The organism is Pseudomonas sp. BRM28 (assembly GCF_002939405.1).
GTDB lineage: Bacteria > Pseudomonadota > Gammaproteobacteria > Pseudomonadales > Pseudomonadaceae > Aquipseudomonas > Aquipseudomonas palmensis.
On record NZ_PEFV01000001.1, the window covers coordinates 1,129,352 to 1,579,935 of the forward strand.

A 450,584-nucleotide genomic window follows, 5' to 3' on the forward strand; every position below is an offset into this window, starting at 1 on the left:
TCAGCGGTGCATCCGCTTGCAGCCGTGCCGGCAGGTCGGGGTTGGCAATGAACGGCACGCCGAAGGCCACCGCATCGGCCGTGCCGTTGGCAATGGCAGCATTCGCACTGGCCTTGTCGAAGCGTTCGTTGGCGATGTACGGCCCGCCAAACGCCTCTTTGAGCAACGGCCCGATGCTGTCTTCGGCCACTCGCTCACGCGCACAGATGAAGGCGATGCCACGTTTGCCGAGCTCCCGCGCCACGTAGGTGAACGTCTCGGTCAGGTTGGCATCGCCCATGTCGTGCAGGTCGGCCCGTGGCGACAGGTGCACGCCCACGCGCTGCGCGCCCCACACGTCGATGAGCGCATCGGTCGCTTCCAGCAGCAGCCGTGCACGGTTCTCCAGCGAGCCGCCGTATTCGTCGGTGCGCTGGTTGGTGCTGCTCTGCAGGAACTGGTCGATCAGGTAGCCGTTGGCCGCATGCAGCTCCACACCGTCGAAGCCGGCCGCCTTGGCGTTCTCGGCACCGACGCGGTAGGCCTCGATGATGTCGGCGATTTCCTCGGTTTCCAGCGCGCGCGGGGTGACGAATTCGGTGATCGGGCGCACCAGGCTCACATGCCCCTTGGGCTGCACCGCGCTCGGCGCAACCGGCGTTTCGCCGTTCAGGTACAGCGGGTGCGAGATGCGTCCCACGTGCCACAGTTGCAGGAAGATGCGCCCGCCAGCACCGTGCAGCGCCTTGGTCACGTTGGTCCAGCCACGCACCTGGTCGTTGCTCCAGATGCCCGGTGTGTCGGGGTAGCCCACGCCCAGCGGGGTCACCGAGGTGGCCTCGCTGAGAATCAGCCCGGCGCTGGCGCGCTGTACGTAGTACTCGGCCATCAGCGCGTTGGGTACGCGGCCTTCGTCGGCCCGGCAGCGGGTCAGCGGGGCCATGATGATGCGGTTGGGCAACTCGAGGTCGCCAAGGGTGATCGGGTCGAATAGCGTTGTCATGTGCGTGAACCTCGTGGCAATCAGTGAGTGGCAGGTGCCAGGTCGGCGTTGTTGCCGCCCTGGCTGAATGTGATAAGGGTGACGATCAGGGCCAGCACGGCCAGCGCCGCTGCCGCCAGGGGCACGCGGGTCAGGCCCAGGCCCTGGTCGATCACGGTGCCGCCGACCCAGGCGCCCAGCGCATTGCCCAGGTTGAAGGCACCGATGTTCAGGGTCGACACCAGGTTTGGTGCCGCTCTGCCGAAGCTCACCACGTTGACCTGCAGGGCCGGCACGGCGGCGAATGCGGCGGTGGCCCAGAGGAACAGGGTGATCTCGGCCGGAATCAGCGCGGTACTGGTCCAGCTCAGCGCGGTGGAGATGAGCGCCATGGCGGCGAACACGCCCATCAGGGTGGCAGCCAGCCGACGATCGGCCAGCTTGCCGCCCAGGATGTTGCCCAGGGTCAGGCCCAGGCCGATCAGCAGCAGGGTCCAGGTCACGCCGCGCGGCGACACGCCGGTGACATCACCCAGCAACGGCGCCACATAGGTGAACAGGGCGAACATCGAGGCCGAGAACAGCACGGTCATCGACAGCGACAGCCAGATGCCGGCGCCCTTGAGCGCAGCCAGCTCGGCACGCATGTCGAGTTTCTCTTCGTCGCGCTTGATCGGCAGGAAGCGGATCAGGCCGATCAGCGCGATCACGCCGATCACGGTCACTGCCCAGAACGTCGAGCGCCAGCCGTACACCTGGCCCAGCGCGGTACCCAGTGGCACGCCCAGCACGTTGGCCAGGGTCAGGCCGGTGAACATCAGCGCCACGGCCGAGGCGCGGCGGTTGGCCGGAACCAGGTTGGCCGCCACCACCGAACCGATGCCGAAGAAGGCGCCGTGGCACAGCGCGGTGACCACGCGGGCAAACATCAGCACGTTGTAGTCGGTGGCCAGGGCGCACAGCAGGTTGCCGATGATGAACACCCCCATCAGCGCCACCAGTGCGGCCTTGCGCGGCAGCCGGGCGGTGGCCAGGGCCATGAACGGCGCGCCGATGGCCACGCCCAGCGCGTAGCCGGTCACCAGCCAGCCGGCACCGGGGATCGACACACCCAGGTCGCTTGCCACATCCGGTAGCAGGCCCATGATGACGAACTCGGTGGTACCGATGGCGAAGGCGCTCAGCGCCAGGATCAACAGCGAAAGGGGCATTGCAAGGTCCTTGTCAGAGCTCTTGGCTCATCTGCTGGAGGAAGGCCTGGATGGTTTCCTCGTTGCGTTTGAAGAAGTGCCACTGGCCTATCTTCTGGCTGCTGATCAGCCCCGCGCGCTGCAAGGTGGCCAGGTGGGCCGAGACCGTGGACTGCGACAGGCCGCAGCGTTGGTCGATCTGCCCGGCGCACACACCGTGTTCGGTGCTGTGGTGCTGGTCAGGGAAGCAGGCTTGCGGGTCTTTCAACCAGTTCAGGATTTCTCGCCGTACTGGGTGGGCCAGGGCTTTTATTATTTCGTCGAGATCAAGAGGCATGGGTGGGCTCGTGGTGGGTATAGCGTTATATCGCGATGGGGCGAAATATAAATCGGTATTTCGCGATATACAAATATGATTTGGTTCTGGCGTGCGCATGAATCGCTATATCGGGTTATAACGATATTCAAGCGGGCAAGCGGTGCTAGACTGCGGCCTATGAACTACCTCGCACACCTTCACCTGGGCGGCCAGCAGCCCGAACAACTGCTCGGCAGCCTTTACGGCGACTTCGTCAAGGGGCCGTTGCAGGGGCGCTTTGCCCAGCCGCTGGAAGCCGCCATCCGCCTGCACCGCCAGATCGACGTGTACACCGACAGCCACCCGCGGGTACTGGCGGCGCTGGCGCGTTTTCCGCGCGAGCGGCGCCGTTATGCCGGGATCATCCTCGATGTGTTTTTCGACCACTGCCTGGCGTTGCACTGGCACGACTATGCCCGGCAGCCGCTGAGCCAGTTCACCGGGCGCGTGTACCAGGTGCTGGCGGCCGAGCCCGAGCTGCCCGGGCGCCTGGCGCAGATTGCGCCGTACATGGCGGCGGACGACTGGTTGGGGTCTTACCGCGAGTTCGCGGTGCTCGAACAGGTGTTCAACGGTATCGCCCGGCGCCTGTCACGCCCCGAGGGTATGGCAGGCGCGATGCAGGAGGTACAGGCGCTGTACGGCCCGCTGATGGAAGACTTTCGCCACTTCTACCCCGAACTGCAGGGTTTTGCGGCCGACGCTCAGGCCGCCTTGGCGCGGCGCTGAGGCTGGGCCACCGGCTGGGCGCCGAACAACGCCGTGTGGATCGCCAGCTGGGCATTGAACGCCAGTGCCGCACGTTCCTGGCCGGCGCTCTGGATGGGCGCCAGCAGGTGGATCTGCACCTCGCCACAGTCGTGGGCAAACAGGCGCAGCAGGTGCGAGAGCAGGTCGTCATCGCCCTCGAACGGCGCGATGGGGTCGGGTTTGCCGCCCCGCAGGTAGCGCACGGCCACCGGTTGCACGGGCGTGGCGGTGTCGATCGCGCTGGCCAGCAGGCGCCCGTGGAAGGTGCGCAGGCTGCGCCCGTCGGTGGTGGTGCCTTCGGGGAAGATCAGCACCGGGCAGGCCTGTTGCAGGTGCCGCGCGATCTGCTGGCGCAGCAGCTGGCTGTCGCCGCCGCCGCGGCGGATGAACAGGGTGCCGGCCTTGAGCGCGAGCCAGCCGGCTACCGGCCACTGGCGCACCTCTGCCTTGGACAGGAACGACATCGGCGCGAGCATGCCCAGCAGCGGGATGTCGGTCCACGACACGTGGTTGCTGACCCACAGCATCGGTTGCTGCGGGCGGTTGCCGATCACCGTGACCTTGAACGGCAAGGCCCGGGCAAGCCGGGCCATGAACAATTGCGACCAGCGCTGGCGGCGGTCGTCGGGAGTACTCAGGTGCAGGCGCTCGTACAGGCTGAACAGGCTGGCCATGCCCAGCCCGAACAGCACCACCAGCAGCACCCGGACGATTCGCGCATACACGCGCAGGCGTTGCATCACACCGCCGCCTTGAAGTGGCGGGCGTAGCGTGGGCACAGCTCGTCGCGCTTGAGCAGGATGAACACGTCGGCCACCTGGAAGTCTTCGTCCCAGCACGGCTCGCCGCAGATCTTGGCTCCCAGGCGCATGTAGGCCTTGAGCAGCGGCGGCATCTCGGCGATGACGTTGCCGGGCAGTGCCAGGCTGGGCAGCGGGTTCTTCGGTTCGGCGCGCAGGTGCTCGGTGCACAGGTAGCGCTCGCGCAGGCGTTGCATGATCGCGTGGGCCTGCACGCCGCCGTCCTGCATGGGGATGCTGGCGCAACCCATCAGGTAGCTGTAGCGGCCCTCGTTGAGTACCTCGGCAAGCTCGCCCCACAGCACCGCGATGGTGCCGCCGTTGCGGTAGGCCGGGTCGACGCAGGTGCGCCCCAGTTCAAGGATGGGGCCCTGCAGATGGCCCAGGCCATGCAGGCTGAACTCCTCTTCGCTGTAGAAGCGCCCCAGGCTGCTGGCGGCCTGGTGGTCGAGCAGGCGGGTGGTGGCCACCAGGTGCCCGCTGTTGAGGTCGCGTACGCCGATGTGCTGGCAGTGGATGTCGTAGTCGTCCATGTCCAGCCCGTGTTCGGCGCCTTTGAGCCTGGCCTTGAATTCGCTGCTGAACACGCGAAAGCGCAATGCCTGGGCTTCGTGCAGCGCGGCGGGGCCGACCAGGCGCTCGGCCTGCAGACGGCGTTCGTTACGGGTGTCGCCAGGGCATGCAGTCAGGGTCATTGCGAGTCTCCATAAGCCAGCCATGGGGTTGCGGCCGGTCGACTATGTTGTGCAAGCTCAGCCTAGGTAGACGCGGTGTCACCCCCATGAAGCTTTGGTGATGCTTGTATGACAGCCCTCAAGGAGCACGCCGATGGCCTGGCTGCAGCGACTCAACGACCCCATTCCGCCCTTGGCAACCGGTAACCTGGGCGACACCTACGCCAGCCTGCTGGAGCAGCTGGGCACGGTCAGCCCGTTCGAGCTGGCAGTGCTGGGCGGGCAAGCCATGCCGACCCCAGGGCTGGCGTTTCTGGTGGGCTACCAGGCCGCCTTGCGCGTGCTGTGGCCCAGCGCCCCGGCGGGCCTCGGCGCCCTGTGTGCGAGTGAGCGGCGCAGCGTGCGCGCCGCCGACATGAGCATGCGCCTGGCGCTCGACACGCTGCGCCTGAGCGGCAGCAAGGACTTCGTCACCGCCGGGCCGGACGCCGACTGGCTGCTGGTGGCGGCGCGCTGCGAAGCACCGGGCCAGGCGCCTCGGCTGAGCCTGGCGGTGGTGTACCCGGGGGAGCCCGGTGTGCGCGTGGAGCCCTTGCCGAGCCTGCCGTTGATGCCTGAGGTCGGGCATGCCCGCCTGCACCTTGAACAGGCCCTGTGCGAACGCCTGGCCGGTGACGGCTGGGACGCCTACGTCAAGCCGTTCCGCTCGCTGGAAGACCTGTACGTGCTCAGCGCCCTGAGCGCCTGGCTGTACGGGGTAGGCCGCGCCAATGCCTGGCCGCAGGGGCTTTTGCTGCGCCTGATCGGGCTGCTGGCCGGGTGTGCCGAAGGCAGCCGGCAATGCGCCGATTCGGCGGCGTTCCACCTGTTGCTGGGCGGCCTGTTCGCGCAGTTCTCGCAACTGAGCGGCGAGCTCGACCAGGCGCTGACGAGCACGCCGGGGCCCTGGGCCGAGCTGTGGCAGCGCGACCAGGGCATCCTGCAGATCGCCAGCGCGGCGCGGGTCAGGCGCCTGGCCAAGGCATGGGCCGGCAGCGGGCTGGCCTGAGGTTGCCGGGCTGCCCGCATGGCCACAGGCTGTCGCTTGCTGCCGTGCGGGCAGGCGGGTAATGTTGGTGGCTTTACGCTTTCAGGAACCTGCATGTTCAGCCTGCCCCGAATCGCTCTCGCCCTGCTGGCCCTGGCGAGCCTGCCTGCCCAGGCCAACTGGCACCTGGACGGCGAATCGTCGCGCCTGTCGTTCATCACCAGCAAGAACGGCAACGTGTCCGAGGTGCATCGCTTTCTGGTGCTGCATGGCAAGGTCGATCGCAAGGGTGCGGCCGAGCTGCAGATCGAGATGGACTCGGTCAGCAGCGGCATCCCGCTGCGTGACGAGCGCATGCGCAACGACCTGTTCGAGGTGGCCAAATACCCCGACGCGACCATCCAGGCGCAGATCGACCTGCGTCCGATCAACGACCTGGCCAACGGTGCCCAGGTCGAACTGCGCCTGCCGGTGACCGTCAACCTGCACGGCAAGACCCACAGCTACAACGCGCAGCTGCTCGCCACCCGGCTCGACGAGCGGCGCTTCCAGGTGGTGACCCTGGAGCCGCTGGTACTGAGCGCCGATCACTTCGACCTGCTGCCCGGCCTCAAGACGTTGCAGAAGCTCGCCGGGCTGCAGTCGATCAACCTGTCGGTGCCGGTGGGTGCGGTACTGATCTTCACGGCGCGCTGAAATGGCCGGGCCGGTGTTTCCATGGCGTGCCGGCAACCAGTTCGAACTGCTGATCGACGGCCCGCAGTTCTTCCCGCGCATGCTGCAGACGATCATGGGTGCCGAGCACCAGGTCGACCTGGAGCTGTACCTGGTCGAGGCCGGGGCGTGTGCCGAGGCCATGGTGCAGGCGCTGGTGCAGGCCGCCGAGCGCGGCGTGCGGGTACGCTGCCTGTTCGATGACTACGGCTCGCTGGCTTTTACCTTGAGCCTGCGTCAGCGCCTGCTGGGCGCCGGCGTTGAGTTGCGCTGGTACAACCGCCTGCGTTGGCGCCGGGGGCTGCGCAACCTGTACCGCGACCACCGCAAGCTGCTGCTGGTGGACCAGGCCTGGGCGGTGGTCGGCGGCACCGGGGTCACCGACCAGTTCTGGACACCGGGCGAGCCGGTCAGCGAATGGCACGAGGTGATGGTGCAGATGCAGGGGCCGCTGGTGGCCGACTGGCAGATGCTGTTCGATCGCCAGTGGCGTTCCAACCTGCGCCGCACCGCGTGGCGCCCACCCACCCATTTCGGCCTGGCGCACCTGCCGCGGGTGCCGGTTGCAGGCCCGGGCCTGGGCCGGGTGGCCTATGCCGACGCCCGCCAGCACCGCGACATCCTGCAGTCGCTGGTGCGCGCGCTGATCAGCGGCAAGCGTCGTATCTGGCTGGCCACGCCTTATTTTCTGCCCACCTGGAAGGTGCGCCGGGCTTTGCGCCGCGCGGCCGCGCTGGGCATCGATGTGCGCCTGCTGCTGACCGGCCCGCGTACCGACCATCCTTCGGTACGCTATGCCGGTCATCGCTATTACCCGCGCCTGCTGCGGGCAGGGGTGAAGATATTCGAATACCAGCCATGCTTCCTGCACCTGAAGATGGTGCTGGTGGACGACTGGGTGAGCATTGGCTCATGCAATTTCGACCACTGGAACCTGCGTTTCAACCTTGAGGCCAACGTCGAGGCCATCGACCCGCAACTGACCGCCGACGTGGTGGCGAGCTTCGAGCGCGACTTTGCCCTGAGCCGCCAGGTCGACCTGGACGACTGGCAGGCGCGGCCGCTGTGGCGGCGTGTGAAACAGCGTATCTGGGGCTGGCTGGACCGGGTGGTGGTCAACCTGCTGGACCGGCGCGACTGAGGTTTTTCGATTTTCCCCCGCATCAGAAGGAGTTGACGAAATGGCAGCGAAAAAGATTCTCATGCTGGTCGGCGATTACGTCGAAGACTATGAAGTGATGGTGCCGTTCCAGGCGCTGCAGATGGTTGGCCACACGGTGCATGCGGTGTGCCCTGGCAAGTCGGCCGGGCAGTCGGTACGTACCGCCATCCATGACTTCGAGGGCGACCAGACCTACAGCGAGAAGCCGGGGCACAACTTTGGCCTGAACTTCGATTTCGCCCAGGTGCGTGCCGAAGACTACGACGCGCTGGTGATCCCGGGCGGGCGTGCGCCGGAGTACCTGCGCCTGAATGAAGAGGTGCTGCAACTGGTGCGCGCCATCGACCAGGCGGGCAAGCCGATTGCGGCGGTGTGCCATGGGGCGCAACTGCTGGCGGCGGCCGGGGTGCTGGAGGGGCGCGAGTGCAGTGCGTACCCGGCGTGTGCGCCGGAGGTGCGCCTGGCGGGTGGGCGTTACGTCGAGATCGAGGTGACGGCGGCGCATGTGCAGGGCAACCTGGCCAGTGCGCCGGCCTGGCCTGCGCACCCGGCGTGGCTGGCGGGGTTCCTGGGGTTGCTGGGGACGCGCATTACCCTCTGAAAGCCTTCGCTGGCGTGCCGGCGAAGAGGCCGGTACAGGCAACAAAAAAGCGGCAAGGGATCACTCCCTTGCCGCTTTCAGCTTTCAGCTTTCAGCTTTCAGCTTGTAGCGCTGGCGCTTACTTCACTTCCACTGCCAGGCTTTGCGCGATCTTGCTCTGCCACAGTGCAGGCCCGGTGATGTGCACCGACTCGCCATTGCTGTCGACCGCAACGGTCACCGGCATGTCTTTCACGTCGAACTCGTAGATCGCTTCCATTCCCAGTTCGGCAAATGCCAGCACCTTGGATTTCTTGATCGCCTGAGCCACCAGGTAGGCAGCGCCACCCACGGCCATCAGGTACACGGCTTTGTTGTCCTTGATTGCGTCGATGGCGGTCGGGCCGCGCTCTGACTTGCCGATCATGCCCAGCAGGCCGGTCTGCTCCAGGATCTGACGGGTGAACTTGTCCATCCGCGTTGCGGTGGTCGGGCCTGCCGGGCCAACCACTTCTTCGCGCACCGGATCAACCGGGCCGACGTAGTAGATGAAGCGGCCCTTGAGGTCCACCGGCAGCTCTTCGCCACGGTTGAGCATCTCGACCATGCGCTTGTGCGCGGCGTCGCGGCCGGTCAGCATCTTGCCGTTGAGCAGGATGGTCTCGCCCGGCTTCCAGCTCTGCACGTCTTCCGGGGTCAGGGTGTCGAGGTTGACGCGACGGGCCGACGGGCCGGCTTCCCAGACGATTTCCGGGTAGGCGTCCAGCGACGGTGCTTCCAGCTCTGCAGGGCCGGAACCATCGAGCACGAAGTGCGCGTGACGGGTGGCTGCGCAGTTGGGGATCATGCACACCGGCAACGAGGCCGCGTGGGTCGGGTAGTCCATGATCTTGACGTCGAGCACGGTGGTCAGGCCGCCCAGGCCCTGGGCGCCGATGCCCAGCTGGTTGACCTTCTCGAACAGTTCCAGGCGGATCTCTTCGATGCGGTTCTGCGGGCCCCGGGCCTTGAGCTCGTGGATGTCGATGGACTCCATCAACACTTCCTTGGCCATCACCGCGGCCTTCTCGGCAGTACCGCCGATACCGATGCCGAGCATGCCCGGCGGGCACCAGCCGGCGCCCATGGTCGGAACGGTCTTGAGCACCCAGTCGACGATCGAGTCGGACGGGTTGAGCATGGCCATCTTCGACTTGTTTTCCGAACCGCCGCCCTTGGCCGCGACATCCACCTCGACCTTGTCGCCAGGGACGATCGAGTAGTGGATCACGGCCGGGGTGTTGTCCTTGGTGTTCTTGCGGGCACCTGCCGGGTCGGCCAGGATCGAGGCGCGCAGCACGTTCTCGGGCAGGTTGTAGGCGCGACGCACGCCTTCGTTGATCATGTCGTCCAGGCTCATGGTCGCGCCATCCCAGCGCACGTCCATGCCGACGCGCACGAACACGGTGACGATACCGGTGTCCTGGCAGATCGGCCGGTGGCCGGTGGCGCACATGCGCGAGTTGATCAGGATCTGCGCGATGGAGTCGCGCGCAGCCGGCGACTCTTCACGCAGGTAGGCCTCGTGCATGGCCTGGATGAAATCGACGGGGTGGTAGTACGAAATGAACTGCAGGGCGTCGGCAACGCTCTGAATCAGGTCGTCTTGCTTGATCACGGTCATGCAGCGCGCTCCTCTTAAAGACGGGAACATTCATTAAGGTATCGCGACGTTCACGGGCCGAGGCGTCGCAATGACCTTTCAAGGCGCGCCGACACGCAGTGGCCGACGCAAAAAGGCGCGGCAGTATAGCGCGCATCGCCTGCCGGTACACGCGCCAGTGCGGCCAACCATGGTCGCCTGCTGCCAGGCACTGTTTTTGCGTGGCAATTATTTCGAACACGTCCTACAGTACCGACTGCCCCCCGTCACAACCGCTGCCGCTCGGCTGCCTGGTGAGTCACCCGTGACCGAAACCGCTCTGCAAAAGCTTCTTCTCAAGCGTTTCCTGCTGGCTGCCGGCAGTTACCTGCTGGTGCTGCTGCTGGCCTGGGTCGCCGTGCTGGGCGGGCATGTGCAGGCGCCGGTGCCGGTCATCGGCGCGAGCAGTGTGCTGCTGTTGCTCAACCTGGCGTGGCTGGGCTGGGTGTTTGCCAGTGGCGTCAACCTGCGCTGGCGCGACCCCAGCCTCACGGAGTTCCAGGTGCTGCTGGCAGCGGCCTGGCAAACCTGGCTGCTGGCCAACCTGGACCAGGCCCGTGGCACCTTCCTGGTGCTGTACCCGTTGATCCTGATGTTCGGCCTGTTCCACCTCAACGGCCGTTCGTTCACCCGCTGCGCGCTGGTGGTGCTGTGCAGCTTTCTCGGCCTGAACCTGTGGGAGTGGGGCAACGGGCGCCTGTCGGACCCGGCGCTGGCGGCGTTGCAGGTATGCACGCTGTTCGTGGTGCTGTGCTGGTTGTGCCTGTATGCCCGCTACGTGCAGGCCTCGCGCCAGCGCATGCGCCAGCGCCGCATCGCCCTGCAGGCGCACCAGGACACCCTGCGCGGCATGATGGGGCAACTGGAGGAACTGGTGGCCACCGACGAGTTGACCGGCCTGTTCAACCGCCGGCATTTTCTGCGCCTGGCCAGCGATGCCCTGGCCAGCATGCCCATGGGGAGCCGGCATGGTCTGGCGCTGATCGACCTGGACCATTTCAAGCGCATCAACGACGCCCACGGGCATGCGGTCGGCGACCGGGTACTGCAGGCCTTTGCCCAGGTTGCCAGCGAGCACCTGTGCGACGCCGCGGTGCTGGCCCGCTATGGCGGCGAGGAGTTCGTGCTGTTGTTGCCCGATTGCACGGCCCAGGCCCTGGAACATTGCTGCGAGCGTCTGCGTCAGGCCTTTGGTGCGTTGCCCTCGGCGGCGATGCAGGGGCAGGTGGGGCCCTTGAGCCTGTCGGTCGGCATGACCCTGCTGACAGCCGAGGATGACCTGGACAATGCATTGCACCGTGCCGATCAGGCGCTGTACCGCGCCAAGCGCAGCGGCCGAAATCGCTGTGTGCCGGCCTGGGAGGTGGTGGATGCCTGAGTTGTGCGTAGGTGAGCGCAGTTGGCAGGTGGCCGAGGGCAGCAACCTGCTGGATGCGCTGAACGAGGCTGGCGTGGGCGTGCCCTACAGCTGCCGGGCGGGGAGCTGCCATGCTTGCCTGGTGCGTTGTCTGGCGGGTGTGCCGGGCGATGCCAGGCCCGATGCGCTGAGCGAAGGCAAGCGCCTGGAGGGCTGGCGGCTGGCCTGCCAGTGCCGGGTCGAGAGTGACCTGCAGGTGGCGGTGTTCGACCCGGTGCGCGATGGGGCGCCGGCGCGGGTCGTTGCGCTGGACTGGCTGGGCGCGCAGGTGCTGCGCCTGCGCCTGCAACCGGACAGGCCGTTGCGTTATCAGGCGGGGCAGCATCTGGTGCTGTGGAGCGCGCAGGGTGTTGCGCGACCGTATTCGCTGGCCAGCGTGCCGGGCGAGGATGAATGGCTCGAATTTCACCTGGATTGCCGGCATGCCGGGGCGTTCTGCAGCGCGGCGCGGGGGTTGCAGGTGGGCGACCTGGTGCGCCTGGGGGAGTTGCGCGGTGGCGCGCTGCATTACGATCCGGACTGGCAGGCCCGGCCGTTGTGGCTGCTGGCGGCGGGTTCCGGGCTGGCGCCACTGTGGGGGATTGTGCGCGAGGCGCTGCGTCAGGAGCATCAGGGGGCGATCAGGGTGGTGCATGTGGCGAGCGAGGCGGGTGGGCATTACCTGCAGCGGGAGCTGGATGACCTGGCGCGGCGGTATCCGCAGGTGGAGGTGCAGTTGCTGATACCGGAGGAGTTGGGGCCGATGCGTCTGGCATCGCGTCAGACGATTGCGCTGGCTTGTGGCTCTGCGTCGAGTGTGGAGCGGTTTGCGCGTGGGATGTTTCTGGCGGGGTTGCCGCGTAATCAGCTGTTTGCGGATGTATTCGTGGGGCATGCCTGAGCTCCTATTCCCATAAGGAGGTACTGCAGGCTCCTGCGGCGTTTGCGCTGGCCTTGGCTCTGGCTCTGGCTCTTGATCTTGATCTTGATCTGCTTTTGATTTTGATCTTCCGTCCCCCAGAAGGCCGAGTGGAGGTGTCGTGCAGGGGGCGGGGCGAAGCCCCTTCGGCGTTAGCCGAAGCGAGCGACTGTTAGAGTTGCTTGCAACTCGGGTCGCGTGCCCCCGGAGCGGCGCCGGAGGGAGGGGACCCGTAGCGAAGCGTAGGGCCTGATGATGGACGGAGCGGTTTTGCTTACTTTTTCCAAGAAAAAAGTAAGCCGCTGTAAGAGCGGAAGGGGCCCTCGGCGTCTGTATTCATGTTGGATATGCTCGCTGTCATTGGAACCACTGATCCAGAGTTGAGAGATTATCCAGCCTGGATGGCGACTCCACTCGGCCTTCTGAAGGGCCGGCAGATCAAAGCCAGCTCAAGATCACCGGCACCGGCGTATCGCACCCATAAAAAAGCCCCGCCATCAAGGCGGGGCTCTAGTGACAACCGGTCAGCTTCAGACCAACGGATCACCGACATGCAGAATCTTCATGCCATTGGTGCCACCGATGGTGTGGTAGCTGTCACCCTTGGTCAGGATGACCCAGTCACCTTGCTCGACCACGCCACGCTTGAGCAGCTCGTCCACCGCCGCCTGGCTGACTTGCTCCGGCGCCAGCGCCGCAGGGTCGAACGGTACGGTGTACACGCCACGGAACATCGCAACCCGCGCCTGGGTCTCGCGGTGCGGCGAGAAGGCGAAGATCGGGATCGACGAACGAATACGCGACATGATCAGCGGGGTGTAGCCACTCTCGGTCAAGGCAATGATCGCCTTCACACCCGGGAAGTGGTTGGCGGTGTACATGGCCGCCAGCGCGATGCTCTCGTCGCAACGGCTGAACTGCGTGCCCATGCGGTGGCTGGAGGTCTTGCTGGTAGGGTGCTTCTCGGCGCCCAGGCAGATCCGCGCCATGGCCTGTACCGCCTCGAGCGGGTAGGCACCGGCAGCACTCTCGGCCGACAGCATTACCGCGTCGGTGTAGTCGAGCACGGCGTTGGCCACGTCGGACACTTCGGCACGGGTCGGCATCGGGTTCTGGATCATCGACTCCATCATCTGGGTCGCGGTGATCACCGCCTTGTTGTGGCGGCGTGCATGCAGAATGATCTTCTTCTGGATGCCCACCAGCTCGGCGTCGCCGATTTCCACACCCAGGTCACCACGGGCCACCATCACTGCATCACTGGCGCGAATCAGGCCGTCGAGGGTCTCGTCGTCGGCCACGGCTTCGGCACGTTCGATCTTGGCCACCAGCCAGGCCGTACCACCAGACTCGTCACGCAGGCGACGGGCGTATTCCATGTCGCTGGCATCACGCGGGAACGACACGGCCAGGTAGTCCAGGTCCATCTCGGCCGCCAGCTTGATATCGGCCTTGTCTTTCTCGGTCAGGGCCGGGGCGGTCAGGCCGCCGCCGCGACGGTTGATGCCCTTGTGGTCCGACAGCGGGCCGCCGATCAGCACCACGCAGTGCAGGGCGTCAGCGCTGGCGGTTTCGACGCGCATGACCACGCGGCCGTCGTCGAGCAGCAGTTCGTCACCCACGCCGCAGTCCTTGACCAGGTCCGGGTAGTCGATGCCGACGATATCCTGGGTGCCTTCGGTGAGCGGGTGAGCCGTGGAGAAGGTGAAGCGGTCGCCGACCTTGAGTTCGATTCGCTTGTTGGCAAACTTGGCAATGCGGATCTTCGGCCCTTGCAGGTCGCCCAGCAGCGCGACGTGGCGGCCATGCTTGGCGGCGATGTCACGGATCATGCGGGCGCGAGCCTTGTGCTCGTCCGGGGTGCCGTGCGAGAAGTTCAAGCGAGCGACGTCCAGACCCGCAAGGATCAGTTGCTCGATAACTTCCGGCGAGTTGCTGGCGGGGCCAAGGGTGGCGACAATTTTGGTGCGGCGGATGGTCATGCACAGACTCCTGTAGTGAAGCGCAGCGAAAGGCTACTCCGGAAAATCGCTGTAGTCATTGTTCCTTTGCACTACCTTGGTGGGAGGAGGAGGGGCGGTTGAACGAGTGGCAAGCGGCAAGCGCAATGCAGTCCGCTTGCCGCTGTTCCTCCTATAGCTTTCAAGGAAAGCGCCGATACACTGCTCAGTAGAGGAGACCCCCCATGCGAGCCTTGATCGTTTTAGCCCTGGCGACCAGTGTCGTCGGTTGCACCCGCTGGTCGATGGACCATCACCTGAACAATGCCTACCGCGCCTATGATCGCGGCAACTGCGAGCAGGTCATGCTCGAGCTGTCGCAGGTCGACCGCACCAGCCGTGCGCGCCCGTTCATCCACCCCGAGGCGTCGATGCTGCGCGGTCAGTGCCTGGAGCGCCAGAAGCTCTATGTGGATGCGGCGCAGACCTACCAGTACATCATCACCCAGTACCCGCGCAACGAGTACGCCTACCGTGCCCGCGCCCGCCTGCAGACCCTCGAGCAGCTTGGCCACTATCGCCCCAATGGCGAGCCGGCCATCGCCCGTCCGGCCAGCAGCACCCCCTGGCGTTGATGGCCGCGCAACGACGTCGATACTGACGTTAATACTAAAGTGCGCGGGTCCGAATGTGACGGGGCAGTCAGGTTGCGCTAGGCTTGTGAGGTACATGCGGTACACCAGAACGATCCAGCGCGACCCTGCTCAAGGGTCTTCGACAGCGACTCCTATCATGTTTACCGAACGTCGAATCGAGCGTCACCTGCTCCCGTATTACCTCAAGGTCTTCAACCGGTTTACCGGGTTGCCCATCGGTTATCTGGGCAATGTGTCCGAAGACGGCCTGATGCTGATCAGCGACCTGCCACTGCTGGTGGGCCCCGATTTCGAACTGCAGCTCAAGGTGCCCGGGCGCGCCGGTGCGCTGCACGTGATCAACCTCACCGCCAGCTGCCTGTGGTGCCACGAAGACGAGAACCCGGGGCACTACGATTCCGGCTTCATGCTGCTGCAGGCCCCTCGCGAATACGACGAACTGGTGTCGTCGCTGCGCAACTATTTCAGCTTCCACCCGTTGAGTGCGTCGGCCTGAGGTAGACTCCCGGCAGATTTTCTGTTCAGGACGACGCCGTGAGCTCCAGCATTTTCTGGCACGACTATGAAACCACCGGTATCAACCCGCGCAGCGACCGGCCCCTGCAGGTGGCAGGGGTGCGCACCGATCTGGACCTCAACGAGATCGAGCCGCCGGTCAACCTCTTCTGCCAACCCGCCGACGATATTCTGCCGCACCCTGCGGCGTGCCTGATAACCGGCATTACCCCGGCGCAGCTGGCCACCCAGGGCCTGTGCGAAGCCGAGTTCATGACCCGGGTGCACGCCGAGCTGGCGCGCCCGGGTACTTGCGGGGCCGGCTACAACTCGCTGCGTTTCGACGACGAAGTGACGCGTTACAGCCTGTATCGCAACTTTTTCGACCCCTATGCCCGCGAGTGGCAGGGCGGCAACAGCCGCTGGGACCTTATCGATGTGGTGCGCACTGCCTACGCCCTGCGCCCCGATGGCATCCAGTGGCCGCAGCGCGACGGCCAGGTGAGCCTGAAGCTGGAGTTGCTGACGGCGGCCAATGGCATCGATCACGGGCAGGCGCACGAGGCGCTTGCGGATGTGCGTGCCACGTTGGCAATGGCGCGCTTGATCCGCGAGAAGCAACCCAGGCTGTATGCATGGTTGTTCCAGTTGCGCAGCAAGCAGAAAGTCCTCGATCAAGTGCGTTTGTTGCAACCGCTTGTGCATATTTCCGGACGCTTTTCTGCGGCACGTAATTATCTTGGCGTGGTGCTGCCCCTGGCCTGGCATCCACGCAATCGCAATGCGCTGATTGTGTGCGACTTGCATCAGGATATCGCACCATTGCTGACGGAAGATGCCGAAGTGTTGCGTCAGCGTCTGTACACCCGACGCGAGGAAATGTCCGAGGGACAATTGCCGGTACCGTTGAAATTAATTCAGATCAATCGCTGCCCGGTGGTCGCGCCCTTGAGTGTATTGCGCGGTGAAGATCAGCAACGCCTTGGCCTGGATATGACGTTGTATCAACAGCGCGCCGAGCAGTTGAGTGCCGCCCAGGCCGTGTGGCAGAACAAGTTGAGCGCTATTTATGACAGTCAGGAATTCGCCCCGAGCGAAGACCCCGAGCAACAGCTGTATGACGGATTTATCGGTGATCGCGACCGACGCCTGTGTGAACAAGTAAGAACCGTGGAGCCCGAGCAATTAGCCACGGGTCAGTGGATGTTCGACGATGCACGATTGCCGGAGTTGCTGTTTCGCTACCGTGCGCGCAATTTTCCGCAGACCTTGGATGCACAGGAGCGCCAGCGTTGGCTCGGGTTCTGCCAGCAGCGCCTGAGCGACCCGGCAATGGGCGCTCCGAATACCCTTGAAGGCTTCGAGCAGGCATTGCAGAGCGCCTGGCTGGATGCCGATGCCACGCAGCGCGAGTTGCTGGCGCAATGGCGAGCCCATGCCATGAACTTGCGCGAACGGTTTGCCCTGCAGTAATTGCAGGCAATAAAAAACGCCAGCATGCTGGCGTTTTGGGCTGACCTGTAACCGGGTTACAGTGTCCAGCGATTAACCGAGCAGGGTCGCCCAGCCTTCTACTACGTCACCACCCCACTTGGCTTTCCACTCTTTGAGTGTCTTGTGGTTGCCACCTTTGGTTTCGATGACTTCGCCATTGTGCGGGTTCTTGTATTGCTTGACCTTGCGTGCACGCTTGGTGCCGGTGGTTTTAACCGGGCCGCGAGGGGCCTTGTTCAGTTTGGCCTCAGGGTCCAGCAGAGCAATAATGTCGCGCAGCGACTTGGAGTACTCGCCCATCAGCTCGCGCAGTTTGGCTTCAAACTCCAGCTCGGTTTTCAGCTTGTTGTCTTCGGACAGGTTCTTCAGGCGGGCTTGCAGTTCTTTGATGGCTTCTTCGGTAGCGCGGTATTCGTTGATCAGGGACATGAGGTATTCCTTGGAGGGAAGGGACGCAGGACAGCGGTGCAGCAATAATAGTCAGACACTTAATACAAGTAAACATTAAACCGCCGTCATTGCGGAATACCTTCATAATTGAAAGGGTATTGTGACGAGATACTCCCAATTATCCGCTTCAATTGTTAAATAACTTTAATGTGCCCTTGACGAGGTGCAAGCCCAGGCTGGCTGCGGTGTGAGGTTGTGATACACGGTATGCAATCACTACTGCAGTTTTTCCGGGCAGTCGTTAGAATACGCGCCTTTGCGAACTCTGGAGCCCCTCTCATGCGCACCTATCGGCTGGTGATCGCTTGCCCCGACCGTGTCGGCATCGTCGCCAAAGTCAGTAATTTTCTGGCGTCCCATAACGGCTGGATCACCGAAGCGAGCCATCATTCCGATGACCTGAGCGGCTGGTTCTTCATGCGTCACGAAATCCGTGCCGATACCCTGCCTTTCGGCATCGAGGCGCTGCGCGAAGCGTTCGCGCCGATTGCCGAAGAGTTTTCGATGGTGTGGCGCATTACCGACACCGACCAGAAGAAACGCGTGGTGCTGATGGCCAGCCGCGAGTCCCATTGCCTGGCCGACCTGCTGCACCGCTGGCACAGCAACGAGCTGGACTGCGATATCCCGTGCGTGATCTCCAACCACAACGACCTGCGTAGCATGGTCGAGTGGCACGGCATTCCGTTCTACCACGTACCGGTCGACCCGCAGAACAAGCAGCCGGCATTTGCCGAGGTGTCGCGCCTGGTCAAGGAGCATGCCGCCGACGTGGTGGTGCTGGCGCGCTACATGCAGATCCTGCCGCCACAGCTGTGCCAGGAATACGCCCAGCAGGTGATCAACATTCACCACAGCTTCCTGCCGTCGTTCGTGGGGGCCAAGCCGTATCACCAGGCGTCGATGCGAGGCGTGAAGCTGATCGGCGCCACCTGCCACTACGTGACCGAAGAGCTGGATGCCGGCCCGATCATCGAGCAGGACGTGGTGCGTGTGAGCCACAGCGACAGCATCGAGGACATGGTGCGTTTCGGTCGCGACGTCGAGAAGATGGTGCTGGCCCGCGGCCTGCGCTATCACCTGGAAGACCGCGTGCTGGTGCACGGCAACAAGACGGTGGTGTTCTAGGACCGCACCGGCCCTTCGCCAGCCTTGCTGGCGAAGGGCACAACGCGTGTCTACCGCCGTGCCAGGCGCAACCGCTCCAGCAGCGGCTTGCCCAGCAGGCAGACGAACACCGGGCCGCCCACCACCAGATAGAAGTAGTACGTCACCACCCGCCATATCAGAATCGCCGCTGCCGCGGTCGACTTGCCCACCATGGGCGTCAGCAGCGTCGCCGAGGTCAACTCCGCCGCGCCAGCCCCGCCGGGCAACAGGCTGAACTGGCCGGCACTCAGGGCGAGCATCTGCACCAGAAAGCTCGACACCCACTGCAGGTCTGTCCCCAGCCCGCGCAACACCAGGTACAGCACGCTGTAGCGCAGCGCCCAGTGCAGGCAGGTGAGCCCGAACACCAGCGCCAGTACCCGCTTGGGCAGGCGCCAGGTGGCGGCAAACGCGCGAAAGAAGTGCAGCACCTTGCGCGCCCAGCGTCGGCACGTGGCGTCACGCACCTTCAACCGCCGCAGCAGCCGGCCCATCGCACGCATCAACCCGCGGCGCCAGCGCAGTATCGCCAGCCCCGCCAGCAGGGCGGCGAACATCATCAGCGCACTGGCCAGCAGCATGCCCTGCATGCTTGCGCTGAAGCGGTGGAACAGCATGTAGATGACAATCCCGAACATCGCGCACAGGAAGAACACCAGGTCATTGAGCTGGTCCATGGCGAACACCGCGCTGCTCTGGGCCGGTCGCACCCGGTGCCTGGCCAGCAGGGCCACCAGCGCCAGTGGCCCGCCGCTGCCGCCGGGGGTGGAGCAGATGGCGAACTCGGTGGCCATGATCACCCCCAGGCTGCGCACCCGCCCCAGCGCCGCCCCCTGGGTGCCGAGCAGCAGACGCAGGCGCAGGGCGTTGATGCACCAGCACAGCACGATCATGCCGAACAACCCCATCAGCAGCGCCAGCGGGAACCGCTGCAGGCGCGGCAGCAGGTCGCTGCCGCCCAGCAGCGTCGGTACCAGCAGCGCCAGCAGCAGGGCCAGCGTGAGCCAGCCCAGGCGAGTCATGCGCCGGGCCTGCTGGCCAGCCAAGCCATCTTGGTCATGGGGGTACGGCCCTGCTGCAGCAGTTGCTGCAGGGTGTCGAGCCAGTAGCGGCGCGAATAGGCATGGCGCATGTCCACCGGGTGCAGCCCGAGGCGGATCGTGGCCGCCTGCTGCAGGCGTGCCCGGCGCGCCTCGCTGAGTACTTTCGACAGCCCGCGGCGCCAGGCACTGCGGGCGCTCCACACCAGCCCCGGGGCGTCGATGCGGCTGAAGTCGGGCAGGCGGAACAGGTGCTGCGGGTCGCTGGTGTAGTGCAGCGGGGTTTCGCGCAGGGCCTGGCGAGTGCCTTCGCTCATCAGCCAGGCCGGGGCAACGAAGCCGGTCAGCGGCCAATCGCAGGCCTGGAACAGCTCGATCCCGGCATTCAGGCGATGCAGCGCCTGGGCCTGGCCCAGGGCGTAGAACTCACCCTCCCAGGTATAGATGCGGCGCATGAAGTACTCGCGCGGCGAACGTGGCGGCGGACCGTCGTCGGCATGGTAGTAGCCATGCAGGGCCAGTTCGTCGCCCCGGCTCAGTCGCCGCTCCAGCACCTGGCGAAAGGCCGGGGCCTGCTGCACAGGGTTGCGCCGGTGGAAGTCGGGTACCACCAGCAGGGTCATGGGGATGTCGCCCAGGGCGTCGACGGCTTCGACGAAGGGCTGGTAGTCGGGCCAGGTTTCCGGGGCCACGTCGTGCAGCACCAGCAGTACGCTGGGGTGCTGGTTGTGCAGGTCAGGCTGTTCAGGCATGGGCGCGCACCGGTTGCTCGTGATGGCCCAGCACGGCCCGATAGTGTTCGAGCAGGCCGCCGACCACTGTGTCCCAGGCGTAGTGCTGTTCGGCATGCCGGCGTGCCTGCTGCCCCAGTTGCGGTGCGCCGGCCTCGAACAGCTCGCGCACGGCGGCGGCCATCGCCTGGCCGTCGTTGGGCGTGCACAGCCGGCCGTAGCTCGGTTCGACGATTTCGGTAAAGGCCCCGGCCGCTACCGCCACCACCGGGATGCCGCTGGCCATGGCCTCGAGTATCACCAGCCCGAAGGTCTCCTGGTCGCCGGCGTGCAGCAGCGCATCGGCACTGGCCAGCAGGCGGGCGACCTGGGTGGCCGGGCAGAAGTGGTTGATGATGGTGACGTTGGCCGGCACGTTGCTGGGCATGTGCGAACCCACCAGCAGCAGGTGATAGTGCTTGCCCAGGCGTTTCATGCAGTCCAGCAGCACGGGCAGGTTTTTCTCCCGGGAGCCGCGCCCGGCGAACACCAGCAGGCGCGTGGTGTCGGCCAGCCCCAGATCGGCGCGCAGGCCGGGGTCGCGATGATCGGGGTGGAAGGTCTGCAGGTCCACCCCGAGGCGCTGTACATGCACATTGCCGATGCCCAGCCCGCGCAGCTTGTCGGCCATCACCTGGCTGGGCGCCAGCACCCGGTCGAAGTTGCCGTACAGCTTGCTGACATAGGCTTCGACATTGGGCGTGAACCAGTGGCCCATGCGGTTGCCGACCAGCAGCGGCAGGTCGGAATGATAGAACCCGATCACCGGCACATCGAGCTGGCGCCGTGCATCGAGCGCGGCCCAGGCGGTGAGGTAGGGGTCGCCCACTTCGATCAGGTCCGGTTGCAGGTCATGCAGTACGTTGCGCCAGGGCGCCAGACGCAGCGGGAAGCGGTAGCCGTTGCCGAAGGGCAGGGCGGGGGCAGGCACCTGATAGATGCCATTGGCATGGCTGGCGCTGGCGCCGGGGATCAGCAGGCTGTGGCGAACGCCGGGGTTCAGGCCCAGGCGGCGGTGTTTGGCATCAAGATAGGTACGCACACCGCCACTGGCGGGGGCGTAGAACATGGTGATGTCAGCGATGTGCACGATCAGCATCCCTCCGAGACCGTCTTCAGGTTGTCATCGCGCATGGATATGCGGTGGATGACGCGCCCTAGGGTGGACCTCAGTGAAGGATAGTTTGTTCGATCATGTTGCGCGCCCGGCGAGCAAGCCGCCGGGCGCGCGCGGTCAGATGCGGAAGGTACCGACCAGGTGCTTGAGGCGGCCGGCCTGCTGTTCCAGGTCGGAACAGGCACGCAGGGTGGCCTGCAGGTTCTCCACGCCTTCCTGGTTGAGCATGTTGATTTCGTTGATGTCCATGTTGATCGACTCGACCACCGAGGTCTGCTCTTCGGTGGCGGTGGCCACCGACTGGTTCATGCCGTCGATCTCGCCGATACGCAGGGTCACGCTGCCCAGGCGCTCGCCGGCCTGGTTGGCGATCGAGACGCTGTCCTGGCTGTGGCGCTGGCTCTGGCTCATGGTGTCGACCGACTCGCGGGCGCCGACCTGCAGCTCTTCGATCATGCTCTGCACCTGTTGTGCCGACTCCTGGGTACGGTGGGCCAGGTTGCGCACTTCATCGGCCACCACGGCAAACCCGCGCCCGGCTTCACCGGCACGGGCCGCCTCGATGGCCGCGTTGAGGGCCAGCAGGTTGGTCTGTTGCGAGATGCTGGTGATCACTTCGAGGATCTGACCGATGTTCACGGTCTTGCTGTTGAGCGTCTCGATGTGCGAGCTGGAGGTGGAGATAAGGTCCGACAGACGGTTCATCGCCTGGATGCTGCGGTCTACCACCTGCTGGCCCTCTTCGGCCAGGTGGCGTGCAGAGCTGGCCTGCTGCGAGGCTTGCGCGGCGTTATGGGCGATTTCCTGGGCAGCGGCGCCCAGCTCGTTGATGGCGGCGGCCACGCTGTTGGTGCGGTTGGCCTGCTCGTCGGAGTTGACCATCGAGGAGTTGGAGGCGCTGACCACGCGCAGTGCCACTTCGTTGACCTGCTGGGTGGCCGAGGACACTTCGCGGATCGAGCTGTGGATACGCTCGACGAAGTGGTTGAAGGCGCGGCCCAGGGTGCCGAATTCGTCGTTGCTGTGGATGCTCAGACGCTTGGTCAGGTCGCCTTCGCCCTGGGCGATGTCTTCCATGGCGCGGGTCATGATGTGCAGCGGTTGCAGCAGCACGCGGATGAGCATGCCGAGCAGGGCGATGATGATGGCCACCGCAATCACGGTGACGATCACCGCCGAGGTGCGGAACTTGCTCAGCATCGCGTAGGCTTTTTCTTTATCGATCGAGAGACCGATGTGCCAGTTGGCCGATGGCAGGCCTTTGACCGGTGCGAAACTGAGGATACGGGTCTGGCCGTTGTTCTCGACCTCGGTCAGTTCCTTGGTCAGGCGCGGGGTGTTGTTCGGGTACAGGTCCGACAGCGACTTCATCACCAGGTCCTTGTCCGGGTGCACCAGGATCTTGCCTTGGTCGTTCACCAGGAACGCGTAGCCCATGCCGCCGAAATTCAGGGAGTTGATGATCTTGACCAGGGCGTCCAGCTCCATGTCGCCACCGACCACGCCCAGTTCGCGCGACACTGTGGCGTTCATGCCGATCACCATCTTGCCGGTACTGATGTCCAGGTAGGGTTCGGTCAGGGTCGGGCCGTTGGCCGCCATGCTGTCCTTGTACCAGTCGCGGATGCGCGGATCGTAGCCGTCAGGCATCTGGATCACCGGGCGCACGGTGAAGCCGCCGTCGGTCTTGCCCATGTACACCGTGATGAAGCTCGACGCCAGCACCTTCTGGTCCAGCAGCGAATCGAGGTTGCCGGGAGCTGCCGCGATGTTCTGTGCCAGGTTCTCTACCAGCAGCAGGCGTCCTTCGAAGAGGTTCTTGATGTTGGTCGAGGCGGCATCGCCCATTTCGCCGACATAGTTTTCCAGATCTTCGTGAATCGCATTACGCTGCAGGTAATCGTTGTAGAGAGTAAAGAGGGTGAAGGCCACAAGGACGATCAGGGAAGCAGCCAGCAAGATCTTATGGCTGAAACGGAAGCTTTTATTCATGGCGTATTGGGTCCGCTAAGGTCTTTATATCCGGGTCATTCGCACAAAGGCATCTTGAAAGCAGTGCAGTTCCCATGTCCTTGTCGGGCTTTTCCTGACTTTCTGGGTGAAACATCAACACTTGGTATCGGCCGAGTACTACTAAAGCTTGAACAGAGGGTGAAAAAACATGCCTGACTCTTCGCAGTTCATTCTCGGTGCGGACCTGGCGGGGCAGCCGGTGTGCCAGGCCATGCGCCTGGCCAACCGTCACGGACTGGTTGCCGGGGCCACCGGCACCGGCAAGACCGTGACCTTGCAGCACCTGGCCGAGGCCTTCAGCGATGCCGGCGTGGCGGTGTTCGCTGCGGACGTCAAAGGCGACCTGTGCGGCCTGGGTGCGGTGGGCAGCCCGCAGGGCAAGGTGGCCGAGCGGATTGCCGGCATGCCCTGGCTCGAGCATCGGCCGCAGGCGTATCCGGTGACCCTGTGGGATGTGCACGGCAAGTCCGGGCACCCGTTGCGCACGACCTTGAGCGAAATGGGCCCGTTGCTGCTGGGCAACCTGCTCGAACTCAACGACAGCCAGCAGGCGGCGCTGTATGCGGCGTTCAAGGTGGCCGATCGCGAGGGCCTGTTGCTGCTGGACATCAAGGACCTCAAGGCGCTGCTCGGCCACCTCAAGGACAACCCGCAGGTGCTCGGCGAAGACAGTGCGCTGATGACCAGCGGTTCCAGCCAGGCCCTGTTGCGGCGCCTGGCGACCCTGGAGCAGCAAGGGGCCGAGGCTCTGTTCGGTGAGCCGGCGTTGCAGTTGCCAGACCTGCTGCAGCCTGCTGCCGACGGGCGCGGGCGCATCCACCTGCTCGATGCCAGCCGCCTGGTGCACGAGGCGCCGAAGGTGTATGCGACCTTCCTGCTGTGGTTGCTGGCGGAGCTGTTCGAGCAGTTGCCCGAGCGTGGCGATGCGGACAAGCCTCTGCTGGCGCTGTTTTTCGATGAGGCTCACCTGTTGTTCAGCGGCACGCCCAAGGCCTTGCAGGATCGTCTGGAACAGGTGGTGCGGTTGATTCGTTCCAAGGGGGTGGGGGTGTATTTCGTGACTCAGTCGCCGGGCGACCTGCCGGACGATGTGCTCGCCCAGCTCGGCCTGCGCATCCAGCATGGCTTGCGTGCGTTCACGGCCAAGGAGCAGAAGTCGCTGCGGGCGGTGGCCGATGGGTTTCGGCCGAACCCGGCGTTCGACACCCTGGCGGTGCTGACCGAGCTTGGCATTGGCGAGGCGTTGGTGGGCACCCTGCAGGACAAGGGCACGCCGGGCATGGTCGAGCGGGTACTGATCGCGCCGCCGCAATCGCGCATCGGGCCGTTGAGCGAGGCCGAGCGGGCGGCGCTGATTGCGGCGTCGCCGTTGCAGGGGCGCTATGACAAGCCGATCGATCGGGAGTCGGCGTACGAGATATTGATGGCGCGCAAGGGGCAGGTGCCATCGGCGCAGCAGGCGCCGGCCGAGGAAAGCCTGGCCGACAAGGCCGGGGAGTTCTTGCAGAGCGCGGCGGGGCAGGCGATCAAGTCGGCGGTGCGCCAGGCGGCCAATCAGTTCGGACGGCAACTGGTGCGGGGCTTGATGGGCTCACTGCTGGGGGGCAGCAAGCGCCGCTGACAAGGCGTCGAGGCACTGAAGTTGCCGGTTCGCCGGCAGGTTCTCAAGCGGGCCCGAAGGCATCGAGCCGGTGCCCTGCGCAGGCTCGGCAGGTTGTGCCAAGGGGCCGCAGCAGAGCTCGCAGCTTCGTGTATAGGCCGTGTCGGCTGTGAGCAGTTGGCCTGCGCACAGCAGCACGCCCTGACCGTCGGGCAGCAACGTGGCGCTGTGGGAGAAACGCGGTTCGTTCAGCTCGCTGCCCAGCACCCATGCATCCTGGCGCGGGTCGTACAGCTCGGTGCTGGGGCGGTAGGGCAGTCTGGTATGGCCGGCCAGCAGCAGCCGACCATCGGGCAGCAGCGTGGCGGTATGCCCCTGGTGTCCACGCTGCATGGGCGGGCCACTTCGCCAGGTATTGGTTAGCGGATCGTACAAAAACGATTCCAGTGCATTTTCACCAAACGGCATGCAGGTGCCACCCGCAACCATCACCTGGCCATTGTTCAGCAGCGTGGCCGTGTGTTGCATGCGGGGGGCAGGCAGTGGCGTGATCGGCTCGAACCGCCCGGTCTGCGGGTCGAAGAGTTCGCAATTGGCCAGTGCCTGGTCGGGGGCATAGCCGCCGATAATCAGCACCTTGCCGGAATCGAGCAACGTGGCGCTGTGGTTCATGCGTGCCTGACTGCGCTCACCGAGCTGATGCCACTCGTCGCTGGCGACGTCGTACAGCTCGACGATGTCGAGCACTTTCCCGGTATCGCCGTTGAGGTGGTTGCCGCCGATGACAAGCACCTTGTTCGTGCCGCCCCACAATGACGTAGCGGTGTGGCTGAAGCGGGCAACCTGGAGGCTGCGCAGCGTTGTCCAGCATGAGCGGATGGGGTCGAAGCGCTCGACGTGGTCGCTGGCTTCTCCGGTTTGCGAGCCGCCCACCAGCAGAAAGGACCCGTCGTCGAGAATGACCGTGAGTTGCGAGAATGCCGCCTTCTGCTTGGGGGGTTGTTGCTTCCATTCGCGCTTGTCAAGGCTGAAGCGTTCCACGCTGTCGGTGGCATGCCCGCCATTGGTGATGCCGCCGGCAACCAGCACATCGCCATTGGGCAAACGCATGGCGCTGTGCAGGGCCCGGGCGATGTGCATGGCGCCAGCGCAAGCGTGGATATGGCCGTCCTTCGACATGTGCATTCTCCTTGTCGGCGTGAAAAGGAGGGTGCGCTGCAGGTGGCCCATCGTCTACTGACATAAATGACAGTGCGTTTGCGCAGGGCCATGAAAAAAGGGCCAGCCAAATAAATGGCTGACCCTTCTGCGGTGCAGCGTTATTTCAACCGATGGCTTTGGACGCCAACCAGAACAACCCCGCCGACAAGGCGATGGTCGCCGGCAGGGTCAGCACCCAGGCCAGCAGAATGGTGCGCACGGTGCCGCCTTGCAGGCCGCTCTTGTTCGCCACCATGGTCCCGGCCACACCCGACGACAGCACGTGGGTGGTCGACACCGGCAGGCTGAAGATGTTGGCCGCGCCAATCGCGCAGGCTGCGGTGATCTGCGCCGACATGCCCTGGGCATAGGTCATGCCCTGCTTGCCGATCTTCTCGCCAATGGTCAGTACCACACGCTTCCAGCCCACCATGGTCCCCAGGCCCAGGGCCAGGGCCACCGCCAGGATCACCCAGAACGGCGCGTACTCGGTGGTCGCGGTCAGGTCACGACGCAGTTTGTCCAGGTCGGCCTTTTCACGTGCTTCCAGGCCTGGCAACTTGCTGACCTTTTTCGCCGTGTCATCCAGGCACAGCAGGTAACGCCGCACTTCCACGCGCTTCTCGGCAGTCAGCGAATGGTAGTCCGCCACGCCGTTGAGCGACTGCTGCAGCGCGGTGATGGTCGGCTCGGTCTGTTGCGGATTGCAGCTGAACTGCTCCGGCAGGTCACCGGCCTTGGCCTTGCCCAGTGCCAGGAATTCGCCCAGGGTTTCGCTGTTGCGCTGGTAGAACTGGCTCAGGTGCAGGGTCGCGTCACGGGTACGTTCGATCTGGTAGGTAGTGCTGTTCAGGTCCAGCACGAACTGCGCCGGTACGATGCCGATCAGCACCAGCATGATCAGGCCGATACCTTTCTGACCATCGTTGGAACCGTGTACGAAGCTGACGGCCATGGCCGAAATGACCAGTACCAGGCGGTTCCAGAACGGCGGGTGCTTCTTGTCGTCGAGCTTGCGGCGCTGTTCAGGCGTCTTGTGCATCTTCGACAGCGGACGCCACCACTTCAGGCCGATCAGCACCAGCGCGGCCACGGCAAAGCCGGCCATGGGCGAGAGCACCAGCGACATGCCGATGTCGATTGCCTTCTGCCAGTTGACCCCGTCACCCAGTGGAATGTCGTTGAGCAGCGCGTTGGCCAGGCCCACGCCCAGGATCGAGCCGATCAGGGTGTGCGAGCTGGACGCCGGGATGCCGAAGTACCAGGTACCCAGGTTCCACGCGATGGCCGCGGCCAGCAGCGAGAAGACCATGGCCAGGCCATGCCCGGTGTTCACATTGATCAGCAGCTCCACCGGCAGCAGGTGCACGATGGCATACGCCACCCCGACTCCGCCCAGCAGGACGCCAAGGAAATTGAACACGCCGGAAAAGAACACGGCCAGGTGCGGCGGCATGGCTTTGGTATAGATGACAGTCGCTACCGCATTGGCGGTGTCATGAAAGCCATTGATGAACTCGAAGGCGAGCACGAAGGTCAAGGCGAGCAACAGGCTCACCAGTACCCAGGCATCAAGTCCGCTGAATAAATCGATCATGAAGGAATTCTGACCCGGTCATAAGGGGGCGCGATTATGCCAGAAATCCTAGGTAATCGATGCACTAGGTGCTGACCGGTCGGGGCGCTTTTGCGGGGGGGCAGGGCACTGCAGGAGGGGAGGGTAATCAAGAAAGATCGGCAAAAATCAGAAAAAATAACGCGAACGGTCAAGAAAAAACCGATGTTTTCCACGGCTGAATAATTCAAACGACCGTATTAAATTTGTGAGATTACGTAACGGTTTCATCTTCGACGCCGCAAGGGTCGCCCAAGGCACCGTCTTCGTGCCGGTGCCGTGCCCAGGGGCGGGCGCTTTGTCCGAGGGTCAGGGCTCCTGTGGGCTGAGCTCCTTTTCGATCTTTTGCAGTTCCACGGCAAATGCCTGGTCCAGCAGGCTGGCACGTTTGCGCCAGGGTTTGCGTTCGGGGTCTGGTTGGGCGGCGTATGTGGTGACTTCTCCGCCATAAACGTCCTTGTAACGTTGTTCCTGGCGCTCGAGTTCAGCGCGCAGTTCATCTTTCGTCACAGTCTTTCCTGAAGTTGGAGTTGATGCCGATTTCAACACAAGCACGTTTAACCCGACGACAGCGGCGCAGGCCATTGTGTCGAGCGTCTATATAAGACGAGGGTGATTGCAGTTGAATGGCTGTTTTACACCTTCTGTCAGGGCCTGTCAGCCAGGCAGAAGCAAAAACGGCCTTGCTGGTGGGCAAGGCCGTGCCTGGGACTTCTACGGTGGGTACCTGACCAGTCTCTCCAAGAAGCCACATGTGGCAGGCGAAAGGTATAAGCAATTGTAGGCATCGGTCAATTGCGATTATCGGCCGATGGTTCGATAATCGCCCAAGTGAAGTTTGCCGAGGTGAGTCATGAGTGAAGAAACAGGGGGCAAGGGCCCAGGCCTGAACGACAACGTGCGCAGCTCTTTCGCTTCGTTGGCGCCGCCCATCGTGGCCTCGCCGGCCAAGCGCATCCAGGCGTTCACCGGCGACCCGGATTTCATGACGTCGCTGGCGCGGGGCCTGGCGGTGGTGCAGGCGTTCCAGGAGCGCAAGCGGCACCTGACCATCGCCCAGATCAGCCACCGCACCGAGATCCCGCGCGCGGCGGTTCGCCGTTGCCTGCACACGCTGATCAAGCTCGGCTATGCCACCACCGACGGGCGCACCTATTCATTGCTGCCCAAGGTGCTGACCCTGGGTCATGCCTACCTGTCCTCGACGCCATTGGCGGTATCGGCGCAGCCGTACCTGGACCGCATGAGCGACCAGTTGCACGAGGCCTGCAACATGGCCACCCTCGAAGGTGACGACATTCTCTACATCGCCCGCTCGGCGACGGTGCAGCGCCTTATTTCGGTGGACCTGTCGGTGGGCGGGCGCCTGCCGGCCTATTGCACCTCGATGGGGCGCATCCTGCTGGCGGCGCTGGACGACGCCACCCTGCACGAATACCTGGAGCACGCCGACCTGCAGGCCAAGACCAGCCGTACCGTGCACGACCCGGCAGCCTTGCTGGAAATCCTCCAGCAGGTGCGCGAGCAGGGCTGGTGCGTGGTCGACCAGGAGCTGGAGCAGGGCCTGCGTTCGATCGCGGTGCCGGTGTACGACGCCTCCGGCCAGGTGCTGGCGGCGCTGAACATCAGCACCCACGCCGGGCGGGTGAGTCGCAGCGAGCTGGAGCAGAAGTTCCTGCCGATCATGGTGGCGGCCAGCCGCGACCTGAGTACCCAGCTGTTCAGTTGAATGCGTCGAGCGGTTCCTGTTCGATAAACGCACAGTCTTGCGTTTATCGAATTGCGCCGCGTCGCGCGCCTTATTAATGTCCCTCGCATCAAGTGGCCCCTGACGGCCTCCAATAATAATGAGCGAGAGAACACCCCATGACCTGCACCCTGTCCTGCTTCAGCCTGTACCTGCCCGCCTGCCGGCTGCACGGTAGCTGACCCTTTCCAAAAGACCCGTACCCGACCGTCTGTGCCGTTCACGCGCGCACCCGCACACTCGCGCGCATCTTCTGGATAAAAACAATGAATAGTCCCCAAGCTGCTGTTGGAAACTGCCTGGATGTGCAGTCGTTCATCAATGCCCAGCCGTTGTCGCGTTACCAATGGCGGGTGGTCATCCTGTGCTTTCTGATCGTGTTCCTCGACGGCCTGGACACCGCCGCAATGGGCTTCATTGCCCCGGCACTGTCCCAGGACTGGGGCATCGACCGCGCCAGCCTGGGCCCGGTGATGAGCGCCGCGCTGATCGGCATGGTGTTCGGTGCGCTGGGCTCGGGGCCGCTGGCCGACCGTTTCGGGCGCAAGGTGGTGCTGGTGGGCGCGGTGTTGCTGTTCGGCGCGTTCAGCCTGGCCTCGGCCTATGCCACCAACGTCGACCAGTTGCTGGTGCTGCGCTTTCTGACCGGCCTGGGCCTGGGCGCCGGCATGCCGAACGCCACCACGCTGCTGTCCGAATACACCCCCGAGCGGCACAAGTCGTTGCTGGTCACCAGCATGTTCTGCGGCTTCAACCTGGGCATGGCCGGTGGCGGGTTCATTTCCGCCAAGCTGATCCCGATGTTCGGCTGGCACAGCCTGCTGCTGATCGGCGGCATCCTGCCGCTGCTGCTGGTGGTGGTACTGATGGTGTGGCTGCCGGAGTCGGCGCGTTACCTGGTGGTGCGCAACAAGGGCACCGACCGGGTACGCCGCACATTGGCGCCGATCGAGCCGGGCATCGTCAACCAGGCTGCGAGCTTCAGCGTGCCGGAACAGAAGACGGTCAAGGCGCGCAACGTGTTCGCGGTGATCTTCTCGGGCACCTACAGCGTCGGCACGCTGCTGTTGTGGCTGACCTATTTCATGGGCCTGGTGATCGTCTACCTGCTGACCAGCTGGCTGCCCACGCTGATGCGTGACAGCGGCGCGAGCATGGAGCAGGCGGCGTTCATCGGTGCGCTGTTCCAGTTCGGCGGCGTGCTCAGCGCTGTGGCGGTAGGCTGGGCGATGGACCGCTACAACCCGCACAAGGTGATCGGCACCTTCTACCTGCTGGCCGGGGTGTTCGCCTACGCGGTGGGCCAGAGCCTGGGCAACATCACGCTGCTGGCGACCCTGGTGCTGATTGCCGGCATGTGTGTGAACGGGGCGCAGTCGGCGATGCCGTCGCTGGCGGCGCGCTTCTACCCCACCCAGGGCCGCGCCACCGGCGTGTCGTGGATGCTGGGCATCGGCCGGTTTGGCGCGATTCTCGGGGCCTGGATGGGCGCCACGTTGCTGGGCCTGGGCTGGAACTTCGAACAGGTGCTGACGGCCCTGGTGATCCCGGCCGCGATCGCGACGGTGGCGGTGGTGATCAAGGGTGTGGTGAGCCACGCTGACGCGACCTGACCGGCTGGCAGTAGCGCCCCCATCGCGGGTCAAGCCCGCTCCCACATGGATCTCCACCGTACCTGTGGGAGCGGGCTTGACCCGCGATGGTTTGTGGATCCTTAGCACAACAACAATACGTTCGATAATCGAACGCTATGGCGATTATCGGATTGTACGGCCCAATGCGCCGCCTTAATCTGAGCTCATGCCGGTGCCGCCCAGAGGCACCTCTGAAACCGCTCTCCAGGAGTCTGCAATGGCTGAAATCCTCTCGCTCCACGACGCCGTGAAGCAGTTCGTCAACGACGGCGACAGCGTCGCCCTCGAAGGCTTCACGCATTTGATCCCGACCGCCGCCGGGCACGAAATCATTCGTCAGGGCAAGAAGGATCTGACCCTGGTGCGCATGACCCCCGACCTGATCTACGACCAGCTGATCGGCGCCGGCTGCGCCCGCAAGCTGATCTTCTCGTGGGGCGGCAACCCGGGTGTCGGGTCGCTGCACCGCCTGCGTGACGCGGTCGAGAAGCAGTGGCCGCACGCCATGGAAATCGAAGAACACAGCCACGCCGACCTCGCCAACGCCTACGTTGCCGGTGCCTCGGGCCTGCCGTTCGCGGTGCTGCGCGCCTACGCCGGCTCCGACCTGCCCAAGGTCAACCCGCTGATCAAGAGCGTGAGCTGCCCGTTCACCGGTGAGGTGCTGGCCGCCGTGCCGTCGGTTCGCCCGGATGTCACCGTGATCCACGCGCAGAAGGCCGACCGCAAGGGCAACGTGCTGCTGTGGGGCATCCTGGGTGTGCAGAAGGAGGCCGCCCTGGCCGCCAAGCGCTGCATCGTCACCGTGGAAGAGATCGTCGACGACCTCAACGCACCAATGAATGCCTGCGTGCTGCCCACCTGGGCACTGTCGGCCGTGTGCCTGGTACCGGGCGGGGCGCACCCGTCCTACGCGCACGGCTACTCCGAGCGTGACAACCGCTTCTACCAGGCCTGGGACCCGATTGCCCGCAGCCGTGAGACCTTCACCGCCTGGATCGACGAATACATTCGCGGCACCGCCGACTTCCCTGCCTTCAAGGCAAAACTGGCCAGCGCTTCGGAGGCTGCACAATGAGCTACTCCACCAATGAAATGATGACCGTTGCCGCTGCCCGCCGCCTGCGCAACGGCGCCGTGTGCTTCGTCGGCATCGGCCTGCCGTCCAAGGCCGCCAACCTGGCACGCCTGACCTCTTCGCCCGACGTGGTATTGATCTACGAATCGGGCCCTATCGGCGCCAAGCCGACGGTACTGCCGCTGTCCATCGGTGACGGCGAGCTGGCCGAAACCGCCGATACCGTGGTGCCCACCGGCGAGATCTTCCGCTACTGGCTGCAGGGCGGGCGCATCGACGTGGGCTTTCTGGGCGCGGCCCAGGTCGACCGTTTCGGCAACATCAACACCACCGTGGTCGGCGACTACCACCAGCCCAAGGTACGCCTGCCGGGTGCCGGTGGCGCACCGGAAATCGCCGGCTCCGCCAAGACCGTGCTGATCATCCTCAAGCAGTCCTCGCGCGCCTTCGTCGACAAGCTCGACTTCATCACCTCGGTCGGCCACGGCGAAGGCGGTGACTCGCGCAAACGCCTGGGCCTGCCCGGTGCCGGCCCGGTGGGCATCATCACCGACCTGTGCATCATGGAACCTGAAGCCGGCAGCAACGAATTCGTGGTCACCTCGATTCACCCGGGTGTGACCCGCGAGCAGATCGTCGCCGCCACCGGCTGGGCGATCCGCTTTGCCGACAGCGTCGAAACCACTGTGGCGCCGAGCGAAGTCGAGCTGACTGCCCTGCGCGACCTCGAAGCGCGCACGGCGGCCGCCCACGGCCAAGCGCCGGGAGAAGCCTGATGCGTGACGTATTCATCTGCGACGCGATTCGCACCCCCATCGGCCGCTTCGGCGGCGCCCTGGCCGGCGTGCGCGCCGACGACCTGGCGGCGGTACCGCTCAAGGCCCTGATCGAGCGCAACCCCACCGTGCAATGGGACCAGCTCGACGAAGTGTTCTTCGGCTGCGCCAACCAGGCCGGTGAAGACAACCGCAACGTGGCGCGCATGGCCCTGCTGCTGGCCGGGCTGCCCGACAGCGTGCCGGGTGTGACCCTCAACCGCCTGTGCGCCTCGGGCATGGACGCCATCGGCACGGCGTTTCGCGCCATTGCCAGCGGCGAGATGGAGCTGGCGATTGCCGGCGGCGTCGAGTCGATGTCCCGTGCACCGTTCGTGATGGGCAAGGCCGAAAGCGCCTACTCGCGCAACATGAAGCTGGAAGACACCACCATCGGCTGGCGCTTCATCAACCCGCTGATGAAGGCCCAGTACGGCGTGGACGCGATGCCGCAGACCGCCGACAACGTGGCCGACGACTATCAGGTATCGCGCGCCGACCAGGATGCCTTCGCCCTGCGCAGCCAGCAGCGCACCGCCAAGGCCCAGGCCGCCGGCTACTTCGCCGAAGAGATCGTGCCGGTGCGCATCGCGCACAAGAAGGGCGAGACCGTGGTCGAGCACGACGAACACCCACGCGCCGACACCACCCTCGAAGCCCTGGCCAGGCTCAAGCCGGTCAACGGCGCGGACAAGACGGTCACCGCCGGCAACGCCTCGGGCGTCAACGACGGCGCCGCGGCGCTGATACTGGCGTCGGCCGAGGCGGTGCAAAAGCATGGCCTGACCCCGCGCGCGCGCGTGCTCGGCATGGCCAGTGCCGGCGTTGCCCCCCGGGTAATGGGCATCGGCCCGGTGCCGGCGGTGCGCAAGCTGATCGAGCGCCTGGGCGTGGCGGTCACCGATTTCGACGTGATCGAGCTCAACGAAGCCTTCGCCAGCCAAGGCCTGGCCGTGCTGCGCGAACTCGGCATTGCCGACGACGCGCCGCAGGTCAACCCCAACGGCGGCGCCATTGCCCTGGGTCACCCGTTGGGCATGAGCGGCGCACGCCTGGTGCTGACAGCGCTGCACCAGCTGGAGAAATCCGGCGGGCGCAAAGGCCTGGCGACCATGTGCGTGGGTGTCGGGCAGGGCCTGGCCCTGGCCATCGAGCGCGTGTAATCAATGATCCCGCTGCTGCGACCTCCACGCAAGGTCGGGGCAGCGGGGTGATTGTTCTGTGGAACGTGAGTGTTACCGAGTGTGTCTAGACTTCAGACATCCTCCCAGAGTGAATTGCCATGACTTCAATCCATTACACCGGCGAAGAACGCAGCAAACGCATTTTCGCCATCGTCGGTGCCTCCTCGGGCAACCTCGTGGAATGGTTCGACTTCTACGTCTATGCCTTCTGCGCGATCTACTTTGCCCCGGCTTTCTTCCCCTCTGACGACCCGACGGTGCAGCTGCTCAACACCGCCGGCGTGTTCGCCGCCGGGTTCCTGATGCGGCCCATCGGCGGCTGGCTGTTCGGCCGTGTGGCCGACCGCCACGGGCGCAAGAATTCGATGATGATCTCGGTGCTGATGATGTGCGCCGGCTCGCTGGTGATTGCCTGCCTGCCGACCTACGCCAGCATCGGTGCCTGGGCACCGGCGCTGCTGTTGCTGGCGCGGCTGTTCCAGGGCCTGTCGGTGGGCGGCGAATACGGCACCACCGCCACCTACATGAGCGAGGTGGCCCTGCGCGGCCAGCGCGGTTTCTTTGCTTCGTTCCAGTACGTGACCCTGATCGGCGGGCAACTGCTGGCGGTGCTGGTGGTGGTGATCCTGCAGCAACTGCTCACCGAAGATGAGCTGCGCGCCTGGGGCTGGCGCATCCCGTTCGTGGTGGGTGCCATCGCGGCGGTGATCTCGCTGTTCCTGCGTCGCTCGCTGGAAGAGACCAGCAGCGCCGAAACCCGCAACGACAAGGATGCCGGCAGCCTCGGCGGCCTGTTCCGCAACCACAAGGCGGCGTTCATCACCGTGCTTGGCTACACCGCCGGCGGCTCGCTGATCTTCTACACCTTCACCACCTACATGCAGAAGTACCTGGTGAACACTGCGGGCATGAGCGCCAAGACCGCCAGCTTCATCATGACCGGTGCACTGTTCCTGTACATGTGCATGCAGCCGCTGTTCGGCATGCTCTCGGACCGCATCGGCCGGCGCAATTCGATGCTCTGGTTCGGCGCCCTGGGCACCCTGTGCACGGTGCCGATCCTGCTTACCCTGAAAACCGTCACCAGCCCGTTCCTGGCCTTTGTGCTGATCACCCTGGCGCTGGCCATCGTGAGCTTCTACACCTCGATCAGCGGGCTGGTCAAAGCCGAGATGTTCCCGCCGCAGGTACGTGCGCTGGGCGTGGGCCTGGCCTACGCGGTGGCCAACGCGATCTTCGGCGGCTCGGCCGAATATGTGGCACTGGGGCTCAAGTCGCTGAACATGGAAAACGCCTTTTACTGGTACGTTACGGTGATGATGGCGATTGCCTTCCTGTTCAGCCTGCGCCTGCCCAAGCAGGCGGCGTACCTGCACCACGATCATTGAGAAGGACCACCGATGAACCAACGTCCGGGCAATCAGCTGTTCGATGCCTACTTCACCGCGCCGGCCATGCGCGCCGTGTTTTCCGACCGTGGCCGGGTGCAGGGCATGCTCGATTTCGAAGCCGCGTTGGCCCGCGCCGAAGCGGCGGTGGGGCTGATCCCGCAGGTGGCGGTGGCACCGATCGAAGCGGCCTGCCAGGCCGAGCGCTATGACTACGCGGCCCTGGCCGAGGCCATCGCGGTGGCCGGCAACTCGGCCATCCCGCTGGTCAAGGCGCTGGGCAAGGTGATTGCCAGCGGCGTGCCCGAAGCCGAGCGCTTCGTGCACCTGGGCGCTACCAGCCAGGATGCGATGGACACCGGGCTGGTGCTGCAATTGCGCGATGCCCTGGGCCTGATCGAAGCCGACCTGGCGCGCCTGGCCGACAGCCTGGCGCACCAGGCGCTGCAGCATGCCGACACGCCGCTGGCCGGGCGCACCTGGCTGCAACATGCAACGCCCGTGACCCTGGGCATGAAGATCGCCGGCTGGCTCGGTGCACTCACCCGTCACCGTCAGCGCCTGCAGGAGCTCAAGCCGCGCCTGCTGAGCCTGCAGTTCGGCGGCGCCTCCGGCACCCTGGCGGCGCTGGGCAACAAGGCATTGCCGGTGGCCGAGGCGCTGGCCGGGCAGCTCAGGCTGAGCCTGCCCGAGCAGCCCTGGCATACCCAGCGTGACCGCCTGGTGGAGTTCGCCTCGGTGCTGGGCATGATCGCCGGCAGCCTGGGCAAGCTGGGACGCGATGTGAGCCTGCTGATGCAGACCGAGGCGGCGGAGGTGTTCGAGCCTGCTGCGCCGGGCAAGGGCGGCTCGTCGACCATGCCGCACAAGCGCAACCCGGTGGGCGCGGCGGTGCTGATCGGCGCCGCTACCCGTGTACCGGGGCTGGTGTCCACGCTGTTCGCGGCCATGCCCCAGGAGCACGAGCGCAGCCTGGGCCTGTGGCATGCCGAATGGGAAACCCTGCCCGAGATCTGCTGCCTGGTGTCCGGCGCCCTGCGCCAGGCCCAGGTGATTGCCGAGGGCCTGGAGGTGGATGCTGCGCGCATGCGCCGCAACCTCGACCTGACCCAGGGCCTGGTGCTGGCCGAGGCGGTCAGCATCGTGCTGGCCCAGCGACTGGGCCGGGACACCGCACACCACCTGCTGGAAACCTGCTGCAAGCGTGCGGTGGCCGAACAGCGTCAGCTGCGCGACGTGCTGGGCGACAATCCGCAGGTAACTGCCGAGCTGTCGGCGGACGAACTCGACCGCCTGCTCGACCCTGCTCATTACCTGGGCCAGGCCCGCGTGTGGGTGGCGCGGGCGGTGGCTGAACACCAACAATTCAAGCGTTGAAGGAGGCCGTTGTGGCTAGCGTACAACTCGCTGATGGCGTACTGAACTACCGGCTCGACGGGCCCGAGGGCGCACCGGTGCTGGTGCTGTCCAACTCGCTGGGCACCGACCACACCATGTGGGACCCGCAACTGCCGGCATTTGCCGCGCATTTTCGGGTACTGCGCTACGACACCCGCGGGCATGGCCAGTCGCTGGTGACCGAGGGGCCGTACAGCATCGAGCAACTGGGGCGTGACGTGCTGGCACTGCTGGACGCGCTGAAGATCGAGCGGGCGCATTTCTGCGGCCTGTCCATGGGCGGGCTGATCGGGCAGTGGCTGGGCATCCATGCCGGCGAGCGCCTGAACCGCCTGATCGTGTGCAACACCGCAGCCAAGATCGGCAACGACGAGGTGTGGAACCCGCGCATCGACATGGTGCTGCGCGACCGCGAGGCGGCGATGGTGGGGCTGCGCGACGCCTCCATCGAGCGCTGGTTCACCAAGGCCTATGCGCAGGCCAACCCGGACCAGGCCAAGCGCATCACCGACATGCTGGCGGGCACTTCGCCCGATGGCTATGCGGCCAACTGCGGCGCGGTGCGCGATGCGGACTTCCGGGACCAGCTGGGTGAGATCAAGGTGCCGCTGCTGGTGATTTCCGGCAGTGCCGATGCGGTCACGCCGCCGGCTGGCGGGCGCTTCATCCAGGAACATGTGGTGGGTGCCGAGTATGCCGAGTTCCAGGCGGCGCACCTGTCCAACGTTGAAGTCGGCGCGCCGTTCAGCCGCCGCGTGATCGATTTTCTGCTGGCCCGCTGAGGAGTAGGTTGTGGACGAAAAACAACGTTACGAGGCCGGCATGCAGGTGCGGCGTGCGGTACTGGGCGATGCCCATGTGGACCGCAGCCTGAGCAACCTCACCGAGTTCAACGGCGAGTTCCAGGAAATGATCACCCGGCACGCGTGGGGCGATATCTGGACGCGGCCGGGGTTGCCACGCCATACCCGCAGCCTGATCACCATCGCGATGCTGATCGGCATGAACCGCAATGAAGAGCTGAAGCTGCACTTGCGGGCGGCGGCGAACAATGGCGTGACCCGCGAAGAGATCAAGGAAGTGCTGATGCAGAGCGCGATCTATTGCGGGATCCCGGCGGCCAATGCCACGTTCCACCTGGCGGAGTCGGTGTGGGATGAACTGGGCGTCGAATCCCGCGCCTGATCTTCAGGGCCTCTTCGCCAGCAAGGCTGGCTCCTACAGTGTGTGCGTGCCGTTGTAGGAGCCGGCCTTGCCGGCGAATGGGCCTTCAGATTGCCGCCTTTTTCGAGCGACTACCCACCGGCCCCGCATTCGCCTCGATCGACCGCTTCAACTCCCCGCGCAACCCCAGCACGAACGCCATCTCCGCCACCACGAACAACGGCCCCACGATCAGCCCGCTGATGTCGTCCACAAACGCCGGCTTGCGCCCCTCGTAATAGTGGCCGACGAACTGGATCACCCATCCCACCACGAACAGCCCCAGCCCCGCACTCAGCCACACCAGCGTGCTCTGAACCGCCAGTACCTGCCCGGCCCACAGGCACAAGCCCAGCAACACGCTCATCAGCAACCCGAAGCGGGTGTCCAGGCGCAGGTAGAACCACGCCGACCACAGCGCCACCAGCAATGCAGGCGACAGCCACACCCCGCCCAATGCCATGCCCGGACGCGACAGCAGCACCGTGACCGCCACCACGATCAGCGGGATACCCACGAAGTGCGTGGCGATGTTGCGTGGGTCGCGGTGGTAGGCCGCGTATTGACTCAGGTGCTCGACGAGGCTTTTCATTGTTGTTCCTCCTGTAGGATTGCCCGAGCTTGCCCTGCGCAGGCACCGTCGTCTGTCGGCTAGCCGACAGTGTCACCACGAGGCCCCCGATGAACGCTTCAACCTTGCGCCAGGGTCACTGGTTCAAACAGTTGCCCGTTACCCTGCAGGATAGCCTGCTGCACCTGGCCCGGCCCGTGAGCCTGGAGGCCGGCGCCTGCCTGTTCCAGCGCGGCGACCCGCCTTGCGGACTGTACGCGGTGCTCGATGGCGCCATCCGCATCGGTGCGGTCAGCGCCCAGGGCAAGGAGGCGGTGCTGACCCTGATCGAGGCCCCGCACTGGTTCGGCGAGATCTGCCTGTTCGACGACCAGCCACGTACCCACGACGCCTATGCAGAAGGTGCCACCCACCTGCTGCGGGTGCCCCAGGGCGCGCTGGTGAAATTGCTGGATGCGCAACCGCATTACTGGCGTGAATTCGCCTTGCTGATGAGCCACAAGCTGCGCCTGGCCTTTGTCGCGCTGGAGCAGCAGAGCCTGATGAGTGCCGCGCCGCGGGTGGCCTACCGGCTGCTGCAGATCGCCGCCGGTTACGGCGAAGTGGAGGGGGCCAGGAGGGTGTTGCAATTGTCCCAGGAGCAACTGGCGCTGATGCTCGCGCTGTCGCGCCAGACCACCAACCAGATTCTCAAGGCGCTGGAGCAGGATGGCGTGCTGCGCCTGAGCTACGGCGAGATCGAGATTCTCGACCCCGCGCGCCTGGCACTGATGGCTAATCCGGCTGGAACGGCGACTGGCTGAGGATCACCCCGGTTTCCTCGACGTACTTCTGCCATTCGCCGAGCAGGGCCTGCAGTTTTGCCGGCTGCGCCTGCGCCAGGTCGTGGACCTCGCCGGGGTCGATGCTCAGGTCGTACAGTTGCCAGGTGGCCGGCCCCACCGGGCCCGGAATGTACACCGCCTTCCAGTGCCCCTGGCGAATAGCCCGGCGCCCGAACAGCTCCCAGCCGGTGACGGTGTGCTCGTCGTGTACCTGCTCGGTCTCGCCCGACAGGTAGCCCAGCCACGACTTGCCGCGCAGCGGCGCCACGTCGCGCCCGCGCCAGCGTTTGCCCGGGTGGCGGATGCCGGCCAGGTCCAGCAGGGTCGGGGTGATGTCCATCACGGTGCTGAACTGATGGCTGACCTGCCCCTGGCGCGCCAGTGCCGGGTAGTGCAGCAGGGCCGGCACGCGAATGCCGCCTTCGGTGGTGAAGGCCTTGAACAGCCGCGACGGTGCGGTGGCCGCCTGGGCCCAGTGCGGGCCGTACCACACGTAGGAGTTGGCGCGGCCGATGTTGTCCAGGCTGTTGTCGTAGTGCTGGTCCAGGTAGCTGGCCAGGTGCGGGCCGAACTTGGGGAAGGCTTCGAGCAGCGCGCCCTCGGCACCGTTGTCGGACATGAACAGCACCAGGGTGTTGTCCAGCAGGCCCTGGTTGCGCAGGTAGCCGAGCACCCGGCCGATGTTCCAGTCCATGCGCTCGACCATCGCCGCGTACACCTCCATGGCGCGTGCCGAGCGCTGGCGCTGTTCGTCGCTCAGCGCCTGCCATTGTTCATCCACCGGGTGCGCCTGCACCTCGGCGCCGATCAGGCCCAGGGCGCGCAGTTTTTCCAGGCGCTCCTGGCGCAGCACCTCGGGCCCGGCGTCGTAGCGCCCCTTGTAGCGCGCCACCACCTCGGCCGGCGCCTGCAACGGCCAGTGCGGCGCGGAGAACGGCAGGTAGGCGAAGAACGGCCGGCTCTGGTCGCGCTCCTTGAGGTACTGCAGCAACTTGTCGCCGAAGGCGTCGGAGGAATAGAAGCCTTCGGGTAGCGCTTCGACGAAGGTGTCGTCCTCGATGTACAGCGCCGGGGTCGATTTGAGCAGGCCGGGGGTGTGTTCGTCGTAGGTGGGTTCGAAGCCATAGTGGTTGGCCGCGCCCGGCAGCAGCGCGAACGAACGTTCGAAGCCTCGCGCATGTGGCGCCAGCTCGGCCTTCAGGCCCAGGTGCCACTTGCCGCTCATCAGTGTCTGGTAGCCGGCCTCGCGCAGCAGCTCGGGCAGCGCCACCACGCGGTCATTGAGGTAACCCTCGTAGCCCGGCTTGCCGATCAGCTCCGGGGTCAGCGCCTCGGCCATGGTGCCGATGCCGGCGATGTGGTGGTCGGTGCCGGTCAGCAGCATCGAGCGGGTCGGCGAGCAGGTGGGCGCGGTGTGGAAGTCGGTCAGGCGCAGGCCGGCAGTGGCCAGGGCGTCCAGGTGCGGCGTGGCGATTTCGCCGCCGAAGGCACCCAGGTCGGAAAAGCCCAGGTCGTCGGCAACGATGATCAGGAAGTTGGGGCGTTGGCTCATGGTCGGCACTCAGCAGGCAAGGTAGGTCAGGGGCAGGTCGCGGATCTGCTCCACGGCGGGCGGCAGGTAGCGCTCGTCGTGGGTCAGTTCGTGCAGCAGGGTTTCGCGCAGGCGGTGGAACGCCAGGCTGGCGCGCTGGCGTGGGTGCGGCAGGTCGACCTCGACGATGCGCTTGATCCGCCCCGGGCGCGGTTCGAGCACCACCACGCGGTCGGCCAGGAATATCGCTTCCTCGACATCGTGGGTCACCAGCAGGGTGGTGATGCGCGCCCGTTCGCGAATGGCCAGCAGTTCGTCCTGCATCTGCTGGCGGGTAAGGGCGTCGAGGGCGCCGAAGGGTTCGTCCAGCAGCAGGATGCGCGGGCTGGCCACCAGCCCGCGGGCAATCGCCACGCGCTGGGCCATGCCGCCCGAGAGCTGGTGCGGGTAGGCCTGGGCAAAGTCTTCGAGGCCCACCAGGCTGATGAAGTCGGCCACCCGCCGGGCGCGCCGGGTGCGCTCCAGGCCCTCGTTGACCAGGCCCAGGTCGATGTTCTCGGCCACCGTCAGCCAGGGGAACAGGCGGTGCTCCTGAAACACGATGCCGCGCTCGCTGCCGATGCCGTGCACCGGCTGGCCGTCGATCAGAATCTGCCCCTGGTACTCGGCGTCCAGGCCCACCAGCAGGCGCAGCAGGGTGGACTTGCCGCAGCCGCTGGCGCCGACGATGGCGACGAATTCGCCGTCGGCGATCTGCAGGTTGAAATCGCGGATCGCTTCCAGTTCGCCGTCGGCCACGCTGAAGCGCTTGCCGACCTGGTTGAAGCTGACCCGTGGGTGAGCGAGTGCGTTCATGCCCGTCTCCAGCGCGTGGCGCGCAGTTCGATGTGTTGTCCGACGGCGCCGAGCAGGGCGCCGGTGAGGCCGACCAGCAGCATGCCGGCCATGATCAGGTCCATGCGCAGCAGTTGCTGGGCGCCGATCATCAGGCTGCCGATGCCGCCGCCGGACGGCATGAAGTACTCGGCGCCGATGGTGCCCAGCCAGGCGTAGATCAGGCCGACCCGCAACCCGGCGAAGATGCCCGGCGCGGCGCCCGGCAGCACCAGCCTGCGCAGGCGCTGGGCACCGCTCAGGCGCAGCACGCGGGCGGCTTCGTCGAGCTGCGCAGGCAGGCTGGCAACCGCGCGCTGGGTGGCGATGAACAGCGGGAAGAATGCCGCCAGGCCGACGAATACCCATTTGGCCAGTTCGCCCAGGCCGAACCAGGCGGTCAGCAGCGGTACCCAGGCGAAGATCGCGATCTGGCGCAGTCCGGCCAGGCTCGGGCCCAGCAGGCGCTCGGCGCGGCGCGACAGGCCCAGCATCAGGCCGAAGGCAAAGCCCAGGCTGCCGCCCAGCAGCAGGCCGCCCAGCGCTCGCCCGACGCTGACGGCCAGCGCGCCGCTCAAGGTGCCGTCGAGCACGCCGGCCCAGGTGCTGTGCACCACCTCCAGCGGCGCCACCAGGATGTTCGCATCGACCCAACCGTACTGGCTTGCCAGTTGCCACAGCACCAGCAGCGCCAGCGGCAGGCCCAGGGCATGCAGGCGCTGCCAGCCACGCAGCGGGCGCACCCGCAGTTGTGCGGTGGCCGGGTGCGGCCAGTGCAGCAGGCGCCGGTCGAGCCAGCCCAGGCCGCGGTCCATCAGCAGCCCGAGCACGCCGATCACGGCGATGCACACGAACACGATGTCGAGCATGAACAGTTGCCGTGCCCACACCATCAGGTAGCCCAGGCCTTCGCTGGAGGCCAGCAGCTCGACCGCCAGCAGCGAGGTCCAGCCGGCCGCCAGTGCCAGGCGCACACCGGCCAGAAACGCCGGCAGCGCAGCGGGAAGGATCAGCCGGCGAACCAGCAGGTGCGTGGGCAGGCGCAGTACCGCCGCCGCTTCGCGCAGGCGCGGTTGGGCATCGCGCACGCCCACCAGGGTGTGCAGGGTCACCGGCACGATCACCGCCTTGACCAGCACCACCAGCTTGAGCACTTCGCCGATGCCGAACAGCACCATGAACAGTGGCACCCAGGCCAGCGTGGGGATCTGCGCCAGGGCGTTGAAAGTCGGCAGTACCAGGCGTTCGGCGCGCTGGCTGAAGCCCAGCCAGGCGCCGAGCACCGCACCGGCCCCGACCCCGACCACCAGCCCCAGCAGCAGGCGTTGCAGGCTGATGGCCAGGTGCGCCCACATCTCGCCGCGACCCAGTTCCACGGCGCTGTCCCATACCAGCGCAGGCGGTGGCAGTATCTGCTCGCTCATCCAGTGGTTGCGGCTGGCCAGCCACCACACCGCCGCCAGCAGCAGGGGCAGATACCAGGCTTGCAGGCGCTGCCAGGGCAGGCTGCGCAGACGCGGCAGGCCAGGGGCGGGGGCCAGTGAGGAAAGGGCGGTACGGGTCATGCAGGCCTCGCTATTTGTATATTTCTTATGGGTATATGCAGAAGAAATTACATTCGATTGAGCGATAAGAACTGCATTTAAAGCCGCTGACTCGCCGCGCAGCCAATGCATTCGAAGCATATTTTGGTTGTGTGCAATGCATACCCCGCAGGGCCGGGCCTGACAGGGCTTATATGTAATCTGGTTATTAAAATGTAATTTAATAGTATTTAAAGATTGGCATCCGCTATGGGTAGCGTGGCCGCACCATTACAAGGAGCTGTGTGCCATGAACCTGTCGATCAATCGTGTTTTCAGCCTGTTCGCCACCCCCGCACTGGCCGCCGTGATCGGCTGGATGCCGACACTGGCGCAGGGCGCCGAGCTCAAGCAGATCCGCATCGCGGTGCCCGACCTGAGTGCCGGCACCCAGCATTCGGGCGGTGGCATCACCGACGTGCTGCAACAGCAACAGCTGCTGGAGAAAGCCTTCGCCGCCGACGGCATCAGCATCCAGTGGAACTACTTCAAGGGTGCGGGGCCGGTCATCAACGAGGCGTTCGCCAATGGCCAGGTGGACTTCGCCTACCTGGGCGACCTGGCGGCGATCATCGGCAAGGCCAATGGCGTCGACACCCGCCTGGTGGCCGCCACCGCGCGCGGGGTCAAACACTACCTTGGGGTGGTGCCGGGCAGCGGCATCAAGACCCTGCAGGACCTCAAGGGCAAGCGCGTGGCGGTGTTCCGTGGCACCGCCACGCAGCTTTCGTTCGATGCCGCGCTGGCCAGCCAGGGCCTGAGCGAGAAGGACCTCAAGGTCATCAACCTGGATTTCAGCGCGGCTATCGCCGCCCTGGCGGCCAGGCAGATCGACGCCACCTGGGGCTCCACCGGCATCAGTGCGCTGGCCGATCGCGGCCTGGCCGAACTGCCGCTCAATACCCGCGATCTGGGCGGGGCGGGCAATGTGCAGGCGGTGCTGGTGGCCGCCGGTGCCTTCGTCGATGCGTACCCGGCAGTGGTCGAGAAGTTCGTCGCCGCGCAGCAGCCGGCGGTGCAATGGCTGACCGACGATGCCAACAAGGACGCCTATATCCAGCTGGTGTCGGAGCGTGCCAGCTACCCGCCGGCGATCCTGCAGCGTGACCTCAGCCAGGAGCGCCTGAGCGCGGTGTTCGACTCGACCCTGGACCCCGACTTTCTCGCCCGCCTGCAAGCCTCGGTGGACCTCGCCGCGCAGCAGCGCCTGATTCGCAAACCGTTCAAGGTCGACCAGTGGCTGGCGCCGCAGGCTACCCGACCAGCGCCTGTGGCGCAGGCTGGCGGTCAAGGTTGATCAGGGTCTCGATCATCGCCCGCGCCGCAGGGGACAGGCGGTAGCCGCTGCGGCTGACGATGCCGCAGCGGGCATTGAAGCTGTCGAGGTTGGCCGGCAGGTTGCGCCAGTGCAGGCGCACCAGTTCGCCGGCCTGCACCGCCGCGCCGTAGGCCTCTTCGCTGCCGATGCCGATGGCATTGGTGCCGAGCACGATCTTGAGCAGGGTGGGTTGGTGCTCGCTCTGGATCTGCGGCGAAAAGTCGGTCTTGCCGCTGAGGTTGGCCAGCAGTTTGCGCACCCCCGGCGGAATCAGCGAACAGGCCAGCGGGTAGTCGAACATGTCGTTGGTCGACAGGCTGTCCTTGGCCAGCAGCGGGTGCCCGGGGCGGCAGAAGAACAGGCCGCGGCGCGGGGTCAGGGCCAGGGTCTGGAAGTTGGGGTCGGCTTCGAAGTGGCGGATGTCGGCGACGAAGAACTCGATCTCTTCGCGGCTCAGCGCCCGGCTGAGCTTTTCCCAGTTTGAGACCTCGAAATGCGTGCGCACCTTGGGGTGGGCGTTGATGAACTGCGCCACCGCCTGCGGCACCAGGTTCACCGCTGGCGCGGGGCCGCAGCCAAAGCGCAGCTCGCCGGCATCGAGCTTGGTCATCTGCTGCACCTCGCTGCTCAACTGCGCCGCGCCCTGCACCAGGCGCAGGGCGTGCTGCAGCACCACCTGGCCTTCGGGCGTGGGGCGCAGATCCTTGTTGGCGCGGTCCACCAGCACACAGCCGAACTCCTGCTCCAGGCCCTGGATACTGCGGCTGAAGGCGGGCTGGGTGATGCCCATGGCGTCGGCGGCGCGCACGAAACTGCGGTGTTCGGTGAGGGCGATGAAGTAGCGCAGTTGGCGAAGATCCATATGCTTTTCCGGCATTCCAAAAATAGGGCGAAGGTATTTGCCGCCCCGGGAGTCTGGGTTTTAAATGCAAGCTCTTATTCCGTCAATGAAGCACTTGTATATCTGTTAGAGCTTATTTGCATATAGATAGCGCCAGAGTTTCATCGGCACTTACCGTGACGCAACCGATGAGGGACGAACCATGAGCAACACCGCATTTGCCGCAGCACCTGTCAGCCATGCGCTGGAGATTCATCCGGTGGCCGGGCGCATCGGTGCCGAAATTAGTGGGGTGACACTGGGCGCCGACCTGGCCCAGGCGGTGGTGGAGGCGATCCAGGCCGCGCTGGTGCAGCACAAGGTGATCTTCTTCAGGGGCCAGACGCAGCTGGACGACCAGACCCAGGAAGCCTTCGCGCACCTGCTGGGCGAGCCCATCGCGCACCCGACTGTGCCGGTGCGCGACGGCACCCGCTACCTGCTGGAACTCGATGGCGGGCAAGGGCGTCGGGCCAACTCCTGGCACACCGACGTGACCTTCGTCGAAGCGTACCCCAAGGCGTCGATCCTGCGTTCGGTGGTGGCGCCGGCGTCGGGGGGCGATACGGTGTGGGCCAATACCGCCAGCGCGTACGATGACCTGTCACCGGCCTTGCAGGCGCTGGCCGAGCAGTTGTGGGCGGTGCACAGCAACGAGTACGACTATGCCGCGACCAAGCCGAACGTGAGCCTGGAGCAGTTGGAGAACTACCGCAAGGTGTTCACTTCGACGGTGTACGAGACCGAGCATCCGGTGGTGCGAGTGCACCCGGTGAGCGGTGAGAAGCACCTGCTGCTGGGGCATTTCGTGAAGCGCATCAAGGGCTATTCGAAGGCCGATTCGGATCACCTGTTCAACCTGCTGCAGAGCCATGTGACGCGCCTGGAGAACACCGTGCGCTGGCGCTGGCAGGCCGGGGACGTGGCGATCTGGGACAACCGCGCGACCCAGCATTATGCGGTGGATGACTACGGTACCCAGGGGCGCGTGGTGCGCCGGGTGACGCTGCAGGGGGATGTGCCGGTGGGGGTGCAGGGGCAGCGTAGCCGCACGCTGAAGGGGTAATGAGTTTGTAGTGTCTGAACATACCTATTCGCCGGCAAGGCCGGCTCCTACAAGGGTAGCGCGGGCCTGTAGGAGCCGGCCTTGCCGGCGAAGGGGTTCAGAGAAAGCTGATCGGGTAGCTGACGATCAGGCGGTTCTCGTCGAATGCATTGGTGCTGAAGTCGCGGCGCATGGTCGAGTTGCGCCATTTGAACGACAGGTTCTTCAGGCTGCCGGACTGGATCACGTACGCCAGCTCCGATTCCCGCGCCCATTCCTTGCCGTCGCTGACCACGGCGGTGTGCACGTTGTCGCCCTTGATGTAGCGGTTCATCAGGGTCAGCCCCGGCACGCCAAGCCCGGCGAAGTTGAAGTCGTGACGCAGCTGCCAGGAGCGCTCCTTGGCATTGTCGAAGCTGGCGTTGTAGCTGTCGTTGGCCAGGGTGCCGCCACTGGTGCCGTTGACCCGCATCCACAGGTCGTCGCCGCTGACTTTCTGCAGCCCCACGTAGAAGGTGTTGCTGCCATAGCGTGCCGAAAGCAGCGCCGAGGCGGTGCGGTTGTCGAGCTTGCCGGCACGCTCGGCGCCGTCTTCCTTGCCGATGAAGTAGCCCAGGTTGGCGCCCAGGGTCCAGTCGCCCAGCGGCTGGCTGTGCACCAGGTTGATGTATTGCTGGTTGTAGATGTCCTTGAGCTGGGCGTTCCACACCCCGACCAGGGTGCGCTTGTTGTTGAAGGTGTACTCGCCACCGGCAAAGTTGAAGCGGTCGGAGGTGATACCGGCGCGGCCGTTCATGGACATGTCGTCCATGCTCGCGTCGTTGCGCGGGCTGTTGCCGCGAAATTGCCCGGCATACAGGGTCAGGCCGTCGATTTCCTGGGAGGTCAGCTGGCCGCCGCGAAAGGTCTGCGGCAGCGAGCGGCCGTCGTCCGAACGCAGGATCGGCAGTACCGGCATCCATTCGCCGACCTTCAGCTCGGTCTTGGAGACCTTGGCCTTGAGCGCCACGCCCAGGCGTCCGAAGTCATCGGCCGGGCGGCCGTCATCGTGTACCGGCAACAGGTGCGTGCCGGCGGTACCCTTGCCGCCGTCGAGCTTGACCGAGTACAGGCCCAGCACGTCGACGCCGAAGCCGACGGTGCCCTGGGTGAAGCCGGACTTGGCGTCGAGGATGAAACTCTGGGTCCATTCCTCGCCCTTGCCCTGGGGGTTGGCCGGGTCGACGAAGTTGCGGTTGATGTAGAAGTTGCGCAGGTTGAGGCCAACCTTGGCGTCTTCGACAAAGCCCCCTTCGTCGGCCAGGGCGGGCAGGGCGCAGCTCATGGCAAGCAGGCCGGGGAACAGGTGACGTGCGGGCTGGAAAGTGTTCATCGTTAGGGCGTCTCTTGTTTTTATGTTGGGGCGATGGCGGATGGATGGTGCTGTGGCAGGCAGGAGGGAATCAATTCGTTACAGGCGGAATTGGGCGATAACCGAACACTAACTGTCTGGTTACTTTTGGTGGGGGCAGGCTTGCAGGCACAAAAAAGCCCACCGCGAAGGGTGGGCTGTTGTGTCGCCACGCTATCGAATCAACCCTTGGGCGACTCGATCGACGCTTGCTGGCGGGCATCACCGGTGCGCTCGTACCAGCCGCCACCCAGGGCCTTGTACAGGTTGACCTCGCTGACCAGCTGCGACAGCCGGTCGCTGATCAGGGCCTGTTGGGCACTGAACAGGTTGCGCTGGGCATCCAGGAACGTCAGGTTGCTGTCGATACCGATACGGTAGCGACGCTCGGCGAGGCGGTAGTAGTCCTGGTTGGCTTCGACCAGATCACGCTGGGCCTGCAACTGCTCGTTGAAGGTCTGGCGCGCCGCCAGCCCATCGGAGACTTCCTGGAAGGCAGTCTGGATGGTCTTTTCGTACTTGGCGACGTTGATGTCCTTCTGGATCTTCGAGTAGTCCAGGCTTGCACGCAGGCTGCCGGCGTTGAAGATCGGCAGGTTGATCTGCGGCTGGAACAGCCAGGTGCCCGAGCCGCCCTTGAACAGCCCGCCCATGTCGGGGCTCAGGGTCCCGGCGTTGGCGGTCAGGCTGATGCTCGGGAAGAACGCTGCGCGCGCCGCGCCGATGTTGGCGTTGGCGGCCTTGAGCAGGTGCTCGGCCTCCTGGATGTCGGGACGACGCTGCAGCACATCCGACGGCAGGCCGGCCGGCACGTCGGCCAGCAGGTCGCTGTCGAGTTTCATGCCGTTGGGCAGGTTCGCCGGCACGCCGGTGCCGACCAGCACGGCCAGGCTGTTCAGGTCCTGCGCCACCAGGCGCTGGTACTGGGCCAGCTTGACCCGTGCGCCCTCGACCGAGGTACGCGCCTGGCTCAGGTCCAGGGCCGAGGCCACGCCGACTTCGCTGCTGCGACGGGTCAGGGCATAGCTCTGCTCGTAGGTCTTGAGCGTGTCTTCGGTGAGCGTCAGCAGCTCCTTGTCGGCCTGCCAGGTGAAGTAGGCGTTGGCCACGCTGGCCACCAGGCTGATCTGCGTGGAACGACGCGCCTGTTCACTCGACAGGTAGGTTTCCAGGGCCTGCTCGCTGAGGCTGCGCACCCGACCGAACAGGTCGAGTTCGTAGGCACTCACGCCCAGGGTGGCCGAGTACTGGCTGTTGATGCTCGACTCGCCGGTCTGCGAAACGTTGGCCGGCACCCGCTGGCGGCTGCCGCTGCCGGTGGCCGAGACCGCCGGGAACAGGTCGGCCCGCTGGATGCGGTACTGCGCCCGGTAGGCATCGATGTTCAGCGCGGCGACCCGCAGGTCGCGGTTGTTGACCAGCGAGGTCTGGATCAGTTGCTGCAGCGCCGGGTCATGGAAGAACTGGCGCCAGCCCTGTTCGGCCGCAGCCACGTCGGCCGACTGGGTCGGCGAGTAGGCCGGCCCTTGCGGCCACTGGGCCGCCACCGGCGACTCGGGGGTCTGGTAATCAGGGATCAGCGAGCAGCCACCGAGAATGAAGGCGGTGACTGCCAGGGACAACAGGGACTTACTCATTGCCCGGCCTCATAGCGTGGGGTTTCAGGTTTGGCGTCCTCTTCTTCGGGCTTCTTGCTACCGAACAGCGACGACACGCTTACGAAGAACAGTGGTACCCAGAAGATCGCCAGTACCGTTGCGGTGATCATGCCGCCGATCACACCGGTACCGATGGCGTGCTGGCTGCCGGAGCCTGCACCCGTGGCGATGGTCAGCGGCACCACGCCCAGGATGAACGCCAGCGAGGTCATGATGATCGGACGCAGACGCATGCGGCACGCCTCGATCGCCGCATCGACCAGGCTGCGGCCCTGCTCGTGCAGTTCCTTGGCGAACTCGACGATCAGGATCGCGTTCTTCGCCGCCAGGCCGATGGTGGTCAGCAGCCCCACCAGGAAGTACACGTCGTTGGACAGCCCGCGCATGCTGGCCGCCATCAGCGCACCGATGATACCCAGCGGCACCACCAGCACCACCGCGATCGGGATCGACCAGCTCTCGTACAGTGCCGCCAGACACAGGAACACCATCAGCAGCGACAGCGCGAACAGTGCCGGCATCTGCGAGCCCGACAGCTTCTCTTCGTACGACATGCCGGTCCAGGCGAAGCCGACACCGGCTGGCAGTTGTGCAGCCAGGCGCTCGACCTCGGCCATGGCCTCACCGGTACTGTAGCCAGGGGCTGGCGCACCGAGTACTTCCATTGCCTCGACACCGTTGTAACGCGACAGCTTGGGTGCACCGTAGCTCCACTCGCCGCTGGCGAAGGAAGAGAACGGCACCATCTCGCCGGCGGCGTTGCGCACGTACCACTTCTGCAGGTCTTCAGGGCTCATGCGCGAATCGGCAGTGCCTTGCAGGTAGACCTTCTTGACCCGACCACGGTCGATGAAGTCGTTCACATAGCTGGCACCCAGGGCGATCGACAGGGTGTTGTTGATATCGGCGATGGTCACGCCCAGGGCACTGGCGCGTTCGTCGTCGATGGTCAGCTGGTATTGCGGCTCATCGTTCAGGCCGTTCGGACGTACCTGGGTGAGGATCTTGCTCTGCGCGGCCATGCCCAGGAACTGGTTGCGCGCTTCCATCAGCTTGTCGTGGCCGACGCCGGCGCGGTCCTGCAGGAACACGTCGAAACCGGTGGCGTTACCCAGCTCCAGTACGGCCGGCGGGGCGAAGGCGAACACCATCGCGTCGCGGAAGCTGAAGAAGTGCTGTTGGGCACGGGTTGCCAGGTTGAACACGCTGTTTTCGGCAGAACGTTCACCCCACGGCTTGAGCATGATGAAGGCCATGCCCGAACTCTGGCCGCGGCCGGCGAAGTTGAAGCCGTTCACGGTGAACACCGAGGCCACTGTGTCGGACTCCTTGTCCAGCAGGTAGGCGCGCATTTCGTCGACCACCGCCTGGGTGCGCTCGGCACTGGAACCGGCCGGGGTCTGCACCTGGGCGAACAGTACGCCCTGGTCTTCCTCGGGCAGGAACGCGGTAGGGATACGCATGAACAGCCACACCATGCCCACCACGATCAGGATGTAGGCCAGGAAGTACGGGGCCTTGTGACGCAGGATGTTGCCCACGCCGCGCTCGTAGCTCTGCACGCTGCGGTCGAAGTTGCGGTTGAACCAGCCGAAGAAGCCACGCTTGGCGGTATGGTGCTCGCCTTTCTTGACCGGCTTGAGCATGGTGGCGCACAGCGCCGGGGTGAAGATCAGCGCGACCAGCACCGACAGGCCCATGGCCGACACGATGGTGATCGAGAACTGCCGGTAGATCACGCCCGTGGAGCCGCCGAAGAACGCCATCGGCAGCAGTACCGCCGACAGTACCAGGGCGATACCGACCAGGGCGCCCTGGATCTGGCCCATGGACTTCTTGGTCGCCTCCTTGGGTGACAACCCCTCTTCGGACATCACCCGCTCGACGTTTTCCACCACCACGATGGCGTCGTCCACCAGCAGGCCGATGGCCAGGACCATGGCGAACATGGTCAGGGTGTTGATGCTGAAGCCTGCCGCGGCAAGGATGCCGAAGGTGCCGAGCAATACCACCGGTACGGTCATGGTGGTGATCACGGTGGCGCGGAAGTTCTGCAGGAACAGGTACATCACCAGGAACACCAGCACGATCGCCTCGATCAGGGTGTGGATCACCCCACTGATCGATTCGGTGACCACAGGCGTGGTGTCATACGGGAACACCGCCTTCATGCCAGGCGGGAAGAACGGCTCCAGCTCGGCGATGGTGTTGCGCAGTGCCTTGGCGGTGTCCAGGGCGTTGGCCCCGGTTGCCAGCTTGATCGCAAGGCCGGAGGCCGGCTTGCCATTGAACTGTGCGCTGACGCTGTAGTTCTCGCCCCCCAGGCTGACGTCGGCGACATCGCCCAGGCGGACCTGGGAGCCGTCGCGGTTGACCTTGAGCAGGATCTTCTCGAACTGCTCGGCGGTCTGCAGGCGGGTCTTGCCGATGATGGTGGCGTTGAGCTGCGTGCCGGGCAGGGCAGGCAGGCCGCCCAGCTGACCGGAGGACACCTGCACGTTCTGCGCGGCCACGGCGGTCTTGACGTCCACCGGGGTCAGCTGGAACTTGTTCAGCTTGGCCGGATCGAGCCAGATACGCATGGCGTACTGGGCACCGAACACCTGGAAGTCACCCACACCGGCGGTACGCGAGATCGGGTCCTGCATGTTGGAGACGATGTAGTTCGACAGGTCGTCCTTGGTCATGCTGCCGTCTTCGGACACCAGGCCGATCACCAGCAGGAAGTTCTTCACTGCCTTGGTCACGCGGATACCCTGCTGCTGCACTTCTTGCGGCAACAGCGGGGTGGCCAGGTTCAGCTTGTTCTGCACCTGGACCTGCGCGGTATCAGGGTTGGTACCCTGCTCGAAGGTGGCGGTAATGGTCATGCTGCCGTCCGAGTTGCTCTCGGACTGCACATAACGCAGGTTGTCGATACCGTTGAGCTGCTGCTCGATCACCTGGACCACGGTGTCCTGCACGGTCTGCGCCGAGGCGCCCGGGTAGGTCACGGCGATGGCGATGGCCGGCGGCGCGATGCTCGGGTACTGGTTGATCGGCAACTTGACGATCGACAAGGCCCCGACCAGCATGATCACCAGGGCGATTACCCAGGCAAAGATGGGGCGATCGATAAAGAATCTCGACATGGTTTATTCCCCTTTGGCCCCTGCTGACGCTGCATTGGCCTGGGACGGTTGGGCAGGCTTGACGTTGGTGGCTTCGCTGACCTTGACCTCGATACCCGGCTTGACGAACTGCAGGCCTTCGGTGATCAGGCGGTCGCCCGGCTTCAGGCCTTCCTCGATCAGCCAGTCGCTGCCAACGGTACGGCTGGCCTTGAGCTGGCGCAGTTCGACCTTGTTGTCCTTGTCCACGATCAACGCGGTGGGCTGGCCCTTGAGGTCACGGGTCACGCCTTGTTGCGGGGCGAGGATCGCGTTGGCATTCACGCCGGCGGCCAGGCGTGCATGCACGAACATCCCTGGCAGCAAGTTGTGCTCGGGGTTGGGGAACACGGCGCGCAGGGTTACCGAGCCGGTGGTCTGGTCGACCGAGACTTCGGAGAACTCCAGGCGGCCTTCGTGGGTGTAGGTGGTGCCGTCTTCCAGGTTCAGCGAGACCTTGGCGGCGTTGGCCCCGGCCTTCTGCAGTTGCCCGCTTTCGAGCTCGCGGCGCAGCTTGAGCAGCTCGGCCGAAGACTGGGTGACGTCGACGTAGATCGGGTCCAGCTGCTGGATCACCGCCATGGCATCGGCCTGGCCGTTGTTGACCAGCGCACCTTCGGTGAACATCGAGCGTCCGATACGGCCGCTCAGTGGCGCCAGCACCTTGGTGTAGCGCAGGTCGATCTGTGCGCTGCGCAGCGAGGCTTCAGCCTGCAAACGTTTGGCTTGTGCGTCGTCGTATTCCTGACGGCTCACCGCCTGCTCGGCCACCAGTTGCTTGTAGCGGTCCGACAGCGAGCGGGTCGATTGCAGGTTGGCCTGGGCGCTGGCCAGGGTCGCCTCGTACACCGACGGGTCGATCTGGTACAGCTGCTGGCCTTCCTTGACCTCGCTGCCTTCCTTGAACAGACGCTTGAGAATGATGCCGTTGACCTGTGGACGCACTTCGGCCACGCGGTAGGCGATGGTGCGCCCCGGCAGGTCGGAAGTCAGGGTATAGGCCTGGGATTGGAGGGTCACGACGCCGACCTGAGGAGCTTGCGCCGCAGGCGCCGCTTCTTCCTTTTTACAGCCGCTGAGCAGTGTTGCCAGGGCGACGGCGGAAACCAGAGCGGAAACAGCTGGCTTGAATTGCATGAAGATCCTCGGGTCGAAAGAGCTGAAGACGCTCAAGAGTAATGGAAACGGGATGAAGGGAAAATTAATTCCGGGTGGATAAGTAGGATGCTAAGGAATATACTTACATTCATGCTTGTTTGTAAATACCCGTGGCGCACCTTGTCGAGGTGACCACAGGCTTGATTAAGACACCCGGTAGAGGGCCCGACAGTGGCCATACCGGCTCAGAACCCGGACGCCCGCAGCGCGCGTCCGGCTCCTTGATGAGGTTGTACTGCCATGGTCCGTCGCACCAAAGAGGAAGCTCAGGAAACCCGCCAACAGATACTCGAGGCCGCCGAAAAAGCTTTCCATGCCCGTGGGGTGGCGCGTACCACCCTGGCGGATATCGCCAAGCTGGCCGGGGTGACCCGGGGTGCCATCTACTGGCACTTTCAGGACAAGGGCGAACTGGTGCAGGCCCTGCTCGACAGCCTGCGTGAGCCGATCGAGGCGCTGGCCCAGGCCGGCGAGAGCGAAGACGAGCCGGACCCGCTGGGCTGCATGCGCAAGTTGCTGATTCAACTGATGCAGCAGATGCTGCACGAGCCGCGTACCCGGCGCATCAATGAGATCCTGCATCATAAGTGTGAATTCACCGATGACATGTGTGAGATCCGTCAGCAGCGCCAGGCCACGACCCGCGACTGCTACGAGCGTATAGCGCTGACGTTGACCAATGCAGTCAGGCGTGGGCAATTGCCTGCGGACATGGACCCGCAGCGTGCCGCTATTGCAATATTCGCTTACATCGACGGCATCATTGGCAGCTGGCTGCTGCTGCCGGACAGTTTCGATATTGCCGGGGATGCCGAGCGGTGGATGGATACCGGGCTGGATATGCTGCGCTTGAGCCCGTCGCTGCGCAATTGAGCATTTGTGAGCATTTGTGAAGGTTGGCATAGGACGTTTCCCTGTCGTGCCCCGTGCCCGGTCAACAAAAAACACCCGCGCTGCTTGGAACGGTAGTCGGTGACCGGGTAGTCTGCCCCCAAGGACCATCAACTTTTCGTAGAGCCCTGGCATGAGTGCGCACAACCCGACCCTCAAAGGTGCCGAGCAGCCGCTCAAGGCAATCGCCCTGATGTGCATGGCGGTGCTGTTGTTCGCCAGCCACGATGCCCTGTCCAAATACCTTTCCGGCTTCTATGCCATCGTCATGGTGGTGTGGGCACGCTATGTGGTGCACACCCTGCTGATGCTGGTGGTGTTCGTGCCGCGCAGCGGCTTCTCGGCGGTGGTGCGTACACGCCGCCCCGGCCTGCAACTGGCCAGGGCGCTGTGCCTGATCGGCACCAGCCTGTTCTTCACCACCGGCCTGCGTTACATCCCCCTGGCCGAAGCCACCGCCGTGAACTTCCTCGCGCCCCTGCTGGTAACCGCATTGTCGGTACCGCTGCTGGGTGAACGGGTCAGCCGCGCCCAGTGGCTGGCGGTGCTGGCCGGGTTTGTCGGCGTGCTGATCGTGGTGCGCCCGGGCGGGGCGCTGTTCACCCCCGCAATCCTGCTGCCGTTGTGTTCGGCCTTCTGCTTCGGCTGCTACCAGTTGCTCACGCGCAAGCTCAGCGGCATCGACAGCCCGACCACCAGCAACTTTCTCACCGGCATCTTCAACAGCCTGATCATGACCGCGCTGGTGCCATTCTTCTGGAGCATGCCGACCCTGGGGCATGGCCTGTTCATGATCGGCCTGGGCACCTGCGGGATGCTCGGGCACATGCTGCTGACCCAGGCCTTCCGGCATGCCGCGCCGGCCATGCTGGCGCCCTTCAGCTACGGGCAGATCCTGTTCGCCGGCCTGTACGGCTACCTCATTTTCAATCACACCCCGGACGCCTACGGCGTGGTCGGCATTGCGGTCATTTGCCTGAGCGGCCTGGCGGTGGCCTGGGCGCAGCGGCGCAACTGACTACTGCCGGCCGCGCAGCTCGCGGTTGGGCAATGCCAGCGCCGCCGACAATCCCAGCAGGGAGACGGCGGCGCTACCCAGCAACAGGTTGCGAAAGGTCTGCAGCAACTGCGCCTGCACCGCCGCACTGGCCTGGCCGTCCTTGAGGCTGCCGATCAACGCCTCGCCGGCCAGGCTGAAGCCGCTGTCGTGCAGCAGGCTGAGCAGCAGTGCCGACATGCAGGCCACGCCCATCGCCCCGCCCAGCGAGCGGAACAGGTTGGTGGTGCTGGTCGCCACACCGATGTCCCGCGGCTCCACTGCGCTCTGGGTTGCCACCAGCGAGGTGGGGAACTGCAGGCCCGAGGCGATGCCGGTCAGCAGCATGAACGCGCCACTGAGCAGCACGCCGTCGATCGGGCTCAGGGCCATGCCGATGATCGCCACCGGCATCAACAGTGCACCGCCCAGAATCTGCGGCTTGTAGCGCCCGGTCAGGCTGGTCAGGCGGCCGCCGCAATAGGCGCCGATCGGCAGGCCCATGGCCAGGGGCAGCAGGTGCAGGGCGGCGCTGTCGGCGCCCGCCCCGGTGATGCTCTGAAAGCGCAGCGGCATCAGCATGGTCAGCGAGATGGCCTGGAAACTGGTGAAGAAGATCGTGCACCAGCACAGCACTGCCACCCGGTTGCCGAACAGCTGCAACGGCAGCAGTGGCTCGACGGCGCGGCGTTCGTGCAGCACGAATACGCCCAGCCCGAACAGGGCTGCCAGCAGCAGGCCGGCAACCGGGCCGGACCCGATGGGCTGGCCCTGGCCGATCAGGGTGATGCCCAGCAGCAGGGCCGTCAGGCCCAAGATCAACAGCACCGCGCCGGGGTAGTCCACCTGCGCCTTGCGTTGCGGCGTGGCCAGCCCGCGCAGGGTACGCTCGGTGACCCACCAGGCGGTCAGCCCCAGCGGCAGGTTCAGCCAGAACACCCAGCGCCACGACAGGTACTCGGTCAGCAGCCCGCCCAGCACCGGGCCGGCGACGCTGGCCAGGGCATACATGCTGCTGAAATAACCCTGGTAGCGACCGCGCTCGCGGGGCGGCACGAAGTCGCCGATGATCGCCTGGCTGACCGACACCATGCCGCCCGCGCCGATGCCCTGCAGTACCCGCGCCAGCACCAGTTGCTCCATGTTCTGTGCCAGCGCGCAGAACAGCGAGGCCAGGGTGAAAAGCCCGGTACCGGTCAGGATCATGCGCCGTCGGCCGTACAGGTCGCCGAGCTTGCCGTAGATCGGCACCGCCACGGTCATGGCCACCATGTAGCCGGAAATCACCCAGGCCAGCAGGGTCACGTCGTTGAATTGCGCGGAGATCGCCGGCATCGAGACCGCGACGATGGTCTGGTCCAGCGCGCCGAGGAAGATCGCCAGCATCAGCGCGACGAGCACGCTGCGCAGGGCGGGTTGCGGAGTGTTCAATTGCGTCACGAGGTAGCTCTGGGCAAGTGGGACCGGGTGCTGCCCAGTGTACTCGATAGCCTGCTAAGCGTCTTCGATGGGCTCGTAGGGCAGGCCCACGTAGTTTTCTGCCAGGGTCCTGCGCCCGGCCTCGGAGCCCACGAAGTAGTCCAGCTCGGTGTGCTGGATACGCTGGCTGAAGGCGTCGCTGTCGGGGAAGCGGTGCAGCATCGAGGTCATCCACCATGAGAAGCGTTCGGCCTTCCAGATGCGCCGCAGGCAGATCGCCGAGTAGCGTTCCAGCAGGTCGGTGCGGCCTTCGGCGTAGACCTTGCGCAGGATGTTGTACAGCGTGCTGACGTCGCTGGCGGCCAGGTTCAGGCCCTTGGCCCCGGTGGGCGGCACGATGTGCGCGGCGTCGCCGACCAGGAACAGGCGCCCGTACTGCATCGGCTCCACCACGAAGCTGCGCAGCGGGGCGATGCTTTTCTCGATCGACGGGCCGGTGACCAGGCGCTCGGCCAACTCGTCGGGCAGGCGCGACTTGAGTTCCTCCCAGAAGCGCTCATCCGACCAGTCCTCGACCTTCTCTTCGGCCGGCACCTGCACGTAATAGCGGGTGCGGGTGGGCGAGCGCATGCTGCACAGGGCGAAGCCGCGTTCGTGGCGCGCGTACACCAGCTCGTCGCTGACCGGCGGGGTGTCGGCCAGGATGCCCAGCCAGCCGAACGGGTAGACCCGCTCGAACACCTGCAGCGCCTCGCTTGGAATCGACTGGCGTGCCACCCCGTGATAACCGTCGCAGCCGGCAATGTAGTCGCAGTCCAGGCGATGCTGCTGGCCGTCCTTTTCATAGGTGACGTAGGGCTGCCCAGTCTTCATGTCGTGCGGGCGCACGTTCTCGGCGTGGTAGACCGTGGTCGCACCGCTGTCGGCGCGCGCGGCCATCAGGTCGCGGGTGACTTCGGTCTGGCCGTAGATCATCACGCCCTGGCCGCCGGTCAGGCCCTTGAGGTCGATGTGCTCGCGGCGCCCGTCGAAGGCCAGCTCGAAGCCTGCATGGGGCAGCCCTTCGGCGTCCATGCGCTGACCGACCCCGGCTTCGCGCAGCAGCTCGACCATGCCCTGTTCGAGCACGCCGGCGCGGATACGCCCCAGTACATAGTCGGGGCCCTGGCGTTCGAGGATGACGTTGGAGATGCCGGCGTTGTGCAGCAACTGGCCGAGCAGCAGGCCGGACGGGCCCGCACCGATGATCGCGACTTGGGTTTTCATGATTGTTGGACTTTTTATGATTGGAGTACCTGCATTTTTCGCTTGCCGGCTGGCCTTCTGAAGGGACAAACCGAGCACAAAGCGGTACTTTTCGCTAATAGGTGCGTTTATCGGACAGTGGTCGGGAAGCGAGGGTGTGATGAGCAGGGTGTCGATTCCGGTATTCAAGCTGTACGGCGAGACGCTGGGCTGGCCGACGCCCGACCTGCTGCACAGCGAGTCGATCCCGGCGCGCAGCCGCCTGCACCAGTGGGAGATCGAGCCGCACCGGCATGCCGACCTGTGGCAGCTGCTGTTTCTGTACAGGGGCCAGGCCGAGATCGAGCTGGAGGGGCAGGTGTGTCGCCTGGAGCAGGCGGCGATCCAGGTGGTGCCGGCGCTGTGCGTGCACGGCTTTCGTTTTTCCGAAGACGTCGACGGTTATGTGGTGACCCTGGCGGCGCCGCTGGTGGAGGTGCTGCAGCGGCAACTGACGGGCGTGCCAGCCGCCCTGCAGCGCGGCGCCAGTTACCTGGCCGGGGCCGACGCCGATTACCTCAACAGCCTGTTCAGCACCCTGCAGGCCGAGTACCAGCAGGACCTGCCCGGGCGCGAGTTGCAGCTGCATTCGCTGATCAACCTGATGGTGGTGTGGATCAGCCGCCAACAGTTGCGCCGCAGTGCCGGTGCCCAGGTGCCGGAACGTGGGCGCGAGTATCTGCAGCGTTTCAACGGACTGGTGGAGCAGCAGTTTCGCCAGCAGCCGAGCGTGGAGCAGCTGGCGCATCAGGTGGGGGTGTCGGTGGCAACGCTCAATACCTTGTGCCGGGCATTGGCCGGGCAGTCGGCGCTGCAGATCGTGCACCAGCGCATCGTGCTGGAAGCCAAGCGCGACCTGATCTACACCAGCCTCACGATCAACCAGTTGGCTGACAGCCTGGGTTTTGCCGACCCGGCATACTTCTCGCGCTTCTTCCGGCGCATGACCGGCCTTTCGCCCCGCGACTTTCGTCGTCGTGAACCTTCGCTGGCTACCTGACCACGCTCAGTGTGCCGGCATGGGGCAGGCAGTGGGCGGAGCTGCAGCTGGACGCCGCATAGGGTTGCTGGCGCAGCAGCTCGACCCGATACGCCGCTGCCCCGTACACCCCGAGCACGGCAGTGATGGCCAACAGGGCAGCGCACTTTCTGGATTTCAGGGTCATGGCACCAACCTCCTGTATCCCGCACACAGATGCTTCTACAAGCATAGGCCAGCATTGCGCCAGGTGCCTGCCGGTCAGTCCAGGCCGTGGTCCCAGTGGGGCGGGTCGGTGAAGCGTGCCGCCAGAAAGTCGAGCATGCTGCGCAGGGTTGCGGGCATGTGCTTGCGCGAGGTGTACACCGCGTTCAGGCCCAGTTCGCGGGGCCTGGCCTCGGGCAGCAGGCGTACCAGCGTGCCGCTGCGCAGGGCTTGCCACACCAGGTAGGTGGGCAGCATGGCGATACCGGTGCCGGCCAGGGTGGCGCGCTCCAGGGTCAGGGCCTCGTTGGCGCTGATATTGCCTTGCACCGGCACCGACACCTGTTCGCCGTCGACCTCGAAATGCCAGAGGCTGTGGCCGAAGTACGAATGGGTCAGGCAGTTGTGCTGGCTCAGGTCCTGCACCTGGCGCGGTACGGGGTGCTCGCGCAGGTAGGCTGGCGAGGCGCACACCACCGAGCGGCACACACTCAGGCGGCGGGCGATGAGGTTTGGGTCCAGGTCGTTGCTGACGCGGATGGCCAGGTCGATGCGTTCGTCCACCAGGTTGACCGTGCGGTCGAGCATCTGCAGGTCGACCTTCACCAGCGGGTAGCGCTTGACGTAGTCCGCTACCGCTTCCACCAGTTGCGCATGCCCGAACGAGGTACTGACGCTGATGCGCAGTTCACCCCGCGGCGCGTCATCCGGGGCGCCCACTGCAGCGTGCAGGTCGCCCACCAGTTCCAGCATCTGCCGGCAGCGCGGCAGGGTTTCCAGGCCGGCGGCAGTCAGGCTCAGCTTGCGCGTGGTGCGCTGCATCAGGCGCGCGCCCACCCAGTCTTCAAGTTCGGCCAGGTAACGCGAAACCACAGGGCGCGACAGGTCCAGGTGGTCGGCGGCGGCCGACTGGCTGCCCAGGTCGACTACGCTGACGAACACCTTCATTGCGGTGAGACGGTCCATGATCTGCCCGATTTCAGAAACAAACTATGTTGGAGCATCGCATTTTTTGTGATGGTTCGTGCAACTAAGCTGTGCCTCATCGATGACTTGAACAGGTATTGCTTGATGGCTGCTTTCTTTTCCCTGCGTCGCCTGCTGCTGGCGTGTGCCGCTTTCGGTGCGATCACCCAGGCCGTTGCCGGCGACGCACCGCTGAAACTGGACGTGTACAACCCCGGCAGCGAGGCGCTGTTTCCGGTCAGCTCGGTGATCGTCAGTGGCCAGCACGAGGCGATTCTGGTGGATGCACAGTTCGGCAAGGGCCAGGCCGAGCAGGTGCTGAAGAAGCTTCGCGATAGCGGCAAGCAACTCACCACCATCTACATCAGCCATGGCGACCCGGACTATTACTTCGGCCTCGACACCCTGACCCGTGCCTACCCCAAGGCCAAGGTGCTGGCGTCGCAGGCGACGGTCGCGCACATCAAGCAGACCATGGCTGCCAAGCTTGCCTACTGGGGCCCGCAGATGGGGGCCGACAAGCCCGCCCGGCTCGTCGTGCCTGACGTGCTGCCCGGCAACGTGCTCACCCTTGAAGGGCAGCGTCTTGAAGTGATCGGCCTGGACGGCCCGCAGCCCGACCGCAGCTTTGTATGGGTCCCGTCGATCAAGGCGGTGGTCGGCGGGGTAGTGGTGGCCGAGAACCTGCACGTGTGGATGGCCGACACACAGTCGGCGCAGTCGCACAAGGACTGGCTCGCGACCCTGGCGCGCATCGAGCAACTGGCGCCGCAGACGGTGGTACCGGGGCATTACCTGGGGCAGAGCAAGGGGTCGCTCGAGGCGGTGCGCTTCACCGCCGATTACATCCGCGCCTTCGATGCCGAAACCGCCAGGGCGGCCAACTCGGCCGAGCTGATCGCTGCAATGAAAAAACGTTACCCCGGCCTGGGCGAGGAGAGCTCGCTGGAGCTCGGCGCCAAGGTCGCCAAGGGCGAAATGAAGTGGTAAGTGTCGTTCAATCCTGATCGGAGGTTTCCATGAGCAAGATCGCAATCATCGGTGCTACCGGACGTGCCGGCAGCCAGTTGCTGGAAGAGGCCCTGCGCCGTGGCCACAGCGTCACCGCCATAGCCCGCGACCCGTCGCGCCTGCAGGGGCGCGAAGGGGTGAGCACGGTAGCCCTGGACGTGACCCGGGGCGAGGGGCTGGAGCAGGCCGTTGCCGGGCATGACGTGGTGCTCAGCGCCGCGCACTTTGCCACGGTGCCGGCGCAGGCGATCATCGGGCCGGTCAAGAAGGCCGGGGTCAAGCGCCTGCTGGTGGTGGGCGGGGCGGGCAGCCTGCTGCTGCCGTCAGGGGGAGCGCGTGATCGACGCGCCGGACTTCCCCGAGGCCTACAAGGCCGAGGCGAGCGCAGGTGGCGATTTTCTGCAGGCCTTGCGCCAGGAGCAGCAACTGGACTGGACCTTCCTGTCGCCGTCGGCGGAGTTCGTCGAAGGCGAGCGCACCGGTAGCTACAGGGTGGGCAAGGATCACCTGCTGGTCGACGCGAAGGGCAGGAGCTGGATCACCTTTGCCGACTATGCGATTGCGTTGCTCGATGAGGTAGAGAAGCCAGCGCATTCGCGTCAGCGCTTTACTGTGGGGTACTAGGGGCTGTATGAAAAGTCTTGAGACGAAGGTCAGGCAAGGCGAAAACAGCCGAGGAAGCGGAGTTTACGGGTTGTAAATGAGCATTCCGAGGCTGTTTTCAACGCAGCATCACCGAGTATCAAGGCTTTTCGTACAGAGCCTAGAAAGCATTCGCCGGCAAGGCCGGCTCCTACAGGTATAGGAGCCGGCCTTGCCGGCGACTGCATCAACGCGGTGCCCCTGCCTGCCCGCCCAACCACTCCAGCAAGGCCATCAACCCCGGCGCCGCCACCTGCGCGGGCCGCACCAGGTAATAGCCCTTGCCGGTCTTGACCCGCAGGTCGAACGGCATCACCAGCCGTCCGCTGGCCAGGTCATCGCCGATCAACGCCCAATCCCCTATCGCCACCCCGGTGCCCTGGGACGCCATCGACATGGCCATGTCCAACGTTTCGAAATGCTGGCGCCGGCCTTGCCTGGGCAGTTGCACGCCGGCTGCGCCAAGCCAGGTCGCCCAGTCCTTCTCGTCCCGCGCCGGGTGCAGCAGCATGTGCTGCTGCAGATCATCCAGCGTGCGCAACGGCAACTGCGGCGCGCACACCGGTGTCAGTTGTTCATCGAACAGCTTCAGCACCTGCAGGGCCGGATCAGGCTCGGCGCCATACACCACCGCCGCATCGAACGCTTCCCGGCGAAAATCCACCCCGTGCTGCACCGTGGTGGTCAGCTCCACCGGCACTTCCGGGTGCAGCGCCTGCCATTCCATCAGGCGCGGCAGCAACCAGCGCATCACGCAGGTCGGCGCCTTCAGTTGCAAGGTGGTGCGCTGCGCGCCCACCTGCTGCACGCCTTCCTCGATCAGCCCGAATACCTGCTGCACCCGCGGCAGCCAGTCCTGGCCCTCGCGGGTCAGGCTCAGGCCGCGTGCCTGGCGCACGAACAGCGCGTAGCCCAGGTGTGCTTCCAGGCCGGCGATCTGGCGGCTCACCGCGCCCTGGGTCAGGTGCAGTTGCTGCGCCGCACGGGTGAAGTTGCAGCATTGCGCAGTGATCAGGAAGGTGTGCAGGGCAGGCAAGGGAGGCAGGCGTTTCATTGGGGTAAGCCATGAGCTGTAGACATGGCTAGTATGAGGATTTTTGCATTGTGCCGGTAGCGCCTGGCGGGTCCAATCAGGCCTTGTTCCAGAATGATTCCAGGCAGACCACCATGGCGACTTGCGGCGAAGTATTGGTAAAACTCCTCGAAAACTATGGCGTGGACCATGTTTTCGGCATTCCCGGCGTGCACACGGTCGAGCTGTACCGCGGCCTTGCCGGCTCGACCATCCGTCATATCACCCCGCGCCACGAGCAAGGCGCAGGCTTCATGGCTGACGGCTTTGCCCGTACCCGTGGCAAGCCTGGGGTGTGCTTCATCATCACCGGCCCGGGCATGACCAACATCACCACCGCCATGGGCCAGGCCTATGCCGACTCGATCCCGATGCTGGTGATCTCCAGCGTGCAGTCGCGCAATGCCCTGGGCGGCGGTCGCGGCAAGCTGCACGAGCTGCCCAACCAGGGCGCGCTGGTCAGCGGTGTGGCGGCGTTCTCGCACACACTGATGAGCGCCGATGACCTGCCGGCCGTACTGGCCCGTGCCTTTGCGGTATTCGAGGGCGCGCGCCCGCGCCCGGTGCATATCGAGATCCCGCTGGACGTGCTGGTCGAAGACGCCGATCACCTGCTTGGCTGCGAGCCGGTACACATCGCCCGCGCCGGTGCCGCGCCAGGGCCGGTGGCGAGCATGGCGGCGCTGCTGGCCGCTGCCCGCCGCCCGTTGATCCTGGCCGGTGGCGGTGCCATCGACGCAGGCCCCGCACTCGCCCGGTTGGCCGAGCACCTGCAGGCGCCCGTTGCACTCACCATCAATGCCAAGGGCGTGCTGGCCTCCGGGCACCCGCTGCTGATCGGCTCCACCCAGTCGCTGGTGGCGACCCGTGCACTGGTGCGCGAGGCCGACGTGGTGCTGGCGATCGGCACCGAGCTGGCCGAAACCGACTATGACGTCACCTTCAAGGGCGGCTTCGAGATCCCCGGCGCCCTGCTGCGCATCGACATCGACCCGGACCAGTGCGTGCGTAACTACCCGCCCAGGGTGGCACTGGTGGCCGATGCAGAGCAGGCGGCGCAGGCCCTGTTGCTGGCTCTGGCCGAGCAGCCGGCGCCACCGCGCGAAGGCGAGTGGGGCGCGGCGCGGGCAGCGCGCCTGCGCGATACCCTGGCCAGCGAATGGGATGCGGCCACGCGGGCGCAGACGCTGTTCCTCGACAGCGTGCTGCAGACGTTGCCCGATGCCGTGCTGGTCGGTGATTCGACCCAGCCGGTGTACACCGGCAACCTGACCCTGGACCTCGACCAGCCGCGCCGCTGGTTCAACGCCTCGACCGGCTACGGCACCCTCGGCTACGCCTTGCCGGCGGCCATGGGCGCGTGGCTGGGCAGTGCGGAGCAGGCGGATCGACGCTTGCCTGCGGTGTGCCTGATCGGCGACGGCGGCTTGCAGTTCACCCTGCCGGAGCTGGCCAGTGCGGTGGAGGCGCAAGTGCCGCTGATCGTGTTGCTGTGGAACAATCAGGGGTACGAGGAGATCAAGAAGTACATGGTCAACCGCGCCATCGAACCGGTGGGCGTGGATATCCACACCCCCGATTTCATTGGCGTGGCCAAGGCCCTCGGTTGCGCCGCCGAAGCGGCGAGCGGGGTGGCGCAACTGCGCGAGGCGTTGTTGCGTGCCCGCCAACGCAGTGGCCCGAGCCTGATCGAGGTCGACCAGGCAGCGTGGATGCAGGCGGTGCAACCATGCTGAACCTGCCCGGTATCTACATCGAGGGCGCGTGGCATCACGGCGCGCAGCCGCTCACGGTAATCAACCCGAGCACCGGGCAGTCCCTGGCCGAGGTGGCCGGGGGCGATGGCGATGCAGTCGCCTGTGCCGCTACGGCGGCGCAGGCCGCTTTTGCCGGCTGGTCGCGTACCACCGGGGCGCACCGTGGCGAGCTGCTGCACAGGATCGCGCGGGGTGTGGAGGCCCGCCGCGAGCGACTGATCGAACTGCAATCGCGCAACAACGGCAAGCCCCTGGCCGAGTCGGCGATGGACGTCGACGATGTGGTGGCGACGTTCGAGTACTACGCGGGCCTGGCGCAGGCGCTTGACAGGCAGCAGGACCAGCCGCTGGCCTTGCCCAGCGAGGATTTCAGCGCCCGCCTGCGTCGCGAGCCGTGCGGTGTGGTCGGCCTGATCGTGCCGTGGAACTTCCCGATGGTGACCACCGCCTGGAAGCTGGCCCCGGCGTTGGCGGCAGGGTGCTGCGTGGTGCTCAAGCCGTCGGAGGTCACGCCCCTGGCCGAGCTGGAACTGGCCCGGATCATCGCCGAATGCGGCCTGCCGGATGGGGTGTTCAATCTGGTGTGCGGCACCGGGCTGGCGGTGGGGGCGCCGCTGACGAGCGACCCGCGTATCGCCAAGGTGTCATTCACCGGCAGCAATGCGGTCGGCGTGCAGGTGATGCAGCGCGCGGCCGAGACGGTCAAGGGGGTGAGCCTGGAGCTGGGCGGCAAGTCGTCATTGCTGGTGCTGGAGTCGGCCGAGCTGGAGCTTGCGCTCGAGCTGGCCTGCGCCGGCGGCTTCTTCAATGCCGGGCAGATGTGCTCGGCCACCAGCCGCGTGCTGGTGGCCGATGCGCTGTACGACGCCTTTGTCGACGGGGTGAAGGCACGGGCTGCGGCGATCCGGGTGGGTGACCCGTTTGCCGGCGACAGCGACATGGGGCCGCTGGTCAACCAGGCCCAGTACCAGCGCGTGCTGGGGCACATCGAGCGTGGCATGCACAGCGGCGCGCGCTTGCTGTGCGGTGGCAAGCCGCTCGAACACGCCGCTGGGTACTTCATCGAGCCCACGGTGTTTGCCGAGGTACCGCTGGACAGTGCGCTGTGGCGCGAGGAAATCTTCGGCCCGGTGCTGTGCGTGCGTCGGGTGGCCAGCGAAGCCGAAGCGGTGGCGTTGGCCAACGACAGCGAGTTCGGGCTGGTGGCCAGCGTGGTAGGTGCAGACCCGGCGGCCGCCGAACGGGTGGCCGACCAGCTGCAGGCCGGGCTGGTGTGGATCAACGCACCGCAGGTGATCTTCCCGCAGGCAGCGTGGGGTGGCTACAAGCAGAGCAGCCTGGGGCGCGAGCTGGGGCCCTGGGGGCTGGCGGCGTTTCAGGAGATCAAGCATGTGGTGAGGGCGGTGTAGCGTTCTTCGCCGGCAAGGCCGGCTCCTACAGGCGACCGCGTACTGCCTGTAGGAGCCGGCCTTGCCGGCGAAAGCGATCTAGAGCGCGCTACGCAACCTTGCCATGTCCCGCAGCGGTGGCGCGCCATACAGCCGGCTGTACTCGCGGCTGAACTGCGACGGGCTCTCATAGCCTACCCGATACCCCGCCACCGACGCCTCCAACCCATCGTTGAGCATCAGCCGCCGGGCTTCCTGCAAGCGCAGTTGCTTCTGATACTGCAACGGGCTCATCGAGGTCACCGCCTTGAACCGGTGGTGCAGGGTCGAGGCACTCAGGTTTACCTCCCGTGCCAGGTCGTCGATGCGCAGCGGGCGCTGAAAATGATCATTGAGCCACTGGATGGCCTGGCACACGCGGTGGGTCTGGGTGTTGGCCATGGCGATCTCGTACAGCCGCGCACCCTGCTGTCCGCGCAGCAGCCGATAGAGAATCTCGCGACGGATCAGCGGCGCCAGCACGGCAATGTCCTTGGGCGTATCCAGCAGGCGGATCAGGCGCAGCAATGCATCGAGCATCTGGGTGTCCAGGCGTTCGATGAACACCCCCCGCGACGACGGCTGCGACGGCACGCCCATCGGCCCGGCCTCGGCGATCAGGCTGTTGATCTCGGCCGGGTCGATGTCCAGGCGAATGCCCAGGCTGGGGTTCTGCGGGCTGGCCTCCAGCAGGGCACCGCTGATCGGCATCGCCACCGACACCACCATGTAGTGCAGCGGGTCGTACACATAGGTCTCGTCGCCCAGGCAGATCTCCTTGCGGCCCTGGGCCAGGATGCACAGCGCCGGCTGCGCCAGGGTCGGCATCGAGCGGGTGCTCTGCTCGTAGCGGCTCAGGTGCAGGTCGGCGATGGCCGAAGGCACCGTGCCGCTGGGGCAGTGGCGAACGACCAGCCCGGCCAGTTCCTGGCGCAGAAGCTCCAGGGCCGGGTCCAGCAACGGTGGGGTGGGGTCTGGGGCTGACATGTGCGGGTTCCTCTGCCGATGGGCGCAGCATAGGTTCGCGCACGCCGGGGCGCTAGCCGAATGCTGCGCGGTTCTTGCCTGATCCTGCGACGGGTGCAGAATCAGGCAAGCCGTCGACAGGAATCGCCTAACGCCGCGCGTGGCCTGGGCCGTAGCCTTGGCAGCCTGGGTTTTCTTCCCTGGCCGCTTCAAGGAGCACCGCACATGACGTCATCACAACCGGTCAGCCATCTTTCCTTCGTGCGCGCCAGCGTCGGCCGTTCGGCCGAGCTGGGCGTGCGCCTGCAGCAACTGCTCGAACCGTCGCGGCAAACCCCGGGGTGTCTGCATTTCAGCGTGCAGCGTTCCACCTGCGATGCCGACCTGTGGTTGCTCAACGGAGTGTGGGCCGATACTTCGGCGCTGCACGACTACTTTGCCTCGCCCAGCCTGCAGCTGTTTGGTGAACTGGTGCAGGCGCGGGTGGTGCACAGCCTCGACCTGCAGACGTTCACCGAGCAGCCGGCGAGTTAGAATGGCGCCTTTCCGGCAACCGATGTGGATGTGAGAGGCAATGGCACGTAAAGAATTCGACGTATTCGAGGCTGTTTCGGCGGTGGTGCCGGGCGAGGGTGGCTACAGCGCCGCGATCGCGGTCAAGGCCCTGGGCGCTGGCGGCGCACCGCGTTTTCACAAGGTGCTGCCAGGGCAGGTATTCAAGACCGCACTGGAGGCCGATGACGCTGCAGTGGTCGAACTGCAGCGCCTGAACGGCGTCAGTGACGACGCCGAACTGATCTGGTGATCAGGCCTGCGGGCGGGCCATCTTGAACAGGTTGCCCAGCTCGAAGTAATCCGCCGGGCCGCCGCCGCGCAGAATCGGCTCGGCGGCCGCGGTGTCGTAGATCCCTTCCTTGAGCAGGTGCTCGGCAATGTGCACCGCTACCACTTCGCCCAGAATCAGCCAGCTTGGCACCAGCGCCTGGTCGGCACGTTGCAGTTGCACGATCTGGGTCACCTTGCATTCGAACGACACCGGGCTTTCCTGCACCCGGGGTACCGCAATCACCCTGGAGGCTGCCGGGGTCAGCTGGCTCAGGGCGAACTCGTCGACCTCTGGCGCCACGGCGGCGCAGCTCTGGTTCATGGCGTCGGCCAGCGGGCGTGTGGCCAGGTTCCAGGCGAACTCGCCGGTCTGTTCGATGTTGTTCAGGCTGTCTTTGCGCCCGACGCTGCAGAACCCGATGATCGGCGGAATGTAGTTGAAGGCGTTGAAAAAACTGTAGGGCGCAAGGTTCAGGCGGCCGTCGCGGTCCTGGGAGGAGATCCAGCCGATCGGGCGCGGGCCGACGATGGCGTTGAACGGGTCGTGGGGCAGGCCGTGGCCTTTTGCGGGTTCGTAGTAGTACATCATCGGGCCTTGTGGGCGGAGGGTGCGCTAGTGTGCCAACAGTTGCCGGCCCTGAAAATGACTAAGCCCGGCCGAAGCCGGGCTGTGGCGCTGCATCGGCTGTCAGCTGATGCGGTGGGCCTGGGTGCGGTCGAAGCCATCTTCGACGAAGCGATGCGCGTTGGTGTGATCGAAACCGTCTTCTGCCACGGTGGCGGGCTGGGCGTGTTCCACGGCAAAGTTGTGCGCGTTGGTGCGGTCGAAGCCGTCTTCGGCGAAAGCGTTGGCGGCCAGGACAGAGAAGGTGAGGGCCAGCATCAGTTTGGTTTTCATGGGGGTAACTCCGGTGGTGAGGGGGTGTCTGTTGCTATGGGTTTGATTTTACGCCCGTTAATTTGATTAAAAAGCGCAAAATATTGCCTATATGAATCTATTAAATCGATGCGTCAGAAAGCGGTTGGCCTCTGCTGGCAAGCCAGTGCCCACAGTGTTTTGCGAGCGCCGAAGCACCCAGGGGCGCTGGCTTGCCAGCCAGGAGGACGACTCGGTTCTGAGTGGGCCCAGCATCGCGCACCCGCATTAATGCCGAATTAAGCCCACAAAAAAGGGGCCTCCATCGCTGGAGGCCCCTTGTCTACCGCAGCAAGCTGATCAGTCGGTCTCGATCCGCGAGTTGTTGCGGGTGTCCTTCATGAACACATACACCAGCAGCGAGACGGCAATGCACGCCGTGACGTACCAGTAGTAGCCGGTCTCCATGTTGATGCTCTTGAACCACAGTGCCACGTACTCGGCCGTGCCACCGAAGATCGACACGGTCAGCGCATACGGCAGGCCCACGCCCAGCGCACGGATCTCGGTGGGGAACAGCTCTGCCTTGACCACCGCATTGATCGAGGTGTAGCCGCTGACGATGATCAGTGCTGCCATGATCAGGAAGAACGCACCCCACCAGGTCTCGATGGTGTGCAGTGTGGTCAGGATCGGCACGGTGAAAAGGGTGCCCAACACACCGAAGGCGATCAGGATCGGGCGACGGCCGATCTTGTCCGACAGGCCGCCGATCACCGGCTGCAGGCACATGAACAGGAACAGGGTGGCCGCCGAGATCATGGTCGAGTCACTGATGCTCATGCCCACCGTGTTCACCAGGTACTTCTGCATGTAGGTGGTGTAGGTGTAGAACGCCAGGGTGCCGCCCATGGTCAGGCCGACCACGGTCGCCAGTTCCTTGGGGTGGCGCAGCAGGGTGCGCATCGAGCTTTCCTTGGCCTTTTCCTTCTTGGTGAACGAGGCCGTCTCTTCCATGCCGCGACGCAGGTACAACGCCACCACCGCGCACAGCGCGCCGATCACGAAGGGTACGCGCCAGCCCCACGAGTACAGCTGCTCGGTGGTCAGGGTCTGCTGCAGGATGATCAGCACCGCCAGCGCGATGAGCTGGCCGGAGATCAGCGTGACGTACTGGAAGCTGGAGAAGAAACCGCGACGCTCCTTGGTTGCCATCTCGCTGAGGTAGGTGGCCGAGGTGCCGTATTCACCCCCCACCGACAGGCCCTGCATCAGGCGTGCGATCACCAGCAGCACCGGCGCGGCGACGCCGATGGTTTCGTAGCTGGGTGTCAGGGCGATGACCAGGGAGCCGGCGCACATCAGCAGTACCGAGGCCATCAGCGCGGCCTTGCGGCCCTTGCGGTCGGCATAGATACCCATCAGCCAGCCACCGATCGGGCGCATCAGGAAGCCCACGGCGAAGATCGCGGCGGTGTTGAGCAGTTGGGTGGTGGTGTTGCCGGCCGGGAAGAAGGCCTTGGCGAAATACAGCGAGAACGCCGCGTAGACGTACCAGTCGTACCATTCGACCATGTTGCCGATGGAGCCGGAGAAAATCGACTTGAGGCGGCTGGAGGTGGTTTTTTCAGCGGGTGCGGCCGCTGCCCCAGCAGGCAGAGAGGTGGAGTTATCCATTGAAGCAACCTTCTAGTTGTTTTTGTGGTGCGCGTGTAAACGCGGCCTGACAGGGCCATAGCAGGACCCGTGCCAGCCAGCGAAGGCCCGGTTTAGAAGGGTTTGGCAGGTCGAATGAGCGGAAATCCGCTCATTGGCGGCGCAGTGATAGGCAAGAATCCGCCTATGAGCCGGGGCGTTCGAGGAAGTCTTCGCGCACCAGTGCGTGGCGTTGCATCTTCTCGTTCAGGGTGCGTCGGGGCAGTTGCAGCTCCTCGAGCACCGCCTTGATGTCGCCCTGATGACGGCTCAGGGCGGCGCGCAGGCACTGGGCCTCGAAGGCTTCCTGCTGGGCAGCCAGCGATTGCCCGGTATGCGCCACTGCCGCCGATTGCGCATCGTCCAGCCCCAGGGCGTGGCGCTCGGCGGCGTTGGCCAGTTCGCGCACGTTGCCCGGCCAGTCGTGGCTGAGTAGCCGGCCCAGTTGTGCGCCACTGGGGTCGGCGGCGCTGCGGCCCAGGCGCTCGGCGGCGGCGCGGGCAAAATGGGCAAACAGCAGGGGGATGTCTTCGCGCCGCTCGCGCAACGGCGCCAGGCGCAGTTCGGCCACGTTCAGACGGTACGCCAGGTCTTCGCGAAAGCGCCCGGCGCGGGCTTCGAGCAGCAGGTCGGGCTTGGTGGCGGCAATGATGCGCAGGTCCACGCTGATGCTCTGGTTGGCGCCCAGGCGCTCGAGCTTGTGCTCCTGGATCACCCGCAGCAGCTTGGCCTGCTGGGCCAGCGGCATGCTCTCGATCTCGTCGAGGAACAGCGTGCCACCGTTGGCATATTCGAGCTTGCCGATGCGCTTGCCCTGGGCGCCGGTGAAGGCGCCGCTCTCGTGTCCGAACAGCTCGGCCTCGAACAATTGCTCAGGGATCGCCGCACAGTTGAGCGCCACGAACGGCTTGTCGGCCCGCGGGCCGAAATCATGCAGGCACCGCGCGACGCGCTCCTTGCCGCTACCGGTTTCGCCGCGTATCAGCACATTGACCGGCAGCCCGGCCAGGTCCAGCACCTGGCGACGCAGTTGCTGCAGGCCAGGCGACATGCCCAGCAGGGTGTTTTCCAGGCGCACCTTGAGGTCGGCCTGTTCATGCAGTCGGCGGTTCTCCAGCACCAGCTGGCGTTTCTCCAGGGCGCGGCGCAGGCTGCCGAGCAGGCTGTCGGGGCTGAAGGGCTTTTCCAGAAAATCGTAGGCGCCATTGCGCATGGCTTCGACCGCCATCGGCACGTCGCCATGCCCGGTAAGCAGAATCACCGGCAGGTCGGCATCACGCCCCTGCAGTTGCTCCAGCAGTTGCAGGCCACCCATGCCGGGCATGCGCACATCGCTCAGGATCACCCCGGGAAAATGCTCGGGCAGCTGTGCCAGACACGCCTCGGCACGTTCGAACAGCTGCACCTCGAAGCCGGCCAGGCTCAGCCACTGCTGCACCGCGGTACGGATGCTGGCCTCGTCGTCGACGACAATCACCGCATTCAGCATGCAGGCTCCGGGTCGCAGGGCAGGGTCAGGCTGAAACGCGCACCGCCGGGCTGGTTGTCGACCTGCAGGCGTCCGCCGGCTTCATGGATGATGCCGTAGGAAATCGCCAGCCCAAGGCCCAGCCCTTCGCCCACCGGCTTGGTGGTGAAGAATGGGTCGAACACGCAGCCCAGGTGCTCCTGCTTGATGCCGCCGCCGCTGTCGAGCACGCTCAGGTGCCAGTGGTCATGCTGCTTTTCGATACGGATCTCCAGGTGTTTCCAGGTTTTGTCGGCCATGGCGTCCAGGGCGTTGCGCAACAGGTTGATCAGCACCTGTTCCAGGCGGATGGCGTCGCCGCGTACCCAGGCCGGACGCGCCAGGTACAGCGCGGTGCTGACGCCCTCGGCGCGGATGCGCGGGTCGAGCAACTGTAGCGCCTGGTCGACCACGGTGGCCAGGTCCAGACGTTCGCGCAGGCCGCTGGGGCTGTTGCGGGCAAAGGTTTTCAGGTGTCCGGTAAGGGCCGCCATGCGCGTGAGCATCTGGTCCAGCGGCTGCAGGGCCTGGCGTGCTTCGTCCAGGCGCTCGCTGTCGAGCAGCAGGCGCAGGGTGGCCAGTTGCATGCGCTGGGTGGTCAGCGGCTGGTTGAGCTCGTGGGCCAGCGCGGCGGACATCTGCCCCAGCGCCGCCAGCTTGGTCGACTGCACCAGGCCCTCCTGAGCCATGCGCAGTTCATGGGTGCGTTCCTCCACCAGGCGCTTGAGCTCGTCGCGGCTGCGCTGGCGCAGGCGGGCCAGGCGCAGGCGCTGGCTGATGAACAGCACCGCGAACACCAGGGTCAGCCAGACGGCGGCGGCCGTCAGCCCGGCGTTGCGCTCGTCATCCCCGGTGCGCGGTGTGCGCAGCAGGTGCAGGGTCCAGCCCTCGGCTTCCAGCGGCAGGCTTTCCCACAGGTAGTCGGTGTCGCCTTCGGGGCGCTGAACGCGCACCAGGTGGCTGTTGTCGTCAAAGCGGGTCAGCACCTGGCGCTGCAGGGGCAAGAGCGACTTCTTGTCGTACTGGCGGGTGGCGTCCAGCTCATTGAAATCGGCCGCCGATAGCGGGTTCAGCTCGCGGTAGCGCCAGCCATCCTGGTTGGCCAGGAAGATGATCCCTCGGGCGTCGCTGACCAGCAGCACGTCGCTGCCCTGGCGCCATTCGCGCTCAAGCTCGGGAAACTCCAGCTTGACCACCATGGCCCCGAGAAACCGCCCCTGGTCGCCCAGCACCGCGCTGGACAGAAAGTAGCCGGGAATGCCGCTGGTCACCCCCACTGCATAGAAGCGCCCGCTGCCCTGGGTGCGGGTCTGCTTGAAGTACGGTCGAAAGCCGTAGTTCTGCCCCACGTAGGTGGTAGGCAGGCGCCAGTTGCTGGCCGCCACGGCCAGGCCGGTGTGGTCGAGCAGTTCGAGGGTGGACGACCTGGCGGCGCCGTTGATGCGTTCGAGCTTGCGGTTCAACGCGTCCTGGGTCGCTTCGCCCACCGGGCCACCGAGGGCTGCGATGAGTTCGGAGTCCAGCGCCAGCACAGCGGGCAGGGCGCGGTAGCGTTCGATCAGGGTGTGCAGCGAGTTGGCGTACAGCGCCAGTTGCTGGCTGGCCCGCTGGGTATCGTCGAGCATGGCCTGACGCTTGGCCTGATTCATCGCCCAGCCAGCGGCCAGCAGGGTGCCGGCGGTGATCAGCAGCAGAATCAGGCCCAGTCGCACGGCGCGGTAAGTGAACGGCATGGCAAGCAGTACCCTGGCAGGGGGGAAGGCTGCCAGGCACTTCCCCGTGAACGTCACAGCGACTTACAGCAGCTCGAAGCGTTGCTGTTGCACGGTTTCGGAGTCCAGGCCGACCTGGACGTTGAACTCGCCAGGTTCGGCAACCCACTGCAACTGGCTGTTGTAGAACTTCAGGTCGTCCGGCTGCACGGTGAAGTGCAGGGTGCGCTCCTCGCCGGCCTTGAGCATGAGCTTCTGGAAGTTCTTCAGTTCCTTGACCGGGCGGCTCATCGAGGCGGCCACATCCTGCAGGTACAGTTGCACCACGGTTTCGCCGTCACGCTGGCCGGTGTTCTTCACGCGCACACTGACCTCCAGGCTCTGGCCCTGTTTCAGTGTTGTGCTCGACAGGCTCGGCGCCGACACACTGAAGGTGCTGTAGCTCAGGCCGTAGCCGAAGGGGTACAGCGGGCCGTTGGGCTCCTCGAAGTACTGCGAGGTGTAGTTGCCGGGCTTGCCGGGGGTGAACGGGCGGCCGATGCGCAGGTGGTTGTAGTACATCGGGATCTGCCCCACCGAGCGCGGGAAGGTGATGGCCAGCTTGCCCGAGGGGTTGTAGTCGCCCAGCAGCACGTCGGCGATGGCGTTGCCGCCCTCGGTGCCGCTGAACCAGGTTTCCAGGATGGCGTCGGCCTGCTCGCGCTCCCACGCCAGCGACAGCGGGCGACCGTTCATCAGCACCAGCACCAGCGGTTTGCCGGTGGCCTTGAGGGCCTTGATCAGCTCGCGCTGCACCGCCGGGATCTCCAGGGTGGTGCGGCTGGACGATTCGTGGGACATGCCCCGCGATTCGCCGACCACGGCCACCACCACGTCCGACTGCCTGGCGGCCTTGACCGCTTCGTCGATCAGCACGGCAGCCGGGCGCGGGTCATCGACGATTTCCGGGGCGTCGAAGTTGAGGAAGTTGAGGTAGTCGAGCACGGCCTTGTCGCCGGTCACGTTCGAGCCTTTGGCGTAGAGCACCCTGGCCTTGTCGCCCAGGGCACGGCGCAGGCCCTCGCGCACGGTCACCGACTGGTGCGGGCGACCGGCGGCGGCCCAGCTGCCCATCATGTCGATCGGGGCATCGGCCAGCGGGCCGACCAGGGCGATGGTGCCGGACTTTTTCAGCGGCAGGGTCTGCTGGCGGTTCTCCAGCAGCACCAGGCTGCGACGAGCCACGTCCCGTGCGATGTCGCGGTGCAGGCGGCTGTCGGCATAGGCGTCGGCCGGGTCGTCCTTGGCCTGGCCGATGCGCCGGTACGGGTCGGCGAACAGGCCCATGTCGTACTTGGCGCCGAGAATCTCACGCACCGCGTTGTCCAGCTCGGCCGGGCTGACCGCGCCGGACTTGAGCAGCCCCGGCAGTTCCTGGCCATACAGCGTGTCGTTCATGCTCATGTCGATGCCGGCCTTGATCGCCAGCTGCGCCGCCTGCTTGCCATCGGCGGCCACGCCGTGGCGCACCAGCTCGGTGATCGCCCCATGGTCGCTGACGGTCACGCCCTTGAAGCCCCAGTCGCGGCGCAGCAGGTCGTTCATCAGCCAGGTGTTGGAGGTGGCTGGCACGCCGTTGATCGAGTTCAGCGCCACCATCACGCCGCCGGCACCGGCATCGATGGCGGCGCGGTAGGGCGGCAGGTACTCGTTGTACATGCGCGTGGGGCTCATATCGACCGTGTTGTAGTCGCGCCCGCCTTCCACCGCGCCGTACAGGGCAAAGTGCTTGACGCTGGCCATGATGCTGTCGGCGTTGGCCGGGCTGTGGCCCTGGAACGATTCGACCATCACCCTGGAGATACGCGACACCAGGTAGGTGTCTTCGCCAAAGCCTTCGCTGGTACGGCCCCAGCGCGGGTCGCGGGCAATGTCGACCATGGGCGCGAAGGTCATGTCGATGCCGTCGGCGGCGGCTTCCAGGGCCGAGGTACGGCCGACCTGGGCGATGGCCTGCATGTCCCAGCTGGCGGCCAGGCCCAGGCTGATCGGGAAGATGGTGCGGTGGCCGTGGATCACGTCATAGGCGAAGAACATCGGGATCTTCAGGCGCCCGCGCATGGCGGCGTCCTGCATGGGCCGGTTCTCGTCACGGGTGATCGAGTTGAAGGTACCGCCGATGCGCCCGGCGGCGATTTCCTCGCGGATTTTCTCGCGCGGCATTTCCGGGCCGATGCTGATCAGGCGCAACTGGCCGATCTTTTCCTCGACGCTCATCTGCTTGAGCAGGTTGGCGATGAACGCCTGTTTGTCTTGCAATGGCGCGGCGGCAGGCGAGTCAGCGAAGGCCGACTGGCTGGCCAGGCTGACGAGCAGGCCCAGCAAACACAGCTTGTTCATGAATTCTGTTCTCAAGGCTGCGGCAGTCGTCACGGTGCAGACTGGCAAGCCGAAGTTGGGGAAGCGGCTATTGTTGTAGTTTGCTGGGGCATCTTTTAGCCGATTGGGCCATCACGATCCAGCGGCGGCGTCGGATTATGCCTCAAGTCCGGCGCATTTCGAGCACTCACGGAGCGTAGCGACAATGCAGGTATCGAACAGAGCACGGTTGTGGCTGGTGCTGGCACTGGCCAGCCTGCTGGCCGGTTGCGGCATCAACAACATTCCCCAATACGACGAACAGGTCAAGGCGGCCTGGGCCCAGGTGCAGAACCAGTACCAGCGCCGTGCCGACCTGATTCCCAACCTGGTCGAAACGGTCAAAGGCTACGCCAGGCAGGAGCAGGCCACCTTGACCGCGGTCATCGAAGCGCGGGCCAAGGCCACCTCGATCAAGGTCGATGCCAGCACCCTGGACGATCCTGAAAAACTGCGCCAGTTCCAGGCCGCACAGGCCCAGCTGGGCGGTGCGCTGGGGCGCCTGATGGTGGTCTCGGAGCGTTACCCGGACCTGAAGTCGAACCAGAACTTCCTGGCCCTGCAGTCCCAGCTCGAGGGTACGGAAAACCGTATCGCGGTGGCGCGCAAGGACTTCATCGCCGCCGTGCAGCGCTACAACACCGAGATCCGTACCTTCCCCGGGCGCCTGTGGCACAGCGTGATGTACAGCGACATGCCGCTGCGCGAGAACTTCGAGGCCACCAGCGCCGATGCCGACAAAGCGCCTGAAGTGAAATTCTGATGCGTGTGCTCAAGGCGGCGCTGCTGCTGGTGCTGCTGGCGGCGAGCGGCTGGCTGTGGGCCGCGCCCCAGTTCCCGGCGCTCAGTGCACGGGTGGTGGACCAGGCCGGGCTGCTAGACGGCGCCACCCGCAGCCAGCTTGAGCAGATGCTCAAGGCCCACGAGCAGGCCACCGGCGAGCAGGTCGTGGTGGTGACCCTGGCCAGCCTGCACGGGCAGGCCATCGAGGACTATGGCTACCAGCTGGGGCGCCACTGGGGCATCGGCCAGCAGGGCAAGGACAACGGTGCGCTGTTGATCGTCGCCCCCCAGGAGCGCAAGCTGCGCATCGAAGTCGGCTATGGCCTGGAGGGCCGCCTGACCGATGCCCAGGCCTCGGTCATCATCAACAGCGTGATCACCCCGGCGTTTCGCCGTGGCGACTTCAGCCAGGGCATCGTGCTTGGCACGGCGGCCATCCTTCAGGTGCTGGGCGGCGCACCGCTGGACGAGCCGGCGCGACCTCTGGCAGACGAGGCGCAGCAACAAGGTGCGCCGGTCTGGGCGGTGGGCCTGTTCATCCTGATGATCATCATCGTGTTCGCCCTGCAGGGCCTTGGCGGGGGTGGCCGCGGTGGGCGCGGGGGCTTTGGCGGTGGTCTTGGCGGCGGTTTCGGGGGCGGCCTGGGCGGTGGCGGCGGTGGCTTCAGTGGCGGCGGCGGCAGTTTCGGCGGGGGCGGGTCCTCCGGCGGCTGGTAACTACACGACAAGAGACACACACGTACATGGCATTGCTCAGTGAATACGAACAGCGTCAGGTGGCCCAGGCCATCGCCCAGGTAGAACAGCGTACCGATGCCGAGCTGGTGACGGTGCTGGCGGCGCGTGCCGACGACTATGCCTATATCCCGTTGCTGTGGGCCAGCCTGCTGGCGCTGGTGGTGCCGGGCGTCCTCTATTACCTGAGCGGCTGGCTGAGCGTGCATGGCCTGCTGCTGGCGCAGTGGCTGACCTTCATCGTGCTGTGCCTGGTGTTCCGCCTGCCGCGCCTGACCAGTTGGCTGGTGCCGCGCAGGGTACGCCACTGGCGCGCGTCGAACCTGGCGCGGCGCCAGTTTCTGGAGCAGAACCTGCATCACACCGTGGGCCGCACCGGGGTGCTGATCTTCGTCAGCGAGGCCGAGCGGTATGTGGAGATCCTGGTGGACGAGGGCATCTCCAGTCGCCTCGACAACCAGGCCTGGGACGCCATCGTGCGCACCTTCACCGCCCAGGTGCAGCAGGGCCAGACCCTGCAGGGCTTTGTCACCTGCATCGAGGCCTGTGGCGAGCTGCTGGCGGCCCATGTGCCGGTGACCCAGGCGCGCAACGAGCTGCCCAACCGGCTGGTGCTGCTGGGCTGAGGCATGCGCGCTGATCGACAAATGCTGTGCCTGGGGCGGTCATCCACGTAAAATGCGCGCCATTGCGCGCCTGCGGGCGCCCCCCGCAACCCGAGGCACCCACTCCCCATGTCCGCAACCCCCACCGTCCAGGCCGCGCCGGATGCGCGTGCGCAGTTTCTGGCGCTGCTCGCCACCAGCCTGCACCAGCACACCTTCATCAAACTGGTGCTGGCGCGCCATGTCGGCGCCGAGGTCGACCTGCAGCGGGTAACGGCCAAGCCGCTGACGATCAAGGGGCAGGCCAGCCTGTCGTTCGTGTACCGCTACAAGACCCGCGACATCACCCGCAACCTGGCGCTGGACGAGGCGCTGACGTTGATCGGTGAGCTGTTGCCGGCTTCGTTTCGCAACGCGCACCTGCTCAGCCTGAACGACGAGGTGCAGCTGGAGTTCACCAAGAAGGGCAAGCCGATGCTGCATCGCAACGCCGTGCAGCAGGCGCGCGAGGCGGTGACCGGCGAGCATGATCGCGAGAAGAAGCGCTACCTGGAGCTGAGCCGGCCGTTTCTGCACGACCTGGGCGTGACCGACAAGCAGCAGGCGCTGATTCCGGCGATGTCGCGCAAATGGAAGCAGATCAACAAGTTCATCGAGGTGTTCTCCCATGCGCTGAGCAGCGCGCCACTGGCGGCAGATCAGCCGGTGCGGGTGGCGGACTTCGGCTCGGGCAAGGGCTACCTGACCTTCGCGATCCATGACTACCTGCGCAATACCCTGCAGCGCGAGGCGCAGGTGACGGGCGTGGAGTTGCGCCCGGACATGGTCGAGCTGTGCAATGCCGCCGCCGCGCGCCTGGAGCATCCGGGGCTGAAGTTCGAGTGTGGCGATGTGCGCAGCGTGGTGCCCAGCGCCATCGAGGTGATGATCGCCCTGCATGCCTGTGACATTGCCACCGACTACGCGATTCATACCGGTATTCGCTGTGGCGCGGCGATCATCATGTGCTCGCCGTGCTGCCACAAGCAGATTCGCCCGCAGATGCACAGCCCGGGGTTGCTCAAGCCGATGCTGCAGTACGGCCTGCACCTGGGGCAGCAGGCCGAGATGCTCACCGACAGCCTGCGTGCGTTGTACCTGGAGGCCTGTGGCTACGAGACCAAGGTGTTCGAGTTCATCTCGCTGGAGCACACCAACAAGAACAAGATGATCCTGGCCACCCGGCGGCGCGAGCCGGTGGCGGCGCAGGCGTTGCTGGAGAAGATCCAGGCGCTCAAGGCGTTCTATGGGGTCAAGGAGCATTGTCTGGAGACGCTGCTGCGGGCCGATGGCTTGATTCCTGTCTGAACCTCACCACCGTCATCGCGAGTCAAGCCCGCTCCCACAAGGATCACCCTTACCTGTGGGAGCGGGCTTGACCCGCGATGGCGGCACCTCAGACCTTGACCGGTGCCGGATGCACCCGCGCCTTGCGCCCCAGCACTACCGTCAGAATCACCCCGCCGGCAAACACCCAGGTGATCGGCGCCACCTGCTCGCCAAAGAACAGCGCCGACAGCGCGATGGTGAAGAAGATCTGCAGCAGTTGCACCTGGCTCACCCGTGAGATTCCGCCCAGCGCCAGCCCGGCGTACCAGGCAAAAAAACCGATGAACTGCGAAAACAGCGACACATAGCCGAACGCCCACCAGGCCCGCGGGCTGATCGCGCCTTCATGCTGCAGCGCCAGGTACACCACCGGCCCCAGCAGCAGCGGGCTGGACAGCACCAGCGCCCAGCAGATCACCTGCCAACCGCCCATCTCCCGCGCCAGGCGGCCGCCTTCGGCATAGCCCAGCCCGCCCACAGCAATCGCCGCCAGCATCAGCAGGTCACCGGCCTGGATGTGTCCGGCGCCCATGATCATCGCGTAGGCCACCACCAGTGCGCTGCCCAGCGCCGCCCATGCCCAGAACGCCGTGGAAGGTCGCTCGTGGGACAGCCACGCCGCATACACCACCACGCACAAGGGTTGCAGGCCGTTGACCAGTGCGCCGTGGGAGGCCGGCACGCTCTGCATGGCCCAGGCCGACAGCACCGGGAAACCGAGAATCACCCCCAGCGCCACCAGGCTCAGGCCCTTGACCTGCTGCCAGGTGGGCCACTTTTCACTGCGCCACAGCAACAGCGCCGCTGCCGGGATCGCGGCCACCAGGGCCCGGCCCAGGCCGTTGAGCAGCGGGTGCATCTCCTGCACCACGATGCGGGTCATGGGCAGGGTCAGGCTGAAGATGATGACGCCGAGCAGGCCGAGGGCCAGGCCGGTGTTTTCGCGGGTAGACATGAGCGCGCCTGAGGGCTGGAGGGGCCGCTCATTGAGCCACAGGTGGTGTGGGGAATCTGGTTACAGTTGGCAACAAAGGTGTCCGTACAGTTGGGCGTCGCGCCGGCCTTTTCGCCTGCAAGGCCGGCTCCTACAGGCTTCGCGCCCTCCTGTGGGGGCCGGCCTAGCGCCGACGCCGCCCCACTGCCTTGGGCGGCGGCGCGGGCACATTCGCCAGCGCGCCCAGCGGGTGCGTGGTGGCATCGAAAAAATGCAGTTCGATGCCCGGGTACGCTTCGAACACCCGCGCGTAATGCTGCTTCTGGCTCACGATGGCCGCCTCGTTCACCGGCAGGATCGAAATGGCCAGGTGTGTCGGCTGCGCCTGGCTGATCGCCTCCACCAGGTGCCGGTCGGCACGGTCCAGGTGATGCCCGAACACGCACAGCCCCTCGCGCTGCGTCGCCAGCGCGGCGTAGCACCAGGTCAGGTAATCGGACCCGCGAATCGCCCGCAGCTTGTTGTCGCTGCTGTCTTCATTGACGAACAGCGGCACATCGCCCGGGGTGTTGATGGCAAAGCCGTCGAGCAACTGGCTGCCGCTGGCCGCCCGCTGGCGCGTGGTGCCGTGCTGGGTGCGCAGCAGGTGCAGGCCGCCATGCAGGTAGTGCATCCGCGTGCCCGGCCCCTGAGCCCGGCTGACGTCGAAATCGCCTTCCTCGCCGAACAGCTCGGCAAAGCCGTGCGGCGCCTGGTTCACGGCCCAGTGACAGAGCAGGTCGTAGTTGCTGGAAAACACGCGCTGGTAGGTGCGCAGCTCGGCGTTGATCGCGGCCAGGTGGGCAGTGGGCACTAGCTTCCAGGGAATGTGCACGCTGCGCACCGCGTGGATCAGCGCCTCCTTGATCGCGTAGTAGCGGTTGAGCGGTGCCGACGAACTGATCGCCAGCGCGGCATTGACCTGCACGGTGGTGTTCAGGGCACTGAGCACGGGCGCGAACAGCTCGCTGTTCATCGATTTGAACAGTGCCTGGTCGGTGAGGCCGAGGGGCTTGTGGCGCACGCGCTGGGCCAGCTCGAACAACGAAAAGTAGGCGAACGGGCGCCAGATGGCGCGGCTGGCACCGTTGCCCAGCAGCAGGCTGGTGCACGGGTGGGCGGTATTGAGGTGCGGCCAGGCCGCCAGGGTTGCGTCGACGTCGGCGAGGGGCATGTGGATCTCGTAGGGATTTGTTGCACGTTGGCAGGGCGCGACTGTAGCACGCCGGCGCGTTGTCATCAGCGCTCCGGAACCTGCGGTGTCTGCCACCGGGTACTGAGGGCTGGCCGAAGGCAGAGGGAGTGTGTGAGAATGATACGAATTCCCATTAATGTTTTGTCTGCCTTATCACGCGCCGGACGCCCATGACCTCGCTTTCAACCCCCTGGACGGCCGGCGCGCCGTCGTTTGCGGCTGTCGCCGACGAGCTGCTCGCGCACTACACCGACCTGCGTCGCTACCTCGGCAGCCGACTGCGCAACCCCGATGATGCGGCCGATATTGCCCAGTCGAGCTTTGCCCAGGCCTACGCGCATGCCCTCAATGCCCCGGTGATCAATGCCCGTGCGCTGCTGTTCCAGGCGGCGCGCAACCTGTGCATCGACCAGTTTCGTCGGCGCAGTCGCGAGCTGGCGGCGCTGGAGGACTGGCTGACACGGGCCGATGGGCTCACCCCCAGCGTGGAAGAGATCCTGATTGCCCGCGAGCAGTTGCAGCAACTGATTGCGCGTATCGAGCGCATGCCGCGCCTGCGCCGTGAGGTGTTCGTGCGCGTGCGCCTGCATGGCCAGAGCCATCGCCAGGTGTGTGACGAGCTGCAGCTGTCGGCCAAGGCCGTGGAGCTGCACATCGGCCGCGCGGTGTTCGACCTGTCCGAACTGAGCCAGGCCTGCCGTCATGTCTGAGGCGCGGCCGGTTTCGCCCCGCAAGGTACAGCAGGCGCTGGGCTACCTGGCGGGGCTGCACAGTGACGACCCCTCCCGTGTGCGCGAGGTGAGCGGGCAGTTGCAGCGCTGGCGCAACAAAAGCAGCGAGCATGAGCGTGCCTGGCTGGAGGCCGAGCAGCGTTGGCAGATGATCCATCGACTGACCCCGCAGTTACGCGGCTCGCTGGCCCCCGAGCCGGTCAACCTCGGCCGGCGTCGCCTGCTGCGCCAGGGTGCCGGCCTGCTGGCGGTGGTCGGGTGCAGTGCATGGCTGGGTTGGCTGTGGCAGCGCCGGCCACAGTTCGACCAGGTGCTGCTGACCGAACATGCAGCGCCCGCACGCAATGTACTGCTGCCCGACGGCAGCCAGATGGTGCTGGCGGCCGAAAGCAACGTGCAGGTGAAGTACAGCAACGGCCAGCGCGAGGTCATGCTGGCCCACGGCAATGTGTTTTTCGACGTGGCCCACGAGCGCCTGCGCAGCTTCCTGGTCAGCACCCGGCTGGGGCAGGTGCAGGTGCTGGGCACCGCCTTCAGCGTCAGCGACCGTGGCGGCGATATCCAGGTGGCGGTGACCCGCGGTCATGTGAAGGTGCGCGGCCTGGATGGCGAGACCCGCGAACTGCTGGCCGGCGACCGGGTGCGCCTGGGCGAACCCGGTGTGGCGGGGCCGGTGGAGCATCACCCGCAGGCGGCCCCGAACGCCGAGCACTGGCGCCAGGGCTGGTGGTCGTTCACCGATGCACCGCTGGCCGAGGTGATCGACGAATTCAATGCCTACAGCAACCGTCAGGTGCGGCTTGGCGAGGGAGCAGCCGGGCTGCGCCTGACCGGCAGCTTCCCCAGCGACCGCCCCGACATATTGCTGAACGCCTTGCCCAGGGTGCTGCCGCTGAGCCTGATGCAGAAGGGTGAGTACACCTGGCTGCAGCTACGTTGAAATTTTTTTGAGGGGTAGTGGCCAGCTAGCGCGTCTTCCTGGCAACTCCCTAGCTCAAAGGACAGATCATGTCGTTTTTCCTCGCCCGGACCACGCGTTCGTCGCCTTCTTCGGTTATCCCCAGCACCCTTCGCCACCTGGTGCTGGCCTGTGCTCTTGGCGCGGCCAGCCTGTCGGCCGTGTCGGCCGAGCTGAGCGCAGGCACCCGCGTGCTGGCGCTCGACCTGCCCAGCCAGCCGCTGGATAGCGCGGTGCAGGCGCTGTCCCGCGAGGCGGGGGTGGCGATTGCCGCCGACAGCCAGTGGCTGGCCGGGCGCAATGCCCCGGCGCTGCAGGGCCGCTTCACCCTGCAACAGGCGCTGCAACGCCTGCTGGACAACAGCGGCCTGGTGGCCAGCGAAGAAAACGGCGTGATCATCCTGCGTCGCCCCGAGAGCGACGGCGCGCTGACCCTGGGTGCCACCACGGTCAATGCGCAGGTGGGCAACAGCAGCAACCCGCCCGAGCTCTACAGCGGTGGCCAGGTGGCACGCGGTGCGAAGGTGGGCATGCTGGGCAATCGCGACATCATGGAAACCCCTTTCAACATCACCGCCTACACCGCCCAGCACATGGAAAACCAGCAGAGCGGCACGGTGGGCGCGGTGCTGCGCAACGACCCGTCGGTGCGCTTCAGCACCGGTGAAGGCCACACTTACGAAAACTTCATGATCCGCGGCTACTCCATCGACTCCACCGAGCTTGCGGTCAACGGTCTGTATGGCCTGGCGCCCGATGGGCATGTGCCCACCGAGTTCCTGGAGCGCGTCGAGGTGCTCAAGGGCCCTGGCGCACTGCTCACCGGCATGGCCCCCAACGGCGGTGTGGGCGGGGTGATCAACCTGGTGCCCAAGCGGGCCGGGGATGCGCCACTGACACGCCTGACCACCAGCTACGTATCCGACGGCTACTGGGCCGAGCACCTGGACCTGAGCCGGCGCCTGGGCGAGGAGAACCGCCTGGGCATCCGCTTCAACGGCGTGTACGGCAGCGGTGACACCGGGGTCGACGACCAGTCCAAGGACCGCACCCTGGCGTCCCTGGGCATGGATTACCGTGGCGATGGCTGGAAGCTGGAACTCGATGCCTACGAAAGCCACGAAAAGATGCAGAACGGCAGCCCGATGATGGCCGGCTTCAGCAAACTGGGCTACGTGACCAAGGCGCCCAAGCCGGATTCCAACATCCTCGACGGTATTTCGGCCAAGCAGATCAGCAAGGCGGTGATCCTGCGCGGCGAATACGAACTGTCGGACGACTGGACGGCCTACGCCAGCGTCGGCGGTGCGCGTACCCGCTACAAGGGCTTCCTCAACGGCACGCGCTCGATCATCACCTCCGGCAACGGCGACGCCACCGCCGAAACCTACAACCAGGGCGGCTATACCCATAGCCTGTCCACCGAAGCGGGTGTGCGCGGCAACTTCAGTACCGGTCCGGTGACCCACCAGCTGGTGCTCAGCACCACCCTGCTGCACCAGGACATCGGTCGCGCCGCCACCGTAACCGGGGCAAAGTACACGACCAACATCTATCACCCCGGCAAACCGATCATTGCCGGCAACATCGGCTCCAGCGACAAGACCGGCGACAACACCCTGTCGAGCTTTGCCGTGGCCGATACCCTGGGCTTCGTCGACGACAAGCTGTTGCTGACCCTGGGCGTGCGCTCGCAGCGGGTGCGCCAGAAGATGAGTTCGCCTTCGTATGACGAGCATGCGCTGACCCCGGCACTGGGCGTGGTGCTCAGGCCGTGGGAGGCGGATGTCTCGCTGTACGCCAACTACATCGAGGGCCTGACCCAGGGCGGCATGGTCAGCGACCTGTCGGCTGCCAACTATGGCGAGCAGTTCGCCCCGTACAAGTCCAAGCAGGTGGAAGCCGGGGTCAAGTGGGACCTGGGCGACTTCACCCACACCGTCAGCGTGTTCCAGATCGAGAAGCCGAGCATGATGCTCGACACCGCCAGCAACCGTTACACCGACGATGGTCAGCAGCGCAATCGCGGGGTGGAGTGGAACCTGTTCGGTTCGCTGACGCCGAGCGTACGCCTGCTGGGTGGAGTGACCTATACCCGTGCCGAGCTGACCAAGACCGCTGGCGGCAAGCTCGATGGCAACGCCGCGCGCGGGGTGCCGCAGTGGTCGGCCAACCTGGGCGGCGAGTGGGACACGCCCTGGGTCGAGGGCCTGACCCTGACCGCGCTGGCCATCCACAGCAGCTCGCAGTACCTGGATTCGGCCAACGAACTGAAGATTCCGCAGTGGACCCGTTATGACCTGGGCGGTCGCTACAGCACGCGCATCCTGAGCAAGGACGTGGTGCTGCGCGCCAGCCTGGAGAACGTCGAGAACCGTGCCTACTGGGCCGGTGTGTTCAACGACGGCTACGCCACGGTCAGCGAGCCGCGCACGCTGAAACTTTCGGCCAGCATCGACTTCTGAGGTGTACATGCAACGACTCAAGACATTTTGCGCCGGCCTTGCGCTGGCCAGCCTGACCGGAGGCGCCGCAATGGCGGCCTCGCTGGTGCCCGGGCACAGCGTCAGCGGCGCCATCGGCCAGGGCCGGCAGCCGGTATGGACCGTGCCGCTCAAGGCCGGTGACTTCGTGCAGGGGCGCGTGGAGGGCGACGTCAGCGTGCGCCTGCTCGATGCCGACGGCCAGCCGGTGCGGTTGCTGGTGGACGGGCTGGACATGGTGCGCGACTTCATGTTCATCGCCCCCCACGACGGCCTGTATGGCGTGCGCGCAGAAGCCATCGCCACCCGCCCGCAGGCTGCCTATTCGCTCAAGCTGACCGGTGTCACCAGCGTGGCCGAGCAGCAGGCCCAGCAGACGCGCCTGCAAAGCCCGGTGATGCGCGAGCTGGCGGCGCATGTGGCCAAGGGGGGCGATACCCAGGCCTTCTGGAAGGCCCGCGAGCAGCAGGGTACGCCCCTGGTCGAAGCGCTGGCAGAGCAGCCCGGGCAATCGCTGGTGACCTTCCTGTGGCGAGGTGCCCGGCACAACGTTCGGGTGTTCGGCGCGCCGTCGGGCAACCATGATGAGCTGCAGCGCCTGGGCGACAGCGATGTGTGGTTTCGCAGCTATGTGGTGCCTTCCAGCACCCGGATGAGCTACCAGATGGCACCGGACGTACCGCCCTCCACTGACCGCCGGGTGATTCTGGCCAGCTCCCGGCAAGACCCGCTCAACCCCAACGGCTTTGCCGATGGCAGTGGCGATCGCTGGCTGTCGCGCTCGCGCCTGGAGCTTGCCGACGCGCCTGCGCAGCCCTGGGTGGCGCAGCGCCCCGGGGCAGCCCGGGGCACGCTGGAGCGCCAGGTGCTGACCAGCAAGGTGCTGGGCAACCAGCGTGACGTGTACCTGTACCGGCCGCCGGGCTGGACACCGGGGGCGGCGGGGCAGGGGCTGCTGGTGCTGTTCGATGCGCATGCCTACACCCGGCAGGTGCCCACCCCGACGCTGCTCGACAACCTGCTCGCCGATGGCCTGATCGGCCCCACTGCTGCGCTGATCATCGCCAACCCGACCGACCTGTCGCGCCAGGTCGAGTTGCCACCCAACCCGCAGTTTGCGCGGTTCATGGCCGAGGAACTGATGCCCTGGGCGAAGGCGCGCGGGCTGTCGGCCCCGGCCGACCGCACGGTGGTAGCAGGTTCCAGCTACGGCGGGCTGGCCTCGGCCTACCTGGGGCTGCAGCATCCGGAGCTGTTCGGCAATGTGCTGAGCCTGTCGGGGTCGTACTGGTGGGCGCCGGAAGGAATGGAGCCTGGCTGGCTGACCCGCGAGTACGTGCGTGCACCGCGTGCGCCGCTGCGCTTCTACCTGCAGTCGGGGTTGTTCGAGGGGCCGAAGATTCTCGACACCAATCGCCAGTTGCGCGACGTGCTGCAGGCCAAGGGGTATCCGGTGGTGCAGGTGGAATACCCGGCCGGGCATGACTACCTGCAATGGCGTGGGTCATTGCCGTGTGGGTTGATCGCCCTGATCGGTAGCGGGCAGGGGACGCCGCAGGCCTGTGAGCCGCGTTGACCCTGCTGGCCGCTTCGCCGGCAAGGCGGGCTCCTGCAACATCGCCAGGAGCCGGCCTTGCCGGCGAAAGGTTTACTGTGCGACAGCCGCCTCGCGCCTGACCTTGTTGCGCCACAGTCGGTAGGCGCGAATGCCTGCCCGCACCGAGCCGTACAGCAGCTCGCTGCCCATCTCCCGCGCCAGCCCCGAGCGCACCAGCATCCGCAGGAAGCTGCCGCGGGCCCGGGCGATGCCCATCACGATGCCCTGGGCCATCAGGGTTTCACGCACTTCGCGCAGCGCCGCGATGCCGCTCACGTCGATCGAGCTGACCGCCTCGGCGTCGAACAGCACGGCACGGGCTTCCACCTCCTTCTGCACCGCGTCGAGCAGGCGCATCTTGAAGTAGTCGGCGTTGAAGAACAGGATCGCGTCGTCGAAGCGGTACACCACCAGCCCTGGCACCGTGCGCGCGTCCTTGTGGCGGCGGATGTCCACCTGGCCCTCGATGCCGGGCGCCCAGCCCAGCACTGCATCGGTGGGCTGGTAGATGGTGTAGAGCAGGCGCAGGATCGCCAGGGTCACCGCGATGATGATGCCCGGCAGCACGCCCACGCCCAGCACGCCGACCGTGGTCAGGATGCACAGCCAGAACTCGAAGCGGCTGAGGGTGTAGATCTTGCTCAGCGACTTGACGTCGATCAGGCCCCAGCCGGCCATCAGCAGCACGGCGCCCAGGGCTGCCTGCGGGATCCACGCCATGGGCACGGTGAACAGCAGCAGGCACAGCGCGATCACCAGCGCCGCGATGATGCCCACCAGCTGGCTCTTGCCACCCACCATGTCGTTGACTGCGGTACGCGAGTCGGCGCCGCTGATGGCAAACCCCTGCGAGGCGCCGGCGGCCAGGTTCGACACGCCCAGGGCGAGGAATTCATGGTTGGCGTTGATCGCATAGCCATGGCGTGCGGCAAAGCTGCGTGCGGTCAGCATGGCGCTGCAGAAACTGACCGTAGCGATACCCAGGGCGTCACGCAGCAGGCTTTTCATCTCTTCGAGGTTGGTCTGCGGCCAGGCGAGGGTGGGCATGCCCGAGGGCACGTGACCGAGGACTGCCACGCCGAAGCGGTCCAGGCCGAACAGGCCGGCCACCAGGGTGGCGATGGCCACGGTCACCAGCGCTGCCGGCAGCTTGGGGTAGCGCCGGGGCAGCCAGATCAGCAGAGCCAGGCCGGCCAGGCCGATGAACAGCGTCAGCCAATGGATTTCGTTCAGGCGTTCGAGCAGGTTGATCAGGCTGAGCACGAAGCCGTTGCCCTCGATCTTGAACCCCAGCACCTTGCCCAGCTGGCCGGCCAGCAGGCTCAGGCCGATACCGTTGAGGTAGCCGATCAGAATCGGTCGGGAGAAGAAACTGGCAATGAAGCCGGCCCGTGCCAGGCCTGCGGCGATCAGCATCAGCCCCACCAGCACCGTGACGATCACCGACAACTGTGCCACGCGCGCCGGGTCGCCCATGGCCAGCGGCGCCACGGCACCGGCGACCATGGCGCAGGTGGCAGCGTCGGGCCCGACCATCAACTGGCGCGAGCTGCCCACCAGGGCGTACACCATCATGGGCAGGATGCACGCGTACAGCCCGACCTGCGGCGGCAGGCCGACGATCTGCGCGTAAGCGATGGCGATGGGGATCTGGATGGCGGCAACCGACAGGCCGGCCTGGAGGTCAGGGCGAAACCATTCGGCACGGTAACGCAGCAGGTTGGCGAGGCCGGGGAGCCAGCGGGAGAGAAACATGGACCGATCCTTGTGATGTTTCGGAGCAGCGGTGGGTTTTACCAAGGTCTTTGGGGGCGGTGTTGATCTGAATCAGGCGGGCGCAGGTTTATCGCAGAATACCGTGCCCTGCGTTGCCCGCCTACCGAGTGCATGGGCAGCAAATTGCTTGCCGGGGCTGGCGTGACCACAAAAAACCCGCCATATGGCGGGTTTAGGGTGAGGCGCAGGACCGGCTGTCAGAGGTCTCTGCACAGCATCGTCTTACCGATGTTTCTGAGCGCCTCTGCATATTGCCTGCGCCAGTTTGCGCGCCAGTACGCGGCGTCAGGGAAGGTGCCGTCCGTGGAGCGAGCGGCCAGCACGTCGCTTGCAACGACCTCCTCGGGTTGTTGCTGGCTCAGCATGGGGAAGGCCATGTACGCCCGGAATCGCTTTGAATAGACCTTGTCGATCGCCGTACCCGTATAGGGTGAATGGCTGACCAGGCGCTCGCAGCCTTTGCTGGACAGAATGTAAGCATGGGTACCTTTGGCCCGTACACGGGCTATTCCCCTGTGCCAGGTGAGCCATACCCTCCCCAGATTCGCTCCAAGATAAAACAGTTCGGGTTCCTTCCCGTTCAGGAAGGTGTTGATCTGGTGCACCTGGCGTGGGTCGAAGGTCAGCAGGGTGGCGTCATCCTCGAGCACCAGTACCCGCCGATATTTACGCTCCAGAGCCATTTTTGCGCAGGTCACGTGGGAGTCGAAGCAGCCCCGCTCGGGATTCTCGCTATCGCGGTCCACGATGAGAAATTCGATGTTCAACCCGCTGCCTTCGAACTCCCGGGTCAAAAGGTCTCGACGGTCAGTCCGCTCCCGCAGGCTGATGCAGAAAACTCCGTCGATCTGCAACTGGCTAAGATCCTTTTGCTTGGACAACTCATCCCCCATGGATTTACCCAACTGAAATTTTCACCCTCTTGCTATCCGTCTTGGATGCGGGGTATCGATTAAGGGCATTATCCAGAACTGCCTGTAAGCAAGCCACTGTCATGTGAGGCTGCGAGCATATTCAGTTGGATGGTTCGAGTGCTGAGGGGGCTTGTAACGGGGAGGGGGAAGTGACTGGAGCGGGTGAAGGGAATCGAACCCTCGTTATCAGCTTGGGAAGCTGGAGTAATGCCATTATACGACACCCGCTTTCAGGCGCACTTTGTACCAGAACTGCGAGACGATTTGAAGCCCTTATTGCAATCGGCGGCTCGCGAGCCGTAGCGCCGGTCTGCCGCAGACCGGCGCTACACTGGCCGCGACCACTCAGATGGCCTGCGCATGCTGGCCGTGCACGAAGTGATACGGGGAGCGCGTTTCACGCGGTTGCGGGCCTAGAAACTCCAGCAGCACCTCGCGGGTGTCGCGGCAGGCCGCCTTGTGTTCCATGTCCAGGAAATGGCCGGCGCTGCGAATCGGCCTGAAGTGGCTGTGGCGCACGTGCCGGGAAAATTGCCGGGCGTCGTGGGCAGTGGTGTATTCGTCCCATTCACCGTTCATGAACAGCACCGGAATGTCGATGGCCTGTGCGGCCCGCAGGGCCCGCCCAAGGTCGTGATCCAGCACCTGATGGATGTGGAAGTGCATCTGCGCATACTCATGCTCGGCCAGGCTGCTGACGTGGCGATGATTGAAACGCTTGAACAGCGAGGGCAGGTGCTTGCCGATGGTGTCGTTGACCAGTTTGCCCATCTGCTGGCGGTCGCAGGTGCGCAGGTAGTGCGAGCCGCGCTCCAGGTAGTCGCGCATCGGTTCGTTGATCACCGGCGAGAACGAGCTGACCACGGCCTTGCGAATGCGCCGCGGCTTGCTGGCCAGTGCCAGCAGGGTGCAGGCACCGCCCCATGAAAACGACATCAGGTGGTCGGCGGCGAAGTGGTCGATCAGCTCCAGCAGGATCCGGCCTTCGGTTTCCTTGGTCAGCAGGTGGTCGTTGCGGTTGTGTGCCCGGGACTTGCCCGAGTAGGGCTGGTCGTACAGCACGACGTTGAACTGCGGATGCAGGTTGCGCACCGTCTGGGCGAAAGACGCTGTGGTGGCGAGCGAGCCGTTGATCAGGATGATCGTCTTCTCTGCGGCGTCCGCGCGATAGAACTCCGTGTAAACCCGGTACTGACCCTGTATATCCAGCACAGCAATTTCTGGCCTCATGTCATCGACTCCTGGCGCAAAAAGGGTATCCGTGCAAGCAAGCTTGCCCGGTCTTCATGACAGGTAGGCATACGCCTTGAAATGAAACGAGGGGCCCTGTGTCGATCCGTTGCCGGCTGGTCGACGGGTATTGTTGTTAGGTGGGCAATCTGCCGGACGCCAGCGCTTCGGGGCGCCGGTCACCTGCAGAAAGGTGCCTTGGACTGCGTTCGTGACCGATTGGTCACATGCAGACTGACGGTTGGATTCAAGCAGGCGCCCGGCCAACCCGCAAGTGCCGTTGGCGCAATCGATGATTTTTTTGCCGAGCGGTCGTGGCGTCAGATGGCCAGGATTTCATCCTGGCTCAGCGCACGGTATTGCCCCGGGGCCAGCTGCGGGTCCAGGTGCAGCGGGCCCATGCGCTCGCGGTGCAGGCGCGTGACCTTGTTGTCGAAGAAGCCGAACATGCGTTTGACCTGGTGATAGCGCCCCTCGACGATGCTCAGGCGCGCGCTGTGGCTGCCCAGCAGGGTGAGCTCGGCGGGGAGGGTGGTGAGGTTTTCGAAGGCGAAGTAGATGCCCTGGCCAAAGGTTGGCGCATAGGCGTCGGTGATCGGCTGCTCGGTCTCGACGTAGTAGGTTTTCGCCAGCCCTGTCTTGGGCTGGGTCAGGCGACGTGACCACTGGCCATCGTTGGTCAGCAGCAGCAACCCGGTGGTGTTGAAGTCCAGGCGCCCGGCGATGTGCAGGTCGTTCCGGTCGGGTTCGTCGAGCAGGTCGAGCACGGTGCGGTGCTGCGGGTCGACGGTGGCGCTGACGCAACCCATCGGCTTGTGCAGCATCAGGTAGCGCGGTGCACGCCCGGCTTGCAGCACCTGCTGGTCGACCTCGACGCGGCTGAACTCGCGTACCTCATGGTGCGGGTCGGCGATGGCCACGCCATCCACCCGCACCCGTCGTTGCACCAGCAGCAGGCGCACCTGCTGGCGGTTGAAACATGGCAGGTTGCTGAGAAAACGGTCGAGGCGCATGGCGGTTGGGCGTACAGAGGTGGGCGCGCAGTCTAACGGTTCGGCGCAGGCTTGGCTGCCTGCAATCGGGCATCGACCTGGGCGCATCGCGGGCACAGGCAGGCACTGTTGCGCAAATGCGCCGGCAGCGCTTCGAGCACGCGGGGATCGATCTGCACGCTGTAGCACCAGCAGGCCTGGGTGGCGCTGCGCGGGTCGGCGAGGCTGCACTGGTTGCTGGCGCCGCAGGCGGGGCACAGGCGGGTATCGTGCATGGTGGTGGCTACCGGGGGCGACGTTACAGTTCCGAGCAGACGCGATTGCGTCCACCCTGTTTGGCGCGGTACAGCGCATCATCGGCGCGGGCGATCAGGGTGTGCAAGGTATCGTCGGACCGATGGGCGCTCAAGCCGATGCTCACGGTCAGGTCGAGCACCTTGTCGGCATAGCCGAAGGCCAGTTGCTCGGTGCGCAGGCGAATCTTTTCGGCAACCGCCCGTGCGGCGTCGGCGTCGGTGTTCTTGAGCAGCACGAGAAACTCCTCGCCGCCCCAACGACAGATGATGTCGGTATGGCGCAGGCAGCTTTCCAGGATGCGCGCGAACTGACGCAGCACTTCGTCGCCGGCCAGATGGCCGTGGGTATCGTTGAGGACCTTGAAGTGGTCCAGGTCGAGCAGCAGTGCCACCAGCGGCATGGGCTCGCGCTCGGTGTCGAGCAGGGCCTGTGCCGCCAGCAGGTCGAAGGCGCGTCGGTTGGGCAGGCCGGTCAGGCTGTCGATTGTTGCCAGGGTCTGGATGTTGTCCTGATGGCGACGGATCATCGCATTGAGCAGCGACAGCACCACCAGGGTGATCATCGCGCAGATCACCAGGTTCATGTACAGCGACTGGCGTGCACTGTCCAGGGCCGTGCCGTCGCGCTTGTCGACGAACAGGTACCAGTCGAGCTCGGGGATCAGGCGCACATTGAGAAAGTGGCTGTGCCCATCATGGTTGTATTCGCGGTTGCCCTCCACCGGCACGGGCATTTTCTGCTGCAGGTCGGCCAGCGCTGGCACCTCGCGCAGCGTGAGCCCGCTGTGTACGCCTTCGGGGCCGCCGGCAGACCCGGTGAGCACGATGCGACCGCTGGCATCGACGAAATACACCGTACGCTGATAGCGCAACTGGTAGTCGCTCAGGCGCCTGATCACCGCTTCGACCGTCAACCCGACGCCAGCCGCGCCGATGAACCTGCCCTGGTAGTCGAACACCTTGTAGTTGATGAAGACGGTGGGCTTGTCCTGGTTGGCCATGTCCAGGTCGACGTTGATCTCGTAGGGCGTGTCCATCGCCTTGACGCGCGCGTACCAGCGGTCACGCTCGGTGCGCGGGTCGACATGCTTGAGTACGCCCTTGGCCTGGTAGTAGATGCCGCTGGCCTCGGAGACAAAAAACGCCGTGTAGGCATTCTGATGCGCCATCACTTCATTGAGGTAGCGGGTGATGGGCATCGGGTCCTGTTCGCCGGCCAGGGCCCAGTCACGCAGGAAGGTGTTCTGGGCCATCATCGAGGCGATCACCACCGGGCGCACCAGGTCCCGCTGGATTTCGGAGTAGACGGTATCGGAGGTCAGCGGCAGCTCGGTGTTGATGATGTTGTCGCGGATCTCGCTGCGCGAGGCAAAGTAGCTGAGCAGCGACGTGGCCAGAAAGCCGCAGCCAAGCAACAAAAGCAATGCCAGCATCAACGAGCGTTGCGAGAACAGGGCGTAACGAAGCGGCATGGCAGATCCGTGGCGGGTACCGATGCGTCTTATTCTAGAGGGGCGCGCAGAAAATAACTGGACGATTTTCAGGGGTATCGGCCTTGTCACAATTTATTTCGAAAAACGCACGGCACGTCGATTCGGTGGTCTTAGCCTATGTCGATGAACGCTTGCCGATCGACGCCGACCAGCGCCGCTGGGATGTGCAGTTCAGCGGTCCGGGAGGCCGCCATGTATCGCCGACTTTTGCTGATTGTTGTGCTGGGTGTGCTGACCACCGCCTGTGCTCCGTATTACGGTGGCCAGGGCTACTACCGCAGTGATGTGTACACCGTGGACCGCTATGAATACCGTGGTTACGACCGTGGTTATCCCTATAACAGGGGGTACTACGTGGTGCCGCAGCCTCGCTATTACGCCCCCGCGCCGCGTTACTACCGCCCGGCGCCCGTGCCTCAGTACCGACCGGTACCGGGTCATGGCTACTACAATGTGCCCCCCGCCCCAGGGCGTTACTACCAGAACCCGCGCTATGGTCAGGGGCAGCAGTGGCATCAGGGGCGGGACAATGACCATGGGCGCGATCATGGGCGTGACCGGGGCCGCAGCGACAACGGCTGGGGCGATCGCAACTCGCACCGGTGAACATCGCATTCGCTGGCTTCACACAAGGTCAGCCAGCGGATGCCGCCCCTCCCATGCCTTGCTGAAGTGCGCCTGTACCACTGCCTGGGGGACCTGAGCAACTTCCTGCCAATGCCAATGCGGCGTCTGGTCCTTGTCCACCAGGCGCGCGCGTACCCCTTCGCTGAACTCCGGATGCCGGCAGCAGTTCAGGCTCATCGCATATTCCATCTGCAGCACCTGCCCCAGCGACAGGTAGCGCGCCCGCGCGATCTGCTGCCACACCAGGTGCGCGGTCAGCGGGCAGCCTTCGGTGAGGGTGCGTGCCGCCTTGGCCAGGACCTCGTCGTCGTGCATGCGCCACTGTGCGATCGCCCGCCAGGCACAGGCCGGGTCGCTGACGTCGAGCCGCGCGTCGATCTGCGCCCGGCGTGGCAGCCATCGGGCCGGCGGCAACTCGGCCAGCGCCTGCTGCTGCAACGCCTTGAGCAGGCTGTTGAGCTGCATCGCGGTCTGCTCCTGCCAGTTCAGTTGCAACAGCCCTTCAATCAACTCGTCCTGCTGGTTTTCGCCCATGAAGCGGTCCGCCAGGCCCAGGTCCAGTGCATCGCGTGCATTGATCGGCGCGCCAGTCAGCCCAAGGAACAGGCCAAGACGCCCTGGCAGCCGGTTCAGAAACCAGCTGGCGCCCACGTCCGGGTACAGGCCGATACTGATTTCCGGCATCGCCAGGCGGCTGCTCGGGGTCACGATGCGTACCGTGCTGGCCTGTAGCAGGCCCATGCCGCCGCCCAGCACATGCCCGTGCCCCCAGCACAGCAGAGGCTTGGGGTAATGGTGCAGGTCATAGTCGAGCCGGTACTCGGCGGCGAAGAAACGCGCCGCCAGCGGCGGCACTTCACCAGGCTGTGCGCGGCACGCCTCCACAAGACTGCGCACATCGCCCCCCGCGCAGAACGCCCGGTCACCCAGCCCGCGCAGCAGCACGCAGACGATGCCGTCATCCTTGGCCCAGCTTTGCAGGTGGGTGCTCAACTGCTCGATCATCGGCAACGACAGGGCGTTGAGCGACTGGGGCGCATCCAGGCTGGCAACGCCGATGCGGGCGCCATCGACGCCGGTGAGTACTTCGAACGCTACGGCCATGGGCCACCTCACTGCGGTTATCCCGACAAGTATGGCTACTGTCAGCGATCATGCCGGTCGCCGGTCGGATCGATTGACAAGCGCTGGCAGCTTTCCTAGTGTCCGCCCCCATTGCCTACGGGAGTGCCCATGACCAACGATGACCGCATCAAACTCGAACCGAGCTGGAAAGACGCTCTGCGCGGCGAATTCGAACAGCCCTACATGCAGCAACTGCGTGAGTTCCTGCGTCAGGAATATGCGGCCGGCAAGGAGATCTATCCCCCGGGGCCGCTGATCTTCAATGCGCTCAACTCCACACCGCTGGACCAGGTCAAAGTGGTGATTCTGGGGCAGGACCCCTACCACGGCCCGGGCCAGGCACACGGCCTGTGCTTCTCGGTGCAGCCTGGGGTGCCCGCGCCGCCGTCGCTGGTGAACATCTACAAGGAGTTGCAGCGCGACCTGAACATCCCGATCCCGAACCACGGCTACCTGCAGAGCTGGGCCGAACAGGGCGTGCTGCTGCTCAATACCACCATGACCGTGGAGCGCTCGATTGCCGCGTCGCATGCCAAAAAAGGCTGGGAGTCGTTCACCGACCGCATCATCCAGCTGGTCAGTGAGCGCCAGCCCGCCACCGTGTTCCTGTTGTGGGGCAAGCATGCCCAGAGCAAGTCTGCGCTGATCGACGGTACCAAGCATCTGGTGCTCAAGTCGGTGCATCCTTCACCGTTGTCGGCCTACCGTGGCTTCATCGGCTGCGGGCATTTCAGCCGGGCCAACAAGTTTCTGGAACAGCACGGGCTGGCGCCGGTGCAGTGGGCGCTACCGGCGTTGTAAGCGCACCTACCTGGTATTTCTGTCAGTTTCGCGAAGCGTATTCCGCCATTACATTTGCGCCATGGCTGTGAGAGGCGAGAGTCGAGCAGCGCCCTGAAATGGTTTTGACCACCAGGCCCGAGGAATACGCAGATGACCAAACTGAGCATGATGGGGTCAGGCCGCAGCGGCCAATCGATCGGTATTTTGATTCTGCCTACATTGCGGGTTCCTGCTGCACTGCCTCTGCTGGCCGACGAGGCAGGGGTGTATACAATTCCACTGGCCAATCAGACCCGGCCGCTGGCAGTTCTCATCGAGAGTGCCTGGCCAGGTTACGAACAAGACTATTTTGATGGCGCAATACTGCATTTTGATCTGATATGGGGCAGCGCCGTATCGAGTGGGGCTGAAAACGGTGTAGTGGTTGGAAGCTGGGAAGTGCCAATGACGGCCGATCCCGCAGACCTTTTTCCGCTGGATGCGGCTATACCTGAGCCCTACCTGCGCACTCAAGGAATCTTCTACGTTTCCTACCGGGTATGGATCACAGAGGTACTCAACCCGGAGACCTCCCAGCCCGCCGCAGTGTTTCTTGACAAGACCGCCCCCAACAACGGCCAGGCCGGTAATCCCCCCGCATTGAATGAAAACACGCGCACCATCGATCAAGCTTACCTGGTACGCAACAACGACAGGGTTATCGTCAGGGTCGAGCTGTGGCCGGACGTGCGGTTGGAGGATGTGATCGAAGTCTTCCTTGAACCGTCGAAAGGCCCCCTGTTCGACCCCCTGGCGAGGCTGCAGATCCAGCAGTCGCACAAGGATCAGGGCTTTGTCGAGTTGACGATCAGGGGCGACGATGTTCGCAGGAAAGCCAACGGTTCGCGAGTGCTCTACTACTGGCTGATGGATCGCGCTAGCAATCGGGGAGCCATCTCCTTGTCCTTGCCCCTGACCGTGAATGTGGCGCAGCCAATTGTGCTGCCTGCGCCTCAGGTGCCGCTGGCTGAAGATGGTTTGGTCGACCTTGAGGACGCCCGTCGCGGTGTGCAGGTGCATATTCCACGTATCGTAGACGCGCGTACTGGGGACACCCTGCAAGCCTATTGGAATGGACGCACATTGGCACCTTACACCGTACCGTCCACCGCCACCTGGCCCGTTAGGTTGCCTGTGGCGTGGGAAATCCTGGCCGCCGATGGCTTTTCGGGGCGCACTGCTTGCAAGGTGTACTACACGCTGACTCGGGAAATCACCTCAACCTCCTCAACAGTTGCATTCGAGATAGACCTGAGTGTCGCAGGCCCCGACCCTGAAGGCCCCGATCCTATTCACCGATTGCTAAAGCCGGTAGTGGTGAAAGGCAGAACAGGTGACAACATCCTGACCCGCCAGGACATGAACCTGCCAGTCACTGTCGAGGTGACGCTGTATGCAGTGCCTGAGCCAGGCGAAATACTTGAATTGTATTGGGGTAATAACGCCGACGTGGTCGCTACCTACACCGTGAAGGCAGGCGATACCGCAGGCAGCGTCGTCAGGTTTTCCCCCGTGCCCTATGCCGCAGTGCTGGCTGCGGGAGATGGGCCCGCGATTGCGGTGTTCTACTGGACGTTCAATGGCGTCAACCGCCATCGTGCCCGTGATACGCATGTGCGGGTTGCTGTCCAGCCAATCGTTGGCTTCAAACCGGTAAAATTTCCTGATGTCACGCTCTGGGGGTGGATCAACTGCCAGAAAAAACCCTGGAACGGTATACGTATCAGCGTGCCAGGCAACCCTGGATTGTGGGGCGTAGGGGACAACGTCGAAGTGTCCTGGCAACTGTTTCGCACCCTTGAGGGGGCTTCATCAACGCCCCCCACGGGATCACTGACTGATGTTGTTTACTTCGATCCCATCAAGCTGTCTACCCCGGCGCAGGTTAATAACGGCTTTATGTTTACGATGACACGCTTTGCCGATTTGGTCCTACAACCCCTTAAGCGTGCCAATGAGGCAGATGGCAAGGATGTCGAGGGGGTTGCAGTAGTGAATTACAGAGTGGCCAGAGCGGATGGACAGGGTGGTGAATCCGATCGGGAGATGACTTTCATATCGCTACAACTTCCGAATGGCTCGGTATGTGATGGTAGCAACGTTTAGCCGCGGTTAAATCGGCCAGGTACTTCGCACCTGACGTAGGAACGTGGTAGCGGCATTAGCAAGTATCGAACGTATGAAGCAATCAGCGGCGCACAGGCTGATTGAGGAAGCGTCACGTGCCTGTTGTGTGTTTAGCAAATCTACCTGAAATGGAGAGTCAAGATGACTATTTTAGAAAAGGCAAATACCGGTGAAGCCGCCAAGGCAAAAAATCCCGCGATTGCAGAGTACCGGGCCAAGCGTGATCAGGATAATAAAACTGCATTGGAAGAGGGTCTTCAAGCAGTTGTTACGCACAGTAATGAACTTAAAGCCGCCAAGGCGCCCACGGGGTTCGGGGTGATGAGCGTCGGCGGGGTGAATGCAGTTGAAGATTTTGTGATGGATAATATATTGCCTGCTGCAGACGATGGTAAGGTCAATCTTTTTCACCGAGACCAGTTCAAGTCGGGGCTAATGTTGGAGATTCCATTGTGGGTGCCTTCGGGGGGGGATGATGGCAGTTTCGATTATGTAACTCTGCATGTAAATGGTGTTCCGGTTGTCAACGGCGTAGAAGACGGTGTGCAGTATACCTACAAGTTTGAAGTGCCTGTTGCTGCCACCGATCTTCCTGGTCGTTTTGTCATCCCTTTCAACAGTTTGAAAGTGGGCGGGGATGGTATCAAATTGATTGGTTACTCGGTGTATAGTAATGAGACGGGCAACAAAGAAGAATCTGAAATTCAACTGCTGACACTGGATTTGCTGGACCCCGCGTTGAACGATAACCCCGCGCCAATCGAGTACCCTGCCGACGTGACTGATGGCGTCGTTACCCTGAAATACCTTGCTGAGCACAGCGGTACATTGACGCTTCATGTTCCTCCTTATTTTGATTATTACCCGGGCGACAAATATCAGTTGTACATCGCTGGTAACCCGGTACCTGTTCGCAGTGGCGACGTTCCCCCAGAGGCAGAGGACGATGGCTTCGACATCGAACTCGATGAGGACACTATCAAAGCGATTGGCGAAGGTGTTTCGGTGCTCCAGTACAAGCTTGAGGACCGGGCTGGGAATCGCTCGGACTTTTCCATCCCGGTTCACCTGACGGTGCGTCTGACCCCCGAACCCGAGGACCTGCTGAAGCCGCTGGTACCCGCTGCACCGATTAGTCGGGAGGACGCCCGCACTGGCGTGGAAGCTATCGTGCCGGCTTTTAAAAACGCTCAGGCAGGCGATGAAATTCGGGTGTATTACCGTGATGAGGACACTGTAAAAGTCATTATCTGGCCGAATGATCGGGTCACCTTTAACTGGGATGAGATTGCTTTGTCCAATGACCAGGTGAAAGACCCAGCGGTACGGGTATGGTATGACGTCATTCGTGGCAAGAACACCTGGACATCGCCCGACACCGAGGTGGCGGTTGACTTGACCACCATAGGCCCCGACCCTGTCGGGCCTGGACCGATCAACGCCACGCTGGTACCGGTTCGCGCTCAAGGCAACAGTTCGAAACAACCTGGTTTTATTCGCCCAGCGGATGTCGGCTCAGGTGCGGTTCTGCTCTTTACCGTGTACGAGAATGCGAAAGTGGGTGAGTTCGTCCGGTTGTTCTATGGTCGAAAAGACAATGCAGTTACACACACCATCGCCGCAGGCGAAACACCGGGGACTGTCATCTCTATCCCGATTCCCTGGAATTTCGTCGAGAGCCTGGGCAATGGCACCATCGCGATCGGTTACGAAATCCAGGAAACCGAAACCACCGGCAACCCGCAACAGGCGGTCGATGGCAGCGTAGAGGTCAGTATTGCCACCGTGACGGTAACTGCAAAAGTGACATTCCCGGATCGCATTGGCGGTAGCAGCGATGTACCGGGTACAACGCCAGTGACCGCTTTGGGTATATTGAATTGTGAACGTCCTCGTCCTTTGCCAGACGGTATCAGGTTGGCGATCGCAGAGCGTGCGGGAGTGTTATCCAAAGATGATCTTGTATTTATTACACTCAGCGTGTGCAGCGATAAGGCCGGTTCAATAGTTGTCACTGACAGGACGCGGGAAATACCGGTGGTTGTCAGTGATCAAGAGGCTACTTCAAATCGAATCGAGCGTGTGTTGCCACTGCTCAAGTCTTACTTCGAAATCGCTGACCAGCCTGGCAAGTACTATGAATTGGGGTCGTTCCGCGCCAGTTGGCGGATCGTAAAGGCCGGTAATATTCCGGGTAGCTCTCAGGCATCGGCCGTGCGTTATGCCCTGCGTAAGCCAGGTGGCGGTTTGTGTCTGCCTCAGAGCTGACAGTCGCGTGCTGGGGGAAACCCCAGCACGCTGCGTTGGTGAGGAATTAAATGCAAGCTACCTAGGAAATTTCCTACATATCTCACTATTCAATACCCCTAGGCTATGTACCTTTGAAGTTACGAGTCGAGGCAGTCGCCTCAATTCAACTGATTATTTTTCAAGGGGTCCATGCATGCGAACTACAATCGATAAAACAAGCGCAAAAAAGCCGCTGTTTGTATTTATGAATATGTTGATGCTATTGCCATGGGCGCTTGCAAGTGAGCAGGCATTGGCCATTCTAGTTGATAACCAGACGCTGACACTTACCGCTGCAGATGCACCGGATACTTATGATCTCGTCAATGGTGCAGTGCTGACTACCCAGGATGCTTCCACGTTGGCCATTCGTGTTACCGCGTCGACCGTGCAGCTCAATGGCGGCACTATCTCGGGCGGCAGTTCCAACGGCTTGCACCTGTTTGGCAGCAACGCGACCGTGAATGGGGCAGTTGTTTCCTCAACGGGCGCTGTCGGGATGGCCATAGCACGGGTAGGGGCCGCACCGTCCACCGCCACTGTCAGCAACAGCACTATTACCGGCGCTAGGCTGGGGGCCCAGGTGTCCGCCAGGAGCACATTGAACATCAGCGGGACCACGGTCACTGGCAGCAATGCCGACGGCATCGGCCTAGCGATCCTTGGCGGCACTGTCACCGCTACTTCCGGTACGCAATTCAACGGTACAGCGGCCGGAGTTCGCATCGGGCGCGAGTCAGCCATCAATTCGCAAGCGCCGACACTCACCTTGGATAACTCCAGTGCCACTGGCGGTACGGGCCCTGCAGTTCTGGTGCGCACTGATACAGTCGCTGAAATCAATGTTAGAAATGGTTCGACCTTGAACGGTGGTAACGGCGTCATTCTTGAGGTCCAGGGCCCTGCCACGGCCAACCTGAACGTGGCAGCTTCTTCGTTGCGCGGCAATGTGCAAATTGCTGATACCGCCACCGCTAACCTGAAACTTGATCAGGCGTCTCTGGTGGGGGATGTAGTTGTTACACCTGGTGCCAACGCGTCGTTGGCGCTTGACAACCGCTCGCAACTCACCGGCAACTTGAACGGTGTGCAGCAGGTAAACATCAACAGCAACTCCAACTGGACCCTGAACGCCAACAACACCATCGGCGACCTGGCCATGACCGGGGGCCGCATCACCTTCGGCGACGAAAACTCGTTCTATGAACTGAATGTGCAGAGCCTGTCGGGCAATGGCGAGTTCTACATGGCGTCCAACTTCGCCAGCGGCGCCACCGATTTCCTGAACGTCACCGGCAACGCCAGCGGCACCCATGGGCTGATGGTCGGCACCAGCGGTACCGACCCCGCCAGCGTGGAACGCCTGCAGCTGGTTCATACGGGCTCGGGCGATGCGCAGTTCAGCCTGCTCAACGATCGCCAGGAAGTAGACTTGGGTGCCTACTCCTACAAGCTGGTGAAGGACGGCCAGGATTGGTACCTGGACAGGGAAACCCGCACCATCAGCCCGATGACCCGCACGGTCATGGCCCTGTTCAACACCCCGATCACCATCGCCTACGGCGAAATGACCTCGCTGCGCAGCCGCATGGGGGAACTGCGTTACAACCAGGGCAAGAACGCCGGGGTGTGGATGCGTGCCTACGGCAACCAGCACAACATTGCCGACGCCTCGTCGGGCGTAGGGTACCAGCAGAACCAGCGCGGGCTGACCTTCGGGGCCGATGCGCAACTGGGCGAAAGCAACTGGACCCTGGGCCTGCTGGCCGGCCACAGCCGCTCGGACCTGAACCTGAGCTACGGCAGTTCGGGCAGCATCGACAGCTACTATGTGGGCGGCTACGCCACCTGGATGGACCCTGAGAGCGGCTATTACGTCGACAGCGTGCTCAAGTACAACCGCTACCAGAATGACGCCAAGGTCGGCCTGAGCGATGGCACCCGCACCAAGGGCGACTACGACACCCACGGCATGAGCGCCTCGGTCGAAGTCGGCAAGCACATCAAGCTCGACGATGGCTACTTCATCGAACCCTTCGCCCAGGTGGCCGCTGCGGCGGTGGCCGGCAAGGACTTCACCCTGGACAACGGCTTCGACGCCAATGGCGATGTCAGCCGCTCGCTGCTGGGCAAGGTCGGTACCACGCTCGGCAAGACCATCTCGCTGGGCGGCGACAGCATGATCCAGCCCTATGTGAAGGCCGCGTTTGCCCATGAGTTCGCACAGCGCAACCAGGTGCAGGTGAACAACAACGTGTTCAACAACGACCTGTCCGGTTCGCGCGCCGAGCTGGGCGCAGGGGTTGCCTGGACCGTCGCCAAGGACTTCCAGGTGTACGGCGAGGCTGGCTACATGAACGGCAAGAACATCGAGATGCCGTACAGCTTCAGCCTCGGCGCAAGCTATCGCTTCTGATCAGGCGAGAAGTAGAAAAGAAAAGGAAGCCTCGGCTTCCTTTTCTCGTTTCAGGGGTTGGCGGATGTTCGTTCGCCCGCCCAGTGCCGGAACAACGGCTCGGCCAGAAACAGCACGAACAGCAGGCGCATCACCTGCAGCGCGGTCACCAGCGGTACCGACAGTTGCAGGGTTTCGGCGGTCAGGCTCATTTCGGCGATACCGCCGGGCATCATGCCCAGGGTCAGCGAGCGCAGGTCCAGCGCCGTCAACGCGCTCAAGGCCCAGGCCGCGAGGCCCGCCAGCAGCATGGTCAGCGCCGTGGCGACCAGGGTACGGCCCAGAAACGACGGCGCGCGACGAAAGAACGCGCGGTTGAAGTGACAGCCCAGGCCGCTGCCGATCAGCCACTGGCCGAGCTGGCTGGCGCCGTCGGGCAGGCCGGTGTGCAGGTTGGCGCCGATGCTGATGCTCGAGGCCACCAGCAGCGGGCCGAACAGCCACGGGTTGGGCTGGCGCAGGCGCTGCCAGAGCAGTGCGGCCAGCACCCCGAGCGGCGCGATCAACGCCAGCCAGTAACCATCCACCGTACCGGCATGGCTCAACGGTACGCCGTCGCCGAGCAGGAACTTGAACGCTGCGGGCACGCACAGCACGACCGCCAGTACCCGCAGGCTCTGCCCGGCGGCGACGCGGCTGAGCACTGCGCCGTTGCGTGCACCCAGGTTGACCATCTCGCCCGAGCCGCCCGGCATGCTGGAAAAGAACGCCGTGGCCCGGTCTTCACCGGTGCGCAGCAACAGCCATACGCCGATCAGGCTGGATACGCTGGTGATCAGCGCGCCGAAGAAGATCAAGCCGAAATGGCTGGCCACCTGTTCGACCACCTGGGGGGTGAAGTGCAGGCCGATGCCGACGCCGATGATCCACTGGCCGCACTTGCGCCCGTTGGGTATTTCACCGATCTGCCAGGGCGTCAGGCAGCGCACCAGAATCACCGCCAGCAGCGAGCCGACCATCCATGGCAGCGGCCAGCCGACCAGGCTGGCGAGATATCCGCCGGCCAGGCCGACCAGTGGAGTGGCCCACCAGGTGCGCAAGGTGGATTCAGACATCGGCCAGGGCACGACGCTGGGCGCTGCGGCGGCGCCATATACGCAGCAGCGGCAGGGTCAGCATCAACGCGACCATCGCCCATACCCCCAGGCTGATCGGGCTGGCCCACAGAATCTCCAGTTCACCGTTGGAGATCGACAGCGCCCGGCGCAGGTTCTGCTCCATCAGCCCGCCGAGAATGAAGCCCAGCAGCAGCGGCGACAGCGGGAAGTCCAGCTTGCGCAGGATGTAGCCGAAGATGCCGATGCCGATCATCAGGAACAGGTCGAAGGTGGTGGCATGCACCGCATACACGCCGATCGCGGTGATGATCGCGATAACCGGCACCAGCGCCCAGTTGGGCACCGACAGGATGCGGGTGAACAGGCGCACCATGGGGATATTGAGGATCACCAGCATGATGTTGGCGATGAACAGCGAGGCGATCAGGCCCCAGACGATGTCCGGCTGCTGTTCGAACAGCAGCGGGCCGGGGGTGATGTTGTACAGGCTCAAGGCACCGATCATCACCGCCGTGGTACCCGAGCCCGGTACGCCCAGGGTCAGCATCGGCACCAGGGCGCCGCAGCAGGAGGCGCCGATGGCGGTTTCCGGAGCGGCCAGGCCGCGCTTGTCACCCTTGCCGAAGGTGCCGCTGGCACCGGCCAGGCGTTTTTCGGTCATGTACGCCACGGCACTGGCCAGGGTCGCACCGGCCCCGGGCAGCACGCCCATGAAGAAGCCGAGCAGGCCGCAGCGGATGTTCACCACGAACACCGAAGCGGCTTCCTTGAGGTTGAACAGCATGCGTCCGGTGGCTTCCACGGCCTTGTGCCCGTGGTGAGTCTTTTCCAGCAGCAACAGGATCTCGCTGATGGAGAACAGGCCCAGCACCAGCACCACGAACTGGATGCCGTCGGTGAGGTGGATGCTGTCGCCGGTGAAGCGGTACACACCGCTGTTGGCGTCGATGCCCACGGCCGAAAGGAACAGCCCGATCAGGGCGGCGATGAAGGTCTTGAGCGGCTTGTCGCCGGCCATGCCGCCCAGCGCCACGATGGCGAACACCATCAGCACGAAATACTCCGCCGGGCCGAAGGCGATCGCCCACTTGGCCAGCAGCGGGGCGAACAGCACCATGCCGCAGGTGGCGATGAACGCACCGATGAACGAGCTCCAGGCCGACAGCGACAGCGCCACCCCGGCCAGGCCCTGGCGAGCCATGGGGTAGCCGTCCAGGGTGGTCATCACGGTGGAGGCTTCACCGGGGATGTTGAGCAGGATCGAGCTGATGCGCCCGCCGTATTCGCAGCCCAGGTACACCGCGGCCAGCAGGATCAGCGCCGATTCCGGCGGCAGGCCCAGGGCGAACGCGATGGGGATCAGCAGCGCCACGCCGTTGATCGGGCCCAGGCCCGGCAGCAGGCCGACCACCGTACCGATCAGGGTGCCGCACAGTGCAGTCACCAGGTTGTAGGGGCTCAGGGCGACGCCGAAGCCCTGACCGAGGTAGCTGAAAGTATCCATGTCAATTCTCCAGAACGTCGAGCAGGCCCAGGGGCAGGGGCACATCCATGGCGCGGTCGAACAGCAGGTACAGGGCGATGCTCATCAATCCGACGATGACCGCACTGGGCAGCCAGCGTCCGCCGTACAGGCGCGCCATGGGGATGCCGATCAGCGTGCTGCTGAGGATGAAGCCCAGGGATTCGAAGGTGGCGGCGAACACCAGCAGCAGGCCGGTGCACAGGCCGATCTTGATCAGGCTGGCGCGGTCCAGCTCTGGTTCGTCGTCCTTGCGCACGATGGGCGTGGGACGGATCGCCAGGTAGAGCAGGGCGATGGCCATCAGGCCGAGCATCAGCAACGGATAGGCGCGCGGGCCGACCGGTTCGTAGGAGAAGGCGGCCTGGTAGGGCCAGGCCATGACGGCCAGTGCGGCGCAGGCGGCCAGTAGGGTCAGGGCGAAAAGGCGTTGCAGGATCATGGGGGAATCCTCGAAGGGCAAACCTGCACCCGTAGGAGCCGGCCTTGCCGGCGAATGACGCGCCACCGACCTGGCGGGACCGCGGTGATTCGCCGGCAAGGCCGGCTCCTACAGGTGAAGCGATGGGTTACTGGATCAGTCCGAATTCCTGGGCCAGTGCCTTGTAGTCCGCTACCTGCTGCTTCACATACACGTCCAGCGCTTCACCGGTCATGGCGAACGGGAACAGCTCGCGCTGGTCACGCAGCTTGTCGAATTCATCCGAGGCCAGCAGCGTGTCGAACGATGCCTTCCACCAGGCGTAGTCCTCGTCGCTCACCTTCGGCCCCAGGTAGAACCCGCGTACTACTGGCCAGACGATGTCGTAGCCCTGTTCCTTGGCGGTAGGGATGTCCTTCATCTCGGGCTCGTCCAGGCGTTCGGGGGAGAACACCGCCAGCAGGCGCATGTCGCCGCTCTGGATGTGCGGCATCGAGTCGGAGATGTCCGTGCTGCCCACCTGGATGTGCCCGCCCAGCAATGCGGTGGCAATCTCGCCACCGCCTTCCAGTGCCACATAGCGCAGGTCGCGCGGGTTGATGCCGGCGGCCTTGGCAATCAGTGCGGTCTGCATCCAGTCCTGGCTGCCAACGGTGCCGCCCGAGCCGATCACCACCTTGCCAGGGTCTTTTTTCAGTGCCGCCACCAGGTCATCGAGGGTCTTGTAGGGCGAGTCCTTTTTCACCGCGATGGCGCCGTAGCTGGTGCCTACCGCTGCCAGCCAGCGCACTGCGTTCTCGTCGAAGCGGCCGAACTTGCCCTGGGCCAGGTTCAGCAGCGAACCGCTGGACCACGCCACCAGCGTGCCGGCGTCGGCCGGGCGCTGGGCCACCACAGCGTTGTAGGCCACCGCGCCGACTCCGCCGGGCATGTAGGTGACGCGCATCGGCTTGCTCAGGATCTTCTCGTTGAGCAGCGCGCTCTGCACCAGCTTGCAGGTCAGGTCAAAGCCGCCGCCGGGCGAGGCCGGGGCAATGCACTCGGGGCGTTTGGGTTCGGCGGCCAGCACGTTGCCGGCCAGCAGCAGGCAGCCGGTGGCCAGGGCGATCTTGCGCAGTGAAAAAGTCATCGTCAGTCTCCGTGAACATTGTTGTTATGGGCGGATTACCAAAGCGCCACGCTGTAGCTCACCAGCAGCCGCACTTCGTCGGCGTCGCGGGAGAAGTTGGAACGGAAGGTGGCGTTACGCAGGCGCACGGCGACGTTCTTCAGGGCGCCGCTCTGTACCACGTACTTGAATTCGGTATTGCGCTCCCACTCCTTGCCTTCGCCACCGCCGGCGCGGCTGACGTTGTCGCCACTGAGGTAGCGGCTCATGAAGCTCAGGCCGGGTACGCCGAGCTTGGCGAAGTCGTAGTCGTAGCGCACTTGCCAGGAGCGCTCGTCGGCCTGGGCGAAGTCGTTGATCTGCACGAAGTTGACCAGGTAGGGGTCGGCGCCATCGACGTAGGGGAAGGCGCTGTCGCCCGACAGGCGCTGGTAGCCGGTGCTCAGCTTGTGGCCGCCGAGGGCATAGCTGAACAGGCTGCCGAAGGCGGTGTTGTCGATCCTGCCGCCGCGGGCCTGGCCCTGGTCGCCGCTGAACGCCACACGCACATCGGCGCCGAAGGTGCCCGGGCCGAACGGCTGGGTCGCGAGCAGGCCGACGAAGTGCTGGCGGTACACGTCGTCGAGCTGGGCGAAGTGATAGCTGCCGGTGATGCGGTCGGTGAGCTTGTAGTCCACTCCGGCCATGTCGAAATGGTTGCCTTCGGCCGTGCCCAGGAAGCGACCGTTCTTGTTGTTGAGGGCGATGTCTTCCTTGTTGGTGTCGTTGCGGTCCTTGACCTTTTCAAGGCGGCCACCGGTGAAGGTCAGGTGCCTGATTTCCTGGGAGGTCAGCAGCCCGCCCTCGAAGGTCTGCGGCAGGATGCGCCCGTCGTTGGGGCGCAGGGTGGGCGTTTGCGGGATCAGCGTACCGACCTTCAGCTCGGTGGCCGACACCTTGACCTTGCCGGTCAGGCCGAGCTTGGAGTACTCGTCGGCGGCGCGCCCGTCGTCATGGGTCGGCAGCAGGCCGGTGCCGGTGCGGCCCTTGCCGGAGTCGAGCTTGACCCCGAGCATGCCCAGGGCGTCGACGCCGAAGCCGACGGTGCCTTCGGTGTAGCCCGATTCCAGGTTGAGCATGAAGCCCTGGGCCCATTCCTCGCGCTTGGATTGTGTGGTGCTGGGCTCGTTGTGGAAATCGCGGTTGAAGTACATGGTGCGTGTTTCGAAGGTGGCGGTGCTGTCTTCGACGAACGCGGCCTGGCTCAGCGGGGCGACGCCGACAAAGGCGAGGGCACTGGCGATGGCAGAGGGACGAGGGTGCAGGCGACGGGCAGGCGCAGGCGCCTGAGGCTGGGTGGACAGCATCGTGGGGTGACTCCGTTATTGTTCTTATTCGGGTCGAACGCTTCGGTTCGATCTACGGCCTGTACAACGGGCCGTCAGGCGATGCTAGGGGCTCAACCTTTCGCTAACCTTTCAGTGGCCTTTCAATGTTTCGATGGCTTCACAGGCGCCCGCCGCGCTGTAAACTCCGCGCCATTGAACGCGACACGACCAGGAGAAATCGATGCGTGTACTGCTCGTCGAAGACCATCTGCAACTGGCTGAGAGCGTGGCCCAGGCCCTCAAGAGCACAGGCCTGACGGTGGATGTGCTGCACGATGGAGTTGCTGCCGACCTGGCCCTGGCCAGCGAGGAATATGCCGTGGCGGTGCTCGATGTGGGCCTGCCGCGCATGGACGGCTTCGAGGTGCTGGCGCGCCTGCGGGCCCGCGGCAAGACCGTGCCGGTGCTGATGCTGACCGCCCGCAGCGACGTCAAGGACCGCGTGCACGGCCTGAACCTGGGGGCTGACGACTACCTGGCCAAGCCGTTCGAACTGACCGAGCTGGAGGCGCGGGTCAAGGCCCTGCTGCGCCGCAGCGTGCTCGGTGGCGAGCGCCAACAGACCTGCGGCCCGCTGGTGTACGACCTGGATACCCGGCGCTTCACCCTGGGGGGCGAGCTGTTGGCTCTGACCTCCCGCGAACAGGCCGTGCTCGAGGCGCTGATCGCCCGCCCTGGCAGGGTGATGAGCAAGGAGCAACTGGCGGCGCAGGTGTTCGGCCTGGACGAGGAGGCCAGCCCCGACGCCATCGAGATCTACGTGCACCGCCTGCGCAAGAAGCTCGACGGGCATGCCGTGGCGATCGTCACCTTCCGTGGGCTGGGCTATCTGCTCGAGCACCGTGATGCGTGACGCCGGCAGCCTGCGCGGGCGCCTGCTGTGGAACCTCGCCCTGCTGCTGGTGGTGCTGATGGTGGCCAGCGGGCTGAGTGCCTACTGGAACGGTCGCGAGGCCGCCGACACTGCCTATGACCGTACCCTGCTGGCCTCGGCGCGCACCATCGCCGCAGGGCTCTCGCAACGCGACGGCACCCTCAGCGCCGATGTGCCCTACGTGGCATTGGACACCTTTGCCTACGACAGCGCGGGGCGGATCTACTACCAGGTCAACGACATCCATCAACGCCTGATTTCCGGCTACGAAAACCTGCCCGCACCGCCGCCCGATACCCCGCGTACCGATGACTATCCGGCCCTGGCGCGCTTCTACGATGCGCGCTACCTGGGCCAGGACGTGCGGGTGGTCAGCCTGCTCAAGGCGGTGAGCGAGCCGAACATGAACGGCATGGCGGAGATCCGCGTGGCCGAAACCGAAGAGGCGCGCGTGAGCATGGCCCGCAGCCTGATGGCCGATACCCTGCTGCGCCTGGGCATGCTGGCGATGGGGGCGTTGCTGCTGGTGTGGTTTGCGGTCAGCGCCGCATTGCGCCCGCTGGAGCGCCTGCGCAGCGCCGTGGAAGAACGCCAGCCCGACGACCTGCGCGCCCTGCCGGTGGTTCAGGTTCAGCGCGAACTGGGGCCTCTGGTGCGTGCACTGAATCACTTCACCGAGCGCCTGCGGGGCCAGTTCGAGCGCCAGGCGCAGTTCATCGCCGACGCCGCGCACGAGTTGCGCACCCCCCTGGCGGCGCTCAAGGCGCGGGTGGAACTGGGCCTGCGCGCCAAGGACCCGCAGGAATGGCGCACCACGCTCGAACTGGCGGCCCAGGGCACCGACAAGCTGACCCACCTGGCCAACCAGCTGCTGTCGCTGGCACGGGTGGAGAACGGTGCGCGCGCCATTGCCGAGGGCGGTGCACAGTTGCTCGACCTCAGCCAGCTGGCCCGCGAGCTGGGCATGGCCATGGCGCCGCTGGCGCATGCACGGGGTGTGGCATTGGCACTGGAAGCACAGGCGCCGGTGTGGATACGCGGCGAGCCGACGCTGCTCAACGAATTGCTGAGCAACCTGGTGGACAACGCCCTGGCGCACACCCCGGCCAATGGCAACGTGATTCTGCGGGTGACGGCCCCGGCGGTACTGGAGGTGGAGGACGACGGGCCGGGGATTCCCCCGCAGGAGCGCGAGCGGGTGTTCGAACGCTTCTATCGGCGCAGTGCGCAGGGCACCGGCCTGGGGCTGGCCATCGTCGGTGAGATCTGCCGCGCGCACCTGGCGCAGATCAGCCTGCACGATGGCGAGCGCGGCGGGCTCAAGGTTCGGGTCAGCTTCAACCCGGGCGACTGATCAGGCGCGAAACATGTGCTTGGCGCCGATCAGCTCGCTGACCTGCAGGTGGCTGTTGGGTGGCAGCTTCAGGTGACGCATCGCCGGCAGGCGCGCCAGGGCATGTTCGTTGCCATCGCTGAGGGTGCGCGCGATCTGCACGATGTCGACATAGTCGAGCTTGTCGGTGCTGCGCTCCAGGTTCTGCGACAGGCTCGGCAGCCCGGCCAGTTGCTCGGGAAATTCCCACACGCTGAGGATCTTGTCGCCCAGTACCGGGTGGATCAGGTCGATCACATGGTTCAGGCAGACCGGGTCGGAGAGCAGTTCGTTGTGTTCTTCGGCATAGGTCAGGATCGGCAATGCGCCGATCTGGTGGACCAGCCCGGCGAGGGCGCCCTGGTCGGGCTTGAGCTGGGTGAAGCGCAGGCACAGCTCATAGCTGATGCCGGCCACTTCCAGGCTCTTGGCCCATATTTCACGCATTTTCTGTTCGACCACTGGTGAGCGCGCATGGAAGATCTGCTCGATCACCAGGCCGATGGCCAGGTTGCAGCTGTAGTTGATACCCATGCGGGTGATGGCGGTCTGCAGGTCGGTGACTTCGGTGGCCGCACGCAACAGGGGGCTGTTGACCACCTTGATCAGGCGTGCCGACAACGCGGCGTCGCGGCCGATCACCTTGCTCAGGGTGCTGACGCTGATCTCGCTGTCTTCAGCCGCTTCGCGGATGCTCAGGGCCACTTCCGGCAAGGTCGGCAGCACCAGGTCATCGTTGTCGATGGCGCTGAGCAATTGTGCTTCAACGATCTGGGCCAGCGTGTTCATCGTGGATTCTCTAGCGCATTCAGGGGCCCCACCGCCACACGCGGCGGGGCAGGTGGGCTCAGCGCTGGATTTCGCGATCGCGGTCCAGTTCGTAAGGCAGGCTCAGCAGTTCCAGGCGCGGGCCCTCGGGGCTGCCCAGGTGCAGGTTGTCGTCTGCTACCGCATCGGCAGTCAGCACCGCCAGCAGCTCGCTGCCCTGCGCGCTCGTGGCGGCCAGCACCACCTCACCCACCGATGAGGCATGGGTAGGGGAGAACACCTCGGTGCCAGGGGCCGGAGCAGTACCCTCGGCCAGGGCCAGGCGATACAGGCGACGCTTGAGCTTGCCCAGGTACTGCATGCGCGCGACGATTTCCTGCCCGGTATAGCAACCCTTCTTGAAGCTGACGCCACCCACGGCCTGCAGGTTGATCATCTGCGGGATGAACAGCTCGCGGGTCTGGGCCATCACCTGGCCGATACCGGCGCGGATCTGCCCCAGCAGCCAGGCATCCAGCGGGCCTTCGTCGAGGTGCTCGGCCAGTTGCTCGCGTACGGCTGCGGCCTGTTCGGCCGGTACCCACAGTTCGGTGCGGCCCGGCGATACGGCAATTGCGAACAGGGGGGCGTGCCGGCTGATGGCGCCATCTTGCGTCGGCGGCTCGATGCCCAGCGCCTGCAACGCCTTGTCGCCATGCTGCAGGCCGAAGCGCGCCCAGGCACTGCTCTCGTCGGTGAGCTTGGCCTTGGAGAACACGGCGTACTTCTTCAGGTCGGCCAGTTGCGGCTCGAGCAGTTCGTGGGTCATTGCCAGCACGAAGCCGTCGGCGTGGGGCACGATGCGAAAGCTCGACTGCATGCGCCCTTTGACCATGCAGCGCGCGCCGAGGCTGGAGGTGTGCTCGTCGAGGTAATTGATGTTGCAGGTCAGTTGACCTTGCAGAAACTTGCCGGCGTCAGAGCCGCGGACGGCGAGGACGCCCTCGTGGGACAGGGGGCAGAAAAAAGCGGAGTCGGCCATGGGTCTTCGCAGGTAATCAGGACTGGGGGTCATCATAGAGTGCTGTCGGCAAAATAGGTAGCCGACCTAGACCAACGCCTTGTGCCGTTCACAGGCTCGGCCTGTATACTGGCGGCCAATTTGAGGAGGGCTCCATGGTCGTCGAACAATCTGAACTCAACCGGCTCTTCTGGCATAGCCGCCGCGGCATGCTGGAGCTGGACGTGCTGCTGGTGCCGTTTACCCAGGAGGTCTACAGCACCTTGAACGACGTCGACCGCGCGCTCTATGTCCGGCTGCTGACCTGTGAAGACCAGGACATGTTCGGCTGGTTCATGGAACGCAGCGAGTCCGACGATCCTGAGCTGCAGCGCATGGTGCGCATGATCCTGGACCGTGTCCAGCCCAAGTGACCGCTTCGAGTGTCGCTGGCAGGGCTCGCGGGCCCTGCTGGCGGCCTACCTCGCATGCCAGTCGCTGGCGCTGATCGCGCTGTGCCTGCTGGCCATTTCGCTATACATGACCCTGCTTGGCCTGGCGCTTTGCCTGGCACACGCAGCCTGGGTCGTGCCCCGGCATATCCTGCTTACCCACCCGCGTGCCGTCACCGGCCTGCGCCGTGATCCTTCTGGCTGGCACTTGTTCAGCGCGGCCACGGGCTGGCAGCAGGTGCAACTGCGCCGCGACAGCCTCGCCTTGCCCGCCCTGGTAGTGCTGCGTTATCGCCGGCCGGGGCGGCTGTTCAGCCAGAGCCAGTGCATCGCCCCCGATGCCCTGGAACCGGTGCTGCACCGGCGCCTGCGCTTGCGGTTGAAGTTCAGTCGGCGTAGGTGGGCGGCCGTAGAATAGTGTCCAGAGCTTCGGGCAGCATGTCCGGGTAGTCCAGGGTGTAGTGCAGGCCCCGGCTTTCCTTGCGCTGCATGGCCGAGCGGATCATCAGCTCCGCTACCTGGGCAAGGTTCCTCAGCTCGATCAGGTCGCGGCTGACCTTGTAGTTGCTGTAGAACTCGTCGATTTCGTCCAGCAGCAGACGTACCCGGTGCTGGGCGCGCTGCAGGCGCTTGCTGGTGCGCACGATGCCGACGTAGTCCCACATGAACCGGCGCAGCTCGTCCCAGTTGTGCGCAATGATCACATCTTCGTCCGAATCGGTGACCTGGCTGGCATCCCAGCAGGGCAGGGCCTGGGGCATGGCCACGCTGTCGAGCCTGGCGAGGATGTCGGCTGCCGCCGAGCGGCCGTAGACGAAACATTCGAGCAGCGAGTTGCTGGCCATGCGGTTGGCACCGTGCAGGCCGGTGAAGCTGGTTTCGCCAATGGCATAGAGCCCCGGTACGTCGGTCTGGCCGTGGTCGTCGACCATCACGCCGCCACAGGTGTAGTGCGCCGCCGGTACCACCGGGATCGGCTGGGTGGTGATGTCGATACCGAAGGTGAGGCAGCGTTCGTACACGGTCGGGAAGTGGCTTTTGACGAACTCCGCAGGCTTGTGGCTGATGTCCAGGTACACGCAGTCGACGCCCAGGCGCTTCATCTCATGGTCGATGGCGCGGGCCACGATGTCGCGCGGGGCGAGTTCGGCGCGCGGGTCGAAGCGCGGCATGAAGCGCTCGCCGTTGGGCAGCTTGAGCAGGGCGCCTTCACCGCGCAGTGCTTCTGTGATCAGGAAGCTCTTGGCCTGCGGGTGGTACAGGCAGGTGGGGTGGAACTGGTTGAACTCCAGGTTCGCCACCCGGCAGCCGGCGCGCCAGGCCATGGCGATCCCGTCGCCGCAGGCGCCGTCCGGGTTGCTGGTATAGAGGTAGACCTTGGCCGCCCCGCCGGTGGCTAGCGCGGTGAAGCGGGCGCCAAAGGTGTCGACCTCGCCGCTGGCACGGTTGAGCACATAGGCTCCCAGGCAGCGCTCGCCGGCCTGGCCCAGGCGCCGTTCGGTGATCAGGTCGACCGCCACGCGCTGTTCCAGAAGCTCGATGTTCGGGCGCTGGCGGGCCTGCTCCAGCAACGTGGTGAAAATCGCCGCGCCAGTGGCGTCGGCCGCGTGGATGATGCGCCGGTGGCTGTGGCCGCCCTCGCGGGTCAGGTGGAACTCGAAGCCGCGTTCATCGACGCCGGCCTGTTCGTCACGGGTAAACGGCACGCCCTGGTCGATCAGCCACTGGATCGCCTCGCGACTGTGCTCGACCGTATAGCGCACCGCGTCTTCATGACACAGCCCGCCGCCGGCATTGAGCGTATCCTCCACGTGGGACTGTACCGTGTCGGTGTCGTCGAGCACGGCGGCAACACCGCCCTGTGCCCAGAAGGTCGAGCCGTTGGCCAGCTCGCCTTTGCTCAGTACGGCGATGCGCAGGTGCGCCGGCAGGTTCAGGGCCAGGCTCAGGCCGGCGGCACCGCTGCCGATCACCAGAACGTCATGTTGGAATTGTTGGCTCATGTCAGGGATATCCGAGCGAGGCGACCACTAGTATAAGGACGGGGGTATCGGCACAATAGTCAGGTGTTTATGGCATTGTGAAACTATCGTGAAACGGGCTGGGTTGCCTTTATAACAGCCTCGAGGGCCTGATTTCCATGACGTGCGGTGCGACCTGATGCTTGCATGTGGGAACTTTCCTGGAACCCTGCCTATCCATAGAAGGTTGCCTGCATGCCAGGACGCGGCGGCGACGGGAGGCCTGGGGCTGATATCGGCTCTGCCTGCGTACACGAGACCAGAATATTGACGCAGCCGGCCGTGACCGTGCTGCGTTTTTCGTGCGAGCCGTTCAAGGGCCGCAGGAAACTTGCTTGGAGGGGAGAACTTTTGCGAAAAGCCCGAGTCTATGGTTGCAAGCCTGAACGATGGCCGCTGCAGCACTCCTCCAGGTCCACCGAGGAGTGTTCATGCTAACCCAGGAAGAGGATCAGCAGCTTGTCGAGCGCGTGCAGCGTGGCGACAGGCGAGCGTTTGATCTGTTGGTGCTGAAGTATCAGCACAAGATTCTCGGGTTGATCGTGCGTTTTGTGCACGACACCCATGAAGCCCAGGATGTGGCACAGGAAGCGTTCATCAAGGCTTACCGTGCGCTTGGCAATTTCCGTGGCGACAGTGCGTTTTATACCTGGCTGTACCGCATTGCGATCAACACGGCGAAAAACTATCTGGTATCCCGCGGTCGACGGCCGCCAGACAGTGATGTCAGTTCCGAGGATGCGGAATTTTACGATGGCGATCATGGCCTCAAGGATCTCGAGTCACCAGAGCGCGCGCTGTTACGAGATGAAATCGAGGGCACCGTCCACCGAACCATCCAGCAGCTGCCAGAAGATTTGCGTACGGCGTTAACTTTACGTGAATTCGATGGTCTGAGTTACGAGGACATTGCGAGCGTCATGCAGTGTCCGGTGGGTACCGTGCGCTCTCGAATTTTCCGCGCTCGGGAGGCCATAGATAAAGCCCTGCAGCCGTTGTTGCAGGAAACCTGAGACAGCGGCGACAGCCAAGAGAGGAACCGCCATGAGTCGTGAAGCTTTGCAGGAATCGCTGTCCGCGGTGATGGATAACGAAGCGGACGAACTGGAGTTGCGTCGGGTATTGAATGCCGTCGACGACAATGAAACCCGTGCCACCTGGTCGCGTTACCAGGTTGCCCGAGCAGCGATGCACAAGGAACTGCTGCTGCCAAAACTGGATATCGCCGCCGCGGTCAGTGCCGCACTGGCTGACGAAGCCACGCCGGTCAAGGTTGCCCGTGGTCCATGGCGCAGCCTGGGTCGTCTGGCTGTTGCAGCTTCGGTGACCGTTGCAGTACTGGCAGGTGTGCGCCTGTACAACCAGGACGACATCAGCGGTGCCCAACTGGCTGCCCAGCAGCCTGTGCAGCAAGGCGTGACCGTACCTCAGGTGCAAGGCCCGGCAGTACTGGCAGGCTACACCGAGAGTGCCGAACAGCCGACCGGCCCAATGGCAAATGGCGTGCTGCAAGGTCAAAGCGGCTGGCAGGACGAACGTCTGCCGGGCTACCTGCGCCAGCATGCTCAGGAAGCCGCCGTGGAAGGGACTGAAAGTGCTCTGCCTTATGCCCGTGCGGCCAGCCTGGAAAATCGCTGAGTAAGGAGGATCATGCGCGCGCCAACTCTACTACCGCTCTTGCTCGGAGGATGTCTGTCGGTGCCGGCCCTGGCCGCCAACTCCTCCACTGATGCCGCAGACTGGCTCAACCGTCTGGCCAAGGCCGAGCAGCAGCAGAGTTATCAGGGTACTTTCGTCTACGAGCGTAACGGCAGCTTTTCCACCCATGACATCTGGCATCGGGTGCAGGAGGGCAAGGTTCGTGAACGCTTGTTGCAACTCGATGGCCCAGCCCTTGAGGTTGTGCGGGTAGATGGACGTACCCAGTGCGTGAGCGGCGCCCTGGCCCGCGGAGTGGGCAATGCGGCGCAGTCTTCGCCTCGTGTACTGGACCCCTTGAAGCTGATGAACTGGTACGACCTGAGTGTGGCAGGGCGCTCCCGGGTGGCCGGTCGCGAGGTCGAGATCATCACCCTCAGGCCGCGCGATCAGCATCGTTATGCCTTCGAGCTGCACCTGGATCGACAGTCGGGTTTGCCCCTCAAGTCGTTGCTGCTCAACGACAAGGAGCAACTGCTGGAGCGCTTCCAGTTCACCCGGTTGGAGACCGACAAGGCGCCGGACGATGCCCAACTGCAGCCAAGCAGCAACTGCAAGCCGGTGGCCCAGGCCACTCAGCAGGTTGCCGAGGCCGCATCGGGATGGCGTTCCGACTGGTTGCCACCCGGCTTCGAGTTGGTCAACAGCGCGGTACGCAAGGATCCGGAGCACAAGAGCATCGTCAGCAGCCTGATGTACGATGATGGCCTGGCACGCTTCTCGGTGTTTCTGGAGCCGGTTGCAGGCAATTCGGGCATCGACGCCCGTACCCAGCTTGGCCCGACGGTCGCGGTTTCGCGCCGGCTGACCACGCCCAAGGGGGATGTGGTGGTCACCGTGGTAGGGGAGATCCCCATCGGTACCGCCGAGCGGGTCGCCTTGTCGATGCGTGCCCAAGACGCCCACGCCAGCCAATGACGAGCCACAGGTAATGCGTTGATGATCGATGGGCCGCCAAGGCGTTGACATGATTCGTAAGCCTTCGAATTTGCAAAATTCTCCAGATTTATCTATAGGTCAGTTCTTTCGGGGGCTGGCCTTTACTGCTGTTGCAGCATCAACAATGCCGATCCACCGAGCCTGGTCGCAGCCTTTCGAGGATGTTGCCGGGCTTTGTGCGTTGGCTGGTCCCTACTGCTTAACCACGCTCGTTGTGACGGGAGCCGTATGTCAATACCTCGCTTGAAATCCTATCTGTCGCTGTTCGCCGCCGTGCTCATGCTCGGGCAGGTGCTCAACGCCCAGGCCGAAGCCCTGCCTGATTTCACCACCCTGGTCGAGCAGGCCTCGCCGGCGGTGGTCAACATCAGTACCAAGCAGAAGCTGCCTGATCGCAAGTATGCTGCGGGTCAGATGCCAGACCTCGAAGGCCTGCCGCCGATGTTCCGCGAGTTCTTCGAGCGCAACATGCCGCAAGCCCCGCGCTCACCCCGTGGCGATCGTCAGCGCGAGGCCCAGTCGCTGGGTTCGGGCTTCATCATTTCGGCCGACGGCTACATCCTCACCAACAACCACGTGGTGGCCGATGCCGATGAAATCATCGTGCGCCTGTCCGACCGCAGCGAACTGCAGGCCAAGCTGGTCGGCACCGACCCGCGTACCGACGTGGCATTGCTGAAGGTCGATGGCAAGAACCTGCCCACGGTCAAGCTGGGCGACTCCGAGAAACTCAAGGTGGGCGAGTGGGTACTGGCCATCGGTTCGCCGTTCGGCTTCGATCACTCGGTGACCAAGGGTATCGTCAGCGCCAAGGGCCGCACCCTGCCCAACGACACCTACGTGCCGTTCATCCAGACCGACGTTGCGATCAACCCGGGTAACTCCGGTGGCCCGCTGTTCAACATGAATGGCGAAGTGGTCGGCATCAACTCGCAGATCTTCACCCGCTCGGGTGGCTTCATGGGCCTGTCGTTCGCTATCCCGATCGATGTTGCACTGGATGTTTCCAACCAGCTGAAAAAGGACGGCAAGGTCAGCCGTGGCTGGCTGGGCGTGGTGATCCAGGAGGTCAACAAGGACCTGGCCGAATCCTTCGGCCTGGACAAACCGGCCGGCGCGCTGGTGGCCCAGGTGCTGGAAGATGGTCCGGCAGCCAAGGGCGGCCTGCAGGTGGGCGACGTGATCCTGAGCATGAACGGTCAGCCGATCGTCATGTCGGCTGACCTGCCGCACCTGGTCGGTGGCCTGAAAGATGGCGCCAAGGCCAAGCTGGAGATCATCCGCAACGGCAAGCGCCAGAACCTGGACGTGACCATCGGTGCACTGCCCGATGAAGATCAGGACGTGACCACCGGTGCCAATGGCGGCGTCGAGCGCAGCAGCAACCGCCTGGGCGTATCGGTAGCCGACCTGACTGCAGAGCAGAAAAAGACTCTGGAGCTCAAGGGCGGCGTGGTCATCAAGGAAGTGCAGGATGGTCCGGCCGCGATGATCGGCCTGCGTCCCGGTGACGTCATCAGCCACCTGAACAACCAGGCCATCCTTTCGGCGAAGAACTTCACCGAAATCGCCAAGGAACTGCCGAAGAACCGTTCGGTGTCGATGCGCGTGCTGCGTCAGGGCCGTGCCAGTTTCATCACCTTCAAGCTGGCCGAGTAAGGCCTGACCGAGAAGGTCGCGGTAAGAAAAAGCCCGACGCCGATGCGTCGGGCTTTTTCATGGGCGCGCAGTCAATTGCGAAAGCGTGCCAGAAGACCGGAGAAACCCCATGCGTGCTGGCTGTTCAAGCCAAGCAGTGTGGCGGCGGGCGTCATTGCGACGGCGATCATCTTTCTGTCCTTGGGGTAGTCCTGGAAGGCGATACCTTGGTTGCCAAAGGCAGTATCCAGTCGGCCATGGACTGTATAGCGGGCACGGTAGATGCGCTGACCGCCCAGGCCAAACACCACCAGCTTGCCGTCCTGGTGCAGCGCTGCGGCTTCCCATTCGTCTTCGGTGTGCGTGTTGAAGGTCAGCACCGTCGGGTTGCCGTGGTTATAGGTCGCGTCCCTCACACCTTCGGCATCGAATTGCCAAGTCATGGCGTTGGTGTCTTCGGGGCGCTCGCCGGGCAGGTTCCCCGCGACGATCAGGTGGCCATCGGGGCGTTGAATCAGTGTGTTGAAGCGGATGTTGGCGTTTCGACGCGGAGCAAGCCAGCGGAGCCAGCGCGGCAACCAGCGCAGCCAGCGCGACAGCGGGGATTCATACAGCTTGAAACCGTATCGGTCGCCAAAGGACGGGTCGGGTGTGCCGTCGTTTCTGAAGCGTGCGATGAAGCCTCGGGTCTCAGGCCCGTTGCGCAAGGTTCCGGCAACGAGAAATGTACTTTCCTGCGCAATGACATTGGCGATCTGCACCGTCCCGGAAGGGTGTGTGATCTCGATGAACTGACCGCTCGGGAAACCGGCATTGCCGGCAAGATCCAGTCGATAGACGCAAGCATGGGTAGCCAGCCAATCCGACTCCAGCGTAGCACTGGCGAGCAGGTGTCCGGCCCGCAGCTGGAGTGACGTGGAGTGCAGCTTCAGATGAAGGCTGTTGTCCTGATCCAGGGCAAGGTAACCGTGGGGGGAGGCATAGCTGGTGTCCAGCGCGCCCTGCGCGTCGAAACGTGCCATCACCAGTCTGTGGGGCTTGCCGGCGCTGTTCACCCATCCCAGCATCCATATCTTCGCGTTGGCATCGACGACGATGGCTTCCGCGCCCGATTCGGCCACCGGGTCGAATGTTCCGAACACTATCCCTTTGTTGCCGAACGTCGGGTCCAGATCACCTTTATCATCGAAGCGAAGCAAGGTATAGCGGGACTGCTCGTGGTCCCCGGTCAGGCCACACACGGTGATTGTGTCATCGTGTATTGCCACATCAGTGATGAAACGATCGGTGTCCGCAATTTGCGGTAGGGAGCGCTCGCCGTTGTCACCAAAGCTCGTATCGGGGCTTCCGGGGACTGCTGGTTGAACATGTGCCATGGCCATTTCTCCGTCTGGTGCCCTATATTCGGGTCTGCGCGAGCGGCCATCTACTGACAGAAATATCAGGCACCATGAAACTGGAGGGGCGGGCGTGGCGGCTGGCCCCTTCATAAGGTACAATTCCCGGCTATTTTTCGGCGGGCGTTCGCCCCGCAGCCTTTTTGAGTGTTGACCCGTGAGTGATTTGAGTCATATCCGCAATTTCTCCATCATCGCCCACATTGACCATGGCAAGTCGACCCTGGCCGACCGTTTCATCCAGATGTGCGGTGGCCTCACCGCGCGCGAGATGGAAGCGCAGGTACTTGACTCCATGGACCTCGAGCGCGAGCGCGGGATCACCATCAAAGCCCATAGCGTTACCCTGTATTACAAGGCGAACGACGGCATCACCTACCAGCTGAACTTCATCGACACCCCCGGCCACGTCGACTTCACCTATGAAGTCAGCCGTTCGCTGGCCGCCTGCGAAGGCGCGCTGCTGGTGGTCGATGCCGGCCAGGGCGTGGAGGCCCAGTCGGTCGCCAACTGCTACACCGCCATCGAGCAGGGCCTGGAGGTCATGCCGGTACTGAACAAGATGGACCTGCCCCAGGCCGATCCGGACCGCGTCAAGGACGAGATCGAGAAGATCATCGGCATCGACGCCACCGACGCCGTGGCCTGCAGTGCCAAGAGCGGCATGGGCGTGGACGAGGTGCTCGAGCGCCTGGTGCAGACCATTCCGGCCCCTACCGGCGACATCGATGCACCGCTGCAGGCGCTGATCATCGACTCCTGGTTCGACAACTACCTGGGCGTCGTGTCCCTGGTGCGCGTGCGCCATGGCCGGGTCAAGAAGGGCGACAAGATTCTGGTCAAGTCCACCGGCAAGGTGCACCTGGTCGACAGCGTGGGCGTGTTCAACCCCAAGCACACCGCCACCGCCGACCTCAAGGCCGGCGAAGTGGGCTTCATCATCGCCAGCATCAAGGACATTCACGGTGCACCGGTCGGTGACACCCTGACCCTCAGCTCCACGCCCGACGTGGAAGTGCTGCCAGGCTTCAAACGTATCCAGCCCCAGGTATATGCCGGCCTGTTCCCGGTCAGTTCCGAAGATTTCGAAGATTTTCGTGACGCGCTGCAGAAGCTGACCCTGAACGACTCGTCGCTGCAGTACCTGCCTGAGAGCTCCGACGCACTGGGCTTCGGCTTCCGTTGCGGCTTCCTCGGCATGCTGCACATGGAGATCATCCAGGAGCGCCTGGAGCGCGAGTACGACCTGGACCTGATCACCACTGCGCCGAGCGTGATCTTCGAGGTCAAGCTCAAGACCGGTGAAACCATCTACGTCGACAACCCGTCCAAGCTGCCGGACGTGTCGTCGGTGGAAGACTTCCGCGAGCCGATCGTGGCCGCCACCATCCTCGTGCCGCAGGAGCACCTGGGCAACGTCATCACCCTGTGCATCGAGAAGCGTGGCGTACAGCGCGACATGCAGTTCCTCGGTTCCCAGGTGCAGGTGCGCTACGACCTGCCGATGAACGAAGTGGTACTGGACTTCTTCGACCGCCTCAAATCCACCAGCCGCGGCTATGCTTCGCTGGACTACCATTTCGACCGGTATCAGTCGGCCAACCTGGTCAAGCTCGATGTACTGATCAACGGCGACAAGGTCGATGCCCTGGCATTGATCGTGCACCGTGACAATGCGCACTACAAAGGCCGCGCGTTGACCGAGAAGATGAAGGAACTGATCCCGCGGCAGATGTTCGATGTGGCAATCCAGGCCGCCATTGGCGGGCAGATTGTGGCGCGTACCACTGTCAAGGCGCTCAGAAAGAACGTACTGGCCAAATGCTACGGTGGCGACGTTAGCCGTAAGCGCAAGCTGTTGGAAAAGCAGAAAGCCGGTAAGAAACGCATGAAACAGGTGGGCAACGTGGAAATTCCACAGGAAGCCTTCCTCGCCGTGCTCAGGTTGGATAGCTAGGTCCTATGTCACTAAATTTCCCGCTGTTGCTAGTCATCGCCGTTGCCGTGTGTGGACTGCTGGCCCTGATCGATCTGCTGTTCCTGGCCCCGCGCCGGCGCACGGCGATCAACACCTATCAGGGCAGCGTCAGCCAGCCCGAGATGGCGGTGGTCGAGCAGTTGAACAAGGAGCCGTTGCTGGTCGAGTACGGCAAATCGTTCTTCCCGGTGCTGTTCATCGTGCTGGTGCTGCGTTCGTTCCTGGTCGAGCCGTTCCAGATCCCTTCGGGGTCGATGAAGCCGACCCTGGAAGTGGGCGACTTCATCCTGGTGAACAAGTTCTCCTACGGCATCCGCCTGCCGGTGATCGACAAGAAGGTCATCGAGGTCGGTGACCCGCAGCGCGGCGATGTGATGGTGTTCCGCTACCCGAGCGACCCGAACGTCAACTACATCAAGCGTGTGGTCGGCCTGCCGGGCGACCAGGTTCGCTACACCAGCGACAAGCGTCTGTTCGTCAACGGCCAGCCGATTGCCGAGCAACTGGTCGGCAGCGAGCCGGGCACCCTGGGCAGCGCCGAGTTGTACAAGGAGAAGCTGGGCGAGGCCGAGCACCTGATCCGCAAGGAGATGAGCCGCTATCGCATGCCGCCGGACCAGCAGTGGGTGGTGCCTGCCGGGCACTACTTCATGATGGGCGACAACCGCGACAACTCCAACGACAGTCGCTACTGGGATGACCCCAACATTCCCAAGGAGCTGCTGGGCATGGTTCCCGACAAGAACATCGTCGGCAAGGCCTTCGCCATCTGGATGAGCTGGCCAGAGCCCAAGCTCAGCCACTTCCCGAGCCTTTCGCGGGTTGGCCTGATCAAGTAACACCCTAACGGCGCTGTCCTTCGACAGCGCCGAATGCTTTTCTGGCATAGGCTGTACAAGGGCGTCCACAAGACGCGCCCCGGCCGGACGTCAGGCATGAACAAAACCGTCTTTCAGGATTTGCATTTGAACAACGCGTTAACCCCGTCGGCTTCGAGCCGGACAGAACTGTGTGAGCCCGGCGCCCTGGCGCCGCTGCTGAAAATCGACCACGAACAGCGCGTGGGTACACTGTGAGCGTTTCCTTGAGCCGCCTCGAGCGCCAGCTCGGCTACACCTTCAAGAACCAGGAGCTGATGCTGCTGGCCCTCACGCATCGCAGCTTTGCCGGCCGCAACAACGAACGGCTGGAGTTCCTCGGTGATGCGATCCTCAACTTCGTCGCCGGCGAGGCCCTGTTCGAGCGCTTCCCCCAGGCACGCGAAGGCCAGCTGTCGCGCCTGCGCGCCCGCCTGGTCAAGGGTGAAACCCTGGCCGTGCTGGCCCGCGGTTTCGATCTGGGCGAGTACCTGCGCCTGGGCTCGGGCGAGCTGAAAAGCGGCGGGTTCCGGCGCGAGTCGATCCTGGCCGATGCCCTCGAGGCGCTGATCGGTGCGATCTACCTGGACTCGGACATGCACACCGCTCGCGATCGCGTGCTGGCATGGCTGGCCGGTGAGTTCGAGAGCCTGACCCTGGTCGACACCAACAAGGACCCGAAAACCCGCCTGCAGGAGTTTCTGCAGTCGCGGGCCTGCGAACTGCCCCGCTACGAAGTGGTGGATATCCAGGGTGAACCCCATTGCCGGACGTTTTTCGTCGAATGCGAAGTGACCCTGTTGACTGAAAAAAGCCGAGGGCAGGGCGTGAGCCGGCGTATCGCCGAGCAGGTCGCGGCCGCCGCAGCACTGATCGCCCTGGGCGTGGAGAATGGCAATGACTGAACAGAACACTACCCGTTGCGGCTACGTCGCCATCGTCGGCCGCCCCAACGTGGGCAAGTCGACGCTGCTCAACCACATCCTCGGGCAGAAGCTCGCGATCACCTCGCGCAAGCCGCAGACCACCCGCCACAACATGCTCGGTATCAAGACCGAAGGTGATGTGCAGGCGGTGTACGTCGATACCCCCGGCATGCACAAGGGCAACGAGAAGGCGCTCAACCGCTACATGAACCGTACCGCCTCGGCGGCGTTGAAAGACGTCGACGTGGTGATCTTCGTGGTCGATCGCACCAAGTGGACCGACGAGGACCAACTGGTGCTCGAGCGCGTGCAGTACGTGCAGGGCCCGGTGATCCTGGCCATCAACAAGACCGACCGCATCGAGGACAAGGCCGAGCTGATGCCGCACCTGCAATGGCTGCAGGAGCAACTGCCCAACGCCGAGATCGTGCCGGTCTCGGCGCAGCACGGGCACAACCTCGATGCCCTCGAAGCACTGATTGCCAAGCACCTGCCGGAAAACGAGCACTTCTTCCCCGAAGACCAGATCACCGACCGCAGCAGCCGCTTCCTGGCTGCCGAACTGGTACGCGAGAAGATCATGCGCCAGCTCGGCGCCGAGCTGCCGTACCAGATCACCGTCGAGATCGAGGAATTCAAGCAGCAGGGCAACGTGCTGCATATCCATGCACTGATCCTGGTCGAGCGTGACGGCCAGAAGAAGATCATCATTGGCGACAAGGGCGAGCGCATCAAGCGCATCGGCACCGAGGCGCGCAAGGACATGGAGCTGCTGTTCGACGCCAAGGTCATGCTGAACCTGTGGGTCAAGGTCAAGGGTGGCTGGTCCGACGACGAGCGCGCCCTGCGTTCGCTGGGCTACGGCGACCTCTGAATGCCCTGGCCCGACACCGGCCGGTGTCGGGCCCACCTCTTCGTGAAGCGCTGAATCATGGACATGCCAGACGGCCAACCGGCCTTCGTGCTGCACAGCCGGGCGTACCGTGAAACCAGTGCGCTGGTCGACTTCCTTACCCCCCAGGGGCGCCTGCGCGCCGTGCTGCGTCGTGCGCGCGGCAAGGCCGGCAGCCTTGCGCGTCCGTTCGTGCCGCTGGAGGTGCAGTTCCATGGGCGCGGCGAGCTCAAGAATGTCGGTCGCATGGACAGCGCAGGCGTGGCGGTCTGGCTCAACGGCGACGCGCTGTTCAGCGGGCTGTACCTCAATGAGCTGCTGATTCGCCTGCTTCAGGCCGAAGACCCGCACCCGGTGATGTTCGAGCAGTACGCTGCCACCTTGCAGGCACTGGGCGCGGGGCGCCCGCTGGAGCCGTTGCTGCGTGCCTTCGAATGGCGCCTGCTGGACGAGCTGGGGTATGGCTTTGCGCTTGAGCACGACATCAATGGCGATCCTCTGGTGGCCGATGGCCTGTACCGCCTGCAGGTGGACGCGGGCCTGGAGCGGGTGTACCTGGTGCAGCCAGGCTTGTTCAGTGGCGCGCACCTGCTGGCCATGGCCGAGGCCGAGTGGTCGATGCCGGGCGCGCTGGGCGCGGCCAAGCGCCTGATGCGCCAGGCGCTGGCGGTGCACCTGGGCGGGCGCCCGCTGGTCAGCCGGGAACTGTTTCGCAAGCCTTGATCACGACGTATGCTGTGAGGCTCAATTTTCAGGAGAGTCTCTTCGTGACCACCAGCAACCGCATCCTCCTTGGCGTGAACATCGACCACGTGGCGACCCTGCGCCAGGCCCGTGGCACGCGATATCCGGACCCGGTCAAGGCCGCGCTGGACGCCGAAGAGGCGGGTGCCGACGGCATCACCGTGCACTTGCGCGAAGACCGTCGGCATATCCAGGACCGTGACGTGCTGGTACTGAGCGAGGTGCTGCAGACGCGCATGAACTTCGAGATGGGCGTCACCGAAGAGATGATGCAGTTTGCCGAGCGCATTCGCCCGGCGCACATCTGCCTGGTGCCCGAGACACGCCAGGAACTGACCACCGAAGGTGGCCTGGACGTGGCGGGACAGGAGGCGCGGATCAAGGCGGCGGTGGAGCGCCTGTCGCGCCTGGGGTCGGAGGTGTCGTTGTTCATCGATGCCGACGAGCGCCAGATCGAGGCCTCGCGCCGCGTCGGCGCGCCGGCGATCGAACTGCACACCGGGCGTTACGCCGATGCGCAGACCCCGGCCGAGGTGGCCGAAGAGCTCCAGCGCGTGGCCGATGGCGTGGCCTTCGGCCTGGCCCAGGGGCTGATCGTGAATGCCGGGCATGGCCTGCACTACCACAACGTCGAGCCGGTGGCGGCGATCAAGGGCATCAACGAACTGAACATCGGCCATGCACTGGTGGCCCATGCGTTGTTCGTGGGCTTCAAGGGTGCGGTCAGCGAGATGAAACAGCTGATTCTGGCAGCCAGCAACCGCTGAATGCGTCGTGACCTTCGCCGGCAAGGCCGGCTCCTACAGGCGCTGCGATTCCTGTAGGAGCCGGCCTTGCCGGCGAAGCCGCCTAGCCAAATATCAGACTGAAGCGCGTAGGCCCCTGCGCCGCGCTGGTCACCTCCACCTGCCCACCATGTACCTGCATGATCGACTGCACGATGGCCAGCCCCAGCCCCGTGCCGCCCTCTACCCGCGAGCGCCCGCAGCCCACCCGGTAGAACCGCTCGAACAGGTGCGGCCAGTGCACCGCCTCGATCCCCGGCCCCTCGTTGCGCACCCAGCATTGCACGCCCCGTGCGCTCTGCTCGATGCCGATTTCCACCAGGCGGCCCTCGGGGCTGTGGCGAATTGCATTGCTCAACAGGTTCGACAGCGCCCGCTGCAGCATCAGCCGGTCGCCCTGCACCGTGCCCCAGCCGCTGACCTTCAGGGTGATCGCCTTGCATTCGGCGCTCAGCGCGAACAGCTCCACCACCCGTTGCGCCTCGTCGGCCAGCGCCACCGGCTTCAACGCCAGTTGCTGACGCGGCGCGTCCACCTGGGCCAGGAACAGCATGTCGGTGATGATCCGGTTCAGGCGCGTCAGCTCCTCGATGCTGTCCTCCAGCGCCACCCGGTAATCCTCGGCCGAGCGCACCCGTGACAAGGTCACCTGGGCCCTGCCCATCAGGTTGCTGATCGGCGTGCGCAGTTCGTGCGCCAGGTCATCGGAAAACTGCGACAGACGCTGCACGCCGCCATCCAGCCGGTCGAGCATCACGTTGATGCCGCGTGCCAGGGCACTCAGTTCCTGGGGCAGCTTGTCCTCGGGCAGGCGGTGGCTCAGCTCCTGCGCCGACACCTGGGCGGCAATCCGTCGAAACCTGCGCAGCGGCAGCAGACCACGCTGCACCAGCTTCCAGGCGGCAATGCCGATCAGCAGCAACAGCAGTGGCAACGCCAGCAACGTCGACCGCAGGTAGGCCTGCAGCAGGCCGAGGTCGTCGGCCCGGTTCAGCGTCAGCAGTACCCGCACCGGGGTGCCGTCACGCAGGGTCATCAGGCGCGCGGCGGTCATCAGGCGGGCCTCGGCGCTGTCCTGCCATTCGCTGTAGCCCAGCGCTGTCCCGGCCGCGATACGCCGCAGCGGCTCGGCCTCCACTGCAGGCCCCAGGCTCAACAGGGCCGGGTGGCGTCCGGTCTGGGCGATGATGTTCAGGCTCAGATCGTCGTGGCCCATCACCAGGTCGAGCAGGGGGTGGGCGCGCGAGCCCAGGTCGCTGGCCTTCAGGTCCACCCCCAGGCTGTGCTCGATCTGCTCCATCTTGCGTGCCAGCACCTTGCGGGCGCGGTTGTCCAGTTCGTGGTCCAGCGCCAGTACCGCCAGACTCGCCAGCAGCAGCACCAGCGCCGCGCCCATCAGGCTGACGCTCAGGCCCAGGCGCAACGACAGTCGTGCCGGTTTCATTCGCGCGCTTCCAGCACATAGCCCACGCCGCGCAGGGTGTGGATCAGCTTGTCCTCGAAGGGGTCGTCGATCTTGGCCCGCAGGCGCCGGATCGACACCTCCACCACGTTGGTGTCGCAATCGAAGTTCATGTCCCACACCAGCGAGATGATCTGCGTGCGCGACAGCACCTCGCCGCTCTGGCGCATCAGCAGGTGCAGCAGGGCGAACTCCTTGGCCGTCAGGTCGATACGCTGGTTGCGCCGGTAGGCGCGGTGGCGGCTGGGGTCCAGCTCAAGGTCGGCGACCCTGAGCGTGGCCGGCGCCAGGTTCTGCTCGCTGCGCCGCAACAGGCTGCGAATGCGTGCCAGCAGTTCGGGAAATTCGAACGGCTTGAGCAGGTAATCGTCGGCGCCCAGGTCCAGGCCCTTGACCCGATCCGAGAGCCGGCCGTGGGCGGTCAGCATCATGATACGGGTCGAGGACTCCGCCCGCAGGCGTTGCAGCACGCTCCAGCCGTCGAGCTGCGGCAGGTTGACGTCGAGGATGACCAGGTCGTAGGCGTGCTGGCGGGCCAGGTGCAGGCCGTCAATGCCGGTGGCGGCGCAGTCGACGATGTAGCCGTTCTCGCTCAGGCCCTGCTGCAGGTACTCGGCGGTACGGACTTCGTCTTCGATGATCAATAGGCGCATGGGGTACTCGCGGCGTGCAAAACGGCAATTCTCAACCCTTGAGTCACTTCAGGGTCAAGGCGTGTCGCGCATGGTAAGCCAAGCCGGTCCTGAGCGGCGCTGGATAACAGATTTGTAATCCTGGGGTCATGTTGACGATAAAGCCCGCTCCCTAAAGTGCCCGCTTCGAAATGGGCGCGGGGGATTCACGCATGACGTGCAGGCACAGGCTTCATCCACAGCGCGTGGCGCGGCTGGCGGCGCTGGCCGGGGTGCTGCTGGGGCTTTCGACAGCGCTGCAGGCGAGCGTGCTGACGCTTGATGCCGCCTTGCGCACCGCGCAGGACAACAACCCCGAGCTTGCCGCGGCGCGCTGGGGCACCGAGATCGCCCTGGGCGAACGCAACCAGGCCGGCCTGCTGCCCAACCCGGAGTTGAGCTGGGAGCAGGAAGATACCCGCCGCGGCTCGCAGACCACCACCGTCAGCCTCAGCCAGCGCCTGGAACTGGGCGGCAAGCGCGGTGCGCGGGTGGAGGTGGCCCAGCGCGAGCAGGCCCTGGCGGCGCTGGAACTGGAACGCCAGGGCAATGCCTTGCGCGCCGAGGTGCTGGCTGCGTTTCATGCTGCCGTGCAGGCCCAGGAACGGCTGCAACTGGCCGAGCAGTCGCTGCGCCTGACCGAGCGTGGCCTGCAGGTGGTGCAGGGGCGGGTGCGGGCCGGCAGCGCTTCCCCCATCGAAACCACCCGCGCGCAGGTGCAGGTGTCCGAGATGCGCCTGGAACGAGGCCGTGCCCAGCAGGCCGTGGCCGTGGCCTATCAGCAACTGGCCAGCGTGACGGGGGCGCCGCAGGCGGGGTTCGAGCGGGTGGCAGGCATGCCGTCCGACGCCCTGACCCCAGCCGAGGGCGACACGCTGCTTGCCCGCCTCGAGCGCACGGCCGAGCTGCGCCTGGCCCGCCTGCAGATCGAGCAGCGCGAGGCTGACCTGGGGCTGGCTCGCAGCCAGCGCATCCCCGACCTCACCGTCAGCCTGGGTAGCCAGTACAGCGAGGCCGACCGCGAGCGCATCAATGTGGTCGGGGTGTCGATACCGCTGCCCTTGTTCGATCGCAACCAGGGCAATGTGCTGGCGGCGGCGCGGCGTGCCGATCAGGCCCGCGACCTGCGCAACGGCGCCGAACTGCGGGTGCGCAGCGAAGTGGTGCAGGCGCTGGCGCAGTGGCAGGTGGCTGCGGGCGAGGTACAGGCCTTCGACCGCTCGATACTGCCGGCGGCGCAGCAGGCGGTGGACGCCGCCACGCGGGGTTTCGAGCGCGGCAAGTTCAGCTTTCTCGAGGTGCTCGACGCCCAGCGCACGCTGGTGGCGGCGCGCACCCAATACCTGGCGGCGCAGGCCCAGGGCAGCGATGCGCGAGTCCGCCTGGAACGACTTTTCGGCGACCTGGCCACCGCCAGCCGCTGACCCCCGACGATTTGCCGAGGAATGTGCATGAACAGCAAAACCATCACGCTGGTGGCCGTCACCCTGACCCTGGGCGTTGGCCTGGGGGTTGTGCTGGGTCACCAGATGAATGCGCCGCAGGCCTCCCACGCGGCGCATGCCGAGGCGGGCCATGGCGATGAGGAAAAGGGCCATGGCGACGACGCCCATGGCGAGGAAGGCCATGGCGAAGAACAGCAGGAGGGCCACCTGACTCTGAGCGACGAGCAGATCCAGGTGGCCGGTATCGAGCTGGCCACCGTGGCCCCGCGCACCTTGAGCCGCAGCCTCGGCCTGCCGGGCGAGATCCGCTTCGACGAGGACCGTACCGCGCACCTGGTGCCGCGTGCGGCCGGGGTGGTGGAATCGGTGGCCGTGGTGCTCGGCCAGCAGGTCAAGGCCGGGCAACTGCTGGCGGTGATCGCCAGCCCGCAGATCTCCGAGCAGCGCAGCGAGCTGGCGGCCAGCCAGCGGCGACTGGAACTGGCGCGCGGCACCTTCGCCCGCGAGAAAGACCTGTGGCAGGAGGGCATCTCTGCCGAACAGGACTACCTGCAGGCGCGCCAGGCCCTGCAGGAAGCCGAGATCGCCGCCACCAATGCCCGGCAGAAGATCAGCGCGCTGAGTGGCAGCGTGGTGCTGGCCGGCGGCAACCGCTATGAGCTGCGTGCACCGTTTGACGGGCAGGTGGTGGAAAAGCACCTGGTGCCGGGCGAAGTGGTCAGCGAGAGCAGTGCGGCCTTCACCTTGTCCGACCTGTCGCGGGTGTGGGCAACCTTTGGCGTGGCCCCGCGTGACCTGGCCAGGCTGCGCGTCGGCATGCCGGTGACGGTGCTGGCCAGTGAACTGGGCGAGCAGGCCAGCGGCACGGTCAGCCATGTGGGCAGCCTGCTCGGCGAGCAGACCCGCACCGCCACCGTGCGGGTCACCCTGGACAACCCTCGCGGCGCCTGGCGCCCCGGCCTGTTCGTGGCGGTGCGGGTGCCTACCGAACGCCTGGACGAGGCGCTGGCGGTACCGGAGGCCGCGCTGCAGACCCTCGAAGAGCAGCCCACCGTGTTCGTGCGCAGTGCAGAGGGCTTCACCGCCCAGGTGGTGACCCCGGGTGTGGTGGCCGACGGCTTCGTGCAGATCAAGGCGGGCCTGCAGGCCGGCCAGCAGGTGGCGGCACAGGGCAGCTTCATCCTCAAGTCGGAGCTGGGCAAAGCCAGCGCCGAGCATTCCCACTGAGCCCCCACGAGTACTCCTCATGTTCGAACGGATCATTCAATTTGCCATCGAGCAGCGCCTGATCGTGATGCTCGCGGTGCTGCTGATGGCCGGGCTGGGGCTGGCCAGCTACCAGAAGCTGCCGATCGATGCGGTGCCCGACATCACCAACGTGCAGGTGCAGATCAACACCTCGGCGGCGGGCTTTTCACCGCTGGAAACCGAGCAGCGGATCACTTTCGCCATCGAGACCGCCATGGCCGGCCTGCCGGGCCTGGAGCAGACCCGTTCGCTGTCGCGCTCGGGGCTGTCGCAGGTGACGGTGATCTTCGACGAGGGCACCGACCTGTTCTTCGCCCGGCAACTGGTCAACGAGCGCCTGCAACAGGCGCGCGGGCAGTTGCCCGACGGCGTCGAGGCGGCCATGGGGCCGATCTCCACCGGCCTGGGCGAGATCTTCCTGTGGACCGTGGAAGCCGCGCCGGATGCGCGCAAGGCCGACGGCAGCGAGTACACGCCCACCGACCTGCGCGAGATCCAGGACTGGATCATCAAGCCGCAGTTGCGCAACGTGCGCGGTGTGGCCGAGATCAACAGCATCGGCGGCTACGCCAAGGAGTACCAGATTGCCCCCGACCTCAGGCGCCTGGCCGCCTACAAGCTGACCCTGGGCGACCTGCTGACGGCCCTGGAGCGCAACAACGCCAACGTCGGTGCCGGCTACATCGAGCGCCGTGGCGAGCAACTGCTGATTCGTGCGCCGGGGCAACTGGCAGGCATCGACGACATTGCCAACATCGTGCTGGCCACTGTCGACGGCACCTCGATTCGCGTGCGCGATGTCGCCCAGGTGGGCATCGGCCGCGAACTGCGCAGCGGCGCGGCTACCGAAAATGGCCGTGAGGTGGTGCTGGGCACCGTGTTCATGCTGGTCGGCGAGAACAGCCGCACCGTGTCGCGGGCAGTGGCCGACAAGCTGGCGCAGATCAACCGCACGCTGCCGGCGGGTGTCAGCGCGGTCACGGTGTACGACCGCACCGACCTGGTCGACAAGGCCATCGCCACGGTGAAGAAGAACCTGGTGGAAGGTGCAATCCTGGTGATCGCGGTGCTGTTCCTGTTTCTGGGCAACATCCGCGCCGCGCTGATCACCGCCATGGTGATTCCGCTGTCGATGCTGTTCACCTTCACCGGCATGTTCGGCAACAAGGTCAGTGCCAACCTGATGAGCCTGGGTGCGCTGGACTTCGGCATCATCGTCGATGGCGCGGTGGTGATCGTGGAGAACGCGATCCGCCGTCTGGCCCACGCCCAGCAGCACCATGGCCGCCTGTTGACCCGCTCCGAGCGCCTGCACGAAGTGTTCAATGCCGCCCGCGAGGCGCGCCGCCCGCTGATCTTCGGCCAGTTGATCATCATGGTGGTGTACCTGCCGATCTTTGCCCTGAGCGGGGTGGAGGGCAAGATGTTCCACCCCATGGCCTTCACCGTGGTGATCGCCCTGCTGGGAGCGATGCTGCTCTCGGTAACCTTCGTGCCGGCGGCCATCGCGCTGTTCGTCACCGGCAAGGTCAAGGAAGAGGAAAACCTGCTGATGCGCAGCGCCAAGGCCGGCTATGCGCCGCTATTGCGCTGGGTGATGGGGCACCGTGGGCTGGCGTTTACCCTGGCCGGAGCGTCGGTGCTGCTGTGCGCGGTGCTGGCCGGGCGCATGGGCAGCGAGTTCGTGCCCAGCCTCAGCGAAGGCGATTTCGCCCTGCAGGCGCTGCGGGTGCCGGGCACCAGCCTGAGCCAGTCGGTGCAATTGCAGCAGCGCCTGGAGGAGAGTGTGGTCAGCCAGGTGCCAGAGGTGCAGCGCGTATTTGCGCGCACCGGCACCGCCGAGATCGCCGCCGACCCGATGCCGCCGAACATCTCCGACAGTTACGTGATGCTCAAACCGCAGGCGCAGTGGCCCGACCCCGGCAAGTCGCGCGAGCAACTGATCGCCGATATCCAGCGCGCGGCGGCGCGGGTGCCGGGTAGCAACTACGAGCTGTCGCAGCCGATTCAACTGCGCTTCAACGAGCTGATTTCCGGGGTGCGCAGCGATGTGGCGGTCAAGGTCTTCGGCGACGACATGACGGTGCTCAACCGCACGGCAGCACAGATTGCCGCAACCTTGCAGGCGGTGCCGGGGGCATCGGAGGTCAAGGTCGAGCAGACCTCGGGCCTGCCGGTGCTGACCATCGAGGTCGACCGCGACAAGGCTGCACGCTACGGGCTCAACGTCGGCGATGTGCAGGACACCATCGCCGTGGCCGTGGGCGGCCGCCAGGCCGGCACGCTGTACGAGGGCGACCGGCGTTTCGACATGGTGGTGCGCCTCTCGGACGACGTGCGTACCGACATCGAAGGCTTGTCGCAGCTGCTGATTCCGGTACCGGCCAGTGCGGGCAGCGACGGCGGTATCGGCTTCATCAGCCTGGCCGAGGTGGCCAGCCTGGCGCTGGTGCAGGGGCCCAACCAGGTGAGCCGCGAAGACGGCAAGCGCCTGGTGGTGGTCAGCGCCAACGTGCGTGGCCGCGACATCGGTTCGTTCGTGGCCGAGGCCGGCGAGCGCATCGATACGCAGGTGGAGGTGCCGCCTGGCTACTGGACGCGTTGGGGCGGTCAGTTCGAGCAGCTGCAATCGGCGGCCAAGCGCCTGCAGGTGGTGGTGCCGGTGGCATTGCTGCTGGTGTTCGGGCTGCTGTTCATGATGTTCAACAGCGTCAGGGACGGCCTGCTGGTGTTCACCGGCATCCCGTTCGCGCTGACCGGCGGGGTGGTGGCGCTGTGGCTGCGCGACATTCCATTGTCGATTTCGGCGGGGGTGGGCTTCATCGCCCTGTCGGGGGTGGCGGTGCTCAACGGGCTGGTGATGATCGCCTTCATCCGCAGCCTGCGCGAGCAGGGCCGGCCGCTGCGCGTGGCCATCGACGAAGGTGCGCTGACGCGTCTGCGGCCGGTGTTGATGACCGCGTTGGTGGCGTCGCTGGGGTTCATTCCGATGGCCCTGGCCACTGGCACCGGTGCCGAGGTGCAGCGCCCACTGGCCACCGTGGTGATCGGCGGCATCCTCTCGTCCACCGCATTGACCCTGCTGGTGCTGCCGGCGCTGTACCACTGGGCGCACCGCAAGGAGGAGGAGCACAATCTTGCAGCACTGTAATGTGCGGCTCACCTTGGCGTTAGCTTGGGCTGCTTATGATCGGTTCGAATCCAATCATGAGGGAAGGTCGATGAACCTGAGCAAGTACGCACTGATCGCCGCGTTGCTGCTGGGCAGCAGCGCGGCAATGGCCGAAGGCGGCGCCGAGCGCACCAAGGCGTTCTGGGCCGAGTTTCGCAAGAGCCAGGAGCGGGTGCATGGGGAGGGCAGGAAGGAGGTAGCGCAGAAGAAGGAGCAGGTGCAGCAGCAGGTGGTGAAGGACTGACGCACACCGTGTTCGCAAGGGCCTCTGCGCCGGCAAGGCCGGCTCCTGCAGGCGAAGAGGCCCCCTTCTGATTACTTGCGCGCCAACAGCACCGCCCGCCTGGGTGCCGGCAGGCCTTCGACGGTTCGGGTCGGGTCGGTAGGGTCGAGGAAGTCGCTCAGCGACTGGTAGCGCATCCAGTCGGTGCTGCGTTGTTCCTCGACGCTGGTCACGCTCACATCCACGCAGCGCACATCGCTGAAGCCGGCGCGACGCAACCAGCGCTCCAGTGCCGGCACCGAGGGCAGGAACCATACATTGCGCATCTGCGCATAGCGGTCTTCAGGCACCAGCACCTGATGCTCGTCACCCTCGACCACCAGGGTTTCCAACACCAGTTCGCCCCCCTTGACCAGGCAGTCCTTGAGCGCCAGCAAATGCTCGATCGGCGAGCGGCGGTGGTAGAACACCCCCATCGAGAACACCGTGTCGAAACCTTCCAGGTTGGCCGGCAGGTCTTCCAGGGCGAACGGCAAGTGCCAGGCGGGAAGGTCCGGCAGGTAACGCTGCACGGCCTGGAACTGGCAGAAGAACAACCAGTTGGGGTCTACGCCGATCACGCTGTCGGCGCCGGCGCCGAGCATGCGCCATTGGTAGTAGCCGTTGCCACAGCCCACATCCAGCACGCGTTTGCCGCGCAGGTCCAGGTGCGGCGCGACCCGTGACCACTTCCAGTCCGAACGCCATTCGGTGTCCACGTGCACGCCGAACAGGTCGAACGGGCCCTTGCGCCAGGGCGACAGGCCCATCAGCGCGGTGCGCACCTGTGCGCGGGTGGCGTCGTCGCAGTCGCTGTCCAGGCGCAGGCCGTGCAGCAGGTCGACCTGGCTGGGCTCCAGGGCCGGCAGCGCATCCAGTGCGCTTTGCCAGCGCTCCAGGTCGCCATGGCCCTTTTCCAGCTTGGCATCGAGTTGCGCCTGCAGGCCTTGGGCCCAGTGCGCCAATGGGGTGCCCGCCATGCGGCGGACCAGGGGAGTCAGATCGATCATGGCAGGGCAATCAGCGAGGCGAAGTTCAGGCACTGGAACCACGGCACCACCTGCGAGAAACCGGCTGCCAGCAGGCGCTGACGGTGTTCCTCGAGGCTGTCGGGTTTCATCACGTTTTCGATGGCACTGCGCTTCTGGGCAATTTCCAGTTCGCTGTAGCCGTTGGCGCGTTTGAAGGCCACGTGCAGATCGGTGAGCAGGGCCTGTTGCTGCGGGTCGGCAAAGCGCAGCTTCTCCGACAGGATCAGTGCGCCGCCAGGCACCAGGCACTGGCGAATGCGGCCAAGCAGGGCCAGGCGTGCCTGCGGCTCGATGAACTGCAGGGTGAAGTTCAGCGCCACCACCGACGCCGGCTGCAGATCCAGCGCGGTGATGTCGGCCTCGATCACCTGCACCGGCAGCAACTCCTGGTGCATCGCGTCCTGGTGGCTGAGGTATTCGCGGCAGCGCTCGACCATGGCCGGGGAGTTGTCTACCGCCAGCACCTTGCAGCCCTCGCTGCGTACATGTCGGCGCATCGCCTGGGTCACCGCACCGAGCGAGCTGCCCAGGTCGTACAGCAGGGTATCGGGCTGGGCGAACTGGGCAGCCAGCACGCCGATGTTCTCGACGATCGTCGGGTAGCCGGGCACCGAGCGCTTGATCATGTCGGGGAAAACCCGCACGACATCTTCGTTGAAGGTGAAATCGGGGACCTGCGCCAGCGGGGTGGCGAACAGGCGATCGGGCTCTTTGCTCACGGGCAATCCAGGCGTTCGGCGGTAAAGGGCCGGCATTTTAGCCAATGTTGCAACAGGATGCATGGCCGACTGACCGGCGCGGCTGGCCGCTGCATTCCAATGCCGGCTTCGAGGAAAGCCTGCCGGCTATTTGTCTTGCCGGCGGGTCCTTAGAGTGAAGTGGCTTGACCCTATTGGCTCACTCACAAGGAATGTGAAATGAAACTCGAACCTGGCGCGCGCTCGTACGATACCGGTGAACTGGAAAAGGAAGCGGCCCTGCTGCCCAGAAACCTGATCGAAGGCATGAACCAGCGTGATGGCGAAAACGAGGGAGGGCTGACGCTTTCCCGCGAACATATCGTCACGCTCAATCAGTATGTGAAGTATGTCACCGGCCTGCCGACCGAAACCGCGTCGCTGGTGCCCTGGCTTGGCTACACCGACATCAAGGAGCCGGTACTGTCGGTCAGTGCCATGCGCACGACCTTTCTCAACCTGCACAAGCATGCCCGCGCCTGGGGCACGCTGTCCGACGAGTGCAAGAAGCTGTCCGCCGAGCTGGGGGTGTGTGCCCGTGGCATCAACACCACCGGCGAGGGGGTGATGCAGGAATGCGAGAAGACCAAGGCCCTTGGCGGGCGGCGTGATACGTGGGAGTCCGTGCAGTTCGCAGCGCCGGTTGCGTTGAGCTTCGGCGACCGGGAGATCGTCTCGTCGCTGGTGGACTACATGGAGGTGCTCAAGGATGAAGTCGAGCATTTTCACGCGCGCGTAAGCAGCGTGCGCAGCCACACCGAAACCTTTCGCGACACCGCGCGTTTCGAGCTGATGAACGAGGTCGCCCTCAAGACCGACGCCATCGAGCGTCACCAGGCCAGCGGTGCCACCCAGGCCCTGCGCGATGAGTTGGCGGCGCTGGACAAGGAAATCGACAACCTCAACAAGCAGTACGACGAATACGTCAAGGCGGCCCTGTCCGGGCTGGCGGCCGGCCCGCTGGGGGCGGTCATCTCAGGCTCGATCTACGGCTCCAAGGCCGAAAAGGTGCGCAAGACCCGCAACCGGGTGCAGAAGGAACGCAAGGCTGTGGGGGCACGCCTGACGGCGGCGGTCAACCTGGAGGGACGCCTGCAGGTACTCACGACCCATATGGATGAACTGGCCACCCGCCTGCAGGAGGTGGTGACCGCTTCCTCGCACCTGCAGACGGCCTGGCAGACCATCGGCACCTACATCGAAGCGTCCATCGAAAAGCTCGAAAAGATGAACGACAGCCGGCAGCTGGGCATTTTCATCATCCATTTCAGAAACTTTCTCTCGCAGTGGGCGTTTATCGAAGCCTGCTCCATCACCATGAGCCGGGTCTTCGACGACACGCTGTGGGCCCAATAAGGAGCTACCCATGAGCAACATTCTTCAATTTCCGCTGGGCTGGGATGATCCGCAGTTCGACAGGGTCCTGCGTGCCGGTGCCGCCTACCTGAAGGCCGCCCAGGACAGCCGCTATGCCTTCCTGCCACTGTTGCACGAGCGTGTGGAGCGCAATGCACGCTGTCTTGACGACAACCTCCAGCAACTGATGCGCCATGCCGATCGCATCATCGTCGCGATCAAGAGCAATGACCTGGGCGGCCTCGAAAAGGACATCGACCCGAACGATGATCCCGAGGACATTGCGCAGTATCTGGAGGTGGCACAGGACGCCATCGGCGAGATTGCCGTCAAGCTCAACGATCAGTTGGGGCAGTTGCGCACGGCCACGGCTCAGATCACGGCCATCCCGGTCTATGACTCCAGTGCCGACAAGGCTCGCTATCAGGGCGAGCTCGACAGGCTGGCGGCCAATCGCAAGGCCTGCGAAGACGAACTGGCCGTGCGGCGCGAGGCCCTGGCCAGTCTTGACGAGGCGATCAAGGTACTTGAGGCGGCCAAGGTGGAATCCACCTTCGGCGGCCTGTTGCCGACCACCGAGCAGCTCAAGGCGGCGGCGGATGTCATCGCCACGGGCGGACTGTCGGTCGAGGCAGTGCAAGGCGCGCTGAAGAAAATTGGCGAAATCATCGGTGCGGCAATGGAAGGCATGCGCTATGCAACGATGCTCGAGCAGCGCCGAGGGATGCAGAAGCAGCACGATGAACTGCAACTGCAACTGACCGCGATGGCACGGGACAAGACGCGCCTCCAGGCCCAGTGCCAGCACCTTGAGGCTTATGCCGAGCTGGTCACGTCACGCGAGCAATGGCTGGCCGGCATCAGGCGCATCGCCGTGCAACTGAAACCGGTGTGGGATCGGCTCATCGCCTGCAGCATCGACGATGTGCAGGCGTTGAGAGCGGTCAGCGAGCTGGTCGAGGCGTTGAAAGCCTACAAGAAAAAGATCAAGGCCGAGTATGTTGCCGGCCTTTGAGTGAAGGGCGCAAGGCGCTGCAGGCTGTGCTGGCCAGCAGCGCCTTGCGGCTTCTGGATTGCTCTGGTGATGACCCACAATGAACAATATTATTCAAAGACTGAGGCATCCACTGCCTCAGGATGAGCTGGATACCCAGATAGCCCTGATTCCGCTGCAATTGGTGCAGGATCTGGAGGAGGAGGGGCGGATCGACCTGACGTTCACCCGCGAACACGTTGCCGTGCTGGATGCCTACATGGACCATGTGATGGCGATACCGACCCGACGGGAGGCCTTTCTGCAGTGGTTGGGATACTACCGTCACCCGGACCCCGAGCTCGACTTCTACCCGATGCAGGTGTTGTTCCATCGCATCAATCTCCACGCCGACTCATGGGGGCGGTTGAAGCAGAAAAGCACTCAGTTGCCCATCGCGCTGATCAACTGTGCAAGCTCCATCAGCCTGTCAGGCGAGCGTGCGCTGCTGGCCTGTGAACGTACCAAGGCGTTGGGCGGGCGCAGGGAGGCTTGGCAAGGCGTGCAGTTCGAGGTGCCCGTGCAACTGGATGCACCAGACCGAACCCTTGTGCTGGAGATGGCACGGTGGGTGGCCAACCTCAAGAACTCGGCGGGCGTCTTCCAGTTCCAGGTCGGCGAAGTACGCAAGGAGACCGACAGGTTTCGTGATGACGCCCGGTTCGAATTGAGGCCGGCACTGGGGCGCAAGATCGAGCGCCTGGTGGCATCCGGCACCAAGGAAGGGAACCTGGGGCTACTGGCGCAGCGCATGCGAAATCTGGTGGTACGCCTGGAAGACGTCACCACTGCTGCGTCGCACCTGCAGACCGCCTGGCAGTTCATCGAGACCTATCTGGACGCCTCGATCGGCAAGTTGCACAGCATGCAGGACAGTCAGCAACTGGCCAGATTCGTCATTCACTTCAAGAATTTCCTGGCGCAGTGGTCATTCATCGAAGAGTGCGCCAGGCGTCTTCAGAAACGCCTCGAGTAAATGCTCCGCGGCGCAGCCTCAGCGTACCTGGATGTCGCAGTCGAAGCTCATCGCCGGCTTGACCTCCGGTGCCCAGGGTTGCTGATACACCAGCAGCAGGTGGCCGCTGCCGCTGGCGCTGGCCTTGAAGCGCCACAGCGATCGGCCGGCACTGCCCACCAGGCCGGTGTCTTCGGGGTTGCTGTGGACCTCGGGGCCCAGCGCCGCAAGTACGCCGTTGGCCGGATTCTGCAGCAGCCAGCGATAACCGGTACTGGGGTTGCTGGGCAACGCCAGGGTGATGGCCTGGCCGACATCGAGCGTGACCGGGCACTGGCTCTGTTTTTCCACCAGCAGCGGCTGTGGAGGTGTGGGCTGGCTGGCACAGCTGGCCAGGAGTATCAGGCTCGAACTCAGTAACACACGGGATGCGGTCATCATGACTCCTGGCTCGGGGAGGGTCCGGGCAGCCGATAATAGGGAAAGTGTGCTGCGTTGGGAAGATTCTCACGCTTCGCTGCCGGGTGCCCGCGCGGGCTGCCTGCAGCCCGCGCTGTTTCTGTTACCGCTGTTTCAGAACAGCACCTTGGCCACGTCGCTGAAGCGCCTGGCAAAATGCACCTGCAGGCCGGCCTTCAGGTAGCCGGGCAGTTCTTCGAAGTCGCCGCGGTTGGCTTCCGGCAGAATCAGCTCGTGGATCTTCTGCCGGCGCGCCGCAATCACCTTCTCGCGTACCCCGCCAATCGGCAATACCTGCCCGGTCAGGGTCAGCTCGCCGGTCATGGCCACGCCTTTCTTCGGTGCCTGGTCGCGTGCCAGGGACAGCAGGGCGCTGGCCATGGTCACCCCGGCACTCGGGCCGTCCTTGGGCGTGGCCCCTTCGGGCACGTGCAGGTGAATGAACGACTCATTGAAGTAGCCCACCTCACCACCGTACTGCTTGAGGTTGGCGCTGACGTAGCTGTAGGCGATCTCGGCGGATTCCTTCATCACCTCGCCCAGCTGGCCGGTGAGCTTGAAGCCGCGGTTGAGGGTGTGAATGCGGGTCGCCTCGATCGGCAGCGTGGCGCCGCCCATGCTGGTCCAGGCCAGGCCGGTGATCACGCCCTTGCCCGACAGCACCTGCTCGCTGCGAAACACCGGCATGCCGAGTGAAGCTTCGAGGTCCTTGGGGCCGATCTTTATCACTGCATCGGGTGTGTCGATCAACTGCACCACGGCCTTGCGCACCAGCTTGCCCAGTTGCTTCTCCAGCTGGCGCACCCCGGCTTCACGGGCATAGCCTTCGATAACCGTGCGCAATGCGCTGTCGCTGATACCCAGGCTGGCCTTGGCCACGCCGGCCTTGGCCAGTTGCTTGGGCCACAGGTGACGCTTGGCGATGGCGACCTTTTCCTCGGTGATGTAACCGGACAGGCGGATCACCTCCATGCGGTCGAGCAGCGGCCCGGGGATGGCATCGAGGGTGTTGGCGGTGCACACGAACAGCACCTTGGACAGGTCCAGGCGCAGGTCCAGGTAATGGTCGAGGAAGTCGACGTTCTGTTCCGGGTCCAGGGTTTCGAGCAGGGCCGAGGCCGGGTCGCCCTGGTAGCTCTGGCCCATCTTGTCGATCTCGTCGAGCATGATCACCGGGTTCATCACCTCGACGTCCTTGAGCGCCTGCACCAGCTTGCCTGGCTGGGCACCGATGTAGGTGCGCCGGTGGCCCTTGATCTCGGCTTCGTCGCGCATGCCGCCGACGCTGAAGCGGTAGAACGGCCGCCCCAGTGACTCGGCGATGGACTTGCCGATGCTGGTCTTGCCCACGCCCGGCGGGCCTACCAGCAGCACGATCGAACCGCTGATCTCGCCCTTGTAGGCGCCCACGGCAAGGAACTCGATGATGCGGTCCTTGATGTCATCCAGGCCGGCGTGGTGCTGGTCGAGCACCTTGCGTGCATGCCTGAGGTCGAGCTTGTCCTTGCCGTACACGCCCCAGGGCAGGGCGGTGGCCCATTCCAGGTAGTTGCGGGTGACGGCGTACTCGGGCGAGCCGGTCTCCAGGATCGACAGCTTGCCCATTTCTTCGTCGATGCGCTTTTGCGCCGCAGCGGGCAGGGTCTTGCCTGCCAGGCGCTGCTGGAACTGCTCCAGGTCGGCGCTGCGATCGTCCTTGGTCAGGCCCAGCTCCTGCTGGATGACCTTGAGCTGTTCCTTGAGGAAGAACTCGCGCTGGTGCTCGCCGATCTGGCGGTTCACCTCGGCAGAGATCTCGTTCTGCAGGCGTGCCACCTCGACTTCCTTGCGCAGCATCGGCAGCACCTTTTCCATGCGCTTGAGCATGGGCACGCAGTCGAGTACTTCCTGCAGCTGGTTGCCGGTGGCGGAGGTCAGGGCGGCGGCAAAGTCGGTGAGCGGCGAAGGGTCGTTGGGGCTGAAGCGGTTGAGGTAGTTCTTCAGCTCCTCGCTGTACAGCGGATTGAGCGGCAGCAGCTCCTTGATCGCGTTGATCAGGGCCATGCCGTAGGCCTTGACCTCGTCGGTCGGCTGGCTGGGCTGGTGCGGGTATTCGACTTCCACCAGGTAGGGCGGGCGGTGGTGCTTGAGCCAGGTGCGGATCCGCACGCGGGTCAGGCCCTGGGCGACGAACTGCAGCTTGCCGTTCTCGCGGCTGGCGTGGTGCACCTTGACCAGGGTGCCGTACAGCGGCAGGGCCGAGGTATCGAAGTGGCGATGGTCTTCGGGCGGGGTGTCCATGAAGAACAGCGCCAGGTTGTGATGCGGGGTCTTGGCCACCAGGTCCAGGGTCTCGGCCCAGGGTTCTTCGTTGACGATCACCGGCAGTACCTGCGCGGGGAAGAACGGGCGGTTGTGGATCGGGATCACGTAGACCTTGTCCGGCAGTTGCTGGCCGGGGATGGCGAGGGTGCGACCGGTGTGGTCGGAGGCGTCGAGATGCTCGACTTCAGCGTCTTGGTCGGGATGTTCGGGGAGATCCTGCTGGTCGCTCATGGGGCACCTGCGTGAATGACTATGGTGCTTAGATGGGGCGGGAGGGGGGAGGTTTCAATGGGCGGACAGGTATGTGCAGTGCCAGGCGGCCCCTTCAGCGACAAGGCCGGCGCCTGCCGGGCCATGCTGTCACATGGTCCTGCAGGCGCCGGCCTTGCCGGCGAAGGGCTGCAAGGCAGCCCAGGTTCAGCGGTCGATCACTGCGCCAGTTTGTAGGCGATCACGTAATCGCCCATCTTGGTGCCCAGCGAACCGTGCCCGCCAGCCATCACCAGCACGTACTGCTGGCCATCCTTGCCGGTGTAGGTCATCGGCGTGGCCTGGCCGCCAGCCGGCAGGCGCGATTTCCACAGCTCCTTGCCGGTGTTCACGTCATACGCACGCAGGTACTGGTCCAGGGTGCCGCTCAAAAAGCCCAGGCCGCCGGCCGTCACCATCGAGCCGCCCATGCTCGGTACACCCACCGGCAGGCCGATCGGAATCGGCGAGCTGTCGCGGCTGGTGCCGTTCTTGTGCTTCCACACCACCTTGTTGGTGGTCAGGTCGATACCGGCCACATAGCCCCAGGCCGGGGCCTGGCACGGTACGCCCAGGGGCGACATGAACGGGTGCATGATCACCGCGTAAGGTGCGCCGGTGTTGGGCTGCACGCCGCTCGTCTCGCTTTCGCGCTTGCTGCCCTCGGCCACTTCGGCACGCGGCACCATCTTCGACACGAAGGCCATGTAGTTGGGGCTGGTGAACAGCAGCTGACGCACGGGGTCGACCGACACGCCGCCCCAGTTGAACACGCCCACGTTGCCCGGGTAGATCAGGCTGCCCTGCTCCGACGGCGGGGTGTACTGGCCCTCGTAGCGCAGTTCGCGGAACTGGATACGGCACAGCATCTGATCGAACGGGCTGGCGCCCCACATGGCCGCCTCGGTCAGGTCCGGGCCCAGCAGGTTCAGGTCCGAGCGGGCCTGGGTTGGTGCGGTGTGGTCGCCCTTGACCGCGCCCTGGGGCGCCGGGATCTCGCGGATCGGCACGATGGCGCTGCCGTCACGACGGTCGAGCACGTACAGGCTGCCCTGCTTGGTCGGGGCGATCAGCGCAGGTTTGACGCCGTCGGCGGTCTTCAGGTCGAGCAGGGTCGGCTGGCTGCCGACGTCCATGTCCCACAGGTCGTGATGGGTGAACTGGTAGTTCCAGCGTACCTTGCCGGTGGCCAGGTCCAGGGCGACGATGCCGGCACTGAACTTCTCGGCACCTGGGGTGCGGTCGGCGCCCCACTGGTCAGGGGTCTGGTTGCCCAGTGGCAGGTACACCATGCCCAGCTTCTCGTCGACGCTGGCCAGCGACCACATGTTGGCCGAGTTGCGGCTGTAGGTCTTGCCCGGTGCCAGCGGCGCGGTCTCGTCCGGGTTGTCGCTGTCCCAGTTCCAGACCAGACGACCGTCATGCACGTCGTAGGCACGGATCACGCCCGAGGGCTCGTTGGTGGACTCGTTGTCGGTGACGTGGCCACCGATGATCACCAGCTCGCGAGTGATCGCGGCAGGCGAGGTGGAGTAGTAGCCACCGGCGGTGAACGGGCCGATGCCCTGGGTCAGGTCGACCACGCCCTGGTTGCCGAAGCCTTCGCAGACCTTGCCGGTGTCGGCGTTGATCGCGATCAGGCGCGCATCGGCGGTGGGCAGGTACAGGCGACGCGGGCAGCTGCGCACCACGGCCTGGCCGGCTTCGGAGATTTTCGGCGCAGGGGCGCCGTCCATGTTCACGTAGTTGTTTTCGTCGTAGTACGACACGCCACGGCAGGTCATGTGGGCAAAGCCCTTGAAGCCCACCGGGCTCTTGATCTGCGGATCGAAGCGCCAGATCTCGGCACCGGTATCCGGGTCCAGGGCCAGCACCTTGCTGTGCGCGGTGCAGGCATACAGCTTGCCATTGACCTTGAGCGGGGTGTTCTCGTTGGTCAGCTCGACCGGGTCATCGCTGGTCGGCAGGTCGCCGGTACGAATGCGCCAGGCCTCTTCGAGCTTGTGCACGTTGTTCGGGGTGATCTGGCGCAGCGGCGAGTAGCGGTCACCGAATTCGGTGCGCCCGTAGGCCTGCCAGTCGCCATCGGGCATGGCCGGCGCGGTGCTGCTCAGCTCGGTGCTGTCGCGGCCCAGCTCGCCCTTGATTTCACCCGGGAAGGTGAACTGGCTCGCCACTGCGGTGGCGCCCGACAGCACCACCGCCAGGCTCAGCAGCCCGGTGTTGAGCTTGCCGGGCTGGCCCAGCAGCGGGCGGCGTGCCCACGGCAGCAGCAACACCACGCCCAGGGCGAACCACAGCGACAGGCGCGGTACCAGTTGCCACCAGTCCAGGCCGACCTCCCACAATGCCCACAGGGTGCTACCCAGCAGCACCAGGCCGTACAGGCCCAGCGCGGTGCGGCGCAGTGCCAGCAGCAGCACGCCCGACAGGGCAAAGCCGATACCGGCGATCAGGTAATACAGCGAGCCGCCGAGCTGGCTCAGCTTGATACCGCCGGCCAGCAGCGCCAGCCCCATCAGCAACAGCAGCACGCCGAGCAGTCTCGGCAGCCAGCGGGTTCTACTCAAGGCACCATCAGTGCTCATCGTGTGTTCTCCATCAAGGTGAAAAGGTTCGAGCCGCAGGGCCCGTTCAGAAGCTGCTCTGGATCTTGAGGCCGCCGATCAGCGCGTCGTCCACGTGCCCGACCCCGCCCGGGTGGCGGATGTACTGCAGGTTCGGGCGCACGGTCAGCCACTGGGCCAGGTGGATGCCGTAATACAGCTCGGCGCTGTACTCGGTGTCCTGGACGGGCAGGAAGGCGGGGTTGTCGTAGTCGAAGAGGGCATTGGCGCGGTTGCGGGCCTCGGCGTTCCTGCGATAGGCCGGGTTGACGTGCACGCGAGCGAGGGCGAAGCCGATGTCGTCCTTGGCGCGGGCATCGAACAGCCCTTTGTAAACCACACCTGCCTGAACATAGTTGTCGATGGCATTGGTCTTCTTGTCGTGCAGCGTGGCATTGGCAAAAACGCTCAGGCCACGTGAGTGATCGCTGGCCAACGACGTCACCTGCTGCTGTGCCCCCAGCCAGAACCCGTGCTTGCTCGAGCTGCTACGATAGTCCTGGCCACTGAGGGCTGCCGGTTGGCCGTTGCCTTCCTTGTAAACATCTTGTGCCTTGGCACTACTGTAGTAGTAACCGGCGCGATATTCCCCTTTGAGGCCGTCGATGGCCGGCGTCCACACCAGTTCCACCGGCAGTACCGCGCCCTGGGTGCCGCTGCCGCTGAGCTTGAAGCCGTTCTGGCGCTCGAGGTTGGAGGGGTTCTGTTCGTAGGCACCGACCTGGGCGTAGAGTTCCGGCGTTAGGTGGTACTTGACGCGCAGGGCCCACTGGCTCACCGGCCAGTTGTACCAGATGCTGCCGGCCCAGTTGCCCACCTGCGAGCCGCAGAAGGCCAGGTTCTGGAAGTCGCAGGGGAAGCTGTTGAAGTCCTCGCCCTGGCCGAAGCGCCCGACCTTCACGTCGAGGTCGCCGTCCAGGTACGTCTGCTTGAACCACATCTGGGTCAGCCGCCAGGTCTGGCCACGGCCCCAGACTTCCTGGGCCGAGGTGAAGCCGCCCACCCGCGGATCGTTGATGCGATCGTTGCTGATGTTGTTGCCGTGGCGCTCGGTCACGGTCAACTGGAATTCGGCGCCCTGCCAGCCGAGGATCTTCTGCAGGTCCAGGTGGCTGCCCAGGCTGAACTGGTCGCTGTAGCGGGCGGTGTTGCTGTGGTCGTGGCCACCGTGCAGGTTGCTGCCCATCTCCCCGGTGTAGCCCAGAGTGAAGTCGTAGCCGCGCTCGGCCAGCGCCGAGCGTGTGCCGCCCCAGTCGCCGAGCATCCAGGGCGAGTCGCCGTCGAAGAGGGGGGCGGCCTGCAGGCTGCAGGCCAGCGTGCTGGCGGCCAGGCCTGCCAGCAAGGTCGCGGCGGCGGGGGGCAGATGATGGAACTGATGCATGAGATAGCGCTGTCTTTTGATTGTTGGAAGAACGGCAAATTGCCCGAGATGCAGGCATCGTCGAGGGCAAGGCAGTATCAGGAATAGGTGAAGCGGTTCAGCTTGAGGCGGGGAGGATATAGGCGAACGTGCCGGAAAAAAAGCCGGATCAGCAAGAGTGACCGTTGCCGGATGGGTAACAATCCGGCAACGGTGTGGGTTCAGAAGGTGGTTCGCAGGCCTACCTGGACGCTGCGACCCGGCGCTGGGGCGATGTCGCGCAGGATCGAACTGGCATAGCGTACGGTCTGATCGGTGAGGTTTTCGCCGCGCACGAAGGCCAGCCATTCACTCTGGCCGATCTCGAAGCGATAGCCCACGCTGGCCCCCAGGGTGGTGTAGCCGTCGGTGCTGGTTTCATTGGCCGGCTTGCGATGCTGGCTGCTGGCATGCTGCACGTCGACCCGTGCCTGCCAGCGTTCAAGGTTCCAGGTCAGGCCGCTGTTCAGGCGCAGCGGGGCAATGCGTGGCAGGTCTTCGCCGGTATCCAGGTTCTTGGCGCGGGTGTAGTCGCCAGACAGTTCCAGGGCGAAGCTGCCGTAGGCGTTTTCCAGCAGTTGCCAGCGGTCCTGGGCTTCGATGCCGTAGAAGCGGGCGCGCACGCCGTGATAGAGGTATTCGGGCACGTCGCCATGCTCGTGATCATGGTCGTGATCGTGATCGTCATCCCCGTGATCGTGATCATGCCCTTCGCGCAGGTTGCCGCTGGCCAGCAGGCCGATGTAGTTGCGGAAATGGCTGTAGAACACGCCCACGCTGCCCTTGTGCGTGCCGTTGTCGAAGCGCAGGGCCAGGTCGCTGGAGATCGCCTTCTCCTTCGAAAGCCCCGGGTCGCCCACCTCGTAGGTGCCGGTGGCGACGTGAGCGCCATTGGCATACAGCTCGTAGAAGGTCGGTGCACGTTCGGTGTACCCCAGGCTGGCGGCCAGCGACCACACCGGGGTCAACTGGTACACCGCACCCGAGGACAGGCTGGCGGCGGTGAAGCTGCTGGCGCTGTCGGCCTGGGCGAAACGTTCGCTGCCCTGGCTGTCGGGGTCGACCCGGGTGTGCTCCAGGCGTGCGCCCAGGCTCAGGTCGAGGCGGTCGGTGGCCTTCCACTGTTCGAGCACGAACAGCGCCAGGCTGTCGGTATCGGTCTGCGGCACGAAGGCTTCTTCGCCCAGCGCCGAGAACTCGTTGCGGGTGACCTGGGCGCCGATCACGCCTTCCACCGGCCCCAGCGGCTGGTGCCGAGCCTCGACGCGGGCCTCGTAGCCCTTGTTCTTGAAGGTGGTATGCACCTCGCCGCCTTCCAGCTCCTGATGCTTGTAGTCGGTGTAGCCGGCGTCGAACTTGAGCGAGCTGAACGGGCCGTCGAGGTCGCGCAGTTCGGAGGCAAAGGCGTAGTGGTCCTGTTCCATGGCCAGACGCACGCCGGGCTCGGCCACCGAACCGTAGTTGGCATCGTAGCGGCTGTAGGACAGGCCCGCGTAACCGTGTTCCCAGTTGTACGAACCGCCGACGGCACCACCGTCCTGGCGCCCGTCGCTGTTTTCCAGGCGATGCTTGCCGCCGGGTTCGTCGGCATCGCGCACCTTCGAACTGCGGGCGTAGCCGGGGATGCGCAAATCGTTGAACTGGCGGCTGTTGGCGTCCAGGTGCAGGGCGAAGCGGCCATCGCCGGCTTCCAGCTTGCCCGCACTGCTGCGGGTGGTGTCGGCGCCCCCGTAGCGCAGCTCGCCGGCACCATGAATGCCTTGCACCGGCGCGTCGGGGATGCGGTTGTCGAAGGTGTTGACCACCCCGCCGATGGCATTGCCACCGTAGAGCAGGGCGGCCGGGCCGCGCACGATCTCGACGCGCTCGACGTTCACCGGGTCCAGTGGCACGGCGTGGTCGTACGACAGCGAAGAGGCATCCAGTGCACCCACGCCGTTGCGCAGGATACGGATCCGGTCGCCGTCCAGGCCGCGGATCACCGGGCGGCTGGCGCCCGGGCCGAACCAGGTGGAGGCGACGCCGGGCTGGGTGTTCAGGGTTTCGCCCAGGCTGCCCTTTTGCTGCAGGGTCAATGTGTCGCCTTCGAGCACGCTGCTGGGGGCTGCCAGCGGGGTGCCCAACGGGTTGGCGGTGATGACCTGGGGTTGCAGTTCAACCGCGTGGCTGGGCAGCGAGGCCAGCCACAGTGCGGCGGCAAGGGGGGAGAGGTGGAGCGGCAGGTGACGCATGGTGGGGTCCTTGGCAGTTATCGTTTTGGTTACAATATAACATTACCGTAAAACAATAAATGCCAAGGTGCTGTCCAGAGCCTTCGCGGTCACTAGAATCACCTCAGGTGCCCTTGATCGAGAAAGGCCGCACCAGGTGCTGACGCGCCGCCGCACCTGGGCTAAGGTGCGCACCTTCGTTTGGCTGGAGCACAGGCATGACTGCCGCTGACAACAACCCGCTGCATGGCGTGACACTGGAACAGATCCTCACCGCGCTGGTGGCGCACTACCAATGGGAAGGGCTGGCGCAGCGCATCGATATCCGCTGCTTCAAGAGTGACCCGAGCATCAAGTCGAGCCTGACCTTCCTGCGCAAGACGCCCTGGGCGCGGGAGAAGGTCGAGCGCCTGTACCTGAAGCTGCAACGCGGTCGCTGAGCCGATGCCGGTGGCTGACCGTCGCATGGGCATCGGCCTGCTGGCGGGCCTTGGCTGGGCGGCGCTGACCATCCAGCTGTATCTGGTGCTGCTGGCGCGCTGGCAGGATCAGGCCAGCCTGCTGGGCGGGTTGGTGAATCTGTTCGGTTATTTCACGGTGTTGAGCAATACCCTGGTGGCCACGGTGCTGACCCAGGCGGCCTTTGGCCGTGAATCGGCGGCGCGGCGCTGGTGGCTGTCGCCCTGGGTGAGTTCCGGGGTGGCGGTGAGCATCGTGTTCGTGGCGCTGGCCTACAGCCTGTTGCTGCGTCACCTGTGGCAACCGCAGGGCTGGCAGTGGCTGGCCGATGAGCTGCTGCACGACGTGATGCCGGCGGCCTATGCGCTGTACTGGTGGTGGTGCGTGCCCAAGGGGCAGTTGCGTTTCACCCACCTGCTGGGCTGGCTGGTGTATCCGCTGGGGTACTTTGGGTATGTGCTGGCGCGCGGTCACGGTATCGGTTTCTATCCGTACCCGTTCGTCGATGTGGCGAGCCTGGGCTATGCGCAGGTGCTGCTCAATGCGCTGGCCATGCTGGGGGGCTTCATTCTGGTCGGCGTGCTGCTGATTCTCCTCGACCGCTGGCAGGGCAGGCGCCTGGCACGGGCCCAGGCGCAACCCTGAAGGTCGACGCTTATTCCTCGTCGTTGGGGTCCAGTCGCCAGTAGGCGGCCGCCTTGAGGTACGCCTCGTTCACGCCTTTCTCTTCCAGCAGCAGGCTCTTGGCCTTGCGCGTCAGCGCCTTTTCCAGGGCAACCCAGGCGTACAGCGTGCCCGACGGCAGGCTCAGGTCACGCAACACCTGCAGCACGTCCTGCTGGTGGCGCCGTACCCAGATCACCTCGACCTGCGCCGCGCTGGGCAGTGGCTGGCGTTCCTGGTCGTCCTCGATTTCGATCACCGCCAGCACCTTGCGTCCGGCTGGCAACTCTTCGAGCCGGCGGCCGATGGCCGGGATGGCGGTTTCATCGCCCACCAGCAGGTAGCTGTCGAAGATGTCCGGCACCACCAGCGAGGCGCGTGGCCCGGCGATATGCAGGTAATGGCCGGGTTCGGCCTGGGCCGCCCAGGTGGAGGCGGGGCCGTCGCCGTGCAGTACGAAGTCCAGGTCCAGCTCGCCGGCGGCCAGGTCGATGCGCCGCGGGGTGTACTCGCGCATGGTCGGTCGCACGTCGGTGGCGCCGGGGTTGTCCAGGGCCACCTGTTCTTCGGGGGAGCAGGCGAACATGAGTTTGACGTGGTCGTCGCTGCCGACGCTGAGAAAGCCCTGCAGCTCGGCGCCGCCGAGGGTGATGCGGCGCATGCGCGGGGTCAGCTCGGTCACGCGCAGTACCTGCAGGCGGCGGCGCTTGATCTCGTGGTTGACGCGATGGATCGAAAGGTTGGGGCTGTCCGTCATTCGGAAGTCTCCTGGGTGGGGGTTGCCGGGCCGGCAACGATGGCTTTTGCGGTGTCGTTGAGCAGGGTGCGTACCCGCTCGATCTCTGCGGGGTTCCAGCGCCCGGCATGGATCTGCAGGGCATGGCGCAGGTTGTGTACGGCTTCATGGATTTCCGGCGGACGGTCGTGCACGCGCATCGAGCGCTTGCTCACCTCGATGCGCGTGCGCACGCCGTCCAGGGCGATGGCCTGGTCGACCAGCGACTGGCGCCCGGCGTCGGTGACGCTGTAGAGCTTCTTGCTGCCGTGGACTTCGCCGCTGATCAGCTCGCTCTCTTCGAGAAAGGTCAGGGTCGGGTAGATCACGCCGGGGCTGGGGCTGTAGCCGCCGTCGAACTCGGCCTCGATCTGGCGGATCAGGTCGTAGCCGTGGCCGGGCTTTTCCGAAAGCATGGCCAGCAGCAGCAACTTGAGATCGCCGGGGGCGAACACGCGGGGGCCACGGTCGCCGCGTTCACGGCCGTGCCGGCGCTCGAAGCCGTCATGGCGCTCGCCGCTGTCGCGGTGGGGTGGGTGATGGTCACGCATGGACTGTCTCCTGTCTGCGTTTCGATGTATCTAAAGATATTACTCAAGATATATCTTAACGCAAGACGTGGAGATGATTATTTTTCGCATTTGGCGCTGATCTGTTTCACCGGCAAGGCCGGCTCCTGCACGCAAGCGTGTGGTTGGTGCAGGCGAGCGAATGGCTTCAGGGCTTCGAAAGGTCTTGCGTTGCCACCAGCGGCGGCGTGCACAACGTGTTGCCCCCCGGCTGCAGGTATGGCAGCAGTATCGGCGCCATGCCCTTGAGCACCTGCACCGGCAACGCCGAGGTGAACTTGAATGCCTCGGCCGCGCGCCCCGGCACGAACGCCGTCAAGGTGCCGAAATGGTTGTCGCCCAGAAAGAACACGAACGTCGCGGTGCGGTTCAACGAACGCGAACCGATCAGCCGCCCGCCAGCACCGAAGCTCTCGATGCGGTTGTCCCCGGTGCCGGTCTTGCCGCCCATGGTCAGCAGGGTGCCATCGGGCAGCTTGAAGCTCCCCGACACCCGTCGTGCCGTACCGGCGTCCACCACCTGCGACATGGCCCCGCGCAGGGCCCGCGCCACTTCCACCGACAGCACCCGCTGGCCCCGGTCCGGGTCGCCGGCCAGGCGCAGTTCATAGGGCGTGTCGGCGGCAAAGTGCAGGGTGTCGATACGCAGCACCGGCAGGCGCACGCCGTCGTTCTGGATGATGCCCACCAGCTCGGCCAGCGCCGCCGGGCGGTCGCCCGAGCTGCCGATGGCGGTGGCCAGCGATGGCACCAGGTGATCGAACGGGTAGCCCACGCGCTTCCAGCGCTGGTGAATGTCGAGGAACGCCTCGATCTCGACCATGGTACGGATACGGCTGTCACGGGCGCCCTTGTGCCGGCTCTTGAACAGCCAGCTGTAGACTTCCTGGCGTTCGAAATGGCTGGCCAGCACCGCGTCCTGAAAGCTTGCGGTGGGGTTCTTCAGCAGGTAGCCCAGCAGCCACAGGTCCAGCGGGTGCACCCGGGCGATGTAGCCCTGGTCGGGCAGGTCGTAGGTGCCCGGGCCGTAGGCGGCATACAGGCCTTCCAGACGCTGGTCGGTCAGTTGGTCCTTTTTCAGCGGTGGCCGCTTGGCCGCCCCTGGCTCGGCCTTCATGTGCGCGCGCACGAAGGCGTTGAAGGTGGCCTGGTCGGCCTCGGGGAACAGGTAGCGGTGCACGGCGGCCAGGCGGATCGGCGTGACCCGCAGGCTGTCGAGAAAGGTGTCCAGGCGTTCCTGGGAGGTCTTGCGCTGGTACTTCTTCCAGAACCGGCGCATGAAGTCGGTGCCCTCGCGGTCGGCGAAGCGGGCAAGGTACTCCTGGCGCCGCGGCTCGGCATCGTCCTTGAGCAACTTGCCGCTGTTGCCCGGTGCCGAATAGGTGCTGTAGCGCACCAGGTCGCGCATCAGGCGAATGAAGGGCAGGTTGATCGACTCGCGCAGGGCATCCTTGAGGGTCGGCATGCGGCCGTTGTCCTCGCGGCGAAAGTTGTTGAACACATGCATGCCGCCGCCGGTGAAAAAGGCTTCGCCGGGGCTGGCCGAATACTTGCGCTCCAGCGCCGCGTCGAGCATCGCGGTGATGTTGCGGTCCTTGTTGCGGGCCAGGTAATCCAGGGCCCAGCGGCTGATGAAGTCGGTGTCGGCCACCTCCACCTTGCTCAACTGGGCCGGGGTCATGTCGACGTACTTGTCGTGCAGCTCGGCGATGATTTCCAGGTACTGGGTCAGCACCCGCAACTTGGCGGTGGAGCCCAGCTCAAGCTTGCTGCCCTCGTTGATGTCGAACGGCTGGTCGGTGCTGTCGGTCTGTACCCGTACCCGCGAGCCGTCGGCGGTGCGTTCCAGCAGGGTGAAGCTGTAGCGCACCTGGGTGGTGCTGGTGGGGGTCAGCAGGCGTTCGCCAATCAGCCCCATCTGCGCCGCAAAGGCCGGGTCGGCGAGGCTCTTGAGGTACTCGCTGACCTGCCCCTGCAGGTCGGCCTGCAGCGTGCTGGTGGCCGACAGGTCGAGGCGGTCCAGGTCGTACAGCGGGCGCCCCAGCGCCGACGACAAGCGGCTGCGGGCCACGCTGATGCCCTTGTTGGTGACGATGGGCACGATGGTCGGCTGCGCCACCCAGTCGCGAAACACCACCTTGCTTGCCAGCGCGGCATCGGCCAGCGGGCGGTCGATGATGTTGTTGGCGGCCAGCAGGCGCACGTGGCTGTCGGTGAGGGTGGCCAGTTCGTTGCGACCCTTGGACAGAAAGTGCGACGGGCGACGCTGGGCGATCATCAGCGACAGCACCTGGCGCAGCGCCAGGCCACGTGCGGCCAGGCTGGCCGGGTCGCTGTCGGTACTGGCCAGGGTCTTGTTGACCTCGGCAAAGTCGGCGCCGTACCACACCCGCAGGCCCTCGGCCATGCCGTGCACTTCGCCGTGGCCGGGCACCGCCGACAGCGGCACGCTGTTGAGGTAGTCGCGCACGATGCGCTGGCGTGCGCCCAGGGTCTGCGGCCCGTCCTGGTAGGCGCGCACGCTGGCCGAAATCATCTGGCGCAGTTTCTCGCTGCCCGACACCGTGAGGCCATCGGGGGAGTGGCGGTATTTTTCCAGCTGCGTGGCCAGCGTGCTGCCGCCGGCCGACTGGCCGGGCAGGGCCAGGTGCTTGGCGACCTGACTGTAGGCGGCCATGGCGAAGCGCGGCCAGTCCACCGCCGGGTTGCTGCGCGGATCGGCGGGGTCGAGCAGGTCGCGGTTCTCGATGAACAGCAGGCTGTGCACGATCACCGGCGGGATCGAGGCGAAATCCGGGTACAGGTGCTGCGGGTAATGGAACTGGTACAACGCGTCGCCCTTGCAGTCGGTGATCGACAGGCCGGCCTGGATCTTCTCGGCATAGGGCACGAAGAACCCGTGCTGCACATAGTTCATCAGCGCCGGCGAAAAACGCGCCTGCTCGACGATCACGTAATCGCGCTTGAACAGCCGCGGCAGGAACTCGCCCAGCGCGCTGTAGCCCAGGCGCTTGTCGAACGGGCCTTCGCCCGGGTAGATGACGGCATCGCTGGGGCCCTTGTGCATCGAATAGCTCAGGGTGGCGGCGAACTGGCTGAACTCGCGCGCCTGCAGGCGCGAGGTGTGCATTTCACGGGCGATCGCCAGGCCCAGCAGTACCAGGGCCCCCAGCACCAGCAGGCCGAACAGCCACCAGCCATAGCGCCGGCGGGGACGTTTGGGCAATGCGGGAGTATCCGGTTGTTCTGCGGCAGCCTGCGTCTTGTCTGGTTCCGTTTGCCACTGTGCGCCCATAGTGTTCAGCCCGGCTGCGTATGTTCGTCTCGCTTGCCTGAAGCTTAGACGCTGGTCGCAATTGATGAAAAATTTGTGGGTTGCCAGCGGCAGGTTCGCCAATCACGGCGCGAACATGCGCCTTTGGTGCAAGGTTGTGTTGCCCCGTTTTGGTGCTATGTTAGCCGCCCGGTTGACACCCGCACGGCCAAGCGCGGGTAATGCCACTCCGAATAAGCGGTAATTGCCGAGAGTTCTCGCCAAATATCGGGGTTTATATAGTGAAAAGCCCTGTAGCGGCCTTCCTATACTGCTCGCCCCTTTCGCTCGGCCGGTGCTCCGCGCACCGGTCGACGTGCTTGCCCACAAGGTGAGCCCGGCGCGGCGAAACAGCAGCCTATCGGCGCTGTACAGCCTGCACGAAGGGTTATATCCAATAACAAAATGAGGTTGTATTCCTATGCCAGTCGGCAACCACCCTTCTCATGGTGAGACCGCCCAGGGCGGCCCACTCAAGCGGGAACTCGGCGAACGTCACATTCGCCTGATGGCGCTGGGCGCCTGTATCGGTGTCGGGCTGTTCCTCGGTTCGGCCAAGGCCATCGAAATGGCCGGGCCGGCGATCATGCTGTCCTACATCATCGGCGGCCTGGCGATCCTGGTGATCATGCGCGCGCTGGGCGAGATGGCCGTGCACAACCCGGTGGCCGGGTCCTTCAGCCGCTACGCACAAGACTACCTGGGCCCGCTGGCGGGCTTTCTGACCGGCTGGAACTACTGGTTCCTGTGGCTGGTGACCTGTGTCGCCGAGATCACCGCGGTGGCCATCTACATGGGCATCTGGTTCCCGGACGTACCGCGCTGGATCTGGGCGCTGGCGGCGCTGGGCAGCATGGGCGCGATCAACCTGGTGGCGGTGAAGGCCTTCGGCGAGTTCGAGTTCTGGTTCGCCCTGATCAAGATCGTGACCATCATCGCCATGGTGCTGGGCGGCATCGGCGTGATCGCCTTCGGCTTCGGCAACGACGGTGTGGCGCTGGGCATCTCCAACCTGTGGAGTCACGGCGGCTTCATGCCCAACGGCGTGACCGGCGTGCTGATGTCGCTGCAGATGGTGATGTTCGCCTACCTGGGCGTGGAGATGATCGGCCTTACCGCCGGTGAAGCGCGCAACCCGCAAAAGACCATCCCGCAGGCCATCGGCTCGGTGTTCTGGCGCATCCTGCTGTTCTACGTCGGCGCGCTGTTCGTGATCCTGTCGCTGTACCCGTGGAACGAGATCGGCAGCCAGGGCAGCCCGTTCGTGATGACCTTCGAGCGCCTGGGCATCAAGACCGCAGCCGGCATCATCAACTTCGTGGTGATCACCGCGGCGCTGTCGTCGTGCAACGGCGGTATCTTCAGTACCGGGCGCATGCTCTACAGCCTGGCGCAGAACGGCCAGGCCCCGGCCAGCTTTGCGCGCACCTCGCGCAACGGCGTGCCGCGCAATGCACTGCTGCTGTCGATCGGCGCGCTGCTGCTGGGCGTGCTGGCCAACTACCTGGTACCTGAAAAGGTCTTCGTGTGGGTGACCTCGATCGCCACCTTCGGCGCGATCTGGACCTGGGTGATGATCCTGCTGGCGCAACTGCGCTTTCGCGCCGGGCTGAGCCAGGCCGAACGGGCCGCGCTCAAGTACCGCATGTGGCTGTGGCCGCTGAGTTCCTACCTGGCCCTGGCGTTCCTGATCCTGGTGGTCGGCCTGATGGCCTACTTCGAGGAAACCCGCGTGGCGCTGTTCATCGGCCCGGCGTTCCTGGTAATGCTGACGGTGCTGTACCACGTGTTCAAGCTGGCGCCCAAGGGCGACAGTGAAGCAGTGGCGGCATCCAGCGCATCCTGATGTACACAACCCCGGCCCAGGCCGGGGTTTTTGTGTGGCTGTACTGCCCCTTCGCCGGCAATGCCGGCTCCTGCAGGTGAGGAGTCGGCGACGCCGTTACGCCACTTCGGCGTTGGGCTCGAAACTGTCTGCCCGCGCCATCTGCCACATCCGCGAGTAGAACTCGCCGTTCACCTCGCCGGTAAGCAGTTCACCCGGCTTGAGGAACACGTGCAGCTGCGAGAACAGCTTGATCTCGGTGGCCGACATGCGCCGCACCAGGTGCTTGGCCTCCAGCTGCGAGGGGTGATCCAGCCCGGCGGCGGCGAGCATCTCGGCCAGCGCCTTGAGCGTGTTGCGGTGGAAGCTGAACACCCGCTGCGCCTTGTCCGGCACCACCAGCGCCCGCTGGCGCAGGCCGTCCTGGGTGGCCACGCCGGTCGGGCACTTGTTGGTATGGCAGCTTTGCGACTGGATGCAGCCGATGGCGAACATGAAGCCGCGCGCCGAGTTGGCCCAGTCGGCACCGATGGCCAGCACGCTGGCGATATCGAACGCACTGACGATCTTGCCGCTGGCGCCCAGCTTGATCTTGTCGCGCAGGTTCAGCCCCACCAGGGTGTTGTGCACGAACAGCAGCCCTTCGCGCAGCGGCACGCCGATGTGGTCGGTGAACTCCACCGGCGCGGCGCCGGTGCCGCCTTCCTTGCCGTCGACCACGATGAAGTCGGGCAGGATGCCGGTCTCGAGCATGGCCTTGGCAATGCCCATGAACTCCCACGGGTGGCCCAGGCAGAACTTGAAGCCGACCGGCTTGCCGCCGGACAGCTCGCGCAGCTGGGCAATGAACTGCATCAGCTCGATGGGGGTGGAGAACGCGCTGTGGCGCGACGGCGAGATGCAGTCTTCGCCCATCATGATGCCGCGGGTGTCGGCGATTTCCTGGGTCACCTTGTGCTTGGGCAGGATGCCGCCGTGGCCGGGCTTGGCGCCCTGGCTCATCTTGATTTCGATCATGCGCACCTGCGGGCTGCTGGCCTGCTGCGCGAAGCGCTCGGGGTCGAAGCGACCGTCCGAGGTGCGGCAGCCGAAGTAGCCGCTGCCCAGTTCCCAGGTCAGGTCGCCGCCATGTTCGCGGTGGTAGGGGCTGATGCTGCCCTCGCCGGTGTCATGTGCGAAGTTGCCGAGCTTGGCGCCCTGGTTGAGGGCGCGAATGGCGTTGGCGCTGAGCGAGCCGAAGCTCATGGCCGAGATGTTGAACACCGAGGCCGAATAGGGCTGGGTGCACTGCGGGCCGCCGACGATCACCCGAAAGCTCTCGGGGTCGCTGAGCGGTGCCGGGCGCATGGAGTGGCCGATGAACTCGAAGCCCGACTGGTAGACGTCGATCAGGGTGCCGAACGGCTTGTCGGCGGTTTCGTTCTTGGCCCGCGAGTACACCAGCGAGCGCTGGGCGCGGGAGAAGGGCAGCGCATCGCTGTCGGATTCGAGCAGGTACTGGCGGATTTCCGGGCGGATGCCCTCCACCAGGTAGCGGATATTGCCCAGGATCGGGTAGTTGCGCCGCACCGCATGGCGGCTCTGCAGCAGGTCGAACAGGCCCAGCAGGCTGAGCAGGCCGGTGACCAGGGTGAAGGGCCACAGCCAGTCGTGGTGCAGGAACGGCAGGCTGGCGAGGGTGAACACGACACACGCGGCGAAGAAGGCATAACGGCTGAGGAGGGAGAGGCTCATGCGGGTTCCTTTTGCAGGCAATCCAAGACCTTATATCGAATGGGGGATTGGATGCCAGTGAACCCATCAAGACAGCGTTGCGGCCTTCGCCGGCAATGCCGGCTCCTGCACACACCGCAAAGCTTCGGGATCAGTGATGGACATCGCGCACCACCCGCTCACGCAGCGCCGCATCCTCCTGCACCCAGTACTGCGCCTTGCCCGCCACCCGCGCCGCCACCGCCACGCCGTCGCGGTACACCACCCGGTTGCCGCTCACCGCTGCCACCTTGCTGCCGGGCAGCAAGGTGCCCACCAGGTTCAGCGGGTCGCTGGCACTCACCGCCACCAGGCTGCCATCCAGCGGGCGCCTGCGTACTTCGCGCAATACGCCGATGGCCTCGGGCAAGGCGAACTGTTCGCCGGCCAGCCCGCTGATGAAGCGACCGCCACGGATCTCGCCACGCGCCTCCAGGCGGTGCAACGTGCGCAGCAGGTCCCGCCAGCTCGGCAGCCAGTCGGCCTCGCGTTCGAGTAGCCGCCAGCACACCACGCCATAGCGGCGCAGCAGGGTCAGGGCCACCTGTTCCAGGGCGTCCTCGGCCGGCGTGCCGGCGCGGCGCAGCAATGCCCAGCGCCCGGCGTCCTCCATGCCGCCACTGAATGCCCCGCGACCGCGCCGATGGCTGCGTGCCTGGCGCTTGCTGGCTGGGGTGATCAGTGCACGCAGGCCGGCAAAGCTGTCGGCACTGATCTGCCCGGCCGCCACCAGTTCCTGCAGGGCTGTCTCCAGCTCGCTGGGCAACAGGCGTGCCTCGTCGCGCAGCTCATCGAAAAACAGTGCGCCGTGCTCGCTGAGCGCGGCCAGTACACGTTGCGCGCGGGGCGACGGTGCCGGGGCGTCGTCGGTGGCGGCCAGTGCTCGCCACAACCCCAGCCGCGCCCGTGGCAGCAGCACGACAGGGGTGCTGCGCAGGGTACTGGCCGCAGCCTTGCCCGAAGGGGCCAGGCGAGCCCACACGAACTTGCCGGCCCGGCAGGCATCGTCCAGCCACTGCCCACTGTAGTCGCGCAGCCGGCTCGGCAGCAGGTCGCTTTCCCAGGCCGAGGCCGCTGCGGCGAAGCCTTCCAGTTGGGTCAGCGCCTCGCCCAGCGCCGCCGGGCCCTCCAGCCGGGTGCCGGGCGAGAGGTGCTGCCAGTCGAACAGAAAGCGCATGAAGTCCTGCAGGCTGACCGGCTCGATTTCGCGGCGCAGGCGCTTGAGCGTGTAGCGGTGGATGCGCGCCAGCAGGTGGCGTTCGCACCATTGTTCAGGGGGGTGGCCCGGGCTGAAGTGCCCGCGCATCACATAGCCCTCCGCTTCCAGGCGCAGCATGGCCTGCTCGACCTGTGAGGGGCTCAGGCACAGCGGCGCGCCGATCTCGCTGCTGGTCAGCGGGCCGAAGCCGCTCAGGCGCGCGCGCAGCAGTTCCACGGCAGCGCTGTCGGCATCGATGGGCTGATCGAACCCGGGCAATGGGGTGGGCGCCGCTTGCGGGTACAGCGCTAGCAGCCACGGCAGGCGTTCGCGGGCCAGCCATAGGCCGCCACCGTGCGGCAGCCTCAGGTGGCAGGCGCGTGCGCCGGCGGCCAGTTGCTGCAGCCATGCCAGCCAACCCGGGTTGGCCTGCACCTCGGCATCGCACACGGCCGCCAGGCTCATCAGTGCCTCGTGCATTTCGTCGGTGCTGCCGGGCAGCGGCCAGGCCTCGGCACGCACTGCGGCAATCGCCTGCGGATCCAGTGCGCCCAGGTCGTCGGCACTTTGCGGGTCGCTCCAGCGCCGGTTGAGCACGGCCTGGGTGCGCCGCTCTTCCAGCGGTGCGTCATCGAGAAAGGCGTATGGACGTGCATTCAGGATCGCCGCCGCCAGGGGCGAAGGCGCCGGCAGGTCGCGGCAGATCAGGCGGATGCGCTTGTCTTCGATGCGCCGCAGCAGGTTCAGCCAGCCCTCGCAATCCATCGCCTCGTGCAGGCAGTCGTCGAGGGTCTGCTCCACCAGCGGGTGGTCGGGAATCTCGCGCTCGCCGACGATGTTTTCCAGGCACGCCAGCTGGTCGGGGAACACGGCAGCGGTGAGGTCTTCGCTTTTCATGCGCTGGATCTGCGGGGCGACCTTGCGCCCGCCGGCATAGCGCGGCAGTGCCAGCGACACCCCGGCGTTCCAGCGCCAGCGCACGCCGAACAGCGGCGCATCGAGCACGGCCTGGGTCAGCAGGTGCTCGGCACTGGCGCTGGAAATGTAGCGCCACACCTCTTCCAGGGCAAAACTGTGGCCGGCCGACAGCGACAGGATCAGCGCATCCTCGCTGGCTGCCGCCTGCAACTCGAAGTTGAAGGTGCGACAGAAGCGCTTGCGCAGTGCCAGCCCCCAGGCGCGGTTGATGCGGCTGCCGAAGGGCGAGTGGATGATCAGCTGGGTACCGCCGGACTCATCGAAAAAGCGCTCCATGATCAGCGTGTCCTGCGAGGGCAGGGCGCCGAGGGCCTGGCGGGTGCGGGCCAGGTAGTCGAGCAGTTGCTCGGCGCTGTCCGCGTTCAGCCCGAGCGTGGCGTGCAGCCAGGTCAGCAGCGGTTGCAGCTGGCCGCCACTGGCATCCAGGCGCTGGTCGATTTCGGCTTGCAGGCGTGCCACCGCGAAGGACAGCTCGTCGCTGCGCCCCGGCGCCTCGCCCAGCCAGAAGGGGATGGTCGGCGGTTGCCCGTGGGCATCCTCTACCCGTACCTTGCCGGCCTCCACGCGCAGGATGCGGTACGACGCGTTGCCCAGCTGGAAGATGTCGCCGGCGATGCTCTCCACCGCGAAGTCTTCGTTCACGCTGCCGATGTTCAAGGCCTGGGGTTCGAGCAGCACGCGGTAGTCGGCGTTGTCCGGTATCGCCCCGCCACTGGTCAGGGCAGCCAGCTGGCTGCCGCGCCTTCCACGCAACTGGGCACTGACCGCATCGCGGTGCAGGTACGCGCCGCGCACGCCCTGGCGCCCGCTGTAACCTTCGGCGAGCATGCGCAGCAGGGCCTGGTAATGCGCCTGGTCGAGATTGGCGTAGGGCATCGCACGGGTGAGGCACGCAAACAGCGCCTGTTCGTCCCAGGGCTGGCAACTGACCTCGGCGACGATCTGCTGGGCCAGCACGTCCAGCGGTGCGTTGGGGATATGCAGCTCGTCCAGCTCGCCACGGCGCACGCAGTCGAGCAGGGCCACGCACTCGATCAGCTCGTCGCGGGTGGTGGCGAACACACGACCCTTGGGGGTGCCGTCCACCTGGTGGCCGGAGCGGCCAACCCTCTGCAGCAGCGCGGCAATCGAGCCAGGCGAGCCGATCTGGCACACCAGGTCGACCTCGCCGATGTCGATGCCCAGCTCCAGCGAGGCGGTGGCCACCAGCACCTGCAGCTCGCCGCGCTTGAGACGCTGCTCGGCGTCGAGGCGAAATTCCTTGGCCAGGCTGCCATGGTGCGCGGCCACCGCCTCGCGCCCCAGGCGCTCGCTCAGGTGGCGCGCCAGGCGCTCGGCCAGGCGCCGGGTGTTGACGAACACCAGGGTGGTGCGATGCTCGCGGGCCAGTTGCGCGAGGCGATCGTAGACCAGCTCCCACACATCGTTGGCCATCACCGCGCCCAGTGGCGCGCGCGGTACCTCGATGGCCAGGTCGCGCTGGCGCGCATGGCCGATATCCACCAGGGCGCAGGGGCGCTGGTGGCCCACCAGGTACTGCGCCACCCGCTCGATCGGACGCTGGGTGGCCGACAGGCCGATGCGCCGCAGCGGGCGCTGGCACAGCGCCTGCAGGCGTTCCAGGCTCAACGCCAGGTGGCTGCCGCGCTTGTTGCCGGCCACGGCGTGGATCTCGTCGACGATTACCGTGTGCACCGAGGCCAGGCCCTGGCGCCCGGACGTCGAGCCGAGCAGCACGTACAGCGACTCGGGGGTGGTCACCAGGATATGCGGGGGCTGGCGGCGCATGGCCGCGCGTTCCTTCTGCGGGGTATCGCCGCTGCGCACTGCGGTGCGCAGGGTAGGGGTGGGCAGCCCGAGGGCGGCCAGTTCGGCGCTGATACCGGCCAGGGGGGCCTGCAGGTTGAGCTGGATGTCGTTGGACAGCGCCTTGAGCGGCGAGACGTACACCACCAGCGTCTGTTCGGGCAGCTCGCCGCCGGCGTGCAGGGCCTGGGTGAAGAGTTCGTCGAGGACCGCGAGGAACGCGGTGAGGGTCTTGCCGGAGCCGGTGGGGGCCGCCACCAGCAGCGATTGCCCGCTGCGGATCAGCGGCCACGCCTGGGCCTGGGCGGCGGTCACCGTGGCGAAACGGTGCTGGAACCAGGCACGGACGGCGGGGTGGAAGGCGTCGAGTACCGGGTGATTGCGGGCGGGCAGGTTCATGGGGTGTTTATGCGGCCGTTGCGCCCTGGTTGCAAGGGGCTTTCGTCAGGCTGCTGCGGCCGCTTCGCCGGCAAGGCCGGCTCCTACAAGGAATGCGCCGAACCTGTGGGAGCCGGCCTTGCCGGCGAAGCGCTCAGCAAGATTGAAAGCCCTGCGCCAGCATGTGATCCTAGCGCGCCTTCCCCGCCACGAGCCGCCTACCATGAGCAAAACCATCCGTATCGCCGCTGCCCTGTTGCTCGATGCTCAGGGCCGTACCCTGTTGGTACGCAAGCGCGGCACCCTGGCCTTCATGCAGCCTGGCGGCAAGATCGAACCCCACGAGCAACCCGTGGATGCCCTGGCCCGCGAGCTGTTCGAAGAACTGGGCCTGCGCATCGACCCGCAGCAGGCGCAGTACCTGGGCCAGTTCAGCGCACCGGCGGCCAACGAGCCGGGTTTCGAAGTGCAGGCCGAGCTGTTTCAGTTGCACACCGACCTGACGCTTGAACCCGCAGCGGAAATCGAGGAAGCCTGCTGGGTCGACGCCCACCAGGTGGATCACCTCGAACTGGCGCCGCTGACCCGCGACCTGATCCTGCCGCTGCACCTGCAACGGGCCGCGCAATGATCCCGCTGCACGAATGGCTGCTGTTCAGCGGCGCCGCGCTGCTGATGGTACTGACCCCCGGGCCGAACATGATCTACCTGATCTCGCGCTCGATCTGCCAGGGCCGCATGGCCGGCGTGACGTCGCTGATCGGTGTGGTGGGCGGGTTTCTGGTGCACATGACGGCCGCAGCTGTGGGCCTCACCGCGTTGTTCATGGCCGTGCCGCTGGGTTACGACCTGCTGCGCTGGGCCGGTGCCGGCTACCTGCTGTGGATGGCCTGGCAGGCGGTCAAGCCGGGTGCGCGCTCGCCGTTCGAGCCCCGTGAGCTGGCCCCTGATTCACCGGCGCGGCTGGTGACGATGGGGTTTCTGACCAGCGTGCTGAACCCCAAGGTGGCGGTGTTCTACCTGTCGGTGCTGCCGCAGTTCATTTCGCCCGAGCACGGCTCGGTGCTGGCGCAGAGCCTGACCCTGGGCCTGACCCAGATCGGCGTGAGCTTCACCGTGAACCTGCTGATCGCACTGTTCGCCGCCGGCCTGTCGGCCTGGTTCGCGCGCTACCCGCTGTGGCTGATGTTGCAGCGCTACGTGATGGGCTTTGTGCTGGCGGCCCTTGCGCTGCGCCTGGTGCAGGAACAACGCAAACTGGCTTGATGCTTGCCGCTTGAACCTTCAGCGCACTGCACTGACCCCATCCAGGGTCGAGAACGAGGTGTCCTTGGCGGTCAGCAGAAAGTCGCGCATGTACGGTGCATCGAGCATGTCGCTGCGCACTGCGGCGTACAGCGTGGCGAACAGGCCCTTTTCACCCAGGCGCTTGCCCTTCACGTAGCCGCGCGAGCTGTACTCGTGCAGGGCCCAGTGCGGCATGCCGCATACCCCGCGTCCGCTGGCCACCAACTGCATCATCATCACCGTCAGCTCGGCGGTGCGCACCTGCCCGGGCTCGATGTCGGCAGGCTCCAGAAAGCGCGTGAAGATGTCCAGGCGGTCGCGTTCCACCGGGTAGGTGATCAGGGTTTCCGTGGCCAGGTCCTGCGGCACCACGTAGGGCCTGGAGGCCAGTACGTGCTGGTTGGCCACCGCCAGCATCGCCTCGTAGGTGAACAGCGGCACGTAGGTGATACCGGTCAGCTCCAGCGGGTCGGAGGTCACCACCAGGTCCAGGTCGCCACGGGCCAGGGCCGGCAGCGGGGCGAAGGCGAAGCCCGAGGCCAGGTCCAGCTCCACCTCTGGCCAGGCATCGCGGAACTGGTCGATGGTGGGCATCAGCCACTGGAAGCAGCTGTGGCACTCGATGGCCATGTGCAGGCGCCCGGCAGTGCCGCCGGCCAGGCGCGCAATGTCCCGTTCGGCGCCGCGCAGCAGCGGCAGGGTGGCGTCGGCCAGTTGCAGCAGGCGCAGGCCGGCGCTGGTGAAGCGGATCGGCTTGGTCTTGCGGGTGAACAGCTGCATGCCCAGGCGTTCTTCGAGTTCCTTGAACTGGTGGGACAACGCCGACTGGGTCAGGTGCAGGCGCTCGGCGGCCTCCACCAGGCTGTCGGCTTCGCGCAGGGCGTGCAGGGTCTTGAGGTGGCGAATTTCCAGCACCAGGGTGCTCCATGAACAGAATTTGATGGATGAGACAATTCGTTGAGTTTGTCTCATGTTGACGATGCTGTCGACCGCCCGGCAGTTGTCATCAAACGGTCACCGATCTGTGGCAGCGCGCCGGCATGAACTTCATCAGACTCGCGCTTTACTGGCGAACTGCACTCTGGTGTTTCTTTCATGCGGGCAATCCTGTTTCTGGTGGCGCTGTGCAGCGCCTTTTCTTCGTTCGCGGCGCCTCGCTGCGACATCACTTCAGCTATCCGATACGCCGAGGCGGGGCCGGTCAGCCTGGCCTATCAGAGCATCGGGCGTGACAGCGACCCGGCCCTGCTGCTGGTCATGGGCCTGGGCGGCCAGTTGATCCACTGGCCCGACGAGGTGGTACTTGCGCTGTGCCAGCAGGGCTTCAGGGTGATCCGCTACGACAACCGCGACGTCGGCCTGTCGCGCTGGAACCAGCCACCCGCCCAGGCCAACCTGACGGTCGAGGCGCTGCGCTACCGGCTCGGCCTGCCGGTGGCGGCGCCCTACAGCCTGAGCGACATGGCCGCTGATGGTCTGGCGCTGATGGATGCGCTGCACGCGCAGCGCTTTCATGTGCTGGGGGTGAGCATGGGTGGAATGATTGCCCAGCACCTGGCGGCGATGGCGCCCGAGCGGGTCGAGAGCCTGACCCTGATCATGTCCAGTTCGGGGGCGCAGGGGCTGCCGGCGCCTGCGCCGGCGCTGGTTCGGCAGTTGGCCCGGCGCGGTGCGCCGAATCGCCAGGTGGCCCTGGAGCAGCAGGCCGACTTGCTGGCCGCGCTGGGCAGCCCGCAGGTGCAGGATGATCGCCAGGCCCTGTTGCAGCAGGCCGCCACTGCCTACGACCGGGCCTTCAACCCCGAAGGCGTGCAGCGCCAGGTCATGGCCATACTTGCCGAGCCCAGCCGTGTCGAGCTGCTCGACAACCTGCGAGTCCCGGCCCTGGTGGTGCACGGCACGGCCGACCCGCTGTTGCCGGTGATGCACGGCGTGCACCTGGCCGCGCACATCCAGGGCAGCCAGCTACGCCTGATACCGGGCCTGGCGCACCGCTTCCAGGAGCCGTTCAAGGCCCCGCTGCTGGCGGCGGTACTGCCTTATCTGAAGGCGCACCGCGAAGAGCTGGGCCATCTGGCCCAACGCTAGTGCAGGCGCACCCATACGCTGACCAGCACGGTGGCGGCGATCAGCCAGGCCACTGCCGCCAGCGCCAGTGACAGCTCCAGGCGTAGGCGGTCGACCAGCACGTACAGCGCGGCCAGGTACACGAAGTAGGGGATGATCGACCACATGCCGAACACGATGGTGGCCTTCAGGTCCTCCAGCGAGCGGCCCTTGCCGATGATGTAGTGGGCAATCAGGGCAAAGGTGGGAAACAGCGGCACCAGCCCGGCCACGTAGTAATTGCGGGTCTTGGCCAGGGCCGCGATGATCAGCACCACCACGGCGCCCAGGCAGGCCTTGAGAATCATGTCCATCGAAACGCTCGCTCAGGCCAGGCCGTATTTTTTGACTTTGTCGAACAGGGTGGTCTTGGCCATGCCCAGCTCCTGGCTGGCCTGGCTGAGGTTGCCGCCGGTGCGCTGCAGGGCGTCGCTGAGCAGGTTGCGCTCGAAGGCCTCGACCGCCTCGGCAAAGCCCAGGCTCTGCGCCACATTGGCGCCGGCCTTCTTGAACGCCGGCAGGCCCAGGGCGTGGCGCTCGGCCACGTTGCGCAGCTCGCGCACGTTGCCCGGCCAGTCATGGGCCATCAGGCGCGACAGGGTCTGGCTGTCCAGCGGCGGTGCCTCGCGGTCGAAGCGCAGGGCCGACTGCTGCAGGAAGTGCTCGAACAGTTGCAGGATGTCTTCGCGGCGCTCGCGCAGCGGCGGCAGTTCCAGGGTCACCACGTTGAGGCGGTAGTACAGGTCGCTGCGAAACTGGCCGGTCTGGCCGAGGGCATCCAGGTCCGATTTGGTGGCGGCGATCACCCGGCAATCCACCGCAATGCTCTGGTTCGAACCCAGGCGTTCCAGGGTGCGCTCCTGCAACACGCGCAGCAGCTTGATCTGCAGGTTGAGCGGCATGCTCTCGACTTCGTCGAGAAACAGCGTGCCGCCGTTGGCGTGCTCGATCTTGCCGATGCGGCGCTTGCCGGCACCCGTGAAGGCGTTGGCCTCGTGGCCGAAGATTTCGGTCTCGAACAGGTTCTCCGGCAGGCCGCCGCAGTTCAACGCCACGAAGGGCTGGCTCTGGCGCCGGCTGAAGTCGTGCAGGCAGCGCGCGACCAGCTCCTTGCCGGTGCCGGTCTCGCCCTCGATCAGCACGTTGGCCGAGGTATCGGCGACGTTGGCGATCAGCTCGCGCAGGTTCTGCATGGCCGGCGAGCGGCCGATGATGCGCCCCTCCAGGGTGCTGCGCTCGGCCAGCTGGCGGCGCAGCGAGAACACTTCGCGGGCCAGGCCGCGCTGTTCCAGCGCCCGGCGCACCACATCCACCAGGCGCTCCGGCGAGAAGGGCTTTTCCATGAAGTCGTAGGCGCCGTTGCGCATGGCGCCCACGGCCATGTCGATGTCGCCGTGGCCGGTGATCAGCACCACCGGCAGGCTCTTGTCGCGGGCCTTGAGGCGGCTGAGCAGTTCCAGGCCATCGATGCCCGGCAGGCGGATATCGCTGACCACGATGCCGGCGAAATCATCGCCGATGCGCTCCAGTGCCTGTTCGGCACTGCCGACGCCTTCGCAGGCGATATCTTCCAGGGCCAGCGCCTGCTGGCACCCGAGCAACACATGCGGATCGTCTTCGACGATCAGGACGGTAAGGGGCGATGGGGTCATAGGGACTCGGCAGGTTCAGTGGGGGCATCGACCAGCGGCAGGCTGAGCACGAACGCGGTACCGCCGCTGGCGGGGTGTTCGACGTTCAGGGTACCGCCGGCTGCAGCGGCGAGGCTGGCCGACAGGGTCAGGCCCAGGCCCAGGCCGTGCTCGCCCGGTTTGGTGGTGAAAAACGGTTCGAACAGGTGCTTGCGCGCTTCATCGTCGATGCCATGACCGTTGTCGCGCACGCGCAGGCGGTACTTGTCGCCCACCAGCTCGCCTTCGAGCCAGAGTTGCGGCAGCGGCACCGCGGCCATGGCATCCAGGGCGTTGCCGATCAGGTTGACCAGGATCTGCTCCAGGCGGGTCTGGTCGATTGTCAGTTGCTGGTCGGCGTACTCGAGGTGCAGTTTCAGGTGGCAGCCCTCGATGCGCGCATTGAGCAGTTGCAGGGCGGCGGTCACGGCCTTTTCCAGCGAGGCCTGGCCACGGTCGTCGCCGCGCCGGGCGAACGAGCGCAGGCTGGCGGTGATACGGCCCATGCGGTCGATCAGTTCGTTCATGGTCAGCAGATTGGCGCTGGCGGTTTCCAGCGCACCGCGCTGCAGAAAGCGCACGGTGTTGCCCGACAGGGTGCGCAGCGCCGCCAGCGGCTGGTTCAGCTCATGGGCGATGCTGGTCGACATCTGCCCGATGGCCGCCAGCTTGCCGGCCTGCACCAGTTCGTCCTGGGCATGGCGCAGGGTCTGCTCGGCGTGCCGGCGTTCGCGGATCTGGCCCTTGAGGCGTTCGTTGCTGGCACGCAGGTCGGCGGTGCGCTCGGCAATCTTGCGTTCGAGCTGGTTGTTGGCTTCTTCCAGCGCCTCGCGGGCGGCCAGGCGGGTGGCGATCACCTTGCGCCGCTCGTTCCAGGCTATCAGCAGGATCGCCAGCAGGGCGAAGGCCACGGCCACCAGCACGCCCTGGATCATCGATTCGTGGCGCAGGTCCTGCAGCGGGGTCAGCAGGGTGAAGTGCCAGGGCGTGTCGCTCAGGCGCCGGGTCTGGGCCAGGTAGGTGACCTTGCGGTTGCTGTCGCCCAGTTCGGCATTGGCCGGAAAGGTCAGCTTCTCGACCCCGTCGGCGAGCTTCTCGCGCGCCAGCGGCTGCAGTTCGTTGAGCGGGAACCAGTAGTACTGCAGGCTGCGCGCCAGGCGCTCCTTGATTTCCGGGGTCAGCGGGCGCACCGACTTCAGCCGCCGCGCCGGGTCGCTGGAGAGGATGATGATGCCGTTCTCGTCGCTGACGAAGGCCTCCAGGCGGGCTCGCTGCCAGCGCTCTTCGAGGGCTTCCAGGCGCACCTTGATCACCGCCACGCCGATGATCTTGCCGTGTTCTTCCAGGCCATGGGCCAGGTAGTAGCCAGGTTCGCCGGTGGTGCTGCCGATGCCGTAGAAGCGCCCGGGCTGGCCGCGCACGGCATTCTGGAAATAGGCACGGAACGAGAGGTCTTCGCCCAGGTAGCTGTCGACGTCGCGCCAGTTGCTGGTGGCCTGCACCCGGCCGGTGGTGTCAAGCACATAGATGGCGCGGCTGCGGCTGCGCCGGTTGAGCCCTTCGAGGTATTCGTTGACCGCCTGGCGCTGGTCGCCATCGGTGGAGTTCAGCAGGCTGGAGACGCTGTCTTCGAGTTCCAGCAGGCTGGGCAGGTAGGTGTACTTGCTGATCTCGCTCTCGACCGCGCGGGCATGCAGTTCAAGCTGACGCTCGCCGGTCTCGCTCAGGGTGCGGATGCCGTTGTGCTCGCTGATCAGGTAGCCGATCACACCCAGGCCGATCATCAGCAGCAGGACCAGTGGGGGCAGGAACAGGTGGCGGATCAGGCGAGGTTTCACGGCAAGGTCAGGCTTGGCTGGGCGAAAGAGCGTGGGATCGCATTTCATCACAGTGGCCTTGTCACGACCAGCGCCCTCTGCCCGGCGTGGGCCGGGCAGGGGCACCGGGCGGCATCAGTGCTGCAGGATCTTGCTGAGGAAGTGCTGGGTACGCTCGTCGCGCACGCTCTGGTCACCGAAGAACTCTTCCTTGGTGCAGTCTTCGATGATGTTGCCCTTGTCCATGAAGATCACCCGGTTGGCCACTTTGCGCGCAAAGCCCATTTCGTGGGTCACGCACATCATGGTCATGCCTTCGTGGGCCAGTTGCACCATCACGTCGAGTACCTCGCTGACCATTTCCGGGTCCAGGGCCGAGGTGGGTTCGTCGAACAGCATCACGATCGGGTCCATGGCCAGGGCGCGGGCGATGGCCACGCGCTGCTGCTGGCCGCCGGAGAGCTGGCCGGGGTGCTTGTGCGCATGGGCCGACAGGCCGACGCGCTCGAGCAGTTGCAGGCCCTTCTTGGTGGCTTCTTCCTTGCTGCGGCCCAGCACCTTGATCTGCGCGATGGTCAGGTTCTCGGTGATGGTCAGGTGCGGGAACAGTTCGAAGTGCTGGAACACCATGCCGACCCGCGAGCGCAGCTTGGGCAGGTTGGTCTTGGGGTCGGCGATCGAGGTGCCGTCGACCACGATGTCGCCCTTCTGGAACGGTTCCAGCGCGTTGACGCACTTGATCAGGGTGGACTTGCCCGAGCCAGACGGCCCGCACACCACCACCACTTCGCCTTTCTTGACCTCGGTGCTGCAGTCGGTCAGAACCTGGAAATCGCCGTACCACTTGTTGACGTTCTTGATGGAAATCATACGGTTATCCTTTTCTGCAGACGCTTGACCAGGAAGGAAGCGGAGAAGCTGATGACAAAGTACACGGCGCCGGCAAACAGCAGGAACTCGTTGGAGCGCCCGATGATGTCGCCACTGGCCCGTGCCGAGTTGAGGAAGTCCACCAGGCCCACGGTGTAGACCAGCGAGGTGTCCTGGAACAGGATGATGCTCTGCTGCAGCAGCAGCGGGGTCATCTTGCGAAATGCCTGGGGCAGGATGATCAGGCGCATGGTCTGCGCGTAGTTCATGCCCAGTGCCTGGGCAGCCGCCATCTGGCCCTTGGAGATCGACTGCACGCCGGCCCGCACGATTTCGCAGAAGTACGCCGCCTCGAACATCATGAATGCCACGACGCAGGAGGTGAACGCACCCACCGGGGTGTCTTCGCCGGTGATCCAGCGCAGCACGAACGGTACCGCCAGGTAGAACCAGGTGATCACCAGCAGCAGCGGGATGGAGCGAAAGTAGTTCACGTAGGCGCCGGCCAGGCGCGACAGCAGCTTGCTCGACGACAACCGCATCAGTGCCAGCACGGTACCCAGCGCGATGCCGCCAATGATGCCCATGAGCATCAGCTGCAGGGTCATCTTCATGCCGTTCCACAGGCCCGGCAGGGCTGGCACGATTCCACTGAAATCCATGTCCATTATTTACCCCCCACGGAGATCAGGCCCGGCACCGCGACTTTCTTCTCGACCAGGCGCATCAGCAGCATCAGCCCCATGTTCAGGGTGAAGTAGATCAGCGTGGCCAGGGTGAAGGCCTCGAACAGGTTGGCCGAGAACTCGGCGGTCTGCTTGGTCTGTGCCAGCAGCTCCATCAGGCCGATCAGCGACGCCACCGAGGAGTTCTTGAACACGTTCAGGAATTCGGAGGTAAGCGGCGGAATGATGATCCGGTAGGCTTGCGGCAGCAGCACGTTGTTGTAGATCTGCGGCAGGCTGAAGCCCATGGCGCGGGCAGCGGCTTCCTGGCCACGGGGCAGCGCCTGGATGCCGGTGCGCACCTGCTCGCACACCCGTGCAGCGGTGAACAGCCCCAGGCAGATGACCACGCTGATCAGCGCCGAGGTGGTCGGGTTGAGGTCCTGCTTGTACCACTCCTGCAGGCCTTCGGGCAGCAGGTCGGGTACCAGGAAGTACCAGATGAACAGCTGCACCAGCAGCGGCACATTGCGAAACAGTTCCACGTAGCACGTGGCGATACCCGACACCAGACGGTTCGGTACGGTACGCATGACGCCGAGCACCGAGCCCAGCAGCAGCGCAATGATCCAGGCGGCAACGGCGATCAGGATGGTCCAGCCCAGGCCGGTGATATACCAGTCCAGGTAGGTCTCGCTGCCAACGCCGGTGGACTTGAAAAAAACGCCCCAGTCCCAGTTGTAATTCATCGGGGTCTCCCCTCAGATCGGTTGTTTCACGGGCACCTTCAAGCATCCGGGGGCGCTGGGCGCCCTCGGATGAAAGGTTAGACACTAACTAGCTGGGGGTCAGGACTTCTTTTCGTCTGCAGCTTTGTCGGTAGGATTGGCGATCAGCGCCTTGAGCTCGTCGCTCATGGGGAACATCAGGTTCAGGCCTTTAGGCGGGATTGGCTGGTTGAACCACTTGTCGTAGATCTTGTTGATCTCACCCGACTTGTACAGGGCGACGATGGCGTCATCGACCGCTTTCTTGAACGGGGCATCGCCCTTGCGCACCATGCAGCCGTAGATTTCATAGGACTGCGGGGTTCCGGTCACGGCCCAGTCGGTCGGCTTCTTGGCCTTGGCCATTTCGCCGGCGAGCAGGGCGTCGTCCATCATGAAGGCCACGGCGCGGCCGGACTCGAGCATCTGGAACGACTCGCCGTGGTCCTTGGCGGAGATGACGTTCATCTTCATCTGCTTGTCGGCGTTCATCGACTTGAGGATGCGCTCGGATGTGGTACCGGCGGTGGTCACCACGTTCTTGCCGGCCAGGTCCGGGAAGTCCTTGTAGGAGGAATCCTTTTTGGACAGCAGGCGGGTACCGATCTCGAAGATGCCGACCGAGAAGTCGACCTGTTGCTGGCGCTCGAGGTTGTTGGTAGTGGAACCGCACTCGACGTCAACGGTGCCGTTCTGCACCAGCGGGATGCGGGTCTGCGAGGTGACCAGGTTGTATTTGACCTTCAGGTCCGGCTTGTTCAGGTCCTTTTTCAGGGCCTCGACGATAGCCAGCTGGATGTCGTGGGAGTAACCGACGGGTTTGCCCGAAGCGTCGGCGATGTAGGAGAACGGGATGGAAGCGTCGCGGTGCCCCAGGGTAATGGTGCCCGAGTCGTTGATTTTCTTCAGGGTGCCGGTCAGTTCGGCGGCAAGGGCCGGCGTGCTGATCAAAGCGGTCGCCATGGCGGCGCCCAACAGATGGGGAACGATACGCATCAAATTTTCCTCGACGTTGTTTTTCTTATTGAGCCGTTGGCGGGCTCTTTCGTTCAGCGAACACAGCAATGAAGCGGTTGCGCATTCGGGTACTGAGTGTAGAGCATGACTCATGCCAAACTCTGATTTTGATCATAACCCCATGCAAATAGCGGCGGCGGGCATTTTTTGCCGGGGTATGGCGGGGGAGGGATGTCCGGGTTTCCGATTAAGGGCCAATGGCTCGTTCGGGAAACCGAACAGATAGTCCTTTGGTGGCCTCATCGCGGGTCAAGCCCGCTCCCACAGGTTTGGTGACCTTGTGGGAGCGGGCTTGACCCACGATGCGATTTGGCGGTGTCAGGCCGCCTGAATACGCCCGCGGCTCAGTTCTACCCGTTGCAGGTAAACCCGCAGAGCCTGTTGTTCGGCCGGGCTGGTGAAAAGCCCCAGCTTGGTGCGCCGCAGCAGGATATCGTCGGCGCTGACCGCCCATTCCTCGCTGCACAGGTAATCCACCTCGCGGGTGAACAACCCGCCACCAATCGCATCGCCCAGGTCATCCGGGCCCTGGACGCCCTCGAGCAGGCGCCATACGCGGCTGCCGTAGGTCAGCGCCCAGCGCTTGGCGATATCCGCTGGCAGCCAGCCGAAGCGCGCGAGAATCTCGTCGCACAGCGCCTGCGGCGTGGTCATCTGTTCACCGCCCGGCAGGCTGGAGGTGGCGGTCCAGCTACCGGTCATCTGGGTGAAGTACGGCGCCAGCTCGGCCATGGCCGACTCGGCCAGCTTGCGGTAGGTGGTCAGCTTGCCGCCGAACACCGACAGCAGCGGCGCCTCGCCGGCAGACGCCGACAGGGCCAGGGTGTAGTCGCGGGTGACCGCCGAGGGGTTGTCCGACTCGTCGTTGCACAACGGGCGCACACCGGAATAGGTGCTGAGGATGTCGGCGCGGCCCAGCTGGTGGTTGAAGTGCGCGTTCACAACCTTGAGCAGGTAGTCGGTCTCGGCCTCGGTGATGCTCACCTGGGCCGGGTCGCCGCTGTACTCGCGGTCGGTGGTGCCGATCAGGGTGAAGCGCTCCAGGTACGGGATGGCGAACACGATGCGCTGGTCTTCGTTCTGCAGGATGTAGGCATGCTCGCCCTCGTACAGCCGGGGCACGATCAGGTGGCTGCCCTGAATCAGGCGAATGCCGTAGGGCGCCTCCAGCTTGAGGTCGTCCTTGATGAACCTGGCCACCCACGGGCCGGCCGCGTTCACCAGGGCGCGGGCCTGGATGGTCTGCTGGCTGCCGTCGGCGCGTTCGAGCTGCACGTTCCACAGCTTGCCCACGCGCCGTGCGCTGACGCAGCGGGTACGGGTGAGGATGTGCGCACCCAGTTCACGCGCGGCCATGGCGTTGAGCACCACCAGACGGGCGTCGTCCACTGCGCAGTCGGCGTATTCGAAACCGCGGGTGATGGCCGGCTTGAGCGGGTTGCCCGGGCCGAAGCGCAGGCTGCGCGAGGCGCCCAGCTGCTTGCGCTTGCCCAGATGGTCATACAGGAACAGGCCGGCGCGGATCATCCAGGCCGGACGCAGGTGCGGCTGGTGCGGCAGCACGAAGCGCATCGGCTTGACGATATGCGGCGCCTTGGCCAGCAGCACTTCGCGTTCTGCCAGCGCTTCGCGCACCAGGCGGAACTCGTAGTGCTCCAGATAGCGCAGGCCACCGTGGATCAGCTTGCTGCTGGCCGAGGACGTATGGCTGGCCAGGTCGTCCTTTTCGCAGAGCAGTACCGACAGGCCGCGTCCGGCCGCATCGGTGGCGATACCGACGCCGTTGATGCCGCCACCGATCACGGCAACGTCGTAGATTTCGGCAAGGGCGGGCGATGGCGAGCTGGACTGGGACACGAGGCGGCCTCTGGTTTCTATCGAATATGAACATTAATGTTCGTTTGCGAAAATGGTAGCGCAACAAAATGGCGCCCGCCAGTCGCTTTCAATAGAAAATACTGATCGGATGACAAATAAATGAAAAATTATGAACATTCGAGCGGCCCCGTTGCGAGGGCCGCGATGGCGCTACACCACGTCCAGGCGGATCTTGTGCTGGTTGAGCAACTGGGCGAGGGCGGCGACGGGGGGCTGGTCGGTCACCAGGCAGTCGATCAGGCTGATCGAGCCCAGGCGCACCATGGCGTTGCGCCCGAACTTGCTGGAGTCGGCGGCGAGGATCACCTGGCGCGCATTGGCGATGATGGCCTGGGACACGCGCACTTCCTGGTAATCGAAGTCGAGCAGGCTGCCGTCCTCATCGATGCCGCTGATGCCGACCAGGGCGAAGTCGACCTTGAACTGGTTGATGAAGTCGACGCTGGCCTGGCCGACCACACCGCCATCGCGGCGCACGTTGCCGCCGGCCAGCAGTACTTCGAAATCGTCCTTGGCGCTGAGGATGGAGGCCACATGCAGGTTGTTGGTGATGATCTTCAGGTGGTTGTGGTTGAGCAGGGCGCGGGCGATGGACTCGGTGGTGGTGCCGATGTTGATGAACAGCGAGGCGTGATCGGGGATCTGCGCGGCGATGGCTTCGGCGATACGCTGCTTTTCGTCGCGCATCTGGTCGGCACGCATGGCGTAGGCGGTGTTCTCGATGCTCGAGTCATAGGCCGCGCCACCGTGATAGCGGCGCAGCAGGTTCACTTCGGCCAGCTGGTTGATGTCACGGCGGATGGTTTGCGGGGTTACAACGAACAGCTGCGCCATTTCCTCGATACTGACATAGCCGCGTTCGCGGACCAGCTCGAGAATTTGTTGTTGGCGAGGGGGCAGATTCATGGGCGGTCCTTTTGGGCTGCCGGGCAAATCTGCATGATGCCGCAGGATGGGGGCGGGGGCCAGCGCGGGGCTAGCTGAAACGATCCTGTGGGCGCCTCGCCAGCAAGGCTGGTGCCTACAGTGTAGGAGTCAGCCTTGCTGGCGAAGAGGCCTGCGCAGGTTTTATTCCTCGTGCGGTTCCCAGTCGCGGGTACGGTCCACTGCCTTCAGCCAGCCGGCGTACAGCTTCTCTTTCTGCGCCTCCTCCAACTGCGGAGTGAACTCGCGCTCGATGATGGCCTTGCCGCGCAGCTCGTCCAGCCCGCTCCAGAAGCCACATGCCAGGCCGGCCAGGTAGGCGGCGCCGAGCGCAGTGGTTTCGCGCATCTGCGGGCGTTCCACGCAGGTGCCGAGAATGTCGGCCTGGAACTGCATCAGGAAGTTGTTGGCCACCGCGCCACCGTCCACCCGCAGTGCGCTCAGGCGCTCGCCGCAATCCTGCTGCATGGCGTCGAGCACGTCGCGGGTCTGATAGGCGATCGACTCCAGCGCGGCGCGGATGATGTGGTCGACCTTGACCCCGCGGGTCAGGCCGAACAGGGCGCCGCGCGCGTACGGGTCCCAGTACGGCGCACCCAGGCCGGTGAATGCCGGCACCAGGTACACGCCGTTGCTGTCCTTGACCTTGCTGGCGAAGTACTCGGTGTCGTGGGCGTCGTTGACGATCTTCAGCTCGTCACGCAGCCACTGCACGGTCGAGCCGCCGTTGAACACCGCGCCTTCCAGGGCATAGGCCACTTCGCCGCGCGGGCCGCAGGCAATGGTGGTGAGCAGGCCATGGGACGACTGCACGGCCTTGTCGCCGGTGTTCATCAGCAGGAAGCAGCCGGTGCCATAGGTGTTCTTGGCCTGGCCCGGCTCCACGCACATCTGGCCGAACAGCGCAGCCTGCTGGTCGCCGGCGATGCCGGCAATGGCGATGCCGCTCTTGGTGTGGCCGTACACCTCTGACGACGAGCGTACCTGGGGCAGCATCTGCTTCGGGATGCCCAGCACCTGCAGCATCTTCTCGTCCCATTCCAGGGTGTGGATGTTGAACATCAGGGTGCGCGAGGCGTTGGTGTAGTCGGTGACATGCACCTTGCCGCCGGAGAACTTCCAGATCAGCCAGGTATCCACGGTGCCGAACAGCAGCTCGCCGCGTTCGGCGCGTTCACGCACGCCGTCGACGTTGTCCAGGATCCACTTGAGCTTGGTGCCCGAGAAGTACGGGTCGGTGACCAGGCCGGTGGTTTCGCGAATGTAGTCCGCGTGGCCGTCACGCTTGAGCTGCTCGCAGATCTCGGTGCTGCGTCGGCACTGCCAGACGATGGCGTTGTACACCGGGCGACCGGTTTCGCGGTCCCACACCACGGTGGTCTCGCGCTGGTTGGTGATGCCGATGGCCGCCACCTGGTCGTGGCTCAGGCCCGCCTGGGCCAGTGCTTCGACCATGGTCGCGCTCTGGGTGGCGAAGATCTCCATCGGGTCGTGCTCGACCCAGCCGGCCTGGGGGTAATGCTGGGCGAACTCGCGCTGCGAGGTGCCGACCACGTTGGCGTCACGGTCGAAGATGATCGCGCGTGAACTGGTCGTGCCCTGGTCCAGGGCAATGATGTAGTGCTTGTTCGGGGTGTCGGTCATGGTGTGGGCCTTGCACTCGAAAAGGTGGAAGTCGGGGCAGGGCGAGCCTGGCTCGCCGGTTCGGCATCAGGAGGCCTGGGTCTTGCCCCGAGCGTTGTCGTCGGTCTGGGCGTTCGCGCCGTCTGCCGTGGGCAAGTTGCGCGCGATCACGCCGCGATACAGGGCGGCACCCACGCTTGCACCTATGATCGGCGCAATGATGGGAACCAGGAAATAGGGAATGTCACGTGCGCCAGTAAAGGCCACGTTGCCCCAGCCGGCCAGGAAGGTCATGAGCTTGGGGCCGAAGTCGCGCGCCGGGTTCATCGCAAAGCCGGTCAGCGGGCCCATGGCACTGCCGATCACCGCGATCAGCAGGCCGATCAGCAGTGGTGCCAGTGCGCCGCGGGGCAGGCCGTTGCTGTCGTCGGCAAGGGCCATGATCACCGCCATCAGGATGGCCGTGATCACGGCCTCCACCAGAAATGCCTGGCCGGTGGACAGCAACGGGTGCGGATAGGTGGAGAACACCGAGGCCAGCTCCAGGCTGGCGGTGCTGCCGCGCACCATGGCGTGGGTCTGTTCGTAATCGAAGAACAGGTTGCTGTACAGGGTGTATACCAGCGCCGCGCCGCAGAAGGCACCGGCCACCTGGGCGACGATGTAGAACGGCAGCTTGCGCTTTTCGAAGCCGCTGAACAGGCTCAGGGCGATGCTCACGGCCGGGTTCAGGTGTGCACCCGACACCCCGGCGGTGAAGTAGATCGCCATGCTGACCCCCACGCCCCAGATGATGCTGATTTCCCACAGGCCGAAGCTGGCGCCCGCGACCTTGAGTGCCGCGACGCAGCCGGTACCGAAAAAGATGAGCAATGCGGTGCCGAGGAATTCGGCCATGCATTGGGCAGACAGCGTTGGTTGTCGTAGAGCAGTCGTCATTCGTGACCTCGGTTCTTGTTGTTGTGAGGCGCGTGTGCGCTCGACAAAAACCCGAGCAGGATCCCCATTCTGGTCGGGTTGACGGCAGAACTGCACGGTATTGGGGCAGTTCGATATTCAGAATCGAAAAAATATAGACAAGAAACGCTGATGTCAAAGGTCGAAAGTGAACTGCCATTCATATTCTGACTGCCGGTGGCTCAGGTGGTGTCGGTGGCAACCGGGCGGGTAATGGTTGGCTCCGGCGTTTTGCCCTAAAGTAGCCAGCGACTGGAGACCGATCACCCTGCCTGGAGCCCTGCATGACCCCCGCCCTGGATTTGCTCAAGAAAGCCCGCGCCGAACACCGCATCCACAGTTATGAACACGACCCCAAGGCGGCTTCCTACGGCCTGGAAGCCGCCGAGAAGCTCAACCTGGAGCCAGCGCGGGTGTTCAAGACGCTGCTGGCCAGCACCGAGAAGGGCGAGTTGCTGGTGGCGGTGGTGCCGGTGGTGGGCAGCCTGGACCTCAAGGCCCTGGCCCATGCGGCGGGTGCAAAGAAGTGCGAAATGGCCGACCCGGTGGCCGCACAGCGTTCCACCGGGTACCTGGTGGGCGGGATCAGCCCGCTGGGGCAGAAGAAGCGCCTGCGCACCTTCATCGATGCTTCGGCGCAGCAGTTCGAAACCATTCATGTCAGCGCCGGGCGGCGCGGGCTGGAGGTGGAACTGGCGGCGGCGGTGCTGGCCGAGCACACCCGGGGCAGCTTTGCGGCGATCGGCCGCGAGTAGCATCTGTATCCTCCAAATCCGGCCATTCTGTATATGGAAGCGCGAGCGCCCGGGCAGGCATGCTCGCTGCCTTCCCATGCAGGAGCCAACCCATGCAGCTTGAATTTCACCAGGTCGATGCCTTCAGTTCCCAACCCTTCAGCGGCAACCCGGCGATGGTGTATCGCCTGGAGCAATGGCTGCCCGATGAACTGATGCAAAAGATTGCGGCCGAGCACAACCTGGCCGAAACCGCATTCGTCGTGCGCGAGGCGCAGCGCTGGCGCATCCGCTGGTTCACGCCCTCCACCGAAGTGCCGCTGTGCGGGCATGCGACCCTGGCCAGCGCGCATGTGCTGTTCGAGGTGTATGGGGAAGATGCCGAGTGCCTGGCGTTCGACAGCCGTTCGGGGCCGCTGACCGTGAGCCGCGAGGCGGGGCGCCTGGTGCTGGACTTCCCGCGCTACGACCCGCAGCCGCTGGCCGAGCTGCCGCCGGTGGCGCAGGCGCTGGGGTGCCCGGTGGTCGAGGTGTGGCAGACCAATGAACTGTTCGTGGTGCTCGAAAGCGAACAGGCGGTGCGGGATTGTCGCCCTGACATGGCGGCGCTGGTGCCGTTGCCGGGGCTGGGCGTGATTGTCACGGCGCCAGGGCGCGAGCATGATTTTGTGTCGCGCTATTTTGCGCCGGGGATCGGTATCCCTGAAGACCCGGTGACCGGCTCCACGCACTGCTCGCTGATCCCTTACTGGGCGCAGCGCCTGGGCAAGGATGAGCTGCACGCGGTGCAGTGTTCCGCGCGGGGCGGGGAGCTCTTCTGCCGCCTGGAGGGGGCGCGGGTGAAGATTGGCGGGTATGCGACGCGGGTGGCGAGCGGGACGTTGTTCCTCTAGCGGCCCTTTTCGCCAGCAAGGCTGGCTCCTACAGTAGGCCAGGCAATTTCCTGTAGGAGCCAGCCTTGCTGGCGAAGCGTTATCAGAGCGCCGCGCTGTAGCGTCGCACGCCGTTCTCCGCCACCGGCAGTTGTGCCGGCACCGTGCCGGCCACCGGGAACAGCACCAGGTGGTCCGCCGCCACTTCAATGCCCACCTCGCCGCCGACCTGATGGTCGATATGGCTCGGGAAGATCGCTTCGAGCTGGCTGCCGGTACCCAGTTGCAGGCGGTACAGGGTGGACGCACCGAGGAAGCTCTTGCCGACGATGCTTGCCTTCAAGGCACTGTGGGGCGCATGCACGATATCGTCCGGGCGCAGCAGCACATCCACCGCGCTGCCCTGGGGCAGGGTGTAGGCCCGATTGCCGCGCAGCTCGCCCAGTTCGGTCTGCACCGATTCGGGGCTGGTCAGCTGGCCACGGATGAAGTAGCCCTGGCCGATAAAGCTGGCCACGAACGGCGTGAACGGTTCGTGGTAGAGGTTGTACGGGGTGTCCCACTGCTCCAGGCGGCCTTCCTTGAACACGCCCACATGGTCGCTGACGGCAAAGGCCTCTTCCTGGTCATGGGTGACCAGGATCGCGCTGGTGCCGCGACTCTTGAGGATGTCACGCACCTCATGACTGAGGCGTCGGCGCAGTTCCACGTCGAGGTTGGAGAACGGCTCGTCCAGCAGCAGCAGTTGCGGCTCGGGTGCCAGGGCACGGGCCAGGGCCACACGCTGTTGCTGGCCGCCGGACAGCTCGTGCGGGTAGCGCCCGCCAAGCTTGTCCAGCTTCACCAGCTCGAGCATTTCATCGACCACCTGGCGCTGGCGCGGGTGCTTGCCGATGCCGAACGCGATGTTCTCGGCCACGGTCAGGTGCGGGAACAGCGCGTAGTCCTGAAACACCATGCCGATGCGGCGCTTCTCCGGGGCCAGGGTGAAGCCGGCCTTGGAGATGACTTCGCCCGCCAGGCTGATCTCGCCCTCGTGCACCGGCTCGAAACCGGCGATGGCGCGCAGCGTGGTGGTCTTGCCGCACCCCGAGGAACCCAGCAGGCAACCGATGTCGCCGGCGTTGAGGTGCAGGTTGAGGTTCTGGACGATGCGCTGCTCGCCATAGCCGCAGGCGAGGTCGCGCAGGTTAAGCAGTAGAGGTTGACTCATGCGTGGTGATAGGCCGGTTCGACAAGATATTCGAGAAGCGCCTTCTGTGCATGCAAGCGGTTTTCGGCCTGGTCCCAGGCGACCGAACGGGGGTCGTCGAGCAGGTCCAGGCTGATTTCCTCGCCACGGTGGGCGGGCAGGCAGTGCATGAACAGGGCATCCGCAGCCGCCAGGTCGAGCAGTTCGCGGTTGACCTGGTAAGGCGCAAACAGCGCCAGGCGCCGTGCAGTTTCCTCCTCCTGGCCCATGGAAGTCCAGACATCGGTGCTCACCAGGTGTGCACCGCGCACGGCGTCCTTGGGGTCGCGCACGATCTGCACGCGCTCGCCGGCCTGGGCCACGAACGCCGGGTTGGGCTCATAGCCCTCAGGGCAGGCGATGCGCAGCTGGAAGTCGAACTGGATGGCCGCTTCTATATAGCTGTTGCACATGTTGTTGCCATCGCCCACCCAGGCCACGGTCTTGCCCTGGATCGAGCCGCGGTGTTCGAGGAAGGTCTGCATGTCGGCCAGCAGCTGGCACGGGTGCAGGTCGTCGGACAGGCCGTTGATCACCGGTACCCGCGAATTGGCGGCGAACTCGGTGAGCGTGCTGTGGGCAAATGTACGGATCATCACCGCGTCGAGCATGCGCGACATGACGATGGCGCAGTCACCGATCGGCTCGCCACGGCCCAGCTGGGTGTCGCGTGGCGACAGGAAGATGGCCTGGCCACCGAGCTGGATCATGCCGGCTTCGAACGACAGCCGGGTACGCGTGGACGACTTTTCGAAAATCATGCCCAGCACGCGGTTTTTCAGGGGTTCGAAGAGTACGCCGCGGTTACGCAGGTCCTTCAGCTCGATCCCTCGGCGGATCACACTGACCAGTTCTTCGGCGGTGAAATCCATCAGGGAGAGAAAGTGCCTAGCGCTCATCATTGACTACCTTTTTGCAACAGACCGCAGATCATCAAAAGCCGGTTTTCGAAAACAACGGAAGTGACCTGCGGCGAAAGCCGCACGGGGCGACGAAATAGGGAAAGGCGCAATACTATAATTAAATGTCGCGTCTTACCAAGTGGGGGCTGCGAACTCGACGTTGCCGAATGTGTTGCAAGCCGTTGGGTGACGCTTTTTATTGGGCCGGACAGGCTTTGTACACTGCCCGCCGAGGCCTTTGCAACGCATGCGCGGTACAGGTGCCAGCGCGCCGCGACCATCGCCTTGCCTGATGCCGGGCGATTCACGCCACGAACGTCACTGGCGAGGGGGGCGGGGCAGGGCCATAGTCGAGGTCGCTAATCAGACCTACAACAAGAGGCGGCCATGAGCAAAAGCGTGCATCACCGTGCCTGTCATCTGTGCGAAGCCATCTGCGGCCTGACCCTGGAAGTGGCCCATGAGCCTGGGCAGGCGCCGCGCATCACGTCGATCAAGGGCGATGCGCTGGACACCTTCAGCCGTGGCCATATCTGTCCCAAGGCCGTTGCGTTGCAGGACATCCAGAACGATCCGGACCGCCTGCGTACTCCCATGCGCCGCATCGGCGAGCAATGGCAGGCCATCGGCTGGGACGAGGCGTTCGCGCTGGCCGCCCGGAAGCTCTGGGCCCTGCAGCAGCGCCATGGTCAGAACGCGGTGGCGGTGTACCAGGGCAACCCCAGCGTGCACAACTACGGCCTGATGACCCACAGCAACTATTTCCTGGGCCTGCTCAAGACGCGCAACCGCTTTTCCGCGACCTCGGTCGACCAGTTGCCGCAGCACCTGACCAGCTACCTGATGTACGGCCATGGCCTGCTGTTACCGATTGCGGACATCGACCATACCGACTTCATGCTGATTCTGGGCGGCAACCCCTTGGCTTCCAACGGCAGCATCATGACCGTGCCCGATGTCGAAAAGCGCCTCAAGGCCCTGCAGGCACGGGGCGGCAAGCTGGTGGTGGTCGACCCGCGGCGCAGCGAGACCGCGGCCATGGCCGACCAACACCTGTTCGTGCGCCCAGGCGCTGATGCGGCGCTGCTGTGCGGGCTGCTCAACACCCTGTTCGAGGAAGGCCTGAGCCGTACCACGCACCTGCCGGTGGCCGGGCTGGACGCGGTGCGCGAGGCAATCGCGCCGTTCACAGCCGAAGCCATGGGCCCGCGCTGTGGTATCGAGGCCGAGCAGATCCGCCAGTTGGCCCGCGACTTCGCCGCCGCCGACAAGGCCGTGTGCTATGGGCGCATGGGCATCTCGACCCAGGCTTTCGGCACCCTGTGCCATTGGCTGGTGCAGATGATCAACCTGGTCAGTGGCAATCTGGACCGGGTCGGCGGCGCCTTGTGCACCCAGCCGGCAGTGGACCTGGTGGCCAGTACCAGCGGCGGGCATTTCAACGCCTGGCAGAGCCGGGTGTCGGGCCTGCCCGAGTACGCAGGCGAGCTGCCGGTGGCGGCACTGGCCGAAGAGATGCTGTGCGAGGGCGAAGGGCAGGTGCGCGCACTCGTCACCGTGGCCGGCAACCCGGTGCTCTCCACGCCCAATGGGCGGCAGCTGGAGCAGGCGCTGCAAGGGCTGGAGTTCATGCTCAGCATCGACCTGTACATCAACGAGACCACGCGCCATGCCGACCTGATCCTGCCGTCCACCTCGGCGCTGGAGAACGATCACTACGACACCACCTTCAACCTGCTGGCGGTGCGCAACGTCAGCCGCTTCAACCGGGCGATCCTGCCCAAGCCCGAAGGCGCGCTGCACGACTGGGAGATCTTCGTCGGCCTGGCCAAGGCCTTCGCGGCACTGGCCGACAAGCCGCTCAAACCGACCCTGACACCCGCGCAGATGATCGACCTGGGCTTGCGCGGCGGGCCCCATGGCCAGGGCAGCGCGTTCGACCTGTCGCTGCACACCCTCGAGCGCTATCCCCACGGTATCGACCTGGGGCCGTTGCAGCCCAACCTCGGTGCACGGCTGAAAACTGCCAGCCAGTGTGTCGAGGCCGCGCCCGCGGTGATCCTGGCCGACCTTCAGCGCTTCGCCGCGCAAGCTTTGCCCCACGCCACGCAACTGGTGCTGATCGGGCGTCGGCATGTGCGCAGCAACAACTCCTGGATGCACAACTACCATCGCCTGGTGAAGGGCAAGCCGCGCCACCAGCTGCTGATGCATCCCGACGACCTGGCCGGCCGGCAGTTGCAGGACGGCCAGCGGGTGCGTGTCAGCTCGCGCGTGGGCAGCATCGAGGTGGAGGTGTTCGCCAGCACCGATATGATGCCCGGCGTGGTCAGCCTGCCACACGGCTTCGGCCATGGGCGGCCAGGCATGCGCCTGGGCATCGCTCAGGCGCAAGCAGGGGCCAGTGCCAACGATCTGACCGACGAGCGTCAGCGCGACGCGGTATCGGGCAATGCGGCGCTCAACGGGGTGGTGGTAGAGGTGGTTGCGGCCTGATATCGGCAAGGCCGAGCGTCACGCTCGGCTTTCCGATACAATGCGTCACCGTGCCGACAACCAGGTCGGAAAGTTCAGCCGCGAGGTGCTTCATGGATATTATCGAAACAATCAAAGAGCAGATTGCCAACAACACCATTCTGCTTTACATGAAAGGCTCGCCGAATGCCCCGCAGTGCGGCTTTTCGGCCAAGGCGGCGCAAGCCGTGATGGGTTGTGGCGAGAAGTTCGCTTACGTGGATATCCTGCAGAACCCGGAAATCCGCGCCAACCTGCCCAAGTACGCCAACTGGCCGACCTTCCCGCAACTGTGGGTGGGCGGTGAGCTGGTCGGCGGCAGCGATATCATGGCCGAGATGTTTGCCAACGGCGAGCTGCAGACCCTGATCAAGGACGCCGCTGCCAAGGCCGAGGCGGCCAAGGCCTGAATCCGGTTCTGCACTGAAGAGCCCCGCATCTGCGGGGCTTTTTTGTGCCTGCCTGGGCCCGGTGGCCGGCAAGGCCGGTTACCCCAGGCGAAAAAAAGCCCCGCACAGGCGGGGCTTTGGTTACAGCCGGTTGGGCGTGATTACTCGCCCATCTGCGACTGCAGGTAGTTTTCCAGGCTGACCTTGTCGATCAGGCTCAACTGGGTTTCCAGCCAGTCGATATGCTCTTCCTCGGCCTCGAGGATGTCTTCGAGCAGTTCGCGGCTGCCGAAGTCGCCCACGGTCTCGCAATGCGCAATCGCCGCCTTCAGGTCGATCAGGCCTTTCTGCTCCAGGCGCAGGTCGCACTCGAGCATTTCCTTGGTGTGTTCGCCAATCAGCAGCTTGCCCAGGTCCTGGACGTTGGGAATACCTTCGAGAAACAGAATGCGCTTGATCAGTTTGTCAGCGTGTTTCATCTCGTCGATGGATTCTTTGTATTCGTGCTTGCCGAGCTTTTCCAGACCCCAGTCTTCGTACATGCGCGCATGCAGGAAGTATTGGTTGATTGCGACCAGCTCGTTTCCGAGGATCTTGTTGAGATGCTGGATGACGCTAACGTCGCCTTTCATGATGGGGTCCTGCCCTGCGTAAGTGTGTCGATAAGCACGAGTCTGAGCCCGACAACTTCCAGTGTCAAACCTAAGTTATTGAATAATAAATGAAAATTAATCGGAATAAGAATGTTTGTGTTCCGCGTTTTAAGCCTAACTACTTGAATTGCAGGCATAAAAAAACCGGACACGAGGTCCGGTTCTTCAAATTCGCTGTTTTCAGGCTGCGGTAAATTCTACCGGATAAGGCAGGGCGGCCTGGCTGACCTGCAGTTTGGTCAGGGTTTCACGTACCACTTCCTTGGCCAGGCAGGCACATTTGCCGCACTGGGTGCCCACGTTGGTGGCGGCACGGACTTCCTTGTAGCTGCAGCATCCTTCGTAAATCGCATCGCGGATCTGTCCGTCGGTAACACCAACACAAAGACACACATACATAAGGGAGACCATCGCTGGTAAAGGCTTGATGTCGGGGAGCTTAATGCTAATGAGAATGCTTGTCAAAGTACCTTGTGCAGAGGCCCGTTCCAGAGCGACCGGCGGTCAGTCTGGCAGTGGGCTGGCATTCGCTCGGCGCACGGCGTCGGTCGGTGTATGATGGGCAGTTCTTGTGTCATGCCAGCGGACCTGCGGGTCGGCTGCGCAAACCATTCAATACCATCAGGAGATATCGAATGAGCGTGCTCGTAGGCAAAAACGCCCCGGACTTCACCGTACCTGCAGTACTGGGCAACGGCGAGATCGTCGACAGCTTCAACCTGGCTTCGGCTATCAAGGGCAAGTACGGCCTGGTGTTCTTCTACCCACTGGACTTCACCTTCGTCTGCCCGTCCGAGCTGATCGCCCTGGATCACCGCATGGACGACTTCAAGGCGCGCAACGTTGAAGTGATCGCCGTTTCGATCGACTCGCACTTCACCCACAACGCCTGGCGCAACACCCCGATCAACGCCGGCGGTATCGGCCCGGTCAAATACATCATGGCTGCCGACCTCAAGCACGAAATCGCCCAGGCCTACGACGTCGAGTCCGAAGGCGGCGTGGCCTTCCGTGGCGCGTTCCTGATCGATGACAAGGGTGTTGTCCGTTCGCAGATCGTCAACGACCTGCCGCTGGGCCGCAACATGGAAGAGCTGATCCGTCTGGTCGACGCGCTGCAATTCCACGAAGAGCACGGCGAAGTCTGCCCTGCCAACTGGAAAAAAGGCGACAAGGGCATGACCGCTTCGCCAGAAGGCGTTGCTGCCTACCTGAGCGAGAATGCTGGCAAGCTGTAAGCGCCACGCATGAAAAAACCGGCCCTGGTGGCCGGTTTTTTTATGCCTGTTCGCCAGCAAGGCTGGCTCCTGCGTCGCGTGGCGTCTGCAGGAGCCAGCGTTGGCGGCGAAGCGGTCAGTCGCGAAAGTCCTGCCAGCCGCCCATTTCCTTCCAGCGATTGACGATGCCGCAGAACAGCTCGGCCGTCTTCTCGGTGTCGTAGCGCGCCGAGTGTGCCTCACGCCCGTCAAAGTCGATGTCGGCGCTCTGGCAGGCCCGCGCCAGCACGGTCTGACCATAGGCCAGGCCAGCCAGGGTGGCGGTGTCGAAGCTGGAGAACGGGTGGAAGGGGTTGCGCTTCATGTCGTGGCGCGCCACGGCCGCGTTGAGGAAGCCCAGGTCGAAACTGCTGTTGTGCCCTACCAGGATCGCGCGCTTGCAGCCATTGGCCTTGAGGGCCTTGCGCACGCCGCGGAAGATGTCGGTCAGCGCCGACTCTTCGCTGACCGCCATGCGCAGCGGGTGATCGAGCTTGATGCCGGTGAAGTCCAGGGCCGCCTGTTCGATATTGGCGCCCTCGAAGGGTTCGACGCGGAAGAAATAGGTGTGCTCCGGGAACAGGAAGCCCTTTTCGTCCATGCCGATGGTGACTGCGGCTATTTCCAGCAGTGCATCGGTGGCGCAGTTGAAACCACCGGTTTCAACATCCACCACCACCGGCAGGTAGCCGCGAAAGCGCTCTGCCATCGGATGGCGCGAACCGCCGCCTTGACCTTCCTGGTCGTCTTCGTAATCGTCGCTCACACAGTCTCCTCCAGCAGGCGCCAGCGCAGTTGCTCACCGGCGCGCAGCGGGATGACAGTCTGCTCGCCGAACGGCAGGCTGCCTGGGGCGGTCCAGCTTTCGCGGACCAGGGTAATGTGGTCGGTGTTCGCCGGCAGGCCGTAGAACGCCGGGCCATGCAGGCTGGCGAAACCTTCCAGCTTGTCCAGCGCGTTGCGCTGTTCGAACGCCTCGGCGTACAGCTCGATGGCGGCGAACGCGGTGTAGCAGCCGGCACAGCCGCAGGCGGCTTCCTTGGCATGCTGGGCGTGGGGCGCCGAATCGGTGCCGAGGAAGAACTTGCTGCTGCCGCTGGTGGCTGCGTCGAGCAGAGCCACCTGGTGGGTGTTGCGCTTGAGGATCGGCAGGCAGTAGAAGTGCGGGCGAATACCGCCCACCAGCATGTGGTTGCGGTTGTACAGCAGGTGCTGGGCGGTGATGGTCGCGCCGACGTTGGCCGGGGCCTCGTTGACGAACTGCACGGCTTCGGCAGTGGTGATGTGCTCGAACACCACTTTGAGCGTGGGGAAGCGTTCGACCACACGGCGCAGATGCTCGTCGATGAACAGCTTCTCGCGATCGAACACGTCGATCTCGGGGCGGGTCACTTCGCCGTGCACCAGAAGCGGCATGCCCACCTCGGCCATGGCTTCGAGCACCGGGAAAATCTTGTCGACGCTGGTCACGCCGGAGTCCGAGTTGGTGGTCGCGCCGGCCGGGTACATCTTGGCGGCATGCACGAATCCGCTGGCCTTGGCCGCGCGAATGTCCTCGGGCTGGGTGCGGTCGGTGAGGTACAGCACCATCAGCGGTTCGAAGCGGCTGCCGGCAGGGCGGGCGGCCAGGATGCGCTGGCGATAGGCGTCGGCTTCGGCAGTGTTGCGTACCGGCGGTACCAGGTTGGGCATGATGATGGCGCGGGCAAAGGTGCGCGCCACGTCGCCGACGGTATGGGGCAATACAGCGCCATCGCGAAGATGGATGTGCCAGTCGTCGGGACGCAGGAGGGTCAGGCGGTCGGACATTGGGGATTCCAGGCGGTTCGAACTCCCGGTGAATGCTACCGGAAAAGCCCGATCCGAGCACTCGCTATCAAGTTTTGCGCAGGGCGTCCGATAGCTTGCAGGTATGCCGTAAGAAATTTGTGGAGCCGCCCGTGCGCCAGCGTTACCTAGCCCTGCTCAGTATGTTTGCCAGCCTGCCGGCCGTGGCACTCACCTTCCAGACTCGCGTGGAGAACGTCGAGTGGAAGGTCGAGGGCGATCAGTTCGAATGCCGGCTGATCCAGCCGATCGCCGATTTCGGCAGCGGCGAGTTCGTGCGCCGCGCGGGCGAGCAGGCCACCTTCCAGCTGCGCTCCACCAGCAATGTGCTGGGCGCCGGCTCCGCGACCCTGCTGGCCGCCGCCGCACCGTGGCAGCCCGGGCGTGGCGACATCAACCTGGGCGCGGTGCGCATGGCGCGCAGCGGCGTGCTGTTCAACAGCTCCCAGGGCCAGGCCAGCCGGCTCATCAATGGCCTGCTGGACGGGCGCAGCACCGTGGTGCGCAACTACACCGGCGAAGCCGGGCGCAGCATGGAAGTGCGCGTGCTGCCGGTGAAGTTCAACCGTGCCTACGGTGACTACCAGGCCTGTGCGGCCAAGCTGCTGCCGATGAACTATGACCAGGTGCGCCAGGCACGCGTGGGCTTTCCGGGCGGAGGTATCGATCTGGATGCCGATGCACGTGCCCGCCTGGACGTGATCATCGACTTCCTCAAGGCCGACCCCACGGTCAACCACATCGAGCTCGATGGCCACTCCGACAACAGCGGCAACCGCCTGACCAACCGTGACCTCTCGCGTCGCCGCGCCCTGGCGGTGCAGGACTACCTCAAGGCCCATGGCATCCCCGAAGAGCAGATCACCGTGCGCTTTCATGGCGAGCGCTATCCGCTGGCGGCCAATACCAATGCCGCCAATCGGGCACGCAACCGCCGGGTGAACATCCAGCTCGACCGCGTCACCCCGGTCGAGAAGCCCGCAGAGGTTGCCCCGCACAAGCCTGCCGAACCGGCAGCGACCCCGCCTGCGCCGGCACCCACGCAGACGCCGGCCGCCCAGGCAGGCAAACCCGCCGCCTGATCCGACGGTGCGACCGCCGGTCGCGCCGACGACAATTTCTGTCGCTTTGTCGTCACAAGCTGTCGCCCCACTGTAAATTCTGCGGTAAGGCCGGTAGAATCACCGGCTTTCCGTACAACCCGTGGAGTGATGGCATGGCGGACGTAAAAAAGGTCGTACTGGCGTATTCCGGCGGCCTTGATACTTCGGTGATTCTCAAGTGGCTGCAAGATACCTACAACTGTGAAGTGGTGACGTTCACCGCCGATCTGGGGCAGGGCGAGGAGGTCGAACCGGCCCGCGCCAAGGCTCAGGCCATGGGTGTCAAAGAGATCTACATCGATGACCTGCGAGAAGAATTCGTCCGCGATTTCGTGTTCCCGATGTTCCGCGCCAACACCGTCTACGAAGGCGAGTACCTGCTGGGTACTTCCATCGCACGTCCGCTGATCGCCAAGCGTCTGATCGAGATCGCCAACGAAACCGGCGCCGACGCCATTTCCCATGGCGCCACCGGCAAGGGCAACGACCAGGTGCGTTTCGAGCTGGGTGCCTACGCGCTCAAGCCAGGCGTCAAGGTCATCGCCCCATGGCGCGAGTGGGACCTGCTCTCGCGCGAGAAGCTGATGGACTACGCCGAGAAGCACGGTATCCCGATCGAGCGTCACGGCAAGAAGAAGTCGCCGTACTCGATGGACGCCAACCTGCTGCACATCTCCTACGAGGGCGGCGTGCTGGAGGATACCTGGACCGAGCACGAAGAAGACATGTGGCGCTGGACCAAGTCGCCAGAAAACGCCCCTGACGTTCCGACCTACCTGGAACTGACCTACCGCAACGGCGACGTCGTGGCGCTGGACGGCGTCGAGATGACTCCGGCCACCGTCCTGGCCACCCTGAACCGCATCGGCGGCGAGAACGGCATCGGTCGCCTGGACATCGTCGAGAACCGCTATGTGGGCATGAAGTCCCGTGGCTGCTACGAAACCCCGGGCGGCACCATCATGCTGCGCGCGCACCGTGCGATCGAGTCCATCACCCTGGACCGCGAAGTGGCTCACCTCAAGGATGAGCTGATGGCCAAGTACGCCAGCCTGATCTACACCGGCTACTGGTGGAGCCCTGAGCGTCTGATGCTGCAACAGATGATCGATGCTTCGCAGTTGAACGTGAACGGTGTGGTTCGCCTGAAGCTGTACAAGGGCAACGTGATCGTCACCGGTCGCAAGTCTGACGATTCGCTGTTCGATGCCAACATCGCCACCTTCGAAGAAGACGGCGGCGCCTACAACCAGGCCGACGCGGCGGGCTTCATCAAGCTCAACGCACTGCGCCTGCGCATTGCCGCGAACAAGGGCCGCTCACTGGTGTGAGGGGCGCTTGAACGAAAGGAACCCGGCCTGAGGCCGGGTTTTTTATGCCTTCATTACGGTAGCTCGGCGCCCAGGGCATGGGTGGTCAGTGTGGTCTGCGTGCCGGTTTCAAGGTTGTGGATGACCAGCGTGCCCAGCCTGGGCTGTTGCGTGATGGCCTGAGTGACAAGGTATTCGATCAGCGATGTGCTGTGTGCACCGGAAATGACGATGGTCGAGATAGCGGGTGCCATGGCGTCGCAACCCAGGGGTGGGGCTTGTGTGGTCAATTGTGCAAAGGCAGAACGGGCAGGCGGCAGGTGACTTTCACGTTGTTCTGAAGTTGGCCAGTCTTTGGGTTCATCCTGAACTTCAGGCGTGTCCTCGTTGTACTCCGGGCAATACAGCGTCTTGCTGTTGAAGTTGAGCGTCAGGAAAAACAGGATTGTCAGAAAGGGTGGAAAGCCCACCAGAAACCACGTGTAGATACCCTGGCTGTCTTCGCCAAGAAAGGGCAGTGAGGCCAACGCAGAGGCTTCGATGATACCCGCGAAAATAGCAATGATCGTCAGTGGGCTTTTCGGTTCGACGTTGCTCATGTACGTGCCTGCTGCTCGGCGTGAGCGCTGTTTCGTGGGCGCAAGGGTCAGGGTTCGCATTGTTTTTGGAACCACTATGCGGCCTGGGTACTTCGGTGTTCAGGGGGTTATGGATCGTCCTCAGGAAATACTTCGGTGCAACTTCGACGCGATAAAACGCCGTGACGGGATTGATACCCGGGTTTGGCAAATATCACGGATATTTCCTGCGTGCGGGCGAGCGTTGTCATATGGAACGTGGCGAGAGTGCGGTGTTAGTGTTTGTTCGCACTGCATGCACGCCTCGAACGACGCAATGATTGTTTCTGCTTAACGCCTGCTATCAGGAAGTTTTGTAGGAATAATCTTCTATTTAGGTAGGTCTGGTCTTGTCGTGCAACTGTCAAGGAAGCTGCAATGCACTATGCCGGTTGACTAGGCTATTGTGCGGGCTCAAAAAATCGAACAGCGAAAATTGGATTTTGCCCATGAATAAAGTGCTGATCGTGGATGATCATCCGGTCATTCGCCTGGCTGTACGCATGCTGATGGAGCGGCATGGCTATGAAGTTGTCGCAGAGACCGACAACGGAGTGGACGCGCTGCAGCTGGTCAAGAAACACCTGCCCGATATCGTGATACTGGATATCGGCATGCCCAAGCTCGATGGGCTGGAGGTCATCGCAAGGTTGACCTCCAATGACGTGAACATAAAGGTACTGGTGCTGACCTCACAGGCACCTGGGCATTTTTCGATGCGGTGCATGCAGGCGGGCGCCGCGGGTTATGTCTGCAAGCAGCAGGACCTTACCGAGCTGCTCAGCGCCATCAAGGCGGTCCTCTCCGGTTACAGCTACTTCCCCAACCAGGCCCTGCACTCGGTGCGTTCGAACCTTGGCGGTTCCAGCGAAGCGGATATGGTCGAACGTCTGTCGGGGCGGGAGATGATGGTGCTGCAGCAACTGGCACGCGGCAAGACCAACAAGGAGATTGCCGACGGCATGTTTCTGAGCAACAAGACGGTGAGTACCTACAAGACGCGCCTGTTGCTCAAGCTCAATGCGCGCTCCCTGGTGGACCTTATCGAACTGGCCCAGCGTAACGGCCTGGTGTGAACCAGACCTTGCCAGGGCGACTGCCTGGCCCCTGCATGCGCTAGAGACGGCCCGCCCGCGACCTGAAGTGGGCCGTCAAAGATCGAAGTCGTAATCGGCCAACTGCTTTTGCAGGCGGCGTTCTTCCAGCATGTTGTCGATGGTGCGACGCTTGCTGAGGTTGGTCTTCGCCGTTTCGGGCGGGCTTTCCGTTTCCTGTTCGTCTGCCGTGTCAGGCTCGACGTCGATATCCAGCTCTTCGTTATCGGTGCTCATAAGTCACTCCATGCCAAGAGGGCTATTGGCGCACCTTATAGCGATATTTTCAGAGCCGGTAAAAAAGATTTTTTCAATCGTGCGCAACCGATTCAACTATTTGTTCAATCGTCGGAGGTTTTTTGCGGGTACTCGCAAAGGTCCTCGATACGGCAGCTTCCACAGCGTGGCTTGCGCGCCTGGCATACATAGCGCCCATGCAGTATCAGCCAGTGGTGCGCATCCAGCAGATAGTCCTTGGGCACAAACTTCATCAATGCCTTTTCCACCTCCAGCACCGTCTTGCCGGGGGCGATACGGGTGCGGTTGCTGACCCGGAAGATATGCGTGTCCACCGCCATGGTCGGCTGGCGAAATGCGGTGTTGAGCACCACGTTGGCCGTCTTTCTGCCCACCCCGGGCAACGCTTCGAGGGCTTCGCGGGTTTGCGGCACTTCGCCGCCGTGGCGCTCGATCAGCAGGCGACAGGTTTCGATGACGTTCTTGGCCTTGCTGTTGTACAGGCCGATGGTCTTGATGTAGCTGGACAACCCTTCAACGCCCAGGTCGTAGATGGCCTGGGGCGTGTTGGCCACCGGGTACAGGCGTGCAGTGGCCTTGTTGACCCCCACGTCGGTGGATTGCGCCGAGAGGATGACCGCGATCAGCAGTTCGAAGGGGGTGGTGTAGGCCAGCTCGGTCTTCGGGTCCGGATTGTCTTCGTGCAGCCTGCGAAAGATTTCCAGGCGTTTGGCAGCATTCATGGGCTCAGAGGCTTCCTTGACGGCTAGAGGGGGCCGGCTTGCGCCGCACCCGGTTGAAAATGGCCAGTAGCAGGCCCAGCAGGATCAGTGCGCCCGGGGTCAGTTGGGCCAGGCGCAGCCCGGCAGAGCCCAGCAGTTCGCGGCACAGGCCCAGCAGCAGGTGCACTGTACACAAGCCGATGACCACCAGCAGGCCTTGCGCGACGCCGCGATGGCGCTCGAAGCACTGCTCCAGCAGCACGCATTGCAGTGCGATCAGCGCCGGGTAGATGCCCAGTTGCGCGTGAACCTCCAGGGCCCAGGCGCGCAGGCTCAGCTCCAGGCAGGTCACCAGCATCGCCGCCAGCAGCACGCTGACCAGCGTGGCCTGCAGCCCTTGCAGCAGCGGGCGCAAGGGCGTCATGCACAACCGGTGCAGGCACAGGCTCAACAGGCTGAACAACGCCAGCGCTGCGGCCTGGGCCAGGGTCTGGCTGGCGCCCAGCATCGGGGCCAGGCTGAGGATGAGCAGGCTGCGGCTATTCATGTTCACCGGTACCCAGCAGATAGAGGGAGTGTTCGTCGAAGTAGCGCAGGGCATCGTGCACCGCCCGGATCACTGCGCGGGAGGTCACGCTGGCGCCGGCCAGCTGGTCGAACTGGCCGGCATCGCGCTTGAGGGCCCAGGCCGGATCGGGGGTGTCCGCCAGCGTGCGGCCCTCGAACCCGCGTAGCCAGGTGTTGCCCGGTTCACTCAGCTTGCCGCCAAGCCCTGGCGTTTCCTGGTGCTGCAGCACCCGGGTGGCCAGCAGGCGGCCGTGGCTGTCGATGGCGATCAGCAGGTCCAATGGCCCCGCATAGCCCTGAACCCGGCTGTGCAGCACCACGGCGCTGGGCTGGCCGAGCAGGGTCGCGCGGTAGCCGGCCAGCAGGGTGCTATGGGCCAGGGTCGGTGCTGGCAGTGCGAGGGGGCATTGCAGCGGCTGGTTGTCGTAGCGCTCTGCCGGCAGCACGCTCAGCAGGCTCCTGGCCTTGAGCTGCACTTCAGCCTGGCTGATACGCGCGGCGTTCAACTGCGCCCAGCCAATGGCGCAGCCGATGGCCAGGCACGCCACGGCCGCCACCAGCAGCACTGCACGCGCCCGGGGGGTCATGCCGGCTGCCCTTGGCGCCGCGCGGCCCAGCGTTCGAGCGCCGGCACGCACAGGTTCATCAGCAGCACGGCGAACGCGCTGCCGTCGGGGTAGCTACCCCAGGTACGGATTACATAGACCAGCACGCCCACCCCGGCGCCGAACAGCAGGCGTGCGCTGGCCGCCCTGGGGCCGCTGACCGGTTCGGTGACGATGAAGAACGCGACGAACAGGCTGGAGCCGGCCAGCAGGTGAAACAGCGGCGAGCCATTGGAGTCGGAGCCCGAGCCGTTCCAGCCCAGCAGGCTCATGATGAACAGGCTGCCCAGCATGGCCACCGGGGCATGCCAGCTGAACACCTTGCGCTGCAGCAACAACAGGCCACCGGCCAGGAAGGCCAGGGCGACCCACTCGCTGCCCGCGCCGGCGAACCGGCCGAAGGCCGGGTGCTGGCCGAACAGTTCGTCGATGGTCAGGCTCTGGTTGTGGCGCACCACATCCAGCACCGTCGCCTGGGCCCAGGCGTCGGGTCGGACGGCCAAGCCGAACACCGCTTCGAGGCTGGTGCCCAGGTCCAGCGGTTGCGGCCCGGGCCACTGGGTCATCTGGGCCGGAAAGCTGACCAGGGCCACGGCATAGCCGAGCATGGCCGGGTTGAACGGATTCTTGCCAAGCCCGCCGTACACATGCTTGCCCAGGGCCAGGGCGCTTGCGCTGGCAATCACCGGCACCCACCAGGCGAGGTAGGCGGGCAGGGCGATGGCCAGCAGTGTGGCGCTGACCAGGGCGCTGCCATCGCCCAGTGCAGCACGTACCGGGCGGCGCTGGGCGCGCAGCAACACCGCTTCGGTCGCCAGCGCCGCGGTGGTGGTCAGCAGCAGGTTGAGCAGGGTGCCCCAACCGTGCAGCCAGGTCAGTGCCAGCAAGCCGGGCAGGCACGCCAGCAGCACCAGGCGCAGGCTGGCGCGCAGGCGTTCGCCCGGGTCAGGCGCGGGCAGCATCGCTTACCGCCAGCAGTGATTCCAGGTGAGCCTGGGCCTGTTGCTGCGCTTGCTGCAGCTCAGCCAGTTGCGCTTGCTGCGCCGGGCTTGGCGAGTCGCCAAAGGCTGTGCGCGCCTTGGTCAGCTGGGCGCGACTCATGGCCGCGGCAATCTTGGCCTTTTTCAGCGCCGCATCGGCGGCTGCAGCCTTTTGCGCCTGCACCCGCGCAATCGCGGCCTTGATCGGGTCGTCGGCCGGCACCGCAGCCGCCGCGTTCGGGGCGGGCCGCTGGCTGCGCGCGATGCGTTCGGCCTGCTTGCGCGCCTCTTCGCGTTGCAGGCGCTGGGCACGCTGCTCGAAGCGGTGGCGTGCATGGCTGCGCCGGGCGGCGCGGGCGAGCTGCTGTGGCCGGGTGTGCGCCAGGCCGCCGACGATCGGCACGATAGGGCTGTCGGCAGGCAGTGGCAGCAGGTCGATGCAGTCGACCGGGCAAGGCGCCACGCACAGGTCGCAGCCGGTGCATTCGGCGCTGATGACCGTGTGCATCAGCTTGGCGGCGCCGACGATGGCGTCCACCGGGCAGGCCTGGATGCATTTGGTGCAACCGATACATTCGGCCTCGCGAATGAAGGCGACCTGGGCGGGCGCACTGCCGCGGTCGGTATCCAGGGCAATCACCGGCACCTGCAGCAGTGCTGCCAGTGCGGCAATGGTCTCGCTGCCGCCGGGTGGGCACTTGTTGATCGCCTCGCCCGCCGCCAGCCCCTGGGCGTAAGGCTGGCAGCCGGCATGACCGCACTTGCCGCATTGGGTCTGGGGCAGCAGGGCGTCGATGCGTTGAATCAGGCTCATGAGGTGAACAGTCCGTTGAAACCGAGAAAGGCCAGGGCCATGATCCCTGCGCCGATCAGCTCGATGGGCAGGCCGCGCAAGGCCACGGGGGCCGCGTCGCTGCGTTGGCGCAGGTCGTCGAACAGGCACAGCGCCAGCCAGAAGCCCAGGCCGCCGCCCAGGCTCAGGGCCAGGGTGGCGAACGGGTCGAGCGTGGCATCGCTGGCTTGCAGGGCAAGGCCCAGGACGGCGGCATTGCCCAGCAGCAAGGGTTTGAGGCCGGTGAACGGCCAGTGTGGCAGTTGGCGTTGCAACCGGTTCAGCACCGGCGCTGCCAGCAGAACGCACAGCGGCAGGAACACGAACAGGCGCAGGTACTCCAGTTGCAGCGGGCGCAACCCGTAGCGGTAAAGCAACTGCCCCGGTACGACCGCCAGCACCATCAGCACCAGCGTCGCCAACCCCAGTGCGTGCACCCGGCGACGTGACGCCGGCTCGACGGGCTGCAGCAGCGGGTCGAGCGCGAGGGCCTGGTGCAACACGAGGTTGTTGACCAGCGCAGCGCTGATAAGGGTAAGGAGCAGTTCGGTCATGGGCGCGCCACAGGCAAGAGGCTGTGCGCCATTATCCGGCAATCACGGTGCAATGAGAACGCCCCGGCCGGTCAGGGTCGGGGCGTGGCACTTACTTGATGCGCTGACCCGGCTTGGCGCCGCTGTCAGGGCTGAGCAGGTAGATCTCCTCGCCGCCAGGGCCTGCGGCCATGACCATCCCCTCGCTCACGCCAAAGCGCATTTTGCGTGGCTTGAGGTTGGCGATCATCATGGTCAGACGACCTTCCAGCTTGCTCGGGTCCGGGTAGGCGGACTTGATGCCGGAGAACACGTTGCGCTGCTCGTCACCGATGTCCAGGGTCAGTCGCAGCAGCTTGTCGGCCCCTTCCACGGCTTCGGCCTTGAGAATCAGCGCTACCCGCAGGTCGACGGCGGCAAAGGTGTCGAAGTCGATCTCGGCCGACAGCGGGTCCTTGGTCAGCTCGCCGTTGCCGGTGACCACGCTGGTCTGGCTGGCGGCCAGGTCCTGCTTGGAAGCGTCGACCATGGCTTGCACCTTGACCGGGTCGATGCGGGTCATCAATGCCTTGAACGGGTTCAGCTGGTGGTTCTCGAGACGGCTCTGGTGGTCGTTCCAGGTCAGCGGCGCGACGTTCAGGAACGCCTCGGCATCGCTGGCCAGTTGCGGCAGCACCGGCTTGAGGAAGATCACCAGCTGGCGGAACAGGTTGATGCCCTGGGCGCACACGGCCTGCACTTCGTCCTGCTTGCCTTCCTGCTTGGCCAGCGACCACGGGGCCTTGTCGGCGATCCAGGCGTTGGCGCGGTCGGCCAGGCCCATGATTTCGCGCATCGCACGGGCGAAGTCGCGGCCTTCGTAGGCGTCGGCGATACCCGGTGCCGCAGCCAGGAAGGCCTCGGTCAGCTCCGGTGCGGCGTCGCCGGCCACCATCACGCCGCCGTTACCCTTGTGGATGAACCCTGCGCAGCGGCTGGCGATGTTGACCACCTTGCCGATCAGGTCCGAGTTGACCTTCTGCACGAAGTCTTCCAGGTTCAGGTCCAGGTCATCCACGCCACGGCCCAGCTTGGCCGCGTAGTAGTAGCGCAGGTATTCCGGCGACAGGTGGTCGAGGTAGGTGCGCGCCTTGATGAAGGTGCCACGGGACTTGGACATCTTCTGGCCGTTGACCGTCAGGTAGCCGTGCACGTTGATTGCGGTCGGCTTGCGGTAGCCGGCGCCTTCGAGCATGGCCGGCCAGAACAGCGCGTGGAAGTTGACGATGTCCTTGCCGATGAAGTGGTACAGCTCGGCGCTGGAGTCTTTTTTCCAGTAGGCGTCGAAGTCCAGTTCCGGCGTGCGGTCGCACAGGTTCTTGAAGCTGGCCATGTAGCCGATCGGCGCGTCCAGCCACACATAGAAGTACTTGCCCGGCTCGCCCGGGATCTCGAAGCCGAAGTACGGCGCATCACGGGAGATGTCCCATTCCTGCAGGCCGGAATCCAGCCATTCGGCCAACTTGTTGGCCACGGCGTCCTGCAGTGTGCCGCTGCGGGTCCACTGCTGCAGCATGGCCTGGAAGTCGGGCAGCTTGAAGAAGAAGTGCTGGGAGTCCCTGAGCACCGGGGTGGCGCCGGAGATCGCCGACTTGGGGTTCTTCAGTTCGGTCGGCGCGTAGGTGGCGCCGCATTTTTCGCAGTTGTCGCCATACTGGTCGTCGGCCGCGCATTTGGGGCAGGTGCCCTTGATGAAGCGGTCGGCCAGGAACATCTGCTTGTCGGGGTCGAAATACTGGGTGACCGAGCGCGTGGCGATATGCCCGGCGTCACGCAGTTTCAGGTAGATCTGGCTCGACAGCTCGCGGTTTTCGTCGGCGTGGGTCGAATGGTAGTTGTCGAACTCCACCAGAAAGTCGGCAAAGTCGCCGCAGTGCTCGGCCTGCACGTTCGCGATCAGTTGCTCGGGGGTAATGCCTTCTTTCTCGGCGCGCAGCATGATCGCCGAACCGTGCGCGTCGTCGGCGCACACGTAGGTGCACTGGTTGCCGCGGTACTTCTGGAAGCGCACCCACATGTCTGTCTGAACGTACTCGAGCATGTGGCCAAGGTGGATCGACCCGTTGGCATAGGGCAGGGCGCTGGTGACGAGAATCTGGCGTGGCTCGGACATGGGGGCTCGGCTACTTTCGGCTACAGGGTATGAACGGTGATCGGCCACTATAAAACGATGGGAAATATATTTCACCCCATGGACGTATCTGCCGTTGTTTCACGGGTTAGCATAGCGACCTGTTTCATTCAGTCTTTTATCGGGAGTCTCCATGAGCGCCGTCACTCGCGCAGCGGTTGAAACCGTCCTTCGCCAATATACCGACCCTTACCTGAACCAGGACCCGGTCAGCGCCGGGTGTGTGCGCAGCATCGATATCCAGGGCGACCGGGTCAGCGTGGCCCTGGAGCTGGGCTATGCCGCCGGCCTGTTCAAGAACGGCTGGGCCCAGGTGCTGCAGACCGCCGTCGAGGGGATCGAGGGCGTGGCCTCGGCACAGGTCGAGATCACCTGTGTGATCGCCGCACACAAGGCCCAGGCGCAGATTCCGGGCCTGGCCAACGTCAAGAACATCGTGGCCGTTGCCTCGGGCAAGGGCGGTGTGGGCAAGTCCACCACCGCCGCCAACCTGGCCCTGGCCCTGGCCCGTGAAGGGGCGCGGGTGGGTATCCTGGATGCCGACATCTATGGCCCCAGCCAGGGCGTGATGTTCGGTATCGCCGAAGGGACCCGGCCGCAGATCCGCGACCAGAAGTGGTTCGTGCCGTTGCGTGCGCATGGCGTGGAAGTCATGTCGATGGCGTTTCTTACCGACGACAACACGCCGATGGTATGGCGTGGCCCGATGGTCTCCGGTGCGTTGCTGCAACTGGTGACCCAGACCGCCTGGGACAACCTCGACTACCTGGTGATCGACATGCCGCCGGGCACCGGCGACATCCAGCTGACCCTGGCGCAGAAGGTGCCGGTGGCCGGTTCGGTGATCGTGACCACGCCGCAGGACCTTGCGCTGCTGGACGCGAAAAAGGGTGTGGAGATGTTCCGCAAGGTGAATATCCCGGTGCTGGGCGTGGTCGAGAACATGGCCGTGCATATCTGCTCGAACTGCGGGCATGCCGAGCACCTGTTCGGTGAAGGTGGTGGCGAGAAGCTGGCGGCGCAGTACGGTGTGGAGCTGCTGGCTTCGCTGCCCCTGTCGATGCTGATTCGCGAGCAGGCCGACAGCGGCAAGCCGACTGCGATTGCCGAGCCTGAAAGTCAGATTGCCATGGTGTACCAGGAACTGGCACGGCAGGTGGGGGCGCGCATCGTGCTGCAGGAAGCGGCGGCGCCGGCGATGCCCAATATCACCATCAGCGAAGACTGAGTCGATACCCTCGCCTGTGTAGGAGCCGGCGTTGCCGGCGAAGGGCCCACTGCATCACCAGGCAGGTACTGCGGTGTTGCCTTCGCCGGCAACGCCGGCTCCTACGGGCAGCCCCACCGGCAAGGCAAAAAAAAGCCCCGCCGGTGAGGGCAGGGCTTTTTTCAAGCAGTGAAGCGCAAGTTAGATAACTTGTACTTCTTCAGCTTGCATGCCTTTCTGGCCGCGGGTAGCGACGAAAGAGACCTGCTGGCCTTCTTTCAGGCTTTTGAAGCCGTCAGCTTGAATGGCTTTGAAGTGTACGAACAGGTCGTCACCGGATTGTGGGGTGATGAAGCCGAAGCCTTTTTCATCGTTGAACCACTTAACGGTACCGGTTTGGCGATTGGACATGGTCTGTCTCCTTGGACAAAGTTAATTACGGCTCAGGAAACGCCCTGGCCGAGACTGAGTGCAAAGAGGCAGAAAATTCATGAAGATGGGTTGATCGAGATCTTGCATCAGGTAGAGATTCTCAGTGACACGTGCAGCACAGTGGCGTCACCATAACCCTTTTTCCAGAACGTGCCAATGGTCTTGTTCAGCTTTCGTGCAATTCAAGACTGACGGCGCCGCGATACCCCGCGCAGGCCCCGTATGACGCGGATCTTGCCGCCAACACCGCACGGAACTTTGAACCCGGCGCCGGGCCCGGTAAGATGCCCCACAGAATTTCTTCACCACGCTATTTCAGGACACCCGCCATGAGCATCAAATCGGACAAGTGGATTCGCCGCATGGCGCAGGAACACGGCATGATCGAGCCCTTCGTCGAGCGTCAGGTACGCGGCGAAAGCGACAACCGGCTGATCTCCTTCGGCGTCTCCAGCTACGGCTACGACGTGCGCTGCGCCGACGAGTTCAAGGTGTTCACCAACATCAATTCGGCCACCGTCGATCCGAAAAACTTCGACGCCGGCAGCTTCGTCGACGTCAAGAGCGACGTGTGCATCATCCCGCCCAACTCCTTCGCCCTGGCGCGCACCGTCGAGTACTTCCGCATCCCGCGCAACGTGCTCACCATCTGCCTGGGCAAGAGCACCTATGCCCGTTGCGGCATCATCGTCAACGTCACCCCGCTCGAGCCGGAGTGGGAAGGCCACGTGACCCTGGAGTTCTCCAACACCACCACCCTGCCGGCCAAGATCTACGCCAACGAAGGCGTGGCGCAGATGCTGTTCCTGGAGTCCGACGAAGAGTGCGAAGTGTCCTATAAGGACCGCGGCGGCAAGTACCAGGGCCAGCGCGGTGTGACCCTGCCGCGCACCTGAGCCGACGAAGCGAGGGAATTACTCGCCGGCAAGGCACTCCAAGCAGATGAACCGTCCCGGCACGCCAGGAGGCGTGTCGGACTTCGCTCAGGAGCCGCCTATGAAACTCGACCCTTCAATCAGCGCCAAACTTGCCGTGCTGCAGCCCAATCAGATCGGGCTGGTGGCCTGGTCATTGCTTGCGCAGCCGCCACTGATGCAGGCCGGTGGCGTCCCCGGCCAGCCTGGCCCGGACACCCCGTCGCCGGCGCAGCCAGGCGATAACCCGCCGATGGAACCGGGTGAACCCACACTCCCTGATGAACCGCCACCGGCACCGGTTGCCTGAGCCTAGGGCTCGACCGGCCATACCTGCGCGTCTGCCGTCAGGTACACGCGCTCACCCGGCTGAGGCTGCACTGCCCAGCCGCCGGTGAAGTCCCCGAAGGCCGGCAGCAGGCCGAGCCGTTCGCCGATCACGAAGCAGGGCAGGCGCAGGCGTTGCCGCGCGCGCCCCCGCAGCACATACACCGGGTGTACGTGGCCGGCCAGCACCAGGTGCGTGGGATGGGGCTCGGGCTCGTGCTGCAAGGCGAACGGCCCCAGCAGCAGCGGGCCGTCCAGCACATCGATGCGCAGCCCCTCGGGCGGGTCGCCGGCATGCAGGTCGTGGTTGCCGCGTATCAGCGTGATCTTCAGCCGGGCGTGCCGTTCCCGCCATTGCCGCACGCGTTCCAGCGTGGCCGCGGCGCGACCGGTGCGTGCGTGCAGAAAGTCGCCCAGCACGATCAGCTCTTCGCATGGGTAGCTGGTCAGCAGCCGGTCCAGGCGTTGCAGGGTCGATTGCGTGGTGCCGCGGGGCACGGGCAGGTGCTGGGCGCGAAATGCCGCCGCCTTGCCGATATGCACATCGGCCACCAGCATCACCCTGCGCGCCGGCCAGTACAGCGCCTTGTCCCCCAGCAGCCAGAGCTGCTCGCCCTGTACGTCGATGTTCAGGCAGTGACTCATTCAGCGCTCCCGGCTCGCGGCCTTTTCCAGGTCGGCGACCATGCGGGCGATGCGGTCGGCGAGCTTTTCCGTGCTCAGGGTTTCGCGCATGCCTTCCACCAGCAGCGGAAAGGCCAGCGGGCCCGGGCGCGCAAGCGGCTGCAGATGCAGGCGCAAACCGCCCAGCCGGCTCAGTACCTGCGCCAGGCGGTCGATCTCAAGCTCTGCGTTCAGCACCTCGTCACGGGCCTGGCCCAGCAGCAGGTTGCCCGCGTCGTGCTGGCGGAACACCTCGAAGAACAGGCCGCTGGACGCCTGGATCTGCCGGGTGCTCTTGTGCGAGCCGGGATAACCGCCGAACACCAGCCCGGAGATCTGCGCAATTTCGCGAAAACGGCGCATGGCCATTTCGCCGGCATTCAGGCTGGCCAGCACGTCCTCGAGCAGTTCATCGGGGCTCAGCAGGTCCGGCAGCATGGCCGCCCACGGCACTTCGCCAGGGCACAGCAGTTCCAGGCCATAGTCGTTCACCGCAATCGAGAAACTCGCCGGCTGGCTGCGGCTGTAGCGCCACGCCAGCAGGCTGGCCAGCCCAAGGTGGGTGGTGCGCCCGGCAAATGGATAGAGAAACAGATGGCAGCCCTGACGCGAGGTCCAGGTCTCGGCCAGCAGCATGTCGTGGGTGGGGATCACCGACCAGCGCCGCTGCAGCTCCAGCAATGGCTTGACCGCCTGCATGGCCGGCCCGTGGTAGCGACCGTGCGCGGCGCCGTCGAGCTGCTCGACCACGGCCCTGGCCAGCTCGCTGGAAAGCGGCATGCGCCCGCCGTTCCAGCGTGGTACGGCAGGTTTGCGTGCGGTGCTGCGACGCACATAGGCGGTCATGTTGTCGATGCGCACCAGCTCCAGCGTGCGCCCGGCGAACAGGAAGGCATCGCCCGGGCGCAGGCGGGCAACGAAGGCTTCCTCGACACTGCCTAGGTTGCGCCCGCCGCCTCCCTTGCTCCAGAACTTCAGCTGGATGCTCGCATCGCTGACGATGGTGCCGATGCCCATGCGGTGGCGGCGCGCCAGGCGCGCGTTGGCCACGCGCCATACCCCGTCCGGCGCTTCGATGACCCGGTGATAGTCAGGGTAGGCGCCCAGCGAGGCACCGCCGTTGCGCACGAATTCCAGCGCCCATTGCCACTGTTCGTCGTGCAGGTGCCGATAGGCCCAGGTGCTGCGCACTTCCTCGAGCAGTTGCGCGGGGCGAAACCCGGCACCCAGGGCCATGCTCACCAGGTGCTGCACCAGCACATCCATGCACAGCGCCGGAGAGCGCCTTGCCTCTATCTGGCGTGCTGCCACGGCCTCGCGGGCGGCGGCGGCCTCCACCAGCTCCAGGCTGTGGGTCGGTACCAGGGTCACCCGCGAAGGGCGGCCCGGCGCGTGCCCCGAGCGTCCGGCGCGCTGCATCAGACGCGCCACGCCCTTGGCCGAGCCGATCTGCAACACCCGTTCGACGGGCAGAAAATCCACCCCCAGGTCTAGGCTTGAGGTACATACCACTGCCTTGAGCTGGCCCTGTTTCAGGCTCTGCTCGACCCAGTTGCGGGTTTCGCGGGCCAGCGAGGCGTGATGCAGGGCAATGATGCCGGCCCAGTCGGGGCGCGCCTCCAGCAGCGCCTGATACCACAGCTCGGCCTGGGCGCGGGTGTTGGTGAACACCAGGCAACTGCTGCTGCGCGCCACCTCATCGCGCACCTGCGCGAGCATCTTGAGCCCCATGTGCCCGGCCCAGGGGAAGCGCTCGATGGCTTCGGGCAGCAGGGTATCGACCTCGATGCGCTTGTCCTGGCGGCCTTGCACCAGGCAACCGCCCTCGGGCAGCAGCACGTCGCGGGCATGCTCCAGGTTGCCCAGGGTGGCCGAGATGCCCCATACGATCAGGCCCGGGTGCCAGCGGCGCAGGCGCGCCAGGGCCAGTTGCAGTTGTACACCGCGCTTGTTGCCGAGCAGCTCGTGCCATTCGTCCACCACCACCAGGCGCAGGCTGGCGAACTCGCTCTGCGCCGCATCGCGGGTCAGCAGCAGGGTCAGGCTTTCGGGGGTGGTGATCAGGGCACTGGGCAGGCGCCGGCTCTGGCGGGCACGCTCGGCGCTGGAGGTGTCGCCGCTGCGCACGCCCAGGCTCCAGTGAATCTGCAACGCGTCCAGTGGCGCCTGCAAGGCCCGCGCGGTATCGGCGGCCAGGGCGCGCATGGGGGTGATCCACAGCACTTGCAGCGGTGCCGGGTGCTTGGCGCGTGGCGTGTCCTGGGCATGGAGGTGTTGCAGCGCGGCCAGCCACAGGGCGTAGGTTTTGCCGGCGCCGGTGCTGGCATGCAGCAACCCGGATTCGCCGCGGGCGACGGCGGCCCACACGCGCTTCTGAAAGGCGAAGGGCCTCCAGCCACGGGTGGCAAACCAGGGGCCAGCAAGGTCGGACGGTTTACGCATGCCGGGGCCGCTTGTGGGCAGTGGGTGTGTCTTCACAGACCATCAATGCCCGGCATTAGTTTTAGCGGGTGACAATCGTCGGGTTATTTGAGGTTGCCACTCAGGAACTGGCGCAGCCGCTCGCTCCTGGGGTTGCCCAGCACATCGGCCGGTGCGCCCTGTTCCTCCACCAGCCCCTGATGCAGGAACAGCACCTGGCTCGATACCTGCCGTGCAAAGCTCATTTCGTGGGTCACCATGATCATGGTGCGGCCTTCCTCGGCCAGCCCCTGGATCACCCGCAGCACTTCCCCCACCAGCTCCGGGTCCAGCGCCGAAGTCGGCTCGTCGAACAGCATCACCTCCGGCTCCATTGCCAGCGCCCGCGCGATCGCCACCCGCTGCTGCTGGCCACCGGACAGGAACGCCGGGTACTGGTCTGCCACCCGGGGCGCCAGGCCTACCTTGTCCAGGTAGGCACGTGCCCGTTCCTCGGCCTCGTGCCGGCTTACCCCCAGCACCCGGCGCGGCGCCATGCTGATGTTCTCCAGCACGCTCAGGTGGCTCCACAGGTTGAAATGCTGGAACACCATGGCCAGGCGCGTGCGGATACGCTGCAGCTCGTCGGCATCGGCCACGCGCAGGCCGTGGCGGTCGTGCACCATGCGCACCGGCTGGCCGTCCAGGGTCATGCTGCCCTCGTCGGGCTGTTCGAGAAAATTGATGCAGCGCAGAAAGGTGCTCTTGCCCGAGCCACTGGCGCCGATCAGGCTGATCACGTCGCCGGTGCTGGCCTGCAGTGAAACGCCCTTGAGCACATGGTGCTCGCCGTAGCGCTTGTGCAGGCCTTCGATGGTCAGTTTGTACATGCACGGCCCCTCATGGCGATAACAGGTAGCCGCTGCGGTACGGCTGGTTGCCCGCCACATGCGCAATCACCATGCCAGCGGTGGCCATGCGTCGCAGCGAGCGGGCATACAGCAGCCCGGCCTGCTGGTTGTATACCGGGGTCACGCGGTCGCTGAGCGGGTCGATCACCTCGGCGATCAGTTGCCCGGCCTGCACCGGCTGGCCCGGGGTGACATGAAACACCAGCAGGCCGCCCAGCGGCGTGGCCACCGGTTCGACCGCCGCCAGCGGTGTGGCCGGGTAGGGCAGGGGCGGCAAGGGGGCGGCTTCGCCTTCGATGGCACCGAAACGGGTCAGGTAGTTCAGGATCGCCTCGCAGTCGGTGCTGGCCAGCGGGTGGCTCACATCGCCCTGACCGCGCAGCTCCACCGTCACCGAAAAGCTGCCCTGGGGGATGGGGAACTGCTTGGCAAAGCGTTGCTGCAGCTGCCACCACACCAGGGTGAAACACTCATCGAACGACTGCCCGCCCGAATCGGTGGCCAGCAGGCTGGCCTGGGCCCCGAGATAGCGCGACAGCGCCTCGACCCGGGGCCAGGCTTCCGGGGTGGTGTACAGGTGCGCGACGGCCTCGAAGTCGCAGTGCAGGTCCAGCACCATGTCGGCATCGCAGGCCAGGCGTTGCAGTACCAGGCGCTGGGATTGCAGCGGGGTGGCGGCGGGCTGCGCGTCCAGCGCCCGGCGCATGCACTCGCGAATCAGCTCGACGTTGTGCCGCGGGTCCTGGGTCAGGTGCGCCTCGATCTGGTCACCGATGGTGTCGCTCAGGTCGACGAAGTGGCGGTTGAAGTTCTCGCCGCTCTGCAGCTCGAAACGCCCCAGGGGCACGTCCATCAGCACCTGTTCCAGGCCCACCGGGTTGGCGATGGGCACCAGCACGATCTCGTGGCGCAGGCGGCCCTGGCTCTGCAATTCGCCCAGGCGTTGCTTGAGGTGCCAGGCCACCAGCATGCCGGGCAGCTCGTCGGCATGCAGCGAAGCCTGGATATAGACCTTGCCGGCACCGCGCGGGCCGAAGTGGAAGCTGTGGATCTGGCGGCAAATCCCCGGCACCGGGGCCAGGATGTCGTGGGTCTTGTGGTGCATGAACGGTCCTAGTGTGCGGGGCCGAGGAAGGCCAGCCAGCGTCGTTCGGCCAGGCGGAACAGGCCCACCAGTGCGAAGGTCACGCACAGGTAGATGATGGCGGCCGTACCGAACGACTGAAAGGTCAGAAAGGTGGCCGAGTTGGCGTCGCGGGCGACCTTGAGGATGTCCGGCACGGTGGCGGTGAAGGCCACGGTGGTCGAGTGCAGCATCAGGATCACCTCATTGCTGTAGTACGGCAGCGAGCGGCGCAACGCGGACGGCATGATGATATAAGCATAAAGTTTCCAGCCGCGCAGGCCGTAGGCCCTGGCTGCCTCGACTTCACCGTGGTGCATGCTGCGGATGGCGCCGGCGAAGATCTCGGTGGTGTAGGCGCAGGTGTTCAGGGCAAAGGCCAGGATGGTGCAGTTCATGGCGTCGCGAAAGAAGCTGTCGAGCAGCGGTTGCCCGCGCACCACCTCCAGGCTGTAGATGCCGGTGTAGCAGATCAGCAGCTGGATATACAGCGGCGTGCCGCGAAACAGGTAGGTGTAGAACTGCACTGGCCAGCGCACCCACAGGCGCCGTGACACCCGTGCGATCGACAGCGGGATCGACACCACGAAGCCGATCAGCAGCGAGGCGCTGAGCAGCCACATCGTCATCGCCAGCCCGGTGATGTGGGTGCCGTCGGTATAGAGGAACGCGCGCCAGTATTCCTGCAGCAGCTCGATCATCGCAGTGCCTCCCGGGTGCCGACGTTGTAGCGCCGTTCGAGCCAGCGCAGGGCCACGTTCGAGGCGCTGGTGATGAGCAGGTAGATGAAGGCCGCCACCACCAGAAAGTAGAACAGCTGGTAGCTGCTCTTGCCGGCATCCTGGGCGGCCTTGACCAGGTCGGCCAGGCCGATGATCGACACCAGCGCGGTGGCCTTGAGCATCACCATCCAGTTGTTGCCGATGCCCGGCAGGGCGAAGCGCATCATCTGCGGGAACACCACGAAGCGAAACCGCTGAAAGCGCTTGAGGCCATAGGCGGTGGCCGCTTCGACCTGGCCGCGCGGCACCGCGAGGATCGCGCCGCGAAAGGTCTCGGTGAAATAGGCACCGTAGATGAAGCCCAGGGTGATGACCCCGGCAGCGAAGGGGTTGATCTCGATGTAGTCCCACTCCATGGCGTCGGTCAGGCTGGTGAGCCCGGTCTGCAGGCTGTAGAAGATCAACAGCATCAGCACCAGGTCGGGCACCCCGCGGATCAGCGTGGTGTAGAGCTGCGCGGGGATGCGTAGCAGCGCCAGCGCGGAGAGCTTGGCGCTGGCGCCGAGCAGGCCCAGGCCGACGCTGACCAGCAGCGACATGAAGGACAGTTGCAGGGTCATCCAGGTGCCTTGCAGCAGCAGCGGGCCGAAGCCCCTGAGGCTGAAGGCGCCAAGGCCCAGGTGTTGCAGGAGGTCGTCAAGCATGGAGCGAGCCTGTGCGGGTGGGACCTTGGGTACGCGGTGCGTCAGCTCTTGCACGCACCGCGAACCCGTGTAGGAGCCGGCCTTGCCGGCGAAGAGGCCGGCCCTACTTGCCGCTGTACAGGTTCAGATCACCAAAGTGCTTCTTCTGGATGTCGGCATAGGTGCCATCATCGTGTAACGCTTTGATACCTTTGTTCAGCAGGGCCTTCAGCTCGCTGTTACCTTTCTTAATGCCCACCGCCGTCTTCGACGGCAGCAATTCGCTGTCCACCGGTTGGCTCACTTCGTAGCCCGCGCCCTGTGGCGATTTCAGAAAGCCCAGTTCGGCCTGCAGCATGTCCTGGATCGAGGCGTCCAGGCGTCCCGAAATCAGGTCGGCATACACCTGGTCCTGGTTCTGGTAGGCCTGGGTCTTGACCCCGGCCTTGTCCAGTACGGCCTTGGCATAGGCTTCCTGGATGGTGCCCTGCTCGTAGCCGACGGTCTTGCCCTTGAGCGAGGCCGGGTCGGCGCTCATGCCTGCACCTTTTTTGAACACCAGCGCGGTAGGCCCGGAGAACAGCTCGTCGGAGAAGTCGATGACCTTCTCCCGCGCCGGGGTCACCGTCATGGACGAGATCACGCCGTCGAACTTGTTGGCCTTGAGGCCCGGAACCATGCCGTCGAAGTCGCTCTCGACCCACCTGCACTTGACCTTGAGCTCGGCGCAGATCGCGTTGCCCAGGTCGATGTCGAAGCCCACCAGGCTGCCGTCGGCGGCCTTGGACTCGAAAGGGGCGTAGGAGGGATCGACGCCGAAGCGCAGTTCCTTGTAGTCCTTGGCCAGGGTGTTGCCCGCAGCCAGGCACAGCGCCAGAGCAGACAGCGTCAGCAGAGCTTTTTTCATGGTGTGGTCCTTCAAGCGCAAATGATGGGTGGCTGCGCAGCGTTACCGCTGGCCGCTCGACATCAAGCTCACAGCAATTTCCGCACCATAGTCCCAATTGCTGCGTTTCGCTTACCCCAGCAGCGACTGCAACGTGGCCAGGTCGTCCGCTTCGTCCACCGGTTTGTCCAGGCGCCAGCGCAGCATCCGCGGGAAGCGCACGGCAATCCCGCTCTTGTGGCGCTTGGACAGTGCGATGCCCTCGAAGCCGAGTTCGAACACCAGCGTCGGGGTCACGCTGCGTACCGGCCCGAAGGTTTCCACGGTGGTCTTGCGGATGATTGCATCAACCTTGCGCATCTCTTCGTCGCTGAGCCCCGAGTACGCCTTGGCAAAGGGCACAAGGCTGCGCTGCGGGCTGCCGGCGGGGGCGTCCCACACCGCAAAGGTGTAGTCGCTGTACAGGCTGGCGCGCCGGCCATGTCCGCGCTGGGCATAGATCAGCACCGCGTCCACGCTGAACGGGTCGATTTTCCACTTCCACCACACCCCCATGTCCTTGGTGCGGCCCACCCCGTACAGGGCGTCGCGGGCCTTGAGCATCAGGCCCTCGACCCCCAGGCTGCGCGATGCCTCGCGCTGGGCGGCAAGCTCGGCCCAGGTGTCGCCCTGCAGCACCGGCGACAGGCGCAGCGCCGGGTGCGCAGTGGTCTGAACCAGCGCCTCCAGCTGCGCCCGGCGCTCGGCCTGCGGGCGGCTGCGCCAGTCGGCGCCCTGCCATTCGAGCAGGTCGTAGCCCAACAGCACCACTGGCGCATCGGCCAGGATCTTCTTGCCCAGGGTCTTGCGCCCGATGCGCTGCTGCAGCAGGGCGAAGGGTTGCACGCCGTCGCGCCACACCACGATCTCGCCGTCCACCACGCAGCCATCGGGCAGCACGGCGGCCAGCGCCTGCAGTTCGGGGAAGCGCTCGGTCAGCAGCTCCTCGCCGCGTGACCACACCCACAACTGGCCCTCGCGCTTGACCGCCTGCGCACGGATGCCGTCCCACTTCCATTCCGCCTGCCAGGCCTGGGGCGGGCCGAGCAGGGCGTCGAACTGGTCCACCGGCTGTTGCAGCGCATGGGCCAGAAAGAACGGGTACGGCTGGCCGCCGCGCTGGGCATGTTCGTCTTCGGACTCGGCCGCGATCAGCTTGAGGTAGCCCTGGGCCGTGGGGCGGTGCGACAGGTCGGTGTAGCCCACCAGGCGCTGAGCCACGCGCTTGCTGTCGATGTCGGCCAGTTGCGCCAGGGCGCGGGTGACCAGCAGCTTCGACACGCCGACGCGAAAGCTGCCGGTGACCAGCTTCAGGCACACCAGCAGGCTCTGCCGGTCGAGCTGTGCCCACAGGGGCGGCAGGCGCTGCGCCAGGGTTTCGGGCGGCAGTCCGCGCAGCGGCAGCAGGCAATCCTCGACCCAGTAGGCCAGGCCCGCGTCGCTGCTGTGGGCGGCTTCGGGCAGCAGCAGCGAAAAGGTCTCGGCCAGGTCGCCCACGGCCTGGTAGCTCTCCTCGAACAACCAGTCGGGCAAACCCGACAGGCTGATTGCCAGCTCGCGCAGCAGCCGTGTGGGTACCAGCTGGCGCGGCCGCCCGCCGGCCAGGAAGTACACCGCCCAGGCGGCGTCTGCGGGGCTGGCGCTGGCGAAGTAGCGCACCAGTGCATCGCGCTTGGCGTTGCTCGAGGTGGTGGCGTCGAGCTGGCCGTAGAGTTCGGCGAAGGCCTTCATGCGCTGGCCTCGGTCGGGGCGCCTTCATCCTCGTCACCGTATTCGGTGACGAACGCCTGGGCATCCAGCCCGCGCTCGCACAGGTAGCGCACCAGCACGGCCACCGAGCCGTGGGTCACCATCACCCGCTGCGCCCCGGTCTGTTCGATGGCCCACAGCAGGCCGGGCCAGTCGGCGTGGTCGGAGAGCACGAAGCCGCGGTCCACCCCGCGCCGGCGCCGGGTGCCGCGCAGGCGCATCCAGCCGCTGGCGAAGGCGTCGCTGTAGTCGCCGAAGCGGCGCATCCAGCTGCTGCCGGCCGCCGAGGGCGGGGCCAGGATCAGCGCCTGACGCATGCGTGGGTCGTGCTTGTCCATCTCGCTGGCATGCAGCGTGGCGGGCAGGGCGACACCCGCTTCGCGGTATACCCGGTTCAGCGGCTCGACCGCGCCATGCACCAGGATCGGCCCCAGGCTCGGGTCCAGGCCATGCAGGATGCGCTGCGCCTTGCCGAACGAATAGCAGAACAGCACGCTGGCCTTGCCCAGTGTGATGTTCTCGCGCCACCACGCATTGATCTGGTCGAAGATCTGCTGCTGGGGCTCCCAGCGGTAGATCGGCAGGCCGAAGGTCGACTCGGTGATGAAGGTGTGGCAGCGCACCGGTTCGAACGGTGCGCAGGTGCCATCGGGTTCGACCTTGTAGTCGCCGGACGCCACCCACACCTCGCCGCGATACTCCAGGCGCACCTGGGCCGAGCCCAGCACATGGCCGGCCGGGTGCAAGCTCAGGGTCACCCCGCCGTGGTCCAGGCGCTGGCCGTAGTCGAGGGTCTGCAGGTTGATGTCGGCGCCCAGGCGGCTGCGCAGGATGCCCGCGCCGGGGCTGGCGGTGAGGTAGTGGCGGTTGCCGTTGCGGGCGTGGTCGCCATGGCCGTGGGTGATCACCGCACGTTCAACGGGGCGCCACGGGTCGATGTAGAAATCCCCGGGTGGGCAATACAATCCTTCGGGTCGTGCAATCACCAGTTCCATGCCAAGGCCGCTGCGCTGGGGGTTTAACCTAGGAGCGCGGCCGGGCCGGTGAAGTTCGATCCGAAAGCGTCGCCGGCGTGCTGCCGGCGACGCTGCAGGGGGGCTGCTTCAGTAGCGCGCGTCTACCGGGCGCCCGCCGTTGGGCCAGTCCTTGACCTTGTCGGGGAAGTCCGGGCGTGGCTGGCTGGAGAACCAGGCCGCCACGTCCACCGCGTCCTGGTCGGACAGGCCGCCCTGGCCGAGCGGGAACTTCTCGTGCATGCCGATCGGCATGTTGCGTTTGACGAAGGCGGCCGCGGTGTAGGTGCGCGCCATGCCGGCACCGATGTTGAACGACTGCTCGCCCCACAGCGGCGGGAAGATCCAGGTGCCGTCGGCGCGGGTCAGGCCTTCGCCGTCGTTGCCATGGCACACCGCGCACTGCTGGGCATACACCTGCTTGCCGTTGTCCAGGTCGGGCTTGATCGACGGGTCGACCTTGCCTACGCCGCGCCCTGGCACCTTGTCCTCGGGCTTGGTGTTGTTCTTCATCCACTCGAAGTACGCCACCATCGCCTGCATGTCGGCCCCTTGCGGTGGCAGCGGCGAGCCGCTCATCGAGCGCCGGAAGCAGCCGTTGATGCGCTCCTCCAGGGTGATCACCTTGCCCGCCCGTGGCGCATAGCCGGGGAAGAAGGCCGATACCCCGACGAACGGCGAACCGTCGGCCACGGTGCCGGCGTTCAGGTGGCAACTGGTGCAGTTGAGCGCGTTGCCGACGTTGTCGGGCAGCAGGTCACGGGTCTGCAGGTGCAGGCGCATGCCGCGCACCACCTGATCGGCATTGCTGGCCGCCAGCAGGTCGGCCAGGCGCGGGGTCTCGAAGGTCGAGGCGTCGCGATCCTGGGGCTTGAGCTGCTGGCGCAGCTTGGCCACCTGCGCTGCGCTGATCGCCGAGCCGTCGTTGCCCCAGCTGCTGCGCACGAACGTGAGGATCTCGGCGATCTCGGTGTCGGTCAGGCGCGAGAACCCGGGCATGGTGTACACCCGCGGGTGGGCGACGGTTTCGGCGGTCTGCCAGCCGGTCAGCGTGATGTGCAGCAGCGAGGTCGGGTTGGCCGAGGCCACGCTGGGGTTGTGCGCCAGTGGCGGGAACATGCCCGCCACGCCGGCGCCGTCCGGGCGGTGGCAGTCGCTGCAGAACTGCGTGTAGCCCAGCCCGCCGCGGCTGGTGAACAGGTTGTCCGGCGCTGGGGCAGGGGTTCGTTCCACCATCGGCATCGGCAGGTCGTCCTTGCCCGGTGGCAACGACTTGAGGTAGCGCGCGATGGCGGTGAGGTCGGCGTCGGTGAAGTGCTGGGTACTGTGGGAGATCACCTCGGCCATGTTGCCCGACACCGTGGCAAAGCGGTTCTGCCCGGTCTTGAGCAACTGCACGGTGTCGTCCACCGTCCACAGGTTGCGCAGGCTCAGGGCGCGCCAGTGCTCCACGGTCTCGCCGGCCAGGAAGTGCTGGCCGGCGCTGCCGGCGTCGTCCATGGCCTTTTCCTGGAAGGCCACGCCGCGCGGGGTATGGCAGGCGCCGCAGTGGCCCAGGCCCTGTACCAGGTAGGCGCCGCGGTTGAGCTCGTCGCTGCGGGCCGGGTCGGCCACGAAGGGTTGCTTGTCGAGAAACACCAGGTTCCACAGCGACAGGCCCCAGCGCTGGCTGAACGGAAACTTCATGTCCGCTTCCAGGTTGGGCTGGTTGACCGGCTTCACGTCCTCCATCAGGTAGGCGTACAGGTCGCGCATGTCGCCTTCGGTCATTTTCGCGTAGGAGGGGTAGGGCATGGCCGGGTACAGGTTGGTGCCGGCCGCGTTCACCCCTTCGCGCATGGCACGGTCGAACTGCTCGAAGGTATAGCGGCCGATGCCGGTGACCTTGTCGGGGGTGATGTTGCTGGAGTAGATGGTGCCCATCGGCGTGGTCAGTTCGAGGCCGCCGGCCATCAACTCGCCGCCCTTGGCAGTGTGGCAGGCCACGCAGTCGCCCAGACGGGCAATGTAGGCGCCGCGTTCGACTGCCGTTGCCGGGGGCGGCTCACTGGCAGAGGCGGGGTACGCAAACAGCAGCGTCGAGCCAAGCATGGCCAGACGCGATACAAGAGAAGCCATCGCAATCGTCCTTTGGATGCGGCCGCAGGTGGTCCTGTAGGCACGTATCCGCAATCGTTTTTATAGGGTCATCAGACAAACCCGGTTATAGCCGATGGACGAGGGTGGCACTTTGATATGGATCAGCGCGGGGTGAGAAGGGGGCTCGCCGCCAGGGCGACGGCGAGCCGAAGGGGTTACTTGCCGGGCACCAGGGTCAGGCGCTTGCTGCCGTAGGCGCGTTCGAAGTTCTGCGGCTGCATCGGGAAGGTCACGTAGCTGCCCTTGAACCAGGCATCCAGGCCGTCGGCGAAATGCGCGCTGGCCGGGTTGCCCGACTGCCCGCTGCTGCTCACCCCCTGCAGCGGCTCGGCCAGGCCGAAGTCGACCACCATGCGCATCGATGGCATCAGGCGGGCGTTGAAGTCCTGGCCCCAGGCATAGGCCGAGGCGTTGAGTGTGGTGTGGTCGCCGCCGGTGGCCAGCGGGCCGCGCTTGAGCGTGTCGCCCAGGCCATAGGGTGCGCTGACGGGCCAGTGGTACTGGTGCAGCTTGCCCCATTGCCAGGCCCGGCGGTCGGTGCCCATCTGCGCTTCGCCGGCGCTGATGGCCGCGGCCAGGCTGCGGGCCAGGATCGTCGGCTTGTCCTGCTTGTCCGGGCTGTTGCGGTCGTCCCAGAACGGGCTGTCGTCGCGGCCCAGCAGGTGATCGGCCTGGGCCGAGTACGACAGCCGCGCATTGGCGACGAAGGCTTGCCAGCTCGGGCTGGTTTCAGGCCCCAGTTCATCGAGGAAGATCTGCCGGGCGCTTTGCTGCAGGAACAGCTCGTACACCGCGGCATCCGCCGATTGCGGGCTCAGGCGCCCGTCGAACGCCATCAGCCGGGTGTAGGCCTCGCGGGCGCGGGCCTTCTGCTCGGCGGGCAGGGCGTCGATGGCCTGCTTGAGCGGCTGGGCCATGCCGGGTGCTTCGAACATGGCCTTGAGCTTGGCGGCGAACAGGGTGGTCTGGTCGTACTGCATGGCGATCAGGCTGCGGCTGTCGTGCTTGCCGTTGCCGGCCAGATGCGCCAGGCGTTCGGCACGCTCGGGGTAGTACCAGCTGTTGGACAGTTGCAGGCCATAGCCCTTGGGAATGCTGCGCTGGTTGGCATTGCCCAGCCAGCCTTGCGGCGGGTCCTGGTCGTAGGGGTGGAGCATGGCGTCGGCGTAGCCATCCCAGTCATAGCGCCCGTCGGCACCTGGGGAGGGCAGCAGGCCCTGGCCTTCGCGGCGGTTGGGGTAGCGGCCGGTAACCTGCCAGCCCACGTTGGCGGCGTCGGCGAACACCAGGTTCAGCGCGGCGGCGCCGATTTCGCGGCTGGCGTCGAAGGCACGTTCGACGCTCTGTGCCCGCGACAGGTCGAAGAACGCATCAAGGCTCTTGTCGCCCTTGAGTTCGGGCATCTTCAGGGCCAGGCCGAGGCTGCCCTGGGTGCCGGTCAGCAGGGCGCCGTGGCGGGTTTCGTACAGGGTTTCGCGTTGCGGGCGCTGGCCCTTGACGAAGTAGGTCTCGTTGCGCGCCTGCACCGGCTGCCAGCGGCCGTCGACTTCATAGAGCACGCGGTTGCCTTCGCGCTTGAGTTTTTCCAGGTACAGGTCCTGGTTGTCGCCCATTGCCGCGCTGCTGCTCCAGGCCAGCTTGCCGTTGAAGCCGGACAGCACGAACGGCAGGCCGGCCAGGCTGAAGCCGGCGGCCTGGTATTTGGTGGTACGTACCTGCACCGGGCTCAAGGCCCAGGCGCCCTGGCTGTCGCTGGCCAGCAGGCTGCGGCCGCTGCGGCTGCGCTGCGGGGCGATGGCCCAGTTGCTCGACGCCGGGGTGCCCAGCAGGTTGAGCGCGGCCAGTTGCTCGCTGACCTTGTTCAGTGTGGCCAGGCCCGGCAGCTGGCTGCCCGGGTTCAAGCCCTTGAGCTTGTCGGCTTCGGCCATGGCCAGCGGTTCGTCCGGGTAGCTGGGCAGCAGCCACGGCAGTGTGTCGGCACCGACTTTCTGCGCCAGGGTCAGTGCGGCGATTTCTTCCTGCAGGTTCACCGACTGGCTGAAGCTGTACAGGCTGAAGATCAGCGCCGAATCTTCAGGCTTCCAGTACTCGGGGCGGTAGCCGCTCTGGGCCAGCGGGGCCGGCAGGCGGTCGCGGTAGCGGAACAGGTAGGCGTTGACCCCGCGTGCGTACACCTCGAAGAAGCGCTTGAGGCGCGGCGAGGCGTCGGCGTAGAGGTCGTTGGCGTTCTTTTTCAGGTTGACCGCGCGCATGAAGCGGTCGACCTCCAGCGCATCCGGGCCGGCCATCTCGGCCAGGCGCCCCTGGGCCAGCAGACGCATGCCGACCATCTGCCCGATGCGATCGCCGGCGTGCACATAGCCCAGGGTGAACAGCGCATCGTGGAAGCTGCTGCTCTCGATCAGCGGCATGCCCAGGGCGTTGCGCCGCACCGAGACGTTCTGTGCCAGCCCCTTGAGCGGTTGCACGCCGCTGGTGGGGATGACGCTGTCCTGATGGTTGCCCAGTTGGCAACCGCCCAGGCTGAGCAGCCCGAGCAGGGTCGCGGCGACGCCGAACCGGGGTAGAACGGGGGAAAGGGCTGGCGAGGCCATGGGCAAGGCTCCTGCAGGGGATGGCGCTAAAAGGCGCTACGTTAGTGAGCGCGATCACGCCATGCAAGCGGGGGCGCGGGCTTTATTTTCAAAGTACCGCGCGGCCTTGTCGTGGTTCAGGCTGGCGGCGGGTTGATCTGCTTGACCAGGGCGTAGGCGCGCTGTGTGGCGGGGCGTGCCTGGATGCGCTGGAACCAGCCTTTGAGGGCCGGGAAGTCGTCCAGGTTCTGCTGCTGCCAGGTGTGCGAAACGATCCACGGGTAGATCGCCATGTCGGCGATGCTGTAGTCGTTGCCGGCGACGAATGGTCGGTCGGCCAGGCGCTTGTTCAGTACCCCGTACAGGCGCGCGGTTTCGTCCACGTAGCGCTTGATGGCGTAGGGGATCTTTTCGGGGGCGAAGCGGTTGAAGTGGTGGTTCTGCCCGGCCATCGGGCCCAGGCCGCCCATTTGCCAGAACAGCCATTGCAGGGCTTCCTGGCGGCCGCGCAGGTCCTTGGGAATGAACTGCCCGGTTTTTTCGGCGAGGTAGAGCAGGATGGCCCCGGACTCGAACAGCGACAGCGGCTGGCCGTCGGCGGTGTCGTGGTCGACGATGGCCGGGATGCGGTTGTTGGGGGCGATTTTCAGAAAGTCTTCGGCAAATTGCTCGCCCTTGCCGATGTTGATCGGGTGAAGGGTGTAGGGCAGGCCGGTCTCTTCGAGAAACAGGGTGATCTTGTGGCCGTTGGGGGTGGTCCAGTAATACAGGTCGATCATGGTCACGCTCCGTTTGATGGTCGTCTGCTGGAACTGTGCTTGATGTCGAGGCGCAGCGTGTGTGGGAGCGGGTCAGGCCCGCTCCCACAGGGGAGGCATCAGGCCCCGTGGCACTTCTTGAACTTCTTGCCGTTGCCGCATGGGCAAGGGTCGTTGCGGCCAACGTCCTTCAGGGCATTGCGCGCAGGTTCCTGAGGGGCATGGTTGCAGTGCGGGCCATGCACATGGCCGTGGTCATGATCATGCGCGTGATGGTCATGATCGTGATTGCAGTCGGGGCCATGAACGTGGGGTTGCTGGGTCATCGAGGGTTACTCCGGAATGAGATCGGCGGGAATTATCTCACCCTTGCGCAACAAGTGCAGGTCGTGGGCAAAGAATAATCCGGTGCTCAGCTCACCCTCCAGGCGATAGGGGATGGCCTGATCGGGGCGCTTGAGCAGCTTGGCGATGGGCTTGAGCTGGCGCCACAGGTTGGTACGCACCGGTACCTGGATGGTGCGCCGACTGTGCGCGTCCACCCGAAACCACTGGCCGTGGTCGCCTTCGACCAGCAACAGGTCGGCCAGGTACACCGCGTAATGCAGGTTGCGCACCTGCAGGGTGCTGTCGTTGGGATTGTCGATGCGAAAGTGCAGGATGAACTCCTGCTGCATCAGCCGCGCCTTTACTGTCTCGACCCGCACCAGGTGCACGCCGGGGTCCTGGTAGCTGCCGCCCCACCAGCTGGCGCAGCCCGCCAGATTCATCAGCAGCAGGCCGATGAGCAGCCGACGGGCGCAGGTGGTCATGACTAATGGCTCATGTAGCTGGCGCAGCACTTCTTGAACTTCTGCCCGCTGGCGCATGGGCAGGCGTCGTTGCGCCCGGCCTTGAGGCCCACCGTGGGGTCGATGAAGTACCAGTGCCCGCCGTTGTGCACGAAGGCCGAGCGCTCGCGGTGGCTGTGCTCGCCGTCGTTGTCGTGCCAGCGCGCCGTGAAGGTGACGAACGCGTGATCGGGCTGGCCGCCGAACACCTCGGCGCTCTCGACCTCCAGGCCCAGCCAGGTGCTTTGCGCGCTCCAGGCGGCAATGCCGGCGCGATCCAGCCCGGCCTGCTGCACCGGCAGGGTGGTCTTGATCAGGTAATCCACCAGCCCCAGCACATAGGCGCTGTAGCGCGAGCGCATCAGCGTCTGTGCATCGGGCGCCGGGTGGCCGGCATGATAATGCCCGCAGCAGGCATCGAGCAGGTTACCGCTGCCGCACGGGCAAACCGAGACACTCATTGCATCACCACCAGTACTTTCCAAAATTTTGCGGGTTGGCCCAGAACTTGGCGTTGAGCCAGTCGGGTACCTGTTTGTAGTCACGTAGATCATAGGTGAACAGGTTCAATACCTGCTCGTCACGTTGAAAACGCTCGCTGTCCTGCAGCGCCAGTGCGTAGAAGTCGGTGTCGCGCCAGCCGCTGGCCGCAAGGTCGACCAGCACCGCCACGCGGCTGGCGTTGAGGTTGCGAATGCCGCCGAGCAGTTGCAGGCCCTGCTGGTTGCTCAGGTGTTCCAGGCAGTCCACCAGCACCGCCAGGTCGAAACGCTGCGCGGCAAGCTCGGCCGGCAGCGCGCCGGGGCGGGCCACGGCGATCTGCGCCTGCGGGTGCGCGGCGGCGAAGGCCTCCAGTGCCGGAAACGACGTGCCCACCAGCAACAGGCGTTGCGGGGCATGGTGCTCCAGCAGGGCGGCGAGGGCCTGCTGGGGCGTGCGCGAAGAAAAACGGTCAGTCATCGAAGCTCCTCGGTAATGCGTCAAGACTAGCCGGCCCGGGACGCAAGGCATAGAGGCACGCGCAAAGCGCCATGGCTTATTGCTGGCGCAGATGGAATCACCGGTCTTTACTCCCAGAGCATCGGTTTTGCACCGATTCCCCCTAGGAGACGCGACAAAATGAGCATAGTTCGCACAGCATTGCCTCTGGTTCTGCTAACCAGCGTATTGACTGGTTGTGCAGGTTTGCAAAAAACCGACTGGCCGAAGTGTGCCGCCGTCGGGGGCGTTGGCGGTGCCGCCCTGGGCGCCATCGAAAGCTCCAGCTGGGCCGGCTGGGGCGCGCTGCTCGGCGGCGGTCTGGCGGCCGGTTACTGCTGGGCCCATGGCGACGGCGACGAAGACGGTGATGGCGTACCGGACAGCCGTGACAAGTGCCCGGGCACCCCGCGTGGCGTTCAGGTCGATGCCAACGGCTGCCCGCCGGAGCCGGTCGCGGTGGTCGAGGAAGTCGTGGTGGTCAAGGAAGAGGTCATCGTGATCCGCGATGTGCTGTTCGAGTTCGACTCGGCCAGGCTCACCACGGCCGACAAACTGCGCCTGGACAAGATCGCCACGCGCCTCAAGGCCGAAGCCCCGAGCGCACGCCTGAGCGTCACCGGGCACACCGACAGCCGCGGCAGCGATGCCTACAACCAGAAACTCTCGGAGCGCCGCGCCCATTCGGTGACCGACTACCTGGTCGAGAGCGGCATTGCGCGCAGCAGTTGCGTTTCGGTGCAGGGTGCCGGTGAAACCCAGCCGGTGGCAGACAATAACACCGCCGACGGACGCGCGATGAACCGCCGCGTGGAAATTCGCATCGATCGCTGAAGCCCTTGCGCCCCGCGGCTTGTGAAGTGTCGCGGGCGCGTCTTTACTCCTGTGTGACCGGTACTGGCCGGTGACACAGGAGCATTCCCCATGAATGTAATCACCAAGGCTGCGCTGCCCGTGCTCGTGGTCGCCAGCCTGCTGTCCGGTTGCGCCACCCACAGCGATGGCAGCGCCCCGTTGAACCAAAGAACCTGGCCCCTATGCAGCCTGCTGGGCGGCGCCGTGGGTGGCGGCCTGGGCGCCATCGAAAGCTCTGCCTGGGCCGGTGGCGGCGCGGCGCTGGGTGCCATCGCCGGTGGCCTGATCTGCTTTGCCCAGGACGGTGACGAAGACGGCGATGGCGTGTTCGACCGCCGCGACCGCTGCCCCGATACCCCGCCCAACACCCCGGTGAGCCACAACGGTTGCCCGTTGCCCCAATACCCGCCGAGCGAGAAGGCCCCGGCGCCTGAGCCCGAGGTGATCACCCTCAACGACCAGGGCAGCGTGATGTTCGCCTACGACTCGGCCGAACTCACCCCGGCCGCCCAGCAGCAGTTGCGTACCCTGACCGGCAAGCTCAATGACCCGAGCGTGGCCAGCATCAAGGTGATCGGACACACCGACAGCCGTGGCAGCGATGCCTACAACCAGGCGTTGTCCGAGCGGCGTGCCAGCAGCGTGGCCGAGTACCTGATCAGCCAGGGCCTGGCACCGCAGAAAATCACCAGCCAGGGGCGTGGCGAGCGCGAGCCGATTGCCGACAACGAAACCGACGCGGGCCGCGCGCAGAATCGCCGGGTCGAATTGCACCTCAATTGATCGACAGCGGGGCTGGCATCCGGAGGGTGCCAGCCGGTAATGTGGCGTGCAGTGCCTGTGTCGCGTAAGCGGGCCGCCAAACAAGAAAACGCAACAACAAGGGGCGCGGGTATGAAGGCGTTGTGGGGGCTGGGCAAGGCCCTGACGGTAGTGTTCTGGTGGGTGGTACTGGTGAATCTGCTGATGCCGGCAGACAAGCCGTTCCACCAGCTGATCAACCTCGCGGGGGCCATGCTGCTGGTGCTGCACGTGCTCGAGGTGCTGATGTTCAACGGACGGTTGCGTGAGCGCAGCCATCGCTGGTTCGACCGTTTGCAGATTCTGCTGGTCGGCATCTTTCATATCCAATCGATACCGGCCCCGCGCCAGGAGGCTGGTCATGCGTAAGGTCGTGTTGTTGGCAGCACTGTTCAGCCCGTTGGCCCTGGCCGATGCAATCAGCGTGGCGGCGCACTCGGTGCTGCGCCTGCCGAACAAGGCCAGCGTGGTGCACCTGCAGCGCCTGGAGGTGGCGGATTCGGCCACCCTGGTGCTGCCGGCGAGCCTGGTGGAATTGAAGGTGGATGAGCTGCACCTGGGCAACCAGGCGCGCATTGCCATCGTGCCGGCCGAGCATGCGCTGAGCATGGAAGTGGCCCAGGCGCAGTTGGGCCAGGGCAGTGAGATTGCTGCCCACGGTGCGCCGGGTACCTATGAGCGGGTCGCCAGGCCCGGACGTGACCTGAGCTTGCGCATTCAGGCGCTGGAGGCTTCAGAACTGGCCATCGACGCCCGTGGCGGCGCGGGGGCACCGGGGTATGTGGGGCTCGATGGTGGCAACGGCAAGGCGGGTGGTTGCACCTGGGGCCAGGCCAGCCGTGGCGCCAATGGCGACAACGGTGGCGATGGCCATGACGGGGCGCCCGGAGGCCGGGTGCGCCTGGCACTGCCGGCCAGCTTCCCGGCCGAGCAGATCAAGGTCAGGCTCGACGGCGGTGCGCCGGGGCTGGCAGGTGCGCCGGGCAAGCCGGGCGCAGGCGGGGCCAGCAAGGGTTGCCTGGTGTACCGCACCGATGCAGGGGCGACGGGAAGACCCGGGCAGCCCGGGCAACCGGGGGCGGCCGGGGCTGACGGGGAGCTGATTCTTCAGCGCCTCTGATCTTCAGGGCCGCTTCGCCGGCCAGGTCGGCTCCTGCAGGCAAACGTGGCCTTTGCAGGAGCCCGCCTTGCTGGCGAAGCGGTCACCTCACACCAGCAGCCGGCTCGATGCCACCAGCACCACCGCAATACCCAGCAGCAGATTGATCCCCACCAGGCGCCGAATGCGCCCGAGCACTGCGGCCCCGGCGGGCCAGTCCTGCGCCTTCACCGCCTTGCGCAACTCTGGCAGCAGCAGCGCCTGGATTCTCAGAAACAGCGCAAACATCGCAATCCCTGCGCCAATCATCACCTGCACATAACGTGGCGCAGTCTCGAACCCCGAGAAGCGCATGTGCATCATGCCAACGCCGGTGATCGCCAGCACCGCGACCGCCACCCAGACCCACACGAAAAAACGTTGAAACACTTCTACCCACAGCGTCAGCCGTGAAGGGCCGTCAAGCGCGGCCACCATGGCCGGGCGCAGGATCAGCCAGGCGAAGAACATGCCGCCCACCCAGATCAGGGCGGCCAGCAAATGCAGGCTGTAGGGGATGGCAAAGGCGGTCATCGGGAACTCCATTCGGCGCAAGGGGCAATAGCGGGGTATGATAGCGACCCATTCGAAACACTGAAAATTTATCCAGCCCTCCGGGCGCCCCGACACCATGATCAGCAACGAACTCAAATCCCAGATTCAGGGCGCCTATTCGCGTTTTCTCGAAGCCAAGAGCCTCAAGCCCCGCTACGGCCAGCGTCTGATGATCGCCGAAGTGGCCAAGGTGCTGGGCGACATCGCCGTGGACGACGAAGGCCGCCGCAGCGGCGAGCCCGCCGTGGTCGCGGTCGAGGCCGGCACCGGTACCGGCAAGACGGTGGCCTACAGCCTGGCCTCGATTCCCGCGGCCAAGGCTGCTGGCAAGCGCCTGGTGATCGCCACCGCCACCGTGGCCCTGCAGGAACAGATCGTGTTCAAGGACCTGCCGGACCTGATGCGCAACAGCGGCCTGAACTTCAGCTTCGCCCTGGCCAAGGGGCGTGGTCGCTACCTGTGCCTGTCCAAGCTCGACCTGCTGCTGCAGGAAGGCCACGCCCAGACCGCCACCGCGCAGCTGTTCGAGGAGGAGGGCTTTCGCATCGAGGTGGACGAGGCCAGTCAGAAGCTGTTCACCAGCATGATCGAGAAGCTGGCCGGCAACAAATGGGACGGCGACCGCGACAGCTGGCCACAGGCCCTGGAAGACCAGGACTGGTCGCGCCTGACCACCGACCACAGCCAGTGCACCGGCCGCCACTGCCCCAACTTCGGGCAGTGCACCTTCTACAAGGCCCGCGAGGGCATGGGCAAGGTCGACGTGATCGTCACCAACCACGACATGGTGCTGGCCGACCTGGCCCTGGGCGGCGGCGCCGTGCTGCCCGACCCGCGCGACACCATCTACGTGTTCGACGAAGGCCATCACCTGCCGGACAAGGCCATCGGCCATTTCGCCCATTACACCCGCCTGCGCTCGACCGCCGACTGGCTCGAGCAGACCGCCAAGAACCTGGCCAAGCTGCTGGCGCAGAACCCGCTGCCGGGCGACCTGGGCAAGTACATCGAGCAGGTGCCGGAACTGGCCCGCGAGATCAAGGCCCAGCAGCAGTTCATGTTCAGCGCCTGCGAGCAGGTGGCGGAGTTTCGCCCGGGCGAAGACATGGAAGGCCGCGAACGCCCGCGCTATCGCTTCGTCGGCGGCGTGGTGCCCGAGCACATGCGCGAGATGGGCATCGAACTGAAAAAGGGCTTTTCGCGCCTGACCGACCTGTTCACCCGACTCACCGACCTGCTCAAGGAAGGCATGGACGCCGAAGTCAGCATCGGCATCCCCAGCCACCAGGCCGAGGAGTGGTACCCGTTGTTCGGCAGCCTGCAGACCCGTGCCCAGGGCAACTGGGAGCTGTGGACCGCCTTTACCGCCGAAGACCCGGAAGACAGCCCGCCGATGGCGCGCTGGCTGACCCTGGCCGAAAGCGGTGCGCTGTTCGATATCGAGGTCAACGCCAGCCCGATCCTGGCGGCCGAGATGCTGCGCCGCAACCTGTGGAACGTCGCCCATGGCGCCCTGGTGACCTCGGCCACCCTGACCGCGCTGGGCAAGTTCGATCGCTTTCGCATGCGCGCCGGGCTGCCCAAGCTGGCCGTCACGGCGGTGGTGCCCAGCCCGTTCCACCACGTGGATGCGGGCGTGCTGCGCGTGCCGGACCTGCGCGCCGACCCGCGCGATGCTCCGGCGCATACCGCCGCGATCATCCGCGACCTGCCCGAGCTGGTGGAAGGCTCGCGTGGCTCGCTGGTGCTGTTCTCGTCGCGCAAGCAGATGCAGGACGTGTTCGACGGCCTGGATCGCGACTGGCGCAAGCAGGTGTTCATCCAGGGCAACCTGTCCAAGCAGGAAACCCTCAACAAGCACAAGGCGCGCGTCGACGGCGGGGACTCCAGCGTGCTGTTCGGTCTGGCCAGCTTTGCCGAAGGGGTCGACCTGCCGGGTGCGTATTGCGAGCACGTGGTCATTGCCAAGATTCCCTTCGCGGTGCCGGACGACCCGGTCGAGGCGGCCCTGGCCGAGTGGATCGAGGCCCGTGGCGGCAACCCGTTCATGGAGATCGCCGTGCCGGATGCCTCGCTGCGCCTGATCCAGGCCTGCGGGCGCCTGCTGCGTACCGAACAGGACCGCGGCACCATCACCCTGCTTGACCGGCGCGTGGTCACCCAGCGCTACGGCAAGGCTATCCTCAATGCGCTGCCGCCGTTTCGCCGGGAAATTTCCTGAGCGGCACAGCGCTTTGCAGTGCCCCGTTGTCTATTGCACAGATCAAGGCCCGCAAGGGCCATCAAGGAGAACTCCAGCCCTATGTTGCGCCGTACCCTGCCTGCCGTGATTGCACTGTTGTTCAGCTCGCCGCTGCTGGCCGGGCAACAGACGCTGTTCAACTTCGTTCGCCCGGCCGCGGTGGTCAATGTGGTGACCGAAGATGCCAGCCTGCCGCAGTACAACGCGGAGCAGACAGCCGAGGGCGAGGTACTGCGGCGCGTGGTGTTCAACCCCGTGGAGCGCCCGAGCCTGCGCCTTAGCCCGCAGACCGGGGTGTGGGACTGGACGGGCGCTACCGCGCTGACCTTGCGCATGCAGAGCGCCATGGACTGGGCGCTGAGCGTCGACGTGACGGTGCTCAGCAGCGACGGCAGTACCCTCACCAGCCGCATCGACCTGCCGGCCGGCCCGGCACAGACCGTGATGGTACCGCTGACCGCCAGCTCGCCGCTGACCCAGGGCATGCGTGTCGGCCCGCCGATGCCCTTCCGTCATCAGGGCCAGCGGGTGCTGCTGACCAGCAGCGAGGGCAAGGCCGACCTCAAGCAGGTGGTATCGGTCACGCTGTCGATGCCCAGGCCCAAGGTGGCGCAGAGCCTGCTGATCGAGCGCTTTGGCGTGCAGGACGACGACGTGCTGCAAAAGGCCGCCTATGCCGGCCTCATCGACGGTTATGGGCAGTCCACCCGTGGTCGCTGGCCCGAAAAGATCAGCAGTGACGACCAGCTCAAGGCGGCTGCCCAGCGCGAGCAGCAGCAGCTCAAGGGCTGGCTGGACGAGCGCAGCAAGCTCAAGCTGGACACGTTCGGCGGCCTGCTTGGCGCTGAGGCATTCGAGGCCAAGGGGTTCTTTCGCACCGAAAAGCGTGAGGGTCGCTGGTTTCTGGTCACGCCGCTGGGGCATCCGTTCTACTCGCTGGGGGTCAATGCCGTGGCGGCCGATGGCGGGCGCACCTACGTGGAAGGGCGCGAGTCGATGTTCACCGCCTTGCCCGAGGCGCAGACCCCGCTGGCGCAGTACTACGGCCAGGGCGACAACCTGGACGGCAACGGTTCTTCCCAGGGGCGCGGTTTCGGCAAGGGGCGCTGGTTCGACTTCTACGCCGCCAACCTGGGCCGTGGCCACGCCACGCCGACGTTCGACCAGGCGCGCTGGCAGGGCCAGAGCCTGGATCGCCTGCAGGCCTGGGGTTTCAACACCCTGGGCAACTGGAGCGACAACGGCCTGCAGAGCGAACGCCTGGCCTACACCCTGCCGTTGTCCATCGGCGGCGACTACACCAGCATCAGCACGGGGGTGGACTGGTGGGGTGCGATGCCCGACCCGTTCGACCCGCGCTTTGCCATGGCCACCGAACGTGCTGTGGCGATTGCCGCGCGCGACCATCGCGACGATCCGTGGCTGATTGGCTATTTCGCCGACAACGAGCTGGCCTGGGCGGTGCCGGGTAATGAACCGAAGCAGCGTTATGCGCTGGCCTATGGCACCTTGCGCCTGACCACCGACTCGCCGGCCAAGCGTGCCTTTCTCAAGCAGCTGCGCGACAAGTACCGCAACCAGGAAGGCCTGTCCAAGGCGTGGGGCATCGAACTGACGGCGTGGGAACTGATGGAGGACCCGGGTTTCGAGCCGCCGCTGCCCGACCCCGCGCACCCGGAAATCGAGGCCGACTTCAAGTATTTCCAGCGGGTGTTTGCCGAGACCTACTTCAAGACCATCTCCGACTCGCTGAAATGGCATGCGCCCAATCACCTGCTGCTGGGTGGGCGGTTTGCGGTCAGTACGCCTGAAGCGGTGGCGGCGTGTGCCAAGTACTGTGATGTGGTGAGCTTCAATGTGTATGCACCCACGCCGCAGGATGGCTACGACTTTGCCCAGCTCAATGCGCTGGACAAGCCGGTGCTGGTGTCGGAGTTCCAGTTTGGCTCGCGTGATCGTGGGCCGTTCGGGCCGGGGCCGATGGAAGTGGCGCGTGAGGAGGACCGTGGGCCGGCCTATGCGAACTTCGTCAAGGCGGCCTTGAAGGAGCCTTCGATTGTGGGGGTGCACTGGTTCCAGTACCTGGATCAGCCGGCCAGCGGGCGTTTGCTCGATGGCGAGAATGGGCATTTCGGCTTGGTGGGGATTACCGACGTGCCGTTTCAGGGGTTTGTGGAGAGTGTGCGCAAGAGCAATCTTGGGGTGGTGGAGCAACTGAACAAGCTGCTGGTGATGCCGGCACGGTAGGCACCTGAGAGCGCAAGGGGACCGCCTGGCTTTGCGGTGTTCCCAAAAACCTCCAGTGCTGGAACAATGCCAGCCATTTTGTGGCGCAGTACGGCGGGGTAATTACGGGTGCAGATTCAAGGTCATTACGAACTCCAGTTCGAGGCGGTACGCGAAGCCTTCGCAGCACTTTTCGATGATCCCCAGGAACGCGGCGCCGCACTGTGCATCCAGGTCGGTGGCGAAACGGTCCTCGACCTGTGGGCCGGCACCGCCGACAAGGACGGCCAGCAAGCCTGGCACAGCGATACCATCGCCAACCTGTTCTCCTGCACAAAAACCTTCACCGCCGTCACCGCCCTGCAACTGGTGGCCGAAGGCAAGCTGGCGCTGGATGCACCGGTCGCTCGCTACTGGCCAGAATTTGCCCAGGCCGGCAAGAGCTCGGTAACCCTGCGCCAACTGCTGTGCCACCAGGCCGGCCTGCCGGCGATCCGCCAGTTGCTGCCCGCCGAAGCCCTGTACGACTGGCAGACCATGGTCGACACCCTGGCCGCCGAATCCCCCTGGTGGACCCCCGGCACCGCCCACGGCTACGCCGCGATCACCTACGGCTGGCTGCTGGGCGAGCTGATTCGCCGCGCCGACGGCCGCGGCCCGGGCGAGTCGATCGTGGCGCGCACCGCCAGGCCCCTGGGGCTGGATTTCCATGTGGGACTGGACGATGAAGAGTTCTACCGTGTCGCGCACATCGCCCGGGGCAAAGGCAACCCGGGTGACGAGGCAGCCAAGCGGCTGCTGCAGGTGACGATGCGTGAGCCCGAGGCGTTGTCCACCCGCGCCTTCACCAACCCGCCAGCCATCCTGACCAGTACCAACAAGCCTGAGTGGCGACGCATGCAGCAACCGGCGGCCAACGGCCACGGCAACGCACGCAGCCTGGCCGGGTTCTATGCCGGGCTGCTGGACGGCAGCCTGCTGGAATCGGAACTGCTCGACGAACTGACCCGCGAACACAGCCTGGGCCAGGACATGACCCTGCTGACCCAGACCCGCTTCGGCCTGGGCTGCATGCTTGATCAGCCACAGGTGCCCAACGCCACGTTCGGGCTGGGCGCCAAGGCTTTCGGGCACCCGGGGGCCGGCGGCTCGGTCGGTTTTGCCGATCCGGAACACGACGTGGCCTTTGGCTTTGTCACCAATACCCTGGGCCCGTATGTCCTGATGGACCCGCGGGCACAGAAACTGGTTCGGGTGCTGGCCGGCTGCCTTTGATCGGGTAAGTCCCTGCAACCGGAACCCATTGTCTATTCTGGATTCCAACAGCCTGCGCTGTCGGGTCAAATTTCTTTCATTTTCATGGTGTATCGCTGATGTCTTCACATAAAACCTTAGCTCTCGCCCTGTGCCTGGCCGTGACCGGTTGCGCACAGCACCCTCAGAACGGCTCGGCCGATGGCGGCCATGGCTGGTGGCCCTTCGGCTCCGACAAGGTGGCCGAAAAGGACGTGAAGGATGTGGTCACCGAGAAGGTCGCCCAGGCTGATGCCAAGTCTGAAAGCAGCAGCCGCTGGTGGTGGCCGTTCGGAAACAGCGACAAGGCCCAGAGCCAGGCCCAGGCGGTACCCAAGATCGACGTCAAGGCCACCCAGGCCTGGCTCGACGACTACGAGCCCAAGCTGCGCGAAGCGATCAAGGACAGCAAGTTCGAGCTCGAGCGCCGCGAAGACGTGCTGGTGGTGACCGTGCCGGTCGACTCTTCGTACAACCCTGACCGCCCCGCCATGCTGTTGCCGGCCACCCTCGGCCCGATCACGCGCGTGGCCAAGGTGATCGAGACCGACTCCAAGACCGCCGTGCTGGTACTCGGCCATGCCGACAGCAGCGGCGCAGCTGCTGCCAACCAGAAGCTGAGCCAGGAGCGCGCCCAGTCGGTATCGGCGATTTTCCGCCTCAGCGGCCTGCAGCGTGATCGCCTGATGCTGCGTGGCATGGGGTCGGTGGCGCCGCGCGCCGCCAACGACAGTGTGCAGGGCCGCGCCTTGAACCGCCGCGTCGAGCTGCTGTTGACGCCACAGAACACCATGCTGGCGCTGGTGGCCAAGTACCAGCAGCCGACCCCTAGCCCGGCCGAACTGGTTGCCGTGCAGGACGTCAAGGCACCGGTCAAGGCCGCTGCCAAGCCCGCCACCAAACCAGCGGCGAAAGCCACTGCGAAAAAAGCCCCGGCCGCCAAGCCGGTGGCCAAGAAGAAGCCGGCTGCAGCCGCTGCCAAGCCGGCCGCCAAGAAAGCTGCCCCGGCCGCGAAGAAAGTCGTTGCCAGCAGCACCAGCCCTGCGAAGACCAACTGATCGTCAAGGAAACGCAGCATGACCCAGACCCTGGCCGATATGCGCCGCGACTACACTCGCGACGGCCTGACCGAAACCCAGGCGCCGGCAGAGCCGTTCGCGTTGTTTCACCAATGGTTCGAGGATGCCGTCAAGACCGAGCAGCCGCCCGTCGAAGCCAACGCCATGACGTTGGCAACGGTGGACGGCGAGGGGCGTCCGCATTGCCGTATCCTGCTGCTCAAGGGGCTGGATGAGCAGGGCTTCACCTTCTTCACCAACTACGAAAGTGCCAAGGGCCATCACCTGCGCGCCAACCCGTTCGCCGCCATGACCTTCTTCTGGCCCACCCTGGAACGCCAGGTGCGCATCGAAGGCAAGGTGGTGAAGGTCACGGCGCAGGAATCCGATGCGTATTACCAGGTACGCCCGCTGGGTAGCCGCCTGGGCGCCTGGGCATCGCCGCAGAGCCGGGTGATCGCCAACCGTGAAGAGTTGCAGGATCTGGTCAAGGCCACCGAGCAGCGCTTCAGCGATACCCAGCCGCACTGCCCCGAGCACTGGGGTGGCTACCGCCTGCTGCCGGAACGCATCGAGTTCTGGCAGGGCCGCCCGAGCCGCCTGCATGATCGTCTCAACTACCGGCTCAAACAGGGCCTGTGGCTGCGCGAGCGCCTGGCCCCTTAACCGGCGCGGTATTCGGCGGCCGCGCGTTCCAGCCAGGCCGCCAATTCCTTGCGTTTGACCTTTTGCGCCCTGGCGCTGTCCAGACGTTGTAGCATGAAGACGCGTTTGTGCTCGTCGTCCCCGGCCAGCGACAGGGCCAGGTCGCGGTCCATCCAGCGCTTGATGCGTACATACAGCCACCCGTGAAAATACAGACCCGCCAGGGTGGTTACGGCGATGATGAAGTAATCCATGTCTATCCTTGCCTGTTGAGTGTTGGGGTCATGGCGGGGATCAAGTGCCTGTACCGACGCTGAATGGAAGCAATTTTATACACCGTGTGTCGTGACAGTGGTCAACGCGCGGAGTCTAATGACTACCTGTCTTCTGGAGATGATCCTATGCGTAAATCAGTTTTGTTGGTGGCGTCGTTCACCACGATGTCGCTGCTGCTTGGCGGCTGTACCTCCAACCTGACCGGCGATTCCTATTCCCGCGATGAAGCCCGTCGCGTGCAGCAAGTGCGCATGGGTACCATCGAATCGCTGCGTCCGGTCAAGATCGAAGGCACCAAGACCCCGATCGGCGGCGGCGCCGGTGCCATCGTGGGTGGCGTGGCCGGCAGCGCGGTAGGCGGCGGTCGTGGCAGTATCGTCGCGGCAGTCATCGGTGCGGTAGCCGGCGGCCTGGCAGGTTCTGCAGCCGAGGAAGGCCTGACCCGCACCCAGGGTGTGGAAATCACCGTGCGTGAAGACGATGGCAGCATGCGCGCCTATGTCCAGCAGGTTCAGCAGAACGAAATCTTCCGGGTGGGCGAGCGCGTTCGCATCATGACCGTGGATGGCACCAGCCGGGTTTCTCACTGAACCTTGTCCTGCAGCCCTCTGGCTATGAGGGCGTGCAAACAAAACCCCGACTCGGCACCGCCGGTCGGGGTTTTTCATTGCCGGTTCGGCATCAACTGCCGACGGCCTTGCGGCTGGCCATGGCGGTTACCGCGTAGCCGATCACCGCTGCCAGGATGGAACCGGTGAGAATGCCCATGCGGTCCATGCCGGCGTACTCGCTGCTGCCCGGCACGAAGGCCAGCGAGCCGACGAACAGGCTCATGGTGAAGCCGATGCCGCACAGGATCGCCACCCCCAGCACCTGGCCCCAGTTGGCGCCACTGGGCAGGGCGGCCAGGCCCAGCTTGATCGCCAGCCAGGTCAGGCCGAACACCCCGACGGTCTTGCCCAGCAGCAGGCCGACCGCGATGCCCATCGGCACATGGTGGGTAAAGCTCTCGGCGGTGACGCCGGCCAGCGACACGCCGGCATTGGCGAAGGCGAACAGAGGCAGGATACCGAACGCCACCCAGGGGTGAAGGGCGTGCTCCAGCGCCAGCAGGGGCGACGGCTCGGCGTTGCGAGTGCGCAGCGGGATGGTCAGCGCCAGGGTGACACCGGCCAGCGTGGCATGCACGCCGCTCTTGAGTACGCACACCCACAGGATCAACCCGATCACCATGTACGGCCCCAGCTTCACCACACCCATCCGGTTCATCGCCACCAGTGCTACCAGGCAGGCGGCGGCCAGCATCAGCGACAGGCTGGACAGGGCGCCGGAGTAGAACAGGGCGATGACGATGATCGCGCCCAGGTCGTCGATGATCGCCAGGGTCATCAGGAACAGCTTGAGCGACACCGGTACACGCTTGCCGAGCAGGGCCAGCACGCCGAGGGCGAAGGCGATATCGGTGGCGGTGGGGATCGCCCAGCCGGCCACGGCGGCGGGGTTGTCCTTGTTGAGGAAGTAGTAGATCAGTGCCGGCACCACCATGCCGCCGATGGCGGCTGCGCCGGGCAGCACGATCTGCGAGGGCCTGGACAGGTGGCCGTCGATGATCTCGCGCTTGACCTCCAGGCCGATGAGCAGAAAGAACAGTGCCATCAGGCCGTCGTTGATCCACAGCAGCAGGGGCTTGGCGATTTGCAGCGCGCCCACCTGGGCCACCACGGGCACGTCGAGCAGGCCGTTGTAGAGGTAGGAGAGGGGGGAGTTGTTGATGATCAGCGCAAGGGCAGCCGCGGCAATCAGCAGCAGGCCGCTGGCTGATTCGAGCTGGAAGAAACGCGTGAATGTGCTGCGTAGAGGCAAGGGTGCTCCTCCATCCTGAAATTCGAAGAGGAACACCCTACCCTGTGGGGATATGCTTTAGAACAAAAACTATATTCTTTTTTGTTATATGCTGTTGCGGCTTTTCCGCCAGCAAGGCCAACCCCTGCAGGGGCCGATCTTGCCGGCGAAACGGCCCGCAAGCCCTACCTCACGCTTCCAGGTCCAGCCCCAGCATGCTGCGCGCTACTGCCTCGGCCACACGAATTCCGTCCACGCCCGCCGACAGAATCCCGCCTGCATACCCAGCCCCCTCACCAGCGGGGAACAACCCCTTCAGGTTCAGGCTCTGCAGGCTGGCATCACGGGTGATGCGCAGCGGCGAGGAGGTACGCGTCTCGATGCCGGTCAACACCGCATCGGGCAGGTTGTAACCCTTGATCTGCCGGTCGAACGCCGGCAGTGCCTCACGGATCGCCTCGATGGCAAAGGCCGGCAGGCTCAGCGCCAGGTCGCCCAGGCTCACGCCCGGCTTGTACGAGGGTTCCACGCTGCCCAGGGCGGTGGATGGCTTGCCGGCGACAAAGTCGCCCACCAGTTGCGCCGGTGCCTGGTAGTTGCTGCCACCCAGCTCATAGGCCAGGCTCTCCAGACGTTCCTGCAGTTCGATGCCGGCCAGCGGGCCGCCCGGGTAGTCCTGCTCGGGGGTGATGCCGACCACGATGCCAGAGTTGGCATTGCGCTCGTTGCGCGAGTACTGGCTCATGCCGTTGGTCACCACGCGGCCCGGTTCGCTGGTGGCAGCTACCACCGTGCCGCCCGGGCACATGCAGAAGCTGTATACCGAACGTCCGTTCTTGGCGTGGTACACCAGCTTGTAGTCGGCCGCGCCGAGTTTCGGGTGGCCGGCATACTTGCCCAGGCGGGCCTTGTCGATCAGGGTCTGCGGGTGCTCGATGCGAAAGCCGATGGAGAACGGCTTGGCTTCCATGAACACGCCCCGCGCATGCAGCATGCGGAAGGTGTCGCGGGCGCTGTGCCCCAGGGCCAGGATCACGTGCCGCGAATGCAGCTGTTCGCCACTTTCGAGTACCACGCCGGTCAGTTGCTCGCCCTCGCTGATCAGGTCGGTGACCTTCTGCTCGAAACGCACCTCGCCGCCCATGGCTTCGATCTGCTGGCGCATGTTCTCGACCATGCCGGTCAGGCGGAAGGTACCGATGTGCGGCTTGTTGACGTACAGGATCTCGTCCGGCGCACCGGCCTTGACGAACTCGTGCAGCACCTTGCGGCCGTGATGCTTCGGGTCCTTGATCTGGCTGTACAGCTTGCCGTCGGAGAAGGTGCCGGCACCGCCTTCGCCAAACTGCACGTTGGACTCGGGGTTGAGCACGCTCTTGCGCCACAGGCCCCAGGTGTCCTTGGTGCGTTGGCGCACCTCCTTGCCGCGTTCGAGGATGATCGGCTTGAAGCCCATCTGTGCCAGCAGCAGGCCGGCGAAGATCCCGCACGGGCCGAAGCCGACCACGATCGGGCGTTCGGCAAGCTCGGCCGGCGCCTGGCCGACCGGCTTGTAGCTGACGTCCGGGGCCGGGGTGATGTTGTGATCGTCGGCGAACTTCTGCAGCAGCTCAGCTTCGTTGCTGGCTGTCAGGTCGATGGTGTAGATGAACAGCAGTTCGGTGTTCTTCTTGCGCGCATCGTAGCTGCGCTTGAACAGCGTGAAGTCCAGCAGCTGGTCGTCGCTGATCCCCAGGCGCTGCACGATGGCTTCGCGCAGGGCTTCGTCCGGGTGATCCAGCGGCAACTTCAGTTCAGTGATTCGTAGCATGACAGGGTCCAGTATCCCGGCCATCAAAGGGCCGGCGGCTTTGCACAAACCGCCAAGTATAAGCTGTTCGCAGGCGCTTAAGGCAGCTTAAACGCGTGCGGCCGGTCAGTCGTTGCGCGAGCCGCCGTAGTAGCCGCAGCCACGCAGGGTCTGGCCATCGATGCGCAGTTCGGCGCTCAGGTGGCTGACCGCGCCGGTGGCGATGTCCACGCAGCGCTGCGGGGCGACCCACAGGTCGATGCGCTGGCCATTGGCTTCGGTGCTCAGTGACAGGCGCCCGTCGGGCATCTGTTCTTCCAGGTACGGCACCGCCAACGAGGGCTGGCCTGGGCGGTCGAGCACCATGCCCTGGCCGCTGGCCTTGATGTTCCAGTCTGGCTCATGGCCGCTGGCGCGCAGGATCAGGCGCTTGAAGTTCGGGTCGCTGCAGGCGCTGGAGGAGTGCTCGACGCGGTACAGCTGTTGCACGTCGAGCTGGCCATCGTTGCCGGCCTGCTGGCTGCCGGCCAGCTTGCCGCGCACGTCGGCGAACAGGGTGCCGGGGGTTGCCGCCAGTGCCGAAGCTTCCTGCAGCAGGCCGGTGTTGCCGGTGTCGCGGACCACGAAGCGGCGGCTCTCCTCGCACGGCTTGAACAGCAACTGGCCGCCAGCGGCGGACAGCTCGCCCTGCAGGCGAGTCATGCCGACGGTGGACACCGTCTCGGGTTTGTCTGCCAGCATCTGGCAACCGGCGAACAGGGGCAGCAGGGCGGCTAACAGCAGCGAAGGGGCGGCACGCATCGGGGGGCTCCAGCATCGGGTCCAGAAAAGTGCCGTCACGTTACGCAGCCTGGGGCGCAATCACAAGGCCCTAGCCCACGTGATAGGTCTGCCCGGTCTGCAGCCCCTCCACGCTCTTGGCGTAGGCCAGCGCCACGTCGGCCGCCGGTACCGGCTTGAAGCCGCGAAAGTAGGGGGCATAGTCGGGCATGGCCTCGAGCAGCACGGTCGGACTGATGGCGTTGACCCGCAGCCCGCGTGGCAGCTCGATGGCGGCGGCGCGCACGAAGGCGTCGATGGCACCGTTGACCAGGCTGGCCGAGGTGCCGGTACGGATCGGGTCGTGGCTGGTGACGCCGGTGGTGAAGGTGAACGAGCCGCCGTCATTGATGAACTCGCGACCGATCAGCAGCAGGTTGACCTGGCCCATCAGCTTGTCGTTCAGGCCCAGGGCAAACCCCTGTTCGTCCAGTTCGTCCAGGGGCGCGAACACCACGTTGCCGGCGGCGCACACCAGGGCATCGAAGCGCCCGGTCTGCTCGAACAGGCGGCGAATCGAGGCACTGTCGCTGATATCGGCCTGCAGGTCGCCGCTGTTGCGACCGACCTGGATCACCTCGTGGCGCTGTTCCAGTTCACGGGCCACGGCCGAACCGATGGTACCGCCGGCGCCGATCAGAATGATTTTCATGGGGCTGTTCCTCGCGTGTGGGGTGAGGTTTCAGTCTAGGGTGGATTTTTGCGTGAATAAGCCTGCTAATAGGCAACCTTTGGTTTTCATGCGGAAACAATCCATGAGCGAGCTGGACGATCTGGCGGCCTTTGCGGTGTTGATGGATGCGGGCAGTTTTACCCTGGCCGCGGAGCAGCTGGGCTGGAGCAAGGGGCAGTTGTCCAAGCGCATCAGCCAGCTGGAGAGCAGCCATTCGGTCAAGCTGCTGCACCGCACCACGCGGCGCCTGAGCCTGACCGCCGCGGGCGCAGCGCTGCTGCCCCAGGCCCAGGCGCTGGTGCGCCAGGTGACCCAGGCGCGCCAGGCGCTGTCGCGGCTCAAGGATGACCTGTCGGGCCCGGTGCGGGTGACGGTGCCGGTGTCGCTGGGTGAAACCTTCTTCGAAGGCCTGCTGCTGGAGCTGGGCAACCAGTACCCGCAGTTGCAGATCGAACTGGAACTGGACAATGCCTACCGCGACCTTCTGCGCGACGGCTTCGACCTGGCCATCCGACAGATCCCGGGCAATGACGAGCGCCTGGTGGCGCGGCCGCTGCTGGCCATGCAGGAGCTGACCTGCGCCAGCCCGGCGTACCTGGAGCGCCACGGCACGCCGACCACGCCGCAGGCGCTGGCCGAGCATCGCTGCCTGCTCAACAGTCATTACAGCGGACGCGAGGAATGGCTGTACCACCAGCAGCATGAATTGCTGCGGGTGCAGGTGGCGGGGAATTTTGCCAGCAATCACTACAGCCTGTTGAAGAAGGCGGTGCTGGTGGGGGCGGGGGTGGCGCGGCTGCCGTCCTACATGTTGCATGCCGAGCTGGCGGACGGACGCTTGTGCTGGTTGCTGCGCGATTACCAGACACGCAGTACGCCGTTGTTCCTGGTGCACCCGTATCAGGGCGGGATGCCCAAACGCGTGCAGGTGGTGGCCGATTACCTGGTGCGCTGGTTCAAGCGTGGCAGCCAGGCGCTGGGTGCGTTGCCGGTACCGGCCCCTTCACCGACAACGCCGGCTCCTGCACTGTAGGAGCCGGCGTTGCCGGCGAAGGGGCCGTCTGGTTCAGCCCCCCAGGTACGCGTCGCGTACTTTCGGGTCGGTCAGCAGCGCTTCACCGGTGCCCTGCATCACCACCCGGCCGTTCTCCAGCACATAGGCACGGTCGGCGATCTTCAGGGCCTGGTTGGCGTTCTGCTCCACCAGGAACACCGTTACACCATCCTTGCGCAGCTGTTCGATGATGTCGAAGATCTGCTGGATGATGATCGGCGCCAGCCCCAGTGACGGTTCGTCGAGCAGCAACAGCTTGGGCTTGCTCATCAGCGCACGCCCGATGGCGAGCATCTGCTGCTCGCCCCCGGACATGGTGCCGCCACGCTGGCTGAAGCGCTCCTTGAGCCGCGGGAACAGGTGCAGCACCTTGTCCATCTGCTCTTGGTAGTCGCCCTTGTCGGTGAAGAACCCGCCCATGGCCAGGTTCTCCTCCACGGTCAGGCGTGCGAACACGCGCCGACCCTCGGGCACCACGGCAATGCTCTTGCGCATGATCTGCGCCGAACTTTGCCCCACCAGCTCCTCGCCCATGTAGCGGATGCTGCCGCTGTGGGCCTGGGGCGACCCGCACAGGGTCATCAGCAGGGTCGACTTGCCCGCGCCGTTGGCGCCGATCAGGGTGACGATCTCGCCCTGGCGAATCTCCACGTTGACGCTGTGCAGCGCCTGGATCTTGCCGTAGAAGGTGGAAACGTTTTCGAACTGCAGCATTTACGCTTCCCCCAGGTAGGCTTTGATCACTTCAGGGTTGTCCCGGATCTGTTGCGGGGTGCCATCGGCCAGCGGCGTGCCCTGGTTGATCACCACGATATGGTCGGAAATGCTCATGACCAGCTTCATGTCGTGCTCGATCAGCAGCACGGTCACCCCGTGTTCCTCACGCAAGGTGCCGATCAACGCCTTGAGGTCCTCGGTCTCTTTCGGGTTCAGGCCTGCCGCCGGCTCGTCGAGCATGAGGATCCGCGGGCGGGTCATCATGCAGCGGGCGATTTCCAACCGGCGTTGCTGACCATAGGCCAGGGTGCCGGCGTTACGGTTGGCGAACTCGACCAGGTCGACCTTTTCCAGCCAGTACTGCGCGTACTCCATCGCCTCGTGCTCGCTGCGACGAAAGCCCGGGGTCTTGAACAGGCCGGCGAAGAAGTTGGTGTTCAGGTGACGGTGCTGGGCGATCAGCAGGTTTTCCAGCGCGGTCATTTCCTTGAACAGGCGCACGTTCTGGAAGGTACGCACCACGCCCTTGCGGGCGATCTCGTGGCCGGCCAGGCCCTGGATGGGCTGGCCGTCAAGCAGGATGCTGCCACCACTGGGCTTGTAGAAGCCGGTCAGGCAGTTGAACACGGTGGTCTTGCCGGCGCCGTTGGGGCCGATCAGTGCCACCACTTGTTTTTCCTTGACGGACAGGGCCACGCCGTTGACCGCCAACAGGCCGCCGAAGCGCATGCTCAGGCCGCTCACTTGCAGAATTTCGCGGCTCATCGACGCAGCTCCATGTGTGGACGTTGCATAGGCAGCAGGCCCTGCGGACGCCAGATCATCATCAATACCATCAGTGCACCGAACATCAGCATCCGGTATTCACTGAAGTCGCGCATCAGTTCGGGCAGCAGGATCATCACGATGGCCGCGAGGATCACGCCCAGCTGAGAGCCCATGCCGCCGAGCACGACAATGGCGAGGATGATCGCCGACTCGATGAAGGTGAACGACTCCGGCGTCACCAGGCCCTGGCGCGCGGCGAAGAAACTGCCGGCAAAACCGGCGAAGCAGGCACCGAGGGTGAAGGCCGAGAGCTTGATGATGGTCGGGTTCAGGCCCAGCGCACGGCAGGCGATCTCGTCTTCGCGCAGCGCTTCCCAGGCGCGCCCGATCGGCATGCGCAGCAGGCGGTTGATCACGAACAACGCGAGCAGGGCCAGCAGCAGTGCCACCAGGTACAGGAAGATCACCTTGTTGATCGAGTTGTATTCCACCCCGAAGAACTCGTGGAAGGTCTGCATGCCTTCAGCCGCCCTGCGCTCGAAGCTCAGGCCGAAGAACGACGGCTTGGGAATGTTGCTGATGCCGTTCGGTCCGCCGGTAAGGTCGGTCAGGTTACGCAGGAACAGCCGGATGATTTCGCCGAAACCCAGGGTCACGATGGCCAGGTAGTCACCGCGCAGGCGCAGCACCGGGAAGCCCAGCAGGAAGCCGAACGTGGCCGCCATCATCCCCGCGATGGGCAGGCACACCCAGAAGCTCAGGCCGAAGTAGTGCGACAGCAGCGCATAGCTGTAGGCGCCCACGGCGTAGAAGCCCACGTAGCCCAGGTCGAGCAGGCCCGCCAGGCCGACCACGATGTTCAGGCCAAGGCCCAGCATCACGTAGATCAGGATGAGCGTGGCGATGTCGACCGCACCGCGCGAACCGAAGAACGGCCACACCAGGGCAACCGCGATCAGGCCCAGGATGATGTAGCGCTGGGTACGCGGCAGGGTCAGGAAGTTGCTGACCTTGGGCGATATCAGTGCACCCCGGGGGGCGGACCGCATCATCGCGCTCCATTGCTTGTCGAACAGCACGCGCAGGAACATCAGCACCGAGCACACCACAATCACGCTAAGGGCCAGGGGCCCCTGGCCATGCACCTGCAGGCTGATACCAACGATGCTGAGTTTCAGGCCCAGTACCGGGAATGCCACGGCCCAGACCAGCAAGGCGCTGAAAAACGCCGATTTGAGATTTCTGCTCATACTTTCTCGACCTCCGGACGGCCCAGGATGCCGGTCGGACGGAACAACAACACCAGAACCAGAAGACCGAATGCCACCACGTCCTTGTACTGGTCACCGAAGATATCGGCGCCAAAGGCCTCGGCCACGCCCAGCACCAGCCCGCCGAGCATGGCGCCCGGAATGCTGCCGATGCCGCCCAGTACCGCCGCGGTAAAGGCCTTCAGGCCCACCAGGAAGCCGGCGTTGGGGTTGATCACGCCGTACTGCATGCTCAGCAGTACCGCTGCCACGGCCGCCAGGGCCGCACCGATCACGAAGGTCAGGGCGATGATGTTGTTGGTGTTGATACCCAGCAGGTTGGCCATCTTGATGTCTTCGGCACAGGCGCGACAGGCGCGGCCCAGGCGTGAACGCGAGATGAACAGGGTCAGCCCGGTCATGGCCACCAGGGTGACGACGAAGACCAGGATCTGCATGTAGGAAATCAGGACTTCCTCGGCGCCGCCCGGCCCGAAGGAGATGCTCCCCGGAATCAGGTTGGGGATCGACTTGTCCTTGGAATCCTGGGCAAGCAAGACAGTGTTCTGCAGGAAAATCGACATGCCGATGGCAGAGATCAGCGGGATCAGCCGGTTGCTGTTGCGCAAGGGGCGGTAGGCGACCCGTTCGATGCTGTAGCCATAGGCGCTGGTGACCACGATGGTCGCGATGAACGCGGCGGTCATCAGTATCGGCAGTGAGTCGATGCCCATCATGGCCAGCCCGGCAAGGGCGATGAAGGCCACGTAGGAACCGATCATGTACACCTCGCCGTGGGCGAAGTTGATCATTCCAATGATGCCGTAAACCATTGTGTAGCCAATGGCTATCAAGGCATAGGTGCTGCCAATGGTCAGGCCATTAACCAGCTGTTGGAAGAAGTGATAGATCTCAGGCATTACAGCGCTCCTAAAAACCCGATACGCATTTCACTGGTGGGCTTGCGCCCGTCCCGGCTTGTGGTCTGAGGCCACTTCGCACAGGCACTGCCAGCGAACCGCTGGTGACGGTTTTAAGATTTTCAGGTGAACCTGCTCCCGGATCGCGGGAATCAGGCCCATGAACCTCGTAAAACAAAGCCCACTGCTCGCACAGTGGGCTTGTAGTCATGGAGTGACGGGATTACTGAGGGGAAACTTCGGTTTTAGGTTTGCCGAAATGCCATTCGTAGACGACGAACTTGAAGTCCTTCAGGTCGCCGTTCTTGTCATAGGACAAGTCGCCGGTGGGGGTCTTGAAGGTGCCGGTGTGCAGGGCCTGTGCGACCTTGTCGGTGTCTTCGCTCTTGGCCGCCTTGATGCCTTCGGCGATCAGTTCCACCGCCGAGTAGGCCGGGAACACGAACGGACCGCTCGGGTCCTTGCCGTCAGCCTTGATGGCGTCGACGATGGCCTTGTTCGCAGGGTCGGCGTCGAACGACTTGGGCAGGGTTACCAGCAGGCCTTCGGAAGCGCCCTGGGCGATCTGCGAGATCGAGTCGTTGCCAACGCCCTCTGGGCCCATGAACTTGGCCTTCAGGCCTTTTTCCTGAGCCTGGCGCAGGATCAGGCCCAGCTCTGGGTGGTAGCCGCCGTAGTACACGAAGTCGACGTTGGCTTGCTTGAGCTTCTGGATGATCGAGGAGAAGTCCTTGTCGCCGGCGTTCAGGCCTTCGAACACGGCAACCTTGGTGCCTTTGCCTTCCAGGGTCTGCTTGACCGCGGTGGCGATGCCTTCACCGTACTGCTGCTTGTCGTGCAGTACCGCAACCACCTTGGGCTTGACGTGGTCGGCGATGTAGTTGCCGGCGGCCGGGCCCTGGGCGCTGTCCAGGCCGATGGTACGGAAGATCAGCTTGTAGCCACGGGAGGTGATTTCCGGGCTGGTGGCAGCCGGGGTGATCATGATGACGCCTTCATCTTCATAGATGTCGGACGCTGGTTGAGTGGAGCTGGAGCACAGGTGGCCGACCACGAACTTGACGCCATCGTTGACCACTTTGTTGGCGACTGCCACGGCCTGTTTAGGGTCGCAGGCGTCGTCGTATTCCTTGGCTTCGAGCATCTTGCCGTCAACGCCGCCCTTGGCGTTGATGTCCTTGATGGCCTGTTTTGCACCGATGAACTGCATGTCACCGTATTGAGTAACCGGACCGGTCTTCGGGCCGGCGATGCCGATCTTGATGGTATCGGCGGCAACTGCATGGCTGGCAACCCCGGCCAGAACCATTGCGGCGAACAGCTTGGAAATCTGCTTACTCATAGTGCTCCACTCATTCTGTTGTAATTTTTATAGTCCTGGTGCCCAGGGCTACGGACCGGGATACCGTGACGGCCACGCCGTCCCGCCTTTCCCGTGTTCCCCCGCAAAATGCCCTGGCAACTGTACCGGTACAGTGTAGAGCGCCGCTTGATCGATTGAAAAGCGGGCTTTTCGAGGCAAAATCCGGGGGTGTCGCCTAATCGACAGAAAGTTACATAAAGGCGCCGCCAATTTGCCAGCATGCTGCGGCGGGGCGTGATCTTCATGGCCTTGTCGATCAATTACTTATTTGAAACTGGGTTTTTCTGCAAAAATAGCGACCTTTCAGTGGTCGAATTATTTCTGGTAGGAACCCATGACAGATCAACCAAGCACCCTCTATGCCAAATTGCTCGGCGAGACTGCAATCATCGAGTGGAAAGCGCTGGAGCGTTTTTGGGCCAAGGGTGACCTGATTTGGGTCGACCCGTCGCTGGACCTGATCGAGGTGGCGTCGGCAATGGCCGAAAACCGCAGTGAAACCGTGGAAAAATGGCGAAATGATGGCACGGTCGTGCCGGTGACTGCCGAGCAGGCGCTAGACCTTTCGCACACGATTGCGCCGATCTGGGCAGTGGTGGTTTCGCCGTTTATCGTGATTCAGAAAAAGCCCGCGCCCTGATCTGGTGCGCAAAAACGAACAGCCGGAAGATTTTGGTGCGCGAGGGCGTTCAGGCGGGGTGGTTGTTGGTAACAGTGGGGCAGGGGTTCAAAAAACGCGGTAACAGTTCTTGCCTCATCGCGGGTCAAGCCCGCTCCCACAGGTTGGTGGAGACCTTGGTGGGAGCGGGCTTGACCCGCGATGGCCGCAAAGGCGCCGCGCAGATTACTCGTAGTCTGTCTTGCCCGTATGGCTGTTGAGCGAAATCACCCGCGTCTTGCCGATGCGGTGACGGTAGATCTCGCGCAGGTACTTCACCGCCTTCTTCACGCACTCGCGTGACAGGCGGATATCGTTGATCGACACGAACTTGCTCTTGTCGTTGATCAGCTCGCGGTACTTCTTCTCGTACATCGGCTTGATCGCGTACCAGTTGGTATCGAGGATCTTGGCCGGGTTCTCGAACTCGTTGAGCAGGTCGTCGATACGGTCCTCGTCGAACTCCTCACGGGTGATGAAGTCGAGGATGGCGTTGTCCAGCGTGTCGTCGAAACGGTACGGGGTGCGCGCGAAACAGCGCTTGATGAACGCCACGATCAGGGTCAGGAAGTCGTCCGACAGGCACGGGCTCTTGGCGATCAGGGTGGTCAGCGACAGGTTGGCCGAGGCGCCGATCACCAGCGCGTAGCGCTTGAGCGTGGTGTTGGGGAACAGGCTGTTGAGGTGGGTCTTGAGCCGGTTCAGGTCCATGTACGAGAGCTTGTAGTCCTTGGGCAGGGACACGATCGACACCACCGACGAGCAGTTCTTGAAGAAGTGCAGGTCATGCAGCGCCGCGGCGTCGTAGCCGGAGGTCTTGTACTGCTCCAGGGCCGCGCGATAGCGCTTGGACTCGATCGGCAGCAGGCTGATGCCCTCGATCGCCTGGGTCACCTTGTTGAAGTGCGGCAGGTCGATGGAGCGGAAGAACAGGTCGTCGATGTTGAGCTGCGGCTTCTCTTTCTCGAACACCTTGAACTTGTCGTTGCCTGGCGTCGGCTGCTCGGGCACTACCGATTCGGCGTAGGCGATGGCCACCGGGCCGGCCAGGCTCATGAACAGGTCGTTGGCATCCAGGCGGATGGTCTCGCCGATGTCGATGCCGGCGCGCCGGAAGTAGTTCTGGTCGTAGTCGGTGGTCACCGCCTGGGCGGTGAGGATGTTGAAGATCTGCTGCGAGATGTACTGGTTGGCGTGCTTCTCCATGGCATTGACGTCAATGTCCTGGATGTTGCCGTCATCGTTCTCCTCGGCATAGCGCATGATGTCGTTGGAGATCAGCATCATCGCGTTCCACGGACGGATACGCCCCATCACGCTGGCTTCGCTGCTGTCCTCGTTGTCGAAGTTGTACGAGAAGTCCCATTCCTCCGACAGGTACTTGCACAGCAGGCGGCCGGCGTTGATGTGCAGTGCCTCGGACATCTCGCTGCGGTGGTCGGAGATGTTCGGCAGCACGCAGATGCCGCTGGTGAAGATCGGCTCGAAGACGAAGGAGTGCCCGCTCTTGGTGTCGTTCTCGTCGGCCGGCTTGGTGTCGAACGTCTTGTTCATGTACGAGAACTGCTGGGCCAGGCCGAACTCCGAAGCCATGCCCGAGCCGGTACCGCCACCGGCGCTGAAGATGTAGAAGTACAGGCGCGACTGGTTGGCCTTGATGCCGCACGAGTCGATCAGGTACGAGTGGATCAGCTTCCAGTCGGCACTGGAGAAGCGCTGGGTTTCCTTGTTGAGGATGATCTTGGCCAGGTACTGGCCCAGGATCGGCGCGTTGCCGGCGCCGCCCGCATGCACCTCGGACAGGTCCATGATCTTCATCTTGCTGTAGTCGCGCAGAAAGCCGCTCTTCTCGCCCTTGCGCGAAAAACGGATGCGCCCGGCGATATCCTTGTCCAGGTCGCCCAGCATCACCAGCGGTTCCACCAGGAACACCGGCTTGGCGCCCTTGTTCTGCACCAGGCGCAGGTTGTTGCGGATCCAGCGGCCCGGGCTGTAGGGCTGCTCGCCGGCGTGGCGGTCTTCGTTGTTGAATTCGTTGAGGTAGAAGGTGCGGGCGTTGTACACCAGCTCCGCCACATCCAGGGCAATGTTCGAACCGCAACGACCCAGGCCGATCAGGCACACCGAAGGGAACTGCTGGTCCAGGCGCAACTGGGTGTCATCTTCGACATGCACACTGGGCGGGAACACCAGGTCGCGCAGGCCGTCGAGGTTGTCCAGGATGCGCTGGATATCGGTCTCGGTGTAATACAGGTACTGCTGCGGCGTAGCCGCGCGCGGGCTGTAGTATTCTCGAGGCGCCGGGGCGGTGAGCGCGGTGGAGGATGACATCAGCTCGGAAACCGCGGTGGCAGAAGTATTCTTTGAGGTCATTTTGCGCCATTTGCCTGGGTGGACGGCTGGTAAAAGTCGATATCATCGAGCCATCACGGGATAAGTTTCGCGACTGTATCAGTGCGCCTTTGGCGTGAGCGATAGGGTCCTGCCCTATAACCCTCTAAGGGTTTTCCTGTCACGTCTGAGAACTGAATCGTCCGCATCGCCAACTTCTTTAATTTGCCAGGAGCTGTCATGAGCATTGCACTACCTTCGCTGGGGTTCGCCGGTATCGGTCTGATGGGATTGCCCATGTGTCGGCGCCTGCTGGCGGCCGGTTTTCCGTTGACCGTGTGGAACCGTTCATCGGACAAGTGCGCGCCACTGGTGGCCGCCGGGGCGAGCCAGGCGAACAGCCCGGCAGAGCTCTGCGCGGCGGCGGACGTGGTGATGCTGTGCCTGGCCGACACCCAGGTGGTGCACGAGGTGGTGTTCGGTGACGACGGTATCGCCGCAGGCGGCGCGGCCGGGCAGCTGCTGGTGGATTTTTCCAGCCTGGAGCCCGGCGCCACGCGGCAAATGGCCGCACAGCTGAGGCAGGCCTGCGGCATGCACTGGCTGGATGCACCGGTGTCGGGCGGCACCCCGGGCGCCGAGGCCGGCAGCCTGGCGATCATGGTCGGCGGCGAGGCGGCCGATCTTGAGCGGGTGCGCCCGGTGCTCCAGGTGCTGGGGCAGCGGGTCACGCACATGGGTGCAGTGGGGGCAGGGCAGGTGACCAAGGCCTGCAACCAGATGATCGTGGCCTGCAACGCACTGGTGATTGCCGAGGTGGTGGCCCTGGCCGAACAGTCAGGGGTGGATGCCAGCCTGATCGCCGAAGCCCTGGCGGGCGGTTTCGCCGACTCCAGGCCGCTGCAGATCCTGGCTCCGCAAATGGCCGAGCAGCGTTACGAGCCGGTGAAGTGGCACGTGCGCACCTTGCTCAAGGACCTGGATACGGCGGTCAAGTTTTCCCGCGAGCAGGGCTCGGCCACCCCGATCAGCGGCCTGGCGGCGCAGCTGATGCGCTTGCACGGCAGCCAGGGTTACCTGGAAAAGGATCCCGCAACCCTGGTCGAGCTGTTTCGCCGCAAGCCATAGGCAGGTCGCTGCACTGGTTGAGGCTGCCGAGCACCGCGTGCAGCTCGCCCATCGGTACCGGGCGGCTGAACAGGTAGCCCTGCAGAAAGTCGCAGCCCTGCTGGCGCAGGAACTGGTACTGCTCGACGGTTTCCACTCCCTCGGTCACCACCTTCAGGTGCAGGGTGTGGGCCATGATGATGATGGCCTGCACGATGTCCATGTCCTGCTCGGAGTGGGGGATGTCCTGGATGAACGAGCGGTCGATCTTCAGCGTGTCCAGCGGCAGGCGCTTGAGATAGGCCAGCGATGAGTAGCCGGTGCCGAAGTCGTCGATCGAGAGTGAAACGCCCTTGGCCCGGATACGCTTGAGCAGGGCGATGGTGTTGTGGATGTTGCCCATCAGCGCGTTTTCGGTCACCTCCATTTCCAGGCGCCAGGCCGGCAGCCCCGCGCTGAACAGCGCATCTTCCACTTCGCTGACGAGTTCTTCGCGGCCCAGGGTCAGCGCCGAGCAGTTGACGGTGACCTTGAGCTGGTCGAAGCCATGGCGGCTCAGCTGCGCCAGGTCCTGGCAGGCGCGGCGCAACACCCACAGGTCGAGCTCGCCGATCAGGCCGTTGGCTTCGGCAATGCCGATGAAGCGGTCGGGGCTGAGCAGGCCGTGCTGCGGGTGCTGCCAGCGGATCAGCGCTTCGAGCTTGGCCACCTGGCCGCTGGCCAGGTCGAAGATCGGCTGGTAGTGGATGCGCAGCCCGCGTTCTTCGAGCAGGGCCACGCGCAGCTCCTCCTCCAGTTGCAGCTCCAGGGTGGCGCGGGTTTTCAGGTTGCTGCTGAAGAAGTTCAGGTTGTTGCGCCCGCAGCCCTTGGACTGATACAGCGCCAGGTCCGCGTGCTTGAGCAGCTCGTCGCAGCTTTCGCCATCGTCGGGGAACACGCTGATGCCGATGCTGGTGGTCATCACCATGCGCCGGCCGCTCAGGTCGATCGGTTCCTTGACCTTGTGCATGATGCGCTGCGCCAGGTGGCGGGCCTCGTCGCGGTTGTGCAGGCCGATCAGAATGCAGAACTCGTCGCCGCCGAAGCGGGCCACCACGTCGTGGCTGCGGGTGGCGCTCTTGATCTGCGCGGCGATCACCTGCAGCAACTGGTCCCCCGCGTCATGGCCCAGGCTGTCATTGATGCGCTTGAAGTGGTCGATGTCCAGGAACATCACCGCCAGCATGCCGCCGCTGGCCGCCTGTTCGGCCAGGCGCTCGGCGAACAGCTGGTTGAAACCGCGACGGTTGACCAGGTTGGTCAGTGCATCGTAGTGCGCCGCCTGTTGCAGCGAGACCCGTGCCTGGTCCAGCTGGCTGAGCAGCATGTTGACCCGGCGCAGGTCGTGCTCCTTGCTCTGCAGCTTCTTGTCCGACAGGGCGGCGCTGATGCAACTGGCGCTGATCAGCAGGGCGACGAAAGCGATGGCCAGGCTCAGGTGCAGGCTGTTGTCGGTGATCGGCAACTGCAGCGGCGCGTCCACGGGCAGCACCAGGGTCAGGGCCCACATGCCGGTGAAATGGGTGGCGATGATGCCGGTGGCCATCACCAGGCTGGCGACGTACCTGGGCCAGTTGCTCTGGGCCGGGCGGTAGCGGGTCAGCAGCAACGCCAGCAGGCTGACGCCGAAGGCGACCACCACCGAACTCGCCAGCAGGTCGGCGCGGTAGAACTGCGAGGCGTTGGAGCGCATGGCTGCCATGCCGGTGTAATGCATGGCGCCGATGCCCAGGCCGATGGCGATGGCCGCCAGCACATGCTGGTGCAGGCGCGGCTGGGGTGTGCCGAGCAGGTTCATCGCACTCCAGGCGGCGAGCAGCATCAGCAGCAGCGATACGGCCGTCAGGGCCAGGTCGTAGTGCACCTCGAGGGGGGCCTGGAAGGCGAGCATGCCGATGAAGTGCATGCCCCACACGCTGCAGGCCAGGCAGAAGGTGCCGAGCAGGCGCCATTGACGTTGGGCGGCGCTGTGCTCGGCATTGCCCACGCGTTCGATGATGTCGAGGGTGGCGAAACTGCCCGCGCAGGCGACCAGGTAGGCAAGTGCCACCAGGTAAGGGTTGTGCCGGCAATCGAGGAGCAATTGTCCGGTTGCGGGAAGTTCGGCGAGTACATGCAGCCCCTGCCACTCCATAGCATGCCTCTTGGTCCGGTGTGCACGCGGCCTCCAGCGGAGTGGAGACGGTTTTGGCTGAGTATAGGAAGAGAGCATTAACCCATCGGGATTAATGGCAGATTGACTTGTATGGATTGGAGATTGGGGCGATAGCGTTTGGTTCTAAAACCGGGTCGCGCCCTTCGCCGGCAAGCCGGCTCCTGCATCGCTCATGCAGGAGCCGGCCAGTGGGTCAGCCGGCGACCAGTACCCGAATTGCCTCAAGGCGCAGTGCGGCCTTCTCCAGCATCGCCAGGCCCTGCTCGCGTTGCGCACGCAAGGCCTGGATTTCGGTGTCGCGCACGGTCGGGTTGACCGCCTGCAACGCGGTCAGGCGCGCCAGTTCTTCATCGGTTTCGGCTGCCAGGCGGCGCTGCGCCTCGGCCACACGCTCGGCGTGGCGCGGCATGATCTTGGCCTCGCCGGCATTGATGCGCGGGGTCAGGACATCGCGCTGGGCCTGGATGAACTTGTTGGCGCTGGCCTTGGGCACGCTTTCGAGCTGGTCGTTGAGGGTCTCGAACGACACCCGCGCCGCCAGGTCGTTGCCGTTGGTGTCGAGCAGGCAGCGCAGCGCTGCCGGTGGCAGGTAGCGGCCCAGTTGCAGGGCGCGCGGGGCGACCACTTCGCTGACGTACAACAGTTCGAGCAGCACGGTGCCCGGCTTGAGCGCCTTGTTCTTGATCAGCGCCACCGCGGTATTGCCCATCGAGCCGCTGAGCACCAGGTCCATGCCGCCCTGCACCATGGGGTGTTCCCAGGTGATGAACTGCATGTCCTCGCGCGACAGCGCCTGGTTGCGGTCGTAGGTGATGGTCACGCCTTCGTCGTCGCCCAGCGGGAAGCTGGCGTCGAGCATCTTCTCGCTCGGCTTGAGGATCAGGGCGTTTTCCGAGTGGTCCTCGCTGTCGATACCGAAGGCGTCGAACAGGGTTTCCATGTAGATCGGCAGGGCGAACTGGTCGTCCTGCTCGAGGATCGCCTCCACCAGCGCCTGGCCTTCGCCGGCACCACCGGAGTTGAGCTCCAGCAGGCGGTCGCGGCCGCTGTGCAGCTCAGACTCCAGGCGCTGGCGCTCGGCGCAGGCTTCGTTGACCAGCGCTTCCCACTCGCCGTCGTCGCCGCTTTCCAGCAGCGGCAGCAGGCGCGGGCCGAACTGGTGCTGCAGGGCGTTGCCGGTAGGGCAGGTATTGAGGAAGGCATTGAGTGCCTGGTGGTACCACTGGAACAGGCGCTCCTGCGGGCTGTTCTGCAGGTGCGGCACATGCAGCTCGATGGTGTGCTTCTGGCCGATACGGTCCAGGCGGCCGATGCGCTGTTCCAGCAGGTCGGGGTGGGCCGGCAGGTCGAACAGCACCAGGTGGTGGGCGAACTGGAAGTTGCGGCCTTCGCTGCCGATTTCCGAGCAGATCAGCACCTGCGCGCCGAACTCTTCGTCGGCAAAGTAGGCGGCGGCGCGGTCGCGCTCCAGGATGCTCATGCCTTCATGGAACACCGTGGCCGGAATGCCCGAGCGCACGCGCAGGGCGTCTTCCAGGTCCATCGCGGTTTCGGCGTGGGCGCAGATCACCAGCACCTTGACCCGCTTGAGCATCTTGAGGGTGTCGATCAGCCATTCGACCCGTGGGTCGAAGCGCCACCAGCGGCTCTCTTCGTCGTTGTCGCCCTGGGCCTGGAAGCTGACTTCCGGGTACAGGTCGGCATGCTCGCCCACCGGCAGTTCCATGTACTCGTCGGGGCACGGCAGCGGGTAGGGGTGCAGCTGGCGCTGCGGGAAGCCCTGCACCGCAGCGCGGGTGTTGCGAAACAGCACGCGGCCGGTGCCGTGGCGGTCCAGCAGCTCGCGGATCAGGCGTGCGCTGGCCTGGGTGTCGCCATCGTTGACTGCGGCCAGCAGCGCCTCGCCTTCGGCACCCAGGAAGCCCTGGATGGTGGCGTGCGCCTTGGGCGACAGGCGGCCTTCATCGAGCAGCTCCTGCACCGCCTCGGCCACCGGGCGATAGTTGTCGCTCTCGGCGCGGAACGCGGCCAGGTCGTGGAAACGGTTGGGGTCGAGCAGGCGCAGGCGTGCGAAGTGGCTGTCCTGGCCCAGTTGCTCGGGGGTGGCGGTCAGCAGCAGTACGCCGGGGATGACCTCGGCCAGTTGCTCGACCAGCGCGTACTCCGGGCTGACCTGGTCTTCGTGCCACACCAGGTGGTGCGCCTCGTCGACCACCAGCAGGTCCCAGCCGGCGGCGAACAGCGCGTCCTGGGCCTTTTCATCCTCGGTCAGCCACTCCAGCGCCACCAGCGCCAGTTGCGCATCCTCGAACGGGTTGCTGGCATCGCTTTCGATGAAGCGCTCGGCGTCGAACAGAGCCACCTGCAGGTTGAAACGGCGGCGCATTTCCACCAGCCACTGGTGCTGCAGGTTCTCCGGCACCAGGATCAGCACGCGGCTGGCGCGACCCGTGAGCAGCTGGCGATGGATCACCAGGCCGGCTTCGATGGTCTTGCCCAGGCCCACTTCGTCGGCCAGCAGTACGCGCGGGGCGATACGGTCGGCCACTTCGCGGGCAATGTGCAACTGGTGGGCGATCGGCTGGGCACGGGTGCCGCCCAGGCCCCACAGCGACGACTGCAACTGGCGGCTGGTGTGTTCCAGGGTGTTGTAGCGCAGCGAGAACCACGCCAGCGGGTCGATCTGCCCGGCGAACAGGCGGTCGCTGGCCAGGCGGAACTGGATGAAGTTCGACAGCTGGGTTTCAGGCAGGGTGCAGGCCTGGTTCTGGGCATCGAGGCCGTGGTAGACCATCAGGCCGTCGATGACCTCGACTTCGCGCACGGTCAGCTTCCAGCCTTCGAAGTGGGTGATCTGGTCGCCCGGCGAGAAACGCACGCGGGTCAGGGGCGCATTGCGCAGGGAGTACTGGCGGGTGTCGCCAGTGGCCGGGTAGAGCACGGTCAACAAGCGGCCGTCCTGTGCCAGAACGGTCCCTAGACCCAGCTCGGCTTCGCTGTCGCTGATCCAGCGTTGCCCCGGTTGATACTGCTGCGCCATACTGCCTGACTCCCGCCATTCAAAAGGCGACTATCTTAACGGATAGGGCTGCACAGACCAAAGCGTCTGGCGATTTCATCGACGAAAGCCGTCTTTGCCACCACAGGCCTCGACCCATGCTCCGACACCCTCTGCTGTCCCTCCCGTTACGCCACTGCATCGTACTGGCCAGCCTGGCCTCGCTCGGCGCCTGCGACCAGCAGGGTTTCGAACTGCTGCCACCACTGGAGCCCCCGGCGCTGGCGGCGCTGGGCGTGCAGGTGCCGGTGCAGAACGTGCACTTTCGCGACCGCGACGGCGAGGCGGTGCTGGTGCTCAGCCGTCTGGACGACCAGGTCAGCGACGAGGAAACCCAGCAGGAGGTCGACCGGGTGGTGCTCACCGCCACCCTGTATGGCCGCAGCCACGACGCCCAAACCTACAAGGCGCGCTGGACCATCGAGAATGAAACCACCTGCCCGGGGCTGGACCTGGACGTGGGCTTCTATACCGACGTCAGCGGCGCCAGCGACCTGAACAACGATGGTGTGGCCGAACTGACCGTTGCCAGCCATTCCTTTTGCGGTGGCGGTGTCGACCCGCAGGACCTGCATGTGGAACTGCGCGAAGGGGCCGCCAGCTACGTGATCAACGGCCAGTCGCTGATCGCCCCGGAAGGCGAGGATGCCTTTGGCGGTGAACGCGAAGACGGCCCCACCCTCAAGGACGCACCGCCGGTGCTGCGCGAACACCTGGAGAAGGTCTGGAACAGCGTGCTCAAGCGCCCGTGGAGCGAAGCGGCGCCCGAACCGGACGATGACGACCCCGATCAGTAGGGCACGTCAGTAGGTGGCGACGGGGACTTCCACCGTATAGCGGTGCTGCGGGTTGCGTGTGTCAGTCAGGGTGTACCGGCTCATCGAGCCGTTGTCGTTGGCCATCGGCTGGGTATCGATGTCGACGATGAACGTCTGGCCACCGGTGTGCAGCGTGCCCTGGGGCGTGATTCGTGCATCGGCCGGGACGAGCAGGCCCCCCAGGTGGCCGTAGCCATTTTCATCGAAGTGATAGTCGACCAGGGCGTCGCGTCGTTGCAGGGCGAACACCTCGGGCAGGTAGGGCCGGTGGTCGATGTTCCAGTCATTGCGCAGGTCGCTCACCCAGACGCCCGGCAGGTCGAAACGGTGGCGCAGCAGGCTGTCTTCAAGCGGCACGCTGACCACCTCCAGGCAACACACGGTCTGCTTGCGCTGCTCGTCCAGCACGGCCATGCGCGTGCCGCGGGCAACCACTGCCGGCAGCATGGCGAATGCCATGTTCTCTTCGACATACCCGGCATCGGCCGCCGTGGCGAGGTTGCGCCAGCCACCGAACAACACCGGAGCCGGGTCGGCCATGGCCGCAAGGCCGGCCGTGGCCAGGCCGATACTCGCCAGGAGGCGATAGGGGATGCGCATCGTAGGCTCCTGCCTTATAGGGCGAAAAACGGGAAGCGCAGCGTACTATACTCAGGCACACCCCTGGCTGTGACGGGTGCCACACTTTTGCCATCGGCGCTCAAGGCTGCCGTTTGGCAGCCGACACATTGGCGACAGGAGAACAACAACCATGCTGCCGCCCATCATTCCCCTCAGTGCCGCCCCGGTCACCACGCAACACGACCCGGTCAAGCAGCCGCCGACCATCGCCCCCGTGGTGCCGGCCCAGCCCAGCGCCACCGACAGCAATATCGATTTCAAGAAGCGCGACCCGCAGGAGTCGGGGGTACTGCTGCGTGACGAGCAGCGCCGCCGCCAGGGCAAACGCCGCAAGGCCCCGGACGAAGAGCTGTACCAGGCCCTGCCGGGCGACGAGGTCAACGCCGACAACACCGTGCCGGTGGCGCCGTTGATGGGCGAACAGCCGCGCCAGGGCCTGCTGGTGGACATCGAAGTCTGAGCGGGGCTGTTCAGTGCGGGCGCGAGCCCTCATCATGGCGACTTCCGCAGTCCGTTCCACGAGCCTGAACATGAGCCAAGACGACAACCTGATCGATTTCGGCGCCGAGCGCGCCCGTCGCGTGCACGACCTCAAGGAAAAGCGCCTGAACGAAGTGCGTCAGGCGTTCGAGCAGGCAATGCCCCTGGGCAAGGGCAAGAAAAAGCCCAAGGGCAAGCCGAAGAAGCGCTGATTCTTGATGCAGGTCAACCCTGCACCCGCCTCGCGCGTCCGTTGATGGGCGCCATTGACCTCGGTCAATTTCCTCTCCCGCCCCATTCGCTACTGTTACCCCATCAGACAGGTGCAGGCGAATGGAGGCCGATATGTTCTTCGATAATGTGGTTATCGCTGGCGTTGTGACAGTCGGCCTGATGCTGCTGTTTTTCGCAGGCCTGGGTATTTTCATCTGGAAGGACTCGAACAAGCGCAAGCAGGGCTGATCCTTTCCGATACACGAGCACGCAAGGCATTTAGGGCAACTTCGGTTGCCCATTTTTTTTGCCTGGAATTTAGGGTGGCAGTACCGGGGCCTGCCGGGATGGGCCCTGTAGGCACCGGCCTTGCCGGCGCGGGAAGGCAGAAAAATTCTGGACTATAAGTAGTTAGCTAGCTAATAATTCGCATCTGACCTTTCCCGCGTATCTGTGTCTATCTTTACTTCATCGCTTCCCAAGGTTCGATCCGTGCCCATCACTCTGCAGGCCCTGCTGGCGCCCAACCGACTCGCTGTGCAATTTGCCGTGAAAACCCTGCTTGGCGGCGGGTTGGCGCTGTGGCTGGCGTTGCGTTGGGGGCTGGAGCAACCGGCCTGGGCGTTGATGACGGCTTTCATCGTGGCCCAGCCGCTGTCGGGCATGGTGCTGCAGAAGGGCCTGGCACGGCTGTTCGGCACGCTGGTCGGCACGATCATGTCAGTGGTGTTCATGGGCCTGTTCGCCCAGACGCCGTGGCTGTTTCTGCTGGCGCTGGCCCTGTGGCTGGCGCTGTGCACGGCCTGCTCGACCCTGCTGCGCAGCGCCTGGGCGTATTCCTTCGTGCTGGCCGGCTACACCGTGGCGATCATCGCCTTGCCGGCCATCAATCACCCGCTGCTGGTGTTCGACCAGGCGGTGGCACGCTGCACCGAGATCAGCCTGGGCATCATCTGCGCCACCTTGGTCAGCGCCTTGCTCTGGCCGATGCGGGTCGAGCAGCAGCTCAGCGGGCAGGCTCGCCAGGCCTGGCAAAGCGGCCTGCAGGCGGCCAGTGCGACCCTGACCGGCGAGGAGCAGGGGCGCAAGGGCCTTCTGGAGATTCTGGGGCGCATCGTCGCGGTGGATGCCCAGCGTGAACACGCCTGGTTCGAAGGCAGCCTGGGTCGCCAGCGTGCCCGGGCGATTCGCGGGCTCAGCCAGAAGCTGCTGATCCTGTTGCGCATCGCCCGTTCTGTACGCCGTCAGTGGCGCCAGCTCGACGACGAACAGGCGCAGCACATGGCCCCGTGGCTGAGCGAGGTGCAGGCCGCCCTGGCCGAGCCCGATCAGGCCGCACTGCTGGTGCTGCGCCAGCGCGTGTGGGATGCCGCCCATGACGAGCACAACAGCCCCGCGCAGCATTACTGCCTGGCGCGGCTTACCCTGCTGCTGGACAACGCCATGGCGGCGACCCTGGCCCTGCGCGCGGTGGAGGAGGGCAAGGCACCGGCCGACCTGCCCGACAGCCTGGCGGTGCACCGCGACGTGCCGCTGGCACTGCTGTTCGGCTCGCGCAGTGCGCTGGCGTTCCTGGCCATGGCCAGCTTCTGGCTGGCCACCGCCTGGTCGGCGGCGCCCGGCGGCCTGGTGCTCACCTGCGTGGTGTGCAGCCTGTTCGCCAGTCGCGAGAACGGCGCGCAGATCGGCATGAGTTTTTTGCGCGGCATCCTGCTGGCGGTGCCCGTGGCGTTCTTCGTCGGGCAGATCCTGCTGCCGCAGTGGAGCGGTTTTGCCTTGCTGTGCATGGGCATGGGGGTGCCGCTGTTCCTGGGCGCGCTGGGCATGGCCAACCCGAAAATCGGCGCCACAGCCACTTCGTACTGCCTGCACTTCATCGTGCTGGTGGCACCGCTCAATACCATGACGTTCGATGTGGCCAACTTTCTCAACAGTGCCCAGGCCATGCTGCTGGGGGTGGGCGCAGCGGTGCTGGCGTTCAAGCTGCTGGTGTTGCGCAACCCGGCATGGCACGGCCGGCGCCTGCGCGCCGCCACCCAGAACGACCTGGTACGCCTGACCCGGCGCGACCTGCGCGGCGCCGAAACCTGGTTTGGCGGGCGCATGGCCGACCGCCTGCTGCAGCTGGCGCGCCATTACACCGCGCTGCCCGAGCAGGAGCGCGGCCACTGGGACGATGGCCTGCACGGGCTGGACATCGGCGACGAACTGCTGCACCTGCGCATGTGCCTGGCGGTGGCCCGGGTGCCACCGGACGCGGCGCAGCGCGCGTATTTCCAGCAGCTGGAAAACGTGCTGGCACAGGGCCCGGGTGCCGGGCGCGGGCAGCGCCTGGATGCTGCCAGCGAAGCCTTCATCGCGGCGTTGCAGCAACGCCCCGACAGCGACCCGCTACGTCTTGCCGTGGGCGCGGTACTGCAACTTCGACACAGCTGGGCCAAGTGGTGCCGGCGACAGGAGGAACTCCATGGGGTTGCGTGAGTGGGCAATGGGCGGGGTACTGCTCAGCCCGTTTCTGATCTATGCGGTGCTGGCGCTGCTTTTGACCTTCGCGGTGCGGCTGCTGCTGCGTCTGACTCCGCTGGGGCGCTGGGTGTGGCATGAAGCCCTGTTCGACACTGCACTGTTCGTTTGTATTCTGGCCCTGGTCACCCGCGTGCTGGGGCCCCTGTAAGGAGTTTGACCATGCGTACCTATGTGCGTGTTGCCGTAACCCTGTGCCTGGTGGTGGTGGCGGTGTTCGCCGGCCTCGAACTGTGGCGCTACTACATGCTCACCCCCTGGACCCGCGACGCGAAGATCCGCGCCGACGTGGTGATCGTCGCCCCGGATGTGTCGGGCTGGGTGCGCGAGCTCAAGGTCCACGACAACCAGGAGGTCAAGGCGCGGGACTTGCTGATGTCCATCGACAAGGACCGCTTCGAGGCCGCGCTGGATAAAGCCAATGCCGTGGCCGAGACCCGCCAGCAGCAACTGCGCTTGCGCGAACACGAGGCCTCGCGCCGCGCTGCACTGGGCCCGCAGGCGATCAGCGCCGAGCTGCGCGAAAACGCCCAGATCAACGCCGCCGTGGCCCGTGGCGAGCTGCGCCAGGCCCTGGCCGAGGTCAAGGTGGCCGCGCTCAACCTGGCGCGCAGCCAGGTCAAGGCACCGCGGGACGGGCACATCACCAACCTGCGCCTGGCCGAGGGCAATTATGTGAATGCCGGGCAGCCGGTGATGGCGCTGGTGGACGACTCGACCTTCTATGTGCAGGCCTATTTCGAAGAAACCAAGCTGCCGCGCATCAAGGTCGGTGCGCCGGTCAAGGTGTGGCTGATGAGCGCCGGCGAGCCGATGCAGGGCCATGTGCAGAGCATCAGCCGCGGCATCACCGATCGCAACGCCACCCCCGACAGCCAGTTGCTGGCCGAAGTGGAGCCGACCTTCAACTGGGTGCGCCTGGCCCAGCGCATTCCGGTGCGCATCCGGCTCGACGAGGTGCCGGCGGGGGTCAACCTCAGTGCAGGCATGACCGCCAGCGTGCAGGTGCGCGAGGACTGAGGCCGCGCCTATAATCGCGCCCATCGATTCGGCACGTGGGCGAGGGAAGTACATGAGCATCACCAACAGCCCCACCTGGGCGCAACTCGAAGCACGCTGGGGTCACGGTTTCGACACCTTGCTGGCGCAGGAGCAGGAAGCCATCGCGCTGTGGTGGCTGGAGGCCGAAACCATGAACGGGCGGCTGGACCAGTATTTCTGGAACAGTGCCGGCGACCAGGCCCTGATCGCCTTGCGCGGCCTGCATGCCCTGCACATGCCGGTCACTGCCAAGGCGTTCGGTGATGCCCTGGCGCTGTTCGGCCCGCACTATCCCGAGCGTCGTGACGCGCGCATGGAGGTGCTCGAGGCGCTTGAGGCAGCGCACGGCGAGGACCTGTTCGAGGCCCCGTCGCGATTGATCCAGGACCTGCCCGAGGACTTCGTGCAGGCCGCGCTGGACCGCCTCACCGAGCTGTACAGGCACCTCTGAGGTTTCACAGGAACATCCCGCCCGACACCTCCACCCGCTGGCCGTTGATCCAGCTGCCACCGTCGCCGAGCAGCACAGCCACCGCCGCGCCGATATCATCCGGCAGGCCCACGCGGCCCAGGGCAGTGTTGCTGGCGATAAAGCCGTTCACCTGGTCATTGTCGCGCACCACACCGCCACCAAAGTCGGTCTCGATGGCACCGGGGGCCAGGATGTTCACGCGAATGCCACGCGCACCGAGCTCCTTGGCCTGGTAGCGGGTCAGCACCTCCATTGCCCCCTTCATCGCCGCGTAGGCGGCAAAGCCGGGCAGGGCGAAGCGGGTCAGCCCGGTGGAGATATTGACGATGCGGCCCTGGTCGGCAAGCAGCGGCAGCAGCCGCTGGGTGAGAAAGAACGGGCCCTTGAGCTGGATGTTGAGCAGGGTATCGAACTGCGCTTCGGTGGTTTCGCTGAAGCTTACGTTGATGCCGATGCCGGCGTTGTTCACCAGAAAGTCGAACTGTCGACGGCCGAAGGTACGCTGCAAGGTGTCATCGAGGGTGGCGGCGAACGCCTCGAAGCTGGCGCTGTTGCTCACGTCCAGTTGCAACATGGTGGCGCGCACGCCTTTTTGCTCAAGCTCGGCCACCAGCGCGTGGGCCTCGTCGGCCTTGCTGTGGTAGGTGCCGATGATGTCGATGCCCTGGGCTGCCAGGTGCAACGCGGTGTTCCTGCCCAGGCCACGGCTGGCGCCGGTAATCAGTGCGATCTTGCGGGTCATGGTCGGTTCCTCGGGGTGGCTGAAGTCGAGCACAGTCTATTGGTCGCTCCGGTACTGATAAATCCGCTGGATTCGGAAATACTGTTCGGCAGGGTCGAACAATGGAGGGGCTGGATGAACACGCTGGAGCTGTTGCGCACCTTTGTGCGGGTTGCCGAACTGTCGAGCTTCACCCTGGCCGGGGAGAGCCTGGGGCTGCCGCGTTCTACCGTCTCGGAACAGGTGCGCCTGCTTGAGAGGCACCTGGGCACGCGCCTGCTCAACCGCACCACGCGGCGTGTACAGGCCACCCAGGATGGCCTGCAACTGTACGAGCGTAGCAAAGACCTGCTGTCGCGAATGGACGAGCTCGAAGGGCTGTTTCGGCCCGACCCGGCCCAGTTGCACGGTCGCCTGCGCATCGACCTGCCGACGCTGATGGCACGGCGCATCATCCTGCCGGCCTTGCCGGCGTTCATGCAGCAGCACCCGGGGCTGGCGCTGGAGATCAGTTGCACCGATCGCCAGGTCGACCTGGTGCGCGAGGGGTTCGACTGCGTGCTGCGCATCGGTGCGCTCAGCGACCTTGCGCTGGTCGCCCGGCCCCTGGGCAGCCTGCGCATGGTCAACTGCGCCAGCCCTGCCTACCTGCAGCGCATGGGGGTGCCGACACGGCTGGAGGCCCTGCGCGACCACCAGTTGATCCACTACGTACAGAACCTGGGGGCGCGCTGCCCGGGGTTCGAGTACCGACAGGGCGCCACGACGCGGTATCAGGCCATGGGCGGTGCAGTCACGGTGAACAATACCGATGCCTACGAAAGCGCCTGCCTGGCCGGGTTGGGCATCATCCAGGCGCCCTTTGCCGGTGTGCGCGAGTACCTGGAGAGCGGGCAACTGGTCAGCGTGCTGGACCAGCAGGTGCCCGAGCCGATGCCGGTGTCATTGCTGTTCGCTCGGCAGGTGCACCTGCCGTTGCGGGTGGCGGCGTTCATGGGGTGGCTGGAGCAGGTTCTGGCGGGGCAACTCGATCCAGTGGCAGGCGCAGGCTGAACAGCGTGCCGGCCTCGCGGCTGGACACCACTTCCATGCGCCCGCCATGGGCCAGGGCAATCTGGTTGGCGATGTACAGGCCCAGCCCCAGGCCGCTTTGCGGGGTGCCGTCGAGCGGGCGCGAAAACGGCTGGAACAGTTGCGCCATCACCGCCGGGGCAATCGGCGCGCCCTGGTTGTGCACGCCCAGGGTGAACACCTGCTGCTCGATACGCGCCGATACATCTACCGGGCTGTTGGCGTCGCCATGGTTCAGGGCGTTGGCCAGCAGGTTGGAGAGCAGCTGGGTGATCCGCTCGCGGTCGCAGCACATGCCGCTGAGGTCATCGATATGCAGGCGTATCACCCGCTGCGGGTAGACCCGTTGCAGCTCGGAGGCCACCTGACGCAGGGCGGTGTCCAGGTCGGGGCAGGGCTGGATGTTCACCATGATGCCGTTGCCCAGGCGCCCGCGGGCGAAGTCCAGCACATCGCGCACCAGTTCGGTGGCACGGCGTCCGGAGGCGAGGATGTGCTCGGCGATGGTTCGCGAGCGTGCATCGCCCAGGCGCTTGACCAGCAGCTCGGCGCCGGCGGTGATGGCGAACAGCGGGTTGCGCAGGTCGTGGCCGAGCACCGCGATGAACTGTTCGCGCAGCTCGGCGATGGCCAGCTCCTTCTTCAGCGCCGCCTCGGTCTGCTGGGCGGCTTCCTCGCTCTCGATCTGGATCGTCAACAGCCGCGCGAAGGACTCCATCATCGGCTGGATGGCACTGCCGGTGAGGGCGGCCGGGGCCGGATCGAGCGCGCAGATGGTGCCGAAAAAGCTGCCGTTGGTACGGAACACCGGCACCGAGATATAGCTTTCGAAGCGGTACAGGCGCGGGGTGGGGTGGTGGCAGTAGCGGGCGTCCTCGCTGGCCTTGTCGATCACGATGGTCTGGTGGCTGCCGCGAATCTCGTGGCATAGCGTGGTGGCCACGTCCAGCTCGCCGCCCACTCCCAGGCCAAAGCCCAGGTTGTCGAGCACGGCGCAGGCGGTCCAGTTGTTCTCGGTGACACGGGCCACGGCCGCAAAGCGCATGCCGGTGGTTTCGCAGATCACCTGGAGGATGGCCGGCACGGCGTTGATCCGCGCAATCGTGGCAAGGTCGGCGGTGATGGCAGTACTCATGGAACGTCCACGTGGCTGGCGGCAAGGTGAGGATGTCTGGCAGTTTAGCGAAAAAAAGGGTGTCAGGCGCAGGCGGGTTTTTAGTAACCTCTGCCTGTCGAGCTTCTCCGTCAGAGAGGGCCGCAGACGACCCGCCCCGCGTGCCAATTCCATTCACCCCGCATCTTCGACGATGCTCCAGTGAGGTTTGACATGCACATCACTTCCCAGGATATCTGCGCCGCGGCCGACCAGCTCAAGGGCTTCGTAGGCTTCAACCACAAGCTGGGCCGGCATATCGTGCGCTTCAGCGAAGACTCGTTCGGCATGGACGTGGCCGACGACAGCATCATCCCCAGCCATGAATTCGTGTGGCAGGCGAGCGGCGGCGAGGTGATGACCTTGCGCCGCGAACTGATCGAGGTGCTGCTGGCGCAGAATGTCGACGAGCGGTTGAACATCACCGAGCCGTTGCGGGTGTACCTGCGTCGCAACGACCTGCCGGAGATCGCGGCCCAGCGCCGCTTGCGGGCGTGACACAGGGCCGCAAGCCCTAGCTGCAGGAGCCGGCCATGCCGGCGAAGGCGCCGGAACGTGGTGCCTGCATTTCAGTCCGGGTAGGCCAGGCGCAGCGGCACCACCTCGCCGCGGGCCACATTGACCTTGTTGCGGCCACTCTGCTTGGCCGCATACAGCGCCTTGTCCGCCTCGTTCAGCCACACCATGGAGTCTGCGAAGCCTGGCTGGAAGCTGGCCAGGCCGATGCTCAGGCTGATGCGCAATTGCGGGAGCTGCTCGTTGCGGTACTCGTTGACCCGCTGGCGCAGGCGCTCCATGACCTGGCTGGCATGCTCCAGGCTGCACCCGGGCAGGATCACGCCGAATTCATCCCCGCCGTAGCGCCCCGGCACGTCGTCCTCGCGCAGGTTGCGCTTGAGCTCGACGCTCAGCTGGCGCAGCACGCAGTCACCCACCACATGGCCATACACATCGTTGATGGTCTTGAAGTGGTCGATGTCGATGATCGCGATCACGGCCTGGGCCGGGGCCTGCTGGCACAGCTGAAAGCGCAGTTGCAGCAGGTCTTTCCATGAGCCGTGGTTGAACAGGCCGGTGAGGCTGTCGGTGCGGCTCAGCGCACTGAGGCTGCGCTTGTGCTCGGCCAGCTTGATCGCCAGGCGGTAGCACACCCAGCCCAGCGCCAGCGGATAGAGGGTCAGCATCGGCAGGCAGGCGTACACCTGCACGGTGCTGACCTCCAGTTGCAGGCTCGGCCCGAACAGCGCCACCGCCGCCACCATGCCCAGCCCCATGGCCAGCAGCCCTTGCACAAACAGGCGCTGACCACCGGCGGCGACGTTGTTCATGCCCATCATGGCCAGGATGGTGACGCTGATCAGCGGGTTGAACTGCACGGTGCCGGCCCAGAAGCCGCCCATCAGCGAGTCGACCATCAGGTTGCGCTGTTCGGCGCGATAGGGGGCTTGCGAGCGCAGGCCGAGCTGGTAGGCCAGGTGCGGCCAGCCCAGGCCGTTGAATACCAGCAGCGCTACGACCCAGTACGGCAGCTGCAGGGGCAGCACGCCGGAGAGCACGCTGAACAGGCCGATACCCGAGCCGATGATACGCGGCAGGTAAATTCTTCTGACAAATGATAATCCCTTGCCGTTGCTGATTTGAGTCATGATTTGCCGATCTGCCTGACGCCGTTCATCGCATAATTTGCGTGAATATTGTTGAACAAAGCCGGGCTGTTCAAGAATGGCCTTGCAGGCCATTTCACAGTTGGTACGGGCAATGGGCATGCACCTGAAACGGTTAGTCGGAGTATTTGCATTCATGGCTTCCCTTGCAGCACAAGCCACCGAAACCCCCGTGCAGCCTTCGCTGCAGCAGGACGGGCGGTACCGCAACCAGGCCCAGTTGCCCCGCGACGGGGTGCTGAAAAAACTGCGCATCGGTTTCAAGTTCCTGTTTCTGAGCAAGCCGGCCGACACCCGGCCAACCCTGCCGATACCGGTGCACCCCCTGAGCCAGGCCCAGGTGCTGGCCGCGCCGAACCGCAGCCTGTGGCGCCTGGGCCATTCCACGGTGCTGCTCAAGCTGCGCGATCGTTTCTTCATCACCGACCCGGTGTTCGCCGAGCGCGCCTCGCCGGTGCAGTGGGCCGGCCCGCAGCGCTTTCACCAGCCGCCGCTGGCGCTGGAGCAACTGCCGCCGATCACGGCGGTGATACTGTCCCACGACCATTACGACCATCTGGATGAACGGGCGGTGCTGGCCCTGGCCGAGCGCACCGAGGTATTCCTTGCCCCGCTTGGGGTGGGCGACACCCTGGTCGGGTGGGGCGTGCCTGCGGCCAAGGTGCGCCAGCTCGACTGGTGGCAGGCCACGGAGGTTGCGGGCATCCAGTTCGTCGCCACCCCGGCGCAGCACTTCTCCGGGCGCGGGCTGTTCGACAGCAACCGCACCCTGTGGGCGTCATGGGTGGTGCTCGATGAGGACCTGCGCCTGTTCTTCAGCGGCGATACAGGCTATTTCGAGGGCTTCAGGCAGATCGGCGAACGCTATGGGCCATTCGACGTGACCCTGATGGAAACCGGCGCCTACAACGTCAACTGGCCCAATGTGCACATGCAGCCCGAGCAGAGCCTGCAGGCGCACCTAGACCTGCGCGGGCGCTGGTTGCTGCCGATCCACAACGGCACCTTCGACCTGTCCACCCACGCCTGGCATGAACCCTTCGACCGCATCATGGCCCTGGCGGCCAACGCACGGGTACCGCTGAGCACCCCGCAGATGGGGGAGCGGGTCAGCCTGGTGCAACCGCAGCGGGGTACCGCGTGGTGGCTTCCACTGGAGCAACAGCAGGCCCAGGCGGCCGTGTTGGCCTCCGGGCAGCGTTAAGGTGCGTCGCTAGGGTCGCGCCGGCCGGGCAAGGGGCGCTCGCGGCCCTTGCTCAGGGTTTCATCGGGCAGGCCGGCGTCGCTGCGAATCTGCGCATGGCTGATCAGCGCGAAGATGAAGCTGCCGCCCACGATGTTGCCCGCCAGGGTCGGCGCGGCAAAGTGCAGCCAGAACTGCTGCCAGCTCACTTCCCCGGCCCACACCAGGTACGACACCTCGACCGAGCCAACCACGATATGGGTGAAGTCACCCAGCGCCATGAGATAGGTGATCAGCAGGATGATCCAGATCTTGGCGTTCTCCATCGACGGGATCATCCACACCATGGTCGCGATCATCCAGCCCGAGATGATGCCCTTGGCAAACATCTGGCCCACCTCGTTTTCCATGACCTTGCGCCCCACTTCAAGAAAGGCGAGATCGGTCTTGGTGTCGAAGATCGGCAGGTGCAGCATCACGTATGACACCAGCACGGTGCCCACCAGGTTGCCGAACAGCACCACGCCCCACAGGCGCAACAGGCGCCCCACATTGTTGAACGTGGGTTTGGTCATCACCGGCAGCACGGCGGTCAGGGTATTTTCGGTAAACAGTTGCTGGCGCGCGAGAATCACCGCCAGAAAGCCCGCCGAATAGCCCAGGCTGGCGATCACCTGGCTGCTGTCGCCCTCGGGCAGGCGGGAATAGAACAGCCCCATCGCCATCAGCGACAGGCCCATGCTCAAGCCGGCCGCCAGTGCCGACCACCACAGCGCCGCGATGGTGCGCTGCAGTTCCTTGTCGCCCTGGGCGCGGATGATCTCGTGGAGCACAGCGGCACGTGGCGGCTGGTTGTGGCTGACCTCCTGCTCTTCGTCCGCTGACAGGCCCGGGGTCTTGCCGCTTTTCTGCTCGTTCATGGGGGAGGTTTCCGTGGGGGGCTCTGAGTAAAGATCCGCCGCCGTTCAATTAGTTGCCTTGTGCCGCAGGCTTTGTCGGCATAATTCACCCCTCTTGAATAGCGGACGTTTTTCCCATGAAACATGGATGTTGCGTCGCACTGCTGGCCGCGCAGGCCTTGACCGCAGCCATGCCCGCCCAGGCGGGCTTGGGCAGCGACGTGTTCACCGGTACCTTGGGTACCCAGTCGATCGTGCTGGAGCTCGACCGCGCCGTGCCCGAGGATGTCAGCGGGCGTTACTTCTACGTGAAGCATCACCACGACCTGCAGCTCACCGGCAGCATCCAGGGCACGCGGATTCAACTGGTGGAGGGGCATGAGCCGGCCCCGGAGGCAGGCATCGACTCGCTGCCAACACTCGCGCTGTGGCCGGCTGCCCAGGGCGGCCTGCAAGGTGAGTGGCAAAGCCCCCAGGGCAAACGCCTGCCGATCACGCTGCTGCCGGCACGACTGCCGCAGGTACCGTCGGGTGCCGATCCGTTCCTGGCCCGCCAGTACACCGACTCACCCTATGAATACCTGAGGCTGATGCAACTGCCGTTGAAGCCGGGCGAGCTTGAACACTTTCAAGGCTACCCGCTGCGCTGGCTGAGCGAGCCGTCCTCGGGGATAAGCCTGTTCGTGATCGAGGACGGTTACCCTGCGCAGCAGCTCACACGCCTCAACCAGTTGCTGCGCGCGCGCCTGTCCAGTGATGTGGTGGCCTACCACCAGTGCATGCTGCTGGGGCGCCCTGGCGGGTACTACCGGCAGACGGTGACGCCGCGGTTCATGAGCAATGCGCTGCTCAGTGTCAGCATCGTGCAGGACTACAGCTGCGACGGCACGCCGATGCTGCCCACCGATGCGCCGCTCAACCTGGCGGTGGAGTCGGGCAAGGAGCTGACCCTGGACGATGTGCTGTGGGTGGGCGAGGGCAAGCCGTTTCACTACGAGTACCAGCCTGGCCCCAACCCCGAGCAGTTCGCCACCGTGAGTTTCGGTGCCTATGTGGACTACCGTTCGCGCACCTTTGCGCCGTGGTTGCTGGCGCAGCTCAAGCAGCTTTATCCGCAGCACATGTTGGGCGAGGTGGGCGAGGACGGCTGCGATTACGCAAAGGCGCAGGTGTGGCAGATGCCCACATGGCGCTTTACCCCCGAAGGCATCCAGTTCGACCCGGTGTTCGACAGCGTGCAGCGCCATTGCCGTGGGGTGGGCTGGGCGGTGCTGCCGTATCGGATAGTGAGGCAGCATGCAGGTGGGGTGGAGCTCGAACTGCCGGAGTGAGGGCGTTCAACTATGTAGCACCGCTGCAGCCGGCAGCGACTTCAAGCTCTCTGCTCCGCCACTTCAAGCAGAGAGCAGCCCATGACTATCGGTTCCACCTACAACCATCCCGCTGATGTTGCGACCCCCTTGGCGGGTAATGCCGAAGGCTGGTCGGCGCGGTTCCCCAACCCGCCCGATCTGTGTTTTGACTACCGCAGGTTGCTCGAGCAGGTCGGTGGTATCGCCCAAGCCCGTCGCGCCGAGCACCGCATTTGCATCATCGGTGCCGGCGTTACCGGTTTGACTGCCGCCCGCGAGCTGCTGCGTTGCGGCTTCCAGCACATCACCCTGATCGAAAAGTCGCAACGGATCGGCGGTCGGCACATGACCATCGTCGACCCTGGCCCAGGCGACAGGGAGCCTTCGACGCCGTTCGAAATGGGCGCCATGCGCATGCCGTTGTTCAATCGCAGTGGCGAAGCGCCGAAAGAGGGGCGCTCGTTGATGGCGTACTACGCTAGTCAGTTCGATCTGCGCTTGTCCGACTTTCCCAACCCGGGTACGCCTGCCGTACGCTCGACAGGCATCTACCTGCGTGAAGGTCTGCTGGACGGCGAGGGCGAGCCGACGCTGTTGATCTGGGACAACGCTGACGGCCGGACACCGCCACCTACGGCCACCTTGCAACAGGTACATGAAAAGTGGCGGGTGTTTGCCGACCGGATGACCGAAACCGTGGCGCAAGCCTATGGCGGCGAGCAGTGGGAAGACCTGTGGGCCGCCATTGTTGAACGCTATCAGGCAATGTCGTTTCGGGACCTGGTCAGGTTGCCGGCAATTGATGTGTGGAACCCCGAAACGCCCGGCGACTTCGGCGGCCTGGGCATGAGCGCGGCAGAGTCCGCGTTGTTCTATGCCATCGGTATCGGCGACGGCAGTTGGGGGGCTTTCTATGATGTCTGCAGCCTGTATCCGCTGCGAACGGCGATCTTCGGCTTCAGCAGCCACCTGCAACTGGTGCATGGCCGCGTGGACGAGCAGGGTGACCCGCTGGACGCGCCGCTGGTTGCCAATGGGCCTGTATACGACAGCAGAGGTCTGCCGTTCGCGTCACCTACCTACCTGGGGCTGGCCGCTCTGGATGAATGCCTGTTGTTCATGCCGGTAGCGCCAACCGGTGCATCTCCCTACCAGCACCTCAGTGCCCTGCCCAACGGGCTGCTTACCGACAGCCCGGTTACTGGCCTGCGCAAGCTGGCGAACCAGCAGATTCGCGTGCAGTACCAGTGGCATGCCAGCGACCTGCAGTCGAGCACGTTGCAGAGCGAAGACTTCGACGCAGTGATCGTCACCTTGCCTTCCTGGCTGATCGAGACATCGGTGCGTCTTGAAGGCTTCACTGCAGCAATGCTGCCTCAGCAGATCATCGATGCATACAAGACGGCGCACTGGGAAACCAGCTGCAAGGTGTATGCGCCATTGCAGAAAAGTTTTTTGCAACGTAATCAGGCCATCCCGCAAATTCTCGTTACTGACAGCTTTATCCACGATGTTTATGCCTATCGCTACAACGACCGCTATGCCAGCGACTGCATCCTGCTCAGCTACACCTGGGAGGACGACGCGACCAAGCTGGCCGCGTTCAGCGATGAGCAACTGGTGGAAAAGTGCGTGCAGGAGCTGGACCGGATCCTGTTGCGGTGCAGCAATGTGCAGGCACCGCTATCGCCGTATGTCGATACCCGCAATGCGCGGGTGCAGCGTTGGGTCACCGACCGCAATGCTCTGGGCTGCGCCAGGCTCTACCGGGCCGGCACCTACTACGATGCGTTGAGCCTGATGCGATACAGCCGTGAGCATGCCCGTCACAGCGGGTTGTACCTGGCAGGCGAGTCGTTCTCGGTGGATGCAGGCTGGACCGAGCCCTGCCTGCGTACCGCGATCGATGCCGTGATCAACCTGTGCAACGACACCGGGGCGCTGTTCAACGGCGGTTTCAGCATGTCGGTCTATCCGCACTATCGCATTCAGCCCCAGGCGTCCCGGTAGGCCTTTCCTACAGGCGCAGAGCGGCCTTGCAGCATTGTCGGAAGGGGCCGACTTGTCCCTCTTGAGGGTTGTTTTGTCCACTGGAAAGCCTCCAAACGACAACTCGAACAACAAAAAGGACACTTCCATGCCTGCACCCTCTGTCCCGGTCAGCCCCGTGCGTATTGCCGTGATCCAGTTCGACCCTCAGGTCGGGCTGGACCAGTGCGACAACAACTTGTGCAAAGGTCTGCAGCTCGCCGAAGAGGCGGTGCATGACGGCGCCAACCTGATCGTGCTGCCCGAGCTTGCCAACACCGGCTACACCTTCGAGACCCGAGCAGAAGCCTATGCGCATGCCGAAACCCTCGATGAAGGTCCCAGCATCAAGACCTGGCGCGCCTTCGCCCGGGAGCATCAGGTGTACCTGGTGGCAGGATTTGCCGAGCGCGATGGCCTCAAGCTGTATGACAGCGCGGTGCTGTTCGGCCCCGACGGCCTGCTGGGCCATTACCGCAAGGCACACCTGTGGAACCAGGAAAAGCTCTGGTTCAGCCCCGGTGATCTGGGCTTTCCGGTGTTTGAAACCCCGATCGGCCGGATCGGCCTGATGATCTGCTGGGACGTATGGTTTCCCGAGGTGCCACGCCTGCTTGCGTTGCAGGGTGCAGACATCATCTGCAGCCTGAACAACTGGGTGTGGACACCGCCCCCGTTGTTCGATGCCAGCGGCAGGTGCATGGCCTCGTACCTCACCATCACTGCGGCCCACGTCAACAATGTCTACATTGCCGCCGCCAACCGCATCGGCAGCGAGCGTGGCGGGCGTTTTCTGGGGTGTTCGCTGATCGCGGGCACCAATGGCTGGCCGTTGGGCAAGGTGGGGGGCGCCGAGGACGAGTGCATCCTGTATGCCGATGTCGACCTCAGCACTGCACGCAGCGCGCCGGTCTGGAACAGCCTGAATGACCTGCCACGGGACCGTCGCACCGATTGCTATGGCGCGATGCTGGGTTATGACCAGCATCCAGCGCTGCCGCGCTGAGGAGTCGCCATGGACAAGTCAATCGACAAGGTGGAGGCAGGCTTTCTGCCTTTGCTGCTGATGTGCGTGTGCGTGTCGCTGGGCACCGGGGTGTTCATCGAGGTCATCAGCGGGCGTGCGGCATCCTGGGTCGGGGTATGGCCCGACTACGCGCACATGGTCGCCAACCTGCACGAGCCGCTGGCGCGGTTGCGCTGGATCGTCGGCGATATCAGCGAGGTAGCGTTCTACAAGCATGAGCTGCCGGCGATCGGGTTGCTGCTGGGCGCCGCGCTGGCCCATTGGGCGCACCGCACGGGCCGGGCATGGCAGGGCTTTGCGATCTGCTATGGCACCGGGTTGTGGCCCTGGCTGGTGACTAGTTCGCTGCTGGGGCTGGTGTTCAGCCATGTGCTGTGGGGCTGGACGCTCAGCGCCAGCACCTGGCAACCCACCTTCGTCGCGTTCGTCTCGCTGCCGGCGGCGATGGTGCTGCTGTTCGGCGGCGGCTGGAAGGTCGCGATCAATGGCGCGTTGCTGGGGGCACTGCTGGTGACGCCAGCAAGCCTGCTGCTGGTCAATTACCTGTGCTACCCATTCGGCTTGCCGGTGGTGATCGGCAATGTTGGCGGCATGGCCGTTGCGAGCGTGCTGGCGTTCATGCTGTGCCGGCGGTTTGCAGGCCTGGTGCGCTCGACGCCGCCTGTCGATGCGCCGCCACCGGCACCGGTCGTCGAGAGAGCGACACCGCACTACGGCGTTGGCTGGACGCTGCGACGGGTGCTGGCCGACTTCAGCGAGGCGCCGTTCTTCGGCAATGAGCTGGCCAGCCTGGGCTTGTTGCTCGGCGTGCTGGCGGCCTACCTGCTGTCGCCGGCCGGGCCGGCCTACGGCTCGCAGCTGGTGCTGGAGATGGTGGGCGGGCAGGCGCTGGCGTCGCTGATCGGCGTGCTGTTGTGGCGCAGGCAATGGATGCAGAGGGGGTGGTACCCGACCTACATCCCGATCGTTTCCGTGGTGCCGGCGGCGGTGCTGACATTGGGTGGCACGTGGGAGGTGGTGGTGCTCAGTGCCGGCCTGGGCGCGGTGATGGCACCGCCATTGGCGGTCGCAATCAGCCAGCGCCTGCCCAGCCATCTGCATGGGTACATTGGCAACGTGCTGTCGATGGCTGCCTGCACGCTGATGATCCTGCCATTTGTGGGGTGGCTGACGGGCGCCGGGTAAGCGCTGAAGGGCGGGGTGATGTAGTGTTACGGCAGGATCCCGCCTTGAGGCTATGCCATGACAGCTTTTGTACAGCCTTTGAACGATAAGGAAATGACCCGTCTTGATGGTTTTCTGCTCAAGTACGGTAACGATGAAGCCATCCTCACGCTCTCGGAGCTGGATGGCTTTCTGGTGGCGCTGGCCAGTTCGCCCGTGTTGTTGACGCCCAACGAATGGCTGCCCGAAGTGACCGGCGGCAGAGCGCCGCGGTTCAAGAAGCCGGCCGAGGCCGAGGCGTTTTCGGCGTTGTTGATGCGCTACATGAACAACGTGGCGGGCGAGCTCAGTGAGGCGTGTGATGCCTTCGAACCGTTGTTTCTCGAAGACGAGTCCGAGCCTGATCCGCAGCTGGTGGTCGAGGAGTGGTGCTTCGGCTACTTGCGGGGTGTGCAGGTAGCGCGCTGGCCGGCGCTGCCGCCGGTGCAGGTACGGCACCTGGAGGCGATTGCGCTGCATGGGCTGGACGAGAACATCGAAAAAGTCGAGGCGTTGCAGCCGCAGGAGCATGCGGCTTCGGTCGAGGCCGTCGTGATCGGTTTGCGGGCGTTGTATCGGTTTTTCGATTCGCAGCGGGGGTAGCCATCGCGCGACCCTCTGATTTGCCGACGCCATCGCGGGTCAAGCCCGCTCCCACAAAGTGTTTGCGCCCTCCTGTGGGAGCGGGCTTGCCCCGCGATGGGCTGTCTGCCAACCCTAATCTTGTTGTAATTCCAGGTAATCAATGACACTGCATGTACTGTTCGTGTGTACTCAGAACCGCTTGCGCAGCCCCACGGCTGAACAGGTGTTTGCCGACTGGCCGGGGGTGGAGACGGCCTCTGCCGGTGTGGGCAATGATGCGGACGTGCCGGTGGGCAACGAGTTGCTGGCGTGGGCAGACCTGGTGATCGTGATGGAGCAGGCGCACCGCAAGAAACTGTCGGCGCGATTCCGCTCGGTGCTGGGCGACAAGCGTATCGTTTGCCTGGGCATCCCGGACGACTATGGGTTCATGGCGCCGGAGTTGGTTGAACTGTTGAAGGCCAGGGTGCCGCAGTTTTTGCCGGATCAACTGTAATAGTGCGCAAGGTCTGCTGGCCTCTTCGCCAGCAAGGCTGGCTCCTACCGGGTTCCAGCGTGACCCTGGCTGACAGACGCTAGCAGGCGCAGCGACCAACAGCATGCGAAAACCTCTGAAAAAAGCCAGGCACAAAAAAGGCCGCCTTGCGGCAGCCTCTTTTTGCAGCATCCACGCGCGGGAAATCAATCCCAGCTCAACGCGCCGCCAGTCTGATACTCGATAACCCGCGTCTCGAAGAAGTTCTTCTCTTTCTTCAAGTCCATGATTTCGCTCATCCATGGGAACGGGTTGGTGGTACCTGGGTACTCTTCCTTCAGGCCGATCTGCGACAGGCGACGGTTGGCGATGAACTTGAGGTAGTCCTCCATCATCGCCGCGTTCATGCCCAGCACGCCGCGTGGCATGGTGTCGCGTGCGTATTCGATTTCCAGCTGAGTACCCTGCAGGATCATCTGCGAGGCCTCTTCCTTCATCTCGGCATCCCACAGGTGCGGGTTTTCGATCTTGATCTGGTTGATCACGTCGATACCGAAGTTCAGGTGCATCGACTCGTCACGCAGGATGTACTGGAACTGCTCGGCAACGCCGGTCATCTTGTTGCGACGACCCATCGACAGGATCTGGGTGAAGCCGCAGTAGAAGAAGATGCCTTCGAGTACGCAGTAGTAGGCGATCAGGTTGCGCAGCAGTTCCTTGTCGGTCTCGACGGTGCCGGTGTCAAACTCCGGGTCCGAGATGGCACGGGTGTAGCGCAGGCCCCAGGCGGCCTTTTTCGCGACCGAAGGGATCTCGTGGTACATGTTGAAGATCTCGCCTTCATCCATGCCCAGCGATTCGATGCAGTACTGGTACGCGTGGGTGTGGATCGCCTCTTCGAACGCCTGGCGCAGGATGTACTGGCGGCACTCGGGGTTGGTGATCAAGCGGTACACGGCCAGTGCCAGGTTGTTGGCAACCAGCGAGTCGGCGGTGGAGAAGAAGCCCAGGTTGCGCATGACGATGCGACGCTCGTCGTCGGTCAGGCCTTCGGGGGTCTTCCACAGGGCGATGTCCGCGGTCATGTTGACCTCTTGCGGCATCCAGTGGTTGGCACAGCCATCCAGGTACTTCTGCCAGGCCCAGTCGTACTTGAACGGTACCAGCTGGTTGAGGTCGGCGCGGCAGTTGATCATGCGCTTCTCGTCGACCGCTACACGGGCAGCAGAGCCTTCCAGCTCGGCCAGGCCTTCGGCGATGTCGAGATCGTCCAGGGCCGCCTTGGCGCGCTTGACCGCGTCGGAGTCGGCGGCGGTCACTGCACGGGCTTCCTGCGCGGCCACACCGCCAGCGCTGTCGAGCTTGTCGATGCCCGCTTCAGCCACCTGAGAGGCGGTTTGACCTTTGGCGGCGACTTCGCCGTCTTCGTTTTCGAATTCGTCCCAGCTCAGCATGATGGGTCTCCTGCTTGAGGGCCATGAAAGAGTATGGCCGGTTGGATCTAGGGTTGCGCTGCTCGCGGTTAAGGTGTGCACGCAAAATCTTGGAATGCTTCCGGGGGCGCAGCCCCTCGGGGAGGGCGGGGTGACCCGCACCTGGGTGTTCGGCGATAGAGGCCGGTGGTTGTGCCGACCTCTTCGCTGGCAAGGCCAGCGCCTACAGGGTAGGCGCAAGGCGCCGCTTGCAAGCGGCGCCTTCAGGCCTTACTGGCAGGCTTCGCAGTCCGGCTCGTCGATCGCGCAGGCTTTTGGCACTGGGGCAGGGCCGGCTGGCGCTGCTGCCTGGACCGGGGCGCTGTCGCCACCGCTGGACACGGCGTTGAGCTTGCCGGTGCTGATGGTCGACTTCTCGGTGCTGGTGGCGGCCAGGGCACGGAGGTAGTAGGTGGTTTTCAGGCCACGGTACCAGGCCATGCGGTAGGTCACGTCCAGCTTCTTGCCCGAAGCGCCGGCAATGTACAGGTTCAGCGACTGGGCCTGGTCGATCCACTTCTGGCGACGGCTGGCTGCATCGACGATCCATTTGGTCTCGACTTCGAACGCGGTGGCGTACAGGTCCTTGAGCTCCTGCGGAATACGCTCGATCTGCTGCACCGAACCATCGTAGTACTTCAGGTCGTTGATCATGACCGAGTCCCACAGGCCGCGGGCCTTCAGGTCGTGGACCAGGTACGGGTTGATCACGGTGAACTCGCCCGACAGGTTCGATTTCACGTACAGGTTCTGGTAGGTCGGCTCGATCGACTGCGAAACGCCGGTGATGTTGGCGATGGTCGCGGTCGGTGCGATGGCCATGATGTTCGAGTTGCGAATGCCTTTCTGCACGCGGGCACGTACCGGTGCCCAGTCCAGGCTCTCGTTCAGGTCGACATCGATGTACTGCTGGCCACGTTGCTCGATCAGGATCTGTTGCGAGTCCAGCGGCAGGATGCCCTTGGACCACAGCGAGCCCTGGAACGTCTCGTAGGCGCCACGCTCATCGGCCAGGTCGCAGGAGGCCTGGATCGCGTAGTAGCTGACCGCTTCCATCGACTTGTCGGCGAACTCGACCGCAGCGTCCGAACCGTACGGGATGTGCTGCAGGTACAGCGCGTCCTGGAAGCCCATGATGCCCAGGCCCACAGGGCGGTGCTTGAGGTTCGAGTTGCGCGCCTGCGGCACGGAGTAGTAGTTGATGTCGATCACGTTGTCGAGCATGCGCACGGCAGTGTTCACGGTGCGTTGCAGCTTGGCGGTGTCCAGCTTGCCGTCGACGATGTGGTTCGGCAGGTTGATCGAGCCCAGGTTGCAGACCGCGATCTCGTCCTTGTTGGTGTTCAGGGTGATCTCGGTGCACAGGTTCGAGCTGTGGACCACGCCCACGTGCTGCTGCGGCGAACGCAGGTTGCACGGGTCCTTGAAGGTCAGCCACGGGTGGCCGGTCTCGAACAGCATCGACAGCATCTTGCGCCACAGGTCTTTGGCCTGGACGGTCTTGAACACCTTGATCTTGTTGTACTCGGTCAGGGCTTCGTAGTACTCGTAGCGCTCTTCGAAGGCCTTGCCGGTCAGGTCGTGCAGGTCTGGTACTTCGCTTGGCGAGAACAGGGTCCACTTGCCGTCATCGAAGACACGCTTCATGAACAGGTCGGGGATCCAGTTGGCGGTGTTCATGTCGTGGGTACGACGACGGTCATCACCGGTGTTCTTGCGCAGCTCGATGAATTCTTCGATATCCAGGTGCCAGGTTTCCAGGTAGGCACAGACCGCGCCCTTGCGCTTGCCGCCCTGGTTGACCGCAACAGCGGTGTCGTTGACCACCTTGAGGAAGGGCACGACGCCCTGGGACTTGCCGTTGGTGCCCTTGATGTAGGAGCCCAGTGCACGCACAGGGGTCCAGTCGTTGCCCAGGCCACCGGCGAATTTCGACAGCATGGCGTTGTCGTGGATCGCGTGGTAGATGCCCGACAGGTCGTCCGGCACGGTGGTCAGGTAGCAGCTCGACAGCTGCGGACGCAGGGTGCCGGCGTTGAACAGGGTCGGGGTCGAGGCCATGTAGTCGAACGACGACAACAGGTTGTAGAACTCGATCGCACGGGCTTCCTTGTCTTTCTCTTCCAGCGCCAGGCCCATGGCCACGCGCATGAAGAACACCTGTGGCAGCTCGAAGCGCACGCCATCCTTGTGGATGAAGTAGCGGTCGTAGAGGGTCTGCAGGCCCAGGTAGGTGAACTGCTGGTCGCGCTCGTGGTTGATGGCCTTACCCAGACGCTCCAGGTCGAAGTCGGCCAGGGCAGGGTTGAGCAGTTCGAACTGCACGCCCTTGGCCACGTAGGCAGGCAGCGCCTTGGCGTACAGCTCGGCCATTTCGTGGTGGGTGGCGCTGTCGGCCACTTCGAGGAAGCTCAGGCCTTCGGCACGCAGGGTGTCCATCAGCAGGCGGGCGGTGACGAACGAGTAGTTCGGCTCGCGCTCTACCAGGGTACGGGCGGTCATCACCAGGGCGGTGTTGACGTCCTTGATGGCCACGCCGTCGTACAGGTTCTTCAGGGTTTCGCGCTGGATCAGCTCGCCATCGACTTCGGCCAGGCCTTCGCAGGCCTCGGTGATGATGGTGTTCAGGCGGTTCATGTCCAGCGGCGCGAAGCTGCCGTCGGCCAGGCTGATGCGGATGCTCGGGTGCGGCTGTACCGAGGCGTCGGCCGGAGTGCGGGTGGCACGCTCCTTGGCACGCTGGTCACGGTAGATCACGTAGTCACGGGCGACTTTCTGCTCGCCGGCGCGCATCAGGGCCAGTTCGACCTGGTCCTGGATCTCTTCGATATGGATGGTGCCGCCCGAAGGCATGCGACGCTTGAAGGTGGCGGTGACCTGCTCGGTCAGGCGGGCGACGGTGTCGTGGATGCGCGACGAGGCGGCAGCGGTGCCGCCTTCAACTGCGAGGAACGCTTTGGTGATGGCCACGGTGATCTTGTCGTCGGTGTAGGCGACGACAGTGCCGTTACGCTTGATCACGCGCAGTTGGCCGGGGGCGGTGGCAGCCAGATCCTGGTTCGAATCAGCGGCCTGCGGCGCCAGCGCCTGCGGGTTCTCGCGAGTTGTGTCGGTTTGCATGGGTGTCTCCACGTTCTCTATGTTTGTTCAGATGCCTTTTGGGCACCTACCGTTCCGTCCGAAAGCTCGCCAACTTGCCCACCGGCGCATGCGCGCCTGGCCGGGCAGGGTCTACCGACTTCGGGACAGATCAGGAAAAAAAGGGGCAATCGCTTGCCGCTCCCTGGCCGAAGTCAAAGGTTCTGGGCCACGGCCCAAAAACTGTTGCTGACGGGGTTGCACTTGCAACACCCGTACCCGAAACAAGGCCCGTCGCGGGCTTGCACCGGTCGCCTTCCGCAGGAGCGGTTTGGCTGCGAATTTCAATCAAAGTTCAAGCAAAAAAAGCGCCTCTGAAGGCTTGAGTTCTCTGCTCCACTTGTGCTTGGATTTTTGTTCAAAACCCAACATGTAGTGTTTTGTCGCGCTGGGGATACAAGATAATGCGGTATCGGGGGTATTGCAAGGCAGTGGCCTGTGGATAACGTGTGGGTAGATTGTGCGTGATTATGGGCAAAGCCTTGTAGGCCGCGTCCCACCGCCATTCCACCGCTCGTCACTCTTTTTTTGCCCGGGCAAAGCGTCGCAGGGGCATTTTTGAGGGCGCGAACCCTATCACAAAAAACACACTTGTCCAGCGACTTTGGCGCGGCTTTTTCCGGCGCCCGGCAGTGGTAGTATCGCGGGCCAATGTTGCCCTTTATTGAAGGGCTTCACTCCAACAATAAAAAGCCCAGCCGAGGTGATCCGTGCAGCAGCCCAACAGTCAGGTGTTGATCGTCGAGGATGACGAGCGTCTAGCCGAGCTGACCCGTGACTACCTGCAAGCCAATGGCTTCGACGTGGCGGTGGAGGGCGATGGGGCGAAGGCGGCGGCGCGCATCGTGGCCGAGCAGCCAGACCTGGTGATCCTCGACCTGATGCTGCCCGGCGAGGACGGCCTGAGCATCTGCCGCAAGGTGCGCACGCAGTACAACGGGGTCATCCTGATGCTCACCGCGCGCAGCGAGGACCTGGACCAGGTGCAGGGTCTGGACCTGGGCGCCGACGATTACGTGTGCAAGCCGGTGCGCCCGCGCCTGTTGCTGGCGCGGATCAACGCCTTGCTGCGCCGCACCGAGGTGCCGGCCACCACGGGCGAGCGCCAGAGCCTGCAGTTCGGCCCGCTGCGGGTGGACAACACCCTGCGCGAAGCCTGGCTCGGCGACAACGGCATCGAGCTGACCGCTGCCGAGTTCGACCTGCTGTGGCTGCTGGTGAGCAACGCGGGGCGCATCCTGTCCCGCGAAGAGATCTTTACCTCCCTGCGCGGGGTGGGCTATGACGGCCAGGACCGCTCCATCGATGTGCGCATTTCGCGCATCCGCCCCAAGATAGGCGACGACCCCGACCACCCGCGCATGATCAAGACGGTGCGCAGCAAAGGCTACCTGTTCGTGGGCGAGGCTGCCCAGGCGCTGGGCCTGGTTGAATGAACTCGATCTTCCTGCGCATCTACGGCGGCATGCTGGCCGCCCTGGTGCTGGTGGCGTTGCTGGGCGCGCTCAGCCTGCACCTGCTCAACGAGGTGCGTGCCGAGCAGTACCGCGAGCGCCTGGCCCACGGCACCTTTACCCTGATGGCCGACAACCTGGCCCCCATGAGCGATGTGGAGCGTACCCGGGCGCTGGCGATATGGGGGCGCCTGCTGGGCATTCCGCTGGCCCTCGCCTCGATCGATCAGGCCGCCCTCGACGGTAGCCAGCGCACCCGCCTGCAACGCGGGCATGTGCTGGTGCAGCGCACCGGCCCCCATGCGGCGCGGGTGCTGCGCCAGGTGCGCGGGCAGAACCTGTTGCTGACCGGCGAGGTGCAGCAGATCAGCGAGCAACTGGCCCGCGCCACCATCTACCTGCTGGCCGACGAACTGGTGCGCTACCCGGTGGGCGAGCAGCCGCAGCGCCTGGCCGAACTCAAGCAGAGCAAGGGGTTCGGCTTCGACCTGCGCCTGCTCAGCCTCGACCAGACCGACATGGACGGCGACCAGCGCCGTCGCGTCGACGAAGGCGACACCGTGATGGCGCTGGGCAAGGACGGCAACTCGATCCGCGTGTTCGCCGGCATGGTGGCCACGCCCTGGGTGCTGGAGATCGGGCCGCTGTATCAGATGAACCCGTATCCACCGCAGATGCTGCTGGTGATCGCGGCGCTGGGGCTGTGCCTGATCGGCCTGATCGTGTACCTGCTGGTGCGCCAGCTGGAGCGGCGTCTGTCGGGCCTGGAGGCGGCGGCCACGCAGATTGCCCAGGGTAGCCTGGACGTGCGGGTGGCAGCGGACGACGCCGACTCGGTGGGGCGCCTGGCCGCGGCGTTCAACCATATGGCCGGGCACCTGCAGCAATCGCTGAACATGCAGCGCGAACTGGTGCGGGCGGTGTCCCATGAGCTGCGCACCCCGGTGGCGCGCCTGCGCTTTGGCCTGGAGATGGTCGAGAACGCCAGCAGCGAGCACGCCCGCGAGAAATACCTGCTGGGCATGGACAACGACATTCAGGACCTCGACCGGCTGGTCGACGAGATGCTCACCTACGCACGTCTTGAGCAAGGGGCGCCGGCCCTGAACTTCCAGCGTATCGACCTGGACGCCTTGCTCGACCAGGTGATTGCCGAACTGGCGCCGCTGCGCCGCGAGGTGCGGGTGCTGCGCGGGCCGTGCCAGGGCGGCGAGCAGGGGGCGTGGGTCGAGGCCGAGCCGCGCTACCTGCACCGCGCCCTGCAGAACCTGGTGAGCAATGCGATGCGCCACGCCGAGTCGCAGGTCAGCCTGAGCTATCAACTGGGCGCCCAGCGCTGTCGCATCGACGTCGAGGACGATGGGCCGGGGGTGCCGCAAAGCGCCTGGTCGCGCATCTTCACGCCCTTTACCCGCCTGGACGACAGCCGTACCCGCGCCTCTGGCGGGCACGGGCTGGGCTTGTCGATCGTGCGGCGGATCATCTACTGGCATGCCGGGCGCGCCCTGATCGGCAAGAGCGAGCGCCTGGGTGGTGCCTGCTTCAGCCTGAGCTGGCCACGCGCGCATGACGCGGAGCAGGCGCAGGAGGACGGCCTTGAGGCTCGCTGAGCTGTTGCGCCCCGACGCCTTCGATGCCCTGCTGCTGGGGCTGTACGGCCCCGAGCTGATGCCGGCGCAACGGCCGGTGCTGGTGTCGCAATGGTCCAAGTACTACTTCGCCGTGCTGTGGCGTGCGGCCCTGGTCGGGTGCGCCCCGTTGCAGGTTCAGGCGCTGGCGGTGACGCTGGATGGGCGCGGCCTGCCAACCGACCTGTCGACGTCCTCGGCGGTGGGCGGTGTGGTGGCGGTACTGGAACGGCACCTGCCAGCCATCGTCGATCAACTGGCCGTGCTGGGCAGCGTGCCGGCGGCGGTGTTGTGGGGCAATGCCGGTGACTGCCTGGAGCAGATTGCAGGTGAGCGGCCCGAGGTCCAGCGGTTGCTGGATACGCCCGGCAACCCGCTGTACGGCGCGGTGCGCTACACCCCTGACGGGCGGCGGGTCAGGCGCACCTGTTGCCTGAGCTACAAGGTCGAGTGGGTTGGGCGCTGCGCGCAGTGCCCGCTGTAAGCCTGCGGCTCACACGCTGACCAGGCTCAGCAACTGATCGCCCTGCAGGCTGAACTGCCCCTGGATTTCCCGGCCGTGGCACCACAGCGGCGACAGGTCGGTGAGCAGGCGCAGGCGGGCGTGGCCATCGGCGGACCACTCCAGCAGTTCGGCGTGCTCGAAATAGAAGCGCTTGCGCACTATGGGGTACAGCGCCTTGAACAGGCTTTCCTTGAGGGAGAAGGTCAGCGTGGTGGTCAGGCTCAGCTGGCTGCGGTCCATGCGCTGCAGCTCATCGGCAGTGAGGATTTCGCCCATCAGGCGTTCGGCGCGTTCGGTCTCCAGCAGGTTTTCCTGGTCCAGGCCCAGGCCCTGGCAGTCGCTGCTGCGGGCCACCACGGCGGCCGCCCAGCCCTTGCCGTGGGTGATCGAGCCGCTGATGCCGGCCGGCCATAGGGGGGCGCGGTCGTCGCCGGTGGCGGGCAGGTAGTCGCGCCCGTCCAGGCGCTGCAGGGCGGCGCGGGCGCACACGCGGCCGGCCAGGTACTCGGCCTGACGCTTGGCCACCGAGCGTTGCAGGCTGGGGGTGGGTTCGATGGCGGCGCGCCGGAAGTCATCGGCGGCGAGGTTGGCCGGGTCGAAGGCGCAGCTGACCAGCACCGCACCGGGGACCGGGTGGGGCAGGGGCCAGTGGTGCTGGAGCGGGGCGCAGCAGTGCGGGAGTCGATTCATGGGCGCTATTGTGCCGTGGCCCACGAGCCTTCGCCAGCAACGCTGGCGCCTACAGGTTCACGCGGCCTGCCGCAGGAGCCAGCGTTGCCGCCAGGCGGGCTTCAGTCAAACACCTTCTTCAAGAACACCTGCAGGTCTGCCCACGAGCTTTCATCGGCGGCCTTGTCATAGCCGATATCCGGCCCGCCGTGCTCGCCGTGGCTCAGGCGGTCGGCATCCGGGTTGGTGAAGCCATGCTTGGCCCCCGGGATGCTCACGAACTTCAGGTCGGCGCCGGCTGCCTCCATCTCCTTCCTGAACGCAGCCACCTGCTCGGGCGTGACCATGCTGTCGCTGGCGCCATGCTCCACCAGCAACGGCGCCTTCACACTGCCGCTGGTTGCCGGCGTGGCCGTCACCAGCGCTCCGTGAAAGCTCGCCACCCCCGCCAGCGGCTCACTGCGCCGCGCAGCGTCCAGCACCACCTTGCCGCCGAAGCAGTAGCCGATGGCGGCGATCTTGTCGGGGTTGGTCTGCGGCTGGATCTTCAGCAACTCGACCCCGGCATCGAAGCGTGTTGCCGCCGTCTTCGGGTCTTTCAGGGCCGCCGCCATGAACGCCTGCGCATCGGCCGGGTGCTCGGTGTTCTTGCCGTCGCCATACATGTCGATGGCCAGCGCGCTGTAGCCCAGCCCGGCCAGGTCGCGGGCACGGCGCTTGGCATAGTCGTTCAGCCCCCACCATTCGTGCACCACCACCACCCCGGGACGTTCGCCCTTCACGGCGTCGTCATAGGCGTAGTAGCCCACCAGGCGCTTGCCGTCGGCGTCCTGGTAGTCGATCTGGCGGGTTTGCACCGCAGCCTGGGCCAGGCCAGTGGCGCCGATCAGGGCAAGTGCGAGCAGGTAACGCATGGTCAGTCTCCTTTTTTCCGTTGATGCCCGCTCGTTCAGCCGGGGTTCAGCCAGCATTCAGCGGCGGTTCAGGGCGCCCTGCTTACTCTAGCTCCCACACAAACACCGCGCATCACTCTGGAGTACACACTCATGAAAAGCCTCAATACCGTACTGATCGCCATCACCATGCTGGGTGCCAGCTCCCTGGTACAGGCTGCCGACACCACCTTCGCCGGCCTCACCTACGGCCAGACCAGCGACAAGATCAAGAAGTCCGGCCTGCTCAGCAGCAACACCGACCACCTCAACACCGACGGCATCATCAGCAAGGACGGCACCTGGGGTGCGCGCATTGGTCAGCAGAACGACCAGGGCCGCTACTACCTCACCTATGACAACGTCTCCAACAACCACAGCGGCCTGAAAATGCGCCAGGAAAACCTGCTGGGCAGCTACGACGTGTTCTATCCGCTGGGTAGCAGCACCAAGGCATTCGGCGGTGCGAGCCTGGGCGTGACCAAGCTCAGCCAGGAATCCTCCGGCTACAGCCGCGACACCGACACCGGCTACGCCTACGGCCTGCAGGCCGGCGTACTGCAACAGGTCAGCAGCAATGCTTCGGTCGAGCTGGGCTACCGCTACCTGCGCAGCAACGCCACCACCGAACTGTCCGAGCACGACGGCGACAAGCTCGGTGCCCTGCGCCTGAAAAGCAGCGCGCAAACCTACCTGTCGGCCAACTACCTGTTCTGAACCCCCGCGCAATACCCGAACCGGCCTTCACTCTGGCCGGTTCGCTGTTATTCTGCCGTTATGTAGCGAGATGCCCGGCCAAGCAGGCCGGGCCTGGTTATGGAGGAGCGTATGAAACTGCTGGTGGTCGAGGATGAAGCCCTGTTGCGGCATCACCTGTTCAGCCGTCTGAGCGAAAGCGGGCATGTGGTCGAAGCGGTGGCCAATGCCGAGGAGGCGCTGTACCAGGCCGAACAGTTCAATCACGACCTGGCCATCGTCGACCTGGGCCTGCCGGGCATGAGCGGGCTGGACCTGATCCGCCAACTGCGCAGTCAGGGCAAGACATTTCCTATCCTGATTCTCACCGCCCGTGGCAACTGGCAGGACAAGGTCGAAGGCCTGGCCGCCGGTGCCGACGACTACGTGGTCAAGCCGTTCCAGTTCGAAGAGCTGGAGGCGCGCCTGAATGCGCTGCTGCGCCGCTCCAGCGGCTTCACCCAGTCGACCATCATCGCAGGCCCCCTGCGCCTGGACCTCAACCGCAAGCAGGCGCTGCTCGATGACCAGCCCCTGGCATTGACCGCCTACGAATACCGCATCCTCGAATACCTGATGCGCCATCACCAGCAGGTGGTGGCCAAGGACCGTCTGATGGAGCAGCTGTACCCCGACGACGGCGAGCGTGACCCCAACGTGATAGAAGTGCTGATCGGCCGCCTGCGCCGCAAGCTCGAGGGCGACAACGGCTTCAAGCCCATCGACACGGTACGTGGCCTGGGCTACCTGTTCACCGAGCGCTGCCTGTGATTCGTTCGCTGCGCCTGCGTCTGATGCTGGCCGCAGCGGTGCTGGCGCTGCTGTTCATGCTGGCCCTGTTGCCGGCCCTGCAGAAGGCCTTCAGCCTGGCCCTGCAGGAGTCCATCGAGCAGCGCCTGGCCTCGGACGTGACCACGCTGATCTCGGCGGCGCGCATAGACGGCGGCAAGCTGCAGATGCCCGATCTGCTGCCGGACGAGAAATTCAACCTGCCCGACAGCCGCCTGCTCGGCTACATCTACGACCGCCAGGGCAACCTGGTGTGGCGTTCGCGTGCCACCAACGACGAGAACATCAACTACACACCCCGCTACGACGGGCGCGGCAACGAGTTCGCGCGCATCCGCCAGGACCACGGCGAGGAGTTCTTCGTCTATGACGTGGAGGTCAAGCTGCTGGGTGGCAAGAGCGCGGCCTTCAGCATCGTTGCCCTGCAACCGGTGCGCGAGTACCAGCAAACCCTCAACGGCCTGCAAGAGAAGCTCTACCTGGGCTTTGGCGCGGCGCTGCTGGCCCTGATGCTGCTGCTCTGGGCCGGGCTGACCTGGGGCCTGCGCTCGCTGCGGCGCATGAGCGTGGAGCTGGACGACGTGGAGTCCGGCGCCCGCGAGGGCCTCAGTGCCGAACACCCGCGCGAGCTGTTGCGCCTGACCGGCTCGCTCAACCGCCTGCTGCGCAGCGAGCGCGAGCAGCGCGGGCGCTACCGCGACTCGCTGGATGACCTGGCGCACAGCCTCAAGACCCCGCTGGCGGTGCTGCAAGGGGTCAGCGAAAGCATGGCCCAGCGCGAAGGCGAGCGCGAGCAGGCGCGGGTGCTGCAGAGCCAGATCGAGCGCATGAGCCAGCAGATCGACTACCAGTTGCAGCGCGCCAGCCTGCGCAAGAGCGGCCTGGTGCGCCACCAGGTGGCCTTGCACCCGCTGCTCGACAGCCTGTGCAGCACCCTGGCCAAGGTCTACCGCGACAAACAGGTGCACATCACCTACGCAGTGCCCGACCAGGCACTGGTACCCATGGAGCAGGGCGCATTGCTCGAACTGCTCGGCAACCTGCTGGAAAACGCCTACCGTCTGTGCCTGGGGCAAATCCGCATCAGCCTGCGGGTCAGCGACACGGCGCTGGAGCTGTGTGTCGAGGACGACGGCCCCGGCGTACCGGTGCACCAGCGCGAACGTATCCTGCAGCGGGGCGAGCGCCTCGATCGCCAGTACCCGGGGCAGGGCATCGGCCTGGCGGTGGTCAAGGACATCATCGAGAGCTACGACGCCACCCTCACTCTCGACGATTCGCCCCTGGGCGGCGCTGCCTTCCGTATCCGCTTTCCGCTCGACTGAGCGCCTGCCACATTCCGCCCAGTGGGCGGATTACCGCCATCATCGGGTCTATTCTTTGAGTGCCGGGCGGAAATCCGCCAACTGGCGCGTCCTGCCTTGCTGCCTTGCGGTGCACGAAATGCCCTGAAACAGGGTGTTTGCACCGCCTTGGCACATCCTGGCATCAGCCTTGCTATTGACTCCGCAGAGCATTGCCACGCAGCTCGACACAACAAATCCCTCCAATGCAGGAGGGTTCGCGCTTTAGGTGCCGATCGCCTCCTGGGAAGGATGGGCCGGCACATTGAGGAAAATAGCCATGACGACGCGTCAGCCGCTGTACAAATCGCTGTATATCCAGGTGATCATCGCCATCACCATCGGTATCTTGCTGGGTCACTTCTATCCCGACACCGGTGTGGCGCTCAAGCCGCTGGGTGACGGTTTCGTCAAACTGATCAAGATGGTCATCGCCCCCATCATCTTCTGCACCGTGGTCAGCGGCATCGCCGGCATGCAGAGCATGAAATCGGTCGGCAAGACCGGCGGCTACGCGCTGCTCTACTTCGAAATCGTCTCGACCATCGCGCTGATCATCGGCCTGGTCGTGGTCAACGTGGTCAAGCCGGGTGCCGGCATGCACATCGACGTGACCACCCTCAACGCCAGCAGCGTGGCTGCCTATGCCGCCGCCGGTGCACAGCAGACCACCGTCGGCTTCCTGCTCAACATCATCCCCAACACCGTGGTCGGTGCCTTCGCCAACGGCGACATCCTGCAGGTGCTGATGTTCTCGGTGATCTTCGGTTTCGCCCTGCACCGCCTGGGTGCCTACGGCAAGCCGCTGCTGGACCTGATCGACCGCTTCGCCCACGTCATGTTCAACATCATCAACATGATCATGAAGCTGGCTCCGATCGGTGCCTTCGGTGCCATGGCCTTCACCATCGGCCAGTACGGCGTGGGTTCGCTGGTGCAGCTGGGCTACCTGATGGCCTGCTTCTACATCACCTGCCTGCTGTTCATCCTGGTGATTCTGGGCGGTATCGCCCGTGCCCACGGCTTCAGCGTACTCAAGCTGATCCGCTACATCCGTGAAGAGCTGATGATCGTGCTCGGCACCTCGTCGTCCGAGTCGGCCCTGCCACGCATGCTGGCCAAGATGGAGCGTCTGGGCGCGAAGAAATCGGTGGTTGGCCTGGTGATCCCGACCGGCTACTCGTTCAACCTGGACGGCACCTCGATCTACCTGACCATGGCTGCGGTGTTCATCGCCCAGGCCACCGACACCACCATGGACATCACCCACCAGATCACCCTGCTGCTGGTGCTGCTGGTGGCCTCCAAGGGTGCTGCAGGCGTTACCGGCAGCGGCTTCATCGTGCTGGCCGCGACCCTGTCGGCGGTCGGCCACCTGCCGGTTGCCGGCCTGGCGCTGATCCTGGGTATCGACCGCTTCATGTCCGAAGCCCGTGCCCTGACCAACCTGATCGGCAACGCGGTGGCAACCGTGGTGGTGGCCAAGTGGGTCAACGAGCTGGACGAAGACAAGCTGCAAGCCGAGCTGGCTTCGGGTGGTTCGCCGCTGGTCGACACCCGTCCTACCGACGACCTGGGTGTCGCCGAAGGTGCGGTACGCCAGGGCTGAGGTTAGCCAAACGCAAAAAGCCCATCTTCGGATGGGCTTTTTTTTGTGCCTGTGCAGGCGTCTTCGCCGCAAGGCCGGCTCCTGCAGGGCGCTGGCTTGCCGGCGAAGCGTCTACTCCACCCGCGTCTCGCCGGTGAACACCAGCGTCTGCCGACACCGCCGGCACAGATACCGCCGCCCCTGGCGCACCAGCCCGTGGCGCTGCGCCGAGAACGGAAAGTCACTGCCCGCACATGGGCACTTGTAGATGTAGCGGGTCACGCTGCGGCGCTTGACTGCATAGTTGTGGCAGCGGTTGGGTGGCAGCTCGTACACCCCGCGCATGATCAGCTGCCACTCCTCGCCATGGGGCTGGATGCGGTCGCCGAACAGTTGATGCGCCACCAGGTGCGCGACTTCGTGTGGCACGGTCTGGCGCAGGAAGTCTTCACTGTTCTCGCGGTACAGCTGCAGGTTGAAGCGCAGCAGGTTTTCGTGCAGGTGCGCGACACCGGCCTTCTGCCCGCGCAGCTTGAAGCTCACCTCGGGACGCAGGAAGGGGCGCTTGAAAAAACTTTCGGCTTGCTGGTAACAGCTTTCGACGCGGGAATTGAGCAGCTCTGGCATATCGGTTGGACACTCCTGGCCGGCAATTATGCCGCAACCCGGGCGGCGCTGCCGAGACCGCTGGTCCGCACAGCATCAAGCCGCCTTGCGGCGGCCTGATGGGTACAGCCCCTAGGTTGGCGTATTGTCTAGCTGGTATAGACGGGCCCCACGCCCAGTCCCCAGACGATCACGGTGAAGGCCATGATGGCAACCAGCACCACCAGCCCCACCGCCAGCACCGAACTCGAGAACAGAAAGCCCTCGTCGGACGGGATGTTCATGAAGGTCGGCAGGCCCACGTACAGCAGGTACACCGTGTAGCAGATGGCTGCCGTGCCGACGATCATTCCCAGCCACAGGTGCGGGTACAGCGCCGCCAGGCCGCCGATGAACAGCGGGGTGGCGGTGTAGGTGGCGAACGCGATGCATTGGGCCATGCTCGGGGTGGCGTCGTAGGTGCGCGCCATCCAGTGGATGAAGGCGCCCATCACCGCGACGCCGCCCAGCATGGCCAGGTAGGACATCACGGTCATCCAGATCGCGCTGTCGACGGTGAGCATGACCGGTGCGCGGTTGCCGATCACCCAGCCCACCTGGGTGGTGCCGATGAACGCGGAAACGGCGGGTATCGCCGCCAGTATCAAGGTGTGGGTCAGGTACATGTGGCTGATGGTTTCGTCTTCGCCACGGATTTCTTTCCATTCCTGGTCAGGATGGGTGAACAGCCCCAGAACGTGATGGATCATGCCAGTCACTCCCTCGTTGTTGCCATCGCCCCCCCAGCGGAGCGCTTGCGCGGCCCAGTGGCTGGGCCTGACGGGATCAGGTCACGCTTGCTGTGGCCTTATGACGCAGTATAGGAAGGGGTTCGCTGCACAAATCCGCTTTTTTAGAGCAAATTGCGCTGTAAGCGCGGCGCTTCATTTCCTTGCAGTCTTTATCGGATGGGCTACGCGAGCGTCAGGTTTGTGCGTAAAATGTGCCGCTTTTGTCACACCTTGCGGATTCAATCGCCATGGGCACCCTTTCGGTCAACCAGAACAAACTGCAAAAACGCCTGCGTCGCCTTGCCGGCGAAGCCGTCGCCGACTTCAACATGATCGAAGAGGGCGACAAGGTCATGGTCTGCCTGTCGGGCGGCAAAGACAGCTACACCATGCTCGATGTTCTGCTGCACCTGCAGAAAGTGGCGCCGATCAAGTTCGACATCGTCGCGGTCAACATGGACCAGAAGCAGCCAGGCTTCCCCGAGCACATCCTGCCGGCCTACCTCGCGACCCTGGGCATCGAGTACCACATCGTCGAGAAAGACACCTATTCGGTGGTCAAGGAACTGATCCCGGAAGGCAAGACCACCTGCTCGCTGTGCTCGCGCCTGCGTCGCGGCACGCTGTACACCTTCGCCGACGAGATCGGTGCGACCAAGATGGCCCTGGGGCATCACCGCGACGATATCGTCGAGACCTTCTTTCTCAACATGTTCTTCAACGGCACGCTCAAGGCCATGCCGCCCAAGCTGCGCGCCGACGACGGTCGCAACGTGGTGATCCGTCCGCTGGCCTACTGCGCCGAGAAGGACATCCAGGCCTACTCGGACATGAAGCAATTCCCGATCATCCCGTGCAACCTGTGCGGCTCGCAGGAAAACCTGCAGCGCCAGGTGGTCAAGGACATGCTGGTGGAGTGGGAGCGCAAGACCCCGGGACGCACCGAGAGCATCTTCCGCGGCCTGCAGAACGTGGTGCCGTCGCAGCTGGCGGACCGCAACCTGTTCGACTTCACCAACCTGCGCATCGATGAGACCGCCACCCCGCGGTTCGTCGATGTGCTGAACCTCTGACCGGCATGCGCGATTATCAGTGGCTGCATGAATTCTGCCTGAACCGCTTCGGTTCGGCGGCAGCGCTCGAGGCGCACCTGCCCGAGCCGTTGAGCCCGGCGCAGCTGCGCCAGATCAGCGACGACCGCTACCTCTCGACCATGGCCCTGCGGGTGTTTCGCGCCGGGCTCAAGCACAGCCTGGTGGACGCCAAGTGGCCGGCGTTCGAGCAGGTGTTCTTTGGCTTCGACCCAGAGAAGGTGGTGCTGATGGGCGCCGAGCACCTGGAGCGGCTGATGCAGGACACCCGCATCATCCGCCACCTGGGCAAGCTCAAGAGCGTGCCGCGCAATGCGCAGTTCATGCTCGACGTGGCCAGGGAGAAGGGCAGTTTCGGTGCGTTGATCGCCGACTGGCCGGTGACCGACATCGTCGGCCTGTGGAAGTACCTGGCCAAGCAGGGCAACCAGATGGGCGGGCTGTCGGCGCCGCGTTTTCTGCGCATGGTCGGCAAGGACACCTTCGTGCCGAGCAATGACGTGGTGGCGGCGCTGGTGGCGCAGGATGTGATCGACCGGCAGCCGACCAGCCAGCGCGACCTGGCCACCGTGCAGCAGGCGTTCAACCAGTGGCATGCCCAGAGCGGTCGGCCGATGTGCCAGTTGTCGATGATGCTGGCGTATACCGTCAACCATTGAGAACGACGGTGTCGCAATCGCCTGTAGGAGCTGGCCTTGCCAGCGAAGGCCGCAACGCGATTCTGTCTGATGCTACAGGGCTGCGTTGCAGCCCTTCGCCGGCAATGCCGGCTCCTACATTGCCACCCGCCGCTCATACTGAAAGCGCCAGCGCACAAACAGCAGCGCACTCACGAACAGCACCAGGCTGATCCCCACTTCCAGCCACCCCAGCAGCGCCCGCGCCGGGTCGAACGCGGCCAGCACGCCCTTGATGAAGTACAGGTTCACTACAAAGCACGTCCACGCATGGGCCCGTGCACTGCCCATCAGCATGCCCGGTAGCACCAGCAGCAACGGCACCAGCTCGATGGCCAGGATCACCCCCACGCGCGCGCCGTGCAGGTTGGCGAACCACAGGTTGTTCACCGTCAGCAACGCCATCAGGCTGAAAAACGCCACCAGGCTCAGCACCCGGGTAGCGCGCACACGTGGCTCCAGCCACTCCAGCGGCGGCAGCACCTTGGGCTTCTTAGCCACGGCCGTTCTCCAGCAGTTTGGCAGTGCTCGCCAGGCGCTGGCCCAGGGCACGGCACAGGGCGATCTCGTCGGCGTCCAGGTCGCGCTTGCCATCGGCCCCGGCATGGTGGCTGGCGCCATACGGCGTGCCGCCGCCCCGGGTGTCGAGCAACGCCGATTCGCTGTAGGGCAGCCCCATGATCAGCATGCCGTGGTGCATCAGCGGCAGCAGCATCGACAGCAGGGTCGACTCCTGGCCGCCATGCAGGCTGGCCGTGGAGGTGAACGCCGCCGCTGGCTTGCCCACCAGCCCGCCACTCAGCCACAGGCTGCTGGTGCCGTCGATGAAATACTTGAGCGGCGCGGCCATGTTGCCGAAGCGCGTCGGGCTGCCCAGGGCCAGGCCCGAGCAATGGCGCAGGTCGTCGAGGGTGGCATACAGCGCGCCGTTCTCGGGGATGTCGGGGGCCACCGCTTCACACTCGGTGGAAATCGCCGGCACCGTGCGCAGGCGCGCCTCCAGCCCACCCAGTTCGACGCCACGGGCAATCTGCCGGGCCATTTCGCTGGTGGAGCCGTGGCGGCTGTAGAACAGGATCAGGATATAGGGCGCGCTCACGGCAGAATCTCCAGCACCTTCTCGGGCGGCCGGCCAATCACGGCCTTGTTGCCCGCCACCAGGATCGGGCGTTCGATCAGCTTGGGGTGCCGGGCCATGGCGTCGATCAACTGGTCGTCGCTCAGGGCCGGGTCGGCCAGGCCCAGGGTCTTGTATTCGTCTTCGCCACTGCGCAGCAGCTGGCGCGCGCCGATGCCCAGCTTGCCGAGCAGGGCCTTGAGGGTGGCGGCGTCGGGTGGGGTTTCCAGGTAGCGCACCACCTCCGGGGTCAGGCCACGGGCTTCGAGCAATTCCAGCGCGCCACGGGACTTGGAGCAGCGCGGGTTGTGATACAGGGTCAGTTCGGTCATGTTCGGGGTCGCATCCGGCAGGGGGTGGCGGCTATTCTAACCGCAGCGAATTGGCATTTTGCCTGAATCTTGAAGAAGGATTGACCCATGACAAGGCGATTGGCAGCAGCCCTGGCCATCACCGCGAGCCTGTTGCTCGGCGGATGCGGTGTGGACTACGGCCTCGACCAGAACGGCAATGCGGTGAAAGCCGAGCAGATCGAAGGGCGCTGGGTGGTGCTCAACTACTGGGCCGAATGGTGCGGGCCGTGCCGCACCGAGATCCCCGAACTGAACGCAGCCGCCAAGGACTGGCAGGCGCAGGGGATCACCGTACTGGGGGTGAATTTCGACGGCTTGCGCGGCGATGAGCTGAAAAAGGCCAGCCAGGCGCTGGGCATCGACTTCACCGTGCTGGCCGACGACCCGGCCGAGCGCTACGACCTGCCGCGCAGCGAGGCGCTGCCGGTGACCTACATCATCGACGACAAGGGCAAGGTGCGTGAGCAGTTGATGGGCGAGCAGACGGCCGAGGGGCTGGCCGAGAAGATCAAGGTGCTAAAGGGCGCCTGATCGGCGGTGCGCCCATCGCGGGTCAAGCCCGCTCCCACAGCGTTGTGGGGGCGGGCCTGGGCCGCGATGCAGGCGATGCGGGCTGTCAGCCTTCCTCAGGCCAGAAGCGCAGCGGCTTGCCCTGTTCGGGCCAGAAGCGCACCTGCTCGATCGGCGAAATGTCCCAGCGCTGCACGGTCTCCAGCGCCTTCAGAAAGCGCTTTTCCTGCTCCATCAGCGCCGGCGCGCACTGCTTGCGCGTGCTGCCCACCGGGCCAAAGCTGAGTTTCTCGCCGTCCAGCGTATACGGCGCAAACCAGTGGTTGCAGCCGGCATTGCCATACGCCCGGCCATCCTCGGCCAGCGTCAGGGTCAGGTGGCTGTAGTCGATCAGCGGACGTTCGCCAATCCACTCCAGCACGTAGCTCTGTTCCTGTTGCAGCTTCATCGGCTCGGCTGCGCAACCGGCCAGGGTCGCGACCACCGCTGCACAGACCATCACGGGTTTCACTTTGCAGCCTCCTGGCATTTCGAGCACAGGTGCTTGTCGCCCTGTGTGCGCCAACCCAATTCGGCGATGCGCGCCACGGCCGCCGGCTTCTGCGCCTTGGTGCCCAGTTTGGCATCCACGGCGAATTCGAAGTCCAGGGTGGCCTGGCAGCCATCGCAGTTGACCTGCCATGCATGAATCGCCAGCTCGCCGAACACCGGGCCCGCCGCTACCGCCACCCACTGGCCGGTGGGGTTGATCAGGTGGCGCACGGTCTCGACCGTCAGGCGCATCGACAGGGTCTTGCTGCCCTTGAGGGTCACCAGCAGTACGTCGCCTTTCTGGATCGAGCCACCGTTGCCGGTGACCTGATAGCGACCGGGTACCAGCGAGCGGCATTCGATCAGGGTGTGTTGCGGATTGAACAGGGTGTAGCGGAAATCGTGTTCGACCATGGGTCCTCCAAATATGGCGCGTATCCTAGCATCATCCCTCGACCAGATTCTGCGGATTGCCTGCCGCCCAGCGGGCAATGTTCTCCAGCGTGGTGGCGGCGATCGCCGCCAGTGCCTCGCGGGTCAGGAAGGCCTGGTGCGCGGTCACGATCACGTTGGGGAAGGTCAGCAGCCGCGCCAGCACGTCGTCCTGCAACGGCAGGTCGGAGCGGTCCTCGAAAAAGATCTGCGCCTCCTCCTCGTACACGTCCAGCCCCAGGTAGCCGAGCTGGCCGCTCTTGAGCGCGTCGATCAGCGCCGGTGTGTCGACCAGCGCGCCGCGCCCGGTATTGATCAGCATGGCGCCCGGCTGCAGGCTGGCCAGGCTCTGCGGGTTGATCAGGTGCCGGGTCTGCGGCGTGAGCGGGCAGTGCAGGCTGATGATGCGCGATTCGCGCAGCAGCTCCGGCAGGTCCAGGTAACGTGCACCCAGCGCCTCCACCTCGGGGTTGGGGTAAGGGTCGTACGCCAGCAGCTGGCAGCCGAAGCCTGCCATGATCCGCGCAAACGCCAGGCCGATCTGGCCGGTGCCGACCACGCCGACGGTCTTGCCGTGCAGGTCGAAACCGGTCAGCCCGTGCAGGCTGAAATCGCCCTCGCGAGTGCGGTTGTAGGCACGGTGCAGGCGGCGATTGAGGGCAAGAATCAGGGCCACGGCGTGTTCGGCCACCGCATGCGGCGAGTAGGCCGGCACCCGCACCACCGTCAGCCCAAGGCGCTTGGCGGCGGCCAGGTCGACATGGTTGTAGCCGGCCGAGCGCAGCGCGATCAGGCGCGTGCCGCCGGCCTTGAGGCGGCTCAGCACCGGCGCCGAGAGGTCGTCGTTGATGAACGCGCACACTACCTCGTAGCCTTCGGCCAGTGCCGCAGTGTCTTCGGTCAGGCGCGCGCCTTGAAAGTGCAGCGCCAGTTGCGTGGCCCCTGGCGCGCTGCTGAAGCTGTCCTGGTCATAGTGTTGGCTGCTGAAGAGCAAGGCTTGCATGGCATGGTTCCCAAGGGTCGGATGCCGTCAGTGTAACCAACCGGCAAGGCCCGGGCCTTGCCAGAGATCAGGCGCTCTGGCGGGCCACGGTCGTCAGGCGGTTGATGGCCTGGTCCAGTTCGTCGAGGGCACGCTGGGCCTCGGGGTCGTCCTGCTTGAGCAGGGTTTCGCTGCGCTGGCAGGCGGCGCGCAGCTGCGGTACGCCGCAATAGCGCGTGGCGCCATTGAGGCGGTGCACGCGCTCGATGGTGGCGTGGCGGTCGTCGGCCTCGCGGGCGCAGCGGATCGCGTCGCGGTCGGCATCCAGCGAAGCCAGCAGCATGGCCAGCATGTCGGCGGCCAGGTCCGGCTTGCCTGCCGCCAGGCGCAGGCCTTCCTCAGGGTCCAGCACCTTCAGGTCGTTGCCGTCGACCGGCAGTTCGGCGCCGCGCTCGTTGGTCGGGCTGCCCAGTTGCAGGCCGGTCCACTTCAGCACCACCTGGGCCAGCTGGCGCTCACTGATCGGCTTGGTCAGGTAGTCGTCCATGCCGCTGTGCAGCAGGGCGCGCTTCTCGTTGGCCATGGCATGCGCGGTCAAGGCCACGATCGGCAAGGCCGGGGCGCTGCGCGTGGCCTCCCACTGGCGGATCTGTTCGGTGCATTCGCGCCCGTCCATCACCGGCATCTGTACGTCCATCAGCACCAGGTCGAAGTGCTCGTCCTGCACTGCGCTGATCGCCGCATGGCCGCTGTCCACCGCCAGCACATCGGCGCCGAGGTCTTCGAGCAGGGTCTGCACCAGCAGCAGGTTGGCCGGGTTGTCGTCCACGCACAGCACGCGGGGCTGGCGCTGGCCGCTGGGCACCTTGTATTCGCCGCTGGTACGCCTGGGCTGCACCAGCTCGAGCAGGGCCCGGCGCACCTTGCGCGTACACGCAGGCTTGGCGTGCAACTGGCCGTGGGCATTGGGCAGGTGCGGGTGGTACAGCGCCTGTTCGGTGGTGGGGCACAGCACCAGGGCCTGACAGGCAAAGTGCTCCAGGCGCTGGATGTACTGGCCCAGGCGCTCGGGCGCCAGCGATTGCAGGTTGACCCCCATGATCGCCAGCTCGAACGGCTGGCCGGCAAGGAAGGCGGCCTCGATGCCCTTGAGCAGCTGCTCGCTGGTGGTGAAGGTGGTCACGTCCAGGCCGCAGTCCTGCATCTGGTGCGCCAATGCCTGGCGGGCCAGTTCGTGGTCGTCCACGATTGCCATGCGCCGGCCTTGCAGCGCCTGGGGTGGCAGGTCCTCGGCGTCGTCGCGGGCCTTGGGCAGGTTGAGGCTGATCCAGAACTGCGACCCCTCGCCCGGGGTACTGTCGACGCCGATCTCACCGCCCATCTGTTCGATCAGGCGCTTGGAGATCACCAGCCCCAGGCCGGTGCCGCCGGGCTGGCGCGACAGCGAGTTGTCGGCCTGACTGAAGGCCTGGAACAGGGCACGCACATCCTGGCTGGACAGGCCGATGCCGGTGTCCTGCACGCAGATGCGCAATTGCACGCTGTCTTCGGTTTCGTCATCGAGCATGGCGCGGGCAACGATGGTGCCTTCGCGGGTGAACTTGATCGCGTTGCTCACCAGGTTGGTGAGGATCTGCTTGAGCCGCAGCGGGTCGCCCACCAGCGACAGCGGGGTGTCGCGGTACACCAGGCTGACCAGTTCGAGCTGCTTGGCGTGGGCCGCCGGGGCGAGGATGGTCAGGGTGTCCTGGATCAGGTCGCGCAGGTTGAACGGGATGCTGTCGAGCACCAGCTTGCCGGCCTCGATCTTGGAGAAGTCGAGGATCTCGTTGATGATTCCCAGCAGGCTGTCGGCGGATTTTTCGATGGTACCCAGGTAGTCGAGCTGGCGCGGGGTCAGTTCGCTTTTCTGCAGCAGGTGGGTAAAGCCCAGGATACCGTTGAGCGGCGTGCGGATCTCGTGGCTCATGTTGGCCAGGAATTCGGACTTGATGCGGCTGGCTTCCAGGGCTTCCTTGCGCGCCATGTCCAGCTCGATGTTCTGGATCTCGATGGTCTCAAGGTTCTGGCGCACGTCCTCGGTGGCCTGGTCGATGCTGTGCTGCAGCTCTTCATGGGCGTTGTGCAGGGTTTCGGCCATGCGGTTGATGCCATTGGCCAGTTCATCCAGCTCATGGCTGCCCAGGCTCGGCAGGCGTTGTTCGAGGTTGCCGTCCTTGAGCTGGTTGACCGCGAACTTGATCTGCCCGATGGGGCCGTTGATGGTGCGGCTCATGCGCAGCGCCAGCAGGGCGGTCGCGCCCAGGCCCACCAGAATCAGCAGCAGGCTGGCGAACAGGCTGCGGTAGCCGCGCAGCAGCGTGCCATCGTGGGACAGCTCGATCTCGACCCAGCCCAGCAGGCGGTCGGCTTCACCGGGAACCCGTTCGCCGGCCAGCTCGCGATGGCGGCCGAACACCGGCAACAGGTAGCGCGTGGCATCGTTGCCGCTGCGTTGCAGCAACTGGGTGCCGCCACCGCTGGGCTGCTGGTTGAGCATGCTCGGGCCGGCGTGGGCCAGGTGGCTGCGGTCGGGGTGCAGAAACGACACGGCGCGCACGTCGGCCTGCTCCAGCGCCTCGGCGGCGATGCGCTCGAGCTGCGCCGAATCGTTGCGGGCCAGCACCGGGGCCACCAGGGGCGCCAGTTGCTCGGCGATCATGCGACCGCGTTGCAGCAGCTGGGCCTGCAGTTCGCTTTGCTGCAACCAGGTGAAGTAACCACCCAGCACCAGCGCCATCATGCTGGCCGGGAGCAGGGCGAGCAGCAGTACGCGGCTTCTGATTCCCAATCGATTCAGCACGCCCACTCTCCTGTGCTCGGTTAGCGCTGTAGGACCTTCGTCGGCATGTTCCGACGACCCAACTCTGAAAATTACCGCGACTGTGTATCTAATGCACTCATTTGTATCTGTTTTTGTCGATTGTAGGAGGCGCAGGTGCTTTTGTCGGCGCGTGTTGCTTGCATGGGGGGAATGCTCAATAATCGAGCGATTGAGAATTGCTAGCACCCGCCAATGAATCCCGTCGCCATTAACGCCTCAAACATACTTGCCATCGAGGATGATCCGGTCCTGGGTGCCCACCTGCACGAGCAGCTCGAGCGCAGCGGGTTTCTGGTGACCTGGTGCCGCGATGGCCGCGAAGGGCTGCAGATGGCTCGCCAGCGCAGCTTCGATGTGGTGCTGATGGATATCCTGCTGCCCGGCCTGAACGGGCTGGATGCCCTGGCGCGGCTGCGCGAGAAGAGCTCGATACCGGTGATCCTGATGTCGGCGCTGGGCGCCGAAGGCGATCGCATCACCGGCTTCCAGCGCGGCGCCGACGACTACCTGCCCAAACCGTTCAGCATGGTCGAGCTGCGCGTGCGCATCGAGGCGATCCTGCGGCGGGTGGCGCTGGAGCGCCGGCACCAGCCGGGGGAGGGCACGCCCGCGGGCGAACTGGTGTTCGATGAACTGGCCTGCGATGTGCTCCACGGGCAGCAGCGGGCCGGCCTGACCTTAAGCGAGTACCGCCTGCTCGACACCCTGCACCGCAGCCATGAAGAGGTGTTGAGCAAGGCATTCCTTTATCAGCACGTATTGCAGCGCGGCTATGCCCGGCATGACCGCAGCCTGGACATGCACGTGAGCCAGATCCGCCGCAAGCTCAAGGCCATCGGTTACCTGGAGCGCCAGGTGCGCACGGTGTGGGGCAAGGGCTATGTGCTCAGCGCCAGCGAGGACCTGTAGGTGCTCAGCCGTCATTCCCTGTTCTGGAAGCTGGCCTTGCTGCTGGTGGTGTTCTGCCTGCTGATGATTGCCCTGAGCTGGCAGTGGGGCCGGCACATGGAGATCCGCAACGCCTACCTGTCGCCCAAGGCGCGCGCCACCCTCGAAGACTACGCCCGCGAGGCCGAAAACGCCGTGCGCCGCGGCGGGCAGGCCGGCGTGGATGCGTGGCTGACGCAGATGCACGAGCGCGAGCGCGGTTTCGTGGGCGTGATCGGCAGCGACCTGCAATCGCTGGGCAGCGTGCCGCTGACCGACGCCCAGAGCCAGCGCCTGACGTTTCTGCGCGGCACCGACTGGCCGGTAAGCCGGCATTCGGCGCGCTCGCCATGGATGCTCGTGCCGTTCCCGGACGACTCCAGCCTGGGCAGCCTGGTGATCGAACTGCCGCAGCGGCTGATGCCGGGGCGCCTGAACATGCTGTTCTGGCGCATGGTCACCAACGGCCTGATCCCCGGCTTGCTGACCCTGGTGTTCTGCGTGGGCCTGTATCGCATGCTGATTCGCCCGCTGAGCCAGTTGCGCGAGCAGGCCAATGCCTGGCGCGCCGACCGGCTCACCGCGCGGGTGGCCAGCGACACCACCAGCCGCAAGGACGAGTTCGGCGAGCTGGGGCGCGCCTTCGACGACATGGCCGAGCGCCTGCAGGGCACGGTGGCCCTGCAGCAGCAGTTGCTGCGCGACCTGTCCCATGAAATGCGCACGCCGCTGAGCCGCCTGCGGGTGGCCAGCGAGGGCGAGACCGACCTGGAGGCGCTGCGCGAACGCCTCGGCCGGGAAGTGGACAACATGCAGCGCCTGGTGGAAGACGCCCTGCAACTGGCCTGGCTGGACGCCGAGCGCACGCAGTTGGTCAGCGAACCGATCCAGGTGCAGGCGCTGTGGGAGATGCTGGCGGAGGATGCCTGCTTCGAAAGTGGCTGGCCGCGGGAGCAACTGGTGTGCACGCTGGGGGCCGACTGCTGGGTGCAGGGCAACCTCAACAGCCTGGCCCAGGCGTTGGAGAACATTCTGCGCAATGCCATTCGCCACTCTCCGCCGGGCGGGGTGATACGCCTGGCGGGAAGCCGCCAGGGGGGCCAGTGGCTGCTGTGGCTGGAGGACGAAGGCGGAGGCGTGGACGAGGCGCAGCTGGAACACATCTTCGCGCCGTTCACCCGCCTGGACGACTCGCGGCCGGGGAACGGCGGCTTCGGCCTGGGCCTGAGCATTGCGCGCAATGCCCTGCAGCGTCAGAGCGGGCAGCTGTGGGCGCAGAACAACGCCAAGGGCTTGCGGGTGAACATGCAGCTGCCGGCGGTGATCTAACACCGCTGCGGCTGTAGGTGCCGGCCTTGCCGGCCAATGCACCACCACCGTTTCAAGTTGCTGCGCGCGGGCTGCTTATATCCCTCGGCTATAACTCTCAACCATTGCGTGATATGGGCCAAAGCCGTTTGCCGGTATGATAGGCGCCCCCGCAGTCTGGATTGCGAAATACGCCATGACCTTGCAGTACCCTACCATCGCCGATTGCGTCGGCAACACGCCCCTGGTTCGCCTGCAGCGCATGGCCGGCGAGACCAGCAATACCCTCCTGCTCAAGCTCGAAGGCAACAATCCGGCAGGCTCGGTCAAGGACCGGCCGGCGTTGTCGATGATCACCCGTGCCGAACTGCGCGGGCAGATCAAGCCAGGCGCCACGCTGATCGAGGCGACCTCCGGCAACACCGGTATCGCCCTGGCGATGGCAGCGGCGATCAAGGGCTACAAGATGATCCTGATCATGCCCGACAACTCCAGCGCCGAACGCAAGGCCGCCATGACCGCCTACGGCGCCGAGCTGATCCTGGTCAGCAAGGAAGAAGGCATGGAGGGCGCCCGCGACCTCGCCGAGCGCCTGCAGGCCGAAGGCCGTGGCCAGGTGCTCGACCAGTTCGGCAACGGTGACAACCCCGAAGCCCACTACGTCAGCACCGGCCCGGAAATCTGGCAGCAGACCGGCGGCAGCATCACCCATTTCGTCAGCTCCATGGGCACCACGGGCACCATCATGGGCTGCTCGCGCTACCTCAAGGAGCAGAACCCCAACGTGCAGATCGTCGGCCTGCAACCGATGGAAGGCTCGGCGATCCCCGGGATCCGCCGCTGGCCCCACGAGTACCTGCCGAAGATCTTCGACGCCAGCCGCGTCGACCGTGTGGTCGACATGGCCCAGAGCGAAGCCGAAGAAACCACCCGCCGGCTGGCCCGCGAAGAGGGCATTTTCTGTGGCGTGTCCTCCGGTGGTGCGGTGGCGGCCATGCTGCGCCTGTCGCGCGAGCTGGAAAACGCGGTAATGGTGGCGATCATCTGTGACCGTGGCGACCGTTACCTGTCGACCGGCATCTTCGACGCGGCCAACTGATGTCCAAGGCCAAACGCAATGGCGGTCTGCGCTTCCAGCCGACCGGTGGTACCCGTGCGCCCCAGGTGCCAACGGGCAAGAAGCAGCGCCTGAGCATCGAGCGCCTGGCCGGTGACGGCCGCGGCATCGCCTTCTTCGAAGGGCGCACCTGGTTCGTCAGCGGCGCCCTGGCCGGTGAAGAGGTCGAGGCACGGGTGCTCAATGCCCACGGCAAGGTGGTCGAGGCACGCCTGGAGCGTGTGTTCAGCGCCAGCGAGGCGCGGCGCCCGGCGCCGTGCAAGCACTTCGATCGCTGTGGCGGCTGCAACCTGCAGCACCTGCCCCATGCCGCTCAGCTCGAACTCAAGCAGCGCCTGCTGGCCGAGCAGTTGCAGCGGGTGGCCGGCGTGGTGCCCGAGCAGTGGGCCGCGCCGTTGTCCGGCCCCGAATTCGGTTACCGCCGGCGCGCCCGCGTGGCGGCGCGCTGGGACGCCAAGGCCCGGAAGCTCGACGTGGGCTTTCGCGCCGAAGCCAGCCAGGACATCGTCGCCATCGACGGCTGCCCGGTGCTGGTACAACCCTTGCAGTCGATACTGCGTCACCTGCCGCTGCTGTTGCAGAGCCTGAGCAAGCCACAGGTGGTGGGGCACGTGGAGCTGTTCAGCGGCACCGCCCTGGCACTGCTGCTGCGCCATACCGCGCCACTGGTCGAGGCCGACCTGGCACGTTTGCAGGCGTTCTGCAGCGAGGCGGGTGTACAACTCTGGTTACAAGGTGAGGGGCAACCGGCCCCGGCCAATCCAGCGGACACGCTAGGGTTTACCCTGGAACCGTGGAACCTGGAATTGGCCTACAGGCCAGGTGACTTCGTGCAGGTCAATGCCCAGGTCAACACCGCGATGATCGAGCAGGCCCTGGCATGGCTTGCGCCACAGGCCGACGAGCGTGTGCTGGACCTGTTCTGCGGCCTTGGCAACTTTGCCCTGCCACTGGCCCGGCAGGCCCGCGAAGTGGTGGCGGTGGAAGGGGTGCAGGCCATGGTCGATCGGGCTGCGGCCAATGCCCAACGCAACAAACTGCATAACACGCAGTTTTTTCAGGCCGATTTATCCCAGCCTCTGGCGACTTCAGGCTGGGCGGCAGGAGGCTTTTGTGCGGTACTCTTGGACCCACCGCGCGACGGTGCCTTCGAGGTGGTGCGCAACATCGCCGCACTTGGCGCCCGACGTCTGGTCTACGTGTCGTGCAACCCGGCGACGCTGGCCCGCGACACCGTCGAGCTGGTCAAGCAGGGGTACCGGTTAAAATGTGCCGGGATCCTCGACATGTTTCCGCAGACTGCGCATGTCGAGGCCATGGCGTTATTCGAGGTGGGTTAGCGACGCTGGCCCGCCCGGTGTAGCCCCTTCGATCTGGCAGGGGCGACACCCGTGTTTTCAAGCGCATGAGCATGCGCTGTAGGGAAAGGTAAACAAAGATGGTACAGGTGAGAGTGCACCAGCCGGTCAACACCGACGGCAGTATCAATCTCGAAGCATGGCTGGATCATGTGGTCAGCGTCGACCTGGCGCTGGACCGGGAAGCCCTCAAGGCGGCCTGCGAGTTCGCTCAGGACATAGAGAAAAAAGGTAACCCGGCCAAGCATTCCTGGGCCGACGGTACCTCGAGCTTCCAGGCGGGCCTGGAGATCGCCGAGATTCTCGCCGACCTCAAGCTCGACCAGGACTCCCTCGTGGCGGCGGTCATCTACCGTGCGGTGCGTGAAGGCAAGGTGACCCTGGCCGAGGTGGGCCAGCGTTTCGGCCCGGTGGTGTCCAAGCTGATCGACGGCGTGCTGCGCATGGCGGCCATCAGTGCCAGCCTCAGCCCGCGCCATTCGCTGGTGCTGGGCTCGCAGGCGCAGGTCGAGAACCTGCGCAAGATGCTCGTGGCGATGGTCGACGACGTGCGCGTGGCGCTGATCAAGCTGGCCGAACGAACCTGCGCCATTCGTGCGGTGAAGGGCGCCGACGACGAGAAGCGCAACCGCGTGGCCCGCGAGGTGTTCGACATCTACGCGCCGCTGGCCCACCGCCTGGGCATCGGCCACATCAAATGGGAGCTCGAAGACCTCTCGTTCCGTTACCTGGAACCCGACCAGTACAAACAGATCGCCAAGCTGCTGCACGAGCGCCGGCTCGACCGCGAGCGCTTCATCAGCGACGTGATGAACCAGCTGCAGAACGAGCTGCTGGCCACGGGCGTCAAGGCCGACATCAGCGGCCGGGCCAAACATATCTATTCGATCTGGCGCAAGATGCAGCGCAAGGGCCTGGAGTTCAGCCAGATCTACGACGTGCGCGCCGTGCGCGTGCTGGTGCCCGAGATGCGCGACTGCTACACCGCGCTGGGCATCGTGCATACCCTGTGGCGGCACATCCCCAAGGAGTTCGACGACTACATCGCCAACCCCAAGGAGAACGGCTACCGCTCGCTGCACACCGCGGTGATCGGCCCCGAGGGCAAGGTGCTGGAGGTGCAGATCCGCACCCATGCCATGCACGAGGAGGCCGAACTGGGCGTTTGCGCGCACTGGCGCTACAAGGGCACCGACGTCAAGCCCAGCTCCAACCACTACGAGGAGAAGATCTCGTGGCTGCGCCAGGTTCTGGAATGGCACGAGGAACTGGGGGACATCGGCGGCCTGGCCGAACAGCTGCGCGTGGATATCGAGCCGGACCGGGTGTACGTGTTCACCCCCGACGGCCACGCCATCGACCTGCCCAAGGGCGCCACGCCGCTGGACTTCGCCTACCGCGTGCACACCGAGATCGGCCACAACTGCCGGGGCGCCAAGATCAACGGGCGCATCGTGCCGCTCAACTACAGCCTGCAGACCGGCGAGCAGGTGGAGATCATCACCAGCAAGCACGGCAACCCGAGCCGGGACTGGCTCAACTCGAACCTGGGCTACGTCACCACCTCGCGGGCGCGGGCCAAGATCGTGCACTGGTTCAAGCTGCAGGCCCGCGACCAGAACGTCGCCGCCGGCAAGACCCTGCTCGAGCGCGAACTCAACCGCCTGGGCCTGCCGCAGGTGGACTTCGAGCGCCTGGCCGAAAAGGCCAACCTCAAGACTGCCGAAGACATGTTCGCCTCGCTGGGCGCCGGCGACCTGCGCCTGGCGCACCTGGTCAACGCCGCGCAGCAACTGGTGGAGCCGGACCGCATCGACCACATCGAGCTGGTGCCGCGCAAGGCCACCGGCTACAAGCCGGGCAAGCGCGGGGATATCCAGATCCAGGGCGTGGGCAACCTGCTGACGCAGATGGCCGGGTGCTGCCAGCCGCTGCCGGGCGATGCCATCGTCGGCTACATCACCGTGGGCCGTGGGGTGACCATTCACCGCCAGGACTGCGCCTCGGTGCTGCAACTGGCCGGTCGCGAGCCGGAGCGCATCATCCAGGTCAGCTGGGGCCCGGTGCCGGTGCAGACCTACCCGGTGGACATCATCGTGCGTGCGTATGACCGCCCGGGCCTGCTGCGCGACGTGTCGCAGGTGCTGCTCAACGAGCGCATCAACGTGCTGGCGGTGAACACCCGTTCGAATAAGGAGGACAACACTGCGCTGATGTCGCTGACCATCGAGATCCCGGGCCTGGACGCCCTGGGGCGCTTGCTGGGGCGCATTTCGCAGTTGCCCAACATCATCGAGACGCGGCGCAACCGTACGCCTTGAGGGCGCCATTGCGGGGCAGGCCCGCTCCTGCAGGATCCTTGTGGGAGCGGGCTTGACCCGCGTTGAGGCCAGACCTGCCGAACAGAGAGCACACGATGTACACCCTAGACGACCTGCTCCACCTCATGGCCCGCCTGCGCGACCCGCAGTACGGCTGCCCGTGGGACCTCAGGCAGACCTACGCCACGATCATCCCGCACACCCTCGAAGAAGCCTACGAGGTGGCCGACGCCATCGAGCGCAGCGACTTCGAACACTTGCAGGGCGAACTGGGCGACCTGCTGTTCCAGGTGGTGTATTACGCCCAGCTGGCCCGTGAAGAGGGCCGTTTCGAATTCGCCGGGGTGATCGACACCATCACCCGCAAGCTGATCCGTCGCCACCCGCACGTGTTCCCCACCGGCGAGCTCCATGCGCCGCTGGACCTGCCACGGCTCGATGAAGAACAGGTCAAGCAGCGCTGGGAAGAGATCAAGGCCCAGGAGCGCGCCGAAAAGGGCGAGCCCGAACAACTGTCGCTGCTCGACGACGTGCCGGCGGCCTTGCCGGCCCTGTCGCGTGCGGCCAAACTGCAAAAGCGTGCGGCCCAGGTCGGATTCGACTGGGACGACCCGTTGCCGGTGCTGGACAAGGTGCGCGAGGAGCTCGACGAAGTACTCCAGGCCATGGCCGACAACGACCCGGCGGCGCTGGCCGACGAGGTGGGCGATTTGCTGTTCGCCACCGTCAACCTGGCCCGTCACCTCAAGCTGGACCCGGAAAACGCCCTGCGTGGCGCCAATCGCAAGTTCGAACGACGTTTCCGTTTTATCGAACAGGCATTGCGCGACATGGGGCGTCCGATTGAAGATTGCACCCTCGAAGACTTGGACGCGCTCTGGGGCGAAGCCAAACGTCAGGAAAAGAACCTGCCCAGCTGCGGCTGAGCTGTTGCATAAGTGAGTGAACACCGATGAGCCTTTCCCTTCGTGACCAACTGCTCAAAGCCGGCCTGGTCAACCAGAAGCAGGTCAAGCAGGTCAGCAAAGAACAGAAGAAACAGAAACGCCTGGAGCACAAAGGCCAGGTCGAAGTCGACGACACCCAGCAGCGCCTGGCCAAGGAAGCCATGGCCGAGAAGGCCAAGCGTGACCAGGAGCTCAACCGCCAGCAGCAGGAAAAGGCCGAGCAGAAGGCCCGTGCCGCCCAGGTCAAGCAGTTGATCGAGGTGTCGCGCCTGCCCAAGCTGACCACCGAGGACTACTACAACTTCGTCGACGACAAGAAGGTCAAGCGCCTGTCGGTCAACGCGTTGATGCGCAGCAAGCTGAGCAGCGGCTCGCTGGCGATCGTGCAGCATGGCGGTGGCTACGAGGTGATCCCGCGCGAGGCCGCGCTGAAGATCCAGGAGCGCGACCCGCAGCGCATCGTGCTGCTCAACACCCAGGTCGAAGCGCCGGATGCGGACGACCCGTACGCCGCCTACGTCATCCCGGATGACCTGATGTGGTAAGCCTGCTGGGCTAGACACGACAAACCCCGCCTCGGCGGGGTTTGCTGTTTCTGAAGACGGGGAATTACTGGGGTTGGCGCTTGGCTTCGAGGTACTCCAGTTCGATCCGGTAGCTGTGGGCTTCCTGTTCGTTGTGGAACATGCCGACCAGCTGGTCCTGCTGATGCACATCCCAGATACGCACGCCTGCGGCCAGGCCTTCGTGGGACAGTTTCGATTCATCGCGCTCAGTTACTTTGACAGTCATCTGCTAACTCCAAATCCAGTTAACTGCGGCACCGTGTCGCAGGCCTCTTTTATAGAATTTGTTAGCAGCCTAAGTAAATGCTTGGCGCATGAAACATCTTTCATGCCGCACGGTCGAGGCGACTCCTTCGCCAGCAAGGCCGGCGCCTGCAGGGAGGGCCACGCCACAAAAACAAAACCCCGCACAAGGCGGGGTTTCGGGTAATGCACGCTAGCGGCCTGTCAACTGCCCTTGACCGACTTGCCGTCGACCGTGCCGTCCTGCAGCACGATCACGTACTCCTTGCCGTCGGTCTCGACCTGGCGCAGTTGCACCAGCAGGTAGTCCCAGTCCTTGGCGAACCACAGCTCGGTGACGCGCTTGCTCTGGCTCGGGTCGCGCACGCGCTCGACCTTGATCGCATCGACCTGGCCGGTCTTGGTGCTGACCTTCTCGGTACCCAGCACGCGGAAGTCGTAGGTGTCGATCTCGTCGCCATCCACCACCTGGTAGGTCATGCTCTTCTTGCCGGCTGCCACGTCATGCTGCAGGGCCAGCTGGTAGGACGATTTGTCCAGCACGCCGCGGTTGAGCGGCAGGTTGACCGCGTCGCCACGGTCGGAGCCGGTGATCTTCTTGCTCGACCAGTCGAAGTCCAGGTCGACCTTCTTGGCCTTGCCCAGGCCGCCACGTTCGAAGTGGTAGGTCTGCGGGAGCAGGGTGTCCTTGTCCAGGCGCAGGGTACTTTGCTCGGTCAGGCTGGCAATCATCATCGAGGCCTTGAAGTTGAGGCTCCAGGTCCCGTTGGCGTTCTTGGCCAGGCTGCGCTCGGCGGTGCCGCTCATGGGCAGTTGCTTCCAGTCGGCGGTGTAGCTGGCCGAAAAAGGCTTCAGATCGGCTGCCTGAAGCGGCAGTGCAAGCACGGCAAGTGCGAAGAGCAGGGCACGACGCATAAAATCTCCTAGGGTCGAATCAAGTGGCCGCTGGCCGCCAAGGGCTGGCCATCCAGTAGAGCACCGTGCTCGCCAAGGCGCAAACGGCCTTCGGCGAACCAGCGCACCGCCAGCGGATAAATCAGGTGTTCCTGGCTGTGAACCCTCTGGGCCAGTTGCGCCGGCGTGTCATCCGAGACTACCGGTATCACAGCCTGTACGACCAGTGGCCCGCCATCGAGTTCCTCGGTGACGAAGTGCACACTGCAGCCATGCTCGGCATCCCCGGCTTCCAGCGCCCGCTGGTGGGTATGCAGGCCCTTGTACTTGGGCAGCAGGGAAGGGTGGATATTGAGCAGGCGGCCGTGGTAATGGCGCACGAAACCGGCACTGAGGATACGCATGAAGCCGGCCAGCACCACCAGCTGCGGGGCAAAGCCGTCGATCAGCTCGACCAGCGCCGCGTCGAAGGCCTCGCGGCCGTCGAAGGCCTTGTGGTCGAGCACGGCGGTGTCGATGCCCGCATCGCGGGCGCGCTGCAGGCCGTAGGCATCGGCGCGGTTGGAGATCACCGCGCGGATCCGCACCGGGCTGTCGCCGGTGCGGGTACTGTCGATCAGGGCCTGCAGGTTGCTGCCGGTGCCGGACAGCAGCACCACTACATCACAAGACGTGCTCGGCATCAGTGCGCCTTGAGGTTCTTCAGCTCGACCTGGGCGGCGCCTTCGGCAGCGGTGGCGATCTGGCCGATCACCCAAGGCTGCTCGCCGGCTTCGCGCAGCACGTTCAGGGCGTTGTCGACCTGATCCTGACCCACGCAGATCACCATGCCCACGCCGCAGTTGAGTACGCGGTGCATTTCGGTCTCGTCGACGTTGCCCTGCTGCTGCAGCCAGTCGAATACCGCCGGGCGCTGCCAGCTGGCCACGTCGACCACGGCCTGGGCGCCTTTTGGCAGCACGCGCGGGATGTTGTCGAGCAGGCCGCCACCGGTGATGTGGGCCATGGCCTTGACCGCGCCGGTGTCCTTGATCAGCTTGAGCAGCGGCTTGACGTAGATGCGGGTCGGGGCCATCAGCAGTTCGGTCAGCGGCTTGCCGTCGAGCTGGACGTTCTGGATGTCGGCGCCGGCCACTTCGATGATCTTGCGGATCAGCGAGTAACCGTTGGAGTGCGGGCCCGACGATGGCAGGGCGATCAGGGCGTCACCGGCAGCCACCTTGGAGCCGTCGATGATCTCGGCCTTTTCCACCACGCCGACGCAGAAGCCGGCCAGGTCGTAGTCTTCGCCTTCGTACATGCCCGGCATTTCAGCGGTTTCGCCGCCTACCAGCGAGCAGCCTGCCAGTTCGCAGCCGGCGCCGATGCCGGTGACCACGTCAGCCGCGGTGTCGACGTTGAGCTTGCCGGTGGCGTAGTAGTCGAGGAAGAACAGCGGCTCGGCGCCGCACACCACCAGGTCGTTGACGCACATGGCGACCAGGTCCTGGCCGATGGTGTCGTGCTTGTTCAGGTTCAGTGCCAGGCGCAGCTTGGTGCCCACGCCGTCGGTGCCCGAAACCAGCACCGGCTGCTTGTAGCCGGCCGGAATTTCGCAGAGGGCGCCGAAGCCCCCCAGGCCGCCCATGACTTCCGGGCGCGCCGTGCGCTTGGCGACGCCTTTGATGCGTTCGACCAATGCTTCACCGGCGTCGATGTCTACACCGGCGTCCTTGTAGCTCAGGGAGGGTTGCTTGCTCATGATCCAGGCCTTTAGGGGGAGGGATTCGGGGGAATCGACCGGCACCTGCCAGGCATTGCGAGGGTTTTCCTGCTGCCTGAGCGTCGCCGGTCTGCGAAGGCGCGCGATTTTATCAGGGTTACCCGGTAGCGGCCATCCTCAGGCCGACGGGCAGGGCCTCATTCGACATAAAAACATTGATTCGGTATGGCCGCTGGTTGCCGCGCCATGGGCTGTATAAGGTATAGGTAATGAAATTTGACCGCAGGGCTGAATGTTTTACCCGCGGGGGTGGTCAGAGCTTCACTTTTCACTGACCGCGCTTTCTATTTACCTGGACAGGAATCCTCCATGCGTTTGCGTTCATACCTGGCCGTTGGCTGCCTTGCCCTGTTTGGCCTGAGCGTTCAGGCCGAAACCCTCACTGGCCTTTATCAGGTGCGCGAGCCGGTCAGCGGCGAGGGCACCGAAGCCCGCGCCCAGGCCACCCAGAACGCCCTGAGCACCCTGGTGGTGCGCCTCACGGGCGACCCCAAGGCGCCGCAGAGTGCGGGCCTGGCAGGGCTACGCAAGGACCCGCAGCAAATCATCAGCCAGTTCGGTTTCGAGGCCGGCCCGCCGGAAACCGTGCTGGTGGATTTCGACCCCGGCAGCACCGACCGGGCTTTGCGCCAGGCCGGGCTGGCCCTGTGGGGCAGCAACCGGCCGGCCATCCTCGGCTGGTGGTTGAACGACAGCGTGGGCGGTTCGAGCCTGGTGGGCGATGGCCAGAGCAGCGCCGAACCGCTGCGCCGCGCCGCGCAACACCGTGGCTTGCCGCTGCGCCTGCCCATGGGCGACCTGAACGAGCAACTGGTGGCCACTGCCAAGAACCTCGAAGGCACCGACCCCGCGCCCCTGCGCGAGGCCTCCGAACGCTACGCGGCCGATGCGTTGCTGGCGGTGCATGCCACCGAGGGCGAGGGCAAATGGCAGGGTACCTGGCGCCTGTGGCTGGGCGACCAGCGCGAGCAGGGCAAGGTCGAAGGCGCCGATCAGGCCGCCCTGGCCGATGCGGTGATGCTGGCCGTCAGCACGCGCCTGGCGCCGCGCTTTGTCGCGCGGCCGGGCACCGGTGGCGAAAACCAGATACAGGTGCAGGGCATGACCCTGGAGCGCTATGCGCAGCTTTTGCAGACCCTTGAGCCGCTGGGCGGGCGCCTGACCTATGTGGACGGCGATACCCTGACCTACACCGTCAGCGGCACCCCCGAACAGGTGCGTGCGCAACTGGGCCTGGCCAGGCTGCAGGAGGTGCCGGCAGAGGCCGCCGCCCCAGCGCCGGTCGCACCCGCAGCCCCAGGCGAGGCCCAGGTGGCTGCGCCCGCACCGTTCACCGGTTTGCGGTTTCGTTGGCAGGGAGCGTGACTGAATGATGGATACACGCCGTTGGGTATGGGTGTTGGGGGTGCTGGTAATCGGCACGCTGCTGTACTTCTTGCACGGGATCCTCTCGCCCTTCCTTATAGGTATCGGCCTGGCGTACCTGGCCGACCCGCTGGTCGACCGGCTGGAGCGCGCCGGGCTGTCACGCACCTGGGGCGTGGTGGTGGTGTTCGCCCTGTTCACCCTGGTGTTCATGGCGATGCTGCTGGTGCTGATCCCGATGCTGGCCAAGCAGTTGGTGCGCCTGTACGAGCTGGCACCACAGATGCTCGACTGGTTGCAGCACGTGGCGCTGCCGTGGGTGCAGACGCGCCTGGGGCTGGCCGATGGCTTCTGGAAGTTCGACAAGATCAAGTCGGCGATCAGCGAGCACATGGGCCAGACCACCGACATCGTCGGCATCGTGCTCAGCCAGGCTACCGCGTCAGGGCTGGCGCTGATCGGCTGGCTGGCCAACATGGTGCTGATCCCGGTGGTGGGCTTCTACCTGCTGCGCGACTGGGACCTGATGATGGCCAAGCTGCGCCGCCTGTTGCCGCGCCAGCGCGAAGAGCAGGTGGTGTCGCTGGCCCTGGAATGCCACGAGGTGCTCGGTGCGTTCGTGCGCGGGCAGTTGCTGGTGATGCTGGCGCTGGGGGTGATCTACGCCGCCGGGTTGATGCTGGTGGGCCTCGAACTGGGCCTGTTGATCGGTATCATGGCCGGGCTTGCGGCCATCGTGCCGTACATGGGTTTCATCATCGGCATCGGCGCGGCATTGATCGCCGGCATGTTCCAGTTCGGCGGCGACCTGTACCCGATGCTGGGCATCGTCGCGGTGTTCATGGTGGGCCAGGCCCTTGAAGGCATGGTGCTCACGCCGTTGCTGGTGGGCGACCGCATCGGTCTGCACCCGGTGGCGGTGATCTTCGCGATCCTGGCCGGCGGCGAGCTGTTCGGGTTCACCGGGGTGCTGCTGGCGCTGCCGGTGGCGGCGGTGATCATGGTGTTGCTGCGGCACATGCACGACCTCTATAAAGAGTCGGACATGTATGCTGGTGAAATCGACCCGGACCTTTGAAGGACACCCTGAGTGATGGAACATGAAACCGACCACGCCTGTGCATTGGCAGGCGTGATGGATGCATTGCCGCTGCTGGCCGATGACCTCGACGAGGATGAGGTGGCAGCGGCCCTGCAGCAGCAGGGCTACTCGCGGCACGCGGCCGAGAAGCTCACGATGTTCGTACCCTCGGCATTTTCCTGGGTGGTGCTCAAGCGTCTGGGGCTCAAGGCGCTGCCCAGTCATTTCACGGCCTATGACCAGGACGACAATGCGGTGCGGATCCCGGTCGCCAATCAGCACTACTTCACCGCGGCGCTGACCCTGGCCTACAACACCTTCGAGAATGGCTGGAGCGCCGCACTACCGCGCAGCACTTTCCAGCGCGTTGCCGGGCGCAGTTCGGAGATGAACGCGGCCAACCAGGTACTGGATAAGGAAGGCTCGCTCGAAGGGGCGAGCATCAACACCGTGGAGCTGTTTCGCCTGAGTGCAGAGGAACTGCTGGAGGATTGACCCATGCCTGCCCCATATGCCGCGCAAGCCTTTGATTTTGCTAACGCATTGTGCGGTTGGCGTCACGGGTATAGACTTTGCGGACTTTTCACCAAAGGCCCCTTGCGGTTCCTCGGGACTGCCCAGCCAGCATGAAACCGATCCAGTTGCCCCTGGGTGTGCGTCTGCGTGATGACGCCACCTTCATCAACTACTATCCGGGTGCCAACGCCGCCGCATTGGGCTACGTCGAGCGACTCTGCGAAGCCGACGCCGGCTGGACCGAAAGCCTGATCTACCTGTGGGGCAAGCAGGGCGTAGGGCGTACCCACCTGCTGCAGGCCGCGTGCCTGCGCTTCGAGCAACTGGGCGAGCCTGCGGTGTACCTGCCTCTGGCGCAACTGCTCGATCGCGGCGTGGAACTGCTCGACAACCTGGAACAGTACGAACTGGTGTGCCTGGACGACCTGCATGTGATTGCCGGCAAGCCGGACTGGGAAGAGGCCATGTTCCACCTGTTCAACCGCCTGCGCGACAGCGGCCGCCGCTTGCTGCTGGCAGCGTCCAGCTCCCCACGGGAATTGCCGATCAAGCTGGCCGACCTGAAGTCGCGCCTGACCCTGGCGCTGATCTTCCAGATGCGCGCCCTGTCGGATGAAGACAAGCTGCGTGCCCTGCAATTGCGCGCCTCGCGCCGGGGCCTGCACCTCACCGACGAAGTCGGGCATTTCATCCTGACCCGAGGCACGCGCAGCATGAGCGCACTGTTCGACCTGCTCGAACGCCTCGACCAGGCTTCACTGCAGGCGCAGCGCAAGCTGACCATCCCGTTTTTGAAAGAGACATTGGGCTGGTAGGGCCGGCCCAGAGCCTCGGCACATAAAAGTCACATTTTTTTCGATTGAATTTGCAAATCGATCCGATAGAAGGCATAGTCTCGGCTTCATCAAATTCAAGCCACGGTCGTGCCCATGCTAAATCGCTTCGCACCCCTCGTGCCCCTCGCACTTGTGACCTTGCTGTTCGGCTGCGCGACCACCGGTCCCGTCACCCACCAGCAGGCTCCCGCTCCAGTTGCTGCCCAGGCTGCCGCCAAGCCTTCCACCGCCGCGTCGGTGTTCGAAGAAGAGCTGGCCACCGAGCAGGACCTGGAAGCGTTCTCCTCCAGCACCAAGCCCTACGAACTGCCAGCCCTGGCCGACAACATTCTCGAACGTGGCATGTCCCTGATCGGTACCCGCTACCGTTTCGGCGGCACCTCGGAGAAGTCCGGCTTCGACTGCAGCGGCTTCATCGGCTACCTGTTCCGCGAAGAGGCCGGCATGAACCTGCCGCGCTCCACCCGCGAAATGATCAACGTGAAAGCCCCGCTGGTTGCGCGCAACAAGCTCAAGCCAGGCGACCTGCTGTTCTTCAGCACCAATGGTCGCGGCCGCGTCAGCCACGCCGGCATCTATCTGGGCGACGATCAGTTCATCCACTCCAGCAGCCGCCGCAGCGGTGGCGTGCGCATCGACAATCTCGGTGACCGCTACTGGAGCAAGACCTTCATCGAAGCCAAGCGCGCGCTGGCCATGGCACCGACTACCCTGTCGCGTAACTGAGTCTGCGCGTGATGTCCCGCACGGCGGCGTAGCTGAAAAGCTCGCCGCCGTGCGTGTTTACAGAAAACGTCTAATCTAAATTCTCACCTATTTCCGACTTGGGGTCGGGCGGCTTCAGACAGGATGTTCTGACTATGTCGATACTCGCGCGCGTTGCTGTACTTTCCCTGGCGGCCCTGCTGGGTGCCTGCTCCAGCCATGCCCCGCAGAAACCTCAGGTGGTCGAGCCGAAGGTGATGGCGCCCCAGGTGTATTTCTCGCCAGTGGCCGAGGATGTGCTGTTCCGGGCCCTGGGCCTGGTGGGCACGCCTTACCGCTGGGGCGGCAATACCCCGGACTCGGGGTTCGATTGCAGCGGGCTGATTGGCTACGTGTACCGGGACGCGGCGGGTATCGCCCTGCCGCGCTCAACCCGCGAGATGATCGGCATTCGTGCCCCGGACATCGACAAGGGTGCGTTGCAGTCGGGCGACCTGGTGTTCTTCGCCACCAATGGCGGCACCCAGGTGAGCCATGCCGGTATCTACGTGGGCGAGGGGCGTTTCGTGCATGCACCGTCAACGGGCGGTACGGTGCGCCTGGACTACCTGTCCAACAGCTACTGGCAGAAGACCTACCTCAACGCCAAGCGCGTGCTGCAGCCGGCGCACCTGGCGCGCAATCCCTGACAGCGTGGCCTGCAAAGCCGGCTCCAGCAGGAGCCGACCTTGCCGGCGAACACGTCAGCGCAGTGCTACTGCGCCTTGCTTACCCGCCAGATCACATTGCCCACATCGTCGGCCACCAGCACCCCGCCACGCTGATCGTTCACCACACCGACTGGGCGCCCCATGGCCTTGCCGTCCTCGTCGAGAAACCCGGTCAGCAGATCAATGGGCTTGCCCGACGGTTTGCCTGCCGTGCTGAACGGCACGAAGATCACCTTGTAGCCACTGTGCGGCTTGCGGTTCCATGAGCCGTGCTGGCCGATGAACGCGCCCTGGTCGAATGGCGCCGGCAAGGCGTTCGGCACGGTAAACGCCAGCCCCAGCGAGGCGGTGTGCGGCCCCACCGCATAGTCCGGCGCTATCGCGCTGGCCACCAGTTTTGCATCCTGCGGTTGTACGCGTTCATCCACATGCTGCCCGTAATAGCTGTAGGGCCAGCCATAGAAGGCGCCGTCCTTCACCGACGTGATGTAGTCCGGCACCAGGTCGCTGCCGATCTCGTCACGTTCGTTCACCGCCGTCCACAGCTGCTGGCTATGGGGTTCCCAGGCCAGGCCGTTGGGGTTGCGCAGGCCGGTGGCGAACAGGCGCTGGCTGCCGGTGGCCGGGTCGACCTCCCAGATCGCGGCGCGGCCTTTCTCCTGCTCCATGCCGTTTTCGGCCACGTTGCTGTTGGAGCCCACGGTCACGTACAGCTTCTTGCCGTCGGGGCTGGCGATCACGTTCTTGGTCCAGTGGTGGTTGAGCGTGCCGCCCGGCAGGTCGACCACCTTGGTGCCGCTGCCCTGCAGGCGGGTGGCGCCTGGCTCGTAGGTGAAGCGCAACAGCCGATCGGTGTCGGCCACATAGAAGTCGTTGCCCACCAGGGCCATGCCGAACGGCGAGTTCAGCCCCTCGATGAAGGTGGTGCGGGTGTCGGCCACGCCGTCCTTGTCGCTGTCACGCAGCAGGGTGATGCGGTTGGGGCTGGGCACTCCGGCGCCGGCGCGGCCCATCACCTTGCCCATCACCCAGCCCTTGATGCCCTTGCCGTCATCGGGCTTGGGCGGCGCGTTGGTCTCGGCCACCAGCACGTCGCCGTTGGGCAGCACGTACAGCCAGCGCGGGTGGTCGAGCTTGTCGGCGAAGGCCACCACCTGGGTGCCTGCCGCAGCCTTGGGTTTGCCGCCCTCTGGCCAGCCGATGGCCGGCGCGATGTTTACCGTGGGGATGAGGGTCTTGTTCGGTTCGGGCAGGCGCGGCGACGGGCCGGTGCCATCGGTGACGTCCAGGCGGGCGTTCTCGCCGCAGGCCACCAGCCCGCTGGTGAGTGCCAGCAGTACAGCAATGCGCATGTTGCCCATGATCGGTGTCCCTCGCGAAGTTGGCCGTGTCCAGTAAGGTAGAGGCGGGCACGTCGGCGAGGTTCCCTCGACAGGGGCTCAGGCCTGCTTGAGCAGCAGCGCGATGCCGGGGTGGTAGCGGCCCACGTCGTCGTGCAGCTTGCGGTAGCCATAGGGGAACACCCAGGCGATGGCGCATGCATTGTGCTTTTGCAGGTCGTCGACCAGGTCCTGAAGCTCTTCGGGGCTGGCGTGTTGCCCGGCCTTGTACGGGCTGACGAACAGCGCGGCGACCTTGAGCTGGCTGGCATAGCCCACCAGGCGAGCCTGGGCGACGCTCTCCTGCAGGGCATCGGTGAGGTCGAGCTTGCCGACCCGTGGCCAGCGCTGGGTGGCCTGCAGGTAGGCGGTCTCTTCCTTGCTGGCGATCACCAGGTCGCAGTGCGCCGCACGCTCGCCTTCGTCGCGCTGCTTCTTGGTCTGCGCACCCTGCAAGGTCACCAGCTCCGCCTGCCAGGCCGCCGCGCCCAGTACGCCAAGGTTGCTTTGCACGCCTTGCCAGTAGGGGGCGTCGCTGTCGCCCAGGGTCTGGTTGTAGCGCTCCAGGCACTCGGCCCAACGTTCCAGGGCGGGGCGCAGGAACTCCAGACGCGGGTTGTTGATGATCAGACCTTGCATGCCGTGCTCCATTGTTATTGTGGATCGGAGAGGTGCGGATAATGGCTATGTGATATCACTGCAGTGAGTGTGACACAAGATGACATAAATGCCATTGATCCAGACCGCTTCGCAGCGCCTTTGATTGACGCTCATGGCCCAACCCTCTAACCTTCGCGACTTGTTTCAGGTGCTCTGCGGCCAAGGTGCCGGCAGGGTGAAACAGGGAAGCCGGTGGGCACGTGCAACGTGCGATTCCGGCGCTGCCCCCGCAACGGTAAATGAGTCGGGATCGCGCAGGGCCACTGGGTGCAACAGCCCGGGAAGGCGCGCGATCCGGGTCGATCAGACCCGCCCATGAGCCCGGAGACCGGCCTGTCACAGATCAACGGCATCACGGAGGGTGATGCGCGGTTCTCCCGGCCAGTGGCAGGGCCTGCGCGTTTTCCGTGTGCCATCGCCAACCTGCTGTCGCGCCGACTCGATCCCCCCGGTCCCTGTGCGCGCCAGTTGCCCACGGAGCCTCCGATGACCGACACCACCGATCGCGACGAACGCCATCTGGCGCGCATGCTGCGCAAAAAAGCGGTAATCGACGAACGCATTGCCAACTCGCCCAACGAATGCGGCCTGCTGCTGGTACTCAGCGGCAACGGCAAGGGCAAGAGCAGCTCGGCCTTCGGCATGCTGGCGCGGGCCCTGGGCCACGGCATGCAATGTGGCGTGGTGCAGTTCATCAAGGGCCGCAACAGTACCGGCGAGGAGCTGTTCTTCCGCCGCTTCCCCGAACAGGTGCGCTACCACGTGATGGGCGAGGGCTTTACCTGGGAAACCCAGGACCGCCAGCGCGACATCGCCGCCGCCGAGGCTGCCTGGGCGGTTTCGCGCCAGTTGCTGCAGGACCCGGCCATCGGTTTTGTAGTGCTCGATGAGCTCAACATCGCCCTCAAGCACGGCTACCTCGACCTCGATCAGGTGCTCGGCGACCTGCAGGCTCGACCGCCGATGCAGCATGTGATCGTCACCGGCCGCGGCGCCAAGCCCGAGATGATCGAGCTGGCCGACACCGTGACCGAGATGGGCATGGTCAAGCACGCCTTCCAGGCTGGCATTCGCGCCCAGAAGGGCGTGGAACTATGAGGCAAACCCGTCATTGCCCGGCGGTGCTGATCGCGGCACCTGCATCTGGCCAGGGCAAGACCACGGTGACGGCCGCACTGGCGCGCCTGCACCGCAACCAGGGGCGCAAGGTCCGGGTGTTCAAGTGTGGCCCGGACTTTCTCGACCCGATGATTCTGGAGCGCGCCAGTGGCGCACCGGTGTACCAGCTGGACCTGTGGATGGTCGGTGCCGAGGAAAGCCGGCGCCTGCTGTGGGAAGCCGCCGCCGACGCCGACCTGATCCTGATCGAAGGGGTGATGGGGCTGTTCGACGGTACGCCGTCCAGCGCCGACCTGGCGCGGCATTTCGGCGTGCCGGTGCTGGCGGTGATCGACGGCACGGCCATGGCCCAGACCTTCGGCGCGCTGGCCCTGGGCCTGGCGCGCTACCAGCCCGACCTGCCGTTTGCCGGCGTGCTGGCCAACCGGGTGGGCTCGCTGCGTCACGCGCAACTGCTCGAAGGCAGCCTGACCGAAGGCCTGCGCTGGTACGGCGGGCTGTCGCGGGAAACCGGCATCGAACTGCCCAGCCGTCACCTGGGCCTGGTGCAGGCCAGCGAACTGACCGACCTGGACCTGCGCCTGGACGCCGCCGCCAACGCCCTGGGCGACAGCTGCGAGTCGGCCCTGCCGCCGGCGGTGGCCTTCGATGCGCCGCAGCCGCGCAGCATCGAGCCACTGCTGGCCGGCGTGCGGATCGGCGTGGCGCGCGACGAAGCCTTCGCATTCACCTATGGCGCCAGCCTGGACCTGTTGCGCGAGATGGGCGCACAGCTGAGCTTCTTCTCGCCGATCCACGACCGCCTGCTGCCAGACTGCGACAGCCTGTACCTGCCCGGCGGCTACCCTGAGCTGCACCACCATGCGTTGGCCGCCAACACGCCGATGCTGGCGGCGATCCGGGCCCATCACCAGGCCGGCAAGCCCTTGCTGGCCGAATGCGGCGGCATGCTCTACCTGCTCGATGCACTGACCGATGTGGCCGGCGAACGGGCCGAACTGGCCGGCCTGCTGCCGGGCGAGGCGGTGATGCAGAAGCGCCTGGCGGCCCTGGCCCTGCAAGCGGTAGAGCTGCCCGAGGGCACCCTGCGCGGGCATACCTATCACCATTCGCTGACCAGCACCGCGCTCGAACCCATCGCCCGCGGGCAAAGCCCCAACGGCGGGCGCGGCGCCGAGGCGGTGTACCGTTGCGGCCGGCTGACGGCCTCGTATGTGCATTTCTACTTCCCGTCCAACCCGTCTGCGCTGGCGGCGCTGCTGGCACCATGAGCGACCAGGCCTTCAACGACGCCGAGCGCGCGGCGGTCTACCGCGCCATCGGCGAGCGCCGCGACATGCGCCATTTCAGCGGCGGCGAGGTGGCCCCCGAGCTGCTGGCACGCCTGCTGCAGGCGGCGCACCAGGCCCCGAGCGTGGGTCTGATGCAGCCCTGGCGTTTCATCCGCATCACCCGTCGCGAGCTGCGCCAGCAGATCCAGGCGCTGGTGGAGCAGGAGCGGGTGCGCACCGCCGAGGCACTGGGGCAGCGTTCTGACGATTTCATGCGGCTCAAGGTCGAGGGCATCAACGATTGCGCCGAGGTGCTGGTGGCGGCGCTGATGGACGGGCGCGAGGCGCACATCTTCGGCCGTCGCACCTTGCCGGAAATGGACCTGGCCTCGCTGTCGTGCGCCATCCAGAACCTGTGGCTGGCGGCCCGTGCCGAGGGCCTGGGCATGGGCTGGGTGTCGCTGTTCGAACCGCAGGCACTGGCCGACCTGCTGGGCATGCCGGCCGGTGCCAAACCGCTGGCGGTACTGTGCCTGGGCCCGGTCGAGGCGTTCTACGAGGCGCCCATGCTGGTGCTCGAAGGCTGGGCCCGCGAGCGGCCATTGAGCGAGATGCTCTACGAAAACCATTGGGGAGAGCGTTGATGAGTGTGGCCTTGCTGAGTGTGGCCGGGGTGGCGCTGGATGCCTTGCTGGGCGAGCCCCGGCGTGCGCACCCGCTGGTCGCGTTCGGCCGTTATGCCGGACGCCTGGAACAACGCTTCAATGCCGGCGGTCGTGGCTGGCGCAGCCATGGCGTCACCGCGTGGTTTCTGGCGGTGGTGCCCCTGACTTTGCTGGTGACTGTGCTGTCGTGGCTGCCCTACATCGGCTGGCTGGTGGAGATACTGGCGCTGTACTGCGCGCTGGGCCTGCGTAGCCTTGGCGAACATGTACGGCCCGTGGCCGAGGCGCTGCGTGGCGGCGACCTGGACGAAGCGCGCCGCCGCGTGGGCTACCTGGTCAGCCGTGAAACCGACGAACTGGATGACACCGCCGTGGCGCGTGCCGCCACCGAATCGGTGCTGGAGAACGGTAGTGATGCAGTGTTCGCCGCCCTGTTCTGGTTCGTGGTGGCGGGGGCGCCAGGTGTGGTGCTGTATCGCCTGAGCAATACCCTGGATGCCATGTGGGGCTATCGCAACGAGCGCTTCGAGCGCTTTGGCTGGGCCGCAGCGCGCATCGACGATCTGCTCAACTATATTCCGGCGCGGCTGGTGGCCCTGACCTACGCGGTGCTGGGCAGGACGCGCCTGGCACTGAGCTGCTGGCGCCGTCAGGCGCCGTTGTGGGACAGCCCCAACGCCGGCCCGGTGATGGCAGCTGGCGCCGGTGCGCTGGGTGTCGAGCTGGGCGGCGCGGCGGTGTACCACGGCGAGCTGCACCAGCGCCCGCAACTGGGCGAAGGCCCGCCGGCCGATGCCGACGCCATCGAGCGTGGTTGGCAACTGGTGTGCAAGGGCGTGTGGTTGTGGTTGCTGCTGTTGTGCGTGGGGGCGCAATTCTATGCTTGAACACGGTGGTCGTTTGCAACGGGCGGTGCTGGAGTACGGCATCGCAGTGCAGGACTGGGTCGACCTGTCCAGCGGCATCGCGCCGTGGCCCTTCGCGATCCCCGAGATCCCGTTGCGCGCCTGGGCACGCCTGCCCGAAACCGACGATGGCCTGGAGCAGGCGGCCCGCGAGTACTACGGCGTGCCGCAACTGCTGCCGGTGGCCGGGTCCCAGGCCGCCATCCAGGCCCTGCCGCGCTTGCGTCGCAGTGGCAAGGTCGGTGTGCTGTCGCCGTGCTACGCCGAACATGCCGAGGGCTGGCGGCGCGCCGGGCACCGCGTGCGTGAAGTCGGCGAGGCCGAGGTGGAGTTCTTTCTCGACAGCCTCGATGTGCTGGTGGTGGTCAACCCCAACAACCCCACCGGGCGCCTGTTGAGCGCCGAGCGCCTGCTGGGCTGGCACGCCCGCCTGGCCCAGCGCGGTGGCTGGCTGGTGGTGGATGAAGCGTTCATGGACAACACCCCGCAACACAGCATCGCCGCCGAAACCTGGCGCAACGGGCTGATCGTGCTGCGCTCGTTCGGCAAGTTCTTCGGCCTGGCCGGTGTACGCCTGGGCTTCGTGCTGGCCGAACGCCAACTGCTGCAGCTGCTGGCCGAACAACTGGGGCCCTGGTCGATCGCCGGGCCCACGCGGGTGCTGGGCCAGGCCTGCCTGCTCGACCATGGCGCCCAGCAGCGCCAGATCACCCGCTGCGCCGAGGCCAGCACACGCCTGGCGCAGGTACTCGATGCTGCCGGCTTCACGCCGGCCGGCGGCTGCGACCTGTTCCAGTACCTGGAGCTTGCCCACGCCGCGCAGTTGCACCAGTTCATGGCGCGGCGCGGCATCCTGCTGCGCCTGTTCGAGCACCTGGGCAGCCTGCGTTTCGGCCTGCCGGCCACCGACACCGATTGGCAGCGCCTGATCCAGGCGCTGGACGACTACCGCAAGGAACACCCATGACCACCCTGATGGTGCAAGGCACCACCTCCGATGCCGGCAAGAGCACCCTGGTGACCGCGCTGTGCCGCTGGCTGGCGCGCCAGGGCGTGGGTGTCGTGCCGTTCAAGCCGCAGAACATGGCACTCAACAGTGCGGTGACGGCCGACGGCGGCGAAATCGGCCGTGCCCAGGCGGTGCAGGCCCAGGCCGCCGGGCTGGCGCCGCATACCGACATGAACCCGGTACTGCTCAAGCCCAACAGCGAGACCGGAGCCCAGGTGATCGTGCATGGCCGCGCGGTCACCAGCATGAACGCGGTGGCCTATCACGACTACAAGGCCATCGCCATGCAGGCGGTACTGGCCTCGCACCAGCGCCTGAGCGACGCCTACCCGGTGGTGATGGTGGAGGGCGCGGGCTCGCCGGCCGAAATCAACCTGCGGGCCGGGGACATCGCCAACATGGGGTTTGCCGAGGCGGTCGACTGCCCGGTGATCCTGATCGCCGATATCAACCGCGGCGGGGTGTTCGCACACCTGGTCGGCACACTGGAGCTGCTGTCGCCCAGCGAGCAGGCGCGGGTCAAGGGCTTCGTGATCAACCGCTTTCGTGGCGACATCGCCCTGCTGCAGCCCGGCCTGGACTGGCTCGAGGCGCGTACCGGCAAGCCGGTGCTGGGCGTGCTGCCGTATGTGCTGGACCTGCATCTGGAGGCCGAGGATGGCCTGGACCGGCGCCAGGGCCAGAAAGCCGCGCAGGTGCTCAAGGTGATCGTGCCGGTGCTGCCGCGCATCAGCAACCATACCGACTTCGACCCGCTGCGCCTGCATCCGCAGGTGGATCTGCAGTTCATCGGGCCGGGCGACGCGATACCGCCGGCCGACCTGATCATCCTGCCGGGCTCCAAGAGCGTGCGCAGCGACCTGGCGCACCTGCGCGAGCGCGGCTGGGAAGAGGCGATAACCCGCCACCTGCGCTACGGCGGCAAACTGCTGGGCATCTGTGGTGGCCTGCAGATGCTCGGGACCTACGTGCATGACCCACTGGGCCTTGAAGGCGCCGCCGGCAGCAGCGCGGGCCTGGGCTGGCTGGACTACAGCACGCAACTGGAGGCCGAGAAGCAGCTGCGCAATGTCAGCGGCACGCTGAACCTGGAGCAGGCGCCCGTCAGTGGCTACGAGATCCATGCCGGGGTCACCCGCGGGCCGGCGCTGGCGCAGCCCGCCGTACAGTTGGCCGACGGTCGCAGCGATGGCGCGGTCAGCGCCGACGGGCAGATCCTGGCCACCTACCTGCACGGCCTGTTCGAGTCGCCGCATTCGTGCACGGCGCTGCTGCGCTGGGCTGGCCTGAACGATGTGCAGCAGGTGGACTACCATGCTCTGCGTGAACTGGACATCGAACGCCTGGCCGACCTGGTGGACACGCACCTGGACGGCGCCCGGCTTCGTCAACTCTGCGGGCTGGACTGACATGCTCAAGCTGATTCTTGGCGGCGCCCGTTCGGGCAAGAGCCGCCTGGCCGAACAATATGCCGTCGACAGCGCGCTGGCGGTGACCTATATCGCCACCAGCGAGCCGCTGGACGGTGAAATGAATGCCCGCGTGCAACTGCACCGTGCGCGTCGCCCTGCCGAGTGGGCGCTGATCGAGGAGCCGCTGGCGCTGGCGCAGGTGCTGCGCGAAACCGCCGCGCCCGAGCGTTGCCTGCTGGTGGACTGCCTGACCCTGTGGCTGACCAACCTGCTGATGCTCGAAGACCCCGAGCGCCTGGCCGCCGAGCGCGATGCACTGCTGGACTGCCTGGCGCAGTTGCCGGGTGAAATCATCCTGGTCAGCAACGAGACCGGCCTGGGCGTGGTGCCCATGGGCGAGCTGACCCGTCGTTACGTCGATGAAGCCGGCTGGCTGCATCAGGCCATTGCCGAACGTTGCCAGCACGTGGTGCTGACCGTTGCCGGCCTGCCACTTACGCTCAAGGGAGCCTGAACATGAGTCAAAACTGGTGGCAGAACGCGTGTCAGCCGATCAACCTGGCTGTGCGCGAACAGGCGCTGGAGCGCCAGCGCGAGCTGACCAAGCCAGCCGGCTCACTGGGCCGGCTGGAGCAGGTTGCGGTGGAGCTGGCCGGCTTGCAGGGCAAGCTCAAGCCTGGCGTGCGGCAGGTATGGATCGCGATTTTCGCGGGCGATCACGGCGTGGTGGCCGAGGGGGTTTCGGCCTATCCGCAGGTGGTCACGCGGCAGATGCTGCAGAACTTCGTCGGCGGCGGCGCAGCCATCAGCGTGCTGGCCCGCCAGTTGGGTGCGCAGCTGGAGGTGGTCGACCTGGGGACGGTCGACCTGACCCTGGAACTTGCCGGTGTACGCCATCTGCGCATCGGGGCGGGCACCGCCAACTTCGCCCAGGTGCCGGCAATGACCACCGAGCAGGGGCGCCTGGCGCTGCAGGCCGGGCGCGAGAGCGCCTTGCGTGCGCGTGATGCCGGGGCGCAACTGTTCATCGGCGGCGAAATGGGCATCGGCAACACGGCCTCTGCCAGTGCGGTGGCCAGTGCATTGCTCAAATGCACCCCTGGCGAGCTGACCGGCCCCGGCACTGGCCTGAATGCTGCCGGTGTCGAACACAAGACCCGCGTGATCGAACGCGCGCTGCTCACCCACGCGGCGCTGGCCGACGACCCATTGGAGCAGCTGTTGTGCTTTGGCGGCTTCGAGATTGCCGCGCTGGTGGGGGCGTACCTGGCGTGCGCGCAGCAAGGCATCGTGGTGCTGGTGGACGGTTTTATCTGCACCGTGGCGGCGCTGGTTGCAACGCGCATCAACCCCGGTTGCCGGGCCTGGCTGCTGTTCGGTCATCGCGGCGCCGAGCCCGGGCACCAGCGGGTGCTCGAAGCGTTGCAGGCGCAACCGCTGCTGGAGCTGGGCCTGCGCCTGGGCGAGGGCAGCGGGGCGGCGCTGGCGGTACCGCTGCTGCGCATGGCCTGCGACCTGCACGGGCAGATGGCGACCTTCGCCGAGGCGGCGGTGGCGGACCGCGATACATGATCGTCGACCTGCTGCGTCATGGTGAAACCGAACTGGGCGGTGGGCTGCGCGGCAGCCTGGACGACGCGCTGACCGAACTTGGCTGGGCGCAGATGCGTGCGGCTGTGGTCGAGGGCGGGCCGTGGACGCGGATCATCAGCTCGCCGCTGCAGCGCTGCGCGCGATTCGCCGAAGAACTTGCCGATCAGGTGGGCGTGCCCATGCAACTGGAGACCGGCCTGCAGGAGCTGCACTTCGGCGACTGGGAGGGGCGCAGCACCGCCGATCTCATGCTTACCGACGAACAGGGCCTGGGGCTGTTCTGGGCCGACCCTTATGCCTTCACGCCGCCGGGTGGCGAGCCGGTCACGGCGTTTGCCGAGCGGGTGCTGGCGGCCATGGCGCGGGCGTATCAGGCCCACGCCGGCGAGCGCGTGCTGCTGGTGACCCACGGCGGCGTGATGCGCCTGCTGCTGGCCCGTGCCCGCGGCCTGCCGCGCGAGCAGCTGCTGCAGGTGGTGGTCGGGCACGGCGCGGTGCACCGTCTGCATTGCGCGGCCGACGGTCGTTTCGCGGAAGCCGCCTGATGCAGGCGTTCTGGATTGCCCTGCAGTTTCTCAGCAGCCTGCCGGTGCGCCTGGCGGGCATGCCCGCGCCCGAGCAAATGGGGCGCTCCCTGCTGTGCTACCCGCTGGTGGGGCTGTTGTTCGGCGGGGTGTTGTGGGCCGCCAGCACGCTGCTGGCGGGCAGCCCGCCGATGCTGCAGGCGGCCCTGCTGCTGTGCATCTGGGTGTGGTTGAGCGGTGCGTTGCACCTGGATGGCCTGGCCGACAGCGCCGATGCCTGGCTGGGCGGGTTCGGCGATCGCGAACGCACCCTGACGATCATGAAGGACCCGCGCAGCGGGCCGATTGCGGTGGTGACGCTGGTACTGGTGCTGCTGCTCAAGTTCTGCGCGTTGCTCGCGCTGGTCGACAGCGGGCAGGCGGTGGGCCTGCTACTGGCACCGGTACTGGGGCGGGCGGCGATGCTGGGGTTGTTCCTGTGCACGCCGTATGTGCGCGCAGGCGGCCTGGGACAGGCGCTGGCCGAGCATCTGCCGCGTGGCGAAGCCAAGGCCGTGTTGCTGGCGACCGGTTTGGGGTGCCTGGTGCTGGCGGGATGGAACGGTATCCTGGCCGTGGGCGTGGCGCTGCTGGTGTTCGCGCTGCTGCGCCAGGTGATGCTCAAGCGCCTGGGGGGCACCACCGGGGATACAGCAGGGGCGTTGCTGGAGCTGCTGGAGCTGGCGGTGGTGGTAAGCCTGGCACTCTGAAGGGGCTGTCAGGAGCTCTTCGCTGCGGTCATGAATCTGTAGTGTTTTGCAACTGAATGCAGCGCGTTGTCAGCCTTCGCAAGCGCTAGCCTTACGTTCCTCTGTCTTTGCGGGGTGCCCCGATGCGCAACCAGCTGCTGGCCTGCCTTATCGCCTGTTCGTCCCTGCCGGCCCACGCCGCCGACCTGATCGACTTCTGGAACACGCCGCGCCATGGCGGCAACAGCTTCAACCGCCTGCCGCCCGACCAGGCCTATTTCGAGGCGCTGCACGGCTACGGGGCGAGCTGGGTGCGGTTGTCCTATGACAAGTGGCAAGCGGCGCAGCGTGATTTTCTGCTCGGTAATGCCGATACCTACCAAGGGCTGCCGGCCGCCGACCTTGCCACGCTCAAGGCCACCCTGAACCGCGCGCACGCCGCTGGCCTCAAGGTCGTTATCACGCCCCTCTCACTGCCCGGCATGCGCTGGGCACAGAACAACGCCGGCCAGTTCGATGACCGGCTCTGGCAGGACAAGGCCTACTGGGCCCAGGCCGCCGACTTCTGGCGTGACCTGGCGCGGGCGCTCAAGGACCATCCGGCGGTGGCGGCCTACAACCTGATCAACGAACCGGCGCCCGAGAAACTCGGCGGCCTGGCCGAGCACGCCAGCGCCGAGCAGATGCACGCCTGGTACCGACAGCAGCAGGGCAGCACCCGCGACCTGCCGGCGCTGTATCGCCAGTTGGTGGCGGCGATACGCGAAGTCGATCCACTCACCCCGATCATGCTCGATGCCGGCTGGTACGCCGCGGCCGATGCCTTCGAGTACTGGCCTGGCGCGCTCGACGACCAGCGCCTGCTCTACAGCTTTCACATGTACGAACCCTACGCGGCCACCAGCGCGCCCAACCTGGAGCGCGCCACGCCCTATGCCTACCCTGGGCCCGCGCCCTTTGGCGGCAGCGTTGCGCAATGGAACAAGGCCCGGGTGCAGCAGTATCTGCAGCGCCCGCTGGACTGGGCCGGCAGGCACGCGGTGCCGGCCAATCGCCTGGTGGCCGGCGAGTTCGGCTGCATGCGCCGCTGGGCGGGCTGTACCACCTATCTGGAGGATGTACTGGGCACCCTAGATCGCCAGCAGGTGCACTGGGCCTTCTACAGCTTTCGCGAAGACAGCTGGGACGGGATGGACTACGAGCTGGGCAGCGCCAAAGTGCCGTGGGCTTATTGGCAGGCGATCGAAAAGGGCCTGCCGGACCCGCTCAAGCGCACACCCTCCAGCCTGTTGGAACCGATTCGAAAACGCCTTGCCCTCAATGGCGCACCCCACTGAACGCTTGCATCCTGATAACTCCGGGTATATACACGCATCTATGTTGAAGAGCCATTGCATCTGTACTCATCTGCGCCGGGCCGCCCGCGGGGTCAGCCGGCACTATGACGAAGCCCTTGTGGGCTTCGGCATCAATGTCGCCCAGTTTTCCCTGCTGCGGCATCTGCAGCGTCTCGATCAGCCCAGCATCTCGGTGCTGGCCGAGTCCATGGGCCTGGATCGCAGCACGCTGGGTCGCAACGTGCGGGTGCTGGAAGCCGACGGCCTGGTGGCGTTGGCCGAAGGTGTCGACTTGCGCAACCGCATCGTACTGCTGACGGAGAAGGGCCTGGCGCGCCTGGTGGCCGCCACGCCTGCCTGGGAGCAGGCCCAGGATGCCCTGGTGAGCAACCTGGGCGAAGGGCAGCGCGATGAACTGGTGCGCCTGTTGGAACAGTTGGCTTGAGCGTATTACACCAATAAGCGGGTATATACCCGTGTAACCTTGCGGCGGTCTGGGAGAACAAGAATGACATCGGTATGGCGCACGAGCGGTTGGGTGCTGTTGGGGGCGGCGCTGATCCTGGCATTGTCGCTGGGGGTGCGGCATGGCTTCGGCCTGTTCCTGGCGCCGATGAGCGCCGAATTCGGCTGGGGGCGCGAAGTGTTCGCCTTCGCCATCGCCTTGCAGAACCTGATCTGGGGCCTGGCCCAGCCGTTTGCCGGTGCCCTGGCCGATCGCCTGGGCGCGGCCAAGGTGGTGATCATCGGCGGCATTCTCTACGCCGTGGGGCTGGTGATGATGGGCATGGCGGACTCGGCGTGGTCACTGTCGCTCAGTGCCGGGCTGCTGATCGGCATCGGCCTGTCGGGCACCTCGTTCTCGGTGATCCTGGGTGTGGTAGGGCGTGCCGTGCCGGCAGACAAGCGCAGCATGGCCATGGGCATCGCCAGCGCCGCAGGCTCCTTCGGCCAGTTCGCGATGCTGCCGGGCACCCTGGGCCTGATCGGCTGGCTGGGCTGGTCGGCGGCATTGCTGGTGCTGGGCCTGCTGGTGGCCTTCATCGTGCCGCTGGTGGGCATGCTGCGCGATAACCCGCTGCCCAGCCAGGGGCACGAACAGACCCTGATGCAGGCGCTGCGCGAAGCCTGTTCGCACTCGGGCTTCTGGTTGCTGGCGCTGGGCTTTTTCGTGTGCGGTTTCCAGGTGGTGTTCATCGGCGTGCACCTGCCGGCCTACCTGGTCGACCAGCACCTGCCGGCCACCATCGGCACCACGGTGCTGGCACTGGTCGGGCTGTTCAATATCGTCGGCACCTACACCGCCGGCTGGCTGGGCGGGCGCATGTCCAAGCCGCGCCTGTTGACCACCCTGTACCTGCTGCGGGCGGTGGTGATCGTGCTGTTCCTGTGGGCGCCGGTGACCCAGTTCAGCGCCTACCTGTTCGGTATCGCCATGGGCCTGCTGTGGCTGTCGACGGTGCCGCTGACCAACGGCACCGTCGCCACCCTGTTCGGGGTGCGCAACTTGTCCATGCTGGGCGGCATCGTCTTTCTGTTCCATCAGTTGGGCGCATTCCTGGGCGGCTGGCTGGGCGGTGTGGTGTACGACCGTACCGGCAACTATGACCTGGTGTGGCAGATCTCGATCCTGCTCAGCCTGCTGGCTGCCGCGCTCAACTGGCCGGTGCGCGAGCGCCCGGTGGCGCGGCTGCAGGCGCGGCCGGAGGCGGCATGACCGCGCGCCTGGTAGCGTTGGTGCTGGCTGGCCTGGTGCTGGCGCTGGTGTGGTGGGGCTGGCACCAGGGCGGTCTGGCGCTGATGCAGTTGGGCATGGGCGTGTGCTAGGCGTAAGCTGAACCCCTGCACTCAGGCAAGGGAGACGCACCATGTACGCACGCTGGCTGTTGGTACCGCTATTGATACTGGCTGGTTCGGGGGCCGTGCTGGCCGCCGACTGCCCGGCCTTGCTGCAGGGCGAGTTGCCCAAGCTGCGCGCCAAGGAACAGGTGAACCTGTGCGAGCGCTTCGCCGGCAAGCCGCTGGTGGTGATCAACACCGCCAGCTATTGCGGCTTCGCGCCGCAATTCGAAGGGCTCGAGAGCACCTACAAGGCTTATCACGGGCAGGGCCTGGAAATGCTCGGGGTGCCATCCAACGACTTCAAGCAGGAAGACGCCGACAGCGAGAAGACCGCCAAGGTGTGCTATGCCAACTATGGCGTGACCTTCACCATGACTGAGCCACAGAAGGTGCGCGGCGACGACGCCACGCCGCTGTTTCGCGAGCTGGCCAGGCAGAGCAATGCGCCCAGGTGGAATTTCTACAAGTATGTGGTCGATCGTCAGGGCAAGGTGGTGGCCAGCTTCTCCAGCCTGACCAAGCCGGACGACCCGGCGTTCAGAACTGCCATCGAGAAGGCCATCGCCTCGCAGCCCTGAGGCGGGCTCAGGCCTTGCCCGGGTGGACGGTCCAGGCCACCAGCTTGAGCACGATCGGCCGTACCACCAGCACGCAGGCGAAGGCCACCGGCATGGCCAGCTGGTAGGCCTTGAGCACATTGGCCAGGTAATGCTCGCCGACGCCGCTGTTGGCGGCGGTGATCACGAAGCACATCAGCAGCGCCATGATCGACGACATGTAGAACGCGAATACGTAGGGGGTGGCGCGTACGCCGAGTTTCAGGCGTGGGCGAGGGCGGGTCTGGCTGGTCATGCAGGCTCCTGAGGGTAGGGGAGGCGCCAGACTAGCAGGCTGCCAGGGTACGAGGTAGACGACGCCAGCTTAGGTCTTTATAAAGAGAACCTTACGAATCCTGGAGTTTGGCCGTGAACCTGTTGGGCTCGATACGCAGTTTCATCAAGGTGGTCGAGGCTGGCAGCATCGCCGGTGGGGCCCGCACCCTGGGCTTGAGCGCCGCCGCAGTGAGCCAGAACATCGCGCGCCTGGAAGCCCATCTGCAAGTGCGCCTGCTGGCCCGCACCACCCGCAGCATGGCGTTGACGCCCAATGGTCGCGCCTATTACGACAAGGTCAGGCATGTGGAGCGTGATCTGGAGCTGGCGCAGCTGGCCGTCACGGCCGATGACGGCGAACCCCAGGGCCGGTTGTGCATCTCCTCTTCTTCGGCCTTCGCGCGCTATGTGCTGGCGCCCCTGATGCCGGCATTCAACCTGCGCTATCCGCAGCTTTCAATTGAATTGCTTACGAGCGACCGGCGTGTGGACCACGCGCGCGAGTCGATTGACGTGAGTGTGCGCATCACCCCCCAGCTGGAAGACGGCCTGCTGGCGCGGCACGTTGCCCAGATCCCGTTCATCTGTTGCGCAGCGCCTGCCTACCTGGAGCGTGCCGGCCGGCCCGGCACCCCGGAAGCCTTGAAGGGGCATCGCTGCCTAGTGTTCCGTTACCCGGTGGACGGCCGCTTTCTGCGGTGGGGCTTTGTGCGTGACGGCCTGCGTTTCGATGCCGAGTTCGGGGATGTGTCGATCAGCGATGACATCGACGTGCTGGCGCAGATGGCGGTGATGGGGGGTGGGATCGTGCGCCTGGCCGAGTTCGTGGCGCGGCCTTACCTGGAGAACGGGCAACTGGTGCCGCTGTTCGAATATGCCCAACCCCACCAGGCCTATGCACAGACCTCGCCCATGGACATCTACCTGTGCGTGGCCGACCGCTCGGCGCTGACGCCCAAGGTGCGGGCCTTCATGGCGTATGTGGAGGACTGCCTGGCGCAGGCCTGGCGCGTGCGCGCGCGGGCATAAAAAAACCGCCTTTGGAAGGCGGTTTTTTCATGCAACAGCGATCAGAAGCGGTAGGTCAGCGAAGCACCCAGGCCGTGTGCACTGTTTTCGTACTTGGCGTTGTACGAGCCCTTGAACGAAGGGTCGGTGATGGCGGTGCTCTGGTGAATCTTGACGTCTTCTTCCATCAGGTACGAGTAGGCCACGTCGATGGTCATGTCGTCGCTCGGGTTCCAGCCTGCCCCCAGGCTGAACACCTTGCGGTCGCCGGTTGGGATGCGTGGCGAACGGTTCTGGTTGTTGGCTGGCGACTGGTCGACGGAGAAGCCGGCGCGCAGGGTCCATTCCTTGTTCAGCTTGTAGGCAGCGCCGATGGCGTGGGCCCAGGTGTCGTGCCAGTTCTGTTCTTCGGCGATCTGGCCCAGTGCCGGTGCCAGTGGCCCGGTGCCCTCGTTGTTGACCACGATGGACTCCAGGCGGCTCCAGCGGGTCCAGGTGCTGCCCGCGTACAGGGTCCAGTTGTCATCCAGTTCGTGGGTGACCGAGAAGTCGACCGACTCGGGGGTCTTGATCTTCAGCGAGGCGTCGAACTTGCTGCCGCTGAACGGGCCGAAGCCCGGGCCGCTGATCTTGGTGTCGCCCTTGAGCTTGTAGTCGACCATCGAGTGGTAGGTCAGGCCGACGCGGGTTCTGTCGGTGGCCTGCACCATCACGCCGATGTTGTAGCCGACGGCGGTGTCGTCACCGGTGATCTTGACCTTGCCGTCGTTGCTGCCTGGGGTGGCGCGGTTCAGCGCGGCGGACTCCAGGGTGCCGTCGATACGGTTGATGGTCGGGCCGAAACCGATCGAGACCTTGTCGTTGAAGGCGTAGCTGATGGTCGGTTGCAGGGTCACGACCTGAACTTCGCTCTTGCTGCCGAAGTAGCGGCCGGCAAAGCCGTGCTCGTAGTCGGTGATCAGGCCGAAAGGCACGTAGACCCCGAAGCCGAATGCCCAGTGGTCATCGATCGGCTTGACGTAGTAGCCCATCGGTACGCCAACCACGGGGACCATGTCGCCGTCGTTGCTGCCGCCGAAGGTGCCGCTGCCCTTGATGTCGGACTTGGCAATGATGGCCGCGCCGCCGACGGTCACTTGTTCGCGTTTGAGGCGGGACATGCCGGCAGGGTTGCCAAACACGGTGCTGGCGTCATCGGCAGAAGAAGAACGACCCGCGAAACCTGTGCCCATGCCGCTGATGCTTTGCTCGTTGAGGGCAAAACCGCTGGCGAAGAGTTGAGTTGATGCGAAAGCGACAGCGAGGCCGAGTGAGGATTTGAGTATTACTTTTTTCATTATTAGAACTCCATGGGATCACCGGAGCGCAAAGTATCAATAATTTTGGACGTGCGCTATAGGCTCTAAATCAGGAGATACCGCGTTTTTGTAGGACAATCCGACCAGATTCGCTGATTTTATCCGGTTGTTTGAAAATGGTTCTCAGCAGGCCTGGAGTGCCGGTTTGCCGACGCATGCCTGCCAGGCCTGGGTGAAGTCGCGTAAACGGGCGTGGGGCTGGAATGTTTGACGCCAGATTCTTGCGAGACCTAGCAGGTCGTCGGATTCTGGTAGCGGCAGCGCCTTTTCTTCGACCAGCATCCAGGCGATGGCGGTGGCGTAGCGCAGGTTGACGGTCAGTTCCAGGTGCGGGCCGCTGAGGAACGCGTGCTGGCTGGCGAGGCCGCGGACCAGGCTGGCCAGTTCGGGGTCGTGGGCCAGGAACTGGTCCCAGATCGATTGGTGGCGCAGTTCGCCGATGCGGTACAGGCCGTGGCCACGACGGTCGTGCAGGGCCGAACCCATGCCCGACTGGCTGGCTGCAATGCCCAGCAGCAGGGCTTCGGCGCTGGGGCAGTAGCGGCCCAGGTACAACAGGGTGGGGCGGATGACGAATTCACTCAACTCGCTCGCGGCGATAGCCATAATGCCCTCGAACTTCGTAAATGGCCGGCGGGACGCTGGTGCTTGGCAGCAGGTGGGTCGGGGTCAGGCCCGCCGGAAGCGGGCAAGGCCGCTTGAGTTGAAGTGTAGTGTCATATCTATGCTGTAAAGGACTGTTTTTAAATCGATTGTGGTGGCTTGGCATAACCCATATGACGCTTGGGTATTAGGCCGTGGGGGTTAAAGCGCTTTCGGTGGTTGGGGTTTGGCCAATGAATCCGGGCCTTGCAGAGTGCAGGTCGAGCGCGGCGGTCACTGAATTTCAGGCATAAAAAAGCCCCGCCAACCGGCAGGGCTTCTTGCGTCTCAGACGACCATCAGGCAACCAGTGCCTGGCGAGTCCGGTCAATCACCGCTTGCAGCGGCTCAGCACTCTCGTACTGCTCCGGATACAGACGCTCGCTGTGACGAGCAATGCCGTGTTCATTGACCAGGGTAAAGCTGAAGCTGCCCTTGCGCGCCGCATGGATCATGCAGTTCAACGGGGCAAATGCCTGGCTAAGGGTGCGAATGGCAGCCTGAGTATGGATGGATGTATTCATAGTTATTAGATGTTCCTGCAAAAGACACAGCATAAGAGCCGTGTTCATATAAAACGTTCCAGTAACGCAAAGCTTTAGGGCTAGAGCGAAGAACCTGACTGGAACAGGGCAGCCAGAGGTAAGCGCATTGATTAGGTGGCGCCAGGGCTGACTGGTAGGTACTAGGAAGACAGGCAACACGTCAGGGCTAAGGTTCTGCGCCGCTGTGTGAAGATCCTGTTCAATCTGCAGGGTGACTCGCCAAGAGTAGGTAATGGTTACCTGGGAGTCATCAAGTGGGCCGGTCCTGGTTTCAACAGGTGCTGTTCCGTTGTCGGATCAGGACGCTGCAAGGACTGCTTTGGCCAGAATTGAGTTTCAGCTTGGTACTAACGCTGGCAACACTACAGCAGTTTCCAGGTTGTGGCAACCCTTTGTGCTTTTCGTGCGCCAAGCCGGCCATTATCTCGATTTCAGGCTGTTCTGTGAAGAGGGCCCCAGGAGGCACCACCGCGCGTGCGGAGCATTTTCGTGCAATCCCGTGCCTCGCTTTGGGGCACCTGTCCACACCTGTAACACCTCTTGTCAATGTGGCGCTACACCGCGGCAGGGCCCTGGCGATGACCAGTTCGAAAGTACAAGTCAATGAAAAAAAACACTTTTTTTAGCTGGTGAAAAAATCGTCAGTTTGAGCGCGGGCCCCATTCTACCGGGGTTTGCGGGGTGTAGGAGGGGGTTGTCCACCGAGTTATCCACAGCTTCTGTGGATTGTCATGCGGGTCTGCTCTAGGACGCGGGTGCCAGCAATGCAGGAAGTGTCTGACAATTTTCGCGGCGCATTTCGGCTCGCGCGAAATGTCTACTGACGTGTCAAAAAAAAACATCGTCTGACGGAAAAAAAGCCTCGAATTCCCTCGGGCCATGCACGAGAAAATCCGGTAGAGTGGCGCGCCTCTCGAGTTGCCTTCGCCGTTTTTTATGAAGTTTCGCAGCAAAACCCCAAGCCCTACTGCCCAACCCCCCGTTGCCGAGCCCCGACGTTTTTCGTTGAAGGTGGCCCTGTGGCTGCTCGACAGCCCGCGCCTGGGCGACAACCCCAACGTCAAGCACTTCGCCGGGCGCCTGCTCAAGCAACCGGCACGCCAGGGTGTGGTGGTGGCGCAGAGCCGGCTGGGGCAGATGCTGTGCCGCGATTGCGGCAATGCCCGTGACCGGCGCATCGGCCACGAGCTGCTGCGCCAGGCTGCCCGGGCCGGTGACCGCAGGGCACAGCTCGAATACGGCCGTCTGTGCACCCAGCCCCAGGTCAACGAGCCGGAGCAGGCACGTTACTGGCTGGAACAAGCTGCCGCGCAGGGCTCCAAAGAAGCCGTGCGGCTGCTCGGGCAACTCACGAGCCACTGATCGACCGCCCGGGGCTGTTAAGCTCTGGGGGATTTCCCTGGGGGTGAGCATGCTGTCTATGGCTGCAATGGATCTGACCAGCATCGTGCTGGGAATGGTGGTGGCGGCTTTGCCCGCTGTGGTGGTGCTGGTGCGTCTGCAACGTCAGCTGGCTGACAGGCAGGCCGCCGCCGCACTGGCCGAGGAGCGCCTGAGCAGTGCGCTGCTGGCGCAGGAGGGCCTGAGCGCGCAACTCGACGCCAGCCGTGACGAAATCAGCGACCTGGGCCAGGCCAATGCCGCCAAGCAGGCCAGCCTGGCCGCTCAGGGCCGCGAGCTGGAGTTGCTGCAGATCGAGCGCGACAACGCACGCGATGCCGCCCATGCCTGGAACCTTGAACGCAACGCCCGTGAAGCCGAGCTGCGCCGCCTCGAAGCGCGCTGCGCCGGCCTTGCCGCCGAACTGCGCGAGCAGCAGGACAGCCACCAGCAGCGCCTGAACGATCTGCAGGGCTCGCGCGACGAGCTGCGTGCACAGTTTGCCGAAATGGCGACGAAGATTTTCGACGAGCGCGAGCAGCGTTTCGCCCAGACCAGCCAGCAGCACCTGGGGCAACTGCTCGACCCGCTCAAGGAGCGTATCCAGTCGTTCGAGAAGCGCGTCGAGGAAAGCTACCAGCAGGAAGCCCGCGAGCGCTTTTCGCTGGGCAAGGAACTCGAGCGCCTGCAGCAGTTGAACCAGCGCCTGAGCGACGAGGCCACCAACCTGACCCAGGCACTCAAGGGCCAGAAGACCCAGGGCAACTGGGGCGAGTTGATTCTGGAGCGGGTGCTGGAACATGCGGGGCTCGAAAAGGGCCGCGAATACCAGACCCAGGTCAGCCTCAAGAGCGCCGATGGCGAGCGTTTCCAGCCTGACGTGCTGATCATGCTGCCCGGCGACAAGCAGGTGGTGGTCGACTCCAAGGTCAGCCTCACGGCTTACCAGCAATATGTAAACGCCAGTGAAACCGACGTGGCCCAGGCCGCGCTCAAGCAGCATGTGCTGTCGCTGCGCAACCATGTCAAAGGCCTCTCGGGCAAGGACTACAATCGCCTCGAGGGCCTGCACAGCCTGGATTTCGTGCTGTTGTTCGTGCCCATCGAGGCGGCGTTTTCGGCGGCGCTGCAGGCCGAGCCCAACCTGTTCCAGGAGGCCTTCGACCGCCAGATCGTGATCGTCAGCCCGACCACGTTGCTCGCCACCCTGCGGGTCATCGACAGCCTGTGGAAACAGGAGCGCCAGAGCCAGAACGCCCGCGAGATCGCCGAGCGCGCCGGCTGGCTGTACGACAAGTTCGTGTTGTTCATCCAGGACCTGGACGAGCTGGGCAACCGCCTGCAACAGGTCGACAAGGCCTATGCCGCGGCGCGCAACAAGCTCTGCGAGGGGCGCGGCAACCTGATCAGTCGCAGCGAGCAGCTCAAGCTGCTCGGCGCGCGGGCCAGCAAGAGCCTGCCGGCCGACCTGCTGGAACGCGCCATGGGCGGCACCGACAACCTTGCCGAAGGCCTTACTGCACCAGGCTCAGATGACGATTGAGCAGGGCGCGCAGGGCCGCCGGCTTGACCGGCTTGCTCAGGTAGTCGAGGCCGGCGGCATGTACCCGCGCCACGGTCTCGCCGTGGCCGTCGGCACTGATCACCACCCCCGGCACCGGCTCGCCCAGGCGCGTGCGTAGCCAGGCCATCAGTTCGGTACCGATTTCGCCGTTGTCCAGGTGGTAGTCCACCAGCGCCAGATGCGGGCGCAGGCCCTTGTCGAGCAGGGCGGCGCATTCCTCGCGGTTGCGCGCCGTCGACACCAGGCAGCCCCAGCGGCTGAGCAGGCTGTTCATGCCGATCAGGATGCTGTCTTCGTTGTCCACGCACAGCACCTGCAACCCCGCCAGCGGCTGGCCGGCCTGTTCGGCTGGCTTGGCCTGGGCCGGGCTCGCGGCGCTGGCCAGCGGTACGCTGACGCGGAACACGCTGCCCTTGCCGGGCGATGAGCGCACCTCCAGCGGGTGGCCGAGCACCTTGCACAGGCCGTCGGCGATCGCCAGGCCCAGACCCAGGCCTTTTTCGGCGCGGGTCTGGTGGCTGTCCAGGCGCTTGAATTCCTCGAAGATCACCTGCAGCTTGTCGTCGGCAATGCCCGGGCCGCGGTCCCACACTTCCAGCCACAGGCGGTCCCCGGCGCGGCGCACGCCCAGCAGGATCGGGCTCTTGCCATAGCGGAAGGCGTTGGTGAGGAAGTTCTGCAGGATACGCCGCAGCAGCTTGACGTCGCTGTGCACCCGCAGCTTGCTGCCACGCACGCGAAAATCCAGGCCCTGCTGCTGGGCCAGTACCTTGAACTCGGCACCCAGGGCGTCGAACAGTTCGCTGAGGGCGAACGGCTTGGCGTCCGGGTTGATCTTGCCGTTCTCCAGGCGCGAGATGTCCAGCAGGTCGCTGATCAGCTCTTCGGCCGAACGCAGGGCGCTGTCCATGTGCTGCACCAGTTGCTGGGCGTCGCCCGACAGGCCCTCTTCCTGGTGCGACAACGCGGCGGAGAACAGCCGTGCGGCGTTCAGCGGCTGCATCAGGTCGTGGCTCACGGCCGCCAGGAAGCGGGTCTTGGACTTGTTGGCCGCTTCGGCATGGCTCTTGGCCTCGGTCAGCGCCAGGTTCAGTTGCGACAGCTCGTGGGTTCGTTCGGCCACGCGCTGCTCCAGGCCTTCGTTGGCGTCCTTGAGGGCCTGCTCGGCCTCGCGGAAGGGGGTGATGTCGGTAAAGCTCATCACGAACCCGCCGCCGGGCATGGGGTTGCCGATCAGCTCGATCACCCGGCCATTGGGGAACAGCCGCTCGGAGGTGTGCGCGCGCCCCTGACGCATCCAGTGCAGGCGCCGCGCCACATGCACCTGGGCCTCGCCCGGGCCGCACAGGCCGCGTTCGGCGTTGTAGCGGATGATGTCGGCAATCGGCCGGCCGACACTGATCAGCCCGTCGGGGTAGTTGAACAGTTCCAGGTAGCGACGGTTCCAGGCCACCAGGCGCAGCGACTGGTCGACCACGCTGATGCCCTGGCTGATGTTCTCGATGGCCCCTTGCAGCAGGGCGCGGTTGAACTGCAGCACCTCGGAAGCTTCGTCGGCGATGCGTACCACGTCCTCCAGCTGCATGTCGCGGCCTTCGATGGCCGCCTTGACCACGGCGCGGGTCGAGGAGGTGCCGAGCACGCCGGACAGCAGGCGCTCGGTGTGCTCGATCCATTCGCCGTCGGCGTTCTGGTTGGGGTTGAAGCCCTTGCCCTGGCGATAGGCGAAGCGGATGAAGCTCTGGCGCGCACGCTCTTCGCCGACGAAGCGCGCGGCCAGGTGCAGCAGGTCGTCGATCTGTACCGCCAGCAGCGAACGGCTGCTGGGCCGCGCGCTGGTTTCCTGGCCAATGAAGCGCCCGGCCTGCCAGTGCTCCGATACCCGCGTGCGCGACAGGATCGAAACCCAGGCGAACACCGTGAAGTTGCCTGCCAGCGACAGCACCACGCCCTGGGTCAGCGGGGTGATCGGCAGGTTGAGCGGGTTGCCGTGCAGCCAGGCCAGGCCCGGGAACAAGTCCAGCGACCAGCCCACGCTGTGGGCGGCAATCGGCAGTACCAGGGTGTAGAACCACAGGAAGGTGCCGGTGGCCAGGCCGGCGAACACGCCGCGGCGGTTGGCCTGCTTCCAGTACAGCGCACCGAGCATGGCCGGGGCCAGTTGGGTGACGGCGGCAAAGGCGACCTGGCCGATGGTGGCCAGGCTGGCGGTGGAGCCCAGCAGGCGGTAGCTGACGTAGGCCAGCAGCAGGATCACCACGATGGTCACCCGGCGTACCGTGAGCATCCAGTGGCGGAACACCTCGAACGGGCGCTCGGCGTTGTTGCGCCGCAGCAGCCAGGGCAGCAGCATGTCGTTGGAGACCATGGTCGACAGCGCCACGGCCTCGACGATGACCATGCCGGTGGCGGCCGAGGCGCCGCCGATGAAAGCCAGCAAGGCCAGCGCCGGGTGTGCTTCGGCCAGCGGCAGGCTGATCACGAACGAGTCCGGCAGCACCGAGTTGGGCAGCAGCATCTGCCCGGCCAGGGCAATCGGCACCACGAACAGCGCGGCGAGGATCAGGTAGGCCGGAAACACCCAGCGTGCCAGGCGCATGTCCTGCGGTTCGATGTTCTCCACCACGGTGACATGGAACTGGCGCGGCAGGCAGATGATCGCCATCATCGCCACGCCGGTCTGCACGATCATCGACGGCCAGTTGATGGTTTCCTGCCAGTAGCCGTCAAGGGCGGGCGCCAGGCGGGCCTGGCTGAACAGGTCGTCGAAGCCGTCATAAAGACTGAAGGTGATGAACGCGCCCACGGCGAGAAACGCCAGCAGCTTGACCAGCGATTCGAAGGCGATGGCCAGCACCATGCCGCGGTGGTGCTCGGTCACATCCAGGCTGCGGGTACCGAACACGATGCTGAACAGCGCCAGCACCAGCGACACCACCAGCGCGGTGTCCTGCACGCGGCTGCCGGTGGCATCGGCCCCGGCACCGATCAGCAGGTTGACCCCCAGCACGATGCCCTTGAGCTGCAAGGCGATGTACGGCAGCACGCCCACCAGACAGATCAGCGCCACCACCACCGCCAGGGTCTGGGACTTGCCGTAGCGCGCGGCAATGAAGTCGGCGATGGAGGTGATGTTCTCCTGCTTGCTGATCAGCACCATCTTCTGCAGCACCCAGGGTGCAAACAGCATCAGCAGTACCGGCCCCAGGTAGATGGGCAGAAAGGCCCAGAGTTGTTCGGCGGCCTGGCCGACCGCGCCGAAGAAGGTCCAGCTGGTGCAGTACACCGCCAGCGACAGGCTGTACACCCACGCGCGCAGGCGTGGCGGCAGCGGGGTGCTGCGCCGGTCGCCGTAGAAGGCGATGGCGAACATGATGGCCATATAGGCCAGGGCGACCAGGGCGATCAGCCCGCTGGACAGCGACATGAAAACTCCGAACGAAAAAACGGTAACGGCCAACCACGATCAATCAGTCTGGCACGCCGTTATCACTTCGTCAGCGCCGACGAAGGTCGCAGTGGCAGAGCGTCGCAGTGCTCAGTCGCGCAGGGCCAGTTCGACCAGTTCATGCAGCTGCTGCAGGCTCGGGGGCGCTTCGGCGAACAGAATGCGAAACACCGTGGGAGCCACCAGCAGGTCGAGCAGCCGTTCCACCCCGGGGCCGGCTTCGCCACGCTGCTGCGCGCGGTCCAGCAAGGTCTGCAACTGGCCGCGCAGCAGGGTGGTGCAGTAGCCGGGGCAGGCGCTGCTGAGCACGTCGCGCATCATGTGTCGGCCGGGCTCGGAGCTCATCTCGTCCAGATACTGCTCGGCCCAGGCCAGCAGGTCGCCGCGCAAGGTGCCGGTGTCGAGGGGTTCACTGTCGGGGTGCAGGCGCTCCACCGCCACGTCGGCCAGCAGCGCCGCCAGTTCACCCCAGCGCCGGTAGATGGTCGAGGGGGTGACGCCGGCACGTGCGGCCACCATGGGCACGGTCAGGCTCGCGCGGTCCTGCTCCTGGAGCAGGGCCCGCACGGCGCTGTGCACCGATTGCTGGACACGGGCGCTGCGACCGCCCGTGCGAATACCTTCTTTGATCGCCATGGCGCGACCTTAACACAAAGGGTTTGCGTTAAGGATTCAGGGCGCGCAGACTGCACAAAAGCTAACGGTTAGCTTTAGTGGAGAAAGCACATGATCGGATTGTTCAGCCGTCCGGCGTCGGCGCGTTTGCGGCTGGTGTACCTGGCCGTCGCGCTGCTCGGGTTTCTGGCGGCCTCGAGTGCGCCGACGCCGTTGTACCAGCTGTATCAGCATGCGTGGCAGTTTTCGCCGGCAACCCTGACCCTGGTGTTTGCGGTGTATGCCTTGAGCCTGCTGGCGGCGTTGCTGACGGTGGGGTCGCTGTCCGATTACCTGGGGCGCCGGCCGGTGATCTTCGTGGCGTTGCTGCTCGAGAGCGTGGCGATGCTGCTGTTCATCCAGGCCGAGTCGGTGCCCTGGCTGCTTGCGGCGCGGTTGCTGCAAGGCTTTGCCACCGGCATGGCCACCAGTGTGCTGGGCGCCGCGCTGCTCGATACCGACCGCGAACAGGGGCCGTTGGTCAACAGCCTGGCGCCGCTGCTGGGCATGGCCTGCGGGGCGCTGGGCACCAGCGTGCTGGTGGAGTTCGCGCCGTGGCCGTTGCGCCTTGTGTATGGGGTGCTGCTGGCGCTGTTCGTGGTGCTGGCGCTGCTGGTGTGGCGTTTGCCGGAGAGCGTCAGCCGCCAGCCGGGCGCGCTGCGCGCCCTGCGTCCGAGCCTGCTGGTGCCGCCCCAGGCGCGTGGCGCGGTGTGGCGCATGCTGCCGGTGAACATTGCGGTGTGGGCGCTTGGCGGGTTCTTCCTCTCACTGGGGCCGTCGCTGGTGCGGGAGGTGAGCGGCCTGGGCTCAAGCCTGGTCGGTGGCGCGCTGGTGGCGACCCTGACCCTCAGTGGTGCGCTGGCGATCTATCGGCTGCGCCTGCGCCCGGCACAGCAGGTGCTGGCGCTGGGCACCGGGCTGCTGGCCGGCGGGGTGGGGCTGATTCTGCTGGCGCTGCACAACGCCAGCCTGGTGCTGTTCTTCGCCGCCACGCTGGTGGCGGGCAGCGGCTTTGGTGCGGGGTTTCTGGGTGCGTTGCGCAGCACCCTGCCACTGGCCGAGGCCCATGAACGGGCGGGGTTGATGGCCACGTTCTACGTGCTGAGCTACCTGGCGTTCTGTGTGCCCGCGCTGGCGGCCGGGTTGATGGTGCGCCAGTTCGGGCTGGTGGCCACCAGCGAGGTGTATGCGCTGGTGCTGGTCGGGTTGTGCGCGGTGGCGGGGGTGTTGAACCTGCCGGCGATGCGCGGAGCGCGATCTATCTGATCTCGATGGTGCTGCGTTTTCCGGCAAGAGCAGCGTGGATCTTTGTCGGCGCCGGCCTTCAGGCCTGGCGCCGTGCCCCCAGGCAATAGAACAGCCCCGCAAGCCCCACCGACAGCATCATCAGGTAGAACATCGCTGTCGGCATCAGGTGTGCCAGCGCAAACCCGCACAGCACCGGCCCCAGCGCCGCCCCCAGGTTGGACAGGTTCTGTGCGCCGTAATACACCCCGCGCAGGTGCTCCGGGGCAATGCTGTCGATGAACATGTATTCGGCCGGGATCACGATGATCTCGCCCAATGTGAACACCAGCATCGCCAGGCACCACACCCACAATGTCTGCGCCAGCGAGAACCCCAGCAACCCGATCACGAACAGCAGCATCCCGGCCAGCAGCCAGGGCATCAGCTGGCGACTGCCGATGCGCCGGCCGATGGCGTATTGCAGGGCGATCACCGTGATGGCGTTGGTCGCCACCAGGTAGCTGACGGTCTGGTTGGCCTGGATGGCCGATGTGGTGGTCACCAGGTACTGCGACAGGTAGGCCGTGAACTGGCCGAACACCACCGCACTGAGCGCGCCGCCCAGGGTGAAGTACACCAGGCGCCGATCGCCGAGCAGGTGCCTGCCGACCGCCAGCAGGCCCAGCGTCGGCCCGCCGAGCCCGGCGCGTGCAGCACGCTCGCCCCGGCGTTGATAGCTCAGGCACATGCCCAGCCCCAGCAATGCCGACAGCACGAACGGCAGCCGGTCATCCAATAGCACCAGCGCCACCCCAACAAAAGGCCCGACGGCATAGGCGACGTTGCTCAGGGTGTACTTGATCGAGAACACCTCGCCGCGTGCCTGCACTGGCAACAGCGCGCAGAAGCCGGCCTTGGCGGCAATGTCCACCACTGCCAGGGTGAGGTTGATCACCACCAGGCAGGCAACCAGCATCCCCAGTTGCCGGCTGGCCACGGCCACGAAGAACGCCAGGGCGAAGGCCAGGGTGGAGAACACGATCACCGTGTAGCTGCGCAGGGTGTCGATCAGGTAGCCGCCATACAGGCTCAGCAGCGAGCCGACGATCAGTGCACCGCCGATCATCAGGCCGATGGCGCTGATGCCCAGGGCGAAGTGCTCCGACAGGTAAACCACCAGGTACGGCAGGGTGATGGCCCGCGCCAGGGTCAGCACGAAGGTGGTGCACAGCAGCAGGCGAACCTCGGCGCCATAGCCCCGCAGGCTTTCGAGCATGTTCACGTCCTTGTCCGGTGAGGTCAGCCGCCAGCATACGTCAGCCTTGAAAGGCTCGCGAACGGCTTATATATAGGTAAAACAGATAACAGTTAGAGAAATTACCCGTTATATCGATATTCCATAGGGTTGTAACATCGATTTCACCTCACCGGAGGACAGGAGACCGACACCATGACCTGCACCAAGATAGCCCACCCCTTGCGCCCGCTGAGCCGCCTGGCTCACCCGCGCGAGGTGATCCGACAGTTCACCCCCAACTGGTTCGCCGCGACCATGGGCACCGGCGTGCTGGCGCTGGCGCTGCGGCAGGCGGTGCCGGGGTTGTCGGGTATGGCCGAGGCGCTGTGGCTGCTGACCATTGGCCTGTTCGTGCTGTTCAGCGTGCTCTACACCGCGCGCTGGGTGATGTTCTTCGATGAGGCGCGGCGGATTTTCGCGCATTCCACGGTCTCGATGTTCTTCGGCACCATACCCATGGGCCTGGCGACCATTCTCAATGGGGCGCTGGTATTCGGAGTCGAGCGCTGGGGCACGGGGGTGCTGCCGTGGGTCGAGGCGTTGTGGTGGTTGGACGTGGCCCTGGCGCTGCTGTGCGGGGTGGCGATCCCTTACCTGATGTTCACCCGCCAGGAGCACAGCATCGACCAGATGACCGCGGTATGGCTGCTGCCGGTGGTGGCGGCCGAAGTGGCGGCGGCCAGCGGCGGCCTGCTGGCCCCGCACCTGACGGACGTCCATCGCCAGTTCCAGGTACTGATCACCAGCTATGTGCTGTGGGCGGTGTCGTTGCCGGTGGCGTTCAGCATCCTGACCATCCTCACCCTGCGCATGGCGCTGCACAAGCTGCCCCAGGCGAGCATGGCCGCTTCGAGCTGGCTGGCACTCGGGCCGATCGGCACCGGTGCCCTGGGCATGATGCTGCTGGGCAGTGATGCACCGGCGATCTTCGCTGCCAATGGCCTGGGCAGCCTGGGCGAGATTGCCCGCGGGCTGGGGCTGGTGGCCGGTATCGTGCTGTGGGGTGCGGGGCTGTGGTGGTTGCTCACTGCCGTGTTGATCACGCTGCGCCATCTGCGCGATGGCATGCCGTTCAACCTGGGCTGGTGGGGCTTCACCTTTCCGCTGGGGGTGTATGCCCTGGCCACGTTGAAGCTGGCGGCGTGGCTGCAGTTGGGGTTCTTCACGGTGATGGGCCACGTGCTGGTGGTGGCGCTGGCAGGGCTGTGGCTGGTGGTGGCCAGCCGTACCCTGGCGGGGGCCTGGCGTGGCGAGCTGTTCGTGTCGCCTTGCATTGCGGGGTGCACGGGCAAGTGACAAGGGTGGCAGTTTCGCCGGCAAGGCCGGCTCCGGCAGGGTTTTGCTGGCGCTAGAAGGCCTTGTCGGCGAAGCGGTTCATGCGGTGGCTTGCATTTACCCGTGCATCTGTGGCTTTTTGCGGGCTGGCTTCCTCCAATAACAAAGCCCCACTCAGGACCCTGGACGATGAGTCACCCCTCACAGTTTGCCCTGCTGCAAAAACGGCGCTTTCTGCCGTTTTTCGTCACCCAGTCGCTGGGGGCGTTCAACGACAACCTGTTCAAGCAATCGCTGATCCTGGCCATTCTCTACAAGCTCAGCCTGGGCGGCGACGGCACGATGCTGGTCAACCTCTGCGCGCTGCTGTTCATCCTGCCGTTCTTCCTGTTCTCGGCCCTGGCCGGCCAGTTCGGCGAAAAGTTCGCCAAGGATGCGCTGATCCGCACCATCAAGCTGGCCGAGATTGTCATCATGGGCGTGGGCGCCGCGGGCTTTATCTATAACCACCTGTGGATGATGCTGGTGGCGCTGTTCGCCATGGGGACCCATTCGGCACTGTTCGGCCCGGTCAAGTACTCGATCCTGCCCCAGGCCCTGCGCGAAGAGGAGCTGGTGGGCGGCAACGGCCTGGTGGAGATGGGTACCTTCCTGGCGATCCTGGCCGGCACCATCGGCGCCGGGGTGATGATGTCCAGCACCCACTACGCGCCCATCGTGGCCAGCGCGGTGGTGCTGGTGGCGGTGCTGGGCTACCTGGCCAGCCGCGCAATCCCCCGTGCCGCGGCCTCGTCGCCGCAACTCAAGCTGCAATGGAACATCTTCAGCCAGACCGTCGCGACCCTGCGCATGGGCCTGAAACAGACCCCGGCGGTATCGCGCTCGATCGTGGGCAACTCGTGGTTCTGGTTTGTCGGTGCCATCTACCTCACGCAGATCCCGGCCTATGCCCAGGAGTGGATGCACGGCGACGAAACCGTGGTCACGCTGATTCTCACGCTGTTCTCGGTGGGCATCGCGGTGGGGTCGCTGCTGTGCGAGCGCCTCAGCGGGCGCAAGGTGGAGATCGGCCTGGTGCCGTTCGGATCGTTCGGCCTGACGGTGTTCGGCCTGCTGTGGTGGTGGCATTCGGGGGATATCCCGGCCGCCGGCGCGCCGTATGACTGGCTCGCCCTGCTGGGCATGAGCAAGGCCTGGTGGATCCTGCTGTCGATCATGGGCCTGGGTGTTTTCGGCGGTTTCTACATCGTGCCGCTGTACGCGCTGATCCAGTCGCGCACCCCCGAAGACGAGCGTGCCCGGGTGATCGCGGCCAACAACATCCTCAATGCACTGTTCATGGTGGTCTCGGCCGTGGTCACCATGCTGTTGCTGGGGCTGGCCAAGCTGAGTATCCCGCAGCTGTTTCTGGTGGTGTCGCTGCTCAACATCGCAGTCAACACCTACATCTTCCGCATCGTGCCCGAGTTCAGCATGCGCTTCATGATCTGGCTGCTCAGCCATTCCATGTACCGCGTCGAACACCGCGACCTGGACAAGATCCCGGATGAAGGCGCGGCGCTGCTGGTGTGCAACCACGTGTCGTTCGTCGATGCGCTGCTGATTGCCGGGGCCGTGCGCCGGCCGATCCGCTTTGTCATGTACTACAAGATCTACCGCCTGCCGGTGCTCAATTTCATCTTCCGTACTGCGGGGGCGATCCCGATTGCCGGGCGCAACGAAGACCTGCCGACCTACGAGCGTGCGTTCGAGAAAATTGCCGCCTACCTGGCCGACGGCGAGCTGGTGTGCATCTTCCCGGAAGGCAAGCTGACCTCCGATGGCGAGATCGATGCATTCAAGGGCGGATTGAGCCTGATTCTGGAGCGCACCCCGGTGCCGGTGATTCCGTTGGCGCTGCAAGGCCTGTGGGGGAGTTTCTTCAGCCGTGACCCGGCCAAGGGGTTTTTCCGGCGCCTGTGGTCGCGGGTGACCCTGGTGGCCGGTAGCGCCGTACCGGTGGAAACGGCGCAACCGGCGCTGTTGCGCGAGCGGGTCAGCGAACTACGCGGCACCTGGCGCTAGGCGCGGGGGCCAGGGTCAGCTGGCGCTGACCTTGAGCCCCACCAGGCCGATGATGATCAGTGCCACGCTGGCCAGGCGCATCAACGCCATGGATTCGCCAAACAGGATGATCCCGGCGATCACCGTACCCACTGCGCCCACACCGGTCCAGATCGCATAGGCGGTGCCCAGCGGCAGTTCCTTCATGGCAAGGCCGAGCAGGCCGAGGCTGACCGCCATGGCGGCAACCGTGAGCACAGTGGGCAGGGGGCGGGTGAAGCCGTCGGTGTATTTGAGGCCGATGGCCCAGCCGACTTCGAACAGGCCTGCGAAAAACAGGATGATCCAGGACATGCGCAGTACTCCATCTGTTGATGGGGCCGTCCCCGGATCGGTCACGCGGTGCGTCGTGAGGTCGTCCTCACAGTGCGCACTATAGTGCACATTTCCTTGCCGGGGGGCAAGTGGCGGTCAACGCGTGGCGTCGACCGCTGCCGTTTCGGCGACGGGTTCTTCCATGCGCCGGAACCAGGTCGAGAGTAGCGCACCGGAGATGTTGTGCCACACGCTGAACAGCGCGCTGGGCACCGCCGCCAGGGGCGAGAAGTGCGCACTGGCCAGTGCCGCGCCCAGCCCGGAGTTCTGCATGCCGACTTCCAGCGCCAGGGATTTGCGCTGGGCCAGCGGCAGCTTGAACAGCTTGCCGGTGACGTAGCCCAGGGCGAACCCGAAGGTGTTGTGCAGGATCACCACCGCCATGATCAGCAGGCCCGATTCGGCGATCTTGGCCTGGCTGGCCGCCACCACCGCGCACACGATCAGCACGATGCTCACCACCGACACCAGCGGCAGCACCTGCACCGCCAGCTGTACGCGCGGGCCGAGCAGGCGCTGGGCGAGCACGCCGAGCACGATCGGCAGCATCACCAGTTGCAGGATCGACCAGAACATCTCCATGAACGAGACCGGCAGCCACGCCGAGGCCAGCAGCCAGATCAGCGCGGGGGTCAGCAGCGGGGCGAGCAGGGTGGTGACGGCGGCTATCGCCACAGCCAGGGCCAGGTCGCCCTTGGCCAGCCACGCCATCACATTGGAGGAAGTACCGCTTGGGCAGCAGCCGACCAGGATCACGCCCACGGCGATTTCGGCGGGCAGGTGGAACAGCTGGCACAGCAGCCAGGCCACGCCCGGCATGATCACGAAGTGGGCGACCACGCCCAGGGCCACGCGCCAGGGCTGGCGGAACACGGCTGCGAAGTCTTCGACCTTGAGGGTCAGGCCCATGCCGAACATCACCACGCCCAGCAGCGGCACGATGGCGACCTTCAGGCCGATGAACCAGGCGGGTTGGAAGAAGGCCAGGAGGGCAAACAGCAGCACCCACCAGGCGAATGTATTGCCGACGAAGCGGCTGAGGGCGGCGAGGGCGCGCATGGGGGACTCCTTTTTTATTATCGGCGGCCCCATCGCGGGTCAAGCCCGCTCCCACAAGGATTGCAGCGACCCTGTAGGAGCGGGCTTGACCCGCGATGAGGCCCGCAAGGCCTCTATATAGCTATGTAGAGAGAAGCCGATCAGACCCCCTGCGGGATCTCCTCTCCACCCAGCGCTTCGAACAGCGCCGGCAGGAAGTCGCCGAAGGTCAGCATCATCAGGGTGAAGCTGGCATCGAGCTGGCCAAGGGCCTCTTCGCCGCCGTCTTCCTCGGCCTGGTCCTGCAGCAGCTCTTCGAACTTCAGGCGCTTGATCACCATCTTGTCGTCCAGCACGAACGACAGCTTGTCCTGCCAGGCCAGCGACAGCTGCGTCACCACCTTGCCGGTACCCAGGTGCAGCTGGATCTCGTCGCTGGTCAGGTCCTGGCGCTTGCAGCGTACGATGCCGCCGTCTTCGTGGGTGTCGCGCAGCTCGCACTCGTCCAGCACATAGAAGTCGGGCGCAGCCTTCTGCGACTTGACCCAGTCGGTCAGGGTCGCGCTTGGGGCGATCTTCACGGTCACCGGGCGCACCGGCAACGAGCCCATCACTTCACGCAGGGTCGACAGCAGGTCCTCGGCACGCTTGGCGCTGGCCGAGTTGACCAGGATCAGGCCCTGCTTGGGCGCGATGGCGGCGAAGATCATCGAACGACGGATGAAGGCGCGGGGCAGGAAGGCCTGGATGATCTCGTCCTTGATCTGGTCGCGCTCCTTCTTGTAGACCTTGCGCATCTGCTCGGCTTCGATCTCGTCGATCTTCTCCTTGACCGCATCACGCACCACGCTGCCGGGCAGGATGCGTTCTTCCTTGCGTGCCGCGATCAGCATGAAGTCGCCACTGACATGCACCAGGGGCGCATCTTCGCCCTTGCCGAAGGGCGCGACGAAACCGTAGGTGGTCAACTCCTGGCTGGCACAGGGGCGCGCCGGCTTGCTGGCCAGTGCGGTTTCCAACGCCTCGGCGTCGAACTGGATGTCCTGGGTAAGGCGGTAGGGCAGCAGGTTTTTGAACCACATGGGGTGCATCTCTCCTCGGTACATAAGGAGGGCATTATTCTCCGAGCGGCGTGTTCAGGCCAAGCCCGCTAAGTCATTGGAAGGCCTGAAAAATAATTTTAAAAAAGTGCTTGCCAGAGTGTGAGGTGCTCCGTAGAATGCGCGCCACACCGAGACGAAGGGTGATTAGCTCAGCCGGGAGAGCATCTGCCTTACAAGCAGAGGGTCGGCGGTTCGATCCCGTCATCACCCACCACTTCTCAGTGTATCGCGCAGCGGTAGTTCAGTCGGTTAGAATACCGGCCTGTCACGCCGGGGGTCGCGGGTTCGAGTCCCGTCCGCTGCGCCATATATTAGCTTCAGGGCCCACTGAACTCCCTGAAGCCACAAACGAAGCGACCTTAGGGTCGCTTTTTTTGTGCCTGGCGTTTGGCCGCGCCTGCCACGCATCCCCATCCAACAACGAAAAAGGCGCCGCTGAGGGCGCCTTTTCCAGACAGCCTCGCGCCGTCTTACCAGTTGTAGGTCACGTCTGCACTCAGGGTGCGGCCTTCGCCGTAATAGCAGTCCAGCCCGCCATTGCAGGCCGCCACGTACTTCTCGTCCGTGAGGTTCTGCAGGTTGGCCTTGAGCTTCACGCCCTTGACGTGCAGCGGCGATTTTTCCAGGTCATAGGACACCATGGCGTCATACACGGTGTAGGACGGAATCTGGAAAGAGTCGCCCACGTAGTCCGAACCGTAGCTGCTGCGCACATAGCGCGCGCCCAGGCCCACACCGAACCCGGCCAGTACTGTGGAAACGTCGAAGTCGTAGTTGACCCACGCCGAAGCGGTCAGCGGTGGCTGCATGGCCAGGGTACGGCCTTCGCGGCCGTCGTTGATGCTGCGCCACTTGATCTGGTTGCGTGATACCGCAGCCAGCACGCTCAGGTTGTCGGTGACATTGACCTTGCCTTCCAGCTCGACACCACGCGAACGCACCGAGCCGCTCTGCACGCTCAGGCTCGGGTCGTCGCGGTCGTTGGTCAGCATGTTGTCCTGGTCGATCTGGTAGGCGGACAGCTGGATGAAACCGTCGATCGACCTGGGCTCGTACTTGATGCCCACTTCATACTGCTTGCCGTTGGTGGGGTCGAAACCCGAACCGTTGGCGTCGACACCGGACAGCGGCAAAAACGACTCGGCGTAACTCACGTAGGGCGTCACACCGTTGTCGAACGAGTAGCCCAGCCCCGCACGCGCGGTGAACTTTTCATCCTTCTGGTTGGTGTGGCCGCCGTTGAGCGGCGTCTTGTTGTCGGTTTCGGCAAAGTCATAGCGGCCGCCCACGGTCAGGAACCATTTGTTCCACAGCAGTTGATCCTGGGCATACAGGCCGGTCTGGGTAATGGTGTTGTCCCAGCGGTAAGGCTGGGTGAAAGTGAACTTGCTGCCGTAGACCGGCTTGTACAGGTCGATGCCCGGGCCGCGACGGTCGTATCGGCCGAGGAACTCGGAGTTGAAGTGGTAATAGTCCACCCCCAGCAGCAGGGTGTGGTCCAGCTCGCCGGTCTTGAACTTGGCCTGGGCGGTGCTATCGATGCCGTAGACCCGGTTGTGCTGCGCCCAGTCCACCCCGAAGCGGTCTGCCTGGTAGCTGAAGTCGTTGGCGCCGGTGACCGGGTTGGGGCCGAATGAATAGCCGTGCAGTGGCGCGACGTAGCGGTCGTCGAGGTCGGCGTAGCGTGCGTTCTGCTTGAGGGTCCACGTGTCGTTGAGCTCGTGGGCGATCTCGTAGCCGACCACGAACTGCTCGCGGTCATATTTGTTCAGGCCCGGCTCGCCGATGAACAGGCTGCGGCTGATGCGCCCGTTGGCGGTGCTGTACACCGTGCCCTTGGCCGGCAGGCCCTGGGCTTCCGGGGTGTCGCGGTCTTTCTGGTACTGGCCGAACACCGTGACGGTGGTGCGCTCGTTGGCCAGCCAGGTCAGGCTGGGCGCCAGCAGCATGCGGTTCTGGTCGGCATAGTCGATCTGCGAGTTGCTGTCGTTGACCACGCCGGTCAGGCGATAGAGGAACTGACCCTGATCGTCGATCGGGCCACCGAGGTCGAAGGCCCCGTACTTGCGGTCGTAGCTGCCGCCACCGATGACCACTTCATGCAGCGGCGTGGCGGTGGGGCGCTTGCTCACCATGTTGACGATGCCGCCCGGCTGGTTCTGGCCATACAGCACCGACGCCGGGCCCTTGAGCACTTCGATGCGCTCCAGGGTGTAGGGGTCGATCTGCAGCGAGCCACCCGTGCTGCCGCCGCTGTAGGGCAGGTGCAGGCCGTCCAGGTACAGCGGGGTGGGGGAGAAGCCGCGGGAGGTGGGTTCATCGAACACCTTCACCCGGTCGGCGAAGCCGCCACCGGTCATGCCGGCGGTGTAGCGCAGGGCCTCGGTGACCGACTGGGCGCCGCGCATCTTCACTTCGTCCTGGGTGATGACGTTGATCGTCTGCGGGATCTCGCTCAGGGCCGTGTCGGTCTTGGAGCCGGTGGCGCTGCGCTTGGCCACGATCCCGTCGACCGGGCCGTAGGCCGATTCGGTTGCGCGGCTGTCGATGTTGGTGGCGCCCAGCACCACGGATGCATCGGCGGCAGGCAGTTTTTCCAGCACCAGGGTCTGACCGTCCAGCAACTGCCAGGTATGGCCGCTGCCCTGCAGCAACCGGTCCAGGGCCTGGGCCAGGGTAAAGGCACCCTGCAGGGCCGGGCCGGACCGGCCAGCCAGGTCGCTGGAGTTGAACACCAGACGTACGTTGGCCTGGTCGGCCAGTTGAGTGAGCATCCGGTCCAGCGCCTGGGGCGCCAGGTTCAGGGTCAGGCGCGTAGTGGTTTCGGCTGCGTGGGCCAGCGGCAGGGTCAGCGGCACCCCGCCACCCAGGGTCAGAGCGATGGCCAGCGTCAGGGTACGGCCACTGAACGGAAAAGCGTTGGAAAGCGCCTGCATTGAAATCGTCCGTCATCAAATGTTGGTAAGAAGCGATATTTATGAGAAGTATTCGCGTTCAAACCAACGACGATTCATTGCCGTCAACCTTGCCAACAAAATCCGAATTTATTTTTCTTCGACGCTCTCGCGGTTCATCACCAGGGTCAGCCACGGCAGTTGCACGACCCGCAGCGGTTGGGTGCGCGCCAGGGTACTGAACATCTGGGCACCGTCGTCCAGGTTGAACACCCCGCTCACCGCCGTGCTCGGCAATTGCCCCGTCACCACCAGTGCGCCGGGTACATAGCGCCCGATTTCGCTGACCACCTCGTCGAGTGGGCGTCGATTGAAGATCAGCTTGCCGCGCTGCCATGCCGAATCACTGGTCAGGTCCAGCGGGCGCGTGGAGGACGGTGGCAGGCCCTGGGCATAGTCCAGTTGCTGGGCCGGTTCCAGGCGCGCGCTCTGGCCACCGGACGTTACCTGCACCACGCCCTCGCTGACGCCGACCCGCACCTGCTGTTCGAGCAGGTTCACGTCGAACCGGGTGCCCAGTGCCTGGGCCGTGCCTGCGGCGGCATGCACCACGAATGGACGCGCCGGGTTCTTGCTGACCTGGAAAAGCGCCTCGCCCTTGATCAGGTCGATATCGCGACGCGTGGACGAATAGCGCACCGACAGTGCGCTGGCGCTGTTGAGCCAGACCTCGCTGCCGTCCTCCAGCACCAGGTGCCTGCGTTCGCCGACGGCGGTCGACTGGTCGGCCATGTACACCTTCATTGGCTGCCCCAACTGGGTCACGGCCAGCACCGCCAGCCCGGCGGCCAGCGCAGCCCATCGCAAGGGTTTTGCACGGCGTTGGGGCGCTGGCGGCACGAAGGATTGCGCGGTGGCCGTCTGCGCTACCCCGTGCCACATCTGCTCGGCCAGCCGCGCCGCTGCTTCGTGCGCCGGGCTGCGCTGGCGCCACTGGCGAAACGCGGCATGATCCGACTCGCTGGCATTCCCCGACATCAGCATCACCCACTGCTCGATGGCCTGATCCTCCAGCTCGACAGGGGATGGTTGGGAAGGGTTGGGTCTAGTCATGATGAGGGGCTGCTGAAACCTTCAGAGGGGGCGTACCGGGCATTCTAAATAGATTCCGACTGACGTAGCCAATCGCGGCAGTGCCGCATGGCTTGCACAATGTACTTGCCCACCGTGCTTTCGGACACGTCCAGGCGCACGGCTATCTGTGCATGGGTCAAGCCTTCGAGGCGATTGAGCAGCAGTGCCAGGCGCGCCTTGCTGGGCAACTGGGCCAGGCTGCGGTCCAGTTGTTCGATCGCTTCGGCAGCCAGGAACTGCTTCTCGGGGGAGGCGAGGGGGTCGCAGACGTCCAGGTTGTCACTGACGTCGTCATGCAGCGCCGAGCGTCGCTGTTCCTGGCGCAGGCGGTCGATGGCAAGGTTGCTGGCAACGCGAAAGACAAAGGCACGCGGTTCGAGAATCTGCGCCGTATCGGACAGGCTGGCCAGTCGCAGGTAGGTGTCCTGGGCCACGTCCGCGGCCTTTTCCACATTGCCCATGCGCCGTGCAAGAAACGCCAGAAGGTCGGCGTAATGCTCCTGGAAGGCGCTGACCAGCGGGTTGACGGCGGAGGTTGGGGTGGACATCCATTGTGCTCGTGCGACGTAATGCGCAAGCTTATCTCAAATGAGAATGACTATCATAGATATGTTTTTTTACAGGTCAGGCCTTTTTCGCCGTGTGTGCATTCGTTGTTTGTCGAGGTGGGGGGTTCAGTTAAAGTAGGGCGCCTTTCAGCAGGCCGGGCGAGCTCCGGCCGCTGGCCGATGACGACCACTGCCAGAGACCTCATATGCAGGATGCAACCCCCGCCGCCGCGCCCTTGCTGGGCATTGACCTGGGCACCACCAACAGCCTGATCGCCGTATGGCAGCAAGGCCGTGCCCAACTGATCCCGAATGCCCTTGGCGAGGTGCTTACCCCCTCGGTGGTCAGTATCGATGACGACGGCAGCATCCTGGTGGGGCGCGCCGCCCGTTCGCGATTGACCACCCACCCCGATCACAGCGTCGCGGCATTCAAGCGTTTCATGGGCAGCGAAAAGCGCCTGGAGCTGGGCGGGCAGGCATTCAGCCCCGAAGAGCTCTCGGCCCTGGTGCTGGGCTCGCTGAAGCACGACGCCGAGGCCTTTCTGGGCTGCGCGGTGCACGAGGCGGTGATTTCGGTGCCGGCCTATTTCAGCGATGAACAGCGCAAGCGCACCGTGTTCGCCGCCGAGCTGGCGGGCCTCAAGGTGCAGCGCCTGATCAACGAACCGACCGCCGCCGCCATGGCCTACGGCCTGCACGAGCAGAAATTCGAGCGCACCCTGATCTTCGACCTGGGGGGCGGTACCTTCGACGTCACTGTGCTCGAATACGCCCTGCCGCTGATCGAGGTGCATGCTTCCACCGGCGACAACTTTCTTGGCGGCGAAGACTTCACCGAAGCGCTGCTGCAGGCCTGCCTGAAGGACTGGGGCATGACCCTGTCCAGCGTCGAACCGCAGGCGCTGGCGAGCCTGTACGACAGCATCGAACTGCTCAAGTGCAAGCTGGGCGAAGGCCCGCAGACGGTCTACTGGAAGGGGGCCGGCGAGCCCCGCGAGTGGACCCTGGACGAGCTGGGCGCGCAGACGATCTGGGAGCCGCTGCTGGGCCGGGTGCGCGCGCCCATCGAGCAGGCCCTGCGCGACGCGCGGCTGAGCCCGCGCGACCTCGACAGCCTGGTGCTGGTGGGCGGTGCCACGCGCATGCCGGTGGTGCAGCAGATGGTGGCCAAGCTGTTCGGCCGCCTGCCGTACCGCCACCTCGACCCCGACACCATCGTCGCCCTGGGCGCTGCCAGCCAGGCGGCCTGCAAGGCCCGCGACTCGGCCATCGAAGAGCTGATCCTGACCGACGTATGCCCCTACACCCTGGGCATCGAGACCACCCGCGGCGCCAACATCAGCGGGGTATTCTCGCCGATCATCGAGCGCAACACGGTGATACCGACCTCGCGGGTGCAGCGCTTCTACACCTCCCACGAACAGCAGAAGACCATCAACGTCGAGGTCTACCAGGGTGAGCGGCCGTGGGTGCGTGACAACATCTTCATCGACAGCTTCGTCGTCGAGCTGACCCCGATGGACAAGATCCAGTCACTGGACATCCGCTTCAGTTACGACATCAACGGCCTGCTCGAAGTCGACGTGACCCTGGTGGACACCGGCAAGCGCCACAGCCACAGCATCGACCGCAGCCCCACCGGGCTGGATGAAGAGGCGCGCCAGAACAGCCATCAGCGCCTGGCCGGGCTGAAGATCCACCCGCGCGATGCATTGCCCAACCGAACCCTGACGGCGCGCCTGGAGCGCGCCTGGATGCAGTGCCTGGGCGATGAGCGCGAGCAGATCGGCACCTGGCTGAGCGACTTCAGCCAGGTGCTGGCCACCCAGCAGTCCAGCCTGATCGCCAGCCAGCGCCAGCAGTTGAACGAGGCGCTGGACGCACTCAACCTCTAGCCGATCAGGCGCCGCAGCACAGCCTGCAGCCCGCCGCTGAGAGCGTCGGGGTCATGATGCTCCGGCGACACGCCCCAGCGGTTGGGCAGCACGTCGCCGGGCATCACCACCAGCACCAGCGGCAGGAACGGCAGCGCTACCGACAGTGCAGCCAGCAGCACCATCACCACGATCCCATGGCCAATGTCGTGCAGCCGGCGCAGGCAGGTGCCGAACAGCAGGGCCAGGCCCAGGCCGATCTTGACCATGGCCTCGGGCGCATCGCTGGAGGTGATGGCAAGCACCAGGGTGACGAAGAACCACAACATCAGCTGGCCGACGAATGCGCCACGGCCCAGGCGCGTGTTCCAGCGCCAGAAGGCCCAGGGCGATACTGGCTGAAGATCGGCCTGGGCCAGCAGCAGGCGCTCGCACCAGGACAACACCGCGGTCAGCGCAAAGCGCAGGCCGATACCGGTGCTGGGGTCATCCTTGGCCTTTTGCAGCTGCTTGAGCACCTTGAGGCGCGGTACGCCGACACGGCCGTAGCGGATCAGGCCCTTGAGCGTATCCATGACCTGGTAGAACACCGCGCTGTCCATGCCGTAGGCATCGAGCTTCTCGCGCGGCGGCCGGCTCGGCTCGCCCTTGATCAGGCCGCTGCGAAAGGCTTCGAACCACGGCTCTTCACTGGAGATGTCGGCCATGGTGCGCAGCAGCACGCGGTGCTGTTCGGCATCCAGTGCCGGGTCGTGGTAGAGCACCGCCCAGAACAGCATCATGCCCAGCAGGTCGTCGGCGAAGGCCTCTTCGTCCTTCTGGTAGCTGGCCAGCAACGCCAGCGTGCTGGGCAGGCGCGCACTGCTCAGGGCCTGGTCCGGCGCGGGCAGGCTGTCGGCAATGGCTTTTTGCAGCGGGTCGCGGCTGTCCAGCCAGCCCAGCAGCCCATCGAGGTTGCCTTGTTCCTGCAGCAGGTTCAGCAGCAGGGTATGGACCTTTGCCAACGGATGGCCGGGTGGGCACTGCAGGGTGTCGAGCATGCTCGGCGTCACCAGCGCCAGCCAGCGTTGTGGCGCCTGGGCCAGGGCCAGCATGAACAGTGCCTGGCGGTGCCAGTGCCACAACTCGGCGCCGGCCGGTGCGGGAGGCAGCACCACGCCTGCGGCGCCCAGCTCGCATTGCATCTCCAGGCCGAACGGTACCGGCATCATGGCGCGCGGGCTGAAGGTCTCGTGCAGGCGGGCCAGGGTGCGCCCGTCGTAGGCGCGCAGGCGGCGCAGCCAGTCGCGGCACAGGGTGGTGGCGCCGTCCTTGAGCACGTCGGGCAGTTGTGGGTGCGGCGAGTTGCTGTTCAGGAACGCCTGGATCGCCAGGGGGATCGGCGCCTGTTGCAGCCAGGCCAGTTGCTGTTGGGCCTGGTAGCGCAAGCCGTCGAGGATCAGTTCATCGATCAGGTGGCTGCTTTTCGGTTCGTCGAGCACCTGTTGCAACAGCGCGGCGTCACCGCAGTGCAGGGCCCAGGCGTGACGGTACAGACGCTGCAGGGCCGGGTCCGGGTGTTCGTCGATCAGGCTGGCGAGCAGTTCCAGCTCACGCTCATCGGTGGCCCGCCAGTCGACGAACTGCCCCGCGATGCCGTCCAGTTCCAGGCGCGCGGCCTGGAACCAGCGCGTCAGGGTTTCCGGGCGCTGCGCCGGGCTGCCCAGGGTCTGTTCGTCTTCGCTCAGGTCGTCGGGCCAGGTGCGCACCGGCGCCAGGCGGTCGAAGGCCTGGATCATCAGCGGCAGGCGTTGCGGCTGGTGCGCGGTGCACAGGTCCAGCAGCTCGCGGGCGGCCACCGGGTGGCGGAATTCCAGCCACAGGCGGCTCCAGCACGACAGCGCTTCTTCTTCCTTGCCCAGCAGGCTGGCCTGGCAGGCCAGCTGGTACAGCGCGTCGACATCGTCGGGTTGTAGCGCCTGGCGTTCGACGCACAGCGCGTACAGGCTCGGGCTGGCCACCCCGGCCTGGCCGATCTGCAGCAGCAGGCGTTCGACCAGTGCGGCGTCCGGGGGCAGGGCGACCACGGTGTGTTCCCGGGCGAAGGCGGCCAGTTCGAACAGCGGGCGGTTGTTGTAGAGGTGGTCCAGGCTGCGCAGGTACCACAGGGTTTCCAACTGCGCGGCCGTAGACCAGTCGTTCATCAGGCGCATGTCGAACGGGTCGGGGGCGGCGAAGCGAGCCAGCAGCGTCTCGACTTCCTGCGCCTCTTCGAAGCCCAGGCGCAGCAACTGCTTGTCCCAGGCCAGGCGCTTGGCCAGCACCTGCACGCAGGCATTGGACAGCTGGCCGGCTTCTTCCAGGCGCCACAGCAGCTCCCAGCTGACGTCCTCGAGTTCTTCGAGGGGCAACTGGTCGAGCTCACGCAAGTAGTCCTGCCAGGCATCGACGTTGTAGCGCCGGGCCGGGTCGGCGAGCATGCGGGCGAAGGTGGCGATGACCGGGTGCACGCGAGGCGGGCGCGGCGGGCGTTCTGCGTAGGCCTGTTCTTCGCCGACGTCCTCGTCCTCTTCGTCGTCTTCGTCATCCGTGCGGGTGGCGAGCTTGAGCGCGTGCTCGTAGGCCTGGCGCAGCAGTTGGAAGCCCTGCGGGTCGGTTTCGGGGTGAAACTCCGGCAGGCGGGCGCGGTAGGCGCCGCGGATGACGTCCTGGTCCTTGGTGGGCTCGATGCCCAGCTTTATCCAGCAACTCATGACCAGGTGCCCTCCTCGAGCGAATCGGGCCGGGGCGGGTAGTCCAGTGGTAGGTCCCAGGGCAGGCTGGCGAACAGTGCCTTGCCGCGCTTGAGCATGTTCATGATGATGCAGCGGTTCCAGTGCTCGGCGCCCTGGCGGTCGATCCGGTAGGGGTAGACGTCGTCGTCATGGCTGGAGCAGTTCCATAGCGATTTGCCGAACATGTAGCCGGCGATGTAGGTGTCCCAGCTGTTGTAGAAGTGGCGTGCGCGCAGGGCCAGGCGGCTGTGCAGCCAGAGGCTTTCGGGCTCGGTGATCAGGTTCTCGAACACCCCGGCGCGCAGCAGGTAGCCCATGCGGCCCAGGTCCCAGGCGCGGGTGCCGCCGAAGCCGCAATCGGCATAGGTGCGTGCGGCAAATTCATAGTTGGCGCGCTCGCGCGGGCCCAGCTCGTCAAGCAGTGCCTGCCATTGGCTGGGTTGGCGGCGAGGGTATTGCCAGTAGGCATCGTTGAGTTTTTCGGCGTGGCCGGTGTCGGCCATGCGCAGCATGTCGAGCAGCTCGCGGCGGTTGTTGATGCCCCACCATTTTTTCAGGTCCAGGTCCCCTTCGGCTTCGAAATAGCGGGGGGAGGTGAGGCTGGCGCCGTTGAGGGCGGCCATGGGTGCAGAAAGGGCGTACAGCCAGTGCTGTTCAATCTCTTCCATGAATAGAAGGCTCCGGGGTCGACGGGGAATGGGCGGGGTCGACCGTAATGGCGCGGATTGTAGAGAGGCGGGGCGGGTGGGGCAATTGGATCCAGATTTTTTCGGCAGTGGTGTCTACCGGTGCTGGTTTTCTTGCTCTTGCTCTTGCTGTTGCTTTGCTTTTGATCTTTCCGTCCTTCAGGAGGCCGGATGCTGGACGGAGCGGTTTTGCTTACTTTTTCCAAGAAAAAAGTAAGCCGCTGTAAGAGCGGAAGGGGCCTTCGGCGTGTCTGTCCATGCTGGATAAGCTCGCTAACCTTACAACCGTCGCTCCCCGGGAAGGGGGCCGAGAGATTATCCGGCACGGGCGGTGATCCAAGCGCCCCACAAGCCCCCCTGAAGAACCGGAACATCAAAAGCACGATCAGCAGTGCGATGGTGAGCCAGTCACCCGACCATGCCCCGCTCTTCCTCACGCAAGGTCAACACCTCGACCCCCTGCGCCGTCACTGCCACCGTATGCTCCCACTGTGCCGACAGGCTGCGGTCCCGGGTGATCACCGTCCACCCGTCCTTGAGCGTACGCACCCCACGCCCACCCTGGTTGATCATCGGCTCGATGGTGAACACCATGCCCGGCTTGAGCACCAGCCCGCTGTTGCGGTGTCCGTAGTGCAGCACCTGCGGCGCCTCGTGCATCTGCCTGCCGATGCCGTGCCCGCAGTACTCACGCACCACGTTGTAACCCGCGCCCTCGGCAAGCCGCTGTATCGCATGCCCCACATCACCCAGCGTGGCCCCGGGCCGCACCTGGCGAATGCCCGCCCACAACGCGGCATAGGTGGTATCGACCAATTGCCGCGCCTCGTCGGCAATGGCGCCCACCGCATACATCTTCGACGAGTCGGCAATGTAACCACCCTGTTCCAGGGTGATGTCCACATTGATGATCGACCCCGCCTTCAGCACCTCGTCGGCACTTGGCACGCCGTGGCACACCACATGGTCGACCGAGGTGTTGAGCGAATACTTGAACCCGTACTGCCCCTTGCTGGCCGGACGCGCCTTGAGCACATCGACGATGTACGCCTCGGCACGGTCGTTGATCTGCAAGGTGCTGACCCCTGGCGCGACAAAGCCGTCCAGGTGCTCGAACACCCGCGTCAGCAATTGCCCGGCGGTACGCATCAAGGCCAGTTGCTGCGGGTTCTTCAGGATCACCTCGCTCATGCGATCAGCTCCCTGAGGCTGGCCTGCTCCTGGCGCAGCAACTGGCGCAACAGTTCCTGGTAGGTCATGTGCGGGTTGAGCTCGGCCAGCATGCCGATGCGAATCCAGTACTCGGCCTGCGCGTTGATCGAGCGCGACACCGCGCCGCTGGCAATGCGCAGGTCTTCATGCAGCGCGTCATCGATCTTGACGATACCCATTTTAATACTCACTCTGTATACGAAACGTATATATAGCATATAGCTGGTGTGTTGTTCGAGGCCGGCGCCGCAAAGGGGCTGCGGTTGCGATAAACTCCGGCCATGAACCTCGATACCCGCATCAAGTTCCGCCACCTGCTGTGCTTTCTCGAAATCGCCCGTCAAGGCAGTTTCGCCAAGGCCGCCGACGCCGTGGCCATCAGCCAGCCGGCGATTTCCAAGACCCTCAAGGAGCTCGAAGAACTGCTGCAGACGCGATTGTTCGAGCGCGGCAAGCAGGGTGTCGAGCTGACTGCGGCCGGGGTGCGCTTCATGCGCTACGCCGGCCCGTGCGTACAGGCCCTGCGCGAAGGGGTGAGTACCCTGCGCGGCGAGGAACACGCGCCGCCGCAGGTGAAGATCGGTGTGCTCTCGACCGTCGAAAGCCTGCTCATTCCCGAAGTGATCTGCCGCCTGCACCAGCGCCACCCGGCCCTGGTGGTCAGCGTTGCCACCGGCCCCAGTGCGCACCTGCTGGCGCAGCTGCATGTGGGGGAGCTGGACCTGGTGATCGGGCGCATGACCGACAGCCCGCAGATCCAGGGCCTGCTGTTCGAGCACCTGTACAGCGAGTCGATGTCGCTGGTGGTGCGCCCCGGCCACCCGTTGCTGGCACGCAGCCCGATCGAGCGCAACCAGGTGGGCCAGTACCCGCTGGTACTGCCCCTGGCCGGCACCACCATTCGCAAGCATGCCGACAGCCTGTTCGTGCAATGCGCCATCGAACAACCGCAGCAACGTCTGGAAACGCTTTCCCCGGCACTGAGCCGGCGCTATGTGCTGGGCAGCGATGCGGTGTGGGTGGCCCCGCGTGATGCGGTGCGGGTCGACCTGCAGCGGGGCGAGCTGTGCGAGCTCGACCTGGGCGTGCGCGAACCCGGTGGCTCGGTGGGTATCTGCAGCAATGCCGCGCTGCCACAGGCCCTGCCGGCCCAGTGGTTGTGCCAGGTGCTGCGCGAAGTGGCGGGGCAGTACCGCGAAGGACACTACCCGTAGATTTCATCCAGATCCGGGGCGTTGGCTGCAATACTGGCCACTGGCTTATCGGCTGCATGAAGAAGCCTTCACCTGGCTGAACTTCTCGACCTTTTGTCGCTCTCATGCCGGTAGCCATTGGTCGTGGCCGCCTGATAAGCTCGCGGCTTTACTCGATTGCCCTTTTGGCGCATGAACAAGGAAATAGCATGAAACAGCATCGGTTGGCGGCTGCGGTTGCCCTGGTTAGCCTGGTACTGGCGGGTTGCGATTCGCAGACCAGCGTCGAGCTGAAGACCCCGGCACAGAAAGCTTCCTACGGTATCGGCCTGAACATGGGCAAGAGCCTGGCACAGGAAGGCATGGACGATCTCGACTCCAAGGCCGTGGCCCAGGGCATCGAGGACGCTGTCGGCAAGAAGGAACAGAAGATCAAGGACGAAGACCTGGTCGAAGCCTTCGCCGCGCTGCAGAAGCGTGCTGAAGAACGCCTGGTCAAGATGAGCGAAGAGTCGGCCGCCGCCGGCAAGAAGTTCCTTGAAGAAAACGGCAAGAAGGACGGCGTGGTCACCACCGCGTCGGGCCTGCAGTACCAGATCGTGAAGAAGGCCGAAGGCGCCCAGCCCAAGCCTACCGACGTGGTCACTGTTCACTACGAAGGCAAGCTGATCGACGGCAAGGTGTTCGACAGCTCCGTCGAGCGCGGCAGCCCGATCGACCTGCCGGTCAGCGGCGTGATTCCGGGTTGGGTCGAAGGCCTGCAACTGATGCACGTGGGCGAGAAGGTCAAGCTGTTCATCCCGGCTGACCTGGCCTATGGCGCACAGAGCCCTAGCCCGATGATCCCGGCCAACTCGGTACTGGTGTTCGATCTGGAACTGATCGCCATCAAGGACCCGGCCAAGGCAGCAGAAGACGCTGCTGAGAAGTAAGCGTCCCGCTGTGTGCACAACGCCCCGTCTCGACGGGGCGTTGTCGTTTATGGATCGGGCTGAACCGTGGGAGCGATCTGACGTCACACCTTGGTGGCGTGCGCAACTGTGACGGCTTTCGCAAAGTGACCGCGTAATGAAACAGGTGTGTAAAAAACGCCCGATTTGACCCAGGCCCTTGAATGGCGGGCACGCCGAGCCTGAAAATGGCCTCTGTTCACAAGGTTATCCACAAATACTGTGGATAACCTTCCCGGCCCTGCCGTTGGAGGTGGTATGAAAGCACCCTGGAATTTTGCCCGTTTCCTGCCGCTGGCCGAGCGCCTGTTGAGCCGGGGGCGCCTGCCAGCGCTGATCTTCGCCGTGGCGCGCAAGGGCCCGAGCCTGGGCAAGCTCAAGGATGACGTACGCCTGCTGCAGGCGCTGTGCGTGGCGTGGTGGCGTGGCGAGTACCGTGCCATCAGCTCAAGGGCACTACTGACCATCGTCGCCGGCCTGCTGTACTTTGTCAGCCCGCTGGACGCGATCCCGGACTGGCTGCCCGGCATCGGCCTGCTCGACGATCTCGCCGTACTGGCCTGGGTGCTGAAGACGTTCGACAGCGAGCTGGCGGCTTTTCGCGCCTGGCGCAACCGTCAGTCTCCCGAGAAACTGCGCGTGGTCGAGCGCCTGCCCGACACCCCCGAAGCGTTGCGCCTGGAGCAGGGAAAGCGCTAAATCCGGTTACACCCTGCAATACTGCGCCGGCTGGTACTATATTTGGCATAAGCGCTATACCGAGCGATTACATGCGCAGGTTCTTACAAGGGGGTTGTAATGGGTATTCAGGTTATCAGCCGAGACGGTCAACCCGAGTACGCGGTCGTGCCCTGGGAGCACTATCAAGCGTTGTTGAAGGCGGCAGGTCAACCGGCCGCCACGGCGCAGCCGGCAGGCGTCAACGCCAGCGCCGCTGCACCCACGCCGGCCAGCCTGCCCGCGTTGGGCGAGCTGGCCGCCTTGCGTGAGGCCAAGGGCCTGGCTGCCGAGCAGCTGGCGCGCAAGGTGGGCATCAGTCCGGTGTACCTGGCGCTGATTGAAAGCGGTGAGCGCGAGCCGGATGCCGCGATCCGCCGCAGCCTGGCCTGGGAGCTGGGCGTGGCAGGCTGGAGCGAGCCGTCGTGAGCGGCGTGCGGATCAGCCGTCAGCAATGGGAGGGGCTGCTGGGCGAGCTGGACGTGGCACGCCGGCAACGCCACCTGCTGACCTACCGCGCCTTGCTCGAACGCCTGGAGCTGCCAAGCCCGGCGATGCAGACCCTGACCGCCGCGCTTGAGTACCTGGCGGTGATCGATGCACGCGCCGAGCAGCCACTGCGCAGCTCGCTGGTGATCAGCCAGGGGGCCAGCCGTTTGCCACGTACCGGCTTTTTCGAATGCGTCGAGCGCCTGGGGCGGTTTTCCGGGCCATCGGACGGCATGGCCGCAGCATCCTGGCATGCCTCGGAAGTGGTACGGGTATTCGAGTACAGCTATCCCGAACAGGCCTGAGGCGCCAGCGCCGTATCGATCAGGTACAGGCTGTGCCCGGGCACATCCTTGGCATGGTGCTTGGCCTGGGAGGCGAGGTCGGCCAGTTGGCCGGCATCCAGTTGCGCGCAGGTATGCGCATGCAGTTGCACCACACCGATCGAGAGTGACAGCAACGGGAATTCCTGGCGCTGGCCCAGGCGGTTGTGCGCGATGAAGCACCCGGCCTCCAGGTGCTCGGTGCGGTAGAAGCGCCGACAGGCATTCTGAAAGTCGTCCAGCAGCACGTTCAGGCGCTGCTCCCAATCCTTCGAACCCAGTACCAGCATGAAGTCGTCGCCACCGATATGGCCGACGAAGTCCCGGCTGGGGTCGACCCGTTCGCTCAGGCATTGGGCCAGGCTCAACAGCACTTCGTCGCCCTTGGCATAGCCATAGATGTCGTTGAAGGGCTTGAAACTGTCGATGTCCACATAGCAGATCGCTGCCTCGCGCTGTTGCTGCAGCAAGCGGGTCAGGCATTGCTGGATCGGCACGTTGCCCGGCAACAGGGTCAGCGGGTTGGCATAGCGGGCCTGCTGCAGCTTCTGTTCGGTGATCAGCTTGAGCACGTCGATCACCCGCCCCAGGCCCAAGTAGCGACCGCTCTGGGTAATGATGAAGTCTTCCTCGATGCGCTGGCGCGCGCGGCTGGTCAGCAGGCGGCTGACCTTCTGCAGCGACTGGTTGAGCTCCACCGCCAGAAAATCCTCGTTCATCAGCCGGCTGATCGGCTTGCGCGCATACAGGTCGGTGGCGAACGGCTTGAGCAGCGCGTCGGACAGCGAATGGCGGTGCACGATGCCGCAGGGGCGCTGTGCATGGTCGAGCACAGCCAGCGAGTTAAGGTTGGCCTGGCGGCGAAACAGCGCCAGTACCTCCAGGGTCGCCGTATCGCCGCTCACGGCCGGTTGCTCGTTGAGCAGCGCACTCAGATCGCGGCCGTCCTCACCCAGCACCACCGCGCCACTGTGCGTCGCTGACGGCAGCATGGCGGTAGCGTCGCGGGGCGGTTGCTCCTGCGGCCGGCACAGCAGGTAGCCCTGTACCAGGTCGACCCCCATCTCGGTGAGCACCGCCAGCTCCTCGGCCAGCTCGATGCCCTCGGCAATCACCTTGGCCCGCGACGCCTTGGCGATCTGCAGGATCGAGCCGACGAACTCGCGCTTGACCGCATCCTGGTGAATGCCGTCGATGAAATGCCGGTCGATCTTGACGTAGTCCGGGCGCAGTTCCGACCACAGGCGCAGGCTGGAATAGCCGGCGCCCAGGTCGTCCAGGGCAATCGAAAAGCCCATGTCGCGGTAGTGGTGCAGGGCGTTGAACAGCAGCTGGAAGTCGTCGGTGGGGGTTTGTTCGGTCAACTCGATGACCACCCGGCTGGGTGGGATGCCCAGGCTCTGCAGCAGCTTGAGCGTGCGCCCGGACTGGTATTGCGGCTCGAGCAACGACTCGGGCGACACGTTGAGGAACAGCTTGCCTTCCAGTTGCTGCTGGCTGAAACGTCGGCACGCGCTTTCGCGGCAGGCCACCTCCAGTTCGGTCAGGCGGCCGGCATGGCGGGCCACGGCGAACAGGTTGATGGGGGAGTGCAGCGGGCTGTTGGACGGGCCGCGGCTGAGGGCTTCATAACCGAGGATGCGTCGCTCGGACAGGCAGACGATGGGTTGGAACAGGCTGTGCAAGCCGCTTTGAGCCAGGATGGAGCTCAACGCGCTGAGCTGTTCGGTCACGGTCATGGCAGGGCTACCTTGAAAAAAAGGGAGTGGGGCCGTCGGCGCCCAGTCCCTTATTTCACGACAGAATGATGACTGTTTGATGACCCGAAAAGGGCACCGTCACATTATTTTGCCATTATCGTTTCAGTGCTTGGCCACCGAGGAATTCAGCCCCAGGTAGTCCAGCAGGATGCGCCCGGTTTCGGCGAGGTACGCGTCATCTTCCGGCTTGGTGTCATCCGGCTCGACCGGCAGGGCGTCTTCGTCTTCCTTCTTCAGTTCCTTGAGCGGCTCTTCGCCCTTGGCCTTGCGCCGGATGTTTTCCAGCGCCAGCTGCTTGCCTTCGATGTCGGCATGGCGAGCGCGGCGTTCCACCTCGTTGAGGCTGACGGTCTTCTCGTTCATCAACTGCTGGGTCAGGGCCAGGCGATCGCGAATGTAGACGAACTCCGGGTCCTTGGCGCTGCGGTTTTCGTGGCGTGCCTTGAGTTGCGCAAGGAACGGCTTGAACGGGTCGACGGCCGGCTTGATGGCCGGGCGGATGGTGTCCCACGGCATGGCTTCAGGCAGGGCGCTCTCGCCGATCTCCTTGGTGTCGATGATCGACGGGTAGTCGATGTCCGGCAACACGCCCTGGTGCTGGGTGCTCTGCCCGGAAACCCGGTAGAACTTGGCCAGGGTCAGCTTGAGCTCGCCGTGGTTGAGCGGCTGGATGGTCTGCACGGTGCCTTTGCCGAAGGTCTGGCCACCGATGATCAGGGCACGGTGGTAGTCCTGCATGGCGCCGGCGAAAATCTCCGAGGCCGAGGCCGACAGGCGATTGACCAGCAGCGCCAGCGGGCCCTTGTAGAAGGCGCCGGTGTTTTCGTCTTCGAGCACGTCGACACGGCCGTCGGCGTTGCGTACCAGCACGGTGGGGCCCTTGTCGATGAACAGGCTGGTCAGCTCGGTGGCTTCCTGCAGGGAGCCGCCGCCGTTGTTGCGCAGGTCGATGACCACGCCGTCGACCTTTTCCTTCTGCAGTTCGGTGAGCAGTTTCTTCACGTCACGGGTGGTGGACTTGTACTCCGGATCCCCGGCGCGGAACGCCTTGAAGTCGAGGTAGAAGGCCGGGATCTCGATGATGCCCAGCTTGTAGTCGCGTCCGTCCTGCTTGAGCTTGAGCACCGACTTCTTGGCGGCCTGTTCTTCGAGCTTGACCGCTTCGCGGGTGATCGAGACGATCTTGCTGGTCTGGTCGTTAGGCGCGTTGCTGGCCGGGATGACCTCCAGGCGCACCACGGAGCCCTTCGGGCCGCGGATCAGCTTGACCACTTCGTCCAGGCGCCAGCCGATCACGTCGACCATTTCCTTGTCGCCCTGGGCCACGCCGATGATCTTGTCGGCCGGGGCCACCTGCTTGGTCTTGGCGGCAGGGCCGGCCGGCACCAGGCGCACGATCTTGACCTGGTCGTTGTCGCTTTGCAGCACCGCGCCGATGCCTTCGAGCGACAGGCTCATGTTGATGTCGAAGTTCTCGGCGTTGTCGGGCGACAGGTAGTTGGTGTGCGGGTCGTACGACTGGGCGAAGGTGTTGATGTAGGCCTGGAAGATATCTTCGGCGCGGGTCTGGTCCAGGCGCGCGAGCTGGTTCTTGTAGCGCTTGGTCAGCAGTTCCTGGATGGCCTTGGGTTCCTTGCCGGCGATCTTCAGGCGCAGCACCTCGTCCTTGACGCGTTTGCGCCACAGGTCGTCGAGCTCGGCCTGGTTCTGCAGCCACGGAGCGTCCTTGCGGTCGACCAGCAGGGTTTCCTGGGTGGTGAAGTCGATCTTGTCGACGCCCTTGTTCAGCTCGGCCAGGGCGAAGTCCAGGCGCGATTTCACGCGATCCAGATAACGTTTGTAGATGGTGAAGCCCGGGTCCAGGTTGCCGCTCTTGAGGAAGTCGTCGAACTGCGTCTTCCACTTGTCGAACTCGGCAATATCGCTGGCCATGAAGTAACTGCGCGAGGGATCGAGCAGTTTGATGTAACTGTCGTAGATGATGACCGAGCGCGCATCATTGAGTGGCGGCTTGCTGTAGTGGTGGCGCTTGAGCAACTCGACCACGTTCAGGCTGGCGACCACTTCATCGCGGTCTGGTTGCAACTTGTCCCAACTGTTGGCGGCCGAAGCGGCGCCGGCCAGCGGCAAGCTGCCAAGGCCGATCATCAGGGCGAGGGCAGTGCTGGGCAGGAGATGCTTCATGCTGATTCGACGTAGGGGCAATTGATCACGCATATTAGGCCGTCTTTGAATTCGCCGGTTCCATGGAGCCGGACGCATAATGCAAAAAGCCTGGTGCCAAGGCAGCCAGGCTCAGTCATGACTCAACTATGGAGGCACTGTGAAGGCATTGCAAGGCGTTGACGGACATGTGGAGTGGGTTGAGACGACAAGTCCAACTTGCGATGTAGGTCAAGTACGCATCCGCGTGGCAGCGGCCGGGCTCAATCGCGCCGACCTGTTGCAGCGTGCCGGATTGTACCCGCCGCCACCGGGCGCCAGTGAGTTCCTGGGCCTGGAATGTGCCGGGGTGATCAGCGAAGTGGGAGCCGGGGTGTCCTGGCAGGTGGGCGACCGGGTATGCGCACTGCTGGCCGGTGGCGGCATGGCCGAAGAGGTGGTGGTCGACGCGCGCCACGTGCTGCTGGTGCCCGAGGGCCTGAGCCTGCAGCAGGCGGCTGCGATCCCGGAGGTATACGCCACGGCCTGGCTCAACCTGTTCCAGCTGGGCGGCCTCAAGCCGGGCGAGAAGGTGTTGTTGCATGCCGGCGCCAGCGGCGTGGGGTCGGCGGCCATCCAGCTGTGCAAGGCGTTCGGCAGCCCCAGCTGGGTCAGCGTGGGCTCGGCCGAGCGGCTGGCCTATTGTCAGGCGCTGGGCGCCAGCGGTGGCGTGGTGCGCGGTGACGATATAGAGGCGCTGAACGACTTCGCCCCGTTCGATGTGATCCTGGACCCGGTGGGGGCCAACTATGCGGCGCTCAACCTCAAGCTGCTGGCCCGTGACGGGCGCTGGGTGATCATCGGCCTGATGGGTGGGCGCAAGGCCGAGCTGGACCTGGCCCAGGTACTGGCCAAGCGGGTGCAGGTGACCGGCTCGACCCTGCGCAATCGCGATGACCAGTTCAAGGCCGACCTGCTCAGTGACCTGGGCCAACAGGTGTGGCCGCTGTTCGCCGAAGGGCGCTTGAAGCCGCAACTGGTAGGCAGCTATGCGGTGAAGGATGCCGAGGCGGCGTATGCCGAACTGGCGGGCAACCAGGTATCGGGCAAGTTGGTGCTGGTGATCGACGACAGCCTGGTATAGGGCCCTGTTCGCCGGCAAGGCCGACTCCTGCAGGAGCCGACCTTGCCGGCGAACTTTTTTCAGGCCCAGGCCAGAATCGGCCAGCCATTCTTCTCGGCATGCTCGCGCAGCACCGGGTCCGGGTTGACCACATACGGGTGGTCAACCTTCAGCAGCAACGGCAGGTCATTGCGCGAATCGGAATAGAAGCTTGCGCCTTCCAGGTTCTCTTCCTGCTGGTCCAGCCACTCCAGCAAGCGGGTGATCTTGCCTTCGCGGTAGGTCAGGGTGCCCACGGTCTTGCCGGTGTAGAACCCTTTTTCCACTTCCAGCTCGATGCCCAGGTACTCGTCGATCCCCAGGCGCGAGGCAATCGGTCCCACCAGATGCACACCCGAGGCCGAGATCACCAGAATTCGATCCCCCGCCTTGCGGTGCTCGGCAATGGTGCGGGTGGCCTCACTGAAGATGATCGGCTCGATGAAGTCTTCCACCCACGGCTCGACCAGATGATCGACTTCCTCTGGTGTGCGCCCGATCAGCGGCTCCAGGCTGAACGCCATGTAGTCTTCCATCGCCAGGTGCCCCTTGCCGTAGGCCTCCATCAGCTCACGGTCCCTGCGCAGGAACGACTCACCGTCCACCCAGCCCAGGCGCACCATCTGCTCGCTCCACAGCGAGGCGCAGTCGCCGTGGATCAGGGTTTCATCCAGATCGAAAATCGCTAAAGCCATAACAACAAAACTCCTGTTCGGCCCTCAGGCAACTTCGCAGAGGGCGGTGGGATCGATGGACAAGGATACCCGCTCGCCGTCCGCATGCAGATCGGCGGCTGAACGATTGAGCACATCCACCACCAGTTCCACACCACGCGCTTCGATGCGGTAGCGGATCACGTTGCCCAGCAGGCTGTGACTGCGCACCAGGCCTTCGCGTTCGCCTTCCAGGCTCAGCGCGATGGCTTCGGGGCGGATTGCCAGGCGGCTGTTCACCGTACGTTGCAGCAGGCGGCTGGCACTCTGGGCATCGAGCAGGTTGTAGTTGCCGATGAAGCCGGCCGCGAAGGCATCCACGGGCGCGGTGTACAGCGATTCGGCATCGCCGCTCTGCACGATGCGGCCCTGGTTCATCAGGAAGATGCGGTCGGACATGGTCAGCGCCTCTTCCTGGTCATGGGTGACGAAGATGGTGGTCAGGCCCAGCTCGCGCTGGATCTGGCGGATCTGTTCGCGTAGGTGCTTGCGGATGCGTGCATCCAGCGCCGACAGCGGCTCGTCCAGCAGCAACAGGCGCGGGCGGGTCACCAGCGAGCGGGCCAGGGCCACGCGCTGGCACTGGCCGCCGGAGAGCTGGTGCGGGTAGCGGCTGGCAAAGTCCTGCAACTCGACCATGCGCAGCGCCTCGAGTACCCGAGGGCGGCTGTCTTGGCCCTTGATCTTCTGCATGCGCAGGCCGAAGGCGACGTTCTGCTCCACGCTCATGTTGGGGAACAGCGCGTAGCTCTGGAACACCATGCCGATGCCGCGCTTTTGCGGGCTCTGCGGTACCAGGTCCTGCCCGTCGAGCAGGATCCTGCCGCTGTCTACTGCGGTCAGGCCGGCGATGCAGCGCAGCAGGGTGGACTTGCCGCAGCCGGAGGGGCCGAGCAGGGTGACGAACTCACCGCGGCCGATCTCGCAGTTGATGTCGTTGAACACCGCGCTGGCGCCGTAGCTTTTTTGCAGGTTCTGGATGCTGACGAAGCTCATTTCAGGTCTTGTCCTTGTTCAGGCGGTTGGCTGCCCAGGTCAGCACCAGCACGAAGAGGAAATAGGAAATCACCAGCGCGCTGTTGAAGTGCCCGCTGCTGTTGCGCATGTTGTTCAGGTACACCTGCAGCGTCTCGTAGCGGGTGCCCACCAGCAGGTTGGCAAACACGAACTCGCCGAACAGGAACGAGAACGACAGCAGCAGCGCCACCATCAGGCCCTTGCGCAGGTTGGGCAGCACCACCAGAAACGCGGCCTGCCAGGTGTTGGCCCCCAGCAACTGGGCGGCATCCATCAGGTCGCGCAGGTTGATCGCCTGCAGGTTGTTGGTGATGGCGCGGTACATGAAGGGCAGGGCCACGGTGAAATAGCAGCCGATCAAAATCCACGGCGTGCCGACCATCGCCATCGGCCCCGAGCCATACAGCTGCAGCAGCCCCACCGACGACACCACCGGCGGCACCGCGAAGGGCAGCAGGATGAGGATGTTCATCAGTGCGTCGAGCCTGGGGAAGTGGTAGTGCACCACGAACAGCAGCGGCAGGATCAGCAGCACCGACAGTACCAGCGCGCCCACGCACACCAGCAGCGACTGGCCGAAGGCGGCCAGAAAACGCGGCTCGCTCCACAGCGCAAGGTACCACTTGAAGGTCAGCCCGCTGGGCAGCAGGCTCGCCGACCAGCTGGTGGACAACGAGTAGAGCAGGGTGCCGGCCAGCGGCAGCAGCAGGATCACGAACAGTACGTACACCACCACGCGGTGGTAGAGCCCGGCCGGGCCCGATTCAGCGCGAGACATGGTAGCTCCTCTTCAACAGCCACTGGTGCACCAGCGTGACCAGGGTCATCAGCCCCACCAGGATCATCGCCAGCGCGCTGGCCAGGTTCGGGTTCAGCGAGATGTCGCCGGACACCAGCGCGGCGATGCGGATCGGCAGCACGTTGAAGTTGCCGGTGGTCAGCGCGTACACCGTGGCGTAGGCGCCCAGTGCGTTGGCCAGCAGGATCACGAAGGTGCCCAGCAGCGCCGGGGTCAGCACCGGCAGGCCGATCAGGCGCCAGTAGTCCCAGGCGCTGGCGCCCAGCAGGGCGGCCGATTCGCGCCAGTCTTCGCGCAGGGCGTCGAACGCCGGGTACAGCAGCAGTACGCCCAGCGGGATCTGGAAGTAGGTGTAGAGGATGATCAGCCCGGTCTTGGAGTAGAGGTTGAAGTCCTCGATGATCCCGGCCTGCTTGAGCAGCAGGGTCAGCGCGCCGTTGAAACCGAGCAGGATGATGAAGGCGAAGGCCAGCGGCACGCCGGAGAAGTTGCTGGTCATGTTGGCGAAGGCGTTGACGAAGTCGCGCAGGCGCGAGTCCACCTTGCGCAGCGAATAGCTGCCCAGGATGGCGATCAGGATGCCGAACAGACTCGACCAGAAGCTGATCTCCAGGCTGTGCTGGATGGCCTGGCGGTAGAACTTCGAGCCCAGCACCTTGCTGAAATTGTCCAGGCCCCAACCGCTTTCGGCCTGCAGGCTGTGCACGGCCACCCAGGTCAGCGGGGCGATCTGGAAGATGATGAAAAATACCGCGAAGGGCAGCAGGCACAACAGCGCCAGCCATTTGCCACGGGTGATCGAGTTCACGAGAGCAGCTCCCGGCATACCGGCTTGTCGTGGGGGATGCCGAGCAGTTCGCATACGGTGCCGCACAATTCGGTCTGCAGGGGCTTGGCGGCCGGGTCGAGGCTGAACGCATCGCCGAACACGAACAGCGGCACTTCGCGCTCCTCGGGCAACACGCCGTTGTGCGAGCGGTCGTTGTTCATGCCGTGGTCGGCGGTGATCAGCACCTGGTAGCCGTCCTGCAGCCAGGTGCTGAGGTAGTCGGCCAGCAGGATATCGGCGCTGCGTGCGCTGTTGCGGTACTGGCTGCTGTCCAGGCCATGCTTGTGCCCGGCATCGTCGATGTTCATCGGATGCACCAGCAGGAAGTTCGGTGCGTGCTTGCGCCGCAGGTACTCGGCGTCGGCGAACAGGTGCGAGTCGGGGTAGTGGTCGGCGTAGTAGAACAGGCCATGCTGGATCGGCAGTTTCGGCGCATGGGTGTGGCGGTCACGCAGCGGTTCGAAAGGGGAGCGGTTGTACAGCTCGCTGACCCAGTGGTAGGCCGCGGCGGCGGTGCTCAGCCCGGCGTCGCGGGCGTAGTGGAAAATGCTGCGTTGGGTGGACAGGCGCGTGACGTTGTTGTGCACGATGCCGCTGTCGATCGGCGGCACACCGGTGAGGATGCATTCGTAGAGTGGTCGCGACAGTGCCGGCAGTTCGCATTCCAGGCGGTACAGGGCGGCGCGGTCTGCTTCTACATAGGCATGCAGGTGGCCCATGGCGTGGTGGGCCACCTGGTGGTTGAGGCCGTCGAGGATGACGAGGATGACGTTGTGGTTCATGGGTGGCTCCGGTGACAGCGATGACCACATCGCGGGTCAAGCCCGCTCCTTGTGGGAGCGGGCCCGACCCGCGATGGTTTCACTCCATCTCGATGATGACCTGCTCCTGCCACTTCTGCGGCAGGGCCTTGGAGGTGGCTTCCCATGCCGCTGCATCCTTGATCGGCTGCGCCGGCGCGTACTGCTCGTTGGGCAGCAGCTTGGCCTGTACGTCCGCCGGCAGCTTCAGGTGCTCGGCACGAATCGGCCGCGCATGGCCGATGGCCAGGTTGGTCTGCCCGGCATCGCTGAAGATGTATTCACGGGTCAGCTTGGCGGCGTTCGGGTGCTTGGCGTACTTGTTGATGATGGTGGTGTAGCCGGACATCACCGAGCCGTCGGACGGGATCAGTACCTCGAAGCGTTTCGGGTCGATCTGCTCGCGGTAGCTCAGGCCGTTGAAGTCCCACACCACGCCGACCTCGATCTCGCCCTTCTCCAGAGTCTGGATGGTCGGGTTGGCCAGCGACAGGCGCTTCTGCTGGGCCAGCTTGGTGAACAGTTGCAGGCCCGGCTCGATGTTGGACTCGTCGCCCTTGTAGGCAATGGCTGCAGCCAGTACGCCGTTGGCCGCCTGGGCAGCGGTGCCGACGTCACCGATGGCGACCTTGTACTTGCCCTTTTCCAGGTCGTGCCAGGTCTTGGGAATGTCTTCTTCCTTGACCAGCTGCTTGTTGATGATGAAGGCGATGGTGCCGGTATAGGCCAGTGCCCAGTGTCCGTCCTGGTCCTTGGCCCAGGTCGGTATCTGCTCCCAGGTGCTGGGTTTGTACGGCTGGGTCACGCCCTTGGCCAGCGCAATGGGGCCGAAGGCGGCGCCGACGTCGCCGATATCGGCGCTGGCGTTGTCTTTCTCGGCATCGAACTTGGCCACTTCCTGGGCCGAGCTCATGTCGGTGTCCATGTGCTTGAGGCCGTACTTGCTCGCCAGGTCCGCCCAGGTGCCCTTCCAGTTGGCCCAGGCATCGGGCATGCCGACGCTGTTGACGACGCCTTCCTTGCGGGCGGCGTCCTCGAGGGCCTTGAGGTCGGTGTCCGCGGCCATGGCCGAGGTGCACAGGGCAATACTGGTGCCTAACAGTGAGGCCAGAAAAAGCTGTTTCATCCGAAGCTCCTTGATGGGTGCCGTGCAAAACGCTGAGAGGGTTTCGATTCGGTTGGTCTAGGTCAGCAATACCCGAGCCAAGGTAGGCCGGTTGCATGACAGTTTGATGTCGAAGGCGCCGCGCCAGGTGTGTGCAGCGGCCCTGAAAATAGAGCGTAGACCAGTTTCAAGTGCTTGATCCGCAACGCCTTGACCGCACTCGACCGGGCCTGTGCGTGACCATCCGGCGCGCTGTCATGTGCCGTTCATGTGGATTGCCTAGGCTTTGGTTACTCCGCCCGGCCATCGTCGCTGCGCCGTTCTGGCACACGCACCAGGCTGGACTAGTCCAGATAGGTAACCCTTGATGCATCGACTGCCCACGCGTGCAGTAACAGCCATATGCAATGCCCTGCAAGAGCAGATCGAGCATGGCCTGCTGGCGCCCGGCTGCAAGTTGCCGGCCGAACGCAAGCTCAGCGAGGTGTTCGATACCACGCGCATCACCCTGCGCGAGGCGCTGGTGCAACTGGAGGCCTGCGGGCTGATCTACCGCGAGGAACGCCGTGGCTGGTTCGTGGCGCCCCAGCGCCTGAGCTATGACCTGATCGAGCGCAGCCACTTCCATGCCATGGTGCGCGACCAGGGTCGACAGCCGGCTACCGAACTGTTGTCGGCCCGCCTGCAGCCGGCGCCGGCGGCGATCTGTGCGCGCCTGCAATTGCCGGCGCTGTCCAGCGTGATCCAGATCTGCCGCCTGCGGCGTATCGATGGGCGCGCGGTGCTCTATGCCGAGCATTACCTCAACCCCGAGTACTTTGCCGGGATTCTGGATTTCGACCTGAGCCAGTCGCTGACCGAGCTGTACGCGCTGCACTACGGCATCGCCTATGGCCGGGTGCGTTTCGAGACGCTGCCCACCGCGTTGCCGGTAGCGGCGGCGATGGCACTGAAGGTGTCGGCCGGCAGTGCCGGCCTGCATATCACCCGGGTCAACAGCGACCAGCACGGGCGGCTGATCGACTGCGACCTGGAGTACTGGCGCCACGATGCGATTCGCATCGTGGCCGAGGCGGGCTAGGCGTTGCTGTCGGCGGGGGCGGTGTCCTGCGCGGGGCCACCGCCGGCGGTCACCACCTGCACCGAAAGACGCGGGGTAGCCAGGTCCAGCCCGGCTTCGTCGAGCTGGCGCTTGAGCGCCAGGTTGAATGCCCGCGACACCTCCCATTGCTTGATCGGCGCGGTCTTGAAGCGCGCGCGCAGCACCGCCGAGCCGGACTCGAAGCTCTCCACCCCCTGGAACTCCAGCGGCGACCAGATATTGCGCCGTTGCAGCGGATCGCTGCGCATCTTCTGGCCCACGTCGCGAACCAGGCCGATGGCCTTGTCGATGCTCATGTTGTAGGGGATGGCGATGCGGAAGATCGCGTAGCCGAATTCGCGCGAGTAGTTCTTGATGCTCTTGATCTCGCTGAACGGGATGGTGTGCACGATGCCGTCGATGTCGCGCAGGCGCACGGTACGGATGGTCAGGCCTTCGACGGTTCCCAGGTGGCCGCCGACATCCACATAATCATCGATGGCCAGGGAGTCCTCGATGATGATGAACAGGCCGGTGATCAGGTCGGCCACCAGCGATTGCGCACCAAAGCCGATGGCCAGGCCGATCACACCGGCACCGGCCAGCAGCGGCGTGACGTTCATGCCCATGTTGGCCAGGGCCACGATCACCGCGATGATGAAGATGGCCACGAACAGCACGTTGCGGATCAGCGGCATCATGGTTTGCGCACGGGCATTGGCCAGGCCCTTGCGCGAGCGGGTCAGTGCGTGGTGCACGGCGGTGTCGCTGAGGATCCACACCAGCCAGGCGGCGATCAGCGTACCGGCCAGGCCGAACACGCGCACCGCCACCTCGTGGCCTTCGCCCTCGGTGAAACCGATCAGCGAGAAGCCCCATACACGCAGGCCCAGCTCGATGAACACCAGCCAGATGAGCAGGTGCACCAGGGTGTAGCCAAAGCTCTTGAGACGTTCGGCGTAGACCGCCTGGCGCCGGTTGGCCCGCTGCGGCTTGAGCGCATGGCGGCGCACCAGGCCATTGACCACCATGCACATCACCACCAGCACCGTGCACATCAGCGACTGGCGCAGGGCCGTGCTGGTGTCGCCGGCGGACACGAACGTGGCGAACAGCGAAATGCCCACCAGCACCAGGGCCGGCAGGTACCAGAAGGTGCCGAGGATCTCGATGGTGTCGCTCAGGGCGCGGCGCGTCAGGCGCCGAGACAGCGGCTGGTTGCGAATGAGGTGCGCGATGGGGCGGCGAAAGCGCAGGATGAACAGCCCGGTGGACAGCGCCGCCAGAATGTTGGCCAGGGTCGCCAGGGTGTGCGCCAGGTGGTCGCCCAGGGCGGCGGCCATGCGTGGGTCGTTCATCGCCTCGCCGAAGGCGGCAAAGCTGCCGATCAGCCACAGCGGACGGAACGCGCGGTGGCGCAGGATGTACAGGGCGCGGTGTCGGTGCGGCCCATCGAGCAGCGAGAAGGCGATCACGCAGATGGCCGAGAAGCAGGTGCCGACCACCAGGGCGTAGGCCAGTACCATGGCCATCGATTTGCCCAGCGAAGAGGGCAGGGCAAAGCTCAGGTACACGGTGATGATCAGCGCCACCAGCCAAGGCCCGAGCTTGCGCAGGGCGAAGCGCACCAGGTCCCAGGTGCGCGGGTGTTGCGGCAGCTCTTCGGTGAGGCCGAAGCGCAGGCGCACCTGGTGGCTGACCCAGTTCAGCGCGTAGGCCAGCAGGCTCCAGAGCGCGATGATGGCGGCGAAACCGAACAGGATCGTCGGCCATTCATGCACCGGCACCACCCGCGCACTGAGCTCGATCTGGGCCAGTTCCAGTTCGCGGCTCCAGCGGTTGAACGGGCTGGCCTCGCCGCTGAACTGCTTTTCCAGTTCGTTGAAGGTGGTGCCGATCAGGCCCAGCACACCTTGCTCGGCACTGGGCTGGGCTTGCCTGGTGGCGTCGCGCAGCTTCTTCAGGTCGGCCAGCAGCTTGCTGCGTTGCTGGTCGTTCTCGAGGTTCTTGATGACATCGTCGAGCGATTGCGCGAGGGGTTCAGTCGCCTCGGGCTGGGGTTTGCTCGAACCGCCAAGCAGGCCCGGAAGGCCGGCCGCGTGTGCGTGGCCCAGGGGCAGGAACAGAATCAGCAGCAGGGACAGGAAACGCAGGAAGGCAGGCACCGGACGATCAACCTCGAACACTCAATCGCCCGAGTGTAGAGCATTTGTCAGGTGAGTTTCTCGAGGATCTTCCACACCATGATGCCCAGGATGCCCAGCATGCCGATCCACATCATCAGCACTCCGCTGTTGCGCTCGCGCATGCTGAAGCCGACGGTGAGCAGGATCAACCCGGCGATCACCGGGAGGAACATCGTTTGAAACTCGGACATGCGCAAGGTCCTTATGCTGTAGGAGGTGTAATGATGGGCAAGCATAGCGCCAAATGTTTGCGCGCGGGTTGATGGGGGTCAGTCGTGGCCTCTTCGCTGGCAAGCCAGCGCCCACAGGTACGGCGCCTGTTTGGCGATCACCGCAGTGCTGTGGGCGCAGGCCTGTCAGGTCAGGGCAGATCGCGGCTCAGGTAGAACGCGGTCAGCACCTTGACCAGGTGCGCCAGGTCCTGGCTGCCGCACAGCTCGCGGATCGAGTGCATGGCAAACGTCGGCAGGCCGATGTCCACCGTGCGCACACCCAGGTGGCTGGCGGTGATCGGGCCGATGGTCGAGCCGCAGCCCATGTCGCTGCGCACCACGAAGCTCTGCACAGGCACTTCCTCGGCCATGCACAGGTGGCGGAAGAAACCGGCGGTTTCGCTGTTGGTGGCGTAGCGCTGGTTGTTGTTGACCTTGATCACCGGGCCGGCGTTGAGCTTGGGCCCGTGGTTGCCGTCGTGCCGGTCGGCGTAGTTGGGGTGCACGCCGTGGGCATTGTCGGCCGACACCAGCAGCGAGCGCTGGATGGCCCGGACGAAATCGTCACCGTCGGGCAGCAGGCGGCGCAGGGTCTGTTCCAGCATCGGGCCGTCGGCGCCACAGGCGGAGCTGGAGCCGACCTCTTCGTGGTCGTTGCACACCAGTACGCAGGTCTCGTCGCTGTCGGCGGCCAGCAGGGCCTGCAGGCCGGCGTAGCACGACAGCAGGTTGTCCAGCCGCGCGCCGGCGATGAAGTCGCCATGCAGGCCGACCACGGCGGCGTCCTGGGTGTCGTAGAAGCTCAGCTCGTAGTCCAGCACCACGTCGGCGTTCAGGCCATGTTCGCGGGCCAGTTGCTCGGTGAGCAGGGCGCGAAAGTCGACGCGCTCGTCACCGGCCACCTGGGCCAGGATCGGTGGCAGCTCGGTCTGCGGGTTGATCGCCCAGCCTTCGTTGGCGCTGCGGTTGAGGTGGATCGCCAGGTTGGGGATCACCGCGATGGGCTGCTTGAAGTCGATCAACTGGCTTTCGACCTTGCCGTCACGGCGGAAGGTCACGCGCCCGGCCAGCGACAGGTCGCGGTCGAACCAGGGGGCCAGCAGGGCGCCACCGTAGACTTCCACGCCCAGCTGCCAGAAGCCCTGGCGCTGCAGTTCGGGCTGTGGCTTGACGCGCAGGCAGGGGCTGTCGGTGTGGGCGCCGACCAGGCGAATGCCGTCGAGCAGCGGCGAATGGCGGCCGAGCTTGATGGCGATGATCGAGGAGTCGTTGCGGGTCAGGTAGTAGCGTCCGCCGGGCGTGGTGGCCCAGCTGTCACGTTCGTCCAGGCGCTGGTAGCCGGCGGCCTCGAGGCGCTGCGACAGGCTGGCGGTGGCGTGGAACGGCGTGGGGGAGGCCTTGAGAAAGTCGATCAGGCCTTGGTTCAGTGCATCGCGCATAGGTCACTCCAGACAGCAGTGGCGCGAGTTTAACGTATTGATCACGGATTTGCGTGGGCCCTATCGCGGGGCAAGCCCGCTCCCACAGCGTTCAGGGTGATCGTTGTGGGAGCGGGTTGACCCGCGATAGCCGCGCCGCGGTGTATCAGAACGGCGCCGGGCATTCGAAGCGCAGTCGCTCGCCGCTCACCGGGTGGGTGAAGCTCAGCATGCTGGCATGCAAGCACAACCGCTCATGCGCCGCCAGGGCCTCGGGGTAGGCGTACAGTCGATCCCCCAGCAGCGGATGCCCGATCGACAGCATGTGCACGCGCAACTGGTGTGAACGCCCGGTAATCGGCGTGAGCTCCACCCGGCAATGATCGCCACAGCGCTCGACGATGCGCCAGAAGGTCAGCGCATGCTTGCCCTGCTCGTGGTCCACCACGTGCCGTGGCTTGGTGGGCGGGTCGTAGCGCAACGGCAGGTCGATGCTGCCGCTGTCCAGCGCAGGCTGGCCCCAGCACAGCGCGGTGTAGGCCTTCTCGGTTTCACGGTCATGGAACTGGCGCGACAGCTCGCGGTGGCTGTCGGCGTCGCGCGCCAGCAGGATGATCCCCGAGGTTTCCCAATCCAGACGGTGCACGATCAGGGCGTCGGGGTAGCCGTTTTCCTGCAGGCGGGTGATCAGGCAATCCTTGTTGTCGTCGGCGCGCCCCGGCACGGACAGCAGCAGGGTCGGCTTGTTGACCACCAGGATGGCGGCATCCTGGTGAAGGATGTGAACGTTGGACAGCGGCATTGCGTGTTCTCTGCAAACGCCAACGGCGGCGGCCGGGCCCGGGCTGTATGAGCCCGGGCCCGGCCGCCGCCGTGGCAGGTTACCCCTGTGCGCCGATCAACGATCGGGCAGGGTGATATTGAGTTCCAGGATGGAGCAGCTGCCCTGGTTCTCCAGAGCGACGTGCACATCATCCGAGCCGATGTTGACGTACTTGCGGATCACCTCGACCAGTTCCTTCTGCAAGGCTGGCAGGTAGTCCGGAGTACTGCGCTGGCCGCGCTCGTGCGCCACGATGATCTGTAGACGCTCTTTCGCGACCGACGCGGTGCTTACTTTTTTGTTGGCACGAAAGAAGTCAAAAAGGTTCATTGGTCAGTTGCCTCCAAACAGGCGCTCGAAGAATCCCTTCTTCTGTACATCGAGGAACCGGTGTTCCACGGTTTTGCCCAGCAGGCGGTCGACGGTGTCGCTGTAGGCCTGGCCGGCATCGCTCTGGTCGTCGAGGATCACCGGCACACCCTGGTTGGATGCCTTGAGCACCGCCTGGGATTCGGGGATCACGCCCAGCAGCGCGACGGCGAGGATTTCCTTGACGTCCTCGACACCGAGCATTTCGCCCTTGCTCACGCGCTCTGGATGGTAGCGGGTGATCAGCAGGTGTTCCTTGATCGGGTCTTCGTTGCGTTCGGAACGGCGCGACTTGCTGGCCAGCAGGCCCAGCATGCGGTCCGAGTCACGTACCGAGGAGACTTCCGGGTTGGTCACCACGATGGCTTCGTCGGCGAAGTACATGGCCAGGTGGGCGCCTTTCTCGATACCGGCCGGCGAGTCGCAGACCACGTATTCGAATTGCTCCTTGAGCTCCATCAGGACCCGCTCCACGCCTTCGAGCGTGAGGGCATCCTTGTCACGGGTCTGGCTGGCGGCCAGCACGTACAGGTTCTCGAGGCGCTTGTCCTTGATCAGGGCCTGCTGCAGGTTGGCTTCGCCGTTGACCACGTTGACGAAGTCGTACACCACGCGGCGTTCGCAGCCCATGATCAGATCGAGGTTACGCAGGCCGACGTCGAAGTCGACGATGACCGTCTTGTGGCCGCGCAGTGCGAGGCCGGTACCGATAGCGGCGCTGGTGGTGGTCTTACCCACACCACCCTTGCCGGATGTAACCACTAGAATCTTGGCCAAGGTGTATCACCCCTAAAGAAAAAGGACGTTGAGGTCCCAGAAATATCCAAACCGGCAACATATGGAAAAGTTGCGCTGAAAATGGCGGCAAGTATCCGTTAAAGACGGGTGATGTTCAACACGTCACCGGACAGGCTGACCTGCACGTTGGCCCCCCACAACGGGTCGCGACGCAGGTCTTCGGCCACCTTGTACTGCCCGGCGATCGAGACCATTTCGGCGGTCAGCTGCTGGCAGAAAATACGTGCCCTGGTGTTGCCCTTGATACCGGCGAGGGCGCGACCGCGCATCGCGCCGTAAACATGGATGTTGCCATCGGCCAGAAGTTCCGCACCGGGGCTGACCGAAGCCAGTACCACCAGGTCGCCGCCCTGAGCATAGATCTGTTGGCCGCCACGCACCGGCGAGGTGATGATTTTTGTCGGTTTTACCGCAGGCTCCGGCGGCGGGGCCGGGGCCGGCTCGGGCTTGGGCGCCGGTGGCACCTCCACCGCAGGCTCCAGCGCACGTTCGCGGGCACCGGACGGCGGCAGCACCGGCAGGTCGATGGCAATGGCGGCGGCGATGTCCTCGATACGGCTGGCGCGAATGGCCAGGGTGCGCAGGCCATGGTGGCGGCATACGCGCATCAGCCCGGGCAGGTCGACCGCGCCTTCGCCGGCCGGCAGCTTGTCCAGCGCCAGCACCAGCGGGGTGTTGCTGAAGAAGTTGGGGGCCTGGGCGACTTTGGCCGCCAGTTGCCGATCGAGGCCTTCGAGGTCGTTCTGCGCAAGCTCGAGCACCGTGATGGCGAGCATGCTGCCCTTGAGCTGGAACACGGGGGCTTGGTCTGGCGTCTGGGTTTGGCTCATGGTTGGCATAAGGCAGCTTGTTACGAAAAAGTGCTCAGACTTATAACGAGAACGCCGGTTAGCCGCAACCCGCAGCGAACCGTTGTAGAATGCCCGGCCATCGTCTTTGCGGAATGTTTAATGGATCGCCCGCGTTTTCGCCTTTATTTTCTTCATCCACGCTTCTGGCCGCTGTGGCTGGGCCTGGCCCTGCTGTGGCTGATCGTGCAGCTGCCCTACCGGGCTTTGCTGGTGCTGGGCCGCCTGCTGGGCGCGCTGATGTACCGTGTTGCCGGTGACCGTCGACGCATTGCTGCGCGCAACCTGGAACTGTGTTTCCCCGAATTACCGTCTGTCGAACGAACCCGTCTGCTCAAGGAAAACTTCGCCTCCACCGGCATCGCCTTCTTCGAAATGGCCATGAGCTGGTGGTGGCCAAAGGCCCGGTTGGCGCGCCTGGCGCACATCGAGGGGCTGGAGCACCTGCAGGCGGCGCAGCGTGACGGGCAGGGGGCCATCCTGATGGCCCTGCACTTCACCACGCTGGAGATCGGTGCGGCGCTGCTGGGCCAGGAACACACCATCGACGGCATGTACCGCGAGCACAAGAACCCGTTGTTCGACTTCGTGCAGCGCCGCGGGCGCGAGCGGCACAACCTCGACTCGCTGGCCGTGGAGCGCGAGGACGTGCGCGGCATGCTCAAGTTGCTGCGCTCGGGGCGCGCCATCTGGTATGCGCCCGACCAGGACTACGGCGCCAAGCAGAGTGTGTTCGTGCCGCTGTTCGGGATCGAGGCGGCTACCGTGACCGCCACCACCAAGTTCGCCCGCCTGGGGCGGGCGCGGGTGATCCCGTTCACCCAGCAGCGCCTGGCGGACGGCAGTGGCTACCGGCTGGTGATCCATGCGCCGCTGCAGGATTTTCCGGGGGAGAGCGAAGAGGCCGACTGCCTGCGCATCAACCAGTGGATCGAGTCGGTGCTGCGCGAATGCCCCGAGCAGTACCTGTGGGCACACCGACGCTTCAAGTCGCGCCCGCCGGGGGCGCCCAAGCTGTACTAGGACGAATCGCGGTGTGGCTTTCGCCGGCAATGCCGGCTCCTACATAGGTGTGCGGTACCGGTAGGAGCCGGCCTTGCCGGCGAAGGCAGCGACACAGACTTCAGGGAGTACCCCATGCCAGCACCCCAACCGGTCACCGGCCTGATCCTCTCGGGCGGTGGCGCCCGTGCCGCCTACCAGGTCGGCGTGCTCGCCGGCATCGCCGACCTGCTGCCCGCCGGCGCCGGCAACCCGTTCCCGGTGATCGTCGGCACCTCGGCCGGGGCCATCAACGCGGTGACCCTGGCCAGCGGTGCGATGCATTTTGCCGACGCCATCCGCCGCCTCACCGGCTTCTGGCAGGGCTTTCGCAGCCACCAGGTACTGCGCAGCGACTGGCCCGGGGTGATCCGCCAGGCCAGCCGCTTCGTCGGCCACAGCCTGCTGGGCCTGGGGGCCCAGGTACCGGTGGCGCTGCTCGACAGCTCGCCGCTGCGCAAACTGCTCAACCAGCACCTGGACCTGGACGGCATCGGTCATGCCATCGACCAGCAGCACCTGCGCGCGGTGGCGGTGACCGCGTTCGGCTACGAGTCGGGCCAGGCGGTGACCTTCTACCAGGGCAAGGGCGCCATCGACCCGTGGCTGCGCCATCGACGCATCGGCATGCCGACCCGCCTGAGCGTCGAGCACCTGCTGGCCAGTTCGGCCATCCCGTTGCTGTTTGCGCCGATCAGGCTGGGCCACGAATTCTATGGTGACGGTGCGGTGCGCCAGTCGGCGCCGATCAGCCCGGCGCTGCACCTGGGCGCCAACCGCGTGCTGGTGGTGGGGGTCAGCGGCAACCCCCAGGGGCCGACGCCGGGTGATCCACGCGAGCGGGTGTTCAGCGGCAAGCAGCCGAGCCTGGCGCAGATCGGCGGGCACCTGCTCAACAGCACGTTCATCGACAGCCTGGAAGACGACCTGGAGCTGTTGCAGCGGCTCAACCACCTGAGCCACCTGCTGCCCAGCGACGTGCAGCCCCGGCGCCTGGGCCTGGCCCCGGTGGAGGTGCTGGTGGTTGCGCCCAGCCAGCCGCTGGACGAGATCGCCGCCCGCCATCGGCGCGAACTGCCCGCCGCGCTGCGCATGTTCCTGCGCGGCCCGGGGGCGACCAAGACCAGCGGCGCCGGGGTGCTCAGCTACCTGTTGTTCGAAGCCGGCTATTGCAGCGAGCTGATCGAACTGGGCCGGCGCGACGCGCTGACCAAGCAGGGCGAGCTGTGCCGCTTTCTCGGCCTGCCGCTGCCCCGGCCCTGAGCGCTACTCGGCGATCTGCAGGCGGCGTGCCTCGGTGTACACGTAGCGCACCTTTTCATACTCGAACGGCGAGTTCAGCTGGCCGTAGCGAAAGCTGGTGGTATAGCGCTTGTCGATGGCGCGCAGTACCCAGACCTCCGGGTTGTCGCTGCTGACCTCGGCCATGTTGAGGAAGTTGATCCAGTTCTCGGCGCTGTAGTCCACCACCAGCCCGCCGGTGTCGCGCAGGTTCGACGGGCCCAGGATCGGCAGCATCAGGTACGGGCCGTCCGGCACGCCATAGAAGCCCAGGGTCTGGCCGAAGTCTTCGCTCTGGTGCGGCAGCCCCATCTTGGTCGCCGGGTCCCACAGGCCGGCGACGCCCAGGGTGGTGTTGAAGAGCAGGCGCGCGGTGATCTCCATCGAGCGCTTGCCCTTGAACTGCAGCAGGCTGTTGAGCAGGTTGGGCACATCGCCCAGGTTGCTGAAGAAGTTGCTGACCCCGGTGCGCACGAAGCTTGGGGTGATGTAGCGGTAGCCATTGACCACCGGCAGGAACACCCACTGGTCGAAGCGGTAGTTGAAGTGGTACAGCCGGCGGTTCACCGACTCGAACGGGTCGTAGACGTTCAGCGCGGTCAGGGTCGAACGCTCGAACTCGCGCTGGTCCAGGCCGGGGTTGAACTTGAGTTCCTTGAGCGGATCGGTGAAGCCGTCGGCTTCGATCACGCTGGCTCGCGCCGGGATCTCATCGGCCTGTACCAGGCCTGCGGCGAGCAACGCCGTCACGATCAGAAGTTTTTTAACCACGGAAAAACTCCAGCATCGCGTCGCTGTTGACGCGGTAATTGATATTGCCGCAGTGCCCGCCATGCGGGTACAGGGTCAGGCGGTCGCCAAAGGTGCTGCGCAGAAAGCCGATGTCGCCGGGGCCCAGGATCACATCGTCGGCGTTGTGCATCACGGCGATTTTCGGGCTGTTTTGCAGGTAGTCCTTGAGGGCATACAGGCTCACCTGGTCGATCAGTTGCAGCAGGCTGCCGCCATCGGTGCGCGCGCGCCACATGGGGATGACCTGCTCGGTCAGGTAGCAGTCGAAGTCGCATTGCAGCGCACGCTTGAAGAACGGCGTGAGGCTGCTGCCTTCGGTGATCGGGTACTTGGGCGGGGTGATCAGGCCGCGGCGGTTGATCAGGTCGGAGGTAAAGGCGATATCGGCGGACGAGAAGCGGAACGAGGTACCGATCAGCATCGCCATCTGCTCGTTGCTCAGGTGCTGGCGCGACTGCTGGAAGTCGTAGAGCAGTGCGTCGTTGAGGTCGATGTAGCCTTTTTGCTGGAAGTAGCGGGTGAGCTTGGTCAGCACCAGTTCATAGAAGGTGGTGCTGTTGTTCACGCCCTTGACCTCGGTCTGCACCAGCTTGTCGAGGTTGCTGATCGAGGTGTAGAGGTTGACCGGCGGGTTGAGCAGCAGCACGCGCTTGAAGTTGAAGCTGCGCCGGGTTTCGTCCAGGTGGCTGACGAAGGCTGCGTCGAGGGCACCGAGGCTGTAGCCGGTGAGGTAGTACTCGCTGACAGGCAGGCGCGGGTGCTGGGCGCGCACGCCCTGCATCACCCGGTACAGGTCTTCGGCGTCTTCGGCGCTCACGCCCGGGGTGGCGAAGCGCGAGGCGGCGCTGATGAAGTCGAAGCTGGTAGGCGAGGACAGCTGCACCACGTGGTAGCCGGCCTTGTAGTAGAGGCGCTTGAGGTACTCGTTGAGGCTGCTGGTGTAGGGCGCGCCGGTACCGGCGATCAGGAAGATCAGCGGCGCCTCGTGGTCCTGTCGGGCCAGGCGATAGCGCAGCTTCTTGACCGCCCAGAAGTTGTCCGGAAGGGTGAACTCGCGTTCGGGGCGCAGGTTGAGGCTGTAGTCGGACTGATCGATGTCATCGTCGGTCGGCAGTTCGGGGCGCAGGTCGGGCGGTGTGGAGGCGATCGTCGCCTCGAAGGGATTGGTCAGCGGGTAGCCATAGGTGGCCGCATCGACATCCACCGCAGACGCGGCCGCACTCATCAAGAGGCCACCCAGCAGGGCAGCAAGGCGCAGTGATCGAAGCATGACGGATCCCCAGGAAAGGCAAGGCAAAGTGTGTACTGCAGGCTAGGACACTCGTGCTATCGGCAAAGTTGCCTTGTGCCCCGGCATTTACCGTCCCCGATGTTGCCGTGCGGGCCAGTGCCAGGGCAACAGCGGGTTTTGTTTCTTTGCTGATAAAAGTAGCTCAGGCCGCCGCTTTTGCCTTGCACAGGCCCGGTGGGGGATTATGCTGGGCGCCGTTTTCCTGTTTCCGGAGTTGTCATGTCCCGCCGTTTGCCGCTGATTGCCTTGCTTGTGTGCCTGTCGCTGTGGGCTGCGGCCTGCTATGGGGTGCGTTACGGCTTCATGGAGGATGTCAGGTGGGTCGGTGTGTGCAGCTCGCCCCAGGTGAGCTGGGAGTGCCAGTTGCGCGCCACGCTGGGCCTGATGATCCACTTGCGGGTGCTGGGCTGGGTCGCCCTGGGGTTGGCCGTGGTGGCGACGCTGGTGCCGCGTCGGGCCGGCTGGTGGCTGGCGGTGCTGTCCCTGGTGTTCGGGCTGCCGGCACTGGCGCTGTACACCGTGAGCCTGGCGGCGTTCGCGCTGGTGCTGGCGGGGTTGCGGCTGGTGCGGCGCACGGCCTGAGGCTCACGCTGTATCGTTCGCCGGCAAGGCCGGCGCCTACCGGGTTCAACGTCTCCCTGCAGAGCCGGCCTTGCCGGCGAAGAGCCGACGCTCAGCCCTGCCTGATCCGCAGGCAGCGCCACAGCGCCGCGGTCATCAGCGCGCTCACCAGGGCCCACACCAGCGCCTGCTGGCTGCTCAAGCCCTCGATGAACAGCTGCGGCGCAATCCCGGCGCCCACGATGAAGGTCAGCAAGGCCACCTCGGCGCGCGCTACCCGCACCGGTCGCAGCAGGTACACCACCGCCGGCAGCACCAGCGCCGGGCTCGGGAAGCTGCGGTAGCGCGGGTCGAACACCAGCGCCAGCATGCTCACCGCCGCCGCGAAGCCGGCCGCCATCACCCACCAGCCGGCACGCGCCTGCAGCCAGGCGAACAGGCGCTCACGCCAGCCACTGCGCTGTGCCAGCGCCAGCGCGCCATGGGCCAGTACCACCAGGTTGAGCCCCGCCAGCAGCACGGCCCACAACCACTCGCCAACGAAGCGGCTGTTGACCCGTACCAGCTCGCCCCACAACCCCAGGCTGGCGGCCCCCAGTGCGGCCAGCAAGGGCAGCGCCAGGGCGCCACGCACGCCGCGCACCGGCCCGGCCAGGGCCAGGGTGGCGGCGAACAGCAGCACGCCGATGCCCAGCCACTGCGGCCAGAACGGCAGGTTACTCACCGGGCCTTCGAGTATGCCCTTGTCCTGCCGGTCGGCATCGTACAGCCCCCAGTAACCGCCCACCGCGCCTTCGCTGGCGCGCTTCCACGGCTGGTCGAAGGCTTCGATCAGGTTGTAATGCCAGCCATTCTGCTCGGCCATGGCGACGAACCCGCGAATGAAGCGCGCTTCGTTGACCCGGCTGGGCAGGGCGGTTTCGCGCTGGCGCCCTTCGCTGGGCCAGCCGGTTTCGCCGATCATCACGTCCTTGGGCGCGAAGCGGTTGCCGAACACCTGGCGGATCTCGCCTACGTGGGCCAGCGCATCGTCGATGCCCTTGGGATCATCTTCCCAGTAGGGCAGCAGGTGAATGGTCACGAAGTCCACCTGCGGCGCGATCTGTGGGTGCTGCAGCCAGAACTCCCACACGTCGGCGTAGGTCACCGGTACCTGCACCTGGCTTTTCACCTGGTGGATCAGATCGGCCAGGTGATCGCCCGTCACTTCCTTGCGCAGCAGCACCTCGTTGCCCACGATCACGGCGCGGGTGATGTCCGGGTTGGCATTGGCGGTGGCGATCAGGGCCTTGATCTCCTTGGCCGTGACCAGCGGGTCGGCACTCACCCAGGCCCCGAACATCACCTTCAGGCCGTACTTGCGCGCCAGCTGCGGGATCGCTTCCAGGCCCGTCATCGAGTAGGTGCGGATGCATTCGAAGCGCTGTGCAAGCAGGGCGAGGTCAGCCTCCACGCGCTCCGGACGCAGGCTGAAGGGCTGGTCGAACGGCGACTGGTCCTTGTCGAAGGGCGTGTAGGAGACACATTGCAGCTTGTGCGTGGGGCTGGCGGCGTCCGGCAGCGATACCGGCTTGCCGAGCCCGTACCAGAGCCCGCCCAACGCGAACAGGCCAAGCAGGCAGGCAAACAGGTAGGGCAGCAGCGGGAAGCGGGCAGTCGAGGGCATGGCGCGGACCGGTCAGGAAACAAAGCCGCCAATACTACCTGCAAATGCCGGCCGGTAGCGGGCCTGGCTGGCGTTGTGATGTCGTTTCTCGATGTTTCGACGTCGCTGACAGAGCAGGTTGGCCGCCAGTGGCGGTTGATGATGCAGGTTCCGTGACGTGACGAGGGGATGCCTTGATGAAAATGCGACGACTCCTGGGGGCGGGCACTGCCCTGATACTGGCCATGGGCACCAGCCTGGCCATGGCCAAGGAAGTAAGCATCGGCTACGTCGATGGGTGGTCCGACAGCGTGGCGACCACCCATGTGGCGGCCGAGGTGATCAAGCAGAAGCTCGGTTATGACGTCAAGCTGATGCCGGTGGCCACCGGCATCATGTGGCAGGGGGTGGCCACCGGAAAGCTCGATGCGATGCTGTCGGCCTGGCTGCCGGTGACCCATGGCGAATACTGGGCCAAGAACAAGGACAACGTGGTCGACTACGGCCCCAACTTCAAGGACGCCAGGATTGGCCTGATCGTGCCCGAATACGTCAAGGCGCAGTCGATCGCCGACCTCGGAAGCGATGCCGGCTTCAAGAAGAAGATCGTCGGCATCGACGCCGGGTCCGGGGTGATGCTCAAGACCGACCAGGCGATCAAGGATTACGACCTTGCCGGCTACAAGCTGCAGGCCAGCTCCGGCGCTGCCATGACCTCTGAACTGGGGCGCGCCTACGCCAAGCAGCAGCCCATCGTGGTCACCGGCTGGGTGCCGCACTGGATGTTCGCCAAGTGGAAGCTGCGTTTTCTCGAAGACCCCAAAGGCGTGTACGGCGCCGCCGAGACGGTCAACAGCATCGGCAGCAAGGAACTCGATACGAAGGCGCCGGAAGTCGCAGCGTTCCTGAAGAAGTTCTCGTGGCAATCCAAGGACGAGATCGGCGAAGTCATGCTGGCCATCCAGGAAGGCGCAAAGCCGGACGCTGCGGCGAAGGAGTGGGTCGCCAAGCACCCCGAGCGGGTCGCCGAGTGGACCGCAAAATAATGGCCTAAGGCCTCTATCTGGCACCTTCCAGGGCCGCGCGGTGTTTTGCCACCGCGCGGCCCTTTGCATGGGCGGCTGTTACGTAGCCGGTAAAAGAGTTTTACATCTAAGACTAAGGTCGTCTGGAGTGCGTCCCAAGGCAGCATAAAGTGGCGTGGTACTACCCAATCTGTGCTGCGAGGACAAAAACAATGAACGACAGCATTTATCTCTCGATACAAAACAGCCCGCGGTTCAAGGAGCTGGTTTCAAAACGTGAACGCTTCGCCTGGATTCTCTCGGCGATCATGCTCGGCCTCTACGCCGCCTTTATCCTGTTGATTGCCTACGGCCCGCAGATTCTGGGTGCCAAGCTCAGCCCCGGCTCCTCGATTACCTGGGGTATCCCGCTGGGTGTGGGTCTGATCGTTTCGGCTTTCGTGCTGACCGGCATCTACGTACGTCGTGCCAACGGTGAGTTCGACGAGCTGAACAACGCGATCCTGAAGGAGGCTCAGCAATGATCCGGCGTCTACTGGCAACACTGGCCTTTGGCGCTTTCGCGCCTGCCGTCTGGGCCGCCGACGCCCTGACCGGCGAGGTGCACAAACAACCCCTGAACGTCTCGGCGATCCTGATGTTCGTCGCCTTCGTCGGTGCCACCCTGTGCATCACCTACTGGGCTTCCAAGCGCAACAAGTCGGCCTCTGACTACTACGCCGCAGGCGGGCGAATCACGGGCTTCCAGAACGGCCTGGCGATTGCCGGCGACTACATGTCGGCAGCCTCCTTCCTGGGTATTTCCGCACTGGTATACACCTCCGGCTACGATGGCCTGATCTACTCGATCGGCTTCCTGGTGGGCTGGCCGATCATTCTGTTCCTGATCGCCGAACGCCTGCGCAACCTGGGCAAGTACACCTTTGCCGACGTGGCCTCGTATCGCCTCGGGCAAAAGCAGATCCGCACCCTGTCGGCCTCCGGCTCGCTGGTGGTGGTGGCGTTCTACCTGATCGCGCAGATGGTCGGCGCCGGCAAGCTGATCCAGCTGCTGTTCGGCCTGGACTACCACGTGGCGGTCATCCTGGTGGGTATCCTGATGTGCATGTACGTGCTGTTCGGCGGCATGCTCGCAACCACCTGGGTACAGATCATCAAGGCGGTGCTGCTGCTGTCCGGTGCCAGCTTCATGGCGCTGATGGTGATGAAGCACGTCAACTTCGACTTCAATGCGCTGTTCTCCGAAGCGATCAAGGTTCACCCCAAGGGTGAGGCGATCATGAGCCCGGGCGGCCTGGTCAAAGACCCGATCTCCGCGTTCTCGCTGGGCCTGGCGCTGATGTTCGGTACCGCTGGCCTGCCGCACATCCTGATGCGCTTCTTCACCGTGAGCGACGCCAAGGAAGCGCGCAAGAGCGTGCTGTATGCAACCGGCTTCATCGGCTACTTCTACATCCTGACCTTCATCATCGGCTTCGGCGCGATCCTGCTGGTGAGCACCAACCCGGACTTCAAGGACGCAGCAGGCGCCTTGCTGGGCGGCAACAACATGGCTGCGGTGCACCTGGCCGACGCCGTGGGCGGCAGCATCTTCCTGGGCTTCATCTCGGCAGTGGCCTTCGCCACCATCCTGGCAGTGGTTGCCGGCCTGACCCTGGCCGGTGCCTCGGCGGTGTCCCATGACCTGTATGCCAGCGTATGGCGCAAGGGCAAGGTCAACGACAAGGACGAGATCCGCGTATCGAAGATCACCACCGTCGCACTGGGTGTGCTGGCCATCGGCCTGGGTATCCTGTTCGAAAGCCAGAACATCGCGTTCATGGTCGGCCTGGCGTTCTCGATCGCGGCCAGCTGCAACTTCCCGGTACTGCTGCTTTCGATGTACTGGAAGAAGCTGACCACCCGTGGCGCCATGATCGGCGGCTGGATGGGGCTGGTAAGTGCGGTGGGCCTGATGGTGCTCGGTCCGACCATCTGGGTGCAGATCCTGGGTCACGAGAAAGCCATCTACCCGTATGAGTACCCGGCGCTGTTCTCGATGCTGATTGCCTTTGCCGGTATCTGGTTCTTCTCGGTTACCGACAAGTCCAAGGCAGCGGATGACGAGCGTGCGCTGTTCTTCCCGCAGTTTGTCCGGTCGCAAACCGGCCTGGGGGCAAGCGGTGCTGTTTCGCACTGAGTCCTGAGCAATAAAAAAACGGCCTTCGGGCCGTTTTTTTTATGTGGGGGCCATTGCACCCCCGGGTTTCTATATCTTGCCGAGCAACAACAGGATCAACAGGATGATCAGCACGGTACCAATGATGCCGGACGGGCCGTAGCCCCAACTTCTGGAGTGCGGGAAAACGGGTAAGCCACCGATCAACAGCAAAATCAGGATGATGATAAGTATGGTGCCCATGGCAGAGTCCTTTTGTTGAGTACGGTAATCAGCGTGTGCAGTTGCGATCCATCTCTTCGGTCATGACGTTCATGTCCGCCTGTTAATTCGGACTCCCACAGGCAACTAAAAGTTTAGTTCGATATGTGTTTGCCCGCGCCATTCAGCATCCTGATACAGCGTGGGCGTCGCTGCACCCTTCGCTACACTGGCCTTCAACTTCAGGAACAAGGCATCCGGCTATGCAAAACCGCATGATGATCACTGGCGCCGGGTCCGGCCTTGGCCGCGAGATTGCCCTGCGCTGGGCCCGCGAGGGTTGGCAACTGGCCCTGAGCGACATCGGCGAGGCCGGCCTGCAGCAGACCCTCACGCTGGTGCGCGAGGCGGGCGGCGAGGGCTTCGTCCAGCGTTGCGACGTGCGCGACTACAGCCAGCTCACCGCCCTGGCCCAGGCCTGCGAAGAAAAGCTCGGCGGCATCGATGTGATCGTCAACAACGCCGGGGTGGCGTCGGGCGGTTTTTTTGCCGAGCTGTCGCTGGAAGACTGGGACTGGCAGATCGCGATCAACCTGATGGGCGTGGTCAAGGGCTGCAAGGCGTTCCTGCCGCTGCTCGAACGCAGCAAGGGCCGCATCATCAACATCGCGTCCATGGCGGCGCTGATGCAGGGGCCGGCCATGAGCAACTACAACGTGGCCAAGGCCGGGGTGGTGGCGCTGTCCGAAAGCCTGCTGGTGGAGCTGCGCCAGCAACAGGTGGCGGTGCATGTGGTGTGCCCGTCGTTCTTCCAGACCAACCTGCTGGATTCGTTCCGCGGCCCCACCCCGGCAATGAAGGCCCAGGTGGGCAAACTGCTGGAAAGCTCGCCGATCAGCGCCAGCGACATTGCCGGCTATATCTACGAGGGGGTGGCGCGCGGTGACTTCATGATTCTGCCCCACGAGCAGGGGCGCCTGGCCTGGCAGCTCAAGCAGCGCGACCCGCAGGCGCTGTATGACGAAATGGCCGAGATGGCCGTGCGAATGCGTGCCAAGGGGCGTCAGACGCAGGCGTAGGCTGTTCGCTACGGTATGCTAGGCGCTTTTGCGCGGGTAGCAGCGGACGTGATGAATTATGTGTGGTTCTTTCTGGCGGCGGTGTTCGAGATCGCCGGCTGTTATGCCTTCTACATGTGGCTGCGGCTGGGCAAGAGCGGCTGGTGGATCGCCCCCGCGCTGCTCAGCCTGACCCTGTTCGGCCTGCTGCTGACCCGCGTCGAGGCGGCCTACGCCGGGCGCGCCTACGCCGCCTATGGCGGCATCTATATCGTCACTTCGCTGCTGTGGCTGGCGGTGGTGGAGCGTGCCCGGCCGATGGGCAGCGACTGGCTCGGTGCGTTGCTGTGCGTGATCGGCGCCACCATCATCGTGATCGGACCACGTCTGCAAAACAGCTGAGCGGGTAGGATCTTGTAGGCAAATTCCCGCAAAGTTGTGGGAATTGTCTATTTGCCTGTCAGAGCGTTGAACCGTTTCAGCACCCGGTTCAGTCTTCACTCTCCCCTGATGTGGAGGATTGGAGAATGCTGGTCATAGGGCGCGAAGTCGGCGAGGTCATCACCATCGATGACGACATCAAGATCAAGGTGCTGTCGGTAGACGGCAACACGGTGCGTTTCGGCATCTGCGCACCACGCGATGTGGAGGTGCACCGTGCAGAAATCTATCGGCGTATCGCCGAGCAACTGGGCAAGGGCGGCCTGGGCGCCTGATCACTGATCGTCGAGCAGCTCGCGGGGCACTTCATGCCTGGCGAGCAGTTGGCACTGCTGGCTGTCCAGGTCGAACAGGATCACCGCCTGCCCCTTGGCCAGCGCCTGGCGCACGCGCAGTACACGGGTTTCCAGCGGGGTGTCGTCGCCATTGTCGGTACCGTCGCGGGTGACGAAGTCTTCGATCAGGCGGGTGAGGGTGTCGGCTTCGAGCTGGTCGTAGGGTATCAACATAAAAAAGCTACAGAATCAGGAAAGGTTTCGCACATGCTACGCGAAACCTTTCCTGCATGTGGCTAGCCTTTTTGGCCAACCAGGCTGTCCACCGCCGGTACGCGGGTATCACTTTCCATTTGTGCGTCGTGTTCCAGCTGGTGGCTGAAGCTTTCCAGCGAACTGCCGGTGGGCTTGGAATCGCTGGCGAACACCGGTGGGCTGAGCAGGTAGGCGCTGAGCAGGCGGCTGAGGGCAGCCAGGCTGTCGATATGGGTGCGCTCGTAGCCATGGGTGGCGTCGCAGCCGAACGCCAGCAGCGCGGTGCGGATGTCATGCCCGGCGGTGATCGCCGAATGCGCGTCGCTGAAGTAGTAGCGGAACAGGTCCCGGCGCACCGGCAGGTTGTGCTCGCGGCCCAGGCTCAGCAGGTGGCGCGACAGATGGTAGTCGTAGGGGCCGGCGGAGTCCTGCATGGCCACGCTGACCGCGTGTTCGCTGGAGTGCTGGCCGGGGGCGACCGGGGCGATGTCGATGCCGACGAATTCGCTGACGTCCCACGGCAATGCGGCGGCGGCCCCCGAGCCGGTCTCTTCGGTGATGGTGAACAGCGGATGGCAGTCGATCTGTGGCTGGATGCCGCTTTCGACGATGGCCTTGAGCGAGGCCAGCAGCGCCGCGACGCCGGCCTTGTCGTCCAGGTGACGGGCGCTGATATGGCCGCTTTCGGTGAACTCGGGCAACGGGTCGAAGGCCACGAAGTCACCGATGCCGATGCCCAGGGTTTCACAGTCGGCGCGGGTGGTGCAGTAGGCATCCAGGCGCAGCTCGACGTGCTCCCAGCTCACCGGCATCTGGTCGACCGCGGTATTGAAGGCGTGCCCGCTGGCCATCAGCGGCAGCACGCTGCCGCGAAACACGCCGGTGTCGGTGAACACGCTGACCCGGCTGCCCTCGGCGAAACGGCTCGACCAGCAGCCAACCGGGGCCAGGCCCAGGCGGCCGTTGTCCTGCAAGGTGCGCACGCTGGCGCCGATGGTGTCCAGGTGCGCCGAAACGGCGCGGTCGGGCGAGCTCTTGCGGCCCTTGAGGGTGGCGCGGATGGTGCCGCGCCGGGTCAGTTCGAAGGGGATACCCAGTTCTTCCAGGCGCTCGGCCACGTAGCGCACGATGGTGTCGGTGAAGCCGGTGGGGCTGGGGATGGCGAGCATTTCCAGCAGGACCTTCTGCAGATAGGTCAGGTCCGGTTCGGGCAATTGATCAGGCATGCGGACTCCTCGTGGGGCGTTGTCACGGCACCGGCCGGCTGTGCGGGAACAGCAGGTCGACGAAGCGTTCGGCAGTGGGTTGGGGTTCGTGGTTGGCCAGACCGACCCGTTCATTGGCTTCGATGAACACGTAGTCGGGCTGGTCGGCGGCCTTGACCATCAGGTCCAGGCCGACCACCGGAATGTCCAGGGCGCGGGCGGCCCGCACGGCGGCATCCACCAGGGTCGGGTGCAGGCGTGCGGTGACGTCTTCCAGGCAGCCGCCGGTGTGCAGGTTGGCGGTACGCCGTACGGCCAGGCGCTGGCCGGCGGGCAGAATGGTGTCGTAGTCGACCCCGGCGGCGTGCAGGGTGCGCTGGGTTTCGGCGTCGAGCGGGATCTTGCTTTCGCCACCGGTGGCGGCCTGGCGCCTGCGGCTCTGGGCTTCGATCAGCGCACCGATGGCGTGCTGGCCGTCGCCGACGATCGAGGCCGGGTGACGAATCGCGGCGGCCACCACCTCGTAGCCGATGACCACGATGCGCAGGTCCAGCCCTTCATGAAAGCTTTCCAGCAGCACGCGGCTGTCGTATTGGCGCGCGTGCTCGATGGCGGCGTCCAGGTCTTGCAGGCAGGTCAGGTTGACCGCCACGCCGTTGCCCTGTTCGCCATCCAGCGGCTTGACCACCACCGCGCCGTGGTCTTCCAGAAAGGCCAGGTTGTCGGCGGCGTTGCCCGCCAGCTGTTGCGCCGGCAGGCTCAGGCCGGCGGCTTCGAGTACCTTGTGGGTCAGGCTCTTGTCCTGGCACAGGGTCATGCTCACGGCGGTGGTCAGGTCGCTGAGTGACTCGCGGCAGCGCACCCGGCGTCCGCCGTGGTTGAGGGTGAACAGCCCGGCGGTGGCATCGTCCACCTGCACATCGATGCCGCGCTTGTAGGCTTCCTCGACGATGATCCGCGCATAGGGGTTGAGCCCGGCCTCCGGCCCCGGCCCCAGGAAAAGCGGCTGGTTGATGCCGTTCTTGCGCTTGACCGCGAAGGTGGGCAGGGTGCGAAAGCCCAGCTTGGCGTACAGCCGCTTGGCCTGGCGATTGTCGTGCAGCACCGACAGGTCGAGGTGGCTCAGCCCGCGGCTCATGAAGTGTTCGATCAGGTGGCGTACCAGTACTTCGCCGACCCCGGGCCGGGTGCAGTTGGGGTCCACGGCCAGGCACCACAGGCTGCTGCCGTGCTCCGGGTCGTCGAAGGCCTTTTGATGATTCAGGCCCATCACGCTGCCGATCACCGCACTGTTGTCCTCGTCTTCGGCCAGCCAGTACACCGGGCCGCCCTGGTGGCGCGGAGTGATCAGCGCCGGGTCGACCGGCAGCATGCCACGGGCCACGTACAGCTCGTTGATGGCTGCCCAGTCGCTGTCGCTCTGTGCGCGGCGGATACGAAAGCCGCGAAACACCCGCTGCGCCTGGCGGTAGTCGCTGAACCACAGGCGCAAGGTGTCGGAGGGGTCGAGAAACAGCTGTTGCGGCGCCTGGGCCAGTACCTGCTGGGGGGCGGCCACGTACAGCGCGATATCGCGCTCGCCGGGCTGCTCTTTGGCCAGGGCCGCCGCCAGGCTGGCCGGGTCGGGGTAGGTGTGGCCGATCAGCAGCCGGCCCCAACCGCAATGCAACCAGCGCGGCTGGTCGTGCGGGTCGCTGCCGTCGCCGGCCAGTTGCGCCTGCAGGCGTTCATAGGACGGCACCTGGCCGCGCAGCAGGCGCTGGCCATAGGGTGAGGCATGGGCTTTCATCGATCAGATTCCTTGTTCGCTGAGCCACAGGTTCAGCGCGGCCAGTTGCCACAGCTTGGAGCCGCGCAGCGGCGTCAGTTGCCCATGCGGGTCGCTGAGCAGGCGGTCGAGCATGGCCGGGTTGAACAGGCCGCGGTCCTGGCTCGGGTCCAGCAGCAGCTCGCGTACCCAGTCCAGGGTGGCGCCTTGCAGGTGCTTGAGGCCCGGTACCGGGAAGTAGCCCTTCTTGCGGTCGATGACTTCACTGGGGATGACCAGTCGCGCGGCTTCCTTGAGCACCTGCTTGCCGCCATCGGGCAGCTTGAACTGGGCCGGCACCCGCGCCGACAGCTCCACCAGCCGGTAGTCGAGGAACGGCGTGCGAGCCTCCAGGCCCCAGGCCATGGTCATGTTGTCGACCCGTTTGACCGGGTCGTCGACCAGCATCACAGTGCTGTCCAGGCGCAGGGCCTTGTCGACTGCCGCGCTGGCGCCGGGCTGGGCGAAGTGCTGGCGCACGAAGTCGCCGGCGGCGTCATTGCCCAGCAGCCAGGCCGGCTGCACGGTGTCGCGGTACTCGTCGTAGCTGCGGTCGAAGAAGGCCTCGCGGTAGGCCGCGTACGGGTCCTTGGCGCCGTCCACCTGCGGGTACCAGTGGTAGCCGGCGAACAGCTCGTCGGCACCCTGGCCGCTCTGCACCACCTTGCAGTGCTTGGCCACTTCCCGCGAGAGCAGGTAGAAGGCGATGCAGTCGTGGCTGACCATCGGCTCGCTCATGGCGCGGAACGCGGCCGGCAGTTGCTCGATGATTTCGCGCTCGTCGATGCGCAACTGGTGGTGGCGTGTGCCGTAGTGCTTGGCGATCAGGTCCGAATACTGGAACTCGTCGCCACGTTCGCCGCCGGCATCTTCGAAGCCTATGGAAAAGGTCGACAGGTCCTCGACCCCGACTTCGCGCAGCAGGCCGACCAGAAGGCTGGAGTCGACGCCGCCCGAGAGCAGCACGCCGACATCCACGGCCGCGCGCTGACGGATTGCAACGGCTTCGCGGGTGCTGTCGAGCACGCGGTCGCGCCAGTCTTCCAGGGTCAGGTGCTGTTCATCGGTGCGTGGGCCGTAGTGCAGGTTCCACCACACGTGCTGCTCGGCGCGGCCCTGGGCGTCGATGCGCATCCAGGTGGCCGGTGGCAGCTTTTCGATGTTCGCCAGCAGGGTCCGCGGGGCGGGTACCACGGCGTGGAAGTTCAGGTAGTGGTTGAGTGCCACCGGGTCGAGCACCGGGTTGATGTCGCCGCCCTTGAGCAGGGCCGGCAGGCTCGATGCGAAGCGCAGGCGTTCGCCGGTGCGCGACAGGTACAGCGGCTTGACCCCCAGGCGGTCGCGGGCGAGGAACAGCTGCTGGCTGTCACGTTCCCAGATCGCCAGGGCGAACATGCCGTTCAGGCGCGGCAGCAGATCGGCGCCCCAGGCGTGGTAGCCCTTGAGCAGCACTTCGGTGTCGCCGTCCGAGTAGAAGGCATAGCCCAGGCTTTCGAGTTCGGCGCGCAGTTCGGGGAAGTTGTAGATGGCGCCGTTGAATGCCAGCGACAGGCCCAGCTGGCTGTCGATCATGGGCTGGGCCGAGCCGTCGGACAGGTCCATGATCTTCAGGCGCCGATGGCCCAGGGCGATGGGCCCCTGGCTATGGAAGCCCCAGGCATCCGGGCCGCGGGGCGCCAGGTGATGGGTCATCCGTTCGACCGCGGCCAGGTCCGCCGGGCGTGGTGTGTTGGCTACAGGGGTGAAACGAAACTCTCCAGCTAATCCGCACATAAGTCCTTACCGGTTTTTCCGTTGGGGAAGGTGCCCTGAATTCGGGCACATAGGAACTGACCGGTGCGGATCCTGTGAGTTTTAGATCAATCTGTTATAAGCCTTCAGCCTTGCTTGCCCTTGCCGCGTATCAGTTCGCGCAACATGAAACGATTCGGGTGGCAGGCCTCGGCCACGTCGCGCGGCACCGGCAAGGGTGCGTTGTCGACCCAGGCGGCGATCAGTTCACCCGCCAGAGGCGCGGTGATCAGGCCGCGCGAACCATGGCCGCTGTTCACATACAGGCCCTCCAGCCAGGGGCACGGAGTGTCCGGCAGCTGTCGCGCGTCCTTGCCGAGCACGGCATACGCCTGGTTGAACGCCGCCTTGTCGGCCAGCGGGCCGACGATCGGCAGGTAGTCGGGGCTGGTGCAGCGAAACGCCGCGCGGCCCTGCAGGCTGGCCGGTTCCAGCTCGGCAGCGCCAAGGCGTTCTGCCAGGTCGCCGGAGATTTCCCGCAGCAGCTCCAGGTTGCTCGCATGTTCGGCAGCGGTGGGGGCGAGGTCGGTGCTGTGGAAGTCGAAGCTCGCCCCCAGGGTGTGTTCGCCCAGGCGCGGCGGCGCGACGTAACCGTCGGCGCACACCACGGTGCCCAGCGCGCGGCTGGCGTTGGTGGCCGGCAGGCGGGTGATCTGCCCGCGGATGCGCTTGAGCGGCAGCTCGGCGCACGGCTCGAAACGATGGATGTCCGCTGCGCTGGCCAGCACCACCAGCGGCGCGCTGGCCAGCAGGCGCTCGCCGTCCCATGCCTGCCACAAGCCGTCGACCTTGCGCAGCTGTACCACGTCATGGTGGGGCAGCAGGGTGATGTTCGGTTGCCCGGCCTGCCATTGGCACAGCGCGGGCGGATGCACCCAGCCGCCCTCGGGGTAGTACAGACCGCCACTGGGCAGGCCGACCCCGGCCACGGCTTCGGCCTGCGGCTGGTCGAGGCGCCGCAGCAGGGTGTCGCTGAACGCCTGGTCGAGCTTGATCTGGCGCTGGTCTTCCTTGTCGTCGAAGGCCAGTTGCAGCACCCCGCAGGCGTCCCAGTCGGTGCCGCGCTGCAACTGTTCGAGCAGGCGGCGGGTGTAGCCGAAGCCGGCGACGATCAGCCGCGACAGTGCGGTGCCGTGGGCCGACAGCTTCAGGTACAGCACGCCCTGGGGGTTGCCCGAGGCTTCACCGGCAGGGGCGGCGTGGCGCTCCAGCAGGCGTACCTGCCAGCCGCGCGCCGCCAGGCTGGCGGCGGTGGTGCAACCGGCCAGGCCGGCGCCGATCACCAGCGCCTCGCGGGGGCCGGCCAGCGGCGCGGGGCGCGCGAACCATGGGGCAACCGGCGCGAGCGGCGCTTGCTCGGCGGGCCAGCCGGTGAATGCGCCGCGCAGCACTTCCCATTTTTTGCCGATACCCGGAATGCGCTTCATCTTGAAGCCCACCGCAATCAGCCCGCGACGCACCCAGCCGGTGCTGGTGAAGGTGCCAAGGGTGGCACCCGGCGCCGACAGGCGGCCGAGCTGGGCGAACAGCTCGGGGGTCCACATGTCGGGGTTCTTGGCCGGGGCAAAGCCATCGAGAAACCAGGCGTCGATGGGGGCGTCCAACTGCGGCAGCTGTTCCCGCGCATCGCCGATCATCAGGGTCAGGGTCACCCGACCCTGGTCGAAGACGAACTGCTGGAAACCTTCGTGCACCGCCACGTACTGCGCCAGCAGTGGCTGGCTGAACGGCGTCAGCTCCGGCCACAGGGCCAGGGCCTTGGCCAGGTCGGCATGGCTGAGGGGGTATTTTTCGACGCTGACGAAATGCAGGCGTGCCCCGGCCGGTGCACAGTCGGCGAACACCTGCCAGGCGCAGAAGAAATTCAGGCCGGTGCCGAAGCCGGTTTCCCCGATCACCAGGCAACTGCCGTCGGCCATCGCGGCGAAGCGCTGGCGCAGGTCGTTCTGCTCGATGAACACATGACGGGTTTCCTCCAGGCTCTGCTCCTTGGAGAAATAGATGTCGTCGTACTGGCGTGAATACGGGCGGCCCTTTTCATCCCACTCGATCTGGGCGTACTGGGTCGGGGTGGCGGGGGTGTCGTTCATGTTCGGCTCGGCAACAGCGAAGCGTGCATTCTAGCCGATCGCCTTGCGACAAAGGGCTGCGTGATCCGCTAGTCTTGCTTATCCAAGAAGGGAGCCTGGTATGTTCGAATCCGCCGAAATTGGTCACGCCATCGACAAAGAAACCTATGACGCCGAAGTGCCGGCGTTGCGCGAAGCCTTGCTCGAAGCCCAGTTCGAGCTCAAGCAGCAGTCTCGCTTTGCGGTCATCGTGCTGATCAATGGCATCGAGGGGGCCGGCAAGGGCGAAACCGTCAAGCTGCTCAACGAGTGGATGGACCCGCGCCTGATCGAGGTGCGCACCTTCGACCAGCAGACCGACGAGGAGCTGGCCCGGCCGCCGGCCTGGCGCTACTGGCGGGCCTTGCCGAGCAAGGGGCGCATGGGCGTCTTCTTCGGCAACTGGTACAGCCAGATGCTGCAGGGGCGGGTGCATGGCCAGTTCAAGGACGCGGTGCTCGACCAGGCCATCAACGGTGCCGAACGGCTGGAAAAGATGCTGTGCGACGAAGGCGCGCTGATCTTCAAGTTCTGGTTTCACCTGTCCAAGAAGCAGATGAAGGCGCGGCTCAAGTCGCTCAAGGATGACCCGCTGCACAGCTGGAAGATCAGCCCGCTGGACTGGCAGCAATCGCAGACCTATGACCGGTTCGTGCGCTTCGGCGAACGGGTGCTGCGCCGCACCAGCCGTGACTATGCACCCTGGCACATCATCGAGGGCGTGGACCCGAACTACCGCAGCCTGGCAGTGGGCAAGATCCTGCTCGAGGGCCTGCAGAACGCCTTGAAGGCCAAGGCCCTGGGACGCCAGACCAACATCGCGCCGCTGGGCGAATCCATCGACGGACGCAGCCTGCTGGGCAGCCTGGACATGACCCTGCGTCTGGACAAGAACGACTACCAGGAGCAGCTGATTGTCGAGCAGGCCCGTCTGGCGGGCCTGTTGCGTGACAAGCGCATGCGTCGCCACGCGCTGGTGGCGGTGTTCGAGGGCAACGACGCGGCGGGCAAGGGCGGTGCCATTCGGCGCGTGGCCGCCGCGCTGGACCCGCGTCAGTACCGCATCGTGCCGATTGCCGCCCCTACCGAGGAGGAGCGGGCGCAGCCCTACCTGTGGCGGTTCTGGCGGCACATTCCGGCGCGCGGCAAGTTCACGGTGTTCGACCGCTCGTGGTACGGGCGGGTGCTGGTGGAGCGTATCGAGGGCTTCTGCAGCCAGGCCGACTGGATGCGCGCCTATGGCGAGATCAACGATTTCGAGGAGCAACTGCACGACGCTGGCGTGGTGGTGGTCAAGTTCTGGCTGTCGATCGACGAGCAGACCCAGCTGGAGCGTTTTCAGGAGCGCGAGCAGATACCGTTCAAACGCTTCAAGATCACCGAGGAAGACTGGCGCAACCGCGACAAGTGGGACGCGTACTCCGAGGCGGTGGGCGACATGGTCGACCGCACCAGCACCGAAGTGGCGCCCTGGACGCTGGTGGAGGCCAATGACAAGCGTTGGGCGCGAGTGAAGGTGCTGCGCACCATCAACGAGGCGCTGGAGGCGGCGTTCAAGAAAGACAAGAAGTGATCATTGGCCGCATCGCGGGGCAAGCCCGCTCCCACAGGAACTCCATCAGCCTTGTGGGAGCGGCTTGACCCGCGACGGGCTGCGTAGCAGAGCTTTTTTCAGCCTTTGCCGCCGGCCTCGAGCATCTGCTCCGGCCTTACCCATTCATCGAACTGCGCATCGGTCAGATACCCCAGTTCCAGCGCTGCCTCGCGCAGGGTGGTGCCTTCGGCGTAGGCCTTCTTGGCGATCTGCGCCGACTTGTCGTAACCGATATGCGGGTTGAGCGCCGTCACCAGCATCAGCCCGCGCTCCAGGTGCTCGGCCATCTGCTGCGGGTCTGGCTCGATGCCCGCCACGCAGTGCTGCTGGAAGTTGCGGCAGCCATCGGCCAGCAGTTCGATCGACTGCAGCAGGTTGTGGATGATCACCGGCTTGAACACGTTGAGCTGCAGGTGGCCCTGGCTGGCGGCAAAGCCGATGGTGGTGTCGTTGCCCAGCACCTGGCAGGCCAGCATCGACAGTGCCTCGCACTGGGTCGGGTTGACCTTGCCGGGCATGATCGAGCTGCCCGGCTCGTTGGCCGGCAGGCGCACCTCGGCCAGCCCCGCGCGCGGCCCGGAGCCGAGCAGGCGCAGGTCGTTGGCCAGCTTCATCAGGGCCACGGCCAGGGTTTTCAGCGCACCGGCCAGGGTGATCAGCGGCTCGTGCCCGGCCAGTGCTGCAAACTTGTTGGGCGCGGTGACGAACGGCAGCCCCGACAAAGCGGCAAGCTCAGCGGCGATCGCCTCGGCAAACCCGTGCGGCGCGTTCAGCCCGGTACCCACGGCGGTACCGCCCTGGGCCAGTTCGCACACCGCCGGCAGCGCCGCGCGGATGGCGCGCTGGGCGTAGTCCAGTTGGGCCACGTAGGCCGAGACCTCTTGGCCGAAGGTGATCGGGGTGGCGTCCATCATGTGGGTTCGCCCGGTCTTGACCAGTTGCATGTGGCGTGCGGCCAGTTCGGCCAACCCGCCCGACAGCTCGGCGATGGCCGGCAGCAGTTGCTGGTTGACCGCCTGTGCGGCGGCAATGTGCATGGCGGTCGGGAAACAGTCGTTGGAGCTCTGCGAGCGGTTGACGTGGTCGTTGGGGTGCACCGGCACCTTGCCGCCGCGGCCCTTGCCGGCCAGCTCGTTGGCGCGCCCGGCCAGCACTTCGTTGGCGTTCATGTTGCTCTGGGTACCGCTGCCGGTCTGCCACACCACCAGCGGGAACTGGTCGTCATGCTCGCCGGCCAGCACCTCGTCGGCGGCCTGTTCGATCAGGCGGGCGATGTCGGCCGGCAGGTCGCCGTTGCGGTCATTGACCCGCGCTGCGGCCTTCTTGATCAGCACCAGCGCGTGCAGTACCGCCAGCGGCATGCGTTCCTTGCCGATGGCAAAGTTGATCAGCGAGCGCTGGGTCTGGGCACCCCAGTAGGCCTCGTCAGGAACTTCAACCGGGCCCAGGCTGTCAGTTTCGATACGGCTCATGCGGTACGCACTCCTTCAATGGCTTGTTTGCGCAGTTTAGGCCCTGATTCGGCATGGCGGTTCCATTGCCTGTCGTCCCTCTTGAGCAGGCTGCCCCAGTCGGCGCAGAATGCTCTACTCTGGGTACGCCCTCTTTTTATTTTAAGGAATTTCGATGACCCGTCTTCGCGCCCTCTGCACGGCTGTCGCGCTGGTCTGCGCCAGCGGCCAGGCACTCGCCGATACCGCCAGCCACAACGCCAGCGCTGAAAAATTCCTGGTGATGGCGCACGCCGACAAACTGGGTACCCCGGTCTACATGCAGGTGCAGCAGATGTTTGCCCAGCGCTTCGAGCAGACCAAGGCGCCGGCGTCCAAAAAGGCCGTGCTTGAAACCTACCAGGCCAAGGCCAACGCCGCCCTGGACCAGGCCATCGGCTGGAACAAGCTCAAGCCGGACATGATCAAGCTGTACACCAGCACCTTCAGCGAATCCGAGCTCAAGGACCTGGTCGCCTTCTACCAGTCGCCACTGGGCAAGAAAGTCCTGGAAAAGATGCCTGCCGTTACCCAGCAGTCGGCCCAGCTGACCCAGCAGAAGCTTGAAAGCGCCGTGCCGGTGGTCAACAAGCTGCTGGCCGACATGACCAACGAGCTGGACCCGTCCGCCGGCAAGGCGGCCGCACCGGCCAAGAAACCTTAAGCGGAGCCCAGCATGTCGATGCAGCAGAAGATCGAACAGAGCCTGGCGGCGCTCGCCCCGCAGCACCTCGAGGTGCTGGACGAGAGCCACATGCACAGCCGGGGCCAGCAGACCCACTACAAGGCCGTGCTGGTCAGCGAACAGTTCGATGGCTTGAACAGCGTCAAGCGCCACCAGAAGGTCTACGCCACCCTGGGTGACCTGATGGGGCAGTTCCATGCCCTGGCGTTGCACACCTACACCCCGCAGGAATGGCAGAAAGTCGGCAGCGCGCCGGCTTCGCCCACCTGCGCCGGAGGCAGCAAACACTGAAATCCCTTTCAGGTTTTTGCTAGAATCCGCAACGCGCCGCCTGTCGGCGCGTTTTTTATTGTCGACCCGGTCCGCCCTTTGCGAGGGTGACCACCTGGAGAATCAAGGCATGACCCAAGCTATCGTCGTGGCGGCGCTGTACAAGTTCGTCACCCTGAAAGATTACGTCGAGCTGCGCGAGCCGCTGCTCGAGACCATGGAGCGCAACGGGGTCAAGGGCACCCTGCTGTTGGCCGAAGAGGGTATCAACGGCACCGTGTCGGGTACCCGCGAAGGCATCGATGGCCTGCTGGCCTGGCTGCGCAGCGATGCACGCCTGGTGGACATCGATCACAAGGAATCGTACTGCGACGAACAGCCGTTCTACCGCACCAAGGTCAAGCTCAAGAAAGAGATCGTGACCCTCGGCGTGCCGGGCGTGGACCCGAACCGGACGGTCGGTACCTATGTCGAGCCCAAGGACTGGAACGCGCTGATCAGCGACCCCGAAGTGCTGCTGATCGACACCCGCAACGACTATGAAGTGGCGATTGGTACCTTCGAGGGCGCCATCGACCCCAAGACCACCACCTTTCGCGAGTTTCCCGAGTACATCAAGGCCAACTTCGACCCTGCCCGGCACAAGAAGGTGGCGATGTTCTGCACCGGTGGCATCCGCTGCGAAAAAGCCTCCAGCTATATGCTCGGCGAGGGTTTCGAAGCGGTCTATCATCTTAAGGGTGGCATCCTGAAGTACCTCGAGGAGGTCCCCCAGGAAGAAACGCGCTGGCAGGGCGACTGCTTTGTCTTCGACAACCGCGTGACCGTGCGTCACGACCTCAGCGAAGGCGACTACGACCAGTGCCACGCCTGTCGTACCCCGATCAGCGTGGAAGAACGGGCCTCCGAGCATTATTCGCCAGGCATCAGCTGCCCGCATTGCTGGGACAGCCTGAGCGAGAAGACCCGGCGCAGCGCCATCGATCGGCAGAAGCAGATCGAGTTGGCCAAGGCCCGCAACATGCCGCACCCGATCGGCCACAACTATCGCAAAGCCGAGGTGTGATGGATGACCGCTCGCCTGCTGTATGTAATGGACCCGATGTGCTCCTGGTGCTGGGGTTTCGCACCCGTGGCCGAGGCCCTGATACGGCAGGCGCGCGAGGCCGGCGTGGACACCCACCTGGTGCCCGGCGGCCTGCGCTCGGGCAGCAGTGCGCTGGATGCCTCCACCCGGCGCTACATTCTTGAACACTGGCAGGCGGTCAATCAGGCCACCGGCCAGCCGTTCCAGCTCGAGGGCGCGATGCCCGAAGGCTTTGTCTACGACACCGAACCTGCCTGCCGCGCGCTGGTGGCTGCACGCAGCCTGGACCCGCAGCGGGCCTGGACGCTGCTGGGGATGATCCAGCAGGCGTTCTACCAGCGCAGCGAAGACGTGACCCTGCCGGTCAAGCTGGTGGAGCTGGCCGAGCAGGCCGGTTTCGACCGCGCCGCCTTCGCCGAGGCCTTCAGCAGCGGCGACACCCGCAGCGCCACCGCCGCCGACTTCACCTGGGTGCAGGACCTGGGCATCGCGGGCTTCCCGACCCTGCTCGCCGAGCGCAATGGCCAACTGGCCCTGCTGACCAACGGCTACCAGGCCCTGGGGGCGCTGCAGCCGCTGCTGGGGCGCTGGCTGGAGCATGCGGTCAATGCTTGACCTGCCTGGCTCCCCCGACCCGGTGCCCGGGCCGACGCCGGCACCTGTCGATCGCTTGAGCTGGGCCGAGATCCGGCGCCTGGCGCAACACCACAAGAAAGCCCTGTGGACTGCCAACGGCGTGGCCGTGCTGGCGGCCCTGTGCAGTGTGCCGATTCCGCTGCTGCTGCCGTTGCTGGTCGACGAAGTGCTGCTGGGGCACGGCGATGCGGCGCTCAAGTGGATGAACAACCTGCTGCCCGCCAGCTGGCAGGTGGCGGCCGGCTACATCGGCCTGATGCTGGTCTTCACCCTGACGCTGCGCTGTGCGGCACTGGCCTTCAACGTGGTGCAGGCCAAGCTGTTCGCCGGGCTGGCCAAGGACATCGTCTACCGGCTGCGCATCCGCCTGATCGAGCGGCTCAAGCGCATCTCGCTGAGCGAGTACGAGAGCCTGGGCAGCGGTACGGTTACCACGCACCTGGTCACCGATCTGGACACCGTGGACAAGTTCGTCGGTGAAACCCTCAGCCGCTTTCTGGTGGCCATGCTCACGCTGGCCGGCACCTCGGCGATCCTGTTGTGGATGCACTGGCAGCTGGCGCTGTTGATCCTGCTGTTCAACCCGCTGGTGATCTTTGCCACGGTGCAGTTGGGCAAGCGGGTCAAGCACCTGAAGAAACTCGAGAACGACAGCACCTCGCGCTTCACCCAGGCACTGACCGAAACCCTGGATGCGATCCAGGAAATCCGTGCCGGCAACCGCCAGGGCTACTTTCTCGGGCGCTTGGGCATGCGTGCCCAGGAGGTGCGCAACTATGCGGTGTCCTCGCAATGGAAGAGCGATGCCAGCAGCCGCGCCAGTGGCTTGCTGTTCCAGTTCGGCATCGACATCTTTCGCGCAGCGGCCATGCTCACGGTGCTGTTTTCCGACCTCAGCATCGGCCAGATGCTGGCGGTGTTCAGCTACCTGTGGTTCATGATCGGCCCGGTGGAGCAGTTGCTCAACCTGCAGTACGCCTACTACGCGGCAGGTGGTGCGCTGAGCCGGATCAACGAGCTGCTGGCGCGCAGCGACGAGCCGCAGTATCCCGGCGGCATCGACCCTTTCGCGGGGCAGACCACCGTGGGCATCGAGGTGCGCGGGCTGCGTTTCGGCTATGGCGAGGAGCCGGTGCTGGACCAGTTGAACCTGTCCATCGCACCCGGCGAGAAGGTGGCCATCGTCGGCGCCAGCGGCGGCGGCAAGAGCACCCTGGTGCAGCTGTTGCTGGGCCTGTACAGCGCCCAGGCCGGCAGCATCCGCTTCGGCGGTTCGACCTTGCAGGAGATCGGCCTGGAAACCCTGCGCGAGCATGTGGCGGTGGTGTTGCAGCACCCGTCGCTGTTCAACGACACCGTGCGCGCCAACCTGACCATGGGCCGCGAGAGTACCGATGAGGCCTGCTGGCAGGCGCTGCGCATTGCCCAGCTCGACGCCACCATCGCCGCGCTGCCGCAGGGCCTGGACAGTGTGGTGGGACGTTCGGGCGTGCGTCTGTCCGGCGGGCAGCGCCAGCGTCTGGCGATAGCGCGCATGGTGCTGGCCGAGCCCAAGGTCGTCATTCTCGATGAGGCCACCTCGGCACTGGACGCGGCCACCGAGTACAACCTGCACCAGGCGCTGAGCCGCTTCCTCAGCGCCCGTACCACCCTGATCATCGCTCACCGCCTGTCGGCAGTGAAGCAGGCCGACCGCGTGCTGGTGTTCGACGGCGGGCATGTCGCCGAGGATGGCGGTCACCAGCAGCTGATCGCCGAGGGCGGGTTGTACGCCAAGCTCTATGGGCATTTGCAACAGAGCTGAGGGCCTTCTACTGTACAACTGTTGTACAGGTGAAAAAGGGCCTGATGGCAGGTGGCAAATGGCCTAGGCTGTGTCTGTGCAGGATGAGACTCATCGGGCTGCGCATTGCTGCAAGGGACCTCATGAAGCAGAAACGGACTCTCGAAGCGCCCAGGTTGTTGGGCATCATCTGGCCTTTTGTGGCGGTCGTACTGTTCCAGGCCTTGCTGGGGGGCATCAGCCTCTATGCCTTGTCGGCCGTGCGCGGTTATGTGGCGGGCGAGAGCCTGTGGTCCAAGGGGCAGAAGGACGCCATCTACTTCCTGAGCCTGTATACCGACAGCCGCGACGAGGCGGCCTACCAGAAGTACCGGCAGGCCATCGCCATCCCCCAGGGTGGGCACCAGCTGCGCACCGCGCTGGACGCCAAGCCCCTGGACCTGGCCGCTGCGCGCCAGGGCATCCTCAGGGGCGGCAACCACCCGGATGACATCGACAGCGTCATCTGGCTCTACCTGAATTTCCGTCATGTCAGCTACATGGAACGCGCCATCGAACGCTGGTCGGTGGGGGACGACTACCTGCAGCAGCTGGATGCGCTGGCCAACCGGATCCACCAGGGTATCGTCACCGGGAATGTCACTGCGCAGCGGGTTGCAGCCTGGAAGGGTGAGATCGCCGCGATCAACGAGGCGGTAACCCCCGCCGCCATGGCGTTCAGCGATGCCCTGGGCGAAGGATCGCGCATGCTGTTGCGCCTGCTGCTGGTGGTCAACCTGGCCACGGCACTGTTTCTGATTGCGCTGGCCTGCCTGCGCACGCACAAGCTGCTGGCGCAGCGCCAGGCCTTTGCCAGTGCCCTGCAGGTGGAGAAGGATCGGGCGCAGATCACCTTGCAGTCGATTGGCGATGGGGTGATCACCACCGATGTCGAGGGCTGTATCGCCTACATGAACCCTGCCGCCGAGCAGTTGACCCACTGGAGCGCCGGACAGGCCCAGGGCCTGCCGCTGGCGGCGCTGTTCAGCCTGCTGGACGACAACGCCGAAAAAGACAGCCTGTCCCTTACCGAGCGCATTCTGAGCGGTACCCTCAAGGGCGGCAGCGAGCACGCCAAGCTGATCCAGCGGCTGGACGGCAGCACGGTGTCGGTGGCCCTGGTGGGCTCGCCGATCATCAGTGACGGTCAGGTCAGCGGCATCGTGCTGGTGCTGCACGACATGACCCAGGAGCGCCAGTACATCGCCAACCTGTCGTGGCAGGCCACCCATGATGCCCTCACCGGGCTGGCCAACCGGCGCGAATTCGAATACCGGCTGGAGCTGGCGCTGGGCGACCTGGGCCGCCAGGCGGCGCGCCACACCCTGCTGTTTCTGGACCTGGATCAGTTCAAGCTGGTCAACGACACCTGTGGCCATGCGGCGGGCGACGAATTGCTGCGTCACATTTGCGCGGTGCTGCAGGCGGGCGTTCGCGAGGGCGATACCCTGGCGCGCCTGGGCGGCGACGAGTTCGGTATCCTGCTCGAGAACTGCCTGCCCGAGCAGGCCGAGCGCATTGCCGAGAATCTGCGCCAGACCGTGCAGAGCCTGCACTTCGTGTGGAAGGGGCGCCCGTTCATGACCACCGTGAGCGTGGGGCTGGTCCACCTGCAACTGGCACCCCATACGCTGGAGGCCTCGCTGCGTGCGGCCGACATGGCGTGCTACATGGCCAAGGAGAAGGGGCGCAACCGGGTGCAGGTGTACCACCCCGACGACACCGAGCTGTCCATGCGCTTTGGCGAGATGGCCTGGATCCAGCGCCTGCACATCGCCCTGGAGGAAGACCGCTTCTGCCTGTATGCCCAGGAAATCGCACCACTGGCGGCCGGTGAGTCGGATGCCGGTCATCTGGAAATACTGCTGCGCCTGCATGATGAGAGCGGGCGCATCATCCTGCCCGACAGCTTCATCCCGGCCGCCGAACGCTATGGGCTCATGACGGCCCTGGATCGCTGGGTAGTGAACAGAGTGTTCAAGGTGATTCGCCAGGCGCTGGACGAGGGGCGAAAGGGGCCATTGGCAATGTGCGCCATCAACCTGTCGGGCAGCAGCATCGGCGATGACAAGTTTCTGGATTATCTGCAGCGCCAGTTCGTCGAGTACGCCATACCGCCTGAAATGATCTGTTTCGAGATCACCGAAACCAGTGCGATTGCCAACCTGGGCAGCGCCATTCGTTTCATCAACGAATTGAAAGGGCTGGGTTGCCACTTTTCGCTGGACGACTTCTGCGCCGGGATGTCGTCGTTTGCCTACCTCAAACACCTGCCCGTGGACTTCCTGAAAATCGACGGGAGTTTCGTCAAGGACATGCTTGACGATCCGATTAACCGGGCTATGGTCGAAGTGATCAACCATATTGGCCACGTCATGGGCAAGCGCACCATTGCCGAGTTTGTCGAGACGCCCCTGATCGAGCAGGCGCTGCATGAAATTGGTGTCGATTACGCCCAGGGCTACCTGATCGAGCGGCCGCAGGTGTTCACCTGTGAAAGCTTGCAACGCCGGCGTATCCGTTCGCGACCCTTGCTGTTCAGGACGCCGGGGACGTTTCGCTGAGCGTTCACTTCAAATCACAAGGATGTAGGGATATGACAGTGATTGATGCATTTGAGCGAGTGGGTCCATTGATGGACGCGCAAAGTTACCCACTCTGGGCTCAGAAACTGATCGAGGATTGCAGTGCGAGCAAGCAGCGGGTGGTAGAGCATGAAATCTATCACCGCCTGCGCGACGGCAAGCTGAGCCAGCGCACCCTGCGCCAGTATCTGATCGGCGGCTGGCCGGTAGTCGAACAGTTTTCGGTGTACATGGCGCAGAACCTGGCCAAGACCAGTTTTGCCCGCCACCCGGGGGAAGACATGGCGCGTCGCTGGCTGATGCGCAATATCCGTGTCGAGCTCAACCATGCCGACTACTGGGTGCACTGGGCCCAGGCGCACGGGGTCAGCCTGGACGATCTGAACGAGCAGAACGTGCCGACCGAGTTGCAGGCGCTGAGTGACTGGTGCTGGCATACCTGTGCGGCCGATTCGCTGATCGTGGCCATGGCCGCGACCAACTATGCGATCGAAGGCGCGGTGGGGGAATGGTCGGCGCTGGTGTGTTCGACGGATACCTACGCCAACGGCTTTCCCGAAAGCGGGCGCAAGCGCGCCATGAAATGGCTGAGGATGCACGCGCAGTATGACGACGAGCACCCTTGGGAGGCGTTGGAGATCATCTGCACGCTGGCGGGCAACAACCCACCACAGGCGCTGCAGACCCAGCTGCGTCGTGCGATCTGCAAGAGCTACGACTACATGTACCTGTTTCTGGAGCGCTGTCTGCAGCTGGAGCAGTCCCCACAGGCCGAGCCGGGCTCCACTGCCCGGTCGCGCTCGGCCCTGGTCGGCGCCTGAGGGCTACTGTGCGTTGAGCGCCTGGCCGTTGATGCCCTTGCTGTCCGGGCCCATCAGGTAGAGGTAGACCGGCATGATCTGCTCGGGCAGCGGGTTGTTCTCCGGTGCCTCGGCAGGGTAGGCCTGGGCGCGCATGCTGGTGCGTGTGGCGCCCGGGTTGACGCTGTTGGCGCGCACGGGGGCAACGTTCTCCAGCTCGTCGGCGAGGGTCTGCATCAGGCCTTCGGTGGCGAATTTCGATACGCCATAGGCACCCCAGTAGGCCCGGCCCTTGCGCCCGACGCTGCTGGAGGTGAACACCACCGAGGCATCCTCCGACAGCTTGAGCAGCGGCAGCAGGGTGCTGGTGAGCATGAACATGGCGTTGACGTTGATGTGCATGACGCGCATGAAGTTCTCGCCCGACAACTGCTCCAGCGGGGTACGCGGGCCGATGATGGAGGCGTTGTGCAGCAGCCCGTCGAGACGACCGAATTCGTTTTCCACCATCACTGCCAGCTCATCGTACTGATGGGGCAGGGCGGTTTCGAGGTTGAAGGGCACGACCACCGGTGCCGGATGGCCGGCTGCGGTGATCTGGTCGTGCACCTCGTTGAGGTTGGCTTCGGTCTTGCCCAGCAGCAGTACCGTGGCGCCATGGGCAGCGTAGGCCTTGGCAGCAGCGGCGCCGATGCCGCGACCGGCGCCGGTGACCAGGATGACCCGGCCGTTGAGCAGGCCGGGGCGGGCGGTGTAGTCGAACATGGGATTCCCTCGAGATCGTGGTGAGGCATTCGCCGGCACGGCCGGCTCCTACAAATCGATCCGGTGTTGCAGGAGCCGGCCGTGCCGGCGAAGCTTTTGGCGGGTGTCGGCGATCAGCAGCCGCACAGGGCGCTGTCGAGCACCTTGCGCAGGTCCAGCGGATGATCGACCACCACGTCCGCGCCCCAGTTGTTGGGGTTGTCCTCTGGATGAATATAGCCGTAGCGCACCGCTGCGGTGCGGGTGCCGGCGTCGCGGCCCGACTCGATGTCGCGCAGGTCGTCACCCACGAACAGCACGCTGGCCGGGTCCAGGTTCAGGGTCTTGCAGGCCAGGATCAGCGGCTCGGGGTCGGGCTTGCTGTTCTTCACGTGATCCGGACAGATCAGCAGCGACGAACGCTCGGCCAGGCCCAGCTGCTGCATGATCGGCTCGGCGAAGCGTACCGGCTTGTTGGTGACCACGCCCCACAGCAGGTTGCCTTTTTCGATGTCGGCCAGCAGCTCGGCCATGCCGTCGAACAGCTTGCTGTGCACCGCGCAATCCTTCTGGTAGCGCTCGAGGAATTCCAGGCGCAGCGCCTCGAACTCGGGGGCTTCGGGGCTCATCGCGAACGCGGTGGCGACCATGGCTCGGGCGCCACCGGAAATCACCTCGCGAATCCGTTCATCGTCGATTGCCGGCAGGCTGCGGTCGGCCAGCATGGCCTGGCAGATGGCGATGAAATCCGGCGCCGTGTCGAGCAGGGTGCCGTCCATGTCGAAAAGTACTGCTCGCAAACGCATGCTCATTCCTCGCGCAGGGTCTGGATCATGTAGTTGACGTCGACGTCGCTGGCCAGTTTGTAGTGCTTGGTCAGCGGGTTGTAGGTCAGGCCGATGATGTCCTTGACGCTCAGGCCCGCTTCGCGGCTCCAGGCGCCCAGTTCGGACGGTCGGATGAATTTCTTGAAGTCATGGGTGCCGCGCGGCAGCAGCTTCATGATGTATTCCGCACCGATGATGGCGAACAGGTAGGCCTTGGGGTTGCGGTTGATGGTGGAGAAGAATACCTGGCCGCCGGGCTTGACCATGCGGTAGCAGGCGCGGATCACCGAGGAGGGGTCGGGTACGTGCTCGAGCATCTCCAGGCAGGTGACCACGTCGAACTGCTCGGGCATTTCCTCGGCCAGGGCTTCGGCGGTGATCTGCCGGTACTCCACCTCGACGCCGGACTCCAGCTGGTGCAGGCGGGCGACGGCCAGCGGCGCTTCACCCATGTCGATGCCGGTGACGGTGGCACCCCGCAGGGCCATGGCCTCGCTGAGAATGCCGCCGCCACAACCGACGTCGAGCACTTTCTTGCCGGCCAGCTTGACCCGCTCGTCGACCCAGTTGACCCGCAGCGGATTGATGTCGTGCAGTGGCTTGAATTCGCTCTCGCGGTCCCACCAGCGGTGGGCCAGGGCTTCGAATTTGGCGATTTCGGCGTGGTCGACGTTGCTCATGGAACGGTCCTCAGAAACTTTGATAATTCGCTACAGGTCGGCAGCCGTGGCTGCCGACGGGTTATTCGTGCTGGCCGCCGATACGCTGGCCCCAGCCACAGGCGCTGGCATGCACGGCCTGTTCGTCGAGCCGGGTGAGGCGGCGCTCATCGAGCAGTTGCCGGCCGGCCACCCAGACATGTCTTGCGCAGTCCCGCCCGCTGGCATACACCAGTTGCGAGACCGGGTCGTAGATCGGCTGCTGGGCCAGGCCCGACAGGTCGAATGCCACCAGGTCGGCAGCCTTGCCCAGCTCCAGTGAGCCGGTTACGGCCTCCAGGCCCAGCGCGCGGGCGCCGTTGAGGGTTGCCATGCGCAAGGCGCGATGGGCATCCAGGGCGCTGGCCGAACCTGACACGGCCTTGGCCAGCAGGGCCGCGGTACGGGTTTCGCCCAGCAGGTCGAGGTCGTTGTTGCTGGCGGCGCCATCGGTGCCTATGGCTACGTTGACGCCAGCCTGCCACAGGCGTTCCACCGGGCAGAAGCCGCTGGCCAGCTTGAGGTTGGATTCAGGGCAGTGCACCACGCTGGTGTTGCTTTCTACCAGCAGGGCCAGGTCGTCGTCGCTGACCTGGGTCATGTGCACGGCCTGCAGGCGCGGGCCCAGCAGGCCGATGCGTGCCAGGCGCGCCAATGGCCGCTCGCCGCACTGGTCGATGGACTGCTGCACCTCGAAGGCGGTCTCGTGCAGGTGCATGTGCACCAGCGCGTCCAGCTCTTCGGCGATCACCCGGACCTTTTCCAGGTTGGCGTCGCTGACCGTGTACGGTGCGTGCGGGCCCAGGGCCACGGTGATGCGCGGATGGTGGCGCAGGTCGCCGAACAGCTCCACGCCCAGGTGCAGGCCTTCGTCGAAGGTGCGGGCGCCGGGAATCGGGAAGTCCAGCAACGGCACTGCGATCTGCGCGCGCATGCCGCTGTCGTGCACGCATTCGCTGGCGATCTTGGGGAAGAAGTACATGTCCGAGAAGCAGGTGATGCCACCCTTGAGCTGTTCGGCAATGGCCAGGTTGGTGCCGTCACGCACGAAGGCTTCATCGACCCAGCGGGCTTCGGCGGGCCAGATGTGCTCCTGCAGCCAGGTCATCAGCGGCAGGTCGTCGGCCAGGCCGCGAAACAGCGTCATCGCGGCGTGGCCGTGGGCGTTGATCAGGCCGGGGGCGAGCAGGCAGCCGGGCAGCTCGCGCACCTCGGTGGCCTGCAGGCGCAGGGCGTCTTCGCGCGGGCCGATGAAGGCGATAAGGCCGTCGCGGATACCGATGCCGTGGCCCTTGAGAACCACCCCGGCCGGTTCGACGGGCACCAGCCACGAGGGCAGGAGCAACAGGTCGAGGGGAGGGGCAGGCTTGGGCATGTGCGAAAATCCCGGTATCGCGGAAGGTGGGGGCGAAGTATACCCGAGCGTCCGCGGCTGGGGCTCGTTATAATCGTGCGCTTTTGATGTCCGAATGACGGGGTGAGGCATGCGCGATCGACTGTTGGCTGCGGAGAAGGTGACGGCCATCGATTGGCGGGATGGTGCCCTGTATCTGCTCGACCAGCGTGCGCTGCCGTTCGAGCAGCGCTGGCTGGCGTATAACGATGCCGTCGGGGTGGCCGAGGCCATCCGCACCATGGTGGTGCGCGGCGCCCCGGCCATCGGCATCAGTGCGGCCTATGGCCTGGTGCTGGCGCTGCGCCAGCGCCTGGCGGATGGCGATGACTGGGAAATGGCTCTGGAAGAGGACTTCGAGCTGCTGGGCGAAGCCCGTCCCACCGCCGTCAACCTGTTCTGGGCACTGAACCGCATGCGCGAGCGGCTGTTGCGGATAAAGGCCGGGGATGACGTGCTGGCGATCATGCTGGCCGAAGCCGAGGCCATCCACGAAAGCGACCGTGAAGCCAACCTGACCATGGCCCAGCTGGGCGCCGAGCTGATTCGCAGGCACCAGGGCAGCGAGCAGGCCATCCTCACCCACTGCAATGCCGGCGCGCTGGCCACGGGTGGGTTCGGCACTGCGCTGGGGGTGATTCGCGCCGCGTACCTGGAAGGCATGGTGGAGCGGGTGTACGTGGCCGAGACCCGGCCCTGGCTGCAAGGGTCGCGGCTGACCGCCTGGGAGCTTGCCGGCGAAGGGGTGCCGGTGACCATCGGCGTCGATTCCGCCGCCGCGCACCTGATGAAGACCAAGGGCATCACCTGGGTGATCGTCGGCGCCGACCGCATCACTGCCAATGGCGACGTGGTCAGCAAAATCGGCACCTACCAGCTGGCGGTCAATGCCATGCACCATGGGGTTCGCTTCATGGTAGTGGCGCCCAGTTCGAGCATCGACCTCAACCTGGCCAGTGGCGAGGAGGTGATACTCGAGGAGCGGGATGTCAGCGAGCTGCTGGAGGTGGGCGGCGAACGGGTCGGGGCCGGGGTAGAGGCCTTCAATCCGGTGTTCGATGTGACGCCGGCAGACCTGATCGACGTGATCGTGACCGAAAAGGGCATCGTCGAGCGTCCGGACGCGGCCAAGATGGCGCAGTTGATGTGCCGCAAGCGGTTGCATTGAGGTCCGCGCCGCGCCCTTTGCCGGCAAGCCGGCCTCAGATCGGGCGGCGGTTTGCCATACTCCCAAGCCTATCGGGACTGTGGTAACATCCGACGGTTTCCAAGACCGCCTCCCGAGGCGGTCTTTACTGCGCAGATCCATGGCATAACTCGTTGATTTGTCGTAAGTCGCTGCCGGTCATCTGCTTGCAGCGGCGAGCTTCGTTCGTCCCATATGGATGTGACGAGGTTTCACCAGAAAAAGGAATCAGGCTTCTCATGGGCGAACTGGCCAAAGAAATCCTACCGGTCAATATCGAAGACGAACTGAGACAGTCCTACCTCGACTACGCGATGAGCGTCATTGTCGGGCGTGCACTGCCCGATGCGCGTGATGGCTTGAAGCCCGTGCATCGCCGCGTTCTGTTTGCGATGAGTGAACTGGGTAACGACTGGAACAAACCGTACAAGAAATCCGCCCGTGTGGTCGGTGACGTGATCGGTAAGTATCACCCCCACGGTGATACCGCGGTCTACGACACCATCGTCCGTATGGCCCAGCCGTTCTCGCTGCGCTACCTGCTGGTGGACGGCCAGGGCAACTTCGGTTCGGTGGACGGCGACAATGCCGCGGCCATGCGATACACCGAAGTGCGCATGACCAAGCTGGCGCACGAGCTGCTGGCAGACCTGCACAAGGAAACCGTCGACTGGGTGCCCAACTACGACGGCACCGAGCAGATTCCGGCGGTCATGCCGACCAAGATCCCGAACCTGCTGGTCAACGGTTCCAGCGGTATTGCCGTGGGCATGGCGACCAACATTCCGCCGCACAACCTCGGTGAAGTCATCGACGGTTGCCTGGCGCTGATCGACAACGCCGACATCACGGTCGATGAGCTGATGCAGTTCATCCCGGGGCCGGACTTTCCGACTGCCGCGATCATCAACGGTCGCCAGGGCATCATCGAGGCCTACCGCACCGGTCGCGGGCGCATCTACATGCGTGCCCGCTCGACGGTCGAGGACATCGACAAGGTCGGTGGCCGCCAGCAGATCGTGATCACCGAGCTGCCGTACCAGCTGAACAAGGCGCGGCTGATCGAGAAGATCGCCGAGCTGGTCAAGGAAAAGAAACTCGAGGGCATCACCGAGCTGCGCGACGAGTCCGACAAGGACGGCATGCGCATCGTCATCGAGCTGCGCCGTGGCGAAGTGCCGGAGGTGATCCTCAACAACCTCTATGCCCAGACCCAGCTGCAGGCCGTGTTCGGCATCAACATCGTGGCGCTGATCGACGGCCGTCCGCGGGTGCTGAACCTCAAGGACCTGCTCGAGGCGTTCGTGCGTCACCGCCGCGAGGTGGTCACCCGCCGTACCGTGTTCGAGCTGCGCAAGGCCCGTGAACGCGGTCATATCCTCGAGGGCCAGGCGGTCGCACTGTCCAACATCGACCCGGTCATCGCCCTGATCAAGGCTTCGCCGACGCCGTCCGAGGCCAAGGAAGCGCTGATCGGCACGCCGTGGGAGTCCAGCGCCGTGCAGGTGATGGTCGAGCGCGCCGGCGCCGATTCCTGCCGCCCGGAAACCCTCGACGAGCAGTACGGTCTGCGTGATGGCAAGTACTACCTTTCGCCCGAACAGGCCCAGGCCATCCTGGACCTGCGCCTGCACCGCCTGACCGGCCTGGAGCACGAGAAGCTGCTGGCCGAGTACCAGGAGATTCTCAAGCAGATCGGCGAGCTGATTCGCATCCTGAACAACGCCGAGCGCTTGATGGAAGTGATCCGCGAAGAGCTGGAGCTGATCCGCGCCGAATATGGCGACGTGCGCCGCACCGAGATTCTCGATGCACGCCTGGACCTGACCCTGGGTGACATGATCCCGGAAGAAGACCGCGTGGTGACCATCTCCCACGGCGGCTACGCCAAGACCCAGCCGCTGGCGGCCTACCAGGCCCAGCGCCGTGGCGGCAAGGGCAAGTCGGCCACCGGCGTCAAGGACGAGGACTACATCTCGCACCTGCTGGTCGCCAACAGCCACACCACGCTGCTGCTGTTCTCCAGCAAGGGCAAGGTGTACTGGCTCAAGACCTACGAAATCCCCGAGGCGTCGCGTGCCGCACGTGGCCGTCCGCTGGTGAACCTGCTGCCGCTGGGCGAGGGCGAGGTCATCACCACCATGCTGCCGGTGGAGGAATACACCGAAGGCCACTTCATCTTCATGGCCACCGCCAACGGCACCGTGAAGAAGACCCCGCTGGAGCAGTTCAGTCGTCAGCGCAGTGTCGGCCTGATCGCGCTGGAGCTGGACGAAGGCGACATCCTGATTTCCGCCTCCATCACCGATGGTGAGCGCGAGGTCATGCTGTTCTCCGATGCCGGCAAGGTCACCCGCTTCAAGGAGTCCGACGTGCGTGCCATGGGGCGTACCGCCCGCGGTGTGCGCGGCATGCGCCTGGCCGAGGGGCAGAAGCTGATTTCGATGATCATCCCCGAAGAAGGCAGCCAGATCCTCACAGCTTCCGAGCGTGGTTTCGGCAAGCGTACCGCCATCGCCGAGTTCCCCGAGTACAAGCGTGGTGGCCAGGGCGTCATCGCCATGGTCAGCAACGATCGCAACGGCCGTCTGGTCGGTGCGGTACAGGTGCAGGAAGGCGAGGAGATCATGCTGATTTCCGACCAGGGCACCCTGGTGCGTACCCGTGTCGGCGAAGTCTCCAGCCTGGGCCGCAATACCCAGGGCGTGACGCTCATCAAGCTGGCCAGCGACGAGACCCTGGTGGGTCTGGAGCGGGTGCAGGAGCCGTCCGACGAGGAAGACGACGAAGATTTCGTGGTGGATGCCGAGGCTGACGTGGACGCTGGCGACGGGTCGTCACTGGACGCTGCAGCTGACGAAGAGACGCCGCAGGAATAAATTGTAGTAGCGCAACCTATGGGAGCGGCTGTGGGGGCGGGCAGGCCCGCCACTGCGGTGTCTGCTCCCACAGACATCAAGAGCAGAGCGAGAGTGGATGTGAGCAAACGAGCCTTTAACTTCTGCGCAGGCCCTGCTGCGCTTCCTGAAGCTGTGCTGCAGCGTGCCCAGGCAGAAATGCTGAACTGGCGCGGCAAAGGCCTGTCGGTCATGGAGATGAGCCACCGTAGCGACGACTACGTGGCCATTGCCGAGAAGGCCGAGCAGGACCTGCGCGACCTGATGTCCATCCCCTCCAACTACAAGGTGCTGTTCCTGCAGGGCGGCGCCAGCCAGCAGTTTGCCGAGATCCCGTTGAACCTGCTGCCCGAGGGCGGTACGGCCGACTACATCGAGACCGGCATCTGGTCGAAAAAGGCGATCGAGGAAGCGCGTCGCTATGGCAACATCAATGTCGCCGCCAGCGCCAAGCCTTACGATTACCTGGCCATCCCGGGTCAGAACGAGTGGAACCTGACCAAGGACGCCGCCTACCTGCATTACGCCTCGAACGAGACCATCGGTGGTCTGGAGTTCGACTGGGTGCCGCAGACCGGTGACGTGCCGCTGGTGGTGGACATGTCCTCGGACATCCTCTCGCGTCCGGTCGACGTGTCGCAGTTCGGTTTGATCTACGCCGGTGCGCAGAAGAACATCGGCCCCAGCGGCCTGGTGGTGGTGATCGTGCGTGAAGACCTGCTGGGCCGTGCCCGCAGCAGCTGCCCGACCATGCTCGACTACAAGGTCGCGGCCGACAACGGCTCGATGTACAACACCCCGGCAACCTATTCCTGGTACCTCTCGGGCCTGGTGTTCGAGTGGCTCAAGGAGCAGGGCGGTGTCGCTGCCATGGAGCAGCGCAACCGCGCCAAGAAGGACCGCCTGTACGGCTTCATCGACAAGAGCGACTTCTATACCAACCCGATCAGCAGCAATGCCCGTTCCTGGATGAACGTGCCGTTCCGCCTGGCCGACGAGCGCCTGGACAAGGCGTTCCTGGCGGGCGCCGACGAGCGTGGCCTGCTCAACCTCAAGGGTCACCGTTCGGTGGGCGGCATGCGTGCCTCGATCTACAACGCCCTGGGCCTGGATGCCGTGGAGGCACTGGTGGCCTACATGGGTGAATTCGAGAAGGAACACGCCTGATGTCCGAACAGGAACTCAAGGCCCTGCGCGTGCGCATCGACAGCCTCGACGAGAAGATCCTCGAGTTGATCAGCGACCGTGCGCGCTGCGCCCAGGAAGTCGCCCGGGTCAAGACTGCGACCCTGGCAGAAGGCGAGGTGCCGGTGTTCTACCGGCCCGAGCGCGAGGCGCAGGTGCTCAAGCGCGTGATGGAGCGCAACAAGGGCCCGCTGGGCAACGAGGAAATGGCCCGGCTGTTCCGTGAAATCATGTCGTCGTGCCTGGCGCTGGAGCAACCGCTCAAGGTCGCCTACCTGGGGCCTGAGGGTACCTTTACCCAGGCCGCAGCCATGAAGCACTTCGGCCATGCCGTGATCAGCAAGCCGATGGCGGCCATCGACGAGGTATTCCGCGAAGTGGTCGCCGGCGCGGTCAATTTCGGCGTGGTGCCTGTGGAAAACTCCACCGAAGGTGCGGTCAACCACACCCTGGACAGCTTCCTCGAGCACGACATGGTGATCTGCGGCGAAGTCGAGCTGCGCATTCACCACCACCTGCTGGTGGGCGAGAATACCAAGACCGACAGCATCAGTCGTATCTACTCCCACGCCCAGTCGCTGGCCCAGTGCCGCAAGTGGCTGGATGCTCATTATCCGAACGTCGAGCGGGTGGCGGTATCGAGCAATGCCGAAGCTGCCAAGCGGGTCAAGGGCGAGTGGAATTCGGCGGCGATCGCCGGTGACATGGCGGCCGGCCTGTACGGTCTGACACGCCTGGCGGAGAAAATCGAAGACCGTCCGGACAATGCCACGCGCTTCCTGATGATCGGCAACCAGGAAGTGCCGCCGACCGGTGATGACAAGACCTCGATCATCGTTTCGATGAGCAACAAGCCGGGTGCGCTGCACGAACTGCTGGTACCGTTCCACGAGAACGGCATCGACCTGACCCGCATCGAGACCCGTCCGTCGCGCAGCGGCAAGTGGACCTACGTGTTCTTCATCGACTTCGTCGGCCACCATCGCGACCCGTTGATCAAGGCGGTGCTGGAGCAGATCAGCCAGGAGGCGGTGGCCCTGAAGGTACTGGGCTCGTATCCGAAGGCGGTGCTCTGAGGTATGCCAATGCGTGATGTTCTGAACAGGGTCCTGCTCCGTGGTTGAAGTCGTAAAGCAAGGCGGGCCCGTCATTGGCCGGCTGGTGGTGGTGGGCCTGGGCCTGATTGGCGGCTCGTTCGCCAAGGGCCTGCGTGAAAGTGGCCTGTGCCGCGAGGTGGTCGGTGTCGACCTGGACCCGCAATCGCGCAAGCTGGCGGTCGAGCTGGGTGTGGTCGACCGTTGTGAAGAGGACCTGGCTGCGGCCTGTGTCGGGGCTGACGTGATCCAGCTGGCGGTGCCGATCCTGGCCATGGAAAAGCTCCTGGCGCGCCTGGCGCAGCTTGACCTGGGTGCGGCGGTGCTGACTGATGTGGGCAGCGCCAAGGGCAACGTGGTGCGTGCTGCGCGCGAAGCCTTTGCCGAGAAGCTGCCGCGTTTCGTACCTGGCCATCCGATCGCGGGTTCCGAGCAGAGTGGGGTGGAGGCCTCCAATGCCGCCCTGTTCCGTCGTCACAAGGTGATTCTCACGCCGCTGGCAGAAACCGACCCGGCCGCCCTGGCTCTGGTCGATCGCCTGTGGCGTGCACTGGATGCCGATGTCGAGCACATGCAGGTGGAGCGCCACGACGAAGTGCTGGCGGCAACCAGTCATCTGCCGCATCTGCTGGCTTTCGGCCTGGTCGATTCGCTGGCCAAGCGCAATGAAAACCTCGATATCTTCCGTTACGCTGCCGGTGGGTTCCGCGATTTCACAAGAATCGCCGGAAGCGACCCGGTCATGTGGCATGACATCTTCCTCGCCAATCGCGAGGCTGTCCTGCGCACACTGGATACATTTCGCAGCGACCTCGACGCCTTGCGCGACGCGGTCGATGCAGGGGATGGGCACCAGCTGCTGGGCGTTTTCACCCGCGCCCGGGTTGCCCGCGAGCATTTCAGTAAAATCCTGGCCCGTCGGGCCTATGTGGACGCTATGAACTCCAACGACCTGATTTTCCTGGCACAACCTGGTGGCCGCCTGTCCGGCCGTATTCGCGTACCAGGCGACAAATCGATTTCCCACCGCTCGATCATGCTCGGCTCCCTGGCCGAAGGCACCACCGAGGTGGAAGGCTTCCTCGAGGGTGAGGATGCGCTGGCGACCCTGCAGGCGTTCCGCGACATGGGCGTGGTCATCGAAGGCCCGCACCATGGTCGCGTGACCATTCACGGGGTGGGGCTCAATGGCCTCAAGCCGCCGCCTGGCCCGATCTACCTGGGCAACTCGGGTACCTCGATGCGCCTGCTGTCCGGCCTGCTGGCCGCGCAGCCGTTCGACACCGTGCTGACCGGCGATGCTTCGCTGTCCAAGCGCCCGATGAACCGTGTGGCCAACCCGCTGCGCGAAATGGGTGCGGTCATCGAGACCGCCGCCGAGGGCCGCCCGCCGATGACCATCCGCGGTGGCCATACGCTCAAGGCGCTGGATTACAAACTGCCGATGGCCAGTGCCCAGGTCAAATCCTGCCTGTTGCTGGCCGGCCTGTATGCCCAGGGCAAGACTACCGTCACCGAGCCTGCGCCTACCCGTGACCATACCGAGCGCATGCTGCGCGGTTTTGGCTACAGCGTGAGCGTCGATGGCCCTACCGCCTCGCTGGAGTCCGGTGGCAAGCTGACCGCCACCCACATCGAGGTGCCGGCCGATATCTCCTCGGCGGCCTTCTTCCTGGTCGCGGCCTCGATTGCCGAGGGTTCGGAGCTGGTACTGGAGCACGTCGGCATCAACCCGACCCGCACCGGTGTCATCGACATTCTGCAACTGATGGGCGGCGACATCACCCTGGAAAACCAGCGTGAAGTCGGCGGCGAGCCGGTAGCCGACCTGCGAGTGCGCGGCGCCAGGCTCAAGGGTATCGAGATTCCGGAGCACCTGGTGCCCCTGGCGATCGACGAGTTCCCGGTGCTGTTCGTGGCTGCGGCCTGTGCCGAAGGGCGTACCGTGCTGCGCGGCGCCGAAGAGCTGCGGGTGAAGGAGTCGGATCGCATCCAGGTCATGGCCGACGGCCTGCAGGCGCTGGGTGTGAAGTGCGAACCTACCCCGGACGGCATCATCATCGACGGCGGCAGCATCGGTGGCGGCGAAGTGCATGGGCATGGCGACCACCGTATCTCCATGGCCTTCAGCGTCGCCTCGCTGCGCGCTTGCGCGCCGATTCGCATCCATGATTGTGCCAACGTCGCCACCTCGTTCCCCAACTTCCTCGCGCTGTGTGCCGAAGTCGGCATCCGCGTAGCTGAAGAGGGCAAGTCGTGAACGCGCTGGCACCGGTCATCACCATCGACGGGCCTAGCGGTTCTGGCAAGGGTACCGTTGCCGGCATGCTGGCCCGCGAGCTGGGCTGGAAGCTGCTGGATTCCGGTGCTCTGTACCGCCTCCTGGCATTCGCCGCCGGCAACCACGGTGTCGACCTGACCAATGAAGAGCTGCTGGTCAAGCTGGCCGCCCATCTGGACGTGCAGTTCATCGCCGCCGAGCCGGGCAAGTTGCAGCAGATCATCCTCGAGGGGGATGATGTGAGCAATGTGATCCGTACCGAAACCGTGGGCGCTGGCGCATCGATGGTGGCTTCGCTGCCGGCGGTGCGTGATGCGCTGCTGCAGCGCCAGCGGGCGTTTCAGGAGTCTCCCGGCCTGATCGCCGATGGGCGCGACATGGGGACGGTGGTGTTTCCAGACGCGCCCTTGAAGATTTTCCTCACGGCCAGCGCCGAGGAGCGGGCGCGTCGTCGTTACTTGCAGTTGAAGGGCAAGGGCGATGATGTTAGTCTGTCGAGTCTGCTAGATGAGATACGTGCGCGTGATGAGCGCGACACCCAGCGCGCAGTGGCCCCGCTCAAGCCGGCGGCCGATGCAATCCAGCTGGATTCCACGGAATTGTCCATCGAACAGGTGTTGCAACGCATCAGAAGCGAGATCGCACTTCGCGATATCGCCTGATACAGGGCGGCATGCAGGGGCACCAGTCAACGTCCTGCAGGCTTTCCCTTTATATGAACGAAACCCACATTGTCTGGAATGTGGCTGATGGGCGTATGTCTCGCCCTAATCTACAGGAATTAAAATGAGCGAAAGCTTTGCAGAACTCTTTGAAGAAAGCCTGAAAACCCTCAACCTTCAACCAGGTGCGATCATCACCGGTATCGTTGTCGATATCGACGGTGACTGGGTTACTGTCCACGCCGGTCTGAAGTCCGAGGGCGTCATCCCGCTCGAGCAGTTCTACAACGAAGCTGGCGAGCTGACCATCAAGGTCGGTGACGAAGTTCACGTTGCGCTGGACGCGGTCGAAGACGGCTTTGGCGAAACCAAGCTGTCCCGTGAAAAAGCCAAGCGCGCCGAGTGCTGGATTGTTCTGGAAGCAGCTTTCGCCGCCGAAGAAGTGGTCAAGGGCGTTATCAACGGTAAGGTTAAAGGCGGCTTCACTGTCGACGTTAACGGTATCCGTGCGTTCCTGCCGGGCTCCCTGGTTGATGTCCGCCCTGTGCGCGACACCACCCACCTCGAAGGCAAAGAGCTGGAATTCAAGGTCATCAAGCTGGACCAGAAGCGCAACAACGTTGTCGTTTCCCGTCGCAGTGTCCTGGAAGCCGAAAACAGCGCCGAGCGCGAAGCTCTGCTGGAATCGCTGCAGGAAGGCCAGCAAGTCAAAGGTATCGTCAAGAACCTCACCGACTACGGCGCATTCGTTGACCTGGGCGGCGTTGATGGCCTGCTGCACATCACCGACATGGCCTGGAAGCGTATCAAGCACCCGTCGGAAATCGTCAACGTTGGCGACGAGATCGACGTCAAGGTACTGAAGTACGATCGTGAGCGTAACCGCGTTTCGCTGGGCCTGAAGCAACTGGGCGAAGACCCATGGGTTGCTATCAAGGCACGTTACCCAGAAAGCACCCGCGTCATGGCGCGCGTCACCAACCTGACCGACTACGGCTGCTTCGCAGAGCTGGAAGAAGGCGTGGAAGGCCTGGTACACGTTTCCGAAATGGACTGGACCAACAAGAACATCCACCCTTCGAAAGTCGTACAAGTCGGCGACGAAGTGGAAGTCATGGTTCTGGACATCGACGAAGAGCGTCGTCGTATCTCCCTGGGCATCAAGCAGTGCAAGTCGAACCCATGGGAAGACTTCTCTGGCCAGTTCAACAAGGGCGACAAGATCTCCGGCACCATCAAGTCGATCACCGATTTCGGTATCTTCATTGGTCTGGACGGCGGCATCGACGGTCTGGTTCACCTGTCCGACATCTCCTGGAACGAAGTGGGCGAAGAAGCCGTACGTCGCTTCAAGAAGGGCGACGAGCTGGACACCGTCATCCTGTCGGTTGACCCAGAGCGCGAGCGTATCTCCCTGGGTATCAAGCAGCTGGAAGACGATCCGTTCTCCAACTACGTTGCTGTCAACGACAAAGGCGCTATCGTAAAAGGTATCGTTAAAGAAGTTGACGCCAAGGGCGCTATCATCACCCTGGCCGACGATATCGAAGCCACTCTGAAAGCTTCCGAAATCAGCCGTGACCGCGTTGAAGACGCGCGTAACGTCCTGAAGGAAGGCGAAGAAGTTGAAGCCAAGATCATCAGCGTTGACCGCAAGAGCCGCGTAATCAACCTCTCCATCAAGTCGAAAGACGATGCTGAAGAGAAAGAAGCAATCCAGAGCCTGAAAGCCGCTCCGGAAGCTGCCGCCGATACCACCATGGCTGCACTGCTGCGCGAAGCAATGGCCAAACAGAACTGAGTTCTGCTTGATCATTAAAAAGGGCGACTTCGGTCGCCCTTTTTTGTGCCTGCGATTCATGTCTGTTTGCCGATGAGTCTGCAGGAGGTCCCATGCCTTCCTGTGTTCCGCCAGGGCGGATTCGTCCACGTCAGGGCGAAGTAAATGCGCCAATCCCTTGCCCCGCCTCACCTGCGGGCAGCGGCACTCAGTTGTCACCCTTGTGCGCAAATCTTGAAAATTTTATTAAGTCAAGAACCACCCTGTTCAAATCAGCTAGGGCGTGCTACAAACAGAGTAAGCAATGATCTAGCTGCTTGATAAAGAAGGGAAAAATATGACGAAGTCGGAGCTGATCGAACGTATTGTCACCCATCAAGGGCTGCTTTCATCGAAGGATGTGGAGCTGGCCATCAAGACCATGCTTGAGCAGATGTCCCAGTGCCTGGCTACAGGGGATCGAATCGAGATCCGTGGCTTTGGCAGCTTCTCGCTGCATTACCGGGCGCCGCGCTTGGGCCGTAACCCGAAGACGGGTCAGTCGGTGAGTCTGGACGGCAAGTTCGTGCCGCATTTCAAGCCCGGCAAAGAGTTGCGTGATCGGGTCAACGATGAGGAGGAGGGCGCATGATGGCCGCTGAGCAAGGAGCAAGTCATGCGTAACCTCAAGCGTGTAGTGCTGGCGCTGGTGGTGCTGGCCGTTGCGGCGGTGGTGCTGCTGTTTGTGCTGGAGAATCAGCAGTCGGTGGCATTGGTGCTGTTTGGGTGGGCTGCGCCGGCGTTGCCGTTGTCGGTTGTGGTGCTGGTTGCCTTGGTGGGTGGGTTGCTGGTTGGGCCGGTGATGGGGGCATATGTTGCAGTGCGTGCCAGAGGTCGCATGCGACGCAGTGGTCAGTAAATCGGGCCCGCGTGCATCCATCTATTATCCAAAGTAGAGCCTCCTACAGCTACGGACTGAATTGCCCACGGGGCAGTGCCCGTGTTTTATGGAGTAATGGCCCTCCATAAAACACACCGGACAACGTGCCCTAATGATACATCTTATAGCCACCCAACACGGCGCCACTCAAGGTGCCACAGGCTCTTGCCATCAACTGCACCTAAACGCCAACTGCAGCATATTATCGACTGTGGCCTGTTCCAGGCGGAAGCTGCACGCATTGATCTTCCTATAGGTGGCATTAAGGCGCCGCTGCTTACTCGCAATCACCTCGATAATGTAGGCCGTACTCCGGATTTGCTGTCTGCGGGTTTCAGTTGCCCGATTAATTTCAACCACCCTACCGCAAAGTTGCTGCCGTTGGTCCCAGAGGATGCGTTGGTCTTTGGTGCTGCCTCGGTCAAGCGCGATGTGGAGCGCGCAGTCAGCGCCTTGAACGCATGATCGAGCGGGCTATGGTGGGCGCGGCACTTTGCTCATACCAGCTCTCAGTGCAGAGCGCACCCAGAAGCAGCTGTACGAGATCGAGGTCGTCCTGCCCAGTTGTACCGCTCCATCAAAAACCGACTGATATCTTGCTGTGCCAGCACAGCGCTCATGTAGCCCACCGTCGGTATCCATTCAGTCTTCAGGCTGCGAAATAGCCGCTCCATCGGCGCGTTGTCGTGGCAGTTGCCGCGCCGACTCATGCTCTGCGTGAAGCGGTATCTCCATAGTCTCTGGCGGAAACTCCGGCTGCCGTATTGGCTGCCCTGGTCGCTGTGAAACAGCACATTCTGAGGCCGGCCACGCTGCTCATAGGCCATATCCAATGCCTTGATCACCAGGTCGGCATCAGGCTTGGCTGAGAACGCCCAACCTACAACACGCCGGGCACAAAGGTCGATGACAGCCGCCAGATAGTGTCATTGGCCTTCAGCCCAGACGTACGTAATGTCACCGCACCAGACTGTGTTCGGGGATGCCACGCTGAACCCGCGATCAAGCACGTTCGGGATATCAGGCCGCTCCACGGTAGCCTTTTTGTAGGCATGGGAGCCCGGCTGTTTGCTGATCAAGTTCAGCTCGCGCATCAACCTACGTACCTTGAATCGCCCGATCTGCATGCCGTCCTCTTTCATCATCAGCATGATGCTCCGGCGGCCCGCAGCGCTTCGGCTTTGCGTAAACAACTCGTTCACGTGGCTACGCAAGACTACTCGTTCGGCATCCGGATACCGACGTTTTCGGCAGTACGCGTAGTAGCAAGATCGGGTGACATCAAATACCGAGCACAACAGATCAACAGGCTCTTGAGCCCGCAGTTGATCGATTAACGCGAACGCTCGTGTTCCTCGGCCATCAAGAGCGCGGTGGCCTTTTTTAAGATCGATTTTTCCCGTTCTAGCCGATTGATACGGGCTTCGAGTTCCTGGATTTTTTGCTGCTCAGGTGTCAGAGCCTTGCTGGTGGGAGTAACACCGCTACGTTCTTGCTGAAGCTGGCTCACCCATCGACGAAGCGCCGATTCGACCAATCCGAGCGAACGGGCGGCTTCGATATGGCTGTAGCCTTGGTCGAGCACCAGGCACGCAGCCTCGCGCTTGAACTCAGGGGTAAAGGTACGACGTTGCTTGGTCATCAGACCCCTCTCTATGGCGAGCATTCCCGCCTAAATGGGTGTCCGGTTTCATTAGACCACTACAGGGGGTACACGCGCAGAGCAGGCTTTTTGCAAGGCTTTGATAGCAGGAGTGCGGGGTGGTTGAGGTGGTAATAGGTGAGAGCTTGACGAGGAGTTGAAGGGAACTTCTTAGCTGATGTCGCGCTCGTATTTCGATGTGCCGCATCGGGCTGGCTGCGTACGAAAATACGTCAGATGGGCGTGCAGGTTTGATAAACGGCACTAAGCTATGGTTTGGTAACGAAATAAACCAAGTTGATGTACAATTGATATCAGGATTTCACGTCTTGCTTTTTAGCTTGCACCGGTCTCAAACGAAAATTTGGGTTTAAGGAATTACATAATAAATGTCCAACCACCGTGAACGTGTCGTAAGGGATGACGAGATCGACTTGATTGAGCTGATCCGTGGGCTCTGGCAACAAAAGCTGCTCATCATTCTGACGACATTGGTTGTCGGTGGGGCGGCTGTGGCTTATGCGCTGCTGGCGACGCCGGTGTACGAGGCCAAGGTGTTCGTGCAGCCGCCATCGCAGAATGACATTGCGCATCTGAATTACGGACGTGGGGGAGATTCCGAGCTGGGAATACTGACGGTGAAGGATGTATATGATGTGTATGTACGTAATTTGCATTCGGAGTCGTTGCGTCGTAGGTTTTTTCAGGACGTCTACCTGCCGGCACTGAGCGCTCAAGAGCGCCTAGGCTCCCAAGATGAGCTGTATGAAGATCTGAGCAAAGTGCTGAAAGTGACTATTGCGAACAAGGAAATTCCGACGCGTTTCGCTATTACTGTCAATATGCCAGACCCTAATCTAGCTGTTAGCTGGGCGGTGCAATATGGGGAAATGGCAGGGTATCGAGCAAAGCTCGAAATCCTAAAGGATCTCAAGGCAGATGCTTCAGTCAAAGCGAACAACCTTGAGCGCCAGATAACAACGGCGAGGGAAAATGCGAAGAGACTACGCGACGACCAGATTGCGCAACTGGAGGAAGCGTTGACGATTGCCAAATCGATTAACCTGGAACGACCGCCCATCATTTCTGGCAACCTCTCAACTGAGGTCTCCGCCGGGATGGATGGGGCCCTGACTTACATGCGAGGCAGTAAAGCACTACAGGCTGAAATTGAGAATCTGCAGAAGCGTGGCTCGGATGACCCTTTTATCAGCAACCTTCGTGAGCAGCAATCTCAGGAATCGTTCTATCGATCTCTGGAAGTCGACCCTAGCGTAGTGGGGGTGTACCGCCAGGACGGCGCACTCGATTTACCTGATAGCCCCATCAAACCCCAAAGATTTATTGTCGTGTTTTTAGGCGTGTTGGCAGGTGCTGGGCTAGGAATCACATTGGCGCTTTTCCGTCGCGTCTGGTCGAGCACCCGAAAAAATGACAATCAAACGCTAATGTAAATCATTCCTGATTTCCGACTTTCAGATGGCAACGTGCGCAGTTAGCTGGCACAATATTCTCGTCGTTTAGCGACAGGGATGATTTCGAGTGCTTAGTTCGGCGAAGGTGTCGATAGCGAAGAGTTGCGTGCCTGTTTCTGGGCGAATGTCTCTTTTTATTCAGGCGGACCTTCGTTTGGCAAGTATTTTTCGTATCCCCTCAGTAGTGACTAGCGACGAATTTGATATTCTGACCCTGTTGTACGCGGTATGGCGCCAAAGAAAGCTCATTGTGATCTGCTCACTATTCTTTGGCGTGATTGGGGCGCTGTTCGCTTATACCGTCACGCCTGAGTATGAAGTCAGTACTATATTGCGTCCCGCTGCGCTGAATGAGTTGGACGCACTGAACCGTTCTGAAATTTACTCTTTGCCTCCAAGCACCGCATTGATTCGTGTCGGAGCGGCGCTCGACTCGTACGAAACACGTCTTGGTTATTTTCGATCTAACCCCGATTTGCAGGCTGCGTTCACCCGACCAGGATATACCGCAGAGCAGGCGTTTGAAGACTTTAATCGCAATGCATTAAAGTTGGTACAGCCGGATCCAAAGAAAGCAGACTTGCTCAGTGCATATATCGGTTTCCAAATGCGATATCCAGAAGGGGTGCGCGGGCATGACGTATTGAACGAATTCGTCAACTACGCAATCGAAAACGAGCGTCGTCAAGTGTCAGATGACTTGAAAATTATCATCGGTAATCGGCTTAAGAAAGTGGATGCCAAGTTGGTAGCAGCGCGCGCAGATTATGATGCTACCAAAGAAAGCCATATCGCAGAGCTGCTAGAGAGCGACAGCCTCAGTCGTGCCTTGTTGCAAGATGAACTTAAGGCGCTGCGTGTACAACTTAAGCAGCGCCGGGAAGACCGAATTTCTGTGCTTGACGAAGCCATCAATATTGCGCGCTCGCTCGGACTGAAGAAGCCGTCGACCCCATCATCTATGGCTGATAGTGAAGCATCAGGCAATGTAATTCGCACTGAGGTCAACAACCAGCAAATACCGCTTTACTTCATGGGTACCGATGCGCTTGAAGCGGAGCGTCAGGTATTACGTAAGCGCCGGTCAGATGACTTTGCTGATCCACGAATTGCGCAAAAATCCGTAGAGAGCTTTCGCTGTTGATCAGCAATCGGCAGGTTGAAGTGTTGCGCAAGCGTGAAAATGAAGAAATATTTCTGAAAGGGGTAGAGCCCCTGCGTGCTGAACGTATTCGACTGGAAAATATTTCCACGGACCTGAGCCAGTTACGCTTGGTGAGCATTGATCGATTTACCGTCGAACCGGTTAATCCGGTCGCTCCCAAAAACTTTTATGGATAGCATTAGGGCTGATACTGGGGCGGGTATAGGTCTATTCCTCGCGATTTTACGCAATGCCGTCCATACTCGCCGCGGCAGTCAGGCGCAGTCGGCCGCTAAGCCACATAGTGTAGCTGCCGGTGCTCGCTCCTCTTTACCCGCACTGTAGAGATTAACGTCATTGAGGCGACGAGGGCGCAAGTCTGTAATGCTTCAATGCCTGAGACAAGCACTGCCGTCTCTATAGGTGATGCCATAATGATGGCGATAGCGTTGGGCAACACTGTTTGGCTAGGGCATCACGAGTAGCTGGTGTAGAATTTTTGCAGTGGTCCTCCGCGTATCCAGCAAGTCATCACCTTCCGCTTCGTTCGTTGGCATACTGGCTAGGTTTGACGACCAAATGCTCAAGTAAACCAGGGTACGTTCTGCCATGTATACCTCGGGAGGGAATTGGGCCGTTGTTAAGACTCCTCTTGTTATGGGCGAGTGGAGAACGGACGGATGAGCCGCTGGGTGACGCTCACTGGCTCTCTGGAGCAGTGTCAGAGGCGTGCTCAAGTAGCCAAGGTGCGGAGCAGGGGGGAAAATTTGAACGCCCTGCAGTGTGGCGTACTTTTCACCGATTAATCATTAGGAAACTGGATTGCTTGTTCCGTTTCGTGGTGTTGAACGACAGTGGATTTATTTACTAGGTGAGTGACAGTGCGGTGGATGAAAATCTAGATAAAAAACTGGAAAGCAGCACTGCTGGATGGAAGCTGAAAGTCGATACGCTAATAGTGCTTCTCATTTCGCTGACGCCTTTCAATTTATCAGTTGTTGATAAGACAGGCCTGGACACCGGGATTGACAACACGCTTGACAAGGTGGTCAGAGTCGCTTGGTTTTTATTTTGCATTCTTACGGTATGTTTGTTGAAGCCTAGATTGTTTCACCGAGTGTTTGCTCATCCGTCTCCTCTCATGAAGCTTTTGTTCTGTTACATGATTATTCTGACGTTGAGCCTCGTAGTGAACGGCGTTGGAATCACAGGTTTCTATCGGTTGTGCGAATATATTTTGCTTTTGTTTGCATTAGATATAGTTGATAAAACAATCAGGCTTGAAGGTCGGGACGCGGCGGTTAGAGTTTTCGCTGGGTGGGTGCAAATGGCAGCCGTTGCTATCGTGATAATGATAGCCATCGGACTAGTCATTTCCCCGAATCACTTTTATGCCTTGGAAACGCAAGGTCGTTTTCGCCTTGGAGGAAACGCATACAGCCCAAATTTTATCGGGATGGTATTCGCCTCTGGAATGTTGTCCAGTCTCTACCTGATGGGCAAGGCTCGGACCACGCTGAAAAAGTTTTTGATTCTAATGTGTTGCTTGTTTTTTTGCGTGGCATTGTATTTTACGGGAAGCAGAACGGCCCAGTTTTCCGTTGCAATTGCCATTTGTCTATGGGTTTTATTAAACTTTAATCTCATGGGTAGAGCGTTGCTTTGCGCGGTTTGTATGATATTTGTCGTCCCTTTATTATTACTTTTCTATGAGTTTTTTGTTGAGCGTTTATTGCCATTGATTGGGAAGGGTGAGCGGCCGCTGTATGACCTTCTGACGCTTAATAATCGAAGCGTTGTCGCGGAGGTCGGTCTGCAAGGCGCGTTAGATCATTGGTATCTAGGTGTCGGTTTTGTTGAGGGTGTCAAAGAGTATTACAGACTCAATTTCACTCAGAGTTACTGGCTACCCCCGCATACTCACAATGCGCTAATCGAAAGCTTTCTTTCCGGTGGTGTGCTTTCACTTCTGCTGATGTCTGTTGTTTTCTATAAGTCAGTGAAGCTTATTCTAAGGAATCTCGCCTGCAGGCAGAATAGTCCAGATATCTACCTTGCCGCTCTGTCTTTACCGTTGATTCTTGGTTGTGTAACAATGACTATATTTGGAGGCGTTTATACGGTGCTGACATTTTGGTTCTTTTCTCTTGCTTTGTTCTCGTGGTCAAAAAATGAAAGAAAAGATTCTGTATATAGTTGATCAATTTTTATTTTCGGCTGTCAATTTTATTGTATTTGTCGTTCTTGATTATAAATTTGATGTAGATGATGTTGCTCAGTACGCGATCATGATCTCAGCGGCAGCGTTTTTATTGAATTTCGGTTTCGCTATTAAGGTGGAGCGCTTGCTGTTTTCCAGTGATCGCCTATTTAGCGCGAATGATTTTTTTGTGCTTTGTATGTTGCTGTTTATAGTCAGTGTGGTTCTGTATTTTTTATTGTGGTTCACCTATGCAGGTGGGTTTTGGCTTGCCATGGTCATGTTTACTAGCAGTGTGCTATGGGTCATTAGGCGTGTTTGTGTCCTTGATAGTAAGCGCGTTAAATATTCCGTCGCTGCAACGTTGGTGGTCGGGACGCTCGCATCGTTAAGTGCATACGTGTGTAATGTCTATGTTGACGTGTTGATGCTGGTTTGTCTGGTTAACTGCATGGCGCTCATTTACTTGTCACTACTCACGATCAAGAAAAAAAATGAATCGTTCAAGGATAATGTTCTCAGTATATTTGCTGACCCACTAGCGTTGGCCAAATCAGTCATGCTTGTGCCGTTGCTATGGTTTCCATCAAACGGCATCTACCTGTTTCTTGCAAGCCTGGGAAGCCCTGCTGCGATTGTGGAGGTACGAAAACTGCTAATGCTATTGTCGCCAATACAGCAGATATCTGGTGCGATGATTAATTTCGTATTTTCAAAGGGGGGGGGCTATAAAGTGACTTATCTCGAAGTATGGGTTGCGCCTTTGACCATTACCCTGATTGTCACCCCGGTGGCTGCTATCCTTTATGGTACATTGTTGCATGGTACATCTGAGGGGATTTTCATGTGGGCTGCTTTCGCGCTAATCGTATTCGCAATGATTGTGATTTCTTTACTGCAGTCAAATTTACGTGTGCTGGGAAAGCAAGCCAGTGTTATCGCATCTTTGGCGGTCGCGGTCGCAGTGAAATTATCATTTCTGTTTGGCTTCTATAGCTTTGGTGAGGGTGGCGTTGGTGTGACCGATAGTTTGGTCTCAATGGCTGCTGCCTATGCGCTGAGTGCGCTCTTCCTATATATATTTTTTGTTAACGATAAAAGAATTTCGAGGTGGACCCGTTGAAAGTTTTGAAGGTTTTAGAATACCTGAAGGATTATGCTGGTTTGAATCGGGATGTAAGGGTCGTTAATTTTCCTATCACGGACAACTGTAATTCCAGATGCACGATGTGTAACATCTGGAAGAACAATATTGTGGACGAAATAAGCCCGGAAGAGATAACAAAAGTGTTATCTCATTCAAGGTTTTCGAAAGTTAAGCATCTAGGGATATCAGGCGGTGAGCCGACGTTACGCAAAGACCTCGTCAGGTGTGTCGGTGCTATCGTAGATGCTCTCCCATTACTCGAAACACTTTCTATTACTTCGCACGGCTACAGTAACTCGCGATGGAGACGATTTCTTCCCTTGATTAAGGAGATTGTTCAGCGCAGAGGTATTTCGTTTAGTTTGAACATATCCATTGATGGGTACGGTGAGCGTCATGACCTGATTAGAGGCATCAGTGGTGCATTTTCAAAGGCCACTAAAACTATCGAGATAGCACAAGCGTTGAATGTGAAGCTTCAGCTTCAGTACACGATCTCAACAATGAACGTTTATTCGATGCAACTTGCATTGGATTATGCGCGTGATAAAAATATAGAAATAATCTTTAGATTAGCAACAAATATTGAGCGTCTCTACAATGCTGATCGCTCTGAAGTATTCATTGATAATGAAGAGCGCTCCTTTGTCGCGGACTTCTTTTCTTCTGGCGAATTGCTAGCTCAAACCAGGTCGCTGTCGAGGAAGCTTTACTATAGTCGGATGCAGCGATGGCTTTCATCCGGTGGTGGCGCAAGAGCCATGCCCTGCTACTTTAAAGATCAAGGCATGTTGCTAACATCGAAATTGGCGCTCTACCCCTGTTCGGTTGCTAAAACGGCAATAGTTGAGGATCTGCGAGCATCCGACTTCAGTATTTCGGAGAAGGGGATTGAAGTCGCTAGAGAAGTTACAAAAAATAAATACTGTGATAGCTGTATCCATGATCAAAGCGGTGCCTGGAGCCCCTTTTCTATCCTCGCCTATAAAATTAATCAGTGGAAAGGTACCGTTGTTGTTAGGAAGGTTTTGCGGTTGGCGGATAATCTTCTTAATGCTGTGGCCATTGCCCCCTTTGCACTGCTGAGAAAAATCAAAGCACCTAAAGGTTTAGCGCTGGACGCGATGCCGGTAGTCACCATTATGGGTGCCTACGGTGGGGAGCACGTTGGTGATGCCGCTATTCTTGGTGGTGTGATATTGAGGCTGAAAAAACAATTTCAGACTCAAAAGTTTTTCATTCTCAGCTTCAGGCCCGACCGAACTCAAAAGTGGGTTCAGTCGTTGAAAATTGATGGCGTGGATTTTTCCGTGGTAAAGCTTTCGCGTAGCAGTTTACGAACTGCATTGGGTCAAAGCGATGGTCTGGTGTACGCAGGCGGGCCAATCATGGATATACCTGTTAATTTGAGTTTCTATCTTTATGCCTCTCTTCTGGCTACGTGGAAAAAGATTCCTTTTGTTGTCGAGGGGGTCGGTCTAGGGCCGTACAAAAGAACAGTAAGCAAATATTTTGCTTCTTTGATGTTGCTGCTTGCCAAGCAAATTACATTGCGTAGCAAGAGCAATTTTGAAAGTTTGCCATTTTACAATAAAATTGAAGTTTTAAAGGTTGATCAGGATCCTGCGTTTGATTACCTTCACTACTACAGGTTTATGCTTCCCCAGATCAATTACAGTGCTCGTGAAAGAACAGAGCTTTCTTCGCTGAAAGATTATATCGCCGGGCGTGAGAAAGTATTGTTCGTCAATTTACGGCCTATTTGGAGTGCTTACGCTACAAAAGGTAGCGAAGGCAGTGTGGGTCGCATAGTGGACAGTATGACCCGGAACGTGACTTCTGTGATCAACCAACTGGGCGCCGAGTGGGCGGTGGTGTTCATTCCGTTCAACCCAGACACTTACGGTTTTTCTGACTTTAGTTCCTTTTACCAAGTGGTCAAGGGTGTCCTGCCAAGTCGCGATTATTATGTCGTCGAGTATGAGCCCGGTGTTCCGATCATGCTTGATATGCTGGGTCAATGTACTCATTTACTCGCGATGAGGTTTCATGCCTGCATATTTGGTTTGTCGAGTGGTTTGGATGTTTATGGGATTGACTATCAGGTAGGTGGACGCGGAAAGGTGGCTGGTCTATTTGACAGCCTTGGCAGCACCAACGTGAGCAATGTGAGCGAGTTGGATGAACCCACAATTCGCGGATGGCTGGGTGAGGTTTAGTTAAGGTTGTGCTGTAGGTGGTGGTATACGATGCCTGCTGAGTGTTTTTTACGCAGTCAGGCATCGCTATCACCATTTTTATTTGCGAAAAATTAATAAGGGGCCAGCACGTTGCGAGTTCTTCTAACGCATAACTTCTACAGTTCAGCAACTCCCTCGGGCGAAAACCAGGTTTTCGAGGCTGAGAAAATGTTGTTAGCTAGTCGGGGTGATGATGTGCGACTTTTTACTAAGCACAGTGATGCAATTACAGCACAGGGTAAGATTGGCGTAGTCAAGGCCGCACTGGGTACACCTTGGAGCCTTGGTATAAAGCGTGACATTTGCAGTGCTGTTAATTCCTTCAAGCCTGATATTGTGCACGTTCACAATACCTTTCCTTTGCTGTCCCCGGCTGTCTTCCATGCGCTAGGCAAACGCGCTGCTCGTGTCCTTACTTTGCACAACTATCGATTGTTTTGTCCGGCTGCGATACCGATGCGCGAGGGGCGTGTATGTACAGAGTGCATTGATAGGCACTCGGCGTTACCGTCTCTGCTTCACGGATGCTATCGAAATAGCCGTGTCGCGACGATTCCCATGGCAATAAACGTCGAACTGCATCGTGCTTTAGGTACCTGGACACATCAGGTAGATGCATTCATTGCGCTGTCGGAGTTTCAAAAAGAGCTGATGATAACGGCAGGGTTGCCACGTGAAAAAGTGCACGTGAAACCCAACTTTTACCCGGGTAATCCTAAGGTTGTATCGTGGGAGCAGCGCCAGCCTTATGTCGTATTCGTCGGTCGCTTGACGGCTGAAAAAGGGGTCGTTTCTCTGCTGCGGGCATGGCAGGAATGGGGGGCTTCGGCACCTGAGCTTCGTATTGTGGGGGACGGAGCGCTAAGACCCGAGCTTGAGCTGATGGCACGTGGCCTGCCCATTCGATTTCTTGGGCAAGTATCGTCACAGGAAGCCGAATATCAGATTGCCCATGCGTGCCTACAAATTTTACCGTCGGAGTGGTTCGAAGGTTTCCCGATGGTGATCCGAGAGGCCTTTGCGTTTGGTACACCAGCAGCCGTATCGGATATAGGACCGCTGGCTTCTATCGTACAAGACGGCGACAATGGCGTGGTATTCCGCCCCGCGACCCCCCAGTCACTGCTGCAGGTTGTACGTGAGGCCTGGTCGACGCCGACATTATTGGAGCGTTTGGGTAAAGGCGCCAGGCGGGCATTTGAAAGCAATTATACTGAAGACGCCAACTATTCAATGTTGATGGACATCTATACGCAGGCAATTAGGGTTTCGCGCAATGAGTGAACAATTGGGATGCAGGCAACGTACTACAAGCTCTGTCATTGGCGTGCCTATTGATGTACTGAGCTGGCCCAGCGTCCTCGATAGTGTTGCCGAAATGGCACAGACGGGGAAAGGCTATTACGTCTGTATTTGCAACGTGCATTCCGTGGTAACGGCCACGCAAGATCGAGAGTTTGGCGACGTCGTGCGCAACGCTGACTTGGCCACTCCCGACGGCGCTCCGGTGGCTTGGCTGATGCGTCGGTTAGGCGTTGAGGGGCAGGCGCGCATCAATGGTCCGGATTTAATGTGGAAGTACCTGTCTGAAGCGGCTACGTGTGGTGAACCGGTCTATTTGTACGGCGGTGCACAGTCAACGTTGGACATTCTTACCAAGGTGCTGCCTGAGCGTATGCCTGGCTTGGTGATCGCGGGCGCTTATTCGCCGCCGTTCCGTCAGCTGACAGCGCAGGAGGATGAACAGATCGTCGAGGCTATCAACACATCTGGTGCGAAAACTGTTTGGGTTAGCTTGGGCTGCCCCAAACAGGAGCTGTGGATGGCCGAGCATCGCGACAGAGTCAATGCCGTGATGATTGGAGTAGGGGCGGCATTTGATTACCACGCAGGGGTCATAAAGCGCGCGCCGCTGTGGATGCAGCATTCGGGGTTGGAGTGGCTACACCGCCTTAGTAGTGAGCCAAAACGTTTATTTAAGCGTTATCTGTCGACAAATAGCTGGTTTATCTATTACGCAGTCCGTCAGCTATTGAAGAAGTAAAGCACACTCTTAATAGAATTTTTGATGATTGATCAGGAAGGAAAAATGAACAAAAAGAAGGCGCTTATTACCGGTGTAACGGGGCAAGATGGATCGTACCTCGCTGAGTTCTTGCTCGAAAAAGGCTATGAAGTTCATGGCCTGAAGCGTCGTGCCTCTTCTTTTAACACGCAACGTATTGATCATATCTATCAAGATCCGCATGTCGATAACCGAAACTTTGTACTGCACTATGGCGACTTGACGGATTCGTCTAACCTAACCCGTATCATTCAAGATATTCAGCCTGACGAAGTATACAATCTCGGTGCGCAATCACATGTGGCGGTTAGCTTTGAGTCTCCAGAGTATACAGCTGACGTCGATGCTATAGGAACATTGCGTATTCTTGAAGCCATCCGACTTTTGGGGCTCGAAAAGAAGACACGTTTCTACCAGGCGTCGACGTCTGAGCTGTACGGGCTGGTGCAAGAAACACCGCAGAAGGAAACAACGCCTTTTTACCCACGCTCCCCCTACGCAGTGGCCAAACTGTACGCCTACTGGGCAACGGTAAACTATCGTGAAGCCTATGGTATGTACGCATGTAACGGTATCCTGTTCAATCATGAGTCTCCCCGGCGTGGTGAAACTTTCGTGACACGCAAGATTACCAGAGCCTTGGCGAATATCGCATTGGGATTGGAGCAATGTTTGTTCCTCGGTAATCTCAACGCCTTGCGCGATTGGGGGCATGCCAAGGATTACGTGCGTATGCAATGGATGATGTTGCAACAGGATGTAGCTGATGATTTTGTAATTGCTACCGGTGTTCAGTATTCGGTGCGAGATTTCATTCGATGGTCGGCAGAAGAGCTCGGTGTGACCCTCAGGTTTGAAGGGGAAGGCATTGAGGAGCGTGCGATTGTCGAAAAAATCGATGGTACTCACTCCCCGGCTCTCAAGGTGGGGGATATCATTGTGCGTGTGGACCCTCGTTATTTCCGGCCGACCGAAGTTGAAACGCTTCTCGGGGACCCTACCAAGGCCAAAGAGAAGCTGGGATGGGTTCCAGAAATAACGGTGCAAGAGATGTGCGCGGAGATGGTTTCGGAAGATTTGAAGATTGCCCAACGGCACGCGCTGCTGAAACAGCACGGATATGACGTTTCTGTGGCAGTGGAGAACTAGAAATAATGCAGAATTTCGATCAGAAAATATTTGTTGCTGGTCATCGGGGTATGGTGGGCGCAGCGATCGTAAGACAGTTGGTTGAACGAGGCTACGTCAACATACTGACTGCAACGAAAGATGAACTGAATTTGGTTGACCAGCGCGCAGTTCAACAGTTTTTCGCGGAAAACCAAATTGATCAGGTTTATCTTGCAGCAGCTAAAGTTGGCGGTATTCACGCTAACAATACATACCCTGCTGATTTTATATACGATAATTTAATGATCGAGGCGAATGTTATAAGTGCGGCGCATAATAATAATGTGCAGAACCTGTTGTTTTTAGGCTCCTCATGCATCTATCCAAAGCATGCGCCGCAGCCGATGAACGAAGAGGCATTGTTAGCCGGTGCGTTAGAGTCGACGAATGAGCCTTATGCTATTTCAAAGATTGCGGGAATAAAGTTATGCGAAAGTTACAATCGTCAACACGGTAGAAACTATCGCAGCGTCATGCCGACAAATCTATATGGTCCTAATGATAACTATCACCCGCTGAATAGCCACGTGATTCCCGCCTTGCTTCGACGTTATCACGAGGCTGTAGTGCGACAGGACGACGAAATCTCCATCTGGGGAAGTGGTAGTCCGATGCGGGAATTTTTACACGTTGATGACATGGCAGCAGCATGTGTGCATGTGATGGAGTTAGACAGGCAGCAGTATCAAGGTGCAACACAGGATATGCTGTCTCATATCAACGTTGGAACAGGCGTCGATTGCACAATACGTGAGCTTGCGCAGACACTTGCCAAAGTGACGGGCTTCTCTGGCAGGCTTGTGTTTGATACCTCTAAGCCAGATGGTGCGCCCAGAAAGTTGCTCGATGTTCAACGAATACAATCGTTGGGGTGGAAAGCTCGAATCACGTTGGAAGATGGATTGCGTGATGCGTACAGATGGTACGTGGAAAATATTGACTCCGTGAGGGGTTGAGGGGATTTTCGATGTCCTCGCGCTGTAAGGCGCGGGCTATTTTATGAGTTTCTGATGACTATGTAGGATGACAGAGGTTTATGCTTCTAGTTTGATTTCATAGCGTAGGAATCTATTATGTTACATGCTGTCGTTATAGCGGGTGGTTACGGGTCCAGGTTGTGGCCATTGTCACGTGAGCTTCACCCAAAACAGTTTATACCGTTGGTGAAAGAGAACCTTTCAATGCTGCAGGATACGTGTCAGCGATTGAAAGGCGTGGAGATGGCACCGCCGTTAATTATATGCAATGAACAGCATCGGTTTCTGGCGGCAGAACAGTTACGCCAAATTGGCTTGGAACAATCAAATATAATTCTTGAGCCAGAAGGTCGTAATACAGCTCCCGCTATAGCGCTTGCCGCCTTGAACTTATGCAATCAGGAAGAAGATCCCATACTGCTGGTGTTGGCAGCAGATCACTTTATTCAAGATATAAACGCTTTCCAAGGTGCTTTGAACACTGCTGTTGCTCATGCGGTGGCGGGAAAGTTGGTGACGTTTGGAATTGTCCCGATCAAGCCGGAAACGGGATATGGTTATATCAAGAAGGGGAAGTCCATTGGGGAAAGTGGGTTCCTTGTCGACGCGTTTGTAGAGAAACCAGATATCTCAACAGCAGAGACCTATGTGGCGGGAGGCTTGCATTATTGGAACAGTGGAATGTTCATGTTCCGAGCAAAACGTTACCTGGAAGAGCTCGAAATATTCAGACCAGATATTCTTGAAGCCTGTCGTTTATCGCTGTCGAAAGGTGCGCAGGATCTATATTTTACACGGGTAGACAAAGAAGCGTTCCTGGAATGCCCTGATGAGTCCATTGACTACGCTGTTATGGAACATACTGATCAAGCCGTGATGGTTACATTGGACGCAGGCTGGTGTGATGTCGGGTCGTGGTCCGCACTTTGGGAGTTGGGGAGCAAAGATGAATGGGGGAATGTGAGCAAGGGTGACGTTATTTGCGAGGCGACGTCCGACAGCTATATTCACTCTGACCATCGGCTAGTCGCGACGCTTGGTGTCAAGGATTTAGTTATCGTTGAGACCAAGGATGCGGTACTGATCGCTGATAAGTCTTGTGCGCAAGATGTTAAAACCCTGATTTCCAGATTAAAGTCGTCGGGCCGCAATGAACACGTCAATCATCGTGAGGTGTACCGCCCTTGGGGCGTGTATGACTCCGTTGACGCAGGCCACAGGTATCAGGTCAAGCGGATTACCGTCAAGCCGGGCGCCAAGCTTTCGGTTCAGATGCATCATCACCGTGCGGAACATTGGATTGTTGTCAGTGGCACAGCTAAAGTCACGAATGGCGAAAAAGTGTACCTTGTGACCGAAAATCAATCGACTTTCATACCCATTGGCCAGGTCCATGCCTTGGAGAATCCAGGCGTCATTCCGCTGGAGTTGATTGAGGTTCAATCGGGCTCTTATTTGGGTGAAAATGACATCGTGCGATTTGAAGACAAGTATGGTCGCGTATAGTGATATACGTATCATGCTGCGTAGAGAGCCATCAAGATAAAACTATGAAAAAAGGTAGGGAGACAGGCGTGGGGAAATATATTCTAGTAACCGGCGGAGCTGGTTACATAGGCTCTCATATTGTCCTGTCGCTGCTGGAAAGTGGTTTGAATGTTGTGGTGTTGGATGATCTTTCAAACGCTTCTGTCGAGTCAATAGAGCGTGTGGGGAGCTATACGGGTGCAGCACCTTTTTTTGTAAAAGGTGACATCTGTGATGCCAAGGTTTTGGATCGTCTCTTCGCAACGTATCAGATTGAATCAGTGATTCACTGTGCCGGAGTAAAATCGGTAGGTGAAAGCGTAAAATCACCGATTAAGTACTTTTCTAATAATGTCTCTGGGAGTGTGAGTTTATTCAACTCCATGTATAAAGCGGGCGTTTTTCGTCTGGTCTTCAGTTCATCTGCCACGGTTTATGGGGATTCAGGGCGCATGCCACTGAGTGAGCTTACTCCCATCGCTACCCCTACCAATCCATATGGTCGATCAAAACTGATGGTCGAGGAGATATTGTCGGATATGGCCAAGGCCGACAGTCGATGGAGTATCGCCACTGTTCGTTACTTTAATCCTGTCGGTGCACACACTAGCGGGTTGATTGGTGAGGACCCTTTGGGTATTCCCAATAATCTCGTGCCCTACCTTGGCCAAGTGGCTATTGGCAAGCTTGCTGAGCTGAAAGTATTTGGCAACGATTACCCGACCCGCGACGGCACTGGGGTGCGTGACTATGTGCATGTTGTAGACCTTGCGAATGGCCACCTCAAGGCACTTCAAGCCATTGAGTTGCGTGCAGGTTTTCATATTTGGAATTTTGGCTCGGGCAAAGGCTACAGCGTCCTTGAGCTGCTCGATGCATTTCAGGCTGCCAGTGGTCTGGTAATACCCTATAGTGTGACGGCTCGCCGCCCCGGTGACATCGCAGAATGTTGGGCAGATGTCTCGAAGGCGGAAAATGAGCTAGGCTGGCGAGCGGAACGAGGCTTAGAGGAAATGATGAAAGATGCATGGAGGTGGCAAAAAAATAACCCTAACGGATACCGTCGTTAGATTCATGGTGAACATGATCTACTCGCGACGTTTCCGTACAAGGCTGGGTGTGCCTGAATCCTTAGGGCATTTGGACAGCTAGGTAGTCAGCGAGCGTTTGTAATTTATAGAATTTGTATTTTTTATTTTTTTATAAAAAATCTATATCTTAGGGTTATAAGATAACATGCAAGTCATTCAGCGTTACCATCCAACATTTGCAGAGCGCTATCCTGTACCCTTATTTGTCGCTCTGCTTGACTTGGGTGTGGTTGTAATAGCTGGCGTGCTGGCCTATTGGTATCGTTATAACTCATTTGAAATGAGCGGTCGATACAGTACGGCGACCCTGGTTACCAGTGTTGTCGTGGTGTTATGTATGTCGTTTGGTGGTGTGTATGGATCGCAAAGGGGGTATTCCTTCGCCCGGCAGTTTAGTGTCTTATTAATGTGCTGGCTAGCCGCTACTGGAATTATTTTATCCCTTACCTTTTTTTTGAAGTTGTCCGAAAACTATTCTCGTATCTGGTTCACTGCGATATTGGTTATTGGTGGTTCGCTGTGTCTCTTGTTAAGAGTCTTTGTTTTTTTCCTTCTTAGGCAGTTGCGTTCATCCGGAATGAATCTCAAGTCAGTATTGCTGGTGGACTCGGGGGGCGAGTCTGCAGGGCAACTGAATGCAGGTCAAGCTCTGGGGGAGTACGGATTCAAAGTTGAGAAAAACTTGACGTACAATGCTGGCGGTCAATGGCTGGAGACATTAGTCGAAAAAGTTAATGAGCATGGCGTTCATGAAGTTTGGTTGTGCTTGCCGCTGAGCGAAGGCGGTGCTGTGCGCTCTATTCTCTATGCACTGCGCCACTACACCGTTGCTGTGCGATTTATACCCGAGTGGGGTGATATACCCTTGCTGAATCACAAGGTCAGCCGCATTGCAGGTGTTTACTCTTTAGACTTAAGTTGCAGCCCGATGGATGGCCCTGCACGAGTTATTAAAAGATTGGAAGACGTCCTGATTGGTGGCCTGATCAGTCTGATGATTCTGCCGCTATGTATGATCATTGGACTGGTAATAAAGGTTACCTCTCCAGGTCCCGTTCTGTTCAAACAGATGCGGATGGGGATCAACGGTAAACGATTCAAGGTTTACAAGTTTCGTTCCATGGTTGTGCACGACGAAAATAGCGGAACATTGACCCAAGCTAAGCGTAATGACGCGCGAGTGACCCGTGTGGGTGCGTTCTTGCGTCGTACCAGCCTTGATGAACTGCCTCAATTCTTCAACGTCCTGCAGGGGCGCATGTCGATTGTCGGTCCGCGCCCACATGCGCTGGCGCACAATGAATATTATAAAGATCTGGTTGAGTCTTACATGCAGAGACACAAAGTCAAGCCAGGCATTACCGGGTGGGCACAGGTAAGCGGATATAGAGGGGAGACTGATACGCTGGAGAAAATGCAGAAGCGCGTGGAGTTTGACCTCTGGTATATTGACAATTGGTCGCTTTCGTTGGACGTAAGAATAATATTTCTCACGGCGCTCAAGGGTTTTATCAATAAGAATGCTTTTTGATAGCGGTTTATCGGGAACTTTGGGAAGGCGGCAGCATGGATTTGAAACAGAATAGAGGCAGTTCGTTTTGGTCGCGAAGTGTTGTTTGGATATTAGCAATTGGTTTGTTTGTTCAGCTGAGCGGAAAGGTTTGGCTAGAGTCAAACAGTGCTCAAAATACTCAGGTTTACATCTGGCTGCTGTTGCCTGCCGCCATTTTTTTCTTGGACATTGCTTTTCGAAGGGCGTTTTCTGCTTTCAGTTGGGAGTATCTTCCTTGGATGTGCTTTTTGCTCTGGGGAGCGATTAGCGTTCTCTGGTCAACGGGTTCAGAAGACCCAGCATTTTCCTTGATGAAGCGTGGCTTATTCATTGCCCTTTATTTGGTATCGATTCTACTGTTCATGCGCCGTGATGAGTCGACGTTACTGCGTGTATTGATGGCAGGTGTCGCCATGATCACGCTTGGAGCATTGGTTAGTTTAATTTATCAGTTTTTGGTATTGGAGCAACCGCTTGCCTATCGGGCATTCCGAATCGACCGGTCGGGGATACGGGACTTTGCAAATTATGGCTGGCCCGTAGCAGCAGGTATTTTTCATGGTGCGGCAGCAACGTGGGCATTGGGTTTTGCATTAGATAGAAGAAGGAATATACTTTCCTGTGCTTTTTGGCTGTTAGCTTTTTGCATACTTGTGATTTATGTGTTGTTGACCTATACCCGCGGGGCATGGTTCGGCGTGGCCGCGAGCTGCCTAGCTGTTGTAATATTGCAAAACTCTCGCCGTGGCTGGTTGTTCTTTGTGGGAAGTGCAATTCTTGCGGCGATAGCGACGTTTATGTGGTGGGATAATTTAATATTTGAGGTCACTAAACGTCAGTTGTCTGGCCGTGGCCCGATATGGGATTACTTTTTTTCAACCATGCCGGGACATTGGTTGGTGGGGCATGGTTTGGGAACACCATTTAATTATGTTTGGCCTGACCGGGATTTGATTTCTCCCCATGCACACAGTCTTTATTTTCAACAGGTATATGATAGTGGTCTGATTTCGCTTGCTTTGATGGCTGCCGGACTGTTAGGAGTCGCCTACAAAGCGTTGAAGTTACGCAAAGATAAGTGGGTGCGTCTAGCGACACCTGCGTTGATTTTCGCGCTGATTTCCATGATGACAGATGTCGAACGAGTCTTTACTCGCCCAGGAGATTACTGGACCGTATTCTGGCTTCCGATTGCAATTTTGTTAGCGGTCTCGTGGCGCTCGACGATGCACAATCACAACCCCTAATTGTAGAGAAGGATGGTGTAACAAATGGCTCAAACAAATGCCCGTCTTTTGACGGGCGTTTGTATAGGGTATCCCCATTGGGGGTATTAGTGATGTAAGGAGGTAGAATTTATTGATTCAATTAATATTCGAGCTACCGCTATAGCTCCGAGACGGGTAGTGGCCTAAATTCCGTCAGATTGCTCATAAGTCACCCACTCACCGACTATTACCGTATTCCTGAATTATGCCATCTCCGCTCTCCGGCTCTATAAAGATTTGATCGCGCAAAAAGAATGGTCACGCGGGGCTGCGCCCCGTCGTCACCCCAATACCACTCGCCCACTCAAAAAAATATCCCGTCGTTCCTTGCGACCAATATGATGGTGCTTGGCCATTTGGTACACAGCATGAAATCGTTCCCGATTAATCCCCTCGCAGGTTTCCAGGGCTCGCGCTACTAAAGCGTCGTACGCCGACTCCCCAACCAGCCCCCCTACCTCTCTGCGATAGAAGAACCCCAGTTGAAAGCCCAGGGTTTCACTCAAAAACCGTGGTGCGGCGGCAAAGCAATTCTCTAAATCGATCGCATGCGTTGCCCCCACCCCGTCGTTACACATCATCACATTCGCCGCCCATAGATCCATGTGATAGATCCCGCTGCTGTTCAGCGAAAGCAACAACTCGAACGCCGCACCGATCACCCGCTCCACTTCTTCAGGCTTGGCGAGTATCCACTGATAGCCGTCTGTGTAGTTCTGCAACAGTTCTGTGATGATGACGAAGTCATTCATCAACCCCATGCGTGACCTGGTATACCCATAGCCAACCACGCCGGGCACACTCGCGCCGCGGCGGTGCGCTTCCGCAGTGTTTATCAGCTCTTCGATTGGCCAGTCGAACATGCCACAGCTTTTGCGGGTACCGCGCGTAAAGCGGATCCTCTTTGGGAGGGTCTCAATCGCTTGGCGCTTGGCAAACAATGGGCTATCGCCTGTAGATAGTGGCGCGCTTGTCCGGTTTGACGGGCGTTCCTGGCCAAGCAACAGCGTAAGCGTTGCCGCCAGCGCAGTGCTCACAGGCGCGTTCAGATGAACTGTCGAGCGCTGATGCTTGAATGTAAACGGAAATCCATCAACCAGCTTGTTCTTCCCTTCGCGCACCGCTGCACATCCCGTGTAAGAGTTTTTGGACGGCCAAAACGGTAACATTTCCTACGCATTTTTACATTTCTTTCACATCTTGTTTGAATCTTTTTGACCTTGACTGTGGATCTGTTGTTCTTGAGCCGCTAGGTTTTACAGGCAGCCAAGGAATCGCTGCCTTAGCAAGCTCACACACCAAGGAGTGCCACCGTTATGCGCAATACCTTTCTTGTTTCTCTGCTGCTCGCGCTGCTCAGCGCGTTCTCGCTGCCGTCGTTTGCGGCGGCCACCAAGGCCGCGGGCGACTTGCCAGTCACTACAGTCAGCGCAGCGCTCGCCTCAACCACCGTCAACCTGAACACTGCCGATGCGGCGACACTGCAGTCGTCGCTCGCAGGTATCGGCAAGGCCAAGGCTGAAGCGATCGTGGCCTACCGCGAAGCCAACGGCGCGTTCAAGTCAGTGGATGAGTTGCTGGAGGTGAAGGGGATCGGCCAGGCGCTGATCGAGCGCAACCGGGACAAACTGGCGGTCAAGTGACCTGAGGAGGGGCGGGTCGGGCAATGCTCGATCCGTTTTTATCATCAAATGGCATGGGCCCATCGCCGGCAATGCCGGCGCCTGCAGAAGGCGGGGAAGCGCCACGCTTATCGGTCTTGCGCGTCCTTGGCATCGGCTTCGGCATTGCGCTCATGCACGCGCTTGAGTTGCTCTTCGGTCAAGGGCAGCTTCTTCGCCGTATCACGCAGCATCATCAAGCCACCGACAATCGAGCCGATGGCAACCAGCAAGATCAACCAGGCATACCAGGGCATGAGCTTCTCCTTATCGACGGCGAATGGCGCCGCCTCTGTGATGTTGGACTCGACACGAGCGTCGATGGTTCAAGTATAAGAGGCCCACCACCTGGGGGCGAATTCGCGATCACCGGCCCCCATTGGCACTGCGCATCGGCTACAATGCGCGCCGATTTCGACTTGCCCAGAGAGCCTGCCCATGTCCGCCTGTCAGACGCCTATCATCGTCGCCCTGGATTTCCCTACCCGTGACGCCGCCCTGAAACTGGCCGATCAGCTGGACCCCGCGCTGTGTCGGGTCAAGGTCGGCAAGGAGCTGTTCACCAGCAGTGCGTCGGGCATCGTTGAAACCCTGTGTGAAAAGGGCTTCGAAGTGTTCCTGGACCTCAAGTTCCACGATATCCCCAACACCACCGCCATGGCCGTGAAGGCCGCAGCCGAAATGGGCGTGTGGATGGTCAACGTGCACTGCTCTGGCGGCCTGCGCATGATGGCAGCCTGTCGCGACGTGCTGGACCAGCGCAGCGGGCCACAGCCGCTGTTGATCGGTGTGACTGTGCTGACCAGCATGGAGCGTGAAGACCTCGCCGGTATTGGCCTGGACATCGAGCCGCAGGAGCAGGTGCTGCGACTGGCCGCCCTGGCCGAGAAGGCCGGCATGGACGGCCTGGTGTGCTCCGCCCTGGAAGCCCCGGCCCTGAAGGCCGCGCACCCGTCGTTGCAGCTGGTGACTCCGGGCATTCGTCCTGCCGGCAGCGCCCTGGACGATCAGCGTCGTATCCTTACCCCGCGCCAGGCGCTGGACGCCGGCTCCGACTACCTGGTAATCGGTCGCCCGATCAGTCAGGCGGCTGACCCTGCTCAAGCGCTGGCTGCAGTGGTAGCCGAAATTCGCGGCTAAGCGACCCGGTTTTTCGCCAGCAAGGCTGGCTCCTACAAGGAGGAGCCGGCCTTGCTGGCGAAGTCGTTCCTCTTATACCTTCAACACCAGCTTGCCAAAGTTTTCCCCGCTGAACAGCTTCAGCAGCGCTTCGGGAAAGGTCTCCAGCCCCTCGACAACATCCTCCTTGCTCTTGAGCTTGCCGCTGGCCAGCCAGCCGGCAATTTCGTTGCCTGCGGTGCCGTACTTGGCCACATGGTCCATCACCACGAAACCTTCCATGCGCGCGCGGTTTACCAGCAGCGACAGGTAGTTGGCCGGGCCCTTGACCGCCTGCTTGTTGTTGTACTGGCTGATGGCACCACAGATCACCACCCGCGCCTTGAAATTCAGGCGACTGAGCACTGCATCGAGGATGTCCCCGCCGACGTTGTCGAAGTACACATCCACCCCTTTTGGGCACTCGCGCTTGAGTCCCTCCAGTACGTCTTCGGCCTTGTAGTCGATAACCCCGTCAAAGCCCAGTTCATCGACCAGGTAGCGGCATTTCTGCTCGCCGCCGGCAATCCCGACCACACGACAGCCCTTGAGCTTGGCGATCTGCCCGGCAATGCTGCCGACCGCTCCCGCTGCACCCGAGATCACCACGGTTTCGCCCGTCTTGGGCTCACCCACTTCCAGCAGGGCAAAGTAGGCCGTCATTCCGGTCATGCCCAGGGCGGAGAGATAGCGTGGCAACGGTACCAGCCTAGGGTCGACCTTATGCAGGCCCTTGGGCTCGCCAATGAAGTAATCCTGTACACCAAGGGCTCCGCTCACCGTATCACCCACGGCATAGTCAGGGTGCCTGGACGCCACCACTTCACCGACACCCAGTGCTCGCATGACCTCGCCGATACCTACAGGCGCAATGTAGGACTTGCCCTCGTTCATCCACCCGCGCATGGCCGGGTCCAGCGACAGGTACAGGTTCTTCACCACTACCTGTCCCTCGACAGGCTCGCTCACAGGCACGGTTTCAAAGGTAAAGTCATCACGTGTCACTGCCCCGGTGGGGCGCTTGGCAAGCAGGAATCGGCGGTTGGTCCTGTCAGTCATGGCAAGGTTCTCTCTGGAAGGCAAACCCTGTTGATAGGCCTGCATCGGCAAATCGGCAAGGTCCAGCCTTGTGGCGAATGGTGATTGATCCATCTGGATGATTGAGCCTAGCAGCTAAAATCACCCGGTTCGATGGTGTGTTCACTGCGTGCCTGATGATGCTGCCCAGGAGCCACCGCCGATGACTAGACTCCCGCCATTGTCCTCACTACGTTGCGGGAGTTATCGATGAGCATGACTTTTTCCGGCCAGGTTGCCCTGGTCACCGGGGCCGGCGCCGGCATCGGCCGGGCCACGGCGCTGGCATTCGCCGCACAAGGCCTTAAGGTCGTGGTGGCAGACCTGGACGTCGCCGGTGGCGAACACACGGTCGGGTTGATTCAGGCCGCCGGCGGCCAGGCACTGTTCGTACCTTGCAACGTTACCCGCGAGCAGGACGTGCAGCAGTTGATGGCGCGCACTGTCGAGGCATACGGTCGTCTGGACTACGCCTTCAACAATGCCGGTATAGAAATCGAGCAGGGGCGCCTGGCCGACGGCAGCGAAGCCGAATTCGATGCGATCATGGGCGTCAACGTCAAGGGCGTGTGGCTGTGCATGAAGCACCAGTTGCCGCTGATGCTCGCCCAGGGCGGCGGTGCGATCGTCAACACCGCATCGGTCGCCGGCCTGGGGGCTGCGCCCAAGATGAGCATCTACAGCGCATCCAAGCATGCCGTGATCGGGCTCACCAAGTCGGCCGCCATCGAGTACGCCAAGAAACTGATCCGGGTGAATGCGGTGTGCCCTGCGGTGATCGACACCGACATGTTCCGCCGTGCCTACGAGGCCGATCCACGCAAGGCTGAATACGCCGCCGCCATGCACCCGGTCGGCCGCGTGGGCAAGGTCGAGGAAGTCGCTGCAGCGGTCCTGTACCTGTGCAGCGACGGTGCGGCAT

The 450,584-nt window shown here is 64.1% G+C and carries 405 protein-coding genes, 3 tRNA genes, 5 pseudogenes and 1 riboswitch (2 of these 414 running past the window's edge); of the genes and pseudogenes, 211 read left to right on the forward strand and 202 right to left on the reverse strand.

The window, feature by feature from the left end; all coding sequences use genetic code 11:
* The 3 genes in view from CR917_RS05370 to CR917_RS05380 are tightly spaced (at most 20 nt apart) and all read right to left on the reverse strand, a layout consistent with a single transcriptional unit that may run on beyond the window.
* A protein-coding gene (locus tag CR917_RS05370) for an alkene reductase (RefSeq protein ID WP_043862109.1) crosses the window boundary here: on the reverse strand, window positions 1–982 show its 5' portion. Its footprint begins 68 nt before the window's first position; 982 of the gene's 1,050 nt are visible here — the first part of the coding sequence; its start codon is at window positions 980–982; its stop codon lies beyond the left edge, outside the window.
* 20 nt (window positions 983–1,002) lie between these two features.
* A complete protein-coding gene (locus tag CR917_RS05375; RefSeq protein ID WP_104571981.1) occupies window positions 1,003–2,172 on the reverse strand; it encodes an MFS transporter in 1,170 nt (389 codons plus the stop codon).
* Between the two features lie 13 nt (window positions 2,173–2,185).
* Window positions 2,186–2,488: a helix-turn-helix transcriptional regulator gene (locus tag CR917_RS05380; protein WP_043862111.1), complete on the reverse strand. Its 303-nt coding sequence runs from the start codon at window positions 2,486–2,488 to the stop codon at window positions 2,186–2,188.
* 159 nt (window positions 2,489–2,647) lie between these two features.
* On the opposite strand from CR917_RS05380, the gene CR917_RS05385 reads away from it, so the two are divergent.
* Window positions 2,648–3,238: an ACP phosphodiesterase gene (locus CR917_RS05385; RefSeq protein WP_043862112.1), complete on the forward strand. Its 591-nt coding sequence runs from the start codon at window positions 2,648–2,650 to the stop codon at window positions 3,236–3,238.
* Here CR917_RS05385 and CR917_RS05390 read toward each other — a convergent pair.
* Entirely contained in the window at window positions 3,214–3,999 is a 786-nt protein-coding gene (locus tag CR917_RS05390) for a lysophospholipid acyltransferase family protein (protein ID WP_104571982.1), read from the reverse strand. The two genes, CR917_RS05385 and CR917_RS05390, sit on opposite strands and share 25 nt — an antisense overlap.
* A complete protein-coding gene (gene olsB, locus CR917_RS05395; RefSeq protein ID WP_043862114.1) occupies window positions 3,999–4,754 on the reverse strand; it encodes an L-ornithine N(alpha)-acyltransferase in 756 nt (251 codons plus the stop codon). The genes CR917_RS05390 and olsB overlap by 1 nt, the downstream gene beginning before the upstream one ends.
* A 133-nt stretch (window positions 4,755–4,887) precedes the next feature.
* On the opposite strand from olsB, the gene CR917_RS05400 reads away from it, so the two are divergent.
* The 4 genes from CR917_RS05400 (at window position 4,888) to CR917_RS05415 (ending at window position 8,237) form a co-directional block, all read left to right on the forward strand.
* Window positions 4,888–5,781: an acyl-CoA dehydrogenase family protein gene (locus tag CR917_RS05400; RefSeq protein WP_104571983.1), complete on the forward strand. Its 894-nt coding sequence runs from the start codon at window positions 4,888–4,890 to the stop codon at window positions 5,779–5,781.
* A 93-nt stretch (window positions 5,782–5,874) separates the two neighbouring features.
* Entirely contained in the window at window positions 5,875–6,456 is a 582-nt protein-coding gene (locus CR917_RS05405) for a YceI family protein (RefSeq protein ID WP_043862116.1), read from the forward strand.
* A gap of 1 nt (window position 6,457) precedes the next feature.
* Window positions 6,458–7,615 carry a phosphatidylserine/phosphatidylglycerophosphate/cardiolipin synthase family protein gene (locus tag CR917_RS05410; RefSeq protein WP_054914815.1) on the forward strand — a complete coding sequence of 386 codons (1,158 nt, stop codon included), beginning with the start codon at window positions 6,458–6,460 and terminating at the stop codon, window positions 7,613–7,615.
* A gap of 40 nt (window positions 7,616–7,655) precedes the next feature.
* On the forward strand, window positions 7,656–8,237 hold the full coding sequence (locus tag CR917_RS05415) for a DJ-1/PfpI family protein (protein WP_043862118.1): 582 nt from the start codon (window positions 7,656–7,658) through the stop codon (window positions 8,235–8,237).
* 118 nt (window positions 8,238–8,355) lie between these two features.
* On the opposite strand, the gene CR917_RS05420 is transcribed toward CR917_RS05415, so the two are convergent.
* Window positions 8,356–9,879: a fumarate hydratase gene (locus tag CR917_RS05420; protein ID WP_043862119.1), complete on the reverse strand. Its 1,524-nt coding sequence runs from the start codon at window positions 9,877–9,879 to the stop codon at window positions 8,356–8,358.
* A gap of 283 nt (window positions 9,880–10,162) precedes the next feature.
* Between CR917_RS05420 and CR917_RS05425 the strand changes: the two genes are divergently transcribed.
* Together CR917_RS05425 and CR917_RS05430 are read left to right on the forward strand one after the other, a co-directional pair.
* Window positions 10,163–11,275, forward strand: a complete 1,113-nt coding sequence (locus CR917_RS05425) for a GGDEF domain-containing protein (protein ID WP_043862120.1) — start codon at window positions 10,163–10,165, stop codon at window positions 11,273–11,275.
* Complete coding sequence (locus tag CR917_RS05430) at window positions 11,268–12,194, forward strand: iron-sulfur-binding ferredoxin reductase (protein ID WP_104571984.1); 927 nt, start codon at window positions 11,268–11,270, stop codon at window positions 12,192–12,194. Before CR917_RS05425 ends, CR917_RS05430 begins: the two co-directional genes overlap by 8 nt.
* Window positions 12,195–12,742: 548 nt before the next feature.
* Here CR917_RS05430 and pyk read toward each other — a convergent pair.
* Window positions 12,743–14,194 (reverse strand): pyruvate kinase, encoded by a 1,452-nt coding sequence (pyk, locus tag CR917_RS05435; RefSeq protein ID WP_043862122.1) that lies wholly within the window; start codon window positions 14,192–14,194, stop codon window positions 12,743–12,745.
* Between the two features lie 203 nt (window positions 14,195–14,397).
* Between pyk and CR917_RS05440 the strand changes: the two genes are divergently transcribed.
* The 3 genes from CR917_RS05440 (at window position 14,398) to sbcB (ending at window position 16,776) form a co-directional block, all read left to right on the forward strand.
* On the forward strand, window positions 14,398–14,787 hold the full coding sequence (locus tag CR917_RS05440) for a tol-pal system YbgF family protein (RefSeq protein WP_043862123.1): 390 nt from the start codon (window positions 14,398–14,400) through the stop codon (window positions 14,785–14,787).
* A 157-nt stretch (window positions 14,788–14,944) separates the two neighbouring features.
* On the forward strand, window positions 14,945–15,304 hold the full coding sequence (locus tag CR917_RS05445) for a PilZ domain-containing protein (protein WP_043862124.1): 360 nt from the start codon (window positions 14,945–14,947) through the stop codon (window positions 15,302–15,304).
* A 38-nt stretch (window positions 15,305–15,342) separates the two neighbouring features.
* Window positions 15,343–16,776: an exodeoxyribonuclease I gene (sbcB, locus tag CR917_RS05450; RefSeq protein WP_043862125.1), complete on the forward strand. Its 1,434-nt coding sequence runs from the start codon at window positions 15,343–15,345 to the stop codon at window positions 16,774–16,776.
* Between the two features lie 72 nt (window positions 16,777–16,848).
* Here the strand turns inward: sbcB and mvaT are convergent, their stop codons facing one another.
* Window positions 16,849–17,226 carry a histone-like nucleoid-structuring protein MvaT gene (gene mvaT, locus CR917_RS05455; RefSeq protein ID WP_043862126.1) on the reverse strand — a complete coding sequence of 126 codons (378 nt, stop codon included), beginning with the start codon at window positions 17,224–17,226 and terminating at the stop codon, window positions 16,849–16,851.
* 300 nt (window positions 17,227–17,526) lie between these two features.
* Here mvaT and purU point away from each other — a divergent pair, with 300 nt between their 5' ends.
* Complete coding sequence (purU, locus tag CR917_RS05460) at window positions 17,527–18,375, forward strand: formyltetrahydrofolate deformylase (protein WP_043862127.1); 849 nt, start codon at window positions 17,527–17,529, stop codon at window positions 18,373–18,375.
* Between the two features lie 50 nt (window positions 18,376–18,425).
* Here purU and CR917_RS05465 read toward each other — a convergent pair whose 3' ends face one another.
* The 5 genes and pseudogenes from CR917_RS05465 to CR917_RS27980 form a co-directional block, all read right to left on the reverse strand.
* Window positions 18,426–19,418 (reverse strand): lysylphosphatidylglycerol synthase transmembrane domain-containing protein, encoded by a 993-nt coding sequence (locus CR917_RS05465; protein WP_043862128.1) that lies wholly within the window; start codon window positions 19,416–19,418, stop codon window positions 18,426–18,428.
* Window positions 19,415–20,188, reverse strand: coding sequence for a DUF2334 domain-containing protein (locus CR917_RS05470; RefSeq protein WP_058540899.1), 774 nt, complete (start codon window positions 20,186–20,188; stop codon window positions 19,415–19,417). Before CR917_RS05470 ends, CR917_RS05465 begins: the two co-directional genes overlap by 4 nt.
* Window positions 20,181–21,305: a glycosyltransferase family 1 protein gene (locus CR917_RS05475; RefSeq protein WP_104571985.1), complete on the reverse strand. Its 1,125-nt coding sequence runs from the start codon at window positions 21,303–21,305 to the stop codon at window positions 20,181–20,183. Before CR917_RS05475 ends, CR917_RS05470 begins: the two co-directional genes overlap by 8 nt.
* A 135-nt stretch (window positions 21,306–21,440) precedes the next feature.
* Window positions 21,441–22,205: a methyl-accepting chemotaxis protein gene (locus tag CR917_RS27975; RefSeq protein ID WP_370409115.1), complete on the reverse strand. Its 765-nt coding sequence runs from the start codon at window positions 22,203–22,205 to the stop codon at window positions 21,441–21,443.
* Between the two features lie 93 nt (window positions 22,206–22,298).
* Window positions 22,299–23,315, reverse strand: a pseudogene (locus CR917_RS27980) (cache domain-containing protein); the annotation flags it as partial.
* 169 nt (window positions 23,316–23,484) lie between these two features.
* Here CR917_RS27980 and CR917_RS05485 point away from each other — a divergent pair.
* Complete coding sequence (locus CR917_RS05485; RefSeq protein WP_058540901.1) at window positions 23,485–24,957, forward strand: helicase HerA-like domain-containing protein; 1,473 nt, start codon at window positions 23,485–23,487, stop codon at window positions 24,955–24,957.
* Here CR917_RS05485 and CR917_RS05490 read toward each other — a convergent pair.
* From CR917_RS05490 to CR917_RS05500, 3 genes are all read right to left on the reverse strand, one after another.
* On the reverse strand, window positions 24,928–26,115 hold the full coding sequence (locus CR917_RS05490) for a kelch repeat-containing protein (protein WP_158255578.1): 1,188 nt from the start codon (window positions 26,113–26,115) through the stop codon (window positions 24,928–24,930). The genes CR917_RS05485 and CR917_RS05490 overlap by 30 nt on opposite strands.
* Before the next feature lie 145 nt (window positions 26,116–26,260).
* Window positions 26,261–27,733 (reverse strand): inorganic phosphate transporter, encoded by a 1,473-nt coding sequence (locus tag CR917_RS05495; protein WP_043862134.1) that lies wholly within the window; start codon window positions 27,731–27,733, stop codon window positions 26,261–26,263.
* A gap of 327 nt (window positions 27,734–28,060) precedes the next feature.
* A complete protein-coding gene (locus CR917_RS05500) occupies window positions 28,061–28,261 on the reverse strand; it encodes a hypothetical protein (RefSeq protein WP_043860747.1) in 201 nt (66 codons plus the stop codon).
* 343 nt (window positions 28,262–28,604) lie between these two features.
* On the opposite strand from CR917_RS05500, the gene pcaR reads away from it, so the two are divergent.
* The 9 genes from pcaR (at window position 28,605) to pcaC (ending at window position 38,180) form a co-directional block, all read left to right on the forward strand.
* Complete coding sequence (gene pcaR / locus CR917_RS05505; RefSeq protein ID WP_173925037.1) at window positions 28,605–29,480, forward strand: pca regulon transcriptional regulator PcaR; 876 nt, start codon at window positions 28,605–28,607, stop codon at window positions 29,478–29,480.
* A 284-nt stretch (window positions 29,481–29,764) separates the two neighbouring features.
* Window positions 29,765–31,111 carry an MFS transporter gene (locus CR917_RS05510; protein ID WP_043860748.1) on the forward strand — a complete coding sequence of 449 codons (1,347 nt, stop codon included), beginning with the start codon at window positions 29,765–29,767 and terminating at the stop codon, window positions 31,109–31,111.
* A gap of 238 nt (window positions 31,112–31,349) precedes the next feature.
* Window positions 31,350–32,210 (forward strand): CoA transferase subunit A, encoded by an 861-nt coding sequence (locus CR917_RS05515; RefSeq protein ID WP_104571987.1) that lies wholly within the window; start codon window positions 31,350–31,352, stop codon window positions 32,208–32,210.
* A complete protein-coding gene (locus CR917_RS05520) occupies window positions 32,207–32,986 on the forward strand; it encodes a CoA-transferase subunit beta (RefSeq protein ID WP_043860750.1) in 780 nt (259 codons plus the stop codon). The genes CR917_RS05515 and CR917_RS05520 overlap by 4 nt, the downstream gene beginning before the upstream one ends.
* Entirely contained in the window at window positions 32,983–34,188 is a 1,206-nt protein-coding gene (gene pcaF, locus CR917_RS05525; RefSeq protein ID WP_173925075.1) for a 3-oxoadipyl-CoA thiolase, read from the forward strand. The genes CR917_RS05520 and pcaF overlap by 4 nt, the downstream gene beginning before the upstream one ends.
* Before the next feature lie 119 nt (window positions 34,189–34,307).
* Window positions 34,308–35,597: an MFS family transporter gene (locus CR917_RS05530; RefSeq protein ID WP_078479546.1), complete on the forward strand. Its 1,290-nt coding sequence runs from the start codon at window positions 34,308–34,310 to the stop codon at window positions 35,595–35,597.
* Between the two features lie 12 nt (window positions 35,598–35,609).
* Window positions 35,610–36,974 (forward strand): 3-carboxy-cis,cis-muconate cycloisomerase, encoded by a 1,365-nt coding sequence (locus CR917_RS05535; RefSeq protein WP_104571988.1) that lies wholly within the window; start codon window positions 35,610–35,612, stop codon window positions 36,972–36,974.
* A gap of 11 nt (window positions 36,975–36,985) precedes the next feature.
* Entirely contained in the window at window positions 36,986–37,777 is a 792-nt protein-coding gene (pcaD, locus tag CR917_RS05540; protein ID WP_054914805.1) for a 3-oxoadipate enol-lactonase, read from the forward strand.
* A 10-nt stretch (window positions 37,778–37,787) separates the two neighbouring features.
* Window positions 37,788–38,180 (forward strand): 4-carboxymuconolactone decarboxylase, encoded by a 393-nt coding sequence (pcaC, locus tag CR917_RS05545; protein ID WP_104571989.1) that lies wholly within the window; start codon window positions 37,788–37,790, stop codon window positions 38,178–38,180.
* An 85-nt stretch (window positions 38,181–38,265) separates the two neighbouring features.
* On the opposite strand, the gene CR917_RS05550 is transcribed toward pcaC, so the two are convergent.
* Complete coding sequence (locus tag CR917_RS05550) at window positions 38,266–38,790, reverse strand: DUF962 domain-containing protein (RefSeq protein ID WP_058540907.1); 525 nt, start codon at window positions 38,788–38,790, stop codon at window positions 38,266–38,268.
* Window positions 38,791–38,879: 89 nt separating this feature from the next.
* On the opposite strand from CR917_RS05550, the gene CR917_RS05555 reads away from it, so the two are divergent.
* Window positions 38,880–39,572: a Crp/Fnr family transcriptional regulator gene (locus CR917_RS05555; protein WP_104571990.1), complete on the forward strand. Its 693-nt coding sequence runs from the start codon at window positions 38,880–38,882 to the stop codon at window positions 39,570–39,572.
* On the opposite strand, the gene CR917_RS05560 is transcribed toward CR917_RS05555, so the two are convergent.
* From CR917_RS05560 to CR917_RS05570, 3 genes are read right to left on the reverse strand one after another with little or no spacing between them, the layout of a single operon-like run.
* Window positions 39,544–41,145 carry an arylsulfatase gene (locus CR917_RS05560; RefSeq protein WP_104571991.1) on the reverse strand — a complete coding sequence of 534 codons (1,602 nt, stop codon included), beginning with the start codon at window positions 41,143–41,145 and terminating at the stop codon, window positions 39,544–39,546. The genes CR917_RS05555 and CR917_RS05560 overlap by 29 nt on opposite strands.
* Before the next feature lie 9 nt (window positions 41,146–41,154).
* On the reverse strand, window positions 41,155–41,979 hold the full coding sequence (locus tag CR917_RS05565; protein WP_043860759.1) for an ABC transporter ATP-binding protein: 825 nt from the start codon (window positions 41,977–41,979) through the stop codon (window positions 41,155–41,157).
* Window positions 41,976–43,562 carry an ABC transporter permease gene (locus tag CR917_RS05570; protein ID WP_104571992.1) on the reverse strand — a complete coding sequence of 529 codons (1,587 nt, stop codon included), beginning with the start codon at window positions 43,560–43,562 and terminating at the stop codon, window positions 41,976–41,978. Before CR917_RS05570 ends, CR917_RS05565 begins: the two co-directional genes overlap by 4 nt.
* Before the next feature lie 268 nt (window positions 43,563–43,830).
* On the opposite strand from CR917_RS05570, the gene CR917_RS05575 reads away from it, so the two are divergent.
* Entirely contained in the window at window positions 43,831–44,877 is a 1,047-nt protein-coding gene (locus CR917_RS05575; protein ID WP_043860761.1) for an ABC transporter substrate-binding protein, read from the forward strand.
* Here CR917_RS05575 and CR917_RS05580 read toward each other — a convergent pair.
* Window positions 44,834–45,760, reverse strand: a complete 927-nt coding sequence (locus CR917_RS05580; RefSeq protein ID WP_043860762.1) for a LysR family transcriptional regulator — start codon at window positions 45,758–45,760, stop codon at window positions 44,834–44,836. The genes CR917_RS05575 and CR917_RS05580 overlap by 44 nt on opposite strands.
* Window positions 45,761–45,941: 181 nt before the next feature.
* On the opposite strand from CR917_RS05580, the gene CR917_RS05585 reads away from it, so the two are divergent.
* Window positions 45,942–46,844 carry a TauD/TfdA family dioxygenase gene (locus CR917_RS05585; protein ID WP_104571993.1) on the forward strand — a complete coding sequence of 301 codons (903 nt, stop codon included), beginning with the start codon at window positions 45,942–45,944 and terminating at the stop codon, window positions 46,842–46,844.
* A gap of 97 nt (window positions 46,845–46,941) precedes the next feature.
* Here CR917_RS05585 and CR917_RS05590 read toward each other — a convergent pair whose 3' ends face one another.
* From CR917_RS05590 to CR917_RS05605, 4 genes are all read right to left on the reverse strand, one after another.
* Window positions 46,942–48,195: an OprD family porin gene (locus tag CR917_RS05590; protein WP_058540912.1), complete on the reverse strand. Its 1,254-nt coding sequence runs from the start codon at window positions 48,193–48,195 to the stop codon at window positions 46,942–46,944.
* Window positions 48,196–48,395: 200 nt separating this feature from the next.
* The gene (locus CR917_RS05595; protein ID WP_043860765.1) at window positions 48,396–49,850 is read right to left on the reverse strand and encodes an AdeC/AdeK/OprM family multidrug efflux complex outer membrane factor; all 1,455 of its coding nucleotides are present in this window, start codon (window positions 49,848–49,850) and stop codon (window positions 48,396–48,398) included.
* The gene (gene ttgB / locus CR917_RS05600) at window positions 49,847–53,002 is read right to left on the reverse strand and encodes a multidrug efflux RND transporter permease subunit TtgB (RefSeq protein ID WP_043860766.1); all 3,156 of its coding nucleotides are present in this window, start codon (window positions 53,000–53,002) and stop codon (window positions 49,847–49,849) included. Before ttgB ends, CR917_RS05595 begins: the two co-directional genes overlap by 4 nt.
* Window positions 53,003–53,005: 3 nt before the next feature.
* A complete protein-coding gene (locus CR917_RS05605; protein ID WP_043860767.1) occupies window positions 53,006–54,157 on the reverse strand; it encodes an efflux RND transporter periplasmic adaptor subunit in 1,152 nt (383 codons plus the stop codon).
* 261 nt (window positions 54,158–54,418) lie between these two features.
* Here CR917_RS05605 and CR917_RS05610 point away from each other — a divergent pair, with 261 nt between their 5' ends.
* Both CR917_RS05610 and CR917_RS05615 read left to right on the forward strand, forming a co-directional pair.
* Complete coding sequence (locus tag CR917_RS05610; RefSeq protein WP_104571994.1) at window positions 54,419–55,051, forward strand: TetR family transcriptional regulator; 633 nt, start codon at window positions 54,419–54,421, stop codon at window positions 55,049–55,051.
* Window positions 55,052–55,202: 151 nt separating this feature from the next.
* On the forward strand, window positions 55,203–56,087 hold the full coding sequence (locus tag CR917_RS05615; protein ID WP_043860769.1) for a DMT family transporter: 885 nt from the start codon (window positions 55,203–55,205) through the stop codon (window positions 56,085–56,087).
* Here the strand turns inward: CR917_RS05615 and CR917_RS05620 are convergent, their stop codons facing one another.
* Together CR917_RS05620 and pobA are read right to left on the reverse strand one after the other, a co-directional pair.
* Window positions 56,088–57,491, reverse strand: a complete 1,404-nt coding sequence (locus tag CR917_RS05620; RefSeq protein ID WP_054914927.1) for an MDR family MFS transporter — start codon at window positions 57,489–57,491, stop codon at window positions 56,088–56,090.
* 108 nt (window positions 57,492–57,599) lie between these two features.
* Window positions 57,600–58,790 carry a 4-hydroxybenzoate 3-monooxygenase gene (pobA, locus tag CR917_RS05625; protein WP_078479553.1) on the reverse strand — a complete coding sequence of 397 codons (1,191 nt, stop codon included), beginning with the start codon at window positions 58,788–58,790 and terminating at the stop codon, window positions 57,600–57,602.
* Window positions 58,791–58,929: 139 nt separating this feature from the next.
* Here pobA and CR917_RS05630 point away from each other — a divergent pair, with 139 nt between their 5' ends.
* Entirely contained in the window at window positions 58,930–59,808 is an 879-nt protein-coding gene (locus tag CR917_RS05630) for a helix-turn-helix domain-containing protein (protein ID WP_078479554.1), read from the forward strand.
* On the opposite strand, the gene CR917_RS27365 is transcribed toward CR917_RS05630, so the two are convergent.
* Together CR917_RS27365 and CR917_RS05635 are read right to left on the reverse strand one after the other, a co-directional pair.
* A complete protein-coding gene (locus tag CR917_RS27365; RefSeq protein ID WP_167400210.1) occupies window positions 59,801–59,974 on the reverse strand; it encodes a hypothetical protein in 174 nt (57 codons plus the stop codon). The two genes, CR917_RS05630 and CR917_RS27365, sit on opposite strands and share 8 nt — an antisense overlap.
* A gap of 74 nt (window positions 59,975–60,048) precedes the next feature.
* Window positions 60,049–60,957, reverse strand: a complete 909-nt coding sequence (locus CR917_RS05635) for a LysR family transcriptional regulator (protein ID WP_104571995.1) — start codon at window positions 60,955–60,957, stop codon at window positions 60,049–60,051.
* 105 nt (window positions 60,958–61,062) lie between these two features.
* Between CR917_RS05635 and CR917_RS05640 the strand changes: the two genes are divergently transcribed.
* Window positions 61,063–61,947, forward strand: coding sequence for an MBL fold metallo-hydrolase (locus CR917_RS05640; RefSeq protein WP_104571996.1), 885 nt, complete (start codon window positions 61,063–61,065; stop codon window positions 61,945–61,947).
* A gap of 29 nt (window positions 61,948–61,976) precedes the next feature.
* Window positions 61,977–62,592: pseudogene (locus CR917_RS05645) on the forward strand (NAD(P)-dependent oxidoreductase).
* Window positions 62,593–62,797: 205 nt separating this feature from the next.
* On the opposite strand, the gene CR917_RS05650 reads toward CR917_RS05645, so the two are convergent.
* Complete coding sequence (locus CR917_RS05650; RefSeq protein ID WP_058540916.1) at window positions 62,798–63,664, reverse strand: LysR substrate-binding domain-containing protein; 867 nt, start codon at window positions 63,662–63,664, stop codon at window positions 62,798–62,800.
* 113 nt (window positions 63,665–63,777) lie between these two features.
* Here CR917_RS05650 and CR917_RS05655 point away from each other — a divergent pair, with 113 nt between their 5' ends.
* Window positions 63,778–65,418 carry a 5-guanidino-2-oxopentanoate decarboxylase gene (locus CR917_RS05655; RefSeq protein ID WP_104571997.1) on the forward strand — a complete coding sequence of 547 codons (1,641 nt, stop codon included), beginning with the start codon at window positions 63,778–63,780 and terminating at the stop codon, window positions 65,416–65,418.
* Complete coding sequence (locus CR917_RS05660) at window positions 65,412–66,848, forward strand: aldehyde dehydrogenase family protein (RefSeq protein WP_104571998.1); 1,437 nt, start codon at window positions 65,412–65,414, stop codon at window positions 66,846–66,848. Before CR917_RS05655 ends, CR917_RS05660 begins: the two co-directional genes overlap by 7 nt.
* A 78-nt stretch (window positions 66,849–66,926) precedes the next feature.
* Here CR917_RS05660 and CR917_RS05665 read toward each other — a convergent pair whose 3' ends face one another.
* Window positions 66,927–67,853: an AraC family transcriptional regulator gene (locus CR917_RS05665; RefSeq protein ID WP_054914792.1), complete on the reverse strand. Its 927-nt coding sequence runs from the start codon at window positions 67,851–67,853 to the stop codon at window positions 66,927–66,929.
* 204 nt (window positions 67,854–68,057) lie between these two features.
* Here CR917_RS05665 and CR917_RS05670 point away from each other — a divergent pair, with 204 nt between their 5' ends.
* Both CR917_RS05670 and CR917_RS05675 read left to right on the forward strand, forming a co-directional pair.
* Complete coding sequence (locus tag CR917_RS05670; RefSeq protein ID WP_058540919.1) at window positions 68,058–68,366, forward strand: putative quinol monooxygenase; 309 nt, start codon at window positions 68,058–68,060, stop codon at window positions 68,364–68,366.
* 40 nt (window positions 68,367–68,406) lie between these two features.
* Window positions 68,407–68,637 (forward strand): hypothetical protein, encoded by a 231-nt coding sequence (locus CR917_RS05675; RefSeq protein WP_054914791.1) that lies wholly within the window; start codon window positions 68,407–68,409, stop codon window positions 68,635–68,637.
* On the opposite strand, the gene CR917_RS05680 is transcribed toward CR917_RS05675, so the two are convergent.
* The 6 genes and pseudogenes from CR917_RS05680 to bglX all read right to left on the reverse strand — a co-directional run bounded on the left by CR917_RS05680 (window position 68,638) and on the right by bglX (window position 76,806).
* Window positions 68,638–69,243 (reverse strand): flavin reductase family protein, encoded by a 606-nt coding sequence (locus tag CR917_RS05680; RefSeq protein ID WP_058540920.1) that lies wholly within the window; start codon window positions 69,241–69,243, stop codon window positions 68,638–68,640. It abuts the gene before it with no gap.
* 105 nt (window positions 69,244–69,348) lie between these two features.
* Window positions 69,349–69,555 (reverse strand): annotated as a pseudogene (locus CR917_RS05685) (hypothetical protein); the annotation flags it as partial.
* 318 nt (window positions 69,556–69,873) lie between these two features.
* Complete coding sequence (locus CR917_RS05690) at window positions 69,874–71,190, reverse strand: MFS transporter (RefSeq protein ID WP_043860783.1); 1,317 nt, start codon at window positions 71,188–71,190, stop codon at window positions 69,874–69,876.
* Window positions 71,191–71,353: 163 nt separating this feature from the next.
* Window positions 71,354–72,697, reverse strand: coding sequence for a sigma-54 dependent transcriptional regulator (locus CR917_RS05695; RefSeq protein WP_078479560.1), 1,344 nt, complete (start codon window positions 72,695–72,697; stop codon window positions 71,354–71,356).
* The gene (locus tag CR917_RS05700) at window positions 72,691–74,448 is read right to left on the reverse strand and encodes an ATP-binding protein (RefSeq protein ID WP_043860785.1); all 1,758 of its coding nucleotides are present in this window, start codon (window positions 74,446–74,448) and stop codon (window positions 72,691–72,693) included. The genes CR917_RS05695 and CR917_RS05700 overlap by 7 nt, the downstream gene beginning before the upstream one ends.
* A 63-nt stretch (window positions 74,449–74,511) precedes the next feature.
* Entirely contained in the window at window positions 74,512–76,806 is a 2,295-nt protein-coding gene (gene bglX, locus CR917_RS05705; RefSeq protein ID WP_104571999.1) for a beta-glucosidase BglX, read from the reverse strand.
* Window positions 76,807–76,990: 184 nt separating this feature from the next.
* Between bglX and CR917_RS05710 the strand changes: the two genes are divergently transcribed.
* The 4 genes from CR917_RS05710 to CR917_RS05725 all read left to right on the forward strand — a co-directional run bounded on the left by CR917_RS05710 (window position 76,991) and on the right by CR917_RS05725 (window position 80,294).
* On the forward strand, window positions 76,991–77,587 hold the full coding sequence (locus CR917_RS05710; RefSeq protein ID WP_043860787.1) for a LemA family protein: 597 nt from the start codon (window positions 76,991–76,993) through the stop codon (window positions 77,585–77,587).
* Entirely contained in the window at window positions 77,587–78,324 is a 738-nt protein-coding gene (locus tag CR917_RS05715; RefSeq protein WP_100633562.1) for a YgcG family protein, read from the forward strand. The genes CR917_RS05710 and CR917_RS05715 overlap by 1 nt, the downstream gene beginning before the upstream one ends.
* A 26-nt stretch (window positions 78,325–78,350) precedes the next feature.
* Complete coding sequence (locus CR917_RS05720) at window positions 78,351–78,968, forward strand: TPM domain-containing protein (protein WP_043859748.1); 618 nt, start codon at window positions 78,351–78,353, stop codon at window positions 78,966–78,968.
* Between the two features lie 108 nt (window positions 78,969–79,076).
* A complete protein-coding gene (locus CR917_RS05725; protein WP_104572000.1) occupies window positions 79,077–80,294 on the forward strand; it encodes an SAM-dependent methyltransferase in 1,218 nt (405 codons plus the stop codon).
* Between the two features lie 88 nt (window positions 80,295–80,382).
* Here CR917_RS05725 and CR917_RS05730 read toward each other — a convergent pair whose 3' ends face one another.
* Both CR917_RS05730 and CR917_RS05735 read right to left on the reverse strand, forming a co-directional pair.
* Window positions 80,383–81,270, reverse strand: coding sequence for a DMT family transporter (locus tag CR917_RS05730; RefSeq protein WP_104572001.1), 888 nt, complete (start codon window positions 81,268–81,270; stop codon window positions 80,383–80,385).
* 163 nt (window positions 81,271–81,433) lie between these two features.
* Complete coding sequence (locus CR917_RS05735; protein WP_104572002.1) at window positions 81,434–82,462, reverse strand: DUF4917 family protein; 1,029 nt, start codon at window positions 82,460–82,462, stop codon at window positions 81,434–81,436.
* A 191-nt stretch (window positions 82,463–82,653) separates the two neighbouring features.
* Between CR917_RS05735 and CR917_RS05740 the strand changes: the two genes are divergently transcribed.
* The 4 genes from CR917_RS05740 (at window position 82,654) to CR917_RS05755 (ending at window position 88,231) form a co-directional block, all read left to right on the forward strand.
* The gene (locus CR917_RS05740) at window positions 82,654–83,193 is read left to right on the forward strand and encodes an RNA polymerase sigma factor (RefSeq protein ID WP_043859744.1); all 540 of its coding nucleotides are present in this window, start codon (window positions 82,654–82,656) and stop codon (window positions 83,191–83,193) included.
* Window positions 83,186–84,154 (forward strand): FecR domain-containing protein, encoded by a 969-nt coding sequence (locus CR917_RS05745; RefSeq protein ID WP_104572003.1) that lies wholly within the window; start codon window positions 83,186–83,188, stop codon window positions 84,152–84,154. Before CR917_RS05740 ends, CR917_RS05745 begins: the two co-directional genes overlap by 8 nt.
* A 68-nt stretch (window positions 84,155–84,222) precedes the next feature.
* Window positions 84,223–86,637 carry a TonB-dependent receptor gene (locus CR917_RS05750; RefSeq protein ID WP_078480624.1) on the forward strand — a complete coding sequence of 805 codons (2,415 nt, stop codon included), beginning with the start codon at window positions 84,223–84,225 and terminating at the stop codon, window positions 86,635–86,637.
* Window positions 86,638–86,644: 7 nt separating this feature from the next.
* Complete coding sequence (locus CR917_RS05755; protein WP_231390662.1) at window positions 86,645–88,231, forward strand: alpha/beta hydrolase-fold protein; 1,587 nt, start codon at window positions 86,645–86,647, stop codon at window positions 88,229–88,231.
* A 72-nt stretch (window positions 88,232–88,303) separates the two neighbouring features.
* On the opposite strand, the gene CR917_RS05760 is transcribed toward CR917_RS05755, so the two are convergent.
* From CR917_RS05760 to CR917_RS05790, 7 genes are all read right to left on the reverse strand, one after another.
* Entirely contained in the window at window positions 88,304–90,007 is a 1,704-nt protein-coding gene (locus tag CR917_RS05760) for a SulP family inorganic anion transporter (RefSeq protein WP_043860081.1), read from the reverse strand.
* A gap of 218 nt (window positions 90,008–90,225) precedes the next feature.
* Entirely contained in the window at window positions 90,226–90,909 is a 684-nt protein-coding gene (locus CR917_RS05765) for a hypothetical protein (protein WP_146094981.1), read from the reverse strand.
* A 187-nt stretch (window positions 90,910–91,096) separates the two neighbouring features.
* Window positions 91,097–91,170, reverse strand: a tRNA-Gly gene (locus CR917_RS05770).
* A gap of 117 nt (window positions 91,171–91,287) precedes the next feature.
* On the reverse strand, window positions 91,288–92,172 hold the full coding sequence (locus tag CR917_RS05775) for an alpha/beta fold hydrolase (protein WP_043860083.1): 885 nt from the start codon (window positions 92,170–92,172) through the stop codon (window positions 91,288–91,290).
* Between the two features lie 320 nt (window positions 92,173–92,492).
* Window positions 92,493–93,185, reverse strand: a complete 693-nt coding sequence (locus tag CR917_RS05780) for a pseudouridine synthase (RefSeq protein ID WP_043860084.1) — start codon at window positions 93,183–93,185, stop codon at window positions 92,493–92,495.
* 32 nt (window positions 93,186–93,217) lie between these two features.
* On the reverse strand, window positions 93,218–93,439 hold the full coding sequence (locus CR917_RS05785; RefSeq protein WP_104572005.1) for a cysteine-rich CWC family protein: 222 nt from the start codon (window positions 93,437–93,439) through the stop codon (window positions 93,218–93,220).
* A gap of 23 nt (window positions 93,440–93,462) precedes the next feature.
* Window positions 93,463–94,932, reverse strand: a complete 1,470-nt coding sequence (locus tag CR917_RS05790; RefSeq protein ID WP_043860086.1) for a sensor domain-containing diguanylate cyclase — start codon at window positions 94,930–94,932, stop codon at window positions 93,463–93,465.
* Window positions 94,933–95,145: 213 nt separating this feature from the next.
* Between CR917_RS05790 and CR917_RS05795 the strand changes: the two genes are divergently transcribed.
* Entirely contained in the window at window positions 95,146–95,559 is a 414-nt protein-coding gene (locus CR917_RS05795) for a hypothetical protein (protein WP_104572006.1), read from the forward strand.
* An 18-nt stretch (window positions 95,560–95,577) separates the two neighbouring features.
* Here CR917_RS05795 and CR917_RS05800 read toward each other — a convergent pair whose 3' ends face one another.
* Window positions 95,578–96,684, reverse strand: a complete 1,107-nt coding sequence (locus CR917_RS05800) for an enoyl-CoA hydratase/isomerase family protein (RefSeq protein ID WP_104572007.1) — start codon at window positions 96,682–96,684, stop codon at window positions 95,578–95,580.
* A gap of 129 nt (window positions 96,685–96,813) precedes the next feature.
* Here CR917_RS05800 and ung point away from each other — a divergent pair, with 129 nt between their 5' ends.
* From ung to CR917_RS27605, 4 genes are all read left to right on the forward strand, one after another.
* Entirely contained in the window at window positions 96,814–97,506 is a 693-nt protein-coding gene (gene ung / locus CR917_RS05805) for a uracil-DNA glycosylase (protein WP_104572008.1), read from the forward strand.
* Window positions 97,507–97,638: 132 nt separating this feature from the next.
* Window positions 97,639–99,633 carry a hypothetical protein gene (locus tag CR917_RS05810; RefSeq protein WP_100633574.1) on the forward strand — a complete coding sequence of 665 codons (1,995 nt, stop codon included), beginning with the start codon at window positions 97,639–97,641 and terminating at the stop codon, window positions 99,631–99,633.
* Between the two features lie 162 nt (window positions 99,634–99,795).
* Window positions 99,796–101,922 (forward strand): hypothetical protein, encoded by a 2,127-nt coding sequence (locus CR917_RS05815; RefSeq protein ID WP_104572009.1) that lies wholly within the window; start codon window positions 99,796–99,798, stop codon window positions 101,920–101,922.
* Between the two features lie 1,063 nt (window positions 101,923–102,985).
* Window positions 102,986–104,359 carry an autotransporter outer membrane beta-barrel domain-containing protein gene (locus CR917_RS27605; protein WP_058540937.1) on the forward strand — a complete coding sequence of 458 codons (1,374 nt, stop codon included), beginning with the start codon at window positions 102,986–102,988 and terminating at the stop codon, window positions 104,357–104,359.
* A gap of 50 nt (window positions 104,360–104,409) precedes the next feature.
* Here the strand turns inward: CR917_RS27605 and CR917_RS05825 are convergent, their stop codons facing one another.
* From CR917_RS05825 to CR917_RS05845, 5 genes are all read right to left on the reverse strand, one after another.
* Window positions 104,410–105,453 carry an AbrB family transcriptional regulator gene (locus CR917_RS05825; protein ID WP_043860091.1) on the reverse strand — a complete coding sequence of 348 codons (1,044 nt, stop codon included), beginning with the start codon at window positions 105,451–105,453 and terminating at the stop codon, window positions 104,410–104,412.
* Window positions 105,446–106,960, reverse strand: a complete 1,515-nt coding sequence (locus tag CR917_RS05830) for a tripartite tricarboxylate transporter permease (RefSeq protein WP_043860092.1) — start codon at window positions 106,958–106,960, stop codon at window positions 105,446–105,448. Before CR917_RS05830 ends, CR917_RS05825 begins: the two co-directional genes overlap by 8 nt.
* Window position 106,961: 1 nt before the next feature.
* A complete protein-coding gene (locus tag CR917_RS05835; protein WP_043860093.1) occupies window positions 106,962–107,420 on the reverse strand; it encodes a tripartite tricarboxylate transporter TctB family protein in 459 nt (152 codons plus the stop codon).
* Window positions 107,421–107,547: 127 nt separating this feature from the next.
* On the reverse strand, window positions 107,548–108,528 hold the full coding sequence (locus tag CR917_RS05840) for a tripartite tricarboxylate transporter substrate binding protein (protein WP_043860094.1): 981 nt from the start codon (window positions 108,526–108,528) through the stop codon (window positions 107,548–107,550).
* A 35-nt stretch (window positions 108,529–108,563) separates the two neighbouring features.
* Entirely contained in the window at window positions 108,564–109,853 is a 1,290-nt protein-coding gene (locus tag CR917_RS05845) for an OprD family porin (protein WP_104572010.1), read from the reverse strand.
* A 202-nt stretch (window positions 109,854–110,055) separates the two neighbouring features.
* Here CR917_RS05845 and CR917_RS05850 point away from each other — a divergent pair, with 202 nt between their 5' ends.
* Both CR917_RS05850 and CR917_RS05855 read left to right on the forward strand, forming a co-directional pair.
* A complete protein-coding gene (locus CR917_RS05850) occupies window positions 110,056–110,727 on the forward strand; it encodes a response regulator (protein ID WP_043860096.1) in 672 nt (223 codons plus the stop codon).
* Window positions 110,720–112,102 carry a sensor histidine kinase gene (locus CR917_RS05855; protein ID WP_043860097.1) on the forward strand — a complete coding sequence of 461 codons (1,383 nt, stop codon included), beginning with the start codon at window positions 110,720–110,722 and terminating at the stop codon, window positions 112,100–112,102. The genes CR917_RS05850 and CR917_RS05855 overlap by 8 nt, the downstream gene beginning before the upstream one ends.
* Here the strand turns inward: CR917_RS05855 and CR917_RS05860 are convergent, their stop codons facing one another.
* A complete protein-coding gene (locus tag CR917_RS05860) occupies window positions 112,103–112,909 on the reverse strand; it encodes an HDOD domain-containing protein (RefSeq protein ID WP_054914777.1) in 807 nt (268 codons plus the stop codon). It lies immediately after the preceding gene.
* Window positions 112,910–112,967: 58 nt separating this feature from the next.
* A complete protein-coding gene (locus tag CR917_RS05865; protein ID WP_058540940.1) occupies window positions 112,968–113,909 on the reverse strand; it encodes a folate-binding protein YgfZ in 942 nt (313 codons plus the stop codon).
* 134 nt (window positions 113,910–114,043) lie between these two features.
* Between CR917_RS05865 and CR917_RS05870 the strand changes: the two genes are divergently transcribed.
* Together CR917_RS05870 and CR917_RS05875 are read left to right on the forward strand one after the other, a co-directional pair.
* Complete coding sequence (locus CR917_RS05870) at window positions 114,044–114,301, forward strand: succinate dehydrogenase assembly factor 2 (RefSeq protein ID WP_043862035.1); 258 nt, start codon at window positions 114,044–114,046, stop codon at window positions 114,299–114,301.
* Window positions 114,285–114,737: a protein YgfX gene (locus tag CR917_RS05875; RefSeq protein WP_104572011.1), complete on the forward strand. Its 453-nt coding sequence runs from the start codon at window positions 114,285–114,287 to the stop codon at window positions 114,735–114,737. Before CR917_RS05870 ends, CR917_RS05875 begins: the two co-directional genes overlap by 17 nt.
* On the opposite strand, the gene nadB is transcribed toward CR917_RS05875, so the two are convergent.
* Entirely contained in the window at window positions 114,706–116,322 is a 1,617-nt protein-coding gene (nadB, locus tag CR917_RS05880; RefSeq protein WP_054914774.1) for an L-aspartate oxidase, read from the reverse strand. The genes CR917_RS05875 and nadB overlap by 32 nt on opposite strands.
* A 449-nt stretch (window positions 116,323–116,771) precedes the next feature.
* Between nadB and rpoE the strand changes: the two genes are divergently transcribed.
* The 4 genes from rpoE to CR917_RS05900 all read left to right on the forward strand — a co-directional run bounded on the left by rpoE (window position 116,772) and on the right by CR917_RS05900 (window position 120,636).
* The gene (gene rpoE, locus CR917_RS05885) at window positions 116,772–117,353 is read left to right on the forward strand and encodes an RNA polymerase sigma factor RpoE (RefSeq protein ID WP_010220971.1); all 582 of its coding nucleotides are present in this window, start codon (window positions 116,772–116,774) and stop codon (window positions 117,351–117,353) included.
* 31 nt (window positions 117,354–117,384) lie between these two features.
* Window positions 117,385–117,978: a sigma-E factor negative regulatory protein gene (locus CR917_RS05890; protein WP_043862032.1), complete on the forward strand. Its 594-nt coding sequence runs from the start codon at window positions 117,385–117,387 to the stop codon at window positions 117,976–117,978.
* Window positions 117,979–117,990: 12 nt separating this feature from the next.
* Window positions 117,991–118,956, forward strand: a complete 966-nt coding sequence (locus tag CR917_RS05895) for a MucB/RseB C-terminal domain-containing protein (protein WP_043862031.1) — start codon at window positions 117,991–117,993, stop codon at window positions 118,954–118,956.
* A 300-nt stretch (window positions 118,957–119,256) separates the two neighbouring features.
* A complete protein-coding gene (locus CR917_RS05900; RefSeq protein ID WP_370409179.1) occupies window positions 119,257–120,636 on the forward strand; it encodes a DegQ family serine endoprotease in 1,380 nt (459 codons plus the stop codon).
* A gap of 71 nt (window positions 120,637–120,707) precedes the next feature.
* On the opposite strand, the gene CR917_RS05905 is transcribed toward CR917_RS05900, so the two are convergent.
* Complete coding sequence (locus CR917_RS05905; protein WP_158255579.1) at window positions 120,708–121,991, reverse strand: hypothetical protein; 1,284 nt, start codon at window positions 121,989–121,991, stop codon at window positions 120,708–120,710.
* 178 nt (window positions 121,992–122,169) lie between these two features.
* Between CR917_RS05905 and lepA the strand changes: the two genes are divergently transcribed.
* From lepA to pdxJ, 7 genes are all read left to right on the forward strand, one after another.
* Window positions 122,170–123,969 (forward strand): translation elongation factor 4, encoded by a 1,800-nt coding sequence (gene lepA / locus CR917_RS05910; protein WP_043862028.1) that lies wholly within the window; start codon window positions 122,170–122,172, stop codon window positions 123,967–123,969.
* Between the two features lie 5 nt (window positions 123,970–123,974).
* A complete protein-coding gene (gene lepB, locus CR917_RS05915) occupies window positions 123,975–124,829 on the forward strand; it encodes a signal peptidase I (RefSeq protein WP_043862027.1) in 855 nt (284 codons plus the stop codon).
* A gap of 96 nt (window positions 124,830–124,925) precedes the next feature.
* Complete coding sequence (locus CR917_RS27260; protein ID WP_156326207.1) at window positions 124,926–125,066, forward strand: hypothetical protein; 141 nt, start codon at window positions 124,926–124,928, stop codon at window positions 125,064–125,066.
* Window positions 125,063–125,752 (forward strand): ribonuclease III, encoded by a 690-nt coding sequence (gene rnc / locus CR917_RS05925; protein WP_043862025.1) that lies wholly within the window; start codon window positions 125,063–125,065, stop codon window positions 125,750–125,752. The genes CR917_RS27260 and rnc overlap by 4 nt, the downstream gene beginning before the upstream one ends.
* Window positions 125,745–126,647, forward strand: a complete 903-nt coding sequence (gene era, locus CR917_RS05930) for a GTPase Era (RefSeq protein ID WP_043862024.1) — start codon at window positions 125,745–125,747, stop codon at window positions 126,645–126,647. The genes rnc and era overlap by 8 nt, the downstream gene beginning before the upstream one ends.
* Window positions 126,648–126,704: 57 nt before the next feature.
* On the forward strand, window positions 126,705–127,388 hold the full coding sequence (gene recO, locus CR917_RS05935; RefSeq protein WP_043862023.1) for a DNA repair protein RecO: 684 nt from the start codon (window positions 126,705–126,707) through the stop codon (window positions 127,386–127,388).
* A gap of 44 nt (window positions 127,389–127,432) precedes the next feature.
* A complete protein-coding gene (pdxJ, locus tag CR917_RS05940) occupies window positions 127,433–128,176 on the forward strand; it encodes a pyridoxine 5'-phosphate synthase (RefSeq protein WP_054914771.1) in 744 nt (247 codons plus the stop codon).
* 82 nt (window positions 128,177–128,258) lie between these two features.
* Here the strand turns inward: pdxJ and CR917_RS05945 are convergent, their stop codons facing one another.
* Together CR917_RS05945 and CR917_RS05950 are read right to left on the reverse strand one after the other, a co-directional pair.
* A complete protein-coding gene (locus CR917_RS05945) occupies window positions 128,259–129,638 on the reverse strand; it encodes a heavy metal sensor histidine kinase (RefSeq protein ID WP_104572013.1) in 1,380 nt (459 codons plus the stop codon).
* Window positions 129,635–130,309, reverse strand: a complete 675-nt coding sequence (locus CR917_RS05950) for a heavy metal response regulator transcription factor (protein ID WP_043862020.1) — start codon at window positions 130,307–130,309, stop codon at window positions 129,635–129,637. The genes CR917_RS05945 and CR917_RS05950 overlap by 4 nt, the downstream gene beginning before the upstream one ends.
* Window positions 130,310–130,500: 191 nt before the next feature.
* Between CR917_RS05950 and CR917_RS05955 the strand changes: the two genes are divergently transcribed.
* From CR917_RS05955 to CR917_RS05970, 4 genes are all read left to right on the forward strand, one after another.
* Window positions 130,501–131,751, forward strand: a complete 1,251-nt coding sequence (locus CR917_RS05955) for a TolC family protein (protein ID WP_054914770.1) — start codon at window positions 130,501–130,503, stop codon at window positions 131,749–131,751.
* A 27-nt stretch (window positions 131,752–131,778) separates the two neighbouring features.
* Window positions 131,779–132,999, forward strand: coding sequence for an efflux RND transporter periplasmic adaptor subunit (locus tag CR917_RS05960; RefSeq protein WP_058540949.1), 1,221 nt, complete (start codon window positions 131,779–131,781; stop codon window positions 132,997–132,999).
* 19 nt (window positions 133,000–133,018) lie between these two features.
* On the forward strand, window positions 133,019–136,171 hold the full coding sequence (locus CR917_RS05965) for a CusA/CzcA family heavy metal efflux RND transporter (RefSeq protein WP_058540950.1): 3,153 nt from the start codon (window positions 133,019–133,021) through the stop codon (window positions 136,169–136,171).
* Between the two features lie 70 nt (window positions 136,172–136,241).
* Window positions 136,242–136,436 carry a co-regulatory protein PtrA N-terminal domain-containing protein gene (locus tag CR917_RS05970; RefSeq protein WP_058540951.1) on the forward strand — a complete coding sequence of 65 codons (195 nt, stop codon included), beginning with the start codon at window positions 136,242–136,244 and terminating at the stop codon, window positions 136,434–136,436.
* Window positions 136,437–136,507: 71 nt separating this feature from the next.
* On the opposite strand, the gene cmoB is transcribed toward CR917_RS05970, so the two are convergent.
* Together cmoB and cmoA are read right to left on the reverse strand one after the other, a co-directional pair.
* The gene (cmoB, locus tag CR917_RS05975) at window positions 136,508–137,464 is read right to left on the reverse strand and encodes a tRNA 5-methoxyuridine(34)/uridine 5-oxyacetic acid(34) synthase CmoB (protein WP_104572014.1); all 957 of its coding nucleotides are present in this window, start codon (window positions 137,462–137,464) and stop codon (window positions 136,508–136,510) included.
* On the reverse strand, window positions 137,461–138,240 hold the full coding sequence (gene cmoA, locus CR917_RS05980) for a carboxy-S-adenosyl-L-methionine synthase CmoA (protein ID WP_173925038.1): 780 nt from the start codon (window positions 138,238–138,240) through the stop codon (window positions 137,461–137,463). The genes cmoB and cmoA overlap by 4 nt, the downstream gene beginning before the upstream one ends.
* A gap of 162 nt (window positions 138,241–138,402) precedes the next feature.
* On the opposite strand from cmoA, the gene CR917_RS05985 reads away from it, so the two are divergent.
* The 3 genes from CR917_RS05985 to CR917_RS05995 all read left to right on the forward strand — a co-directional run bounded on the left by CR917_RS05985 (window position 138,403) and on the right by CR917_RS05995 (window position 141,587).
* On the forward strand, window positions 138,403–139,578 hold the full coding sequence (locus CR917_RS05985) for an alpha-xenorhabdolysin family binary toxin subunit A (RefSeq protein ID WP_054914767.1): 1,176 nt from the start codon (window positions 138,403–138,405) through the stop codon (window positions 139,576–139,578).
* Window positions 139,579–139,588: 10 nt separating this feature from the next.
* Window positions 139,589–140,593, forward strand: a complete 1,005-nt coding sequence (locus CR917_RS05990) for an alpha-xenorhabdolysin family binary toxin subunit B (RefSeq protein WP_104572015.1) — start codon at window positions 139,589–139,591, stop codon at window positions 140,591–140,593.
* 79 nt (window positions 140,594–140,672) lie between these two features.
* Window positions 140,673–141,587, forward strand: a complete 915-nt coding sequence (locus CR917_RS05995) for a hypothetical protein (RefSeq protein WP_146094982.1) — start codon at window positions 140,673–140,675, stop codon at window positions 141,585–141,587.
* Window positions 141,588–141,605: 18 nt separating this feature from the next.
* On the opposite strand, the gene CR917_RS06000 is transcribed toward CR917_RS05995, so the two are convergent.
* The 5 genes from CR917_RS06000 to CR917_RS06020 form a co-directional block, all read right to left on the reverse strand.
* Window positions 141,606–142,004, reverse strand: a complete 399-nt coding sequence (locus CR917_RS06000) for a protease inhibitor I42 family protein (protein ID WP_104572017.1) — start codon at window positions 142,002–142,004, stop codon at window positions 141,606–141,608.
* Window positions 142,005–142,139: 135 nt separating this feature from the next.
* On the reverse strand, window positions 142,140–144,560 hold the full coding sequence (lon, locus tag CR917_RS06005; RefSeq protein WP_043862009.1) for an endopeptidase La: 2,421 nt from the start codon (window positions 144,558–144,560) through the stop codon (window positions 142,140–142,142).
* Window positions 144,561–144,757: 197 nt separating this feature from the next.
* On the reverse strand, window positions 144,758–147,166 hold the full coding sequence (locus CR917_RS06010; protein WP_043862008.1) for a glucose/quinate/shikimate family membrane-bound PQQ-dependent dehydrogenase: 2,409 nt from the start codon (window positions 147,164–147,166) through the stop codon (window positions 144,758–144,760).
* Between the two features lie 46 nt (window positions 147,167–147,212).
* The gene (locus CR917_RS06015) at window positions 147,213–148,565 is read right to left on the reverse strand and encodes a carbohydrate porin (RefSeq protein ID WP_104572018.1); all 1,353 of its coding nucleotides are present in this window, start codon (window positions 148,563–148,565) and stop codon (window positions 147,213–147,215) included.
* Window positions 148,566–148,765: 200 nt separating this feature from the next.
* On the reverse strand, window positions 148,766–150,814 hold the full coding sequence (locus CR917_RS06020; protein ID WP_058540956.1) for a TonB-dependent receptor: 2,049 nt from the start codon (window positions 150,812–150,814) through the stop codon (window positions 148,766–148,768).
* 197 nt (window positions 150,815–151,011) lie between these two features.
* Here CR917_RS06020 and CR917_RS06025 point away from each other — a divergent pair, with 197 nt between their 5' ends.
* Both CR917_RS06025 and CR917_RS06030 read left to right on the forward strand, forming a co-directional pair.
* Window positions 151,012–151,233, forward strand: a complete 222-nt coding sequence (locus CR917_RS06025; protein WP_043862005.1) for a VF530 family DNA-binding protein — start codon at window positions 151,012–151,014, stop codon at window positions 151,231–151,233.
* Window positions 151,234–151,258: 25 nt separating this feature from the next.
* The gene (locus tag CR917_RS06030) at window positions 151,259–151,897 is read left to right on the forward strand and encodes a Pr6Pr family membrane protein (protein WP_371920447.1); all 639 of its coding nucleotides are present in this window, start codon (window positions 151,259–151,261) and stop codon (window positions 151,895–151,897) included.
* Window positions 151,898–151,907: 10 nt separating this feature from the next.
* Here the strand turns inward: CR917_RS06030 and CR917_RS06035 are convergent, their stop codons facing one another.
* The 3 genes from CR917_RS06035 to CR917_RS06045 all read right to left on the reverse strand — a co-directional run bounded on the left by CR917_RS06035 (window position 151,908) and on the right by CR917_RS06045 (window position 156,554).
* Window positions 151,908–152,672: a siderophore-interacting protein gene (locus CR917_RS06035; protein ID WP_104572019.1), complete on the reverse strand. Its 765-nt coding sequence runs from the start codon at window positions 152,670–152,672 to the stop codon at window positions 151,908–151,910.
* Complete coding sequence (locus CR917_RS06040; protein WP_054914759.1) at window positions 152,669–153,241, reverse strand: PadR family transcriptional regulator; 573 nt, start codon at window positions 153,239–153,241, stop codon at window positions 152,669–152,671. The genes CR917_RS06035 and CR917_RS06040 overlap by 4 nt, the downstream gene beginning before the upstream one ends.
* 166 nt (window positions 153,242–153,407) lie before the next feature.
* The gene (locus tag CR917_RS06045) at window positions 153,408–156,554 is read right to left on the reverse strand and encodes a transglycosylase domain-containing protein (RefSeq protein WP_088515478.1); all 3,147 of its coding nucleotides are present in this window, start codon (window positions 156,552–156,554) and stop codon (window positions 153,408–153,410) included.
* Between the two features lie 439 nt (window positions 156,555–156,993).
* On the opposite strand from CR917_RS06045, the gene CR917_RS06050 reads away from it, so the two are divergent.
* On the forward strand, window positions 156,994–158,418 hold the full coding sequence (locus tag CR917_RS06050; RefSeq protein WP_043862000.1) for an amino acid permease: 1,425 nt from the start codon (window positions 156,994–156,996) through the stop codon (window positions 158,416–158,418).
* Between the two features lie 96 nt (window positions 158,419–158,514).
* On the opposite strand, the gene CR917_RS06055 is transcribed toward CR917_RS06050, so the two are convergent.
* Both CR917_RS06055 and CR917_RS06060 read right to left on the reverse strand, forming a co-directional pair.
* Window positions 158,515–160,131: an FMN-binding glutamate synthase family protein gene (locus tag CR917_RS06055; protein ID WP_104572020.1), complete on the reverse strand. Its 1,617-nt coding sequence runs from the start codon at window positions 160,129–160,131 to the stop codon at window positions 158,515–158,517.
* Window positions 160,132–160,261: 130 nt separating this feature from the next.
* Window positions 160,262–164,530 carry a DEAD/DEAH box helicase gene (locus CR917_RS06060; RefSeq protein WP_104572021.1) on the reverse strand — a complete coding sequence of 1,423 codons (4,269 nt, stop codon included), beginning with the start codon at window positions 164,528–164,530 and terminating at the stop codon, window positions 160,262–160,264.
* 202 nt (window positions 164,531–164,732) lie between these two features.
* On the opposite strand from CR917_RS06060, the gene CR917_RS06065 reads away from it, so the two are divergent.
* Entirely contained in the window at window positions 164,733–165,140 is a 408-nt protein-coding gene (locus CR917_RS06065) for an NUDIX domain-containing protein (RefSeq protein WP_043861997.1), read from the forward strand.
* On the forward strand, window positions 165,137–165,775 hold the full coding sequence (locus CR917_RS06070; RefSeq protein ID WP_054914755.1) for a LysE family translocator: 639 nt from the start codon (window positions 165,137–165,139) through the stop codon (window positions 165,773–165,775). Before CR917_RS06065 ends, CR917_RS06070 begins: the two co-directional genes overlap by 4 nt.
* 18 nt (window positions 165,776–165,793) lie before the next feature.
* Here CR917_RS06070 and metR read toward each other — a convergent pair whose 3' ends face one another.
* A complete protein-coding gene (gene metR, locus CR917_RS06075) occupies window positions 165,794–166,711 on the reverse strand; it encodes a transcriptional regulator MetR (RefSeq protein ID WP_043861995.1) in 918 nt (305 codons plus the stop codon).
* A gap of 180 nt (window positions 166,712–166,891) precedes the next feature.
* Between metR and CR917_RS06080 the strand changes: the two genes are divergently transcribed.
* Window positions 166,892–167,884: an alpha/beta fold hydrolase gene (locus tag CR917_RS06080; protein ID WP_104572022.1), complete on the forward strand. Its 993-nt coding sequence runs from the start codon at window positions 166,892–166,894 to the stop codon at window positions 167,882–167,884.
* On the opposite strand, the gene CR917_RS06085 is transcribed toward CR917_RS06080, so the two are convergent.
* The 11 genes from CR917_RS06085 to CR917_RS06135 all read right to left on the reverse strand — a co-directional run bounded on the left by CR917_RS06085 (window position 167,881) and on the right by CR917_RS06135 (window position 180,072).
* Window positions 167,881–168,207 (reverse strand): GlpM family protein, encoded by a 327-nt coding sequence (locus tag CR917_RS06085; RefSeq protein WP_173925076.1) that lies wholly within the window; start codon window positions 168,205–168,207, stop codon window positions 167,881–167,883. The two genes, CR917_RS06080 and CR917_RS06085, sit on opposite strands and share 4 nt — an antisense overlap.
* A 21-nt stretch (window positions 168,208–168,228) precedes the next feature.
* Window positions 168,229–169,554: a sigma-54 dependent transcriptional regulator gene (locus tag CR917_RS06090; protein ID WP_043861992.1), complete on the reverse strand. Its 1,326-nt coding sequence runs from the start codon at window positions 169,552–169,554 to the stop codon at window positions 168,229–168,231.
* Window positions 169,551–171,458 (reverse strand): ATP-binding protein, encoded by a 1,908-nt coding sequence (locus CR917_RS06095; RefSeq protein ID WP_043861991.1) that lies wholly within the window; start codon window positions 171,456–171,458, stop codon window positions 169,551–169,553. The genes CR917_RS06090 and CR917_RS06095 overlap by 4 nt, the downstream gene beginning before the upstream one ends.
* A 66-nt stretch (window positions 171,459–171,524) precedes the next feature.
* Window positions 171,525–172,259, reverse strand: a complete 735-nt coding sequence (locus tag CR917_RS06100; protein ID WP_043861990.1) for an amino acid ABC transporter ATP-binding protein — start codon at window positions 172,257–172,259, stop codon at window positions 171,525–171,527.
* On the reverse strand, window positions 172,256–172,927 hold the full coding sequence (locus CR917_RS06105; protein WP_043861989.1) for an ABC transporter permease subunit: 672 nt from the start codon (window positions 172,925–172,927) through the stop codon (window positions 172,256–172,258). Before CR917_RS06105 ends, CR917_RS06100 begins: the two co-directional genes overlap by 4 nt.
* Window positions 172,927–173,673, reverse strand: coding sequence for an amino acid ABC transporter permease (locus tag CR917_RS06110; RefSeq protein WP_043861988.1), 747 nt, complete (start codon window positions 173,671–173,673; stop codon window positions 172,927–172,929). The genes CR917_RS06105 and CR917_RS06110 overlap by 1 nt, the downstream gene beginning before the upstream one ends.
* Before the next feature lie 99 nt (window positions 173,674–173,772).
* Window positions 173,773–174,687 (reverse strand): glutamate/aspartate ABC transporter substrate-binding protein, encoded by a 915-nt coding sequence (locus tag CR917_RS06115; protein WP_043861987.1) that lies wholly within the window; start codon window positions 174,685–174,687, stop codon window positions 173,773–173,775.
* A 339-nt stretch (window positions 174,688–175,026) separates the two neighbouring features.
* The gene (gene glpD / locus CR917_RS06120; protein WP_043861986.1) at window positions 175,027–176,565 is read right to left on the reverse strand and encodes a glycerol-3-phosphate dehydrogenase; all 1,539 of its coding nucleotides are present in this window, start codon (window positions 176,563–176,565) and stop codon (window positions 175,027–175,029) included.
* A gap of 171 nt (window positions 176,566–176,736) precedes the next feature.
* Window positions 176,737–177,492 (reverse strand): DeoR/GlpR family transcriptional regulator, encoded by a 756-nt coding sequence (locus CR917_RS06125; RefSeq protein ID WP_043861985.1) that lies wholly within the window; start codon window positions 177,490–177,492, stop codon window positions 176,737–176,739.
* Between the two features lie 162 nt (window positions 177,493–177,654).
* The gene (gene glpK / locus CR917_RS06130) at window positions 177,655–179,154 is read right to left on the reverse strand and encodes a glycerol kinase GlpK (RefSeq protein WP_043861984.1); all 1,500 of its coding nucleotides are present in this window, start codon (window positions 179,152–179,154) and stop codon (window positions 177,655–177,657) included.
* 66 nt (window positions 179,155–179,220) lie between these two features.
* The gene (locus CR917_RS06135; RefSeq protein ID WP_043861983.1) at window positions 179,221–180,072 is read right to left on the reverse strand and encodes an MIP/aquaporin family protein; all 852 of its coding nucleotides are present in this window, start codon (window positions 180,070–180,072) and stop codon (window positions 179,221–179,223) included.
* A 302-nt stretch (window positions 180,073–180,374) separates the two neighbouring features.
* Here CR917_RS06135 and ybaK point away from each other — a divergent pair, with 302 nt between their 5' ends.
* Together ybaK and CR917_RS06145 are read left to right on the forward strand one after the other, a co-directional pair.
* Window positions 180,375–180,845 carry a Cys-tRNA(Pro) deacylase gene (gene ybaK, locus CR917_RS06140; protein ID WP_104572023.1) on the forward strand — a complete coding sequence of 157 codons (471 nt, stop codon included), beginning with the start codon at window positions 180,375–180,377 and terminating at the stop codon, window positions 180,843–180,845.
* 92 nt (window positions 180,846–180,937) lie between these two features.
* The gene (locus tag CR917_RS06145; RefSeq protein ID WP_058540964.1) at window positions 180,938–181,717 is read left to right on the forward strand and encodes a PhzF family phenazine biosynthesis protein; all 780 of its coding nucleotides are present in this window, start codon (window positions 180,938–180,940) and stop codon (window positions 181,715–181,717) included.
* An 82-nt stretch (window positions 181,718–181,799) separates the two neighbouring features.
* On the opposite strand, the gene CR917_RS06150 is transcribed toward CR917_RS06145, so the two are convergent.
* Both CR917_RS06150 and argF read right to left on the reverse strand, forming a co-directional pair.
* Window positions 181,800–182,909, reverse strand: a complete 1,110-nt coding sequence (locus tag CR917_RS06150; protein WP_043861980.1) for an ABC transporter ATP-binding protein — start codon at window positions 182,907–182,909, stop codon at window positions 181,800–181,802.
* Window positions 182,906–183,826 (reverse strand): ornithine carbamoyltransferase, encoded by a 921-nt coding sequence (gene argF, locus CR917_RS06155; RefSeq protein WP_043861979.1) that lies wholly within the window; start codon window positions 183,824–183,826, stop codon window positions 182,906–182,908. Before argF ends, CR917_RS06150 begins: the two co-directional genes overlap by 4 nt.
* Window positions 183,827–184,216: 390 nt before the next feature.
* Between argF and CR917_RS06160 the strand changes: the two genes are divergently transcribed.
* Entirely contained in the window at window positions 184,217–186,325 is a 2,109-nt protein-coding gene (locus CR917_RS06160; protein WP_104572024.1) for a molybdopterin oxidoreductase family protein, read from the forward strand.
* Window positions 186,326–186,417: 92 nt separating this feature from the next.
* Window positions 186,418–186,753 (forward strand): Grx4 family monothiol glutaredoxin, encoded by a 336-nt coding sequence (gene grxD, locus CR917_RS06165; protein WP_038999109.1) that lies wholly within the window; start codon window positions 186,418–186,420, stop codon window positions 186,751–186,753.
* A gap of 140 nt (window positions 186,754–186,893) precedes the next feature.
* On the opposite strand, the gene bfr is transcribed toward grxD, so the two are convergent.
* Together bfr and CR917_RS06175 are read right to left on the reverse strand one after the other, a co-directional pair.
* Entirely contained in the window at window positions 186,894–187,364 is a 471-nt protein-coding gene (gene bfr / locus CR917_RS06170; RefSeq protein WP_043861977.1) for a bacterioferritin, read from the reverse strand.
* A 201-nt stretch (window positions 187,365–187,565) separates the two neighbouring features.
* Window positions 187,566–187,784, reverse strand: coding sequence for a bacterioferritin-associated ferredoxin (locus CR917_RS06175; RefSeq protein ID WP_043861976.1), 219 nt, complete (start codon window positions 187,782–187,784; stop codon window positions 187,566–187,568).
* Between the two features lie 236 nt (window positions 187,785–188,020).
* Between CR917_RS06175 and CR917_RS06180 the strand changes: the two genes are divergently transcribed.
* Entirely contained in the window at window positions 188,021–188,623 is a 603-nt protein-coding gene (locus tag CR917_RS06180; protein WP_043861975.1) for a peroxiredoxin, read from the forward strand.
* Window positions 188,624–188,738: 115 nt separating this feature from the next.
* Here the strand turns inward: CR917_RS06180 and rnt are convergent, their stop codons facing one another.
* Both rnt and pyrC read right to left on the reverse strand, forming a co-directional pair.
* Complete coding sequence (gene rnt, locus CR917_RS06185; RefSeq protein ID WP_173925077.1) at window positions 188,739–189,350, reverse strand: ribonuclease T; 612 nt, start codon at window positions 189,348–189,350, stop codon at window positions 188,739–188,741.
* Window positions 189,351–189,403: 53 nt separating this feature from the next.
* Complete coding sequence (pyrC, locus tag CR917_RS06190; RefSeq protein ID WP_043861973.1) at window positions 189,404–190,450, reverse strand: dihydroorotase; 1,047 nt, start codon at window positions 190,448–190,450, stop codon at window positions 189,404–189,406.
* A gap of 131 nt (window positions 190,451–190,581) precedes the next feature.
* Between pyrC and CR917_RS06195 the strand changes: the two genes are divergently transcribed.
* Together CR917_RS06195 and CR917_RS06200 are read left to right on the forward strand one after the other, a co-directional pair.
* Window positions 190,582–191,550 carry an OmpA family protein gene (locus CR917_RS06195; RefSeq protein ID WP_043861972.1) on the forward strand — a complete coding sequence of 323 codons (969 nt, stop codon included), beginning with the start codon at window positions 190,582–190,584 and terminating at the stop codon, window positions 191,548–191,550.
* A 134-nt stretch (window positions 191,551–191,684) separates the two neighbouring features.
* On the forward strand, window positions 191,685–192,902 hold the full coding sequence (locus CR917_RS06200) for an argininosuccinate synthase (protein WP_043861971.1): 1,218 nt from the start codon (window positions 191,685–191,687) through the stop codon (window positions 192,900–192,902).
* A gap of 53 nt (window positions 192,903–192,955) precedes the next feature.
* On the opposite strand, the gene CR917_RS27610 is transcribed toward CR917_RS06200, so the two are convergent.
* Window positions 192,956–193,480 (reverse strand): hypothetical protein, encoded by a 525-nt coding sequence (locus CR917_RS27610; protein WP_256589631.1) that lies wholly within the window; start codon window positions 193,478–193,480, stop codon window positions 192,956–192,958.
* Window positions 193,481–193,947: 467 nt separating this feature from the next.
* Between CR917_RS27610 and CR917_RS06210 the strand changes: the two genes are divergently transcribed.
* Entirely contained in the window at window positions 193,948–194,574 is a 627-nt protein-coding gene (locus CR917_RS06210; protein WP_043861969.1) for a response regulator transcription factor, read from the forward strand.
* Window positions 194,575–194,649: 75 nt separating this feature from the next.
* Here CR917_RS06210 and CR917_RS06215 read toward each other — a convergent pair whose 3' ends face one another.
* The 8 genes and pseudogenes from CR917_RS06215 to metG all read right to left on the reverse strand — a co-directional run bounded on the left by CR917_RS06215 (window position 194,650) and on the right by metG (window position 201,220).
* A complete protein-coding gene (locus tag CR917_RS06215) occupies window positions 194,650–194,829 on the reverse strand; it encodes a PA3496 family putative envelope integrity protein (protein ID WP_043861968.1) in 180 nt (59 codons plus the stop codon).
* 104 nt (window positions 194,830–194,933) lie between these two features.
* Window positions 194,934–195,572 carry an endonuclease III gene (nth, locus tag CR917_RS06220; protein ID WP_043861967.1) on the reverse strand — a complete coding sequence of 213 codons (639 nt, stop codon included), beginning with the start codon at window positions 195,570–195,572 and terminating at the stop codon, window positions 194,934–194,936.
* Window positions 195,573–195,576: 4 nt separating this feature from the next.
* Window positions 195,577–196,098 (reverse strand): Rnf-Nqr domain containing protein, encoded by a 522-nt coding sequence (locus tag CR917_RS06225; protein WP_078480574.1) that lies wholly within the window; start codon window positions 196,096–196,098, stop codon window positions 195,577–195,579.
* On the reverse strand, window positions 196,091–196,705 hold the full coding sequence (locus tag CR917_RS06230; protein ID WP_104572025.1) for an RnfABCDGE type electron transport complex subunit G: 615 nt from the start codon (window positions 196,703–196,705) through the stop codon (window positions 196,091–196,093). Before CR917_RS06230 ends, CR917_RS06225 begins: the two co-directional genes overlap by 8 nt.
* A complete protein-coding gene (locus CR917_RS06235) occupies window positions 196,702–197,685 on the reverse strand; it encodes an RnfABCDGE type electron transport complex subunit D (protein ID WP_104572026.1) in 984 nt (327 codons plus the stop codon). The genes CR917_RS06230 and CR917_RS06235 overlap by 4 nt, the downstream gene beginning before the upstream one ends.
* Window positions 197,686–197,701: 16 nt before the next feature.
* Window positions 197,702–198,517, reverse strand: a pseudogene (locus tag CR917_RS06240) (RnfABCDGE type electron transport complex subunit B); the annotation flags it as partial.
* A complete protein-coding gene (locus tag CR917_RS06245) occupies window positions 198,514–199,089 on the reverse strand; it encodes an Rnf-Nqr domain containing protein (RefSeq protein ID WP_043861962.1) in 576 nt (191 codons plus the stop codon). The gene CR917_RS06245 and the pseudogene CR917_RS06240, both read right to left, overlap by 4 nt.
* A 91-nt stretch (window positions 199,090–199,180) precedes the next feature.
* Window positions 199,181–201,220 carry a methionine--tRNA ligase gene (gene metG, locus CR917_RS06250; RefSeq protein ID WP_043861961.1) on the reverse strand — a complete coding sequence of 680 codons (2,040 nt, stop codon included), beginning with the start codon at window positions 201,218–201,220 and terminating at the stop codon, window positions 199,181–199,183.
* A 151-nt stretch (window positions 201,221–201,371) separates the two neighbouring features.
* Between metG and apbC the strand changes: the two genes are divergently transcribed.
* Window positions 201,372–202,466: an iron-sulfur cluster carrier protein ApbC gene (apbC, locus tag CR917_RS06255; protein WP_058540969.1), complete on the forward strand. Its 1,095-nt coding sequence runs from the start codon at window positions 201,372–201,374 to the stop codon at window positions 202,464–202,466.
* 180 nt (window positions 202,467–202,646) lie between these two features.
* On the opposite strand, the gene CR917_RS06260 is transcribed toward apbC, so the two are convergent.
* Window positions 202,647–202,856, reverse strand: coding sequence for a cold-shock protein (locus CR917_RS06260; protein ID WP_008365925.1), 210 nt, complete (start codon window positions 202,854–202,856; stop codon window positions 202,647–202,649).
* Between the two features lie 350 nt (window positions 202,857–203,206).
* On the opposite strand from CR917_RS06260, the gene dcd reads away from it, so the two are divergent.
* Together dcd and CR917_RS06270 are read left to right on the forward strand one after the other, a co-directional pair.
* Complete coding sequence (dcd, locus tag CR917_RS06265; protein ID WP_028943496.1) at window positions 203,207–203,773, forward strand: dCTP deaminase; 567 nt, start codon at window positions 203,207–203,209, stop codon at window positions 203,771–203,773.
* A 100-nt stretch (window positions 203,774–203,873) separates the two neighbouring features.
* Entirely contained in the window at window positions 203,874–204,101 is a 228-nt protein-coding gene (locus CR917_RS06270) for a hypothetical protein (protein ID WP_043861959.1), read from the forward strand.
* A gap of 2 nt (window positions 204,102–204,103) precedes the next feature.
* Here CR917_RS06270 and pdeM read toward each other — a convergent pair whose 3' ends face one another.
* The 16 genes from pdeM to CR917_RS06350 all read right to left on the reverse strand — a co-directional run bounded on the left by pdeM (window position 204,104) and on the right by CR917_RS06350 (window position 221,567).
* Window positions 204,104–204,763 (reverse strand): ligase-associated DNA damage response endonuclease PdeM, encoded by a 660-nt coding sequence (pdeM, locus tag CR917_RS06275; protein WP_104572027.1) that lies wholly within the window; start codon window positions 204,761–204,763, stop codon window positions 204,104–204,106.
* Window positions 204,764–207,223 (reverse strand): ligase-associated DNA damage response DEXH box helicase, encoded by a 2,460-nt coding sequence (locus tag CR917_RS06280; RefSeq protein WP_104572028.1) that lies wholly within the window; start codon window positions 207,221–207,223, stop codon window positions 204,764–204,766. It lies immediately after the preceding gene.
* An 83-nt stretch (window positions 207,224–207,306) separates the two neighbouring features.
* Window positions 207,307–208,071 carry an ABC transporter ATP-binding protein gene (locus CR917_RS06285; RefSeq protein ID WP_054914743.1) on the reverse strand — a complete coding sequence of 255 codons (765 nt, stop codon included), beginning with the start codon at window positions 208,069–208,071 and terminating at the stop codon, window positions 207,307–207,309.
* Between the two features lie 10 nt (window positions 208,072–208,081).
* Window positions 208,082–209,197 (reverse strand): succinylglutamate desuccinylase/aspartoacylase family protein, encoded by a 1,116-nt coding sequence (locus tag CR917_RS06290; RefSeq protein WP_054914742.1) that lies wholly within the window; start codon window positions 209,195–209,197, stop codon window positions 208,082–208,084.
* Window positions 209,198–209,205: 8 nt separating this feature from the next.
* Complete coding sequence (locus CR917_RS06295; protein WP_043861955.1) at window positions 209,206–209,916, reverse strand: ABC transporter permease; 711 nt, start codon at window positions 209,914–209,916, stop codon at window positions 209,206–209,208.
* On the reverse strand, window positions 209,913–210,641 hold the full coding sequence (locus CR917_RS06300) for an ABC transporter permease (RefSeq protein ID WP_104572029.1): 729 nt from the start codon (window positions 210,639–210,641) through the stop codon (window positions 209,913–209,915). Before CR917_RS06300 ends, CR917_RS06295 begins: the two co-directional genes overlap by 4 nt.
* Before the next feature lie 103 nt (window positions 210,642–210,744).
* Entirely contained in the window at window positions 210,745–211,527 is a 783-nt protein-coding gene (locus tag CR917_RS06305) for a transporter substrate-binding domain-containing protein (protein WP_043861953.1), read from the reverse strand.
* A gap of 111 nt (window positions 211,528–211,638) precedes the next feature.
* Window positions 211,639–213,276, reverse strand: a complete 1,638-nt coding sequence (locus CR917_RS06310) for an ATP-dependent DNA ligase (protein WP_104572030.1) — start codon at window positions 213,274–213,276, stop codon at window positions 211,639–211,641.
* On the reverse strand, window positions 213,273–214,289 hold the full coding sequence (locus CR917_RS06315) for a ligase-associated DNA damage response exonuclease (RefSeq protein ID WP_104572031.1): 1,017 nt from the start codon (window positions 214,287–214,289) through the stop codon (window positions 213,273–213,275). The genes CR917_RS06310 and CR917_RS06315 overlap by 4 nt, the downstream gene beginning before the upstream one ends.
* A gap of 108 nt (window positions 214,290–214,397) precedes the next feature.
* Window positions 214,398–216,425 (reverse strand): c-type cytochrome, encoded by a 2,028-nt coding sequence (locus tag CR917_RS06320; protein ID WP_104572032.1) that lies wholly within the window; start codon window positions 216,423–216,425, stop codon window positions 214,398–214,400.
* Between the two features lie 176 nt (window positions 216,426–216,601).
* Complete coding sequence (locus CR917_RS06325; protein WP_104572033.1) at window positions 216,602–219,040, reverse strand: penicillin acylase family protein; 2,439 nt, start codon at window positions 219,038–219,040, stop codon at window positions 216,602–216,604.
* Window positions 219,041–219,156: 116 nt separating this feature from the next.
* A complete protein-coding gene (locus CR917_RS06330) occupies window positions 219,157–219,798 on the reverse strand; it encodes a glutathione binding-like protein (protein ID WP_104572034.1) in 642 nt (213 codons plus the stop codon).
* A gap of 98 nt (window positions 219,799–219,896) precedes the next feature.
* Window positions 219,897–220,103, reverse strand: a complete 207-nt coding sequence (locus CR917_RS06335) for an SEC-C metal-binding domain-containing protein (protein WP_078480560.1) — start codon at window positions 220,101–220,103, stop codon at window positions 219,897–219,899.
* 6 nt (window positions 220,104–220,109) lie between these two features.
* On the reverse strand, window positions 220,110–220,589 hold the full coding sequence (locus CR917_RS06340) for an LEA type 2 family protein (RefSeq protein ID WP_043862632.1): 480 nt from the start codon (window positions 220,587–220,589) through the stop codon (window positions 220,110–220,112).
* Window positions 220,590–220,591: 2 nt separating this feature from the next.
* Window positions 220,592–221,068 (reverse strand): YchJ family protein, encoded by a 477-nt coding sequence (locus CR917_RS06345; protein WP_043862631.1) that lies wholly within the window; start codon window positions 221,066–221,068, stop codon window positions 220,592–220,594.
* A gap of 4 nt (window positions 221,069–221,072) precedes the next feature.
* On the reverse strand, window positions 221,073–221,567 hold the full coding sequence (locus CR917_RS06350; protein WP_043862630.1) for a DUF6231 family protein: 495 nt from the start codon (window positions 221,565–221,567) through the stop codon (window positions 221,073–221,075).
* Window positions 221,568–221,726: 159 nt separating this feature from the next.
* Between CR917_RS06350 and CR917_RS06355 the strand changes: the two genes are divergently transcribed.
* The 4 genes from CR917_RS06355 to CR917_RS06370 all read left to right on the forward strand — a co-directional run bounded on the left by CR917_RS06355 (window position 221,727) and on the right by CR917_RS06370 (window position 224,361).
* Window positions 221,727–222,419, forward strand: coding sequence for an OmpA family protein (locus tag CR917_RS06355; RefSeq protein WP_104572035.1), 693 nt, complete (start codon window positions 221,727–221,729; stop codon window positions 222,417–222,419).
* A gap of 90 nt (window positions 222,420–222,509) precedes the next feature.
* On the forward strand, window positions 222,510–223,223 hold the full coding sequence (locus CR917_RS06360) for an OmpA family protein (protein ID WP_054914734.1): 714 nt from the start codon (window positions 222,510–222,512) through the stop codon (window positions 223,221–223,223).
* Window positions 223,224–223,334: 111 nt separating this feature from the next.
* Window positions 223,335–223,610 carry a DUF1145 domain-containing protein gene (locus CR917_RS06365; RefSeq protein ID WP_043862627.1) on the forward strand — a complete coding sequence of 92 codons (276 nt, stop codon included), beginning with the start codon at window positions 223,335–223,337 and terminating at the stop codon, window positions 223,608–223,610.
* On the forward strand, window positions 223,603–224,361 hold the full coding sequence (locus CR917_RS06370; RefSeq protein ID WP_043862626.1) for a hypothetical protein: 759 nt from the start codon (window positions 223,603–223,605) through the stop codon (window positions 224,359–224,361). Before CR917_RS06365 ends, CR917_RS06370 begins: the two co-directional genes overlap by 8 nt.
* Window positions 224,362–224,448: 87 nt before the next feature.
* Here CR917_RS06370 and CR917_RS06375 read toward each other — a convergent pair whose 3' ends face one another.
* Window positions 224,449–224,913, reverse strand: a complete 465-nt coding sequence (locus CR917_RS06375) for a CopD family protein (RefSeq protein WP_043862625.1) — start codon at window positions 224,911–224,913, stop codon at window positions 224,449–224,451.
* Window positions 224,914–225,010: 97 nt separating this feature from the next.
* Here CR917_RS06375 and dinG point away from each other — a divergent pair, with 97 nt between their 5' ends.
* The 5 genes from dinG (at window position 225,011) to pdxH (ending at window position 232,419) form a co-directional block, all read left to right on the forward strand.
* Window positions 225,011–227,155 carry an ATP-dependent DNA helicase DinG gene (gene dinG / locus CR917_RS06380; RefSeq protein ID WP_043862624.1) on the forward strand — a complete coding sequence of 715 codons (2,145 nt, stop codon included), beginning with the start codon at window positions 225,011–225,013 and terminating at the stop codon, window positions 227,153–227,155.
* Window positions 227,156–227,236: 81 nt separating this feature from the next.
* Window positions 227,237–229,423: a beta-galactosidase gene (locus CR917_RS06385; protein ID WP_104572036.1), complete on the forward strand. Its 2,187-nt coding sequence runs from the start codon at window positions 227,237–227,239 to the stop codon at window positions 229,421–229,423.
* 108 nt (window positions 229,424–229,531) lie between these two features.
* A complete protein-coding gene (locus CR917_RS06390) occupies window positions 229,532–230,677 on the forward strand; it encodes a serine hydrolase domain-containing protein (RefSeq protein WP_058540977.1) in 1,146 nt (381 codons plus the stop codon).
* A gap of 98 nt (window positions 230,678–230,775) precedes the next feature.
* Window positions 230,776–231,753, forward strand: coding sequence for an OmpA family protein (locus CR917_RS06395; protein WP_054914729.1), 978 nt, complete (start codon window positions 230,776–230,778; stop codon window positions 231,751–231,753).
* Window positions 231,754–231,771: 18 nt separating this feature from the next.
* Window positions 231,772–232,419, forward strand: a complete 648-nt coding sequence (gene pdxH, locus CR917_RS06400) for a pyridoxamine 5'-phosphate oxidase (RefSeq protein ID WP_043862620.1) — start codon at window positions 231,772–231,774, stop codon at window positions 232,417–232,419.
* Here the strand turns inward: pdxH and CR917_RS06405 are convergent.
* Entirely contained in the window at window positions 232,416–232,652 is a 237-nt protein-coding gene (locus tag CR917_RS06405) for a hypothetical protein (protein ID WP_043862619.1), read from the reverse strand. The two genes, pdxH and CR917_RS06405, sit on opposite strands and share 4 nt — an antisense overlap.
* A 147-nt stretch (window positions 232,653–232,799) precedes the next feature.
* On the opposite strand from CR917_RS06405, the gene CR917_RS06410 reads away from it, so the two are divergent.
* Window positions 232,800–233,264 (forward strand): glycine zipper 2TM domain-containing protein, encoded by a 465-nt coding sequence (locus CR917_RS06410; RefSeq protein ID WP_043862618.1) that lies wholly within the window; start codon window positions 232,800–232,802, stop codon window positions 233,262–233,264.
* 91 nt (window positions 233,265–233,355) lie between these two features.
* Here the strand turns inward: CR917_RS06410 and nhaA are convergent, their stop codons facing one another.
* The 4 genes from nhaA to CR917_RS06430 all read right to left on the reverse strand — a co-directional run bounded on the left by nhaA (window position 233,356) and on the right by CR917_RS06430 (window position 237,776).
* Window positions 233,356–234,537: a Na+/H+ antiporter NhaA gene (gene nhaA / locus CR917_RS06415; RefSeq protein ID WP_078480555.1), complete on the reverse strand. Its 1,182-nt coding sequence runs from the start codon at window positions 234,535–234,537 to the stop codon at window positions 233,356–233,358.
* Between the two features lie 169 nt (window positions 234,538–234,706).
* A complete protein-coding gene (locus tag CR917_RS06420) occupies window positions 234,707–236,326 on the reverse strand; it encodes an NAD(P)/FAD-dependent oxidoreductase (RefSeq protein ID WP_043862616.1) in 1,620 nt (539 codons plus the stop codon).
* Between the two features lie 105 nt (window positions 236,327–236,431).
* Window positions 236,432–237,106 carry a COG3650 family protein gene (locus CR917_RS06425; RefSeq protein ID WP_043862615.1) on the reverse strand — a complete coding sequence of 225 codons (675 nt, stop codon included), beginning with the start codon at window positions 237,104–237,106 and terminating at the stop codon, window positions 236,432–236,434.
* Between the two features lie 70 nt (window positions 237,107–237,176).
* A complete protein-coding gene (locus tag CR917_RS06430; RefSeq protein ID WP_104572037.1) occupies window positions 237,177–237,776 on the reverse strand; it encodes a short chain dehydrogenase in 600 nt (199 codons plus the stop codon).
* 103 nt (window positions 237,777–237,879) lie between these two features.
* Between CR917_RS06430 and CR917_RS06435 the strand changes: the two genes are divergently transcribed.
* Entirely contained in the window at window positions 237,880–238,830 is a 951-nt protein-coding gene (locus CR917_RS06435) for a LysR family transcriptional regulator (RefSeq protein WP_043862613.1), read from the forward strand.
* Window positions 238,831–238,863: 33 nt separating this feature from the next.
* Here CR917_RS06435 and CR917_RS06440 read toward each other — a convergent pair whose 3' ends face one another.
* From CR917_RS06440 to CR917_RS06460, 5 genes are all read right to left on the reverse strand, one after another.
* Window positions 238,864–239,565, reverse strand: a complete 702-nt coding sequence (locus tag CR917_RS06440; protein WP_043862612.1) for an ABC transporter ATP-binding protein — start codon at window positions 239,563–239,565, stop codon at window positions 238,864–238,866.
* The gene (gene livG, locus CR917_RS06445) at window positions 239,566–240,333 is read right to left on the reverse strand and encodes a high-affinity branched-chain amino acid ABC transporter ATP-binding protein LivG (protein ID WP_054914726.1); all 768 of its coding nucleotides are present in this window, start codon (window positions 240,331–240,333) and stop codon (window positions 239,566–239,568) included.
* Complete coding sequence (locus CR917_RS06450) at window positions 240,330–241,586, reverse strand: high-affinity branched-chain amino acid ABC transporter permease LivM (RefSeq protein WP_043862610.1); 1,257 nt, start codon at window positions 241,584–241,586, stop codon at window positions 240,330–240,332. The genes livG and CR917_RS06450 overlap by 4 nt, the downstream gene beginning before the upstream one ends.
* On the reverse strand, window positions 241,583–242,506 hold the full coding sequence (livH, locus tag CR917_RS06455; protein WP_043862609.1) for a high-affinity branched-chain amino acid ABC transporter permease LivH: 924 nt from the start codon (window positions 242,504–242,506) through the stop codon (window positions 241,583–241,585). The genes CR917_RS06450 and livH overlap by 4 nt, the downstream gene beginning before the upstream one ends.
* Window positions 242,507–242,729: 223 nt before the next feature.
* Complete coding sequence (locus tag CR917_RS06460) at window positions 242,730–243,848, reverse strand: branched-chain amino acid ABC transporter substrate-binding protein (RefSeq protein WP_043862608.1); 1,119 nt, start codon at window positions 243,846–243,848, stop codon at window positions 242,730–242,732.
* Window positions 243,849–244,203: 355 nt separating this feature from the next.
* On the opposite strand from CR917_RS06460, the gene CR917_RS06470 reads away from it, so the two are divergent.
* Entirely contained in the window at window positions 244,204–244,509 is a 306-nt protein-coding gene (locus tag CR917_RS06470) for a DUF2288 domain-containing protein (RefSeq protein ID WP_104572038.1), read from the forward strand.
* Between the two features lie 204 nt (window positions 244,510–244,713).
* Here the strand turns inward: CR917_RS06470 and CR917_RS06475 are convergent, their stop codons facing one another.
* Window positions 244,714–246,900, reverse strand: coding sequence for a hypothetical protein (locus CR917_RS06475; RefSeq protein ID WP_054914724.1), 2,187 nt, complete (start codon window positions 246,898–246,900; stop codon window positions 244,714–244,716).
* 198 nt (window positions 246,901–247,098) lie between these two features.
* Between CR917_RS06475 and CR917_RS06480 the strand changes: the two genes are divergently transcribed.
* The gene (locus CR917_RS06480) at window positions 247,099–247,986 is read left to right on the forward strand and encodes an NAD(P)-dependent oxidoreductase (RefSeq protein WP_043862605.1); all 888 of its coding nucleotides are present in this window, start codon (window positions 247,099–247,101) and stop codon (window positions 247,984–247,986) included.
* On the opposite strand, the gene CR917_RS06485 is transcribed toward CR917_RS06480, so the two are convergent.
* On the reverse strand, window positions 247,886–250,138 hold the full coding sequence (locus tag CR917_RS06485; RefSeq protein ID WP_043862604.1) for a bifunctional diguanylate cyclase/phosphodiesterase: 2,253 nt from the start codon (window positions 250,136–250,138) through the stop codon (window positions 247,886–247,888). The genes CR917_RS06480 and CR917_RS06485 overlap by 101 nt on opposite strands.
* 214 nt (window positions 250,139–250,352) lie before the next feature.
* The gene (gene rapA, locus CR917_RS06490; protein ID WP_104572039.1) at window positions 250,353–253,199 is read right to left on the reverse strand and encodes an RNA polymerase-associated protein RapA; all 2,847 of its coding nucleotides are present in this window, start codon (window positions 253,197–253,199) and stop codon (window positions 250,353–250,355) included.
* Between the two features lie 116 nt (window positions 253,200–253,315).
* Here rapA and CR917_RS06495 point away from each other — a divergent pair, with 116 nt between their 5' ends.
* Window positions 253,316–254,014, forward strand: coding sequence for a M949_RS01915 family surface polysaccharide biosynthesis protein (locus CR917_RS06495; protein WP_058540983.1), 699 nt, complete (start codon window positions 253,316–253,318; stop codon window positions 254,012–254,014).
* A gap of 6 nt (window positions 254,015–254,020) precedes the next feature.
* Here the strand turns inward: CR917_RS06495 and CR917_RS06500 are convergent, their stop codons facing one another.
* Complete coding sequence (locus CR917_RS06500) at window positions 254,021–254,635, reverse strand: decarboxylase (RefSeq protein WP_104572040.1); 615 nt, start codon at window positions 254,633–254,635, stop codon at window positions 254,021–254,023.
* 151 nt (window positions 254,636–254,786) lie between these two features.
* On the opposite strand from CR917_RS06500, the gene CR917_RS06505 reads away from it, so the two are divergent.
* The 7 genes from CR917_RS06505 to CR917_RS06525 all read left to right on the forward strand — a co-directional run bounded on the left by CR917_RS06505 (window position 254,787) and on the right by CR917_RS06525 (window position 259,364).
* Complete coding sequence (locus CR917_RS06505) at window positions 254,787–255,116, forward strand: hypothetical protein (RefSeq protein WP_043862600.1); 330 nt, start codon at window positions 254,787–254,789, stop codon at window positions 255,114–255,116.
* A 70-nt stretch (window positions 255,117–255,186) separates the two neighbouring features.
* On the forward strand, window positions 255,187–255,348 hold the full coding sequence (locus CR917_RS27370) for a hypothetical protein (protein ID WP_088513942.1): 162 nt from the start codon (window positions 255,187–255,189) through the stop codon (window positions 255,346–255,348).
* Window positions 255,349–255,481: 133 nt separating this feature from the next.
* Complete coding sequence (gene ccoM, locus CR917_RS27615) at window positions 255,482–255,598, forward strand: cytochrome c oxidase subunit CcoM (protein WP_043862641.1); 117 nt, start codon at window positions 255,482–255,484, stop codon at window positions 255,596–255,598.
* A gap of 243 nt (window positions 255,599–255,841) precedes the next feature.
* Window positions 255,842–257,830 carry an FUSC family protein gene (locus CR917_RS06510; RefSeq protein WP_104572041.1) on the forward strand — a complete coding sequence of 663 codons (1,989 nt, stop codon included), beginning with the start codon at window positions 255,842–255,844 and terminating at the stop codon, window positions 257,828–257,830.
* Window positions 257,817–258,023: a DUF1656 domain-containing protein gene (locus CR917_RS06515; RefSeq protein WP_043862598.1), complete on the forward strand. Its 207-nt coding sequence runs from the start codon at window positions 257,817–257,819 to the stop codon at window positions 258,021–258,023. Before CR917_RS06510 ends, CR917_RS06515 begins: the two co-directional genes overlap by 14 nt.
* A gap of 11 nt (window positions 258,024–258,034) precedes the next feature.
* Entirely contained in the window at window positions 258,035–258,892 is an 858-nt protein-coding gene (locus CR917_RS06520) for an HlyD family secretion protein (protein WP_104572042.1), read from the forward strand.
* A 52-nt stretch (window positions 258,893–258,944) separates the two neighbouring features.
* Window positions 258,945–259,364 (forward strand): DUF4375 domain-containing protein, encoded by a 420-nt coding sequence (locus CR917_RS06525; protein ID WP_058540986.1) that lies wholly within the window; start codon window positions 258,945–258,947, stop codon window positions 259,362–259,364.
* 4 nt (window positions 259,365–259,368) lie between these two features.
* Here CR917_RS06525 and CR917_RS06530 read toward each other — a convergent pair whose 3' ends face one another.
* On the reverse strand, window positions 259,369–260,127 hold the full coding sequence (locus CR917_RS06530; RefSeq protein ID WP_104572043.1) for an SDR family NAD(P)-dependent oxidoreductase: 759 nt from the start codon (window positions 260,125–260,127) through the stop codon (window positions 259,369–259,371).
* Window positions 260,128–260,241: 114 nt separating this feature from the next.
* Between CR917_RS06530 and CR917_RS06535 the strand changes: the two genes are divergently transcribed.
* Entirely contained in the window at window positions 260,242–261,159 is a 918-nt protein-coding gene (locus CR917_RS06535; RefSeq protein WP_104572044.1) for a LysR family transcriptional regulator, read from the forward strand.
* On the opposite strand, the gene CR917_RS06540 is transcribed toward CR917_RS06535, so the two are convergent.
* Entirely contained in the window at window positions 261,098–262,312 is a 1,215-nt protein-coding gene (locus CR917_RS06540; RefSeq protein WP_043862593.1) for an ATP-binding protein, read from the reverse strand. The genes CR917_RS06535 and CR917_RS06540 overlap by 62 nt on opposite strands.
* Window positions 262,313–262,504: 192 nt before the next feature.
* Here CR917_RS06540 and CR917_RS06545 point away from each other — a divergent pair, with 192 nt between their 5' ends.
* Window positions 262,505–262,828, forward strand: coding sequence for a DUF2025 family protein (locus tag CR917_RS06545; protein ID WP_043862592.1), 324 nt, complete (start codon window positions 262,505–262,507; stop codon window positions 262,826–262,828).
* Window positions 262,829–262,899: 71 nt separating this feature from the next.
* Here the strand turns inward: CR917_RS06545 and CR917_RS06550 are convergent, their stop codons facing one another.
* The gene (locus tag CR917_RS06550; RefSeq protein ID WP_078480541.1) at window positions 262,900–263,976 is read right to left on the reverse strand and encodes a diguanylate cyclase; all 1,077 of its coding nucleotides are present in this window, start codon (window positions 263,974–263,976) and stop codon (window positions 262,900–262,902) included.
* Window positions 263,977–264,130: 154 nt separating this feature from the next.
* Between CR917_RS06550 and CR917_RS06555 the strand changes: the two genes are divergently transcribed.
* Entirely contained in the window at window positions 264,131–265,198 is a 1,068-nt protein-coding gene (locus CR917_RS06555) for an MBL fold metallo-hydrolase (RefSeq protein ID WP_104572045.1), read from the forward strand.
* Here CR917_RS06555 and CR917_RS06560 read toward each other — a convergent pair.
* On the reverse strand, window positions 265,195–266,097 hold the full coding sequence (locus CR917_RS06560) for a formate/nitrite transporter family protein (protein ID WP_043862589.1): 903 nt from the start codon (window positions 266,095–266,097) through the stop codon (window positions 265,195–265,197). The two genes, CR917_RS06555 and CR917_RS06560, sit on opposite strands and share 4 nt — an antisense overlap.
* A gap of 116 nt (window positions 266,098–266,213) precedes the next feature.
* On the opposite strand from CR917_RS06560, the gene CR917_RS06565 reads away from it, so the two are divergent.
* The 6 genes from CR917_RS06565 (at window position 266,214) to CR917_RS06590 (ending at window position 272,767) form a co-directional block, all read left to right on the forward strand.
* Complete coding sequence (locus tag CR917_RS06565) at window positions 266,214–267,407, forward strand: hypothetical protein (RefSeq protein ID WP_146094983.1); 1,194 nt, start codon at window positions 266,214–266,216, stop codon at window positions 267,405–267,407.
* Window positions 267,408–267,488: 81 nt separating this feature from the next.
* Entirely contained in the window at window positions 267,489–269,438 is a 1,950-nt protein-coding gene (locus CR917_RS06570) for an FAD-dependent oxidoreductase (protein ID WP_104572047.1), read from the forward strand.
* A gap of 127 nt (window positions 269,439–269,565) precedes the next feature.
* A complete protein-coding gene (locus tag CR917_RS06575; protein ID WP_054914714.1) occupies window positions 269,566–270,462 on the forward strand; it encodes a nitrilase family protein in 897 nt (298 codons plus the stop codon).
* 9 nt (window positions 270,463–270,471) lie between these two features.
* On the forward strand, window positions 270,472–271,668 hold the full coding sequence (locus tag CR917_RS06580; protein WP_104572048.1) for a hypothetical protein: 1,197 nt from the start codon (window positions 270,472–270,474) through the stop codon (window positions 271,666–271,668).
* Between the two features lie 57 nt (window positions 271,669–271,725).
* Window positions 271,726–272,289 carry a UPF0149 family protein gene (locus CR917_RS06585; protein ID WP_054914713.1) on the forward strand — a complete coding sequence of 188 codons (564 nt, stop codon included), beginning with the start codon at window positions 271,726–271,728 and terminating at the stop codon, window positions 272,287–272,289.
* A gap of 142 nt (window positions 272,290–272,431) precedes the next feature.
* Window positions 272,432–272,767, forward strand: coding sequence for a low molecular weight protein tyrosine phosphatase family protein (locus CR917_RS06590; protein WP_043862584.1), 336 nt, complete (start codon window positions 272,432–272,434; stop codon window positions 272,765–272,767).
* Window positions 272,768–272,952: 185 nt separating this feature from the next.
* Here CR917_RS06590 and CR917_RS06595 read toward each other — a convergent pair whose 3' ends face one another.
* Together CR917_RS06595 and CR917_RS06600 are read right to left on the reverse strand one after the other, a co-directional pair.
* Window positions 272,953–274,200, reverse strand: a complete 1,248-nt coding sequence (locus CR917_RS06595) for a ribonucleotide-diphosphate reductase subunit beta (protein ID WP_043862583.1) — start codon at window positions 274,198–274,200, stop codon at window positions 272,953–272,955.
* A gap of 249 nt (window positions 274,201–274,449) precedes the next feature.
* A complete protein-coding gene (locus CR917_RS06600; RefSeq protein ID WP_043862582.1) occupies window positions 274,450–277,338 on the reverse strand; it encodes a ribonucleoside-diphosphate reductase subunit alpha in 2,889 nt (962 codons plus the stop codon).
* 728 nt (window positions 277,339–278,066) lie between these two features.
* Here CR917_RS06600 and CR917_RS06605 point away from each other — a divergent pair.
* The 3 genes from CR917_RS06605 to CR917_RS06615 are packed head-to-tail and all read left to right on the forward strand — an operon-like array spanning window position 278,067 to window position 280,922.
* Window positions 278,067–278,792, forward strand: coding sequence for a response regulator transcription factor (locus tag CR917_RS06605; RefSeq protein ID WP_054914711.1), 726 nt, complete (start codon window positions 278,067–278,069; stop codon window positions 278,790–278,792).
* The gene (locus CR917_RS06610; protein ID WP_054914710.1) at window positions 278,789–280,420 is read left to right on the forward strand and encodes an ATP-binding protein; all 1,632 of its coding nucleotides are present in this window, start codon (window positions 278,789–278,791) and stop codon (window positions 280,418–280,420) included. The genes CR917_RS06605 and CR917_RS06610 overlap by 4 nt, the downstream gene beginning before the upstream one ends.
* Window positions 280,407–280,922 carry a (2Fe-2S)-binding protein gene (locus tag CR917_RS06615; RefSeq protein WP_158255580.1) on the forward strand — a complete coding sequence of 172 codons (516 nt, stop codon included), beginning with the start codon at window positions 280,407–280,409 and terminating at the stop codon, window positions 280,920–280,922. Before CR917_RS06610 ends, CR917_RS06615 begins: the two co-directional genes overlap by 14 nt.
* A gap of 9 nt (window positions 280,923–280,931) precedes the next feature.
* Here CR917_RS06615 and CR917_RS06620 read toward each other — a convergent pair whose 3' ends face one another.
* Window positions 280,932–281,633 carry a 4'-phosphopantetheinyl transferase gene (locus CR917_RS06620; RefSeq protein WP_043862578.1) on the reverse strand — a complete coding sequence of 234 codons (702 nt, stop codon included), beginning with the start codon at window positions 281,631–281,633 and terminating at the stop codon, window positions 280,932–280,934.
* Between the two features lie 101 nt (window positions 281,634–281,734).
* On the reverse strand, window positions 281,735–282,526 hold the full coding sequence (locus CR917_RS06625; protein ID WP_058540996.1) for a dienelactone hydrolase family protein: 792 nt from the start codon (window positions 282,524–282,526) through the stop codon (window positions 281,735–281,737).
* A 132-nt stretch (window positions 282,527–282,658) separates the two neighbouring features.
* On the opposite strand from CR917_RS06625, the gene CR917_RS06630 reads away from it, so the two are divergent.
* The 4 genes from CR917_RS06630 to CR917_RS06645 all read left to right on the forward strand — a co-directional run bounded on the left by CR917_RS06630 (window position 282,659) and on the right by CR917_RS06645 (window position 287,020).
* A complete protein-coding gene (locus CR917_RS06630; protein WP_043862576.1) occupies window positions 282,659–283,261 on the forward strand; it encodes a membrane protein in 603 nt (200 codons plus the stop codon).
* 111 nt (window positions 283,262–283,372) lie between these two features.
* The gene (locus tag CR917_RS06635) at window positions 283,373–284,050 is read left to right on the forward strand and encodes a response regulator (RefSeq protein WP_043862575.1); all 678 of its coding nucleotides are present in this window, start codon (window positions 283,373–283,375) and stop codon (window positions 284,048–284,050) included.
* The gene (locus CR917_RS06640; protein ID WP_043862574.1) at window positions 284,047–285,393 is read left to right on the forward strand and encodes an ATP-binding protein; all 1,347 of its coding nucleotides are present in this window, start codon (window positions 284,047–284,049) and stop codon (window positions 285,391–285,393) included. The genes CR917_RS06635 and CR917_RS06640 overlap by 4 nt, the downstream gene beginning before the upstream one ends.
* A gap of 298 nt (window positions 285,394–285,691) precedes the next feature.
* Entirely contained in the window at window positions 285,692–287,020 is a 1,329-nt protein-coding gene (locus CR917_RS06645; protein ID WP_054914705.1) for a dicarboxylate/amino acid:cation symporter, read from the forward strand.
* Window positions 287,021–287,131: 111 nt separating this feature from the next.
* Here the strand turns inward: CR917_RS06645 and CR917_RS06650 are convergent, their stop codons facing one another.
* Both CR917_RS06650 and CR917_RS06655 read right to left on the reverse strand, forming a co-directional pair.
* On the reverse strand, window positions 287,132–287,626 hold the full coding sequence (locus CR917_RS06650) for a SprT family zinc-dependent metalloprotease (protein ID WP_043862572.1): 495 nt from the start codon (window positions 287,624–287,626) through the stop codon (window positions 287,132–287,134).
* A gap of 128 nt (window positions 287,627–287,754) precedes the next feature.
* Window positions 287,755–288,354 carry a Yip1 family protein gene (locus CR917_RS06655; protein ID WP_043862571.1) on the reverse strand — a complete coding sequence of 200 codons (600 nt, stop codon included), beginning with the start codon at window positions 288,352–288,354 and terminating at the stop codon, window positions 287,755–287,757.
* A 269-nt stretch (window positions 288,355–288,623) separates the two neighbouring features.
* On the opposite strand from CR917_RS06655, the gene ttcA reads away from it, so the two are divergent.
* Window positions 288,624–289,448, forward strand: coding sequence for a tRNA 2-thiocytidine(32) synthetase TtcA (gene ttcA / locus CR917_RS06660; RefSeq protein ID WP_054914704.1), 825 nt, complete (start codon window positions 288,624–288,626; stop codon window positions 289,446–289,448).
* Window positions 289,449–289,453: 5 nt separating this feature from the next.
* Window positions 289,454–290,125 carry a DNA-3-methyladenine glycosylase I gene (locus tag CR917_RS06665; RefSeq protein WP_054914703.1) on the forward strand — a complete coding sequence of 224 codons (672 nt, stop codon included), beginning with the start codon at window positions 289,454–289,456 and terminating at the stop codon, window positions 290,123–290,125.
* A gap of 114 nt (window positions 290,126–290,239) precedes the next feature.
* Here CR917_RS06665 and CR917_RS06670 read toward each other — a convergent pair whose 3' ends face one another.
* Genes CR917_RS06670 through arsC form a run of 3 tightly spaced genes read right to left on the reverse strand, consistent with a single transcriptional unit; the run spans window position 290,240 to window position 291,592 of the window.
* The gene (locus tag CR917_RS06670) at window positions 290,240–290,644 is read right to left on the reverse strand and encodes a DUF2069 domain-containing protein (protein WP_058540998.1); all 405 of its coding nucleotides are present in this window, start codon (window positions 290,642–290,644) and stop codon (window positions 290,240–290,242) included.
* Window positions 290,637–291,242, reverse strand: coding sequence for an NAD(P)H:quinone oxidoreductase (gene wrbA, locus CR917_RS06675; RefSeq protein WP_043862567.1), 606 nt, complete (start codon window positions 291,240–291,242; stop codon window positions 290,637–290,639). Before wrbA ends, CR917_RS06670 begins: the two co-directional genes overlap by 8 nt.
* A complete protein-coding gene (gene arsC, locus CR917_RS06680; protein WP_054914702.1) occupies window positions 291,239–291,592 on the reverse strand; it encodes an arsenate reductase (glutaredoxin) in 354 nt (117 codons plus the stop codon). Before arsC ends, wrbA begins: the two co-directional genes overlap by 4 nt.
* A gap of 87 nt (window positions 291,593–291,679) precedes the next feature.
* On the opposite strand from arsC, the gene CR917_RS06685 reads away from it, so the two are divergent.
* Window positions 291,680–292,144, forward strand: a complete 465-nt coding sequence (locus CR917_RS06685; protein WP_043862565.1) for a TlpA disulfide reductase family protein — start codon at window positions 291,680–291,682, stop codon at window positions 292,142–292,144.
* An 85-nt stretch (window positions 292,145–292,229) separates the two neighbouring features.
* Here CR917_RS06685 and CR917_RS06690 read toward each other — a convergent pair whose 3' ends face one another.
* From CR917_RS06690 to CR917_RS06705, 4 genes are all read right to left on the reverse strand, one after another.
* On the reverse strand, window positions 292,230–292,622 hold the full coding sequence (locus CR917_RS06690; protein WP_078479811.1) for an META domain-containing protein: 393 nt from the start codon (window positions 292,620–292,622) through the stop codon (window positions 292,230–292,232).
* Window positions 292,623–292,630: 8 nt separating this feature from the next.
* Window positions 292,631–293,068 carry a hypothetical protein gene (locus tag CR917_RS06695; RefSeq protein WP_104572050.1) on the reverse strand — a complete coding sequence of 146 codons (438 nt, stop codon included), beginning with the start codon at window positions 293,066–293,068 and terminating at the stop codon, window positions 292,631–292,633.
* A 31-nt stretch (window positions 293,069–293,099) separates the two neighbouring features.
* Entirely contained in the window at window positions 293,100–294,089 is a 990-nt protein-coding gene (locus CR917_RS06700; protein ID WP_043862562.1) for a 2-hydroxyacid dehydrogenase, read from the reverse strand.
* Window positions 294,090–294,156: 67 nt separating this feature from the next.
* Window positions 294,157–296,910, reverse strand: coding sequence for a response regulator (locus tag CR917_RS06705; RefSeq protein ID WP_043862561.1), 2,754 nt, complete (start codon window positions 296,908–296,910; stop codon window positions 294,157–294,159).
* A 213-nt stretch (window positions 296,911–297,123) separates the two neighbouring features.
* Between CR917_RS06705 and CR917_RS06710 the strand changes: the two genes are divergently transcribed.
* The 7 genes from CR917_RS06710 to CR917_RS06740 all read left to right on the forward strand — a co-directional run bounded on the left by CR917_RS06710 (window position 297,124) and on the right by CR917_RS06740 (window position 305,454).
* Window positions 297,124–297,840, forward strand: coding sequence for a response regulator transcription factor (locus CR917_RS06710; RefSeq protein ID WP_043862560.1), 717 nt, complete (start codon window positions 297,124–297,126; stop codon window positions 297,838–297,840).
* Between the two features lie 63 nt (window positions 297,841–297,903).
* The gene (locus CR917_RS06715; RefSeq protein ID WP_078479810.1) at window positions 297,904–299,187 is read left to right on the forward strand and encodes a sensor histidine kinase; all 1,284 of its coding nucleotides are present in this window, start codon (window positions 297,904–297,906) and stop codon (window positions 299,185–299,187) included.
* Window positions 299,188–299,362: 175 nt separating this feature from the next.
* Complete coding sequence (gene cysM / locus CR917_RS06720) at window positions 299,363–300,265, forward strand: cysteine synthase CysM (protein ID WP_162484876.1); 903 nt, start codon at window positions 299,363–299,365, stop codon at window positions 300,263–300,265.
* Window positions 300,265–301,623 carry a 23S rRNA (uracil(1939)-C(5))-methyltransferase RlmD gene (gene rlmD, locus CR917_RS06725; RefSeq protein ID WP_104572051.1) on the forward strand — a complete coding sequence of 453 codons (1,359 nt, stop codon included), beginning with the start codon at window positions 300,265–300,267 and terminating at the stop codon, window positions 301,621–301,623. Before cysM ends, rlmD begins: the two co-directional genes overlap by 1 nt.
* Window positions 301,624–301,721: 98 nt before the next feature.
* Window positions 301,722–303,962: a GTP diphosphokinase gene (gene relA, locus CR917_RS06730; RefSeq protein ID WP_054914700.1), complete on the forward strand. Its 2,241-nt coding sequence runs from the start codon at window positions 301,722–301,724 to the stop codon at window positions 303,960–303,962.
* A gap of 95 nt (window positions 303,963–304,057) precedes the next feature.
* The gene (gene mazG, locus CR917_RS06735; protein WP_104572052.1) at window positions 304,058–304,888 is read left to right on the forward strand and encodes a nucleoside triphosphate pyrophosphohydrolase; all 831 of its coding nucleotides are present in this window, start codon (window positions 304,058–304,060) and stop codon (window positions 304,886–304,888) included.
* Window positions 304,889–304,914: 26 nt separating this feature from the next.
* Complete coding sequence (locus CR917_RS06740) at window positions 304,915–305,454, forward strand: DUF2058 domain-containing protein (RefSeq protein ID WP_043862554.1); 540 nt, start codon at window positions 304,915–304,917, stop codon at window positions 305,452–305,454.
* 64 nt (window positions 305,455–305,518) lie between these two features.
* Here the strand turns inward: CR917_RS06740 and CR917_RS06745 are convergent, their stop codons facing one another.
* From CR917_RS06745 to purM, 4 genes are all read right to left on the reverse strand, one after another.
* A complete protein-coding gene (locus CR917_RS06745) occupies window positions 305,519–305,701 on the reverse strand; it encodes a hypothetical protein (RefSeq protein ID WP_043862553.1) in 183 nt (60 codons plus the stop codon).
* A gap of 221 nt (window positions 305,702–305,922) precedes the next feature.
* Window positions 305,923–306,633: a DUF3108 domain-containing protein gene (locus CR917_RS06750; RefSeq protein ID WP_043862552.1), complete on the reverse strand. Its 711-nt coding sequence runs from the start codon at window positions 306,631–306,633 to the stop codon at window positions 305,923–305,925.
* An 8-nt stretch (window positions 306,634–306,641) separates the two neighbouring features.
* The gene (purN, locus tag CR917_RS06755) at window positions 306,642–307,295 is read right to left on the reverse strand and encodes a phosphoribosylglycinamide formyltransferase (protein ID WP_054914698.1); all 654 of its coding nucleotides are present in this window, start codon (window positions 307,293–307,295) and stop codon (window positions 306,642–306,644) included.
* On the reverse strand, window positions 307,295–308,353 hold the full coding sequence (purM, locus tag CR917_RS06760; protein ID WP_043862550.1) for a phosphoribosylformylglycinamidine cyclo-ligase: 1,059 nt from the start codon (window positions 308,351–308,353) through the stop codon (window positions 307,295–307,297). The genes purN and purM overlap by 1 nt, the downstream gene beginning before the upstream one ends.
* A 330-nt stretch (window positions 308,354–308,683) precedes the next feature.
* Between purM and CR917_RS06765 the strand changes: the two genes are divergently transcribed.
* From CR917_RS06765 to CR917_RS06790, 6 genes are all read left to right on the forward strand, one after another.
* Window positions 308,684–309,739, forward strand: coding sequence for a DUF2066 domain-containing protein (locus CR917_RS06765; protein WP_058541003.1), 1,056 nt, complete (start codon window positions 308,684–308,686; stop codon window positions 309,737–309,739).
* A 4-nt stretch (window positions 309,740–309,743) separates the two neighbouring features.
* Entirely contained in the window at window positions 309,744–310,817 is a 1,074-nt protein-coding gene (locus CR917_RS06770; protein ID WP_043862548.1) for an AI-2E family transporter, read from the forward strand.
* 15 nt (window positions 310,818–310,832) lie between these two features.
* Window positions 310,833–311,315 carry a hypothetical protein gene (locus CR917_RS06775; protein WP_043862547.1) on the forward strand — a complete coding sequence of 161 codons (483 nt, stop codon included), beginning with the start codon at window positions 310,833–310,835 and terminating at the stop codon, window positions 311,313–311,315.
* 131 nt (window positions 311,316–311,446) lie between these two features.
* A complete protein-coding gene (gene hda / locus CR917_RS06780) occupies window positions 311,447–312,151 on the forward strand; it encodes a DnaA regulatory inactivator Hda (protein WP_043862546.1) in 705 nt (234 codons plus the stop codon).
* A 114-nt stretch (window positions 312,152–312,265) separates the two neighbouring features.
* Window positions 312,266–312,898: a C40 family peptidase gene (locus CR917_RS06785; RefSeq protein WP_043862545.1), complete on the forward strand. Its 633-nt coding sequence runs from the start codon at window positions 312,266–312,268 to the stop codon at window positions 312,896–312,898.
* 134 nt (window positions 312,899–313,032) lie between these two features.
* Entirely contained in the window at window positions 313,033–313,566 is a 534-nt protein-coding gene (locus CR917_RS06790) for a C40 family peptidase (protein WP_054914695.1), read from the forward strand.
* 65 nt (window positions 313,567–313,631) lie between these two features.
* Here CR917_RS06790 and CR917_RS06795 read toward each other — a convergent pair whose 3' ends face one another.
* Both CR917_RS06795 and CR917_RS06800 read right to left on the reverse strand, forming a co-directional pair.
* Window positions 313,632–314,948: a sorbosone dehydrogenase family protein gene (locus CR917_RS06795; protein WP_104572053.1), complete on the reverse strand. Its 1,317-nt coding sequence runs from the start codon at window positions 314,946–314,948 to the stop codon at window positions 313,632–313,634.
* A gap of 78 nt (window positions 314,949–315,026) precedes the next feature.
* A complete protein-coding gene (locus CR917_RS06800; protein ID WP_043862542.1) occupies window positions 315,027–315,605 on the reverse strand; it encodes a hypothetical protein in 579 nt (192 codons plus the stop codon).
* Window positions 315,606–315,755: 150 nt separating this feature from the next.
* Window positions 315,756–315,978, forward strand: a riboswitch (cobalamin riboswitch).
* Window positions 315,979–316,112: 134 nt separating this feature from the next.
* Here CR917_RS06800 and cobO point away from each other — a divergent pair.
* The 14 genes from cobO (at window position 316,113) to CR917_RS06870 (ending at window position 328,609) form a co-directional block, all read left to right on the forward strand.
* Entirely contained in the window at window positions 316,113–316,724 is a 612-nt protein-coding gene (cobO, locus tag CR917_RS06805) for a cob(I)yrinic acid a,c-diamide adenosyltransferase (RefSeq protein ID WP_054914693.1), read from the forward strand.
* Window positions 316,721–318,016: a cobyrinate a,c-diamide synthase gene (locus CR917_RS06810; RefSeq protein ID WP_043862540.1), complete on the forward strand. Its 1,296-nt coding sequence runs from the start codon at window positions 316,721–316,723 to the stop codon at window positions 318,014–318,016. The genes cobO and CR917_RS06810 overlap by 4 nt, the downstream gene beginning before the upstream one ends.
* On the forward strand, window positions 318,013–318,660 hold the full coding sequence (gene bluB / locus CR917_RS06815) for a 5,6-dimethylbenzimidazole synthase (protein WP_043862539.1): 648 nt from the start codon (window positions 318,013–318,015) through the stop codon (window positions 318,658–318,660). The genes CR917_RS06810 and bluB overlap by 4 nt, the downstream gene beginning before the upstream one ends.
* Window positions 318,660–319,568: an adenosylcobinamide-phosphate synthase CbiB gene (gene cbiB, locus CR917_RS06820; RefSeq protein ID WP_104572054.1), complete on the forward strand. Its 909-nt coding sequence runs from the start codon at window positions 318,660–318,662 to the stop codon at window positions 319,566–319,568. The genes bluB and cbiB overlap by 1 nt, the downstream gene beginning before the upstream one ends.
* Window positions 319,561–320,553, forward strand: coding sequence for a threonine-phosphate decarboxylase CobD (gene cobD / locus CR917_RS06825; protein ID WP_043862537.1), 993 nt, complete (start codon window positions 319,561–319,563; stop codon window positions 320,551–320,553). Before cbiB ends, cobD begins: the two co-directional genes overlap by 8 nt.
* Window positions 320,550–322,004 carry a cobyric acid synthase gene (locus CR917_RS06830; protein WP_104572055.1) on the forward strand — a complete coding sequence of 485 codons (1,455 nt, stop codon included), beginning with the start codon at window positions 320,550–320,552 and terminating at the stop codon, window positions 322,002–322,004. The genes cobD and CR917_RS06830 overlap by 4 nt, the downstream gene beginning before the upstream one ends.
* A gap of 1 nt (window position 322,005) precedes the next feature.
* Window positions 322,006–322,521, forward strand: coding sequence for a bifunctional adenosylcobinamide kinase/adenosylcobinamide-phosphate guanylyltransferase (gene cobU / locus CR917_RS06835; protein WP_043862535.1), 516 nt, complete (start codon window positions 322,006–322,008; stop codon window positions 322,519–322,521).
* 2 nt (window positions 322,522–322,523) lie between these two features.
* Complete coding sequence (gene cobT, locus CR917_RS06840) at window positions 322,524–323,579, forward strand: nicotinate-nucleotide--dimethylbenzimidazole phosphoribosyltransferase (protein WP_104572056.1); 1,056 nt, start codon at window positions 322,524–322,526, stop codon at window positions 323,577–323,579.
* Window positions 323,576–324,145: an alpha-ribazole phosphatase family protein gene (gene cobC, locus CR917_RS06845; RefSeq protein WP_104572057.1), complete on the forward strand. Its 570-nt coding sequence runs from the start codon at window positions 323,576–323,578 to the stop codon at window positions 324,143–324,145. Before cobT ends, cobC begins: the two co-directional genes overlap by 4 nt.
* Window positions 324,145–324,873: an adenosylcobinamide-GDP ribazoletransferase gene (locus tag CR917_RS06850; protein WP_078479793.1), complete on the forward strand. Its 729-nt coding sequence runs from the start codon at window positions 324,145–324,147 to the stop codon at window positions 324,871–324,873. Before cobC ends, CR917_RS06850 begins: the two co-directional genes overlap by 1 nt.
* 122 nt (window positions 324,874–324,995) lie before the next feature.
* Window positions 324,996–326,189 (forward strand): glycoside hydrolase family 5 protein, encoded by a 1,194-nt coding sequence (locus tag CR917_RS06855; protein WP_104572058.1) that lies wholly within the window; start codon window positions 324,996–324,998, stop codon window positions 326,187–326,189.
* Window positions 326,190–326,229: 40 nt separating this feature from the next.
* On the forward strand, window positions 326,230–326,634 hold the full coding sequence (locus CR917_RS06860; RefSeq protein ID WP_043862530.1) for a MarR family winged helix-turn-helix transcriptional regulator: 405 nt from the start codon (window positions 326,230–326,232) through the stop codon (window positions 326,632–326,634).
* A 63-nt stretch (window positions 326,635–326,697) separates the two neighbouring features.
* Window positions 326,698–327,906, forward strand: coding sequence for an MFS transporter (locus CR917_RS06865; protein WP_043862529.1), 1,209 nt, complete (start codon window positions 326,698–326,700; stop codon window positions 327,904–327,906).
* Between the two features lie 151 nt (window positions 327,907–328,057).
* Complete coding sequence (locus CR917_RS06870; protein WP_104572059.1) at window positions 328,058–328,609, forward strand: glutathione peroxidase; 552 nt, start codon at window positions 328,058–328,060, stop codon at window positions 328,607–328,609.
* A 7-nt stretch (window positions 328,610–328,616) separates the two neighbouring features.
* Here CR917_RS06870 and CR917_RS06875 read toward each other — a convergent pair whose 3' ends face one another.
* On the reverse strand, window positions 328,617–328,883 hold the full coding sequence (locus CR917_RS06875) for a DUF2798 domain-containing protein (RefSeq protein ID WP_043862527.1): 267 nt from the start codon (window positions 328,881–328,883) through the stop codon (window positions 328,617–328,619).
* Window positions 328,884–328,996: 113 nt separating this feature from the next.
* Here CR917_RS06875 and CR917_RS06880 point away from each other — a divergent pair, with 113 nt between their 5' ends.
* Window positions 328,997–329,932, forward strand: coding sequence for a LysR family transcriptional regulator (locus tag CR917_RS06880; RefSeq protein ID WP_054914683.1), 936 nt, complete (start codon window positions 328,997–328,999; stop codon window positions 329,930–329,932).
* 41 nt (window positions 329,933–329,973) lie between these two features.
* Here CR917_RS06880 and CR917_RS06885 read toward each other — a convergent pair whose 3' ends face one another.
* From CR917_RS06885 to CR917_RS06895, 3 genes are all read right to left on the reverse strand, one after another.
* On the reverse strand, window positions 329,974–331,248 hold the full coding sequence (locus CR917_RS06885) for an OmpP1/FadL family transporter (protein ID WP_043862525.1): 1,275 nt from the start codon (window positions 331,246–331,248) through the stop codon (window positions 329,974–329,976).
* A gap of 144 nt (window positions 331,249–331,392) precedes the next feature.
* On the reverse strand, window positions 331,393–331,875 hold the full coding sequence (locus CR917_RS06890) for a hypothetical protein (RefSeq protein ID WP_054914682.1): 483 nt from the start codon (window positions 331,873–331,875) through the stop codon (window positions 331,393–331,395).
* Between the two features lie 335 nt (window positions 331,876–332,210).
* Window positions 332,211–332,435: a hypothetical protein gene (locus CR917_RS06895; RefSeq protein ID WP_043862639.1), complete on the reverse strand. Its 225-nt coding sequence runs from the start codon at window positions 332,433–332,435 to the stop codon at window positions 332,211–332,213.
* Window positions 332,436–333,392: 957 nt separating this feature from the next.
* On the opposite strand from CR917_RS06895, the gene CR917_RS06900 reads away from it, so the two are divergent.
* Window positions 333,393–333,818, forward strand: coding sequence for a tetratricopeptide repeat protein (locus tag CR917_RS06900; RefSeq protein WP_078479791.1), 426 nt, complete (start codon window positions 333,393–333,395; stop codon window positions 333,816–333,818).
* Between the two features lie 175 nt (window positions 333,819–333,993).
* A complete protein-coding gene (rmuC, locus tag CR917_RS06905; protein ID WP_162484864.1) occupies window positions 333,994–335,379 on the forward strand; it encodes a DNA recombination protein RmuC in 1,386 nt (461 codons plus the stop codon).
* Here the strand turns inward: rmuC and CR917_RS06910 are convergent.
* Together CR917_RS06910 and CR917_RS06915 are read right to left on the reverse strand one after the other, a co-directional pair.
* A complete protein-coding gene (locus CR917_RS06910; protein WP_104572060.1) occupies window positions 335,351–338,827 on the reverse strand; it encodes a hybrid sensor histidine kinase/response regulator in 3,477 nt (1,158 codons plus the stop codon). The two genes, rmuC and CR917_RS06910, sit on opposite strands and share 29 nt — an antisense overlap.
* A 111-nt stretch (window positions 338,828–338,938) precedes the next feature.
* On the reverse strand, window positions 338,939–339,484 hold the full coding sequence (locus CR917_RS06915; protein ID WP_043860011.1) for a TetR/AcrR family transcriptional regulator: 546 nt from the start codon (window positions 339,482–339,484) through the stop codon (window positions 338,939–338,941).
* Window positions 339,485–339,574: 90 nt separating this feature from the next.
* Between CR917_RS06915 and CR917_RS06920 the strand changes: the two genes are divergently transcribed.
* Window positions 339,575–340,768: an MFS transporter gene (locus CR917_RS06920; RefSeq protein WP_078479788.1), complete on the forward strand. Its 1,194-nt coding sequence runs from the start codon at window positions 339,575–339,577 to the stop codon at window positions 340,766–340,768.
* 58 nt (window positions 340,769–340,826) lie between these two features.
* Here CR917_RS06920 and CR917_RS06925 read toward each other — a convergent pair whose 3' ends face one another.
* Window positions 340,827–342,005 (reverse strand): MFS transporter, encoded by a 1,179-nt coding sequence (locus CR917_RS06925; RefSeq protein WP_104572061.1) that lies wholly within the window; start codon window positions 342,003–342,005, stop codon window positions 340,827–340,829.
* A gap of 174 nt (window positions 342,006–342,179) precedes the next feature.
* Here CR917_RS06925 and CR917_RS06930 point away from each other — a divergent pair, with 174 nt between their 5' ends.
* Complete coding sequence (locus CR917_RS06930; protein ID WP_058541019.1) at window positions 342,180–343,322, forward strand: TDT family transporter; 1,143 nt, start codon at window positions 342,180–342,182, stop codon at window positions 343,320–343,322.
* Window positions 343,323–343,490: 168 nt separating this feature from the next.
* Window positions 343,491–345,365, forward strand: coding sequence for an MFS transporter (locus CR917_RS06935; protein ID WP_100635010.1), 1,875 nt, complete (start codon window positions 343,491–343,493; stop codon window positions 345,363–345,365).
* Window positions 345,366–345,380: 15 nt separating this feature from the next.
* On the opposite strand, the gene sugE is transcribed toward CR917_RS06935, so the two are convergent.
* The 3 genes from sugE to rdgC form a co-directional block, all read right to left on the reverse strand.
* Window positions 345,381–345,698: a quaternary ammonium compound efflux SMR transporter SugE gene (gene sugE / locus CR917_RS06940; protein ID WP_043860016.1), complete on the reverse strand. Its 318-nt coding sequence runs from the start codon at window positions 345,696–345,698 to the stop codon at window positions 345,381–345,383.
* Between the two features lie 117 nt (window positions 345,699–345,815).
* Window positions 345,816–346,778 carry a bile acid:sodium symporter family protein gene (locus tag CR917_RS06945; protein ID WP_104572062.1) on the reverse strand — a complete coding sequence of 321 codons (963 nt, stop codon included), beginning with the start codon at window positions 346,776–346,778 and terminating at the stop codon, window positions 345,816–345,818.
* A 140-nt stretch (window positions 346,779–346,918) separates the two neighbouring features.
* A complete protein-coding gene (gene rdgC, locus CR917_RS06950; RefSeq protein ID WP_043860018.1) occupies window positions 346,919–347,839 on the reverse strand; it encodes a recombination-associated protein RdgC in 921 nt (306 codons plus the stop codon).
* A gap of 159 nt (window positions 347,840–347,998) precedes the next feature.
* On the opposite strand from rdgC, the gene CR917_RS06955 reads away from it, so the two are divergent.
* Window positions 347,999–348,074: transfer RNA gene (locus CR917_RS06955), tRNA-Val, on the forward strand.
* A gap of 16 nt (window positions 348,075–348,090) precedes the next feature.
* Window positions 348,091–348,167: transfer RNA gene (locus tag CR917_RS06960), tRNA-Asp, on the forward strand.
* A gap of 163 nt (window positions 348,168–348,330) precedes the next feature.
* Here the strand turns inward: CR917_RS06960 and CR917_RS06965 are convergent.
* The 3 genes from CR917_RS06965 to CR917_RS06975 form a co-directional block, all read right to left on the reverse strand.
* Complete coding sequence (locus tag CR917_RS06965) at window positions 348,331–350,796, reverse strand: TonB-dependent siderophore receptor (protein ID WP_043860019.1); 2,466 nt, start codon at window positions 350,794–350,796, stop codon at window positions 348,331–348,333.
* A 108-nt stretch (window positions 350,797–350,904) separates the two neighbouring features.
* Window positions 350,905–351,867: a FecR domain-containing protein gene (locus tag CR917_RS06970; protein ID WP_043860020.1), complete on the reverse strand. Its 963-nt coding sequence runs from the start codon at window positions 351,865–351,867 to the stop codon at window positions 350,905–350,907.
* A gap of 44 nt (window positions 351,868–351,911) precedes the next feature.
* Window positions 351,912–352,436, reverse strand: a complete 525-nt coding sequence (locus CR917_RS06975) for a sigma-70 family RNA polymerase sigma factor (protein ID WP_043860021.1) — start codon at window positions 352,434–352,436, stop codon at window positions 351,912–351,914.
* Window positions 352,437–352,642: 206 nt separating this feature from the next.
* Between CR917_RS06975 and CR917_RS06980 the strand changes: the two genes are divergently transcribed.
* Window positions 352,643–354,334, forward strand: a complete 1,692-nt coding sequence (locus tag CR917_RS06980) for a molecular chaperone HscC (protein ID WP_104572063.1) — start codon at window positions 352,643–352,645, stop codon at window positions 354,332–354,334.
* Here the strand turns inward: CR917_RS06980 and CR917_RS06985 are convergent.
* From CR917_RS06985 to CR917_RS07000, 4 genes are all read right to left on the reverse strand, one after another.
* On the reverse strand, window positions 354,331–357,045 hold the full coding sequence (locus CR917_RS06985) for a molecular chaperone DnaJ (protein WP_104572064.1): 2,715 nt from the start codon (window positions 357,043–357,045) through the stop codon (window positions 354,331–354,333). The two genes, CR917_RS06980 and CR917_RS06985, sit on opposite strands and share 4 nt — an antisense overlap.
* On the reverse strand, window positions 357,042–357,734 hold the full coding sequence (locus CR917_RS06990; RefSeq protein WP_043860023.1) for a DUF1266 domain-containing protein: 693 nt from the start codon (window positions 357,732–357,734) through the stop codon (window positions 357,042–357,044). The genes CR917_RS06985 and CR917_RS06990 overlap by 4 nt, the downstream gene beginning before the upstream one ends.
* 426 nt (window positions 357,735–358,160) lie before the next feature.
* Window positions 358,161–358,943 carry a type I methionyl aminopeptidase gene (gene map, locus CR917_RS06995; protein ID WP_043859969.1) on the reverse strand — a complete coding sequence of 261 codons (783 nt, stop codon included), beginning with the start codon at window positions 358,941–358,943 and terminating at the stop codon, window positions 358,161–358,163.
* Window positions 358,940–359,143, reverse strand: a complete 204-nt coding sequence (locus CR917_RS07000) for a ParD-like family protein (protein ID WP_043859970.1) — start codon at window positions 359,141–359,143, stop codon at window positions 358,940–358,942. The genes map and CR917_RS07000 overlap by 4 nt, the downstream gene beginning before the upstream one ends.
* 102 nt (window positions 359,144–359,245) lie before the next feature.
* Here CR917_RS07000 and pcaQ point away from each other — a divergent pair, with 102 nt between their 5' ends.
* The 5 genes from pcaQ (at window position 359,246) to CR917_RS07025 (ending at window position 362,618) form a co-directional block, all read left to right on the forward strand.
* Window positions 359,246–360,178 carry a pca operon transcription factor PcaQ gene (pcaQ, locus tag CR917_RS07005; RefSeq protein ID WP_043859971.1) on the forward strand — a complete coding sequence of 311 codons (933 nt, stop codon included), beginning with the start codon at window positions 359,246–359,248 and terminating at the stop codon, window positions 360,176–360,178.
* Window positions 360,179–360,366: 188 nt separating this feature from the next.
* Window positions 360,367–361,089, forward strand: a complete 723-nt coding sequence (locus CR917_RS07010; RefSeq protein ID WP_054914671.1) for an FKBP-type peptidyl-prolyl cis-trans isomerase — start codon at window positions 360,367–360,369, stop codon at window positions 361,087–361,089.
* 276 nt (window positions 361,090–361,365) lie between these two features.
* Window positions 361,366–361,806: a YkvA family protein gene (locus tag CR917_RS07015; RefSeq protein WP_043859973.1), complete on the forward strand. Its 441-nt coding sequence runs from the start codon at window positions 361,366–361,368 to the stop codon at window positions 361,804–361,806.
* 99 nt (window positions 361,807–361,905) lie between these two features.
* Window positions 361,906–362,253 carry a helix-turn-helix transcriptional regulator gene (locus CR917_RS07020; RefSeq protein ID WP_058541022.1) on the forward strand — a complete coding sequence of 116 codons (348 nt, stop codon included), beginning with the start codon at window positions 361,906–361,908 and terminating at the stop codon, window positions 362,251–362,253.
* Window positions 362,250–362,618 carry a hypothetical protein gene (locus tag CR917_RS07025; RefSeq protein WP_043859975.1) on the forward strand — a complete coding sequence of 123 codons (369 nt, stop codon included), beginning with the start codon at window positions 362,250–362,252 and terminating at the stop codon, window positions 362,616–362,618. Before CR917_RS07020 ends, CR917_RS07025 begins: the two co-directional genes overlap by 4 nt.
* Here the strand turns inward: CR917_RS07025 and CR917_RS07030 are convergent.
* Together CR917_RS07030 and CR917_RS07035 are read right to left on the reverse strand one after the other, a co-directional pair.
* Window positions 362,600–364,375, reverse strand: a complete 1,776-nt coding sequence (locus CR917_RS07030; protein WP_104572065.1) for a bifunctional diguanylate cyclase/phosphodiesterase — start codon at window positions 364,373–364,375, stop codon at window positions 362,600–362,602. The genes CR917_RS07025 and CR917_RS07030 overlap by 19 nt on opposite strands.
* 123 nt (window positions 364,376–364,498) lie before the next feature.
* Window positions 364,499–366,580 carry a carboxy terminal-processing peptidase gene (locus tag CR917_RS07035; protein ID WP_167400229.1) on the reverse strand — a complete coding sequence of 694 codons (2,082 nt, stop codon included), beginning with the start codon at window positions 366,578–366,580 and terminating at the stop codon, window positions 364,499–364,501.
* 139 nt (window positions 366,581–366,719) lie between these two features.
* On the opposite strand from CR917_RS07035, the gene CR917_RS07040 reads away from it, so the two are divergent.
* Window positions 366,720–367,682, forward strand: coding sequence for an NAD(P)H-quinone oxidoreductase (locus CR917_RS07040; protein ID WP_104572066.1), 963 nt, complete (start codon window positions 366,720–366,722; stop codon window positions 367,680–367,682).
* A 59-nt stretch (window positions 367,683–367,741) separates the two neighbouring features.
* Here the strand turns inward: CR917_RS07040 and CR917_RS07045 are convergent, their stop codons facing one another.
* From CR917_RS07045 to CR917_RS07070, 6 genes are all read right to left on the reverse strand, one after another.
* On the reverse strand, window positions 367,742–368,395 hold the full coding sequence (locus CR917_RS07045; protein ID WP_078479783.1) for an HAD family phosphatase: 654 nt from the start codon (window positions 368,393–368,395) through the stop codon (window positions 367,742–367,744).
* 24 nt (window positions 368,396–368,419) lie between these two features.
* Window positions 368,420–369,409, reverse strand: coding sequence for an ABC transporter ATP-binding protein (locus CR917_RS07050; RefSeq protein WP_043859980.1), 990 nt, complete (start codon window positions 369,407–369,409; stop codon window positions 368,420–368,422).
* Window position 369,410: 1 nt separating this feature from the next.
* On the reverse strand, window positions 369,411–370,208 hold the full coding sequence (locus CR917_RS07055; protein ID WP_054914667.1) for an ABC transporter permease: 798 nt from the start codon (window positions 370,206–370,208) through the stop codon (window positions 369,411–369,413).
* Window positions 370,195–371,028, reverse strand: coding sequence for an ABC transporter permease subunit (locus CR917_RS07060; RefSeq protein ID WP_043859988.1), 834 nt, complete (start codon window positions 371,026–371,028; stop codon window positions 370,195–370,197). The genes CR917_RS07055 and CR917_RS07060 overlap by 14 nt, the downstream gene beginning before the upstream one ends.
* 5 nt (window positions 371,029–371,033) lie before the next feature.
* Window positions 371,034–371,840 (reverse strand): alkaline phosphatase family protein, encoded by an 807-nt coding sequence (locus tag CR917_RS07065; RefSeq protein WP_104572067.1) that lies wholly within the window; start codon window positions 371,838–371,840, stop codon window positions 371,034–371,036.
* A 79-nt stretch (window positions 371,841–371,919) separates the two neighbouring features.
* Window positions 371,920–372,984: an ABC transporter substrate-binding protein gene (locus tag CR917_RS07070; RefSeq protein WP_043859983.1), complete on the reverse strand. Its 1,065-nt coding sequence runs from the start codon at window positions 372,982–372,984 to the stop codon at window positions 371,920–371,922.
* 346 nt (window positions 372,985–373,330) lie between these two features.
* Here CR917_RS07070 and CR917_RS07075 point away from each other — a divergent pair, with 346 nt between their 5' ends.
* Window positions 373,331–374,044, forward strand: coding sequence for a UTRA domain-containing protein (locus CR917_RS07075; protein ID WP_043859984.1), 714 nt, complete (start codon window positions 373,331–373,333; stop codon window positions 374,042–374,044).
* Here the strand turns inward: CR917_RS07075 and CR917_RS07080 are convergent.
* The 7 genes from CR917_RS07080 to minC all read right to left on the reverse strand — a co-directional run bounded on the left by CR917_RS07080 (window position 374,041) and on the right by minC (window position 380,680).
* The gene (locus CR917_RS07080; RefSeq protein ID WP_054914665.1) at window positions 374,041–376,209 is read right to left on the reverse strand and encodes a mechanosensitive ion channel family protein; all 2,169 of its coding nucleotides are present in this window, start codon (window positions 376,207–376,209) and stop codon (window positions 374,041–374,043) included. The genes CR917_RS07075 and CR917_RS07080 overlap by 4 nt on opposite strands.
* Window positions 376,210–376,256: 47 nt before the next feature.
* Complete coding sequence (locus tag CR917_RS27375) at window positions 376,257–376,421, reverse strand: hypothetical protein (RefSeq protein ID WP_167400231.1); 165 nt, start codon at window positions 376,419–376,421, stop codon at window positions 376,257–376,259.
* A 170-nt stretch (window positions 376,422–376,591) separates the two neighbouring features.
* Complete coding sequence (locus tag CR917_RS07085) at window positions 376,592–377,881, reverse strand: M18 family aminopeptidase (RefSeq protein ID WP_054914664.1); 1,290 nt, start codon at window positions 377,879–377,881, stop codon at window positions 376,592–376,594.
* Window positions 377,882–378,026: 145 nt separating this feature from the next.
* On the reverse strand, window positions 378,027–378,662 hold the full coding sequence (locus CR917_RS07090; protein WP_054914663.1) for an RluA family pseudouridine synthase: 636 nt from the start codon (window positions 378,660–378,662) through the stop codon (window positions 378,027–378,029).
* A 96-nt stretch (window positions 378,663–378,758) separates the two neighbouring features.
* Window positions 378,759–379,013, reverse strand: a complete 255-nt coding sequence (gene minE / locus CR917_RS07095; RefSeq protein ID WP_019693048.1) for a cell division topological specificity factor MinE — start codon at window positions 379,011–379,013, stop codon at window positions 378,759–378,761.
* Between the two features lie 3 nt (window positions 379,014–379,016).
* Window positions 379,017–379,829 (reverse strand): septum site-determining protein MinD, encoded by an 813-nt coding sequence (gene minD, locus CR917_RS07100; RefSeq protein WP_043862644.1) that lies wholly within the window; start codon window positions 379,827–379,829, stop codon window positions 379,017–379,019.
* Window positions 379,830–379,927: 98 nt separating this feature from the next.
* Complete coding sequence (gene minC, locus CR917_RS07105; protein ID WP_370409160.1) at window positions 379,928–380,680, reverse strand: septum site-determining protein MinC; 753 nt, start codon at window positions 380,678–380,680, stop codon at window positions 379,928–379,930.
* Between the two features lie 120 nt (window positions 380,681–380,800).
* Here minC and CR917_RS07110 point away from each other — a divergent pair, with 120 nt between their 5' ends.
* Complete coding sequence (locus CR917_RS07110) at window positions 380,801–381,721, forward strand: lipid A biosynthesis lauroyl acyltransferase (RefSeq protein ID WP_043862646.1); 921 nt, start codon at window positions 380,801–380,803, stop codon at window positions 381,719–381,721.
* 114 nt (window positions 381,722–381,835) lie between these two features.
* Entirely contained in the window at window positions 381,836–383,002 is a 1,167-nt protein-coding gene (locus CR917_RS07115; RefSeq protein ID WP_043862647.1) for a patatin-like phospholipase family protein, read from the forward strand.
* Window positions 383,003–383,005: 3 nt separating this feature from the next.
* Here the strand turns inward: CR917_RS07115 and CR917_RS07120 are convergent, their stop codons facing one another.
* Together CR917_RS07120 and CR917_RS07125 are read right to left on the reverse strand one after the other, a co-directional pair.
* On the reverse strand, window positions 383,006–383,791 hold the full coding sequence (locus CR917_RS07120) for a VacJ family lipoprotein (protein ID WP_054915870.1): 786 nt from the start codon (window positions 383,789–383,791) through the stop codon (window positions 383,006–383,008).
* Window positions 383,784–385,082, reverse strand: a complete 1,299-nt coding sequence (locus CR917_RS07125) for a serine/threonine protein kinase (RefSeq protein WP_043862649.1) — start codon at window positions 385,080–385,082, stop codon at window positions 383,784–383,786. Before CR917_RS07125 ends, CR917_RS07120 begins: the two co-directional genes overlap by 8 nt.
* Before the next feature lie 240 nt (window positions 385,083–385,322).
* On the opposite strand from CR917_RS07125, the gene CR917_RS07130 reads away from it, so the two are divergent.
* On the forward strand, window positions 385,323–385,685 hold the full coding sequence (locus CR917_RS07130; RefSeq protein ID WP_043862650.1) for a hypothetical protein: 363 nt from the start codon (window positions 385,323–385,325) through the stop codon (window positions 385,683–385,685).
* 91 nt (window positions 385,686–385,776) lie between these two features.
* On the opposite strand, the gene CR917_RS07135 is transcribed toward CR917_RS07130, so the two are convergent.
* Window positions 385,777–387,330, reverse strand: a complete 1,554-nt coding sequence (locus CR917_RS07135; RefSeq protein WP_043862651.1) for a beta-1,6-glucan synthase — start codon at window positions 387,328–387,330, stop codon at window positions 385,777–385,779.
* Window positions 387,331–387,506: 176 nt separating this feature from the next.
* Between CR917_RS07135 and CR917_RS07140 the strand changes: the two genes are divergently transcribed.
* The 3 genes from CR917_RS07140 (at window position 387,507) to CR917_RS07150 (ending at window position 390,513) form a co-directional block, all read left to right on the forward strand.
* Window positions 387,507–388,355, forward strand: a complete 849-nt coding sequence (locus CR917_RS07140) for a glycine betaine ABC transporter substrate-binding protein (RefSeq protein ID WP_054915868.1) — start codon at window positions 387,507–387,509, stop codon at window positions 388,353–388,355.
* Between the two features lie 191 nt (window positions 388,356–388,546).
* Window positions 388,547–388,858, forward strand: a complete 312-nt coding sequence (locus CR917_RS07145) for a DUF485 domain-containing protein (protein ID WP_043862653.1) — start codon at window positions 388,547–388,549, stop codon at window positions 388,856–388,858.
* Window positions 388,855–390,513, forward strand: a complete 1,659-nt coding sequence (locus CR917_RS07150) for a cation acetate symporter (protein WP_043862654.1) — start codon at window positions 388,855–388,857, stop codon at window positions 390,511–390,513. The genes CR917_RS07145 and CR917_RS07150 overlap by 4 nt, the downstream gene beginning before the upstream one ends.
* A 69-nt stretch (window positions 390,514–390,582) precedes the next feature.
* Here the strand turns inward: CR917_RS07150 and CR917_RS07155 are convergent, their stop codons facing one another.
* Entirely contained in the window at window positions 390,583–390,735 is a 153-nt protein-coding gene (locus tag CR917_RS07155; protein ID WP_010224169.1) for a DUF3309 family protein, read from the reverse strand.
* Between the two features lie 221 nt (window positions 390,736–390,956).
* Here CR917_RS07155 and CR917_RS07160 point away from each other — a divergent pair, with 221 nt between their 5' ends.
* The 3 genes from CR917_RS07160 to csrA all read left to right on the forward strand — a co-directional run bounded on the left by CR917_RS07160 (window position 390,957) and on the right by csrA (window position 392,467).
* Window positions 390,957–391,772, forward strand: a complete 816-nt coding sequence (locus tag CR917_RS07160; protein ID WP_054915867.1) for an SDR family oxidoreductase — start codon at window positions 390,957–390,959, stop codon at window positions 391,770–391,772.
* A 48-nt stretch (window positions 391,773–391,820) separates the two neighbouring features.
* Window positions 391,821–392,153 (forward strand): YnfA family protein, encoded by a 333-nt coding sequence (locus CR917_RS07165; RefSeq protein WP_054915866.1) that lies wholly within the window; start codon window positions 391,821–391,823, stop codon window positions 392,151–392,153.
* A gap of 125 nt (window positions 392,154–392,278) precedes the next feature.
* Window positions 392,279–392,467 (forward strand): carbon storage regulator CsrA, encoded by a 189-nt coding sequence (csrA, locus tag CR917_RS07170; protein WP_043862657.1) that lies wholly within the window; start codon window positions 392,279–392,281, stop codon window positions 392,465–392,467.
* On the opposite strand, the gene CR917_RS07175 is transcribed toward csrA, so the two are convergent.
* The 5 genes from CR917_RS07175 to mnmC form a co-directional block, all read right to left on the reverse strand.
* The gene (locus CR917_RS07175) at window positions 392,468–392,701 is read right to left on the reverse strand and encodes a YheU family protein (protein ID WP_043862658.1); all 234 of its coding nucleotides are present in this window, start codon (window positions 392,699–392,701) and stop codon (window positions 392,468–392,470) included.
* A gap of 62 nt (window positions 392,702–392,763) precedes the next feature.
* A complete protein-coding gene (locus CR917_RS07180; RefSeq protein ID WP_043862659.1) occupies window positions 392,764–393,948 on the reverse strand; it encodes an osmoprotectant NAGGN system M42 family peptidase in 1,185 nt (394 codons plus the stop codon).
* A gap of 22 nt (window positions 393,949–393,970) precedes the next feature.
* A complete protein-coding gene (ngg, locus tag CR917_RS07185) occupies window positions 393,971–395,716 on the reverse strand; it encodes an N-acetylglutaminylglutamine synthetase (RefSeq protein WP_100634461.1) in 1,746 nt (581 codons plus the stop codon).
* Window positions 395,717–395,719: 3 nt separating this feature from the next.
* The gene (locus CR917_RS07190; RefSeq protein WP_043862661.1) at window positions 395,720–397,507 is read right to left on the reverse strand and encodes an N-acetylglutaminylglutamine amidotransferase; all 1,788 of its coding nucleotides are present in this window, start codon (window positions 397,505–397,507) and stop codon (window positions 395,720–395,722) included.
* Window positions 397,508–397,611: 104 nt separating this feature from the next.
* A complete protein-coding gene (gene mnmC / locus CR917_RS07195; RefSeq protein ID WP_104572068.1) occupies window positions 397,612–399,615 on the reverse strand; it encodes a bifunctional tRNA (5-methylaminomethyl-2-thiouridine)(34)-methyltransferase MnmD/FAD-dependent 5-carboxymethylaminomethyl-2-thiouridine(34) oxidoreductase MnmC in 2,004 nt (667 codons plus the stop codon).
* A gap of 100 nt (window positions 399,616–399,715) precedes the next feature.
* On the opposite strand from mnmC, the gene pap reads away from it, so the two are divergent.
* Complete coding sequence (pap, locus tag CR917_RS07200) at window positions 399,716–401,206, forward strand: polyphosphate:AMP phosphotransferase (protein WP_058541032.1); 1,491 nt, start codon at window positions 399,716–399,718, stop codon at window positions 401,204–401,206.
* Between the two features lie 98 nt (window positions 401,207–401,304).
* Here pap and CR917_RS07205 read toward each other — a convergent pair whose 3' ends face one another.
* Complete coding sequence (locus CR917_RS07205; protein WP_043862664.1) at window positions 401,305–402,699, reverse strand: class II fumarate hydratase; 1,395 nt, start codon at window positions 402,697–402,699, stop codon at window positions 401,305–401,307.
* A gap of 154 nt (window positions 402,700–402,853) precedes the next feature.
* Here CR917_RS07205 and CR917_RS07210 point away from each other — a divergent pair, with 154 nt between their 5' ends.
* From CR917_RS07210 to CR917_RS07240, 7 genes are all read left to right on the forward strand, one after another.
* Entirely contained in the window at window positions 402,854–403,381 is a 528-nt protein-coding gene (locus CR917_RS07210; RefSeq protein WP_043862665.1) for a DUF2059 domain-containing protein, read from the forward strand.
* Between the two features lie 12 nt (window positions 403,382–403,393).
* Entirely contained in the window at window positions 403,394–403,693 is a 300-nt protein-coding gene (locus tag CR917_RS07215) for a BolA family transcriptional regulator (protein ID WP_043862666.1), read from the forward strand.
* A 109-nt stretch (window positions 403,694–403,802) separates the two neighbouring features.
* Window positions 403,803–404,738, forward strand: coding sequence for a rhodanese-related sulfurtransferase (locus tag CR917_RS07220; RefSeq protein ID WP_043862667.1), 936 nt, complete (start codon window positions 403,803–403,805; stop codon window positions 404,736–404,738).
* A 3-nt stretch (window positions 404,739–404,741) separates the two neighbouring features.
* The gene (locus tag CR917_RS07225) at window positions 404,742–405,374 is read left to right on the forward strand and encodes a DsbA family protein (RefSeq protein ID WP_043862668.1); all 633 of its coding nucleotides are present in this window, start codon (window positions 404,742–404,744) and stop codon (window positions 405,372–405,374) included.
* Window positions 405,367–407,199 carry an ABC transporter ATP-binding protein gene (locus tag CR917_RS07230; RefSeq protein ID WP_043862669.1) on the forward strand — a complete coding sequence of 611 codons (1,833 nt, stop codon included), beginning with the start codon at window positions 405,367–405,369 and terminating at the stop codon, window positions 407,197–407,199. Before CR917_RS07225 ends, CR917_RS07230 begins: the two co-directional genes overlap by 8 nt.
* Before the next feature lie 122 nt (window positions 407,200–407,321).
* On the forward strand, window positions 407,322–409,781 hold the full coding sequence (locus CR917_RS07235; protein WP_043862670.1) for an EAL domain-containing protein: 2,460 nt from the start codon (window positions 407,322–407,324) through the stop codon (window positions 409,779–409,781).
* A gap of 38 nt (window positions 409,782–409,819) precedes the next feature.
* Window positions 409,820–410,623, forward strand: a complete 804-nt coding sequence (locus tag CR917_RS07240; protein ID WP_054915876.1) for a TenA family transcriptional regulator — start codon at window positions 409,820–409,822, stop codon at window positions 410,621–410,623.
* A gap of 3 nt (window positions 410,624–410,626) precedes the next feature.
* On the opposite strand, the gene CR917_RS07245 is transcribed toward CR917_RS07240, so the two are convergent.
* From CR917_RS07245 to CR917_RS07260, 4 genes are all read right to left on the reverse strand, one after another.
* Window positions 410,627–411,367 carry a YciK family oxidoreductase gene (locus CR917_RS07245; RefSeq protein ID WP_054915860.1) on the reverse strand — a complete coding sequence of 247 codons (741 nt, stop codon included), beginning with the start codon at window positions 411,365–411,367 and terminating at the stop codon, window positions 410,627–410,629.
* A gap of 113 nt (window positions 411,368–411,480) precedes the next feature.
* The gene (gene mupP, locus CR917_RS07250; protein ID WP_104572069.1) at window positions 411,481–412,152 is read right to left on the reverse strand and encodes an N-acetylmuramic acid 6-phosphate phosphatase MupP; all 672 of its coding nucleotides are present in this window, start codon (window positions 412,150–412,152) and stop codon (window positions 411,481–411,483) included.
* Between the two features lie 2 nt (window positions 412,153–412,154).
* Window positions 412,155–412,853 carry a bifunctional 2-polyprenyl-6-hydroxyphenol methylase/3-demethylubiquinol 3-O-methyltransferase UbiG gene (ubiG, locus tag CR917_RS07255; protein WP_043862673.1) on the reverse strand — a complete coding sequence of 233 codons (699 nt, stop codon included), beginning with the start codon at window positions 412,851–412,853 and terminating at the stop codon, window positions 412,155–412,157.
* Between the two features lie 61 nt (window positions 412,854–412,914).
* Window positions 412,915–414,246, reverse strand: coding sequence for a TRZ/ATZ family hydrolase (locus CR917_RS07260; RefSeq protein ID WP_104572070.1), 1,332 nt, complete (start codon window positions 414,244–414,246; stop codon window positions 412,915–412,917).
* A gap of 109 nt (window positions 414,247–414,355) precedes the next feature.
* Here CR917_RS07260 and mtnA point away from each other — a divergent pair, with 109 nt between their 5' ends.
* From mtnA to CR917_RS07305, 9 genes are all read left to right on the forward strand, one after another.
* Window positions 414,356–415,432, forward strand: coding sequence for an S-methyl-5-thioribose-1-phosphate isomerase (mtnA, locus tag CR917_RS07265; RefSeq protein WP_104572071.1), 1,077 nt, complete (start codon window positions 414,356–414,358; stop codon window positions 415,430–415,432).
* Window positions 415,433–415,689: 257 nt separating this feature from the next.
* Window positions 415,690–418,329: a DNA gyrase subunit A gene (gyrA, locus tag CR917_RS07270; protein ID WP_104572072.1), complete on the forward strand. Its 2,640-nt coding sequence runs from the start codon at window positions 415,690–415,692 to the stop codon at window positions 418,327–418,329.
* A gap of 99 nt (window positions 418,330–418,428) precedes the next feature.
* The gene (gene serC, locus CR917_RS07275) at window positions 418,429–419,514 is read left to right on the forward strand and encodes a 3-phosphoserine/phosphohydroxythreonine transaminase (RefSeq protein WP_043862751.1); all 1,086 of its coding nucleotides are present in this window, start codon (window positions 418,429–418,431) and stop codon (window positions 419,512–419,514) included.
* Window positions 419,514–420,608: a prephenate dehydratase gene (pheA, locus tag CR917_RS07280; protein ID WP_043862677.1), complete on the forward strand. Its 1,095-nt coding sequence runs from the start codon at window positions 419,514–419,516 to the stop codon at window positions 420,606–420,608. Before serC ends, pheA begins: the two co-directional genes overlap by 1 nt.
* A 40-nt stretch (window positions 420,609–420,648) precedes the next feature.
* The gene (locus tag CR917_RS07285) at window positions 420,649–422,886 is read left to right on the forward strand and encodes a bifunctional prephenate dehydrogenase/3-phosphoshikimate 1-carboxyvinyltransferase (protein ID WP_104572073.1); all 2,238 of its coding nucleotides are present in this window, start codon (window positions 420,649–420,651) and stop codon (window positions 422,884–422,886) included.
* Window positions 422,883–423,569 carry a (d)CMP kinase gene (gene cmk / locus CR917_RS07290; protein WP_043862679.1) on the forward strand — a complete coding sequence of 229 codons (687 nt, stop codon included), beginning with the start codon at window positions 422,883–422,885 and terminating at the stop codon, window positions 423,567–423,569. The genes CR917_RS07285 and cmk overlap by 4 nt, the downstream gene beginning before the upstream one ends.
* A 124-nt stretch (window positions 423,570–423,693) precedes the next feature.
* Window positions 423,694–425,370 carry a 30S ribosomal protein S1 gene (gene rpsA, locus CR917_RS07295; RefSeq protein WP_043862680.1) on the forward strand — a complete coding sequence of 559 codons (1,677 nt, stop codon included), beginning with the start codon at window positions 423,694–423,696 and terminating at the stop codon, window positions 425,368–425,370.
* 316 nt (window positions 425,371–425,686) lie between these two features.
* The gene (gene ihfB / locus CR917_RS07300; protein WP_043862681.1) at window positions 425,687–425,980 is read left to right on the forward strand and encodes an integration host factor subunit beta; all 294 of its coding nucleotides are present in this window, start codon (window positions 425,687–425,689) and stop codon (window positions 425,978–425,980) included.
* A 24-nt stretch (window positions 425,981–426,004) separates the two neighbouring features.
* Complete coding sequence (locus tag CR917_RS07305; RefSeq protein WP_078479771.1) at window positions 426,005–426,247, forward strand: lipopolysaccharide assembly protein LapA domain-containing protein; 243 nt, start codon at window positions 426,005–426,007, stop codon at window positions 426,245–426,247.
* Window positions 426,248–426,828: 581 nt separating this feature from the next.
* On the opposite strand, the pseudogene CR917_RS07310 reads toward CR917_RS07305, so the two are convergent.
* Window positions 426,829–427,910, reverse strand: a pseudogene (locus tag CR917_RS07310) (IS3 family transposase); the annotation flags it as partial.
* Window positions 427,911–428,299: 389 nt separating this feature from the next.
* Between CR917_RS07310 and CR917_RS07320 the strand changes: the two are divergent.
* From CR917_RS07320 to CR917_RS07380, 14 genes are all read left to right on the forward strand, one after another.
* Window positions 428,300–429,364: an LPS O-antigen chain length determinant protein WzzB gene (locus CR917_RS07320; RefSeq protein ID WP_104572075.1), complete on the forward strand. Its 1,065-nt coding sequence runs from the start codon at window positions 428,300–428,302 to the stop codon at window positions 429,362–429,364.
* 88 nt (window positions 429,365–429,452) lie between these two features.
* Window positions 429,453–430,529 carry a Wzz/FepE/Etk N-terminal domain-containing protein gene (locus CR917_RS07325; protein ID WP_146094984.1) on the forward strand — a complete coding sequence of 359 codons (1,077 nt, stop codon included), beginning with the start codon at window positions 429,453–429,455 and terminating at the stop codon, window positions 430,527–430,529.
* Window positions 430,526–430,726, forward strand: a complete 201-nt coding sequence (locus CR917_RS27015) for a hypothetical protein (protein WP_146094985.1) — start codon at window positions 430,526–430,528, stop codon at window positions 430,724–430,726. Before CR917_RS07325 ends, CR917_RS27015 begins: the two co-directional genes overlap by 4 nt.
* Window positions 430,727–431,400: 674 nt before the next feature.
* The gene (locus CR917_RS07330; RefSeq protein WP_146094986.1) at window positions 431,401–432,729 is read left to right on the forward strand and encodes an O-antigen ligase; all 1,329 of its coding nucleotides are present in this window, start codon (window positions 431,401–431,403) and stop codon (window positions 432,727–432,729) included.
* Window positions 432,701–433,852, forward strand: a complete 1,152-nt coding sequence (locus CR917_RS07335) for a hypothetical protein (RefSeq protein WP_146094987.1) — start codon at window positions 432,701–432,703, stop codon at window positions 433,850–433,852. The genes CR917_RS07330 and CR917_RS07335 overlap by 29 nt, the downstream gene beginning before the upstream one ends.
* Window positions 433,840–436,095, forward strand: coding sequence for a radical SAM protein (locus tag CR917_RS07340; RefSeq protein ID WP_104572079.1), 2,256 nt, complete (start codon window positions 433,840–433,842; stop codon window positions 436,093–436,095). Before CR917_RS07335 ends, CR917_RS07340 begins: the two co-directional genes overlap by 13 nt.
* 189 nt (window positions 436,096–436,284) lie before the next feature.
* Window positions 436,285–437,400 carry a glycosyltransferase family 4 protein gene (locus tag CR917_RS07345; protein WP_104572080.1) on the forward strand — a complete coding sequence of 372 codons (1,116 nt, stop codon included), beginning with the start codon at window positions 436,285–436,287 and terminating at the stop codon, window positions 437,398–437,400.
* On the forward strand, window positions 437,393–438,160 hold the full coding sequence (locus CR917_RS07350) for a WecB/TagA/CpsF family glycosyltransferase (protein ID WP_078479764.1): 768 nt from the start codon (window positions 437,393–437,395) through the stop codon (window positions 438,158–438,160). Before CR917_RS07345 ends, CR917_RS07350 begins: the two co-directional genes overlap by 8 nt.
* A 45-nt stretch (window positions 438,161–438,205) precedes the next feature.
* Complete coding sequence (gene gmd, locus CR917_RS07355; protein WP_078479808.1) at window positions 438,206–439,330, forward strand: GDP-mannose 4,6-dehydratase; 1,125 nt, start codon at window positions 438,206–438,208, stop codon at window positions 439,328–439,330.
* 5 nt (window positions 439,331–439,335) lie between these two features.
* Window positions 439,336–440,307 carry a GDP-L-fucose synthase gene (locus tag CR917_RS07360; protein ID WP_146094988.1) on the forward strand — a complete coding sequence of 324 codons (972 nt, stop codon included), beginning with the start codon at window positions 439,336–439,338 and terminating at the stop codon, window positions 440,305–440,307.
* A gap of 117 nt (window positions 440,308–440,424) precedes the next feature.
* Window positions 440,425–441,834 (forward strand): mannose-1-phosphate guanylyltransferase/mannose-6-phosphate isomerase, encoded by a 1,410-nt coding sequence (locus CR917_RS07365; protein ID WP_104572081.1) that lies wholly within the window; start codon window positions 440,425–440,427, stop codon window positions 441,832–441,834.
* Between the two features lie 44 nt (window positions 441,835–441,878).
* Window positions 441,879–442,925, forward strand: coding sequence for a UDP-glucose 4-epimerase GalE (gene galE, locus CR917_RS07370; protein ID WP_078479761.1), 1,047 nt, complete (start codon window positions 441,879–441,881; stop codon window positions 442,923–442,925).
* Window positions 442,926–443,091: 166 nt separating this feature from the next.
* A complete protein-coding gene (locus CR917_RS07375; protein ID WP_078479760.1) occupies window positions 443,092–444,477 on the forward strand; it encodes an undecaprenyl-phosphate glucose phosphotransferase in 1,386 nt (461 codons plus the stop codon).
* 35 nt (window positions 444,478–444,512) lie between these two features.
* Window positions 444,513–445,745 (forward strand): O-antigen ligase, encoded by a 1,233-nt coding sequence (locus CR917_RS07380; protein WP_078479759.1) that lies wholly within the window; start codon window positions 444,513–444,515, stop codon window positions 445,743–445,745.
* Window positions 445,746–446,047: 302 nt separating this feature from the next.
* Here CR917_RS07380 and CR917_RS07385 read toward each other — a convergent pair whose 3' ends face one another.
* Window positions 446,048–446,887, reverse strand: a complete 840-nt coding sequence (locus CR917_RS07385; RefSeq protein WP_256589634.1) for a hypothetical protein — start codon at window positions 446,885–446,887, stop codon at window positions 446,048–446,050.
* Between the two features lie 195 nt (window positions 446,888–447,082).
* Between CR917_RS07385 and CR917_RS07390 the strand changes: the two genes are divergently transcribed.
* Complete coding sequence (locus CR917_RS07390) at window positions 447,083–447,409, forward strand: helix-hairpin-helix domain-containing protein (protein WP_104572083.1); 327 nt, start codon at window positions 447,083–447,085, stop codon at window positions 447,407–447,409.
* 107 nt (window positions 447,410–447,516) lie between these two features.
* Here CR917_RS07390 and CR917_RS07395 read toward each other — a convergent pair whose 3' ends face one another.
* Window positions 447,517–447,684, reverse strand: a complete 168-nt coding sequence (locus CR917_RS07395; protein ID WP_078479756.1) for a DUF2897 family protein — start codon at window positions 447,682–447,684, stop codon at window positions 447,517–447,519.
* Between the two features lie 181 nt (window positions 447,685–447,865).
* On the opposite strand from CR917_RS07395, the gene pyrF reads away from it, so the two are divergent.
* Entirely contained in the window at window positions 447,866–448,567 is a 702-nt protein-coding gene (gene pyrF, locus CR917_RS07400) for an orotidine-5'-phosphate decarboxylase (RefSeq protein WP_054915847.1), read from the forward strand.
* 72 nt (window positions 448,568–448,639) lie between these two features.
* On the opposite strand, the gene CR917_RS07405 is transcribed toward pyrF, so the two are convergent.
* The gene (locus CR917_RS07405; protein ID WP_054915846.1) at window positions 448,640–449,644 is read right to left on the reverse strand and encodes an NADP-dependent oxidoreductase; all 1,005 of its coding nucleotides are present in this window, start codon (window positions 449,642–449,644) and stop codon (window positions 448,640–448,642) included.
* A 228-nt stretch (window positions 449,645–449,872) separates the two neighbouring features.
* Here CR917_RS07405 and CR917_RS07410 point away from each other — a divergent pair, with 228 nt between their 5' ends.
* Window positions 449,873–450,584: the 5' portion of an SDR family oxidoreductase gene (locus CR917_RS07410; RefSeq protein WP_054915845.1), read on the forward strand. Its footprint extends 50 nt past the window's final position; only the first 712 of its 762 coding nucleotides appear in the window; it begins with the start codon at window positions 449,873–449,875; its stop codon lies off the right edge, out of view.

What these genes read in the sequence shown, in the direction of transcription:
- CR917_RS05965 (WP_058540950.1), top strand. Translation starts at nt 133,019, where the DNA reads ATGTTCGAACGGATCATTCAATTTGCCATCGAGCAGCGCCTGATCGTG.
- CR917_RS06795 (WP_104572053.1), bottom strand. Translation starts at nt 314,948, where the DNA reads ATGGGCAACATGCGCATTGCTGTACTGCTGGCACTCACCAGCGGGCTG.
- CR917_RS06440 (WP_043862612.1), bottom strand. Translation starts at nt 239,565, where the DNA reads ATGCTGCAGTTCGAAAACGTTTCCACCTTCTACGGCAAGATCCAGGCG.
- CR917_RS07045 (WP_078479783.1), bottom strand. Translation starts at nt 368,395, where the DNA reads ATGGCTTTAGCGATTTTCGATCTGGATGAAACCCTGATCCACGGCGAC.
- CR917_RS06375 (WP_043862625.1), bottom strand. Translation starts at nt 224,913, where the DNA reads ATGACCGCCTTTGCCATCCCCTACAGCCTGCATTTGCTGGCCGCCCTG.
- CR917_RS27260 (WP_156326207.1), top strand. Translation starts at nt 124,926, where the DNA reads ATGAACAAAACCGTCTTTCAGGATTTGCATTTGAACAACGCGTTAACC.
- CR917_RS05745 (WP_104572003.1), top strand. Translation starts at nt 83,186, where the DNA reads ATGTCTGAGGCGCGGCCGGTTTCGCCCCGCAAGGTACAGCAGGCGCTG.
- CR917_RS05990 (WP_104572015.1), top strand. Translation starts at nt 139,589, where the DNA reads ATGAGCAACATTCTTCAATTTCCGCTGGGCTGGGATGATCCGCAGTTC.
- CR917_RS05690 (WP_043860783.1), bottom strand. Translation starts at nt 71,190, where the DNA reads ATGGATAACTCCACCTCTCTGCCTGCTGGGGCAGCGGCCGCACCCGCT.
- CR917_RS07155 (WP_010224169.1), bottom strand. Translation starts at nt 390,735, where the DNA reads ATGGGCACCATACTTATCATCATCCTGATTTTGCTGTTGATCGGTGGC.
- CR917_RS06575 (WP_054914714.1), top strand. Translation starts at nt 269,566, where the DNA reads ATGCCTGCACCCTCTGTCCCGGTCAGCCCCGTGCGTATTGCCGTGATC.
- CR917_RS07380 (WP_078479759.1), top strand. Translation starts at nt 444,513, where the DNA reads ATGGATTTGAAACAGAATAGAGGCAGTTCGTTTTGGTCGCGAAGTGTT.
- CR917_RS06500 (WP_104572040.1), bottom strand. Translation starts at nt 254,635, where the DNA reads ATGCGCATCCCCTATCGCCTCCTGGCGAGTATCGGCCTGGCCACGGCC.
- CR917_RS06360 (WP_054914734.1), top strand. Translation starts at nt 222,510, where the DNA reads ATGAATGTAATCACCAAGGCTGCGCTGCCCGTGCTCGTGGTCGCCAGC.
- livG (WP_054914726.1), bottom strand. Translation starts at nt 240,333, where the DNA reads ATGAGCCGCGAAATTCTGCAAGTGAGCGGCCTGAGCATGCGCTTCGGC.
- CR917_RS27975 (WP_370409115.1), bottom strand. Translation starts at nt 22,205, where the DNA reads ATGGTCAACTCCGACGAGCAGGCCAACCGCACCAACAGCGTGGCCGCC.
- CR917_RS05905 (WP_158255579.1), bottom strand. Translation starts at nt 121,991, where the DNA reads ATGGCACATGTTCAACCAGCAGTCCCCGGAAGCCCCGATACGAGCTTT.
- CR917_RS06260 (WP_008365925.1), bottom strand. Translation starts at nt 202,856, where the DNA reads ATGTCCAATCGCCAAACCGGTACCGTTAAGTGGTTCAACGATGAAAAA.
- CR917_RS05495 (WP_043862134.1), bottom strand. Translation starts at nt 27,733, where the DNA reads ATGATCGATTTATTCAGCGGACTTGATGCCTGGGTACTGGTGAGCCTG.
- CR917_RS06980 (WP_104572063.1), top strand. Translation starts at nt 352,643, where the DNA reads ATGCAGGATGCAACCCCCGCCGCCGCGCCCTTGCTGGGCATTGACCTG.
- CR917_RS06860 (WP_043862530.1), top strand. Translation starts at nt 326,230, where the DNA reads ATGTTGAAGAGCCATTGCATCTGTACTCATCTGCGCCGGGCCGCCCGC.
- CR917_RS06535 (WP_104572044.1), top strand. Translation starts at nt 260,242, where the DNA reads ATGAACACGCTGGAGCTGTTGCGCACCTTTGTGCGGGTTGCCGAACTG.
- CR917_RS06565 (WP_146094983.1), top strand. Translation starts at nt 266,214, where the DNA reads ATGAAACATGGATGTTGCGTCGCACTGCTGGCCGCGCAGGCCTTGACC.
- CR917_RS06070 (WP_054914755.1), top strand. Translation starts at nt 165,137, where the DNA reads ATGATCCCGCTGCACGAATGGCTGCTGTTCAGCGGCGCCGCGCTGCTG.
- apbC (WP_058540969.1), top strand. Translation starts at nt 201,372, where the DNA reads ATGAGCGCCGTCACTCGCGCAGCGGTTGAAACCGTCCTTCGCCAATAT.
- CR917_RS06470 (WP_104572038.1), top strand. Translation starts at nt 244,204, where the DNA reads ATGACAGATCAACCAAGCACCCTCTATGCCAAATTGCTCGGCGAGACT.
- CR917_RS07205 (WP_043862664.1), bottom strand. Translation starts at nt 402,699, where the DNA reads ATGAGCCGTATCGAAACTGACAGCCTGGGCCCGGTTGAAGTTCCTGAC.
- CR917_RS06750 (WP_043862552.1), bottom strand. Translation starts at nt 306,633, where the DNA reads ATGCGTCGTGCCCTGCTCTTCGCACTTGCCGTGCTTGCACTGCCGCTT.
- CR917_RS06770 (WP_043862548.1), top strand. Translation starts at nt 309,744, where the DNA reads ATGATGGATACACGCCGTTGGGTATGGGTGTTGGGGGTGCTGGTAATC.
- CR917_RS05475 (WP_104571985.1), bottom strand. Translation starts at nt 21,305, where the DNA reads ATGCTGATCGTGCACATCGCTGACATCACCATGTTCTACGCCCCCGCC.
- CR917_RS07000 (WP_043859970.1), bottom strand. Translation starts at nt 359,143, where the DNA reads ATGGGTATCGTCAAGATCGATGACGCGCTGCATGAAGACCTGCGCATT.
- CR917_RS06525 (WP_058540986.1), top strand. Translation starts at nt 258,945, where the DNA reads ATGAGCATCACCAACAGCCCCACCTGGGCGCAACTCGAAGCACGCTGG.
- CR917_RS27370 (WP_088513942.1), top strand. Translation starts at nt 255,187, where the DNA reads ATGAGCCAAGACGACAACCTGATCGATTTCGGCGCCGAGCGCGCCCGT.
- CR917_RS06370 (WP_043862626.1), top strand. Translation starts at nt 223,603, where the DNA reads ATGCGTAAGGTCGTGTTGTTGGCAGCACTGTTCAGCCCGTTGGCCCTG.
- CR917_RS05670 (WP_058540919.1), top strand. Translation starts at nt 68,058, where the DNA reads ATGACGTCATCACAACCGGTCAGCCATCTTTCCTTCGTGCGCGCCAGC.
- CR917_RS06690 (WP_078479811.1), bottom strand. Translation starts at nt 292,622, where the DNA reads ATGGTCTGTGCAGCGGTGGTCGCGACCCTGGCCGGTTGCGCAGCCGAG.
- livH (WP_043862609.1), bottom strand. Translation starts at nt 242,506, where the DNA reads ATGCCTGAGATCTATCACTTCTTCCAACAGCTGGTTAATGGCCTGACC.
- CR917_RS06050 (WP_043862000.1), top strand. Translation starts at nt 156,994, where the DNA reads ATGCCAGTCGGCAACCACCCTTCTCATGGTGAGACCGCCCAGGGCGGC.
- pdeM (WP_104572027.1), bottom strand. Translation starts at nt 204,763, where the DNA reads ATGAGTCACTGCCTGAACATCGACGTACAGGGCGAGCAGCTCTGGCTG.
- CR917_RS06435 (WP_043862613.1), top strand. Translation starts at nt 237,880, where the DNA reads ATGAGCGAGCTGGACGATCTGGCGGCCTTTGCGGTGTTGATGGATGCG.
- CR917_RS05415 (WP_043862118.1), top strand. Translation starts at nt 7,656, where the DNA reads ATGGCAGCGAAAAAGATTCTCATGCTGGTCGGCGATTACGTCGAAGAC.
- CR917_RS07320 (WP_104572075.1), top strand. Translation starts at nt 428,300, where the DNA reads ATGTCCAACCACCGTGAACGTGTCGTAAGGGATGACGAGATCGACTTG.
- CR917_RS06900 (WP_078479791.1), top strand. Translation starts at nt 333,393, where the DNA reads ATGAAGTTTCGCAGCAAAACCCCAAGCCCTACTGCCCAACCCCCCGTT.
- CR917_RS07190 (WP_043862661.1), bottom strand. Translation starts at nt 397,507, where the DNA reads ATGTGCGGATTAGCTGGAGAGTTTCGTTTCACCCCTGTAGCCAACACA.
- CR917_RS06625 (WP_058540996.1), bottom strand. Translation starts at nt 282,526, where the DNA reads ATGCGTTACCTGCTCGCACTTGCCCTGATCGGCGCCACTGGCCTGGCC.
- CR917_RS07345 (WP_104572080.1), top strand. Translation starts at nt 436,285, where the DNA reads ATGTTGTTAGCTAGTCGGGGTGATGATGTGCGACTTTTTACTAAGCAC.
- dcd (WP_028943496.1), top strand. Translation starts at nt 203,207, where the DNA reads ATGAGCATCAAATCGGACAAGTGGATTCGCCGCATGGCGCAGGAACAC.
- CR917_RS05775 (WP_043860083.1), bottom strand. Translation starts at nt 92,172, where the DNA reads ATGAGGCCAGAAATTGCTGTGCTGGATATACAGGGTCAGTACCGGGTT.
- CR917_RS06110 (WP_043861988.1), bottom strand. Translation starts at nt 173,673, where the DNA reads ATGAATTACAACTGGGACTGGGGCGTTTTTTTCAAGTCCACCGGCGTT.
- CR917_RS07175 (WP_043862658.1), bottom strand. Translation starts at nt 392,701, where the DNA reads ATGTTGATACCCTACGACCAGCTCGAAGCCGACACCCTCACCCGCCTG.
- CR917_RS06665 (WP_054914703.1), top strand. Translation starts at nt 289,454, where the DNA reads ATGCGCGATTATCAGTGGCTGCATGAATTCTGCCTGAACCGCTTCGGT.
- CR917_RS06590 (WP_043862584.1), top strand. Translation starts at nt 272,432, where the DNA reads ATGACACTGCATGTACTGTTCGTGTGTACTCAGAACCGCTTGCGCAGC.
- CR917_RS05845 (WP_104572010.1), bottom strand. Translation starts at nt 109,853, where the DNA reads ATGCTGTCCACCCAGCCTCAGGCGCCTGCGCCTGCCCGTCGCCTGCAC.
- CR917_RS06800 (WP_043862542.1), bottom strand. Translation starts at nt 315,605, where the DNA reads ATGCAAGGTCTGATCATCAACAACCCGCGTCTGGAGTTCCTGCGCCCC.
- ngg (WP_100634461.1), bottom strand. Translation starts at nt 395,716, where the DNA reads ATGAAAGCCCATGCCTCACCCTATGGCCAGCGCCTGCTGCGCGGCCAG.
- CR917_RS05570 (WP_104571992.1), bottom strand. Translation starts at nt 43,562, where the DNA reads ATGACCCGTACCGCCCTTTCCTCACTGGCCCCCGCCCCTGGCCTGCCG.
- purU (WP_043862127.1), top strand. Translation starts at nt 17,527, where the DNA reads ATGCGCACCTATCGGCTGGTGATCGCTTGCCCCGACCGTGTCGGCATC.
- CR917_RS05610 (WP_104571994.1), top strand. Translation starts at nt 54,419, where the DNA reads ATGGTCCGTCGCACCAAAGAGGAAGCTCAGGAAACCCGCCAACAGATA.
- CR917_RS05680 (WP_058540920.1), bottom strand. Translation starts at nt 69,243, where the DNA reads ATGTACTACTACGAACCCGCAAAAGGCCACGGCCTGCCCCACGACCCG.
- minC (WP_370409160.1), bottom strand. Translation starts at nt 380,680, where the DNA reads ATGAGCCAAACCCAGACGCCAGACCAAGCCCCCGTGTTCCAGCTCAAG.
- nth (WP_043861967.1), bottom strand. Translation starts at nt 195,572, where the DNA reads ATGAATGCTGCCAAACGCCTGGAAATCTTTCGCAGGCTGCACGAAGAC.
- CR917_RS05420 (WP_043862119.1), bottom strand. Translation starts at nt 9,879, where the DNA reads ATGACCGTGATCAAGCAAGACGACCTGATTCAGAGCGTTGCCGACGCC.
- CR917_RS06340 (WP_043862632.1), bottom strand. Translation starts at nt 220,589, where the DNA reads ATGACCACCTGCGCCCGTCGGCTGCTCATCGGCCTGCTGCTGATGAAT.
- CR917_RS05640 (WP_104571996.1), top strand. Translation starts at nt 61,063, where the DNA reads ATGGCTGCTTTCTTTTCCCTGCGTCGCCTGCTGCTGGCGTGTGCCGCT.
- rdgC (WP_043860018.1), bottom strand. Translation starts at nt 347,839, where the DNA reads ATGTGGTTCAAAAACCTGCTGCCCTACCGCCTTACCCAGGACATCCAG.
- CR917_RS07140 (WP_054915868.1), top strand. Translation starts at nt 387,507, where the DNA reads ATGAAAATGCGACGACTCCTGGGGGCGGGCACTGCCCTGATACTGGCC.
- CR917_RS06645 (WP_054914705.1), top strand. Translation starts at nt 285,692, where the DNA reads ATGACGACGCGTCAGCCGCTGTACAAATCGCTGTATATCCAGGTGATC.
- bfr (WP_043861977.1), bottom strand. Translation starts at nt 187,364, where the DNA reads ATGAAAGGCGACGTTAGCGTCATCCAGCATCTCAACAAGATCCTCGGA.
- ccoM (WP_043862641.1), top strand. Translation starts at nt 255,482, where the DNA reads ATGTTCTTCGATAATGTGGTTATCGCTGGCGTTGTGACAGTCGGCCTG.
- CR917_RS05900 (WP_370409179.1), top strand. Translation starts at nt 119,257, where the DNA reads ATGCTCGGGCAGGTGCTCAACGCCCAGGCCGAAGCCCTGCCTGATTTC.
- CR917_RS07065 (WP_104572067.1), bottom strand. Translation starts at nt 371,840, where the DNA reads ATGAACCACAACGTCATCCTCGTCATCCTCGACGGCCTCAACCACCAG.
- CR917_RS07245 (WP_054915860.1), bottom strand. Translation starts at nt 411,367, where the DNA reads ATGTTCGACTACACCGCCCGCCCCGGCCTGCTCAACGGCCGGGTCATC.
- hda (WP_043862546.1), top strand. Translation starts at nt 311,447, where the DNA reads ATGAAACCGATCCAGTTGCCCCTGGGTGTGCGTCTGCGTGATGACGCC.
- CR917_RS06935 (WP_100635010.1), top strand. Translation starts at nt 343,491, where the DNA reads ATGAGTCACCCCTCACAGTTTGCCCTGCTGCAAAAACGGCGCTTTCTG.
- CR917_RS06210 (WP_043861969.1), top strand. Translation starts at nt 193,948, where the DNA reads ATGAATAAAGTGCTGATCGTGGATGATCATCCGGTCATTCGCCTGGCT.
- CR917_RS06830 (WP_104572055.1), top strand. Translation starts at nt 320,550, where the DNA reads ATGACCACCCTGATGGTGCAAGGCACCACCTCCGATGCCGGCAAGAGC.
- lepB (WP_043862027.1), top strand. Translation starts at nt 123,975, where the DNA reads ATGTCACTAAATTTCCCGCTGTTGCTAGTCATCGCCGTTGCCGTGTGT.
- CR917_RS07150 (WP_043862654.1), top strand. Translation starts at nt 388,855, where the DNA reads ATGATCCGGCGTCTACTGGCAACACTGGCCTTTGGCGCTTTCGCGCCT.
- CR917_RS06655 (WP_043862571.1), bottom strand. Translation starts at nt 288,354, where the DNA reads ATGATCCATCACGTTCTGGGGCTGTTCACCCATCCTGACCAGGAATGG.
- CR917_RS06865 (WP_043862529.1), top strand. Translation starts at nt 326,698, where the DNA reads ATGACATCGGTATGGCGCACGAGCGGTTGGGTGCTGTTGGGGGCGGCG.
- CR917_RS05870 (WP_043862035.1), top strand. Translation starts at nt 114,044, where the DNA reads ATGGTCGTCGAACAATCTGAACTCAACCGGCTCTTCTGGCATAGCCGC.
- CR917_RS06145 (WP_058540964.1), top strand. Translation starts at nt 180,938, where the DNA reads ATGCAGCTTGAATTTCACCAGGTCGATGCCTTCAGTTCCCAACCCTTC.
- CR917_RS06945 (WP_104572062.1), bottom strand. Translation starts at nt 346,778, where the DNA reads ATGCGCGCCCTCGCCGCCCTCAGCCGCTTCGTCGGCAATACATTCGCC.
- CR917_RS05470 (WP_058540899.1), bottom strand. Translation starts at nt 20,188, where the DNA reads ATGCCTGAACAGCCTGACCTGCACAACCAGCACCCCAGCGTACTGCTG.
- relA (WP_054914700.1), top strand. Translation starts at nt 301,722, where the DNA reads ATGGTACAGGTGAGAGTGCACCAGCCGGTCAACACCGACGGCAGTATC.
- CR917_RS07035 (WP_167400229.1), bottom strand. Translation starts at nt 366,580, where the DNA reads ATGAAGCATCTCCTGCCCAGCACTGCCCTCGCCCTGATGATCGGCCTT.
- CR917_RS05890 (WP_043862032.1), top strand. Translation starts at nt 117,385, where the DNA reads ATGAGTCGTGAAGCTTTGCAGGAATCGCTGTCCGCGGTGATGGATAAC.
- CR917_RS06335 (WP_078480560.1), bottom strand. Translation starts at nt 220,103, where the DNA reads ATGACCCAGCAACCCCACGTTCATGGCCCCGACTGCAATCACGATCAT.
- CR917_RS06280 (WP_104572028.1), bottom strand. Translation starts at nt 207,223, where the DNA reads ATGCGTAAACCGTCCGACCTTGCTGGCCCCTGGTTTGCCACCCGTGGC.
- CR917_RS06745 (WP_043862553.1), bottom strand. Translation starts at nt 305,701, where the DNA reads ATGACTGTCAAAGTAACTGAGCGCGATGAATCGAAACTGTCCCACGAA.
- CR917_RS06100 (WP_043861990.1), bottom strand. Translation starts at nt 172,259, where the DNA reads ATGATTTCCATCAAGAACGTCAACAAGTGGTACGGCGATTTCCAGGTT.
- CR917_RS06925 (WP_104572061.1), bottom strand. Translation starts at nt 342,005, where the DNA reads ATGCTCGAAAGCCTGCGGGGCTATGGCGCCGAGGTTCGCCTGCTGCTG.
- CR917_RS06305 (WP_043861953.1), bottom strand. Translation starts at nt 211,527, where the DNA reads ATGAAAAAAGCTCTGCTGACGCTGTCTGCTCTGGCGCTGTGCCTGGCT.
- CR917_RS05485 (WP_058540901.1), top strand. Translation starts at nt 23,485, where the DNA reads ATGCCTGACTCTTCGCAGTTCATTCTCGGTGCGGACCTGGCGGGGCAG.
- mtnA (WP_104572071.1), top strand. Translation starts at nt 414,356, where the DNA reads ATGCGCGATCGACTGTTGGCTGCGGAGAAGGTGACGGCCATCGATTGG.
- CR917_RS06785 (WP_043862545.1), top strand. Translation starts at nt 312,266, where the DNA reads ATGCTAAATCGCTTCGCACCCCTCGTGCCCCTCGCACTTGTGACCTTG.
- CR917_RS05635 (WP_104571995.1), bottom strand. Translation starts at nt 60,957, where the DNA reads ATGGACCGTCTCACCGCAATGAAGGTGTTCGTCAGCGTAGTCGACCTG.
- CR917_RS06890 (WP_054914682.1), bottom strand. Translation starts at nt 331,875, where the DNA reads ATGGCTATCGCCGCGAGCGAGTTGAGTGAATTCGTCATCCGCCCCACC.
- CR917_RS05390 (WP_104571982.1), bottom strand. Translation starts at nt 3,999, where the DNA reads ATGCAACGCCTGCGCGTGTATGCGCGAATCGTCCGGGTGCTGCTGGTG.
- CR917_RS05825 (WP_043860091.1), bottom strand. Translation starts at nt 105,453, where the DNA reads ATGTCTGAATCCACCTTGCGCACCTGGTGGGCCACTCCACTGGTCGGC.
- CR917_RS05535 (WP_104571988.1), top strand. Translation starts at nt 35,610, where the DNA reads ATGAACCAACGTCCGGGCAATCAGCTGTTCGATGCCTACTTCACCGCG.
- CR917_RS06325 (WP_104572033.1), bottom strand. Translation starts at nt 219,040, where the DNA reads ATGGCCTCGCCAGCCCTTTCCCCCGTTCTACCCCGGTTCGGCGTCGCC.
- CR917_RS06545 (WP_043862592.1), top strand. Translation starts at nt 262,505, where the DNA reads ATGCACATCACTTCCCAGGATATCTGCGCCGCGGCCGACCAGCTCAAG.
- csrA (WP_043862657.1), top strand. Translation starts at nt 392,279, where the DNA reads ATGCTGGTCATAGGGCGCGAAGTCGGCGAGGTCATCACCATCGATGAC.
- purN (WP_054914698.1), bottom strand. Translation starts at nt 307,295, where the DNA reads ATGCCGAGCACGTCTTGTGATGTAGTGGTGCTGCTGTCCGGCACCGGC.
- lon (WP_043862009.1), bottom strand. Translation starts at nt 144,560, where the DNA reads ATGAGCGACCAGCAGGATCTCCCCGAACATCCCGACCAAGACGCTGAA.
- CR917_RS05410 (WP_054914815.1), top strand. Translation starts at nt 6,458, where the DNA reads ATGGCCGGGCCGGTGTTTCCATGGCGTGCCGGCAACCAGTTCGAACTG.
- CR917_RS07390 (WP_104572083.1), top strand. Translation starts at nt 447,083, where the DNA reads ATGCGCAATACCTTTCTTGTTTCTCTGCTGCTCGCGCTGCTCAGCGCG.
- CR917_RS06350 (WP_043862630.1), bottom strand. Translation starts at nt 221,567, where the DNA reads ATGACTGACCGTTTTTCTTCGCGCACGCCCCAGCAGGCCCTCGCCGCC.
- CR917_RS05840 (WP_043860094.1), bottom strand. Translation starts at nt 108,528, where the DNA reads ATGACTTTTTCACTGCGCAAGATCGCCCTGGCCACCGGCTGCCTGCTG.
- pyrC (WP_043861973.1), bottom strand. Translation starts at nt 190,450, where the DNA reads ATGTCCGACCGCCTGACCCTCCTGCGTCCCGACGACTGGCACATCCAT.
- CR917_RS06560 (WP_043862589.1), bottom strand. Translation starts at nt 266,097, where the DNA reads ATGAACGAGCAGAAAAGCGGCAAGACCCCGGGCCTGTCAGCGGACGAA.
- CR917_RS06300 (WP_104572029.1), bottom strand. Translation starts at nt 210,641, where the DNA reads ATGCTTGACGACCTCCTGCAACACCTGGGCCTTGGCGCCTTCAGCCTC.
- CR917_RS06245 (WP_043861962.1), bottom strand. Translation starts at nt 199,089, where the DNA reads ATGACCGAACTGCTCCTTACCCTTATCAGCGCTGCGCTGGTCAACAAC.
- cmoB (WP_104572014.1), bottom strand. Translation starts at nt 137,464, where the DNA reads ATGATCGATCTGACTCCCCTGGTCCGCCGCATGGCGGGCACCCCATTG.
- CR917_RS06885 (WP_043862525.1), bottom strand. Translation starts at nt 331,248, where the DNA reads ATGAAAAAAGTAATACTCAAATCCTCACTCGGCCTCGCTGTCGCTTTC.
- CR917_RS07130 (WP_043862650.1), top strand. Translation starts at nt 385,323, where the DNA reads ATGTCCCGCCGTTTGCCGCTGATTGCCTTGCTTGTGTGCCTGTCGCTG.
- CR917_RS06555 (WP_104572045.1), top strand. Translation starts at nt 264,131, where the DNA reads ATGGCTTCCCTTGCAGCACAAGCCACCGAAACCCCCGTGCAGCCTTCG.
- CR917_RS06620 (WP_043862578.1), bottom strand. Translation starts at nt 281,633, where the DNA reads ATGAATCGACTCCCGCACTGCTGCGCCCCGCTCCAGCACCACTGGCCC.
- CR917_RS07225 (WP_043862668.1), top strand. Translation starts at nt 404,742, where the DNA reads ATGACCGCTCGCCTGCTGTATGTAATGGACCCGATGTGCTCCTGGTGC.
- CR917_RS06710 (WP_043862560.1), top strand. Translation starts at nt 297,124, where the DNA reads ATGAATCCCGTCGCCATTAACGCCTCAAACATACTTGCCATCGAGGAT.
- ung (WP_104572008.1), top strand. Translation starts at nt 96,814, where the DNA reads ATGACCAACGATGACCGCATCAAACTCGAACCGAGCTGGAAAGACGCT.
- olsB (WP_043862114.1), bottom strand. Translation starts at nt 4,754, where the DNA reads ATGACCCTGACTGCATGCCCTGGCGACACCCGTAACGAACGCCGTCTG.
- gmd (WP_078479808.1), top strand. Translation starts at nt 438,206, where the DNA reads ATGAACAAAAAGAAGGCGCTTATTACCGGTGTAACGGGGCAAGATGGA.
- CR917_RS06475 (WP_054914724.1), bottom strand. Translation starts at nt 246,900, where the DNA reads ATGACCTCAAAGAATACTTCTGCCACCGCGGTTTCCGAGCTGATGTCA.
- cobT (WP_104572056.1), top strand. Translation starts at nt 322,524, where the DNA reads ATGAGTCAAAACTGGTGGCAGAACGCGTGTCAGCCGATCAACCTGGCT.
- CR917_RS05560 (WP_104571991.1), bottom strand. Translation starts at nt 41,145, where the DNA reads ATGAGCCAACGCCCCAACTTCCTGATCATCGTTGCCGACGACCTGGGC.
- pcaR (WP_173925037.1), top strand. Translation starts at nt 28,605, where the DNA reads ATGAGTGAAGAAACAGGGGGCAAGGGCCCAGGCCTGAACGACAACGTG.
- nadB (WP_054914774.1), bottom strand. Translation starts at nt 116,322, where the DNA reads ATGAGCCAACAATTCCAACATGACGTTCTGGTGATCGGCAGCGGTGCC.
- CR917_RS06405 (WP_043862619.1), bottom strand. Translation starts at nt 232,652, where the DNA reads ATGGATTACTTCATCATCGCCGTAACCACCCTGGCGGGTCTGTATTTT.
- CR917_RS06290 (WP_054914742.1), bottom strand. Translation starts at nt 209,197, where the DNA reads ATGCACCACAAGACCCACGACATCCTGGCCCCGGTGCCGGGGATTTGC.
- CR917_RS05490 (WP_158255578.1), bottom strand. Translation starts at nt 26,115, where the DNA reads ATGTCGAAGGACGGCCATATCCACGCTTGCGCTGGCGCCATGCACATC.
- CR917_RS06035 (WP_104572019.1), bottom strand. Translation starts at nt 152,672, where the DNA reads ATGACGGACAGCCCCAACCTTTCGATCCATCGCGTCAACCACGAGATC.
- CR917_RS06090 (WP_043861992.1), bottom strand. Translation starts at nt 169,554, where the DNA reads ATGACCCCATCGCCCCTTACCGTCCTGATCGTCGAAGACGATCCGCAT.
- metG (WP_043861961.1), bottom strand. Translation starts at nt 201,220, where the DNA reads ATGTCCGAGCCACGCCAGATTCTCGTCACCAGCGCCCTGCCCTATGCC.
- CR917_RS05595 (WP_043860765.1), bottom strand. Translation starts at nt 49,850, where the DNA reads ATGAGTAAGTCCCTGTTGTCCCTGGCAGTCACCGCCTTCATTCTCGGT.
- CR917_RS05970 (WP_058540951.1), top strand. Translation starts at nt 136,242, where the DNA reads ATGAACCTGAGCAAGTACGCACTGATCGCCGCGTTGCTGCTGGGCAGC.
- grxD (WP_038999109.1), top strand. Translation starts at nt 186,418, where the DNA reads ATGGATATTATCGAAACAATCAAAGAGCAGATTGCCAACAACACCATT.
- galE (WP_078479761.1), top strand. Translation starts at nt 441,879, where the DNA reads ATGAAAAAAGGTAGGGAGACAGGCGTGGGGAAATATATTCTAGTAACC.
- CR917_RS05985 (WP_054914767.1), top strand. Translation starts at nt 138,403, where the DNA reads ATGAAACTCGAACCTGGCGCGCGCTCGTACGATACCGGTGAACTGGAA.
- CR917_RS05855 (WP_043860097.1), top strand. Translation starts at nt 110,720, where the DNA reads ATGCGTGACGCCGGCAGCCTGCGCGGGCGCCTGCTGTGGAACCTCGCC.
- CR917_RS06930 (WP_058541019.1), top strand. Translation starts at nt 342,180, where the DNA reads ATGACCTGCACCAAGATAGCCCACCCCTTGCGCCCGCTGAGCCGCCTG.
- pobA (WP_078479553.1), bottom strand. Translation starts at nt 58,790, where the DNA reads ATGAAAACCCAAGTCGCGATCATCGGTGCGGGCCCGTCCGGCCTGCTG.
- pheA (WP_043862677.1), top strand. Translation starts at nt 419,514, where the DNA reads ATGTCCGAACAGGAACTCAAGGCCCTGCGCGTGCGCATCGACAGCCTC.
- CR917_RS05710 (WP_043860787.1), top strand. Translation starts at nt 76,991, where the DNA reads ATGCAGGTATCGAACAGAGCACGGTTGTGGCTGGTGCTGGCACTGGCC.
- CR917_RS05725 (WP_104572000.1), top strand. Translation starts at nt 79,077, where the DNA reads ATGTCCGCAACCCCCACCGTCCAGGCCGCGCCGGATGCGCGTGCGCAG.
- CR917_RS06585 (WP_054914713.1), top strand. Translation starts at nt 271,726, where the DNA reads ATGACAGCTTTTGTACAGCCTTTGAACGATAAGGAAATGACCCGTCTT.
- CR917_RS05835 (WP_043860093.1), bottom strand. Translation starts at nt 107,420, where the DNA reads ATGATCCTGCAACGCCTTTTCGCCCTGACCCTACTGGCCGCCTGCGCC.
- CR917_RS06850 (WP_078479793.1), top strand. Translation starts at nt 324,145, where the DNA reads ATGCAGGCGTTCTGGATTGCCCTGCAGTTTCTCAGCAGCCTGCCGGTG.
- CR917_RS06160 (WP_104572024.1), top strand. Translation starts at nt 184,217, where the DNA reads ATGAGCAAAAGCGTGCATCACCGTGCCTGTCATCTGTGCGAAGCCATC.
- mvaT (WP_043862126.1), bottom strand. Translation starts at nt 17,226, where the DNA reads ATGTCCCTGATCAACGAATACCGCGCTACCGAAGAAGCCATCAAAGAA.
- CR917_RS06495 (WP_058540983.1), top strand. Translation starts at nt 253,316, where the DNA reads ATGCTCCGACACCCTCTGCTGTCCCTCCCGTTACGCCACTGCATCGTA.
- CR917_RS05520 (WP_043860750.1), top strand. Translation starts at nt 32,207, where the DNA reads ATGAGCTACTCCACCAATGAAATGATGACCGTTGCCGCTGCCCGCCGC.
- CR917_RS07115 (WP_043862647.1), top strand. Translation starts at nt 381,836, where the DNA reads ATGCCAGCACCCCAACCGGTCACCGGCCTGATCCTCTCGGGCGGTGGC.
- CR917_RS06715 (WP_078479810.1), top strand. Translation starts at nt 297,904, where the DNA reads ATGATTGCCCTGAGCTGGCAGTGGGGCCGGCACATGGAGATCCGCAAC.
- CR917_RS05695 (WP_078479560.1), bottom strand. Translation starts at nt 72,697, where the DNA reads ATGCTGAATGCGGTGATTGTCGTCGACGACGAGGCCAGCATCCGTACC.
- ybaK (WP_104572023.1), top strand. Translation starts at nt 180,375, where the DNA reads ATGACCCCCGCCCTGGATTTGCTCAAGAAAGCCCGCGCCGAACACCGC.
- CR917_RS05430 (WP_104571984.1), top strand. Translation starts at nt 11,268, where the DNA reads ATGCCTGAGTTGTGCGTAGGTGAGCGCAGTTGGCAGGTGGCCGAGGGC.
- CR917_RS06985 (WP_104572064.1), bottom strand. Translation starts at nt 357,045, where the DNA reads ATGAGTTGCTGGATAAAGCTGGGCATCGAGCCCACCAAGGACCAGGAC.
- glpK (WP_043861984.1), bottom strand. Translation starts at nt 179,154, where the DNA reads ATGACCGACACCCCGAACAAGCACTACATCATTGCCCTGGACCAGGGC.
- CR917_RS07070 (WP_043859983.1), bottom strand. Translation starts at nt 372,984, where the DNA reads ATGAAACAGCTTTTTCTGGCCTCACTGTTAGGCACCAGTATTGCCCTG.
- CR917_RS06520 (WP_104572042.1), top strand. Translation starts at nt 258,035, where the DNA reads ATGCGTACCTATGTGCGTGTTGCCGTAACCCTGTGCCTGGTGGTGGTG.
- minE (WP_019693048.1), bottom strand. Translation starts at nt 379,013, where the DNA reads ATGAACCTTTTTGACTTCTTTCGTGCCAACAAAAAAGTAAGCACCGCG.
- CR917_RS06105 (WP_043861989.1), bottom strand. Translation starts at nt 172,927, where the DNA reads ATGGACATGGATTTCAGTGGAATCGTGCCAGCCCTGCCGGGCCTGTGG.
- CR917_RS05515 (WP_104571987.1), top strand. Translation starts at nt 31,350, where the DNA reads ATGGCTGAAATCCTCTCGCTCCACGACGCCGTGAAGCAGTTCGTCAAC.
- purM (WP_043862550.1), bottom strand. Translation starts at nt 308,353, where the DNA reads ATGAGCAAGCAACCCTCCCTGAGCTACAAGGACGCCGGTGTAGACATC.
- CR917_RS05650 (WP_058540916.1), bottom strand. Translation starts at nt 63,664, where the DNA reads ATGAAACGCCTGCCTCCCTTGCCTGCCCTGCACACCTTCCTGATCACT.
- CR917_RS06480 (WP_043862605.1), top strand. Translation starts at nt 247,099, where the DNA reads ATGAGCATTGCACTACCTTCGCTGGGGTTCGCCGGTATCGGTCTGATG.
- CR917_RS06485 (WP_043862604.1), bottom strand. Translation starts at nt 250,138, where the DNA reads ATGGAGTGGCAGGGGCTGCATGTACTCGCCGAACTTCCCGCAACCGGA.
- CR917_RS06330 (WP_104572034.1), bottom strand. Translation starts at nt 219,798, where the DNA reads ATGATCGACCTGTATTACTGGACCACCCCCAACGGCCACAAGATCACC.
- CR917_RS06775 (WP_043862547.1), top strand. Translation starts at nt 310,833, where the DNA reads ATGGAACATGAAACCGACCACGCCTGTGCATTGGCAGGCGTGATGGAT.
- cbiB (WP_104572054.1), top strand. Translation starts at nt 318,660, where the DNA reads ATGAGTGTGGCCTTGCTGAGTGTGGCCGGGGTGGCGCTGGATGCCTTG.
- CR917_RS07335 (WP_146094987.1), top strand. Translation starts at nt 432,701, where the DNA reads ATGAAAGAAAAGATTCTGTATATAGTTGATCAATTTTTATTTTCGGCT.
- CR917_RS07050 (WP_043859980.1), bottom strand. Translation starts at nt 369,409, where the DNA reads ATGAGCTTCGTCAGCATCCAGAACCTGCAAAAAAGCTACGGCGCCAGC.
- CR917_RS07405 (WP_054915846.1), bottom strand. Translation starts at nt 449,644, where the DNA reads ATGACTGACAGGACCAACCGCCGATTCCTGCTTGCCAAGCGCCCCACC.
- CR917_RS07135 (WP_043862651.1), bottom strand. Translation starts at nt 387,330, where the DNA reads ATGCCCTCGACTGCCCGCTTCCCGCTGCTGCCCTACCTGTTTGCCTGC.
- rpoE (WP_010220971.1), top strand. Translation starts at nt 116,772, where the DNA reads ATGCTAACCCAGGAAGAGGATCAGCAGCTTGTCGAGCGCGTGCAGCGT.
- CR917_RS06910 (WP_104572060.1), bottom strand. Translation starts at nt 338,827, where the DNA reads ATGTCGCTGTCCAGCGGGCTGATCGCCCTGGTCGCCCTGGCCTATATG.
- CR917_RS05530 (WP_078479546.1), top strand. Translation starts at nt 34,308, where the DNA reads ATGACTTCAATCCATTACACCGGCGAAGAACGCAGCAAACGCATTTTC.
- pyk (WP_043862122.1), bottom strand. Translation starts at nt 14,194, where the DNA reads ATGACCATCCGCCGCACCAAAATTGTCGCCACCCTTGGCCCCGCCAGC.
- CR917_RS06870 (WP_104572059.1), top strand. Translation starts at nt 328,058, where the DNA reads ATGTACGCACGCTGGCTGTTGGTACCGCTATTGATACTGGCTGGTTCG.
- mazG (WP_104572052.1), top strand. Translation starts at nt 304,058, where the DNA reads ATGTACACCCTAGACGACCTGCTCCACCTCATGGCCCGCCTGCGCGAC.
- CR917_RS06295 (WP_043861955.1), bottom strand. Translation starts at nt 209,916, where the DNA reads ATGATCGAGCTGCTGCAGGAATACTGGCGCGCGTTCCTCTATACCGAC.
- CR917_RS06055 (WP_104572020.1), bottom strand. Translation starts at nt 160,131, where the DNA reads ATGAGCCTCTCCCTCCTCAGCCGTTATGCCTTCTTCGCCGCGTGTGTC.
- CR917_RS05630 (WP_078479554.1), top strand. Translation starts at nt 58,930, where the DNA reads ATGAGCAGGGTGTCGATTCCGGTATTCAAGCTGTACGGCGAGACGCTG.
- CR917_RS07075 (WP_043859984.1), top strand. Translation starts at nt 373,331, where the DNA reads ATGCATCGACTGCCCACGCGTGCAGTAACAGCCATATGCAATGCCCTG.
- CR917_RS06125 (WP_043861985.1), bottom strand. Translation starts at nt 177,492, where the DNA reads ATGAATCTGCCCCCTCGCCAACAACAAATTCTCGAGCTGGTCCGCGAA.
- CR917_RS05740 (WP_043859744.1), top strand. Translation starts at nt 82,654, where the DNA reads ATGACCTCGCTTTCAACCCCCTGGACGGCCGGCGCGCCGTCGTTTGCG.
- CR917_RS06175 (WP_043861976.1), bottom strand. Translation starts at nt 187,784, where the DNA reads ATGTATGTGTGTCTTTGTGTTGGTGTTACCGACGGACAGATCCGCGAT.
- CR917_RS07260 (WP_104572070.1), bottom strand. Translation starts at nt 414,246, where the DNA reads ATGCCCAAGCCTGCCCCTCCCCTCGACCTGTTGCTCCTGCCCTCGTGG.
- CR917_RS06030 (WP_371920447.1), top strand. Translation starts at nt 151,259, where the DNA reads ATGGGCATCGGCCTGCTGGCGGGCCTTGGCTGGGCGGCGCTGACCATC.
- CR917_RS05550 (WP_058540907.1), bottom strand. Translation starts at nt 38,790, where the DNA reads ATGAAAAGCCTCGTCGAGCACCTGAGTCAATACGCGGCCTACCACCGC.
- CR917_RS06810 (WP_043862540.1), top strand. Translation starts at nt 316,721, where the DNA reads ATGAGGCAAACCCGTCATTGCCCGGCGGTGCTGATCGCGGCACCTGCA.
- CR917_RS07110 (WP_043862646.1), top strand. Translation starts at nt 380,801, where the DNA reads ATGGATCGCCCGCGTTTTCGCCTTTATTTTCTTCATCCACGCTTCTGG.
- CR917_RS06430 (WP_104572037.1), bottom strand. Translation starts at nt 237,776, where the DNA reads ATGAAAATCATTCTGATCGGCGCCGGCGGTACCATCGGTTCGGCCGTG.
- CR917_RS06395 (WP_054914729.1), top strand. Translation starts at nt 230,776, where the DNA reads ATGTCTTCACATAAAACCTTAGCTCTCGCCCTGTGCCTGGCCGTGACC.
- CR917_RS05790 (WP_043860086.1), bottom strand. Translation starts at nt 94,932, where the DNA reads ATGCCGCTTCGTTACGCCCTGTTCTCGCAACGCTCGTTGATGCTGGCA.
- CR917_RS05755 (WP_231390662.1), top strand. Translation starts at nt 86,645, where the DNA reads ATGCAACGACTCAAGACATTTTGCGCCGGCCTTGCGCTGGCCAGCCTG.
- CR917_RS07305 (WP_078479771.1), top strand. Translation starts at nt 426,005, where the DNA reads ATGCGTAACCTCAAGCGTGTAGTGCTGGCGCTGGTGGTGCTGGCCGTT.
- CR917_RS05760 (WP_043860081.1), bottom strand. Translation starts at nt 90,007, where the DNA reads ATGTTTCTCTCCCGCTGGCTCCCCGGCCTCGCCAACCTGCTGCGTTAC.
- CR917_RS05665 (WP_054914792.1), bottom strand. Translation starts at nt 67,853, where the DNA reads ATGTCAGCCCCAGACCCCACCCCACCGTTGCTGGACCCGGCCCTGGAG.
- CR917_RS06020 (WP_058540956.1), bottom strand. Translation starts at nt 150,814, where the DNA reads ATGCGTCACCTGCCGCTCCACCTCTCCCCCCTTGCCGCCGCACTGTGG.
- ihfB (WP_043862681.1), top strand. Translation starts at nt 425,687, where the DNA reads ATGACGAAGTCGGAGCTGATCGAACGTATTGTCACCCATCAAGGGCTG.
- CR917_RS05620 (WP_054914927.1), bottom strand. Translation starts at nt 57,491, where the DNA reads ATGCTGGCGATCTTCCTCGGCGCGCTGGACCAGACCATCGTCGCGGTC.
- pcaQ (WP_043859971.1), top strand. Translation starts at nt 359,246, where the DNA reads ATGAACCTCGATACCCGCATCAAGTTCCGCCACCTGCTGTGCTTTCTC.
- CR917_RS07180 (WP_043862659.1), bottom strand. Translation starts at nt 393,948, where the DNA reads ATGCCTGATCAATTGCCCGAACCGGACCTGACCTATCTGCAGAAGGTC.
- CR917_RS05445 (WP_043862124.1), top strand. Translation starts at nt 14,945, where the DNA reads ATGTTTACCGAACGTCGAATCGAGCGTCACCTGCTCCCGTATTACCTC.
- CR917_RS07220 (WP_043862667.1), top strand. Translation starts at nt 403,803, where the DNA reads ATGACCCAAGCTATCGTCGTGGCGGCGCTGTACAAGTTCGTCACCCTG.
- CR917_RS05590 (WP_058540912.1), bottom strand. Translation starts at nt 48,195, where the DNA reads ATGAACACTTTCCAGCCCGCACGTCACCTGTTCCCCGGCCTGCTTGCC.
- CR917_RS05750 (WP_078480624.1), top strand. Translation starts at nt 84,223, where the DNA reads ATGTCGTTTTTCCTCGCCCGGACCACGCGTTCGTCGCCTTCTTCGGTT.
- CR917_RS06215 (WP_043861968.1), bottom strand. Translation starts at nt 194,829, where the DNA reads ATGAGCACCGATAACGAAGAGCTGGATATCGACGTCGAGCCTGACACG.
- CR917_RS05785 (WP_104572005.1), bottom strand. Translation starts at nt 93,439, where the DNA reads ATGCACGATACCCGCCTGTGCCCCGCCTGCGGCGCCAGCAACCAGTGC.
- CR917_RS05660 (WP_104571998.1), top strand. Translation starts at nt 65,412, where the DNA reads ATGCTGAACCTGCCCGGTATCTACATCGAGGGCGCGTGGCATCACGGC.
- cobC (WP_104572057.1), top strand. Translation starts at nt 323,576, where the DNA reads ATGATCGTCGACCTGCTGCGTCATGGTGAAACCGAACTGGGCGGTGGG.
- CR917_RS05720 (WP_043859748.1), top strand. Translation starts at nt 78,351, where the DNA reads ATGGCATTGCTCAGTGAATACGAACAGCGTCAGGTGGCCCAGGCCATC.
- CR917_RS06610 (WP_054914710.1), top strand. Translation starts at nt 278,789, where the DNA reads ATGAACTCGATCTTCCTGCGCATCTACGGCGGCATGCTGGCCGCCCTG.
- CR917_RS06595 (WP_043862583.1), bottom strand. Translation starts at nt 274,200, where the DNA reads ATGCTGAGCTGGGACGAATTCGAAAACGAAGACGGCGAAGTCGCCGCC.
- CR917_RS05810 (WP_100633574.1), top strand. Translation starts at nt 97,639, where the DNA reads ATGACCAAACTGAGCATGATGGGGTCAGGCCGCAGCGGCCAATCGATC.
- cobD (WP_043862537.1), top strand. Translation starts at nt 319,561, where the DNA reads ATGCTTGAACACGGTGGTCGTTTGCAACGGGCGGTGCTGGAGTACGGC.
- CR917_RS07360 (WP_146094988.1), top strand. Translation starts at nt 439,336, where the DNA reads ATGCAGAATTTCGATCAGAAAATATTTGTTGCTGGTCATCGGGGTATG.
- CR917_RS05860 (WP_054914777.1), bottom strand. Translation starts at nt 112,909, where the DNA reads ATGAACACGCTGGCCCAGATCGTTGAAGCACAATTGCTCAGCGCCATC.
- CR917_RS05850 (WP_043860096.1), top strand. Translation starts at nt 110,056, where the DNA reads ATGCGTGTACTGCTCGTCGAAGACCATCTGCAACTGGCTGAGAGCGTG.
- CR917_RS06060 (WP_104572021.1), bottom strand. Translation starts at nt 164,530, where the DNA reads ATGAACCTGCCCGCCCGCAATCACCCGGTACTCGACGCCTTCCACCCC.
- era (WP_043862024.1), top strand. Translation starts at nt 125,745, where the DNA reads ATGACTGAACAGAACACTACCCGTTGCGGCTACGTCGCCATCGTCGGC.
- CR917_RS06700 (WP_043862562.1), bottom strand. Translation starts at nt 294,089, where the DNA reads ATGCAAGCCTTGCTCTTCAGCAGCCAACACTATGACCAGGACAGCTTC.
- CR917_RS05815 (WP_104572009.1), top strand. Translation starts at nt 99,796, where the DNA reads ATGACTATTTTAGAAAAGGCAAATACCGGTGAAGCCGCCAAGGCAAAA.
- CR917_RS06875 (WP_043862527.1), bottom strand. Translation starts at nt 328,883, where the DNA reads ATGACCAGCCAGACCCGCCCTCGCCCACGCCTGAAACTCGGCGTACGC.
- rnt (WP_173925077.1), bottom strand. Translation starts at nt 189,350, where the DNA reads ATGGCAGAGCGCTTTCGCGGCTACCTGCCGGTGGTGGTGGATGTTGAA.
- CR917_RS07125 (WP_043862649.1), bottom strand. Translation starts at nt 385,082, where the DNA reads ATGCTTCGATCACTGCGCCTTGCTGCCCTGCTGGGTGGCCTCTTGATG.
- CR917_RS06965 (WP_043860019.1), bottom strand. Translation starts at nt 350,796, where the DNA reads ATGCAGGCGCTTTCCAACGCTTTTCCGTTCAGTGGCCGTACCCTGACG.
- CR917_RS05380 (WP_043862111.1), bottom strand. Translation starts at nt 2,488, where the DNA reads ATGCCTCTTGATCTCGACGAAATAATAAAAGCCCTGGCCCACCCAGTA.
- sugE (WP_043860016.1), bottom strand. Translation starts at nt 345,698, where the DNA reads ATGTCCTGGATCATCCTGTTTTTCGCAGGCCTGTTCGAAGTCGGCTGG.
- CR917_RS06515 (WP_043862598.1), top strand. Translation starts at nt 257,817, where the DNA reads ATGGGGTTGCGTGAGTGGGCAATGGGCGGGGTACTGCTCAGCCCGTTT.
- CR917_RS06315 (WP_104572031.1), bottom strand. Translation starts at nt 214,289, where the DNA reads ATGGAACTGGTGATTGCACGACCCGAAGGATTGTATTGCCCACCCGGG.
- CR917_RS06270 (WP_043861959.1), top strand. Translation starts at nt 203,874, where the DNA reads ATGAAACTCGACCCTTCAATCAGCGCCAAACTTGCCGTGCTGCAGCCC.
- CR917_RS06235 (WP_104572026.1), bottom strand. Translation starts at nt 197,685, where the DNA reads ATGCTGCCCGCGCCTGACCCGGGCGAACGCCTGCGCGCCAGCCTGCGC.
- CR917_RS06530 (WP_104572043.1), bottom strand. Translation starts at nt 260,127, where the DNA reads ATGACCCGCAAGATCGCACTGATTACCGGCGCCAGCCGTGGCCTGGGC.
- CR917_RS07055 (WP_054914667.1), bottom strand. Translation starts at nt 370,208, where the DNA reads ATGTCTCGCGCTGAATCGGGCCCGGCCGGGCTCTACCACCGCGTGGTG.
- CR917_RS06635 (WP_043862575.1), top strand. Translation starts at nt 283,373, where the DNA reads ATGAAACTGCTGGTGGTCGAGGATGAAGCCCTGTTGCGGCATCACCTG.
- CR917_RS06385 (WP_104572036.1), top strand. Translation starts at nt 227,237, where the DNA reads ATGTTGCGCCGTACCCTGCCTGCCGTGATTGCACTGTTGTTCAGCTCG.
- cobO (WP_054914693.1), top strand. Translation starts at nt 316,113, where the DNA reads ATGACCGACACCACCGATCGCGACGAACGCCATCTGGCGCGCATGCTG.
- CR917_RS05615 (WP_043860769.1), top strand. Translation starts at nt 55,203, where the DNA reads ATGAGTGCGCACAACCCGACCCTCAAAGGTGCCGAGCAGCCGCTCAAG.
- CR917_RS06015 (WP_104572018.1), bottom strand. Translation starts at nt 148,565, where the DNA reads ATGCATCAGTTCCATCATCTGCCCCCCGCCGCCGCGACCTTGCTGGCA.
- CR917_RS05400 (WP_104571983.1), top strand. Translation starts at nt 4,888, where the DNA reads ATGGCCTGGCTGCAGCGACTCAACGACCCCATTCCGCCCTTGGCAACC.
- CR917_RS06685 (WP_043862565.1), top strand. Translation starts at nt 291,680, where the DNA reads ATGACAAGGCGATTGGCAGCAGCCCTGGCCATCACCGCGAGCCTGTTG.
- CR917_RS07210 (WP_043862665.1), top strand. Translation starts at nt 402,854, where the DNA reads ATGACCCGTCTTCGCGCCCTCTGCACGGCTGTCGCGCTGGTCTGCGCC.
- CR917_RS07090 (WP_054914663.1), bottom strand. Translation starts at nt 378,662, where the DNA reads ATGCCGCTGTCCAACGTTCACATCCTTCACCAGGATGCCGCCATCCTG.
- CR917_RS06915 (WP_043860011.1), bottom strand. Translation starts at nt 339,484, where the DNA reads ATGGCGATCAAAGAAGGTATTCGCACGGGCGGTCGCAGCGCCCGTGTC.
- CR917_RS07365 (WP_104572081.1), top strand. Translation starts at nt 440,425, where the DNA reads ATGTTACATGCTGTCGTTATAGCGGGTGGTTACGGGTCCAGGTTGTGG.
- CR917_RS06285 (WP_054914743.1), bottom strand. Translation starts at nt 208,071, where the DNA reads ATGTACAAACTGACCATCGAAGGCCTGCACAAGCGCTACGGCGAGCAC.
- rapA (WP_104572039.1), bottom strand. Translation starts at nt 253,199, where the DNA reads ATGGCGCAGCAGTATCAACCGGGGCAACGCTGGATCAGCGACAGCGAA.
- CR917_RS06135 (WP_043861983.1), bottom strand. Translation starts at nt 180,072, where the DNA reads ATGACGACTGCTCTACGACAACCAACGCTGTCTGCCCAATGCATGGCC.
- CR917_RS05565 (WP_043860759.1), bottom strand. Translation starts at nt 41,979, where the DNA reads ATGAACGCACTCGCTCACCCACGGGTCAGCTTCAACCAGGTCGGCAAG.
- CR917_RS05575 (WP_043860761.1), top strand. Translation starts at nt 43,831, where the DNA reads ATGAACCTGTCGATCAATCGTGTTTTCAGCCTGTTCGCCACCCCCGCA.
- CR917_RS06420 (WP_043862616.1), bottom strand. Translation starts at nt 236,326, where the DNA reads ATGCTACGAATCACTGAACTGAAGTTGCCGCTGGATCACCCGGACGAA.
- CR917_RS06920 (WP_078479788.1), top strand. Translation starts at nt 339,575, where the DNA reads ATGATCGGATTGTTCAGCCGTCCGGCGTCGGCGCGTTTGCGGCTGGTG.
- CR917_RS05730 (WP_104572001.1), bottom strand. Translation starts at nt 81,270, where the DNA reads ATGTCTACCCGCGAAAACACCGGCCTGGCCCTCGGCCTGCTCGGCGTC.
- CR917_RS06095 (WP_043861991.1), bottom strand. Translation starts at nt 171,458, where the DNA reads ATGAAATGCGATCCCACGCTCTTTCGCCCAGCCAAGCCTGACCTTGCC.
- CR917_RS07375 (WP_078479760.1), top strand. Translation starts at nt 443,092, where the DNA reads ATGCAAGTCATTCAGCGTTACCATCCAACATTTGCAGAGCGCTATCCT.
- argF (WP_043861979.1), bottom strand. Translation starts at nt 183,826, where the DNA reads ATGAGCGCTAGGCACTTTCTCTCCCTGATGGATTTCACCGCCGAAGAA.
- CR917_RS05655 (WP_104571997.1), top strand. Translation starts at nt 63,778, where the DNA reads ATGGCGACTTGCGGCGAAGTATTGGTAAAACTCCTCGAAAACTATGGC.
- CR917_RS07395 (WP_078479756.1), bottom strand. Translation starts at nt 447,684, where the DNA reads ATGCCCTGGTATGCCTGGTTGATCTTGCTGGTTGCCATCGGCTCGATT.
- CR917_RS05955 (WP_054914770.1), top strand. Translation starts at nt 130,501, where the DNA reads ATGACGTGCAGGCACAGGCTTCATCCACAGCGCGTGGCGCGGCTGGCG.
- CR917_RS06790 (WP_054914695.1), top strand. Translation starts at nt 313,033, where the DNA reads ATGTCGATACTCGCGCGCGTTGCTGTACTTTCCCTGGCGGCCCTGCTG.
- CR917_RS06320 (WP_104572032.1), bottom strand. Translation starts at nt 216,425, where the DNA reads ATGGCTTCTCTTGTATCGCGTCTGGCCATGCTTGGCTCGACGCTGCTG.
- CR917_RS06345 (WP_043862631.1), bottom strand. Translation starts at nt 221,068, where the DNA reads ATGAGTGTCTCGGTTTGCCCGTGCGGCAGCGGTAACCTGCTCGATGCC.
- mnmC (WP_104572068.1), bottom strand. Translation starts at nt 399,615, where the DNA reads ATGAACGACACCCCCGCCACCCCGACCCAGTACGCCCAGATCGAGTGG.
- CR917_RS27365 (WP_167400210.1), bottom strand. Translation starts at nt 59,974, where the DNA reads ATGACCCTGAAATCCAGAAAGTGCGCTGCCCTGTTGGCCATCACTGCC.
- CR917_RS05465 (WP_043862128.1), bottom strand. Translation starts at nt 19,418, where the DNA reads ATGACTCGCCTGGGCTGGCTCACGCTGGCCCTGCTGCTGGCGCTGCTG.
- pdxH (WP_043862620.1), top strand. Translation starts at nt 231,772, where the DNA reads ATGACCCAGACCCTGGCCGATATGCGCCGCGACTACACTCGCGACGGC.
- CR917_RS05865 (WP_058540940.1), bottom strand. Translation starts at nt 113,909, where the DNA reads ATGGCCGACTCCGCTTTTTTCTGCCCCCTGTCCCACGAGGGCGTCCTC.
- CR917_RS06045 (WP_088515478.1), bottom strand. Translation starts at nt 156,554, where the DNA reads ATGGGCGCACAGTGGCAAACGGAACCAGACAAGACGCAGGCTGCCGCA.
- CR917_RS06200 (WP_043861971.1), top strand. Translation starts at nt 191,685, where the DNA reads ATGGCGGACGTAAAAAAGGTCGTACTGGCGTATTCCGGCGGCCTTGAT.
- gyrA (WP_104572072.1), top strand. Translation starts at nt 415,690, where the DNA reads ATGGGCGAACTGGCCAAAGAAATCCTACCGGTCAATATCGAAGACGAA.
- CR917_RS05780 (WP_043860084.1), bottom strand. Translation starts at nt 93,185, where the DNA reads ATGCGCCTCGACCGTTTTCTCAGCAACCTGCCATGTTTCAACCGCCAG.
- CR917_RS05375 (WP_104571981.1), bottom strand. Translation starts at nt 2,172, where the DNA reads ATGCCCCTTTCGCTGTTGATCCTGGCGCTGAGCGCCTTCGCCATCGGT.
- dinG (WP_043862624.1), top strand. Translation starts at nt 225,011, where the DNA reads ATGATCAGCAACGAACTCAAATCCCAGATTCAGGGCGCCTATTCGCGT.
- CR917_RS05700 (WP_043860785.1), bottom strand. Translation starts at nt 74,448, where the DNA reads ATGCCGTTCACTTACCGCGCCGTGCGACTGGGCCTGATTCTGCTGCTG.
- CR917_RS07030 (WP_104572065.1), bottom strand. Translation starts at nt 364,375, where the DNA reads ATGACCGTGACCGAACAGCTCAGCGCGTTGAGCTCCATCCTGGCTCAA.
- CR917_RS05715 (WP_100633562.1), top strand. Translation starts at nt 77,587, where the DNA reads ATGCGTGTGCTCAAGGCGGCGCTGCTGCTGGTGCTGCTGGCGGCGAGC.
- pap (WP_058541032.1), top strand. Translation starts at nt 399,716, where the DNA reads ATGTTCGAATCCGCCGAAATTGGTCACGCCATCGACAAAGAAACCTAT.
- CR917_RS06150 (WP_043861980.1), bottom strand. Translation starts at nt 182,909, where the DNA reads ATGAGTCAACCTCTACTGCTTAACCTGCGCGACCTCGCCTGCGGCTAT.
- CR917_RS06580 (WP_104572048.1), top strand. Translation starts at nt 270,472, where the DNA reads ATGGACAAGTCAATCGACAAGGTGGAGGCAGGCTTTCTGCCTTTGCTG.
- CR917_RS06650 (WP_043862572.1), bottom strand. Translation starts at nt 287,626, where the DNA reads ATGCCAGAGCTGCTCAATTCCCGCGTCGAAAGCTGTTACCAGCAAGCC.
- CR917_RS06365 (WP_043862627.1), top strand. Translation starts at nt 223,335, where the DNA reads ATGAAGGCGTTGTGGGGGCTGGGCAAGGCCCTGACGGTAGTGTTCTGG.
- CR917_RS07160 (WP_054915867.1), top strand. Translation starts at nt 390,957, where the DNA reads ATGCAAAACCGCATGATGATCACTGGCGCCGGGTCCGGCCTTGGCCGC.
- CR917_RS07215 (WP_043862666.1), top strand. Translation starts at nt 403,394, where the DNA reads ATGTCGATGCAGCAGAAGATCGAACAGAGCCTGGCGGCGCTCGCCCCG.
- CR917_RS06570 (WP_104572047.1), top strand. Translation starts at nt 267,489, where the DNA reads ATGACTATCGGTTCCACCTACAACCATCCCGCTGATGTTGCGACCCCC.
- CR917_RS07145 (WP_043862653.1), top strand. Translation starts at nt 388,547, where the DNA reads ATGAACGACAGCATTTATCTCTCGATACAAAACAGCCCGCGGTTCAAG.
- CR917_RS06550 (WP_078480541.1), bottom strand. Translation starts at nt 263,976, where the DNA reads ATGACTCAAATCAGCAACGGCAAGGGATTATCATTTGTCAGAAGAATT.
- CR917_RS06065 (WP_043861997.1), top strand. Translation starts at nt 164,733, where the DNA reads ATGAGCAAAACCATCCGTATCGCCGCTGCCCTGTTGCTCGATGCTCAG.
- CR917_RS05585 (WP_104571993.1), top strand. Translation starts at nt 45,942, where the DNA reads ATGAGCAACACCGCATTTGCCGCAGCACCTGTCAGCCATGCGCTGGAG.
- CR917_RS06855 (WP_104572058.1), top strand. Translation starts at nt 324,996, where the DNA reads ATGCGCAACCAGCTGCTGGCCTGCCTTATCGCCTGTTCGTCCCTGCCG.
- CR917_RS06765 (WP_058541003.1), top strand. Translation starts at nt 308,684, where the DNA reads ATGCGTTTGCGTTCATACCTGGCCGTTGGCTGCCTTGCCCTGTTTGGC.
- CR917_RS06540 (WP_043862593.1), bottom strand. Translation starts at nt 262,312, where the DNA reads ATGAGTACTGCCATCACCGCCGACCTTGCCACGATTGCGCGGATCAAC.
- recO (WP_043862023.1), top strand. Translation starts at nt 126,705, where the DNA reads ATGGACATGCCAGACGGCCAACCGGCCTTCGTGCTGCACAGCCGGGCG.
- CR917_RS05800 (WP_104572007.1), bottom strand. Translation starts at nt 96,684, where the DNA reads ATGGCCGTAGCGTTCGAAGTACTCACCGGCGTCGATGGCGCCCGCATC.
- CR917_RS06425 (WP_043862615.1), bottom strand. Translation starts at nt 237,106, where the DNA reads ATGCGTGCCGCCCCTTCGCTGCTGTTAGCCGCCCTGCTGCCCCTGTTC.
- CR917_RS06025 (WP_043862005.1), top strand. Translation starts at nt 151,012, where the DNA reads ATGACTGCCGCTGACAACAACCCGCTGCATGGCGTGACACTGGAACAG.
- CR917_RS06410 (WP_043862618.1), top strand. Translation starts at nt 232,800, where the DNA reads ATGCGTAAATCAGTTTTGTTGGTGGCGTCGTTCACCACGATGTCGCTG.
- CR917_RS06180 (WP_043861975.1), top strand. Translation starts at nt 188,021, where the DNA reads ATGAGCGTGCTCGTAGGCAAAAACGCCCCGGACTTCACCGTACCTGCA.
- CR917_RS27610 (WP_256589631.1), bottom strand. Translation starts at nt 193,480, where the DNA reads ATGAGCAACGTCGAACCGAAAAGCCCACTGACGATCATTGCTATTTTC.
- bglX (WP_104571999.1), bottom strand. Translation starts at nt 76,806, where the DNA reads ATGAACAAGCTGTGTTTGCTGGGCCTGCTCGTCAGCCTGGCCAGCCAG.
- CR917_RS06225 (WP_078480574.1), bottom strand. Translation starts at nt 196,098, where the DNA reads ATGAATAGCCGCAGCCTGCTCATCCTCAGCCTGGCCCCGATGCTGGGC.
- CR917_RS06505 (WP_043862600.1), top strand. Translation starts at nt 254,787, where the DNA reads ATGCTGCCGCCCATCATTCCCCTCAGTGCCGCCCCGGTCACCACGCAA.
- cobU (WP_043862535.1), top strand. Translation starts at nt 322,006, where the DNA reads ATGCTCAAGCTGATTCTTGGCGGCGCCCGTTCGGGCAAGAGCCGCCTG.
- CR917_RS06460 (WP_043862608.1), bottom strand. Translation starts at nt 243,848, where the DNA reads ATGAGTAAGCAGATTTCCAAGCTGTTCGCCGCAATGGTTCTGGCCGGG.
- CR917_RS05895 (WP_043862031.1), top strand. Translation starts at nt 117,991, where the DNA reads ATGCGCGCGCCAACTCTACTACCGCTCTTGCTCGGAGGATGTCTGTCG.
- CR917_RS05830 (WP_043860092.1), bottom strand. Translation starts at nt 106,960, where the DNA reads ATGGATACTTTCAGCTACCTCGGTCAGGGCTTCGGCGTCGCCCTGAGC.
- CR917_RS05675 (WP_054914791.1), top strand. Translation starts at nt 68,407, where the DNA reads ATGGCACGTAAAGAATTCGACGTATTCGAGGCTGTTTCGGCGGTGGTG.
- CR917_RS07230 (WP_043862669.1), top strand. Translation starts at nt 405,367, where the DNA reads ATGCTTGACCTGCCTGGCTCCCCCGACCCGGTGCCCGGGCCGACGCCG.
- CR917_RS05510 (WP_043860748.1), top strand. Translation starts at nt 29,765, where the DNA reads ATGAATAGTCCCCAAGCTGCTGTTGGAAACTGCCTGGATGTGCAGTCG.
- CR917_RS06230 (WP_104572025.1), bottom strand. Translation starts at nt 196,705, where the DNA reads ATGACCCCCCGGGCGCGTGCAGTGCTGCTGGTGGCGGCCGTGGCGTGC.
- map (WP_043859969.1), bottom strand. Translation starts at nt 358,943, where the DNA reads ATGAGCGAGGTGATCCTGAAGAACCCGCAGCAACTGGCCTTGATGCGT.
- CR917_RS06600 (WP_043862582.1), bottom strand. Translation starts at nt 277,338, where the DNA reads ATGCAAACCGACACAACTCGCGAGAACCCGCAGGCGCTGGCGCCGCAG.
- cysM (WP_162484876.1), top strand. Translation starts at nt 299,363, where the DNA reads ATGACCTTGCAGTACCCTACCATCGCCGATTGCGTCGGCAACACGCCC.
- CR917_RS05440 (WP_043862123.1), top strand. Translation starts at nt 14,398, where the DNA reads ATGCGAGCCTTGATCGTTTTAGCCCTGGCGACCAGTGTCGTCGGTTGC.
- CR917_RS05735 (WP_104572002.1), bottom strand. Translation starts at nt 82,462, where the DNA reads ATGCCCCTCGCCGACGTCGACGCAACCCTGGCGGCCTGGCCGCACCTC.
- CR917_RS06895 (WP_043862639.1), bottom strand. Translation starts at nt 332,435, where the DNA reads ATGAATACATCCATCCATACTCAGGCTGCCATTCGCACCCTTAGCCAG.
- CR917_RS05795 (WP_104572006.1), top strand. Translation starts at nt 95,146, where the DNA reads ATGTATCGCCGACTTTTGCTGATTGTTGTGCTGGGTGTGCTGACCACC.
- CR917_RS06630 (WP_043862576.1), top strand. Translation starts at nt 282,659, where the DNA reads ATGAAAAGCCTCAATACCGTACTGATCGCCATCACCATGCTGGGTGCC.
- rpsA (WP_043862680.1), top strand. Translation starts at nt 423,694, where the DNA reads ATGAGCGAAAGCTTTGCAGAACTCTTTGAAGAAAGCCTGAAAACCCTC.
- CR917_RS06080 (WP_104572022.1), top strand. Translation starts at nt 166,892, where the DNA reads ATGCGGGCAATCCTGTTTCTGGTGGCGCTGTGCAGCGCCTTTTCTTCG.
- CR917_RS05405 (WP_043862116.1), top strand. Translation starts at nt 5,875, where the DNA reads ATGTTCAGCCTGCCCCGAATCGCTCTCGCCCTGCTGGCCCTGGCGAGC.
- CR917_RS07085 (WP_054914664.1), bottom strand. Translation starts at nt 377,881, where the DNA reads ATGCGCGATGCACTGAACCAAGGCCTGATCGACTTTCTCAAGGCCTCC.
- CR917_RS07350 (WP_078479764.1), top strand. Translation starts at nt 437,393, where the DNA reads ATGAGTGAACAATTGGGATGCAGGCAACGTACTACAAGCTCTGTCATT.
- CR917_RS06310 (WP_104572030.1), bottom strand. Translation starts at nt 213,276, where the DNA reads ATGAAGGCCTTCGCCGAACTCTACGGCCAGCTCGACGCCACCACCTCG.
- ttcA (WP_054914704.1), top strand. Translation starts at nt 288,624, where the DNA reads ATGGGCACCCTTTCGGTCAACCAGAACAAACTGCAAAAACGCCTGCGT.
- CR917_RS06450 (WP_043862610.1), bottom strand. Translation starts at nt 241,586, where the DNA reads ATGAGCAGAAATCTCAAATCGGCGTTTTTCAGCGCCTTGCTGGTCTGG.
- CR917_RS06975 (WP_043860021.1), bottom strand. Translation starts at nt 352,436, where the DNA reads ATGTCCACCCCAACCTCCGCCGTCAACCCGCTGGTCAGCGCCTTCCAG.
- CR917_RS06115 (WP_043861987.1), bottom strand. Translation starts at nt 174,687, where the DNA reads ATGCGTATCGTTCCCCATCTGTTGGGCGCCGCCATGGCGACCGCTTTG.
- CR917_RS07010 (WP_054914671.1), top strand. Translation starts at nt 360,367, where the DNA reads ATGAAACAGCATCGGTTGGCGGCTGCGGTTGCCCTGGTTAGCCTGGTA.
- CR917_RS05385 (WP_043862112.1), top strand. Translation starts at nt 2,648, where the DNA reads ATGAACTACCTCGCACACCTTCACCTGGGCGGCCAGCAGCCCGAACAA.
- arsC (WP_054914702.1), bottom strand. Translation starts at nt 291,592, where the DNA reads ATGACCGAACTGACCCTGTATCACAACCCGCGCTGCTCCAAGTCCCGT.
- CR917_RS06010 (WP_043862008.1), bottom strand. Translation starts at nt 147,166, where the DNA reads ATGAGCACTGATGGTGCCTTGAGTAGAACCCGCTGGCTGCCGAGACTG.
- CR917_RS05555 (WP_104571990.1), top strand. Translation starts at nt 38,880, where the DNA reads ATGAACGCTTCAACCTTGCGCCAGGGTCACTGGTTCAAACAGTTGCCC.
- CR917_RS07020 (WP_058541022.1), top strand. Translation starts at nt 361,906, where the DNA reads ATGGGTATTCAGGTTATCAGCCGAGACGGTCAACCCGAGTACGCGGTC.
- mupP (WP_104572069.1), bottom strand. Translation starts at nt 412,152, where the DNA reads ATGCGTTTGCGAGCAGTACTTTTCGACATGGACGGCACCCTGCTCGAC.
- pyrF (WP_054915847.1), top strand. Translation starts at nt 447,866, where the DNA reads ATGTCCGCCTGTCAGACGCCTATCATCGTCGCCCTGGATTTCCCTACC.
- CR917_RS05945 (WP_104572013.1), bottom strand. Translation starts at nt 129,638, where the DNA reads ATGAAACCGGCACGACTGTCGTTGCGCCTGGGCCTGAGCGTCAGCCTG.
- rlmD (WP_104572051.1), top strand. Translation starts at nt 300,265, where the DNA reads ATGTCCAAGGCCAAACGCAATGGCGGTCTGCGCTTCCAGCCGACCGGT.
- CR917_RS05605 (WP_043860767.1), bottom strand. Translation starts at nt 54,157, where the DNA reads ATGCAATTCAAGCCAGCTGTTTCCGCTCTGGTTTCCGCCGTCGCCCTG.
- CR917_RS05950 (WP_043862020.1), bottom strand. Translation starts at nt 130,309, where the DNA reads ATGCGCCTATTGATCATCGAAGACGAAGTCCGTACCGCCGAGTACCTG.
- CR917_RS05995 (WP_146094982.1), top strand. Translation starts at nt 140,673, where the DNA reads ATGAACAATATTATTCAAAGACTGAGGCATCCACTGCCTCAGGATGAG.
- ttgB (WP_043860766.1), bottom strand. Translation starts at nt 53,002, where the DNA reads ATGTCGAGATTCTTTATCGATCGCCCCATCTTTGCCTGGGTAATCGCC.
- CR917_RS06970 (WP_043860020.1), bottom strand. Translation starts at nt 351,867, where the DNA reads ATGACTAGACCCAACCCTTCCCAACCATCCCCTGTCGAGCTGGAGGAT.
- CR917_RS06355 (WP_104572035.1), top strand. Translation starts at nt 221,727, where the DNA reads ATGAGCATAGTTCGCACAGCATTGCCTCTGGTTCTGCTAACCAGCGTA.
- ubiG (WP_043862673.1), bottom strand. Translation starts at nt 412,853, where the DNA reads ATGAGCAACGTCGACCACGCCGAAATCGCCAAATTCGAAGCCCTGGCC.
- cmoA (WP_173925038.1), bottom strand. Translation starts at nt 138,240, where the DNA reads ATGCCGGCCCTTTACCGCCGAACGCCTGGATTGCCCGTGAGCAAAGAG.
- CR917_RS27375 (WP_167400231.1), bottom strand. Translation starts at nt 376,421, where the DNA reads ATGTCCGAGTTTCAAACGATGTTCCTCCCGGTGATCGCCGGGTTGATC.
- CR917_RS07235 (WP_043862670.1), top strand. Translation starts at nt 407,322, where the DNA reads ATGAAGCAGAAACGGACTCTCGAAGCGCCCAGGTTGTTGGGCATCATC.
- CR917_RS05580 (WP_043860762.1), bottom strand. Translation starts at nt 45,760, where the DNA reads ATGGATCTTCGCCAACTGCGCTACTTCATCGCCCTCACCGAACACCGC.
- CR917_RS05960 (WP_058540949.1), top strand. Translation starts at nt 131,779, where the DNA reads ATGAACAGCAAAACCATCACGCTGGTGGCCGTCACCCTGACCCTGGGC.
- CR917_RS06695 (WP_104572050.1), bottom strand. Translation starts at nt 293,068, where the DNA reads ATGGTCGAACACGATTTCCGCTACACCCTGTTCAATCCGCAACACACC.
- CR917_RS06990 (WP_043860023.1), bottom strand. Translation starts at nt 357,734, where the DNA reads ATGGAAGAGATTGAACAGCACTGGCTGTACGCCCTTTCTGCACCCATG.
- bluB (WP_043862539.1), top strand. Translation starts at nt 318,013, where the DNA reads ATGAGCGACCAGGCCTTCAACGACGCCGAGCGCGCGGCGGTCTACCGC.
- CR917_RS06040 (WP_054914759.1), bottom strand. Translation starts at nt 153,241, where the DNA reads ATGCGTGACCATCACCCACCCCACCGCGACAGCGGCGAGCGCCATGAC.
- CR917_RS06000 (WP_104572017.1), bottom strand. Translation starts at nt 142,004, where the DNA reads ATGACCGCATCCCGTGTGTTACTGAGTTCGAGCCTGATACTCCTGGCC.
- CR917_RS06740 (WP_043862554.1), top strand. Translation starts at nt 304,915, where the DNA reads ATGAGCCTTTCCCTTCGTGACCAACTGCTCAAAGCCGGCCTGGTCAAC.
- CR917_RS07015 (WP_043859973.1), top strand. Translation starts at nt 361,366, where the DNA reads ATGAAAGCACCCTGGAATTTTGCCCGTTTCCTGCCGCTGGCCGAGCGC.